This is a genomic window from Winogradskya consettensis (assembly GCF_018332715.1).
Classification (GTDB): domain Bacteria; phylum Actinomycetota; class Actinomycetes; order Mycobacteriales; family Micromonosporaceae; genus Actinoplanes; species Actinoplanes consettensis.
Window position 1 is genome coordinate 1 of the sequence record NZ_BOQP01000003.1, and the last position, 387,135, is coordinate 387,135.

Here is a 387,135-nt window from a genome sequence, read left to right on the forward strand (position 1 = left end):
GCCGGCGAAGTCGACGCCGCGTTCCGGGTCGAACTTGTCCACAGCCTTGATCAGGCCGACGGTGGCGGTCTGGAACAGGTCGTCGGTGGGCTCGCCGCGGCCGGAGTAGCGGTGGGCGAGGTGGCGGGCGAGCGGCAGCCAGGCCTCGATCGCCCTGTCGCGCAGGGAAGCGCGGGACGGGTGCCCGGCCGGCATCGCGGCCATCGCGTTCAGGAGGTCCGCGGCGCTGTCCGCGGACGCCTCGCTGATCTTTGAAGTCTTTGTGTTCGTAACCGTGGTCGACTGGGTAACAGTCATGTCGTGGTCCTCCCTGGCACCTGTCCGGAGAGCCGGCCCGGCGGAATCGCCAGGCCCGGTCGGGCGGGGTGTCACTATTGGCTCGCCGTCGACGGTGATCGATGCGACCACCGTCGCCGACGCGTACTCGGCCGTTCGGTTACCAAGACATTAGCCGAGCGGGCGAGCAAAGACTAGCCGAAAGTATGAGTCACTTTCAGTGACTGCCCACACAGGGTGAATCTAGTCCTCGTCCTTCTGCTCTTTTTCCTTCTTTTTCTCCTCGCGCTCCATGGCCAGGTCGAGCGCCAGGACCGCGCCGATGATCAGCAGCGGCTCGATGCCCGCCGAGATCTGCACGGCGTAGGTGTCGCGGATCGTCAGCCAGCGCTTCGAGACCGCGGCAACCTCCTCGCCGCCGAGCTCGATGATGTACTCGTGGTCGAGGAGGTTGCCCTTCATCTCCAGGTCGTCCGGGCCGGGGACGTCGATGGTGAACTTGTCCCGGAACGGCGTGAAGAGCTTCTTGCGGACCTCGGCGGCCGTCTCGCCGTCGATCTTGATCTCGTACGTCGGCCGGAGCGCGACCAGATGCCGGTGCACGCTCGCGACCTCGTTGCCGGACGGGTCCTCGATCACGACCTTGTCCCGGACGCTGAACACCTTGCCGTCGACCCGGTACAGCTTCGTGCCGTGCTCGTCGAGCACATCGAAGTCGTCGCCGATCGAGAAGAACTTCTCCCTGATCACATACATAGGGAGATTGTCCGCCTCAGAGCAGCATTCCGCCCGAGGCCTCGATGCGCTGCGCGGTGACCCAGCCGGTGTTCCCGGTGAGCAGGGTCGCGACCAGGCCGCCGATCTCCTCGGGCCGGCCGATCCGCCCCATCGCGGTCTGCCCGCCGAGGTGCTCGCTGACCTGCTCGTTCTGCAGTGCGCCGCCACCGAACCCGGTGCCGATCGGCCCGGGAGCGATCACGTTGGCGGTGATGCCGCGCGGCGCGACCTCCTGTGCCAGATAGCGCGTGAAGACCTCGACGGCCCCCTTCGCCGCGCCGTACGCCGCCCACGGCCCGTTGTTGACGAAGCGCGTCAGGCCGGTGGAGAAGTTGACGATCCGGCCGTTGTCCGCGATGAGCGGCAGCAGCTTCTGGGTCAGGAAGAAGACGCCGCGGACGTGCACCCCGAACAGCTCGTCGAAGACCTCGACGGTGGTGTCGGCGACCATGCCGGCCAGTCCGACACCGGCGTTGTTGACGAGGTGGTCGAAGGTGTCGCGGTTCCAGGTGTCGCGCAGTGTGGTGCCCAGGGCGTCGGCGAAGGCGTCGAACGTCTCCACCTCGCGGGTGTCGAGGTGCAGCGCCACGGCGACCCGGCCGAGCTGCTTGACCTCGTCGACGACCTCGGCGGCCTCCGAGGCGTTCGTGCGATAGGTGATGATCACGTCGACCCCGGCCGTCGCGAGGGCGAGGGCCGTGGCGCGGCCGAGACCGCGGTTGCCACCGGTGATCAGGGCGATTGTGGACATGGTGCTCCCTTGAAAGGTGTTGATGAGGAAAATCAGACGACTGCGGAGAGCAGCTGGAGCTTCTCGTAGCTCTCGCTGCCGGGCACGGCGGTGAAGACCAGGAGGACCTGGGACTGGCCGGGGTCGACCAGGGTCTGGCAGTGCACCTCGATCTCACCGAGCTGCGCGTGCGCGATCCGCTTGGCGTCGAGGTGGGTGGCGCTGACGTCGTGCGCGGCCCAGACCTGGCGGAATTCGGGGCTCAGGTCGAGCAGCTCGTCGACGATCGCCGCGGCCCGGGAGTCCTTGCCCTCCCGGGTGTAGGTGATCCGCAGCTGCGCGGTGAAGATGCGGCTGTGCATCGGGTGGTCCCGCTCCGGGTAGATCAGCCGCGACTCGGGCTCGGTGTACCAGCGGTAGACCATGCTGCGGGCCTTCCCGGTCCACCGGGTGTCATCGCCGAGCAGCGCGATCGCCGGCCGGGTCTGGCTCAACGTCTCGCCGAGGCTGCTCAGTACCTGGGCGGGGGTGTCCTGCAGCCGGTCGAGGATGCGCATGATCCCCGGGTTGATGTGCTCGGAGCGCGGCGCCCGTTTCGGCGTGGCATGTCCGGCCAGGCGGAACAGGTGGTCCCGCTCGTCCAGCGAGAGGTGCAGGCCACGCGCGATCGCGGCGAGCATCGGCTCGGATGGTGTCGGGCCGCGCTGCTGCTCGATCCGGCTGTAGTAGTCGGCCGACATGCCGCTGAGCGCGGCAACCTCTTCGCGGCGCAGGCCACCGGTACGCCGCCGGGGCCCCCGGGGCAGCCCGACGTCCTCGGGTTGCAGGGCCTCCCGGCGTGTACGCAGGAAGTCGGCTAGCTGGGCGCGGTCCACGAGACGATCCTAGGAACGAACGGGCGAGTGGGTGTCTGTCATGACTGAAGACTGGGCGCCCGCCGACCTGGGAGTAAGGCCCCACCTATCCACGGACAAGGTGTCCCTGGTTCACGCGCGGCGCCGGCCGGGACGGGTGGCCGACGCCGAGCGCTGGGGATCGCCGCTGGTGGGGACGTATCGCTATCCTCTTCGATGCATCAGTTAACAAGCAAGCAATCCTTGTTCCGGAACCTGACGCGAAAAATGCGGAGGACCGTGCCTGGCGAAGACTCCCAGGTTAACGACATGTTTCGAGCGCAGTTTTCCTAGCTGCGAAGTAGAGATAATTCTGCCGGAGTGTTGACGGAAAAATTCTGCCGGTCCTACCGTTGCCTCGTGTCGGGCACCGTAGGCGTACATGCGCTGGTCAGGCGCGCTCATGAGGAGCGCGTCCTGTCCCTGCTGCGCGATCGCGGCGCGCTGAGCCGGGCCCAGATCGCGACCCGGGTCGGTCTCTCCCGGACCACCCTTTCGGAGATCACCGGGGAGCTGCTCGCCCGTGGCGCCATCGTGGTCGTGAACACCGACGCGAAGGCGCGGGCAGGCAGCGGGCGTCCGGCGGAACTGCTGGCGCTGGACCCGCACTCGGGCCAGTTCATGGGTGTCGACCTGGGGCACAACCGGGTCCGGGTGGCGGTCGCGGACGCTTCGCACGAGATCATCGCGCGGGGGGTGAGCTCGTACGCCGCCGAGACGCCGTGGGCCGACCGGCTGGCCGCCGCGTTCGCGCTGATCGAGCGGACGGGCCGCGAATCCGGCGTCACCTACCAGGCACTACAGGGTGTCGGGGTGGGTCTCGCGGGTCCCCAGCCGGCCGGCAGCGCGCAGTCCGGGATCGTCTCCGACGCGTTCAGCCGCCGGTTCGCCGCGCCCGTGCTGGTCGACAACAACACCCGCTTCGCGGCGCTGGCCGAGGCGATCGCGGGCGGTGACGACGTACGTGACGTCCTGTATGTCCGGCTCTCCGACGGCATCGGCGGGGGACTGGTCGTCGGCGGGCGCCTGGTCGCCGGGCGCTTCGGGGTCGCAGGGGAGTTCGGGCACATCACCGCCGACCGGTCCGGGGACGTGTGCCGCTGTGGCAAGCGCGGCTGCCTGGAGACCGTCGCCTCGGTCCCGGCGGTGCTGCGGGCCTGCCGGCTCGCCACGATCGAGGACCTTTCCGCCGCGTTGGCCACCGGTGACAGCACCGCGATCACGACAATCGAACGGGTGGCCACCGCGGTCGGGCGGGTGCTGGCCGACGCCGCGCTGATCCTCAACCCCGAGCAGATCGTCATCGGCGGCCGGCTGGTGCGGGCCGCGCCCGGCATCGTCGCCCGGGCCGGCGCGATCGTCGAGGCGGAGCTCGTCCCGGCAGGCGGGGACCGGCCGCGCATCCGGGCCGCCCGGCTCGGCGACGACGACGGCACCCTCGGTGCGATCGCGGCCCTGTTCAAGCAATCCCCGCTGCTGGCGGGATATCCGGAAACCGCTGGGAGCATGCAGTGACGACGCTCGTCGAAAGTCCCCCACAACAGCGGGCCGGGGTTCCCAGGAAGAAGAACCGCACGTTGCTGCTCAACGCGATCTCGATCATCGCGGGCATCGGCGTCTGGTGGGGGTTCTCGCTCGCCGGCTTCGACATCCCCGCCCCGCCCGAGGTGCTGAAGCGTTACGGCGAGCTGATCGCCGACGGCACGCTGGGCGAGGACATCGTGGCCAGCCTGACCCGGGTGCTGAGCGGATTCGTGCTCGGCGTCGCCCTCGCCGTCCCGGTCGGCTTCCTGATGGGGTGGTACGGCACGGTCCGCGGCCTGGTCGAGCCGTGGGTGCAGTTCTTCCGGACCATCCCGCCGCTGGCGATCATCCCGCTCGCGATCGTGCTGATGGGCATCGGCGAGACCCCGAAGATCTTCGTCATCTTCCTGGCGTCGTTCCTGGCCTGCGTCATCGCGACGTTCCAGGGCGTGGTCAACGTGGACAAGACGCTGATCAACGCGGCCCGGGTGCTCGGCGCGAACGACCGGGTCATCTTCGCCCGGGTCGTCGTGCCCGCGTCGAGCCCGTTCATCCTCGTCGGCATGCGGGTCGGGCTCGGCTCGTCCTGGGCAACGCTGGTCGCCGCCGAGCTGATCGCCGCGCAGCAGGGCCTCGGTTACCGGATGCAGAGCGCGCAGCTCTACTACGACCTCCCCACGATCTTCGTCGGCCTGATCACGATCGGCATCCTGGGCCTGCTGATGGACCGGATCCTGCTGCTCGCGGAGACAAAGCTGACCGGATGGCAGGAACGCCGATGATCACCATTGACCGGATCCACAAGAGTTTTCCGCTCAAGGGCGAGACGTTCACGGCGCTCGGCGAGGTGTCGCTGGAGCTGGCGGACAACGAGTTCGTCACCATCGTCGGCCCGTCCGGCTGCGGCAAGACCACGCTGATGAACATCCTCGCCGGGCTCGAGACGCCGACGAGCGGGCAGGCGCTGCTCGACGGCAAGGCGATCAACGGCCCGGGGCCCGATCGCGGCGTCATCTTCCAGCAGTACGCGCTGTTCCCGTGGCTGACCGTCCGCAAGAACGTGGAGTTCGGCCTCAAGACCAAGGGCGTCGGGCGCGAGGAACGCCGCCGCATCGCCGAGCACTTCATCGAGCTGGTCGGGCTCACCCAGTTCGCCGACGCGCTGCCCAAGATGCTGTCCGGTGGCATGAAGCAACGTGTCGCCATTGCCCGTGCGTACGCCGTGAACCCCTCGATCCTGCTGATGGACGAGCCGTTCGGGGCGGTCGACGCGCTGACCCGCGTACGCCTGCAGGACCAGCTCCTCGTCACGTGGAGCCAGGAGAAGCGCACGGTCGTCTTCATCACCCACGACGTCGACGAGGCGGTGTTCCTGGCCAACCGGGTCGTCGTGATGGCGGCCCGCCCGGGTCGCGTCGTCGAGGTCGTCGACGTGGACCTGCCCTACCCCCGCAATGACGAGCTCCGGCTCAGCCCCGCCTTCACGGCCCTGCGCAATCGCGTCTGGAACGCCGTCTACCACCAGGAGACCCCCGCATGAACCGTCGGTCCTTTGTCGCGCTCATAGCCTCCACGACCCTGCTCGCAGCCTGCGGCGACGATGACGAGAGTTCCAGCGGTGGAACCACGAAGGTCAACTTCGGCTACATCGGCGACTACAACGGCACCAGCCTGCTGGCGGTCGCGAACGACCAGAAGCTCTGGGCCAAGCACGGCCTCGAGGCCAGCACGAAGGTGTTCACCAATGGCCCGCTGCAGGTCACCGCTCTGAACGCGGGCGACCTCGACTTCGGCTACATCGGCCCGGGCGCGGTCTGGCTGCCCGCGTCCGGCAAGGCGAAGATCGTCGCGCTGAACTCGCTGGGCAACGCCGACCGGGTCATCGCGAAGGCCGGCATCACGGACCTCAGCCAGCTCAAGGGCAAGAAGGTGGGCGTGCCCGAGGGCACCTCCGGCGACATGATCCTGACCCTGGCGCTGCAGAAGGCCGGGCTCACCAACGACGACATCCAGCGCGTGCCGATGGACGCCGCGACCATCGTCTCCGCGTTCGGCTCGGGCGCGATCGACGCGGCCGGCATCTGGTACCCGCTGCTCAACAACATCAAGGCGAAGAAGCCGGACCTGGTCGAGCTCGCCAAGGACGCCGACTTCGCCGACAAGGTCTCGTTCCCGACCGCGTTCGTGGCCTCCAACGACGCCGCGAAGGACACCGCCAAGGCCACCAAGGTCGTGCAAGTGCTGCGCGAGGCGATGGACTACCGCAAGGCCAACCCGGACCAGACGGTGAAGCTGGTCGCGGCGATGCTCAAGCAGGACGAGGCCGCGGTGAAGGCGGACGCCGCCAACAGCGAGATGCTCGACAGCAAGACCATCGACGGCTACAACGCCGACGGTACGGCGGCCAAGTGGCTCACCGGCATGGGCGACTACTTCGTGGGCGCGGGCAAGCTCAAGGAGAACCCGGACCCGGCCACCTACTACCTGGGCGACGCGTTCACGAAGGCAGCCGCGTGAACCTTCTCTTCCTGATGACCGACCAGCACCGGGTCGACACGCTCGGGGCGTACGGCAACAGCCTGGCCCGCACCCCGAACCTGGACGAGCTCGCCCGCACCGGCACCCGCTTCGATCGGTGGTACACCCCGACCGCGATCTGCACGCCGTCGCGCGCGAGCCTGCTCACCGGGCAGGCGCCATTCCGGCACAAGGTGCTGGCCAACCACGAGCGCAACGTCGGTTACCTGGAGGACCTGCCGGAGGGGACGTTCACGTTCCCCGAGGCGCTGAAGGAAAACGGCTGGAACGCCGGACTCGTCGGCAAGTGGCACGCCGGGACGGAGAAGACCGCTGCGGACTACGGGTTCGACGGGCCGACGCTGCCCGGCTGGCACAATCCCGTCGACAACCCGGACTATCTCGCGTACCTGAAGGACAACGACCTTCCGGCGTACGAGATCAGCGATCGCATCCGCGGCACGCTCCCCAACGGCGGCCCGGGCAACCTGCTCGCGGCCCGCCTGCACCAACCGGTCGAGGCGACGTTCGAGTATTACCTGGCCACGCGGACCATCGAGCTGATGCGCCGCTACGCAGCCGAGGGCAAGCCGTTCTACCTGGCGACCCACTTCTTCGGCCCGCACCTGCCCTACATCGTGCCGGACGCGTACTTCGACCTGATCGACCCGGCGACGGTCGAGCTGCCCAAATCGATCGCGGAGACGTTCGAGGGCAAGCCGCCGGTGCAGCGCAACTACAGCGCGCACTGGACGTTCGACACGATGCCGATCGAGGTGACCCGCAAGCTCATCGCGGTCTACTGGGGTTACGTGACGCTGATCGACGAGCAGATCGGCCGGATCCTCGCCGTCATGGACGAGCTCGGCCTGCGCGACGAGACCACGGTCTTCTTCACCTGTGACCACGGCGAGTTCACCGGCTCGCACCGGCTGCACGACAAGGGCCCCGCGATGTACGAGGACATCTACCGGACCCCGGGCATCGTGCGCGTCCCGGGCGCGCCCGCTCAGGTGCGTACCGAATTCGTGAGCCTGCTGGACTGCACCGCGACCATCCTCGACCTGGCCGGCCTGCCCACCGACCAGGCGGTCGACTCCCGCAGCCTGGTGCCGCTGCTCCGCGGCGAGCACCCGGAATGGCAGCAGGACATCGTCGGCGAATTCCACGGCCACCACTTCCCGTATCCGCAGCGAATGCTCCGCGAGGACCGCTACAAACTGGTCGTCAACCCGGACTCCACCAATGAGCTCTACGACCTGCGCAACGACCCCGACGAGCTGCTCAACATCTACCACCACCCGGAGATGGAACCGGTCCGCAGCCGGATGCTCAAACGCCTCTACACGCTGCTCGTCGAGCGCGACGACCGTTTCTACCACTGGATGACGTCCATGTACGACATCGGCCAGGTCGACCACGACCCGACCCAGAGCGGCCTGGATGAGGCGTCCTACCAGTGACCACCAGGCGGCCGAACATCGCGATGATCCTCACGGACGATCACGCGGCGCACGCGATCGGGACGTACGGGTCGGTCCTGAACGCCACGCCGCGGATCGACGAGATCGCGAGCCTCGGCCGCCGGTTCGACAACTGCTTCGCGACGAACTCGCTCTGCTCGCCCAGCCGGGCCAGCATCCTCACCGGCACGTACAGCCACGTCAACGGCGTGACCACGCTGGTCACCCCGATCGACGCCGGCCAGCCGACCTTCGTCTCGCTGCTCAAACAGGCGGGGTACCGCACGGCGATGGTCGGCAAGTGGCACATGGGTGACGGCCCCGGGCACGATCCGCAGCACTTCGACTACTGGGACGTGCTGATCGAGCAGGGCGAGTACAACGATCCGCGGTTCCTGTCGGCGGACGGCCTGCGCACGGTGCCCGGCTACACCACGGACATCATCACGGACCTGGCCCTGAACTGGGTGGACTCGCTCGACGGCGACGACCCGTGGTGCGTACTGATCTATCACAAGGCCCCGCACCGCCCCTGGGTGCCGCATCCACGCCACCGGGATCTCTTCACCGGCCCGATCCCGGTGCCGGCGACGTTCGACGACGATTACGCGACCCGTACGTCGTCCGCGCGCCGTGCCGCCATGCGCATCGCCGAGCACCTCACCCGCGACGACCTCAAGACCGATCCGCCGCCCGGGCTGGACTACGAGGCCGAGGCGCTGTGGAAGTACCAGCGGTTCATGGCCGACTACCTGCGCTGCGTCACCGCCGTGGACGAGAACGTCGGCCGGGTCACCGACCGGCTGCGCGAGCGGGGCGACCTCGCCGACACGCTGCTCATGTACGCCTCCGACCAGGGCTTCTTCCTCGGCGATCACGGCTGGTTCGACAAGCGCTTCATGTACGAGGAGTCGCTGCGCATGCCCCTGGTGCTCAGCTACCCCGCGCGCATCGAGCCGGGCGCGCCGATCACCGACATCGTCACGAACGTCGACTGGGCGCAGACCATCCTGGAAGCGGCCGGCGTCGCACCGCACCCGCGCATGCAGGGCCGCAGTTTCTGGCCCGACCTGCTCGGCACGCCCGCCTCGGCTCCGGCGACCGGAATGTATTACCGCTACTGGGAGCACGACGACGTGTTCCACAAGGCGCCGGCGCATTACGGATTCCGCACCGATCGCTACAAGCTCATCTACTTCTACAACGACGGGCTCGGCATTCCCGGCACCGGCGAATTCACCTATCCCGGCGAATGGGAGCTCTACGATCTCACCGCCGACCCGGCCGAACTGCACAACGTCTACCACGACCCTTCCTACGCCGGGATCCGCGACGACCTCGCCCGGCAGATGTGGCGGGAACAAGCGCGTTTGCAGGACGAGCCGCACGCGTCGCAACCGAAGCCGGTGGGGCTATGAGTTCCTGTTGTTCACCCTCCACTGCGCATGCGGCGCTGCCCACAACCAGGATCGAAGAGCGCGGACAGCATCGGATTGCTCAGGCTTCGGTGCCCGGCCAGACGTTTGTGATGGGTGATGCCCAATCCGATGGGGTACGCCCGGACGGCGAGCAGCCCCTCCATCCCGTACGCCTCAACGGTTTCGCCATCGACACGACCACCGTGACCGTCGCCGATTTCCGCGCCTTCACCGAGGCAACCGGATACCGGACCGAGGCCGAGCAGTTCGGCTGGTCCGCGGTCTTCCACCTGGCGGTCTCCGACCCGTCCCAGGTCGTCGGCCGGCTCGGCGGCACCCCCTGGTGGCTCGGCGTGACCGGCGCGGACTGGGCCCACCCCGACGGCCCGTCCTCGGCAGCGCTCGACGATCACCCCGTAGTCCACGTGAGCTGGAACGACGCGCAGGCATACTGCACCTGGGCCGGGCGCCGGCTGCCCACCGAGGCCGAATGGGAATGCGCGGCCCGGGCCGGTCAGGAATCGCAGCGTTATCCATGGGGTGACGAGTTGCCGCGGGAATGGGCCTGCAACATCTGGCAGGGCGATTTCCCAGTCGACAACACCGCCGAGGACGGCTGGCTCACCACCGCGCCGGCCCGCAGTTACGCCCCCAACAACTACGGCCTCTACCAGCCCGTCGGCAACGTCTGGGAATGGTGTGCCGACTGGTTCTCACCCGTCTACTACTCGCAGTCCCCCGTGGAGGATCCCCGGGGACCGTCGCTCGGCACCGCGCGCGTGATCCGCGGCGGCTCGTACCTGTGTCACGACTCGTACTGCAATCGGTATCGCAACGCTGCCCGCTCGTCGAACACCCCCGATTCCTCGACGGGAAACACGGGCTTCCGAACGGCTGCTCGCTAGCGGTCACTAGTGGAGGAAACGCACGGATGCGTAAAACCCCCGCCCTGCTCTCACTACTTCTCGTTTTCGCCGCATCGCCGGCCTCGGCTACTCCCCGCGCCCCCGCCACTTACGCGAACCCCGTCACAGCCGGCACGGTCGACACCTTCCCCGACCCGGCGACCATCAAGGCGAAGGACGGCAAGTGGTACGCGTACGGCACCACGAACCCGATCTTCAACAGCGCGGGGGAGACCGGTGAGCACATCCTGCCGACCCTGAGCTCCACCGACCTGGTCCACTGGACGTACGTCGGCGACGTCTTCGCGCTGACCGCCAAGCCGTCCTGGTGGCCGTCCGCCGCGCGGCAGTGGGCACCCGACATCCGGTACTTCAACAACGAGTACCACCTGACGTACTCGCTCTCCACCGGTGGCATCGGCCTGGTCACCAGCGCGAACCCGGCGGGGCCGTGGACCGACCGGGGCCAGATCGTGCCCAACGGCGGCGGCTGCCCGAGCGGCACCATCGACCAGGCGATGTTCCAGGACACCGACGGCTCGTACTACCTCTACTGGGGCAGCTACGACACGATCTGCGTGTCCCGGATGAACGACACGGCGACCGCCCTCACCGGCACGGTCACCACCATCGCCCGCGGACGCCGCGCGGAGGGCGGCTTCGTCGTGCACCGCGGCGGCTACTACTACCTGTTCTATTCCGACGGCGGCTGCTGCGACGGCGCGTTCAGCGGGTACGTGACGAAGGTCGGCCGGGCCACGTCGCCGACCGGGCCGTTCACCAGCCCGAGCGGCCTGAACCTGCTCGACACCACCAGCAAGGACGGCATCGTCGTCGCGGCCAACGGCAACGGCTGGGTGGGCCCGGGCCACAACTCGATCACCACGGACCTCGCCGGCCAGGACTGGCTCGTCTACCACGGCATCGCCGAGACGAACCCGGACTTCCCGCCCATCACCGGCGCCAACGGCGCCACGCTGAACCTGACCCGCCGCCCGATGCTGATCGACCGGCTCGACTGGATCGGTGGCTGGCCCGTGGTGAACGCGGGAGCCGGGCCGTCCACCGGCCCGCAGACCGCGCCGGTGACCACGTGGACGGTCGGCAGCACGTTCGGCTCGACCGCCGGCTTCGGCACCGACTGGTCCCTCGTGGATGGTCACCTGACCACGCCGACGCCGTCCACGGTCCTGAGCACCGCGACGGTCAGCGGCGACGTCCGTGTCGAGGGCGATGTGCGCGGCCAGGCAGCCGGCATCGTCTACCGGTCGGGTGCCCGGCAGATCAGCGCCGTGCTCGACAGCGCCACCCGTCAGTTCGTGGTCTCCGTGGGGTCCTCGGTCACCAGGGCGGCGCTGCCGGCCAACTTCAACTACGACTCGTGGCACACCGTTGTGCTCGAGAAACGCGGGAACGCCCTCTACGCCGAGGTCTCCGCGGACCGGCTGTACGACGCGGTCGCCTCGGTGAACGTCACCGTGCCGGCGGGGTACACGTCCGGGCGGATCGGTGCGGTCTCCCGCGCCGGGGCCGCTGACGTCGACAATCTCGGTGCGGCGCCGCTCTACCGCCCGGTTACGAGGCGCGTCAACGATCCGGTTGTGGGCGCGGCGCTCACGGCGTACTCGGATGAATTCAATGGGTCTGCTGTTAATGCCGGTTGGAGCTGGGTCCGGGGCAATCCGGGCACGACCGTCAGTGGTGGCGCGCTGGTCTGGCCGACGCAGGGAGCTGAGCTGTATCAGGGCGACAACTCGGCGTCGGTGCTCACCCGCGACGCGCCGGCCGGGGATTTCGTGGTGGAGACGAAGGTGACGTTCGACGGCACCCGCGGCAACCAGCAGGCCGGTCTGGTGCTCTACGAGAACGACGACAAATTCGTGAAACTGGTCCACTCGGTGCTGCCACTGACGACGTACGGGCCGGCCGCTGTGCAGCAGACCACCGAGTTCACCAAGGAGGACACCCGGGTCTCGACGGGTCAGGTCTTCTCCGGCCCGATGTTCGGTGGCCCGGCGACGCCCACCGAATGGCTGCGCCTCGCGTATCACTACGACGCGGCGAACAACGCCAACGACATCCGCATGGCGTCCAGCACCGACGGCACGACCTGGGAGTGGGGCGGCGCCTGGTCCTTCCCCCGCGGTGGACCGCTCAAGATCGGCCTGGTCTCGATGAACACCACGGGCGCCACCGGCACGTTCGACTACGTCCGTACGTACGCGGGCCGTTGATCAGTCCGTAGCCGCCGCTCGCGCCTTGATGCGGCGGTTACGGACGCTGAACATCACGATGCCCGCACCGATCAGCGCGATCCCGCCGATCATCAGGGCCAGCTGGACGGTGTTGTTCTCGACGAAGTCGTAGATGACGTAGAGCGTCCAGAAACCCGAGAAGAAGAATCCCGCGTACGCCATCAGCCTGCCCTCGGGGAGCAGGTTGCCGCGCCACACGACGTCCGGGCCCGGTGTCTGTCGCGCCCGGACGAGTTGCATGACCGACATCACCCACCACAGCGAAGCAACGGCGATCTTTGCCACAGTGAGAATGACGTCCAGGCTGTCCACGCTGCGAGAGTAGGCGATGTGATCAAAGGTTGATTTGACAGGCTTTGGCGCGGAAGTGAAGCCTGTCTAGGCCATCCTGATCCGCCGGGGAGGTCCCCTTGTTGCCGATGTCCCGCCGCAGCGTCCTCACGCTGGCCGGTCTCACCGGCATGACCAGCGCCGTTGCGGCTCTGCCGGCCGGATCAGCGGGCGCCGCTGTCGCCGCGAAGGACCCGGTCGCCGATATCTACCGGCAACTGCTGCACGTGCACACCCAGTGGGTCGAGCAGCAGTGGGATACCTCGATCGGGGCATACCGGGCCGCCGACTTCCGGTTCACCGTCGTGCTCGGCAACGCCGTCCTGCTCGGCCTCGACGACTACGACGCGCGGTCGACCGGCGTCGACGCCGACACGTTGCGGGTCAGGACGGTCGCGACGATCCAGCGTTACGCGGCGACCAACCGGCTCGTCGGCGGCAGCGAGTGGGGCAAGCAGCTGTTCTGGGACTCGACGTTCGAGCTCTACTTCGTGCTCGCGGCCCGGCTGCTCTGGAAGGACCTCGACCCGGCCACCCGCGCCAACGTGCAGGCGATCGCCGAGGGCCAGGCCGCCTACGCGTACGCCCTGGGCACCCGTGACGACCCCCTCAGCGACGGTTGCAGCCCCAACGGCATCACCGGCGCGTGGAAGGGCGACACCAAGCTCGCCGACATGGGTGTCTACGCGCAGGCCCTCGCACCGGGTCTCGCCTGGGCCGGTGACAACGCCTCGGCGCCGGACTGGCGTGACCGTTTCCTGCTCTGGCGGGCCAACGCGAGCGGGCTGCCCGTCGCGGACCGCGCCAACCCGGCGGTGGTCGACGGGGAACGCATCGACCAGCTGCTGACCGCGCACAACCTGCACGACAGTTTCATCGTGGAGCACAACGGGTCCGCGGATCCGTACGCTCAGGCCGAGCTCTGGCGCACGGCCGGGCGGGCGGCCATTCACTTCATGGTGGCGAAGCAGCCGCTGCCCCAGGTGCTGCTCCACCAGCCCAACGGCGATGAGCTGTGGCGGACCCTGCGGCTGCTGGCCGGCGATGCCGGCGAGCCGGTCATGCCGATGGCCGCCGACCGCTATCACCTGTACGGCCGGGACGTGCTGCCGCTCGCCTATCTCGCCCAGGTCCAGGGCGACCGGGACGCCGCCCGCGCCGAGGCGGAGCTCGCCGAGCGGCTGCTGCACTACGTGCGTTACGAGCCGAAGTACCGGCTGACCAAGCTCAGCGACCAGGAGAAGTACGAGCCCGAGGCGCGCGCCGAGCTCGCCGTCGCGTACCTCTTCCATCGGTTGCGGGCCGCGCCGGTGCAGCCGGTCTCCGTGCAGCAGTTCTTCGCCAACGCCCGGGGCACCCGCGACTTCGGCGAGGACATCGGTCTCCTCGCGCACCAGAACCAGGCGGCGTTCGCGGGCGCTGTCACCAAGCCGGGCTTCGTGCGGTTCCTGTGGCAGCCGGGGCACGACAACTGGCTCGTCGACAGCCGGGACCCGGTGTTCCTGCCCGCGGACGTCATCGCGACGCAGCGCTGGACAAAGGCGTACCAGAAGAATCGTGACGGCACCCACGCGACCGCGACCGTGCTCGCCGTGGACGACGGTTACGCGGGCTTCACCACGCTGCCGACCGGCACGGTCGTCTACGCGAGCACCGGCCTGAGCGGCGAGGGCGGCCTGTCCCTGTTCAACCTGAGCGTGCCCGGCGTGCCGGGTCTCGACGGCTACCGCACCTTCACGTACGCGGGTGGCAAGGCCGAGCTGACCGACCAGATCGACGGCAGTGACATCACGTTCACCCCGCGGGTGGCCCGCTATGTCCGGATGCTCGGCCGCGAGCCCGCCACCGAGTACGGCTACTCGATCTGGACGCTGCGCGTGCTCGACGTGCGCGGCGCCGACCTGGCCCAGGGTGCGATGCCGATCGCGTCGTCGGAGGACGTCTGGTACCCGGCACGCAACGCCACCGACGGCAACCCGGAGACCCGCTGGGCCGTGAACCGCGAGGAGCGGGCCCGCGAGGACAGCTGGCTCGCCGTCGATCTCGGGTCGCCGGTGAAGGTCGCCGGGGTCCGGATCACGTGGGAGTCCGCGTACGGCAAGAAGTTCGTCATCCAGACCTCGACCGACGCCGTCACCTGGACCGACGCCGCGGTCCTGCCGGAGACGCGGACGGTGTCGCGCTGGGTGAACATCGACGGCCGCGCGGGGCTCGTCACGCACGGTGGTAAAGACAAGATCACGGTCTCCGCGACCGCGGTCAGCGCGCCGGCGCCGATCATCGAGGGCTATTCGGGCGGCGGCCGCGACCTCGCCCGGTCCGCGGCCCGCCCGATGCCGGCCGCCAAGGGGTTGTCGGTCAGCGACGCCGACGGCTTCCTGAGCATCTTCAACCTGACGCCACACCCGGCTGTCGACGTGACCGTGCGGCTCCCGTCCCGGCAATGGCTCTACGTCGGCACCCAGGTGGTGACCAAGAACGGACTCGAGTGGCCGGTGAGCCTCGACGCCGCCAGCGCCCGGGTCGAGCCGCCGCGGTTCCGGACCGAGGGCAACCCCCCGGCGGGGACGACGTTCGAGGTGGCCGATTCGCACCGGGTCACCGTTACGGCACCCCCGAAAACCCGCGCAGTGGTCACTCTGCGTTGTGGCAAATGGTCATCGACCGTACGCGTACCCGCCGGAAAATCACGCACCGTGACTGTCCCCGACGTGCCGATCACCCCCGTCGCCGATCTGTCCCGGGGCCGGACCACATTCCCCACCTCGCCCCTTCCCGCCGGGATGAATTCTCCGGAGAGCGCGGTCGACGGCGACCCGCGCACCTCCTGGCGTCCCGGCGAGAGCGGTCGCATGGTGGTCGACCTCGGCGCGGTCCACACCATCAGCGACGTGCGGGTGACCTGGTCGGAGCGAGGTGAGCAGCGCCCGCACCGGATCGACAGCTCCACGGACGGGCTCGAATACGGTCCCCTCGCAGCTCAGGCCCGGTATGTGGCGCTCGCGGTGGAGGGCTGGCAGGTCGGGGACGCCGAAGTGATCCACTTCGTGGTGCGCTGACCGTTCTTCGCGTTTTGCCTGAAGTCGTCGTGGTCTGACGCGATGATCAGAACGTGCCCAAGGCTCAGTCGAACAGTCGCGTTCAGGTAACCGTCACCCGGCCCGCAGGCGTGGGCTGGCTCGCCGACCGCAGTATGGCGGTGAAGAGCGCTATGCCGGCGATGGCGATGGGCGTGGTGGCGATCGTGGTCGGCGTCCTCGCCCTGTACCGGGTGAACGACCTGCGCGACGACCTGGCGATCATGAAAGCCGACCACGTCGACAGCCTCCAGCAGGTCGCCGAGATGCGTGGCGGAATCTCCGACATGTTCCGCGGCATGCTCATCTGGCAGCTCGGGGCGGACGCGGCCGCGAAGAAGGAGGGCCGCGACGACACGACCGCCGCCGACACGAAGGTCGACACGGCCGTCACCAAGTACCAGGCGATCGCCGCGGATTCGCCGACGCGGCTCCAGAGTCTGACCGATTTCACCAGTGCGATGAACACGTACCGGGTGCTGCGCAACGTGCTGCTCTTCGGTGAGACCGCCCCGTCCGGCTTCACGCTGCCGGCCGCGGACCAGCAGCTCCCGCAGCTCACCGCGTCCGAGGAGGCGGTCAACAAGTCCGTCGCCGACCTGCAGAAGTCCGAGGACACCGAGGCCGATGCCCTCGCCGCGAAGGCGGCCGGTGCGGCCAGTTCGTCCCGCTGGTTCATCATCGTCGCCCTGGTCGCGGGTGTGCTGCTCGCCGCCGCACTCACCGCGTTCGTGGTCACGGTCATCAGGCGGCAGCTCGCCACGGTGGCTGCGGCCCTCGGCGCGGTTGCCGACAGCGACCTCACCATCGCTGCCCAGGTCCGCTCGCGCGACGAGCTCGGCCGGATGGCGGTCGCCGTCAACCAGGCCCGCGAGGGTCTGCGCTCCACCGTTGCCCAGCTCACCGGTGGCGCCCGCGACCTCGGCACCAGCACCCAGCAGCTGACCGGCGTCACCGCCCGTATCGGCGAGAGCGCCCGCGAAGCGGCTGCCCAGGCCGGTCTGGTGGCCGGGGCGGCCGGCGACGTCTCGGGCTCGGTCCAGTCGGTGGCCGCGGGCAGCGACGAGATGGGTGCCTCGATCCGCGAGATCGCCCAGAACGCCAACGACGCTGCCCAGGTCGCCTCGAGCGCGGTGGGTGTCGCCCAGAGCACCAACGAGACGGTCGCGAAGCTCGGCACCTCGTCCGCCGAGATCGGCGACGTGGTCAAGGTGATCACCGCGATCGCCGAGCAGACCAACCTGCTCGCCCTCAACGCCACCATCGAGGCCGCCCGCGCGGGCGACGCCGGCAAGGGCTTCGCCGTGGTCGCCTCCGAGGTCAAGGATCTCGCCCAGGAGACCGCCCGGGCCACCGAGGACATCTCCCGCCGGGTCGAGACGATCCAGGCGGACACGTCCAGCGCGGTCGAGGCGATCGGCGAGATCTCCCAGATCATCCAGCGCATCAACGACTACCAGGTCACCATCGCCTCCGCGGTCGAGGAGCAGACCGCCACGACCGCCGAGATGAGCCGCAGCATCGGCGAGGCCGCCGGAGGTAGCTCCACCATCGCCGCCAACATCAACGGCGTCGCGCAATCGGCGGAGCTGACCAGCAGCACGCTGATCGAGGCCGATGACGCCGTCAGCCAGTTGAACCGGGTTGCGGGCGAGCTGCGTACGGTGGCGGAGCGTTTCCGGGTCTGACGTTCACTTCTCGTTCGATTCCGCTTATATCGATGTGCGGCGATAGCTCCTAGGGTCGACCGCATGACCGATCTCCGCCGGATGGGCGCGGCGCTCCTCAGCGCCGCGCTCATCGCCGTCCCGGCCGCCGCCAACGCCGCCCCGCTTGATGATCTGCCGTTCGCCTCCGCGATCTCGCGGGCGACGCACAACTCGTACTCGGGCAACATCGCCGGGACCCGCGGCTCGATCACGCACCAGCTGGACTCGGGCGTACGGTTCCTCGAATTCGACATCTGGAGCGGCGACTACGCCAGCGCCGGCGACTACCGCATCGGCCACAGCTCCGCGGGCGACCAGGTCGACCACACCGGCGGCAACCCGGCCGGCGACCACCTGCGCGACTGGCTGACCCTCGTGAACACGTGGTCGGCGGCGCACCCCACAGCGTCCCCGATCACCGTCCTGCTGGACCTCAAGGACGACCTGACCACCCGGACCACGGCGGCGACGGGCAACCTCGGCGCCCTGAACCAGCAGCTCGCGGACGTCTTCGGCACCCGCCTCATCCGCTCCCTGGACACCCCCGGCGCACTGCCCGCGATCGGCTCCCTGCGCGGCCGCGTCCTGACCGTGCTCTCCGGCAGCGCCGCCGCCCGTACGGGCTACAAACGCGACACCGGCAGCAACCCGGCAATCGCGATCAACGCCGCCGGCCGCGTCGTCGAAGTCCACGACAACGGCTCCGGCGTCCTCTGGTACTGGACCGGCACCTACGGCACGGACGGCAAACTGACCTGGCAACGCCACGGCCGATACGACACCGGCAAGAACCCCGCCGTCGCCCTCAACAACGACGGCACCCTCGTCGAGGTCCACCAGGCCCCGTCCGGCACCAACCTCTGGTCCCGCATCGGCCACCTGGACGCCGCCGGCGAGATCACCTGGTCCGCCTCCGCGAAGTACGACACCGGCGTCCTCCCCACGGTCGCCTTCACCGACCCGGCCGGCACCGCCTTCCGCGAGATCCACCAGAGCCAGAGCAACTCCCAGAACTGGGACTGGAAAGCCACGGCCGGCGCCGCCACCATCACCTGGGGAGCCCACGCCACCACCACGGACGCCCGCTTCCCCACCACCACGGCCGGCACAGCAGGCCGTACGGTCACGGTCTCGCCCGGCACCCTCACCGCGACCACCGACCGCGCGCCGGCAGCCGCCCGCATCCGCTACGCCCAACTGGCCTTCGTCGAATACCAATCCGGCGACACCACCGAACTCAAGGACGGCGCCCTCTTCTGGGCCGCCACCGCCTCGAACAAGGCTTTCATCATCTCGGCCCGCCAATCCGGCGCCACCGCCCGAGCCTGGGACTTCGACTCCGCCTCCCTCGCCACCGACCCCCTGGCCAACTTCCCGGCCACGAACTCCCCCGACGCCGACTGGTACAAAACCCTACTCACCCGCCCCGACACCGTCTCCTGACCGTCGGCACGACCCCCATGACGTGCGAGGACACAGCCCGCCGCGAAGCTACCGCGGCGGGCTGCCGGCATGCGGAGTTCAGGCGACCGGTGCGGCGGAGTACGGGTGAACGGCGACGCGCATCGGCGGCTCGGCCAGCAGTCCGATGATCTCATCGCGGAGTTCGTCCGCGAGGGGGCTGCCCTCGTAGCCGGCCTTGGCCTCCTCGGACTTGAACACCTCCATGTTCCACAGCACGTCCGGGTCGTCGTCCTCGCGGGCGATGATGAACCGGTCGGAGGATCCCGATTTCTGCATGCCAGCCGTGGCGAGCTCGAACAGCTTGTCGCCGAGTCCGGGCTTGGCGCGCATCTTGATGATGTAGGCCGGCTGGTCGTGAAGTGCCATGGCGGTCTCCTTCTCCCTTCTCCGAACACCGTTCGGAGTACGTGGATTAATGTACGTCTCGACAACACCTTTGCAAGCGGGGAGTGACATTGCCGACGGAACGCCAGAAAGGCTCATCTCGGCCACGTGAGCTCGTGTGGGCTCGCGCGGAGCGTGCCATTAAGGGGCCGGCCCCGTCGACAAGCCGGCGGCAGATAGCCGCAGCCGCTGTCGCCCTCGCTGATGCCGAGGGGCTCGAGGCGGTGTCGATGCGCAAGATGGCGACAGCGCTGGAGGTCGGGACGGCATCGCTGTACGGCTATGTCGGCAGCAAGGACGAGATCTACGATCTGATGGTCGACTGGGTCGAGGGCGAGGACGGCCCACCGCCACCACCGAGCGGTGACTGGCGCAGCGACCTCACCGCGCTGGCGCACCGCATCCGCGGGTCCATCCTGCGACATCCCTGGATGGCCGGCGTCGCAGCGGGACGGCCCAACTTCGGACCGAACTCCCTCGCCTGGGTCGAGTACGGCCTGACCGCCCTGGACGACCTGGAACTCACCATCGACGAGATGCTCGTCGCCAGCGAGATCCTGCAGGCCTTCGTCCGCGGCTTCGCCATCCGGGAGCTGGCGGAGCAGCAGGCCCTGCAACGGGCCGGCCTCGATGACCAGGAGTGGGGTCGCGTCCTCGGCCCCTACATGGACTCGATCGAGAAGAGCGGCCGATACCCGCGATTCATCCGCGTGGTGCGGGAGGCGCACGTCCCGCATGCCGCTGACCGGCAGGAAGTCATCTTCACCACCGGCCTCGACTACATCCTCGACAGCTTGTCCCCCCGCGCATCCCGGTGAGAATTTTCTTAGAAGCGCGCGTCGATCTGGGCCTGGGTCGTTCGACGTGTGGGGGCGAGGGCCGGGTGGCGGTTCTGCTGGACGAGGAGATGGCGATGTCGAAGTACATGCTGATCATGCGGGGGACCGATGAGTCGAACGCGGCAATGATGGCGAACATCGAGGAGTTGATGACGACTACCGGGCGGTTCATCGAGGATCTGGTCAAGGCCGGCGTTTATGTCGGGGCTGAGGGGCTTGATGATGCCCGTAAGGGTGTGGTGGTCGACTTCAGCGGCGAGGTGCCGGTGGTGACCGACGGGCCGTACGGGGAGACCAAGGAGCTGTTCGGGGGCTTCTTCCTGGTGGATGTCTCCTCGAAGGAGGAGGCCGTCGAGTGGGCGAAGCGGGTGCCGGTGGCGCGCGGGGCCAAGATCGAGGTTCGGCGGGTGCCGGGCGAGGATGAGGTTCCGGAGATCGGCGCCTGATGGGTGCGGCCGATGTCGAAGCTGTCTGGCGGATCGAGTCGGCGCGGATCGTTGCGGCGCTGACCCGGTTCACCGGGGATTTCGGGCTGGCGGAGGATGCGGCGCAGGAGGCGGTGGCCGAGGCGCTGGTGTCGTGGGCGGTCGAGGCTCCGGTGAATCCTGCGGGCTGGCTGATGGCCACGGCGCGGCGGCGGGCGATTGATGCGATCCGTCGCCGGGTCGCCCTGCAGGACCGGTATGCCCTGCTGGCGGCCTCGCCCGTGGAGGAAGACGAGGAAGTCGATCCCGACCGGATCGACGACGACGTGCTGGCGTTGATGTTCATCAGCTGTCATCCGGTGCTGTCGCCCGAGGCCCGGGTGGCGTTGACCCTGCGGGTGGTGGCCGGGTTGTCCAGTGAGGAGATCGCGCGGGCGTTCCTCGTATCTGTGCCGACCGTGCAGGCGCGGATCACCCGGGGGAAGAAGACGATCTCGGCGGCCGGGGTGCCGTTCGAGTTGCCGCCGGTCGGGGAGCGGCGGCAGCGGCTGGGCGGGGTGCTCAGCGTCATCTACGTGATCTTCACGGAGGGCTCGACGGCCACGTCGGGGGATCGGCTGGTGCGCCCCGAGGTCGCGTACGAGGCGATCCGGCTGGCCCGCACGCTGGCCGCGCTGCAGCCGGACGAGCCGGAGGTGCACGGGCTGCTTGCGCTGTGCGAGCTGACGGCCGCGCGCTTCCCGGCCCGGACAGCGCCTGACGGTTCGCCCATCCTGCTGGAGGATCAGGACCGGCGGCGGTGGGACATGTCGGCGATCCGCCGCGGGCTGGCCTCGCTCGCCAAGGCGTCACCTCGCGGGCTCGGGCCCTACGGTCTGCAGGCTGCGATCGCCGCGGTCCACGCGTCGGCATCGTCGGTCGAGGCAACCGACTGGGACCGGATCGTGGTGCTCTACGAGGCGCTCGGCCGGGTCGCGCCCTCGCCGGTGGTCGAGCTCAACCGGGCGGTCGCCGTGGCCATGGCCACGGGTCCGGCGCAAGCCCTGGCCATCGTGGACGAGCTGATCGCGACCGACCGGCTTCCCGGGTCGCATTTACTTCCGACGGTACGCGGTGAGCTGCTCACCCGTCTCGACCGGCGACCGGAAGCACGCGCCGAACTGGAGTTGGCCGCCCGCCTCTGCGGCAACGAGCGCGAGCGTTCAGTGCTGCTCCGCAAGGCTGCCGCGCTGGACTGAGCGATCCCGCAGCGGCCGCGTCAGCGCCACACTGACCAGCAACGACGCCGCCCCCATCGCGGCGATCGCGGCGCCGGCCGGCAGGTGCTGCGCCACTAGCCCGGCGAGGGTCGCGCCGACCGCCTGCATGGCCATGGTGCCGGAGCTCTGCAGACCCAGCGCCTGGCCCCTGATCTCCGGAGCGGTGATGGCGAGCAGCCGTTCCTGCAACAGCAGACCCGCCCCGTAGCCGGCCGAGGCGACCGCCGTCAGGAGCACCGCCACGGGCGCGTCGATGGGGAGCGCGAACAGCAGGTACGGCGCGGCGAGCACCAGTCGCATGGGAGTCACGAAGTGCGGGCGGAGCCGGGGCGGGATCAGGCGGCCGGCGGTCAGGTCGCCGACGAGCATGCCCAGCGCGGCGGCGATGAAAAGGGCGGCGGCGTGGCTTCGGGCGTACGGAACAAAGAGGGCTTCTGCCCCCACGACCAGGCCGTTCGGCACCCAGAGGGCCAGGAGGACGGTACGCCGTGCCGGGGCCGCCCAGAGCTGACGATTGACCTGCCAGGTCGCCCGGATCGAGGGGCGGCCGGTGGCACGGGGCGGCCGCCGGGTCAGGCCGAGCCTGGCGATGATCGCGCCGCTGAGGCAGAGCAGGCCGCCGATGACCAGGGCGATCCTGGGGGAGAGCAGCACGACGAGCAGGCCGCCGGCGGCGTACCCGATGATCTGCATTGTCCCGACCGAGATGTTGAACAGGGAACGGCCGAGCAGATAGCCCTCCGGAGGCAGGATCTCGCCGAGCAGACCCCAGCGGACACCGGCACCGACCGACGCGACCAGGCCGGTGCCGAAGATGATGGCGAACGCGGCGCCCAGCGGCATCCCCGGCAGGGCGAGAGCCAGGTTGCTCAGCCCGAAGGCCACACCGATCAGAGTGACCGCGGCCCGCGGAGGCACCCGGTCGGCGATCGAGAGCAGCATCGTCGCCCCGATCACCTGGGCGAACGACGACCCGAACATGCTCAGCGCCGAGAGCAGCGGCGAACCCGTCCGGTCGTAGACGAGCGTGCCGAGCGCGAGACTGCCCAACGTGCTCGCCGCGACCTGCAACGCGGAGTAGGTGAACAGCGGGGCGAACTCGGGGACACGGAACAACTCGCGGTAGGTACGCACGGCCTGAGTGTCGGCGGCGGCGTCCCCGGGCCGTAATGTTTCGCGGGGAGGCGAAACGTGGGGATCTGGCTGGTTGACTCGGACGTGCTCGCGCGGAGCCGGTTCGCGGTGTCAGCGCTCACCGAGACCGTGGGTGCGCTGCTGGTTCTACTGGGTGGACGGCCCGCGCCGGGGCAGTTCGCGGATGTCGCCGGCGCTCGGGCCGACTTTCGCAAGCTGATCGCCGCTGACCCGGTCGCCGCCGGGTTCGCACGCGCGGCGAAGGCGCCGGGCTGGATCGCTGACTTCCTGACCACGCCGTCGACGGGGGAGTTCGCTACGGAAGTGGGGCGCTTACGGCGTACCCCTCAAGAAGTTTTGCTTGCTGATCTTGCCTATTGCCTCGGCGGCGAGGAACCCGCCGAACTGCGCGTCCCCGACCTCGGCGACCGGATCGCCGACATCATGACCTGGATCTGGAACCGGACCGTACGCCCGGACTGGCCCCGCCGCGCCCGCATCCTCGAAGCCGACATCGTCGCCCGCACCCGGGCCCTCAGCACCGGCGGCTGGGCCGCAGCCCTCGACGGCCTGCGCCACGACCTGCGCTGGCTCGGCGAAGGCCGCCTCCAGATCAACGCCCACGCCTACCCACCCCGCGACCTCACCGGCGCCCACCTGCTCTTCATCCCGTCCACCACGGCCCAAGGCTGGGCCGGCTTCGGCCCCCCGCACCGCTACTCCCTCATCTACCCCTGCTCCGGCGTCCTCGTCCCCACCAACCCCAGACCCCCGGACGCCCTCTCCCGCCTCCTCGGCCCAGGCCGAGCCGCCATCCTCACCCACCTGACCACCCCGCTGAGTACCACCCATCTCGTCGCCGTCACCGGGCTGCCCCTCGGCGCAGTCGGCAACCACCTCCGCGTGCTGCTTGACGCCGGCCTCCTCCACCGCCGCCGATCCGGCCGCTCAGTCCTCTACTACCAAACCCCCACCGGCCAAGCGGTCGCCGCCGGCATCACCCAGTGAGCAGCGACTCTCATCGAACTCGGGTGCTTTGCGAAGGCGTTCATTGAACAACCTGCAGTGCTCATATCTGACACCGTCGGCGGAATATCGATCGTTTGCGGTGGCCAGCACGTGCGGCAACCGCACACCGCCGGCCAGGATCGTGTAGAGCTGATGCTGTCCCCGTCGCCCTCGCGTGGAGGGAACCGTGGCGATGTGGGTGAACGGGCCACCTAACGCGGCAGCGAAGCATCGGTGGTGGGTGCTCAGAAACGAGCTGCCGAGCGCGCGCAGATTGATCTGGGCATTCACGGCGACCCGGGCGGCTCGATGCGCGGCACGCCCGTGATCCAGCCGGCCATCTGAGCTCCGCGCTCGGTCGGCTTGCGGTTCCCACTACGGCAACGGCCCGCCGGTCGGGCGCCAGAGTCCCTTGGCTGAACAGCAATGGCGGCGCCTGATGAACGTCACGCAGCCTCGTGGGGTAGCTGACATCGAAGAGTGAGTGGACACCGATGCCGCCCGACACCCACCCGTCGACGAGAGCGGCAGCCTCCGTCAGAGCGCGGTCGAGTGCCGCCTTGTCGTGGAAGAGGGTGTCGCCAATGCCGAACTGCCGGTTCAGCACCTCGACCGCATGGCGTCGATGGTATGCCCGAGGTGGTGGGGGTGCATCGGGAGTCCGCTCACTGTTTTTCCTCCTCAAGCGGCCATAATCGCACAGGTGTACGACACTTTGGTGTCAGGTGAGGGTGTGGCGGGCGGCTTGGCGGAGGTCGATTTCGTTGATGAGGGATCTGGCGGTTTCTTCGTCGACGGTGCCTTCGGTGACTGCGTGGCTGAGGGCTGCTCGTTGTTTGTCGTAGTCGTCGTCGGCTGTGCCGGTGGCGGCTGCGTTGACGAGGTCATTGGCGTGCTGGCGCATGGCGGCGGATTGTTCGCGTTCTTCGCGTACGTCCAATCGAAGCCAATTCACCAGGAAGCGGATCGTGGTGCCCTGGATGAGGAGGGTTCCGAGGGTGACGATGAGGGCGATGGCCTGGATGGCGGATCTGCCGGGGAACTCGGCGCCGGATTCGGTGGTTTCCGGGATGCCGGCGGCGGCGGCCAGGGTGAGGATGCCGCGCATGCCGGTCCAGCTGACGACGAGGGTTTCGCGGGTGGTGGGGGCGCCCAGTGGGGTGTCACGGCGGGTGCGGCCGCGGGTGCGGCGGGTGCGGTGTTCCTCGACGCGGCGGGCGAATTCGGGGTCGCGGGCCAGGCGGCGTTTGTTGAGGAGGTCGTTGAGGCGCCAGCGGCCGAAGAGGGCGTAGACGCCGGCGATTCTGATGACGATTGCGGCCAGGAGGAGAACGGCGGCCGCTATGAGCGTACGGCTGAGGCCTGGATCCTCTGATTGCCGGAGGTCGTCGAGGACGAAGCGGAGTTGCAGGCCGATGTAGGCGAAGACGAACGTTTCCAGGAGGAAGTCGACGACCGGCCAGAACGCCTCTTCCTGCAGGCGGGTCCGGTAGGCACCCGGGTACTGGTGCCGCGGGTCCAGCGACGTGTTGATGCTGATCGAGAACGCCGCCATGACCACGGCGAGGATGCCCGATGCGTGGACCTGTTCGGCGAGCAGGAACGCCGTGAACGGGACCAGCAGGGCCAGGGTGGTTTCGAGGGTCGGGTTGCGCAGGATCCGGCGTACCCAGAGGGTTATCAGGGCCAGCCCCGCACCGATGGCGAGCCCGACCCCGGCGTTGTAGAAGAAGTCGCGGATGCCCGAGCCCCAGCTCGCGTGCACGCCGCTGACCGCGCCGATCGCGATCGTGAAGAGCGTCAGCGCCGTCGCGTCGTTGACCAGGCTCTCGCCGGTGAGGATGGTGGTGACCCGGCGGGGGAGGCCCAGCTCCTCGCCGTGCGAGACCGTGGTGATGGTGTCCGGCGGTGCCAGCACCGAGCCCAGGACGAATGCCGCGGCCAGGCCGATCGTGGGCAGCAGCCACGACGACAGGAACCCGAGCGCCGCCGCGGTTCCCAGCACCAGCAGCACACCGAGGTTGATGATCGCGCGCAGGTTCTGGCCGAACGCGGTGAACGACGCGCCCCGGGTCGCCGAGTAGAGCAGCGGCGGCACCACCAGAGCCAGCATCACCTCGCTCTCGAGCTCGAGCCGGGGCATGCCGGGCAGAAAACTCGCCGCTGCGGCCAACGTCACCACGATCAGGCCGGGCTGCAGATTGCGCCGGTGGGCGACCGCGGTGATGACGATGCCGGCCCCGACGATGAGCAAGATCTGTACGCCGTTCACGAGCGACAGGGTAATAGCCGGTATGCTGGCCCGTGGGCCGTGACTGGCGCGTTCGGATGGATGACCATCGGGGAGCGGCCTCACCCAAGTAGTGGGTGACTCACCCAAGTAGTGGGTGAACTGCCGTGCGCCTGGGCCTCTTCACCTGTGATAGGGAGGCCCCATGTCTGAGCTCAACGCCGAATCGACCGCATTCCGTGCAGCGCTGGACGTCGTCCGCGACGTAGACCCCCGCATCGCCGACGCGATCGCGAAGGAGCTGCACGACCAGCGCGAGTCCCTCAAACTGATCGCCTCCGAGAACTACGCGTCCCCCGCGGTGCTCCTCGCGATGGGCAACTGGCTCTCCGACAAGTACGCCGAGGGCACCATCGGCCGCCGTTTCTACGCCGGCTGCCAGAACGTCGACACCGTCGAGTCGATCGCCGTGGAGCACGCGAAGGCCCTGTTCGACGCGCCGTACGCGTACGTTCAGCCGCACTCCGGCATCGACGCCAACCTGGTCGCGTACTGGGCGATCCTGGCCGACCGGGTCGAGGTGCCGTACCTCAAGAAGTTCGAGAAGCGCCAGATCAACGACCTGACCGACGCCGAATGGGCCGAGCTGCGCGCCGCGTTCGGCAACCAGCGCATGCTGGGCATGAGCCTGGACGCCGGCGGCCACCTCACCCACGGCTTCCGCCCGAACATCTCCGGCAAGATGTTCGACCAGCGCTCCTACGGCGTCGACGCGTCGACCGGCCAGATCGACTACGCCGCCCTGCGCGAGACCGCCAAGGAGTTCAAGCCCGCGGTCATCGTCGGCGGCTACTCCGCGTACCCCCGCAAGGTGAACTTCGCCACGATGCGCGAGATCGCCGACGAGGTCGGCGCCACGTTCATGGTCGACATGGCCCACTTCGCCGGCCTGGTCGCGGGCAAGGTCTTCACGGGCGACTTCAACCCGATCCCCCACGCCCACATCGTGACCACCACCACGCACAAGAGCCTCCGTGGCCCCCGCGGCGGTGCGGTCTTCGCCCAGCCCGAGCTGGCCGACCAGGTCGACCGCGGCTGCCCCATGGTCCTCGGCGGCCCCCTCGCCCACGTCATGGCCGCCAAGGCAATCGCCTTCGCCGAAGCCCGCCGCCCCGAATTCGCCGGCTACGCCCAGCGCATCGTCGACAACAGCCAGGCCCTCGCCACCGGCCTCCTCAACCGCGGAGCCACCCTGGTCAGCGGCGGCACCGACAACCACCTCGTCCTCGTCGACGTCGACAAATACGGCCTCACCGGCCGCCAGGCCGAGCAGGCACTGTTGGACAGCGGCATCGTCACCAACCGCAACTCCATCCCCCAGGACCCCAACGGCGCCTGGTACACCTCCGGCATCCGAGTCGGCACCCCCGCCCTCACCTCCCGAGGCCTCGGCACCGCCGAAATGGACCAGATCGCAGACCTCATGCACACGGTCCTGTCCAGCACCAAGCCCGGCGCCTCCAAGGCCAAATTCGACCTCGACCCGGCCATCGCCGACCGAGTCAGCAAGCAGGCCAACGAAATGCTCGGCGCCTTCCCCCTCTACCCCAGCGTCGATCTCGGAATCTGAAGCTCTAAAGGCATTAAAAGCTGAAGATGTCGTAGGTCCGTGCGGGGTACGGACCGCAACTCCCGTCGAGGCCGGGCCCGGAGATCCAAGGAGCTGTCGCTCCAAAACGGATCCCCGGGCCCTTCCTTCTGCGTGCGCGCAAGACCAACTCCCCGCCCACTCCGATATCGCCCCTATCTGGAAATCCGACGGGCGGGAAACCGCCGGGACGCGATTACACTGAGTGCTGAATCCTATGCGGATCGGAGATCTCGATGTCACGACCGTGGGAAGCCGACCCGAGCGCCCGATTGGTCCGACGCCTGGGTAAGTCGGCATTGGAACTGGGGGCGACCAGCGCGGGGCCCACCTGTCCTGATGTCTGGGAGCTGGAGAACGGCGACATAGCAGTGATCGGGCGTGAGCACACCGCCGACTACATGGGACGTCTGCCCGATGGAGTGGCGATCGGCTCGGATGAGCGCCTCGTAATAATTCCCCGCAGCATGTTGATCGCGGCTAAGCCTGACATCCCCGACGCCTAGACTGCGTCCATGTCGCCGCTACTCGACGCTGTTGTCACAGAATATCTTCCGCTCGAGGAATACATCGCCGACTTCACGGTGGTCTCGGCTGATCTTGCCGGAGACATCTGGAAGTCCGAACGAGCGCAGCACTTTCGGGAACCCGGCAACAAGAGCTGGGAAGCATTCGTCGCAGGCCGGTGGGACGAAGCACTGGAGATCGCAGAAGCCGATCTTCCGAAGCTGGAGGCCTACTTTGCGGACCTTGCCCAGAGGAGGTCCCGCTTCTTTCGGGTGCGAGCGGTCGAGTCCCCGGTCAGCGAATACCTACGCTGGGAGCTGCACGTCCTTCGCGTCAGAGCCCAAGCCGGCGAACGAATAAGAATCGCCGATCCCGCCGTCACCGATCTCACCGAGGCGAAGTACGGCACCGTTCCCGAGCTTTTGATTCTGGGCGATGCGGCCGGTTATGTAGTCGACTATGGCGGCGATGGCGCGCCCCGCGGGGCGGCAAAGTTTGCTCAGCCCGCGGCGATCGCTCGATGCCGTGCAGCTCTCCAGGACATGTATGACAGCAGTGAAGAGTTCGAAGAGTTCTTTACCCGGGAGGTTGCTCCCACCAGCGAGTACGGCGACCGGTGAACCGCCCGGGCGCGATCGTCGGACGGTCATTGCGGGCCGCCATGCTGCGCTCCGCAACGCTGGTGCTGATCGTGCTCGCCCTCGGCGGTGTAGCCGTGTCCCTGCACATGCAAAGACGCGAATCCAAGGCGGCTCGAGAGCAGTCGATCCGTGGGCTGCACACCGAACTGTTGCGCATGGCGCTCGACGACGAGACTTTCCTCGAGTGCTGGGGACCTATCGGGGACTCGGTCGACGTTGCCTGGTACCGGCAGCACATCTATCTCAACCTGATCGTGTCCCACTGGCAGATGATGTGGGAGATCGGTGCGCTCACCGAGGCGCATCTGCGGCTGACCGCAGCGGGACTGTTCGGCGGGCCGCTCGGGCGCCGTTACTGGGGTGAGGCACGTGATGCCCGGCGGACCGTTGAACAGGGGCGCCGTGCCCAGCACTTCTATTCCGTCGTGGACGACGAATACCAGGCAGCCTGCCGTCGATTGGAACAAGAGATTGCTGTCAGCCATGCCGAGGTCTCCAAGCCCGTGAATCGGACGGCCCGCGCCTCGGTGCATCCACGATCGTCGGTCCTGCAGAACGCGACGTGGATCGGAGTGGGCGCGGCCGCGGGCGTCATGGTGTCCCGGGTTCTCGGACGAAGATCTGTGCGTTAGATCCTCCTCAGGATTCGGCCGGCCCAGCAGGCCGGAGCCGGTCATCGGGTCGAGCTAATCGAACCCCCCAGAACGTCCATCCCGGACTGACTGCCTCAGTCCGGCACATAGGCGGTGCGGACCGGGACTACCTGGGCCTGCAGATCGAGCAATTCCCTGTTGCCGAGCGGCCGTGCCAGATTTAGCGTGGCAGTGCGGGTTGTGCCTTGCATGGTGCAAACCCCGCCGGAGGAATTGCGCTGCTCCAGAACGATCACCACGACAACCGCGGCCGATTCCACAGCTTCACCCGCATAGTCGGCGCCACACGGCGTGCTCGCCGTCTCCCGCGCGCCGGTGAAAGTGACCGAGATCCGTGTCGTCGCCGGATCCGCCGTCGCCGACAGGAGGGCCGCACCGGTGATCGCGATCGGGGATGGCTGGCCAGGATAGGTCGCCAGAATTGACTTCGCCGCCTCGCGTTGCGCCGACCAGGTCTCGGCCGGGGAGAGCGCTCGGTCACCGATGCTCTCGTCCTCGGACCCGCAGCCGGACGTCAACGCCGTCACTGCCAGAACGGCACACCACGCTTGCCCTGCGAAGAGGGTTGTCCTTGTCGTCACGCCGATCTAACGAGCCGGCAGATTGTGGAGTTCGACGTCGAGGAGGGCGCCTGACTCGATCGTTGCGGTCATGTAGGTGCAGAAGGGCTGGCGGCGGCGGTCGGTGGGGCTGCCGGGGTTGAGGAGGCGGAGTCCTCGTGGGGTTTTGGTGTCCCAGGGGATGTGGGAGTGGCCGAAGATCAGGACGTCGATGTCCGGGAAGAGGGCGTCGCAGCGGGCGGGGCGGCCCTTCGCATCGCCGGTCTCATGGATGACGGCCAGGCGGACGCCGTCGAGTTCTGCGCGGGCGATTTCTGGGAGGCGGGCGCGTAGTTCAGGGCCGTCGTTGTTGCCGTAGCAGGCGATCAAGCGCCGCGACCGGGCCTCGAAAGCGTCCAATGTCGCCACGTCCACCCAGTCGCCGGCGTGGATGACCACGTCCGCTGCGTCGATGGCTGACCAGAGTGCTGCCGGGAGGTCGCGCGCTCGCTTGGGGAGGTGGGTGTCGGTGGTGAGGGTCAGGCGCATGCTGCCACTGTAGGACGGGGGTGCCCTAAAAGTCAGAAATGACCGTCCTGCTTGGAGCTGTGGATTCCGGCGCCAGGTTCCGGAACCGGAAATGCGTTATCAGGGCTTGCTCAGCGCCTCGCGATGTGCCGTGCCAGAGTCGGCGAAAAGCTTTGTTTCAGCAGCTCAGCAACGGTATGAGGTGGTGCCGGGAGCTCCCGCGACGCATCGAGATCAAGTTATGGATTAACCAGGTCGTCCCGGAGCGGCGGAACCGGTTCCGTGGGCTGCGCGTAACAGCGTGGCCGAACCTTTGACACATCGGCGTAACGAACTTAGCGTCCACAGGAACCGGGTGAGCGCTCTCCGATGATCGTTTCCCCAAGGGCGAGAGCTCCCGGCCCCCGCTCGGCCGGATGCGTCCCCGCGCGTCCGTAACTCCGTAAAAGGAGAAGTCATGACCGTCCCCACCACCATCCCCCGACCTCGCCGGCGGTGGCGCCTCGGCGCTGCCGGCGGCCTGGTTGTCGCGGTGGTCGCCGCATTCGGCGCTATGACCACACTGAGTGCGCACGCCGCTGAGACCCTGTTGTCCCAAGGGAAGCCCACCACCGCGTCGTCGTTCGAGAACGAGGGTGCGTTCCCCGCGGCCGCTGCGACCGACGGCAATACAGGTACGCGCTGGGCGTCCGCATTCGTCGACCCGAGCTGGCTGCAGGTCGACCTCGGTACGAGCTCGGCGATCAACCGCGTCGAGCTGAACTGGGAGGCCGCGTACGCGACGTCCTTCAAGATCCAGACCTCGGCGAACGGCAGCACCTGGTCCGACGCCACCGCGGCGATCTCGGGGCAGGCCGGTGTCCAGAGTGTCACCGTGAACGCGACCGCCCGCTACGTGCGCATGTACGGCACCTCGCGCGCCACGGCGTACGGTTACTCGCTCTGGGAATTCAAGGTTTTCGGTGGCACCGCGACCGATCCGACCACGCCGCCGCCCACCGGGCCGACCGTGCCCCCAGGTGGCAGCCTCGGCGCGAACGTGATCGTCTTCGACCCGTCGCAGTCGGCGGCGTCGATTCAGAGCCAGGCTGACACGATCTTCCGTCAGCAGGAGTCGAACCAGTTCGGCACGCAGCGCTACGTGCTGGCGTTCAAGCCGGGCACCTACAACGGCCTGAACATCCAGGTCGGCTTCTACACCTCGGTGCTGGGCCTTGGGCAGAACCCGCAGGACACCCGGATCAACGGTGACATCACCGTGGACGCGGGCTGGTTCCAGGGCAATGCGACGCAGAACTTCTGGCGCTCGGTTGAGAACCTGTCGCTCTACCCGGTTTCCGGGGCGGACCGGTGGGCCGTCTCGCAGGCCGCTCCGTTCCGGCGGATGGACATCCACGGCGACCTCAACCTCGCCCCCGCCGGGTACGGCTGGGCGTCTGGCGGCTACATCGCCGACTCGCGGATCAGCGGTTCCGAGCAGCAGTACTCGCAGCAGCAGTGGTTCACCCGTAACAGCACGATCGGTTCGTCGCTGAACGCGGTGTGGAACCAGACGTTCGTCGGTGTGCAGGGCGCTCCGGCAACCAGCTTCCCGAACCCGCCGTACACCACGATCGGCACCGCGCCGGTCATCCGGGAGAAGCCGTACCTGTTCCAGGCCGGCGGCGCCTACCAGGTGTTCGTGCCGAACCTGCAGACCAACGCCTCCGGGGTCACCTGGGCGAACGGCAACACGCCGGGCACCGCGCTGCCGCTGACGCAGTTCTACGTCGCCAAGCCCGGTGACAGTGCCGCGACGATCAACCAGGCGCTGGCGCAGGGTCTCAACCTGCTCTTCCAGCCGGGTGTCTACCACGTCAACCAGACGATCAACGTGACCCGGGCGAACACCGTCGTGCTCGGCCTCGGCTACGCGACGATCATCCCGGACGGCGGCGTCACGCCGATGCAGGTGGCCGATGTGGACGGCGTGAAGATCGCCGGTCTGCTCTTCGACGCCGGCACCACCAACTCGGCGAACCTGCTGGTCATCGGCCCGAACGGGAGCAGCGCGAACCACGGCGCCAACCCGACGACCGTGCAGGACGTGTTCTTCCGGATCGGCGGCTCGATCGCCGGTAAGGCCACGAACAGCCTGCTGGTGAACAGCAACAACACGATCATCGACCACATCTGGGCGTGGCGCGCCGACCACGGCAACGCCGGCACGTACGGCTGGACGATCAACACCGCCGACAGTGGCCTGATCGTGAACGGTCAGAACGTCACCGCGTACGGCCTGTTCGTCGAGCACTACCAGAAGTACGAGGTGCAGTGGAACGGTAACGGCGGCCGCACGTACTTCCTGCAGAACGAGCAGCCGTACGACCCGCCGAACAACGCCACCTGGCGCTCGGGTGCCAACGGCTACGCCGCGTACAAGGTCGCCGACTCGGTGACCAGCCACGAGGCGTGGGCGATGGGCAGCTACTGCTACTTCAACGTGAACCCGGCGGTGCACTCGGACCGCGGCTTCGAGGTTCCGGTGAACAGCGGCGTGAAGCTGCACAACGTGTTCACGGTGTCCCTGGGTGGCCAGGGCGTCATCGATCACGTCGTCAACAACACCGGCGGCCCTGCTCAGGGCACCGACACCGTTCCCGTGAACGTGGTCAACTTCCCCTGACGGAACCGATAACAGAAATACCGGGCTGCCCCGCGGACGGAAGTCTGCGGGGCAGTTTTCTATGCACTTTGGCGACAAAACGACCGGTCACGAAGGAGAGCGTCCTAGCGTCGGACGTGGCCGCGGTGACGTTTCCCCGAACGCCCCGTGGCAAATCCCCCATCGCTAGGAGCAAACGCTGTGAAGAAGAAGCGCTTAGGCGCACTCGGAGCCGTGGTCGCCACAGTGGTCGGCGGCTACGCCGCGGTCACCGTGCTGCATGCGGACGCGGCCGAGCAGGACGTACAGGCCGGCGGCGATCTCGGCTCGAACGTGATCGTCTTCGACCCGTCGATGGCCGCCACGGACATCCAGGCGAAGGCCGACGAGATCTTCAAGAAGCAGGAATCGAACCAGTTCGGTACGGACCGCTACGTGCTCGCCTTCGAGCCGGGCACGTACAACGGCCTGAACATCCAGGTCGGGTTCTACACGTCGGTGCTCGGTCTCGGGCAGAACCCCGATGACGTCCAGATCAACGGCGACCTCACGGTTGACGCGGGCTGGTTCGACGGCAACGCCACCCAGAACTTCTGGCGGTCGGCGGAGAACCTGTCGATCACCCCGGTGTCGGGCGCGGACCGCTGGGCGGTGGCGCAGGCCGCGCCGTTCCGCCGCATGGATGTGCACGGAGACCTCAACCTCGCACCCGACGGGTACGGCTGGGCGTCCGGCGGCTACATCGCCGACTCGCGGATCAGCGGGGCCCAGCAGCCGTACTCGCAGCAGCAGTGGTTCACCCGCAACAGTGAGATCAAGTCGAACGAGAACGGCGTCTGGAACATGACGTTCTCGGGGGTGAAGGGCGCGCCGGCGCAGAGCTTCCCGAACCCGCCGTACACCGTGCTGCCGACCTCGCCGGTCACCCGCGAGAAGCCCTACCTCTACGACGGCGGCGTTTTCGTCCCCGACCTGGCGCACGACTCGTCCGGCGTGAGCTGGGCCAACGGCAACACGCCGGGTAAGAGCCTGCCGCTGAGCGAGTTCTACGTGGCGAAGCCGGGCGACTCGGCGGCCACCATCAACGCCGCGCTGGAGCAGGGCCTGAACCTGCTGCTCACCCCGGGCGTCTACCACGTCGACGACACGATCAAGGTGACGCGGCCGGACACGGTGGTGCTCGGCATCGGCTACGCCACGATCATCCCCGACGGCGGCGTGACTCCGATGCAGGTCTCCGACGTGGACGGCGTGAAGATCGCCGGCGTGCTGTTCGACGCGGGCACCACGAACTCCGAGAACCTGCTCGTCATCGGCGAGGACGGCGCCTCGGCCGACCACGCCGCCGACCCGGTTTCCGTGCAGGACGTGTTCTTCCGGATCGGTGGCGCCGGGCCGGGCAAGGCGACGAACAGCCTGCTGGTGAACAGCGACGACACGATCATCGACCACATCTGGGCGTGGCGTGCCGACCACGGCGCCGGCGCGGGCTGGACCGAGAACCCCGCCGACTCGGGCCTCATCGTGAACGGCGACGACGTCACCGGGTACGGGCTCTTCGTCGAGCACTACCAGAAGGACAACGTCGTGTGGAACGGCGAGAACGGCCGCACGATCTTCCTGCAGAACGAGATGCCGTACGACCCGCCGAGCCAGGACGCCTGGCGCGCCGACGCCAAGGGATACGCGGCGTACAAGGTCGCGGACACCGTCAAGAACCACGAGGCGTGGGGCCTGGGCAGCTACTGCAACTTCACCGCCGACGAGAGCATCCACGCGGAGCACGGCTTCGAGGTGCCGGTGACCGACGGCGTCAAGCTGCACGATCTGCTGACCGTGTCGCTCGGCGGCAAGGGCACGATCGACCATGTAGTCAACCAGACCGGCGGCGCCGCACAGGGTGCCGAGACCGTGCCGGTGAACGTGGTCAGCTTCCCGTAGCAGGCCGGATCTCCCCGGAACCGCGGGCGATCAGCGTTGTAGGGATGCTGATCGTCCGCGCTCCGGGCGTACCCCCATCGATCTGCTCGAAGAGTGCCCCCGCAGCGGCCCGGCCTGTCGCGCCAGGATCCTGAGTCACCACGGTGACCGCGGGTTCGAGCAGGTCAGCCGCCGGAAAGTCACCGAGCCCGACCAGCGCCACCCGGTCCCGCAGCCCACGCTCGCGCAGCGCCCGGACCACCTCGATCGTGACCGGCGTGCTCCCGGCGAGAATCGCGGTGGGCGGATCCGGCAGCGCGAACACCGCGTGAACCTCCTGCTCCACGAACGCAATTCGCCGGTGCCCGTGGTTCCTCAGATGGCGCATCCCCTGATCGATCCCGGCCTCACGGTCGATGACGACGCTCGGCAGGTCCACCACCGCCGAAGCCATCAGGATCACCCCGTCCACGTGCCGCCGGGCGAACGCCTCCACCAGGTCCTGCGCCCGCTGCGGGTCGTCGTCGGTGCTGCCACCGAGCACGTGTACGCCACGAGCGCGGGCCTCGTCCTCAACAGCGCGATGCACAGCCGCGGAGAACGGTCCGGCCAGGTCGGTGAGCAGGACCCCGATCATCCGGGTACGCCGATCGTTGCGCCGCAGCATGCTGGCACCGAGATTCGGCCGGTATCCCAGCGCGGCGACAGCCGCCCGCACCCGCGCGGCGAGCCCCGGGTCCACCGTGGTCTCGCCGTTCACCACCCGGGACACGGTTTTCAGGCTCACGCCCGCGTTCCGGGCGACATCGTTCATGGTGGGCCGCCCCACGACAGACCTCCAAATGATCACTGTACGCAATCTGCTGTCAACTTATTGTTGACAGTCGATGCATGGCGACGTCTACTGCAAGACAACGTTGTCTCTCGATTTGTGCTAAATCGGTTTGGAGGGGACATGCGGCAATGGATCGTGCCCCGGGGCGGGCGACTCGGGCCGGCGGTGGTCGTCGGGGTGCTGGTGGTGGGCACCGCGGCGGCGTGCGGCGGCGGGACGGGCGAACCGGTCGTCGGCCTCATCACCAAGACGGACACGAACCCGTTCTTCGTGACGATGAAGAAGGGCGCCCAGCGCGAAGCCGGTCAGCAGGGTCTCGAACTGCAGTCGTTCGCGGGCAAGCAGGACGGCGACAACGAGGCGCAGGTGCTGGCGATCGAGAACCTGTCGTCGTACGGTGCCAAAGGTTTTCTGATCACCCCCAACGACTCCAAGGCGATCGTCCCGTCGATCGACCTCGCCCATGAGCGGGGCATGCTCGTCATCGCCCTGGACACGCCGACCGACCCGCCGGACGCGGCCGACGCCACATTCGCGACCGATAACTACCAGGCCGGGAAGCTCATCGGGCAGTGGGCGAAGGCCAAGTTCGCGAAGGACGGCCGGACGGCGAAGATCGCCATGCTGGACCTCAACGCCAACCAGGTCTCCGTGGACGTCAAGCGGGACCAGGGATTCCTCGACGGGTTCGGCATCCCGGTCGGTGACGCCAACAAGATCGGTGACGAGAACGACCCGCGGATCGCGGGGCACGACGTCACCGACGGCGCGGAGGACGGCGGGCGTACGGCGATGGAGAACCTGCTGCAGAAGGACCCGTCGATCAACCTCGTCTACACGATCAACGAACCCGCGGCAGCCGGCGCGTACCAGGCGCTCAAGGCCGCCGGGCGGGACAAGGACACGGTCATCGTCTCCATCGACGGTGGCTGCCCCGGAGTCGAGAACGTCAAGAAGGGCGTCATCGGCGCGACGTCGATGCAGTTCCCGCTGAAGATGGCGAGCATGGGCATCGAGGCGATCGCGAAGTTCGCCAAGGACGGCTCGAAACCGCAGGCCACGGCCGGTAAGGACTTCATCGACACCGGCACCACCCTGATCACCGACGACCCGCAGGCCGGCGTGGAAGCCAAGGATTCCACGTGGGGCACGCAGAACTGCTGGGGCTGAGCATGGCAACTGCCACCGAGACCGCCACTGACTTCGACGTCGCCAGGAACGACTCGTTCGGCCTGCGCGTCCAGCACATCCTGCACGGCAACCCGGTCCTCGGGCCGCTGGCCGTCCTGATCGTGGCGATCATCGCGTTCTCGATCGTCAACGTCCGCTTCTTCTCCGCCGCCAACCTCTCGCTCGTCCTCGCGCAGGTCACCGTCATCGCCGTGCTCGCACTCGGCCAGACCCTGGTGATCCTGACCGCCGGCATCGACCTCTCGGCCGGCGCCATCGCGGTCTTCTCCTCGATCCTGATGGCGGTCTTCTGCACCCGGGCCGGGATGCCCGGCGTGCTGGCGCTGCTGTTCGGTCTCGCCTTCGGCACGGCCATGGGCGCGCTCAACGGCTTCCTCGTCACCCGGATCAAGCTGCCACCGTTCATCGTCACGCTCGGCACGCTGACGATGTTCTTCTCACTGAACTCGGTGATCTCCAACAGCGAGACGGTCCGCGGCTCGGACATGCCCTCGCTCATGACGTGGACCGGTAACTCCATCCCGATCGGCGGCTTCCGGCTCACGTACGGCTCGATCTTCATGTTGCTGCTGTTCGGGCTCTTCTTCTACGCCCTGAGCAGGACGGCATGGGGCAAGCACGTGTACGCGACGGGCGACGACATCGAGGCCGCCCGGCTCGCGGGTATCCGTACCAGTCGCGTGCTGTTCTCGGTCTACACGATCGCGGGTCTGCTCTACGCCGTCGGCGGCTGGATCCTGATCGGCCGCCTCGCCTCGGCCAGCCCGAACGTCGGCACCGACTACAACCTCGACTCCATCACGGCCGTCGTCCTCGGCGGCACCAGCCTCTTCGGCGGCCGGGGCAGCGTCCTCGGCACCCTGATCGGCGCCCTCATCGTCGGCGTCTTCCGCAACGGCCTCCAGCTCGGCGGCGTCGAAGTCGTCTGGCAGGGCTTCGCCATCGGCCTCCTGGTGCTCGTCGCGGTCTCCCTCGACCAGTGGATCAGGAAGGTGAAAACGTAATGACGACACCCGTCCTGGAAGCGCGTGGCCTGACCAAACGGTACGGGCGGGTCGTCGCCATCAATGGCAGCGACCTGGAGCTCTACCCCGGTGAGATCCTCGCGGTCATCGGCGACAACGGCGCCGGCAAATCCAGCCTGATCAAGGCACTCTCCGGCGCCCTGGTCCCGGACGAGGGCGAGATCTACCTCGACGGCGAACGGGTGACGTTCCGCAACCCGATGCAGGCCCGCGAGGCCGGCATCGAAACCGTCTACCAGACCCTCGCGGTCGCCCCCGGCCTCGACATCGCCGACAACCTGTTCCTGGGCCGCGAACAACGCAAACCGGGCCCGCTGGGCAGCATTTTCCGGATGCTCGACCGCGGTCACATGCGCGCGGAAGCCCGTCGGCACATGTCGGAGCTGGGCATCGGCACCCTGCAGAACATCGGCCAGGCGGTGGAGTCGCTCTCCGGCGGCCAGCGCCAAGCGGTCGCGGTGGCCCGCTCCGCGGCCTTCGGCAGCAAGGTCGTCATCCTCGACGAACCCACGGCCGCCCTCGGCGTCAAGGAGGGCAACCGCGTCCTGCAACTCATCCGCGACGTCCGCGACCGGGGCCTGCCGGTCATCCTGATCAGCCACAACATGCCCCACGTCTTCGAGGTGGCCGACCGCATCCACATCCAGCGCCTCGGCCGCCGCGCCACGGTCATCACCCCGAAGAGCCACAGCATGTCCGACGCGGTCGCCATCATGACGGGCGCGGCCGAACCGCCGCCCACTGCTAAGGCCTGAGGACGACCTTGCCGAGGTTCTGCCGCGTCTCGATGATGCGGTGGGCCTCGGCAGCGTCGGCCAACGGGAGCTCGGCGTGGATCGCGGGCCGCAACCGGCCATCGCCGGCCAGCTCCCACAGCAGCTCATGGTGCTTGTCGTAGAGGTCACGATGGGCGGCCGCGAAGTGCCGGATGGCCATCCCGGTCACGGTCTTCGCGCCGCCCAGCAGCTCCGAGGCGTTGATCGTCCCGCCGCCCGAGTTGAAGAACACCAGCCGCCCGCCGGGCCGGACCGCTTTCAGCGCGGTGCCTAGCAGCTCCCCACCGGCCCCGTCGAGAACGACATCCACCTCCACGTCGTCGCCATACCTGACAACTTCGTCGGCCCCCAGCTCGCGGAGAAAGTCGCCCTTGGCGAGATCACCAACTGCCGCAACCACTCTGGGTACGCCGTGCAGCTTGGCCAACTGCACAGCGAGATGCCCGACCCCGCCCGCCGCCGCGGTGACCAGCACCGACTCGTCTTTTGCCACGGCCGCGACGGTCAGCGCCGCCAGCGCCACGTGTCCACTGCGGACGAGCGCGACGGCTTGCGAGGCGCTGCTGCCCTGCGGAATGTGCGTCGTCATCACGGCGGGGACGACGACCAAATCGGCGTAGGAGCCGGTGAAGGGCAGGGACACCACCCGATCCCCGACGGCGAACCCCGTGACGCCTTCGCCGATCGCGACCACCTCGCCGGCGACCTCCCCGCCGAGCACTCCGGGGAGCGTGCTCGTGGGGTCACGCACCATGCGTACGGCGGGGAGGGTGACGCCGATGGACTCCGGGCGTACGGTCAACTCGCCCTGACCCGGCACCGGATCATCCGCCTGCTCCACCGTCAGAACTTCCGGCCCACCGTGCTCGTAATAACGCACCCTCCGCATACCCGCCAGGCTACCCAAACTCGTTGGGATACCCCAACGGTTTAACTAAGCTACGGCCGTGACCGACGTCCCGTACGCCCCGCACAGCATCCGCGTCCTGCCCAGCTGGCTACTGGGCCGAGCCGCCGCCCGAGGCCACCGCCTGGTCACCGAAGCCCTCGCCGCCGAAGGCCTCCGCATGATGCACCACGCGGTCCTCGCCACGGTCGCGGAACTAGGCCCGGTCTCCCAGGCCGACCTCGCCCGAACCCTGCGGGTCGACCCGAAGGACATGGTTGCGATCATCCACGACCTGCGCGGCGACGCCCTGATCGACCAAACCCCCGACCCGGCCGACCGTCGCAAGAACGCCATCACCCTCACCCCCGCGGGCCAGGAAACCCTGACCCGCACGACCCGGCTGGGCAACCAGGCCAACACCACCCTCACGGCCGGCCTCACCCCCGCCGAAGAAGCCCAGCTCATCGCCCTGCTCACCCGAGTGGTCGCCGGTTGAGCAGGGCTCGTTCAGGCGATCTGCCGCAGGTCGTTGCCGTAGTCGAAAATGATCCGCATCTTGGCACCCAACGCCTGCGCGTATCGGCTGAGCGTAGCGACCTCGTTCACGTCGAGATCACCGTTCTCGATCTGACTGATCCGCCCGGGCGTAACACCCATGAGGTCAGCCACCTGCCGCTGCGTCAGCCCCAGCCGCTTCCGCTCCTCAGCAAGATGGAAGGCGCTGACCCACGCCTCGGTCCGCGCCCGTTCTGCAGCAAGCGCGACCTCATCACCGTCATCCAGTTCGGCCTGGATGTCCTCCCAATCATGGAAGTCGGTCATTGCTCGCCCCTCCGTTTCCTTTCGAACGCCATCCAGTTCGCGAACGCGATCTCCGCGACCGGAACCGCCGCATCGCGGCCGGATCGGCGTCGGAGCTCTTTCGGAGACTATAGCCCGAGCTAAACATGGCGGTCGCACGGTGTGCGGGGCCGGGGGTTACCAGGAGGGGAGCATGGCCTCGGGGTAGCGGGAGCCGGCGGCGCCGTGGGGGAGGATCTGCTGGATGCGGGCGAGGTCGTCCGGGGTGAGGGTGACGTCGGCGGCGGCGACGTTCTCGGCGAGGCGGGCGGGGCTTCGGGTGCCGGGGATCGGGACGATGTGGGGGCCCTGGGCGAGGAGCCAAGCGAGGGCGAGCTGGGTGACCGCGATGCCCTTGCTCTCCGCGAGGGTGGTCAGCTGCCGGACGGCGGCGAGGTTCTTCTCGTAGTTGCCTGGCTGCCAGCGGTCGTCCCAGCTGCGCATGTCGTCCGCCGGGTATTCGGCGGCCGGCTTGACCGCGCTGGTCAGGAAGCCGCGGCCGAGCGGGGAGTAGGGCACGAAGCCGATGCCGAGCTCGCGCACGACCGGCAGGACGTCAGCCTCGACGGCGCGTTCGAAGACGGAGTATTCAGTCTGAAGGACCGAGACGGGGTGTACGGCGTGGGCGCGGCGGATGACGTCAGGGCCCGCCTCGCTGAGGCCGAAGAAACGGACCTTGCCCTCGCTGATGAGTTCACCGATCGTGCCGGCGACGTCCTCGATCGGGACGTCGGGGTCCACACGGTGCTGGTAGAGGACGTCGATGTGGTCCGTGCCCAGGTAGCGCAGGCTGTTCTCGGTGACCTCGCGGATGTGGGACGGCCGGCTGTCCAGGCCCACGCCGACGTTGGCCGGGTCGCTCAGGTCGAAGCCGAACTTGGTGGCGATCACGATGTCGTCGCGGAAGCCCTTCACCGCCCGGCCGACCAGCTGCTCGTTGCTGCCGGTGCCGCCGCCGTAGAGCTCGGCGGTGTCGAAGAGGGTGACGCCGAGCTCGTACGCGCGGCGAATGGTTGCCGTTCCGCCTTCTTCGTCGCCGGCGCCGTACGCCATGGTCATGCCCATCGTGCCGAGGCCGATGGCGCCCACGCTGAGGCCTTGCGTTCCTAGATCGCGTTTGTTCATGGACCCAACGCTACGAACGCGGCCGGTGACCGTCATGGGTTCTGACTCGCATAGGATTGCCTGATCCTCTCAGGGAGCGCCGCATGCTCGAACGCCTTGCCGAAGCCGTGAACCGGCACCACGTCGGAATCTGGGGGGAAACCGCCGTCCCCCGCCAGACCCTCGTCGCCCTCGACGAGTCCATCGCCCCCAGCGACCAGCAGTACGTCCCGATGATCTGCTTCACCGTCGCCGGAGCCAAACGCAGCGTCTCCGGCGAACGCAGCTGGGTCACCCGGGGCGGCGAAATGTTCCTGAACTCCCTGGCCACCCCGGTCAGCGCGATCTTCGAACGGGTTCCGTACCGCTCGGTGGTGCTGCACCTCGACAGCAAGGTCCTGGCCGGCTCGATCCTCGAGATGGGCGAGACCGCCATTCCCGGCGGCGAGGTCCTCACCACCGCACCGATGACACCCGAGATCGTCGACGCTGTCACCCGCTGGGTCTGCCTGCTGGATGCGCCGCAGGACATCGGCGTACTGGCCGGCCGGGTGGAGGGCGAGATCCTCTACCGGCTGCTGGCGGGCCCACTCGGTCCGGCTCTGCGGCAGTGGTCCCGCACCGACACGGCCGCGGCCCGCATCCGCGAGGCCGCCACCTGGATCGTCGACCACTACGACGAAACCCTCGCCATCGATGGCATCGCAGCCATCGCCCACATGAGCCCGGCAACCCTGCACCGGCACTTCAAGGCGGCGACGGGCATGAGCCCGATGCGGTTCCAGAAACAGCTGAGGCTCCAGGAAGCCCGCCGCCGCATGATGGCCGGCGAGGGCAGCGCGGCCGAGGTCGCCCAATCGGTCGGCTACGCCAGCGCCACCCAGTTCAACCGCGAATACCGCCGCTTCTACGGCCTCCCACCCGGCCAGGACACCAAGCGCCTTCAGGTCAAGAGCTAAGCGTCGTGTTCGCGACGGTTGATTCCCTTCATCAACCCCGCGGCGGAGGTTGCCTCGGTGTCTCCCGACCGTCCGCCGCGCCGTCCGGCAAAAGCGTCAGTCTTCGAACGCCAGGCAATCCAGGCCAGCGGTTCGAACAGGCCCGTCGATCAATGACGCGCATGAGATCAAATACTTCAGACGGCACTCCGCTGACGACCCGGAGCAGGAGACGCCTGCCCGGACCTATTTATCCACATGCGACGCCAACATCCGAGCGAAGTTCCGGGCTGCGCTCGTCGCGGTAGCCGCCGCACCGCCGCAGAAGTTTGCCGGCGGCGGGTACTGGGAGGCTATGCACGGCGAGATGACCGGCTGGTACGAGGTTCGCTGTAACGGTCGCAACCGCAGTCACCATCGGCTGTTTTGCCTGATCGACCTGGCCGCCGAAGGCGCCGGGAGGCCGTGGCTGGTAGTGATCGCTGAAATGAGCAAGCCGTTCCGCACCGCACTCAGCGACGCGGACGACAAAAACATCCGAGAGCTCGGCAGCGAATATCTAGCTCGCAATCCGCGATCAGTTGTCTGAACTCAGCGGCTAGGCGCACAGGCGGCTGGTGGCATCGCCGCCGCGCACACCTTCGAGGTAGAGCGCCAGGGCGGCAGGATCGGGGTGCTCGCCGCTGAGCAGGGGCGCGCTGACGTTCTCCTTGTCCGAGTCCGAGAGTGGCTCCAGAGAGATCCGCATGCCGAAGACGGCGGCGATCTCCGCGAGGGTTCCCAGGGTCGGATTTACCTGGCCGGCGGTGAGCAGGCGCCGGATCGCGTCCGGGTTGGTGCCGATCGCGCGGGCGAGGGCGGCCTTCGACAGGCCGGCGGCGACTCGCGCGTCGTCGAGCTGGTTGATGATCCGGTCCACTGTCGCGATGCGGACGGACTCCACGACGTAGGTGCGCAGGAAGTCGGGGTCCTTGAGGTCCTCGGCGAGGTCGTCCCAGAAGGCGCCGGGTTCCGGTTTCAACTCCTGTCCAGCCACCTGAAAAACGTATCATTAATGCCACGTTCTGGCCAGGAGTTGCAGCGTCGGGGGTCGCCGGGCGGCGACCCCCGTGGGGGTCAGGCGCCCCAGCCGGCCTGTTCGCCGCCGACGCGGTCGGCGATGATCTTTTCCTGGTAGCCGCTTCGCTTGTAGGCGCCGACCGGGTCCGGGTCGAGGCCCAGGTCGGTGCGGACCTCGGCGAGCAGCGGCCGGACGTCGGTGTTGTAGGCGTCCATGATGACCGCGTTGGCTTCGAGGACGTCGCCGTCGTTCTGGGCTTTTGTCAGGGCTTCGCGGTCGACGAGGAGGGCCTTGGCGGTCGCTTCCTGGATGTTCAGGATCGAGCGGATGATCGCGGGGATCTTCGCTTCGATGTTGTGGCACTGGTCGAGCATGAAGTTGATGCCGTACGCCGGGTCGAGCGCGCCGCCGCGGACGATCTCGTACAGGATGCGGAAGAGCTGGAACGGGTCCGCGGCGCCCGCCATCAGGTCGTCGTCGGCGTAGAAGCGGCTGTTGAAGTCGAAGGCGCCGAGCTTCTTCTGGCGCAGGAGGAACGCCACGATGAACTCGATGTTGGTGCCGGGGGCGTGGTGGCCGGTGTCGATGCAGACCGTGGCCTTCGGGCCCAGCTCGAGGCAGTGGGCGTAGGACGTGCCCCAGTCGGGGATGTCCGTGGCGTAGAAGGCCGGCTCGAAGAGTTTGTATTCGAGCAGGATGCGCTGGTCGTCGCCGAGGCGGGCGTACGTTTCCTGCAATGCCGCGGCCAGTCGGTCCTGGCGGTTGGTCAGGTCGTCCTGGCCGGGGTAGTTGATGCCGTCGGAGAACCACAGTTTCAGGTCGCGGGAGCCGGTCGCGTCCATGATGTCGATGGCTTCCAGCAGGTGGTCGGTGGCCTTGCGGCGCACGGCCGGGTCGGGGTTGGTGACCGAGCCGAGCTTGTAGTCGTCGTCCTGGAAGACGTTGGTGTTGATGGCCCCGATTCCAACACCCAGACTCTTCGCGTACGCCGTGAGCGCCGAATAGTCGTCCACTTTGTCCCAAGGGATGTGCAACGCGACCGTCGGGGCGACACCCGTGTACTGGTGGACGACGGCGGCGTCGGCGATCTTCTCCTGGGGGGTGCGGGGGACGCCCGGCTGGGTGAAGACCTTGAAGCGGGTGCCCGAGTTGCCGAACGCCCAGGACGGGGTCTCGACCCGCTGTGCGGTGAGGGCGCGCTTGACGGCGGCGAGGTCGGTCATGGTGTCACGCTTCTTCCGGTTCGGTGAGGTGGAAGACCTCGGTCAGCAGGGGGAAGCCGTCGTCGGGGGTGGTGCCCGCGAAGAACGGGGCCATTTCCGCCTGCCAGCGGGTGTTGACGTCCGTGGCGGCCATGGCGGCCTCGGACGCGGCCAGGTTGTCGGCCTCGACGTAACCGATGAGCAAGCCGTCGGGGCGTAGAAAGAGGGAGTAGTTGCGCCAGCCGGTGGCCCGAAGTGCGTCCTGCATCTCGGGCCACACGGCCTTGTGTCGCTCTACGTACTCCTCTAGCCGGTCCTCTCGGACCTGCAACTGGAAGCAATAACGCACGAGGAATCTTTCGGTTTTCCGCTGCGGATGAACTCAGCGGGGCATCGGATCAGAAGTTGAACTGGTCGATGTTCTCGGCGGTGAACTCGGTGGGCGGGCCGAGGACGATCTCGCCGGCGGCACCGATCGTGTATTCGCCGAGCTTGCCGGCCTTGAACTTCTCACCCTCGGCGCCGGTGATCTGACCGGAGGCGAGGGCGGCGCCGGCGAACGCGGCCAGGTAGCCGATGTCGGCCGGGTTCCACAGCGCGAACTTCTTGACGGTGCCGTCCTTGACGTACTGGCGCATCTGGTTCGGCAGGCCGAGGCCGGTGATCGCGACCTTGCCCTTGTAGTTCGAGGAGCTGACGTAGCGCGAGGCCGCGGCGATGCCCACGGTGGTCGGGGAGACGATCACCTTGAGATTGGGGTACGACTGGAGCAGCCCCTGCGCCTCCTGGAACGACTTCTGGTCGTCGTCGTTGCCGTACGCCGTCTTGACCAGCTTGAGCTTGCTGTATTCGGGCTTGGCCAGTTCCTTTTTCATGACGTCGATCCAGGCGTTCTGGTTCGTGGCGTTGGGGGTGGCCGAGAGGATCGCGATCTCGCCCTCGCCGCCGGCCAGCTCGCTCGCCATCTTGGTCAGGCTTTCGCCGATGCCCTGGGTGGTGGCCTGGTTGATGAACGCGTCGCGGCAGTCCTTGGAGGCGTCGGAGTCGAACGACACGACCTTGATGCCGGCCTGGCGGGCCTGGTTGAGCGACGGGCAGACCGCGTTCGGGTCGTTCGCCGCGACCACGATGACGTCCTGCTGCTGCTGGATCAGCGTGTTGATATAGCTGACCTGCGAGGAGGCGCTGGCGTCGTTCGGGCCGACAAGCTTGTACTCGCCCTTGAGCTCGCCGACCGCCACCTTGCCGCCGCCGGTCTCGACGTCGGAGTACGGGTTGTTGAGCTGCTTCGGCAGGTACGCGATCTTCAGCCCGCTCTTGAGCTCGGCGTTCGGGTTGGCCGAGGCGCCGGGCTGGGTCGCGCCGCCGCCGGTGCTGTCGGCGCTGTCCTTCGTGGTGCCCCCGCCACAGGCGGTGAGACCCAGGACGAGAAGTGAGGCGCTAGTAGCTGTCAGTAGTCGTCGGTGGGAACGGAACATGGCTGACTCCTATGGACGGGGGGAAAATTCAGCTTGTTGCGGCTTGGCGGAGCTTGCGTCGCTGCCGTGAGGTGCGAATCGAGGAGACGATGTTCGGGAGCAGGACCGAGAGCACGAGCAGCGTCCCGGTCACGATGTTGAGGGCCTGGCCGGAGACGTCCTGCAGGCGGAGGGCGTTCTGCAGAGCGGCGAGCAGAACCACCCCGGCGAGTACGCCCGGCAGGTTGCCTTTACCGCCGAAGATCGACACACCGCCGAGCAGCACCGCCGCGACCACGGCCAGTTCGAGCCCCGAACCGTTGTCGGCGCGGGCACTGGAGTAGCGCAGGGTCCACAGGATGCCGACGAGGGCAGCGACCGCGCCGCTCGCGACGTACAGCCAGAACTTGGTCCTGGCCACCCGGATGCCGGCGAAGTGCGCGGCCTGGTCGTTGGCGCCGATCGCGTAGAGCGAGCGGCCGAACGGCGTCGCGTGCAGCACGATGCCGAAGACGATGGCGAGCGCGACGATCGGGATCAGGACGTTAGGGACGGAGCCGCCGCCGATCGTGCCGGTGACCCAGCCGGTGTAGTCGAACGGGAAGTCCGCCACGGCGCCGTCGCCGAGCACCACGAACGCTAGGCCGCGGTAGAGCGCGAGGGTGCCGATCGTGACCGCGAGCGACGGCAGGCCCAGCGCGTTGACCAGGAAGCCGTTGATCGCGCCGAGCACCGCGCCGATCACGATCACCAGCGGGATGATCGTCTCGATGGAGAGCCCGTTGTTCCAGAACCAGCCCATCAGCGAGCTGGCCAGGCCGAGGATGCTCGCCACCGACAGGTCGATCTCGCCGGTCACGATGATCAGGGTCATCGGCAGCGCGACCAGCACGATCGGCATCAGGTCGAGGATCAGGAACGTGAAGTTGCGGCTCGTCCCGAAGTTGGGCACTCCGAGCGACGCCGCGACGATCACCACGACGGTCAGCAGGATGATGATGCCGTCCCAGCTCGCGAGCTTGCCGAGCCCGCCGCGGAAACTGCGGGGGGAGACAGAGGCGTCAGACATGCGAATCCCTCTTTCGCAGCGATCGGGCGATGCGGACCGCGACGATCCGGTCGGCGCAGATCGCGAGGACGATCAGCGCGCCGACGATGGCCTGCTGCCAGAACTGGTTGATGTCCAGCACGGTCAGGGCGCTGCCGATGACGGTCAGCAGCAGCGCGCCGAGGCCCGCGCCCCAGACCGTGCCGCTGCCGCCCGACACGGCCACCCCGCCGACCACGACCGCGGCGACGACGTTGAGCTCGTAGCCGTTGCCGGCCGAGGCGTCGATCGTGCCGAAGCGGGAGGCGAAGAGCACCCCGGCGAGCCCCGCGAGTGCGCCGCTGATGATGAACGCGGCGAGCATGTTGCGGGCGACCTTGATGCCGGCCAGCTCCGCGGCGCCCGGGCTGGAGCCCATCGCGTACAGCTCGCGGCCGACCCGGTAGTTGCGCATCATCAGTGAGACGCCGCCGACCACGACCAGCGCGATCAGGACCAGCCACGGGATGCCGAGGATCGAGTCGTTCGCGAACTGCAGGAAGTGCCCGGGCAGTTCGTCGGCGTTGACCTGGTCGCCGCCGGCCCACGAGTAGATCAGGCCGCGGAAGATGTACATCGTGCCGAGCGTGACGACCAGCGCCGGCACCCGGCCGTAGCGGACCAGGACGCCGTTGAGCAGCCCGGCAAGCGCGCCGACGGCGAGGCCGACGAGCAGCGCCACGATCATCGGCAGGCCCGGGTTGTCGCTCATCATCGAGGCGACCGTGAACGCGCTGATGCCGAGCACCGAGCCGACGGAGAGGTCGATGTTGCGGGTGATCACCACGACGGCCTGACCGGCGGCCATCACCGCGAGGATCGCCGTGTTGAGCAGGATGTCCCGGATGCTCTGCGCGGACAGGAACCGCGGCTGGCTGGTGGTCGTGTAGATGATCAGTGCCGCGAGAGCGACGATGATGCCCAGCTCACGAATCTTGACGAGCCCGCTGAAAACCTTTCTCGCGGGCGAATGCGTAGCGACTGCGGTCACGATTGCCCCATTGCCGCGTACATGACGCTCTCCTCGGTGGCTTCTTCTCTTGTCAGCTGGGCCGCGATGTGGCCCTCGCGCAGGACGACGATGCGGTCCGCCATGCCGAGCACCTCGGGGAGCTCGGAGGAGACCATGACGACGGCGAGCCCGCGCGCCGCCAGGGACGACAGCAGCCGGTGCACCTCGGCCTTCGTGCCGACGTCGATGCCGCGGGTGGGCTCGTCGACGATCAGCAGCTTGGGGCTCGTGGCCAGCCACTTGGCGAGCACGACCTTCTGCTGGTTGCCGCCGGAGAGCGTGCCGACCGGGTCGGAGAGCCGCCCGAACTTGGTCTGCAACTGCTTCGTCCACTCGGCGGCCTCCCGGCGCTCGGAGCCGCCGAAGAGCAGTCCGAGTTTCGCCAGCGCCCGGGATCGGGGCAGCGTCACGTTGCGCTCGATGGAGAGCTCCATGACCAGGCCCTGCTGGCGGCGGTCCTCGGGGACCAGGCCCATGCCCGCCGCCATCGACGCACGGGGGTTGCCACCCTTGAGCTTCTTGCCGAGAAACGTGACCGTGCCGCTGTCGTACTTGTCGACGCCGAACACTGCCTGCATGACCTCGGAGCGCCCGGCCCCGACGAGCCCGGCAAGGGCGACGATCTCGCCGGCCTTGACCTCGAAGCTGATGTCGCGGAAGACGCCCGCGCGGTTGAGCCCCTCGACCCGCAGCACGGTCTCGCCGATCGTGGCGTCCTGCTTGGGGTAGAGCGCGCTCAGGTCGCGCCCGACCATCCGCCGGATCATGTCGTCGACGCTGAGGTCGCTGACCGGCTCGGTGCAGACGTGCTTGCCGTCGCGCATGATCGTGACGCGCTGGCAGAGCGCGGTGATCTCCTCGAAGCGGTGCGAGATGAACATGATCGCCGCGCCCTCGTCCCGCAGCGCCCGGGTGACCGCGAAGAGCCGGTCAACCTCGACACCGCTCAGGGCCGCGGTCGGTTCATCCATGATCAGTACGCGGGCCTGGCTCGACAGCGCCTTCGCGATCTCGACGAGCTGCTGGTCGGCGATGGAGAGCCCCCGCGCCGGGCGGGTCGGGTCGATCTGCACGCCGAGCCGCGCGAACAGGCGCGTGGCGTTCGCGTTCATCGTCCTGCGGTCGATCTGCCGCAGCCGGGTCAGCGGCTGGTTGCCCATCGCGATGTTCTCGGCGACGGACAGGTCGGGGAAGAGCGTCGGCTCCTGATAGATGACGGCGATGCCGGCTGCCTTGGCGTCGGCCGGGCCGGTGAAGGTGACCTCCTCGCCGTCGACCAGCAGCGTGCCGGTGTCGGGCCGGTGCACCCCGGCGAGCATCTTGACGATGGTGGACTTGCCGGCGCCGTTCTCGCCGACGAGCGCGTGTGCCTCGCCGGGCTCGAGGGCGAAACTGACCCCCTGGACGGCAGCTACCGCGCCGAATGACTTGCTCACGTCGCGGACTTGGAGCAACGCGCTCACGGCCACCTCCCAGCGTGGGGTTGAAATGTTTCAGCCGTCGATGTGACGAAAGTAGGTGGCTGCGATCACACATGTCAAGGCTCAATTCGAAACCTTGCTGAAACACTGACTTGGCAGCGCTAATGGTTCACGTACGATGCGCCATTGCACGTTTCAACCGGCGCAGCAGCGTTTCAAAGGGGGCACAGTGGCGATTGGCAGGAGCCCGTCGGTCAAGGACGTGGCCGCATCCGCGGGCGTCTCGCTGGGCACCGTCTCGAACGTCATGAACCGTCCGGAGGTCGTCAGCCCGGCCACCCGCGAGCGTGTCGAGCGGGCGATGGCCGAGCTCGGGTTCGTCCGCAACGAGTCGGCCCGGCAACTTCGCGCGGGAACGAGCCGCACCCTCGCGTACGTGATGCTCGAAGGCAGTAATCCGTTCTTCCACGACGTGGCCGCGGGCATCGAGATGGCGGCGGAGGATTCGGACCTCTCGCTGTTCATCTGCAACAGCAACGGGCGCTCCGGCCGCGAGGAGGTGCACCTCGACCGGCTGATGCAGCAGCGGGTCCAGGGCATCCTGATCACCCCGGTCGACCCCGGCGCCCGGCACCTCGCCGACATCGCCAGGCGTGGCATCCCGGTTGTCATCGTCGACCGCGTCGGCGAGAGCGGCGCGTTCTGCTCGGTGGCCGTGGATGACGTGCTGGGCGGCCGGATCGCGGTCGAGCACCTGGTCGAGCAGGGGCACAGCCGGGTGGCCGTGATCGGCGGCCCGGAGAGCATCGGGCAGGTGCGCGAGCGGCTCGAGGGCGCCCGCCAGGTCTGGGCCGAGCTGGGCATGAAGCCCGACGACCTGACCTATCTGCCGACCGCCGAGATGACCGTCGCGGAGGGCCGGTCCGCGGGGGAGCGGCTGGCCGGTCTGCCCGCGCGGCGGCGCCCGACCGCGGCGTTCTGCGCCAACGACCTGCTCGCGCTCGGCCTGCTCCAGCAGGCGATCGGCGCCGGCCTGCGGATCCCCGAGGAGCTGGCCATCGTGGGCTTCGACGACATCGAGTTCGCCGCCGCCGCCGCGGTGCCGCTGACCTCGGTGCGTCAGCCGCGTCAGGAGCTGGGCCGCGCCGCTGCCGGTCTGGTGCTCGACGAGGCGACAAATCCGGCGCACGAGCACCAGCAGCTGACGTTCGTGCCGGAGCTGGTCGCGCGGGCCTCCACGGTGGCCCGGCCGAGGGCTTACTGAGAACGTTTCACCAACCAAGCGTTTACCGTGCGGGCTATTGACCCCGCACGTGTTGCCGCCGTAACCTGCACGCAATCTATGAAACGTTTCACGAAGGCGACGTGAAGGACACTCATGGCGAACCCCGCAGTCAGCGATCTTCTCGGCCGCAGTAACCGGCTCGGAGCGGACCCCCGCACCACGAACTACGCGGGCGGCAACACCTCGGCCAAGGCGACGGAGACCGACCCCGTCACCAACGAGCCCACCGAGCTGGTCTGGGTCAAGGGCTCCGGCGGTGACCTCGGCACGCTGAAGGAATCCGGCCTCGCGGTGCTGCGCCTCGACCGGCTGCGCGCGCTGGCCGGCGTCTACCCCGGCGTCGAGCGCGAGGACGAGATGGTCGCCGCGTTCGACTACTGCCTGCACGGCCGGGGCGGTGCCGCCCCGTCGATCGACACGGCGATGCACGGCCTGGTCGACGCGCCGCACGTGGACCACCTGCACCCCGACGCGGGCATCGCGCTGGCCACGGCCGCCGACGGGCCCGCGCTGACCAAGGAGATCTTCGGCGACAGGGTGCTCTGGGTGCCGTGGCGCCGCCCCGGTTTCCAGCTCGGTCTCGACATCGCCGCCGTGCAGCGGGCCAACCCGCAGGCCATCGGCGTCATCCTCGGCGGGCACGGGATCACCGCGTGGGGCGCGACCAGCGAGGAGTGCGAGGCGCGGTCGCTGGAGATCATCAACACCGCCGCGGCCTATCTGGCTGAACACGGGCGGGCCGAGCCGTTCGGTGCGCTGGTGCACGAGCCGCTCGCCGAGGACGTCCGGCGCGAGCGGGCAGCGGCGCTCTTCCCGATCGTGCGGGGGCTCGCGTCGACCGACCGGGCGCAGGTCGGCCACTACACCGACTCGCCGGTCGTGCTCGATTACGTGGCTCGCGCGCGGATGCCCGAGCTGGCGGCGCTGGGGACGTCGTGTCCTGACCACTTCCTGCGTACCAAAGTGAAGCCCCTGGTCCTGGACACCGCGCCCGACGCACCGCTGGAAGAAGTCGAAGCGCGGCTCAAGGAGCTGCACGCGGCCTACCGCGACGACTACCGCGGCTACTACGAGCGGCACGCCACGCCCGAGAGCCCGGCGATGCGCGGCGCGGACCCGGCGATCGTCCTGATCCCCGGCGTGGGCATGTTCAGCTTCGGTGCCAACAAGCAGACCGCGCGGGTGGCCGGCGAGTTCTACGTCAACGCCATCAACGTGATGCACGGCGCCGAGGCGGTCTCCACCTACGCGCCGATCGACGAGTCCGAGAAGTTCCGGATCGAATACTGGGCGCTCGAAGAGGCCAAGCTGCAGCGGATGCCGAAGCCGAAGCCGCTCGCCACCCGGATCGCGCTGGTCACCGGTGGCGGCTCGGGCATCGGCCGGGCGATCGCGCTGCGGCTCGCGGCCGAGGGTGCCGTCGTGGTCGTCGCCGACCGCAACCTCGCTGGTGCCACCGAAGTGGCCGCTGAGGTCGGTGGGCCTGACGCTGCCGTCGCGGTCGAGGCCGACGTGACGTCAGAAGAAGCAGTGGCTGCGGCCGTACGCGACGCCGTGCTCGCCTTCGGCGGTATCGACCTCGTCGTGAACAACGCCGGTCTCTCGATCTCGAAGCCGCTGCTGGAAACCACCGAGGGCGACTGGGACCTGCAGCACGACGTGATGGCCAAGGGCTCGTTCCTGGTCTCCAAGGCGACCGCCAAGGTGCTGATCGCGCAGGGGATGGGCGGCGACATCGTCTACATCTCCAGCAAGAATTCGCTGTTCGCCGGGCCGAACAACGTGGCGTACGGCGCCGCGAAGGCCGACCAGGCGCATCAGGTCCGGCTGCTCGCCGCGGAGCTCGGCGCCTACGGGATCAAGGTGAACGGGGTCAACCCGGACGGCGTGGTCCGCGGTTCGGGCATCTTCGCCGGAGGCTGGGGCGCGCAGCGTGCCGCGGTCTACGGCGTGCCGGAGGAGAAGCTCGGCGAGTTCTACGCCCAGCGCACGCTGCTCAAGCGCGAGGTCCTGCCCGAGCACGTGGCCAACGCGGTGTTCGTGCTGACCGGGGGCGAGCTGTCCCACACGACCGGCCTGCACGTCCCGGTGGACGCGGGTGTCGCGGCTGCGTTCCTGCGGTGACGCGTTTTGCCGCCGTTGATCTCGGCGCTTCCAGCGGGCGGGTCATGGTCGGCGAGGTCGGGCCCGGCGAGCTCACGCTGACCGAGGCGCACCGGTTCGTCAACGAGCCGGTGAGCGTCGGCGGCACGCTGCACTGGGACATTCTCGCGCTCTACCGCGGTGTCCTAGAAGGACTGCGCAGAGCGGGGCCGGTCGACGCGATCGGCATCGACTCGTGGGCCGTCGACTACGGGCTGCTGGACGAGAGCGGAGCGCTGCTCGGCAACCCGATCCACTACCGGGACGCGCGGACCGACGGCGTCGCGGCGCAGGTCGGCGAGCTCATCCCCGAGCCGGAGCTCTACGCGGCGACGGGGCTGCAGAAGCTGCCGTTCAACACGATCTACCAGCTGGTGGCGGCCGCCGGGTCACCCCAGTTGGGGGCCGCGCGGCAGATGCTGCTCATCCCGGACCTGCTCGCCTACTGGTTGACCGGGGTCGCGGGGGCGGAGGTCACCAACGCCTCGACGACCCAGCTGCTCGATCTGCGCTCGGGGGAGTGGGCCACCGGGCTCATGAAACGGGTGGGGATCGATCCCGGGCTCTTCGCGCCGCTCCGGGCGCCGGGGTCGGTGATCGGGCGGGTGCTGCCGGCGGCCGGGATCGGGACGCCTGAGGTGATCGCGGTCGGGTCGCATGACACGGCTTCGGCGGTGGTCGGGGTGCCGGCTGTTGACGACGATTTCGCGTACATATCGTGTGGGACCTGGTCCTTGGTCGGGGTTGAACTCGATGCTCCGGTGCTGTCGGAGGCTTCGCGGCGGGCCAACTTCACGAACGAGGGCGGCGTCGACGGGACAATTCGGTATCTCCGGAATGTCATGGGCCTCTGGCCGCTCCAGGAGTGCCTCCGCGAGTGGCCTGATTCCGACATCTCCGATTTGCTCGAAGCGGCAGCCAGGCTCGAACCTCGCGCCCTGCTCGTGGATCTCGACGACCCGGTCTTTCTCGCGCCGGGGGACATGGCCGAGCGGCTCTCGGGACAAATCGGACGCAAGCTTACACGGGTCGAGACCGTCCGGTGCATTGTGGACAGCCTGGCGCTCGCGCATCGGAAGGCCATTCGGCAAGCTTCGGAATTGTCGGGAAAACCGGTCGGCGCCGTGCACGTCGTCGGGGGTGGAGCGCGCAACGAGCTGCTCTGCCAGCTCACCGCCGACGCCTGTGGCCTGCCCGTCCTCGCCGGCCCGGTCGAGGCCACCGCACTCGGCAACGTTCTGGTCCAGGCTCGCGCGGCCGGCGCGATCAGCGGAGACCTGCGAGCGTTGCGGGCGCTGGTGCGGCAGACTCAGCACATCGTGCGTTACGAGCCCCGCGGCGACGAGGCGGCGTGGCAGGCAGTCGAGCGCCGGTGGGGAGGCTGACGTGCGCATCGCCCTGTTCGTCACGTGCCTGGCCGACACCATGTTCCCGGCGGCGGCGAAGGCCACCGTCCAGCTGCTCGAGCGGCTGGGCCACGAGGTGGTCTTCCCGCCCGGCCAGACATGTTGCGGCCAGATGCACGTCAACACCGGATACCAGGATCAAGCCCTGCCGTTGGTACGCCGTCACGTGCGCACCTTCGCTCCCTACGACGTGATCGTGGCGCCGTCCGGGTCCTGTGTGGGCTCGGTGCGCCACCAGCACGCGATGGTGGCCCGCAAGGCCGGCGACGCGGGGCTGGCCGCTCGGGCGGAGGACGTCGGCTCGAAGACCTACGAGCTGTCCGAGCTGCTCGTCGACGTGCTCGGCATCGAGGACGTCGGCGCGTACTACCCGCACCGGGTCACGTACCACCCGACCTGCCACTCCCTGCGCATGCTGCGGGTGGGCGACAAACCACTGCGGCTGCTGCGCAACGTACGCGGCATCGACCTGGTCGACCTGCCCGCCGCGGACCAGTGCTGCGGGTTCGGCGGCACGTTCGCGGTCAAGAACGCCGACACCTCGACCGCGATGCTCACCGACAAGATGAGCCATGTGCTGGAGACCGGCGCCGAGGTCTGCACGGCGGGCGACTCGTCGTGCCTCATGCACATCGGTGGCGGGCTGTCCCGGATCGACGCCGGCGTGCGTACGGTCCATCTCGCGGAGATCCTCGCTTCGACGCAGGAGAGCTGATGACGTTTCTCGGAATGCCGACGACCGCACCGCGTGGGGTCGGCAACCTGCGCGGTGACGAGTCGTTCCCGGCGGCAGCCCACAAGGCGCTGCAGGACGAGCAGCTGCGCCGCAACCTGGGCCATGCCACCACCACGATCCGGCGCAAGTCCGGTGCGGTCATCGGCGAGCTGCCCGACTGGCAGGAGCTGCGCGAGGCCGGCTCGACGCTGAAGGCCAACACCATGGCCCGCCTGCCCGAGCTGCTCGACCAGCTCGAAGCGAACGTCACCGCGGCCGGTGGCGTCGTGCACTGGGCCGCCGACGCCAACGAGGCCAACCAGATCGTCACCGACCTGGTCAAGGCCACCGGGCACGACCGGGTCATCAAGGTCAAGTCGATGGCGACCCAGGAGATCGGGCTCAACGAGGCCCTCGAGGCATCCGGCATCACCGCCGTCGAGACCGACCTCGCCGAGCTCATCGTGCAGCTCGGGAACGACAAACCCAGCCACATCCTGGTCCCGGCGATCCACCGCAACCGCGCGGAGATCCGCGAGATCTTCCTGCGCGAGATGCCGGGCGTCGACCCGGCGCTGACCGACGAGCCGGCCGAGCTGGCCGGTGCGGCCCGGCGCTACCTGCGCGAGACGTTCCTCAGCACCAAGGTCGCCGTCTCCGGGGCCAACTTCGCGGTCGCCGAGACCGGGACGCTGGCCGTGCTCGAGTCGGAGGGCAACGGGCGGATGTGCCTGACGCTGCCGGAAACCCTGATCACCGTGATGGGCATCGAGAAGCTCGTGCCGACCTGGCGGGATCTCGAGGTCTTTCTCCAGCTGCTGCCGCGGGCGTCGACGGGGGAGCGGATGAACCCGTACACCTCGATGTGGACCGGGGTCACCCCCGGCGACGGGCCGCAGAACTTCCACCTGGTGCTGCTCGACAACGGGCGCACGGCGGTGCTCGCCGACGAGGTCGGGCGGCAGGCGCTGCACTGCATCCGGTGCTCGGCGTGCCTCAACGTGTGCCCGGTGTACGAGCGGACGGGCGGGCACGCCTACGGGTCGGTGTATCCGGGGCCGATCGGCGCGATCCTGTCGCCGCAGCTCACGGGGGTCGAGGACAACGCCTCGCTGCCGTACGCGTCGTCGCTCTGCGGTGCCTGCTTCGACGCCTGCCCGGTGAAGATCGATATCCCGTCGATCCTGGTGCACCTGCGCAACGAGGTGCCGCATCCGCGTGCGGAGAAGGCAGCGTTCGGCGCTGTGGCGTACACAATGGACCATCCCGCGCTCTACACCCGCGCGCAGCATGCCGCGAAGCTGAGCAGACACGCGAAGAAGCTGCCCCCGCCCCTGAACGGCTGGACGGCCTCCCGCGATCTGCCAGAACCACCGTCGGAGACGTTCCGCGACTGGTGGGCCAAGCGATGAGCAGCCGCGAACTGATCCTCGGCCGCATCAAGGCCGCGCTCGGTGACACCGCCGTGCCCGAGGTCACCCGGGACTACCGCCCGGCAGCTTCTGAGAAGGCCGATGTCGAGCTGCTCATCGACCGGCTCGTCGACTACAAGGCGGTGGTGCACCGCAGCGACGACGTGGCGGGCGTTGTCGCCTCCCTGAACCCTGGGCGGCTCGTGCTGCCACCCGGCCTCGACCCGTCCTGGGTGCCGGCCGACGCCACGGTCGTCGACGACGAATACCAGGCCGAGGCCGTGCTGACCGCCTCCACCGTCGCCGTCGCCGAGACCGGCACGATCGTCCTCGACGGCTCCCCGGACCAGGGCCGGCGTCGCATCACCCTCCTGCCGGATCTGCACATCTGCGTCGTACGCCCGGACCAGATCGTCGCCTCGGTCCCGGACGCCATCGCCCGCCTCGACCCGCGCCGCCCCCTCACCTGGATCAGCGGCCCGTCGGCGACCAGCGACATCGAACTCAACCGCGTCGAGGGAGTCCACGGACCCCGCAACCTGCACGTCATTCTTCTCGGAGGTGCGTCATGACCCGCATCGGCCTCGTCGCGGGCGGCCTCGGCACGTACTGGCCGCAATTCCCCAACCTGTTGCCGCAGCTCCGGGAATCCGCCGCGTACGTGTCGCAGCGTTTCCAGGAAATGGACGCCGACGTCGTCGACGCCGGGTTCATCTCCGACGCGCAGGAAGGCGCGGTCGCCGCGGAGAAACTGCGCCAGGCCGACTGCGACCTCATCGTCATCTTCCTGGCCACCTATCTGACCGCTTCGATGGTGCTGCCGATCGCGCAACGGGCCAACACCCCTGTGCTCATCATCGATCTGCAGCCGACCGAGAAGATGGACCACGCCACCTTCGGCACCGGCGAATGGCTGGCCTACTGCGGTCAGTGCCCCGTCCCGGAAATGGGCAACACGTTCCGCCGCGCCGGCATCCCGTTCCGTTCGGTCTCCGGCTGGCTGCGTCAGGAATCCGCCTGGGAACGCATCGGCCAATGGATCCGCGCCGCCCACGTCCGCGCGGCTTTACGGCACGCACGGCACGGCCTGATGGGCCACCTCTACCCCGGAATGCTCGACGTCTCAACAGATCTGACCCTGCTGCCGGCGACCTTCGGTTCGCACGTCGAGGTCCTGGAATTCGACGATCTACGCGTACGCGTAGAGCAGGTCACCGACGCCGAAGTCAGCGACCGGATGCAGGAAGTCCGCAAGATCTTCACCCTCGACGCCACGGTCAACGAGGACGACTTCGCGTGGGGCGCCCGTGTCTCGGTCGGCCTCGACCGCCTCGTCGACGACTTCGACCTGGACAGCCTCGCCTACTACCACCGCGGCCTCGACGGCGAGCAGCACGAACGCCTCGGCGCCGGAATGATCCTCGGCGCGTCCTTGCTGACAGCCCGCGGCATCCCCACCACCGGCGAATACGAGCTGCGCACCACCGTGGCGCAGCTCGCCACCGCGGCCGTGGGAGCAGGCGGCTCCTTCTGCGAACTCCAAGCCCTCAACTTCGAGGACAACGTCGTCGAAATGGGCCACGACGGCCCCGCCCACCTCGCCGTCAGCGCCCGCGACCCCCTCCTGCGCGGCCTCGGCGTCTACCACGGCAAACGAGGCTGGGGAGTCAGCGTCGAATTCGACGTCCGCCCCGGCCCCGTCACCCTCCTCGGCCTCGGCCAGGACCGCGACGGCTCACTGTCCTTCATCGCCGCTGAGGGAACGGTCGTCCCCGGCCCCCTACTGGCCATCGGCAACACCACCAGCCGCGTCGACTTCGGCCGCGACCCCGGAGAATGGGTCGACGCCTGGAGCGCCTCCGGCGTAGGCCACCACTGGTCCCTCTCCCTGGACCACCGCGCCGCGGACTACCGGGCCGCCGCCGGACTACTGGACATCGGATTCACCCAAGTCTGACCCCGGCGGTCAATCTGGCCCTGTCGGCACATGTGGAGACCCGCGACGGCCACAACACCCCAGAAACCGAACTGACGGTCCACACGGACCTGCCGACATCCCACTACGCCCGTATCCGCTGCCTTTTCGAAATCACCGGCTCGGGAGAAAGCGTTAGGCGTGTCGGGCGGGTAGCGGTCACTCGGTGTCCGCAATGGGGGGCAATCTAGCGGTATGACGCTTGACCGTTCTGGGTCCAGGATTGATCACCTCAACGTTGCCGTGCCGGATCTGGCTGCTGCTGTGGCGTTCTATGAGCCGGTGCTGGCGAGTATCGGGATTGCCAAGATGCTGGAGATTCCGCCGGATGCCACGCCGAATCAGCCGACTGCGATGACGGGCTTCGGGTTGGCGGACGTGAAGCCCTACTTCTGGCTGATCGACGGTGGCACGGTCGGGAGCAACATGCACGTGGCCTTCACCGTCGACAGTCGTGCGGACGTCGCTGCTTTCCATGCGGCCGCCCTCGCTGCCGGGGCCGAGGAGTTGCTGGCGCCGGCCGTTCACTCGGAGTATCACGCCGACTACTTCGGTGGGTTCGTGCTCGATCCGCACGGCATCAACCTGGAGGCCGTTTGCCATCGAGGATCGTGACGTCAGCCGCTTGGCAGCCGATCTAAAGCGCAGAGTCCGGCCCGCGGCAGAGTCCAGCTCGCGGTAAAGCCTGCAGCGAAACTCCGGGCCGCAGCGAGACTCCAGCCGCGGCAGAGTCCAGCCGTGGGGGAATCCAGTGTGGTTTGAGTCTTTGATCCGTTTGCGGCGGGCGGCGAGGCCAGCAGGATCTGGCCAAGGGCACGAAGTTGCGCCGAAACCGGCTATGCCGCAATCTTCTGCGGCGTCAGGTGTCAAGCGTGGGCCAATCACGTCTGGCCATGAAACATACGTTCTTCCGTCAGACGTGATTGACCGGATTTGAGGAGCAACACCGCAGAAAGTTCTCGCATCCCGGTGCCCGGCGCAACATTCAGCCTCGCGGCACATCAGCCGGGTCAGCGACACCGGCGCCACGTCCAGGCTCCACAACCGCATGGCCTGCGACGGCTCGGGCGCGGCCGGTGGGTGGTTAGGGAAAGCGGTGATCCCCGTACTGACAAGCAACTACCGACTCAGGACACTAGGGCGCATCTGAGGGATCACGACGGCCTGCGCCGGGTCCAGGTTTCGTCTCGCGGCGCGCGATTAAGGGGTGAATACAACACCGGTATTCACCCCTTAATCCCACTTGCGACACGAAACCTGGACCTCGCCGCAGACTCGCCGTGATCCCTCAGATGCGCCCTAGGCCGAGGGGATGTCTCGGTGGCGGAAGGCGACCGTGCCGGTCGTTGCCAGGATCGCGGCGATCGCGGTGAGGGTGAGAAATGGCGTGGCGGACAGGCCGTGGCTGACGTGGGTGAACGGGGAGAGGTCCAGGATCCACTGGTCGAGCCGGAGCACCGCCCCCACCATCAGGATCAGGAAGCACGCCGCAACCGCGCCCCACGCCGCCGACGCCTGCCTCGGAAACACCCCGAAGAGCAGAACGGTCAGCGCGGTCAGCACCCACACAGCCGGGAGTTGTGCAGCGGCCGCGCGGAGGACCGTAGGCAGCTGATGGCCTCCGGCGGTGAGCCCGCAGAGCAGGCCGCCGACCAGTAGAGCGGCAGCGGGACCGAGTAGCGAGAACATCAGATGGCTGGTCAGCCAGCGCAGCCGACCGACGCGGGTCGCCAGGATCGCTTCGGTGTGGCCGGTGGCTTCCTCGTCGCGCAGGCGCAGGGCGGCCTGGACGCCGTAGGCGGCGGCGATCAGGCCGAGGACGGCGACCATGCCGACGAGGAAGCTGTTGCCGCCGAGGCGTTGGAAGATGGCGGTGAGGTCGGGGTTGTCGGCGGCGAGGTCGGCGATGCTTGCGGCGACGCCGCCGAAGACGAGGCCGAGGGCGGCGAAGCCCAGGAGCCAGCCGGTCAGGACGCCGCGGTGCAGGCGCCAGGCCAGGCCGATCGGGCCGGTGATGGTGCCGGTGGCGGGCCCGGGCCGCGCGGTGATCAGCCCCTCGCCCACGTCGCGGCGGGACACCAGCACACTGCCCAGGAAAACCAGACCGACAACAAGAAGGAGCGCAAGGAGGAGCGGAAGAACGTCATTCTCACCGTACGCAAAAACGTGCTGGACCCACCCGATGGGCGAGACCCACGACAGCCATGAGACGCCGGTGTCCACATCGCCGGCGAGCCGCAGCACGAAGGCCACCCCCAGCCCGACGATCGCGATGGACCGGGCCACGCGCGCCGAACCGGAGAGCTGAGCGGTAACCGCGCCGAGAGCGGCGAAAACGCAGCCGGACATCGCGAACGACAACCCCAGCAGCACCGACCCGACGGCCGGCTGGCCCTGGCCGATCATCGTCACGCTGATGATGGCGAAGAGCACGAGGTTGGCGCCGGCGGTGGTGATCAACGCCGCGGCGAAAGCGGCGTGCCGGCCGACGATGCCCGAGCCGATCAGTTCCGTGCGGCCCGCCTCCTCTTCCGTGCGGGTGTGGCGGATGACGGTGAGCAGGCTGATGAGGCCGATGATCACGGGGAAGAAGCCGGCCCGCCAGGCGACGATCTCGCCGAGGTTGTCGCCGCGCAGCGGGCCGTAGAGCGCGATGAAGCCGGGGCTGGACATGCTGACCCGGGCGTATTCGGCCAGGTCGGAGTCCGTGGGGAAGAGGCCTTTGAAGGAGCTGACGTAGCCGGCCGGGATCAGGGCCACCAGGATCGCCCAGAGGGGCAGCAGGACGCGGTCGCGGCGCAGGATGAGCCGGATGAGGGTGCCGGTGCCGGTCATCGCGCGTACTGCCGGAGGAAGAGCTCTTCGAGTGTGGGTGGTTTGCTGGTCAGGCTGCGGACGCCGGCGTCGATGAGCTTGCGCAGGGCGGGTTCCAGCGTTTCGGTGTCCACATCGAACGTCACGTGGTGGTCATCGACGCGCAGGTCGTGCACGCCGGGCAGGGTGCCGAGGCCGTTGACGGCGCCGACGAGTTCGGCGTCGATGGTGGTCCGGGTGAGGTGGCGCAGCGAGGCGAGGGTGCCGGTCTCGACCGTGCGGCCCTCGCGGATGATCGTCAGCCGGTGGCAGAGCGCCTCGACCTCGGTGAGGATGTGGCTGGAGAGCAGCACGGTCCGCCCGCCGCGCCGGTGCTCCTCGAGCACGACCTGGCGGAACACCTCCTCCATCAGCGGGTCCAGACCGGAGGTGGGCTCGTCGAGGATCAGCAGCTCGGCGTCCGAGGCGAGCGCGGCGACCAGCGCGACCTTCTGCCGGTTGCCCTTGGAGTAGGTCCTGGCCTTCTTGCGCGGGTCGAGGTCGAAGCGTTCGAGCAGCTCGTCGCGGCGTCTGCGGTTGAGGCCGCCACGCAGCCGGCCGAGCAGGTCGATCACTTCACCGCCGGTGAGTGTGGGCCAGAGCGTGACGTCGCCCGGAACGTACGCCAGCCGCCGGTGCAGCGCGGTCGCGTCCGACCAGGGGTCGCCGCCGAGCAACCGCACGTCGCCGCCGCTGCTGCGCATCAGGCCGAGCAGAATCCGGATCGTGGTGGACTTCCCGGCGCCGTTGGGCCCCAGGAAGCCGTGCACCTCGCCGGCCTCGACGTGCAGATCAAGACCATTGAGCACCTGGGTACGCCCGAAGCTCTTCACGAGCCCCGTGACGCCGATCGCTTCCGTCATAGCGGTTACTCCTGAGCGGTGATGAGCCGGTCGAGCGCCGCGCGGGCGTCGGCGGCCATGTCGGGGGGCAGCAGCGGCTGCGCGAAGATGTCGACGGCGGCCCTGAGCATCCGGGCCTGCCCGACCTGTTCGTGCGTGTCGGCGCCGATGGTGGCGGAGATGCGGTCCCGCATCAGGAACATGCCCATCTGCAGGGAGACGAGCACCGCGCAGTAGGCCCGCGGGTCGTCGGTCTCGATGTCGGATCGGGCCAGCCAGGTCTCGGCCTCGTCGACGTTGCGCTCGAACATCTGCGCTCCCGCCGGGGTGCCGTCCATGGTCGAGCGGACCACGTAGTTCTGCAGCCGGAGCGGCACGCTGTTGAGCGCGTTGCTCATCGCTTGCGCCCCGAGCGTCTGGTTGCCGGCGAGGTAGGGGGCCCGGACCCGCGCGAGCTCGGCCATGACGTAGTCGTCGCAGGCGTCGCGCAGCCCCTCCTTGGAGCCGAAGTGGTGCCGGAGCAGCCCGGAGGAGACCCCGGCTTCCTGGGCGATGTCGCGGATCGTCGCGCCGTCGATCCCCTTCGCGGCGAAGAGGGTCAGCGCCGCTTCCCGGATGCGGGCGCGGGCGGTCAGATCCGTCGGGCTACTCACATGTGCAATTTACTACACAAGTGTGTAGCGGAGAAGGGCCTCCCGCACCGCTGCCCGGGGCGAGGTCAGGACGGGTTTTCCGAGATCCGCGAGCAGAGCCTCGGCGGGGGCCATGCTCGCCTGGGCCAGCACGATCACGTCCACGTCGAGGGCTCGGGCGCAGGCGGCGACGCTCCGGGCGTACCCGTCGAGGTCGTCGGCTTGAAAGAGTGACCAGGCGGCCAGGCAGGGCGCTTCGACGATCTCGACGCCGGGACGGTCCAGCAGCTCGCGGGTCGGCGCCAGCGTCGACTCGACCGCGAAGACCACCCCGATCCTGGGTCCCGCAGCGACCGCCGCATCGGCCATAGGACGATCAACCCGCAACACGGGTACGCCCACAGCGTCCCCCAACTGCTCGGCGCGCCCGCTCAACGTCGAACACGTGCAGACGATCAGCTTCGCGCCCGCGTCGGCGACCTCATGTAGCCGCGCGAGCAGCCTGTCGTCGACCCCGGGCTGCCCTGAGTCGGCGAGCAACGACTCATCGACGACATGAACGCTCGCCACGCCCGGCCCCAGTTCGCCGAGCAGCCGTTCGAACGTGTCGACATGGACAGGCGCGGTGTGCAGGAAACCGATCATCCGTCCAGCGTGCCGGACGGCAGCGAGAGCACCATCGTCAGCCCGCCGCCGGGCGTCTCCTCCGGGAGCAGCGTCCCACCCATCGCCTCGGCCAGCCCCCGCGCCAGCGCGAGCCCCAGCCCGACCCCGGTGTGGTTGTCCCGGTCGCCGAGCCGCTGGAACGGCAGGAAGACCTCGTCCCAGCGGTCCGCGGGGATGCCCCGGCCGTGGTCGACGACGCGCAGCTCGATCGTGCTGCCCAGGGCGCTCGCGGTGATCATCGGCGGGCGCCCGGCCGGGCTGTAGCGCAGGGCGTTGCCGATCAGGTTCACCAGGACGCGTTCGAGCAGGCCGGGGTCGGCGAGCAGGGTCGGCAGGTCGTCGGGGATGCGGATCCGCACCGTACGCCCGGCCGGGCCCAGCTCGTCCAGCGCGCGGGGCACGATCTCCTCGGCGCCGATCGCGAGCAGGGTCACGCCGAGCGCCCCCGCCTGCAGCCGGCTCATGTCGAGCAGGTTCGTGACGAGCCGGGTCAGCCGGTCGAGCGACTCGTCGGCGGTCAGCAGCAGTTCCGCGCGGTCGTCGGCGTCGAAGTGCACGTCGTTGCTGCGGAGGCTGGCGACTGCTGCTTTTGCGGACGCTAACGGCGTACGCAGATCATGGCTCACGGCAGCGAGCAACGCCGTGCGCATCCGATCCGCCTCGGCCAGCGGTTTTGCTGTGGCGGCCTCGGCCGCGAGCCTTTCCTGACGCAGCGCGACCGCGGCCTGGGCGGCGAACGCCTCCACGATGCGCCGGTCGGACGGCTTGACCGGATGCCCGCGCAGCAGCATGACCAGGCTGTCGTCCACCTTCACCACGTCGTCGGCGTGGCCCGGCCCGTCCTCGCCCACCTTGGCCACCTCGGTGCCGTTTTCGACCAGCGTCACCGAGTGCAGCGCGAACGTCTCGCGCAGCCGTTCCATGAGCGCGATCAGCGGCCGGGCACCACGCAGCACGCTGCCAGCGACGTCGGCAAGGATCCGCGCGTCGGCGCCGGCCTGGGCGGCCTGCCTGGTCCGCCGGGCGGCGGTGTCCACCACCCAGCTCACCGCGAGCGCGACCAGCACGAAGATCGCCAGGGCGAGCAGGTTGCCGCTCTCGGCGATGGTGAACGTGTGGAACGGCGGGGTGAAGAACCAGTTCAGGACCAGCGACCCGGCTACCGCGGCGAGCAGCGCGGGCCACAGGCCGCCGATCAGGGCGACGCCGACCACGGCGGCCAGGAAGACCAGGATGTCGTTGGTCAGCGTCAGCCCGGTGCCGATCTTGACCAGCAGGGTCAGCGCGGGCAGCCCCGCACCGACGGCGATGAAACCGGCGATGCGGCGCCCGCGGGAGAGCGACGCCGGCTCGGGCATGGCCAGCCCCTTGATCTCCTGGCGTGCCATGCCCGGGGCCCCTACGCTCGCGGTCGGTCGGGGAGGAGCCGTTCCTCGTGGTCCAGCTCGCGTTCGAGGACCCGCAGACCCTCGTCGTCGAGCATGGCCGTGTCGCGCCAGCGGATGAGCTCCTCGCGCTGGGCGTCGATCACGGCCCGGCGTACCCGTAGCGCCGCTTCGTACTGCGGCGACACCGGCACCTCGTCGGAATCCGACTGGTCGAGCAGGTCGATGCGGCGCAGATAGCGCTCCAGCCGGTGGTTCAGCTGCTTGCGCATCGTCTCGATGGCCTGGTCGTCGGCGTCGTCGTGCTCGTCCTGCTGGATCTCCTCGAGCCGGTCCATCGCCGCCCGCACCGAGGCCGAGCGGGCCTCGTTGCGCTGCCGCGCCTTGTCCGACTTGTTGGCGCGCAGGCCCAGCATCCGCACCAGGGGGGCGAACGTCAGGCCCTGACCGACCAGGGTCACCAGCACCACGACGAACGCGCAGAACAGCAGCAGGTCCAGGTCGGGGAAGGGCGCCCCGTCGTCGGTCTTCGCCGGGATGATGAACGCCGCGGCCAGCGTGATGACGCCCCGGGTCCCGGCCCAGCTCAGGGCGGTGATCTCGCGCCCGTTCAGCGCCCGGTCGCGTTTCGCTGCGTTCTCCTCGGGGTCACCACCCAGCCGGGCGTGCATCGAGGTCGGCAGCTTCTGCGTCACGAGCAGGAACAGCGGCCGCAGCAGCAGCACCACACCGACCGTGATCGACACGGCGATCACGACGGTCGAGGTCTTGTACTCCGAGAGCCCGTCGATGACCCGCGGCAACTGCTGCCCGATGAGCAGGAAGACCAGGCCCTCCAGCAGGAAGTCGACCAGCCGCCAGACCGCGGCCACCTGCAGCCGGCTCGCGCCGGAGCTCAGCCGCGGGGTGTCGTGCCCGACGATCAGACCCGCCACGACCACCGCCAGCACACCGGAGACGTGCACCTCCTCGGCGATGACGTACGCGAGGAACGGCGTCGACAGCGAGATGGCGTTCGCGATCAGGGGGTCACGCTGGATGGGCCGGGAGGCACGGTTCGCGTACGCCACCACGACACCCGCGATGACACCGCCGCCCGCGGAGACGATGAACTCGAGCACCGTGTGGCCGAACGAGAAGTGCCCACTCGATGCGGCACTCACAGCGACGGTCAGCAGGGTCAGGGCGGTGGCGTCGTTGAGCAGCCCCTCGCCCTGGATCAGGGTCACGATGTTGTGCGGCAACCCCACCTTCTTGCCCACGGCGAGCGCGGCGACCGGGTCGGGCGGGGCGACCGCGGCACCCAGGGCCACCCCGGCGGCCATCGTGGCACCGGCGACCCAGAGCGAGAAGCCCAGGCCGATCAGCAGGGCCGTGACCAGGACGAGGACCACCGAAAGGCTGATGACGGTACGCAGGTTGCGCCGGATGTCCAGCAGCGAGGAGTCCAGGGCCGCGTTGTAGAGCAGCGGCGGGAGGATGAGGGTCAGCACCACCTCTGGTTCCAGTTCGATGTTCGGCCCCGGTAGCACCGCGTACAGGATGCCGATGAGGGTCAGAAGGGCGGCGGCAGGCAACCCGGTGCGGTCGGCGATCCACCGGATCGCCACCACCACCGCCACGCCTGCGAGGATGAACAGCAACGTCGTCTCGACACTCACCACGTCATTCTCCCGGACGGAGATACTCTGTCCCGCTGTTGCCCGGCAGAACAGGGAGTTTCGATGCGATTGGTACGGATGGCGCTCGCGGGCGTGCTCGTCTGCGGGGCGCTCGTCGGCCTGGGCGGCAGCTCCTCGTCGCCGTCCATGGATCAACGCGTGGAAGCCCTGCTCGCGACGATGACCCGCGCCGAGAAGCTGACCCTCATGCACGGCGGCAAAGCCTGTGGGTACGTCGGCTGCGTCGACGGTATCCCCCGGCTCGGCATCCCCCCGCTGCACCTGCAGGACGGCCCGGCCGGCGTCGGTGGGAGCCTGACCGGTGTCACCCAGCTCCCCGCACCCGTCGCGGCGGCCGCTTCCTGGGATCCGGCGCTGATGACGGCGTACGGCAAGGTCCTCGGCGCCGAGGAATGGGCCAAGGGTGCCAACGTGGTCCTGGCCCCCACGATCAACATCGTCCGTGACCCCCGCTGGGGCCGCGCCTTCGAGTCGCTGGGCGAGGACCCCTACCTGGCGGGCCGGTCAGCCGCCGCGGAGATCGCCGGAATCCAATCGCAGGGCCCGATCGCGCAGGTCAAGCACTATGCGGTCTACAACCAGGAGACGAGGCGCAACACTCCCGGCAGTGACGCGCGGATCGACGAGCGCACGATGCGCGAGATCTACCTCCCCGCGTTCGAGGACACGATCAACGCCGGCGTCGGCTCGGTCATGTGCGGCTACAACCCGGTCAACGGCACCTTCCCCTGCGAGAACAGCGAGCTCCAGGAGAAGATCCTGCACGACGAGTTCGGCTTCGACGGCTTCATCACCTCGGACTGGGACGCCACCCACTCGACGGAGGCCTCGGCTCTGGGCGGCCTCGACATGGAGATGCCGGGCGCCAAGTACTTCGGCAAGCCCCTGACCGAATCCACGATCAACGTCGACGAGTCCGCCCGCCGCATCCTGACCTCGATGTTCCGCCAGGGCCTGTTCGACAACCCCCCGACCGGCACCCTCGACACCCGCGTGACCAGCACCGCCAACGCGGCGATTGCCCGGCAGATCGCCGAACAGGGCAGCGTCCTGCTCAAGAACACCGGGAACCTGCTGCCCCTTGACGCCGCCCGGGCCGGCTCGATCGCGGTGATCGGCAACGGTGGTGAGACCAGCGTGCTCAGCCAGGGGGGTGGGAGCGCTCGGGTCGATCCGGAGTACGTTGTCTCGCCGTACCAGGGCATCAAGGAGCGCGCCCCCTCGACGACCTACCAGCCGGGCACGGTGCGTGCGGATGGTGCCTTCCCGCCGGTCTTTTCAACATTCCGGACAAACTTCTTTTCGGGTACGAATCTCTCTGTCGCATCCGGCTCCCGTTCCGACGAGGTGCTCGATGGGAGCTGGCGTGGCGGTGACCCCGGCACCGGCCGGAAGTCGCAGTGGTCGGCCCGCTCCACCACCACGATCACGCCTGCGACGACCGGCACCTACCGCTTCTCGCTGAGCAACACCGACGGCGCCCGGCTGCTCGTGGGCGACAAAACGGTCATCGACACCGGCTGGGCCGAACACAAGGCCCGCACCACAACGGGCTCGATCACGTTGACCGCCGGCAAACCGGTCCCTGTCACCGTCGAATACGCCCAGTTCACCGGCAACGCGGTGCTCACCCTCGGCTGGCTCCAGCCGGGCCAGGACCTCCACAACGACGCCGTCCGAGCCGCCGCCGCCGCAGACCTCGCCGTGGTCGTCGTCGGCCGCTTCGGCACCGAGGGCGCCGACCTCCCCGACATCAACCTCCCCGAAGCCCAGAACCGCCTGGTCCACGACGTCGCCGCCGCCAACCCCAACACGGTCGTCGTGGTCAACAGCGGCTCCGCGGTCACCATGCCCTGGGCCGGCTCCGTCCGAGCCATCATCGAAAGCTGGTTCCCCGGCCAGGAATACGGCCACGCCCTGGCCAACCTCCTCTACGGCAACGTCAACTTCTCCGCCAAACTCCCGGTGACGTTCCCCGCCTCCCTCGCCGACGCCCCGGCTGCCGACCCCGCCCGCTTCCCGGGTGGCAACTACTCCGAAGGCCTGTCAGTCGGCTACCGCTGGTACGACACCCAGGCGATCCAGCCCCTCTTCGAATTCGGCTTCGGCCTCTCCTACACCACCTTCACCTACACAGCCCTGGCCGTTTCCCCGCCCAGCCCGGACGGCAGCGTGCAGATCAACTACACAATCACCAACACCGGCACCCGACCCGGCGCCGAGATCTCCCAGGTCTACGTCCAGCAGCCCCCCGCCGCCGGCGAACCGATCCGCAACCTCCGAGGCTTCACCAAGGTCCAGCTATCCCCAGGCCAATCCCAACGGGTCACCACAACCCTCGCCGCCCGAAGCTTCCAACACTGGCAAAACGGCACCTGGGCCCGCACTCCCGGCGCCTACACCATCTCCGTCGGCGCTTCCTCCCGAGACCTCCGCCTGATGGGTCAGGTCATCGCGTAGCGATTGCTTTTGGGTCGATCAGGAGGCTTGCGTCCTTAGCTTTGACCACGGCAACGTTCGAAGACTTACTGATCAGGAGTGCATCCTATGAGTGACTTCGTCCCGACCGATCTTCGGTGGCGCAAGAGTGCAAGGTCAGCTGTCAGTGGCAACTGCGTCGAAGTCGCAGGCGGGGACAATGGGTTCGTGTATGTCAGGGATTCAAAGAACCCGCGTGCCGGTGTATTGGTATTCGATGCCGCCGATTTCGCAACATTCATCGCGGCCATCAAAGTCGGTGAGTTGATCGCCCTCCGCTAGCCCGCCGGCGATAGACGTGAGCTGCGGCAACGGCCCCGAGTAGGGCGAGCGACAAGACCGCCCCGCGGCGCTTCCTGCCCCGCTGCTGCCGCCGGGCGGTACCGCATGGTAGATCTGGCCGCGGCGCCGGCCTTGGCGGGGCGGTTGAGTTCGCTTTATTCCACTCCTCGTTGACCACGGACATGAAGCGGCGCCGCCGACGCGTTCGGACTGTGATCCACGTTTCCCGTTGCTGCTGCCACCAGGACCGAGCAATCTCGCCACTGAACATGGAGGCAGTCAAATTTCGGAGCGTGGCCTCGTTCATTTCGTCCAACTCCCATATTGCCAGCCAGTAATTCATCGTCAGATTGGCGTATACCTTCTGGCGGTCCTGTGGTTTGGTCACCTGACCCACTTCGTAGACCTCAAAGAATTCCGGGTTGTCCAGGGCCAGTTTGATGAGATCGAAATGCCTCTGTCTGTCGAAGCCGGTTAGCTCCTGGCGTATCTGCTTCGACTGCATGATCAGCGACAGTCCGATGCCGCAGAGTGCGGCTGCCGAGAGCAGGGCGGAGGGGCCTCCATACGCTTGGCCAGCGTCCGCGAGGTCGTGCCATGGCATGGCGGGGCCGAGGACGCGGTACATGATCAATGGTGACCAGAGCACCACTGCGATGCCGCCGGTGATGCCGACGGCGACGAGGGTGAGGCGGAGGTTACGCCACCTCAAAGGGTGCGCCTTTCATCGTTCTTCGAACTTAGGGCGCTGGTAGGGGTCCTTCACGTGAATCTGAGCTTCACTCACCTATACCTCGGCTGCTGGCCTCGCGGGAGATTCCGGGGCGTCTGGACCTTCGGTGAGGTTTGCTGGCTGACACGCCGAGAAAAGCTGGGTTGCGGGTACTAGCTTTCTTGGCGAGGGGTGGTTAGTGTTCTGGGGGTAAGGCGGTTCGTCGCACGTGTTGGGGCCATGGAGTTGCGTGGGGCTCTGACGCCGGGGGGGTTGCCTTGCGCAGTGGTTGAGTTCAGGTAATGCAAGTTGAGGAAAGGGAGGGCGGACACCGTTGGATCGCCCGCGGCCTGCCGGTTTGTTGGGTTTGGCGCGGACACCGCAGTTTCCATCGAACGAAGGGTGGTCTCCGGTCACGCATATGCGATCCTCGCGCCTGGGCCTGTGTTTCAGGGCTGGTGCGGAAACGACAACCCGGCGAAAACGTCGGTAGATGGTGTTTTAGTCCGCAACCCTCGGACCCCGGCGCGTGAGCGCCGGGGTCCTCGTCGTGGAGGTGACATGGGTCAACCCGATGACATGTTCGGGGACGAGAACTATCCGGCGTACACGATGGGTCGTGCTGCGGAGATCGTGGGGACGACGCCTGACTTTCTGCGCCGGCTCGGGGAGGCGAAGCTGTTCGCGCCGTTCCGGTCGGCGGGTGGGCATCGTCGCTACTCGCGGTACCAGTTGCGGCTTGCTGCGCGGGCCCGGGAGATGGTCGATCAGGGGACTGCCCTGGAGGCGGCCTGCCGGATCATTATTCTCGAGGACCAGCTCGAGGAGGCGGAGCGCCTCAACCAGCAGTATCGCGAGGCGCACGGCGGGGTTTGATTAGATCTCGGCATGGATGTCACCGTTGTCCCCATGCCGAGAGGCGCTACGGTTCCCGATTTTGGGGGGCTTTCCTTCGAGATCCCGGTCGAGGCTGTTGCTGTTCCCGGTGGCGTGCTGGTCACCGCCGAGAACGCGGCGCCTGGGGCCGGGCATCTTCTCTATGTGCACGGCGGCGGGTTCGAGCATCGGAATCCGCCGCTGATGAACCGGGCCGCTTATCTGTTCTCGCAGGCGACGGGGCGCCCCGTGTTCGTGGTGCATTACCGGCTTGCTCCGGGTGATCCTTACCCCGCGGCGTTGGAAGACGTGCTGACGGCGTACCGAAATCTGGCTGGGCCTGTGCTCGTGCTGGCCGAATCGTCCGGGGGTGCGCTGGCGCTGGGGGCGCTTCTGCGGTTGAAGGCGGACGGTGCGGAGCTGCCGGCGGGGGTGATGACCTGGTCCGCCGTGACTGATCTGGCCATTACCGGGGGCTCGGTCGACGATTCGCCGCGGGATCCGGTGGGGCGGGAGTTGCTCACGCACCTGATCGGCCAATATCTGGGCGGTGCGGCGGCGGACGAGGCTCCCCAGTCACCGCTCTACGGGGATCTTTCGGGGCTGCCGCCGCTGGTGATGGCCGTCGGCGGGGCTGAGGCGCTGCGGGACGACACGCTGCGGTTCGCGGAGAAGGCCGACGCGGCCGGGACGGAGGTGCGGGTGGAGATCTACGAGGACATGGTCCACGTTTTTCAGACGGCGATCTTCGAGGAAGGCAACCCGCTCGGCCGGGAACTGCTGGACCGGATCGCCCGGTGGGGCCGCCCCTGAGGACGGCCCCACCGGGAATCGATCAGTAGCGGTAGTGGTCCGGCTTGTACGGACCCTCGACTGCCACGCCGAGGTATTCGGCCTGCTTCTTGGTGAGCTCGGTGAGCTTCACGCCGAGCGCGTCGAGGTGCAGACGCGCGACCTTCTCGTCCAGGTGCTTCGGGAGCACGTAGACCTGGTTGTCGTACTCACCGGGCTTGGTCCAGAGCTCGATCTGCGCGATCACCTGGTTGGTGAAGGAGTTCGACATGACGAAGCTCGGGTGACCGGTGGCGTTGCCCAGGTTCATGAGGCGGCCCTCGGAGAGCACCAGGACGGCGTGACCGTCCGGGAAGCGCCACTCGTGCACCTGCGGCTTGACCTCGACCTTTTCGATGCCGGGGACCTTGGCCAGGCCGGCCATGTCGATCTCGTCGTCGAAGTGACCGACGTTGGCGACGATGGCGTTGTGCTTCATCGCGGCCATGTGCTCGGGCGTGATGATGTCGGTGCCACCGGTGGTGGTGATGAAGAGGTCCGCCTGGGAGACGAAGTCCTCGATCGGGGCGACCTGCATGCCGTCCATGGCGGCCTGCAGTGCGCAGATCGGGTCGACCTCGGTCACGATGACCCGGGCGCCCTGGCCGCGCAGCGTCTCGGCGGAGCCCTTGCCGACGTCGCCGTAGCCACAGACGATGGCGAGCTTGCCACCGATCATGACGTCGGTGGCGCGGTTGAGACCGTCGACCAGCGAGTGGCGGATGCCGTACTTGTTGTCGAACTTGCTCTTGGTGACCGAGTCGTTGACGTTGATCGCCGGGAAGAGCAGGTCGCCGGCCTTGGCGAACTTGTAGAGGCGGGCCACACCGGTGGTGGTCTCCTCGGTGACGCCGCGGATCTCGCCGGCGATCTTGGTGAACCGGCCCTTGTCCGACGCCAGGCTGGCACGCAGGGTGTCGAGGATGATGGAGTACTCGTGGCTGTCCTCGGCGGTGGTCGCGGGGACCGCGCCGGCCTTCTCGAACTCGAGGCCCTTGTGCACGAGCAGCGTGGCGTCGCCGCCGTCGTCCAGGATCATGTTGGGGCCCTGGCCGTCAGCGAACTTGAACAGCTGCTCGGTGCACCACCAGTACTCCTCCAGCGTCTCGCCCTTCCAGGCGTAGACCGGCACACCGGTGGGCGCCTCGACGGTGCCCTCCGGGCCGACGACAACCGCCGCGGCGGCCTCGTCCTGGGTCGAGAAGATGTTGCAGGAGACCCAGCGCACGTCGGCACCGAGCGCGGTCAGCGTCTCGATCAGCACGGCGGTCTGGATGGTCATGTGCAGCGAGCCGGCGATCCGGGCACCGCGCAGCGGCTGCGCCGCACGGAACTCTTCGCGCACCGACATCAGGCCCGGCATCTCGACCTCGGCCAGACGCATCTGGTGCCGGCCGAAGGCCGCGAGGTTCAGGTCGGCAACCGCGAAGTCGAGACCGTTGAGCTTCTGCAGACGATCCGCATCAAAGTTGGACATGAAGAAGGGCACCCCCTCGTCAGGAGGCGCCCTTGAAGTAGTGACCGTCGGGTCGAGCGTGGCGGTCCGGATCTCGTGGACCCGTCCGTCGCAGCGCCCCTCGACCCGGGGCTGCGCCGGAGAGCCGACGCGACATCAATCATAACGCCGAGCTTCCAAGATCGTCTGGACGGCGCCGAGAATCCTCGCGGCATAGACGGCCAAATCGGTTGAAAAACCTCGGAAACGCCTTACCGGTGTACGCGTGCCGCACCCGTATCGCATCTGCGGGACCGCCGCCCAATCCGGTCTCAGCCCAGCCCACGGGAGTCCCTATTGTGACGTTGGTTACGGGCCTGCCGAGCCGTGCTCGAATCTCCCGGTCCGGTGCGACGCTGCGCCGGGCTCGCCACCTGATTCTTTTTTGATTCTCTTGAGCGAGGCTGTCCGGAAGCGCGTCCCTCGTTCGTCACCTTGATGAGAACACCTCGGTGAAAGCCTTGGTGGAACGTCCGCGAGAGGAACCCCGAGCCATGAAGTACATGATGTTCGTCTGCACCGACACCGAGCCGGAGACCGACGAATCCCTGGTCCCCGACATCAACACCTGGGTCGACGAGAACGACAGGGCCGGCCGCCGCGTAACCGGCAACCAGCTCGTCCCGCCGTCCTCGGCCACCACGGTGCGGGTGCGCGGTGGCGAGCTGCTCCTGACCGACGGCCCGTTCGCGGAGACCAAAGAGGTGATCGTGGGCTTCGACATCCTCGAATGCGCCGACCTGGACGAGGCGATCGAGGTGGCCCGGACCCACTCCATGGCCCACGCCGGCCGCATCGAACTCCGCCCGTTCCACCAGGACTGATCACATATGGGTACGCCCGTCGACGTCGTTGTCACCACGGCCGGCCGGGAGTCGCACACGCGGATCGTGGCGACGCTGATCCGGCTGACCGGGGACTGGGATCTTGCCGAGGACTGCGCGCAGGAGGCGTTGGCCCTGGCCCTCGAGCGGTGGCCGGCTGAGGGCGTACCGAACAATCCGGGTGGCTGGCTGATGACCGTCGCGCGTAATCGAGCCATCGATGCGCTGCGACGGGCGAACCTCGAACGCCGCAAGCTGAGCGAGCTCGCCAGCCTGCCGCTCGACCCGCCCGCGCCCGCGCACGATGACCGGCTCCGGCTGATCTTCACGTGCTGCCATCCCGCACTCTCGCTGGAGGCCCGGGTCGCTCTGACCCTGAGAACGGTGGCAGGAATGCCCACTGCGGATATCGCGCGGGCATTCCTGGTCACCGAATCAACCATGACCCGGCGCCTGACGCGGGCGAAGGACAAGATCGCGCAGGCCCGGATCCCGTACCGGGTGCCGTCGGGAGCGGCGCTGAACGAGCGGCTCCCGAGCGTGTTCGCGGTGCTGTACCTGCTGTTCAGCCGCGGTTATGACGCCGACGGCGAGCCGGCGTTCGCCGACGAGGCGATCCGCCTGACCCGGCTGCTCGCGCGACTGATGTCCGACAGCGAAGTCGACGCGCTGCTCGCGCTGTTCCTGTTGCAACATTCGCGACGGGCCGCGCGGCGCGACGCCGACGGAAATCTGCTGACGCTGGCGGAGCAGGACCGGGCCCGATGGGATCTGGACGCCATAACCGAGGCACTGCGAATCTTGCCGTCCACGGACGGTCCCTATGCGTTGCAGGCGCGCATCGCTGCCTGCCACGTTGCCGAGAAGACGGACTGGACCCGGATCGCCGAGCTTTATGACCAATTGGCGACCGTCGTTCCGTCACCCGTGGTGCTGCTCAATCGAGCGGTCGCCCATGGGTACGCCCAAAGCCCCGCAACAGGCCTGGCAATGCTCGAATCCGCTCGCGTCGGCGGCGGGCTGGACGGCTATCCGCTCGCGCTGGCAGCCGAAGCGGACATGACCGCGCGGGCCGGTGATCGATGGCGCGCGGTTTCGCTCTATGAACAGGCCGCCGCCGTCGCTCCTTCGCCGGCAGAACAGCAAGCGTTGCTGCGCCGGGCCACGGAACTGTCGCTCAACGGCGGCGGATAGGTTCAGAGTTCGCGGAGGCGGGCGGCGCTACGGCGTACATCTGCGATCGGGCCTTCGCCGTTGGGCTCGCCGGCCAGAATGGTGTCCTGCTCCAGGACCCACCAGCCGTCGTAACCGTGCTTCCGCAGGGCGGCAACGACCCGCTCGAAATCGACGTCACCGTCGCCGATCGGCCGGAACATGCCCGCCCGCACCGCATCCGTGAAGGTACGCCGCCCTTCGCGGACCTCGGTGGCGAGCGTTGCGTCGACGTCCTTCGCGTGGACGTGCGCGATGCGTTCGCCTGCCCGCTCGGCGAGCTCGGCCGGGTCGGTGCCGCCTATCAGGAGATGGCCGGTGTCGAGGCACAGGGAGATCGTCGAACCCTCCAGGACGCGTTGCACGTCATCCGGGCGTTCGATCATCGTGCCGACGTGCGGATGCAGCACGGCGGTCAGGCCGCTGGACCGGGCGGCTTCGTCGAGGCCGTCCAGATTGGCGAGCAGGCGTTTCCAGCCTGCGTCGTCCAGAACCGGGCGGGTGTCGTAGCCGTCCAGTCCGGTGGCGGCGGCGAGGACAACGGTGTCGGCTTCTGCTCGTACGAAACGGTTGAGGTCCACTTCCGGGTGGCCCTCGTGCAGGACGACCGGGATGAAACCGCCGACCGCCCGCAGGCCGTACCCGGAGAGAATGTCGTCGTGGGGCAGGAAGCCGTCGGGGCCGAACTCCGTGGCGCTCAGGCCGACGTCACGCATGTCGCTCAGCACCTGCTCGACGGGCAGCTGGTAGCCCCAGCCGGGAACCTCGCTCACGCCCCAGGAGATGGGGGCACCTGCTATCCGCATGCCCCGAGCATGGTCGCGTAACAAGATCGTAACAAGACCGGGCGTACCTCAAAAACACCTCAGGCTGAGGTCTTCCCCGACCCGCGGGGTCGGCCGAAAGTCGCAGCGCGCGGGCGGTAGTTCGGGCCGGGAGCCGATGCGCGGAGGTGGGCCTGGCAGCGAGGCTCTTGGGGGTCAATCATCGTGTGAAGGAGCAGCCATGAGCCAGCCTGTTCGGCAGCGGGTGACGCTGACCGGTATCAGTTCGCGTGCCTGGGAACACCCCGCGGATCGGGGCGCGCTCACCGCGCTGCGCGAGCTGCGGGGCTTCGACGACGTGGTCCGGGCGTTCTTCGGGATGTGGAACGAGCGTGGCTTCCGGCTGCAGTATCTGGCCGGCGCGGTCCGGGTCGACCACCGGCAGTACCCGCGGGTCTACCAGCGCTTCACCGAGGCCGCCACGACGTTGGACGTCGCCGAGCTGCCCGAGCTGTTCGTCGCGCAGAACCCCACGATCCACAGCCAGGCGATCGGCATGGACAAGCCGTTCATCGTGATCTCGACGGCCGCGGTGGAGAAGCTCGACGACGACGAGCTCCGGGCGCTGCTCGGCCACGAGATCGGCCACGTCCGCAGCGGCCACGCCGTCTACCAGACGATCATGATGATCCTGACCCGCTGGGTCACCAACGTCAGCTGGATCCCCGTCGGCGTGATCGCCCTGCGCGCCATCATCGCCGCCATGTACGAGTGGTGGCGCAAGGCCGAACTGTCGGCGGACCGGGCGGGTCTGCTCGCCGATCAGGACCCGGCGGCCTCGATCCGGTTGCTGATGAAGATGGCGGGCGGCGGCGACCTCTCGCAGATCGACACCGCGGCGTTCCTCGAGCAGGCAGCGGAGTACGAGGGCGGGGGCGACCTGCGCGACAGCTTCCACAAGATCGGTATGACCGCGTGGACCAACGTCCCGGCCCCGGTGGCCCGCGCGGCCGAGCTGCGCAAGTGGGTCGATTCCGGTGACTACGCCCGCATCCTCGGTGGCGACTACGACCGCCGCGACTCCGACGGCAACGCCTCGGTGACCGCGGACGTGAAGGCGGCGGCCGCCCACTACCGCGAGACGTTCCGCAACTCCCAGGATCCACTGGTCACCCTGGCCCGCAGGGTCAGCGGCGGGGCTGCCGACCTCGGCGACTGGGCCGGATCGCAGGCCGGCAGGGCGGCGAACTGGGTGAGCACGGCAGCCGGTGCCGCCTCCCGCGCCGCACGTCGCGACACCTCGGAAGCGGACTCCGGCGGTGGTGCGGCCGAAAACTAGAATGGGGCCGTGCAGACCCGGGCAGGAACCCCACGACCGATAACCCGTTACGGCGAACCAGTGCTCCACCGGCGCTGCGCCGAAGTGACAGTCTTCGACGATGCCCTGGAGCAGTTGATCGCGGACATGTTCGCCAGCATGGCCGCCGCCGAGGGGGTGGGACTCGCCGCCAACCAGATCGGCGTGGACGCCCGGGTCTTCGTGGTCGACTGCCCGGACGAGACGGAGACCCACGTGGTCGCGCACGTCGTCAACCCGGTCCTGCACCTGCCCGAGGACCGCGGCCTCGAGGTCGACAGCGAAGGCTGCCTCTCCGTTCCTGGGGTGCGCGCCGACGTCGGCCGCCCGGTCACCTCCTACGTGACCGGCGTCGACATGCACGGCGAACCCGTCCGCATCGACGGCACGGGCCTGCTCGCGCGCTGCCTCCAGCACGAGACCGACCACCTCGACGGCCTGCTCTACGTCGACCGCCTCCCGATCAAGCAGCGCAAGAAGCTGTTGTCCCGCAGCGCCGAGGCACCGGCCGTCGGAGTGTCCGACTAGAACCGCTTGCCCCGATCAGCACCTCGCTGACCTCGGCCGACCGGCCATCCACCGCCGCCGCTTCGGATCGAGCTTCATGATCGACGGTACGGATGGACAACAACCGCCCCGATCGATACTCTTTCAAGGACGCCGTTGCGAGTTCTTCCCCCGTGGAATTCGCAGCGGCGCTCCTATTTTCCGACGTTTTCAGTCGTCGAAGCGTCTCGCGCCACCGATCCCGCTCCGCGCGCTCCCTCATCCGGCTTTTGTTTTGATGAGTGTGATCATGTCCGCGGCCCGGCATCTCCCTAGCGCTCCATAGTTCCGGACGAGTCGCCTCGCCGGAAAAGAATCATCGCTTGACTTGCGCTGCGTAATCGCCGTGCAATTACCCTGCGTGGTCCATCCTGGATCGGTCACCTCGGGAAGGCAGTGAGTGACCACCATTGGGTAACCCTGTGAATGTGGTTGTGTTCGCTCTGAGTGAGGCCCAGGCTGCGGCGGGCCTCACTCATGAACGGGCCTGGATCGGTCAGGAGCCGGTGTTGACCGGCAGGCTGGTGTAACCGCGCAGGGTGAGGCTGTTCCGGCGGACGGGGTCTCCGGCGAGCCGGAGCTCCGGGAAGCGCCGGACTAGCGCGGGCACGGCGATCTCCGCCTCCATGCGGGCCAGCGGCGCGCCCAGGCAGTAGTGGATGCCGCCCCCGAAGGAGAGCGGGCCGTTGTCCGGGCGGGTGAGGTCGAGGCGGTCCGGGTCGGGGAAGCGTTGCGGGTCGCGGTTGCCGGCGCCGAGGTAGGCGACGATGCGGTCGCCGCCGGAGACCGCGATGCCGCCGATCTCGACGTCTTCCCAGGCGACCCGGGTCAGGAGCTGCACGGGGGTGTCGTAGCGCAGGAGTTCGTCGACGGCTTCCCGGGCGATCTCCGGCTTGTCGCGGAGCAGGGCGAGCTGGTCGGGGTTGTGCAGCAGGGCCACCAGGCTGTTGGCCAGCAGGTTGGTCGTGGTTTCGAAGCCTGCGGCGAACAGCAGGCCGGCCATGGTGAGCAGCTCGTCCTCGGTGAGCTTCTCGCCGTCCTCCTCGGCCAGGACCAGGGCACTGATGAGGTCGTCCCGCGGTGCGGAACGGCGGTCCGCGGCCAGGTCCGACAGGTACGCCCGGATCGTCGCCGCCGCGGGGTCCGCGGTTTCGAGCACGGCCGGGTTGATCTGCTCGAGGACCTGGGTCCAGTCGCGGACCAGGTGCTGGAACTGGGCCCGGTCGGCGGGCGGGATGCCGAGCAGCTCGCCGATGACGTTGACCGGCAGGGGGAAGGCGAACGCGGTGACGAAGTCGGTCTCGCCGGACATCTCGTCGAGGAGGTCGTCGACCATCTGGGTGATCGTGGGGCGCAGGGCCTGGACGCGGCGGGCGGTGAAGGAGGAGCTGACCAGGCGGCGCAGCCGGGTGTGGTCCGGCGGGTTGATGGTCAGGATGCTGGTGAAGAGCTGGCGCAGGGCCGGGTGGTCGTTCCAGCCGGGGCTGACGAAGTCGAGCATGTGCGACGGCATGTGGCCGAGACGCGGGTCGCGGGTTATCGCCGCGCAGTCGGCGTAGCGGGTGGCCACCAGCGCGCCGTCCTCGGCGCGGACCAGCGGGGAAATCTCCCGGAGCCGGTGATAGCGCGGGTAGGGATCTTCGCGCCCCGGCATCCGGGTCAGCTCGTCGAGCAGGGTTGAGGTCTCCGCACTCTCCACGATGTCCGTCATGCAAACGATCCTATCGATGGGTTGAGTGACGACTGTCCATCGTTTACGCTCACGTCGAGCTTCGTAAATCTGAGTTTACGGTCGTTCGTTGATGCGCACATCGGGGGATGTGCAGCCCAGTTTGGTTGCTCATGGGCATCGACGTGGCGGCCGTGCTACATCGGTACGATCGGCAAAGTGCGGCGCCGCCAGCATGCAGTCCGGCAAGAGCAGGGACAGCGAGCGGCGCCGCGTGGAGTAGGCAGTACGGCACGGCATGGGGGAGAGGGGAACCGGTGGGCTCCGACATCTCCATCGCGGCCAAGCTGGACCAGCTCTTCCGGCAGGTGCGCGGCGCCGGTCAGGCCGAGATCAGCTACATGGCGGTGGCCGAGGCGATCCGGCGTGACCAGGGGATCGCCATTTCCCACACGTATATCTGGCAGCTGCGCACCGGGCGGCGGGACAACCCCACGATTCAGCACCTGCGGGGATTGGCGGCCTTTTTCGGCGTACCCGTCGCGTACTTCCTGGATGACGACGAGGCGCGCAAGGTCGACGGTCAGCTGGAGTTGCTCCGGACCCTGCGGGACGCCAAGGTCACCGAGATCGCGTTACGGGCCGCGGATGTGTCGCAGAGCAGCCGCGACACGATCGGCGAGCTGGTCCGCAAGGTGTGGGAGCTGGAACGCGACCGCAAAAAAGAATCAGGCTGACGCCGTCCGAGCGAATTGCGCCGGCCGGTCGTCCCGATAGGCCGCGCTGACCGCGCTGAGCCAGGCGATCTCCTCGCCCAGTTCGCCGTCCGTGCTGGTGTCCGTCCAGCGTGCGCCGGTTTCCAGGGCCTGCGAGCCGTGGCGGTGGCGGTCCAGGGCGAGCGCGATTCCGCAGGCCTCGATCAACGCCGGGGTCGCCTGGGCGCCCAGGAACGCGGCCGCCGAGTGCAGGCCGTCCGCCGGCAGGTAATCGCGCAGCGTCAGCATCCCGTCGCGAATTTCGATGACCCGCCGGTAGACCCGGAGCTGCACCGCCTCGACCCCGCTCAGCTCGACCAGGGCCCGGCGCCGGGAGAAGAGAATGACCTCGGGAAACGTACGCCGCATGACATGCCACAGTGGACGCAGAGCCCACAGCGACCGGTATTCGCCGACCACCGTCCGGAGCCGGCTCGTAGCCGGGACAGCGGCGCCGCCCACCGCGAGAATTGTGCCCAGGGCGCGGATGGCGTCCGCCTCCGGCTGGATCGGGTCGAAGGTGACCGGGATGCCCAGCCCGTGCGCGACGATGAGGCTGGTCTTGACGACCCCGTAGGACGCGATGATGAGTACGCCGACCGCGATCGCACGCAGCCCCAGCCGGAGCAGACCGGGCGGCGCCGGGCGGCTCACCCGCCAGACGATGGCCCCGGAGATCGTCAGCACGCTGACCACGTAGCCGTTCAGCACGACCCAGTACGCGGGATGCGTACCCGGCAACGGCACCAGAACGATGATCACCGCAACGGGCAGCACCACCTGTTCCCATCCGGCCTTTTCGCCGTTGATCAGGAGGATGAAGCGCAGCAGGAAGAAGCCGGCGGCGACGCCCAGCAGCTGGGGTGATTTCTCCGGGTGCGGGATCCAGATGCCGAGCCAGTCGTTGACGCCGGGCAGGGCCACCGTCTTGACCAGGGCGAGCAGTGCGATCGTCGCCCACATCGCCCGCTGCTGCGCGTCGCGCCACAGGGTCGGGACCCGGACCAGCGCCGTACCCCACAGCAGGACCAACAGGGTCACGCTGAGCGGACCGGTCACGGGCGGAACTTCAATACTTCGGCCAGGCGGCCGAGGGAGTCGCCGCCGTTGCGGGCGGGTGAGGTGGCGCGGGCGCGGATGATGGAGGCGAGCATCTCGGCCTCCCGCTCCTGGGCGGTCGTGTAGCTGACCCGCCCGAGGACGCGTTCGACGGTTTTCGGGTCGAGGTCGGGGACGAGCCGGCCAAGCGCACCACCGGCGAGGTCGAGACCGGTGCTGTGCTCGCTGAGCATGTGGGCGAGCTCGTGCAGCACGATGTGCTCCGCGTGCAGGCGTGACGTGCCCGGGTCGTAGAAGACGTAGTCGGCCTCCGCCAGGGAGATCCACAGTCCACACGGTGCGCCGATACCGAGGCCGGGCATCGGCCGCAGGGTCAGCGGACGTCCGCGGTGGGCGGCGACAACAGCCGCAAAAGCGTCCAGATCGAACGGAGTGGGGATCGCCAGCCCCGCGAGGCGTTGTTCGCAGCGCCTGCGCAGCCCTCTCACACCGATTCCCCCCGGTCGCGGTCCGAGATCGCAAGGTTACCCGTACGCGTCGAGTACTGCCTCCGTGGTAGCCGGGCGCCGACGGGACTACCGCACAGGGAGGACGCGCCGGGTAACGGTCCGCGCGTACGGTCGAATTCATGGGGGTTGTCGTCGCGGTCCTGCTCTGCGTCACCTCTGCGGTGGCGTATGCGGCCGCGGCGGTGCTGCAGGAACGCGTAGCCGAAAAGCACCTCGGGACCCTCCTGCGCCTGCCCGTCTGGTGGGCGGCGATCGCGTTGAACGGGCTCGGTGCGCTCCTGCACGTCGGCGCCCTCCGCTTCGGCCCGTTGTCCCTGGTCCAGCCGTTCGGAGTGCTGACCCTCGTGCTCGCTGTGCCCATGGGCGCGGTGCTGGCACGCCGCGCCGTCACCCACATCGAATGGCACGGCATCGCCATGACCGTTCTCGGGCTCGGCGGCATCCTCGCGCTCGCGGGCTCGGCCGGTGTCGGGGTCCTCAGTGGTGCCCAGCTCATCGGGCTGCTATTGATCACCGCCGCCGCACTGACCGCGCTGGGTGCCTGGAGCGCGTCCGGTCTTTGGGCCGCGGCCGCGGGAGGCATCGCGTTCGGCGTCTCATCGGCGCTGACCCAGACCGTCGTGGTGAATCTGACCGGCGACGGCATCGGAATCCTCGGGATCGTCACCGTCGTGGCCATCGCGGTGCTGGCCTGCGCGGGGCTGCTCTTCTCCCAGCGCTCCTACCGCGACGGCCTCGGCGCGCCGCTGGCCGTCGGCACCCTCGCCAACCCCGTGGCCGCCGCCGCGATCGGCCTCATCCTGCTGGGCGAGCGGGTCGCGGGCGGCTCGGTGGGCGCGGTGGTCGCCGCCTGCAGCGCGCTGGCCGCGGCGCTGGGCGTGATCTTGCTGGCGCGCGCCCGCGTCGTCAGCGATCACCCCCTAGTCTCAACAGGTGGCTAAGTACTTCGACGTGCACCCGGACAACCCGCAGCCCCGATCCATCAACCAGGTCGTGGGGATCCTGCAGGACGACGGGCTGATCGCGTACCCGACGGACAGCTGTTACGCGCTCGGATGCCGGATCGGCAACGCCGGAGGGCTCGACCGGATCCGCGAGATCCGCCATCTCGGCAGCGGTCACCACTTCACCCTGGTCTGCCGCGACTTCGCCCAGCTCGGCCAGTTCGTGCAGATCAGCAACGCGGTGTTCCGCCTGGTCAAGGCATCGACGCCGGGCAGCTACACGTTCATTCTGCCGGCCACCCGCGAGGTGCCCCGGCGCCTGCTGCACCCCAAGAAGAAGACCGTGGGGGTACGCATCCCGGAGCACGCGGTCACGCAGGCGATCCTCGCCGAGCTGGGGGAGCCGCTGCTGTCCAGCACGCTGCTGCTGCCCGGCGAGGAGGAGCCGCTGACCCAGGGCTGGGAGATCAAGGAACGCCTCGACCACTCGCTCGACGCGGTGATCGACTCCGGGGAGTGCGGCACCGTGCCGACCACCGTCGTCGACCTCTCCGAGGGCGAACCCGAGATCCTGCGGGTCGGGGCCGGAGACCCCGCCCGTTTCGAGTGAACTCTTAGGAAATCCACAGCATCTGGATTTCTTCTCCACAAAGTCGACCCCTAGGGTCAACTTTCATGGCATGGCGAAAAAGGGTTAATGTCCGTTTGGCGCGCAGCACCGGCATGCAGGTCGTCCGGCGCGAAGGCAAGCTCCGGCTGATCCCGAACCCCCACCGCGAGCTGTCCGCACCGGCCTTCATCTTCTCGTCGGTGCGCTCCGGCTCAACCCTGCTCCGCATGATCCTCGACAGCCACACCGACGTGTACGCCCCGCACGAGCTCCATCTGGCCCACGTCAGGGTGAAACTCGAGATCCCGGCCGCCCAGAAAGCAATGGACGCCCTCGGCTTCAACGAACGCGAACTGCAGAACATGGTCTGGGACCGGCTCCTCACCCGCGCCCTGCAGAACAGCGGCAAGAAGATCCTGGTGGAGAAGACCCCCAACCTGGTCTTCCAATGGTCCCGCGTCGGCCAGGCCTTCCCCGACGCCAAATTCATCTACCTCCTACGCCACCCCGCCGCCATCCTCGACTCCTGGCAACGCGCCCGCACCGCGCAGACTGAGGAGGAAGCAATCGCCAGCGTCACCAAATACCTGACCGCGTTGCGCGAGGCCCGCACCAACCTCCCGGGCGGCCACACGGTCCGCTACGAGGACCTCACCCGCGACCCGGCCGCGGAAGCCAAGAAGATCTGCAACTACCTCGGGGTCGACTTCCAGCCCGCCATGGTCGACTACGGCAATGCCGACCACGGCCCGCTCGTGGCAGGCCTCGGCGACTGGCAGGAAAAGATCCAGACCGGCGCGGTCCAACAGGCCCGCCCCGTCCCCACGATCGACCTCCCCGACAAACTCAAGGTTCTCGCGGCCGATCTGGGCTACTGAGGACGGGGCGGCTTCGCGCAGCCGCCCCGCGACCGTTACTTGCGCAGCGTGGAGAGTGCACCGTGCAGGCGGGCCAGTTCGTTCACCATTGGGGCGATGCCCGCGGTGATGACCTCGTTGGGGGTGAATTCGCCCTCGTCGTTGAGGAACTGGCCGGCGAAGGGGATCGGGACCGCTTCGAAGATGGGGACCATGCGCAGGGTGGTGACGACCTGCTTGAGGGCCTGGGTGGCGCGGAGGCCGGCGGAGACGCCGCCGTAGCTCACGAAGGCGACCGGCTTGTCCGCCCATTCCTGGTGGAGGTAGTCGATGGCGTTCTTGATCGTGGCGTTGAAGCTGTAGTTGTATTCGGGGTGCACGATCACGAAGGCGTCGCCGCGGGCGATGGTCTCGCTCCAGCGCAGGGTGTGCTCTTTGGTGTACTGGCGCAGCCGCGGGTGGTTGGGCTCGTCCAGCAGGGGCAGGTCGAACTCCGCGAGGTCGACCAGCTCGACGTCGAACGCGCCGACCTGGGATGCGGCCTCGGCCGCCCAGGTGGCGATCGGGAGGCCGATGCGGCCGGGACGCGTACTGGCCACGATGACCTGAAGAATGGGCATGATCTCGACTTTAGTGCGCGTGGTGCGGCAGATCCTGCGTGAGCCTGGCCACGACCTGGTCGGAGATCGTGGCGAGCGCGGTGAGTTGCTCGGCGGAGAGGACGTCGCCGAAGTAGCGCCGGACAGCGGCTTCGTGGCAGTCGCGCGCGGCGGCGATCTGTTCGCGACCCTTGTCGGTGAGGTGGATCACCGCGCCCGGGGCTTTTTCGATCAGTCCGCGCTGCTCCATCCGGCGCAGCTGGTGTGACAGGCGGGATTTCTCCCAGGCCAGGCCACAGCGCAGGGCGATGGAGCGCACACTGCTGTCCTGGGACTGCTCCAGGAAGAACAGGATGTCGTAGTCGGCCTCCGACAGCCCGGTGGAGCGGCCCAGCTCGCGGTTGATCTGCCCGTTCAGCAGCATCCGCATGCGCTGGTACGCCTGCCACGCGGCGGAGACGTCGGGGGTCGTGGTCACGCGTTGGATATTACGTCTGTTTGCAGATCACCGGCTGGTTGATGTATCAACGAGTTGACACATCAACCACGGTTCGTGGAGGGCTACCGCGATGAAGCACCCGCTACGGTTCGGCGCACTGGTCACCACGGTGGCCGACGCGGTCCGCGCCGAGGAACTGGGCTACGACCTCGTGGCGGTCTCCGGCAGCCCCGCGCCCGCCGAAGACCCCTGGACGCTGCTGACCTGGATCGCCGGGCGGACCGAGCGGATCGGGCTCGCCGTCATCGGGCTCGATGTGTCGCAGCGGGAGCCCACCGTGCTCGCCCGCGCGGCGGCCAGCCTCGACCTGCTCTCCGGTGGGCGGCTCAACCTCGGGCTCAGTGGCGATCATCTCAACGAGGTGACCGATATCGTGCGCGGCGTCCTGGACGCGGGGGAGACCGGTCCGCTGCGCCATCTCGGCAGGCACCACCGGGTCCCGCAGGCCCAGCGCGGGCCGCTGCCGGCGCACCGGATCCCGCTGTGGCTGAGCGGGAACGAGCAGCTCGCCGGGCGTACGGCGGATGGCTGGGTTGCTGCCTCGGAGGACATTGATGATCTCGTCACGGCGTACAAGTCGATTGATGAGGCCGCGGCAGAAGCCGGGCGTGACCCGCTCGAGGTTCGTCGGATTTTGATCATCGAGCCGGGACTGACCGCGGATGATCTTCTCACGCTCGGCGCGGACACCTTCCTCGTGCGTGGTGTTCCCGAACTCACGTCGTGGGAAGGCTTGCGGGAAGCCGCAGGGCCGTCCGTCTTTCGACCCGCATCAGTACGCGCAAAGCGCCGCCCCGGCATCGCCTACGACTCCCTCCCCACGAGCCTCGCCGAAACCGCCGTCGAACCGGGCGACCTGGACTACGCGCGAGTCCGATCGACCTATATGCGCGGCGGCGCTCCGGGCCTCGTGCTGCGACCGCGCACCACCGCCGAGGTCGTGGACGCGCTCGCCTACGTCCGCGAGCACCCCGAGCTGCCGTTCAGCGTGCGCAGCGCCGGCCACGGGGTCAGCGGACGCTCCACGAACGACGGTGGCATCGTGCTCAGCGTCGCGGCGCTGAACACGATCGAGATCCTCGACGAGTCGCGGCGCCTCATCCGGGTCGGGCCGGGCGCACGCTGGGCGGACGTGGCGCAGGCACTGCTTCCGTACGGCTGGGCGCTGAGCTCGGGCGACTATGGCGGCGTGGGCGTCGGGGGTCTGGCGACCGCGGGCGGGGTCGGCTGGCTGGCCCGTAAACACGGCCTCACCATCGACCACCTGACCGCCGTGGAAATGGTCCTCGCCGACGGCTCGATCGTGCGCGCCTCAGCCACCGAGAATGCGGATCTCTTCTGGGCAGTGCGGGGTGCCGGCGCCAATTTCGGCGTCGTCACGTCCTTTGAATTCGAGGTGTACGAGGTCGGCAACGTCGGTTTCGCGCAACTCGTGGTGGCCGCCGACGACCAGGCCGAGCTGCTGGTCAAATGGGGCCGGGCGATCGAGGCCGCACCGCGCGACGTCAGCGGCCAGCTCATCATGGGCCCACCCCGCGCCGGACAACCCGCTTTCGCCCAGCTGATGGCCGTGGTCGACAACGACGACCCCGAAACGATCGTCGAACAGCTCCAGCCGATCGCCGCGGTGGCCCCGCTCTATCAGCAGAACGTCATTCTCACGCCGTACGCGGGAGTCATGGCGAACGCGGCCGACGGCTATCACCAGGGCGCGGGCGAACCGACCTCACGCTCAGGCCTGATCGAACACCTGACGCCGGAATTCGCCCGGGCAGCCGTCACGTTGCTGAACAGCGGCGCGGTGCATTGGTTCCAGATCCGCACGGTCGGCGGGGCGATCAGCGATGTGCCTTCGGATGCCACCGCGTACGCCCATCGGTCAGCGAATTTCTCGGTCATCGTGATGGGCTCCTCGAAGCGCCGGGTGGATGCCGCGTGGGCCGAGCTCAGCGAGCATTTCGAGGGTCTCTACCTGAGCTTCGAGACCGACCTCTCGGCACTCGAAAACGCATTCCCGCCGGCCACTCTCGTGCGGCTGCGCGAGCTGAAACTGCGTTACGACCCGCACAACCTCTTCCGCGACAACTTCAACATCACTGTGGAGACGCGATGACCGACTACGGCCACGACCTGCTTTTCGGTACGTTCATCACGCCCACGGCCCAGCCGGTGCAGCAGGCGGTCGAGCTGGCCGTGGTCGCCGATCGGGCCGGGCTCGACCTGGCTACATTTCAGGACCACCCCTATCTGCCGCGCTTTCATGACACCTGGACCTTGATTTCGTACGCCGCGGCGCTCACGTCCCGGATCCGTTTGAGTGGCAACGTCTTGAGCCTTCCGTTACGGCAGCCGGCCCTGCTGGCCCGTAGTCACGCGAGCCTGGACAGGCTGAGCGGCGGCCGCATCGAAATGGCGCTGGGAGCCGGCGCTTTCTGGGACGGCATCGAGGCGATGGGTGCTCGGCGTCTTTCCGCCGGTGAGTCCGTCGCGGCGCTCGGCGAGGCGATCAAGGTTGTCCGCGCGGTGTGGGATTCTTCGGCTACCGGCCCGGTGAACATTCATGGCGAGTATTACCAGGTATCCGGTCTCAAACGCGGCCCGGCGCCGGCGCACGACATGAGCATCTGGGTCGGCGCGTACAAGCCGAAGATGCTGCGCCTGATCGGTAAGGCCGCCGACGGGGTGCTGCCGTCGCTCTCGTACCTCAAGGGCGGCCCGGCCGACTACGCCGAGATCAACAAGCACGTCGACGACAGCGCGCTCGCTGCCGGTCGCGAACCGGCCGCTGTGCGCCGCCTGCTCAACATCAACGGCACGTTCAGCCAATTCGGCCGCTCATTCCTGGACGGCCCGGCCGAGCAGTGGGCCGAAGACCTCGCCGGCCTCACCCTCGAACACGGCATCAGCACCTTCATCCTCGCCACCGACGACCCGTCCGCCATCGAGGAATTCGCCGCCGAGGTGGCCCCCGCCGTCCGCGAACTCGTCGCCGCCGAAAGGGGCTAACGCCCCTCGACCTCGCGGGACATCGCTTTCAGCATCATTACGAAACCCGCCTTGCCGACCAGGGACAACAGCGGCGCACCGAACCGGGTCACCCGCACCGGCGTCACCGTCACGTCCTCGTCCCAGACGACCCGGCACCGGCCGCCGGGCAGGGGCGTCAGCGAGAACCAGGCCCGGCCGTGCAGCACTCGGCCGAGCTTCACGACCTCACAGAACCCCCGCTCGTCGCCGTCCGGCGGCTCCCACCGGACCACCCGCATCGGATCGTCGAACGCGACCGGCCCCACACCGGTCCGCCCGACAAACTCCGCCCCGACCCCATCGGCCCGATCCGTCGTCACCCACACGCGCGTGAGCGGCACCCAGTCCCCATGCCGCGGCCAATCAACCAGGGCGTCCCAGACCTTCGTCGCGGGAGCGCCCACCTCCGAGCTCACCGTGAATCTGGCCATGACTCGAAGCTACTCCGTGACCCGCTCCATCCGGGTCCAACTGACCCAGCCGCGCTCGCGCATGAGTTCCCGCATCCGGGTCGCCCGCGGGTCGTACTCCACAGCGAGAGCATCCAGAAGATCGAACGGCAGGTCGTCCTTGGCATCCGGGTCCAGGTCGGTGTGGCCGGCAGCGGCCGCCTGCTCGGCGAGCTCAGCCATGATGTCGGCGGCCTCCACCAGAAGTGGCTCGTCGATCGCCGTGCTGTCAGCGATCGTGGAGAGGATCTGGTAGAGCTTCACGACCCTCGGGTCCTTCAGCTCCTCGAATTTCGCCGGAATCCATTCGCGGACGCGGTCGGGCCAGCGAGCCGTGATCAGGATCCATCCGTCCCGCTCACCCTCCATCACCCGCCCGGTCACCCCGATCTCCCGGAGCCGATCGAGATAGGCGACCACCTCCGGCGGAAGCGTCAGGCCCTCCCCGCTGGTGAGCTGCGCGATCTGCTTGCGGCTGGTCTCCAGCCGGTCAATCTCGCCCCGCAGTTGATCATCGATCTGGGCGATCGCCTCGGCGAAGGCGGGCGCGCCGGCTTCGAGCATCCGAGCGATCCGAGCCAGCGGCACCCCGGCGTCGGCGAGCGTGCGGATCTTGACGAGCCGCAGGACCGCCGTCGGCCCGTACCGTCGATATCCGGAAGCATCCCGCTCCGGCTCGGGCAGCAATCCGATCTGGTGATAATGCCGCACCGCCCGCACCGTAACGCCGGCGTAGGCCGCTACCTGGCTGATCGTCAGCATTCTCGTCAGGCGATCTTGCGGCGATAGGTCACGGTGGCCAGCACATAGGCGACCAGAAGAACCCCGAGGCACCAGCCGAGGGCGATCCAGACGCCGTTACCGACCGACTCCTGGGCGAACAGATCCCGGATCGTGTTGACGATGGCGGTCGCCGGCTGATGCTCCGCGAAGGCACGCACCGGCCCGGGCATGGAATCAGTGGGCACAAAAGCCGAACTGATGAAAGGCAGAAATATCAGCGGGTACGAGAAAGCACTCGCACCGTCCACGGACTTCGCGGTGAGCCCGGGAATCACGGCGATCCACGTCAGCGCCAGCGTGAACAACACCAGAATCCCGGCGGCCCCGAGCCACGCCCAGAAGTTCGCCCCGCTCCGGAACCCCATCACCAGGGCAACGAGGACAACGACCACCAGCGAGATCAGGTTCGCGATCAGGGACGTCAGCACATGCGCCCACAACACGGCTGACCGCGCGATCGGCATCGACTGGAAGCGCTCGAAGATCCCACTCTGCAGATCCAGGAACAACCGATAAGCGGTGTACGCGATCCCCGACGCGATCGTGATGAGCAGAATGCCGGGCAGCTGATAGTTGACGTACGAGTCCGACCCCGTCCGGATCGCGCCCCCGAACACGTACACAAACAGCAGCATGAAGGCAACCGGCATGATCGCAGTCGTGATGATGGTGTCCGGGCTGCGCGCGATATGACGCAGCGACCGGCCCAGCAGAGTAGCGGTGTCCCGAATCATTTCCGGCTCCCCACCAGGCTCAGAAAGACATCCTCAAGCGTCGGCTGCTTCTCGACATACTCCACCTCGGCGGCCGGCAACAACCGCTTGAGCTCCTGCAGCGTCCCGTTCACCAGAATCCGCCCCTCGTGCAGGATCGCGATCCGATCGGCGAGCTGCTCCGCCTCATCCAGATACTGCGTCGTGAGCAGCACGGTCGTACCACCCTTCGCGAGCTCCTTCACCGCCGCCCACACCTCGATCCGCCCCTCCGGATCAAGCCCGGCGGTCGGCTCATCGAGAAAAATAACCGGCGGCTCCCCGATCAGGCTCATGGCGATGTCCAGCCGTCGCCGCATCCCCCCGGAATAGGTCGCCACCCGCCGCCCGCCGGCCTCACTCAGCGAGAACCGCTCCAGCAGCGCATCCGCGATCGCACCCGCCCCCTCGAGATGCCGCAGCCTGGCAACCAGAACAAGATTCTCCCGCCCGGTCAGAATCTCGTCCACCGCCGCGAACTGCCCGGTGAGACTGATCGACTTCCGCACCTCCGCAGCCTGCGTCCCGACATCAAAACCGTTGACCTGTGCAGCCCCGCCATCCGCCTTCAACAAGGTGGACAAAATCTTCACCACGGTGGTCTTCCCGGCCCCATTCGACCCGAGCAACGCGAAAATGCTCCCCTTGACCACCTCAAATTCCACGCCGCGCAGCACACGCAGCTCCTTGAACGACTTTTCCAGGCCATGAACCCGAATCGCCTCACCACTCATGCCCGCCAGCATGGAGGGTTGACGCAGCGTCATAGTCAAGCCCGCCTTAGGCAGGCTGCCCGTGCATCTCCCGGATCTGCGGAAGATACAAAGCCCCCACCGCCGGATACTTCTGGCAGACCCGCTCGGCGCGGTCCAGGCTGTCGACCTCGCCGGTGGCCCGGAAGTGCTTCGACAACACCAGCACCAGCTCCCCGGCACGCTCGTAGGTCGCCTTGGAGGGGCTCATCCGGGCGACAGCATCACCGCCCGCCGCGCTGTCCAGGCCCGTGCATGGCGAGGCGGTTTCACCCACACGAGTGAAGCCGTTCAGAACCGTCGGTAGGGTTGTCCGATCCATATCGGATTCATGATCGGGAGCGCCGGTGGTTGATCCAGCAGTTTTGGAACGGGCGGGTGATCTCAAGGGTGAGCTGGTGGCGTTCTCCCAGCGGCCCCGGTACGAACGTGCCGCGTCCGAGTTCCTCGACAGGTACGGCAGCGGGTCAGAGGAACTCGACGAGCAGCGGCTGATCCTGCTGTGGGACTGCTTCGTGCTGGAGCACAAGCTGGTCAACGGCCGCACCGTGGTGGAGCAGTTCGTCGCGGCGAACCCGCAGTTGCCCGAGGCGGAGCGGGAGATGCTGCTGGGCTGGCGGGACGTCGTGCAGGGCCCGTTCGAGGTGCTTCGCCGCGATGGTCCGGCGCTGCTGGTGCAGAGCCTGGTGGACGACCTGACCTATCGGGTGCGTTCCAACATGGGACCCGGCATCTTCCGGCGTACGCCACGCGGGTCTTTCCTCATCGCCCGTCTGGTCGCGGTTGGTGACGAGTGGATGCTGTCCGGCCCGATCACCTTGCTGCGCGCCGCTGAACGGGATATCGCTTACGGGCTGGCGATGGACATGGCGTTGCGGACCCCGGAGGCGGTGTTCCGGAACCCGGACAAGCTGGCGCTGGCGTGGGAGCAGCAGCGCGCCGACCGGGATCGGTTCGTCAGGTTCTTCGGCTCCGACCTGGTCGTGGTCCCCGGTGAGCAGGCGCAGGAGAGGTTGAACGCCTTCTACGCGTTCTGCCGGGAGGAGATCCTCGGCCGACCGGAACCCGACGGACCACCCGCCGGAGTCGCGGTGACGTTGTCGCCGGCGATGGTCGACTCCGACACGGTGGCGCTGATCTATGACGAGACGGACGGAATCGGCTTCTACGCCGAGTTCGGCCTCGTCGCGCAGGCATTCGCCAACCCCGACCTGCTGCGGCGCCGCCGGTGGCGTGAACACACGCTGCAGTACCTGCACGATGACAGCGTGGAGCCGATGGTGCTCCGGCGGCTGGCCGAGCAGGACCCGGACAAGGCGACCATCGTGTTCCGGCGGTTGCTGAAGCGGCCGAAATTCGACTGGAGCCGTGACGCCGAGAACCTGCTCCGCGAGATCAAACCGGACTACTACACCCGGCCGCCGCGTCCTCATATCAGCCCGGTGAGTGAACGACTGGCAGCGTTCGTCGCCCAGCAATGAGCCACAGTCGCAGCGCAACACAAACAGATAGCCCGGACCTACGAGAACGTAGGTCCGGGCTATTCCGATGTCACGAGACATCACAGCGTGCCCCCGGCAGGAATCGAACCTGCGACACACGGTTTAGGAAACCGATGCTCTATCCCCTGAGCTACGAGGGCCTACGGCCCATATCGTACCTAGCTGGGGATATCCACGAGTGCCCGGGTGTCCCGTCGGGTGCCCACCGGTGCCGTCTGGTCAACCGGTGGGGGTTCGTTGCTGTTCGGAGGACGTGTCGAGCAAATTTCGCGCACACGCGATTCGGTGTGCCCGGCGGTGACCGCGGGCGCCCAGCGCTGATGGGTGCTATCCGCTCGCCGAGCACGTTCAGAGCACTCTCGGCGACTCTGAGCTGGGAAAACATTTCGCCGGACGACTTGATGTTCGCAAGGGGCAGGCGATCGTTCGTCCGCCGGTACCGCGGGGTGCGCCTCCTGCGGCAGCGTCGCCGGGCATCTCGCGCGCGAGGTGCCCGGCGCGTGGCTTCGCTGGGCTAACGCGGTCTGCCGCCGAACGGCGGCGGGCTAGCGCCTCAGCACCGTGCGGGCGCCAGAAGGAGTTCGGAGACCAGTTCGACATCGTCTGGTGTGACATCGCTACCAACGGCGGCACCGATCCAACGGAGCGCCTGGTCGGGTAGCCGGGTCGAGGATGAGCCTGATGATGTCGAGCAAGTCGGTGCCGGGCTTGCCAATCGAACGGTTCATGACTGCCTGAAGTTACATTGCCACCAACGGCGCGGCTCAGCGACTGGCGTGGGCACTTCGAAGCGCTCGCTGGTGGCCCGGACAACCTCACGCGTGGCCACCGCCTCGTCGGCGACTCCGCCGCTCCGCATTCCCGCCTGTTGCACCTCTGGGCCGATCCCAAGGACACCCTAATCGCGGGCATCGACGGCCCATCGCTCGTCGCACCCGGCTGCAGACCACTAAGAGTGCGGCGTCACTGGAAGTGCCGTGCACGCGAAGTGACCCCGAGCAGGAAAGATCAAATCGATGAATATCAACGGCTAGTCGGATCGAGGACAGAGTCGGACGGACGACACTATTACTGTGAGTACGCATCACGTTGACGGAGTGAGAGGGGCAGCGTGCCAATCGCGGCGAGTCTCCAAGTTCCGTCCGTCCAAAGGAATGCGATCAAGGACGGCGCGAAATACGGTGCGCCGATGACTACGAGCGCCAACTCCGTCATCGCCGCCATCGATGCCCGCCGCCCGGGCCTGAAACTCGCCAAAAAATACTCGCTGCTGTTCTTCGTCCAGGGCCACCACATCGCCCACTTCGACACTCCGCTGTTCGACGAACCCATCACCGCCACCGACCGCGGTGTCTCGGTCCCGGACGCCGACGGAAGCCCGGCAGAGCAGCCGGACAGCGAAGGCCCGCTCAACACCATCGGCTACGTCATCGAGCGCTACGGCGCCCTGTCGCCGGCCGACCTTCGCACCCTCATCCAGTCATCGCAGCCGTGGCAGGCCGCGACCAAGCCAGGAGGCGGCGGGCGCATCGACCCGGACATCCTGCGTGACTGGTTCCGCCGCGACGACGAAACCAACGACCCCGACGACGAACGGCCCAACCGGGCCGAACGCGCCCAGGCCGAAGAACTCTGGAAGACACATAAGGCGCAGCAAGCCTCCTGACCTGCGAGGGAGCGGTATGGCCGAACCGTATGGCCCGTGGCGGCTCGACGACTTCGAATCGAAGCTCCACGAGTGGAGCCCGACCGTTCCGCTCCCCGGCGAGGTTTATGCCGACATCCAAAGGTGGATCAGCACCCGCGTTGACCGTCCAAGGGGCAACGCCGTCTTGGTCGACGGTGAGGAAAACGTATGGCAAGCCCCGGTGACCTACCTGCCCGATCTAGACAGCGGTCTGCAGCGGGTGGTGTGCGCCTACCGCATCATCGAGGCCGAACATCGGATCGTGTGCGAGCTGTTCGCGGTCCTGCCAACCTCGATCGGCCCAAAGGCGGACACGTGAGCAGCCACTGGGAGCTGAAAGAGTTCAAAGTGCTGTTTCCTCGCTGGCGCGATCTCAGCGAGCCGAAACCTCCCGCGGCCGTGGTGAAGCGCGTCGACATCTGGTGGCGTGGCCTCGGGTTCTCCCCTGATCGTCCGCGCGCTGACCGGGTCAGCCCGGACCGGGACCCTGTCGGCAACCTATGGTGGACATGGGTTCCGAACGGCGACTGGACCGACGAGCAAACACGCCGTTTCCGGGTCGCCTGCTACGTGCGAGTCTTCGAGCACGATGATCCGCGGCGGATTGTCTGCGAGAAGTTCGAGACGTGCGAGGCCACACCACCGCCTACAGGAGCCGACGGCTAAATTTCGGCATACCCGCCAGGAGCCTGGATCCCTACGAGCCAACTACCGAGGACGAGTCCGGCGAGGACGTGCGGCGCAAATTTCGCACCTGTCGCCCGACGGTGACCGCGGGGCCCATCAGTCATTTGTAGTGCCATCCACTCGCCGAGCGCGTTCGGAGCACTCGCGGTGACTCTGAGCTGGGAAACATCTTCGCCGGACGACTTCATGGCTTTCTTACGCGTCACCGCCTGCCATTCGGGGTTCGCCAGGGGACGCGAATCGTCCGGTGACCCGACCAGGTGTTTCGGCCAAGTGCCTCAGGCGTCGGTTGCTGTCGAAGACCTGCTTGGCGACTCGTGCACCGAGCTGCTCTTTGCGTGAGCCGGCGTAAGTGGCGAGGGTCGTGACCATGTCAGGCCATCCGTTGACCACGAAACTGGTGAGCGCTCCGACGCCGGCCGCAAGAAGTAGGTCGATGCCATCGTCGACGAGGCGGGAGTGCGCCCGAACTCCGGCGTTGCGGGCGGCGTCGACGGCGGTATCGAGTGCCCGGGTCTCGCTTGTTCGATGAGGAAGGTCGATCAGTTCTGCCAAGACCGCGGTCCGTACCAGTCGGACGTTGTCCGCCCAGAGACGGATCCGGCGATCGGCGTCTCGTTCCGCGAACCCACTGGCCCAGAGCAGTTGGGCCATGAAACGTTCGCTGTTGGTCAGTTCGTACGGGACGGGCGGAAGATCCGCCTCCGGGAGCTCGGGAAGTAACGGGCCGCGGATCGGGTGGTGCATGACCTGGATGCCGGCGCTACGAGCGACGAGATCGTGGTACCGGCCGCGAAGCAGGATGGACAGCACGTGGGCCCGGCTCACCAGCTCGTACAAGTCGCTGTCGGTGCCGAGCGTGGCTGCTTCCGAGGAGTGCTCCCAGGCCCGTGCCAGCTCTTGGTCGCCGACTTCAAGGACCGCGGACAACGGCGCACGGAGGCTGAGGTCGAACAAGCCGCCGACCCGCAACGTCGTTGCCTCTCGGTTGGCGCCCAAGGCGGTGGCCAGCCATTGATCAAAACCACACTTCGGCCCGTACAGCTTGTCGGGGTCCGACATGCAGGTGTCGACGATCTGGCGGAGGCGAGTCGTGTTGTCCTGCGCCCAACGTTTGACGTCGGTAGCGGTGCGGTCCACTGTGTTCGATGGCAGTTGCGCGCTGTCGACGAGGTCGGTTACTGCCATCCGCAGGACGTCATGGGGCCCCTTGGTGGACAGGCGTCTGCTGCCTGGGCTCGGCAAAACCCGAAACTGTCGCCCATGGACGATGCCGCAGGTGGCTTGGATGCTCGACACCGCTGACCAGCGGTAAGCATCGCGCATGGGGCCGGCGTAGCTGTTCGCCACCTCAGTGAGACTTGCCCAATCGATGAAGCCTTGAGCCACCCGGTCCTCCGTCTGGCTGTGCGCGTCTTCCGGCGCTGACAAGGATGCGGGGGAGCGCCATCTTCACCCTCTGCTTCCACTTTAACCCCGGCTTGCACTACCGGGTGGAACCATGAGGGTTGTGGCACCGAAGCCCGCCAGAGATGGGAGACATCGACATGTCTACGCACCAGAGCGTCCAAGCAGGTTGCGTCCAGGCCGTAAACGAGGTCGAACAAGTCGCCCGCGAGATGACATGGCAGCCATGGGAAGAGTTGCCGGCGCTGCTGCGTCAGGCTCGTGCCGTCTTCCTCGTCGGCAACGGGCGGAGCGGGTTCGTGGCTCGCATGGCCGCCATGCGCCTGATGCACGTCGGCCTGGCTACGCATGTCGTGGGAGAAACGACGACGCCAGCTATCGCCGCCGATGATGTCTTGATCGCGGTCTCGGGCTCAGGCTCGACCAACGCCATCGTGTACGCCGCTCGGCAGGCCACCGACAGCGGCGCGACCGTCGTCGCCGTCACCGCAAACCCCGGCTCTGACCTGGCCAAGGTCGCCAAGGTGGTCCTACTTGTCCCCGCGCCGGAGAAGACAGACCATGGCGACGCCCGAGGCTCCCAGCAGTACGCCGGCTCGCTGTTCGAGCAGGTTGTGCTGTTCGCCTTCGAAGGAGTCTTCAACTCGCTCTGGCAAGCGAGCGGAACCGACGCCGGAAAGATGTACAAGCGCCACGCGAACCTCGGCTGACCGGCCGCTTCGGACGTGAGAACCGCTGCTACGCGAGTCGCACCATGACCGACGATGCCATCGCGAAATTCTCTATTGCCTCGTCCAGGCTCCGCACCGCGTTCTGGAGAAAGGCGGCATCGTGAGCCACGACGGCGACCAGTAGCTGCTGCCGTGCCAGTTCCAACTCCAATAAGGTGGTCTTCACTTCCGCGGAGGAGGGGCCCGCCTTAAGCCCACGGACGGCGGCACTGTACCGCGCGTCGTGCTCAACGAGTCGAGCCGATGAAGGAGTTCCATCTGCCGATGGTGCAGTGGCAGTCGCCCGCAGTTCTTCGGAGGATCGGATCACCTCGACGGTCAGTTGTTTTGTCCGCAGGCCGACGGCCGCTTCCCGCCGCTCGGTTGCGCGCCGAAGGATTATCGCCGCTACTGCGGCCACGACAACCCCGGAAACGATGAAAATCAGACCAACTCGATCGGGCACTCCGAACCGCCCCTCAAGGTCATCCCTGTGTTTGCCCTCGGCGCCGACTGTACTGACCAGCTCTCAACTTTCCCGAGAAGGTCTTCTGCAGGAATGCCTGAGCAAGTCCATCACCGACTCGGGTGGCGTACAACACGCTATCCGTTCCACGCGCCTGACACCTGGTCTCGCAACACCTAGTCTAACTATGCCGCCGGTGCGGCGGTGGGCGCCGCGGAGGGTGTAAGCCAGGAGTTGTTCCCAGGTGGTGGTGGCGATCATGCGGGCTCATCGGCGGGCGCGGGTGGCGCATGCCTACTACTACTGAGGTGTTTGATCTTTCGGGGTTGGGTAACGGTAGGGTCTCACCCGCGCCGGGCGTCCGCTCGGTGGTTCCCTACAGTGAGGAACGCATGCAATGGCGATCTCCGTGAACCTCGACGCTGCTCTGGTCAAGGCCTACGAGTCCACTCCGCTGGCCGAGCTGGTCAACGCTCCCGTCACCGCGCTTGCGGGGGTCAGCGACGCGGACGGTGAGGCGCTGCAGAAGGCGTTCAACATCAAGACGGTTGGCGACCTCGCCGGCAACAAGTACATCAAGGCCGCTCAGGCGATCGCGGAACTGAGCCGCATCTCCAAGTAGGCCCCGACGGCGGCAGGTGTGGCGGGAACGTCACACCTGCCGTTTTCAGTTGAGCGTCAGTACGTCACCCGCGTGAATCGCCGCGGCAGTGTCAACGGCGATGGTGGTCTTCCCCGCGCCGGAGCCGGAATGGAACTCGATCGCCCGGATCACCGCGCCGGTCAGTTCGTCGCCGACGTGGAGTGGGTCGCCCTCCAGGATCCCGGTGACGAAGAGCCAGGCACGGCCGGAGATCCGGTCGGTTCTCTCAACCACAAATCGGGTCCTTCTGAGGACCCACACTCTCCCTACCTCTACAAGTACGCCGTCAGCGCGATCGACTACCAAAATTGTCTCGCCCGTCCGCTCGGTTCGAGGCGTGGGGAAGTCGACGCTCAGGACGCGAATGGGCTGACCGGTGGCGGCGTCACGTAAGCGGGGGATGCCGGTGAATTCGACGGACCTGCCCACGACGATGAGGCCTCCGCGGGCGGGGACGTCGTGTACCTCGGTGATGACGAATTGCGGGGCGCCCATGGCGTGCCAGGATAGGGCTGAAGACCGCCGCGGACCAAGGGAGAACGGCATGCCTCGTGTTGTTGTTACGGGTGGGGCGGGGAAGCTTGGGCGGGCGGTGGTCTCGGAGCTTGTCGCGTACGGATGGGATGTTGTTGTTTTTGATCGGGTGAGGCCGGCCGGGGCGGAGGCGGCGGGGGTGGTGTTCGTTCCCGTTGATCTGACGGAGTACGGGCAGGTGCTCGACGCCATGCACGGGGTGGAGGAGCGGTACAGCGGGGTTGATGCGCTGGTGCATCTCGCGGCGATTCCGGCTCCGGGGATTGCGCCTGATCAGGTGACGTTCAGCAACAACATGAACTCCAGTTTCCACGTGGTGACGGCGGCCCGGCGGGTTGGCGTACGGAATATCGTGTGGGCTTCCAGTGAGACCGTGCTGGGTTTGCCGTTTGATGTTCCGCCGCCCTACATTCCGGTGGACGAGGGGTACGCGCCGCGGCCCGAGTCAACGTATTCGCTGGTCAAGACGCTGGAGGAGCGGATGGCCGGGGAGCTTTGCCGGTGGGATCCGTCGTTGAAGATGATCGGGCTGCGGTTCTCGAATGTGATGGAGCCGGGCGACTATGCGGCGTTCCCGTCGTTCGATGCCGATGCGCAGCTGCGGAAGTGGAATCTGTGGGGCTACATCGACGCCCGCGATGGTGCGCAGGCGACGCGGCTGGCCTTGGAGAGCACCGCAACGGGCGCCGAGGTCTACATCATCGCCAATGCGGACACAGTGATGTCGCGGCCCAATGCGGAATTGGTCGCCGAGGTGTTCCCGGGGGTGGAGATCCGCGGTGAGCTCGGGGTCAACGACACCTTGTTGTCGATCGACAAGGCTCGTCGCGACCTGGGCTACGCGCCGCGCTACAGCTGGCGCGACGAATAGGCGCGGCGAGTAGAGGCGGCGAGTAGGCGCGGCGAGTAGGTCTGCAGTGGATGGCACGGGGTTGAGCAGCGCGGACGGGACTTGAACCCGCAAATTCCCGGGTGAAAGCCGGGTGACTCTACCTGTTCGTCCACCGCGCCTCGGGCGACGATCGTGTTCCGACCTGGATTTGAACCAGGGTCCTCCGTCTTGTCGAAACGGCGCTCTACCAAGCTGAGCCATCGGAACGGGAGCGGGAGCCGGATTTGAACCGGCGATCTCGGGCTTATGAGGCCCGCGAGCACTCCGAGCTGCTCTGTCCCGCAGTGCGCCGTGCAGGGCTCGAACCTGCGACAAGCCGATTAAAAGTCGGCCGCTCTACCAGCTGAGCTAACGGCGCTTGCTGTGTCTTGCCTTGCAGAAAAGGCGGGCCTTGTGTTGCGGAGGAGGGCGGGGTCGAACCGCCACGGGTGTTGAGCCCCAACCGTTTTCGAGACGGTGGCCGGCGCCGGCTGTCGGCTGGCTCCTCCCTGTGAAGCTTGCGAAATCTCGACTGTTCAGCCGCGGAATTGCGGAAAACGTGTCCCCAGCAGGATTCGAACCTGCGGCCTCGACGTTCGTAGCGTCGCGCGCTGTCCAGCTGCGCCATGGGGACCTTGCGCCGACGACGGGGATCGAACCCGCGACCTTCCGCTCGACAGGCGGACGCTCTACCACTGAGCTACATCGACAAGTTTCAAGAGGGGCTACATCAGCAAACCGTGCTGCGTACCCGGAGGGGGATTCGAACCCTCAACCTTCCGACCCTGAATCGGACGCCTCTGCCATTGGGCTACCCGGGCTTGACACTGAGCCGGCGACAAACCGGCAAGCTGCCGGCGAGAACCGGCAAGCTGCGAGCGGAGGACTCGAACCTCCAACCTCCCGGTTCAGAGCCGGGCGTGCTGCCAGATTGCACCAGCTCGCATCGCGAGCGGCTGCGGGGAGTCGAACCCCGGTATCCGCCATGGCAAGGCGGCGCACTGCCGTTGTGCTACAGCCGCGTCGTCCGTCCGGGGGTCGAACCCGGTCTTTCGGATCGAGAGTCCGATGGTCTACCCACCTCAGCCTCACGGACGTATTCTGCCGCCATTAAAATCGGCGGCAGGCATGTGCCATCCACTGTTTAATTACCAAATAGCAAAGCGCACGGGTGACAGGAATCGAACCTGCAACCTTCGGATTTGGAGGCCGGTGCTCTACCGTTGAGCTACACCCGTAGGGTACGAAAAAGCCGCCCCGTCCTCGGCTGAGGTGGGCGGCGCAGACGCAGACTAAATCTGCTCTACCCGCACCATCGCTCCAGCTCACGGCCCTGCAGCGAGAGACCTCGCAGCGACCGACCTCGCAGTGATCGCCAGACCAGGGACTGTTCGACGAGAGACTGATCGACCGACACGACGGACCATTTATCCTGCTGCGACCCGTTCTGCGACATGGCGTTCAACTCCCCTCAAGTGACTGTCCCCATCAGCGTCGTTCGCCGCCGATGGATACAGCTTGCACCATGTCGCGCCGCAGCGCCAGTGAATAAAATGGCGACATGCTTTTCACAGCTGGACAGCGCATTGTTTTCATCGGCGACAGCATCACCGACTGCGACCGGCGGGGTGCGGCCGCGCCCTATGGGGACGGCTACGTCGATCTGGTTCGCAGCTTTGTGACCGCCCGCCAGCCCGAGCTCGGCCTGACGTGGGTCAACCGGGGAGTCGGCGGCGACACCGTCCGGGATCTGGCCGCGCGGTGGGAGGTCGATGCGATCGGGACCGCTCCGGACTGGCTGTCGGTCATGATCGGGATCAACGACATCTGGCATGCCTTCGGCAGCCACCCCGACAGAGCAGTGCCCATCGATGAGTACGCGAAGACGTTGCGTGACCTGCTCCGGACGGCAGTCGACCGTACGGGTTGCCGGCTCATCGTCGCCGAGCCGTACATCATCGAACCCGATCGTGGCGAGCCGCAGCGCGCGGAAACCGATCGTTACTGCGTCGTCGTGCGGGAGATCGCGGCCGAGTTCGATGCCGTTGCCATCCGTACCCAGGATGCGTTCGACGAGGTGCTGCGTTCGACGGCGGCACGGGACTGGGCCGAGGACCGGATTCATCCGAACCGGCCCGGGCATGCGGTGATCGCGGAGGCGTACTTCAGCGCGCTGAAAGGCGTACCGACAATAGGGGCCTAACCCAGGATGCGGGTGAGGATCAGGCGGTTGTCCTCTTCTTCGAGGTGGGCGCCGGAGGTGACCACCCGGTGGCGTTCGGCGGCCCGGTGGGCGGCAACCGCGGTGACCCAGGCGGGGATGTCGTCGTTCTGCGTGTGGTAGCGAGCCAGCCACCAGACCTCGACGAACGTGGCCTGCACGACCGCTTCGACGTCGTGGGGGTGGGAGAGGACCCGCTGGATCTCGCGGTAGGCGGCCTCGCACAGGGCGCCGTACAGCATGCGAAGGGCCGCGGGATCCCCGGCCGCTATGCGGCTGACCAGGCTCTGGTGCAGGCTCTGGTCGGACAGCATGGTCATAGCGACTCCCCGGTGATGGACCTCCGCCAGGGTCCGGAGCTATGTGGTATCCCATTCAACAACGGGAGGGGCCTTCAAGGCATTCACCCGCAAGAGTGACGTACGCGGCGAGTCCTCTGACGAGTACGTCACCTCAGGGGAGTGGCACCCAGTTTCCGGTGGCCGCCGAGAGGGACATGGCGTCGAGGGCTTCCGCGCTGCGGACGGCGTCGGTCAGGGTGGCGCCGTGCGGGGTGCTGGTGGTGATCGAGCGGACGAAGTGGTGGGCCTCGATGACCTTGAGGTCGTCGTAGCTCATGGGGTTGGCGGCGCCGGGCTGGAACGCTGCGTAGGCCCCGTCGCCCGGGCCGACGAAGACGGTGCCGGCGGTGCTGAGGGAGAGTTCACCCATGCGGCGGTAGTCCCAGGCGAGCGCACCCTGCGTACCGTGGATCTCGAAGCCGTAGTTGTTCTGGTCCCCGACCGAGACCCGGCTCGCCTCCAGGATCACCCGGGCGCCGGACGCGAGGCGGAGCTGGGCCGACACGTAGTCCTCGTTCTCGACCGGCCCCAGCGTGCCGCCGTCTGCGCGGGCGTGACCCGAGGTCGCCGAGGTGGGAATGGCACGGTCGGTGATGAAGATGGCCGTGTCCGCAACGAGCGCGGAGATGTCGCCCAGGAGGTGCCGGACCAGGTCCACGCCGTGCGAGGCCAGGTCTCCCAGCACCCCGTTGCCGCCGCGCTCGCGCGAGTATCGCCAGGTCAGGGCGCTTGACGGGTCCGCTGCGTAGTCGCTGAGGAAACGGAAGCGGGCGTGGGTGACCGTGCCGATCCCGCCTTTTGCGATCACGGCGCGGGCGGTGTCCACGGCGGGGGCGTTGCGGTAGTTGAAGCCGACCGTGCCGCTCACGCCCGCGGACCTGGCGGCGTCGGCCACGGCGAGGGCGTCTGCGCGGGTCAGGCCGACCGGCTTTTCGATCCAGATGTGTTTACCGGCCCGGGCGAATGCCTCGCCGAGCTCGCGGTGCAGGAAATTCGGGGCGGTGATGCTGACGGCGTCGATCGCCGGATTCGTGAGCAGGTCGCGCCAGTCCAGCGTGGACGTTGCGAATCCGTACGTGGTGGCTGCTTCTGCCGCTCGGCCGGGGACTTCGTCGGCCACCGCGATCAGCTCCGGGCGTACCGGAAGATCGGGGAAATGATGAGGGAGCCGCAGATAGGCCTGCGTGTGCACCCGGCCCATCCACCCGAAACCCGCGACCGCAACACCCAGAGTCCGCATCGACCGAGCTTAAGATGTGGCGTGCTGAATTGGGCAGGGGTGCGGACGGCGAGACTGTTGCTGGACCGCCCGGAGCTGGACCATCTCGACGCTGTGCACGCGATCCTGGCCGCCCGGGAAACCAACCGGTACAACCCGGCCGGGCCGGTCAAGGACATCGCCGCATCGGCGGCGGTCATCCGGGAATGGCGGCGCAGCTGGGATGCCGAGGGGTTCGGCTACTGGGTGGTGAAGGACGGGGAAGGGATCGCCGGCTTCGGTGGGCTGCGGCCGGGGGAACTCGACGGCTCAGCGGCCCTCAACCTCTATTACCGGTTCGCGGTGAGTTCGTGGGGCAAGGGGTACGCCACCGAGATGGCGCGGGAAGCCGTGAAACTGGCAGGCCGGGATCTGCCCGGCCTGCCAGTTGTCGCGATTGTGCATTCCGAGAATGTGGCGTCGTCGCGGGTTGCCGAACGCATCGGGCTGGAAAGAATCGGCACCACTCAGCGTGCGGATGGGCCGCGGCTGGTGTACGGCGCTGCGGTCACGGCCAGGTAGTCGGGGCGGGCGGGGGGACGACCGGTGGGCGGTCGTTGCAGGTGATGGTGTTGGGGACGTACGGGCTGAGCCAGGCGCCGTCGTTGCCGCCGCGGTCGGTCAGCGTGAACTCGGACCCGGCCGGGGTGAAGTGGAAGGAGCCGCAATTGTTGACGCCGACCGCGCCGACGTTGCGGGCGTCGACGTTTTCGAATGAGGCCGAGCCGGCTGTGCGGGCGCTGACGACCGAGGTGCCCGTACCGTCGATGTGGAGGTTCTTGAAGGCCACGCCGGTGATGGAGTAGAGGTCCTTCACGCCCCAGTCGCTGACCAGCAGGACGGCGTTGTAGGTGCTGTCCAGGTAATGGTCGCCGGTGACGCTGATGTCGGCGTTGATGCTGCCGTCGAGGGCGTAGAACCAGATGGCGCCGAGGCCGATGTTCCAGTTGAGTTCGAGTGTGCCCGCGCGTACGACGGAATTGTCCTTGAACGTCAGGGTGCCGGCGAACGGTTCGGCGCCGAAGCGGGAACCGGCGTGCAGGCCGCTGCCCTCGCGGATCGGGTCGGCGATCAGGTTCGCGGAAATCGTGTTGTTCGTGCCGCCGTAGACGGCGATTCCGTTGGCCAGCGTCGGGGTCTGCACGGTGTTGTGGTCGAACGTGTTGGCTGAATCCGCCGTCTTCTCCGACCACAGGGCGAGGCCGTCGTCGCCGCTGTTGCGCACGAAGTTGTTGCGCACCAGGGAATTGGTGACGCCGGTGTGGAAGTTCAGGCCGTCGGCGATCTGGTCGACGATGATGTTCCCGCTGATTCTCAGGTTGTCCATCGGGCCGTCGAACCACATGCCGACCTTGGTGTGCCGGATGTGCAGGCCCTCGACCGTGGAATTGCTGAGCGCGCCCCCGACACCGTTGACCTGGTCGGTGTCGATCCGCTCGCGCACGTCGCCCTCGATGGCGAAATTGCGGAGGTGGACGTTGGTGCTGCCGCCCTCTTTGCCGTAGAAGCCGACACCTGTGTGCACCGAGCCGTCGGGGGCCGGAGCCGGGAGGGTCACCTGGTGGCCCTTGATGATCGTGTACCAGTTGCCGGCGCCCTCGATGGTCACGTCGTCGACGATGATGTGCCGGTTGACCTGGTAGGTGCCGGGCGGCACGTAGACCTTGAGCTTGGCCTTACGGGCGAAGGCGATCGCCTTGTCGAACGCGGGCGCAGAGTCACGCCGGCCGGTCGGATCGGCGCCGAAGAGCAGAACATTGGCGGCCACCAGCTCGACATGGGGAGCCGATACGAATGAGGAGTCGAGCAGGTCGATCACGGTCGGCGAAGAAGCGGTGAGCCGAATGGTCGAACCCGCGCGGTAGGTCTTGGCGAGCAGAAGGCGCTGCTCATCGTAGAAATGCATGGGGCGGAACGGCTTGGTGATCTCCGGGGCCGGTGAGGTGGCGGCGGGCGCGCACGCACACTCGGTGATCCACCAGTCGGGGTGCAGCAGACCGGCCTGCGGGTCGTTGCTGAACGGGTACTGGTTGTAGAGATACGAGTACTGCGAGGTCAGCGTCATCGTGCGGGAGTCACGCCCGGCGGTGACGGACAGCGGTGCCGTGGTTCCGCCGCCACCCTGCGCATCGGGAATGGAGTAGCGGACGGTGATCGCGTTGGTGGTCGCGGGGAGGGTGAACTCGACGTACTGGCCGGCGGCGAGCTGGACCGCCTTCCGGCCGGACGCCTCGGCGGCCAGCGAGTAGGCGCTGCGGTCCGGGCCGATGACCGTGCCGGTGAAACGGGCGTTCTCCGCCTCCTGCTCGACGAAGTCCACGGCAGCGCCGCGACCGGTGACGAGCGCCGGATCAAGCCCGGCGCGGGTGACAACGGGACCCGCGACGGCGAGAGCAGGGGAGCCGTAGAGGAAGGCGGCGGCAAGGGGGATAACGGCAAGGGCGGCCAGGCGCGGTGGAACGCTGCGCCGCCTCGCTTTCATCAGCATCGAGGGGCTTCTCTCTCCGAAGGTGGACGTGAGGGGACCTTAGGTCCTCTGTGACGAAACCCACAAGAGACTGTCCAGTGTTTGCAAGCTTTTGCTGCGAAATTTCAGCGATGCGGCCGCACCGGGCCGGCAACATCCGGTTGGTACGCGTCGAGCAGTGCCCACAGGGGTGGTTGCTCGAGCGCCGCCTCGGCCACGGCGGGATCGGTCCGGTGCAGGAACGCCAGATGGCGGGCGGCGTGGGCGATCACGTCGGCCCGGTCGACGTGCGGCGGCGACGGGTCGAGAGCCGTACCCGTCGCGGTCATAGCCCCTGAAGCCGGGAAGCGCTGTGCTGTGGCCGGATCCGGATCGGGGAGCGCCGCATAGGTGAGGACGATGCGACCGGCGTCGAAGCGCCACGAGGTCGAGTGGATCAGCCGGCCGCTGCCGAGCGAGCCGAGAGGCGAGCCGAAGCCGGCCAGGCGCCGGGCTGCCGCGTCGGGGTGCTCGTTGTCGGCGAGGCCTTCCTCGGCGGCCCGGTAGGTGAGGTGGCCGTCGTGCACGCCGATCAGGAGGGTCTCGACCGCGACCAGGGCTAGATCCACATGGCAATGATCCGGCAATTGCCATAACCTGGCAACAAGAACGACGTGAATGTCCCCCGACTCAGGGTGGTTCGCTTGTTTCTGGCAATCATGGGGTCGGGCGAGACCAGCCCGACGATGGTCAGCATTCACCGCACGATCGCCGCCCGGCTCGGCTCCGGCGCGTCCGCCGTCCTGATCGAGACGCCATACGGGTTCCAGGAGAACGTCGCAGAGATCTCCGCCAAGGCCTGCCAGTATTTCGAGCGCAGCGTCGGGCTCCGCGTCGCCACCGCCCCGGGGCTGCGAGGGGGCGACCATGATGGCGACGGTGATCGCGGGCTGGCGATGGTCCGCTCCGCCGACTGGTTGTTCTCCGGTCCGGGCAGCCCGACGTACGCCATGCGCTCCTGGTCCGGGTCGACCGCCCAGGCGCTGCACGACCGGTTCCGGCTCGGCCGGAAGGTCACGGTGTTCGCCTCGGCGGCGGCCGCGACGCTGGGGCGATGGACGGTCCCGGTCTACGAGGTCTACAAAACCGGCGAGCCACCGCACTGGGTCGAGGGCCTTGACCTGCTGAAACACCTGAACCTGCGAGTCGCTCTCATCCCGCACTACGACAACACCGAGGGTGGCACGCACGACACCCGCTTCTGTTATCTGGGCGAGCGGCGGTTGCGCAGGATGGAGGAAGGCCTGCCGGACGATGCCGCGATCATCGGGGTCGACGAGCACACCGCCATTTTCCTCAACCCCGACGAAGACTCGGTGCAGGTGGTGGGTCGAGGAGTTCTCACCGTACGCAGACAGGGCAGAAACACGGTCTTCCCCTCCGGTGTCACCCTGACCCTGACCGAGCTCCGCGCCCTCGCCCACCACGGCACGATCGCCCGCGCCATCCCGAAACAGCGGGCCGCCGTCGTGGAACCGCAGCGCACCGTGTCGGAGGTCGCCGCCGCCTGCGAGCACCGTTTCGACCAGGCCCTGCGCCGGCGGGACGCGTCCGGAATGGTCCGCAGCATCCTCGAGCTGGAGTCCACTGTGCACGCCTGGAGCTCCGACACCGAGGAGGACGACGGCGCCGAGCAGGCCCGTGCCGTGCTGCGGGCCCTGGTCGTACGTCTCGGTGAGGTCGCCGCGACCGGAGTCGTCGACCCTGCCGACCGGTTCCGCCCGTTGGTGCAGCCGCTCCTCGACATCCGCTCCCAGCTCCGCGACCGCCGCGACTACCCGATCGCCGACGCCGTCCGGGACGCGCTGGCCGCCGCCGGCATCGAGCTCAGGGACGGTGCCGACGGCGTGAGCTGGTCCTTCTCACGGGATTAGCACCACCCGCTCATCGCTGGCTCCGGGGGTCTGCCAGGCCTGGGTCACGTCGGAGAGCGGGACCGTACGCGTCCTGATGCCGAAGGAGCCCGCGGTGAGCTCGTCGATCAGTGCGGGCAGCTCCGCGAGGTAGCCGCGGGTCGAGACCGCGCCCTGACCGTTGCCGAGGATGCGGAAATTGGCCGAGCGCAGGACCACTGACGGCAGCTCGATCGTCGGGCCCGCGACTGAGCCGATCTGGATCCAGTCGAGTGCCTTGCTGCGGTCCGCGCGGGCCTTGAGGATCGGCGTCATGGCTTCCTGGGCCGGCTTGCCCCAGAGGTAGTCGAGGACGATGTCGACATCCTTGGCGGCCTCGGCCAGCGCGTCCGGGTCCAGCGGCAGCACGGCTCCGGCGTCGGTGCCGGCTCCGTGGCTGCTGCTGCCGGCGCTGGTCCCGCTGCTGCCGCTGGTCCCGCTGCTGCTGCTGCTGCTGCTGCTGCCGCTGCGGCCGGCTGCGATGACCTGGCCGGCGCCGAGGTGGCGGGCGATCTGGACGGCCATGGCTCCGGCGTTGCCTGTCGCGCCGAGGACCAGGACGCTCTGGCCCTTCTGCAGGGGGACTCGCCGGCGCAGGGCAACCCAGGAGGACATCGCGGGGTTCATCGCCGCGGCGATCGTCGGGAGGTGGGCGGTGGGCGGGAGCGGCACGGTACGGCGTACATCGATGAGGGTCTGCTCTGCCATTGAACCGGGCAGGTCGTCGTCGGCGACGAAGTAGACGACGGTGCCATCGGGGCGGCGGGCGACGCCGTCGATGCCGGGGATCAGCGGCAGGGCCCCGGTGCTCGTGTAGTGCCGGCCCGATGCGCCGGAGCGGACCCTCGGGTGCAGGCCGACCGCGAGCACGTCGACGAGCTCCACGTCGGGATCGTGCACCTGCGGCAGGCTGAACTCCTGGTAGTGCGGCGGTTCGTCGAACGATGTGACTACGGCGGCGTGCATGGGAACCCCCTCAATTAGTTTGTGACACCAACTAATGTAGTTGGGGTCGCAAACCAAATCAAGTATGCTGGCTGACATGTCACAGGACCTGGGGATCGTCGATGGGCTGGCGCAGCTCAGCTTTCTGGTGCAGGGCGCTCTGGCCAAGCGGGCCGCGGTGCACGACCTGTCCATGACACAGGTACGGCTGCTGGGCGTGCTGCGGGACCGGCGGCCCGGGGTCAATCAGCTGGCCGCGCTGCTTGAGCTGGACAAATCGAGCATTACCGGCCTGGTGGATCGTGCGAGCGCGCGGGGACTCGTCACCCGGGTTCCGTCGGAGCGGGACCGGCGGGCGGTGGAGGTTGTCCTCACCGATCGGGGGCGGGCGCTGGCCGAGGAGGTCGAACGCGACTTCGGCGCGGACGTCGCCGTCCTGGTCGGCGGTCTCACCGACCCCGAGCAACGCCGCCTCTCCGCCCTCGCCAGCCGTGTGATCGAAACCAGCCAGGCCTGAGCCGGCGCGGGTTCTAGCGGCTTGGACCAGCCCGGCTTGGACCAGCCCGGCCTGGCGGCGGGTGGTCGGGCGGCGGGTGGTCGGGCGGCGGGTGGTCGGGCGGCGGGGGTGAGTGGGGGTCAGGCGGCGGCGCGGGCGAGGATGGCTTCGGCGAGGTTGGCGCATTCGGCGGGGAAGAGGGGCAGAAACTTCACCGGGGCGACGAGCTCTGCTTCCAGCAGGAGGAGGCCGCTGGGGGATGCCGGGTCGATGATGTAGTCCAGGCGTACCGAGAGCGGTTCGTTGATCAGTAGAGCTCGCAGGGCCGAGTAGGTCTGGTGGATCACCCGGTCGTGCTGGGCGGTCAGGCCGGGGTAGGGCTGCGGGTCGGGGTGCAGCTCGCGGACGGGTTCGCCCGGGCGCAGGAGTGGGGCCTTGGTGATCGCGTGCGAGATGCTGCCGTCCAGGGTCACGACGCCCAGTTCGCGGTGGGCGTCGATCGCCGTGACGTAGGGCTGGACGATTGCCGGGCCCAGGGCGTGCAGGTGGGCGATCAGGTCGGGAAGCTCGGCGCGGGTGAATTCGCGGGCGCCCAGGGCGCCGCCGGAGGCGATGGGCTTGGCCACCAGCGTGGGTCGCGGGGAGTCGGGCGCGGGGAAGAGCTCGCGCAACCGTGCCGGGTCGGGCTCTTTGATCAAGGTCGAAGGGACGACGGGTACGCCCGCAGCAGCCAACTGAGCAAGATAGCGCTTGTCGGATCCCAGCCGAACCGTGTCAGCGGGGTTGAGCAGCCGGGTTCCGTCGTTCTCGCGCGCCTTCAGCCAGGCGGCGAACTCGTGGGGCCTGGTCCACATGCTCCACGGCGACTGCAGCATCACCGCGTCGTACGAGGTCCAGCCCACCGGGTCGCCACCGTCCCAGGTCACCGTCCTGACGGTGGCGCCGCGCGAGGTCAGTTCCGCGGCGAGCACGGCGAGGTCGTCGTCGTGCCAGTGGGGCTGCGGGAACGCGCGCGAGGTGACCAGAGCGATGAGCATGCGGGTCAGCGTGCGCCTGCGATGCTGGGCCGGGCGCCGGTCGGCTGGGCCCAGGCGGGCAGCTCACGGCGGGAACGCGCGGCGCGCCCCTCCGGTGTCGGCCGGCCTTCCGGGGTGGGGCGGGTGTCCTGCGCGGCTGCCGGCTCGGTTGCTGCGGACTCACCCTCGGAGACGGCCTGGCTCGTCTCGGCGCTGCGGACCTTGGTCACAACCCGCTGTGTCGCCTCTCCGCTTCGCGCGGCCGGCACGACCTGCGTGGCGTCCGTGCCGGCGGCCTGAGCGTCAGCCCGCGCTGGCTTGGCGACCGCTTCGGTCTGCGCGGACTTGGCGGCGGCCGCTTCGGTCTGCGCGGGGTTGGCGGCGATCGCTTCGGTCAGTGGTGGCTGACCGGCGGTTGCTTCGGGCCGGGCGGACGCGGTGGTGTTCGAGACGGCCTGAACGAGTTGGGTGGCTTCCGAGGCGACCCGCACGAGCTGGGTCGCGTCTGCGTCGGACCGCGCGGGCTGCGGGGCCCCCGAGGAGGTCCGCACGAGCTGGGTGGCGTCCGGGTCGGAGAGGGCGGGCTGCGGGGCCATCGAGGTGGTCCGGACGAGCTGGGTGGTGTCGGAGGCGTTGCCCGGCTGCGGCGAGCTGGTGGCGGCGGCAGCGGTGAGCGGGGTCTTGGCGGAGCGGTAGGTGCGGGGGGAGGGCTTGCGCTGGGCGGGGGCCGGGGCCACGACCGCCTGGGTGGTGGAGCCGGCCTGGGCGGTCACCATCACCACCGTGGCCTCGGACTCCTTGGCAGCGGCAGCAGCTGCCGCAGTGGCTGCGGCGGTCGTCATGATGACGGTGGTGTCGCTGCTGTCGGACGCCGGGCGGGGGATGGGCATGGTCGAGACCGTTTCCATCGCGTTGACGATGGGGTGCTCGACGGCGGGGCGGCTGGTGAGGGATTCGAGCAGGGAGCCGTCGCGGGAGCGTTCCGGTGCTGTCTCGGTGGTCATGCGCTGGGTGGTGACGATGATGGGGGTCAGGCCGGCCTTGTCGAGGATGGCGCGGGCCTGCTCGGGGAGGGCCTCGCGGGCCGCGGCGGCGAGGGCCTGTGCCTGGGTGACCTCGTCGCGCAGGGTGCGGATGGCGGCCGTGGCGACGTCGGCGAGCTGCCAGGCGGCGTCCTCGGTGTTCAGCGCGCGCTGGTAGGTGGCGAAGCGGTGGTCGACCGTGGCGCGGGCCAGGACCAGCTCCTGCTCGACGGGCTGCAGAGTGGGGTCCCAGCCGTTGCGGTGGGTCAGCGCGTCGAGCAGTTGCTCGTCGGAGAGGTCGCCGCGACGGTGGGCGGCCTGGGCGGCGCGGCGCAGGGCCTGCTCGCGGTCGTCGTCGGTCTCCGCGTCGTCGTCGGTGTCGGGGAGGGCGTAGGCGGTGGCGCGGCGGGCGCGCTCGAGGGCGGCGTCGGCGTCCTGCCACGACTGCCACGCGCGCTCGACACCGGCCTGGGCCTCCTGGCAGTCCTCGCGGCGGCGCTCGGCGGTGGCGGCGGCGCCGCGCGCGGCGACGGAGATCTCCTCCGCATACCGGACGACCTCCTGGGCCTCCGCGGCCCGGTGCTCCATCTCGGCACGCTTCTTCGTGGCCGAGTCGGACAGCCACGCGCTGATCTGCCGGGGCCGCCGGACGCCACGGGGCATCGACAGACCGGCGAGCGCGACGAACGCGAGCACGATCAGGGTCAGCCAGATGAACGCGACCCGTCCACTGTTGCCACCGAGAAGCTGGAAGGCGAGATCCATGTCCTGTTCCTTTTCCACCGAGGAGCGCCGTTAATCGATGACCCCGGATTCATTCCGCTGGGCGGGACGACACCGGGGGTCCTGCCTGAAGGATCAGGCAGCGGCGGGCGGCGCCCGTGGGCCGGCGACAACCCCGCTGACCAGGCCGATCAGGTGCGCGGCCCGGGAGTGGGCAGCCGGAACACCGAGCAGAACGGGAACAAAAAACGCAAAAATCGCGGCGACACCCAGCCACGTCGTGCGAGGCCCGGTGCTGAACGAAGCCCCGCCCCGCGCAGTGACGCTCGCACCAGCGAACGCCACAGCCCGCACAGCGAACGCCGCAGACCCAGAACGAGCAGCCCCGGAACCAGCGGCCCCGGAACCAGCAGCCCCAGAACCGGTGGAGGGGTCAGGCCCGGTGGCCGAGCCCATGGAGGAGGGAACGGCCGGTGGGGTGAAGGCGGGGACGTGCCCGGTGACGGACCGGAAGCCGGTCGATGCCAGCCCGTTGACAGAGGAGAGCCCGGCAGCCGAGGAGAGCCCCGTGATCAGGGACAACCCGGTGACCGAGGCCGGCCCGCCGGCCTGCGCGTGATCGGTGGAGGCGCCGCCATCGGAAGCAACCAGCGGCGAGGACGCCAGGGAAGCCAGCGGCGAGGACGTCAGGGAAGCAGCGGCAGAGGCAGAGGCAGTCAGCGGTGAGGCGGGCTGCGCGGCTGCGGCCACCGCGGGGGAGTGGGCGGGACCACCGAGGAGCGCGCCCAGGAACAGGGAGGCGACAAGCGAGAGCCGCGCACGACGCAGCACGCTCTTCAACTCCATATACGACAACCTATCCGCCGGCACCAAGGTCCCGCATCCCGTGGCTGGATATGGTGAGCGACGCAACGTCACTACCGGAGGGGGCCGGCGCGTGCGGCTGGTACTGCTTGACCTGGACGGCACGATGTACGACCGGGAGGCGCCGGTTGCGGGAGCTGCCGAGGCGGTCGAGGCCCTGCGGGCGGGTGGGTTCGCGGTGCGCTTCTTCACCAACACCGACTCGCAGTCGGCCGCGAGCATGCTGGCTCGGGCCCGCGCCCGGGGTGTCCCCGCCGCGCCGGGGGACGTGTTCACCCCGGTGACCGCGGCGCAGCGCTACCTCGGCGAGTCTGCCCGGGTGCTGCTGCTCGCCAACGCGGCGGTGCGCGGCGACCTGGCCGCGTCCTGCACGCTGACCAGCGCCGACGTCACCCACGTGATCATCGGGGATTGCCACGAGATTCTCACTTTCGACCTGCTGGACGCGGCCTTCCGCGCCGTCCGCGCCGGAGCCGAGCTGATCGCTCTGCAGCGCGGCCGCTACACCCGCAACGCGGACGGCGACCACCTCGACACGGGTGCGGTGGTGGCTGCTGTGGAATATGCCGCCGAAGTCGAGGCGCGGCTGCTCGGCAAGCCCAGCGTGGACTTCCTGCGACTCGCGGCGGGGGACGCCACCGACGTATGGGTGGTGGGCGATGACCGGAGCACCGACATCGCGATGGCGAACGCCGGCGGCGCCCGTTCGGTGCAGGTCCGGACCGGCAAGTACGCGGATCAGCGGGGCAGGGACGATCTGCCCGTACCGGCGTACGTCATCGATTCGGTGGTTGATCTGCCCGCCCTGCTCAGCTGCTGAGGTCCGCCATCCGGGCGATCTCGCCGCCCTGCTCGATCGCCATCTCGCCCGCCATCTCGTTGAGTTGCAGGTCGGAGCCGCCGCGGAGCACGTCGTTGGCCATCTGGATCGCGCCCTGGTGATGGCTCGTCATCATGGCCACGAACTTGCGGTCGAAATCGGCGCCCACGAGCGTGGCGAGCGTTGCCATGTCCGTGTCGCTCTGCATCCCCGGCATGGTGGCGTGGTTGTGCGAGGGATCGGTCGCGGGCAGCCGGCGGTCCCGCAGCCAGCCCTGCATCCAGGCGATCTCCGGGGTCTGCGCCGCGCCTATCCGGGCGGCGAGCTGGGCGAGCTGCTTGTCACCGGCGCGCCCGGGCGCCAGCGCCGCCATGGTGACCGCCTGTCCATGGTGGACGATCATCATCTGGGTGAACGCGGTGTCGATCGAGTTGAACGTGGCGACGCCCGGGGCCTTGATCTTGTCGGAGTCGCTGACCCGGGCCGACTCGCCCGGCCGGCCCGGCAGCACGACGCGCTGGGGCGGTGTCGAGCTGACGCTGGGGCGCGGTGCCGCGGCGGACTCCCGGTCGTCGGAGCGCGTCACGACAACCACAAAGATCGCCACGGCCAGGGCCACCCCCGCGGCGGCGAACTTTGCTGACCTGGTCATCGCGCCCTCCTCATACGAAGAATTGCATAGATGTAAACAGATGTTCCCGGGGCTGCCCCCGGCCATTACTGTAGCGATGAAGGTGAATACGCACCGTACGTGACAACATCCTGCCCGCAGCGGTGCGTGGACCGGAAGGAGCCTTCATGAAGGACTCTGCCCCACGAGGTCGGCAGGTCAAACGGCTGGCGGTGCTCAGTGCGGCCGTGATCGGCCTTGCCCTGCTCACGGCGCCGGCGAGTGCGCAGGACCCGCTCGATCCGGGTACACCACCAGGCGTCGACGAGATCGCGAGCACGCCCAACCTCAAACAGGTCGCCTACCTGCCGAAGACGGGTCCGTTCGCGTCGACGACGAACTCCGACTGGGCCTTCAAGGGCCACTACGCGTTCGGCGGCAACTACAACGGCTTCGCGGTCTACGACATCAGCAAGCCGAAGACGCCGACCGTGGCCGCCCAGGTGCTCTGCCCGGGTTCGCAGAACGACATCTCGATCAGCGGGAACCTGCTCTTCCTGGGCACCGATTCGCAGCGCACCAACGACTCGTGCGACAACGTCGCGGCGACCACCGCGGAGCCCGGCGAGCGCTGGGAGGGCATCAAGATCTTCGACATCAGCGACCCGCTCACGCCGGTCTACCTGAAGTCGATCAAGACGGACTGCGGCTCGCACACCCAGACGCTGATCCCCGGCAAGCACGGCGACCCCAACGTCTACCTGTACGTGTCGTCGTACAACACGTCCGGGGTGGATCAGCCGAACTGCGTCCTGCCGCACGACAAGATCTCGATCGTCCAGGTGCCGAAGGCCAACCCCACGGCCGCTGCCGTGGTCGCGGCACCGGTGCTCTTCCCGGACGGTGCGTACCCAGGCTCGCCCGGTCACACCGCGACGAGCGGCTGCCACGACATCACCGCGTACCCGGACAAGAACATCGCCGCGGGTGCGTGCATGGGTGACGGTGTGCTCTTCGACATCTCGGAGCGCACCGCGCCGCGGATCATCACGACCGTCCGCGACACCGTGAACTTCGCGTTCTGGCACTCGGCGACGTTCAACAACAACGCGACCAAGATCGTCTTCACGGACGAGCTCGGCGGCGGCGGTCAGGCCACCTGCAACCCGGAGATCGGGCCGAACCGGGGCGCTGACGCGGTGTACGACATCGTGGGCCGCGGCAACAACCGCACGCTGGAATTCCGCAGCTACTTCAAGATCCCGCGGACGAACACGGCGACCGAGAACTGCGTGGCCCACAACGGCTCGCTGATCCCGGTGCCGGGCCGCGACATCATGGTGCAGGCGTGGTACCAGGGCGGCATCTCGGTCTGGGATTTCACCAACTCGTCCCGGCCCAGGGAACTGGCCTACTGGGAGCGGGGCCCGATCTCGGCGACGCAGTTCGTGAGCGGCGGTTCGTGGTCGGCGTACTGGTACAACGGCTTCATCTACTCCAACGACATCAACAAGGGTGTCGACGTACTGGAGCTGAAGGACATCCGTACCGACCTGGCCAAGCTCTTCAGGACGAACGTGTTCAACGCGCAGACGCAGAAGAACTTCCTGCTGCCGTAATCAGTTGAGTGGGCCGGTCCGGAACCCCTGCGCAGGGGAGCCGGGCCGGTCTCATTTGTTGGTCGGGCTGAAATGCATGTAGTCCTTCAGCGTGTGCCAGCGCCCGCCCCAGTGGAAACCGTTGGTGGTGAAGGCCCGGACGGCACCGGCGGCATGCATCATGCCTCGTCGGTACGCCCACCGCGTCATGAACGTGACCTCGGTGCCCGACTCGACGTAGGTGCCGCGATACATCGGGTTCTGTACCGGGTTGACGTCGATGGCCAGCCCGTACGCGTGCTGTGAAACGGTTTTGGTTCCGGCGATGAGCCGGCAGCTGTATCCCGCGGTCACGGTGCCGTAATCGGTTATGTAGGGCGCGTTGACCGTCATCGGGCTCATCCCCTGGATCCGGAACCGCATCCGGTAGAGCGACAGGAAGACGCTCTGGGTCCGCGCCGCGATCGCCTTGTTGACGACGATGCTGCCGGGGTGGGCGACCCCGTAGAAGTCGATGTACGTCACCCAGACCTTGCGCAGGTCCTCCGGCGGGACCGGGCAGTTCTTCGCGGGGTCCCAGTTGACCTGTCCCGGGGTCACGTTCTCGATCCAGGACCGCCAGCCGGTGAGCGGGCTCAGCGGCTTCGCGAGGTTCAGCACGCCGTCGACGCTGGGCTGGTTGGGCTTGACGATCGCGTTCCACGCGCGCAGTTGCTTCGGGGTGATCCCGTAGAAGTCGGCGATCTTCTTGATCGTCTCGCCGGGCCGCACCACGTGGTAGGGCGGCGTCGCGGCAGCCGGGGACGCGGTGCCGGCGCGGGCCGGTGCGGCGATGCCGAACGGGAGGGCGAGGACGGCCAGGAAGGCGAAGAACTTTTTCATCACGACGACCATTACGCCCCGAAAGACCATGATCAGGTGCGAATTTGGCGAAACCGGTGGACCGGTTTCCGACATCCCCCGTCTGAATGTCGGACCCCGGCCCACCGGTCGAAGAGCCCTTAGCCAGATTGCGCAGAGCGATCGATGCGGTCAACGGCCGAGGGGGTGGTCGAGGGGAAATTGCGGGAAACAGAAGCGGGCGCCGGATTGCTGGACCGGTGCCGGTGGCCCGTGATTGCATCCCCACGATGTCCCAGAAACCGAAGATCAACCTGTCCGATCGCGAGCGTGCGCTGGTCGCCCTGCTGGCTCAGGGGTGTACCGACGTGTCCGCGGCCGAGCAGCTCGGCATCAGTGCGCGCTCGGTGACGAACATTCTGCGTAACCTCATGGATCGCCTCGGAGTGGACAATCGCTTCCAGCTCGGACTTGCTCTCGGGTTCCTCCGCAAGGCCAACGTTCCCGGTCCGTCCGACGGAGGTGAGGGTTGACCGAAACGATGAGAATCGATGGAGTGACGCGTACCCGGGTACCCCTGGGCGCCGCCGTTCCGTCCCTGGTGCGCTGGGGACTGTCCAGCGACGCTGATCTCGTCTTCCGCACCCTGACGACCTTCGGCTCGCGCACCGAGCGCACCCTCGCGGTCGAGCTCGGGCTGCCGGCCCGCCGCACCGCGGAGGCGCTCGCCGAGCTCCGCGAGTGCGGCGCCGCTGTCTCTACCACCGAGGCGCGTGCCATGAGCCGGATCTGGACCTCGCGCCGGCCCGCCGTCGTGGTGGAGCTGCTCCGCTCCCGGCAGCTGCGGCCGATGGACCCGGAGTCGCGCGTCCGCAGCCACCGCGGGATCATGACCGCCCTGCGGACCTCCGGGATCGCCGCTGCCCTCCCCGCGACGACCGTTCCCGGCCTGCCGGGTGACTTCGCCGACGGCATGCGCTATCTGTCCAGCCGGGCGGCGGGCCGGATGCGTCTCGCCGAGGTGGTCGGGCAGGACATCCACGAGCTCTGGACGATGAGCCCCGATCAGTCACCCGACGCCGAGTCGGCCCGGGCGGCCGCGCCGGTGGACGCCGCGCTGCTCGACCGGGGCGTGCGATGCCGTCTGCTGCGCCCGCCGCCCGCCGACGGCGACCGGCTGGACGTCAGCAGTCACCTGGTCAACGGCACGTCCTACCAGTGTTACGACTCCGACGAGGTGCCGCTGCGGATGATCATGGTGGACCGGCGGGTGGCGTTCATCCCGGCCGATCCGCGCGACCTCGAGCGTGGCTATTTCGAGTTCACCGGTCCCGCCGTCGTGGACGCCCTGGCCGGTCTCTTCGACCGGCAGTGGAGCGCCGCCGTCACCCAGCAGCAGGCACTCGTCGCCCCGATCCAGCTCTCGGAACGGGAGCACGCGTTGATCGCCCTGCTCGCGACGGGGCACACGGATCGGACCGCCGCCGATATCCTGACGATCAGTCCTCGTTCGGTCACCAACATGCTGCGCGCGCTGATGGATCGTCTCGGCGTGGAGAACAGGTTCCAGCTCGGTCTCACCCTCGGCGCCCTGCGCGTCGTCACCCCACCGATGAACCCGGAGTCATGATGCGTTCCCGTCTGATCCTCGTCGCCGTCGCGGTTCTCGCCGTGCTGGGCATCGCCTTCGTCGCGACCACCACCTCCCCCGCGCCCGCGCGGGACAAGAGCCCCGTCACCGCCGTACGCTCCGACGACCCCTGGAACTGCCTCACCTGTATGTGAGGGGCGACAGCCGGAAGTAGTCGAGGTTGAAGCCTCCGGTCTCGCAGTGGACGGTGACGAGCTGGTCGCCGGCGGCCAGCTCGACCGTGGTGTGCAGCGACTGGTAGGACGCCCAGCCCCCGGTCGCCGGCACGGTCACCGTGGCGAGAGTGGTGCCGGTGGCGCCGGTCGCGTCGCGGAAGGAGACGGCGTCGACGGCGTCCGTGCCGGAGCCGTTGGCGGCGCGCAGTTCCAGGTCATAACGGCCCGGCTGCGCCACGTCGACCCGGAATTGCAGCCAGTTGCCGGCGGCGGTCCAGCCCACGTTCTTTCCGCCGCTCGCGGAGGCGGTGTTCTCGACGAAGTTCGCGCCGCCGTCCGTCCAGCCGTGCTGGGCGGTGTAGGCCTCGGCTTCAACGCGTACGCCCACGGGAGCCCCGTGCGGTTCCACGGTGACGTGCACCTTCGCCTCGGCCCGCGCACGTCCGTCGGTGGCGTAGAACGTGAGGTCCTGTGATCCCGCCGCGACCGGGGTCAGCGTGACGAGCCCGGTGCCGGCGTCCACGCTCACGCCCGGCGGCAGGTCGACGGCGTAGTAGGAGAGCCCGTGGGTGCCGCGCAACGAGAACGTCGTGGTTCCGTACTGCTGGGCGACGACCTCGGCGGGAGCGGCGAGGACCGGCGGGTGGCTGTGCCCGGTGGGCGGGTTCTGGGTCCAGCGATAGGTGGCGTACGCCCCGGCGGGCACCTCGGCGACGAACGACTTTCCGGCGACGACGACGCGTACGCGAGCGGCGGCCGGGTTGCTGTTACCCACCACGGCGACGTAGGAGTTCCGGTCGCGGAATACGACGTTGCTGATGCCGTGGCCGGGGGTGCCGGACTCTACGCGTACATAATCAGGGGTCAGGTATTTGGCGAACTGGCCCATCGCATAGAGCTCGTTGCGCACCGAGAACGTGCGGGTCGTGGTGTCGACCTTGACCAGGCGATCGGGCCATTTGGTGGTGCGGCCGATCTCGTCCCAGTCCACATTGTTGTCCCGCTTGTCGGTCCAGTGCAGCGTGCCGCCGTCCTGATCCGTGGTCTGCGCCCACATGACATAGGAGCTCGCGTCGAGCCGGAAATAGTCGAGAATTGTCGCCGGGCTCAGATCGCTGGTCTCGGTCAGATGTACAGGCTTGCCGTACTGCTCGTACGCGTCCCGCATGACCTTAGGGTCGCCCCAGTATGGATGAAACGCTATGGCATCGGCCGCGCGCAGGGCCTTAGGGTCATCGAAGATCCGGTAGTAGTTCTTCGTCGCGGTGCTGTTCGGGTCCCGCCAGTCCCAGAAATTGAAGTCGTGCACATAGAGGTCGGTGCCAAGCCGCGCGGCGGCGAGTTCCCGCTTGATCGCGACGGAGAGCTTCTGCTGCTGGGCCACGGTGATGTCCATGGCCGGGTAGACCACGTCCATGCCCGGCTCATTGAGCAGGGTCAGAGCATCGATCCGAATTCCCTGCTTCGCGTACGCCTGCAGGTATTTGACGTAGTACCGCGCGAACACGTCGATGCAGTCGTCGCGCAGTTTGCCGGCCTGGTAGTAGGAGCTCGTGCTCCCGGGCAGCAACGCGACCTCGCCGGTGAACTGGTTGTTCGTCTTCATCCACGCCGGGGCGCTCCAGGCCGAGGCGAAGAACGTGGCCCGCGGGTTGTAGCGCTGGATGAGTTTGACGGTGTCGACGATGTGCAGGTCGAGGTCGCGCTGGATGGAGAAGTGCCGCAGCGGGAAATCGTCGCTCACTCCGGTGGGGAGCTCGTCGTAGGACCAGAACGGCAGGTGCTCGATGAGGTCGGGGCTGCCGATGGTGAGCCGGAAGCGGTCGAGCCCGGCGCCGGTGCGCGGGTCCACGAGCAGCCGGATCGCCCGGTCCCGCTCGGCGGGTGTGAGCTTCCACAGGTTGGACACACTTGTCTCGTCGAGCGAGAAGCCGATCCCCGAGTAGCGCTGCCGTGGCTGGCTCGGGTCCACGACGACCGTGGCGTCGGCGGCGGTGTCGCTGTTCTTGCCGAGCCAGGTCGCCGGCAGCGGCTGCCACGAGGTGTTGCCGGCCGAGTAACTGCCGAGCACCAGCTCACGGCGGTGTGCTTCGGCCGGTGCGGCAGCGGAGGCCGCGGCCAGCACGGTCACCAGGGCAACGGTCAGGGATCGCCTCACGAGGCCTCCTCATTGACATCGACGGACGTCGACATAAAAGAAGACTTACTATCCGGCGCGGTTAAGTCAAGATCTGACTTAACCGAATGGCAATGTGGAGTCCGATGAGTTCAGAGGTCTTCAACGCGATCCGAGCCCGTACCCCGCAGACCGCCGCATTGTTGATCATCGCCGCGCTGCTCGCCGCCGCGGCCGCCGCCGGTCCCTGGTACGCCCTGACCGTCACCACCCGTGCCGCCACCACGGTCGTGGAGTCCGCGCCACCCGAGCAGCGCACCGTCACCCTGCACAGCTCGATCCCGATCAACGGCGACCCGGCCCGGGCCCTCGACGACTTCGCGGGTGTCGCCGGCGCCGCACTGCCCGTCCCCGGTGCCCGTCCGGTGCTCGGCCTGAGCCGCGACAAGCTCGCCTACCGAGCCGACTTCTGCTCGACCGCCCGACTGACCGGTACGTGCCCGCAGCGGGCCGGCGAGGTCGCGATCGGCGCGGCGAACGCGCAACGGCTGAACCTGAAGGTCGGCAGCGAGCTGAGCGAGCCCGTACGCCTGCGCGTCGTCGCCATCTACGAACCGGGCAGCGACACGCTCTACACGTCGGCGGCCACGTTCGCGGATCCGCGTCTCGCCCAGGCGGACGCCACCTACACCGTGCCGCTGCCGGTCGCCGCCGTGCGCGGGGACGACGGCTACGACCTGCGCCGGGTCATTGCCCGCGCCGCCGAGGGCGCGAAGGTCGACAACGCCACGGGCCCCCTGCTCGACGCCGTCGACGACGAGCGGGCCACGATCCGGCGCGGCGTCCTGATCGCCCTCGCGCAGGTGCTGGTGCTCGGCTGGCTGACGGCCGGGCTGGCAGGGCGTTACACCGGGCGCGAGCGTCGGGCCGACGCGGCGCTGCTCAAGCTGCGGGGCGGCACCCAGTTCGGGGTGCTGCGCCTGGCGCTGGGCCAGCATCTGCTGCCGCTGCTCGGCGGGGCGATCGCCGGTGCGCCCCTCGGTGTGCTGGCCGCGTGGCTGCTGTCGGGCGGGGCACCCGTACGAGCGGAGCTGGGTTCAGCACTTGGTCTCGGAGCCGCCGCCGTCGGTGCGGCCATGCTGATCGCCCTGGTGGTGCTCGCGGTGGTCGACCTGGTGCTGGCGCGGGGGCCGGTCGCGGTCCTGCTGCGACGCGTACGCGTGGGGCGCCGCGACTGGCGCGGGGACGTCGCCGACCTGGCGCTGATCGTGGTGGCCGCAGGTGCGGTGGTGCAGGCGCGTTCCAGCAGCCCGGACAGCGGCGTTGGTTCGGTCGCCCCCGCCCTGGTCGCGCTCGCCGTGGGGCTGGTGCTCGCGCGGCTGTTCGGCCTGGTGGCGGATCGCGCCGGCGGGGTGGCACTGCGCGCCGGGCGGCTGCGCTCGGGCCTGACCGCGGTGCAGGTCTCCCGACAGCCCGGCACCGACCGGGTGTTCGCGCTGGCCGTCGTCGCCGTGGCGCTGGCCGCGACCACCGCCGGAGGTTTCGCCGTGGCACGCACCGAGCGGGCCGATCGGGCCGCGCAGGAGCTGGGTGCCGCCCGCGTTCTCACCGTCCAGGCCCCGACCGTGACCAGCCTGCTGTGGGCCGTCCACCGGGCCGACCCCGGCGGGAAGCAGGCGCGGGCCGCCCTGGTCGACCGGTCGGCGAGCCCGCCGCTCGTCCTGGTGGAGAACAACGGCGTCGCCGCTGCGAGCCTGCCGCTGATCACCGGCACGTCGCTGAGCCTGACGGAGCGTAACGGCCGTGCGGTCCCGACCGACCTGACCCTGCTGGTGCAGCACGAGGCCACCGGGCTCATCGCCCGCGTCCGGTTCCCCGCGGCCGCGCCGGGTGAGCACACGGTCGAGGCAGCCGTCCCGGGCTGCACCGCGACGCCGGGCTGCCGCCTGGTCCGGTGGCAGCTGACCAGCCCGTCGACCCCGGACGGTCGTCGCATCCCCGGCACGGTCACCATCCGCAGCCTCGCCCAGCGCGGCCCGGACACCGCGATCGCGGGTGCCGCGCAGCTCGCCGACCCCACCCTGTGGCGGACCGACTTCACCGGCGTCTCGCTGGCGATCGGCACCACGGCCGCCGGGCTGTCCATGACACCCGATCCGGGCCCGAACGGGGTCACGGGCGACTCGGTCTATGCCGCGGACAGCCGGCTCCCGTTGCCGGTCGTGCTGGCCGGCAACGCGCCGAGTGTCTGGCGGCTGGCCGACCCGGCCATCATCGGGATCGGGACCCAACCCCTGCCGGTCCAGGTCACCGGCACCGCACGAAGCCTGCCCGTGGTCGGCGCGAGCGGCATCCTCGCGGATCTGGACGCTGCCCGGCGGGTCGCGGGTGAGTCGGAGTTGCGGGGCGAGGCACAGGTCTGGCTCACCGCGGACGCCGATCCCGGCATCGTCACGGCGCTGCGGGCCGCAGGCGTGACGATCCTGGGCGAGGACACCACCACGGCGCGCGCCGAGCGGTACTCGCGGCAGGGGCTGGCTGCCACCGGACGGTTCGCGCTGTTCACGGTCGTGGTGGCGGTGCTGCTCGCGGCGGCGATGATGGCTGTCGCGGCCGTGGTCGACCGCGGACCGCAGACCGATCGGTTGCGCTCGCTGCGCGCGCAGGGCCTGTCGTCGCGTACGGCGTTCACCATCTCGTACGCCGTCCCAGCCGCCCTCGCCCTCGCATCCGTCCTCGGTGGAGTGATCGCGGCGCAGGTCGCCGTACCCCTCGCCGGTGCCGCGCCCCCGTGGCTGCCCGCGATCCCCGCGGCCCTCGTGGTGTTCGGCCTGACCGCCTGGATCTCCGCCCGGAGCCGCTCATGATCGCGCTGGTGCTGTCCATGGCGTGGAGCCGGCGTGGGCAGGCGTTCACCGTCGCCCTGCTGGCGATGCTCGGCGTGGCCGCAGCCGTGGCCGCACCCGCCTACCTGCGCGCGGCCGACCGTGCCGTGGCCGCCGGTCAGATCGCGACGGCGACCCCCGCCGAGCGCGGCGTCAGGATGAGCACGGTCCAGCAGGACGCCGGCGGCGAGGCCGCCCCGGTCCAGGACGTCACGTTCAACGACGCCGGCCCGGCACTGGTCGACCTGCCCGGCTTCTCCTACGCGTACTCCGCGGAGTACGCGACCATCGGCATCGAGCGCGACGACGAGTTCCGCACCAGGTTCGTCTTCCGCCAGCAGGCCTGCGACCACCTCGTCATGCGCAGCGGGCGGTGCCTGGCGAGCGAAGGCGACATCGTCCTCGGCGAGCACACCGCCGACCGGCTCGGCCTGCGCGCCGGCGACTCGATCACCCTGTCGTACGCCGTCTTCAGCAGCAATCCGGACGTCCGCAAGTACGTGGCCCGGGGCGCACCCAAGAAGTTCTTCGTCGCGGGGATCTACCACGTCGCGGATCCGGGCGACGCCTACTGGGGAACGCACGGCTACTTCGCCGCGGATCCGGGCGGCTGGCCCGGCGAGCCCGCGTTCGTCGGCAACCCCACGATGGTGGCGATGGACCGGGGCAGCGTCCAGCTCTTCATCGACGGGATCGCCGGCCCGGACGCGCTCGACGTGGACGGCCTGCCCGCGCTGCGCTCCGGGCTCGCGTCGCTCCAGCGGGCCATCCAGGCGGCGAACGGCGGGGTCACGCTCAGCACCGCGCTGCCCGACCTGCTCGACCGGATCGACGCGGGCCGCTCGTCGGCCCATCTGATCGTGCCGGTGCTCGCCGTCCCGCTGATCGTGCTCGCGTGCCTGACCATCTTCCTCGCCGTCAGCTCCGGTATGGACGCCCGCCGCCCCGAACTCGCCGTGGTCGCCCTGCGCGGCGCCCGCCGGGGTCAGCGCTGGTGGCTCGCGACCGGCGAGAGCCTGGTGGCGATCGTGGCCGGCGCCGTCGCGGGCTGCTTCGCGGGCCAGCTCCTGGTCAACGCGCTCACCGCCGAACGCTTCCCCGGTCTCGGTGCGGACCCGGGACTGGCCTCCCTCAAGTACGCGCCACTGGCCACGCTGGCCGCCGCCCTCACCGCCGTGATCGCCGCGCAGCGTCACGTCCGCACCCCGGCCGCCACCCTGATTCGTAGCGCCTCCGGAGGCAGCGGCGTGGCGGGCACGATCGTGCTGGACATCGCCCTCGCCCTGCTCGCGGCCGCCGCCGGAACGCAGCTCGCCGTCTCCGGCGGGACGCTGACCGGGGTCGGCACGTTCGCTGCGGCGCTGATCCTGATCGCGCTGTCCCGGCTCGCCGCGTGGGCACTGCTCCCGGCCGCTTCCTGGTACGCCGCCCGTTCCCTGCGCCGTGGCCGGCTCGGCGCCGCCCTCGCCGGATACCACCTCTCCCGGCGGCCCGGCGCGGCCCGGTTGTTCGCCCTCGTCACCGCCGCCGTGGCGATCGCCGGCTATGCGGCCTGCGCCAACGGCACCGCCGCCCGTGATCGCGAGGTCCAGGCGGGCCTCGGCACCGGAGCCGACCGCGTCCTCACCGTCGCCGACGTCACCCGTCGACAACTGCTCACCGCGGTGCGGACGGCTGACCCCTCGGGGGCGTACGCCATGGCAGTGATGTCCTTCCCGGACACGCCCGCCCTCGCGGTCGACACCACCCGCCTCGCCACCGTCCCCACCTGGCCGGCCGGCGCCCCGGCCCCGAAGACGGTCGCCGCTGCCCTGCACCCGCAGTCCGCCCCGCCGATCACCCTGACCGGCGCCGACGTGGTTCTAGAGGTCACCGCCGCCGGCTTCCCCGCCGGCCAGAGCCCCCGGCTGAGCGTGACGTTCGACGACTCGGTGGTGACGGTCGGCAGCATGCTCCCGGGCCGGCACACCTACCGCGAACGGGTCTCGGCGTGCACCGACGGCTGCCGGCTCAGCGTCATGAAGATCGTCGGCAGCTACGGCACCCTCGACACCGCGGGCACGCTGACGGTGAAGCTCCCCGGGGTCAGCGCCCTCGGACCGTGGCGCAGTTCCGAGGGCGGCTCGGTGACCGTCGGCGCGGACAGCCTGCGGATCGGTGTGCAGGGTCTGGCGGGTCTGCCGAACGGCGTACGGATCCGGCCCGCCGACACGCCCTACCCGCTACCGGTCGCCGTCGCGGGCCGGTCGCCCGGCCCGACCCTGCCCGGTCTCGACGGCAACACCTTCCCGATCACGCCCCGGGCCACGCTGCCGGTGATCCCCGGCCTCGGCGCGACGGGGACGCTGACCGACCTCGAATACGCCGACCGGCTGGCCGTCGACCCGGACACCACGGCCAGGGCGCAGGTCTGGCTCTCCGCCTCGGCGCCGGCCGGCATCAAGGCCGAACTGCAGGACGCGGGAATCGCCGTCACCGCCGACATCCGCCAATCAGAGGTACGCACCCAGCTCGGCAACGAGGGCCCGGCGGTCGCTCTCGAGTTCGCGCTCCTCGCGGGGATCCTGGCCGCTCTGCTCGCGGCGGGCGCGCTGATCCTCGGCAGCACGGTCGACCGGGCTGATCTTGCGGCGCTGCGGGTGCAGGGGCTGAGCCGTGCCGGATTGCGGGCGGTGACGCTCTGGGCGTACCCACTGCTTGTTGTGGCCGCAGTCCTGACCGGGACCGGCATCGCCCTGCTGACCTGGCAGCTGACCGGCTGGGCCCTCCCGCTCGCGGAGTCGGCCTTCCCGCTCCCGCACTGGCCCGGATTTACGGTGGTCGCGCTGACAGCTCTCGCGGCCGGCCTGCTCCTGACCGCCACGGCCGCCCTGACCAGCAGAAGACGAAACGCCTGAGGCGGAATGGCAGGTGCATTCGGACTGCCATCGCGACTGTGAAGCTGGTCTATGAGTCCTGCGGCCAGGTTATCGTCGCAGCATTGGTTCAAGGGTGGGGTGGCGCGCAGGAAGGTGACGATCAATGCTGGTTCTGATAGCTACGGTCGTCGGAGTGATCGGTGTCCTGGCGTCCCTGGCTTTCAACGGCTGGCAGGCCACGCAGCTCCTGAAGCAACTGCGGCTGCAATGGTCCATGGCGGGATTGAGCGGTACGCATCAACCGATAGAGCTGCTCCATGGAATTCTGCGATTCTTCTACGAGGATCCCTCCTTGCGGCCATATTTCTACGAGGGTAAGGCGCTGCCTGCCGTGGGCGATCGACGGTCGCAGGTCCTGGCCGTCGGCGAGATGTTGGGGGATGTGCTCGAAGTCGGACTGTTTCACAGCAGGGAGATCGAGGCGGCAGCTAATCATGAGGATTGGCTGGATTATGCGACGTTCCTGATGGAGAACAGCCCCACTCTCGATCACCTGGCTCGCGCTCACCCGCGGTGGTACCCATTGCTGGTTCCCCTTCTTCGTGACGTGCCGAAAGACCTCAGCGGCCCCGAAGGTGTGCAGGTCGGCGCGGAGACGTGATGCGCCGCTCAGCGCGGTTCGACGAGGCCTTTGTCGTAGGCGAAGATGACGGCCTGGATGCGGTCGCGGGCCTCGATCTTGGACAGGACGCGGCCGACGTGTTTCTTCACCGTCGACTCGGTCAGGACGAAGTGCTGGGCGATCTCGGTGTTGGTCCAGCCCTGGCCGATAGCGACCAGCACCTCGAGTTCGCGTTCGCTGAGCGATTCCAGGCCTTGGCCGGCCGGTGCCGGCTTGCTCTTTGTGTACGCGTCCATCAGCCGGCGGGTGAGGCTCGGCGCGACCACGGCGTCGCCGGTCGCCACGGCTCGGATGCCGGCGAGGAGTTCGTCGGGGCGGGCGTCCTTGAGCAGGAATCCGCTGGCGCCCGCGCGCAGGCCCGCGTACACATATTCGTCCAGGTCGAAGGTGGTGAGGATGAGGACCCGGGTGCGGTCACCGGCGGCGGTGATGTGGCGGGTGGCCTCGATGCCGTCCATGCCGGGCATGCGGACGTCCATCAGCACCACGTCGGGCCGGAGCTCGGCGGTCATCCGGACGGCCTCGGCGCCGTTGCCGGCCTCGCCGACGGGGTCCATGCCGGCCGTGCCCTCCAGCAGCATCCGGAAGCCCATCCGCTGCAACGGCTGGTCGTCGGCGATCAGGACGGTCGTCATCGGTCCTCCGGGGCGGGGCGGTTGTGCAGCACCACGTCGACCAGCCAGCCACCCTGGTCACGGGGACCGGCGACGACCTCGCCGCCGTAGAGACCCGCGCGTTCGCGGATCCCGACCAGGCCGTGGCCCGGTTCGCCGGCCGGCCCCTGGGGGTACGCCGACCCGGTGTCCGTCACGCTGATCCGCACCGAGCCATTGTCCTCGTCGACCAGGACCGTCGCCGAGGTGTCCGTGCCCGCGTGCTTGAGGGTGTTGGTCAGCGCCTCCTGGACGATGCGGTAGATCGTCAGCTGGACGCCGCCGCCGAGGTCGCGCACGTCGCCGGAGGTGCGGTAGCTGATCGCGGGGCCGGCCGCACGCACCCGGGCGATCAGGTCGTCCAGGTCGGCGAGGCCGGGTTGCGGGCTCAGGCCGTCCTCGTCGGTGGGCTCGCTGCGCAGCACGCCGAGCACCCGGCGCAGCTCGCCCAGCGCCTGCCGGCCGGTCTCGCCGATCAGCCGCAGCGGCTCGCCCGAGCGTTCACCGCGGCTCTCCGCGAGCACCGCCGCGCCGTCCGCGAGCCCGATCATGACCGCGAGGTTGTGCCCCACGATGTCGTGCATCTCCCGGGCCACGCGGGAGCGCTCGGTCGCGGTGGTGAGCCGGATCCGCTGATCGCGTTCGACCTCCAGCCGCGTTGCCCGATCCTCCAGGGCTGTCAGGTACGCACCCCTCGTCCGCACCACCAGACCCAGCGACGCCGCCGCGGTGGTGGTCCCGAGCAGCAGGAACAGGCCGACCAGCCCCCGCTCGAACGGCACGAACCGCAGGACCGCGAGGCAGAGATCGAGGGCCAGGACGCCGTACGCCCACGCCAGGGCCCGTAATGATCCGTACGCGGCGACGCTGTAGATCCCGATGAGCAGGCTGATCCCGGACTGGAGCCACACCCCGAGCCCGAACTGCACCAGCGACACCGCCACGATGGCCCCGAACGCCGTGACGGGCCGGCGCCGGCGCCACCACAGCGGCAGGATCATCCCGGCGGTCAGCGCGATCAGCGCCCACACCGGCAGGTCGGCCTTGCCGAGTTCGCCGAACGGGCCCTGGTCCCGGCCCCCGGCCACCAGGTCGTGCACGCTCGCACCGGTGACCAGGAGCATCAGGGCGAGGTCCAGCGCCCACGGCCGTCGCTCGTCGGCGCGTTTCAGCCAGCCCTGGGCAGCCAGCAGCCGGGCCTGTGCGTTCGTCGCGGCGGAATCGCTCATCGGGACCATTGTCGCGGCTCCGGACTCAGACGTCAGTCTTGACCAGCCGATAGGCCGCCCCGGCGAGGGCGACCGCGACCCAGCCGGCGAAGACCGCCAGACCCGTCCACGGCCCGAGCGAACCCGACGACTCGTGCAGGGCCATGACCGCACCACCGGCGTTGCTGGGCAGGTAGGGCGTGATGTTGTCGGCCCACGAGTCGGGCAGCAGACCGGTCAGGCCGGGGACGATGAGCAGCAGCCCGACGAGCACCGCGATGCCACCGGCGCTGGACCGCAGCAGCATCCCGAGCGCGACCCCGAAGACACCGACCAGCCCGAGGTAGAGACCCGCGCCGATCAGGCTGCGCAGCACCCCGTCGCCACCGATGCCCAGCGCGATCGCCTCGCCGCTGATCAGGGGAGAACCGAGGACGAAGGCGAGCACGGCACCGATGGCGGTGACCAGGAACGCGACCACGCCGAAGATCAGGGTTTTGGCCCAGATCAGCGGCAGTCGCGTAGGGATCGCGGCGATGGTCGCCCGGATCAGGCCCGTCGAGTATTCGCCGGCGGCGATCAGCACGCCGAGGACGCCGACGGCGAGCGACGCGAACGTCGAACCGGCCAGCGCCAGACCGACCGCGTTCGAGGCATCCGTGCCGGGCGGCCCGGGCGCCTCGGCCGCACCGGGGGTGAAGGTCAGGGCGGCGATCACCCCGATCGCCACGAGCAGCAGCAGGGAGACGCCCAGCGTGATCCAGCTGGAACGCAGCGACCAGAACTTGGTCCATTCCCCGGCGACCACACCGCGGAAGGTGAGGCGGTAGCGGACCGGGGTGGCAGCGTGGGTGGCCATCAGGCGGCGACCTTTCCGTACTCGACGGCGTCCCGGGTGAGCTCCATGAACGCCTCCTCCAGGGACACGGCGCGGGAGCTCAGCTCGTACAGCGGGATGTTGTTCCGGTTGGCGATCTCCCCGACCTCGCGGGCGCTGAGCCCGGAGACCTCGAGCTCGCCGTCGGCGCTGGACGCCACGCTGACCCCGGGGCCGGCCAGCACCTGCCGCAGCCGCTCGGCCGCATCGCTGCCCACCCGGATCCCGGCACCGATCCCGGCCTCCTGCACGAGCGCCTCGACGCTCGTGTCGGCCAGCAGTCTGCCCCGGCCGATGACCACCAGATGATCGGCGATCAGCGCGGTCTCACTCATGAGGTGCGAGGAGAGCATCACCGTACGGCCCTCGGCGGCCAGCCCGGAGAGCAAATTGCGCACCCAGAGCACCCCCTCCGGGTCCAACCCGTTGACCGGCTCGTCGAGCATGACCACGGCCGGGTCCCCGAGCAGCGCCGCCGCGATCCCCAGCCGCTGCCCCATCCCGAGGGAGAACGCCCCGACCCGCTTGCGGGCGACAGAGGTCAGACCCGCCAGCTCGATGACCTCGTCCACCCGGCGACGCGGGATACCGTTCGTCTGGGCCAGACCCCACAGATGGCTGTACGCACTCCGCCCGGGATGCACCGACTTGGCCTCCAGCAGCGCCCCGATCTCGTGCAGCGGCGCGGCATGCTCGGCGTACCGCTTCCCGTTCACGGTCACGGACCCGCTCGTGGGCGCGTCCAAGCCGATGATCATGCGCATGGTGGTCGACTTCCCGGCGCCGTTGGGCCCGAGAAAACCGGTCACCTGCCCCGGTTTCGCGGTGAAGTCGAGCGCGTCGACCACGGTCTTCGTGCCGTACCGCTTCGTAACCTGCCGCACTTCGATCACAGTGCCGCCTCCCTCGTTCGATCCTGGGATCAACGCTAGGGAGGCGCACCGCCCGAACCTTGGTACCGCGGGAGGCAATCCGCAGGATCAGTGGTACCGGGGTACCACTGACTTTCTCAGGGCTTCCGGAGTGCCATGAGGGCCGCTCGTGCCCGGAGCTGGCCGGGGACGAGTTCGCCGCCGGCGCGGGCCTTGTCGAGGGCCGCGGTCCACCAGGTCAGGTCGTCGAGCATGATCTTCAGGGCGGCGCTGGTCATCGGGTTGACCGGCTGGCCCTGGTCGTCGAACGCGTCGTTGACGAACGGCAGCACGGTGGCGTTGCGCAGGGGGACGGCCTCGGTCTCGACGAACATCTGGGCCAGGTGCTCGATGGAGCGGATGCCGCCGCCGATGCCGGCGCTGTAGCCGACCGTGGCGACGGGCTTGTTACGGAAGCCGAAGGACAGCCACACGCTGTCGATCGCGTTCTTCAGCACGGCCGGGACGCTGTGGTTGTACTCCGGGGTGACGATGAGGAACGCGTCCGACTCTTTCACCTTCTTGTTCCAGGCGCGCACGAGCGGGTCGGAGTAGGTCGGGTCGGTGATGTCGCCGAGGGTGCCCGGGTGCTCGCCGAAGATCGGCAGCGGCCATTCGCGCAGGTCGGCCAGCTCCACGTCGAAGCCCTCCTGGGCCTGCGCCTGGGCCAGGACCCATGGCACCACCCGGTCGGCCGCGCGGGTGGGGCGGGTGCTGCCGACGATTACCAGAAGCTTCGCCATCGGAGTTCTCCTCAGTTGGAACGACAAGTAGTTAACGCAGCATACTGTACGCGGCATTAACTGTCTGTGGCATGTAATGTATACCTCGTGGAGGAACTCGCACACGACTGCGCCGTGGACATCGACGGGCCTGTCGAGGACCTCGCCGCCGGTCTGATCCAGCTCACCCGGCTGATCCGCGGGATCTACCGGCGCACGGCCGAGCGCCACCACCTGACCCCCGTCCAGGCGAAGCTCCTCTGCGGCCTGCTGGACGGCCCACGCGGCATGGCGGTGCTGGCGCAGACGTTCGGCGTGGAGAAGGCCGCCCTCACCGGCCTCATGGATCGCACCGAGAAACTCGGGCTCGCCCAGCGCTCACCCGTCCCCGGCGACCGCCGCGCCCTCCAGGCCACCCTCACGGACGCCGGCCGCGCCGCGGCCCAGGCCTTCAACGCCGACGTCACCGCCGAAATGGGCAAACTGACCGAGCACCTCGGCCCCGACACCAGCGAGCAACTCCGCGCCACGGTGACGGACATCCTGGAGCGACACCGGGCCCACTCCGCCTAGACAGCGAGCAGGGCCGGAGCTCGTGAGCTCCGGCCCTGCCTCAGTTACCGGTGGATCAGAACTTCTTGTTGAGGACGAAGGCCCAGTAGATGAGCGTCGTCGACTGTGCCTGGGTCAGGGCCGGCTTCTTGCCGATGCTGGAGAGCAGGACCTTGGCGATGTAGATCAGGAACTGGTGCTTGTTGAGGGTGGTGTCGAAGTCCTTGAGGGACGCGGCACTCGCGGTGGGCAGGTACTGGTGGGTGAGCTGGATCAGCCAGGCGACCGTGGGCTCGACCGTGTAGGTGACGGTGACCGGGGCGGCCTTGTTGCCGGCCTTGTCGACGCCGCCGGCGCAGAGGATCGTGTGCAGGCCCTTGTCGTTGGTGGTGTGGGTGATGGTGGCATCGGTGGCGATGCCCGAGCCGGTGTCGGTGGTGCGGCAGGACACGGCCGGGGTGGCCTCGGCGCCGTAGGCGGTGCCGCTTGCGGCGCCCAGGATCGTGGTGACCGGGGCGGTCTTGTCGACGTTCAGGCTGACCGTGGTGGTGGTGCTGTTGCCGGCCTTGTCGGTGGCGATGCCCGGGACGCTGATCTGTGCGCCTTCGGTGGTGACGGTGACGTCGGCGGGGCAGGTGGCGACCGCGGAGCCGTCGTCCGTGCAGGTGAACTTCACGGTCGGGGCGGCGGTGTACCAGCCGGCGTCGTTCTTCGTGCCGTCGACCGTCGCCTTGATCTGCGGGCCGACCAGGTCGACGCTGACCGTGACGCCGGCGGTGGTGGCGTTGCCGGCCTTGTCGACCGCCGTGCCGGTGACCCGCTGGTTGGCGCCGTCCTGGGTGACCGTCGCGTCGGACGGGCAGGTGGCCAGGCCGGAGCCCGTGTCGGTGCAGGTGAAGTGGACGGTCGGGGCCTTCTTGAACCAGCCGTCTGTGGTGGCGTCGCCGACGATCGCGGCGGTGATGGCCGGCGCGGTCTGGTCGACGTTGACGGTGGCGGACGCGGTGGCGGTGTTGCCGGCGGCGTCGACCGCGGTGCCCAGGATCAGCTTGGCGGCGGTGTCGGCGGTGACCGGCACGTCGGCGGGGCAGTCGGCGATGCCGGCGCCACCGTCGTCGGTGCAGGTGAAGTGGACGGTCGGCGCGGTCTTGTACCAGCCGTCGGCGTTGGCGTCGCCCGACACCGTGGCGGTGATGACCGGCGCGGTCTGGTCGACGCTCACCTTGACGGTGGTGGTGGCCGAGTTGCCGGCCGCGTCGAACGTGGTGCCGGTGACGGCCTGGCCGACGCCGTCGGTGAGGACCGTGCTGTCGGCCGGGCAGCTGGCGATGCCGGAGCCGCCGTCGTCGGTGCAGGTGAAGTGGACGGTCGGGGCGGACTTGTACCAGCCCTTGTCGTTGGCGTCACCGATGATCGACGCGGTGATGACCGGGCGGGCCTGGTCGAGGTTGAGCTCGACCGTGGCGGTGGCGGTGTTGCCGGCGACGTCGGTGGCGGTGCCGACGACCTTGCGGCCCGAGTTGTCCATGTTCAGCACCCGGTCGGCAGGGCAGTCGGCGATGCCGGAGCCCACGTCGGTGCAGGTGAAGTGGACGGTCGGGGCGATCTTGTACCAGCCGTCGGCGTTCGGCTCACCGATGATGGTGGCCTTGATGACCGGGGCGGCCTGGTCGATGTTCAGCGTGACCGTGGCGGTCGCCGTGTTGCCACCCTTGTCGGCCGCGGTGCCGGTGACCTTCTGGGCGATCGCGTTGAGCGTGACCGGGGTGTCGGCCGGGCAGGTCGCCAGGGCCAGGTTGTCGGCGCAGGTGTAGTGGATGGTCGGCGCCGAGGTGTACCAGCCGGCCGCGTTCTTCGTGCCGATGACCGTCGCCGAGATGGTCGGCGCGATCTGGTCGACGCTCAGCATCAGCGTGGTGGTCGTGGTGTTGCCGGCGGTGTCCACGGCGGTGCCGCTGAACCGCTGCAGCAGGCCGTCCTTGTCAGCGGTGATGTCGTCGGGGCACTTGGCCACGCCGCCCTCGTCGGTGCAGGTGAAGTGCACGGTGACCGGCGTCTTGAACCAGCCGCCGCTCGGCTTGGCGGACAGCGTCGTGGTGATGGTCGGCGGGGTGCGGTCCGCGCCGGAGCTGACCGTCGTGGTCGTGGTGGTCTGCGTCGGGTCCGGCGCCGGGGAAGAGGCGTCGGTGGCCGGCGTGCTCGCCGTGGGGGCCGGCGTCGGCGTCGCGACCGGGACCTGCGCGGTCCAGATCGGTACGGAACCGGTAGCCGCGCCGCTGCCGCCGTTCGCGTTGTACGCCTTGACCTCGATGATCCAGCTCTTGGCGGTGTCGAGCTTGAGCGTCCCGGACGTGGCGGACGCGTCCACCTTCAGCGAGCCGGTGATCTTGGACTCGCCATAGTTGACCAGGTAGTACGTCGGGGCCGGCCCGGTGGTCGGAGCGGTCCAGACGACCTCGACCGTGCCCGGCGTGTCCGCGCGGCGCTGCACGACCAGGTCGGTCGGGTTCGACGGCTTGAACGCGCTCATCGACGCCTTGGCGGTCAGACAGGAACCGAAGTCGTTGATCGCGGTGAGCGAGAGGCTGTAGGTCTTGGAGGCGTCGATGTTCTCGTACCGGAACGACGTGTCGAGGCTGGTCGTGTCGACCAGGACGACGTTGTCGGCGGTGCGGGTGAAGACGACGTGGTAACCGGTCACCGGGCTGTAGCCGGGGGAGGACGGGGTCTTCCACGACGCGGTGGCCGTGGTGCCGTCGTCCTCGCGGCCGGTGACCATGCCCGAGACGTAACCGGGAGCGAGCGGCTTGAGCGTCCAGTTGCTCGTGAGGGCCGTGTTGCCCGCGGCGTCGGCGGCGCCCACCTTGATCTTGTAGGTGGTGCACTGGTTGGGTGCGGCGACCGCGTACGACAGCGACGTCGACGGCACGCTGATCACCGTCTCGACATCGTCGGCCAGCACGTCGACGACGTAGTGGTCGGCGTCGGCGACGGCCTTCCACGCCACGTTGATCTGGTGCACGTCGTCGGCCGCGCGGGCCACGCTCCAGCTCTTCGGTGCGGCAGGAGCTGCAAGTGCCGCCATGGGCGTACCGACGGCGGTCGCCGCCACGCCCACCGTTGCGGCGCCCACCAGGGTGAGCAAACGCCTCATGTTCATCTGGCCTCATCTCGTTCGAGCAATTCGACTGGTAGATCGGCCCGCTGTCTCAAGCCGGTCTCAAGCCGTGTTCTGGGAAAGATCAGGAGTGCGCGGAGCTCTTGAGTGCCGGTAGCTGGTCGCTGACGACGGCGACCGGGAGGGTGAACCAGATCCGGGCGCCGCCGCGGAAACCCGGGTCGGCGCCGATGGTGCCGCCGAGCCGTTCCACGATCCGCCGGCAGATGGTCAGGCCCAGACCGGTCCCCGGGTACGCGTCCGGATGCGCCCGGTGCAGCTCCCCGAAGATCGCCTCGTGCTGCCCGTCCGGGATCCCGACACCGTGGTCGGTCACCTCGACCCGCACCATGGCGTCCTCGCCCACCTCGGCCACGATGTGTACGCGCGCCGGCTCCCCGGGCCGCACGTACTTCACCGCGTTGCCGATCAGGTTCTCCATCAGCCGCCGCAGCATGCCGTGGTCGCCCTGGACCGGGGGCAGCGGTTCGCGGGTGATGTCCGGTACCGGTCGCGGACCGACGCCCGGGCGGGGCAGCTCCATGGCGCGATCGGCGATCACGTCGTCCACCAGCGCGGTCAGGTCGATCGCCGTCAGGTGCAGGCCGGCCCCGCGTACGGTGGAGTATGCGAGCACGTCGTCGATCAGCCGCGTCATCCGGTCGGTGCCCCGGTTGATCTCCGCCACGAAGTCGTCGTAGTCGTCCGGGCGCGGGTAACCGACGTCGAGATGGGTGAGCAGCTGGGCGTACCCGCAGATGCCCGCGAGGGGCGCCTTCAGGTCGTGGCTGATCTCCCGGGAGAAGGCCTCGAGGTCGGCGACGGAGCGGCTGAGCTCGCGCACGGTGCGCTCGAGCTCGGCGTTGCGCTGCCGCTCGCGTGCCAGTTCGGCGTGCACGTCCGTGGCGGCGGCCGGCGTCTCAAAGTTGTGCGGCACGCTGTGCTCCTTCGTCCCCGGCGAGGTAGCCGGCCATCACGCGGACCGTTCCGGCCACCGCGTTCTCCACGCTCTCGACCAGACCGGCCAGCTCTTCCTCGCTGGTACCGGCGATCGCGTTCCGTTCGATCAGTGCGCACGCCTCGGCGAGCGGGTCCGCCCCCAGCAGCGCGCTGGACGATTTGAGCGTGTGCGCGGTGGCGCGCAACGCGTCGTGGTCCCGGTTGCGCAGCGCGTCGGCCAGCGCCGTGCGCCGCCCGTCGAGCTGTGCGAGGAAGGTGTTCACGGTGATCTCGACCAGTGCCCGGTCCTCGAGCTGCTGCTCGAGTTCGTGCAGCTTGCTGAGGTCGACCGGGTCCGCCTGGGCTTCTTCCTCGGGTTTCGTGAGGTAGGGCTCCAGCGCCGCCCGCAGATCGGGCAGCGTGATCGGCTTGCTGAGGTGGCCGTCCATCCCGGCGGCGAGACAGCGTTCCTTGTCGCCCTGCAGCGCCGTCGCGGTGAGCGCCAGGATCGGCGTCAGCGAGCCGGCACCGCGGATCTGCCGGGTGGCTTCCAGCCCGTCCATCCGCGGCATCTGAAGATCCATCAGGACCACGTCGTACGCCGTCCCGCCCAGCACCTTCTCCGCGGCCTCGGCGCCGTCGGCCGCGGTGTCGCACTCGACACCGAGCAGCTGGATCATCCGCTTGAACACGGTCCGGTTGACGTCGTTGTCCTCGGCGAGCAGCACCCGGCCGCCGTCGAGCTTCGGGACGGTGACGGGTGCGCCGCGTACGCCGGTGCGTTCCTGGTTGAGCGTCGCGACCAGCCGGGCCAGCACCAGGGGCGCGGTGAGCACACCGGGTTTACGGACCAGGCCGGTGCGCGGGTCGGTGGTGCTGATCATCAGCGCGCGCCCGTTCGGGCCGAGCGCCCTGGAGACCAGCTCGGCCCGGTCCACCGCTTCAGGGTCGTGCGCGTCGTCGCACCAGATCACGGTGTCCACTCCGGACACGCCCGCGGTGACCTCGGCGAAACGGGCCGGCGTGGGTTCGGCACCCGCACCGATCAGCATCCAGAGCATCGCCTGCTCGGACCGGGGCGAAGGGGCGACGACCGCCACCCTGCGCCGGGCCAGCGGTGTCGGCGCCGGCCGGCCGGGCTGCTCCTGCACCGGCTCGTAGGGCAGTCGGATCCGGAACTGGGAGCCCTCACCCGGCTGGGAGAGCACGTCGATGGTGCCGCCCATGCAGGCGACCAGCCGGGCGGCGAGCGCGAGCCCGAGCCCGGCGCCCTCGTGCCGGCGGTTCGCCGACGAGTCGGCCTGCACGAACGGCGCGAAGATCCGCTTGCGGTCCGGTTCGCCGATACCGGGGCCGGTATCGGCGACCGTGATCAGGTACGCGTCCGAGCCGTCACGCGCGGCGGTGACCACGACCTCGCCGGAGTCGGTGAACTTGACGGCGTTGCCGACCACGCAGGTCAGCACCTGGCGGAGCCGGTCCACGTCGCCGATCACCGCCGCGGGGAGGTCCGGCGCGGGCGTGGCGAGCAGCAGGATCCGCTTGCTGCGGGCCTCCTGCTGGAGCGGTTCGATGATGCCTTCGAGCAGCGGGCGCAGCGGCACCGGCCCGCGCTCGACCTCCAGGCTGCCGGTCTCGAGCCGGGCCAGGTCGAGCAGGTCGTCGGTGAGCGTCTTCAGCGCGTGGACCGAGCGGTGCACGTTGTCGACGACCTCGCGGACGTCCTGCTGCAGGTGCTGGGCACGCAGCAGATCCATCGTGGCGACGACGGTGGTGACCGGGGTCCGGATCTCGTGCCCGAGCAGGGCCAGGAACTGCGACTTGGCCTCGGCCGCTCCGTCGCCCTCCGAGCGTGACTGCTCCACGCTCACGAGCCGACGTGGAGAACCGCAGTCACTCTCCAGGTACGCGACCCGCAGCGTGCCCCCGTCGCACTTGCAGGGCAGCTCGGTGGCCGGGTCCACGCGGGTCATCGTCCGGACCGCGGACAACAGCTCCTCGTGGGCCGGGCAGCTTCCCGGTGCCGTGGCCAGCACGGTGCCCTCGGGGGACAACGGTGGCGCCCATCTGCCGTTGGCGACCAGGACACGGCCATCCGTGTCCACGATCGCCGCCGGCCCGGGCAACGCCTCGACCAGCGTGCGTGCCGCAAATCCCATGCGCTGACCTCTCGGGGAGCAGGTCCTTCGGGGGAAGGTCCGTGCCATGAGACTCGGGCGTCCCGGTCAGCGACTGAGGCAGCTTCAGGTAGCGAGTTGGTTGCATTCGGTAAACCTCAAGCCGTGGCCGTCCCCGCCGATGGGTGAGTCATGCAGACCCGGCACCGTCATCGCCGCCGGCTCGCGCTGACGGCGCTGGCCGACCGGATCTGGCGGCTGCCCCTGGGCCTGGCGGCGGCGACGTTCGCCATCTGCGGGCCCGCGCATGCGCTCGGGCACACCGACTTCGTCTACTACGCGGTCCTGATCGGCCTCGCGCTGAGCGGTTTCGCGCTGCCGTTCGGCCTCATCGGCCTCCGCCATCAGCCCGCCGATCCTCCCGGAGGAACTGCTCGATGACCCACGCCGTTCGCACCCCTGACGGCGTCGCGGCACCCCCGCGGCGTGGCCCGCACCGGTCGCTGAACGCCCTGCGTACGGTCGCTGCGGTCCTTGTGGTCATCTACCACCTGCGGACGTTGCTGTTCGTGCCGGAGGCCGACGGTCCGCTCAACGAGATCCTCTACACGGTGACCGGGCTCGGACCCGCCGCAGTGGTCGTCTTCTTCGTGCTGAGCGGCTACTGGGTCGGCGGCAGCGTGCTCTCCGGCTTCCGCCAGGACCGTTTCCGCTGGTCGACCTATGTCACCGCGCGGCTGAGCCGGCTCTGGATCGTGCTGGTCCCGGCGATCGTTCTCACCGCGCTGCTGGACCACCTCGGCCTCGCGCTGCTGCCGCACACGTCCATCTACCTGGGCGACATCGCCTACCACCACACGGTGCCGGCGGGTGACCTGGCCGGACGCCTCGACGCCGGCACCGCGCTGGGCAACCTGGCTTTCCTGCAGACCATCGCGCTTCCGACGTACGGGACAAATGCCTCACTGTGGTCGCTTGCGTACGAGGCCGCGTTCTACGCGATCTTCCCGCTCGCTCTGTATGCGTGGAAGGGCCACGGACTCGGCCCGCGCGTGTTCAACGGCGCCCTCGCCGTCGCCATCTGCGTCCTGGTGGGACCGAAGGTGCTCATGTACCTGCCGGTGTGGCTGATGGGGGCGGCGGTGGCCATGTTCCGTACGCGGATCGGCGCCTTCCTCGACGCCCGCAGCGCCGCACACCTGGCCACGGCCCGCGCCGTCGCCGTCGTCCTGGTCGCGGGCGCGATGGCCGCCACCCATGCGAGCTACAGCGGACGCAACGTGCTGTTGCTCGCCGGCACGACCACGCTGCTGCTGATCGTCCTCGTCCGCGACGTCGCCTGGTCCGGGCTGCCGGGGCGTGTGCTCACCGCGGTCTCCGCGTACGCCGAATCGTCGTACTCCCTCTACGCGATCCACCTCCCGATCGCCGCGATGACCGCCGCCCTCCTCACCCCGGCCGTCACGAACCGCTGGGCCCCGACACCGGCGCACTGGCTGAGCCTGCTCGCGCTCACCGCCGTACTGATCGCCCTCGGCTGGGCCTTCGCCTGGTGCACCGAACGCCACACCGACCGCCTCCGCAAAGCCGCCGACCGCTTCATCCGGTCCGGCACCCACCGCGCCCGCGTCCAGGGCCCGTCATAGGAGAAGCATTTGCCGAAGTCCCCCCGCTCCGCCGTTCTAGGTATGGCACTGCTTTCCACCCTTGCCACCCAGGTGGTCTTCACCTCCGCCGGCCAGGCCGCAACCCCCGCGGCCGCCGGTTACTCGCTCGCCCCGGCCTTCGGCGACCCGACGCTGACCGCCGCGGACTGCGCGGCCGACCCGTCATGTGTCGTGGCCGCGGTGCCTCGTGGGAACGGGCTGGACGACTGGTCCGCCCTGATGGCGTCGATCGTGTCGGCGGCGGGTAGGGCGACCTCGGCCCAGCCGTCGACCGTCTTCCTGCCTGCCGGTGTCTACTCGCTGACCAGGCCGCTGCGCCTGCCCCCGAACGTCAACCTGCGGGGCAGCGGGATGACCGCGACCACGCTGACGATCGCCGCGGGAAGCCACGCCAACTTCAACTACTCCTTCCTCGTACGCCCGGACGACACCACCGTCGCGAACAGCACCAACCTCGTCTCCGATCTCGCGGTGAACGGAAACTGCAAGGTCGGCGCGGGCCTCACCAGCGACGCGGTGCCTCCCTCGGTGACCTGTGACCACGGCGCGGGCGACAGCGCGGGCGGCGGCATCAAGACCGGTGACCGGTGGACCGTCGAGCACGTCCGCTTCACCAACCTCGAGTACTTCAAGCTGTGGGTGAACAGCACCACCGGCGTACGGACCCTGGACAACCGGTTCGACAACCTGGGCGGTTCGGGCTCGGGTGCCGAGGACAACATCGGTGGAGGTGGCTTCGCGAGCGACACGGTGGTGACCGGCAATCAGTTCGACGCCACCGAGCGCGGCAACAGCCTCGACTTCACGAACGCGCGGGGGCTCACGTTCACGCGCAACGTCGTCTACACCGACCCGGCGATGCTCACCCGCTACGACCGGGACGACAACGGCTCGCTCTACCTCGAGGCGGTGACCGACTCCACGATCACGGACAACGTCTTCAACGGTGGCCACATCGTGCTCAAGAGCAACGCCGGTTACACGCCCACCGGCAACAACAAGAACGTCACCAACCCGGCCCGGATCGTCGTACGCGGCAACCGCATCACCGGCTCCTACGGCGCGGGCATCACCGTGACCTACACCGACTACCTCGACGCCGACGGCACCACCGGCCGCGTCGACGGCGCGGTGGACGCCTCGGACACCACCAACCACACGCTCTGGTCGGGCGGCGGCAACGTCATCTCCGACAACGTGATCGACAGTCCCGCGGAGTCCGGTGTGCTGGTCTACGGCTGCTACGAGGCGGCCAAGAGCGTGGCCGACACGATCGCAGGGAACACGGTCAGCAACGCGGGCACGGATGGCTCCAGCAGCTACAGCACGGGTTGCGGCACGTTCGAGACGGTCGGTGTCGGACTCTCGATCGGCAAGGGCGACGCCGTCTACGGCAACGTGGTCACGGGTGCCGCCGGCGCTCCGGGCGTCTCCGGTGCCTGGTACGGCATCCAGATCGGCTCGCGTACGGCCAAGACCGTTCCGGCCGGCACGGTTCTCACCGACCCCACGGGCACCTATCCCGCGAACCGCTCCGACAGCGTGGTTGTCGGCCCGTACCGGTACGGGCGGGGCACCCCGGAGTCCCCGGTCGTGGAGACGGGTGTGCGGACGCCCGGAGGTGCCGCGCTGACCTGGCGTGAGTCGACCGCGCTGAGCGGGGTCCCGGTTGTCGGCTACCGCGTCTACCGCGCCGGTGTCCTGGTCGCTGATCTGCCGGTGGGCAGTGCCACGATCCCCGGCAACCTGATGTCCGAGGAAGCCGCCACGCTCGAAACAGGCCTCGGTGGCTGGACGGCCGTCGCCAAGTCGACGGTCTCCCGGACGACCGGCACGGCAGCACCCGGCGTCGGCGCCTCGTCGCTGGCGATCACGGCGGGTGCGGCCGGTCAGATCGGTGCGAACGGCCCGATGACCCCGGTGACGTCGGGCCAGACGTACGCGGCGGTCGCCTCCTACCGCGCCGGCGCCCAGGCGACCGGTCGTAAGGCCCGCACCGGCGTGGTGTGGCTCGACGCGTCCGGCACGGCGATCTCGTCGCGCCTCTTCACCGCCAACACCGCCACCGTCGACGCCACGGACCGCTGGACGACCAGCTCGTTCACCGCGCAGGCGCCGGCGGGAGCGGCGTACGCCCGGGTCATCTCGGCCATCGACAGCGCCGCAGCCGGCGAGATCCACCTGATGGACCGGATCGGCCTCGTTGCCGGCGCGGCCACCGAGGGCTGGACCGACTCGGCGACGCCCACGGGGACCGCGACGTATCAGGTCGTGGCGGTCCAGAGCACGAGCATCGCGGGCAGTGAGTACTCCATCCCGGTAGGCGTGCGGGTGGGCTGACGATCACCGTGGCGCCGTCCTGCCTCAGGATGGCGCCGCCCTGGTCGATCAGGACAAAGGGGTCTAATGACGGCTCCCGCCGGGTCGGGAGGGGGTCGTGGTGCGGTTGCTGCGACGCCTCCTCTTCGACGCGTCCTTTCCGCGGCCGACGCTGGTGGCCGCGCGGCCGTACCTGATCGTGCTGGCGATCAATGCGCTGATCGTGAGCCGGTGGTTCCGGACGGGCACGTTCATCGCGGCCGGGGACATGGGTGCGTTCATCCGGCGGGGGTGGGCGCCCGAGGTGAACTGGGCGTGGAACCATCAGACCACCGGTGCCGGGTCGGCCGGTTACACGATGGTCCGGGCGTTCGAGTTCATCCTCATCTGGTGCTGCCGGACGGTGGGGCTGACCGAGTACTCCGCGCAGTGGCTGTTCTACATCTGCATCTACGGGCTGGTCGGCTTCGGGGTCGCGTACCTCGCCGGGGCCTTTGTGAAAAACGAGTTCGCGATCGTCGCGGCCGGGGCGTTCGGGCTGCTCAACGGGTTCTTCCTGACCCGGTTGCCGAATCCGCTGAACGTCATCTCGGTGGGCTCGGTCGCGTTCATCACCGCGATCGCGATGCGGGTGGCGCAGGGCCGCCGGATCCCCACCCCGATCGCCGGCTTCGCGTTGATGCCGACCTCGTTCCTCTCGTTCAATCCACCGATGCTCGTGGTCGCGTACGCGTGGGCGGTCGGCGGAACCCCGCTCCTGGCCGCACTCGTCATGGGCCGGCAGTCCGCCTGGCGGTTGTTGAAATGGTTCGCCCTCGCGTCGCCCTGGGCGCTGCTGCTGAACGCCTACTGGCTGGTCCCGCTCGCGCAGAGCTTCACCGGCGGTGGTGGCGCCGCCGCGAACGCCACGTTCACCGACCCGACGAACTGGTCCTGGTCGCAGGTCAACAATCTGCCACCGAACATCCTCACGATGGTCGCCAACTGGGCGTGGTTCCGCCCGCAGTACCTGCCGTTCGCCTCGGACCTGGACCGCCCGTGGTGGATCTGGATCCGCTATCTGCTGCCCGCGCTGGTGTTCCTGGCCCCGATCCTGGCCCCACGCCGGTTGCGCCGGGTCGCGTTCGGGTTGATCCTGTTGATCCTGATCTTCGTCTTCCTGGCGAAGGGGCTGCGACCGCCGGTCAACAAGATCAACCTGTGGCTCTACATCCACGCGCCGGGTTTCTGGTTGTTCCGCGAGCCGATGAGCAAACTCGGGCAGCTGCTCATCTCGTTCTTCGGGGTGATGCTCGCGATCGGGGTCGAGGGCATGGCCCAGCGGCTGCGGACGTGGCCGCTGACGCGGGTGCCGGGCTGGATGCAGCGCATCGGGTACGCGGGGACGGCGGTGCCGCTGCTGCTCGTCCTCGCGTACCCGTATCCGCTCTACACGGGTGGGGTGATGCCGGACGAGCGGCCGACGCAGCCCTCCACCCACGTCCGCGTCGCGCAGGAATGGTGGGACATGGCGGCTCACATCGACGCCGACGACCGCCCCGGCAAGGTCCTCGTGCTGCCCCTCGACGATTACTACCAGATGCCCACGACCTGGGGTTTCTTCGGCGTCGACAGCATCGCGAACCTGCTCATCGAGCACCCGGTCGTGCAGCCCAAGCCGGACGGCTACTTCGGTGACTCGGCCGGGTTCAGCGCCGACGTGCACGCCGTCGAGACCGCGCTGCTGGCGGGCGACCTGCAGCCCGTGCCGAAACTGCTCGACGCGATCGGGGTCAGCCGCGTCATCATCCGTCACGACCTGCTGCGCGGGCTGCCGAACCGTTACTTCGCCGACGACCGGATCCTCTCCGACGCCATGGCCAAGGTGCCGGGCTCGAAGCTCGACATCGACGGAACGCTGGACCTGTGGGAGTTCAACGGCGGGATCAGCCAGACCGTGCGTACCTATGACCGGGTCCTGGATGCCCCGGCAAGGGCCGCTGCCACCGCGGCGGCGATCGGGACGACCGACACCCGGACCGCGATGGCCGCCCGGGTGGACACGTCGGTCGCGGCGACCAGCCCTCAGGTGGACCGGACCGCTGTGGTGACGCCGGACATCGTGCACTGGCCGGTGCCCGCGGTCGACAAGGGCTCACCCACCGCCACCGTCGAGATGGCCGCCGGCACGTACACGGTCGGCCAGCGTGCCCGGGCCGGGGCCGTGCTCGACCCTCACGTCGACACCGCTCGCAACCGCCTCATCCTGCGCGACCCCACGGTGGTGAAGGTCGACGGCAAGGCCGTCTCCAGCCGTCCCGACCTGGTCGTCCCGATGCCCGCCGGCCGGGACATCCTCGCGATCCGCAGCGGTACGCGCACCGTCTCCCTCGACGCGCCCGCCGGCCTCTCCACCCCGGCCATCCAGGTGGGCTCGGCGACGAAACTGACCCTCTTCGCCGCCGCCAAGAAGCCCGCCGACGTCACCGGCTACTCCGACGTCTTCGACTGCAACAACTACGAGCCGCGCCCCTGGGCCATGCTCGGCCTGACCCAGAAGATCACCGGCAGCACCGTACGCCTCAGCGCGCTCGACCACGCCGCCTGCACCCGCGTCGTCATCAACAAAGCCACGTCCGGCAAGGTCTTCCGGATCCGTCTGCAATACCGGCATGTCACCGGCGCCCGCCCGCAGATCTGTCTCTGGCAGGCCGGGGCGGCCGGCTGCGAGCTCGCCTCCCGCCCGGTCCTCGACGACGAATGGACCTGGTACGAGCGGGTCGTCACCATGGACGGCCTCGCCGACGAGCTCCAGGTCATCCTGCACGCCGACGTCGGCGAACGGCTCAAGCCGAAAACCGTCGCGGAATACCGCAACCTGCGCATCGACGCCCTGGAGCCGGTCGTCACCAAGACCATCTGGCCCCCCGAGATCCCGTCGACAACCGTGAAGGTCACCGCCGGCAAGCACCAGCTCCGCGTCGACGGCGGTCTCTCCGGCTCGGTGCTGGCGCCGTTCGAACCGCTCGAGGACTGCTTCCGCTACGACGACGAGACCTCCGACCAGGCCGGGCTCGCCGCCGAGTCCCAGATCGGGCCGGACGGCGAAACCACCTACACCCTGAAAGCCGTACGCCACCTCGCCTGCATCGGGTCCCAGGCCAGCGACGTCGGCGCGGCCTCGCTCTACGAGTTGTCGCTCGAAGCCCGCAGCGTCGCGGTCCGGAACCCCAAATTCTGCCTCTACCTGCGCGGCCCGGACCTCTGCCGGACCCTGCCCTACGTCGCCGCCTACAACGGCTGGACCTCGTATCAGGCGCTGATCCCTCCGGACCCCAACGCGGTCGAGACCAGGCTCTATCTGTACGGGCTCCGCGACCTCGAAGGCACCAAACAATCCCAGGTCGAATACCGAGGTGTACGCCTACGGCCGCTCGCCACTCCGAACGCGGTCGTCATGGTCCGCCAGAGCACCCCCGAGCCCACGACCACAGTGGACTGGAAGAGGCTCAATCCGACCCAGTTCAACGGTACGGTCGCCTCGTCCACGCCCACCCTGGTCGCGTTGGCCGAGAACACCGCCCCCGGATGGCTGTTGACCGGCGTCCCCGGCGCCTCGAAGGTCGCCGTTCAGGGCTGGATGACCGGCTGGAAACTCCCGGCGGGCGGCGGGACGTTCCAGATGCGGTATGCGCCGGCGAAGATCGCGCGGTATGCGTACTACCTGCTTCCTCTTGGTGTGGCCGGGTCGCTCGCCTTCATGTACCTGGTCAGCCTCCCCGCCGGTCACCCCGGCACCTGGAAGATGCTCCACCGTCGCCGCGGCCGGCTCTTTCATCTTGCCGCGCGGCTCATATCGCGGTTCGCCGTGCGGCCTCTATCCCGGCTGCGAGGTCTCTTATGGCGCAGATGAACCCTCCGCCGGGACCCTCGCCGCGGCTCTCGTCGCGTCTTCCGGCGCGAGTTTCGTCTCGGCTTCCGGCCCGGCTCTCGGCCCGGCTTCCGGCGTGGCTTTCGTTCCGGCTTTCGTTCTGGCGTAAGCGGGTCGTGATCGCGGTGTTCGCGGTGATCATTGTGATCGTGGCGCTGCTGCTGGTGCGCTGCGAGAGCTCGCAACCGGCGACGGTGCGGGTGGTCGCGGTCGGTGACATGGACTGCGACCCGGCCGACCCCGACATGGACAAGAACACCAAGGCACTCGGCGACCTCTGCCGGCACAAAGCGGTGTCGGACATCGCGGTCGCCCTGAACCCCACGATCCTGCTGGGCCTCGGCGACTTCCAGTACGAACTGCCCAAGGCGGCCGCGTACAGGACCGTCTACGGCCCCACCTACGGCAGGCTGCTCAACCGCACCGTGCCGGTCTTCGGCAACCAGGAGTACAAAATCCAGGACGCCAACACGTTCACGGCGTACTTCGGCAACCGCATCATGGACAAGAAAGGCTACTGGTCGCAGCAGGTCGGAAAATGGCACATACTCGTGCTCAACTCGAACTGCTCGGCGGTCACCGGCGGCTGCGGTACCGGATCGCCGCAACAGGAATGGCTGGTCGAGGATCTCAAGGCCAACAAGACAAAATGCGTGCTGGCAGCCTGGCACCACCCCCGCTGGTCAACAGGCATCAACGGCCCCGACCCCCGAGCAGCCGACCTCTACAAAACCCTTTTCGACTACAAGGTCGACCTCGTCCTGTCAGGCCACGAGGCCGATTATGAACGCTTCGCCCCCCTCAACCCCGACGGCACCCCCGACCCCCACGGCGTCCGCCAATTCGTCATAGGCACCGGCGGCCAAGCCCACTACCGCCCCGCCCCCAACGACGACACCCACGACGAACAGGGCAACCCCATCTCCACCACAGGCCGCCCCACCAGCGAATACGTTGACTACGACCACCATGGCGTCCTGGAGCTCGACCTCAGCCCCGACTCCTACAAGTGGAGCTTCCACCCCCTGGAGGCAGACTCCGCAGTCACCGACACCGGCTCCGCCAAGTGCTACTGACGCTCGAAGGCATCAGGGCCTGGCAGGCCGGCTGGAACCAACCGCCCCGGACCCAGGGCGAAATGTTGCGCGGGGCGTCGGGATGCGACAACTTTCTACGGCAAAGTTCGTCAAGTCTGGGCAATCATGTCTGATGGCAAACATATGTTTCCTGGTCAGACGTGATTGGTCCGCGCTTGACACCTAAGACCGCAGGAGGTTGCGGCATTGCGGGTTTCGGCGCAACTTCGTGTCGGGGGTAATGGTGCAGCCAGGGTGATGAAAATCGAGGCTGTCGACAGTTTTCGGAGCGGGGTCAGCTCGGGGTGGGGAGGGTCCAGGTGGGGCTGCCGTTGCAGTCGATCATGCCCATGCCGGAGCCCTGGTCGTCGTCGCCGATGGTGAGGCAGAGGCCGGTTTCGGGGTTGTAGAGGGTGCCGTCGGTGTCCTGCTTGAACTGTTGGGGAAGGGATTCGTCGCAGGGGGCCACGCGGGTGCGGTTGTTGGCGTTGGCGCTGTCCTGGCCGGCGTCCATGCAGAGATCGCCCTGCTGGAGGCCGTTCGAGGAGGTGTAGGTCCAGTTCTGGGCGTCGCTGCCGTTGCAGTGGGCGACCTTGACCTTGGCCTGCGGAGCGGCGTTCTTCGGCATCTCGGCGCAGAGGCCGCTGCCGTTCATCGAGAGATTCTTGCCGTTGCTGACGTTGGTGTCCGGCTCTTCCTCGTCCGGCTCGTCCTCGTCCTTGTCCTCGTCCTCGGTCTTCTCCGGGGTCGGTTTGGTTTTGGTCGGGGCCGCGGCTTTTTTGGTGGTCTTGGTGGCGCGCGGGGTTGGGGATGTTGCCGCGGGGAGGTCTGCTGCGGTGTTCTGGTCGGGGTCGTTGCCGCCGCCGAGTTTGGTCAGCATCACCACGACCAGCACGAGGATCAGCACACCCAGGCCGCTGAGCAGCGCTACCGATTTGGGGCCGAAGCGGCCACCCGAGGATGTCGAATCGGAGCGGTCGTCGATGCCGCCCGGGTAGCCGCCGCCCGACCCGCCGCGCGAGCCGCCGCCTGAGCTGTAGGCCGGCTCGGGGTCGTAGTTGGTCGTGGTGTTGAAACGGCCCGAAGGCGCGGGCGCGGGGACAGAAGCCTTCCCCGTCCCGAACTGCCCACTGACCGGAGCCGCCGCCCGCCCACCACCCTGCGCAGGCATCCGCGCAGTCCCCGACATCGGCCGGCCCGCCTGGCCCATGCCCGCCTGGCCCATGCCCGCCTGGCCCATGCCCGCCTGGCCCTGCCCCGGCTGGTTTGGACCGGGCTGGCCGAAGCCCTGCCCCGGCTGACCCTGCCCCGGCTGGCCCTGACCTGGGCGAGCCTGGCCGGACGGAGGCTGACCTTGCCGGAATTGTCCGGAAGCGGATCCGGAGTAGGCCTGCCCGGAAACAGGCTGGCCGTAAGCGTTCTGCCCAGACGCAGGACCAGAACCAGCCTGGCCGTAAGCGCCCTGACCGTAAGCGCCCTGGCCGGGAACGCCCTGACTGGGAACGCCCTGGCCGGGAGCGGCGGCGCGCCCCGGGAACGGCTGGCCTGGCCGGGAGCCCGTGCCGCCGCCCTGGGCGGGCATGACGCTGGTCCGGCCGGCGACAGCGCCACGTGGTGCCGGAGGGGCAACCGGGGCGCGGCGGTGGCAGGCGTCGATGATGGCTTCGGGGGTGGGGCGTTGGGTGGGGTCGGCGGCGACGCAGGCTCGGATGAGGGCGGCGAGGCCGGGGTCGACGCCCGGGAGGTCGATTTTGCCGTCCATGGTTCGCATGCTGATCGCGGTGAATGTGCCCGTGCCGAACGGGGGGCGCGCGGTGGCGACGAAGCCGATGGTGACGCCGAGGGCGAACACGTCCGCGGCGGGGCCGACCGTGTTGGTGGTCAGAGTCTCGGGGGCGGTGTAGCCGGGGGTGCCGACCGCATAGCCGACCTGCGTCAACCCGGTCTGTTCGGTGCCTCGGGCGATGCCGAAGTCGATGAGCTGTGGGCCGGTGGCGGCGAGGATGATGTTCTGCGGTTTGAGGTCGCGGTGGCAGACGCCGTGCTGGTGGATGTCGGTGAGGCCTTCGGCCAGCGCGGCGAACATGCCGTAGCAGGCGTCGGTGGAGAACGGGCCGTTGTCCAGGACCGAGGCGTGCAGGGTCGGGCCGGGGACGTATTCGGTGGCCAGCCAGTACGGTGCCTGGTCGACCTCGCTGTCGATCAGCGCGGCGGTGTACGCACTGCGTACGGTGCGCAGTGTTTCGACCTCGCGGCGGAAGCGGGCGAGTGATTCGGCGTTGTTCTGGAAGTTCTCGTGGATCACCTTGACCGCGGCGGGGCGCCCGCCGGGAGAGAGTCCGAGGTAGACGCTACCCATGCCACCGGCGCCGAGCCGCCCGGTGAGGCGGTAGCGGCCGATGGTGGTCGGGTCTGTCGGCTGCAGAGGCTCCACAAGATCATGGTGCCATAGCCACCTATGAGTACGCGGCGGCGGTCACGGCGGCGGCGCGGTCCCAGCCCAGATTGTCCCGGACGGAGCGCAGACCGGCCTCCGCGTAACGTCGCCAGCCCACCTCGTCCCGGAGCAGCTCAGCGATGGCGTAGGCGAGCGCGGCAGGGTTGGCCGGTGGCACGGCGACGCCGTTGGCGCCCGGTTCGAGGACGGCGCGGACGCACGCGACGTCGGTGGCCACCACGGGCAGTCCGACGCTCATCGCCTCGGCCACGGCCATCGCGGGCGGTGACGTCGTGTAGTCGAACTTGAACGGCCACGTGCCGACCTGGGCCTCGGCCAGCTCCGCGAGCAGGTCCGGCACCGGCTCGGTGACCACGGTGACGCCGGCCATCGAGTCGGCGCGGGCCAGGATCGCCGGCAGTTCGGGGCGCGGGATCAGCAGCAGCCGCAGCCGGGCGTCCGGCACCTTGTCTCGGATCAACGGCCAGGCGGCGAGCAGGGTGTCGAGGCCTCGCACGGTTTCCGCGCGGCCCGCGAAGACGACGGTCGGTTCCGTGGCCGCGAAGTGGGCGCGGCGATCGTCGGTGGGTGCGCCGGAGGGCAGCCGGGTGACCGTGAGGCCGGCCCGTCCGCCCAGCCGCGACGCCACCCGCGGATCGGGTGTGAGCACAGTGGACACACCCGCGCGGTGCAGGGCGGCCGTCGCGAGCGAGGCGGGGAGCAGGGTGGTCAGGGCGACGCGCGCCTGCAGCACGTTCGAGGAGCGCATCTCGGCCAGGGTGGCCCGCCGCCAGGTCGCAGGACCGGGGACAGTCGGCCACGCGTACGCAGTGAGCACGGTCCGATACGGCTTCAGCACCGCCATCGCCGCCTGCAACGGACCCAACGCCCCGGCATGCAGGTGAACGACGTCGGGCTGGATCCGCGCGAGCACACCCGCCAGCGCCGCCGTCCGCCCGAGCGGGAAGCTGGCCACCGCACCACCGAGCTCGTCGACGCCCGCGAAGACCGAGGCGCCGTCGTGAGCGTGGGAGGTCACGAGATAGTGGCTTCCGGGCACGCGCGCCGCGGTTTCCGAGACCGTACGCCCCATCGCCTCATGCGCTGAGTACTCGGCGATGAGGTGCACGATGCGCTGGCTCACGTGGCACTGCCGGTAGAAGAAGTCCGGCTGTCGCGGATGCCGAGCAGGAGTCCCGCCGCCTCGGTGGCCTTGAGGGTGACCAGCCCGGCGGTCAGCACGGGGTGGCGCAGGAGGGCACCTGGTTTGCGTACCAATGCTGTGCGGGTGAACTTGCTGTTCGAATCGTCATGCATGCTCACATATTGGTCGATCCAGCGCCCGTAGTAGCGCTTCTTCGCGAAGGTCGCCCGCAGCTGGATCCGGCCCTCGTCATGCCAGATGTACGCGGCGACCCGGCCCAGTTCCGTCTTCTCCTTGGTGCGGTCGGCCAGGTCCCAGTCCTCGGCGGCGGTCAGGTTCTCGTCCCAGCCGCCGATCTCCTCGATCAGCTCGCGCCGGAACGCGCGCGGGGACTCCACGGCCGCGTCGCCGACGTAGAGGCTCTTCTCCAGCTGCCGGCAGCTCGCCAGAAAACCCTCGCCGAACGAGCGCTCCGGGATGATCAGCGCGCCGATCCCGGGGTGGGCGGTGAACTGCTCCTCGATCTCGGTCGCGATGTGCGGTTCGAGGACCATGTCCGAGTCGATGAACACCACGACGTCGCCGGTGCTGCACTTGGTGCCGTGGTTGCGTTGCGCGCTGCGTTCCGGGCCCCACTGCACGACCTGGTCGGCGAAGCGCTCGCCGATCGCCACGGTGGTGTCGGTGGAGCTGTTGTCGATGACCAGCACCTCGACGTCGGGGTGCGTCTGGTTACGCAGCGAGCCGAGGCAGGCGGCGAGCGTACGCGCGTTGTTGCGGGTAGGAACCACAAAGCTGATCTTCATAGGAACGCTCCTCACGCCGCTCGGGCGTGCTCGTCGACGGCGGACAACAGCTGGGTGGCGACGTCGTCCCAGGAGTGGGCGCCGCCGAACGGGACGGGGGCGAACGGGCGCTGCTGCCACGTGGGGAGCAGGTCGCTCAGCCAGCGGGCCAGCGCGTCGGGGCTCGGCGGCACGACGACACCGCCGGCGGCGAGGGTGGAGTCGCGCAGGCCCGGGACGTCGTACGCGATGGTCGGCGTACCCAGAGCGGCGGCCTCGGTCACCACCAGGCCCCAGCCTTCCCGCACGCTGGTGGACACGTGCACGTGGGCGCGGGCCATCAGATCGTGCTTGACGCCCTCGCTGACCCGTCCGAAGAACTCGACCCCGGCGGGCCGGGCGGCGCGCAGCTTGTTCAGCAACGGGCCACCGCCGATCATCCAGAGCTGCAGGTCCGGGAGCTCACGCCGGGCGATCGCGACCGCGCGCAGCACGTCCCACGGGCGCTTGTAGCTGACCATCCGCCCGCAGAACACGACCGTGGGCCGCTCCTCCTTGACCACGGGCTTGGTCAGCACCGGCGGCTCGTAGCCCTCCGGCACGACGGTCACGTCCTGCGCGCCGAAGCGGGCCAGCGCGTCACGCGTCGACTCGGAGACGGCGAGCACCGGGGCCGCGGCGAGCCGGTGCAGCCAGCGTGGTTCCAGGGCGAGCCGGCCGAGGTGCGCGACCACGGGCGGGGCGTTGTGGTGCCAGATCTCCTCGCAGGTCTGGTGGACCAGCGCGACCGTACGCGTCCCGTCGTCGACCCACTCGTGCGCCATGAACGGCACGGTGTTGGTCTCGTCGATGACGACGTCGAAGTTGCCCCGCCCGCACCGGTCCCACCACCGCCGCGCCTCCCGGTAGACGGTGAACCGGCTCCCGGCGCGGATCACGCGGTACCCGTCGACCGTCTCCACCGCGGGGCGACCGGCGACCGCTGCGGCGAACAGCGTCACCTCGTGGCCCGCGGCCACCCAGCGCCGCAGCACCTGCTCGGTGTAGACCTCGGCGCCACCGGCCGCGGGGTGGGCCAGGTCGCGCCAGTTCAGTACCAGGATGCGCACAGAGACTCCGGGGGTCAGGCCGCGAGGGCGGGTTCGGGGGCGGGACGGGGAGAGCGGATCCAGGCCCGCCCTTCGAGCAGGACCATGAGCAGCAGGGTCGGGGCCAGGGCGGCGGCCGAGCACGCGGCGATCTGCGTCGCGGAGCCGTGCCACAGCTCGATCAGCGCGACCTCGAGGACCGCGCCGAACCACGGGATGACCACGATCCACGAGCGGCGGGCCAGCGCGGCGTTGGTCAGTACGGTCACCAGCGAGGTCAGGGCAGCCACGCTCGCCAGGGTCCGGACCAGGCCGGTGGCGTCGAGATAGCCGTCGCCGTAGAGGATGCGCAGCACCAGGGTGGGGACGGCGACCATGACCAGCCCGCCGAGCAGGGCCGGCCCGGCGACCGCGATCGCGCCGTTGAGCAGGACCTTGCCGCGGCCGGGTTTGAGCCAGCCGGCCAGTAGGCGCGGGAAGACCGCCGCCATGATCCCGGCAGGCAGCGCGAGCACGGTCTTGGCGATGGTCGCTGCCGCAACGTACGCCCCGGAAGCCCCGTCGATCAGGTGATGCCGGGCGAGCAGCAGGTCGACCGTGGAGAACAGGAACAGGCCGGTCACCGCGAAGCCCGCGTGCGCGACCGCGCTCAACCGCAGCGTCGAACTGGCGGCACCCGCGTCGGGCTGCCGCAACGGGCGCAGCGTGATGGCCAGTGCGGCGAGCTCACCGAGCACTGTCGCTGCCAGCGCTCCGGTGATTCCGAGCGGGATGACCAGCGCGAGACCGAGGCCCAGCCGGACGGCGGTGGCGACGAAGTAGGTCATCGCGACCGCGCCGACCTTTTTGTCGCCGAGCAGCAGCCCGCGCGCGGCGGCGGTCACGGCGGCGATCACGAGGTACGGCGCGAGCTGCGCGGACTCCAGCAGGGAACCGAGATGGAAGTAGTCGCGCAGGAAAGGTGCGCCCGCCAGCACGACCAGCGCCGGTGGCAGCGACCAGAGCGCGACCGAGCGCAGCGTCCTGCGGGCCGAGGCCCAGCCCGGACCGTGCTCGGCGACCAGCGCCGAAGCGGCGGTCTGCACGGCGCCCAGCGGCACCCCGAGCATCAGCATCGCGGCCAGCACAGCGCCGAGCGCGCCGTACGCGTCCGGGTCGAGCATCCGCCCGACCACCGAGTGGAAGGCGAGATTGCCCGCGCTCTGCACGGCCACGGCGACCGCGATCGGGGCGGCTCCCTTGGCGAGCAGACCGACGAGGCGGCCGGTAGGGCTGGTCACGAGGATGCCTATCGGCCGCGGATTCAAGAACTGTTCAATTCCGCCGCAAGGTTCTGTCACCCACGGTCACATTGCCCCCGGCAGGCCGCATGATCGGTACATGACATCGCCCACCACCGCAGTCCGACGCCCCGTGCGGATCGTCCTCGTGCTGGCCCTCCTGGCCACCGCCGCGGTGGTGTTCGTGATGCTGCGCAGCCCGGTCACCCCCCAGACGGTCGTCAACTCGAGCAACACCGGCCTCACCACCACCTGGCACGACGGCAGCAACAAGCTGGAGGTCACCGCGATCGGCTTCCGCAAGAAGTCGGTCGCCAAGGTCCGCATCGGCAGCGAGGCGTGGCGCGAGATCCGCGCCGACGAGAACGGGACGGTCCACCTGGTCGTCGAGCTGGGTCCCGCGGCCGGGCGGGCGGGGACGTCGGTGCTGGTCAGTGGGCGCTCGGCCGGCGCGGGTTCGCGTACGTTGCTGGGTGGTCTGCCCCCGGCCGCGAGTGCGCACGGTCCCCGCGACGCACTCCCGTGGGCCCTCGCCGGTCTGCTGGTCGTGATGGCCCTGATCACCGGCTTCGGCCACCGCCCGCGCAGGGGCATCCACCGTCGCGGCGCCCGGCGCACCCCTCGCGTACCTGCTGAAACGGCCTCCCTCTCCCTTGCCTGAGGTTCATAATCGGGGGAAATGACCTATTCGCCGGAAGCGTCGCAGGACTCCAGTGGCATCGCCACCGGCCGTGCCGAGCTGCTCCAGGTCCTGACCGAGGCGCTCGACGAGAGCGGCGAGCGGTGGGCCTGGCAGGGCGAGGCGGGCGCGCCCCAGCAGTGGGCGTCCGACAACGGACCCAAGGACCTGGACATCTGGTACGCGGGCCGCCCCGCCCCGAACGACCCGGTCGCCGCCCTCACCCGCAGCTACGCCTGCGCCCGCGTCGCCGAGGCCCACGATCCCCGCCGCCTGCGCCACATCAGCCTCGCGGTCGGCACTCCGACCGGCCTGGCGGTCGTCGACATCACGTACGGCGACCTCTACGTCGGGCCCGTCCTGCTCGTTCCCGCCGCGGAAGCCACCACAGATCCCTCAGCGCAACGGCTCACCGGTATCGCAGCGACAGCCGATCTGCTGGTACGCCCGGTGCTGCGCGGCCGCATCCCCGGCCCGGCCCGGCTCGCCGAGGCTCGTGCCGCCTGGTCGGCCGCGCTGCCCGAACACCGCGAGGCGCTCGCCCGCCGGCTCACCCAGCAGCTCGGGGCCCGAGTCACCGCGGACCTCGTGGCGATCGCCGGTGGTGCCGAGCCCGATCTGAGTTTGCCGGCGCGGGCCCGCGTACGGTTGGCCGCCCGAAGCCTCGCACCGGATGTGGTGGCAGCGACCTGGGCCCAGCGCCGGGCCGTCCTGCCCGCCGCTGGATCCGCCGGACCGCTCGGCCTGCGCACCCGCGGGGTTGTCGTGGCCCTGGTCGGCACGGACGGCTCGGGCAAGTCCACGGTCGCCGGCAGCCTCGGCGACCGGCTGCGCCGCTCCGGCTTTTCCACCGGCTCGGCGTATTTCGGGATGGCCCGCGGTAACCTGCCCGGCGTCGCCCTGGCCCGCCGCGTTCTCGGGGTCGGTTCGACAGCGCCGTCCACCGCACCCACCGGGGAAAAACGGCAGGATCATCCACGGGTACGCCAGGCCGCGGCCTGGTTCTACGCCGGCGAGTACGTCTGGCGCTACCTGAGCACGGTCGCCCCCGCTCTCGCCCGCAGACGCGTCGTCATCGCCGACCGCTGGGTCTACGACCTGCGCGAATCCCCATGGCCCGGATCGCGTGCCGCCCGGGTCGCCGAGCTCCTCGTCCCCGCGCCGGACGTCCTGGTCCTGCCGGACGCCCCAGCCGACCTGATCCACCGCCGCAAGCCCGAACGCGCCCTCGAAGAGCAGCGGGCGCAGCAGGAACGCTACCGGCGACTGCTCGCCGAGCACCCGGCCCGGCACGCCGAGATCGTGGTGGACACCTCCGGAGCGCCGGGCGGCACCCTGCCGGCCCTCGTCGCGGCCGTCATCCAAGCGGCCCACGCGCCCCGGCGCCGCCGCAGGTGACGACCGAGCCGCGGCCGACGTCGTCGCCGCGGCGGGCAGCCAGGCCCCGGTTCGTGCCGCGGCACAAGAGGTTGCCGGGCATCGACGCCAAGGCGGCCCGGCTCACCGCGGAGTCGGCGCTGATCGGCCTGATCTCGGGCATCGTGGTGATCGCGCCGTGGACCCGGCACGGCTATCTGCTGCTCCTCGACTGGGTGGCGGGCCCGAACCAGGCCCTCACCCCCGGCCTCTACGGTCTCGACCCGGCAGCCCTCGACGCCCTCCCGTACCGCCTCGCGACCCACGCCCTGCGCGAAGTGGTCGGCTCCGGCGCGACCGGCTGGCTGCTGGTCCTCTGCTACTTCCCCCTGGCCGCCGGCGGCATCTCCGCCCTGGCCGGTGGCGGACGACGGCGACGATATCCAGCGGCACTGTTCGTGTGCTGCAACCCGTTCGTCGTCGAGCGGATCCAGGCGGGCCACGTGGCGTTCCTGCTCTCGGTGGCGCTGCTCTGCTGGCTGCTCGCTTCCGCGATCCGGGCCCGTCGCCGTGGCCGGTGGTTCGCCGCACGCCCGGCCGGTTGGTATGCCCTGGCGATGGCGGTCGGACCCCACGCCGCGTGGCTGGGCGGCACCTGCTTTCTCGCGGTGGCGCTGCTGCCCCGGCCCCGCCGTCAGGACCTCATCCGGACCGTGATCATGATCGCGTGCGCGGGCTGCATCTACGCGTACGCCGTGGTGGTCGTCCTGAGCGCGATTCTCACCGTCCGGGTCGGCCCCGGCGACCTCGAGGTGTACGCCCCCCACGCCGGCACCGGGGGCCTGTTCACCACCCTGATCTCGCTGCGGGGCTTCTGGCGTGGTGCCGCTGACAGCAGCCCGCAGCTGACTCTGGGCTTCACCGCGGGCACGGTGATGGTCCTCGGCGCGATCGCGGGGCTGGCCCGGCTTTGCCGCCGCGATCCGGTCGCCGGTGCGCCGCTGACCGCGCTGGCGGTGACCGGGCTGCTGCTCGGCGCCGGGATCGAGGGACCGCTCGCCGGTGCGTACCGCTTCGCCTTCAACCACCTCCCGCTCTTCGCGGCCATGCGCGAGCAGCAGAAATGGGTTGCTCTGACCATGATCGCGTACGCCGTGGGCGTCGGCGTCACCGCCGAGGCACTCGCCTCGCTCTGCTTCCAGACGTTCCGCCCCGCGATGGTGCGACTGGCCTGCGGGGCGGCGCTGATCGCGCTCGGTGGCGGGTACGCGGGCACCGCCCCCTCCCTGTTCTGGGGTCTCGGTGGCAGCGTCACGGTCAGCCACTACCCGGCGTCCTGGTACGCCGCCGACAAGATCATGGGCCCCGGTACCGAGTCGGTGCTGTTCCTGCCGTGGCACGAGTACCAGCCGTTCGGGTTCACCGGGTCGCGGACGGTGGGGACGCCGGCCGGCGCGTTCTTCCAGCGGCCCGTGCTCAGCAGCGACGCCGTCGAGCTGGGGATGGTGCGGACCAACTCGTCGTCGCGGCGGATGGCGTACATCCAGCGGCTCGTCGTGGACGGCGGTCACGGTGCCTTCGGACGGCTGGTCGCCCCGCTGGGCGTGCGGTACGTCGCGCTGTCGCGGGAGCGGGAGGCGGAGGCGTACGCGTGGCTCGATCAGCAGCGGGATCTGGAACCTGTCCTGCGTACCGATGAGATGGTCCTGTACCGGGTCAGGTCCTCCGGCACCGGGCGGGTGGTCTCGGCGCGATCGGGCGACTACGACGACGCGACCGCGCTGGCCTCGGGCGGTGAGCTCGGCAACGAGGCGGTGCTGCCCGACGGGACCGGCGGCGGCGTGGTGCCCTCTACGACGTCGGGCGGGATCACGCGGACGAGCTCGACGAGCTGGCACATCGCGGCCGGGACCCTGGGCTGGGTGGTGATCCCGGAGGAATGGTCGAGCGGCTGGTCCGCGGGCGGCGCTCCCACCCGGCGAACCGTCGCCGGCACCGTAGCGGTCGAAGCCGGCAACTCCGAGCTGGATCTGCGCTACACACCCTGGCGCTGGCTGCGGCTCGGCATCGTGGCCTCGCTGCTGTCCCTGCTGGTCCTGCTCACGGCGGGCCTGCTCGAACATCGCCGCGAACTGTCGACCTGGTGGTCGGCGCCGGGTGCTGTCACGCGGCGAGCGCGTCGGCCCATTCGGCGGCGAGCGGGGCGGGGCGGCTCTTCTGCAGGTCGGCCATCAGCTCGATGACGGCGGGACGGTACTGCCGGGTCAGGTGCAGCCGGCCAAAGATGACCAGCGTGTCCTTGACCGTACGCAGGATGGCCTTCGAGGTGACCGTCGAACCGGCGACCCGCTCCTCCAGCCGCACCGGGGCAGCCACGAAGCCACGGATGCCCGCCGCCTTCGCCGCCACGAAGAACTCCAGGTCGAAGGCGAAGCGACGCTCGCGCATCCGGGGCAGCAGGGTCGCCAGCACGTCGCGGCGCAGCACCTTGCAGCCGGTCTGCGTGTCGCGCATGCCGAGCACGAAGAGCATCGTCACGAGCGTCGAGTAGAACATCGACACCAGCTTGCGGAACTTCGACGACGCGCTGTCGGAAGCCGAGTGACGCTTGTCCGCGTACACGCCGGGGAGGTCACCGTCGCGGGCCACCCGCAGGTACTCGATCAGGTGCACCGGGTCGATGTCGCCGTCCGAGTCGACGAAGCCGATCCAGGAACCCCGCGCCGACGCGAACCCGAGGTGCAGAGCGGCGCCCTTGCCCTGGTTGACCGGCGCGGCCACGACCCGCACCCCCGGCAGCCCGTCGAGGCTACGCTCCGAGCCGTCCGTCGAACCGTCCGACACCGCGATGACCTCGTACGCGACACCCTCGGTGCGCAGCGCCCCGATCAGCCGCTCAACCGTCGGCCGCAGCGCCGCACCCGGGTTGTAGAACGGCACAACCACCGACAGCTCCACCGACGGGTCGGCCGGCGACCACAGCCGCGAGGCGTCGAACAGGTGCGCCGTACGGGCGACCCCGGTCTCGGCGGCGGCGGTGGTGGCGAAGAGCTGCGTCACGGTCATGCCGGTGAGATCGGATCGCCACCTCAACGCAACCTCAGGCCGGCTTCAAGCTCCGATATAGGTTGCAGACAGGTTGTCCACAGCCCTCAACCAGCTTGGCGGCGTGGCACCATGGAGGAGTGATCAGTCCCCGTTACCGCAGGTCAGGCCAGCTTCTGCTGGCCGCTGCCACGCTCGGCACGGTGCTCGCACCCGGCGCCGCGCTCGCGGACGGCCCTGGTTACGGCGGCACGGCCGACGCCCTCACCGTCCAATGGCAAGCAGAGTCCAATACCAACAACGGCTTGGCTGTGTACGCAGTGGGCTTCCGCGGCGGCTCGACAATCCAGCTCCGCGTCGGCTCCAGCGACGACCGCATGATCGCCGCCGACCAGTCCGGCGCCCTACGGGTCCTCGTCCTGGGCACCACCGCCCCGACCCCAGCAGCCTCAGCGGACACAACAGACACCACGGTTCTCAAGGTCGACGAAACCAGCACCGGCCGCCTCTCCGCGGGCACCAGCGTCCTGGCAATCGGCGAAACCCCGGCCGGAGACGTACGCCGCCTCGTCGGCTCGGTCCCGCCCCCCGCCGCCGGCCGCGGCATCCAGGACCTGGCCTACTACGCCGGCGCCCTGGCCGCCCTCACCGGCGCCACCTTCTGGGCCCGCAAACGCGGCCTCCTCGGCCACGGCCCCGGCCGCCACCGCCCGGGCCGCCACCGCTTCGCCTGACCAGGTCCTACGGTGCGGAGATGAAGATGCGGGCGCTGAGCGACAAAGAGAATGAGTTGATGGCGCTGGGAGTCCCGCCCGGCCTGGCCGATCTCATCAAGCGTCCCCAACACTGATCGACCCGCCGGCGAGGTGCGGACGGGTCGATTGGTTTCGGAACGACGGGCAGTCGATTTGGTTCTGGAACGACGGGCAGGAGGGCGCTACCGCCGCATGCTGGTCGCAAGGCCTTCGCCGGACGCTCTACAACGAGCGCTACGGAGCCGATAGTCGGAGCTGCGGGGACCGGGCACGAAGTTGCGCCGAAACCCACAATGCCGCAACCTTCTGCGGCGACAGCTGTCAAGCGCGGGCCAATCACGTCTGGCCAGGAAACATACGTCTTTGCTTCCAGACACGATTGCCCGGACTTGACGAACAACACCGCACGAAGTTGTCGCATCCTGCCGTCCAGCGCAACATTCGACCCCGGCGGCCCGCTCTACGGCCCGCGCTCTACGGCCCGCGGCCTGTCAGGGCTCGAAGCTCAGGGCTCGAAGCTCAGGGCTCGAAGCGGTAGCCGACGCCGCGCAAGGTGCGGATGTGGCGGGGGGAGGAGGCTGACTCGCCGAGCTTCTTGCGCAGGTTGCCGACGTGGACGTCGATGATGTGGTCGTCGCCGTACCAGTTGTCTCCCCAGACGTCTTCCAGGAGCTGGCCGCGGGTGAAGGTGCGGCGGGGGGCTGAGGAGAGGAGGTCGAGGATGCCGAATTCGATTTTGGTGAGTTCGAGGACTTCGCCGGCGAGGGTGACTTCGCGGACTTCCGGATCGATGCGCAGCTCGCCGTATTCGCGGATGGCCGCGCTCTGGGTGCTGGTGGTCGAGGTGCGGGGGCGGCGGCGCATGGCTTGGATGCGGGCGGCCAGTTCGCGCGGGGAGAACGGCTTGGTCACGTAGTCGTCGGCGCCCACGGAGAGGCCGACGACCTTGTCGAGTTCGTCGCTGCGGCCGGTGACCATGATGATGTAGGCGTCGGTGAACTGCCGGATCTGGCGGCACACCTCGATGCCGTCGACGTCGGGGAGGCCGAGGTCGAGGATGGCGATGTCGGGTTTCTGGGACTGGGCCTGTTCGACGGCTGCGCGGCCGTCGGTGACGGCGAGGACGTCGAAGCCCTCTTTTTCGAGCAGATGCCGGCAGAGCAGCATGAACTCCGGCGAGTCCTCGACGACGAGCGCGCGTGGCCTGGACACGAAACCTCCGGGTGGGACTGCAGGGGACGACGGCTGATTGACGCCGCTCTTATCGGTCGTCCCGTGCGGGTTCGTAAGGATTAGCGCCGGTCGTGATCAGGGCGCGGTCCGGGAGCGGGCCGGGACGGGCCAGGAAGTAGCCCTGACCGAGCTGGACGTGCAGGCTTTGCAGCCGGTCGTGTTCGGGGCGGGTCTCGATCCCCTCGGCGATCAGCACCGCGCCGATGTCCTGGGCGAAACCGACGAGCGAGCGGGCCAGGGCGGCGCGTACCGGGTCGGTGTCGATGCCCCGGGTCAGGGTGATGTCGAGCTTGATGATGTCCGGCCGGAGTTGCAGGATGTGGCTGAGGCTCGCGAACCCGGCACCGGTGTCGTCCACCGCGATCAGGATGCCGGCCGCACGCAGCCGTTCGGTCACCGCGATCAGCGCCGGATAGTCGTGCACCTGGGCGTGTTCGGTGAGCTCGACCGCGATCCCGGCGTCGGCGTGCCGCAGCAGCATGGCGTGTACCCGCGGCGTGAGGAGCGCTTCCACCGACAGGTTCGCGCTGAGGAAGGCCCCGGCGGGCAGCTCGCCCAGGTATTGGAACGCCCGCTCGACGGCGAGCAGTTCCAGCTCGACCCCGAGGCCGACGCTGGACGCCGCGGCGAAGGCGTCAACCGGGTTCTCGAAGCGGGTCCCGTCGAAGCGGGCAAGCGCCTCGTAGGCCTTGACGACGCCGTCCTTCAGCGAGACCACCGGCTGGAACGTGGGCTGTATGGCCTGCGTATCCAGGATCTCCCGGATGTCGCGCAACGCGGCAGGCGCTGAAAGCGTCATGGTCATGCGAGGACAGACGCTTCCTCGCGGGCGCGGTGGAGGCACTCGACGAGCTCGTACGGGTCGACCTCGACGTCCGAGTCGACGTCGACGAAGCCGATCCAGGTGCCCGTGGAGGACGCGAATCCGGCCTGCAGCGCGGCGCCGCGGTCGCGGATGTCGTCGCGGACCACGACCCGGGTGCGGGCGAGGCCGTCGAGCGTGCGGTCGGAGCCATCGGTGGATCCGCCGGAGACGGCGAGGACCTCGAACGTGATGCCCTGGGCGTAGAGGGCGTCGGTGATCCGCTCCACAGCCCGGCGCAGCGCGGCGCCGGGGTTGTGGAACGGGATCACGACGGTGAACTCGACCTCCGCCGTCTCCGGCGAGTGCTCGAGGCGGCCGGGGCCGGCGATGACGACGGGGGGAACGGCGATGAGGTGTGCGACAGTCATGCCGCCTACTTCGGCCCGGTTCCTCAAGCCAATCTCAATCCACCTTCAACTCTGGCGCAATGCTTTGGGTTGCTCTCTGGTTACTCAGTGCTGATGCTGCGGGTGCAGAACGGTTGTGTCAGCGCGCCAGCCGCAGTGTCCGTACCTCGAAAGGGGTCAGGGACAGCGGAATAGCCGCGCCCTGGACGGGGACAGCGGACTCCGCGCGTTCCAGCAGGTTGACCTCGGTCGTGGCAGTGACCGGGAAGTTGACGGTCAGCGTCCCGTTTGCCCGGTTTCCGAGCGACTCGTAGACCCGCACGATGAGGTCGCCGCTGCGGTCGTCCGCCAGTTTGACGCTGGAGACGAGCAGTCCCTCCCCGGAAAGCGACACCAGCGGCTCCACCCCTTGAGCCCCGCTTGAGGTACAACGGGCGGGGAGGTTGAGGGAGATGCCTTCCGCCGTCGCCGTGGCGAGGTCCGCGCCGATGACCAGGCCGAACGCGGCGGTCTGCGGGCCCTGATCGGTCTGCGGGTCGGGGAAGCGGGGAGCCCTGAGCAGGGAGAGGCGCACGGTGGTGGTGATGCCGTGCTCCGGCGTGGAGTCCCGGGTCAGGTCGTAGCCGTACGTCGAGTCGGTGATCAGTGCCGCCCCGAAGCCGGAGTCCTCGATCTGGACGAAGCGGTGCATGGAGGCCTCGAACTTGGCGGCCTCCCAGCTCGTGTTCGTGTGCGTCACGCGTTTCTGATAGCCGAACTGGGTCTCCGCGGCGACGTGCTCGGCGCGGATGTCGAACGGGAACGCCACCTTGAGGAACTTCTCGGTCTCGTTCCAGTCGACGTCCTGGCTCACGTGCAGGGTCCGGCTGCCGGGTGCCAGCGACAGGACCTGGGTGATGCGGGACTTCGAGAAAGAGCGGTCGACCTTTACGCGTACGCCGAAAGCGCCCTGCTCGATCGTCAGGTTCTCCACTGCTCGCAGATCGGTGACCCGGTTTCGGTAGAAGCGGTCCACGTCCCAGGCGTCCCACATGTTCGGGAAGTCCTGGTGGAGCTGCAGCAGGTTGCCGGCCTGACCCGGGGCGATCGCGTCGCGCCCGGTGGCCAGGTCGATCGCCGACGTGATCAGGCCCTCGCCGGAGATCGTCACGGAGACGACGCCGTTGTCCAGCACGTGCCCGCCGGCGCTCGGCACCACCGTGACCTCGCCGTCCGCGACGACAGGTGTGCCGGCACTCAGCGCGGGGATTCCGTCGCGCGCGAAGGGAGCCGGGTTGAAGACGACCGTCTCACTGCCATCGCCGGCGAGTGCCTCGACGGCGGCCTGGGTGATCTCCGAAGCCTGCCTGCAGATCCGCTCGTACGTCGCCACGGCCTCGCGGTGCACCCAGGCGATCGAGGTGCCCGGCAGGATGTCGTGGAACTGGTGCAGCAGGACGTCCTGCCACAGCTTGTCGAGGTCGGCGTACGGGTATTCGAAGCCTGCCCGGACCGCGGCCGTGGCTGCCCAGAGCTCGGCCTCGATCAGCAGGTGCTCGCTGCGGCGGTTGCCCTGTTTGGTCTTGTGCTGGCTGGTCAGGGTCGCGCGGTGCAGTTCGAGGTAGAGCTCGCCGACCCAGACCGGGGGATGCGGGAGCTCGGCGGCCGCCTCGGCGAAGAAGTCGTCCGGGTGTTTCCAGCTGACCTGGGCGCTGCCTTCCAGGTTCGCGAGGCGGCGGGCGCGGCCGGCCATCTCGCGCGTGGTGCCGCCACCGCCGTCGCCCCAGCCGACCGGGGCGATGGAGCTGGTCGCCGTACGGTTCTCCCGGAACTGCTTGGTCGCCCGGGCCAGCTCGGCACCGGAGAGCTGGGAGTTGTAGGTGTCCATCGGCGGGAAGTGGGTGAAGACCCGGGAGCCGTCGATGCCCTCCCAGAGGAACGTGTGGTGCGGGAACTTGTTGACCTGGTTCCACGAGATCTTCTGCGTGAAGAACCACTTGAAGCCGGCGCGGCGGATCAGCTGGGGCAGCGCGGGGGAGTAGCCGAAGCTGTCGGGCAGCCACACGCCCTGGCACTCGACGCCGAACTCCTCGCGGAAGAAGCGCTGCCCGTAGGAGAACTGCCGGACCAGCGACTCGCCCGTGGGCATCACCGTGTCACTCTCGACCCACATGCCGCCGAGCGGGATGAAGCGGCCTTCCTGCACGGCCTTCACGACGCGCTGGTAGACCTCGGGGCGGTGTTCCTTGAGCCACGCGTACTGCTGGGCGCTCGACATGCCGAACCGGAAGTCGGGGTCGTCGTCGATCAGCTCGGTCATGCTCGACGCCGTCCGCGCGACCTTGCGGATCGTCTCCCGCAGCGGCCAGAGCCACGCCGAGTCGATGTGCGCGTGGCCGACCGCGGCGATCTGATGCGCGCTGGCCTCGGCGGGGGAGTCGAGCACGCCACGCAGTTCGGCGCGGCAGGCGGCGGCCGTGCCGGGGATGTCCTGCAGGTCGAGCATGTCGAGCGCGTTGTCCAGGGCCTGCAGGACGCGCATCCGGCGCGGGCCCGACTCGGGGAGCTGCGCCTGGAGCTCGATCAGGACGTCGATGTCGAGGGCCAGCTCGTACACGTCGTCGTTGATCGGCGCGAGATCCATCCGCCGGGTCGTGTAGAGCGGGCGTGGCGACGAGGTCTCGATGTCGCCCTCCTGCGTGGGCAGGAACGGGTGGTAGTCGAGCAGCACCGGGTTGGCCGCCGCCTCCAGATAGAGGTCGACGATCTCGCCGGTGACCGGGACCCACTGGTTGCGCGGGTTGATCGACTTCACCGGGGTGCCGTCCGGGCGGTAGACCAGCGCCTCGCACTGGAAGCCCGGCATGTTGACGTCGAAGCCCAGGTCGATCAGGGCCTCCACACGACGCCCGGCCCACTGCGGCGGGATCGCCGCGCGCAGGTGGAACCAGGTCGTGCTCCAGGCCGGGCCCCACGGGGTACCGACCTCGTACGGCTCGTAGTCCAGCGCGAGGCCCTCGGCCGCGGGGATCGGCTCGCCGGGCAGGGCGTGCACGGTGACCTCGAGAGGCACCCGTTCGGGGTGCACGGCGGGCAGGATGCGTTCGGCCAGGACGCGGGTCGCACGTCCTACGGTCAACGGGATGTCGTCGTGCACGGGGGGCCTTTCTAGTTGACTGCTCGGGAGGCGAGCGAGATCTTGGGTCCGGGGCCGTCCGCGGGGGTCGCGGCCAGCCACGCGCGGCTGAAATCACCGCTGGGGGACGTCGTCACGCGGTAGCCCGGCACGGTGTCGTCCAGCACGAGCGTCTCGGTAACGGGCTCGGGGGCCGCTTTGGCCAGCTCCGCGATCATGGCCTTGAAGCGCTCACCGGTCGGCTTGATCGTGCCGTCGGCGGTGAACAGGCCGAGGTCGTACTCCAGGGCGGGGAAGTCGAGCAGGCTGCGGGACACGTCGTGCGAGCACCACCACGTGATGCCGTAGAGGCCCTCGATCTTCGCGACGTGCCGCAGGGTCCGTTCGAGGAAGTCGGGGGTGTCCTGCACGTCCATCACATTGGTGGGGGCGCCCACCTCCTGCAACCACACCGGGCGGGCGGGGTCGGTGTGCCAGGCCGCGGCGAGCCGGGTCAGGTATTCGGCGTGCCGGACCGAGCCTGCGCCGAGGCCGCCGTACGCCTGGGCCGTCCCGTTGAAGACCCACGAGTGCACGATCGTGGCGTCGCCGTGGTCGACGGCGTGCCGCGGGCCGAACGGCTGGGTGTCGTCGTACCAGGCGGCGTCGTACATGGCATGGGTGACCAGCGCGTTGCTGTTCCCCAGGCCTTCCCGTGCCGCCCCGATCAACCTGCTCAGCCACGCGTCGCCCTCGGCCGGCGTGATCGGGTGCGGTGTCGGGTGCGGGGCGGCCGCGAACTGGTTGACCTCGTTGCCCAGCGTGAAGCCGAGCAGGTTGGGCCGGTCGGCGACGGCCTCCGCCAGCGCTTTCACGTAGTCGGCGGTCGAGTCCACGACCTCCGGGTCGGTGAACATGTTGCGGCGGTGCCAGCTCTCCAGCCACGACGGGACGAAGTCGAAGCTGGAGAGGTGGCCCTGCAACGCGTCGACGTTGACGTCGAGCCCGAACTCGGCGGCGATGTCGACGACCGTCACCACGTCACGCAGCCCCCGTGGCCGGATCAGTCCCCGGTTGGGCTGGATCAGCGGCCACAGCGGGAGCACGCGGACGTGGTCCACGCCCAGGGACGCGATCGCGGCGAAGTCCCTCCGCACGTCATCGGGCTCGAAGTCGAGCCAGCTGTGGAACCAGCCGGTGGACGGGGTGTAGTTGACGCCGAATCTCATAGTCTGCTTTCTACTGATTAAGGCGGGCATTCTCAGCCTTTTACGCCGCCCTCTTCGACACCCTTGAAGAAGTAACGCTGCAGCAGCGCGAAGAAAAGCGCGATCGGCAGGAAGGCGATCATCGTGCCCGCCGCGACGAGCCGCTGATCCTTGGCGAACGTGCCGGAGAGGTACTGCAGCCCGACGGTCAGCGTGAACTTGTCCGGCGAGGTCAGCACGATCAGCGGCCAGAGGAAGTCGTCCCACGCGGCGATGAACGAGAAGATCGCGACGACCGCGATGGTCCCCCGGACCGCCGGCAGCGAGACCCGGGTCAGTCGTTGCCACACGTTCGCGCCGTCCACGATCGCGGCCTGGTCGATGTCCTCCGGCAGCGCCCGGAACGCGTTGTAGAGCAGCAGCACGTTCAGAGCCGCGATCATCATCGGGAGCGCCACGCCGATCAGGCTGTCGGCCAGCCCCAGGTCGCGTACGGTGACGAACTGCGAAATGATCGTGACCTCGCCCGGCAGCACCAGGGTCGCCAGGAACAGCCCGAGCACGATGCCCCGCCCGCGGAACCTCAGCCGCGCGATCGCGAAACCGGCCAGCGTCGAGAACACGATGTTGCCGCCGACCACCAGCACCGCCACGATCAGCGAGTTGCCGATGTAACGGAACACCGGGATCGCGTCGGCCACCCGGCTGTAGTTGTCCAGCGTCGGGTGCTGGGGGAGCAGGTTCGGGGTCGAGGTGTAGATGTCCTCCGAGCCGCTCTTCAACGACGTGGACAGCTCCCACAGGAACGGTCCTACGGTGATGAGCAGGACGAATACCAGCAGGGCGTACCGCAGAATCTTGATTTTCATCGGTCCGCCCTGCTGTTGATCCGGGCCAGCACGACCATCGGGATCAGCGTGACCACGAACAGCAGGACGCTGAGCGCGGACGCGTAGCCGAGGTCGCCGTAGAAGCCGCGGGCGTACTGCTGGATCAGCATGACCAGCGACGAGTCCTGCCCGCCCGGACCGCCCTTGCCGCCGGTCAGGATGTAGAGCTCGGAGAAGACCCGCAGCGCGGCGACGCAGACCAGGATCGACACCAGGAAGATCGTGCTGCGTACGGCCGGAACGGTGACGCTCCAGAACCGCCGGATCGGGCCGGCGCCGTCCATCATCGCCGCCTCGTGCAGGTCCTGACGCACGTTCCCGAGCGCGGCCAGGTAGACGATCATGTAGTAGCCGAGCCCCTTCCAGACCGTGAGGCTGACCGCGCTGATGATGACCAGCCAGCGGTCGGTCAGGAACGGCAGCGGCTCCTGGATCACGTGCAGCTTCTGGGACACGTTGTTGATGAAGCCGCGATCGTCGAGCAGCCAGGTCCAGATGAGACCGACCACGACGGCCGAGGCGATGACGGGCGTGTAGAACGCGGTCCGGAAGAACGCGATCCCGCGCAGTGGCTTCTCCACCAGGATCGCGATGAGCAACGGCAGCGCGGTGAGCAGCGGCAGGCAGATCGCCATGTAGACGATGCTGTTGAGCAACGCGTCCCAGACCTGGCTGTCGTTGAACAGGTCGGTGTAGTTGCGCAACCCGACGAAGTCGGCGCCACCACCGAGCGGCTTGGCGTCGGTGAACGACAGCCGCAGCGTGTTGATCGAGGGCCAGAGGCTGAACCCGCCCAGCCAGAGCAGGGCGGGCAGCACCAGCACCCACGGGGTGAACCAGCGGTGTGCTTTCACGGTTTCTACTGACGCGCCAGCATCTGGTTCAGCTTGGTGACGGCGTCGTCCAGCGCCTGCTTGCTCGTGGTGTCACCCTTGACCGCCAGCGCGATCTGCTGGTCGAGGTACGTCTGCATGGCGGAGTTGACCTCGTACGGCTGCAGGTTCTTCGCCGTCTTGAGCTCCTCGAACGCGAGCACCCGCGCCTTGCCGATCTCGGTGCCGTCATCCTTCGAGAAGTACGCGTCCGAGGCCGACGCCGTGGTCGACGGGAAGACGTTGACGATGTGGCCGAACTTGTTCTGGTTGTCGGCGTTGGTCACCCACTCGGCGAGCGCCCGTGCCGTGGCGAGGTTCTTGCTCTTCTTGGAGACGCTGAGGCCCTGCACGAACAGCGGCGGGGTGTCGAGCGCGTTGCTGACGGTGATCTTGCCCTTGAGTGACGGGTTGTCCGTCTGGAAGTCGTTGAGGCTGGTCGCGCCGCCGGTCGACCAGGCAACCTTGGCCTCGGTGAACAGCTTCGAGTTGCCGAGGTAGTCGCTGTTCAGCACGGTCGGCGGCATGTATCCGGCCTTGAACGCGTCCCGGTACTGGTCGACCAGCGCGGCGGCCTGATCGGTGTTGAAGACGAACTTCTTGCCGTCCTCGCTCAGGATCGGGATGCCGGCCAGCGTGAAGTCCACGATGGTGGGCTTGCGGCTCATCAGGAACTCGTCGGGGCAGGCGTCGTGCATGACCTTGGCCTGGGCGAACAGCTCCTGCGTGGTGGCCGGCGGCTTGGTCGCGTCCAGCCCGCACTTGGCGAACTTGTCCTTGTTCCAGTAGTCGAGGTCGGTGTTGAGGTACCACGGGTAGCCGTACACACCGTCGGTGCCCTTGAACTTGTACGCGTCGATCGAGCCCGGCACGTAGGTGGCGCTGAGGTCGGCGCCGCCCTTGCTGACGTCGACGAGCAGGTCCTGCTGGGCGAGCGGCAGGGCGAAGTCGGGCGGGAGATTCACGACGTCGGGCAGCGAGTTGGAGGCGGCCTGGGAGAGCACCTTGTCGGAGTATCCGTCGCCGGGCTGGTCGAGCAGCTGCACGTCGGTGCCGGGGTACTTCGCCTTGAACCCGGCGATGACCTCGTTCAGATAGTCGGTGAACTTCGGGGTCAGGGCCCAGGTCTGCAGGGTCACCTTGCCCTCGATCTTCCCGTTGTCCTCGCTGCTGTCACTGCTGCCGCAGGCGGCGAGACCTAGGGTGAGCGTCGCTAATACGGCGACGGACGCGTGTCTGATTCGCATGGTTACAGCTCCTGGTTGCCTTGAGTCGGCGTCCAGCGGCGGCCCCGGGAGCGGGCGCTGTCCAAACGTCGGTGTTGGGCCATCGTGAGCAACTAAAGCGATATAGTCAATGGATAGACATGAGTTGTGTACGGCGTTAAGGTCGGCTTCTAAACCGCTATAGCTCTTGGGAAGTGCCGTGGGAAACCGTCCGACAATCGCGGACATCGCCAAGCGGGTCGGCGTGTCCCCCGGCGCGGTGTCGTTCGCGCTCAACGGCCGCCCCGGCGTCAGCGAGCAGACCCGCGCCCGCATCGTCGAAGTCGCCCGCGAGATGAACTGGCGGCCCCACCGTGCCGCTCGCGCCCTCGGTGGTTCCCAGGCCGGCGCGGTCGGCCTCGTGCTCGCGCGCGACCCCCACACGCTGGGCTCGGAGCAGTTCTACACGCAGGTCCTCTACGGCATGCAGGAGACGCTGTCCGCGCGCTCGTTCGCCGTGCAGATGCAGCTCGTCCGCGACACCACCGCCGAGATCGCCCTCTACCGCGACTGGTCCTCCGAGCACCGCGTCGACGGTCTGGTCCTGGTCGACCTCCAGGTCGACGACCCACGCCTGACCGTGATCGACGAGCTGAACATCCCCGCCGTCACCCTCGGCCCCCGCCTCGACGGCGCTCTCCCGAGCGTCTGGGCCGACGACAGCGAAGCCATGATCACGATCGTCGACTATCTCGCCGCCCTCGGCCACCGCCACATCGCCCACGTCGCCGGCCCGCCCGTCTATCGGCACACCGCCCAGCGCATGGCGGCCCTGCGCGACCACGCGATCTCCCGCGGCCTCGACGTCGGCGTCTCGGTCCCGACCGACTTCAGCGACGCCCAGGGCGCGGCAGCCACCCGCACCCTGCTGTCGCGCCGCGACCCTCCCAGCGCGATCATCTACGACAGCGACCTGATGGCCGCGGCAGGCCTGGGCGTCGCTCTGGAGCTGGGCGTTCGAGTCCCGCACGAGCTCTCCATCGTCTCGTTCGACGACTCCGTGCTGACCAGGATCGTCCACCCGCAACTCACCTGCCTGTCCCGCGACACGTACGCCCTCGGCGCGCAGGTCGCGGAGGTCCTGCTGAAAGCCATAGCCGACCCGTCAGCACGCCAGAGCGTCCAGAGCGAAACCCCGAAACTGGTCGTACGAGGCAGCACGGCAAGAGCCGCCACCCAGCGCTGACTCGCCACCCATCACCACGCCCCGGTGCCGTACGTTCTAAGTGCCATGGGTGACATTGATCTGGACCGCCCCGCCGAGCTCCGCCCGCCCCCCGCGACCCACCGCCCCCGCACCCTGCTCGCCGCGGCCACCGTCCTCACCCTCGGCGCCCTGCTTGGCGCGGCCGCCACCCATAACTGGGACGACTGGCAACACGAACGAACCCGCAACAGCGAGATCTCCATCCTCGTCCTCGCCGACACGGGCCCCCAAACCTACGAAGCCGGCGTCGGCGCCATCGTCGTCAACAACCGGGTCACCGACGCCGCCCTCACCCGCCGCGTCACCCTCGTCAACGCCGGCCCCCTCCCCGTCGACATCCACAACCTCCGCGTCGACCGCCCCGGCCTCACCATCCGAGGCACCGAAAAACCACGCCGCCTCAACCACGGCCAAACCCTCCAGGCCGACGCCGACATCCGCATCGTCTGCGCAGCCGGCCTCCCCCTGAGAAAACTCACGGTCCACCTGGCCGTCCGCACCGACGACAACCAGGAACACACCACCACCGCCACCCTCGACGCCACCCAATGGAACGACCAGGCCCGCCTGGCCTGCAACGGCAACCTGCTCTGACCGAGGCGGAACTCAGCCGAAGCGAGAGGACGGGTCGGATTCCTGGCGGTACGTCATTCACGCCTCTTTCGCCTATGAGCGTGACGGCAGATCCGTACCGAAAACGGTACGGATTTGTTCAGGCGGCTTTCCAGCCGGCTTCCGTGCAAGCGTCCCGGAGGGCGTCAGCGCGGGTCTTCCACTCGGCGTTGGCGTCGTTGGCCGCTCGGCCCAGTTCCGCGGCGCGGTCGGCGATGAGGTCGTTGTCGGTTTGGCCGGTGGATTCCATGACCTTGTCGGCGAGGGCCAGGCGCGCTGTCTTGGTTTTCGCGTCGGGGTAGCCGTCGGCGAAGTTCGTGCAGGCCGTGCGGGCGGGGTCGTCGAGGACGCCGCCCTGGGGGTCGGTTTTGCCGGCCCTGCCGGCGAACAGGGCGAAGGCCAGGACGACGAGGACGGCCGCGCCGATGATGATCTGGCGCCTGTTCAGCTTGAGCTTCACAATGCGTCAGGGTATCGCAACGCACAGGCGAGGTGCGCGGCATGATCGCCAGTGGCCATTACTCACAGTGCTGGTTGGACGGTAAAGGTGGTGGCGGCTCTTGTGAGATAGAGCAGGTCACCGCGGCGGGCGATCGAGCGGTCCGGGTAGTTCTGGGAACGCAGCGTGAATGTGTCGTTTTGCCGATTGACGGGGCAGAATGTCGCGTCCGCGGCAAAAAGTGCGGTGCCGTCGACCTGGTCGAGGTAGAGCTTGTAGTCGCGGTGCCGCAGGAAGCGGCCGCGGTAGTTGTCGGACTCGAAGGAGAAGCACCGGGGGTCGGCGGCGCCCCGGCGGACGATGTAACGCGAGTCCGCGCGGTCCTGGGCCGGGCTTGCCGTGGTCAGCGTGCTGATCCGGGCCTGGAAGTCCCAGTGCCTGAGCCGTGAGCCGGGGGCGTCGGCGGGGGCGAGGCCGATCGTTGTGCCGGCCACGAGCTTCGGGCCGACGGTTGCGGGCGCTGAGGTGGTGGGGGCAGCAGCGGCGGGGGAGGTCGGGGTTTTGCTGCTCACCTTTTCCGTCGCAGGTGGCGCGGGTTGCGTTCCTCGCCGGGGCGGCTGATAGGTGGGTGCGGGATCCGTCGCCTCGGTGGTGGTGGGTGAGGGGTCGAGTGGGATCGGCGCCATGGTGACGAACTGGGCCTGGGATGGGTCGTTGTCCGGGGCGAGCGCGATGCCGCCCGCGGCGAAGAGGATCAGAAGGCCGGCGCCGATGAGTGCCACGCGTGCCCGGTTCTGCGGCTGCCGCCGGGGCACTCGCGGCAGCATCATTGTCGCCATGTCGTTCGGTGGGGGCATCGGCGGGAAGTGCTGAGTGGGGGGAACCCAATTATCGCGATCCTCCGAGGACACCCTCGCCCCTCCGTTTAGGTAACAAACCGCGCTTATTTAAGTATCGCGGGCGATAGATATATTCGAGGCAAATCCCGGCGTTGGCAAGAGGCAATCGATCCGGAACGCTTCCGGCTCCGTACTCAGGGTTGACGACCCATCCGCCGGGGTCCGGGGCGAGCGCGCACCGGTCAACGGTGGCCCGCCAGCCAGGGAGTCCGCAGTGGACCACGACCCCGACGCCATGTACCGACGCCCGGCGCCCGCGCCGGCCCTCCCCTCGATCTCCGACTATTGGCCCGACGCCCCGCATCGGATGGGCCCGGCAGCGGACCATTATGTCGAAGAAGAGCCGGCCCTGACCCCGGACAATCCCCTTACCCGCCGCCGGGACAACCCACGCCCCCTGAAGCCGATGACCGAATCCGCCCGGATGTCCACAGGTAAGCGGGCCGTCCTGGGGATAACTCTCGCGATTGTCCTTCTCGGCGCCGCCGGCACGGCCGTAGCGGTGATAGCCGATAACCAGCAAACCGAGCCGACTGCGGAAGCGGCCCCATCAAAGGCCCCGCCAACAGCCCTCAAGCCGTTCAGGATCTCGGGACCCCTCGACGGCCGCGACAAGGCCAGCTTCGAGCTCGTCACCGAGACCAACGAGCTCGAGGTACGCACCGCCGACCTGGGCGACACTCTCTACCAGGTCACCACCCCGGAAAACGGCCCGGCGCTGCCCCGGACCACGAACACCGACGGCGCGGTACGGCTCTTCCTCGACCGCAGCGGCCAGCGCGGCCAGGAACAGGTCGAGGTGCTGCTCAACCAGGACGTCCGATGGCAGGTGACGATGACCGGCGGCGTCAAACAGGGCACGTTCGACCTGGCCGGCGCGGTCATCGAGGGGGTCGATCTGGTCGGCGGCGCCACCCGCATCGATCTGACCCTCCCCAAACCCGACGGCACGCTGCCGATCCGCATGGCCGGCGGCGTCAATACCTTTGAGGTACGCGCTGAGCGCGACGTCCCCGTCCGCCTGCGCACCCGCCGCGGCGCGGGTCAGGTCACCTTCGAGGGCAGGACCGACGACGGCGTCGCGAAGGAAGCGGCGTTCCTCAGCCCGGGCTGGCAGAAGAGCTCCGACCGGATCGACGTCGACGCGGTGGCGGGCATCGGCACCATGGAACTGGCCCGTCCGTGAACTACCTGTTGGCACGCATCCAGTCGGTGGCGAAATCGACAAGTCCACGCTGGAACATGAGTACGGCGGGGGCGCTGCCGATCGAACCGGTTGACGGCTCCCCCGTCGCTTCGTAGGCCGCGCCGAGCGTCGTGAAGTCGGACGTGTCGGTGTCCGTACCGGTCCAGGTGATCCAGTGACCGTTGCCGTCGTCACCGCGTACGGATGCACCGAATTTGATCTGTGGGGGTTGATCCTGGCGAGCCTCGGCGAGATGCAGTGAGGTGTTGCGATCGAAGCCGCAGCCCAGCAACAGCACCTTGCCGTCGGCCCGGTAGACCGCGCCGAGCGGGGACGCCTCGCCGAAACCGTCCGCGAGATCGTGACCGTTGGTGATCTCGGCCGCGTGCGGGCCCAGCGCGGCGAAGGAGACGTGCGGGTGCGTGCTGCGCAGCGATCCCGGCCAGGTGCGCACCGTCTCGGGCAGCACACCCATCCACCGGCTCGGCGTACGCGCAGGATCGAAGCCCGGATGATGATCGCGGATCACCGGCTGCCAGGACCCGGGCACCGGCGGATTGCTCCAGCCGCCCGGGTCGCTGTTGTCGGGCGTGTGTGTCGGCACCACCAGTGTCCCGCCCGGACCGAGCACGTCGAGAATCGCCTGCACAATCGACTGTGGCCCACCGGCGACATAACCGACACTCCGCGCCGAGGAATGCAGCAGCAGGACGTCACCGGCCCGCACCCCGAGCTCACGCAGATCCTCGGCCAGGGACTCGGCTGTGTGCGGCAGCGACTGGGTCACCGGGACATTCTGTCCCCGCCCCGCAACCACCGCTACGGAGAAATCGGCGCCACCGCGATCACGTCGAAGACATGCCAGTGTTTGGACCCGCCGAACGCGGGCCCATCCTCGTCCTCCTCGGCCCAGAACCGCACATCGAAGCCGTCGAACAACGCCCGTGCGGCGTCGGCGCTGAGGAACGTCTCGTTCTCGTTGCCGGCCCAGGAATCGTTCTCACCGAACAGATTCACCGCGAGCACCCCACCGGGCCGGAGCGCCCCGAGCATCAGCGCCCACACCCGGTGAAACGATTCGGGTGACTGGTAGGGCAGCGAATAGCCGGCGTAGATGAGGTCTGCCGCATGCAGCGAATCCAGCTCCGCGAAATGCCGGACGTCCACGATCAGCCGGTCATGAGAATCCATCAGGGGAACGCCATCGATCGCTTGGACGGTCCAGCCGGCGTCGAGCAGGGCTCTGGACTCGATGCCGGCTCCGCAACCCAGGTCTATCGCGGTACGCCCACCGCCTGGCCCCGCTATCGCCATGGCATCCCGGAGCAGCGGGCGCACCGGCCGCCCGGTCTGCGTTCCGTTGTACTTCGTCCAGTGGTCGTCGTCATGCGGCACGACATTCAAGCTAGTACTCCAGCAGGGGTGAAAGTGCCGCGGCTCTTCACCTGTGATCGTTCGACGAGCGGAGTCTTCGATGAGGCGGCGTCCGAGTTCGTGAACCACGTCGTGCAGTGCCGGGGGCTGCTCGATGACAAAGGGCCGGTCCAGGGCAGCCAGTGTGGCGGCGACCCATTCGAGGCGTTCGGCACGCAGAAACACCCTCAGCCAGCCGTCGCCTCCTGTGGCATCGGAGGCCGGCGTCACCGACGCCAGCGTGTCCGGTATCCGCGTCTGCACGTAAGCCGGATCTGCGTTGATGAGCACCGACACCTCGTGCCGCCCCGGTGCCGCAGTCAGCGGTCCGACGACCTGCGCGACCGGGTTCATGTCACCCGGCGCGGCGAAAGTGACCGACCGCACCTGCAGACCGGCCATCCGGTCCAGGCGAAACGTCCGCAGCGCGCGGCGGTCGACGTCGAAGCCGGTCAGGTAGAGCAGACCGCGATGCGCCACCACCCCATGCGGCTGCACCTGACGCTGCCCTGAGCGACCCTGATGAGACTGATAATCGAATACCACGAGCCGCCGGTCTCGCGCCGCCTCGGACAGATCGAGCAGCGTCCGCGCATCCCGCTGGCCGCGTGGGTTTACGCCCTCGTCGTCCCGGCCGCCGGCGCTCGGTACACCGGTGAAATCCACCGTCTCCAATACCGCGTCGATGCGCCGCGCGAGCGTGTCAGGTAATACCCTGCGCACCTTGGCCATCGCGTTGTCCACCGCGAGCGATGATGCCGGGCCGGCGTGGGAGCGCCGGTCGAACAGCAGTGCCCAGACGACGGCGAGGGCCTCTTCATCGGTCAGCATCAGCGGCGGCATGCGGTAATGCCGGGCGAGACGGTAGCCGCCGTACCGGCCCCGAACCGCGTCTATCGGAATGTCCAGCTCGCGCAGATGCTCGACATAACGGCGAACGGTACGGTCGTCCACCCCAAGACGCTCGGCGAGCTCAGCGACCGTACGGGTCCCGCCGGCCTGCAGCAACTCGAGCAGGGCCAGCACTCGTGCGGTCGGTCGCGCCATGCCAACTACATTGCCCACAATACCGGGCGGAAACTGACCCCTATCCAATTTACCGTCGTCGCATGACTTCACCGAATACCTGACCGACGATTTCGTCGAGCTCGTGACACCCTCCGCAACCTTTTCGGTCAGCAGCCCCGAGCGCGTGGCGTTCATTACCGCCAACACTCCCCGTGGAGGTGCCAACAACAGTGCCATCGTCGAGTTCCTCGTCGACGACACCGAAGCCGTGTATCACAGGCTCGTCACCGAGTTCGGGAATGACCTCGACGTGGTTCAACCTCCCGCGATGATGCCGTGGGGCAACCTGTCAGCCCTGATCCGCGACCCGGATGGGGCGCTGATCAACCTCTACACGCCGGTGACACCGCAGGGACAGCAGCTTCAGCGAAACCGCACACCCAGGATGCTGCCCTCCGAGGCGTAATCCCTAGGTGGCGATGTCCGGGTACGGCATGGAGAAATGCGCGAGCCGGGCGCCGTAGGCCTTCTGATATTCCAGCGGCCCGTGATCCCGCTCGAACATCGCGATGAACAGCGTCAGCGTGAGGAACGGGTGCGCGCCGAGCTCGAAGAGCGCCACGTGGTCGTGGTCGATCAATGCGGCACGCTCGGAGTCGGTGAAGCGCAGCCACGTCGAGGCCTCGCCGGAATGGCAGTTGAGGACCTCGTTGGCGCGGGACTGCTCCCACCACTCGACCGTTTCGCGGGGTGCGGTCCGGTAGCGTTCGACCAGGTCGGGGTCGCGGTCGACGGTGTAGAGGAATTTGTCGACGAGGTATTTGCTCATGCCGGGGCTCCACTCGGGTACCAGGTGAAGTAGGCCTCCATGGTGTGGAACAGGTCGAGGCTGTCCACATAGTCGGCCTTCGCGCCGGCGCCCGCCACGCCCATCATCAGCATGAAGTCCATGAAGCCGTGGGTGGCGTTGCCCGGCGAGTGCAGGCTGTCCAGGGTGACCTCGGCGAGGCAGCGCTCGAGGTCACCGGTGGCGATCCATTCGACGGCCTTGCGGTCGAATTCGGGGTCCGGGCCGTGCGGGCCGAACTGCCGGGGGCCGCCGAGCTCCAGCGAGAGGTGGCCGGTCCCGATGATCGCGACGCGCAGGTGGCTCGGCCACGACTCGACGATCTCGCGGATCGCCTTGCCGAGCTGCACGAAGCGTTTCGGCTGGGGCAGCGGCGGGGCGAAAATGTTGGTGTAGATCGGCACGATCGGCAGGTCCGCCTCGGGGCGCAGCGTGATGATCGGGCAGGTGACGCTGTGGTCGATCCGCAGCTCGTTGCTGAACGCCAGGTCGAAGCCCTCGTCCAGACCGGCCCGCAGGATGTGCGCGGACAGGTCCTCCTGACCCTTGAGCAGCATCTTCGGCAGGCCGAACTCGCGCTCCTCGTTGTACCAGTTGGCGTCGTAGAACGGCGCCTTGCCGACGAGGAACTGCGGCATGTTGTCGAGCCACAGCTGGTGGAAGTGGTCCGAGCCGACCATGACGAGCACGTCCGGCCGCGCCCGGGTCAGCGTCTCCCGGAACGCGGTGATCTTGGAGACCCACTCGTCGGCGAACGGCGGGCGGTCCTCGCCGGTCGCGGTGCTGGCGCGGTAGTAGAAGGGGTGATGGGTGGAAGCGATCACGGCGACGACGGAAGCCATGGCGCTCCTTTCACGAGTCGTAGACCGCGTTGCGATCGACCGTCATATATACATCCATGCCGATGGGGTTGCGGCGCTCCTCGGCGAGGTGCCCGAGCAGCCCGGCCGCCCGGGCCAGCAGGGCGAATCCACGCAGGATGTCGATCGGCAGCCCGAGGTCGGCCAGGGCCGCGCCGCACACGCCGGCGCCGTTGAGCGGCAGGGTCTTGCCGAGCACCTGCGGGTGCACGCGCCCGATCGCCTCGAACAATCGCAGGTGGGGGCCCTTCAGCCCCTCCTGCTCGGCGATCTGGAACAGCACCGGGGTGCGCGGGTCCAGCTTCTTGTGCACGGGATGCCCGAGCCCCGGGATGCGGCCGGTGGCGCTCTTCACAACCCGCAGCGCGAGTTCGTCGTAGTCGATCTCGCCGGAGACCCCTGCAAGCGCCTCGTGCAGAAACCGTCCACAGTCCTCGGTCACACCGAGGAAGCGGCTGCCCCCACCGAGCAGGCCGGCAGCGAGGGCACCCTGCAGAGAATCCGGAGCACTCAGGTACGTCAACCGCGCCGCGATCGCCGTCGGTGTGAACCCGTGATCGGCGAGCGCGACCAGCACCGCCTCGAAGACCCGGGTCTCGCCGGGAGTCGGCCGGCGCCCCGCGACCAGCCAGTACGCGAGTTCGCCGAAGCCCACCTTGCCCATCAGGTCCGCGGCGAGATCCTGGCCCAGCAGCCGGATCTGCGTCTCGTCGGACGTGCCGAGCGACGTCGGGAATCTCAGTCCGTCATCAGCCACGCGCGGATCTCCTCACCGTGTTCGTTCAGTCCGGGCGGCGCCAGGGTGTAGCCGGCCGGGGTGTCCGAGAACGTGATCGGGTTGCGGACGCCTGGGACGCCACCGGTCGTCACCACCGGGTCGAGCCCCAGCTCCTCGGCGAGCCCGAACCCGCCGTCGATCGTGTTGATGGGTGCACACGGCACACCGGCGGCGAGCAGCTCGCGGAACCACTCGTCCTTCGTACGCTTGCTGAGCCGTTCGACAAGGATCGGGCGCAGCTCGTCGCGGTTGCGGGTGCGCTCCTGGTTGCGGCCGAAGCGCGGGTCCTCGGGCAGCTCGGGCAGCTCCAGTACCTGGCACAGCTTGCGGAACTGGCCGTCGTTGCCCGCGATCACGATCAGCTCGCCGTCGGAGGTGGGCAGCGGCTCGTACGGGAACAGGCTCGGATGCGCGTTCCCCATCCGGAACGGGATCGTGCCACCGGCGACGTACCCGCTGGAGTGGTTGACCAGCCCGGACAGCGCGGACGAGAGCAGGTTGACCTCGACGTGCTGCCCGGTGCCGGTGACACCGCGGTGGTGCAGGGCCGCCAGGATGCCGATGTTCGCGTGCAGCCCCGCCATGACGTCGAAGACCGAGATGCCTGCGCGGTACGGCGACCCGTCGGGGTCACCGGTGAGACTCATCAGTCCGGAGATCGCCTGCACCATGAGGTCGTACCCGGGATAGCCGGCGCCCGCTCCGGTGCCGAAGCCGCTGATCGACGCGTAGACGATCTTCTCGTTGGCAGCGTGCACCGAGTCGTAGTCGAGGCCGAAACGGGCGAGCCCGCCGGGCCGGAAGTTCTCGATCATCACGTCGGCGCGGTGCGCGAGGCGCTGGGCGACCTCGACGTCGGCCGGGTCCTTGAGGTCGAGCGCGATGGAGCGCTTGTTGCGGTTGATGCCGAGGTAGTAGGTCGACACGTCGTCGCGGGTCGGCGGCATCCAGGTGCGGGTGTCGTCGCCGCCGGGGCTCTCGACCTTGACGACCGTGGCGCCGAGATCGGCGAGCAGCATCGTCGCGTAGGGGCCCGCCAGGATCCGCGAGAAGTCCGCGACGAGCAGTCCGTCCAGTGCGCCCATGAGCCGCCTTCCGGGGTCTCTGTCCGCCATGCGGACATCCGTCCGTGCCGACCCAGTCTCGACCGACTGGAGATGTGCTGTCAACGGAAACATTCTCTTGACATTCACGACGCATTGGAAAAACACTGACCGCTGTACGGACGGCTGTCCGCCGCCTCGAAGAGGAGCCGCCATGAGCGAGATAGTGCTGTTCACCAACGCCACCGTTCTGACCATGGATGACCGGCATACCGTTCTCACCGGCTCCGATGTGCTCGTGATCGGTGACAGGATCGCCGAGATCGGGACCGGGCTGACCGCGCCCGACGGCGCCACCGTGATCGACGCGTCCGGCGGCATCCTGATGCCCGGCATGATCGACACGCACCGGCACATGTGGCAGACCGCGATGCGCGGCTACGGCGCCGACTGGACCCTGACCCAGTACTTCGTCTGGTACTACCTCGAATCCGGCAAGCTGTTCCGGCCCGAGGACGTGTACGCCGGCAACCTGCTCGCCGCGATCGAAGCCATCGACGCCGGCGTCACCACCACGGTGGACTGGTCGCACGGACTGCAGACGCCACAGCACGCGGATGCCGCCGTCGACGCGTTGCAGGCGGTGCCGGGGCGGTTCGTTCTCGCGTACGGAAATATTCAGCAGGGTCCCTGGGAATGGTCCGCCGACCCGGCCTTCCGGGACTTCGTCAACCGGCGGATCACCCCGGGCGACGACATGCTCGGGTTCCAGATGGCGTTCGACGTCACGGGCGATCCGGCGTTCCCCGAGCGGGCGGCGTTCGAGGTCGCGCGGGAGCTGGGCGTGCCGGTCACCACCCACGCCGGGGTGTGGGGCGCGACCAACGACGACGGCATCCGGCTGATGTACGAGAACGGCTTCATGACCCCGCAGACCGTGTACGTACACGCGGCGACGCTGAAGCCGGACTCGTACCAGCGGATCGCCGCGACCGGTGGCTCGGTCTCCGTCTCGACCGAGAGTGAGCAGAGCGCCGGCCAGGGCTACCCGTCCACCTGGGCGCTGCGCGATCACGGCATCCCGGTGTCGCTGTCGATGGACACCAGCGTCTGGTGGAGCGGCGACCTGTTCTCCGCCATGCGCACCACCCTCGGCGCCGACCGGTCCCGCGAGCACCTCGAGGCGCACTCGAAGACCGAGACCGTCACCCACGTGCACCTGCGGGCCGAGCACGTCGTCGACTGGGCGACCCGGGGCGGCAGCAGGGCGCTCGGGCTCGACGACCGCCTCGGCAGCCTCGAGCCGGGCAAGAAGGCCGACATCGTGCTGCTGCGCAACGAGAGCTCGCCGGTGATGTTCCCGCTGCTCAACCCGTACGGTCATGTGGCGTTCCAGGCGCAGCGCGGCGACGTGGAAGCGGTCCTCGTCAACGGGCGGATCGTCAAGCGCGACCACAAACTGGTCGGCGTGGACCTGGCCGCGGCGCGGACCGCCGTCGAGTCGACCATCGAGCACCTGCGCTCGACGATGGGCGAGGAGGCCTGGCTCAAGGGCATGAACCCCGATGTGCCGGAGACCAAGGTGACCGACAACCCGTACACGTACACCGACTATGACGCCGGCTCGGCCCAGTGGAAGCATTGAGCCGTGACACGTGCTGCCGGACCTGACTTCATCGAGGCCCTTGCCCGGGGGCTCGACGTGCTGCGCAGCTTCCGGCCGGGTCGCCGGGTGTCGACGCTGAGCGAGATCGCCGCCGACACCGGGCTGGCCCGGCCCACGGTCCGCCGGATCCTGCTGACCCTGACCGAGCTCGGTTACGTGCGCGCCGAGGACCGCGGGTTCGCGCTCACCCCGCGCGTGCTCGAGCTCGGCATGGCATATGTCCACAGCCTCGACATGTGGGAGGTCGCCCGCCCGCACATGGAGCGCCTGGTCGCGCAGACCGGCGAGTCCACGTCGATGGCCCAGCTCGACGGCTCCGACATCGTCTACGTGGCCCGGGTCGCGGTGCCGAAGATCGTGACGCTCTCGGTCACCATCGGCACCCGCTTCCCGGCCGCCGCGACCTCGATGGGCAAGGTCCTGCTCGCCGCGCTCACCCCCGCCGAGCTGGACGCCGTGCTCGCCCAGCCGACCCGCTCGGGCATCGCGGCCCGGGTGATCCCCGGCCGCGCGGAGCTCGACAGCGCCCTGCGCGAGGTGCGGGCCAAGGGCTGGGCGCTCGCCGATCAGGACCTCGCGCTCGGCATCCGCTCGATCGCGACCGGTGTGCGCGGCGGCGACGGAAAAGTCGTCGCGGCCCTCAACGTGACGGTCCACGCAGCCGAAACTTCTGTCGACAAGTTGACAGGCGTGTATCTCCCGCCGCTGCTGCACGCGGCCGCGGACATAAGCAGTGACTGGTCATTGCGCGATACAGCGCCCATGGTCGCCCGCGCCTGACCAGTTTCTTTCACTGGCCGAAACCGGGTGACTACGGGCAGGATCGGCGCATGACGACCCGGTTGCCCTACCCGATCGCCCTGAGCGGGGACGGCGTCATGCTGCGCGAGTGGCGGGACGACGACCTGGACGAGCTGGTGGATCTGCTCGACGAACCCGCCATCGCGCGCTGGACCCCGATGCCGTCGCCGTTCGACATCGAGGCCGGGATCGCGTACCTGAAACGCGCCAAACAGGGACGCACCAGCGGCCGCCGCATCCAGCTCGCCATCACCGTGGACGGCGGCAAGCCGCTCGGCGAGGTCCTGCTCTTCGGCGTCGACGCCGGCCTGCGCGAGGCTGAACTCGGCTATCTCGTGGGCGCGGCCCATCGCCGGCGCGGCCTCGCTGCGACCTCACTCTCACTACTTTCGGTGTACGCCCGGAGCACGCTGAAGCTCAGCCGCCTGGTCCTGCGCATCGACCCGGGTAACACCGCGAGCACCGCCGTCGCCCGGCGCTGCGGGTACAGCCTCACCGGCGAGCCGCCCATCCTGCAGGAAGGCCCGTACGGCCCGAGCAGCCTCGACACGTGGGAACTTGTCGCCGCGAGTGGGAGCACCCGCATGGAGCGGCTGAGAAATGTCGCAGCCCGGAGGTACGGTCGGCGCGGGTGACAACTTCCGGAGGGTGCCATGGACGTCACGCGTACGCAGGTCATGGCCTACCGCGTGGCCGCGCTGGGGCTGGCGCATCGAGGTTCGCAGCGCCCCGCCGACCTGCGGGTGCTCGACCTCGGCGTGCAGGAATACACGCCCGGCTCGACCCAGGTCGCGCTCGCCGCGCGCACCACCGCAGACCTGGAGGACGATCGGCTGATCACCGTCTGGGCAGCCCGGGGCGCCCCGCACCTGCATCGCCGCCGCGACCTGCCCGCGTTGGTCAAGGCGCTCTGGCCGGTCAGCGACGCGGACGCCTCGGCACGGATCAACAGCGCCCAGATCGCGCAGGGCGTCAAGCTGGGCATCAAGGCGTTCGAGGTCACCGCCGCGGCCTGCCGGGAAGTGGTGACCTCCTCGATGCCGCGCGGCGAGGCCAGCACCGAGGTCAGCAAGCGGGTGCCGCGCGAGCTGACCTACGACTGCCGCAGCTGCGCCGCCCGGCACATCGCGGGCAACGTCTGGCAGCACTCGGGCCTGGCCGGGGGAGTGCGGGTGGAGTCCCGTGGCAAGGACGCGATGCTCGGCCCGATCCCGAAGGCCCCGCCGCAGCCGACGGCCAACGCGGGCATCGACGCTCTGATCACGACCTACCTGACCCTGCTCGGCCCGGCAGGCCCGGCCGAGGTCGCGAGATATCTCGGCTCGACGACCACCGAGATCAAGAAGGTGTGGCCGGCCGATGGGCTCGACGAGGTGCGCGTGGAGGGTCGCAAAGCGTGGGCCGCCGCCGGCTCGTTCGCCACGGTGCCGGCCCCGGTCAAGGGCGTCCGTTTCGTGCCGCCGATGGACGCGTTGCTCCAGGCCCGCGATCGTGACCTGCTGGTGCCCGTGCGGGAGCAGCAGAAGGAGGTCTGGCGCGCCCTGGGAAATCCGGGCGTGCTGCTGGTCGACGGGGAGATCGCCGGGGTGTGGCGCGCCAAGATGGCCGGGCGCAAACGGGTCGACCTGACCGTCACGCCGTTCGGTTCACTAACCGCCCCGGCGCGCAAGGCGGTCGAGGCGGAATCGGTCGAGGTCGCCCGGGCCCGCGAGGTGCCCGAGGCAACCGTGGCCTACGCCTGAATCACCAGGTCGGGGCTGGGCCGCCGTTCGGGCTGGGCCGCCGTTCGGGCTGGGCCGCCGTTCGGGCTGGGCCGCCGTTCGGGGCGGCCGCGACGAGTTACCAGTTGGGGGGCAGGGTGTCCGGGAGGACGAGCTTCGGGCCGCGCAGGCGGTAACCGATCGCGACCATGATGACCAGTGCCCAGACGCCGGAGACGATCGCGGCGGCCCACCAGCCGACGACCGCGAGGATCAGGGCCGCGGCCCAGACCACCGTCGCGGCGAGGATCAGCGAGACCGGCACGCGGCGCCGGGAGAGGTGCCCGCCCGCCATTCTGGCGCAGAAGTCGGGGTCATCGCGGCGCAGCTGGCGTTCCAGCTGCGCGAGGCGGCGGTTGTCTTCCTTGTTGAGCATGTGCACCTCCGGCGGGGCCCGGACAGAAGGAGCCGACGACCGGAGCTAACCCGAACGCCCCGGTCGATGCCTCCATTGTTACCCGCAGGTCACGGAATTCATACTGCGCGCAGGGTTGTGTTAACGCGCGATTCATGCAGCATCCTGCAGACCCGCCCCCACGCATCGGCCGCCGCCACTGGCTCGTAGCTGTCCCGCTGTCGGCAGAAGAACCCGTGACCTGCACCGGAATACGCCACGAGCTCATGGTCGACCCCCGCGGCGGTCAGCGCTTCCGCGATCTGTTTTCGCTGCTCCGCGGGGATCAGCGGGTCGTCCGCGCCGAGCAGCATCAGCACCCTTGCGGTGATTGCGGAAGTGCGGTCCAGGGTGGGCTGTGGCCGACTGAGCGGAATGTCCGTAGTGGGCAGCCAGCCGCCATAGAAAACAGCAACGGCGGGCAGATCAAAAGCCGTTGCCGACAGGTACGCGAGATGCCCGCCGACGCTGAGCCCGACCATCCCGGCAACGTGGTGCCCGGCGCCCCGGAGCTGCTTCAGCGTCGCACCCACATCGGCGAGGGCCTGCTCGCGGGTCAGCCGGCCGAGCATGTCGAAGCCCCGGGCCCGCCCCTCGGCATCGGCGGGCAGCTCCCCGGTGGACGGCTCGCGGTGATAGAGGTCCGGGGCGACGGCGTAGTAGCCGAGGTCGGCGAGCTGCTCGCAGACATCCCGCACGTGAGCGCTGACGCCGAACAGCTCCATGCCGACGAGCACGGCGGGCGCGGGACCCGGGTCGGCCGGGCGGGCGACGTACGCCGGCATCGGGGTTGATCCCGGCACTGGAATCTGAATTGTCTCGGTGATCCGCATGCCCTCCACGCTGCTGGGCAATCGGTCATAAGTCCAAGACGCAGTTGTGCTGGGACTTATCGCGCGGCACTCTGAATTGATGGAGCTGCGGCAACTGATGTACTTCGAGGCGGTGGTGCGCCACGGGAGTTTCACCCGCGCGGCGGCACAACTGCACATCGCCCAACCGGCCGTCTCCGCACAGATCCGCCTGCTGGAGACCGAGCTCGGCGTGACCCTGCTGACGCGCACGACCCGGCGCATCGCGCTGACCGCCGCCGGGGAGCTGGTCCTGAGCAGGGCAAAACGGATCCTCGGCGAGCTGGACGGCGTCCGCGACGACGTGGCGCAGGTCGGTGCCGTGCTCCGCGGCCGGATCACCGTAGGGGCGACCGAGGTGCTGGGGACGGTGGACCTGGCGGGCGCGCTCGCGTCGTTCCACAGCCGTCATCCGGGCATCGCCCTGTCGCTGCGGACCGGCCTGGTGGCGGAGCTGCTCGGCGGCCTGGACCGGGGCGAGGTCGACCTCGTGCTGGCGCCGGTCCACGCCGACCTGGCGGATCACTACACCGCACGGATGCTCGCCGCCGAGGACGTCGTCCTGGTGACACCGCTCGGGCACCCGGCAGGCGGCCTGCGTGACGAGCCGTTTGTCTGCCTTCCGCAGGGGAGCGGGCTGAGAGCGATCCTGGACGAGGCCGCCGCCGCCGCGGGTTTCGAGCCGGTCGTACCGTTCGAGGCGTCCGGTCCGGGCGAGATCCGTGCCCTCGTCAGCGCCGGTCTGGGCGTCGCCGTGATGGCGGGATCCACGGCCCGCTCACCCGGACCGCCCGTGCGGATCGTTCCGCTCGACCCGGCCCCCGCCCATCCCGCCATCGGCCTGGTGAGCCGTCGCGACCAGCGACCCAGCCCAGCAGCGTCCGCGTTCCGCCGGCACCTGATCTCCAGGTGCCCCGAGCCGTTGATTCGTCTGCCTTGAGTGGCGATGGCGGCCAGGTCCCGCCCCGGGCAGGAAGTTGCGCTAAAACCCGCATATCCGCAACTTCCTGCGCCGTCGGGGGTCAAGCGCGGGCCTGCAGCGTCCCGGCCTGCGGCGTCCCGGCCTGCGGCGGTCAGGCTGAGGCGTGGGCGCCTCGGGTGGCGCGGAAGACCCAGATGCGCATGAGGAGGAAGCGGACGCCGGTGGCGATGAGGTTGGCGATGACGAGGACGCCGAGTTCCACGTAGGTGGGTGGGCTGGTCATCAGGTGCAGCAGGGCGAGGGAGCCCGAGGTCAGGCCCAGGCCGATGCCGAAGACGACGAGGCCCTGGGCCTGGTGGCGCCAGGCGCCGTCGCTGCCGCGGACGCGGAAGGTGACGCGGCGGTTGACGGCCGTGTTGGCGATCGCGGTGACCAGCAGGGCGATCAGGTTGGCCCACTGGGCGCCCATGCCGTCCCGGAGGATGGCGTAGAGCGCCAGGTAGGCCAGGGTGCTCGCGACGCCGACCGCGGCGAAGCGCAGGATCTGGCCGGTCAGTCCGGCGGGGACACCGGCGACCGGGAGCGGGTTGCGGCCGAGCTGTTCGCGCAGGGCGGCGAGGGGGAGCCGGCCGGTGCCCAGGGCGCGGGTCAGCCGGGCGATGCCGCGCAGGTCGGCCATGGCGGTCGCGACGATGTCGACGCGGCTGTCCGGGTCGTCCACCCAGTCGACCGGGACCTCGTGGATGCGCAGGCCGGCGCGCTCGGCGAGGACCAGCATCTCGGTGTCGAAGAACCAGCCGGTGTCCTCGACCATGGGCAGCAGCCGCTCGGCGACGTCGGCGCGGATGGCCTTGAAGCCGCACTGGGCGTCGGAGAAGCGGGCGCTGAGCGTGCTGCGCAGGATCAGGTTGTAGCTGCGGGAGATGAACTCACGCTTCGCGCCGCGGACCACCCGGGAACCGCGGGCCAGGCGCGAGCCGATCGCGAGGTCCGAGTGGCCCGAGATGAGCGGGGCGACCAGCGGCAGCAGAGCGCCGAGGTCGGTCGAAAGATCCACATCCATGTACGCGAGGACAGCCGCGTCCGAGTGCGTCCACACGTAGTTCAGCGCGCGCCCCCGGCCCTTCTGAGGCAGGTGCACCCAGCTGACCTCGCGCAGGCTGTCGGTGAGCCGGCGTGCCACGTCCGCCGTCGAGTCGGTGCTCGCGTTGTCCGCGATGGTGATCCGGAACCGGTACGGGAACTCGGTCGCCAGGTACGCGTGCAGCCGCCGTACGCAGGGCTCGAGGTCGATTTCCTCGTTGTAGACCGGGACCACCACGTCGAGCACGGGGGCGACGACCCCGACCGGACCCGACTCGTGCACAGGCAGCGTGGAGAGGCTCATGCCCCTAAGTTCGCCGCCGGGCCTTTGCCCGCAATGTGTCGCGCCTGTGGCGGGCCTGTGAGTGCTCACGGCGTACACATGGAAGGAAGGCGGCCTCCCACAGAGGGAGACCGCCTTCGGGGGTTGGGGTCGGTCAGGAGACGGGTGCGGTGAGGTCGTAGATCGTCACGTTGTCGACGGTCTGCGACTGGTAGTTCTCCGACACCCACGTGGAGATCTGCGAGCTGTCGTTGCTGCCACCGCTGCTGTTGCCACCACCGCCGAAGCCACCGCCACTGCTGCCGATGAAGTAGTGGATCTTTCCGTCGGCCACGTACTGCTTGAACTGCGCCAGCGTCGGTGACGGGTCGCTGCCGTTGAAGCCGCCGACCGCCATGACGGGCTTCTCGGTCGCCAGCTGGTAGCCGGACGCGTTCTGCGAACCCACGGCCGCCGCGACCCAGGTGAACTGGTCGGCGTTCGTCTCGAGCAGCGTCTTCATCGCATCGCTGACGGTCGCCGCGTCGAGCAGACCACCCATGCCGCCACCCCCACGCATCCCGCCACCACCGTTACCGCCGGGGAAGCCTTGCTGCGTGCCGGTTCCGCCCTGCTGGGTGCCGGTTCCGCCTTGCTGGGTGCCCGTGCCGCCTTGCTGGGTGCCGGTTCCGCCCTGCTGGGTGCCGCCGGGGAAGCCGCCCTGGCCGCCGCCGCCCGGGAAGCCGCCGCCACCCCGGTTGCCGCCACCGCCGCCGGGCCCGCCACGACCACCGCCACCGCCGCCGAACCCGCCGCCGCCCTGCACCGAGGGACCGGCCGTCGGGATGGAACCGGTGTGCGGCTCCGAAGCCGTCTGCACCGCGTACGCAGCCGGCCCGGCCAGCAGCGCGATCAGCGCACCCCCTGCGGCGAACAGCGCGACCTTCGCCGGCAGCCGCAGCGAGGCCAGCACGCCGACCGCCGCCACGAGCCCGAGGATCAGCACGACCCAGCGCAGCCACGGCACGAAGTCCGGGCTCCAGCCGAGCATGTGGAACGACCACCACGCGGTCACACCGATCGCCACCGCGAGAGCGCCGGCGGCGAACGGGTTGCGCCGGGCGCGCCACAGCAGGACCGAGCCCATCCCGACGACCGCGCCGACCGCCGGAGCGAGTGCCACGGTGTAGTACGCGTGGAAGATGCCCTGCATGAAGCTGAATACCAGGCCGGTGCCGACCAGCCACGTGCCCCAGAGGACCAGGGCGGCGCGCAGCTTGTCGGTGCGTACGGCGCGGGCGGTCAGCACGAGCCCGCCGACCAGCACGATCAGCGCGGCGGGCAGCAGCCAGGAGATCTGACCACCCTGCGACGTGTCGAACATCCGGGTGATCCCGGTTTCGCCCCACATACCGCCGCCGGTGCCACCTCCGCCGCCGCCGACGCTGCCGGTCTCCTCACCGTTGAGCCGGCCCAGGCCGTTGTAGCCGAGGGTCAGTTCGAGCAGGCTGTTGTTCTGCGAGCCGCCGATGTAGGGCCGCATCGAGGCGGGGACCAGCTCGACGATCGCGATGTACCAGCCGGCCGAGACGACGAGGGCGACGACGGCGAGCAGCAGTTGCAGGAGACGCTTGCCGAGCTTCGGCGGACCGGCGATCAGGTATGCGAGGCCGTACGCGGGGACCACCAGCAGTGCCTGCAGCATCTTGGTCAGGAAGCCCAGACCGACGAGGGCGCCCGCGAACATCAGCCACTTGGTCGAGCCGTTCTCGACGGCCCGCAGGGTGGCGTACGCGCCCGCGATCATCAACAGCACGAGCATGGCGTCCGGGTTGTTGAAGCGGAACATCAGCACCGCGATCGGGGTCAGCGCCAGCACGGCGCCCGCGATCAGACCGGCCGCGGGGCCGAACCAGCGCTTGACGGTCGCGAAGAGCAGGCCGACCGAGGCGACGCCCATCAGCGCCTCGGGGACGAGGATGCTCCACGAGCTCAGCCCGAAGATGCGTACCGAGATCTCCATGATCCACAGCGACGCCGGGGTCTTGTCGACGGTGATCGAGTTCGCCGCGTCGGACGAGCCGAAGAAGAACGCCTCCCAGCTCTTGGACCCGGCCTGGACCGCCGCGGAGTAGAACGCGTTGCTCCAGCCCGAGGCACCGAGGTCCCAGATGTAGAGCACCGCGGTGACCACGAGCAGGCCGATGAGCGATGGCCGCACCCAGCTCGCGTCCGTGGCGGGGCCGCGCAGGACCGTGGACCAGCGGGATCGGGGCTGAACCGGTGGAGGTTCTGGCGACGCGGGCTCCACGACCGGGGCCGTCTCCGGTACGGGCAACGTCGAGGTCATCAAAGGGTCCTTAGGGCAGGCGGAAGCAAGCTGACTTCCGTACCTTCTTCCGCCTGCCTGTCGGCCCCTTATGCCCTTACTGTGCGGCCCCTGTGAGTGTCGGTCAGGAGGCGCGGCGCTTCGCGGAGGCGGCGGCGAGCCTTTCCAACACCTCCACAGTGGGGTCCCAGCCCATGCACGCGTCGGTGACGCTCTGGCCGTACGTGAGGTCGCCACCAAGGTCCTGCCGGCCCGGCACCAGGAAGCTCTCCAGCATGACGCCGCGGATGCCGTGCTGACCGGCCTCGAGCTGGCCCGCGATGTCGTCCGCCACGATCGGCTGGCGCAGGTGGTCCTTGTTGCTGTTGCCGTGCGAGCAGTCGACCACGACCCGTTCCGGCAGCCCGGCCTCGTGCAGCAGCGTGAGCGACGCGTTGACGTCCTCCGCGCTGTAGTTGGGCCCCTTGCCGCCACGCAGCACCAGGTGGGCGTCCGGGTTTCCGGTGGTGTGCATGATCGCGGGCGTGCCCGAGACGTCGATGCCGGGGAACACGTGCTTCGCGGCCGCGGCGTTGATCGCGTCGATCGCGGTGCCGATGCTGCCGTCGGGGCGGTTCTTCATGCCGATCGGCATGGAGAGACCCGAGGCGAGCTGCCGGTGGACCTGAGATTCCACCGTACGGGCACCGATCGCACCCCACGCCACGGTGTCCGCGATGTACTGCGGCGTGATCGGGTCGAGGAACTCGACGGCGACCGGCAGCCCCCGCTCGAGCACCTGCAGGAGCAGCGCCCGGGCTACGCGCAGCCCCTTGCTCACGTCACCCGTACCGTCCAGTGCCGGGTCGTTGATCAGGCCCTTCCAGCCGACCGTGGAACGCGGCTTCTCGAAGTAGACGCGCATCACGATCAGCAGGTCGTCGGAGAGCCGTTCGGCCTGGTCGCGCAGCCGGTCGGCGTACTCGGCGGCAGCGATCGGGTCGTGCACCGAGCAGGGCCCGACGACGACCATCAGCCGTGGGTCGCGGCCGTTCAGCACGTCCTCGACCTGGCGACGGCTCTCTAAGACGCTCGCGGAGAGCTCATGGGTGAGGGGCAACTCGTGGTGCAGCAGGGCGGGGCTCATCAGGGGCACGACCGACTCGATGCGGTGGTCGCTGACGCGCTGTACCTCGGGGATCGTCATGGCGGTAGGTCCTCTCCGCCGGCTCCCCAGGGGCCGGCTTCCCCTGGGCCGTGGGCCGGCTCGTAACAAACGAAAAGGCAGCGACTAGATGTCGCTGCCTCGGCCGGCCCTACGGGGTGTCTCAGGTCATGAAGTCATGGCAGAGACACCGGCGGAGCCGGCCTCATAAACCACGAATACCAACGGGACACGCGGCCATGCTAGCCCATGAATCGGGGGACTGTGTCCGTCACCCGGGGTATGGGCACATGCAAGTTGCGTGTGCTGACATGAGATGTATGAAAGAGACGAGCGCGCCGTACCTCCTCGACGGTCTCGCCGACCTGCCCCCGGCGGAGCGCCGTCAGGCTGTTTCGCTGGTGGTGCTGAAGGTCTGGGAGACGCCGCAGGTCCTGCTCGGTGAGATACCGGCGACCCAGGCGCTGGCCGCGATCGCGGCGATCGCCGCGGGGCTGCCGGGTGCCCAGGGCCGCCCCTGGCTCGACGACCGGCTGCGCGCGGCGGCCTGCCCCAAGGTCACCAGCGAACTGGCCGGTCGTGCCCTCTGCGCCCTCGACGTGCTCGTCGGCCGGGACAGTGCGTCCATCCCGCTGCAGCTGCACGTCTCGGACGGCGCTGCCGCCACCGCGCTACTGGACGACCTGCGGGACGTACTGATGGACGGACTGCGGCTGGGCTGGTAGGTAATCGGTCAGCGGCAGCCGGACGGTGAACTCCGTGCGCCCCGGCATGCTGCGTACCGCGACCGTGCCCCGATGCGCGGTCACCACGGCATGCACGATCGACAGGCCGAGACCCGTGCTGCCGGCGGCCCGCGAGCGGGAGCTGTCCCCGCGGGCGAACCGCTCGAAGATGTGCGGCTGCAGTTCGGCCGGGATGCCCGGGCCGTAGTCGGTCACCCGCATCACAGCCGCGTCCGCCTCAGCGCCGACACCGACGACCACGCTGGTGCCCTCGGGCGTGTGCGTACGCGCATTGGCCAGCAGATTCGCCAGCACCTGATGCAACCGCTGCCCGTCGCCGATCACGCTCACCGGCTCGTCGGGCAGGTCCAGTTGCCAGTCGTGGCGCGGACCGGCGGCGTGCGCGTCACTCACCGCGTCCACCACCAGCATCGTCAGGTCGACCGGTTCGTGCGCGAGCGGCCGGCCGGCGTCCAGGCGAGCCAGCAGCAGCAGATCCTCGACCAGCGCGGTCATCCGCTGCGCCTCCGACTCGACGCGGCGCAGCACGTGGCCGATCTCGTCGGGGACGGGCTGGCGGCTGCGGCGGCTCAGTTCGGCGTACCCGCGGATGGCTGCCAGGGGGGTGCGCAACTCGTGGCTGGCGTCCGCCACGAATTGGCGTACCTGCATCTCGCTGGCATGCCGCGCTTCCAGCGCGTTCCCCACATGATCAAGCATCCGGTTCAAGGCCGCACCGACCGCACCCACCTCGGTACGCGGGTCGGTGTCCGCATACGGCACGCGCTGGGCCAGCTCGACCTCACCACGGTCGAGCTTGAGCTCCGAGACGCGGGTCGCGGTCGCCGCCACCCGGTTGAGCGGTTTGAGATTGCGCCGGATGATCACCGCCCCGGCCCACCCCGCCGCGATCAGCGTGATCAGCACCGCCCCACCCGTGACCAAAGCAATCGTGATCAACGTGTCGTTGGTGTCCTTGAGCGACAACGCGGCGATGATGACGCCGCCGTCGGGGCTCGGCCGGGAGACGACGCGATACTCACCGATGTCGCCGCCGAGATCGATATCGACCGGGTTGCTGTCGGGGGTGATCGTCGCCAGCTTCGTGATGGTGGCCGCCGGGAGGCTGGCGTATTTGTTGACATATCGACCGGCTTCGTTCGGGGTGTACGCGACGATGCCGCCGGCGGTCTTGATGCCGTTCTGGTCGAGGCTGAGCAGGATCGAACTGACCTCAGCGCCCGGTGGGGGATCGGTCCCGAACTGGCCGCTACTGAACTGGCCGCCACCGTACTGACCGCTACCGTTCTGCCGGGGGAATCCCTGGTTGCCCTCACCGGGGAGGCCCTGCGCCCGGTTGGCGGTCTGCGTCAGCTTCGTGTCGAGCTGCGAGTAGAGGGTCTTGTGCAGGTAGAGCTCGGCGGTGCCGCCCACGACCAGGCCCAGCACGGTCAGCAACGCGATCATGACCGCGATCAACCGGGTGCGCAGCGACCAGCCCGCTGGGGAGCGCCAGCGGGCAGGGTGTGCGGCGATCGCCATGTCAGTCGGCCGGCTTCAGGACGTAACCCGCGCCGCGCATGGTGTGGATCATCGGCTGGCGGCCGGCGTCGATCTTCTTCCGCAGGTACGAGATGTAGAGCTCGACGACGTTCGCCTGGCCCCCGAAGTCGTAGTTCCACACCCGGTCGAGGATCTGGCTCTTGCTCAGCACCCGGCGCGGGTTGCGCATCAGGTAACGCAGCAGCTCGAACTCCGTGGCGGTCAGGGTCACGAGATCACTGCCGCGGCGCACCTCGTGGCTGTCCTCATCGAGGCTCAGGTCACCGACGATGAGCTGGGAATCCGTACGCATGGGCGAGCGACCCATCCGCCGCATCAGCCCCCGCAGCCGGGCCACGACCTCTTCCAGGCTGAACGGCTTGGTCACATAGTCGTCGCCGCCCGCGGTGAGCCCGGTGATCCGGTCCTCGACCGAGTCCTTGGCGGTCAGGAACAGCACCGGCACGTCGGGGGCCTCCCCGCGCAGCCGGCGCAGCACCTCGAGGCCGTCGATGTCGGGCAGCATCATGTCGAGAACGACGGCGTCGGGGCGGAAGTCGCGCGCGGTCCGGACGGCGGTCTGGCCGTCGCCGGCGCTGCGCACCTCCCAGCCCTCGTAGCGCAACGCCATCGAGAGCAGCTCCGCGAGCGTGGGCTCGTCGTCGACCACGAGGACCCGCACGGGGCCCCCGTCGGGCCGGCGGAGCTCGCTGCTGGTGTCTGCGTTCGCCATCGTCATGCCCCTACTGTTGCGGGCCACGCTTTGCGCCGCCTTTCCGCTTCCTGTGTAGCACCTGTGTGTTCGGCCCACAGGAAGGACACGGATTTCGCACAGCGCAGTGATGGGCGGGCTGCGCACAGTTGCTGCCATGACGGAGATGACGATTACCCGGACCGCGTACCCCATGGCCTGGCAGGAGGCCCCGACCAAGCCGGACCCGACCGCCCCGGTGCGGGTGTCGCCGCGTTTCTACGAGGGTGGCACGACCCCGAAGCGCAAGCTCCGGACGGCCGGAATCGCGGTGGCCGCCGTGTTCGCCGTGGCGGCGGTCTTCGGCCCCGGCCCGAACCTGGTCACCCGGCTGGGCATCGGCGACCAGGCCTTCGCCACCGTGAGCGCCGCCGACACGATCGTGAGCAGCGACATCCTGGCCGACGTCCCCGCCGCGGGGCGCAATGCCTGATCTTTCGGACCGCGGGCCCGCCGCAGGTCGCAATTCCTGACCTTTCGGGCCGATACTGCACCGGGCTCACAGGCCCTACCGTCAGCCGGTGCACAGACGCAGGATCCTGCTGACCGGTCTCGCCGTCTCCGGCGCCGAGCTGATCGTCTCGATCTTCTACCCGGTGCCGATCTATGCGACCTGCGGCGGCGCTGCCGTAGCCCTGCTCATCGTGGGCATGGTTCTGGCCTGGCGCCGCAACCGGCATCCCCCGGCCGCACTCCTGCTCGTCGGTCAGAGTTTCCGCACTCCGCGCCACCTCAACGGCGTCTTCATGGGGCTGTCCTGCCTCCAGCTGGCCACTTTCTCGCTCGCCGCCACCCGCGAAGGCTGGCAGGCGTTGCTGGGCGTGGCACTGTTCGGCGGAATGGTCGCCGTCATGTGGCGGTCGCTGTGGCGCGGCCACGGCCTGATCCTGCGCCCGAGCGGAATCGAAGCCGCCAAGTCAGCCGGCACCCTGACCATCCCGTGGGAGGCCCTGGCAGCGGAGCAGCCCGGCCGAGGCCCGGTCTGGCACGAGATCAAACTCGCCTACGCCCACCCCGAGCTGGTCACCATGACCGGCTGGACCCCGGCCCGCGGCGAGATCGTCTTCGAGGGTGTCGACCCCGACTTCATGATCAAAACCATCGCAGCGTACGCAGCGGAACCCGATCGCCGTGCAGCGATCGGCACCCCGGCCGAACTGGAACGACTGCGTGAGGGCCTGCCCCCGATCCTGCGCGGCATCGCGGAGATCGTCGAACCCGCGCCCGCCCGGGTCACCGTGCGCCGCATCGTCCTGGCCCTCGCCTGCTTCGTGGTCGCCGCCTTCGCGTCGGGCTGGCTGAGGTGGCTGTCCATGCCGTTGTTGATGCTCGCGGCCAGCCAGTCCTACTACGCGTTCAAAGGCTGGCGGGCAGCAGCACTGGCAGCGCGCTGACCCGCCAGGCTCCCGGATCGGGCACGCGCCGGACGGTGTCGTCCGCCGGCCTCAGCCCCGGGAAACGGCGCAGGAGCGAGCTGAGGGCCACCTCGATCTGCACCCGGGCGAAGGCGGCGCCGAGGCAGAAGTGCGGGCCGTGGGCGTACGCGAGATGTCCCGGGCGGCCCGGCTCCCGGCGAAGATCGAGCCGGCCGGCGTCGCTGAAGGCGCGGGGATCCCGGTTGGCGCTGGCCAGGCACGCCGACACGGCGTCACCTTCGCTGATCCGCACGCCGCCGATCTCGACATCCTCCTGAGCGAACCGCGGCAGGCTGAGCAGCTGTGGCCCGCACCACCGGGTCAGCTCCTCGACCGCGCCGGGCAGCAGGCTCTCGTCAGCGAGCAGCGCCGCCAGCTGATCGGGGTGGCGCAGCAGGGTGTCGACCGCGTTGATGATCAGGCCGGCCGGGGTCTGACCGGCCAGGATGAGGTTCCAGACCAGCGTCACCAGCTCGACGTCGCTGAGGTTCTCCTGCCCGATCAGCTGGGATAGCAGGTCCTCGCCCGGCTCCTGGGCCCGATGCGCGACGGCGGCCGCCGCGTCGTCCATGATCGCGGGAACGGCGGCCATGAAGTCGGCGCCGTGCCCGGTGGCGATCGCGACGCCGTAGCGGCGCCAGGACTCCCGGTCGGCGAGGGGGATGGCGAGCAGTTCGCAGATCACGTCGACGGGCAGCGGCTGGGCGAAGAGTGGGACCAGGTCGACGGGCGCACCGGTGCCGGCGGGGATGTCGTCGAGCGATGCTTCCACCATCTGAGTGATGCGCGGCCGGAACTCCTCCGCCCGGCGGGCGCTGAACGCCGGTGAGACGAGCCTGCGCACCCGGGCGTGCTCATCGCCGTTCGTCTGGTGCATGGTCCGCAGGTATTTCTGGCAGTGCTCGGGCACCTGGGGCCGCAGGTAGGTGTCCTCGCTCAGCTCGAACCTGCTGTCGCTGAGCATCGCTTTCGCCTCGGCGTGCCTGGTCACGACCCACATCGAGCCGAAGCCCGGCGTGCTCATCCGGGCGACCGGTCCCTGCTCCCGCGCGCGCTCGTAGGCCGCCACCGGGTCGTTGAGGACGGCCGGGTCGGACAGCTGAATCTCGGGGATCATGGTGCCTCCACATGTTTACGTCAGATGTTCATATCATCTGAGTGGTGACGGTATCGTGGGTTCGACGCGACGGCAACGACGAGATGGCGGCGGCACATGGTCCGGCTCACCAGAGCGCAGATGCAGGGACACAACCGCGCGAAAGTGCTGGCTGCCGCCCGCGCCGAGTTCACCGGGCGCGGCTACCGGGAAACGAAGATCGACCAGATCGCCGAGCGTGCCGAGCTCACGCGGGGCGCGGTCTACTCCAATTTCCCCGGCAAGCGTGCCCTCTACTTCGCGGTGCTCGCGGAGGTCGCCCAGGAGCAGGGCGAGCCGGAATTCCGGCCCACCGCCAGGAGCGCGGCGGACGCCCTCGCCGATTTCGCGCGCGCCTGGCTGGCCCGGCTGCCCCTGGCCGACGACGACCGGCACAGCACCGCCCGCCTGGCCCGCGACCTACTCCCCGAGATCCTTGCCGACGAGCGCACCCGCCTGCCGTTCGCCGGGCTCACCGATCTCAGCGCGGTTCTGCTGGGCCTCTGCCTGGAGCGGACCGGCGCGCTGGAAGGCTTCGGCCCACGCCCCCGGATGGTCAAGGCCGCCGGGGTCGCGCTGACCACCCTGCACGGCGCGACCCAGCTCGCCGCCGCGGCCCCCGGCTTCGGCGAACCGTTCGCGCTGGTCGCCGCATGCGCCCGCCTGGCCGACCTGGAGATCGAAGACGCCTGGCCACCCGCCCACCTGCCCTACGTGGCCCCGGCCCGCCCGATCGACCAGCCCTGGACCCCGCCCCCCGCCACGGACGCCCTCCGCGACGAGCCCGCGGCGCTGCAGGAGGACGGTGTGGTCGCCGTGCTGGGCCTGCACCGGCTACCGGCGATCGAGGAAGCCCTGCGCGCGGCCTCCCCGGCCGACGCGGTCACGGTGGCACTGGTGACCAGCGACCCTCAAGAGCTGGGACCACTCGCCCGCCTGCTCCTCACCGACCTGCGATCGTTCCTCCGGACCGCGGTCCCGGCCGCGAGCTGGCCCCGCCTCCGCATCGTCCACGACGAAGGCGGCAAGCTCGCCGCGGCAGCGGGCGTCCCGGCAATCAGCGACGGCACCGAAAGCGCCGTCCGCCTCGCCGCCGGCCGCCTCATCGCCCGCGCCGACGGCTACGGCGCCTGCCACGCCGCCGCCTCCTGGCCCCGCCAGGGCTGAGCGGCTGAGCGGCTGAGCGGCGGGCCGGGCAGGGCCGAGCCGCAGGTCCCGCTGGGCCGACCTGCCCAACGCCGGGGCATCGGCGTCACCAACCTTTTCGACCTTCCCGCGGTCACCATGCTGGACCGGAGTCGCCTGCTGCAGCGAGCGTTGGATGCCTGCGCTGCCAACGCTGCCACTCCACGTGCCTCTCGCCGACGCTGCGACGGCGCTGGGGCAGCGCACCGCGATCGGCAAGGCCGTCCTCGCCGTCGGCTGACCCCGTTACGCATTCAAGGGCTTGCGGGCAGCGAGATAGGGCGCCCCGGGCCGGAACGCCCTGCGCAGTGCGACCGCGCTGACGACGATCGCGAGCAGGCCGCTGACGAGGTCTCCCAGCGTGTAGTACTGGACGTTGAGCGTTATGCCCTGAATCCCCTCCAGGACGAGGGCCACGCCGGTCAGGCCGAACGGGACCGCGAAAACCAGGCCGGCGGCGCTGCGCTTCGGCGTCCAGAGCGGAGCCCCGAGCGCGGTGGAGCGCCGCAGGATCAGCAGTGCGATGACGAGCACCACACCGATGCCGCCGATGAACAGGTGGGGAAGGTAGCTGGTTGGGAAGTCGTTCTGTTGATACAGCCGCACGCAGTCGACCTCGCCCGGCGGAAGCCACGGCCGCGAACACATCGGGTGGCCGCCGAACCGGTCCGTTGCGATCAGCAGCCGGGTCCACGGCCAGCTCAGCAGCCAGGTCAGTGCGCCGCTCAGCCCGTACCAGGCCAGGGCCGTGCCGGTGAGCGCCCAGGCCCCGATCGTCAGCCGGCGCAGCGACAGCCGCACGGTCCCGCTGCTGCCCGGCACGCGGCGGGCGATGGTGGTCGCCGCGCCGAACCGGGCGACAGCCTGACGCTCGGCGGCCTCGGCGTCCAGCCCGCGGGCCCGGCCCTCGGCGGCTGCCTCGCTCAGATGCTCCTCGGTCTCGATCAGCAGTCGCCGTCCGTCCGTGCCGGTGCCGGCCAGCAGGTCGAACATCTCGTCGAGATACCGGTCGACGGGCCCGTCGGGGGTCATGCGAGGCCCCCGATGACGGCCTGGACGCCGACTACGAAGCCGCGCCACTCCTGCTTCTTGGCTGCCCGGGCGCGACGGCCGTCGTCGGTCAGCTCGTAGACCCGCCGCCGGCGCGCTGCGGTCTCGTCCCAGCGGCTGGCGACCAGACCCGCGCGCTCCAGGCGCTGCAGCGCGGGATAGACCGTCCCCTCCGGCAGATCGAAGGCGCCGCCTGAGCTGTCGCGCAGCGCGGTGATCACGGCGTAACCGTGCACCGGGCCGGCGTTGTCCAGGACCGACAGCAAGAGCAAGTCGAGATGACCGCGAATCTCCATGCCTAGAGAACCTAGGCATAGCCAACCTAGGTGTCAACGACGGTTCAGCTCCAGTCGCCGTCCGGGACGAAGGAGTCCGCGCCGGACGTCGCGTGGATCGTGTTGAAGGCGACCAGCCCGAAGCCGATGAAGAGCAGGCCGAAAATGATCATCACGATGGTGCCGGCGATGCGGTTGCCGGGTGTTGAGGCGTGGTCGGGGTCGGCGGGGTCGTAGATGATGCCGATCGGCTTGTCGGTGAGGTGCGAGGTGTTGCTGGGGCTGGAGTTCAGGGCGGTCTTGATCTCGCGGCCGTCGGTCGTGCGGAAGGTCACCACCGGGTAGTAGGTGATCTGGCCGTCGCTGTTCGAGTGTTCCTGGTTGTCGACGACCGTGGCGGTGACGTGGGTGCCGATCTCGGCCAGGCGGCGGGCGCGGAACCAGCTGCGGATACCGAAGAAGATCATCGCTGCGCCCGCGAGCACGGGGAGGACGACCAGCATCACGGTGCCGAAGATCGATAGCCAGTCGTAGTCGTCGTTCATGATCCGCAAGGTAACGGAGACGCGCTCATTCCGTTGTGGTCTCGAGGGCGGCGTCGCGGAACTGGTCGGCTCCCTGTTTGAGGCGTTCCTGGTAGTAGACGCGGTTCCAGTTGGTCCAGGTGACGTGGCCGGTCGGCTGGTCCGTGCCGGTGGCCGAGACGGTGACGCCGACCCCGGGGCTCACCACCAGCTCCAGTTTTCCCTGAGTGGGTACGCCGACCCGGTGCTTGGACGGGTCCGCGAAGCCGAGCATCGCCCACGGCACCCGTACGACCAGGGAGTCGCCGTCGCGGTACCAGAGGGCTCGGCTGTCGTCCGCCGGTGTGCCGTAGCGCAGGTCGCCCGCGTTCTGCAGCTCGGCCGGGAGTTTCTCGCCGGTGCTGGGGACGGTGAGGTCGCGGTTGACGACCAGTTCGAAACGGCGCCAGCCCTGCGGTGCCGGGCCGCGCTGGGACTGCGGGACGGCGTAGTCCAGCGGCATCGGGTCGAGTTCGCGGCGCAGGTAGGCCTGGCCGGTGCGGGCGACGAGGTCGAGTTCGAACGCCGCGTCGGATTCGCGGTCGCCGGTGCCCGGGGCGGGTGGGCCGGTGACCCCCGGCAGCACGTCGAAGCCGAGGGTGAGGGCGCTGGGCAGGGGAGTGCCGAGGGCGACCCGCAGATTGACGTACGACTCATCGACCCGCGCGATCACCCGCTGGGCCGGCCACGCGTGCTCGTCGTCGAGCAGATACTCCGGCACGGCGTCCGGGGAGCCCGCGGCGTCCATCGCGATCAGGCCGAAGTTCTGCTCGTTGGTCAGCGGGTCGTGCCAGAGCTGGCGGCGTTCGGCGTCCTGGTGCTCGATCGTGTTCCAGGTGAACTTGAACCACTCGTCCGCCCAGCCGAACAGAAAACCCCCGGCGAGCCCCTGGTCCTTGATCAGGCGCAGCAGCTCGGCGTCGATCCGCATGGCTTCGCGCTCGCTGTGGTCACCCTGGGTGCGCCCGAGCGGGCTGTTGTGGGCGGAGCCGATCGAGGACGGTATGCCGAACTCCGTCACGAGCGTGGGCATGTCGCTGTGGTGATCGCGTAATGCCGCGAGGTACCCGGCGTACGGGTCGGTGCGGCCCTCGTACACGTACCTCTGCAGTGCGGGTTCGTGTCTTTGAAAATCGGGATAATAGGGGTACGCGTGATAGCTCGCGAACGTCCCCGCCGGCCAGTCCGCGGTCGGGCGCACGTGGTTGGCGTCAAGGTTGAACAGGTCCTCCTGCGCGAGCGGCTCGTCGGGATGGCGCAGCGGATCCGTCGTCGGCCAGTTGACGAACGCGATCGGCTCACTGACCCCCTCCGCCGCCTCGTATCCCGCCAGTTCGTTCATCCGGGCGGCGAGCCAGCGCTCGGTGGGGGAGGCCTGCGCGGTGCTACGGAAGTACTTGCCGCGCACGGCTGGAGCGGCGGCGTTGCGGGTGTCCGACGCGCTCCCCGCGTACGGATCGAATTCGACGCCGATGATCCACGCAGCGAGCCAGGGAGTCACATCGGTGTCCCAGACCCCGCTCGCCCTGCCGCGCAGCGGCTCCCGGCTCAGCCGTCCCCGGACCGCACGGCTCGCATCCTCGATCTCCGCCCGGAAGGCCTTCGTGACCGCGGGATCGTAGACGTTCTGCTTCTGGACGTAGGACTCGTCGGGCAGGTAGATGCCCTGCATCAGGTAGAGTGGGCTCGCGGGGTTGGCCAGGTTGTAGCGGGCCAGTTCCCGATAGAAAGCGGGCGGATGGATCGTGTAGATCCGCAGTACGCGCAGGCCCAGCCAGCCCATCGCCGCGAACCAGGTCCGGTACTGCCCGGCGGTGATCGACAGCTCGCCGGGCTGATGGCCGGGGGTGGTGCTGCCCAGGTTGATGCCGGGCAGGAACGTCACGTCACCGCCCGCGGTGTGCAGCGCGAACCGCTGTTTCTCCGCGGTCGCGATGCTGAGCAGCCCGTGGTCGGTGGTCGCGGCCGGCGCCCACGACGGGCCGGCCGGGGGCGAGCCGATCGCGGTCATGCCGGGGATCGCGAACGCCGCCGAGCGAGCCTGCGGCCGTGGCGTCGCCCCGGCCAGGAAGAGACACATCGCCAGCGTCACGACCCCGATGAGCCCGGCCTTGACGGGGCTGGCCCGGTGCCGTATTGGGGCCTGAACCAGATGGAGCGGATAGTCCCCCACCTCAGCAATTCTGTGCCCCGAGGGTTGCAGTATGCGGCGTTTTGTCGGGAAGCTCGACATCGAGGAACACTCGCCGTTCGAACGGAGTTGTGCCAGCGTTGGTCAAGTCGGCGGCGCCAGCGAGCGTGGGGAGCGGATTGGTGGATCTTCTCGAGGAGTACCGCAGGGCAAATTTCACCTTCGAGTCCGGTGACCCCCTCGGGGCATCCCGGATGCTCGAGCCGATAGTCGAGGCGGAGCCGGGCAACGCGGCTGTCCGTCTTCTGCTGGCCCGGGCCTACTTCAACTCGGCTCAGCTCAACCGCGCCGAGGAGCAACTCCGCACCCTGATCGAGCGGGACCCGTCCGATCATTACGCCCACCACGTGCTCGGCCGCACCCTGGAGCGGGCCGGCCGGTTCAGCGAGGCCCTGCCGCACCTGCGGCTCGCGGCGGCGATGCACCGGCACAACGACTACGACGAGGCGGTGCGCCGGGCGGAGGCCTGGGTCGGCAAGAACGGAGGCCGCACGGAGTATGCCGCCGAGCAATCCGGCCCCGAGCAATCCGGCCCCGAGCAATCCGGCCCTGAGTAATCCGGCCCGAGTAATCTGGGCGGGTGAAGCTCAAACTGGATCTCCACGACATCTTCAACAAGGGCACCGAGATCGACAAGGCCCTGCGTGGCGTCATCGACGAGGCGATCCAGAAGAAGGCCGCGATGATCGAGATCATCCCCGGCAAGGGGAGCGGCGCCCTCAAGAAGAAGGTGCTGCGGTTCCTCGATCAGAAGGACATCAAGCAGCTATACCACCGGGTCGAGAAGGACGGCGACAACTGGGGGCGGCTGTTCGTGCACTTCCGGCACGACGCCCCCACCGGTCGCCGCGGCCGAGGACGCTAGATCGTGTAAGTCTTCGCGACCGCGAGCATCTCGGAGCTGTGTGAGCCGACGATGCCCACGTCGGCCGGGCGGGCGTGGAAGCCCGGGACGTCGCTGAGCCCGTCGCTGGCGTCCATCACCCGCAGCTTGAGCTCGGCGGTGCCGCGCACGGTCAGGGTGACGTCGATGCCTTCGGCCGGCGGCGCGTGGAAGACGAAACCGAAGCCCCACGGCCCGCCTGCCACCTGGTCGGTGGGCACGTTCTGGCCACCGACGGTCGCGGCCGTCACTGCCGCATCCTTGGCGGCATGCAGGGTGATCATGCGGTCCGGCCGCTGCGGGGTCACATGCAGTTTGACCGTACGCACACCGCCCGCCGTTGTGTCACTGAGCGCGGTCACCAGCGGGGCTGCCAGCGAAACCGCCTGAGCCGGCCCGGAGAGCAGCTCCTCGTCGCCGAACGCCGGAAGCGTGTCCGTGACCGGGGCCGGGTCGCCCTTGACGTACTGCGCCGTCCAGTCGCTCGTGGTGGTCGACGCACTGAGCCAGCGGGCCTGGCCGGTGTCCGAGTCGAGGGCGTACATCAGGTGGGTGGGCTCGGGGTGTTCCGGGTCGAAGCGGTCCACGGCCAGCCCGGTCGCCACGCACCCGATCACCGCGAGCAGCGCGACCAGCGTGGGCAACGCACCCAGTCGCCGGGCGCGCAGGGCGGCGACGCCACGCGTGCGGACGACCTCGGGCTCCACGGTCTCAGCGCTGCGCCGCGGGACGACTGCTGGCGGGTGCAGCAGGTCGATGACCGGCACGATGGCGAGGGCGAGCAGGACCACGATGAACGCGCCCGCGGCGGCCAGGTTCATGCCCATGGCGGGGAAGAACAGCACCGCGGTCGGTAGCAGGATCACGGCCGCGACGGCCGCGCCCAGCGTCGTCCAGAGCACCGCGAAACGCCCCTTGAGCAGCACCGAGGCGATGCCGGTGAGCGCGCCCGCGAGGACCGGGAGCGCGGTCAGGTAGGAACCGCCGGGGGCGAGGGCCGCGAGAGCCAGGCCGAGCAGGGCCAGCCAGGAGAGGGCGCCGACGGTCATGGCGAGCGGGCCGAGGCGGCGGCGCAGCAGGGCGTACCAGGCGAAGAACGCGGCCGCGACGACCGCGACGACGGCGAGGCGGTACCACCACGGGCGGTACGGGTCGATCGGCAGTTCTGCGTACCCGGGGCGGATGATCTTGATCAGGGTCCAGAGCAGCTGCGCCAGCAGCGGGGCCGCGAGCAGCGGGACCAGGGCCGATCCGAAGGCAGCGAGTTGCCGGCGTGCGGAGGCGAGACCGCGACGGCGGGCGAGCCAGGCCAGCGCGAGAACGGCCGCCAGCGCGAGCACTGCCAGCGGCCAGGTCCACGAACCCGGGTAGTCCACCAGGCCCCAGGGCACCGGGAAGTACGTGGCGTCCTCGTCGGAGCGCAGTGCCGGAAGATCGGCGTTGCCGAGGTCGCGGGTCAGTGCCAGCAGGTTGTCGCCATGATGCTGCAGGCTGTCCCGGTCCATGGCGGACGGTGTGTCCATCGGCGAGTGGTAGACCGCTGCCCCGTCGATGTACGCGCTGTTGAGCCCCGTGAACCCCTTCTCCCGGAACGCCGTGAAGTCGGTGTCGTTCGGGAGCATCCGGTAGATCTCGACGGCGAACGACGTGCCGACCGGGTGCGGCGCCTTCGCGTACACGCCGACCAGACCCGCGTTGTCCTTGGCGGTCTCGAACATGATCGACGGCCCACTGCTGCCGCGTGCCTCGAGGTTGAGGACCACGCCACCCTGCTGGGCGAGCGGATGCTGGTCGACGAACGCCTTGGCGCCGCAGAGACAGCCCTCCTCGGCATCGGTGAGCACGAAGACCACGTCGTTGCGCAGCCGCGGGCCGCCGGTCAGCGCGCGGGCTGCCTCCAGGATCGCTGAGGTGCCGGCCGCGTCGTCGTTGCCGCCGGGTCCGGTCTGCGCCGAGTCGTAGTGCGCGACCACGAAGAGCCGGCCGGTCGACGCCGTGCCGGGCCAGAGCGCGACCACGTTGCGCACCCGGGCCAGTCCGACACCGCCCGCGCTCGCGGAGAGCTGACTGCCCTGGATGGACACCGTGTCCTGCACCTGGGCGTCGAGGCCGAGACCGCGCAGGGTGGTGACGATGTGCTCGCGGACCGCGTCGTTCGCCGCGCTGCCCGTGACGTGCGGCCCCGTGGCGATCGCCTGGACGTGGGTGAACGCCCGCGCGGCACTGAACTCGCCGGCCGGGGCATCGGCGGGGCGGGCGGCCGGTGGGCGTACCCCGAGAAGGGCGAACGTGGCGATGACCGCGAGCACTGCGACTGCCGCGAGCTTTTTCACTGCCGACCTCTCGACGCGGGTGGTCGGGCGATCATAGGGCTCGGTGGCCTAAATTTGGACCCGTGAACCAGCCGCTCGATCCCATCGCCGTTGTCGCCGAGTTCGTGGAGCGCGTAGCACCCTACGATCCCGAGCCAGGAGCCGTGCCGGCCGCCTTGCTGGGGGTGCGCGTTGCCGGTGGTGAGGCGGTCTTCCCCCTCAGCGATCATGCGATCCGGGCGATGTGCCGGGCGCTCGAGGCGTACCGCGACCCCTCCGATCGGGGGACGTGTGCCGAATGCGGCGGTCGTCGGCTTGACGACAATCTGCGCTGTAACGACTGCGGACGGTTGCACGGCATTCTTGGAGAGGTGATCGCGCAACACGCGCGACGGGTTGCGGAGGAGTCAGCGCATGGATCGCCCGCGTGATGTGCGCCACGGCTGGTGTTGTGCAGCCCGGGCGCGTAGTGGACGATCAGCGGGTCATTCCCGAAGGAGCCCCACCATCAACCGTCTCAGCAGCGCCGCCACCGGCCCGCGTGCCACCTCCGGCCCGTGGTGGGACGGGGTGACGTCGTGACCGAGCTAGCCCCGCCACGCCCCGCGGTGAAGGCACCCGAACGGCTGCGCGTGCTCCTCGTCGAGGACGACGAGGGCGACGCCTTCCTGGTCCGCGAGCTGCTCGAAGAGGCCGGCGCCGCCTTCGACCTGCAGGTGGCGACCACCCTGCGTGACGCCCAGGCGCTGATCGCCGGCATCCACTGCGTGCTGCTCGACCTCGGCCTGCCCGACGCCGAGGGCATAGACGGACTGCGCAAGCTCCTCGCCGTGGCCGACAACGCGGCCGTCGTGGTGCTCACCGGGCGCTCCGACGAGCACCTCGGCGTCGTCGCGGTCGCCGAGGGCGCCCAGGACTACCTGGTCAAGGGTCAGGTCGACGGCGTCCTGCTGGCCCGGGCACTGCGCTACTCCGTCGAGCGCAAACGGGCCGACGAGAACACCCAGCGGCTGCGCGAGATCGAGCTGCGCCAGGCCGAGTCGGCCCGCCTCGAGCGTGGTCTGCTGCCCCAGCCGCTGATGCGCACCGATGCCGTGGCGGTGCACACGTTCTACCGCTCCGGCCGGGCCATGGGCCTGCTGGGCGGTGACTTCTTCGACGTGGTCCAGATCGGCGACGACAAACTGCACGTGATCGTCGGCGATGTCTGCGGGCACAGCGTCGACGAGGCAGCCCTGGGTGTCGAGCTCCGCGTCGCCTGGCGTGCCCTCGTGCTCGCCGGTGTCGAGGAGGATCGGGTTCTCGGTGCGCTGGAAATGGTTCTGATGACCGAGCGCCGGGCAAGAGAGGTGTTCGCCACGGTTGCCATGGTCTCCATCGACCTGCACGGCAGCCGGGCGACCGTACGCCTCGCCGGTCACCCGCCGCCGGTGCTGTTGTCGGGTGGCAAAGCCGTCCCGGTGACCGCCCGCACGGGCATCGTGCTCGGCGTCCGGCCGACCCCCACCCCCGCGACCGACGTGGAGTTCACCGGCGATGACTGGTCCCTGCTGATGTATACCGACGGACTCATCGAGGGGCACACCGGCGTCGGCAACGAGCGGCTCGACGTCGAAGGGCTCTGCGGCCTGCTCGCCGAGCCGGCCGCCAAGGACGTGCCGCTCGCCGCGCTGCCCGCCTGGCTGGTCGGCCGGGCGGAGCAGGGCAACGGCGGCCCGCTCGCCGACGACGTCGCCATGCTGCTGATCTCCAGCGGTGGTGGGCGGTGACCCTCCTCAAGATCAGCACCTGGACGCTGCGCCGCCGGATCCTCGCGCTCTGCGTCGGCGTCGCCCTCATCCTGGGCGTCCTGGGCGTGGTCGCCGCGTTCACAGCCGCGGGCAGCAACCGCCAACTCGACGATGTGGTCAACCGGGCCAGCCCGATGCGCGCCGCCGGTGAGCGGCTCAACACGGCGATGGTCGACCAGGAAACCGGCATCCGTGGGTACGCCATCAGCGGCCGGACGAGCAACCTGAAGCCGTACGACTCGGGGCTGCTCTCGGAGAAGCAGCAGATCACCCAGATCGACGGGCTCCTGCGCTCCGGCCCGCTCGAGGACAAGGTCCGGGCCGATCTGGCCGAGGTGCAGCGCCGGGCGCAGGCCTGGCACACCGACGTCGCCGACCCGATTCTCAACGCCGTGCGTACCCAGGGGCCGGACGCCGGTCAGGAACTCATCGACGCGTCCACCACCACCGAGTTCGACGCGCTGCGCTCCGCCATCGACAACATGCAGACCGACATCTCGACCATCCGGGCGCAGTCCGCGACCGCTGCCAAGGAAACCAGCCAGCAGATGGTGGCGCTGCAGATCGCCGCGGCGGGCATCATCGTGCTCGCCGGCGCGGCTTTGATGCTCACGCTCGACCGCCTGGTCAGCCGTCCGGTCACGAAGCTCGCCTCGCAGGTGCGCGAGGTAGCCGAGGGCGACTACGACAAGCACATCGACGCCCACGGGTCGCCGGAGCTGCGGGGCCTGGCCGACGACGTGGACGGCATGCGCAAGCAGATCGCCGCCGAGCTCACCGAGGTGCGCGAGGCGCGCCAGCAGGTCGAATGGATCAACGAGCAGCTCAAACTGCAGACGGAGGAGCTGACCCGCTCCAACCGTGACCTCGAGCAGTTCGCCTACGTGGCATCGCACGACCTGCAGGAACCGCTGCGCAAGGTTGCGAGCTTCACCCAGCTGCTGCAGCGTCGCTACTCCGGCCAGCTCGACGAGCGCGCCGACCAGTACATCGCCTTCGCGGTCGACGGCGCGCAGCGCATGCAGCGACTGATCAACGATCTGCTGGCGTTCTCCCGGATCGGCCGGCTCACCTCCGGCTTCACCGACGTCGACCTCGACAAGGTGCTGGCCGAGGTCAAATCGCAGCTGGAGATCCGGGCCGGTGAGGACGCCGAGATCACCTGGGCCGACCTGCCGACGGTCGAGGGCGAGGAGCCGCTGCTCACGACGCTCTTCGTCAACCTGCTGGGCAACTCGCTGAAATTCAAGCGCCCCGACGTGCCGCCGAAGATCACCGTGACCGGCGAGCGGAACGGCGACGAATGGCGGATCAACGTCCGCGACAACGGGATCGGGATCGAGGCGGAATTCGCCGACAAGGTCTTCGTGATCTTCCAGCGGCTGCATGCGCGGGACGCGTACGAGGGCACCGGAATCGGTCTCGCCATCGTCAAGAAGATCGTCGAATACCATGGCGGGCGGATCTGGATCGACCTCGAGGTCGCCGAGGGTACGTCGATCTGGTTCACGCTGCCGGTGCTGGCGGGCGTGCCGGTGCAAGAGAAAGTGAAAGAGGGCGCACTATGACCGGAGCGGTACGACAGGACGGCACGCCGATCGAGGTGCTGCTCGTCGAGGACGACCCGGGCGACGTGCTCATGACGCAGGAAGCGTTCGAGGAGCACAAGGTCCGCAACCGGCTCACGGTCGTCTCCGACGGCGCCGAGGCGCTCGCCTATCTGCGCCGCGAGGGTCAGTATGCGAACGCCACGCGCCCCGACCTGATCCTGCTCGACCTCAACCTGCCCCGCCGCGACGGCCGGGAGGTGCTCGAAGAGGTCAAGAAGGACGACGACCTCTGCCGCATCCCGGTCGTGGTACTCACCACCTCCGCGGCGGACGAGGACATCCTGCGCAGCTACCAGCTGCACGCGAACGCCTACGTCACCAAGCCGGTGGACTTCGAGCGTTTCATCTCGGTGATCCGGCAGATCGACGAGTTCTTCGTCAGCGTCGTGAAGCTGCCGCCGCGTGCGTGACGACGTGCTGGACAAGGTCACCGATCTGGTCCGCGAGGTGGCGGCGACCATCGTCCTGCCCCGCTGGCAGCATCTGGCCAAGTCCGAGATCCACCAGAAGGCCCCCGGCGACCTGGTGACCATCGCCGACCAGGAGTCGGAGCGCGCCCTCACCGCGGGGCTGACCGCGCTGCTGCCCGGCTCGATCGTGGTCGGCGAGGAAGCGGTCGCCGCCGACAAGGCCGTGCTCGAACGGGTGGGCGAGCAGGGTGCTGTCTGGATCGTCGACCCGGTCGACGGAACGAACAACTTCGCGGCCGGTAAGAGCCCGTTCGCGGTCATGGTGGCGCTGCTGCGCGAGGGCGAACCCGCCGCCGCATGGATCCTCGACGTGCCCAGCGACCGGATGACGATCGCGGAGGCGGGGGCAGGGGCCTTCCGGGACGGCGTACGTCTCAAGACCCGCACCGACTCGCCCGCCGCCGCGGCGCTGAGCGGCACGGTCTCCCGCAACTATCTGCCGGCCGAGCACGCCGTCGTGGATCTCAACGCCCCCAAGTTCGCGAAGGTCACCGGCGGCCACCACTGCGCCGGGTACGAATACCCCGCCGTGGTCACCGACGAGCAGCAGTTCGCGGTCTTCTGGCGCATCCTGCCCTGGGACCACGTGCCTGGTTCGCTGATCGTCCGCGAGGCCGGTGGCACGGTTCTGCACCTGGACGGTTCGCCCTACCTGCCCACCGACAGCACCCGGGGGCTGCTCGTCGCGCCCAACGAGGAAATCTGGCACACGGTTCGCGGCACTCTGCTTTCATGAGCCGCATGTCGTACCTTGATGACCTGTTTGGCCTTGCCGGTCGCACTGCTCTGGTTACCGGTGGCAGTTCCGGCATCGGTCTCGCTATGGCCACCGCGCTGGGCCGGGCCGGTGCGCGGGTGATCCTCGTGGCGCGCTCGCCCGGTCGGCTGGCCACCGCCGCCGGCGAGATGTCCGGTGTCGAGGTGGAGACTCTTTCGGCTGACCTCGCCGTCCGCGCCGACGTCGCCCGTGTCGCCGAGCGCTCCGATGTGGACATCCTCGTCAACTCGGCGGCGGTCAATCTGCGGCCGCCGCTGGACGAGCTCACCGACGAGGACTGGGACGTCACCCTGGCCGCCAACCTCACCGCGCCCTTCCTGCTCGGGCAGCGGCTCGGTCCCGCGATGGCCGCCCGTGGGTGGGGGCGGATCATCAATGTCGTGTCGCAGCAGGCATTCCGGGCCTACGGCAACAGTGGTGCCTACGGTGCTGCGAAAGCGGGCCTCGTGGGCCTGACCCGCTCGCAGGCCGAGGCGTGGTCGGGGCGCGGTGTCACGGTGAACGCGATCGCCCCCGGGGTGGTGCACACGCCGCTGACCGAGCCGGTCTTCGCGGATCCGGCAAAGGTCGCGGCCCACGAACGCCGGGCGATGATCGGACGAAACGGGCTGCCCGAGGATTTCGCCGGTTCTGCCGTCTATCTGGCGAGTTCCGCTGCCGCTGCGGTAACCGGCCAGACACTCTTCGTCGATGGTGGATATAACGCGACCTGAGCGACCTGACCTCCGGGCCCTCGGCGGGGTAGAGTCACGCCGCTTGAGACCTTGGAGGTAGATCGTGGCGGCGACTCTCCTGCGCCTGCTCAAACTGTGCCCGGCCGTGCTCGCGGCTGCCCTCGTGCTGCTCGTGGCGGCACCGCCCGCGCACGCGGCGCCGAACGACGAGGGCGGTAGCAAGGCGCTGCGCGCCGCGCTGGAATCGGCGGCGAAGGGCCACGTCGAGGCGAAGCAGAAGCTCGAGGCCAGCAAGAAGCGGCAGACCCAGCTCAAAGAGGTGCTCGAGCAGGCCACCGCCAAGGAGGCCACGCTCGAGGGCCGGGTCGGCGAGATCGCCAACCGCTCCTACCGCCAGGGCCGGCTCAACACGATGACCCTGCTGCTCAACGCGAGCTCGCCCGACACGTTCATGGAACGGGTCATGCGGCTCGACCAGATGGCGCAGGTCGACGCGAGCGCGCTGGGCGAATACCACGACGCGGTCACCACCGCGGAGAAGGCGACCACCGCGATCGGCCTCGAAATCAAGGAGCAGCAGAAGCAGGTCACGGTGATGGCCAAGAAGAAGCAGCAGGCCGAGGCGGCGCTCGCCGCGGTCGGCGGGGGTGCGGTTGCCGGCGGATTCGTCAACGCCGACTCGCCGTCCGCGAAGGCCGCACCGCGCAACTCCGACGGCTCCTGGCCCAAGGAGAGCTGCACCGTCAACGACCCCACCACTTCCGGGTGCATCACCCCGCGGCTGCTGAACGCCTACCAGCAGGCGCAGGCCGCCGGCTTCAAGCGCTACACGTCCTGCTTCAGCGAACGGGCCTCCGGCGAACACCCCAAGGGTCGGGCCTGCGACTTCTCGGCGGCGGCGGGCGGCTTCGAGAACGTCGCCGCGACCGGTGGCGACAAGACGTACGGCAACAACCTGGCGGCGTACTTCGTCAAGAACGCCGACCGGCTCGGCGTGATGTACGTGATCTGGTACCGCCAGATCTGGATGCCCAGCACGGGGTGGCGCTCCTACAGCGCTTCGGGCGGGCCGTCCGTGGTCCATACGAACCACGTCCACCTGTCGATCCTGTAATTTCAGGCTCCGCCGGTACCATCCGCCGATGGAAAACCCGCGGGCCCTCCCGTCCGGCCTGGCCACCGCCCTCGTCTTCCTCGCCAGCGGCGCCGGTCTCGTTCTCGAGATCGTCGCCCTGCGTCTGGTCGGCCCGTATGTAGGCGTCACCCTGCAGGTGAGCAGCTCGGTCATCGGCGTGTCGCTCGGAGCCATCGCGTACGGCACCTGGCTCGGCGGCCGGCTCGCCGACAAACTCGACCCGCGGGCCCTGCTCGCCCCGGCTCTGCTGCTCGCCGCGATCGCGACGGCGCTCACCCTGCCGCTGGTCCGGTGGGGCGGTGAGATCCTGCGTGGCGGCGCCGCCACGGCGGTCCTGCTGCTCGCCGGCATGGCCACGTTCGTGCCCATGCTGCTGCTCTCCACGATCAGCCCGATGGTCGTGAAACTCCAGCTCAGCGATCTGAGCCGGACCGGCTCGGTGGTCGGGCGGCTCTCCAGCATCGGTACGCTCGGCGGCATCACCGCCACGCTGGGCACCGGGTTCATCTTCGTCGCCGCGATGCCGAGCAGCTGGATCGTGCTGACGCTGGCCGGGCTGCTCGCCGCTGGGGGATTCGCCCTCGGGTGGTGGTTGCGGGCGTCGTTGCCGGGCAGGCCGCGTACCCGAGCTGTGCTGGTGACTGTGGGTCTTGTCGGGGCGGGACTGGGGGCCTCTGCGCCCACGCCGTGCGACGTCGAAACCGCCTACCACTGCGCGCGGGTCGAGAACGACAAGAACGTCGCGGGTGGGCGGACGCTGCTGCTCAATTCGGCCCGGCACTCGTACGTCGACCTGAGCGATCCGGAGCACCTCGAGTTCGCGTACGTGCAGTGGCTCGGCGCCCTCATCGACGTGCAGAAGAGCGCCGCCGCCCCGCTCGACGCCCTGCACCTCGGCGGCGGCGGTTTCACCGTGCCGGAATACGTCGCGGCGACCCGCCCCGGCAGCAAGCAGCTCGTGGTCGAGCTCGACGGCGCCCTGGTCGACCTGGACAAACGCGAACTGGGGCTGAAAACCGGACCCGACCTTCGGGTACGCGTCGGCGATGCCCGCACCGGGCTGGCCGCCCAGCCGACCGACTCCTACGACGTGATCGTCGGCGACGCGTTCGGCCACCTGGTCGTCCCGTGGCACCTGGCCACCCGCGAGATGGCCGCCGACATCTCCCGCGTCCTGCGCCCCACCGGCCTGTACGCGCAGAATGTCATCGACTACCCACCGGACCGCTTCATCCGCGCCGAGCTGGCCACCGTCGCCGCCGTCTTTCCGCACGTGGCCCTGATCGCGCCCAAGGCCGCCCTCGCGGGGGAGACCGGCGCCAACTTCGTGATCGTGGCGGCCGGGACACCGCTGCCGCTCGACGAGATCCGCAGCCATCTCGACCTGGTCGACGAACCCGTCGAACTGGTGTCCGGAACCGCGCTGGACGCGTTCGTCGACGACGCCCGGGTGCTGACCGACGACTACGCCCCGGTTGATCAACTGCTCGCGGGCTGATTTCGGTCAGTTTCTCGGACCTCCCCTGACCGGGGCGTCCCGCGGGCAACAATCGGCACATGGGCGTGATCGGCGGCCGGTACCGTCTTCTCGAGCGGCTGGGCACGGGCGGCATGTCCGTCGTCTGGCGCGGCCACGACGAGATCCTCGGGCGCCCGGTCGCGATCAAGGTGCTGTCCCGGGAGCTCGCCACCGACCGGTGGTTCCGCGCCCGGCTGCGTCAGGAAGCCCTCGCCGCGGCCCGGCTCTGCCACCCCAACATCACCAGCGTCTTCGACTTCGGGTTCGACGAGAAACTCGCCGTCCCGTACGTCGTGATGGAACTCAACGACGGCGAACCCGTCTCCGCCCGCCTGCGCCGGGAAGGGGCGCTCCCGTGGCGCGCGGCGGTGACGATCGTGGCCGAGGTCGCGTCGGCGCTGGCCGCCGCACACCACCGGGGCATCGTCCACCGCGACGTCACCCCCGCCAACGTCATGCTCACCGGCTCCGGCGCGAAGGTTGTCGACTTCGGCATCTCCGCGGCGACCGGGCAATGCGACGCCGCCCCCGACGGAAGCCTGCTCGGCACCCCGGCCTATCTCGCGCCGGAACGGCTCGGCGGCGGCCCGGTCGCGCCCCCGGCCGACGTGTACGCGCTCGGCCTGCTCCTCTACCGGTGCATCACCGGGCGGTTGCCTTGGCCGGCGGGGACCACCGCGGAGGCGTTGCGCGCTCATCTGTACGCGGACCCGGAGCCCGTACCATCGCTGCCTGGCATGCCTTTGATCGTTGCCACACTGTGTTTGCAATGCCTCAGTAAGGAACCCGCCGAGCGACCCACCGCGGACGCCCTCGCCACCGCGCTGTCCGCCGTCGCCGGTGCGCGTGCCAAGCCGTTGCCTTCCCGGCCGCGCCTGCCTGCCCGGCCCGGTCCCGGCGCCCGGCTCTGCGCGGCCGTCATCGCCGCCCGGCACCGGATGCACGCGGCGGTCGTGACGGTTGTCCTGCTCGCCTCGCTCGGCCTGGCCTGGACCTCGAGCCGGGAGAACGACGACGTCGGCACCGCTCAGGCCGCCGCTGCCGGCACGGGGACGGGCGCGGTCGTTCCGCACGGTACGGGCTGCAAGGTGCGCTATCGCGTCCAGCGCGACACTGGTACGGACTTCGGCGCGCAGGTCACCGTGATCAACACGGGGGAGCACATCCTCACCGGCTGGCGGCTGGTGTTCACGTTCACCGGCGGGCAGCGGCTCACCAGCGCGACCAAGCGGATCGCGCAGAAGGGGCGCCGGGTTGTCATCCGGCCGAAGAGCACCCGGAAACTGATTCCCGGTCGCTCAGCGACCGTGACGATCAACGGCGGTTACCGCACGACCAACCCGTTGCCGCTGACCTTCACCCTCAACGGCTACCAGTGCCAGGTGGAGCTTCTCGGCGCGGTCGTGGCCCCGGCTCCCCCTGCTCCTGCATCTTCACCGGCTTCACCGGCTTCACCGGCTTCACCGGCTTCACCGGGGAAGAAGCCGCGGAAGAAGTCCGCGCCTGCGCCCTCGGGCCCGCCCGCCCGGGGCAGAAGCGGTTTCGCGGTCGCTATTTAGTCACCCCGGCGAACTTCTCCACTTTGGACGTGTCGCCGGCCACGATCAGCAGGCAGCCATCGGGGACGACGGTCTCCGGGCGGGCGTACGTGAATTCCTGCCCTGGCATCTTGATCCCGACCACCGTGACCCCCCACTTGCTGCGCAGGCCGATCTCGGTCAGCGACTTCCCGAGGGCCTCCTGCGGCGCCCGCACCTTGGCGATCGCGAAGCCGTCATCGAACTCGATGTAGTCCAGCATCCGCCCGGTGATCAGGTGTGCGACCCGCGCGCCCATCTCCGACTCGGGATAGACGACATGCCGCGCCCCTACCCGGGAAAGAATCTGGCCGTGCTTCACGCTGGTCGCCTTCGCCCAGATCTCACCCACCCCGACCTCGCTCAGGGTCAGCACGGTCAGCACACTGGTCTCCAGGTTGGTGCCGATCCCGACCACAGCCCGCGAGAACTCCTGCACACCTAGCTGACGCAACGCGTCCGTGTCGGTGGCATCAGCCTCGACGACATGGGTGAGCCGATCGGACCAGTCCTGCACGATCCGCGGATCCGAGTCGATCCCGAGCACCTCATGCCCGAGATTCACCAGCGACTCCGCAACGGACCCACCGAATCGGCCCAGCCCCACGACCACCACGTTGTCAGGTGTCTGGTTCTCCGTCTTGTCAGCCAACTAGGGGCCTCTCCTCCGGGTAGCGGTACAGCCGGCGCCGGGTGTTCAACGCGATGGCGGTTCCGACCGCGATCGTGCCCACCCGCCCGACGTACATCAGGATGACAAGCACGACCTGGGCGGCAGGCGGCAGGGACGGGGTGATCCCGGTGCTCAGCCCCACCGTCGCGAACGCCGAGGTCACCTCGAACAACGCCCGGTCGAACGGCACATTGTCCGTGAACGCGATCAACGCCAGCGTGCCCGACGCCACGAGCGCGACCCCCAGCAGCGCCACCGTCAGCGCCTGCCGCTGCGTCTCCTCCGCGATGCGCCGCTTCTTGATGACCACATCGGGCTCCCCGCGGATCTCCGCCCAGATCACGAACGCGAGCAGCAGGAACGTCGTCATCTTGATGCCGCCGGCCGTGCTGGCGCTGCCCCCGCCGATGAACATCAACCCGTTCGTGACAGCGATCGTCTCGGTGTTCATCTCACCCAGGTTGATGCTGTTGAACCCGCCCGACCGCGTCATCACATCCTGCGTGAACGCGGCCAGCACCTTGCTCGACGTGCCCAGCGACCCGAGGGTGCCAGGGTTGCTCCACTCGAACGACAGGAAGACCAGAAACCCGAACACGCTGAGCAGCAACGTCCCCCAGACGGTCAACCGGGTATGCGTCGACCAGCCACCGGGCTTACGCCACTCACGCGCCAGCTCGAAAAGCACGGGAAAACCGATCGAACCCCCGAGCACCCCCAACGCCAGCGGTACGCAGATCCACCAGTCGCCCACGAACCGCACCAGACTGTCCGGGTACAACGCGAACCCCGCATTGTTGAACGCCTGCACCGCGTGGAAAACCGCCTCCCAGACGGCACGCCCGAACGGGTAGTCGTACGCCAGCCAGAACCGCAACGTCAGAACCACGCTGATCGCCGCCTCGGAAACGAACATCACCAACGCGATCCGGATCAGCACCCGCCCGATGTTCCCCCCGAGCAGACCCGTGCTCTCCGCCTGAGCCAGCAACCGGCTCCGCAACCCCAGCCGCCGCGACACGAGCAGGCTCAGCAGCGTCGCCAGAGCCACAATCCCGAACCCGCCGATCTGGGACAGCACCGTCAACAGCACCAGCCCGAACCCGGACCAGTACGTCGGCGTGTCAACCACTGACAACCCCGTCACACAAACAGCACTCGTCGCCGTGAACAACGCGGTCACAAACGGCGCATGACCAGGCTCAGCCCGAGCCGCAGGCAACATCATCAGCCCGGTCCCGACAGCAATCGCCCCGAGGAACGCAAGCGGCACGATCCGCGCCGGATACTGCCAAGGCGAACGACCGCGCACCCCTACCCCCTTCGTCCTTTAGAGTTTGCGCCATGGCGAGGCTTGCAGTTATCAGCGGGGGCGGAACAGGTATCGGCCGGGCAACGGCAGGAATGCTGGCGGGGGAGGGCTACGACGTCATCATCGTCGGCCGCCGCCCCACAGTCCTGGCCGACGCCATCAAATGGATCGGCCCCCAGGCCACCGCCGTCACCGCCGACTGCTCGGACCCATCCCAGGTCCCCGCAGTCGCCGCCGCCGTAGGCGACCGCGAAGTCGACGTCCTCTTCAACAACGCCGGCGCCTTCATCTCCGGCGATGACGCCACCCTCACCGACCTCGCCGACCGCTGGCGAGCAGTCTTCGAATCCAACGTCACCAGCGCCGTCCTCCTCACCGAGTCCCTCCGCCCCAAACTCCGCCGCCCCGGAGCCCGCATCATCCTGGTCAGCTCGATCGCCGCCCAGCGCGGCGGCGGCGGCCCCTACTCCGCAGCCAAAGCAGCCCTCCACGGCTGGGCCTTCGACCTCGCCACCCAACTCGGCCCCGAAGGCATCACCGCCAACGTCATCGCCCCCGGCTTCGTCACCGACAGCGAATTCTTCAACGGCCGCATGACCGAATCCGGCTACGAATCCCGAGTCAACGCCAGCCTCCTCAAAAAACCCGGCCAACCCGCCGACATCGCCGAAGCCGTCCGCTGGCTCGCCGGCCCCGGCGGCGCCTTCGTCACCGGCCAAATCATCAACGTCAACGGCGGCACAGTCCTCGGCCGCTGACCTCTGGCTGACAGAGCCTTTGGCCGCTGCCCCTGGTCAGCAGGGTTGTTGGCCGCTGCCCCTGGTCAGCGGAGCCTTTGGCCGCTGCCCCTGGTCAGCAGGGTTGTTAGCTCCTGCCCTAGGCGGCAGGTCCTTGGCGATTGACCTCTGGCTGGCAGAGTCTTTGGCCGCTGCTCTGGGGAAGGGTCTTCGCCGCTGACCTTCGGCGGCGAGGTCTTTGGCTGCGGTCTCCCGGCGGAACTCCTGGCCGGGGTCTCCTCGCGGGATCCCGTACTGCTCCAGGCTCCGGCAGTGCGGTTCTCGGCAGTGCGGTTCTCGGCCGCTGCCTCTCGGCGGCACGGTCCCTTGGCGGCACGGTCCTTGGCAGCCGCCGGCAGGGATGTACAACCCCGGGTTGTGCCATCCCGGCGCCGGCGTTGTTTGATCCGAACCTCGCCGCGGCGGTTGGATGCACCGACGGCCGCGTGTCCTCGCTGGCGGCCCGGCAACCTCGGGGGCGGATGTGGGACGTGATTTCGGCTGGCTGTGGACGGCGTTCGCCGCGAGTACAGCCGGCACCTGGCTGGCTCTCGACGCTTTCCCGCTGATCGCGATCCTCGTCCTGAACAGTAACGTCTCCCAGGTCTCCCTCCTCACCGCCGCCGGCCTGGCCGTAGGCGCCCTGATCGCAGTACCACTCGGCCCGTGGATGGAATTCCGCCGCAAACGCCCGGTCATGGTGACCATGGACCTACTCCGAGCCGTTGTCCTGCTGTCAATCCCCGCCGCCTACGCCCTCGGCGCGCTGACCTTCACCCATCTCGTCCTCGTCTCGATCGTCGTAGCAGCCGCGGACATCACTTTCACCGCAGCCGCAGGTGCGTGTCTGAAGGCGCTGGTCCGCCCCGAAGACCTGCTCCGGGCAAGCGGCCGCTTCGAGTCCACGACCTGGACGGCCACAGCTCTCGGCCCACCCACCGGCGGTGCCGCGATCGGCCTCTTCGGCCCGCTGACCACCGTCGTCGCAGACGCCACCAGCTACGTACTCTCAGCCTTCGCAATCCGCGCCATCGCCAAACCCGAGCCGACCCCTGCACCGCGCCCAGCGGCCCGCCCTGGCCCCGGAGCCACCTTCGAGGGCTGGCGCTACATCCTCACCCACTCCCACCTGCGCCCGCTGTTCCTCAACACCACCCTCGTCAACGGCCTCATCATGGCCACCGCCCCGCTGCTCGCCGTACTCCTGCTCCGTGACCTCGGCCTGACCCCCTGGCAATACGGCCTGGCCTTCGGCGTGCCCTGCCTCGGCGGCCTGCTCGGCTCCCGCCTGTCGCGTCCCCTGACCGCCCGCGTCGGCAAACACAGGGTGATGCTGGTCGTCGGCACACTGCGAGTCTGCTGGCCGCCGCTCCTGGCCTTCGTCCCCGCCGGATTCGCCGGCCTCTTCTACGTCATGCTCATCGAATTCGGCCTCATCACCTGTATGGGGATCTTCAACCCTGTCTTCGCTGCCCACCGCCTCGAGCAGACCCCGATGAGCCACGTCGCCCGCACCCTCTCGGCCTGGTCCGTCACGAGCAAGGCGACCATCGCCGTCCTGACCGCGTTATGGGGCGTCCTCGCCACCCACATCGGCCTGCGCCCCGCCATCGGCACCGCCGGCGCCCTGATCCTCCTGACGCCGCTCTTCCTGACCCACCTCCCCACCGCTGCCACACCGGCTGGTCTCCCCGACGGTGCTCCGGACACCGGTCTTTCCGACGCTGCCGTCTCGGCTGGTCCCGGTGAGGCGTCCCTCACCGGGTCAGTTGATGCCGAATCACAACGCTGACCGGCGGCCGACAGCACCCCGCACCCGGCCGGTGGCGCCGCCAAACTGTCAGCTGGTGTCGTCACCAGGGGTGAGTTGCAGCAGGTAGGCCGGGTCGGTGAGCTTGGCCGTCGTGATGGGCTTGATCAGCACCTTCTCGGAGCTCGTCGTCGTCATGGCGTCCAAGCTGCCACCGACGACGAGACCCATCAAGGCCAACCTTGCCGCCTGTGGATAACTCGCCGACTGGCCCGAGCCCAACTGTGGATAACTCCTTTCCTGTCAGACGGGGCTGGTAGACATGCGGTCGTGGAGATGACACGAGAGGCAGTCAGCGACGCCGAGCGGGCGGCGGTTCGGGAGTGTGCCGAGGAAGTGCTGCGCCGGTTGGCCGGTGAGCACGCGGTGCTGCGTGAGGATCAGTGGCGGGCCATCGAGGCGCTCGTCATCGACCGTCGGCGGGTGCTGTGTGTCCAGCGCACGGGCTGGGGCAAATCGGCCGTTTACTTCGTCGCGACGGCTCTGCTCCGCGACGGCATGACCGCGGAGCCGGGTGATCCCCCGGCTGGGCCGACCGTCATCGTGTCGCCGCTTCTGGCGCTCATGCGTAACCAGGTCGAGGCGGCCGCGCGCGCCGGCATCCGAGCGCGCACGATCAACTCCGCCAACCTCGACGAGTGGAGCGAGATCACCGAGGAGATCCGCAACGGCACGGTCGACGTCCTGTTGATCAGCCCCGAGCGGCTCAACAATCCTGACTTCCGCGACAACGTGCTTCCCGGACTGGCCGCGGGCACGGGGCTGCTCGTGGTCGACGAGGCGCACTGCGTCTCCGACTGGGGGCACGACTTCCGCCCCGACTACCGGCGGCTGCGGACGTTCCTTGCCGGGCTCCCTGGACGGACCCCGGTGCTTGCCACGACCGCGACCGCCAATGCCCGGGTGACCGCCGACGTGGCCGATCAGCTCGGTGACGCTCTGGTGCTGCGTGGCACGCTCGACCGAGACTCGCTGCGCCTCGCGGTGCTCGAGCTGCCCGACCCGTCGCACCGGCTTGCCTGGCTGGCGGATCATCTCGACCGACTCCCGGGCTCCGGCATCGTCTACACGCTGACGGTGGCCGCCGCGACTGAGACGGCGAAGTTCCTAAGGTCGCGCGGCTTCCCGGTGGCCTCCTACACGGGCCAGGTGGAGGACGCCGACCGCCGTGCCGCTGAGCAGGACCTGATGGACAACAAGATCAAGGCACTGGTGGCGACCTCGGCACTGGGCATGGGATTCGACAAACCCGACCTGGGGTTCGTCGTGCACCTCGGAGCGCCGCCTTCGCCCATCGCCTACTACCAGCAGGTGGGCCGGGCCGGCCGTGCGGTTGAGCACGCCGAGGTCGTGCTCCTGCCCGGCGCGGAGGACGCCGCGATCTGGCGCTATTTCGCGTCGCTCGCATTCCCGCCCGAGGAGCAGGTGCGTGCGGTGCTGAACGCCTTGTCGCCGGAGCGCCCCCTGTCGACCCCCGCGCTCGAGCCCATCGTGGACCTGCGCCGCGCTCGCCTCGAGCTGATGCTCAAGGTGCTCGACGTGGACGGCGCGGTGCACCGGACCCGTGGAGGCTGGCTCTCGACAGGGGAGCCCTGGACCTACGACACGGCCCGCCTGCGCCGCGTCGCCGAGGCCCGCAGCGCTGAGCAGCAAACCATGATCGATTACGCGCAGACGTCGACCTGCCGCATGGAGTTCCTCCGCCGCTGCCTCGACGACCCGGAAGCGAAGCCCTGCGGACGCTGCGACACCTGCACCGAGCCCATCTTCGACGCTGAGGTCTCCTCGGAGTCGCTCGCCGCGGCCAACGTCTTCCTCGGCCACCCCGGCATCGACATCGCCCCGAAAAAGCTATGGCCCAGCGGCATGCCAACAGTCGGCGTCGAACTCAAAGGCAAAATTGGTCCGGCCGACCAGATCCGCCCGGGCCGAGCGGTCGGCCGCCTCTCCGACCAGGGCTGGGGCTCCCGCCTTCGTCCCCTGGTGGCCCCGGATTCCCCCGACGGCCCCCTGTCGGACGAGCTGGCCGGTGCGGTCGTCGAGGTCCTCAAATCCTGGGCCCACGGCGACAACGCGTGGGAGCAACGCCCCGCAGCAGTAGTAGCGGTCGGCTCCAACCGCCGCCCCGAGCTAGTCGAAAGCATCGCCGCCCGGATCGCCACGGTAGGCAGACTCCCGATGCTGGGCACCCTGACCTCCACCCACATCGGCGACAACGAACCCCGCGGCAACAGCGCCCAACGGGTCCTGGCCCTCCACAACGCCTTCACCATTCCCCCCGCCATCATCGAAGCTCTCGCCGACCTCGACGGTCCGGTCCTGCTGGTGGACGACCTGGTCGACTCCGGCTGGACCATGGCCATAGCCGGCCGAGCCCTCCGCCGAGCCGGCGCCCAGGGGGTGCTGCCCCTCGCCCTGGCCGTATCCGGCTGATCTGCACGCCCCGTCTGCGGCCTTAACGTTGAGATCCGCGAACGAGGTCATGGGCGGGCCACGCCGATCTGCAGCAGTCCGGCGATCCGGGAGGTCGGGTTCCGCCGGCAGCGACATCTGCAGCTGTTCCCGGTGGTGAAGCAGGCGATTGACCGGCGCGGTTTCGTGCAGAAATCGGCGGCGGCGGGGCAGGAACGCTTGGCGCACCAAGAACGGCTTCGACCCGGCCCCTTCTGCTTCGGGGCGATGGCTACGGCGGCGGGTCGCACTGTCTCGACCGGGGCCAGGGCCGGGGGCGGGGCCGAGGGCGAAGGCGAGGGCGGGGGCGGGGCCAAGGACGGGCCGGTTTCGGCTGGGGGCCCGCCGATCGCGAGGCTGGTGCACCGGCCTGCGTTTCTTCGGCCCGGGGCGGTGACCAGGCACCGGCTTGCGCTGCTTCGGCCCGGGGGCGATGACCAGGCACCGGCTTGCGTTGCTTCGGCCGGGAGCGGTGGAGTGGTGCACCGGCCTGCGGTGTCTCGGCGGGGAGTCGGTGGCTGGGGCACCGGGCTGCGCTGTCCGGGTCGGGGCGGTGGGAGCGACCTGACCGTTACCCGTTCCTACGAGGCTGCGCTGCTTCGGGTCTGGGGCGGGTGGCTATGGCGTGCTGGGGAGTTGGACCTTGATGAGGAGGCCGCCGTCGGGGTTGGGGACGAGGCTGAGGGTTCCGTGGTGGGCTCGGACGATGGTGTGGACGATGGCTAGGCCGAGGCCGACGCCGGGGTGGTCGTTGGTGTGGGTGCGTTCCGTTCCTCGTTGGAAGGGTTCGGTGAGGGTGGGGAGCAGGTCGGGTGGGAGTTGGCGGCCGGTGTTGCTGACTTGCAGCAGGGCTGTTGTGCCGGTTGTTTCGGTGTGGATCGTGATTGTGCCGCCTGTGGGGAGGTTGTGGACGATCGCGTTCTGGATGAGGTTGGTTGTCATCCGGGAGAGGAGTTCGGGGGAGCCGCTGGTGGTTGCCCGGTGGCCGGTGACTTCCACTGTGATCTGGCGTTGTTCGGCTAGGGGGAGCAGTATTTCGGTGGCTTCTTCGGCGATGAGGGAGAGGTCGACGGGTTCGCGGGTGAAGGTTCCCTGGTTGCCGCGGCTGAGTAGGAGCAGGGCCTCGGTGAGGTTGATTGCGCGGTTGTTGGCGGCGTGGAGGCGTTCGATGAGTTCGTCCGGGTCGTGGGCCGGGTTGTTGCGGGCGACCTCGAGGAGTGTTCGGGAGATTGCCAGCGGGGTGCGTAGTTCGTGGGAGGCGTTGGCGGCGAAGCGTTGTTGTTCGGCGATGTGGGACTCGAGTCGCGCGAGCATGGTGTCGAAGGCGTCGGCTAGTTCGCGGAACTCGTCGTTGCGGCCCGGGAGCAGGATGCGGTGGGCGAGCGAGCCGGCCGTGGCTGTGCGGGTGGCTTCGGTGATGCGGGCCAGCGGGGCGAGCATGCGGCCGGCGAGGATCCAGCCTCCGGCGAGGCCGAAGACGAGCAGGGATGCGAGCACCGCGGCGGCGCGGGGGGCGAAGAAGCGCAACAGGTGGGATCGGATGGGGAAGACGCCGGTGTTGATCTGGGTGGTGTCCGGGACGATGAGTGTTGCCCGGTCGGGGACGTAGCGCAGGAGGAAGAGCCAGACCGCGGCGAGTAGCAGAGTGCCCGCGATCATGAGGAAACCGGCGTAGCTGAGGGCGAGTTTGAGGCGGACGCTCGTCCCGGGCGGCCTAGGGTGCGTCCCACTTGCGACACGACCCCTGGACCTCGCCGCAGACTCGCCGTGATCCATCGGATGCACCCTAGCCATGAATGTCGATTCGGTAGCCGACGCCGGCGACGGTGGCGATGATCCAGGGTTCGCCGAGGCGTTTGCGCAGGGCGGAGACGGTGATGCGGACGGCGTTGGTGAGGGGGTTGGCGTTTTCGTCCCAGGCGCGGGCGAGCAGTTCTTCGGCGCTGACGATTCCGCCCTCGGCGGCGACCAGGACTTCCAGTACGGCGAACTGCTTGCGGGTCAGCGCGACGTAGCGGTCGTCGCGGAAGACCTCGCGGCGGAAGGGGTCGAGGCGCAGGCCTTCGAGCTCGTGGACGGGCGGCCGGGCGTACGCGCGTCTGCGGTCGAGTGCGCGCAGCCGCAGGACGAGCTCGCGCAACTCGAACGGCTTGGTGAGGTAGTCGTCGGCGCCGAGCTCGAATCCGGAGGCCTTGTCGTCGATCCGGTCGGCAGCCGTGAGCATGAGGATCGGCATTTTGCTGCCGGACGCGACTATGTGCCGGGCTACCTCGTCGCCGGAGGGGCCGGGGATGTCTCGGTCGAGGACTGCGAGGTCGTAGGTGTTGACGCTGAGCAGTTCCAGGGCCGAGTCGCCGTCGCCGACTATGTCTGCTGCGATCGCTTCCAGTCGCAGCCCGTCACGGATGGCTTCGGCCAGGTGGGGCTCGTCCTCCACGATCAGTACGCGCATGTCGCAAGCCTATTCATATCGGACACCAGGCTCGGCTGGCCGAAGCCGAGGAGGGGCAGCGGTGGCCCGCCACCAGCGGCGTGACGCCAGCGCGGCGAGCACGGCGCCGGCGGTGTTGACCAGGACATCGTCGACGGAGGACACCCGGTCGAGCTGTAGAACGTACTGAGCGATTTCTATCAGGATTGAGCAGCCTGCCCCGAGCGCCACGATCCGGGGAAAAGACGCCAGCGCCGCGAACCGGATCGGGGCGAAGAACCCCAGCGCCGCGAAGACCAGCAGGTTGCCGCCGATGCCGATCGGGCCCATCGTCACCAGGTCGCGCAGCGGGACCAGGCTCACCCTGCCCGGGACGATGCCGGCACCCGGGCCCGGCATCAGCGTCATCCACACAAATGGCGCTGTCCCGTAGACGATGCCCACCTCAGCCACCGAAAGCCGCCACAACGAGGGGCGGCCGGCGGTGGGCCGGCGAGGCGTGGCGGCGACAGTGCGTCGGAGGATGGTGAGGCCCCACGCTGCCAGCAAGGCGAACGGCAGTCCGATCAGCGTCATGAGGACCACGCCGTTCTCCGTGTCGAAGCAGCCGTGCCACCGCCCGGCCATGCATGCCGGGGCGGCCATCGTGAGGGGCCGCCGCACAACGAACCCCAGGCCGACAATGATCAGACCGGCGGTGATGGGCAAGACACGGCGGAGCTGCATCCCCCTATTGGAGAGGGAGGCCTGTTGCCGTGGCGTATGCAGTTTTGGATACGCCCGCGATACGCGGCGCCTAGGACGCGAACGTCGTGAACAGGACCGGGTCGTGGGAGCTGATGATGGCGAGGCCTGCCTGGTGCAGTTCGGCCAGGCGGGCGTGGTTGGCGCGGACCTTGGTGATGTCGTAGGCCACGAGGCGTTCCTGGATGCGCAGGGCGAGGGGTACGCGGGTGGTGCCGTCGATGGTTCCCCGGTGGTAGAACGCGTCGCCTGCGTGCAGGATCCAGCGGTTGCCGGCGTCGACGGCTACGGCCATGTGGCCGCGGGTGTGGCCGGGCAGGGCGATGAGGACGATTCCCTCGTCGATGCCGGTGAGGGGCTGGGCCGCGGCGAAACCTTGCCACGGTTCGCCGGCGGGGGTGTGTTCGACCAGTTTCGGACCGTGGGCCCATTGGGGTGGGCGGTAGCGGTTGCTCTCCATGCGGGTCGGGGTGGTCAGGGCGCCGAGGGCTTCGGCGGCGGTGACGTGGATCGACGCGTGCGGGAAGTCGGCGATGCCGCCAATGTGGTCCAGGTCGAAGTGGGTGATGAGGATGTGGCGTACGTCCTCGCGGCGGAAGCCGAGCCGTTCGACCTGGTGAGCCGCGGTTTCCTCGGGGCGCAGGACCGGCCTGATCAGGGTACGGACCGGGCCGAGGCGGCGGCCCGGGTCGGCGATGTCCTGCAACCCGAAGCCGGTGTCGACCAGGACCAGGCCCTGCGCGGTCTCGAGCAGCAACACGTGGGCGACCATGGGCGCGGTCGGCATCAGCATCGTGCCGCAGTTGAGATGGTGAATCTTCACGCAACGAAGGCTAGCTAGAGCCGCCCGAAACCACCGACGCGCTCGGGCCGCCCGAAGCCACCGACGCGCTAGGGCCGTCCGAAGCCGCTGATCGGCTGGGTGTCGATGGTGGCGATCCGGATGTTCTCGCCGTACTCGGGGGCGTGGATCATTTTGCCGTCTCCGATGTAGACGCCCACGTGGCTGATCGGTGCGTAGAAGAAGACGAGGTCACCGGGGCGCAGGTCGCTTCTGCTGACGTGGGGTAGCGACCCGTGCTGGCGGGCGGCGTTGTGCGGGAGGTTGATGCCGGCCTGCTGCCAGGCGTCCATGGTCAGGCCGGAGCAGTCGTACGCGTTCGGCCCGTCAGCGCCCCACGAGTACGGCTTGCCGAGCTGGGCGAACGCGAAGTCGACCACGCGCCCGGCGGCGCCGGCGATGTAGGGCGGCGGGGTGGCTTCGGGGGAGGGCCCGAAACGTGAGCTCCCCGCGTACATGAGGGATCGCATTTGCCTGAGGGTGTTGATCTCGCCGGTGACCGTGGCTTTGCGCGTGATGAGCTGGAGTTCGAGGGTGCGTTGCTGGGCGGCGAGGGCGTTGAGGGTCGTCCGGGTGCTGACGACGTCGGCGCGGGCCCGGCGCAGGTCCTTCGCCGCTTTCCGGGAGGAGGTGGCGAGCTGGTTCAGGATGAGTAGCTTGTCGACGAACTCGTGGGGGTTCGCGGAGGCGAGCAGGGTGACCGTCGGGCCGGACCGCGTGCGCTGGTAGGTGCGCGACATCAGGTTGTCCATCAGGGCCTGCCGGGTGTCCAGGGCCCGGGTGAGGGGGCGCAGGGTCACCCCGAGGCTTCTCGTACGCTCCCGGGTGGCCAGCAGGTCCTCACGCGAGTTGTTGTACTGCTCGACGATCACCTCGAGCTGGCGCGCGGCCGCGGCGATCTGCTTGTCGAGTTCCGCAGCGGTCGGTTTGTCCTCGAGCGGGGCGGCGAAAGCGGCGGGACCGGTGAGCAGCAGAGCCGACAGCACCGCCACGGCGAGGGCTCGGGCGAGAGTTGGCACGGGTTGATAACGACTCAAAAGGTCCAAAAGCCACGGGATACTGTACGGATACGGGTGGGGGGTATGCTGGCCGCATGACGACCGAGGAGCACGAGCACGCCGGGCCGCACGGATACTCCGGGGACAAGGCTGCCCTGCTCGGCCGGTTGCGGCGCATCGAGGGGCAGGTCCGCGGGCTGCAGCGGATGGTCGACGAGGATACGTACTGTATCGATGTCCTCACTCAGATCTCCGCGGCGAAGAGTGCCCTGCAGGCTGTCGCCATCGGGTTGCTGGAGGACCATCTCGCGCACTGCGTCGTCGACGCCGCGCGGGCCGGTGACCCCACCGCCAAGGTCAAGGAAGCCTCCGACGCGATCGCGCGCCTGGTCCGGTCCTGAAAAATCCAGTAGAGGGAGTGTCAGTCATGGCTGTCACCAGCACATACACCGTCTCCGGCATGACCTGCGGCCACTGCGTCCAGGCCGTCACGAGTGAGCTCTCCGAGCTTCCCGGCGTTGCCGGTGTGGAGATCGATCTGGGCAGCGGAGCGGTCACCGTCACCAGCGCCGAGCCCCTCACCGACGACGCCGTCCGCGCCGCGGTCGACGAGGCCGGCTACGAGCTGGCCAATGCCTGACACGGCCCCAAGAAACGCAGCCCCAAAAAACGCCGAGCCGGAAAACGCAGCCCCAAGTAACGCAGCCCCGGAAAATGCCGCGCCGGAAAGCAGGGAAGAGCGAAGCACAGCCTTCCGCCTGGCGACCTTCGGCGCTGCCCTCGTCGTGGTCCTCTTCGCGGGCTACGGCATCGGCCGCCTGAACAACTCTGTCGAAGCGGCAGCCACCCCGCCGCAACCACGGATGACAGATATGTCGGGAATGTCGCATAACGACGCCGGGCAGCCGGCCCACGTTCACAACGCGGACGGCACGGTCTCTCAGGCAGCGGCAGCCGCGCCGGCAACGGGGGAATCAGTAGGCGGCCTGGCCCTCACCGCGAGCGGCCTGACGATGGTCCCCGAAACAGCGACCCTGGAGGCGGGCAAGAAGCAGAAGTTCAGCTTCCGCATCACCGGAGCGGGCGGCGCCCCGATCACCACCTACGCGGTGGTCCACGACAAGCCCCTGCACTTCGTGGTGATCCGCCGCGACCTCACCGGGTTCCAGCACCTGCACCCCACGATGGCCCCGGACGGCACCTGGTCGATCGATCTTCCCCCGGCCGAGCCCGGCAGCTACCGCGCGATCGCTGACTTCACGGCGATCGTCGGGGGCCAGCAGACTCCGGTCGCCCTGGGCGTGGATCTCACGGTCGCCGGAAACTACGTCCCGGTCCCGCTCCCCGCGCCGGTCACCGAGGCGACTGCCGACACCTTCATCGTTTCGTACGCGGGCAGTCCGCAGATCGGCTCCACCCAGCCCCTCCTGCTGACCGTCCGTGATCAGGCGGGTCAACCGGCGAAGCTCGAGCCGTACCTAGGAGCATTCGGTCATCTTGTCGTGCTTCGCGAAGGCGACGTCGGCTATGTCCACGTGCACCCGGAGCCTCAGCTCGCGGATGGCGCGGTGAAGTTCTGGCTGGCCGCTCCGGGTCCGGGCCGCTACCGCATGTTCTTCGACTTCCAGGTGGCCGGTCAGGTGCACACCGCGGCGTACACGGTCGTCGTCGAGTCCTGACGAAAACGTGGATCTCCAAACCGGGCCAGGCTTTGTTAGGCTCCCCTAACCAAGCATGGAGGTGCTGCTATGACGTTGGCCGATCCTGCGACGGAGCCACTGTCCGTACGGTTGCGGACGGGGACCAGGCCCGACCATGACGCCGCACAGGGGAGCGGGTTCCTCGATAGGCTCGCCGCCGGGGACCTGCCGCGCGCGGCGTATGCGGACCTCGCCACCCAGCACTACTTCATTTACGAGACGCTCGAGCAGGCGGCCGCGGCGATGGCCGCCGACCCGGTCGCCGGCCGGTTCGTCTTCCCGGAGCTGACCCGCCTGCCCGCGCTCACGGCCGACCTCGCGCACCTGGCGGTCGAGGTCAAGGAGCCGTTGCCTGCCACCGAGGAATATTGCGAGCGGATGCGTGAGGTGGCGTTCGACGAGCCGTGGGGTTTCGTCGCGCACCACTACACGCGTTATCTGGGTGACCTTTCCGGTGGTCAGTATCTGGGGCCGGCCATCGCCAGGGCGTACGGCCTGGACGGTGCCGGGCATCAGTTCTTCGTCTTCGACGGGATCGAACCGCCCGCTTTCCGGACCGGCTACCGCGAACTGCTCGACGGGGCGGCGTTCTCCCCGGAGGATGAGGAGCGCTTCCTGGCCGAGGTCGTGGAGGCGTACAGGCTGAACATCGCCGTTCTCGCCGAGCTGAAGGAGCGCTGGTCATGACGTTCACCCCGGAGGTCGTCGCGCAGATCGCGAGCCACATGAACGGCGATCACGCCGATGACAATGTGCTCATCGTGCGGGGGCTGGCCGGGATCGGCTCGGCGAGCGCGGCGCGGATGTCCGGGATGGACGCCGACGGCATGGACTTCGAGGCCACTGTGGACGGGATCGCGGTGCCGGTGCGGATCCCGTTCGCGCGGCGCCTCACCGAGCGCAGGCAGGTGCGGGGCGAGGCCGTCCGCATGTATCAGCAGGCGTGCGCGGCCCTGGGCATAGAGCCCACCCACTGACGTAAATGGGCGTCCCGCCAATCGGTGGGACGCCCTGAATTTTACGGTACGCCGGGAGCGCACCCGACAATGATCAGTCCTCGGTGCCCGTGCCGACACCGGCCTCGGAGCCACCGGACATCTCACCGGCGGTCACGGACTCGCCGGCGTCCCCGGCGGTCACGGACTCCCCAGCCTCCCCGGCACCGCGGGCACCACGACGGCGACGCCGCCGGGGCCGCGTCTCGCCGTCAGCCGAGCCGTTCTCCGAGCCGTTGTCCGAACCGGCGTCGGATGCCGCAGGACCGTCGGATGCCGCAGGACCGTCCGACTCCGCAGCGGAGAACGTCGGGACGACCGTGCCGGACTCCACCGCAGCAGTCTCGCCTGCGACGCCATCCGCGACCTTGCGACGACGACGCTGCCGGCGCGGGCGGTCGGTGGCCTCCTCGGAAGAGGGGGCCACTGCTGTCTCCGCGGCGTCCGACACGGGTGCGGCCGAGGCCGGGGCGTCGTCGCCACCACGACGGGAGCGGCTGCGCGGCGGGCGGGCCGAGCGGCTACCGCTGTCACGGTCGCCGCCGCGGTCATTGCGGTCGCCACCACGGTCGTTGCGGTCGTTGCGTCCGCGCCGGCGGGTGCCGCCCAGGTCTTCCTCGACCTCGGCGGAGAGACCCACCCGGCTGCGGTCGGCGGTCGGCAGGGTCCCCGAGATGTCGGTCGGGATGTCCAGGTCGGCGTAGAGGGCCGGCGAGGTGTGGTACGTCTCCGGCGGCTGCGGCATGTTGAGTCCCATCGACTTGTCGATGAGCACCCAGCGCGGCATGTCCTCCCAGTCCACGAACGTCACGGCGACGCCGGTCGCGCCGGCCCGGCCGGTGCGGCCGATGCGGTGCGTGTAGGTGTCCGGGTCCTCGGGGCAGTCGTAGTTGATGACGTGCGTGACGCCCGAGACGTCGAGACCGCGGGCCGCGACGTCGGTGGCGACCAGGACGTCGATCTTGCCGCTGCGGAACGCGCGCAGTGCCCGCTCGCGAGCGCCCTGACCGAGGTCACCGTGGACGGCCGCGACGGCGAAGCCACGGAAGTCGAGGTCCTCGGCGACCCGGTCGGCGGCCCGCTTGGTGCGGGTGAAGATCATCGTCAGGCCGCGGTCGCGGGCCTGCAGGATGCGGGCCACCATCTCCAGCTTGTTCAGCGGGTGGGTGCGATAGACGACCTGCTTGGTCAGCGGCGAGGGGCCACTGTCCGCGGTGTGACCGGCGTGGATGGTCACCGGGTGGTTCAGGAACCGGCGCGAGAGCGCGACGATCGGGTCCGGCATGGTCGCCGAGAACAGCATCGTCTGGCGCTGCTCGGGGAGCATCGCGAGGATCTTCTCGACGTCCTCCAGGAAGCCCAGGTCGAGCATCCGGTCGGCCTCGTCGAGCACGAGCGCCTTGATGGACTTGAGGTTGAGCTGCTTCTGCTTCGCGAGGTCGAGCAGCCGGCCGGGGGTGCCGACCAGGATCTCGACGCCCTTCTTCAGGGTCTCGACCTGCGGCTCGTACGCGACGCCGCCGTAGATCGGCAGCACCCGCACGCCACGGGTCGCACCGGCGGCGGCGAGGTCACGCGCGACCTGGATGCCGAGCTCGCGGGTCGGGACGACGATGAGGGCCTGCGGCTTGCCGTCGGCGCCCTCCGAGGGGGCGGTGACCCGCTCGAGGATGGGCAGGCCGAAGCCGAGGGTCTTGCCCGTGCCGGTGGGCGCCTGACCGATGAGGTCCGTGCCGCGCAGGGCGATGGGGAGCGCATACTCCTGGATGGCGAAGGCCCGGGTGATCCCGGCGGCGGCGAGCGCCTCCACGGTCTCGGCGCGGACGCCCAGCTCGGCGAAGGTCGGGCTGTCGGCGCGGACGGGGGCGCGGGTCAGTACCGGTACCAGGGCGGGTTCTGTCTCATTCGTTTCGATGTCGGTCATGAAGTTCTACGGGTGCCTCTCGTGGTGCGCCCGTCGAATTCCTGGGCGCGGTCTGGGTAGGGCGCGGGCCACACGCGATAAGAGAGCTCGCGGGCCGCACGCGCGTCGCCGCGGCGATGGAGCAGCGGAAAAGACCCGCTGCCAGCGAAAAGACCCGGATCTGGCCAACAAAGGCCCGGATCTGGTCAACGCTGAATGGATCGACGTCTGCGGCGACGTGCCAAGTCTACCCGACAGAGAGATTGTGCACCTCAGGCCGAAGCTCACGGGGTGGTAAAGCTACGTCAGGGGACCCCGGCGGATCCCCTGACGTAAATTCGCTGCATTTTGCTAGTGGAGCGATGAAACTCCGGACTCAGCGGGTGGTGAAGCCGAACGGGCGGTTGGCACTCTCGGCGATCTCCACGTAGGCCACCTTGGAGATCGGGACGATCACCTTGCGGCCCTTCTCGTCGGTCAGGGTGAGGACGCTGTCCTTGGCCATCGCCTCGGTCACAGCCTGCTCGACCTCGGCCGGCGTCTGCGCGCTCTCCAGCACCAGCTCGCGCGCGGCGTACTGCACGCCGATCTTGACCTCCACGGGGTCCTCCCTTTCAGCAGTCTTCCGACCTGAAGGCTAGCCGATTTCCGCGGACGTTCCCGGCGTTGACTCACCATGCAGGGGGAAGCTGGCGATACCCCGCCAGATCAGGGCCGCGACCAGGGCTTCCGCCTCCGGTTTCGCGGTTTGGCGGCCCGAGGCGAGCCAGAACTGCGCCGCCTGCCCCGCGGCGCCGACCAGGCCCGACGCGATCAGCTCGGCATTGGCACGGTTGAGACCCGTGTCGGAGACCACAGTGTCGGTGACCGCGGCGATACAGCCCTGCTCGACCCGTTCGACCCGCTCGCGGACCTGGGGGTCGTTGCGCAGGTCGGACTCGAAGACGAGCCGGAACGCCTCGCTCTCGTGATCGACGAAGTCGAAATACGCCCGGACGGCGCCCTTGACCCGCTCCTTGTTGTCCGGGGTGGCCATCATCGCGCTGCGAACTTTGGCGATTATCGCGTCGCAGTGCGTGTCCAGCAGCGCCAGATAGAGCTCGAGCTTGCCCGGGAAGTGCTGGTAGAGGACCGGCTTGGAGACCCCCGCCCGTTCGGCGATCTCGTCCATGGCCGCGGCGTGATAACCCTGAGCCACGAAGATCTGCTGCGCGGCGGCAAGCAGTTGCTTACGACGCGCGGAGCGCGGCAGGCGCGTCGGGCGCCCCGCCGTCTGTGCCCCGCCGGACGCAGCGGTCATGTCTACCAACCTCCGGTGCTAGGTCCGCTTCCCGCGGGTGCGCGAAGCGGATTGCCCGGTTCGTCGTCTGTCGCGTTCCGGGCGGGCAATTGTCGCGACGCTGCAACTTATCGCCACTGCCCCCACACGGTAGCCTCAGCACGGGGCAAGCGAGGAGCGCGTGGTGGACGAAACAGGGCAAAACGGTGACGCAGGTACCGCGGAAGGTGGTACCGGTGCTGATTCGCGTGACCGCACCCTGTTGAACGGCTGGGCCGCGCGGGAGAGCCCGTGGTCCAACGCGGGTGCCGCGCTGGACGCCGAAGCGGACATTCCGGCCTGGCGCCGCCCGGCGACCGAGGCCCGTCCCTTCCACCTCCCGCAGTCCTTCCCGCCCGCCCCGGAGGCGGATCTGCCGGAGCCCGCGTCCGACATCGAGCCTTTCCCGCTCGAGAACGCCGCAGCGCCGCGCTGGTCGTCGAGCCGCGCCCGCTACTCGGACCTGCTCAACCACCTGTCACCCAACGGCGACGGCCCGGCCGACCCTCCGCCGCCGCCGGCCCGGCCCGATCCGCTGTCCCCCGAGTTGCTGCGCGGCGACGAGACCACGCCGGGACTGCTGCCGTCGAGCGCCCCGCCGTACCCCTATGAGGGAGACCTGGACGATGCGCGCCAGCCCAGGTCGTCCTACAACGGTGACAGGCCTTTTCCATCGGTACGCCCCGCCGCGCCCGGTCCGCGCTCCGACTGGGCCGTCCCCGAGTCAGCGCGTCACGCGCTCGAACCCACCCCCGCCGCGGGCCTGCCCCGGGTCCTGCCGGCTACCGACGAGTCACGTTCCGGTGATCAAAGGTTGAATCGTCCGTCGTACGATCCCTCCAGCTTCCCGCGCCGGTTGCCCTATGAGGCACCGCAACCGGCGTTCACCCGTCCCGGAGAACCCGGCGCCGGGACCCCGGGCGAGCAAGCATTCCCCGCCCTGCCCCAGCGCGTCCCGGCCGAGCCGGACGTGCCCACTGTCCCGGAGCCGCCGTCCGTGGAGCCAACGGCCGAGACCCCCGCGCTCGCGCGGATCGCGACGCACCTGCGTCGTGACGACGCGCCCCAGGAGCGGCACGAGGGTTTCGACGTCAACGCCATCCTCGAGGCGGTCCGCGAGGTCGACGGAGTCCGGGACGCCGCGCTGCGTACGACCCCGGCCGGTGCGCACAGCCTGCGCCTGGACCTCGCCGAGGGCGCCGACCCGGCCGAGGTGAGCCGGCAGGTCGCCCGCCTGCTCCAGGACCGGATGGGTCTCGACGCCGCGATGCAGGGCGCGATGCCGATGGCGGGCGGCCCGCTCGACGCCCCGCCCCGCCCCGGAGCCCCCGCACCGCGATCGGCGCCACCCTCCGCCGGTCCGCCGCTCACCGCGCCCCGGTCCATCCCGACTGTCGCCCCGCGCTCCGCACCACCCGCCCGGCCCGTTTCGTCCGCGCCTGCCCCGACCTCCGCGCCGCCATCAGGCCCGCCCGTCGCCGGACGCGCACCGATGGCACCCTCGTCGGCACCCCCGGCCGGCGTCCCGCTCGCGCCGTTCGTGCCCAGCCAGCCGAACCCCGCCGCTCGCACCCTGCCGCAGCGCCTGCCCACCACCACCGAGCACATCCCCGGCGGCATCGACCCGGCCAAGCCCCGGCCGCTGCTGGACGCGGGTTCCCGCCCCGGCCCGCGCATCATGATCGAGAACGTCCAGGTCAACACGTTCGGCACCGAGGCCACGGTCAAGGTCCGGCTCGTCGTCGACGGCCAGATCGCCGCCGGCGAGGCCACCGGTCCGTCGGTCGACGGCTACCTCCTGCGCCTCTGCGCCACGGCGACCGCCAACGCAGTCGACCAGATCCTCACCCGCTCCGGGCATGCCGACGGGCCGGCGAAGTGCTTCATCGAGCACGCGGCCGCCGTACCTTTCGGATCGATCCAGGTGGCTGTGGTCATCGTCCTGCTCGCCACCGACGGCTGGGTCGAGCAGCTCGCCGGCTCGGCCGTGGTCACCGGTGACGACCGGCACGCGATGGTTCGCGCCACATTGGCGGCGGTGAACCGCCGGCTGGAGGCACTCTTGTCCTGATGAAGGGTGCACAACTCGCGGCGGACGACGCCCTGCCCGCGGCGGGTGCCGTCCCGCCGCCCTGGCCGGCCCGCAAGGTCATGATCGACGGCACGATGCTGCACGTCCGCGACACCCCGGCCACCGCGCCGGGCGCCGAACCGGCCGTCTACGTGCACGGCCTCGGCGGCTCCTCGCAGAATTTCACCGACCTCGCGGGCCTGCTCACCGACCGCTTCGACGCCCAGGCCGTCGACCTGCCCGGCTTCGGTTACAGCGACCCCAGCAGGCGATACTCCATCCAGGCGTTCGCCGACCGACTCATCGGCTTCCTCGACCACGAGGCCCGCGGCCCGGTCCATCTGGTCGGCAATTCTCTGGGCGGATCCATCTCGGTACGGGTCGCAGCGCTGCGACCCGACCTCGTACGCACCCTCACCCTCATCAGCCCGGCCATGCCGTTCCTCAACCCGCGGCGTACGGCACACGGGCCGATCCTGCCGCTGCTGGCGCTGCCCCGCGCCGACCGGCTCTTCGCCTGGGGCATCAACCGGATCACCGCCGAGGAACAGGCCAAACAGGTGCTGCTCGCCTGCTTCGGCGACACCGCGAAGGTCAGCGATCAGCGCCGGTTCGAGGCGATCGAGGAGATCCGGCTGCGCTACACCGTCGAGCACTACCCCCGGGCCTACATGGGCACGTTGCGGGGGCTCGTGTCGAGCTTCCTGCGGGCGTACCTCCCGGGGGTCAACTCCCAATGGCGGCTGGCCGCGCGTGTCACCGTGCCCACCCTCATCACCGGCGGTCTTCGCGACACCCTGATCGACCCGCGGGTGCCGGCCCAGGTCGCCCGCGTGATCCCCGACAGCCGCCTCCTGCTCCTGCCCGGCGTCGGGCACGTGGCCCAGATGGAGGTCCCGCGGGTGATCGCCCGCGCGATCGTCGGTCTCCTCCAGGACGTCCACTCCCCGGTGGGGTGACATTGATTTCCGCTCCCCGGCGGGGTGACAACCGGCGTCCGGGGATACGCCACGGGCGCCGCTGGGTAAGAGATCTCAGTGACAACAGGCGCGCGAATCACCCCCGATGCCGTGTGGCACCCTGACGGCCGATGATCGACACCCCCACGCCCGACGCCGTCACCGAAGCGCCCGAGCCGGGCACCGACCGCCGCCGCTGGTGGCTCGCCGCGATGATGGTCGTGGTCGTACTCCTGGTCGGAGGCCTGCTCCTGCCCACGGTCTGGTCGTCGACAACCTCCACGCCGGGCACCTCTGCCATCGCCTCTGCTGTTGCTTCATCCGGCCCTGCTCCCTCACCTGCTGTGTCTGCCGGTGTCCTGCCCTCCGGCGCTGGCCCCTCCGTTACTCCGTCTGCCGGTGCGGCTCCGCTTGCCGGTGCAGTGAGCCCGGAGGCTGTGACCGCGCTCCCGGGAGCCGTGCCGACCCACGGGACGGGAACCTTCGACTATGCCCAGGGCTGGAGCAAAATCTTCGGCACGTCCGGCACCATGCGCCGCTTCCACGTGGCGGTCGAGAAGGGCAGCAACGAAGATCTGACCTCGTTCGCCACGCAGGTCGAGGCGATCCTCGGCGACGACCGCAGCTGGATCGGCGACGGCCGCCTCCGCCTGCAACGGGTCCCGGGCAACGTGAAAGCCAGCTTCACCGTGTACCTCGCCACCCGCGAAACCGCCGGACGCATGTGCCGCATCGGCGGAGTGGCCATCGACGTCGGCGGCCGCCCCTACACATCCTGCCGCTCCACCGGCCGCGCGATCATCAACCTGGACCGCTGGCGGCTCTCGGCCCAGCCCTACACCAGCGCCAACATCACCCTCGCGGTCTACCGCCAATACGTGATCAACCACGAGGTCGGCCACGAGCTCGGCCGCCACCACGAAGGCTGCCCGAAACGCGGAGGCCCAGCCCCGGTAATGGTCCAGCAGACCCTCACCCTTCGTGGTTGCCTGCCATACCCTTGGCCACGCAAGGACGGCAAGCTGCTCCAAGGTCCACCGGTCTGACCCGCCGGGGCCCATACGATCGGATGGTTCTGAGTACGTCTCGCGAAACGCCTGTGACAACCGTCGGCCTCTGGCACTCTGGCCTATGTTATGGCAAAGGCGACAAAAGGTTCCGCAGCTCCCCGGACCGCCGCTGAGGAGCAGCCCCCCAGGAACCCACCGACGGCGAAGGCCCCCGCGCCCCCCAAGGCCCCCACACGCCCACGCCCCACCAGGGCCAAGCCGCCTGTGGCCCGGCCTGATGTGGTCCAGCCAGTTGTGGCTCGGCCTGATGTGGTCCAGGCAGCTGGGGTCAAGCTTGATGTGGCCAAGCTCGAGGTGGTCCGGGCCGATGTGGTCCAGGCTGCTGCGGGTGGGCCCGATGTGGCTGAGCGCGATGTGGCTCAGTCTGTAGCGGCCCAACCCGCTGTGACTCATGGTGTTCCAGAAACCGCGACCGGGCAAGCAGTCGTGGTCGATATCAAGCCTGCCCCACGCAGGTCTGGAGTGGCTCGGCCTGGTGCGGCTGGGTCGGGAGCGGCTCGGTCTGGTGCGGCTGGGTCTGGGAGGCCTCGCTCGTCGAGGGCCAAGGCCACTGTGGCTGCTACGAGGTCGACGTCGGCGAGTACGGCGGTGACCACAGCCGCTATCGACAAGACGACCGCGGCGGGTGGAGCCCCTGCGCCGGCCAAGTCCACTCCCGCCAAGGCCGCTACCACCAGGACTCCCGCGGTCAAGGCGGCTGCCACCAAAACGACTTCGACCAGAGCTTCGGCGACGAAAGCGGCTCCGGGCAAGACTTCCGCGGCCACCGGGACGAAAGCCGGAGCAGCGAAGACGGCTCCCGCAAAGGCTCCGGCCGCGAAGACCGCGCCGGTAAAGGCCCCCGCTGAGCCGGCCCCCGCCAAGGCGGCTTCCACCAAGGCAGCGCCTGCCAAGGCGACCTCTGCGAAGCCCTCGCCTGCCCAGGCTTCAACTGCCAAGCCCTCGCCTGCAAAGGCCGAGTCGGCGAAGGCGGCACCTGGCAAGACCGCGGCTGCGAAAACCGCGACCAAGGCGGCCCCCGGCGGTCTGCCGACAAAAGCGGCTCCTGGGGGCCTGGAAGCCAAGGCGGGCTCGGTCAGTCCTGGTAGCGCGAGGGCTGCGGCACCCCGTGCAACCCCGGCCAAGGCCGCCCCGCGCAAGGCGGCTCCGGTAAAGGCGACCGCTTCCAAGGCAGCCCCGACCAAGGCAGCCCCGACCAAGGCAGCCCCGACCAAGGCAGCCCCGACCAATGGAGCGCCCACCAAGGCAACGCCCGCGACGGCAGCGTCCGCCAAGGCAGTGCCTACCAAGGCAACGCCCAACAAAGCAACGCCCAACAAAGCGACTCCCACCAAAGCGACTCCCACCAAAGCGACTTCCACCAAAGCGACTTCCATCACGGCAGCTCCTACCAAGGCAGCTCCTACCAAGGCAGCTCCTATCAAGGCAGCGCCCACCAGAGCGACACTTGCCAAAGCGCCGCCCGCGACGGCAACGCCCACGAACGCGGCGGCGGCCAAGGGGGCTGCGGCGAAGGCGGCGGGTGCTCAGGCGGGCTCGGCCGAGGGTGCGGTGGGTGCTCAGGCGGCGCAGGAGAAGAAGGCGACTCCGGCTACGGCGACTCGGGCTCGGGGTCGGGCTACCCGTGCTGTGGTGGGGGAGTCTGCTGGGGATTTGAATGCTGAGGATGTTGCTGAGGCTTATGCCGCTGGGAAGGCTGATGGTTCCGCGGGGACCAAGAGCCGGGCGGCGGGGGATGCTGCGGTTGCGGCTGATGCGCTTGCCATGGCTGCGGCCGGGACCGAGGTTCAGCGGCCGGTTCGGCGTTCGGGGAGTAAGACTGCGGGGCCTGCCAATCGGCCTTCGCGGGCGACTTCGGCCAGGACCCGGTCTTCGGCTTCGCGTACGGGGACGGCGACCCGGCCTCCGGTGGAAGGGGCGCCGCCGGCGGAAATTCCTACTCGGCCGACGATTCCTATCGATCCGGGCAGGCCGGTAGAGGCTACCGAGCCTGTCGAGATAGCGGCTGACGGCAGCAGCGCGGACGTCAAGGCCGGCGAGTCGGCTGCGTTCACCGAGGTGGCCATGCCGGTCGAGGCGCCCGCCAGTCGCGTCGCTGCGCCGGTCGAGGCGCCCGCCAGTCGCGTCGCCGCGCCGGTTGAGGCCGCTGTCAGTCGCAATGCCTCGCAGGCGGAGGCGCAGGGTCTCGCGGTGGCGGGCACGGATAGCGCGGGGCCCCACAACGCGGGGACCAGCAATGCCGGGCCGGGTGCTGCGGTGCGTGGGGTGCCGGGGGCGTTCGTTGCTCCTGGTGAGTACGGGTTTCCGCCGATGGGGGCTCCGTTCGGGGTGGCGCCCGGTGGGCGTACCCAGAGTATTTGGGCTGAGGGCGCGACCACTGAGCAGATGGCGCCCATCGTGGGGCCGGACATGGTCATGCCGCCCGCGGTCGATGCGGATGCTGTTGTCGCAGGGCAGGGCGCTCCGGCGACCGTGGAGCCCGGCGATCGGCGGATGCTGCGTAGGCGGCGGCAGGCGGCTGTACTCATCTTCCTGCTCATCGCGATTGTGGTGCTGGTGGTCGGGCAGGTCGTGCGTAGCAGCAACAACAGCGCGACTCCGGTCGACAAGGCGGGGACGGGGGCTCTGACGCCCGGCGCTCAGGGCGTACCCATGAAGCCGGCGGAGCCGACCGCGACCGCGACTGCCGCTCCCACCAAGGCCACTGCGGGTGGAATTCCGCCTGATGCTGTTGATCAGCCGCCGACCAAGGCACCGACGAACGTGAGCTCGACGGGATTTTCGTTCGTCGGAGGGTACGGCCCGGTGCTCGGCACGACCGGCACGCTGCGGCGGTTCAAGGTGGCGGTGGAGAACCGGACCGGGAACGGCAATGGGAACGAGTTCGCCGCTGAGGTCGACCGGATCCTCGGTGACCCGCGGAGCTGGATCGCGGGGCGGCAGTTCCGGCTGCAACGGGTTCCGCAGGCGGCCGGGTCGGAGTTCACGATCTATCTGAGCTCGGCGAAGACGTCGGAGAAGATGTGCGCGACCGGGGGTCTCAAGACGGCGGCGTTCAGTTCGTGCCGGATGCCCGGGCAGGTCATCATGAACCTCGACCGGTGGCGTGATGCCGTGCCTGACTATGACGCGCCGCTCGAGGTGTACCGGGCGTACACGATCAACCACGAGGTGGGACACCAGCTCGGGCACTCGCACGAGGCCTGCCCGGGTAAGGGGAAGGCTGCTCCGGTGATGATGCAGCAGACCTATGGCCTCAAAGGGTGCGTTGCGAACGCTTGGGCGTACCTGGATGGGAAGCGGTACGCCGGCAACCCGATCGACTGACGAATGATTCCCGCGTCCCGCATGTCGGGCCGGTGTTCCTCGTCATTCCCACTCCGGCAATCAACGAGCAACAATGGTGGGCGCACCTTACCGTCAACCCGGGGAGTTCACCGTGTCACTGCCCCCGCTCGTCGAGCCGGCGGATCAGCTGTCGATCGATGAGATCCAGCGCTATTCCCGTCACCTGATCATCCCTGACGTCGGCATGGCCGGGCAGAAGCGGCTCAAGAACGCCAAGGTGCTCGTCGTCGGCGCCGGCGGTCTCGGTTCGCCGGCCCTGCTCTACCTGGCCGCGGCCGGGGTGGGCACGCTGGGCATCGTCGACTTCGACACCGTCGACGAGTCCAACCTGCAGCGCCAGATCATCCACGGCGTCTCCGACGTCGGCCGGCCCAAGGCCGAGTCCGCCGCGTCGAGCATCCGCGAGATCAACCCGCTGGTGAACGTGGTCATCCACAACACCGCCCTCGACGTCGACAACGTCAAAGAGATCTTCAGTCAGTACGACCTGATCGTCGACGGCACCGACAACTTCGCGACCCGCTACATGGTCAACGATGCCGCGGTGCTGCTCGGCAAGCCGTACGTCTGGGGTTCCATCTACCGCTTCGACGGCCAGGCGTCCGTGTTCTGGGAAGAGCACGGCCCCTGCTACCGCTGCCTCTACCCCGAGCCCCCGCCGCCCGGCATGGTCCCGAGCTGCGCCGAGGGCGGCGTCCTCGGCGTGCTCTGCGCGTCGATCGGTTCCATCCAGGTCAACGAGGCCATCAAGCTCATCACCGGCATCGGCGAGCCCCTCGTCGGCAAGCTGATGGTCTACGACGCCCTCGAGATGGAGTACCGCAAGATCAAGGTCCGCAAGGACCCCAACTGCGCACTCTGCGGCGAGAACCCCACGGTCACCGACCTCCTCGAGGACTACGAGGACTTCTGCGGCGCCGTCTCCACCGAGGCCCAGGAAGCCACCCTCGACGCCACGATCACCGCCAGGGAGCTCAAGGAGTGGCAGGACGCGGGCAAGGACGTGTTCCTCGTCGACGTCCGCGAGCCCGCCGAGTACGAGATCGTCTCGATCCCCGGCGCCACGCTGATCCCGAAGGGCGAGATCCTCTCGGGCGAGGCCCTGTCCCGCTTCCCGCAGGACCGGCAGATCGTGCTCCACTGCAAGTCCGGCGTGCGGTCCGCTGAGGCGCTGGCCGTGATCAAGTCGGCCGGCTTCAAGGATGCCGTGCATGTTCAGGGCGGGATCGTTTCGTGGGTCAACACGGTTGATCCCTCGTTGCCTTCTTACTGATAGCGGTTCGCTTTCAGGTCAAAGGCCGTCCGTGCGCCCGGGGTCCGGGGGTGCGGGCGGCCTTTGGCGTTGGTGGGGGATGGGTGGCCGGGTTGCGGTGGGGGGCGTGGATGGGCGGGCGCTTGGAGCGCGGGGCGCCTGCAACCCACGGAGGGTGGGCGCTTGCAGCGCAATCAACAGCGCGGCGCGGGGCGCTGGCTCAGGTTTCGTCGGGCTCCAGGAAGAGGGCGGCCAGTTTTGGTAGGCGGCGGCGGATTTCTTCTGGGTCGTCGAAGTCGAAGTCCCAGGCCGGGTCGAGGTCCGGGTAGGTGATGGTGAAGGCGTTGGCGGGTAGTTCTTCGCCGGTGGCGTTGCGGTAGGCCGTCCACGCGATGCCCAGGATGTCTTCGCCGGAAAGCTCCATCTCATCGGCGGCGGCCCGGATGACGGCGGGCTGGTCGGCGAGGCTGTCCGGGTCGGTGAGTGCCTGGTCATAGACCGCCTCGCCCTGGGCGATGAGCCAGCCGCGGAAGTAGTCGAAGCCGTCGTCGGAGGCGCCGCCGTTGATCGTGTAGGCGGCGGCCCACAGGTCGGCGCGGTAGGACCGGGCGAGCAGGTCCCACAGTGGCTGGGCGAATGCCGCGATGTAGGCAGGTGGGCGGCCGGCCAGCAGGGAGATGGCGCGGGCGGCTATGTCCTCGGCCTCGCAGGGGTCGGGCAGGTCGGTTCGGGCCTGGGCGAGCAACCGCCATACGTCTGTGGTGTCCACGACGATGATTGTGACCGGCGGGCGAAAGCGCCGTGACCGTTGTAGCGTCACGAGGGTGGTCGATATCGATGCGGCGATCGGGTACGTCGTGGCGCACGGTGACGCCGTTGAGCGGGCTCGGCTGTCATATCTGAGGGCGGGGAGCCGGCCGTCCGAGAGTGTGCTGGAGCGGATCGACAGCGGGCAGACCGCGGCCGGTGGGTGGCCCGCCGGTGGGGATCGGGACGTGCCGTCGGTTGATGCGACCTGTTTCCGGCTGGCCGAGCTTGACGACCTGGGTGATCTGGACGGCGAGCACATCGACAAGGCGCTGGCCTGGCTGGCGTCGGTGCAGCGGCCCGATGGCAGCTGGCAGGAGGATGCCGCGCTGGCCGCGGAGGCGCCCGCGTGGGCGATGCCCGGTGATCCTGAGGCGACGCTCTATCTGAGCTCGGTGGCCGGGTTCTGGATGTCCGTGGCGGAGCTCGAAGCCCATCCCCATCATGAGGCGCCGGCCCGTCATGCCGACACCCTCGCCAGAGCCGCCGCGTTCGTGGCCGGTCAGTTGCGACCCGACGGGACGTGGCCGTCGTTTCTGGCGGCCGGCTGGCATGCTGCGGGGCTGTTGAACGAGGCCCAGTTCTTCTACGAGTCGGCGCGGGTGCAGCTGGTGCTGGGTGATCGGCTCGGTGACATGTCCGCGGCGGATGTCGCGAATATGGCGGCGGCCCTGCGCCGGGTCAACCTGGGTGATGACTGGCTGCTGCGCAGTGCCCGCAAGCGGCTCGGGGAGACGCAGCGCACGGACGGCGGCTGGGACAGCGACGAGGGCCCGATCTTCGACGTCAACATCACCCTGACCGCCATCCGCGCCTGCCGCTGAAGCGTCTGCCGTTGAGGCGCTGCCGTTGAAGCGTCCGCCGCTGGCGTCAGCGCGTGTGGCCGTTGCCCGTCACCACGTACTTCGTGGAGGTCAGTTCGGGGAGGCCCATCGGGCCGCGGGCGTGGAGTTTCTGGGTGCTGATGCCGATTTCGGCGCCGAAGCCGAACTCGCCGCCGTCCGTGAAGCGGGTGGACGCGTTGATCATGACGGCTGCCGCGTCGACGCCGGCGGTGAAGCGGCGGGTGGCTGTCACGTTTTCGCTGACGATGGCTTCGGTGTGGCCGGTGCCGTGACGGCGGATGTGGTCGAGGGCGTCTTCGAGGGTGTCGACGACGGCGACGGCGATGTCCGCGGAGAGGTATTCCTTGTCCCAGTCCTCGTCGGTGGCCGGGACCACGCCGTCGAGGGTGGCGACGCGGGGGTCGCCGTGGATGGTGACGCCGGCGTTGATCAGCTCCTCGACCACCAGGGGGAGGAACGTCTCCGCGAGGGTGGCGTTGACCAGGAGCGTCTCCGCGGTGTTGCAGGTGGAGAGGCGCTGGGTCTTGGAGTTGAGGACCACGGCGAGGGCCTTTTCGAGATCGGCGGCCTCGTCGACGTACACGTGGCAGTTGCCGACGCCGGTTTCGATCACCGGGACCGTGGATTCCTCGACCACCGTCCTGATCAGGGAGGCGCCGCCGCGGGGGATGAGGACGTCGACCAGGCCCCGGGCGCGCATCAGCTCCTTGACCGAGTCGCGGCTGGAGGCGTCGAGCAGTTGGATGGCGTCGGCGGGGAGGCCCGCGTCGGCGACCGCTTTGCGCAGTACCGAGACGATCGCGGCGTTGGAGCTCATGGCCGAGCCGGAGCCGCGCAGCAGGACCGCGTTGCCGGACTTCAGGCAGATGCCCGCGGCGTCGGCGGTCACGTTGGGGCGGCCCTCGTAGATGATCCCCACCACGCCGAACGGGACCCGGATCTGGCGCAGTTCGAGACCGTTGGCCAGGGTCGAGCCGCGGATCACGTCGCCGACCGGGTCGGGCAGGGCGGCGAGCTGACGCAGGCCGTCGGCCATCGCGGTGATGCGGTCGGTGGTCAGGCTCAGCCGGTCGATCATGGATTCCGACAAGCCTGATGTACGCGCATTCTCCACGTCCACGGCGTTCGCGGTGACGATGTCGTCCGCGCGCTCCACCAGGCGTGACGCCATCAGGAGCAGCGCCGCGTCCTTCTCCGAGCGGATGGCGGAGGCCAGGTCGATAGCGGCGATCCGCGCGTCGGCGGCCTGCTGAAGCACACTCACGATGATCTCCAAAGTCGAAAGGGGCTTGGGAAGGCGGTCAGGAAAGTCGTCAGAGCAGGACCAGGTCGTCGCGGTGGACGACTTCGCGTTCGTAGCCGGGGCCGAGCGACGCGGCCAGCTCCGGCGTGGAGCGTCCGAGCAGCGCGGGCAGCTCGACCGCGTCATAGTTGACCAGGCCGCGGGCGATCGGGGCGCCGGAGCCCGCGTCCACGAGGTCGACCGCGTCGCCCGCCGCGAACGAGCCGTCGACGGCCGTGATGCCGGCGGGCAGCAGTGACTTGCGCCGGGCGACGACGGCGGTGACCGCGCCGGGGTCGAGGTGCAGCCGGCCGCGGGGGGAGGTGGCGTGGGCGAGCCAGAAGAGCCGGGCGGTGGGCCGGTGCTCGGCGGCGTGGAACAGGGTGCCGACGTCGTCGCCGTCGAGGGCGGCCGCGGCCAGTGGCGCCGCGGTCAGCACGACCGGGATGCCGAAGCCGGTGGCGATCCGGGCGGCCTCGACCTTGGTGACCATGCCACCGGTGCCGACCCCGGACGAGCCCACGCTCCCCACCGAAATGTGCGACAGATCGGTGTCGGGAGAGACCAGCGGCACCCGCTGTGACGCGGGGTCGGCGGGGTTACCGGTGTAGAGCGCGTCCACGTCGGAGAGCAGCACCAGCAGATCGGCCTGGACCAGGGCGGCCACGAGCGCGGCCAGCCGGTCGTTGTCCCCGAAGCGGATCTCCTCGGTGGCCACGGTGTCGTTCTCGTTGACGATCGGCAGGGCGCCGAGGTCGAGCAGCTTGCGCAGGGTCCGGTAAGCGTTGCGGTAGTGCTTGCGCCGGGTCACGTCGTCGACCGTGAGCAGGACCTGCCCGACGGTCAGCCCGTGTCTTGCGAGGCCGGCTGCGTACCGTGCGATCAGAAGGCCCTGGCCCACCGAGGCCGCGGCCTGCTGGGTGGCCAGGTCGCGCGGACGCCGGCGCAGTTTGAGCGGGGCCAGGCCGGCCGCGATCGCGCCGCTGGAGACCAGCACCACCTCACGGCCCTGCGTGGCCAGCTTGCCGAGCACGTCGACCAGGGCGTCGACGCGCAGGTCGTCGATACCGCCGGCGGCAGTGGTCAGTGAGGACGACCCCACCTTGACCACGATCCGGCGAGCTCCGGTCACCTCTTCGCGCACCCGGCCCATTCTGCTCGCCGCGGCGTGCCGGGCGGACTTCACATCCCATATCGTGGCGACGGTGACACCAGAGGAGTACGTGGAAGAGGTGCTGCGGCTCGTCGAGGCCATCCCGGAGGGCAGAGTCATGTCCTACGGCGCGGTCGCGGACGCGCTCGCCGACCGTTCGGGGCGCAACTCCGCCCGGCAGGTCGGGAACATCATGGCGCGGCATGGCGGCGCCGTCCCCTGGCACCGCGTGGTGAACAGCGCCGGCCGGATGCCGCCCGGTCACGAGCAGGAGGCCCGGCAGCTCCTGCTCAGCGAGGGCGTCCCCCTGAAGGGTGACCGAGTCGACATCGCCAAGGCGAGCTGGACCCCCTAGGCCCGGAGGCCGATCCAGTCGACCGTGCCGCGCATCTGGAACTCGAAGAACTCGCGGCGCGCGTCGATCGTGTTGGCGAGCTGGCCGAACAGCTCCGCGCTGACCGCGCCGCAGACCTGGATCCAGCCCGCCATCGCGCGGCCGGCCAGCTGCGGAGCCATGCCCGGTAGGGCGAGCTCCGCGAGCGCGTGGAACTCCTCGCCCAGCTGGCCGTCGACCGGGCTGCCCGCCACGGCGTGGCCCGTGGTCGCGGCTTCGGCCACGACCCTGGCGAACGCGAAGATGACCCGGGTCGCCGAGCCGATGGTGTCGGAGGGCGCCTGGTAGCCCGGCACCGGGCTGCCGTAGACGAGGGCCCACTCGTGCGGGTTGGCCAGCGCCCAGTTGCGGACGGCGTGGGCGATCTCGACCCAGCGCTGCGGTGCTGTGGGAAACACCGGGACGGCTTCGGCGGCGGCGCCAAGGGCGTCGTACGCGTCGATGATCAGCGCCGTGAGCAGCTCGTCCCGGCTGGCGAAGTAGCGGTAGAGCGCGGACGACGCCATGCCCAGGTCACGAGCGACCGCACGCAGCGACAGGTTCGCGCCCTCGATGGCCAGGTGCTTGCGCGCGGCGGCCTTGATCTCGTCGGACATCTCGGCGCGGATCCGCGCCCGCAGCGAAGCGGCACTCATGGAATCAGTGTGCCACACCGAGAGCACTGCTCTTGACTCGGTCGCGTGCTCTGCTCTTAACTGAGAGCAGTGCTCACAAAGGAGAACGCCATGCAGGTAGTCGTGGGAGCGGGTCCGGTCGGAACGGCGATAGCGCGCCAGCTGGTCGGGCAGGGGCAGAAAGTCCGGATCGTCACGCGGAGTGGCAGCGGTCCGGAGCACCCGCTGATCGAAAAAGTCAGTGCCGACGCGGCGAAAGGGCTCGTGGAGATCACCCAGGGGGCGAGCGTGATCTACAACTGCGTGAACCCGCCGTACACCAAATGGCCTGAGCTCTGGCCCCCGATCTCGGCAGCGATGATCGCCGCGGCGAAAGCGAACGATGCGGTCCTGGCCATCACCGGGAACGTCTATGGGTACGGCCCCCAGCCCGACGGCCGCATGACCGAGCACACGCCCCTCGCGGCAACCGGAGTCAAGGGCCGCGTCCGCATCAAGATGTGGCAGGACGCCCTGGACAGCGGCATCCGCACGATCGAGGTCCGCGGCTGCGACTACGTGGGTGCGGGCGCCTCCGGCATCTTCTCCGCGGTCATCGGGCCGGCCATCGCCAAGGGCCGCACCGCGTATGTGCCGGGCGACCCGGACGCCCCGCACACCTGGACCTACATCGGCGACATGGCCACCGCGCTGGTCCGGCTCGCCCGGGACGAGCGGGCCTGGGGGCGGGCATGGCACGTCCCGTCAGCCCCGGCGGAGAGCGTCCGGCAACTCGCGGCCCGGCACGCCCAGCTCGCCGGCGTGCCGGAGGTGAAGATCCGGAAGCTGCCGCACTGGGTGATGCGGACGGCGGGTCTGGCGGTGCCGATGGCCCGCGAGCTCGCCGAGATGGACTACCAGTTCTACGGCCCGTACCTCCTCGACGCCACGGAGACAGCCCGCACGTTCGGCCTGGAGCCCACCGACCTCGACGTCGCCATCCGCGAGGAGGCGGACTACAGCAGCAGTCCCACCCCGCCGCGGCGGGGATCGCCGGCCGCGCTGCCGGCTGCAACGGCGGTGACGCCGCCGAAATAGTGGTCGATTTCCGGCCACTGCTGGATCCGCCACCCCGCCGCGGCCAGCGCGTCCAGCTCGTCGGTGGGATATCCGGGTTCGGCGTGCACGGTGTCGTCGACCACGTGGAACCGGGGGCGGCTCAGGGCCGAAGCGCTGTCCAGACCGTCGACCAGCACGCCGAGCAGCGTGTCGATCAGCGCGGTGCGGATGCGGGAGGCTCCGGCTGACCCGGCGGCCAGGGCGAGATCGCCGGCCGCGTCGATGACGACGAGCGGGCACATGTTGGAGGACATCCGCCGGCCGGGGGCGAGGTCGTCAGTGATCAGCTCGCCCTCGCCGAGCATCGAGTTGAGGTTGATGCCCAGGCCGGGCAGCCAGACCCCGGCGCCCAGCCCCAGCGTGGTGGTGATGACGCAGGCATTGCCGTCCGGGTCGACCACCGAGACGTTGGTGGTGTCGCCGATCTTCTGCCGGCCGAGATCGCGCAAGGCGGAGGCGAGGGCGACGGCACGCTCGGGCCGGGGCAGGCCGGTGAGGTTCGCGGGCAGGGCCGCGATGGTGTCGACCGTCCGGCTGAGGTCGTGCCGGGCCCGCACCCGGTAGGAACCCAGCGTGGCGTGATCGACCGGCGTCTCGAGCACCCGGTAGTTCGCCAGGTCGAGCGGGCCGATCGAGCCACCGGCTTCACGTACGCTCTCGACGAGCTGGGCGCCGTACGCACCGGTGTAGAACAATGCCGGTCCCTCGTCGGCCAGCCGTGCCATGGCGGTCGCCAGCCCCGGGTGGAAGAGCCGGTCGCCGCCGCCCAGCAGCCGTCCGCCCGGCGCGTAGACCTCCGCGCCGGAACCGTAGGTGAGCGCGGGCGCGCACGACTCCAACGTCCGCGCGTGTGCCGCAGGCAGCTCGGCGCCCGTGACCGCCAGCTCGTGCGCCGGTGCCACCAGCGAAGCCCACGGCAGCCGCCCCCAGCGCCGGTGCACCTCACCGCAGCCGGCGGGCACGCCCGGCACGGCGACGCTGGCGCCGCCGATCGCGTACACCTGGGGCATCCCGCCGAAGAACACGTCCACCGAGACCATCGGACCCGCCTCGACATCGCCGTCGGTGCCCGGCACCGCGACGAAGAAGTCGAGACAGGTGACGTTGCCCGAAGCCGCATCGAAATATGTGGCAACCCCCCCGCCGCCCAGACCGGTGTAGACGGTCTCCGTCACGCAGGTCGCGAGCACGGCGGCGACCGCGGCGTCGGCCGCTGAGCCTCCGGCCTGCAAGATCCGCATTCCCGCGGCGGCGGTGGCCGGGTGGCTCGCGGCGACCCCGGCGGCGATCGGCCGGGCCGGCTGGGAGATCTCCATTGGCGCAAGCGTAGAGGTCAGGGCCCTGAATGGTTACCATCCGCGTCCATGACGCTCGCCGATCCCTCCACCGGCGTACACCCCTTGCCACGGCGCACCTTGGCCGGGTATGCCCTGGGTTCGCTGGTCACGGGTTCTTTCGGAACCGTGCCCGGTCTGCTACTTCTGCCCTATCTCACCGACACCCTGGGCGTGGCCGCGGGCGCGGCGGGGCTCTTCGTCCTGCTCCCGAAGGCGTGGGACGTGCTGGTCAACCCCGTGGCTGGCCGGCTCTCCGACCGCAGCGGTGCGCGGCGCCCGTACCTGATCATTGCTGGTCTGCTCCTGGGTGTGCTCTTCGCGGCCATCTTCGCCGGGCCGTTCAGCCACGGCGGCGCGGCCGGTGCCTACGTGGCGTTCTCCTTCCTCGCGGCGGCCACCGCGTATGCGTTCTTCCAGGTGCCCTATGTCGCGATGCCCGCCGAGCTGACCGGCGACTACGCCGAGCGGACCAGGCTGATGACCTGGCGGGTCGCGGTGATCGCGGTCGCGATCCTGGTCTCCGGCGCGCTCGCCCCGCTCGTCGTCGACCTGGGCGGCGGCGGCCTGACCGGCCACCGGTGGTCCGGCATGTTCGTCGGCTCCCTCATCGTCGTGGGCGCTCTGGGTGCCTTTTTCGGTACGCGCGGAGCCCAGCAGCACACCGCCCCCGAACCGGAAAGCAGCCTCCGCGTCCAACTGGCGACGGCCTTCGCCAACGTTCCCTTCCGAGGTCTCCTGCTCTGCTGGATCGTCCAGTCGGCGGGCATCGGCACCCTGCTCGCCGGCGTGCAGTACTTCGCCGACCACATCCTCGAGCAGGACTCCGGCGCGACGTTCCTCTTCGCGGCGTTCGTCGGCCCGGCCCTGCTGGTCATGCCACTGTGGAGCCGCGTCGGCGCCCGGCTCGGCAAGCTCCGGGGCCTGATCATCGCGTCACTGCTGTTCGCCGTGGGTGTTGTGGCCCTGCTCACCGCCGGTGTCATGCCCGCCCCCTTCACCTATGCCTTCGTCGCCGTCGTGGGCTGCGGATACGCCGGGCAGCAGGTCTTCGCGATGGCCATGCTCCCGGACTGCATCGCCTACGACACTGCCAGAACCGGGCGGCGTCAGGCGGGCGTCTTCACCGGCCTGTGGACAGCGGGGGAGACGCTGGGGCTCGCGTTCGGTCCCGGCATCTACGCGCTGATCCTCCAGGTGTTCGGATATGTCTCGTCATCCACAGGGGTCCCCGCGACCCAGGACGGAACTGCCAAGCTGGGGGTGCTGCTCGGCTTCACCGTCGTCCCAGGGCTCCTGGTGGGTGCTGCCGTGCTGCTGCTACGCCGCTACGACGATCGGGGGCAACGGTGATCGACGCACTTCCCGCCCGGGGTGTCCCGGCCGAGCAGGTCCTTGCTGAGCTGCGGAGACTCCGGGAGAGCGATCTGCCTACGCATGGTGGGCGGCTCTTTGCGTACGTGTACGACTCCGATGTCGCCGGGCTGGACGAGTTGGCGTTGCGGGCGTACGACATCTCCGCCCATGTCAACGGCCTGGACCCGACCGCCTTCCCGTCCCTGCTCGCCATGGAGAACGCGCTGGTCGCAGCGGCCGGCAGCCGGCTCGGTGGCGGCCCGGGCACGACCGCGCCCGCGGTCGTCGGCAGCGTGACCAGCGGCGGCACCGAGTCCCTGCTGCTCGCCGTCAAGGCGGCCCGCGACGCCGCCACCACGCGCAGCCCCCGCATCGTGGTCCCGTCCACCGCGCACGCGGCGTTCGCCAAGGCCGCCCACTACCTGCGTGTCGAGCTCGACGTGGTCCCGGTCGGCGCCGACCTGCGCGCCGACGTCGCCGCGACCGCCGATCGGATCGGCCCCGACACCGTGCTGGTCGTCGGTTCCGCGCCCTCCTACGCGCACGGCGTGATCGATCCGATCTCCGAGCTCGCGGCTCTCGCCCAGGAGCGCGGGGTGCGGTTCCATGTCGACGGCTGCTTCGGCGGCTGGGTGATGCCCTATCTGCGGGACCTCGGCGCGGACATCCCGCCGTTCGGCTTCGAGGTGCCCGGCGTCACGAGCATCTCGGTCGACCTGCACAAATACGCGTACGCCCCGAAGGGTGTCTCGGTCCTGTTGCACCGCGACGCCGAGCTGCGCCTCCCGCAGTACTTCGCCTACGCGGGCTGGCCCGGCTACACGATGATCAATCCGGTGGTCTCGTCCACGCGCTCCGGCGGTCCGATCGCGGCTGCCCTCGCCACCCTGCGCCACCTGGGCGGCGACGGTTATCGGGCACTCGCGACCAAGACCCAGGAGGCGGTGGAGATCCTGGCGTCGGCGGTCACCGAGACTCCCGGCGTACGCCTGTACGCGCCCCCGGTGATCGTCGTGTGCCTCGCCACCGACCCGGACGTCGACCCGTTCGTCCTCGCCGACGAGCTCGCCGCGCTCGGCTGGCACACCCAGCCCCAGATGGCGTACGGACAGCTGCCCCCGACCATCCACCTCACCGTGACCGCCGCGGTGCGCGCGACGGCGACGGACTTCGCGGCCGACCTCGCCGCTGCAGTGACCGCGACCCGCAAACGTGGCCCGATCCCGCTTCCACCCCTGCTGGGCGACCTGACCCCCGAGATGATCACCCCCGACCTGATCGGCGGCCTCGCCCTGCAACTGGGCCTGGAACCCGGAGCCCCACCCGGCCCGATGGCCGCGGTCAACTCCCTCCTCAACGTCGCACCCCCGGCCCTGCGTGAGGCTCTGCTCACGGGCTTCCTCAGCCTGCTCCAACGTCCGAGCTGGTGAGGCCGTGTCCTGCTTGTCAAGGCGGCCTGGAGTAGGTTGACGGCGTGGCCGCGCTACCTGGAGTCGTCGGTGATCCCATCAAGTTCGTGCTGAACTGGGGACGCCGTTATTCGCTGTGGGTCTTCAACTTCGGCCTGGCCTGCTGCGCGATCGAGTTCATTGCGACGAGCATGAGCCGCCACGACTTCATGCGGATGGGCGTGATCCCGTTCGCGCACGGCCCCCGCCAGGCCGACCTCATGGTCGTGTCGGGCACGGTCACCGACAAGATGGCGCCGGCGATCAAACGGCTCTACGACCAGATGCCCGAGCCCAAGTACGTCATCTCGTTCGGGTCCTGCTCCAACTCCGGCGGCCCCTACTGGGATTCCTACTCGGTGACCAAGGGCGTCGACCAGATCATCCCGGTCGACGTCTACGTCCCGGGCTGCCCGCCCCGCCCGGAGGCGCTGCTGCACGGCATCCTGCAGCTCCAGGAGAAGATCGCCGCGGAGCAGGCCGGTGTCGGTGGCGTCTCGCGCCCCGATCCGCTGCGGGACGCCGCCGCGCTGACCGCTCCCGTGGTCAAGCCGCCCAGCTGATCGTCTGATCAAGCCACCCCGCCGATCGTCGTGTGTGCGACATACAGCTATCGACTTGCGGGGCTACCCTGCGAATCATGAGCGAACAGTCGCGGCCCGACTTCATCATCGACGTGCTGACCAGGGAATTCGGCGATTTGATCGCGGTCGATCCGGCAGCCTTCCGGCGTAAGTTCCGCAAGATGGCCGCCTCGCCGTTCGCGTTCTACCGCGGCAGCGCGTCGCTCTTCTACGCCGACCAGGTCGGTGCCTACCAGGACGACCGGTTCCTGACCGAGCACACCAGCCGGGTCTGGATCCACGGTGACCTGCACGCCGAGAATTTCGGCACCTACATGAATTCCTCCGGGCAGCTCGTGTTCAACGTCAACGACTTCGACGAGGCCTACGTCGGGCCGTTCATCTGGGACCTCAAACGGTTCAGTGCCAGCCTGGCGCTCATCGGTTACAGCAAGGCCCTCTCCGACGACGTGATCACCTCGCTGGTGCGGACGTTCGCCGGCGCCTACCTGACCGAGCTGCGCGCGATCGCGCACGGCGGTGACGATGCGATCGGCTCGATCACGCTGGACAACGCCGACGGTGTGCTGCGGCGTGTGCTGCAGGAGGCCCGGCTCAACACCCGGGTCGATCTGCTCGCGGGTCAGACCACGATCGACGAGTACGAGCGCCGCTTCTCCCTCGGCGACGGCGTGTACGACGTCGACGAGCCCACGGCGGCCACCGTCACCGCCGCGTTCCAGGACTACCTGAAGACGCTGCCCTCGCACGGCGACGGGATCTCCACCGGCATCAAGGACATCAAGCTGCGCAAGGGCGTCGGCATCGGCTCGGCGGGGCTGCCGTCGTACAACATGCTGCTCGAAGGGCACACCCAGGCCCTCGAGAACGACGTGATCATCTACATGAAGCAGGCCCAGGTGCCGGCCGTGGCGCGCTGGATCGACGACGAGCGGGTCCGGGCGTACTTCAAGCACCAGGGCCACCGCACCGCCGAGTCGCAGCGGGCACTGCAGGCGCACGCCGACCCGTGGCTGGGCTACACCGAGCTCAACGGCGTCGGCCAGCTGGTCGCCGAGGTCTCGCCGTACGCCAGCGACCTCGACTGGTCCGACGTCAACGAGCCGGAGGAGCTGACCGGCGTGGTGGCCGACCTGGGTCGCGCGGTCGCCCGGATGCACTCGGTCGCCGACGACGAGTCCAGCCACGACCTGGTCGACTTCTCCACCGAGGAGGCGATCGTCGCCGAGGTCGACAAGGACGAGGCCGGCTTCGTCGATGTCCTGGTGGACTTCGCGCACCGCTACGGCGACCAGGCCCGCGAGGACCACCAGGACTTCGTCGACCTCTTCCGCAACGGCCGGCTGTTCTAGCTCCTTTGGAGCGTGAAGGCCAGGCCGGCCGTGTTGCGTGCGGCCTCGTCGGGCTTGATCGTCACCGAGACCGCGGAGTTCTTCGGCATCGGCAGGTCGATCAGGCCCGGGTACGGCGTCGGGTCGACATCGACGCACTGCACGGTGTCCTCGAAGACAAAACCTTCGTGCTGGACGAACGTGCCGTTCTTCAGCTCCAGCTGGCCCACGATCAACTGGACGCTGCCCCCGCCCGCGCAGGCGACCCGCAACTGATACTCGCCCGCCTTCTTCGTCTCGACAATCGTCGACTGGCTGTCCCCCTCGGTCGTCAACGAGTCCTGCTGGGTCTCCGGGCCGGCCGAGAGCAGGCTGTTGGCCCGCCCGACGTTGTACCTGGCCTGCGGGCTCACCGTGGCGGGCTCCCCGCTGTCCGCGTTCAGATACAGCGCGAGGGCGTACCCGGCTGAGCCCGCAGCCTGCGCGTCACCACTCAGCGACACCGTCAGCTTGCCCGTGCGCTGCACCCGGAACTGCAGCTCAGCCGCCTTCGGATCCGTTCCGCAGGTCACGACCTGCCCACCCAGATCGATCAGGTCGTCCGAGTCATGGGTCAAGGTCATGCCCACCGTGAGTACGCCGGGACCTCCGCACGCAACCGCAACTGTGTAACCACCGGCGTTCACGTCGTTGAAAAACGCCGAACCGTCAGCGGCGACCGTGCCGTCCGACGCCTGCCCGCCGGCGACTGTCACATCCACATCCCCGTGGTCCTCGGCCTGCCGTTCGACGACGGCTGCGCGGGCTTTGGCCACCCACTGACTCGCAGCGACGGGCTGCTCGCCGTCGTCCATCCGCGGCAGCCCCACCACGGTCACCACCCCCGCGACGGCGAGGGCCGCGGTAGCGACCGAGACCAGCCGGATCGTCCTGCGACGGCGTACGGTCCGGCGTGCCGCGGCAGTGCCCGGCGGCAGCACCTGAGGCAACGTATCGGCGCGCAGCCCGGCGAACAGGTTCTCGATGTGATCAGGCATTTCGCACCTCCTCGGTGGTGAGCTGAGCGGCCAGCGAAGCGCGGGCCCGGAACAACCAGGACTTCACAGTTCCCTCGGGTACGCCCTCCCGGTCGGCGATCTCCGCGATGGACATATCGGCCAGATAGTGCAGCACCGTGGCCCGCCGTTGCGTAGCCGGCAACGTGGCCAGCGCCGCGACCAGCGCCACCCGCTCCGGGCTCGGCCCTGCCACCTGCTCGTCCGCGGCTCGGTGCTTGCGCATGAACGACAACGCTGTCCTGGTCCGCCGCCACTTGCTGACCGCCAGATTCCAGGCCACCCGGCGGATCCAGGCCACCGGATCGTCGTACGCCGCCACGGTCCGCCACCGTGCCAGCGCACGGCAGAACGCCTCCTGAACCACGTCCTGCGCCTCCTGCCGATCACCGAAGTACGCGTACAGCTGCACCGTCAGATCGGCGTAGTGCGCGGCGTACAACTCGTCGAACGACACTCGCGGTGCAGGCACGGCGGTCGCCGGCTCCTGTCTTATCGCTATCGCCTCCGATGTCACGACCACTACACGCCCGAGTTATCCACAGGGTTGCGCCGCGTCGCCGAGCAGATTCCGGCGGGCCCATAGGATGAACGCCATGACGCCCGAAGAGGTCGGCGAGCGGATGGTCGCGCTGCTGACAGCCGACAATACCGACGCGCCGGTGGACCCATCGGCGTTCACCGCGAGCGTCTCCGGCGGCGGCGCATATGCCCGTGCCGTCGTCGACGTGCCCGCCGCCCTCTGGTGGACAGCCCTCGACGCCGCCCGCGACCAGGGCGGCCTCGGCTGCGACTTCTTCGACTGGCTCTCCGCCGTCGACGAGGAATCCGAGGGCTTCACCGTCGTCGCCCACCTCTGGTCCACCCGCCGCAAACACGGCGTCCTGATCAGGGCCCGCGTCCCCCGAGACACTCCCGCCATCGAATCGGTCACCGACCTCTTCCCGGGCGCCTCCTGGCACGAGCGCGAAACCCACGAGATGTTCGGCATCGCCTTCACCCGCCACCCCGACCTCAGCCCGCTCCTGTTGCCCCCCGGCTTCCAGGGCCACCCCATGCGCAAGGAATTCATCCTCGCCTCCCGCGTCGCCAAGTCCTGGCCCGGCGCCAAAGAGCCCGGCGAATCCGAATCCGGCACCGCCAAACGAGCCCCGATCAGACCCCCCGGCGTCCCCGACCCCAACGACTGGGGCCCCCTCAAGGGCAAGGTCCCACCCCCGGAAACCCCCACCCGCCCCGCCCGCCGCGCTCCCACCGACCGCCCCGCTCGCCCCGCTCCGACCGACCGCCCCGCGCCGCCTGTTGCGACCGACGGCTCCGCGCGGCCCGTTGCGAGCGACGGCTCCGCGCGGCCTGTTGCGGGCGACGGCCCCGCTCGTCCTGCTCCGGGCGACCGCACCGCGCCGCCTGTAGTGGGCGACCGCCCTGCCCGGCCCGCTGCGGGCGACCGTCCAGCCGGTCCGGCTTCTGCCGATCGTTCAGGCCCTCCGGTCGCGGGTGAGCACCGGGTCGGCCCTGGTTCCGGCGCCCGGCCGCCCGGCTCTGCACCTGGCGAGCCCGGTCCGGCCGCGTCGCCGGTTGAGCCAGGTCCCGCTGCGTCGCTGGTTGAGTCCGGTCCCGCTGTGTCGTCGGTTGAGTCCGGTCCCGCTGTGTCGCCGGTCGAGCCGGGCTCTGCCGCGTCGTCGGCTGAGGTTGAGGGGGAGGGCTGATGCCGCTTTGGCTGGACCTGCTGGTGCGGGTCGTTGCTGTCCTCGTCGGGTTTCTCGTGCTGCCGCTGGTCGTCGGGCAGGCGGAGCACAAGGTGATGGCGCACATGCAGGGCCGGCTCGGTCCGATGTATGCGGGCGGGTTCCATGGTTGGGCGCAGCTGGTGGCCGACGGGGTCAAGTTCGTGCAGAAGGAGGACATCACCCCGCGTGAAGCAGACCGGGCGGTGTTCCGGCTGGCGCCGATGGTGGCGCTCTTCCCGTACCTAGTGGTCATCCTGGTCATCCCGCTCGGGCCCGGCGGCCTCGTCGCCCAGTCCCTCGACGTCGGTTTGTTCTTCGTCCTCGCCGTCCTCGGCATCGGCGTGGTGGCCGTGCTGATGGCTGCCTGGGCGTCCGCCAACAAGTACAGCCTGCTCGGCGGTCTGCGCGGTGCTGCCCAGCTCCTCGGTTACGAGCTGCCGCTCGTGCTCTCCGCGGCGAGCATCGCCATGGCGGCGGGCACCCTGAGCCTGCCCGGCATCGTCGAGGCGTGGAACCCGTGGTGGCTGCTGTGGCAGGCGCCGGCCGCCTTGGTCTTCTTCATCTCCGGTCTCGCCGAGATCCGCCGGCCCCCGTTCGACATGCCGATCGCCGATTCGGAGCTCGTGTTCGGCTACATGACCGAATACACCGGGCTCCGCTTCGCCTTCTTCCTGCTCGCCGAATATGTGGGCATCGTCGTGATCGCCGCCCTGACCACGGTCCTGTTCCTGGGCGGCTGGCACGGACCGGCCGCGGACCATCTGGGCTGGCTCTGGACGCTCCTGAAGATCTTCGCGGTCGCCTTCGTCATCATCTGGCTCCGCGTGACCTATCCCCGCATGCGCGAGGACCAGCTCCAGCGCCTCTGCTGGCTGATCCTCGTCCCGGTCTCCCTCGCCCAACTGGTCCTGACCGCCGCCGTGAAGGTCGCGCTCTGACCACGGCGGGTAGTGGTAGCCCTACCCGGTTCGGCCCGCTGGCTGTATCGATTTGGGTCGCTGTGTCGTCGAGGCTCTGAGGGTCAGGTATTCGACGACTCCGAGGAGTTCACATGTCCGTGCGCCGCTTGTCCGGCCGCCACGTCGCCGCTGCTGTCACGGCCTTCGCGCTCCTGGCCGCAGCCGGCCAGCCCGCCGCAGCTGCCGTCCGACATCCCCTCGCCCAGCCGCCATCGGTCCAGCCTTCGCAAAGCCAGCCGCTGCAGAACCAGTCGACGCCGGCTCAGTCCCAGGCCCAGGCCCAGGCCCAGGCCCGGGGGCAGGGGCAGGGCGCGGTGAAGGATCCGGTGCTTGACGGGTTGCGGGGGATCGTGGCGGAGGATGGGTGGCCGGGGGCGCTGGCGAGCGTGGAGGCGCGCGGTGGGCGTACCCGTGATTTGGTTGCTGGGGTTGCTCAGCTGGGGACGCACCGGGCTGTGCCGGTCGACGGCCAGGTGCGGATCGGCAGTAATACGAAGACGTTTGTGTCCGTTGTCGTTCTTCAGCTGGTGGCCGAGAAGAAGGTCGTGCTGGACGCTCCCGTGGAGACCTACCTGCCGGGGCTGCTGCGCGGCGACGGGATCGACGGACGCAAGATCACGGTGCGACAGTTGTTGCAGCACACCAGCGGGCTGCCGAACTACACGGATTATCTCGCACTCGAAAATGAGTCAGACCTGCACCGGTATTTCGAGCCGCGGGATCTGCTCGATGCCGCGCTGGCCCATCCGGCGGTCTTCGCGCCCGGGACGAGCTGGTCCTACAGCAACACCAACTATGTCGTCGCGGGGCTGCTCGTGGAGAAGGTCACCGGGCGGCCGATCATCGAGCAGGTGACCGAGCGGGTCATCGAGCGGGCCGGGTTGAAGCACACCTACTTCCCGCCGGTGGGTGAAGAGGTCATCCGGGAGCGGCACCCGAACGGGTACACGCCGGAGGACAGCGGCAAGCTGCTCGACGTCACCGACCTGGACCCGTCGTGGGGCTGGGCCGCCGGGCAGATGGTGGCCACCCCGTCGGACCTGAACGAGTTTTTCACCGCACTGCTCAACGGCAAGCTGATGCCGGCGGCCCAGCTCGCCGAGATGAAGAAGACCGTGGAGACCACCGATTTCATTCCAGGCGCACGGTACGGGCTCGGGCTGATGAGTTTCCCGCTCACCTGCGGCGGTCTGGCCTGGGGACACGGCGGTGACATCCCCGGGTACGAGACCCGCGGTGGCGTGACCGGGGATGGCCGGGCGGTGCAGGTCGCGGTGACCTCGCTGCCGTCCACCGAGGAGCAGGCGAACGGCGTGATGGAGTTCGTCGACATGGCCCTGTGTGCCACGAAGTGATCTGAGGACGCGGATGGCCGGGCGCAGTTGCGGTGCGCCCGGCCATGGTCCGCTTTGGAGCTGGGTAGCTACATCGATCAGGTCAGCAGCGTCACGGTGTAGTTCAGCGTGGTGCCGCTGGCCGTGTAGGTCGCGGTCTGCCCGTTCGTGCAGTACGACACGAAGCTGTTGCCCAGCACGTCGTCACCGGCGGTGGCGTGCACGAGGGGCCGGACGTCGGCGCCCTCGGTCAGCGGGGTCGAGGTGAGGTCGACCAGACGCCACTCGTTGATCGGGTAGTCGTCGGTCGCCGCGGAGAGAGCCCCGTCGCGGGTGGTGATCTGGAAGTTGATGACGAACCCGCCGTTGTTCACGACGGCGATCTTCTGCACGCAGGGTGCGGCGAGCAGTTCGGGCGCGGCAGCAGCGGGCTGAGCTGCGGCTCCGAGCAGACCTGCGAGCCCGGCGGCGGCGAACGTGGCGGTGATGACCCGGTTCTTGACAGTCATAGGTGTCCCTCCATTGTGGTCGAACGTTTGCTGTCGCACACGTCTTAACCGGACACAGGCCCATCAAACTGACGATCATCATTATTCACAAGTTAATCTGTGAAAGCCCTGAAAATGATCTTCACGCTCGCACCACCCAAAACACCCGTGAGGCCGAGCCAGGGTGGGTGAGGTGACCCAAGGCTCCGCGGTCGCGAGACGATCTCAGCGGCGAGCCTGAACTCTTCTGGACGCGTGGCGAGCGGCGCCGGTTTGCCCGCGGCGGCGTCGGTCGCCACCAGGTCGTCGGGAATGAACGAGCGCCGCGAGATTATGCAAGCCTCGTAACCCTGAGTTACTTCGAGCTCGTAAGGCCGGGTCTCCTCGTGCGCGGTCATGAGTCGAGCGGCAAGTAGCAGCTATGGGGGTGACGCGAGAAGCGCGCCGTTGAGCAATTCGCGGCGTTGACCGTCCTCGGGACGAACATCAAGATCAACCGTGGTTCGGTCGTCGGCCGGGGGAAAGTCGCTCGGTGTGGTGATCATCGCGAGACTCCGGGAAGGCGGTCACGACACCGTCCTGGAAGATGTGGTGGGGGTGTTCTCGCCTCTGCGGGCGGGACCGGGCAGGATATGGCCTTATGAGTGAGCAGGCAGAGCGGTCCACGCCTGGCAAGGGCCTGCTCAACGGGCTCGCCGTCACGCTCAAGACGTTGACCAAGCGATCGACCACCCAGCAGTATCCCGACGTCGAGCCCGATCTGCCGCCGCGTTCGCGGGGCGTCATCGCGCTGCTCGAGGAGAACTGCACCGTCTGCATGCTCTGTGCCCGGGAGTGCCCGGACTGGTGCATCTACATCGACTCGCACAAGGAAGAAGTCGTCGTGCCGGGCGCCGCGCGGCCCCGGCAGCGCAACGTGCTCGACAAGTTCGACATCGACTTCTCCCTGTGCATGTACTGCGGCATCTGCATCGAGGTCTGCCCGTTCGACGCCCTGCACTGGTCGCCCGAGTTTGAGTACGCGGAGACGGACGTCCTCGACCTGCTGCACGACAAGGACCGCCTGGCCGCGTGGATGCCGACGGTCCCCGCACCGCCCGCGCACGACGTCCTGGGCGAGCCCTCCAAGGAGGAGGCCACCGCGACACGCAAGCTGGCCGGCCCGGGAGCGGCCACCGCCGCCAAAACCGCCAGGCCATCAGTACGCCCAAAGCCCCCCACAACCGCAGCCCCCCAGCCGCCCGCAGCCCCCCAGCCGCCCGCAGCTCCCGGGCCGACAACAGCGACTGGGCCGACAACAGCGACTGGGCCGACAACAGCGACTGGGCCGACAACAGCGACTGGGCCGACGGCAGCGACTGGGCCGACGGCAGCGACTGGGCCGACGGCAGCTTCCGAGCCGCCCGCGGCGACTGGGCCGGCCGCTGTGCCGGAGCCGGAGCAGTGACGGTCGCCGACGCGCTGTTGTTGGCGCTCGGGGCCATCGCCGTAGGGTCGGGGACGCTTGTCGTCACCAGTTCCCAGATCGTGCGGGCCGGCCTCTACCTGGTGATCAGCCTCGGTGCGATGGCGGGTCTCTACCTGGTTCTCGGGGCCGAGCTCGTTGCCTGGGTGCAGGTCCTGGTCTATGTCGGCGCGGTTGTCGTGCTGCTGCTGTTCGCGGTGATGCTGACCCGGGCGCCGATCGGCCCGTCCGCCGACCTGGACCGTCCGGCCTGGCCGGCGCTCATTGTCGGGGGCGGGGTCGGGCTGGGCCTGGCGGCGTTGTTCGTGGACGCGTTCCGCTGGGTGCGTTACGGGATGCCCGCACCGGGAACGACCGAGCGGATGGGCGCCGAGCTGTTCGGCAACTGGGTCCTCCCGTTCGAGGTCCTCTCCATTCTGCTCCTCTCCGCCCTGGTCGGCGCGATCATCCTGTCCCGCCCCGACATCGGCGCCCCGAAGCCCGAGGCCGCGCCAAAGCCCGCCGCCCCGAAGCCCGAGGCCGCGCCAAAGCCCGAGGCCCAGCCCCAGCCCCAGCCCCAGCCCCAGCCCCAGCCCCAGCCCCAGCCCCAGCCCCAGCCCCAGCCCGAGGCCGCGTCGAAGCCCGCCGCCGTAAAGCAGCAGCTTGAGAAACAGCCGGAGCCCGAGAACCAGGAGGACGGGACCTGATGCACGCGGTCATCCCGTACGTGACGGCGGCCCTGTTGTTCGGGCTGGGCGTCTACGGTGTCCTGCGGCGCCGGAACGCGATCCTTGTCCTGATGGCGGTGGAGCTGATGCTGAACGCCGTGAACCTGCTCCTGGTGACCGCGGACGTGACGCGGAACGACGCCTATCGGGGTGGGGCGTTCGCGCTGTTCGTGATTGTGCTGGCGGCGGCCGAGGTCGGTGTCGGCCTGGCGATCATCCTGCAGTACTACCGGATGCGCGCGGCGGTCCACATCGACGATGTGCGGTTGGACGGGGAGAACGCCGGATGATCGCCGAGGTGCTGACTCCGCTGCTGCCGGGCGTACCGTTGCTGCTCGGTCTGGTGGGTCTGATCTTGAAGCCGGGTGATGGCGGCCCGCGCAAGGCGGCCGCGTTCCTCGGCATTGCCGGCGCCGCGCTCGCGCTGCTGATCGCGATCGTGCTGGTCGTCGTGGTGGACGCTCCGGTGCAGGTCGGCATGGAGTGGGTGCGGTTCGGCGACCTGACCGTGAGCCTGAGTTTCTCGCTCGGCCCGGCCGCGCTCTATGTGGCGCTCGCGGTCTGCGTCGTGGCGCTCTGCGTGCAGATCTATTCGGTCGGCTATCTGCACGACGACCCCCGCTATGCACCGTACGCAGCACAGGTCGCCCTCTTCACCGGCGCGATGCTGCTGGTGGTCTCCGCGAACGACCTGGTCCTGCTGCTGGTCGGTTGGGAGGTGATGGGCGCCTGCTCGTACCTGCTGATCGGTCACGATCGCCGGCTGCCCGAGGCGCCGGCCGCCGCGGTGAAGGCCTTTGTGGTCACCCGGGTCGGCGACGTCGGGTTCCTGCTCGGCATCGTCTGGCTGGCCGTCGACGCCCGCACGTTCCGGATCGACGGGTTGCTGGCCGACCCGGGGGTGCACACGGCGGCGATGTTGCTGATCCTCGCCGGGGTCGCGGGTAAGAGCGCGCAGTTCCCGCTGCACACGTGGCTGCCGGACGCGATGGCCGGCCCGACGCCGATCTCCGCGCTGATCCACGCGGCCACGATGGTCGCCGCCGGGGTCTTCGTGGTGTTCCGGCTGTTCCCACTCTTCGCCGCGTCGCAGGTCACGCTCGCGGTGCTCGGGGTGATGGCCTCGGTCACGCTGCTGCTCGGCGCGCTGGCCGCCACCGCGCAGGACGACCTCAAACGGGTGCTGGCCTGGTCGACAGTGTCGCAGCTCGGCTACATGACCGGGGCGCTGGCTGTGGGCTCACCCGCCGCGGCGCTGTTCCACCTGCTCACCCATGCCGCGTTCAAGGCGCTGCTGTTCCTGGCGGCGGGCGCGATCATCCACGCGGTCGGGACGAACTTCATGTCACGGATGGGCGGACTGCGTACCCATATGCCCGTGACGTTCGTGGCGTTCGTGGTGGGGCTCGGTGCGCTGGCCGGTGTGCCGCCGCTCGCCGGCTTCTGGACCAAGGAGAACGTGCTGGTCGCGGCCGCGCACGCCACCGAGGGCGGCGGTCCCGCGCCGGCCTGGGTGGGCTGGATGGTCTGGGTCGCGGGCCTGCTCGGCGTGGCGATCACCGCCTGGTACGCCACCCGCCTGCTGCTGCGCACGTTCTTCGGTCACGTCCGCTCGCGCACCGAGGAGTGGTTCGTCGGCTTCGACGACGCCCGTTACGAGGTGCCACCCGGTCCCGCGCACGACCCGCCCGGCGTGATGCGGTGGCCGTTGATCGTGCTCGCTGTGCCCGCTGTGCTGCTGGGGTTCGCCGCGTTCCTGCCCGGCTTCCGTAGCGCCCTCGAACTGGAGTCGCCGCACCTGGGCGTGTCGATCGTGGCGCCGTTGCTGCTGCTCGTGGTCGGTGCGGGCAGTTCCTGGTGGCTCTGGCACACCGCCCCGGGTGTGGACCCGGCACAGGCCCTCGGCCGGTTGCGGCCGTTGTTCGCCGCCGGCTTCCACCTCGATCAAGTGCAGGATCTTCTGGTCGTACGCCCGGTGCGCGCCCTCGCCGGCGCCGTACGCCTCCTCGACGAGAAAGTGGTCGACGCCGCGGTGGAAGGCACCGGCACCACGACGACCCGGCTCGGCGACGTGCTCGCCGGCGCCCACCGCGCGGCCCTGCCCCGGGCGGCCGTCGCGGTCCTCGGCGGTGCGCTGCTGCTCGGCGTGCTGGCCGCGATCGTGGGGGTGGCCGGATGATCGGGCAGGTGCTGCTCGTCGCCGTCCTCGCGCTGCCCGCCGCAGGGGCACTCGTGACGGCGCTGCTCCCGGAACGAACCGCCCGGATCACGGCGACCGTCTTCGCGGCGCTGACCCTGATCGTGGCGGCGAGCTCGTGGTCGTCCCAAGACGTCAGCTGGTTGTGGGTGCCGCGGCTGGGTATCAACTTCCACCTTGGCGTCGACGGGATCTCCTACCCGCTCGTCGTGCTGACCGCGCTGCTGACCGTGCTGTGCTGCGCGTACACGGTGTGGAAGGTGCCTGAGGGCGGCTCCGGGCGTACCCTCAGCGCTCTGATTCTGGTCCTTGAAGTCGGCATCCTCGGCACCTTCCTGGCGCTCGACCTGGTTCTGTTCTTCGTCTTCTTCGAGGTCGTGCTCCTGCCGATGTACGCCGTGATCGCCGGCTGGGGCGGCCCGAACCGTCGCGCGGCGGCCCGCAAGTTCGTGCTCTACACCCTCGCCGGCTCGGTCCTGCTGCTGCTCGGCGTCTTCACCGTGGTCGCCGCGGCCGGCACCTCCGACATGTCCCTGCTGGCCCATGGCGGAGGGCTCTCCCGCACCACCCAGTGCGTGGCCTTTACTCTCTTCGCGCTCGCGTTCGCGGTGAAAGCCCCGCTCTGGCCGCTGCACACCTGGCTGCCGGCAGCGCACACCGAGGCCCCGACGGTGGGCAGCGTCCTGCTCGCCGGCGTCATGCTGAAGATGGGCACGTACGGCCTGATCCGGATCGGCATCGGCGTGACCCCGGAGGGCGCTTACTGGGCCTCCTGGGTGCTCGGCGCGTTCGCCGTCGCCGCGATCGTCGCCGGCTCGCTGATCTGCCTGCGCCAGACCGAGCTCAAGCGCCTGATCGCCTACTCCAGCGTGGGGCACATGGGGTTCGTCCTGCTCGGCATCGCCACCCAGACGACTGCCGGCGTCCAGGCCGCGCTGATCGGCAACGTGGCCCACGGCATCATCACCGGCCTACTGTTCTTCCTAGCCGGGGCGATCAAGGACCGCGCGCACACCGGCGACCTCGCCGACCTCGGTGGTCTTCGCGAGACCGCACCGCGGCTCGCCGGCCTGGTCGGTTTCGCGTGCATCGCCTCGCTGGGACTGCCCGGCCTGGCCGGCTTCTGGGGCGAGGCGTTCGCCGTGTTCGCGGCGCTGGAACGCGGCTGGACCACCTTCGCGGTGGTCGCGGCGATCGGTGGCGCGCTCACCGCGCTCTACTTCATGCGTCTGCTGCGCAAGCTCACCCATGGCCCGGCGACCCCCGCGCTGACCGGCATACCGGCGATCACGCGTACGGAGTGGCTCGCCTGGTCCCCGCTCATCGTGCTCACCCTCGCCGTCGGCCTGGTCCCGGCGCTGGTCCTCACGCCCGCGCTCGACTCCCTGGCGTTGATCGGAGCCCTGCGATGACCCAGGCCGTCAACAACCTCGCCCTGCTCCCGCTCTACGCCGCGGCGGGCACGGCCCTGCTCGTCCTCATCTGCGACCTCGTCTTCGCCAGATTCCAGCTCGTCGCCGGCCTCCTGGGCGCGACAGCAACCGTTGTCTGCGCATTCCTGGCGCCGGCGCGCGACACGTTCTGCAGCGCGGACCTGTGCTCCTGGGTGGGATCGTCGCGTGCGGCCCTGCTCGCGGCCCTCTTCGCCGCGCTCACCGCCGGCGTTCTCGCGCTCTCGGCGGGTGCTCTCCGCGAGGGCTACGCCCCGGTCGGCGAGTTCTGCTTCCTGCTCACCTGCTCGATGGCGGGCGGCGTCACGGTTGCCTATGCGGGCGACTTGATCACCCTGATCGTCGGTCTCGAAACCCTGACCCTGCCCCTGTACATCCTGGTCGGACTGCGCAGGCGCCTCGCGGGTGGCTCGTCGGCGGCGGTCACGTTCTTCCTGATCAGCGTGATCTCCACGGCGGTGGCCCTGCTCGGTGCGGCCCTGCTCTACATCGCCACCGGCTCTCTGCACCTGTCCGCCCTCACCGCGGGCACAGGCCGGTTCACCCATCTGGGTACGGTCGGCACGGCCCTGCTGATCATCGGCTTCGCCTTCAAGATCGCCGCGGTCCCCCTGCACGCCTGGGCCCCCACGACGTACGACGGCGCCCCGATCCCGGTCGCGACCTACCTCTCCACAGCGTCGAAACTCGGCGGCGTGATCGCCCTGGCCGCCGTGGTCCAGCGTCTCGACACCGGCCCGATCATGGCGGTCCTCGCCGTCCTCACCATGACGGTCGGCAACCTGGTCGCCCTGCGCCAGACCCGCATGGTCCGCCTCCTGGCCTGGTCCTCGGTCGCCCAGGCCGGCTACATCATCGCGCCCCTGGTCGCGGGATCCGACGGCGTAGAGGCAGCTTTCGCGTACGCCATCCTCTTCATCCTCCTGGAATTCGTAGCCTTCGCCGTGGTGGTCGCCCTGCGCGGCCCCGCCCTCGACGGCGGGACGCTCGACGACTACCGGGGCGCGGGCCGCCGCAACAAATGGCTGGGCGCCGCCCTGGTCCTGTCCTTCGCGGGCCTCGCCGGTCTCCCACCGGGCCTGGCCGGCCTGTTTGCCAAGATCACCGTGATCGCGTCACTGATCGACACTGGCTGGGGCTGGCTGGCCGGCGTGGTCGCCCTCAACGCGGTGATCGCCCTGGCCTACTACATCCGGGTCGCCGCCCTGCTCTACGCCCCGATCAAACCGGTAGGCATCTCAGTGGTCGACCCGGAGCTCCTGCACCGAGCCACCCACCCCCGCCTCCCCGTCCCGGCAGCGGTGACCGCGGCGCTGGTCGTGGGCACGGCAGCAGCGATCATCTTCGGCTTCGCCCCGCAGGCCATCTTCACCCTGCTCAGCCGCTAAAGACTTCCCGAGTCCGGCCAGTGGGACCAGTGCGTGTTGGGCACCTCGGTGGGTTCGTACCGGCTGAGATCGCCGGTCGCCAGCAGCTCAGCGATCTGCCGGTATACCTCGGACTCGCTGGGCTGCGTCTCGACCACATCAGGCTGGTGCCACTCATCGAGCCTCAGCACCTCGGGCAGATCAGCCGGAATCCTGCGCCGCAGCTCACCCTCGTCCGCCAGCAGCAACTCGCGGTGCTCCGGCGTCAGCTGACGCAGCACATCCACCAGCTCGTCACCCGGCTCCGCGTCCACGGCGATCGCCTGCCCACGAACAACAACCGGCCCACCGCTGTAGACCTCCGGCTCGTCGTTGTTCTCAACCTCCGCCCAGTTCTCCACCCGCTCCAGGAAGTCCCCGTCCTCGAACCCGGGCTCGCCCTGAGTCAGACAGTTTCCGAACACATGCAGCACATCGACCACATTCCCAGCCCGCGGCGAATACCCGACAACCTCAACCACCAGCGCCCACCGCTCAGCATCCCGATACCCATGCAGCCGAGCATCAACGGCGTAGTTGTACACATGCCCCAGATCCGGAAACACGAACGCCCCGGCCGCAGCATCGAACTGCCCCAAGATCTCCTCAGCCCGCATGGCCGAGCAGTCTAGTAACGCCCCACTTTTTGTACGATGCGACGGTGATCGATGAGGACCGCACGCTGCCTGCCGTGCTCGTGGAAGCCCACTCGCTGGAGTTCTTCGAAGACCACGACGGCTACGACTTCCAGCCGGACGACGAGTTCGACTCCGTCACCGAAACCACGCACTGGTGGCGTGCCTGGACCGGTGACCCGGCAGCGACAACCCCGCCGTTCCGTGTCTTCGGGCGCGACGGAACCGGCGGCCTGGCTGCCATCTGGTCACGCGGCCCGATCGTCTTCCTCGGCTCCGAAGGCGAGCTCGCGGTCATCGCCCGAGACCTGGGCGACTACCTATGGCTACTGGCCAACGGCGTCGGCCCCCTGGAACGAGTCGACGGCGTCGACCGTGACCCCGAACCCATCCCTGCGCTTGTCGACCTGGCACAGCGCTTCACCGGCGACGGGGCGCGTTCGCTGGAAGCGGTGTATGCGGCGGCTGACGCCGAACTGCCCGCCCTGACCGCACTCGTGAACGCCGCGATCAGCTAGCCGCAGCCGGGCTCCGGTAGCAAGGACCAGCACCCCGGATCGCGCTTCGAAGAAAACGCCGCGACGGTTTTGGCGTTTGTGGGTGACCACTTACCTGGGCCGAGGGTCTGGTAACCCCGTTCTGGCGCCGCCAGGCGCCTGGGGTTTCCGGGCCCGACCTCGGCGTGAGCTGCGGTCCGCACCACCCTCCGAGCTACGACATCCAGCTTTTGATCTTGCTGCGCTTGATCTTGCTGCGCTTGATCTTGCTGCGCTTGATCTTGCTGCGCTTGATCTTGCTGCGCTTGATTTCTGCGCTTGATTTTGCCGTGCTTGAATTCGAGAGGAGGTCAGCCCGCTAACGCTTCGCGTAGCCGCTCTGTCGCGTGCTGGTCGGCGCGGGCGATCGGCCCGGCCGGGACCGCTGCGATCAGCGCAGCCACCGCCAGCACGCCCGCGGCGAAGACGAACGCCCACGGCAGCCCGCCCGGCCGATCGACGATCGCCCCCGCAACCGCCCCGCCGGCCGCGCTGCCGCCCACCGACACGGTCACGATCCACGTGTACGCCTCGTTCAGCATCGACGCCGGTGCGATCCGTCCCACGAGGTTGTTCTCCACCGTCAACGCCGGTGCGATCGTCGCGCCGCCGACCACCAGCGCGGCCCCCAACGCGATCGGCGTAGGCATCACCGACAGGATCAAGAAGCTGGTTGCCACCGCGCCCAGCAGCCAGGCGAACTGCCGCGGCAAAGCCATAGCGGGCGTCCGGGTGCCGAACCAGATGCCGCCGATCGCACTGCCGATACCCCACACCCCGAGGAGTACGCCGCCGAGTCCCTCGCCGCCGCCATGCTGCGACGCGTACGCGGGGACGATCACACCCGCCGCACCGAAAGCGATCCCCAGCGCGCTCACGCACACCAGCAGCGCGGGAAATCCAGGGGCTTTCAGCGGACCCAGCCCGCGGGCCGCCTCCAGTGAGGCGTGGCGGGTCCAGCCGCGCATCACCGGGAGCAGGGCGATCCACAGCGTGCCGAGCAGCGTCACCACCGCCGCGAAGATGACGGCTGCCGCGGGGGTGCGGGCGACGACGACGAACGCCGCCACCAGCATCGGGCCGAGGACGAAGACCAGCTCGAACAGTGAGGTCTCCGCGGCCATCGCAGCGGGGCGCAGGGCATGACGGCCGGAACGCACGTCGGTCGCGTCGGTCCAGGCCCGGCGGATGGCGGCTGTCAGCGGCGGGTAGGTGGCGCCCGCCGATGCGCAGGCCACGAAGATCCACGGGAGCGCTGGAGAGTCGCCGCGGGTGGCCAGCAGCAGGCCGCCGAGTGCGAGCGGGTGGAGAACGCCGGTGAGGATCAGGACCGGGGAGGGGCCGATGCGGTCGGCGATGCGCCCTGCGATCGGGCTGATGGCGGCGCCGGCCAGGGCGTACATGCCGCCTGCCAGACCCGCGGTCGCGTAGCGGCCGGTGCTCTGCTCGACCAGCAGGAGCAGGGCCAGCGGTGTCATGCCGATGCCGAGCCGGGCCAGGATGCCGACGATCAGCAGCACCCGGCCGCCGGGCATGTGCCACACGTCAAGGTACTGACGCACAACGCCTCCCCGGGCAACGTGGTAACGAGCGAAAGCCGCCCCTGACCGTAACGGTCGGGGGCGGCGTAACACGAACGAAATACTCGTCCCGGTGGTCGAAGTCTCAGCTTCGTCAGCGCTGGAACTGCACCGGCCCGGTCCCGGTCACCGCGGCGAGCTGGTGGAGCCGCTTGATGCGCTCCTCCATCGGCGGGTGCGTCGAGAAGAGGCCGGCGATGCCACCCGTACGCAACGGGTTGGCGATCATGAGATGCGCCGAGGTGGCGAGCTGGCCGTCGGCGGGGAGGGGGCGGCGCTGGGCACCGTACTGAATCTTCTCCAGCGCACTTGCCAGAGCGAGCGGGTCCCGCGTCAGGGTCGCACCCGAGGCGTCCGCCTGGTACTCGCGGTTCCGGCTGATCGCCAGCTGAATGATCGACGCGGCCAGCGGCCCGAGAATCAGCATCAGCAGCAGCGACCCCATGTTCGGGCCGTCGTCGTCATCCGAGCCACCCAGCGGCAGGAAGATCGCCAGCTGCGCGAACATCGTGATGATCCCGGCGAGCGCCGCGGCGACACTCGAGATCAGGATGTCCCGGTTGTAGACGTGCGACAGCTCGTGCCCGATAACCCCACGAAGCTCCCGCCGATCAAGAATCTGCGTGATCCCCACGGTCACCGCAACGGCCGCATGCTGCGGGTCACGCCCGGTGGCGAACGCATTGGGCTGCAACGATGGGCTCACGTACAGTCGCGGCATCGGCTGCCCCGCATCCGTGGCCAGCTCCCGCACAATCTGATAGAACTCGGGAAACTCCGCCTCACTGACCGGCTGCGCCCCCATGGACCGCAAAGCCAGCTTGTCGGAGAAGAAGTAGCTGCCGGCGTTCAAAGCCAGCGAAAGAACGACGGCGAACACCAGGCCACCGCTCCCGCCGACCCAGTACCCCACGGCAAGAATCAAAGCGGTCAGCAGACCCAGCAGAGCGGCCGTCTTGAGGCCGTTGTGATGCCTGTGCACGATCACTCCTTCACGAAGCGGAACCGGTAGGCCCGCACTCCATGGAACATCGCCAGCGTATGAATTCATCCACCAGTGACTGAGAGTTCGCTGTGCGTGGTCACCCCCGGCGGGTGAAGTCCAGGTGCTGGATAGCACCGTCGTGGCCGGTCTCTCGGGAACAGGGGCGAGCCGTCGCTTGCGGCTGCCGCCGCGGGTAGCGTGCCCGGCGAAGGTCGAGACGAGGAGCGATGTGCGGGATCCAGCGACGGAGCTGCGGCTCGTGGTCGGCAAGCTCGCCCTCCTGCTCGCCTTCGTCTACGTCCTTGTCCTGGTCGCCGCTCTCGTCGGCGTAGCCAAAGGCGAAGGAATTCCGTTCGTCGGTTACGTCGTACTGCTGCTGCCTGCGCTGCCTTTCGTGATGTCGTCCCGCGAGGCCGTCAGACTGCACCGAGCCGGTGACGTCGATCAGGCCAGGACGTCCCTGAAACGCTGCGCGATGTATGCGGGTCTCGGGCTTGTCCTGCTCATCGTGGTCGGTATGGCGCTGGACGGGATGAGCTAGCCATACCTGGCTCCTGCGGATGAATCCGACAGGACGGTCACGACGCCGATGATCTATCACTTGACCACAAAAGCCAGCGTGAGGCCGATGGCTCACCACGAGAGCTGGCATGTCTGAGTCGTAGGCGACAGCCGAACCGCAGGTCACGGGGTAGAAGGTATTGATCGATTCGCCTAGGCTTGCCGTTCGGCACCAAGCATTGATCATGGGGGATGCGGCGTTTTGTCCGACAGGGGAGTAGCAGGTTCGCTGTACGACATCTGGCACGCAGGATCCGTCCTGATGCCGCAACTGTCCGGGCAGGTGCGTGACGCGTGGAGTTCGCTCGCCCGCACCGAGTACGACGACCTGGTCACCTTCGACCGGCCGTACGACGTCTTCGGGTCAGCCACCGTGGAGCTGCAACAGGAGATCGCCCAGCTGCGCTATGCACTTGAGGCGACCCTCGAAGAGATGTACGAGAACGTCGACCTGATCGGCGACGCCCTGGTCACCACCGCCGATTCCTACCAGAACGTCGACACCGGGGCGTACGAGATGTTCGACAAGATGCGCCTGCCCGCCGACGAGAAGTTCCCGCAGTGACCGACACGGGTTATGGCGCGTTCGGCGCAACGGTTGAGGCGATCAGGGCGAAGGCAGTGGAGCAAGCTGTCCGTGAGTTGATCTCCCGCTCCCCGGTCACGCCAACCGACCAGAAGCTGATCGATCTGGGCATGGCAGCCCCGCCGCCCCTGATCGACCAGGAGGTCACGGGCCAGATCGAGTTTGTGTTCCAGCAGTACGCGGCGGTCATGCACTCGTACGGCAAACTCCCGGACCCTGCCAAGTTCCGCGAAGCCCAGCAGGGCATCATCGCGACCCTCAACATGCTCACGGTCAGCCCGGAGTTTCAGATCCCCGCCACCATGGACGGCGCCAGTGTGCTCACCGGCCTGGTCACCCCCGCCTACGGCAACATCGACCTGGTCCGCGAACTCCTCGTCGAATGGGACGGCCAAGCCGCGGACAATTTCCGCGAGAACTTCCTGGGCCACCTCGAAGGCACCATCGCCAACCACTTCGTGATCCTCTCGGCCCTCCGAGCGGTCTACGAACACAACGCCCAGATCTGGACCGAAGCCAGAGCCAACGCCGCAGAGCACCTCTCCAAGGGCTACAACGCCCTGGTGGCCCTCTTCTCCGGCGAGATCAACTGGTCAGTCCTCCTGACCGCGACAGCCTCCATCGCCACGATCGCGGCTGCGCTGCCTCTGGGCCTCGGCACGGCTGGTGGCTTGGTTATCGCAGGAGTCGACGCGGCGGCCTCGTTCGGTCCCGCTGTCATCGATGCACCGGAGGAGCGGCCCAAGCTGATCGACTTCAATCCACAGCCGGTGAGCTCCAGGGGAAGCCCGGGTGGTGCTGGGACCGCGGCGGAGTCCGTCGTGCAAGAGATCATGCGCGGTCTGAAAGAAATTGTGGAGCATGCCGTCACGCAGGAAAACAGGCTCGCGTCATTCATCTACAGCCTGCGGACCGAGGTCACCGGCCGGAAGGCGCAGTTCGTTCCCCCGGCTCCTGATATGAGCGCCGCCACCACAGGTCCTCCGACCAGCTTCGATTTCATGGGTGTGCCAAAGCATGCGTGACCTCCGTAAGACCGCCCGAGCCAGGTTCGTTCTAGGATTTGTGGCAATCCTCGGTGTTGGCCTGTCAGCGGCATGCACAAAGGACAATGTGGCAGCGACCGAGCCGACGTGCACCCCCGTGACCGCACCTTCCATGCCGGCTGTCGGGATTGACAAGGTTCCGTCTCAGGCGCCAGGGGATCCGGCGCCTTCCGGGGGCGGGGTCACCCTTGTCGAGCAGGGATTTCGACCCAATGGGGATGGATCCGATGTCAGCGTCGGCGCCATCGTGCGAAATTCGTCCACGCAGACCGCCTACCGCACGAAGGTGAGCTTCACGCCTTATGCCAAGGACGGCGCCGCCGTTCCTTACGCCGGCAACCAACCCATGTTGGAGATTCCGGTTCTGGTGCCAGGCGAGCGCGTGCCACTGGGCATGATCCTGCAGATCGCTGAATCCAACCTCCCGGATGGCAAGGACTACACCACTGCTCGGGTCGACATCAAGGTCGTGCAGACGACGTGGACGACGGCCGGGGAGATTTTGCCGGTGACGTTTTCTCTGGACCCGGTGGATCCCAATGGTGTGGGGCCGATGAAGGCAACTGCTGTGTCCCCGTATTGCGATCGGCTTTACTTCCGGGGCATCACGATGGTCTACCGCGACAGGGCTGGTGCCATCGTCGGTGGCTCCCTCGATGTCAGCAACTATCTCAGCCGAAATCGGGACAACGCTGAGAAGCTCTGCGCTCCCGGCACCAACACCGTCGACAATCTGCGCGTGGACCCGCAGTTCGCGAAGCCGAAAGGAATCGCCGCAACGGAGTACGCCTTGCACTGCGACCCGGCGAAATACGACTACAAGGTCAGCGACACCTACTTCCCGCTCAACTGACGGTGGCAGATCGACCGAGCGCGCTGAACGTGCTGATGTGGCTGGCCCCGCCGGTGTGCGAGCTCGGTGGGCTGTTCATGGCCTGTACCTGGTGTCCGTTGCCGTGGGTCTTACGGTGCTGCTCGGGATTTCCTTTGCGTTTGCCGGGCCGCTCGCCGTTTTTGTGATTCTGATGGCGCAATCGGCTCTGTCTCTCGTCCTGATCGCCAAAGCGGTTCTGGGCGGCAGCGGCAGCAGCGCGTGAAGCTCAGGTGGCGCTCAGCTGAAGGCGGGCGTCCAGGGCTTCGAGGTCGGGGAGGAACCAGGCGTGGCGGCCTCGGTTGGATTCGTGGACGAGGTCGCGGAAGGCGTTGCCGTGGTTGGTGACGTTGCCGAGGATGACCAGGCGGACGTGGTAGTTGACGAATTTTTGCAGGATTTCGCCGGCGGTGCCGTTGCTGAGGGTGAAGAAGGCCGGGTCGAGGCGTTCGACCGGTAGGACGACCGTGTCCGCGCCGGCGTAGGTGGCGCCGATGAGGTCGAGGGCGTCCTGGGGTGTGGTGATCGGGGGGCCTTCGGGGGCGCACAGCAGGATGGGGACGCCGGACCGGTCCGTGATGGTGTCAGTCATTGAGGAGTCCGCTTTCTGGCTGTAGGACCTCGTCGAGGGTGCGGAGGATTTCGGCGGTGGAGGCGGGGCTGCCGAGGACGATCAGTTTGAGGCGGTGGCGGGCGTCGTCGTAGATCGTGCGGATGCGCAGGTCGGGGGCGAGTTGGGCGCCTGCGACGAGCAGGGTGCTGAGGCGGTCGGCGGTGGCCATGCTGATCTCGTCGATCTCCACGACCGAGGACACTTCGACGCGCGGTGTGAGTGGAACCGCGGCGGTGATGCCGGTCAGGGCGGCGAGGTCGCCGGGGGAGATCCGGTACTGCTTGCCGATGCGTACGGCTTTGAGTCGCCCGTCGCGGATGTAGCTCCGCACGGTCCGCACATGCAGACCAAGCCGGTCGGCGACCTGCTCCACCGACAACCAGCTATCCTCCATGTTCCCTAAACTACCCTATGAAGCGCCGGATAGGGAACGAAAGACCAGTAGCGCGAGAGAAGCTGACGCCTGGAGGTCGGCCCGGGAGACGCCGGCGGTGGCATGAATCGCCTGGCCCTCGGTGACGATCATCAGGAAGCGGGCCAGCGCCGCGGGGTCGGTGTCGCGCGGCAGGTCGCCGGTGTCGACAGCGCGGCGGAAGCGGTCGGCGAGCAGGGCTTCGCCGGCCAGGCGGCTGGTGGCCAGGAATTCGGTGACCGAGGCGTTGGCCGGGCCGGTGGAGATGCCGCCCTGGATCGACAGGCAGCCGGGTGGGCAGTCCGGGCGGGTCACCGCGATCGCGTTGTCGTGCAGCAGGGCCGCGGCCACCTCGTACGCCGTGGGCTGCTCCATGGCTGCTCGTGCATAGGCCATGTCGTCGGCCGCGTACGCCTGGATGACCTTCTCGAACAGCTCCTGTTTGCTCCCGAAGGCCGCGTACAGGCTGGGTTTGTTGATCCCCATGGCGGTCGTGAGGTCGGTGAGCGACGCCCCTTCGTACCCGTATCGCCAGAAGACCTCTTTGGCGGCGTTGAGGGCGACAAGGGGGTCGAAGGCGCGGCGGCCGCGTTCCGGTGCAACGTGCATCACATAACTGTACCGGACGGTAAAGCAAGTGCTAGCTTTACCGAGCGGTAAAGATGCCGGTGAAGGTACCAGAGGAGAAGTGACATGGGACAGCTCGACGGCAAGACGGCTCTGATCACCGGTGGCAGCACGGGGATCGGTCTCGCGGCGGCCAAGCGGTTCGCGGCGGAGGGCGCGAAGGTCTACATCACCGGTCGGCGTCAGGAGGCGCTCGACGCGGCGGTGGCGGAGATCGGCGCGAGCGCGGTCGGCGTACAGGGGGATGTGACCGATCTTGAGGATCTTGATCGGTTGTTCACGCAGGTGGGCGAGCTGGATGTGGTGTTCGCCAACGCGGGTGGCGGGGAGTTCGGGGCGCTGGCGGATTACACGCCCGAGCACCTGGCCGGGTCGTTCGACCGCAACGTGCGGGGGACCGTCTACACCGTGCAGAAGGCGTTGCCGAAGCTGAGGTCCGGTGCCTCGATCATTGTGACCGGGTCGACCTCGGCGCGGCACGGGGCACCGTCGTTCGGGGCGTACGCCGCGTCGAAGGCGGCCCTGCGATCCTTCGCCTCCACCTGGGCGGGGGAGCTGGCCGGCCGGAACATCCGGGTCAACACCCTGGTCCCCGGCCCGACCGAGACGCCGGGGCTGGGCGGCCTCGCACCCGACACCGAAGCGCTCTTCAAGCAGCTCACCGGCAATGTGCCGCTGGGCCGGCTGGCGCACCCCGATGAGATCGCCAACGCGGCCCTCTTCCTGGCCTCCGATCAGAGCAGCTTCATGACCGGGAGCGAGCTCTATGTGGACGGCGGGGAGAAGCAGGTCTGACGAGCGTCAGCGCCTGGAACTGGAAGCCGTGCGAGATCACATGGAAGTCGATCAGGTCGAACGAGCCGGCGGCGAAATCGAGCAGCCGCTCGTTCGACCGGAACGAGAAGAACCGGCCGTCCTCCTCCATGATCCCTTCCGAGTCCGCATTGCCCCACAGGCCGAGAAAGAACAGGCCACCGGGGATCAGTACGTCGTGAACGGCCCGTAACGCGGCCGGCAGCTCGGCATCGGGGACGTGCAGCAGGCAGTTCATCGACCACACCGCGTCGAATGACCCGGGCGCGAAGCCGAGGTTGAGCACGTCGCGCTCGAAAACGGTCAGCCCCTTGGCGCGGCAGCGGGTCACGTGCTCCGGGGAGATGTCGACCGCGGTGACCGTCAACCCGGCGTCGGCGAAGTAGCGGCTGTCCTGCCCGGTGCCAGCGCCGACCTCGAGCAGCGACGACGCGCCTATCACCCGGAGCCGGTCCAGAAAGGCCGCCCGCTCGTCACCCTTCCAGGGGTGCTTGTTCAGCCGGTCACGTGCGTCGGCCCGCGAGTCGTAGATCGTACGCAGACTGTCGACCACTTCTTCGTAGCTCATGCCACCCTCCCTCGATTAGCCTGCCTACATGCCCAAGGAAGTCGTGCGCAAGCAAGAGGTCGAATCGATGCGCGCGGCCGACGCCGATCGCCACAAGATCGCCGAGCAGTTGAAGGCGGCGCTGGATGAGGGCCGGCTGTCACTCATCGAGTACGACGAGCGGGTGCGCGACGCGTACGCCGCCCGCACCTACGGCGATCTGGTCCTCCTCGTCGACGATCTGCCCCAGGCCGGGGTCAGCGCCGAGGAGGTCAACGCACGCCGCCTCGCCGAGGAGCGCAAGGCGGCCCGCAAGCTGCCGACGGCGTTGATGGTGCTCTGGACGATCTACGGCTCGATCGCCGCGATCAACGTCGTCGTCTGGATCCTGGTCGCGATCACGGTGGAGGCCGTCTACCCGTGGCCCATCTGGCTCCTGGTTCCCGGCGTGGCCCTCGGTGCCACCACGATCGGGGTGCAGAACATCAAGAAGCGCCGATAACCTGCCGCGCGATCAACGGCGCGAGCGCGCGGGCGTACGCCGTGGTCAGGTGGCTGTTGTCCTTGAAGACCAGCGTGTTGCCGATCACCGCCGGGCACGTCGTGGTGCAGAACCAGTTCAGCGGGTTGACGACCCGGATGCCCCGGGCCTTCGCCGCCGCGGCGACCGCGTTGCGCCGGGCCGGTTCCACGATGGATCTGTTGCGGGGCCGGTTGCAGTCGGTGACCTTGTCGGCGTGGGCGGCCACGCATTCCGGCGCGGTCCCCTTGGGCCAGGGTGAGTCCTGCAGCAGCAGGAGTTGGGCGCCGGGCTGACCGAGCCGGTCGAACGACTTCTGCCAGCCGTCGACCCACAGCTTGTCGTCGTCGCGGCCCGAGGTCGGGATCCGGTTCCCGTTCGCGTCGATCAAACCGCCGTTGTCGAGATCGTTCGAGGACATGACCACGAGGGCCGGCTTGTCCGCGCGGATGCGGTCGAAGACCTGGTCGCGCCAGGTGACGCATTCGGCGTACGGGCGCTTCAACGGAACGTTCCACACCAGCACCGACGGCACCTGGCACGCGCTCTTGGTCAGCGCGACCAGCTTCCAGCCCTGCTGCTGCGCGGCGAGGTCAAACGCCGGGAACCAGTGCGCGGCGTGCGAGTCGCCGATCAGGTAGACCGTCTTCGCGCCGTTCGGGTCGCCGTAGACGCACGGCCGGTCCTGGTGGGCGGGCTCGTAGTTGAGGTGGCACTGGTCGGCGTAGATCCTGGGCACGTCCGCGCCGGCGTCGTTCAGCGCGGGTGTGAGGTTCGACGGCACCTTCGTCTGCTTGGCCGACGCCTTGATCAGCTCGGTGAGGCGCGCCTGCGGGTCACTCGCGGCGGAGAGTTCGGCGGCGGTCTGCGGCGCGGCCGGTCCGACCGGCAGCGGCGGCGTGAACTGCATCGCGATCAACGACAGCGCGGCCGCCGACGCGGAGAAGGACAGGCCCAGCAACAACGAACGCCGCTTCCGGATCGGGTTCTCCACCAGGTGGTACGACGCGAACGCCAGCGCGAGCGCACCGAGGGCCAGCGCCGCGTTGAGCTTCAGCGACGGCGCACGCCCCAGGGCCGCCGGGCCGATCATCAGGACCGGCCAGTGCCAGAGGTACCAGCCGTACGAGAGCTTGCCGATCTCCTGGAACGGCCTGGTGCCGAGCAGTAGGCCGACGCCCCCGCGAGCTCCGGACGTACCTCCGGCAATGACAGCGGCCGTGCCGAGAACCGGAAGCAGCGCCGCATAGCCCGGGAAAGCGGTGTGATCGTCGAAGACGACAGCGGCCACTACGATCGCGACCAGACCACTCCAGGTCAAGATCAACGCCCAGATCCGTGGGGTACGCGCAAAAGTGGCCGATCCGACCGCGACCAGCGCCCCGATCGCCAGCTCAAAGGCCCGGGTGTGCGCCCCGAAGTACGCCCAGGGAGCCGCCGTGGCCGTCTGGTGCACGCTCACGGCCAGCGACACCACCACGATCACCGACAGAGCAACGCCGGCACCCTTGCGCCACGCCCAGATGGCGAGCAGCAGCAGCGGCCACACGAAGTAGAACTGCTCCTCGACAGCCAGCGACCACAGGTGCTGCAGCGGGGACGGCGCGGCGGTCGCGTTGAGGTAGTCGGTGCCCTCCGCGGCCAGTCGCCAGTTGATTCCGTAGAACGTGCTGAACAGCGCGTCCTTCGCGATCGAGGCGAAGCGGGTGGACGGCAGGAAGAGCCAGCTGCCGATCAGCGTCGCGACCAGGACGAGCGTCGACGCGGGCAGCAGCCGGGTGGCGCGCCGCGAGTAGAAGCTGGTCAGCGAGATCGTCCCGGTGCGGCCCAGCTCCTTGACCAGCAGCGTGGTGATCAGGAAGCCGGAGATCACGAAGAAGACGTCGACGCCGACGTAACCGCCCTCGAGCCGGGAGACGCCGGCATGGGACAGCACCACCAGAACGACTGCGACCGCGCGCAGACCCTCGATGTCGGGGCGGAAGCCGAGGTGAGCGCCGGGCAGCCGGCCGTCGCCGCGCTGAGCGGGAACGGTCGTCCGGGAGGGAGAGCTGATGGACACGCGGTAGTGAATCAGTCACGTCCTAACGCCAGATGTACGTGTGGCGAAGTTCATGCACCAGGTGCAAGTTGCACTGAGTGCAAGAGAGCTAGCGTGGGGGTATGACCGTGCGAGAGCTCAAGAAGCGCGAAACCTGGCGCCTCGTGCACGGCACCGCGCTGCGCCTGATGACTGAGCGAGGTTTCGACGCGGTCTCCGTCGACGACATCGTGGCCGCCGCCGGCATCTCCCGGAGAACGTTCTTCAACTACTTCGCGGGCAAGGAGTCGGTCGTCTTCGACCCCGATCCCGGCGACCCCGAGCTCTGGGACCGGCTGCTGGCCGAGCGCCCGGCGGGGGAGCCGCTCTGGATCTCCCTGCGCGAGCTGCTGCTCGGCTACACGGCCGCCACCGCCGAGCGGATGATCCTGCAGCGTCAGGTGCGCGCCGCCTCACCCGAGCTCGCCGGGTGCACCCGCGAGGTGGCCGACCGGTTCTGGGATGCGATCCGGGCCTGGGCCCCCGCTGATCTGTCGGACTTCCGGCTGGACCTCACCGTCAACGCCGCCCGCACCGTCCTCAACACCGCCTGCCCGCACTGGGCCGCCGACACGGGCATCACCGGCCTGCACGCCCTCATCCGGGCCGGCTTCGACACTCTGGATTGGACGACCGATGAGTCGCGTACCCCTGTCCGTTCTTGACCTCGCCACCGTGCGCGAGGGGCACAACAGCACCGACGCGCTGCGCGGGACGACCGAGATCGCCAAGACCGCCGACGAGCTGGGCTACTCCCGGTTCTGGGTCGCCGAGCACCACAACGCCCCGGCCGTCGCCTCCACCTCGCCGCCGGTCCTGATCGCCCACCTCGCCGCGAACACCGGCCGGATCAAGGTCGGCTCGGGCGGTGTGATGCTCCCCAACCACATGCCGTTCGTCGTCGCCGAGCAGTTCGCGCTTCTCGAGGCGCTGCACCCGGGCCGGATCGACCTCGGCATCGGCCGCGCGCCCGGCACCGATCAGGCCACCGCCGCCGCCCTGCGTGGCGTCTCCCCGCACCTGACCGTCGAGCAGTTCCCCGACCACCTCGCCACGGTGCTTGCCCTGCTCGGCGACGACCGGGTCACGCCCAAGGGCGCCGAGCGGCTCCAGGCCACGCCGTTCCCGGAGACCTTCCCCGAGGTGTGGATGCTCGGCTCGTCCACGTACGGCGCGCAGGTCGCCGCCGCGCTCGGCCTGCCTTTCTGTTACGCATATCACTTCGCGATGAGCTCCGACGTGGACACCGCGGCCCGGCTCTACCTCACGAACTTCAAGCCCTCCCCGCGCTTCCCCGAGCCGCACCTCATGATCAGCGCCTCGGTCATCGCCGCCGGCACCACCGAGGAGGCCGACTACCTCGCCGGACCGAGCCGGATCATGGCGCTGAGCCTGCGCACCGGCCGGCTCGGCCCGATCGTCTCCCCGGAGACGGCCGCCGCCACCGAGCTCTCCGACCTGGAACGCGGCCTGCTCGCCCAGCTCCCCGGCACGCAGTACGCAGGCACCGCCGACGAGGTGGTCGCCGCCCTCGACACACTCGTGGAACGCACCGGCGCCAAGGAGCTGATCCTGGCCGGCACACAGTTCGACCCCGAGACACGCAAGGACTCGCTCGCCCGCATCGCCAAGGCCTGGGGGTTGTAAACCGGGCTGCCGAATCGCCCGGCACCGACGACAATCGGGCGATGGCTTGGCAGATCACTGAGAACATCGACGAGTTCCTGGCCGCGGCCGGCGACTTCCTGCGCCGGGACCCGGTCCAGAACACGGTCCTGCTCACCGCCGCCGAGTCGGTCCGGCGGCAGGGCACCGGGACGGGCTCCGCCCGGTTCGGCTGGGCGGCGGACGGGGTCTTCCTGCACACGCCGCCCTTTCCGGCCCTGCTGTCGGCGATGCCCGCCGAAACCGCGACTGCGCTGGCGGACGCCCTGGACGGCCCGCTGCGCGGGGTGACGGGCCCCGAGACCGCCGTGCACGCATTCGCCACCGGGTGGCAGCGGCGCACGGGTCTTTCCGCGTACGTGTCGAAGCGCATGCGGCTCTTCCGCCTCGGCACGCTGGTGCCGCCGCCACGGATGCCACCGGGCGCCGCTCGCGTCGCGGTCGCCGCCGACCGGGCCGTGCTGGTCGACTGGACCGGCGAGTTCTACCACGAGGTGGGCGAGAGCACCGATATCGGCGCGTTCGTCGACGACCGCATCGCGTACGGCGGCTATGTGTTCTGGGAGGTCGACGGCAAACCGGTCGCCATGGCCAGCGCCACCCGCCCCGAGTCCGGCATGGTGCGCGTCCAGGCGGTCTACACCCCCAGGGAGAACCGCTCCCACGGGTACGCCGCCGCGGCCACGTACGCCATCTCCCAGCTGTTACTGGACGGTGGCACCACCGAGGTGTTGCTCTTCACCGACCTCGCCAATTCCACGGCGAACGCCCTCTACCCTCGGATCGGCTACGTCCCGCTGTGGGACAGGACCACGATGGAGTTCACGTCATGAGCGTCACGGGCAGGGTGCTTCAGGTCAACATCGCCGTCCCGGAGCGGAGCACCGCCAAACGGGTCGGCACCACCGGCATCAACAAGCAGCCGGTGACCCATCCGGTGGCGGTCGCGGCACCCGGCGGCGCCAGGGGCATGCTCAGCCCGCAGCACGCGAGCGGGGTCGCCGGTGACCAGATCTTCGACATCAAGAACCACGGCGGGGACGACCAGGCCGTCTATGCGTACGCCCGCGAGGACTACGACTGGTGGGAGAAGGAACTCGGCCGGACCCTCCCGGGTGGCATCTTCGGCGAGAACCTCACCACCGAGGGCATTCCCGTCAACGGCGCCCTGATCGGCGAGACCTGGCAGATCGGCGCGACCCTCGTCCTGCAGACCACCTTCGGCCGCGTCCCCTGCTCCACCTTCCAGGCCAAGATGGGCGAACCCCGCTGGGTGAAACGCTTCGCCGACCAGAACCTCCCCGGCGCCTACTTCCGCGTGGTGACCCCGGGCAACGTCCAGGCCGGCGACGAGATCCGCGTCCTCGACCGCCCTGACCACGGCGTGACGATCTCGGAAGGCTTCCACGCCTGGATGCGCGCCCCCGACCTCCTCGCCCAGATCGCCGACCTGGAAGGCCTGCCCGAGAGCCTGCGCGCGGAGATCCGCCACAAACTCAAGCTCTGAGGCCCGCTCCTCCCGGCGGCGGCTGAGGCCGCTACTTCTGGTTGCGCGCCTGAGCGATCAGACCCGGCAGCCGGAACAGCACGGTCAGAACGACGGCCAGGACGGCGACGACCAGGCCTGCCAAGGCCTCGCGGGTGATGACTGCCGTCGTGGCGCCGGACACCACGGCTGAGGCTGCCGCCGACAGGATCAGGATCTTCCGGCTCAGCGGCACCTGACGCAGCCCCGGCGCGTTCCCGGCCGCGGTGCCGGCCACCCCGCCCACGATCAGGACGAGCAGTGCCCACATCAGGTGGGGAGCCACGCCGTCGCCGCTCGGGTCGAGTGCCAGCCATCCGAGTGCCAGGGCGAGCGCGGCGATGAAACAAGCTACCCCGGCTGCGAGGAACCGGGCCTTGCGGATCAGCACCGTCAGGCTCGCGACGGCCGGGTGGGCGGGTTTGATCCGGCGGGCACGGGTGACGAGCGGTTCGATCACGCCCAGGTCAGCGCCGCAGCCCAGTTCACCCTGGGCCGCCAGGGTCAGCGCCTCGGCGTCATCCGGGTCGAGGGCGAGCGCCCGCCCGGCATCGGCCCGCAGCTCCGTCCACTGCTTGAGGCCGAGGTGGGCCAGCGCCCGCATCCGATGTGCCGCCGGGACCGCCGGATCCAGGGCGATGGACCGGTCGGCTGCGGCAACCGCTTCCTCGTTGCGCTCCAGCCCGATCAGCGCACCGGCCAGGCGGTGCCACGCCACGGCATCCTCCGGATGCTCCGCCAGCAGACCTTCCAGCAGCTGTACGGCGTCCGCGAACCGTCCATCGCCGACAAGTTCCTTCGCCTGGCTCAATGTGTCCCGCACGGCGACACCATAGGCGATCGCGTCTGTACGATCTGCCGGTGCCGAACCAGACCGTGGGCGATGACGTCCTGGAAACCCCCGCCATGACACCGGAGCGGGACCCGGTGCCGCTGTGGCTGCACCGGGGTCTGACCCTCTGCGCGGTGATGGCCCTGGTCGTCGGCACCCGCACGTTCTGGAACGTGCAGGCGCTGCCCCGCCCGGGTCTGGCGCTCGTGCTGACCGGCGGTTACATCGTGATGCTGATCGCCGCGATCCTCGCGCTGTGCGTGTCCACCGGCAGGGCGCTGGCCCGGGTGGACGTGCTGGTGCTCGGCACGGCGATCGTCATCAAGCTGATCGGCGCGTGGCCCAGCATCACCGGGGAGAAGACGATCGGCGTCGACGAGGGCATCCTCATGGACTACGCCACGCGCACCCTGGCCGAGGGGCACAACCCGTACCTGACGACCTGGCCGGATCTCGCCGTCGCGCTGCCCACGCAGCTGATGAACGGCGAGGGCGTCTTCGACTTCGCGTACCCGCCGTTCGGCATCGAGGTCAGCGCCGTGCTGCAGCGGGTGTTCCCGTCCGGTGTGGCGGTCGTGGTGCTGGCCTGGTTCGCGTTGATCGTCACCGCGATCATGTTGTTCCGGATGGCGCCGGTCGCGTTGCGGCCGGTGGCGACCGTGGGGGTGCTCGGGCTCGGCACGCTGACCAGTTATGCGAACAACGCGTACCCGTCGCTCATCGCTCTTCCGCTGTTGTGTCTCGCGGCGTGGAAGTGGACCGCGACCGGTCGTGGCGGTCGGCTCGGCCGCGACGGTCTGCTGCGTGCGGTCGCCCTCGGCCTGGCCTGCTCCACCCACCAACTGGGCTGGTTCCTGGCCCTGTTCCTGGTGACCGGCATCGCGGTGCTGCGCCTCGGCGACCTGCCGCTGCGCTCGGCAGCCGGGGTGGTCCTGCGTTACGGGCTCGTGGCGCTCGGCGCATTCGTGCTGACCAGCGCGCCGTTCCTGGTGCTGTCCCCGCACGCGTGGCTGACCGGGGTGTTCGAGCCCCTGCTGCAACACGCCGTCCCGCACGGCCAGGGCATCATGGGCATCTCGTACTACCTGGTCGGCGGCAGCGGCGCGCTGGACTTCTACGGCACCGCCTCCCACGTCCTGCTGGTCGCGATGTTGATCACATACGCGCTGAACCTGCGCACGCTCGGCCCCGCCGCGGTGGTCCTGCCCTGGCTGGTGTTCATGGTCTCCACCCGTTCCCAGGACGGCTACTGGGTCCTCACCATGCCCCTGTGGATCGTGGCCCTGCTCACCACCGGCCGCGACGAGTTCGCCGACGCCTACCGCTTCCGGTTCCCGTTCCCCACCCGGTTCGCCCGGGCCGCAACGGTGGCCCTGTTCCTGCCGACCGTGGCCTGCCTGGCGGTCGCCATCGCAACCCCCCAGCCTCTGAACATGACTGTCACCACACCCGTCACTCGCAGCGAGGCCCTCAAAACACTGACCGTCGAGGTGGAGAACCGGTCCTCCCGCGCCGTCGCCCCAGCCTTCGCCGTGACCACCGATATCGACATTTCCGAGTACTGGAAAATCTCAGCCGGCCCGGAAACCCTGGCCCCGTACGCCACAGCCGCCTACACCCTGACCCCCAACACCGCGACGTGGAAGCCACCGGTCAAGGGCATCGCGATCCTGCGCGCCGTCTCCGACCGGCCCCAGACCTTGAGCAGTCAGTACCTGGTGCGCTGAGGCTTCCCGTCCGGATACAGGCGGCTGTCGTACCCCCTGATCTGCACGAACAGCCAGCGCGCACGGATCACCGCCGTCACCACGAGGGCCAGGGCGGCGGTGATGAGCCCGGCTTTCACGTCCCCGGTGGCGATCCCCATCGCCGCGCCGGCCAGCACGACCCCCACCGGCGCCAGCACCACCAGCGCGAAGCTGTGCCACGGCGGCTTTTCACCCTCCACGTTCCCGGCCCAGATGCCGGCACCAGCTCCGGCGGCCAGCGCGAGCAGCGTCCACATCAGCCTCGGCGCCACCCCGTCGTCACTCGGGTCAAGGAGCAGCCACCCGCCGAGCACCGCGAGCGCTGCTGCGAAGAACGTCACGCCCGCCGCCCGGAACCACGTTTTCAGGATCAGCCCGTTCAGCCACTGCACCCCGGGCTCGTCGGGAGCAAGCCGGCGAGCCCGCTTCACCAACGGCTTGAACAAGTCGACCGAGGAACCGAACATGACCGCGCCGAACGCCACCATCACCATCGCCCTGTAGTCGCTCGCGTCCAGCTCCAGGGCGCGCTCAGCGTCGGCCCGCATCTCCGGAAACCTCTGACTGTTCTGGTGCAACACGGCCCGCAACCGGTACGCCATCGAATTCGAGGTATCCAACGCAATGGACCGGTCGACCGCCGCAACAGCCTCGTCCTCGCGTTCCAACCCGAGCAGAGCCTCAGCGCGCCGATGCCAGGCCAGCGCATCGTCGGGGTGGTCAGCTAGATGCCCCTCCACCAACTGCAGTGCTTCGTCGTAGCGCTCGTTGTCGAAGAGTTCCTTAGCCTGGCCCAAAGCATCCCGCACAGCGCCACCATAGAGTGACCTTGAAGCGGGCGTCAGGCCCGGAACAGACGAAAACGGCCCCGGAAGTAGCTTCCGGGGCCGTTCTCCTTGCCTGTGGCGGGTGCAGGATTCGAACCTGCGAAGGTTTCCCGACGGATTTACAGTCCGCTCCCATTGGCCGCTCGGGCAACCCGCCTGGGCATCGCTGCTTCAGTCTCCCTCAACAGCGGACAACAGAATAGCTGTAGCGACGGGTGGTTCCGCAACCGGGTACGGTCGGCATGTCGGGGGCCCTGTGGCGGTCCTCGTGGACATCGATTCGTGGCCCAGCAGTTGGAGTCTGATCATGGCAGCCAGCCCGTCGTTCGACATCGTGAGCAAGGTCGACGGCCAGGAGGTGGACAACGCGTTCCACCAGACGGAGAAGGAGCTCGGGACCCGGTTCGACTTCCGGGGGACCGGGACGACGATCGACAAGTCGGGGGAGAACGGGGTCACCATCACCTCCGAGACCGAGGAGCGGGCCTCCGCCGCGCTGGACGTCTACAAGGAGAAGCTCATCAAGCGGAACATCTCGCTGAAGGCGCTCGACGCCGGCGAGCCGCGGCAGTCCGGGAAGACCTACAAGATCGACTGCAAGGTCGTCGAGGGGATCGAGACGGACAAGGCGAAGGTCATCAGCAAGAAGATCCGCGACGAGGGCCCCAAGGGCGTTCAGGCGCAGATCCAGGGCGATCAGCTGCGCGTCACCGGTAAGAAGCGGGACGATCTGCAGGCCGTGATCGCGCTGCTCAAGCAGGAGGACTTCGGCGTCGCGCTGCAGTTCATCAACTACCGGTAAGGGGTGCGTTCGTGATCGATCCGGTCGTCGACCTGCAATGGGTGCGCGAGCGCGGGGACCGGGTCGTTCTCGCCGACGTGCGGTGGTACCTGGACGGGCGTTCCGGGCGTGAGGCGTACGTGAAGGGGCATCTGCCGGGTGCCGTCTTCATCGACCTGGACAGGTGGCTCGCCGCCCATGGATCACCCGCCGAAGGCCGGCATCCGCTTCCGGACCCCGCGGTCTTCGCGCAGGGCATGGCGGCTGCGGGCATCGGGGACCAGGACACCGTCATCGCGTACGACGACGCCGGCGGTGTGATCGCGGCCCGGCTCGTGTGGATGTTGCGGGTCACGGGGCACGATGCGGCGCTGCTGGATGGCGGGCTCAGCGCGTACAAGGGAAGTCTGGTGACCGGACCGCCCACCCGCAGTCCCGCCGATTTTGCTCCCCGGCCCTGGCCGCAGGAGCGGATCGCGACTTTGGAAGAGGCCGCGGCCGGCCCCGGTGTCGTGCTGGACGCCCGCGACGGTGCCCGTTTTCGCGGTGAGGTGGAGCCGGTCGATCCGCGGCCGGGGCACATTCCCGGCGCCCGCAATCTCGCCTGCCGGGAGAATCTGGACGGGTCGGGGCGTTTCCTGCCGGTGGAGCGGCTGCGTGAGCGGTTCGCCGAGGTCGGAGTCGAGAAGGGCAGCGATGTCATCTCCTACTGCGGTTCCGGCGTCACCGCCTGCCACAACCTGATCGCGCTGGAGCATGCGGGACTCGGTGCCGGGCGTCTCTACCCGGGCTCGTGGTCGCAATACAGCGCTACCGACCGCCCCGCGGCTACCGGGGATTAGGCCCGGCCAGCCCGCGCGCCGAGTCCGCCTCGCCGGGGTCGAAGCCCTGATGGCCCGTCAGCTCGTGCTGGCGGGCCTGATCCTCGATCCAGCGGTTGTGGGTCTCCCACGCCGACTGCTTGCTCGTCCCCAGGGCCGCACCGATCTGCGTCCATGACGCCCCGGCGCCCCTGGCGGTGCGAACCATCGCTTGCCGGCCATATCCGGCCTTGCGGACGACGACTTCGCTGAGCGCGAGCAACTCCAGTGATTCGCTCCGGGACAGGGTCTCGGTGTCCTCATCCCCGGTCATCGCCGCCAGCGCGTCGCGCATCCGAAGCTCGTCATAACGCGTTGTTGCGGTGGAGAGCGTGTGTTGTTGCTCCAGTTCGTCAGGAGTAGTCATGTCTTCACTCTCACGTCAAGTACTCCTGACGTCAAGCTGACCTGACGAAGGCCAGGTGAATTGCCCTCACATCTGCCGTTAAATCGGACTCAAAGCCGTCAATTTTGCGGCTTCGAAAGGCGTGAACACCTCAGCCGTTCAGCCAAGATTTACGGAGATGCGGCCTCGACCCGCCGTTGGGCGCTGTCTGACGGACAGCCCGTGTGGCACCATCATGAAACCCCCCGCCCGAAGCATTTTTCTTGTTCTAGGAGCCAACATGTCTGCAAGGAAGCTGGGCCGCTTCGCCGGCTTGGTTTTCATGCTCGTGGCGCTCGCCGGCGGCAGTGCCGCAGCGGTCTCCGCCCAGCATGCCGCCGGGGGTTCTGCCACGGCGTCGGTTCAGATCCAGCTCACCGACATCGACTGGGGCTGACCGAACCACCGTTCATGAGGCAGTAGCGCCAGACGGTTCGATGACGAGGAGCGCGCTGTGGCCGGACGATCATCTACGCGCGGGGGATCTCCGCAGTACGCGTGGCTGGTCACCAGTCCACTTGCGCTCTTCGCCACTATCAGCCTGATCGTCTACTGGCTGCACGGAGCCGGCTGGTGGCACGAGTGGGCCTGGGGCCTGCTGCTCACAGCGGCATTCGTGGTCGCGCACGTCAGCGTCTTCAACGTGGTCGTGCGCCAGCAGGTACTTCTCGTCGTCCTGAATGAGATACCCCTCATTCTGGCGATCTACTTCCTGTCGCCGGTGACGGTCATCCTGGCGCAGACGATAGCGAGCCTGATCACGCAGCTGTGGTCGAGGATGGACGCGACCAAGACCGCGTACAACGTGGCGAAATCCGCAGCGCGTACGGCCGCTGCGCTCGTGGTGGTGTCCTGCCTGCCCGAGATCCACCATGCCGGGCCCGGCACCTGGGGGATCCTCGCCGCCGCGGTCGCCACCAGTTCCGTCGTCAGCTGGCTCTCCTACGCCGGCGTGATCACCGTGGTCCAGGATCTGCGGGCGGGGCAGGAAGCCCTGCGCGCCGGCTCGCAGACCCTCATCACCGCGGCCATCAACATCGTCGTCGGGCTCGTCTTCCTCGTGGCACTCGACGCGACCTGGTGGGCAGCGGTCCCGCTAGGCGTGCTCCTGCTCGCTCTCGCGCTGGTGCTTCGCTCGTTCTCCGAGTTCTTCCGCCAGCACCGCACTCTGACCGAGGTGTACGAGCTCACCCGGGCGATGCGCGAGGAAGGCAACGACGGCAGCCTCCCCGATGTGCTGCTCAGTCCCGTCCGCAAACTCATGCGCGCCGAGTTCGCGACGCTGTGGCTGGCCGACCAGGGACTGCACCCCGAGGTTCTGCTGACCTCCCGGGTGGACGGCAAGGGGCTGCTGGACATCTCGCCGACCCCGGCACCCGTGCGGGAGCAGGCCGTCAAGACCGGCCGGACGGTTTCGGTCGGCAGCCGCTTCCCCGCCACCCCGCACCTGCGGCCCTATCTGCGGGAGAGCAAGGTCAAGGACGTCGTGGTGGTGCCGCTGCGCTCCGGGCAGACGACGGTGGGCAGCCTGGAGGTCATCAACCGCCTCGGCGACGCACTCAGCTTCCGCGACGCCGACGTGCAGGTGCTCGAGACGATCGCGGCCCATGTGGCAGTGGCGGTGGAGAATTCCCGGCTGGTCGGACGGCTGCGCTACGACGCCTACCACGATCGACTGACGTCCCTGCCTAACCGGCGCCGGATCACCGACGCGCTCGCGGAGTCCGTCAAGGTGCGTGCCCCTGGCGAGGTCGTCGCGGTCATGCTCTTCGATGTCGACGGTCTGCGTGACGTGAACGAGTCGATGGGGCACGCCAACGGCGACAAGCTTCTCGCCGAGGTGGCCGAGCGGCTGCGGGGGATCGCCGGGGCGGGTGCGCTGGTCGGGCGGATCGGCGGCGACGAGTTCGTCGTCACGCTGCGGGCCGAGAGCACCGAGGAGGCCGTGCGGCTCGCCACCGAGATGCGAGAGCAGCTACGTGGCCCGATGGCCGTGGGGACGCTCACGCTCGATGTGGACACCGCCGCGGGTGTCTCGGTGCATCCGGACCACGGCGACGACCCCGAGGCCCTGCTGCGTCGCGCTGAGCTTGCCTCCAACGCGGCCAAGGCGCTTCCGTACGGCGTCCAGCTCTTCCATCCGGCCCTGGAGTCCCGAGCGGTCCGCCGCCTGGGGCTGGCGGCCGATCTTCGCCGCGCCCTGGACTCGGGCGAGCTGGAGGTCCACTTCCAGCCGAAGGTGTCCATCCAGGATCGGCACCTGATCGGGGTGGAGTGCCTGGCGCGCTGGCAGCACCCGGCGCACGGCGAGGTGTCCCCGGAGGACTTCGTGGCCGTCGCGGAGCACACCGGGCAACTGCACCGGCTCACCGAGGTCATCCTGACCGCGGGGCTGCGGCACTGCCGTGAGTGGGCCGACGCCGGCCGTCCGCTCTCCATCGCGGTCAACCTGTCGGCCCGCACCCTGCTGGACACCCGCTTCGTGGACCAGGTCAACGGCTTGCTGCTGCGCTACCAGGTGCCGGCGAGCCAGGTGACCTTCGAGATCTCCGAGCCGGGCATGCTCGGCGAGATCGAGCGGGCGCTGCCCACCCTCTACCGCCTGCGGGATCTGGGTGTGCGGCTCTCGGTGGACGATTTCGGTACGGGCGCCTCGTCGCTCTCGTACCTGCGTCAGCTGCCCGTGCACGAGGTGAAGATCGACGACAGCTTCGTGCAGGGCATGGCGACCGACTCGGGAGACCTGGCCATCGTGCGGGCTGTGATCGGCCTCTCGCGGGAGTTCGGGCTGACCGTGGTGGCCGAGGGTGTCGAGAGCGAGCTGACCCTGGACCTGCTCGCTGAGCTCGGTTGCGAGATCGGGCAGGGCTACTTCTTCAGCCGGCCGCTGCCGGTGGAGCGGCTGAACATGTGGCTCAGCGCTCAGACCGAGCCCCAGGAGACGCCGACCGGCGAGGTCCGGCGGCTGCGAGCGGTTGGCTGACCCCGCTCTGACGTGCAGTTTCGCCGCGCCGGGATACCGATTTCACCTCGGGAGCGGAGTTGTGTAAGCTTCTGTCTGCGCAACAAGCGAGAGATCGCGAGAGCGCCCCCTTAGCTCAGTCGGCAGAGCGTCTCCATGGTAAGGAGAAGGTCTACGGTTCGATTCCGTAAGGGGGCTCCAAACCGGGTTCGTGATCCGCCCTCAGGCGCGGTATTTCAGCCTGGCGCGGCGGTGTAGCTCAGATGGTAGAGCAAGCGGCTCATAATCGCTGTGTCGCCGGTTCAAGTCCGGCCACCGCTACTGGTTCGGGTTCACCCCCGAATTGACGTACGAAACCGGACGAATGTCCGGCGTTTTGCATGTCCGAGTAGCAAGCAGTTACTCTCACATGTCGTAGTGAATCCCGTGAGCAGGAAGGCACCCCGCCGTGGCCAAGGCGACCGACGTCCGTCCCAAGATCACCTTGGCGTGTACGGAGTGCAAGGAGCGCAACTACATCACGCGCAAGAACCGCCGTAACGACCCGGACCGCATCGAGCTGAAGAAGTTCTGCCCCCGGGACGGGAAGCACACCCTGCACCGCGAAACGCGCTGACCTGTAGCAACACCGAGATGGCGGCACCCGGCGACGGGTGGCCGCCATTTTCGTATTTCTGCACGGCCAGTGTTTCAAGGTAGTTTCGGCGCATGCCCTTGGACCAGTCCTTCGTCGGCCGCAGCTGGCCGGCCACCGAGCCCTACCAGGTGGGTCGCGAGAAGATCCGCGAGTTCGCCACCGCGATCGGCGCCACCGACGCCGAATATCACGACCCCGAGGCCGCGCGTGCCGCCGGCTATCCGGACATCGTGGCCCCGCCGACGTTCCCCGTCGTGATCACGATGGCCGCCAACCGGCAGGTCGTCGCCGACCCCGACCTCGGCATCGACTACAGCCGGGTCGTGCACGGGGACCAGCGCTTCGCGTACACCCGTCCGGTGGTCGCGGGTGATGCTCTCGTCTGCGTGAACACCGTCGAGGAGATCATCTCGCGGGGCGGCCACGAGTTCCTCACCACCCGCACCGACGTCACCACCGAGGCCGGCGAGGCCGTCGTCTCGGTCTGGTCCAAGCTTGTCCAGCGTGGAGAGGGCTGATCATGGCTGAGCAGCTGCCGCCCCAGACCTTCCGGATCACCCGGGCCGACCTGATCCGTTACGCGGGCGCGTCCGGCGACTTCAACACGATCCACTGGAGCGAGCGGATCGCGCAGAGCGTCGGCCTGCCCGGTGTGATCGCCCACGGCATGTTCACGATGGCGCTCGCCGGTCGGGCCGTGTCCACGTGGGCTGGTGCCCCTGACGCGGTCGTGGAGTACGGCGTGCGCTTCGCCCGCCCGGTCCCCGTGCCCGACACCGACGAGGGCACCGAGGTCGTCGTGACCGGCGTCATCAAGGAAGTCACCGACGACGGGCTGACCAAGATTGACGTCGTGGCGACCTGCGACGGGGTCAAGGTTCTTTCGCTGGGCAAGGCTGTGATCCGTAAAAGGTGATTTGGCCTGGGTTTTCCGCTGCGGGAAGGCTCAGCGTGATGGGTGGGTGGGCCGGGTTGGGCAACCCGGCTCTCTACCCGTACACTGGTTCGCCGTGGGGCTAATCGTCCCTGCCTTCCGTATGTGAAAACGTTCGGGAAGCAGGCTGAGCAGCCGCACATAGGGGTGTAGCTCAATTGGCAGAGCAGCGGTCTCCAAAACCGCAGGCTGCAGGTTCAAGTCCTGTCACCCCTGCGCACCGACCCGTATCGGCCCGGCGGCGGACCGCCCGGCGCGGGCCGCCGGTACGACCTAGGCGCCGCGTCAGGTGCCCAGGAACCACCACCGACCGATGACGGAAGAGGGCGAAGTGGCCGAGAGTAAGCGACCCGGTGACGACGCTGACCGCCCCGGCGACGACGAGGCGTTCGACGACTCCGTTGTTGCGGATGACGTCGTCGCTGACGACGAGCCGGTGGCCGTCGGCGGCGGGACCGCTGAGCGCAACGAGACTTCCGACGCCGAGAGCTCCGACAAGAGCAAGCCGAAGAAGGAATCCCGGCGCAGTGGACGCTTCGGTGGTTTCTTCCGCGAGGTTGTCGGTGAGCTGCGTAAGGTCATCTGGCCGACGCGTAAGGAATTGCTGACCTACACGGGCGTCGTCATCGCCTTCGTCACTGTGATGACCACGATCGTGGCCGTTCTGGACTACGGGTTCGGCAAGGCCATCCTGGCGTCGTTCGGCAACTGAAGCTGATAGTTACGGAAGTGAGCAAGCGTGCCTGAGTACGACGACGAGACCGCCGCCCTCGAGAAGGGCTCCGCCGCCGACGAGCAGTCGTCGGTGGCCACGGCGGGCGACGCCGAGTCGGTCGAGGCCGCCGCTGAGCCCGCCGAGGCCGCCGAGGCGATCGATTCGGACGAGGCTGTCGAGGACGGTGCCACCGAGGACGAGGCCGCCGAGGCCGAGGACGAGGTCGCTCCCGACGTTGACGAGAACTACGACCCCGTGGCCGAGCTGCGTCAGAAGCTGCGTTACGCGCCGGGCGACTGGTACGTCGTGCACTCCTACGCCGGCTACGAGAACAAGGTCAAGACCAACCTCGAGACCCGGATCACGAGCCTCGACATGGAGGATTTCATCTTCCAGGTCGAGGTGCCGACCCGCGAAGAGGTCGAGGTCAAGAACGGCAAGCGCAACCAGGTGCAGGCCAAGGTCTTCCCCGGCTACATCCTGGTCCGGATGGACCTCAGCCCGGAGTCCTACTCCTGTGTGCGCAACACGCCCGGTGTGACCGGCTTCGTCGGTGCCACCGACCGCGTCGACCGCCCGGCTCCGCTCTCGCTCGACGAGGTGCTGAAGTGGCTGGCACCGGCCGTCGTGGCGGAGGAGAAGAAGGCGAAGCCCGAGATCAGGGTGCTCGACTTCGAGGTCGGCGACTCGGTCACCGTGACCGACGGCGCGTTCGCCTCGCTGCCGGCCTCCATCTCGGAAATCAATGCCGACCAGCAGAAGTTGAAGGTGCTGGTGTCCATCTTCGGCCGGGAGACCCCGGTCGAGCTGAACTTCAACCAGGTCGCCAAGATCTGACCTGGTTCGTCGTGGGAGGGGCTCTCCAGCCCCGCCATCTACCACAGGAGTAAAAGAAAATGCAGCGCAGCAAGGCTTACCGCAAGGCCGCCGAGTCGATCAACCTCGACTCGCTCTACGCGCCCGCCGAGGCCGTTTCCCTGGCCAAGGACAGCAGCACCGCCAAGTTCGACGCCACGGTCGAGGTCGCGATGCGCCTCGGTGTCGACCCGCGTAAGGCTGACCAGATGGTCCGTGGCGTCGTCAACCTGCCGCACGGCACGGGCAAGACCGCCCGCGTCATCGTCTTCGCCCAGGGCGCCAAGGCCGAAGAGGCCGTCGCCGCCGGTGCGGACGAGGTCGGCACGGACGAGCTCGTGGCCCGCATCCAGGGTGGCTGGCTCGACTTCGACGCCGCGATCGCCACCCCGGACCAGATGGCCAAGATCGGCCGGATCGCCCGGATCCTCGGCCCCCGTGGCCTCATGCCCAACCCGAAGACCGGCACGGTCACCGTGGACGTCACCAAGGCCGTGTCCGACATCAAGGGCGGCAAGATCACGTTCCGGGTGGACAAGCACTCCAACCTGCACCTGATCATCGGCAAGGCGTCGTTCTCGGCCGAGCAGCTCCTCGAGAACTACGGCGCGGTGCTCGACGAGGTCCTGCGGGCCAAGCCGTCGGCCGCCAAGGGCACCTACCTCAAGAAGGTCACCGTCAGCACCACGATGGGCCCCGGCGTGCCGGTCGACCCGAAGGTCGTCAAGAACCTGCGCGACAACGCTGACGCCTGATCGCACCGTTTGTCATGAAAGCCCCCGGGGACATCCCCGGGGGCTTTTTTTGTGCAAGGCTGCCCGCGTGCGATTCGACCAGACCTGGTTCCGCTACGCGCGCCGCGCCGGCTGGGCGCTCACGGAAGTGAACGCCACGGTCGACCCTGGCGCCACGGTGGTCGTGCTGGGCCGCAACGGTGCGGGTAAGTCCACCCTTCTCCAGCTGGCCGCCGGCGTCCTGGAGCCGGTCCGTGGCGCGGTCCTGGACCGCCCGCCGGTCGTGGGCTGGGTCCCCGAGCGCTTCCCCGCCGACCAGCCGTTCACGACCGAGCAGTACCTGACCGCTATGGCAGCCCTGCGGGGTCTGCGCGGGTCGCGGAGCCGGTCCGAGATCGATCAGTGGGTCGAGCGGCTCGGCCTCGGTGAGCACCGCCACCTCCGGCTCGGCGCGCTCTCCAAGGGCACGGCACAGAAGGTCGGCCTCGCCCAGGCCCTCCTGGTCCCGCCGGGTCTGCTGGTCCTGGACGAGCCGTGGGAGGGCCTGGACTCCGCTGCCCGCACCCTGGTCCCGCAGATCGTCGCCGAGGTTACCCGCGCCGGGGGAGCGGTCCTGATCAGCGATCACCGCGGCGAGATCGCGTCGCTGCCGGGTGCGATCCGCTGGAGCGTGCAGAACGGCACGGTGGTCACGGGTGTCCCCGCCCCGGAGCCCGCCCCCGAGGACGTCATTCTCGAGCTTGCCGTCGCGCGAGCGGAGGCGGACCAGGTGATGGCCCGGCTGAGTGCCGAGGGTCACCGCATTCTCCGGGTACGCGAGGAGCGCGCATGACGATCGCGCTGGCTCGGATGCGCCTCGTGGCCCTCGTCCGCGGTGGCCGGATCCTCGCACCCCTGATCGCCGGGCTCGTCGTGCTCGGCATCATCCACGGCGGCGGCCAGTCGCCGGCTGCCTCCGCCTACGGATATTCGGCGGCCATGCTGTTCCCGGTCTTCGCCTGGCTCACCAAGGTGGTCCTGGACGCCGAGCCGGACGTTCAGCGCCGCCTTGCCCGCGTCGCCGTGGGCGCGGCCCGGGAGTCCGCCGCGGGCGCTCTCGCCGCCGTTGCGGCCGGGCTGGCGTTCACCGTCGTGGCGATCGCCGTTCCGCTGGTGATGGGCGCGATCGGTCCACCGAAGCCGGGGGAGACCTCGATCGTCGCCGGTGTCGGTCTCGGGGTGCTCGCTCATGTGCTGGCTCTGGGGGCGGGGGTGGCGCTCGGGTCGGTTGCTTGCCGGGCCGTTACGCGTACGGTCCGCAATGGGGTCGTGGTGCTCGTCACGGGGTCGGTGCTCGTGGTCGTTCTAGGGCTGCGCGGCTCGATCGCGCCCTGGTCGGTGCCGCCGGTGATGGCTGTCTCCCGCGCGCTCGCCGAGGTGCCCGTGCCCGGCGCAGGGGCCTTCCTGCTGATCGTCGGCTGGGCGGTCGTGTGGTGCGGTGCCGTTCTCGCCGGATACGTCGCGGTCCGGCGCCGGCGCTCGTGAGCCGATTTGGATCCGGGCGCTTCTCCGCGTAACCTCTGAGGCAGAGTTCCACCCATAGACCGCTGGTATCCGATTCGTCGTCGAAAGACGGCAGGTTCGGACGAAGGTCCCGCGACATGCGGGCGGCCCGCGCAGGGGAGAACGGTTCGTGATCATGAAGGCGCCTCTGGTGCCCATGTCCCGCCCCGTGCGCCCTGCGCCGGGGCGTTTCTCATGTTCGGGCCCGCTTACCCACCAGCGGATCTTCGAGCATTGAGAGGAGGGACATGGCGGACAAGCCGGTCCGGGCCGATAAGGCCTCTGCCGTTGCCGAGCTCACGGAGCAGTTCCGTAACTCGTCAGCCACCCTGTTGACCGAGTACCGCGGTCTCACGGTTGCCGAGATCAGTGAACTGCGTCGCACTCTCGGCCGCGAGACCAAGTACTCCGTGTCGAAGAACACGCTCGCGAAGCGTGCTGCCACCGACGCGGGCATCGAGGGTCTCGACGCGCTCTTCGCCGGTCCTACCGCGCTCGCCTTCGTCAGCGGCGACCCGGTCGAGGCGGCCAAGGGCCTTCGTGCCTTCGCCAAGGCCAACCCCGCGCTGGTGATCAAGGGCGGCGTCTTCGAGGGCAAGGCCATCTCGGCCGCCGAGGTTGGCAAGATCGCCGACCTCGAGTCCCGTGAGGTGCTGCTGGCCAAGCTGGCCGGCGCCATGAAGGGCAACCTGACCAAGGCAGCGGCGACCTTCCAGGCCCCGCTCGCCCAGGTCGCACGCCTGGCGGCTGCACTGCAGGACAAGCGCGCGCAGGACGGTTCCGCCGAGGCCTGATTCGGCCCGCGCGGAGTGACTTAACACCCACAGAACCAACGAAAGGTTGCCAGACATGGCGAAGCTCAGCACCGACGAGCTGCTCGACGCGTTCAAGGAAATGACCCTCATCGAGCTCTCCGAGTTCGTGAAGCAGTTCGAAGAGGTCTTCGAGGTCACCGCCGCCGCCCCCGTCGCGGTTGCCGGCCCCGCCGCCGCCGTTGCCGAGGCCGAGCCGGAGAAGGACTCCTTCGACGTCGTCCTCGAGGCTGACGGTGGCAAGAAGATCCAGGTCATCAAGGTCGTGCGTGAGCTGACCGGCCTGGGCCTCAAGGAGGCCAAGGACGCCGTTGAGGCCGCCCCCAAGGCGATCCTCGAGGGTGTCGACAAGGAGAAGGCCGAGGCCGCCAAGGCCAAGCTCGAGGGCGAGGGCGCCAAGGTCACCCTCAAGTGACCTGAGGCTCCACCGCACCACCTCGCACGAGCGGGGACCCCTCACCGGGTCTCCGCTCGTTCGCGCATCCGGATAGAAGCGCAGGTCAGGAGCTGTTTCCTCGGCGGTCGGATGGACGACTGACGAAAACGGCCAATCATCTTTTATGCTGATTCTCAGGCGCAGTGCGGCGTCTGCGGGACGACGGCACATGTTCGACCCGCGGCACAACCCTTGACTGTGTGTCCGCTGACAGGCACGCTGACATCAGCAAGTTTCCGCGCTTGCGACAGCCGTCCTGAGGCAGCCGAGATTTTGTCGGCTCCTGCGGACCGGCACCGGAGGGCAGCACGCCGCGTTGAGCGGTCCCGCTGAGGCACTGACCGGGGAGCACCGATAAAGGTGCAGGTCAGAGGCGTTCGGGACGTGTTCCGCAGGCACCCTCAGGTGTGGGCTGGACAGCGGTTAGCCGAGCGGCTACACTGCTAGTTTGCGCTGCCTTCTGCCTTGAGCCCTGCAGGGACATCCATCAGGATGATTTCCTGGGGGTCCATTGGAGTGCCCAGGGCAGTAGACAGCGCAGCAGTTGCATCAGCAGCTCAGCCGCATCAGCAGCACCGGTCCTCGGAAGGACGCATCTTGGCAGCTTCCCGCCCTGCGAAGACCAGCCGTACGTCGAGCGCTTACGCTCCCCGCCGTATCTCGTTCGGCCGGATCCAAGAGCAGCTTGAGGTCCCCAACCTCCTTGCCCTCCAGACGGACTCGTTCGACTGGTTGGTGGGTAACGAGGCTTGGCAGACCCGCACGACGGACGATCCGCACGCCCACTCGGGCCTCGCAGAGATCCTTGAGGAGATCAGTCCCATTGAGGACTTCTCCGGCACCATGTCACTGTCCTTCTCCGCTCCGCGCTTCGACGAGGTCAAGGCCTCGATCGAGGAGTGCAAGGAGAAGGACCTGACCTACTGCGCACCGCTGTTCGTGACCGCGGAGTTCACCAACAACACCACTGGCGAGATCAAGAGCCAGACCGTGTTCATGGGTGACTTCCCGATGATGACCCCCAAGGGGACGTTCGTCATCAACGGCACCGAGCGCGTCGTGGTGAGTCAGCTCGTCCGTTCGCCGGGCGTGTACTTCACCAAGGAGCCGGACAAGACCTCCGACCGTGACCTTTCCAGCGTCAAGGTCATTCCGAGCCGGGGCGCCTGGCTCGAGTTCGACATCGACAAGCGCGACACCGTCGGTGTCCGCATCGACCGCAAGCGCCGGCAGGCAGTCACCGTCCTGCTCAAGGCGATCGGCTGGTCCGCGGACCAGATCCGGGAGCGGTTCGGCTGGTCCGAGCTGCTCATGACGACGCTCGAGAAGGACCACATCGGCGGGCAGGACGAGGCCCTGCTCGACATCTACCGCAAGCTCCGTCCCGGCGAGCCCCCGACCCGGGAGAACGCGCAGACCCTGCTCGACAACCTCTTCTTCAACCCGAAGAGGTACGACGTCGCCAAGGTCGGCCGTTACAAGTTCAACAAGAAGCTGGACATCGACGTACCGATCGTCCGCGGCACGCTCACCGAAGAAGACATCGTCAAGACCGTGGACTACCTCTGCCGGCTGCACGCCGGTGAGGAAGGCTACGAGGCCGACGACATCGACCACTTCGGCAACCGTCGCCTGCGTACCGTCGGCGAGCTGATCCAGAACCAGGTTCGCGTCGGCCTCTCCCGCATGGAGCGGGTTGTCCGCGAGCGCATGACGACGCAGGACGTCGAGGCGATCACGCCGCAGACCCTGATCAACATCCGCCCCGTGGTGGCTGCGATCAAGGAGTTCTTCGGCACGTCGCAGCTGTCGCAGTTCATGGACCAGACCAACCCGCTGGCGGGCCTGACCCACCGGCGCCGGCTGAGCGCGCTCGGCCCGGGTGGTCTGTCCCGTGAGCGGGCCGGCTTCGAGGTCCGTGACGTGCACCCGTCCCACTATGGCCGGATGTGCCCGATCGAGACGCCGGAAGGCCCGAACATCGGCCTGATCGGTGCTCTCTCGACGTTCGCGCGGGTCAACCCGTTCGGTTTCGTCGAGACCCCGTACCGCAAGGTGGACAACGGCGTGGTCACCGACCAGGTCGACTACCTCACCGCGGACGAGGAAGACCGGTACATCAAGGCGCAGGCGAACGCCACGCTCGCCGCGGACAACACGTTCGCACAGGATCGCGTCCTGGTCCGCCGTAAGGGCGGTGAGGTCGACTACGTGCCCGGCACGGACGTCGACTACATGGACGTCTCGCCGCGGCAGATGACCTCGGTCGCGACGGCGATGATCCCGTTCCTCGAGCACGACGACGCCAACCGCGCCCTCATGGGTGCGAACATGCAGCGTCAGGCGGTGCCGCTGGTCAAGGCCGAGGCGCCGCTGGTCGGCACCGGCATGGAATACCGTGCCGCGGTCGACGCCGGCGACGTGGTCGTGGCCGAGGTCGGCGGTGTGGTCGAGGACCTCTGCGCCGACTACGTGACGGTCCACCAGGACGACGGCCACCGCCGTACGTACCTGCTGCACAAGTTCCGTCGCAGCAACGCCGGCTCCTGTGTCAACCAGAAGCCCGTCGTCTTCGAAGGCGACCGGGTCGAGGCAGGCCAGGTCGTAGCCGACGGTCCGTGCACCGACGAGGGGGAGATGGCCCTCGGCCGCAACCTGCTCGTCGCGTTCATGTGCTGGGAAGGCCACAACTACGAGGACGCGATCATTCTGTCGCAGCGCCTCGTGCAGCAGGACGTGCTCACCTCGATCCACATCGAGGAGCACGAGGTCGACGCGCGCGACACCAAGCTCGGCCCGGAAGAGATCACCCGCGACATCCCCAACGTCAGCGAGGAAATGCTCGCTGACCTGGACGAGCGCGGCATCATCCGGATCGGTGCCGAGGTTGTGCCCGGCGACATCCTGGTCGGCAAGGTCACGCCCAAGGGCGAGACCGAGCTCACCCCCGAGGAGCGCCTGCTCCGCGCGATCTTCGGTGAGAAGGCGCGTGAGGTCCGGGACACCTCGCTGAAGGTTCCGCACGGCGAGACCGGCACGGTCATCGGCGTCCGGACCTTCTCCCGCGAGGACGGCGACGAGCTGCCCCCGGGCGTGAACGAGCTCGTTCGCGTCTACGTGGCACAGAAGCGCAAGATCCAGGACGGCGACAAGCTCGCCGGCCGGCACGGCAACAAGGGTGTCATCTCGAAGATCCTGCCGATCGAGGACATGCCGTTCCTTGAGGACGGCACCCCGGTCGACATCGTGCTGAACCCGCTGGGTGTGCCCTCGCGTATGAACATCGGCCAGGTTCTGGAGACCCACCTCGGGTGGATCGCCAAGACCGGCTGGGAGGTCGAGGGCGACGACTCCGAGTGGAAGCGTCAGCTGCGGGCCATCGAGGCGCACGAGTCCCCCAAGGACTCGAACGTCGCGACCCCGGTCTTCGACGGCGCGCAGGAAGAGGAGATCAAGGGTCTCCTCGAGTCGACTCTCGTCAACCGTGACGGGAAGCGGCTGGTCAACGGTGACGGCAAGGCGCAGCTCTTCGACGGTCGTTCCGGCGAGCCGCTGCCCGACCCGATCTCCGTCGGCTACGTCTACATCCTGAAGCTGAACCACCTGGTCGACGACAAGATCCACGCTCGTTCGACCGGCCCCTACTCCATGATCACGCAGCAGCCGCTGGGTGGTAAGGCGCAGTTCGGTGGCCAGCGGTTCGGCGAGATGGAGTGCTGGGCGATGCAGGCCTACGGTGCGGCTTACGCACTGCAGGAGCTGCTGACCATCAAGTCCGACGACGTTCTCGGCCGCGTGAAGGTCTACGAGGCAATCGTCAAGGGCGAGAACATCCCGGAGCCGGGCATCCCCGAGTCCTTCAAGGTGCTGCTCAAGGAGCTGCAGTCGCTGTGCCTGAACGTTGAGGTGCTTTCCAGCGACGGCGTGGCCCTGGAGATGCGCGAGACGGACGACGAGGTCTTCCGGGCCGCGGAGGAACTCGGCATCGACCTGTCGCGGCGCCCGAACGAGGGCGTCAGCAGCGTCGAAGAGATCTGACGGAGAGCGTCCCCGGTGAGCTTCGACTCGCCGGGGACGCCCCCCGCCGGCCTGGAATTCATCCGAGCAAGGAAACACGAGGGATAGACCAAGTGCTGGACGTCAACTTCTTCGACGAGTTGCGCATCGGCCTGGCCACCGCTGACGACATCCGCCAGTGGTCGCACGGCGAGGTCAAGAAGCCCGAGACGATCAACTACCGCACCCTGAAGCCTGAGAAGGACGGACTCTTCTGCGAGAAGATCTTCGGCCCTCAGCGCGACTGGGAGTGCTACTGCGGAAAATACAAGCGGGTCCGGTTCAAGGGCATCATCTGTGAGCGCTGCGGCGTCGAGGTGACCCGGTCCAAGGTCCGTCGTGAGCGCATGGGCCACATCGAGCTCGCCGCGTCGGTCACGCACATCTGGTACTTCAAGGGTGTGCCGAGCCGCCTGGGCTACCTGCTCGACCTGGCGCCCAAGGATCTCGAGAAGATCATTTACTTCGCCTCGTACGTGATCACGAGCGTTGACGCCGAGGCGCGTCACCGCGACATGTCCACCATCGAGAACGAGATCTTCGCCGAGAAGCGCCAGTCCGAGAACAGCCGCGACTCGGAGATCGAGAAGCGCGCCGCCAAGCTGGAGCAGGACCTGGCCGAGCTCGAGGCCGAGGGTGCCAAGGCTGACGTGCGCCGCAAGGTCAAGGAAGCTGGCGAGCGCGAGATGCGCCAGATCCGTGACAAGGCGCAGCGCGAGATCGACCGCCTCGACGAGGTGCTCGACACCTTCCGCAAGCTCGACTCGAAGCAGCTGGTCACCGACGAGCTGCTCTACCGCGAGCTGCGGGACCGCTTCGGTGAGTACTTCACCGGTGGCATGGGTGCCGAGGCCATCAAGGCGCTGCTCCAGAACATGGACCTGGTCGCCGAGGCCGAGAACCTGCGCGAGATCATCCGCACGGGCAAGGGCCAGCGCAAGATCCGCGCGCTCAAGCGCCTGAAGGTTGTCGCGGCGTTCCTGAACACGCGCAACTCGCCCCTGGGCATGGTCCTGGACTGCGTCCCGGTCATCCCGCCGGACCTGCGCCCGATGGTGCAGCTCGACGGTGGCCGGTTCGCGACGAGCGACCTGAACGACCTGTACCGCCGGGTCATCAACCGCAACAACCGCCTCAAGCGCCTGATCGACCTGGGCGCCCCTGAGATCATCGTGAACAACGAGAAGCGGATGCTGCAGGAGGCCGTCGACGCACTGTTCGACAACGGCCGCCGTGGCCGGCCGGTCACCGGCCCGGGTAACCGCCCGCTCAAGTCGCTGTCCGACATGCTCAAGGGCAAGCAGGGCCGGTTCCGTCAGAACCTGCTCGGCAAGCGCGTCGACTACTCCGGCCGTTCGGTCATCGTCGTCGGCCCGCGGCTCAAGCTGCACCAGTGCGGTCTGCCCAAGCAGATGGCGCTGGAGCTCTTCAAGCCGTTCGTGATGAAGCGCCTGGTGGACCTGAACCACGCGCAGAACATCAAGTCGGCCAAGCGGATGGTCGAGCGTCAGCGCCCCGTCGTGTGGGACGTCCTCGAAGAGGTCATCAGCGAGCACCCCGTGCTGCTGAACCGCGCGCCGACCCTGCACCGTCTCGGCATCCAGGCCTTCGAACCGCAGCTGGTCGAGGGCAAGGCGATCCAGATCCACCCGCTCGTCTGTACGGCGTTCAACGCCGACTTCGACGGTGACCAGATGGCGGTCCACGTGCCGCTGTCCGCCGAGGCCCAGGCCGAGGCGCGGATCCTGATGCTCTCGTCGAACAACATCCTCAAGCCGGCCGACGGCAAGCCGGTCACCATGCCCACCCAGGACATGGTCATCGGCCTCTACTACCTGACGCACCTCACCAAGGGTGCGAAGGGTGAGGGCCGGGTCTTCAGCTCGGACGCCGAGGCTCGGATGGCGTTCGACAACGGCGAGCTGCACCTGCAGGCCAAGGTGAAGATCCGCCTGCAGGAGATCATCGGTGTCGACAACGGCGCCAAGGACGCGAAGTGGGAGCAGCCGGAGGACTGGACCTCGGGCGAGAAGCTGCTCGTCGAGACCACCCTGGGACGGGTGATCTTCAACGAGACGCTGCCCCCGGGCTACCGCTACGTGAACTACGAGATCCGCAAGGGTCAGCTCTCCGCGATCGTCAACGACCTCGCCGAGCGTTTCCCGAAGGTCGCCCTCGCGGCGACCCTGGACGCGCTCAAGGAGGCCGGTTTCCACTGGGCCACCTGGTCCGGTGTGACGATCGGTATGGGCGACGTCATCGGCCCCCCGCGCAAGCCTGAGATCATCGCGCGGTACCAGGCCGAGGCCGACCGGATCGACAAGCAGTACCAGCGTGGCCTGATGACCGCCGAGGAACGTCGCGGCGAGCTCATCGACATCTGGACCAACGCGACGAAGGACATCTCGAAGGAGATGGAGATCGCGCTGCCGCAGGAGAACCCGCTCTGGGTCATGATCAACTCCGGCGCTCGCGGTAACCTCCTCCAGCTCCGTCAGATTGCCGCGATCCGTGGTCTGGTGGCCAACCCCAAGGGCGAGATCATCCCGCGCCCGATCACCTCGTCCTACCGCGAGGGCCTGACCGTCCTGGAGTACTTCATCTCCACGCACGGTGCCCGTAAGGGTCTGGCCGACACCGCGCTGCGTACCGCCGACTCGGGTTACCTGACCCGTCGTCTGGTGGACGTCTCGCAGGACGTGATCATCCGCGAGGAGGACTGCGGCACCGACCGCGCGATCCCGATGCAGGTCGCCGATCGCGAGCCGGACGGCACGCTCCTGGTGCACGTGCACGCCGAGACCGGGGTGCACGCCCGCACGCTGGCCGACGACATCGACGACGCCCAGGGCAACCGGGTGGTGTCGCGGGGCGACGACCTCAACTCGATCATGGTGGACGCGCTCGTCGCGGCCGGCGTCGAGACGGTCCGGGTGCGCAGCGTCCTGACCTGTGAGTCGAAGCTCGGCGTCTGCGCGGCCTGCTACGGCCGTTCGCTGCCGACCGGCAAGTCGGTCGACATCGGCGAGGCCGTCGGCATCATCGCCGCCCAGTCCATCGGTGAGCCGGGAACGCAGCTGACGATGCGTACCTTCCACACCGGTGGTGTCGCGGGTGAGGACATCACCCAGGGTCTGCCCCGTGTGCAGGAGATCTTCGAGGCCCGCGTGCCGAAGGGTAAGGCGCCCATCGCCGACACCCCCGGTCGCGTGCGCATCGAGGACGGCGAGCGTTCGCGGAAGATCGTCGTGATCCCGGACGACGGCAGCGAGGAGATCGTGTACGACAAGATCTCCAAGCGCGTCAAGCTGCGCATCCCCGACGGCGGGCACGTGGCCGTCGGCGAGAAGCTGACCGAGGGCACGATCGACCCCCACGAGCTCCTGCGCATCATGGGCCCGCGCGCGGTTCAGGTTCACCTGACCGCCGAGGTCCAGCAGGTCTACCGCTCGCAGGGTGTGCTGATCCACGACAAGCACATCGAGATCATCATCCGCCAGATGCTCAAGCGGGTGACGGTGATCGACTCGGGTGCCGCGGAGTTCCTCCCCGGCGTGCTGGTCGACCGGGCGCTCTTCGAGTCGGAGAACCGCCGGATCGTCGGCGAGGGTGGCGAGCCCGCCGCCGGTCGTCCGGTGCTCATGGGTATCACCAAGGCCTCGCTGGCGACCGACTCCTGGCTCTCGGCGGCCTCCTTCCAGGAGACCACCCGGGTGCTCACCGACGCTGCGATCAACTCGCGCAGCGACTCGCTGGTGGGCCTCAAGGAGAACGTCATCATCGGCAAGCTCATCCCGGCCGGTACGGGCATCAGCAAGTACCGCAACATCCGGGTCGAGCCGACCGAGGAGGCGAAGGCCAAGGTGTACTCGATGACCGGGTACCCCGAGACCGACTACGGCTTCGGGCCGGCCAGCGGACAGGCTGTTCCGCTGGACGACTTCGACTTCGGGTCGTACCGCTGATCTCCTGCTGTTGATCTGAGTTGTCACGCCCAGGGCGTCCGCGCATCGCGCGGGCGCCCTTCGGCATTCCTGGCGCTCCGCGTGACTCCTAGAATGGAGCGGTGACGCTCCCTGTCTCCGCCGCACCCACCCGCCATCCGATGGACCCGGAGCCGGTGCCCGCCACCAAGGCGCGGGCCGTCTTCGCCCTCGGGCTGGTGGCACTGCTCACCGGCCCGTTCATCGGGGGCGTGATCCCGGCCACGATTGCCCTGATGCTTGCCCGGCAGGTCTCCCGCGAGCATTACGCGTCGGGCGGCTATCTGCTCGGGGCCAGGTGGGTGCGCCGCGGCCGCGCGCTGGCCTGGGCCGGCATAGTCCTGGCGCTGACCGCATTGGTGGTCGCCGTCATCGCCGGTCTGCTGCATTTCGCCGGGAGTTCGGGCGGCCAGGACTTCGCCCCCGGCACCGACTGAGCCCGTCCGGCGTCCCTCGGGCTGCGCTGTGCCACGTTCGGGTGACATGCTCGTCATGCACGTATGGGAACGCGGTCGAGAGGGACAGCTGGTGACGCAACAGCCAGGTTCATGGCCCGGGCAGCCGGGACAGCCGGCGGTGATGGCGCCCAAGGCGGGAGAGGCGTGGACCCCGGAGCGGGTCGAGCCCGTGCCCGGCACCGAGTTCGGCCTGGTGCAGCTCAGGGTGCCGCCGATCACCTCCGGGCTCGCCGTCGGCGCGCTCGCGGCGGGGATCGCAGCGATCCTGGTCTCCACCCTGGTGCTCTGCTTCGGCCTGGCCGGGTCGTCGCAGGGATGGGGTGCCCTGGTGGCCGGTGCATTCGCTCTGCTCAGTGCCATAGCCGGTGGGGGAGCGATCACGGTGGGTCTGGCGGCACGGCGTCAGATCAACCGCTCAGGTCAATCCGGCCGGGTGCGCTTCACAGGCGGCGGTGTGGCGCTCGCGGGCATCTGGTGCGGTGGTGCGGGAGCGGGAATTGCGGTCTTGACTCTGCTGTTGGTAGTGGTGTTGCAGTCGTCCTGAGGCCGCCCTGTCGAGGTCATCATGGGGCCGGCTGCGTGAAACCCGGCACCGCGGCGTTGTCGTCCTGGAAGACCCGGTACACTTGCTAAGCGGAGATGTCCATCGTCAAGCTGGTTGGTCTGAGCTGCTCATGTTCGAGCCTCTCGTTTTGACCTGCGTGCTAATGGTGGGTACTCTTTCCCCTTGCGCCCGGGCTCGCCCGGGCAACTCGTGCGTGCGCCCGAGTCTGTAGAACGACGGGGCGATGAGCACGACGGGCTGAGCCCGACAATGACAGAACTCGTTACGCGCAACCGCGTGTGGCGGGACCGTGAGCCGGACGACACGCCCGACCGCGGGTGCGGGCCGACCCCCAGGGTCGGTGCGCACACCAGGCAAAACGAAGACGTTGCGGCCGCTGAAGGGCGGCCGAAGGGAGCGGAGAAACCCGGTGCCCACGATCCAGCAGCTGGTCCGAAAGGGCCGACAGGCGAAGACGAGTAAGACCAAGACGCCGGCGCTGAAGGGAAGTCCTCAGCGGCGCGGCGTGTGCACGCGCGTGTACACCACCACCCCCAAGAAGCCGAACTCTGCGCTGCGCAAGGTCGCTCGTGTGAAGCTCAGCAGCCAGATCGAGGTGACGGCGTACATCCCGGGCGTCGGCCACAACCTGCAGGAGCACTCGATCGTGCTCGTGCGTGGCGGTCGAGTGAAGGACCTCCCGGGCGTCCGCTACAAGATCGTCCGTGGTTCGCTGGACACCCAGGGTGTCCGCAACCGCAAGCAGGCCCGCAGCCGTTACGGCGCGAAGAAGGAGAAGAGCTGATATGCCTCGTAAAGGCCCCGCTCCGCGCCACCCGTTGGTTGCGGACCCGGTTTACAACTCCCCGCTTGTCACCCAGCTGGTGAACAAGATCCTGGTTGGCGGTAAGCGTCAGCTCGCCGAGCGCATCGTCTACGGTGCCCTCGAAGGTGCCCGGGAGAAGAGCGGCACCGACCCCGTGGTGACGCTCAAGCGCGCCATGGACAACGTCAAGCCGACCCTCGAGGTCCGCAGCCGCCGCGTCGGTGGCGCGACCTACCAGGTGCCGGTCGAGGTGCGCACCCCGCGCCAGACCACCCTGGGCCTGCGCTGGTTGGTGCAGTACTCCAAGGCCCGTCGCGAGAAGACCATGATCGAGCGGCTGCAGAACGAGCTGCTCGACGCGAGCAACGGTCTCGGCGCCGCTGTCAAGCGTCGCGAGGACACCCACAAGATGGCGGAGTCCAACAAGGCCTTCGCGCACTACCGCTGGTAGGACCCTGTTACCGGTCCGGCAACCGCCGGGCCGGGACACCGGTCGATCCGGCTCCCCGCGGCATCCCGCGGGAACAAAGTCGATACGACGACGAAGAGTAGGGATTGCAGTGGCTGCCGCAGACGCGCTCGCCAAGGTACGCAACATCGGCATCATGGCGCACATCGACGCTGGTAAGACCACGACGACCGAGCGCATCCTGTTCTACACCGGCATCACGTACAAGATCGGTGAAGTCCACGAGGGCGCGGCCGTCATGGACTGGATGGAACAGGAACAGGAACGCGGCATCACGATCACCTCCGCCGCCACGAAGTGCGAGTGGAAGGGCTACACGATTCAGATCATCGACACGCCCGGCCACGTCGACTTCACGGTCGAGGTCGAGCGGTCGCTGCGTGTGCTCGACGGCGCCGTCGCGGTGTACGACGGTGTTGCCGGCGTGGAGCCGCAGACCGAGAACGTCTGGCGCCAGGCGGACAAGTACCACGTCCCGCGTATGTGTTTCGTCAACAAGCTCGACCGCACCGGTGCGGACTTCTTCCGCTGCGTGCAGATGATGATCGACCGGCTCAACGCCACCCCCCTGGTGCTGCAGATCCCGATCGGCCTCGAGGGCGACCACATCGGTGTCGTCGACCTGATCGGTATGCGCGCGCTGACCTGGCGTGGCGAGACCGCCAAGGGTGACGACTACGCGATCGAGGAGATCCCCGCGGATCTGCTCGACTCGGCCACCGAGTGGCGCGAGAAGCTCATCGAGACGCTCGCTGACGTCGATGACGCCGTGATGGTGAAGTACCTCGACGGCGAGAGCCTGACCGAGGTGGAGATCAAGGACGCCATCCGGCGCGCCACGATCGCCAGCAAGGCCAACCCGGTGCTGTGCGGCTCGGCGTTCAAGAACAAGGGCGTTCAGCCCATGCTCGACGCCGTGGTCGACTTCCTCCCGTCGCCGCTGGACGTCCCGGCCATCGAGGGCACCGCGCCGGACGGCGAGACGCCGATGCTGCGTAAGCCCTCCAACAGCGAGCCCTTCTCCGGCCTGGCCTTCAAGATCCAGACGGACAAGCACCTCGGCAAGCTGACGTACGTCCGGGTCTACTCCGGCACGCTCGATTCCGGTTCCCAGGTGGTCAACTCCACCAAGGACCGCAAGGAGCGGATCGGCAAGATCTACCAGATGCACGCCAACAAGCGCGAAGAGCGTCCGACGGCGCAGGCCGGCGACATCATCGCCGTGCAGGGTCTCAAGCAGACCACCACCGGTGACACGCTGAGCGACCCGGCCAACCCGGTGATCCTCGAGTCGATGACGTTCCCGGAGCCGGTCATCCAGGTCGCCATCGAGCCGAAGACCAAGTCGGACCAGGAGAAGCTGGGCACCGCGATCCAGCGCCTGGCCGAAGAGGACCCGACCTTCCGCGTCTTCAACGACGAGGAGACCGGTCAGACGGTCATCGCCGGCATGGGCGAGCTCCACCTGGACATCCTGGTGGACCGCATGCGCCGCGAGTTCAACGTCGAGGCCAACATCGGTAAGCCCCAGGTGGCGTATCGCGAGACGATCCGCGGCACCGTGGAGAAGCTCACCTACGTCCACAAGAAGCAGACCGGTGGCTCCGGCCAGTACGCGAAGGTCGTCGTCACGGTCGAGCCCCTGCCGCTCGAGGCGGACGGCCCGACCTACGAGTTCGTCAATGCGGTCTCCGGTGGTCGCATCCCGAAGGAGTACATCCCTTCGGTCGACGCCGGTGCGCAGGACTCGCTGCAGTACGGCGTACTCGCGGGCTACCCGCTGGTCGGTGTCAAGCTGACACTGGTCGACGGTCAGTTCCACGAGGTCGACTCGTCGGAAATGGCGTTCAAGATCGCCGGCTCCATCGTGATGAAGGAAGCGGCCCGCAAGGCCGACCCCGTTCTTCTCGAGCCGATGATGGCCGTCGAGGTCACCACGCCCGAGGACAACATGGGCGATGTCATCGGCGACGTGAACTCCCGCCGTGGCATCATCCAGTCGATGGAAGAGCGCTCCGGCGCCCGCGTCATCAAGGCCCTGGTGCCGTTGTCGGAGATGTTCGGCTACGTCGGCGACCTCCGGTCGAAGACGCAGGGCCGGGCGAGTTACAGCATGCAGTTCGACTCCTACGCCGAAGTTCCTCAGAGCGTGGCGAAGGAGATCATCGCGAAGGCCACTGGCGCCTGATGCGTTGAGGCGCGTGCGGTCCGTCGAGGGCCGCACGCGCACGAGCAGTCGACAGAGTCCCCAGCGCCTTATCGGGCGTGCCGGGAGCGAAGAAAACCACAGTCCACAGGAGGACACCAGTGGCGAAGGCGAAGTTCGAGCGGACTAAGCCGCACGTCAACATCGGCACCATTGGTCACATCGACCACGGTAAGACGACGCTGACTGCGGCCATCACGAAGGTCCTGCACGACGAGTACCCGGACCTGAACCCCTACACCCCCTTCGACGAGATCGACAAGGCGCCGGAGGAGAAGGCCCGGGGTATCACGATCTCGATCGCGCACGTCGAGTACCAGACCGCGTCGCGTCACTACGCGCACGTGGACTGCCCCGGCCACGCGGACTACATCAAGAACATGATCACCGGTGCCGCGCAGATGGACGGCGCGATCCTGGTGGTCGCGGCGACCGACGGCCCGATGCCGCAGACCAAGGAGCACGTGCTCCTGGCCCGCCAGGTCGGCGTTCCGTACATCGTCGTGGCGCTGAACAAGAGCGACATGGTCGACGACGAGGAGCTCCTCGAGCTCGTCGAGCTCGAGGTTCGCGAGCTGCTCAGCACGTACGAGTTCCCGGGCGACGACCTGCCGGTCGTGCGCGTCTCGGCGCTGAAGGCGCTCGAGGGCGACGCCGAGTGGAGCGCCAAGCTCCTGGAGCTCATGAACGCGGTCGACACCGCGATCCCGCAGCCCGAGCGTGACGTCGAGAAGCCGTTCCTCATGCCCATCGAGGACGTCTTCACGATCACCGGTCGTGGAACGGTCGTCACCGGCCGGGCCGAGCGCGGCATCCTCAAGCCGAACGAGGAGGTCGAGATCGTGGGTATCCGCGAGAAGTCGACCAAGACCGTTTGCACCGGCATCGAGATGTTCCGCAAGCTGCTCGACGAGGCCCGCGCGGGTGAGAACGTCGGCCTCCTGCTGCGTGGTATCAAGCGCGAGGACGTCGAGCGCGGCATGGTCGTCGTGAAGCCGGGGTCCAGCACCCCGCACACGGAGTTCGAGGGCCAGGTCTACATCCTCTCGAAGGAAGAGGGCGGCCGGCACACCCCGTTCTTCCAGAACTACCGCCCGCAGTTCTACTTCCGCACCACGGACGTCACCGGCGTCGTCACGCTGCCCGAGGGCACCGAGATGGTCATGCCGGGCGACTCCACCAGCATGTCGGTCAAGCTGATCCAGCCGATCGCCATGGAGCAGGGCCTGAAGTTCGCGATCCGTGAGGGTGGCCGCACCGTCGGCGCCGGAACGGTCACGAAGATCAACGTCTGAGTTAACAGTGACCCCGATTAGCGTTGCCGCGTTCGATACGGCATACTAGTCAGGTTGCGTCCGCGCAGGGTGGTTGGCTGCCTTTGCTATTTGCAGCCGACCACCCTCGCCCGGTGTCCGGCGTGTGTGTGAAAGCCGCCGGCCGCCCCGATCCCGACGGATGGGGCTGCTCTTCCGGTTAGCTCTGGTGGAGTTGCACCACGGGCACAACCGCGCCAGTTCACTGGGGCGGAAGCCTGTTTGCAGAGTTTTCTGCCACTAGGCGCGACACGCCCGACCGCGGGGGTCGGACAACGCAGGATCAAGCGTCCTGCGGGCATGCGAAAGCCACCGCTTTCGCACGTAGCGGCATCGAGAGAAGGAAACAGAAGCCACCATGGCGGGACAGAAGATCCGCATCCGGCTCAAGGCCTATGACCACGAGGTCGTCGACTCCTCGGCACGCAAGATCGTCGAGACGGTCACGCGGACCGGTGCGTCGGTCGCAGGCCCGGTGCCGCTGCCCACGGAGATCAACCGTTTCTGCGTGATCCGTTCGCCGCACAAGTACAAGGACTCGCGCGAGCACTTCGAGATGCGCACGCACAAGCGGCTGATCGACATCATCGACCCGACTCCGAAGACGGTCGACTCGCTCATGCGCCTCGACCTGCCGGCTGGCGTCGACATCGAGATCAAGCTGTAGGGACCGGACAATGGACAGGCAAGTTAAGGGGATCCTGGGCGCCAAGCTCGGCATGACCCAGGTCTGGGACAACAACAAGGTTGTCCCGGTGACCGTGGTGCAGGCCGGCCCTTGTGTCGTGACCCAGGTCCGCACCCAGGAGGCCGACGGCTACACCGCGGTTCAGCTGGCCTTCGGCCAGATCGACCCGCGCAAGGTCAACAAGCCCGAGAGCGGTCACTACGCGAAGGCGGGTGTGTCGCCGCGGCGCCACCTCGTGGAGCTGCGCACCACCGACGCGAGCGAGTACGAGCTCGGCCAGGAAATCAACGTCGACACGTTCGCCGTAGGCGCGCCGATCGACGTCACCGGCAAGACCAAGGGCAAGGGCTACGCCGGTGTCATCAAGCGGCACGGCTTCCACGGTCTGAAGGCCAGCCACGGTGTCGAGCGTAAGCACCGTCACCCGGGCTCCATCGGCGCCTGCGCCACCCCCGGTCGCGTCTTCAAGGGCGTCCGGATGGCCGGCCGGATGGGTGGCAACCGCTTCACCGTGCAGAACCTCACGGTGCAGGCAGTCGACATCGAGAAGAACCTGCTGCTCGTCAAGGGTGCCATTCCTGGTCCCAAGGGCGCGCTGATCCTGGTCCGTACGGCGGCGAAGAAGGGCGGTGTCAAGAAGTGAGCTCCGTTGACGTGATCAACGCCGAGGGCACCAAGGCCGGCTCGGTCGACCTGCCCGGCGACATCTTCGACGTGCAGGCGAACATCCCGCTGATGCACCAGGTCGTCGTGGCGCAGCTGGCCGCGGCCCGTCAGGGTACGGCGAAGGCCAAGACCCGCGGCGAGGTCGCCGGTGGCGGCAAGAAGCCGTACAAGCAGAAGGGCACCGGCCGCGCCCGTCAGGGCTCGATCCGCGCTCCTCAGTTCACCGGTGGTGGCGTCGTGCACGGCCCCGTGCCGCGCGACTACTCCCAGCGGACCCCCAAGAAGATGAAGGCCGCTGCCCTGCGTGGCGCCCTCTCCGACCGGGCCCGCGATGGTCACATCCACGTGGTCGAGGGCTTCGTCACCGGCGAGAAGCCGTCCACGAAGGCTGCGATCGCGACGCTGCGCAAGGCGACCGAGTCCACCAAGGTGCTCGTGGTGCTGAGCAGCCTGGACGCGGTGAACTGGATCTCGCTCCGCAACGAGCCGTCGGTCCACCTCATCGAGTCCGGCCAGCTCAACACGTACGACGTGCTGGTGGCTGACGCGGTTGTCTTCACGAAGGACGCCCTGGACGAGTTCCTGGGCGTACCGGCCGAAGCTTCCGAGGAGGGGGACAAGTGAGCACGATCGCCGACCCGCGCGACATCATCGTCGCGCCCGTGGTCTCCGAGAAGAGCTACAGCGTTCTCGACCAGAACTGGTACACGTTCGAGGTCCACCCGGACGCCAACAAGACCGAGATCAAGATCGCGATCCAGCAGATCTTCGATGTCCGCGTGCTGACGGTGAACACGATCAACCGCCAGGGCAAGCGCAAGCGCACCAAGACCGGCTTCGGTCAGCGCAAGGCGATCAAGCGCGCACTGGTGAAGCTGGCTGACGGTGACCGTATCGAGGCCTTCGGCGGCCCGGTCAGCTAAGGGGTTTGTAGATCATGGCTATCCGTAAGTACAAGCCGACCACGCCGGGCCGTCGCGGCTCGAGCGTCGCCGACTTCGCTGAGATCACCCGGTCGACGCCGGAGAAGTCTCTGCTGGTGCCGCTGCCCAAAAAGGGTGGCCGCAACGTCCACGGCCGCATCACCACGCGGCACCAGGGCGGCGGTCACAAGCGTCAGTACCGGCTGATCGACTTCAAGCGCGCCGACAAAGACGGCGTGCCGGCCAAGGTCGCTCACATCGAGTACGACCCGAACCGCACCGCCCGCATCGCACTGCTCCACTACGCCGACGGCTCGAAGCGTTACATCGTCGCGCCGAAGGACCTGAAGCAGGGCGACCGCGTCGAAGCCGGCGTGGGCGCGGACATCAAGCCGGGGAACAACCTTCCCCTGCGCAACATCCCGGTCGGTACGACGATCCACAACGTGGAGCTTCGTCCCGGCGGTGGTGCCAAGCTGGCCCGTTCGGCCGGCGTCGGTATCCAGCTGCTCGGCCGTGAGGACGTCTACGCCACGCTGCGTATGCCGTCCGGCGAAATCCGTCGTGTCGACGTGCGCTGCCGCGCAACCGTCGGCGAGATCGGTAACGCCGACCAGTCGAACATCAACTGGGGTAAGGCCGGCCGCATGCGCTGGAAGGGCAAGCGCCCGTCCGTCCGTGGTGTCGCCATGAACCCTGTCGACCACCCGCACGGTGGTGGTGAGGGTAAGACCTCTGGTGGTCGCCACCCGGTCAACCCGGCTGGTAAGCCGGAGGGCCGTACCCGCCGCAAGGGCCAGGAGAGCGACCGCATGATCGTTCGCCGCCGCTACGCCACCCGCAAGCGCGGGTAACGGGAGTTTAAAAGATGCCTCGCAGCCTGAAGAAGGGCCCGTTCGTCGACGACCACCTCATCAAGAAGGTGGAAGTCCAGAACGAGAAGAATTCCAAGAACGTCATCAAGACCTGGTCGCGTCGCTCGACGATCATCCCCGACATGCTCGGGCACACGATCGCCGTGCACGACGGACGCAAGCACGTCCCGGTGTTCATCACCGAGGCCATGGTCGGTCACAAGCTCGGCGAGTTCGCTCTGACCCGTACGTTCAAGGGTCACGAGAAGGACGACCGCAAGAGCCGTCGTCGCTAGTCAGTCCACGGATCAGAAAGGGGTTACAGCGATGCCAGTCAAGAGCGATGTTCCGGCGCTTCCAGGCGCTCGGGCAGTTGCGCGCCACGTGCGCCTCTCGCCGACCAAGGCGCGCCGTGTGATCAACCTCGTCCGCGGTCTGCCCGCGAAGGAGGCTCTCACGGTCCTGCAGTTCGCGCCGCAGGCTGCGAGTGAGCAGGTCTACAAGGTGCTCGCCAGCGCGATTGCGAACGCCGAGAACAACGAGCGGCTCGACCCGGACGCGCTCCTGGTCGCCCAGGCGTTCGTTGACGAAGGTCCCACGCTGAAGCGGTTCCGGCCGCGGGCGCAGGGCCGGGCGTACCGGATCCGCAAGCGCACCTGCCACATCACCATCGCGGTGGAGGCCGTCCAGGTCGCCACGCCGGCTCGCAAGGCCGCCGCGAAGAAGGCCGCGCCGGCCAAGACGGCGGCTCCCGCCGCCGAGGCCACGCCGGTCGAGTCCCAGAGCACGGAAGGTGCCGAGTAATGGGTCAGAAAGTTCACCCCACCGGATTCCGGCTCGGCATCTCCACCGACTGGAAGAGCCGCTGGTTCGCGGACAAGCTCTACAAGGACTACGTCGGCGAGGATGTCAAAATCCGCCGGATGATGTCCAAGGGTCTTGAGCGCGCCGGCATCTCCAAGGTGGACATCGAGCGCACCCGGGACCGGGTCCGCGTCGACATCCACACCGCCCGGCCGGGCATTGTCATCGGTCGTAAGGGCGCGGAGGCCGACCGCATCCGCGGCGAGCTCGAGAAGCTCACCGGCAAGCAGGTCCAGCTCAACATCCTCGAGGTGAAGAGCCCGGAGTCGGACGCACAGCTCGTCGCGCAGGGCGTCGCCGAGCAGCTGTCCAGCCGGGTCAGCTTCCGCCGGGCGATGCGCAAGGCCATGCAGTCCGCGATGAAGAACCCCGCCTGCAAGGGCATCCGGGTTCAGGTCTCCGGCCGCCTCGGTGGCGCGGAGATGAGCCGCACGGAGTTCTACCGTGAGGGTCGCGTTCCGCTGCACACCCTGCGCGCCGACATCGACTACGGCTTCTTCGAGGCCCGTACGACGTTCGGCCGCATCGGCGTGAAGGTCTGGATCTTCAAGGGCGACGCCGTACCGGGTCGCGAGGTTGCCCCCGAGGCGCCCGCGCGTCCCCGCCGTGACCGCGGCGACCGTCCCGAGCGTCCCCGTCGTGGTCGTTCCGGTTCGTCCGGCACCACCGCGGGTGGCACCGAGGCCGGCCGCGCCGCACAGGCTCAGGCCGCCGCGGCGACCACCGAGCCGAACGAGACCGCTGCAGCTCCGGCCGCGGCGGAAACGCAGCAGGAGGGCTGACATATGCTGATGCCGCGTAAGCCCCCGAAGGGCTTCCGGAAGCCGCACCACCCGGACCGCCACGGCGCGTCCAAGGGCGGCAACCGCGTGGTCTTCGGTGAATTCGGTATCCAGGCCCTCGAGCCTGCGTACGTGACCAACCGCCAGATCGAGTCGGCTCGTATCGCCATGACGCGTCACATCAAGCGTGGCGGTAAGGTCTGGATCTCGATCTTCCCGGACCAGGCGCTGACCAAGAAGCCTGCCGAAACCCGCATGGGTTCCGGTAAGGGTTCACCGGAGTGGTGGGTGGCGAACGTCAAGCCGGGACGCATTCTCTTCGAGATGTCGTTCCCGAACGAGACGATCGCGCGCGAGGCGATGCGCCGCGCGATCCACAAGCTCCCGATGAAGTGCCGCATCGTGACACGCGAAGTGGGTGAAAGCTGATGGCAGCGGGCGTGAAGCCGGCCGAGCTGCGCGAACTCTCCGAAGAGGAGCTTGTTTCGCGGCTGCGGGAGGCGAAGGCGGAGCTGTTCAATCTTCGCGTACAGGGTGCGACGGGTCAGCTCGACAATCACCGTCGGCTCCAGGTTGTCCGCAAGGACATCGCGAAGATCTATACGATCATGCGTGAGCGTGAGCTGGGGCTCTCAGCCGCGCCGAGTGAGGTGACAGCATGAGTGAAACCGCCCCGCAGGGGACGAATGCAGCTGCGCCGCGGACCCAGCGCAAGACGCGCGAGGGCCTCGTGGTCAGCGACAAGATGGACAAGACCATCGTTGTCGAGGTCGAGGACCGTGTTAAGCACGCCCTCTACGGCAAGGTCATCCGTCGTACGCGCAAGCTCAAGGTGCACGACGAGCAGAACGCGTGCGGCACCGGCGACCGGGTTCTGCTGATGGAGACCCGTCCGCTGTCAGCCACCAAGCGGTGGCGTGTCGTGGAGATCCTCGAAAAGGCCAAGTGAGTCCGGTGGGCCGGCGCAAGCCGGCCCACCCGACCATCGTTCCGCCAAGCTTCGGCAAGCACTTTCCCGGAGAACTGGCAGACATAGGAGACAGACGTGATCCAGCAGGAGTCGCGACTGCGTGTCGCCGACAACACGGGTGCGAGGGAAATCCTCTGCATCCGCGTATTGGGCGGCTCCGGTCGCCGTTACGCGGGCATCGGCGACGTCATCGTGGCCACGGTCAAGGACGCCATTCCGGGTGCGGGTGTCAAGAAGGGTGAAGTCGTCAAGGCTGTCATCGTTCGCACCGCCAAGGAGCGGCGCCGTCCCGACGGCTCGTACATCCGCTTCGACGAGAACGCCGCCGTCATCATCAAGGACGGCGGGGACCCCCGCGGTACGCGCATCTTCGGCCCGGTCGGCCGCGAGCTGCGCGACAAGCGGTTCATGAAGATCATCAGCCTGGCGCCGGAGGTGCTCTGACCGTGAAGATCAAGAAGGGCGACACGGTCGTCGTCATCGCCGGCAAGGACAAGGGCGCGAAGGGTAAGGTCATTGCGGCCTTCCCCCGTCGCGACAAGGTCCTTGTCGAGGGCGTCAACCGCATCAAGAAGCACGAGCGTATCCAGACGTCGCAGCGTGGTTCCAAGACCGGCGGCATCGTCACGCAGGAAGCCGCGATCCACATCTCGAATGTGCAGATCGTGGACTCCGAGGGCAAGCCGACCCGGGTCGGCTACCGCATCGACGACAGCGGCCAGAAGGTCCGGATCGCGCGTACGACCGGTAAGGACCTGTGATGACTGCCGCTACCGAGACAAAGACCCTGCCCCGGCTGAAGCAGAAGTACCGCAGTGAGGTCATTTCTGCGCTTCAGGAGCAGTACAAGTACGGCAACCCCATGCAGATTCCCGGCCTGGTCAAGGTCGTCGTGAACATGGGTGTGGGCGAGGCTGCCCGCGACGCCAAGCTGATCGACGGCGCCGTGAAAGACCTCACCACGATCACCGGCCAGAAGCCGCTGGTCCGTCGTGCGACCAAGTCGATCGCGCAGTTCAAGCTGCGCGAGGGCATGCCGATCGGCGCGAAGGTCACCCTTCGCAACGACCGGATGTGGGAGTTCATGGACCGGCTGCTGTCGATCGCGCTGCCGCGTATCCGTGACTTCCGCGGCCTCGACGGGCGCAAGCTCGACGGGCACGGCAACTACACGTTCGGTCTGACCGAGCAGTCGGTGTTCCACGAGATCGACCAGGACCGGATCGATCGGACCCGGGGCATGGACATCACTGTGGTGACCACCGCCAAGACCGACGAGGAGGGCCGGCAGCTGCTCAAGCTCCTGGGCTTCCCGTTCAAGGAGAACTGAGCATGGCTAAGAAGGCCCTGATCATCAAGGCGGCCGCGAAGCCGAAGTTCGCTGTGCGGGCCTACACCCGGTGCCAGAAGTGCGGTCGCCCGCACTCGGTCTACCGCAAATTCGGCCTCTGCCGGGTCTGCCTCCGGGACATGGCTCACCGCGGCGAGCTCCCCGGCGTGTCCAAGGCCTCTTGGTAACCCCCCGTCCAACCGCCCCGCCACCGCCCTCGGGCGGACCAAAGGCTGGATCTTAAGAAATACCGCTTCGCCGTAGGCCCAGGCGCAAGTCAGGGAACCCCGGCGAGAAAGGTTGACGAATACCCATGACGATGACGGACCCGATCGCAGACATGCTCACGCGTCTGCGAAACGCCAATCAGGCGTATCACGACAAGGTCACGATGCCCTTCTCGAAGATCAAGGCGAACATCGCCGAGGTCCTCAAGGCAGAGGGCTACATCGCGTCCTGGACGGCCGAAGAGCCTGAGGAAGGCGAAGTCGGCAAGCGCCTGGTCGTTGAACTCAAGTACGGCCAGAGCCGCGAGCGCAGCCTCGCCGGGATCAAGCGCGTGTCCAAGCCCGGTCTCCGGGTGTACGCCAAGTCCGACGAGCTCCCCCGGGTGCTCGGCGGCCTGGGCGTCGCGATCATCTCGACGTCCCAGGGCCTCCTGACCGACCGGCAGGCCCGCAAGCGGAGCGTTGGCGGGGAAGTCCTCGCCTTCGTCTGGTAACGGAGACTTAGACATGTCGCGAATTGGACGTAAGTCGATCCCGGTCCCGACCGGCGTCGACGTCACGATTTCGGGCCAGACCGTCAAGGTCAAGGGCCCCAAGGGCGAGCTCTCGCACGTCGTAGCCGAACCGATCACGGTCGAGAAGGCTGACAACGGCGAGCTGCACGTCAACCGCCCCAACGATGAGCGCAAGGCCAAGGAGCTGCACGGCCTGTCGCGTACCCTCGTGGCGAACATGATCGTCGGAGTGACCGAGGGTTACAAGAAGACCCTCGAGATCAACGGCACCGGTTACCGCGTGACCGCCAAGGGCAAGGACCTCGAGTTCGCCCTGGGCTTCTCGCACCCGGTCAACGTGGTCGCGCCGGCCGGTATCAGCTTCTCGGTCGAGCGGCCGACGCAGTTCACGGTCACCGGTATCGACAAGCAGCTCGTCGGCGAGGTCGCCGCGAACATCCGGAAGATCCGCCCGCCGGAGCCCTACAAGGGCAAGGGCGTCAAGTACCAGGGCGAGGTCATCCGCCGCAAGGCTGGAAAGGCAGGTAAGAAGTGACCGCCACGCTGCTCAAGCGCCGCAATGGCGGCGGTGTCGCCTCCAAGCGCGCCGTCGGCAAGGCGCGTCGGCACTTCCGGGTTCGGAAGAACGTCCGCGGCACTGCCGAGCGTCCGCGCCTGGTCGTCACCCGGTCCTCGCGGAACATCACCGCGCAGATCGTCGACGACCTCAAGGGCCACACGCTGGCCTCTGCCTCCACGCTCGACGCCTCCCTGCGGGGCACCGAGGGTGACAAGAGCGCGCTGTCCGGCAAGGTCGGCGCTCTGCTCGCCGAGCGGGCCAAGGCTGCGGGCGTGTCCAAGGTCGTCTTCGACCGTGGCGGCAACAAGTACGCGGGCCGCATCGCCGCACTTGCGGACGCTGCTCGCGAAGCCGGACTCGAGTTCTAGGAGGGAATGACCAATGCCTGGTCAGCAGCGCCGAGGCGGCGGGTCCGGCGGTAACAACGAAGGTGGCCGCCGCGACAACCGCCGTGAGGGCGGTCGCGGTAACGCGCCCGTCGAGAAGACCCCGCATCTCGAGCGGGTCGTCGCGATCAACCGTGTCGCGAAGGTCGTCAAGGGTGGTCGTCGCTTCAGCTTCACCGCCCTCGTGATCGTCGGCGATGGCGACGGCACCGTCGGCATCGGCTACGGAAAGGCCAAGGAGGTGCCCGCGGCTATCGCCAAGGGCGTCGAGGAGGCCAAGAAGCACTTCTTCAAGGTGCCGCGGATCGGTGCGACCATTCCGCACCCGATCACGGGCGAGGCCGCCGCGGGCGTCGTGCTCCTCAAGCCGGCGTCGGCTGGTACCGGTGTTATCGCCGGTGGCCCCGTGCGCGCCGTGCTGGAGTGTGCCGGCATCCACGACATCCTCTCGAAGAGCCTCGGCTCCTCGAACCCGATCAACATCGTGCACGCGACCGTCGCGGCCCTCAAGGGCCTCGAGTCGCCGGAGCAGGTCGCGGCTCGCCGTGGTCTCCCCGTCGAGGACGTCGCGCCCGCTGCCATGCTGGCGGCGCGTGCGGAAGCGGCGGTGCACTGATGGCACGCTTGAAGGTCACCCAGCTTAGGTCCGGCATCGGCCGTAAGCAGAACCAGCGGGACTCCCTGCGGTCGCTCGGGCTGAAGCGGATCAACGATGTGGTGGTCAAGGAAGACCGCCCCGAGATTCGGGGCATGATCTTCGCCGTGAGCCACCTCGTCAGTGTCGAGGAGGTCGAATAATGGCGATCAAGGTTCACCACCTTCGCCCGGCGCCCGGTGCCAAGACCGCGAAGACCCGTGTGGGTCGCGGTGAAGGCTCCAAGGGAAAGACCGCTGGTCGAGGCACCAAGGGCACCAAGGCGCGTTACCAGGTTCCGGCCCGGTTCGAGGGTGGGCAGATGCCTATCCACATGCGCCTGCCGAAGCTCAAGGGCTTCAAGAACAAGAACAAGGTCGTCTTCCAGGTCGTCAACCTGGACCGGCTTGCCGAGCTGTTCCCGAACGGCGGCGAGGTCGGTCCGCTCGAGCTCGCCGACGCCGGCGCGGTCCGTCGTGGCCAGCTGGTGAAGGTTCTGGGCTCGGGCGAGCTGGGTGGCGTGGCGCTGCAGATCTCTGCGCACGCGTTCAGCGAGTCGGCCAAGGAGAAGATCGCCGCAGCCGGTGGTTCCGCCACCGAACTGTGATTTCTGCCGGGGGTGCTGGCCCGGGTATCAAGCGCGATACCCGGCCGGCATCCCCGTTGTGGCGTTTGACCTGCTATTTCACTCCGGCGGGCGGCAAAGTTCCAGCAATTGCGGCATAGCTCTTCGTCCCCGGGTGTTACACAAGCGGCGACCGTGCCTAACGACAGGCACGTCAGGCTGTTAAAGTCCGTTCCCAGCTAGGGATATCGGTCGTCCGGACCGATGCCTACCCCCATCCGCCGGTTTCAGGCGGCCACCTCGCGCAGGAGGAAGAAGTTGCTCTCCGCCTTTTCCAGTGCGTTCCGGACGCCTGACCTGCGCAAGAAACTGCTGTTCACAGTAGCGATCATCGCGGTCTACCGGCTCGGCGCGACTTTGCCCAGCCCAGGCGTGTCCTACACCAACGTCCAGAACTGTCTGGAAGCAGTGAACAGCTCGAACGCCGGCGGCGGGGTCCTGAACCTGCTGAACCTCTTCTCCGGCGGCGCGCTCCTTCAACTCTCGGTCTTCGCGCTGGGCATCATGCCGTACATCACGGCGTCGATCATCCTGCAGCTGCTGACGGTCGTCATCCCCCGGCTGGAGCAGCTCCGCAAGGAGGGCCAGTCCGGTCAGGCGAAGATCACCCAGTACACCCGTTACCTGACCCTGGGTCTCGCGATCCTGCAGTCCTCCGCGTTCGTAGCGCTGGCCCGTTCCGGTCAGCTCTTCGCCAACGCGTGCCCGCAGGACCAGGCCAACCTCCAGATCGTCCCGGAGAACACCGGGCTGCCGCTCTGGCTCACGCTGCTCATGCTGGTCATCACGATGACCGCCGGCACGGGCGTGGTCATGTGGCTCGGCGAGCTCATCACCGACCGCGGTGTCGGCAACGGCATGTCCGTCCTGATCTTCACCTCGATCGCCGCCCGCCTCCCCGGCGAGGGTTGGACGATCAAGGAGAGCAGCGGCTGGGGCAAGTTCTGGCTCGTCATCGTCCTGGTGCTGCTGGTCATCTCCGCGGTCGTCTTCATCGAGCAGGCTCAGCGCCGGATCCCGGTGCAGTACGCGAAGCGCATGATCGGCCGGCGGATGTACGGCGGAACCTCGACGTACATCCCGCTCAAGGTCAACCAGGCCGGTGTCGTCCCGGTGATCTTCGCGTCCTCGCTGCTCTACCTTCCGCAGCTGTACCTGCAGTTCTTCGACCAGAACAACCTCAAGGGCTACCAGCAGTGGATTCAGAACAACCTGGCTAACCCCAGCCACTGGATCTACATCACCACGTACTTCTTGATGATCATCTTCTTCACGTACTTCTACGTGTCGATCACGTTCAACCCGACCGAGGTCGCGGAGAACATGAAGAAGTACGGTGGATTCGTGCCGGGCATCCGGCCGGGCAAGCCCACTGCTGACTACCTGGACTTCATCCTCAGCCGAATCACGCTGCCGGGTGCGCTTTATCTGGGTCTGATCTCGGTTCTGCCAAACTTCTTCTTCATCTGGCTGAACAGTAAGCAGTACCAGAACTTCCCGTTCGGCGGTACGGCGGTGCTGATCATGGTTGGCGTGGGTCTCGAGACGGTAAAGCAGATCGAGAGCCAGCTGATGCAGCGCAACTACGAAGGGTTCCTCCGGTAGTGGGGGCGCGGAGCCGGGGGGCTCTCGCGTCCGTGGTTTGCGAGGCTCGTTCTCACCGAAGCGAGGCGATGTAGGTGCGGCTGGTACTGGTGGGCCCTCCGGGGGCCGGCAAGGGGACCCAGGCTGAGTTCATCGCTGCCCATCTCGCCGTACCGAAGATCTCGACCGGTGACATCTTCCGGGCGAACGTGTCGCAGGGCACGCCGCTTGGGCTGGAAGCGAAGCGGTACATGGACGCGGGAAACCTCGTCCCGGACGAGGTGACCATCAACATGGTTCGCGACCGGCTCGCCGAGCCGGACGCGACGGACGGCTTCCTGCTGGACGGTTTCCCGAGAACCGTCCCGCAGGCGTCGGCACTGGACAAGCTGCTGGCCGATCTCGGCACGGCGCTCGACCTCGTGATGGAACTCGTGGTCGACGACGACGAGGTCATCCGGCGGCTGTCCGGCCGGCGTACCTGCCGGGGTTGCGGAAAGATCTGGCACGTCGAGTTCGACCCGACGAGCAAGGAGAACATCTGTGACAGGTGTGGCTCCGAGCTCTTCCAGCGTGACGACGACCGGGCGGAGACGATCGCCAACCGTCTGGTCGAGTATGCGGACAAGACAGCACCCCTGGTCGACTTCTACGGCGCCCAGGGCAAGCTGGTGGGAATAGACGCGACCGGCCCGGTCGAGGACGTCACGGTGCGAGCGATCGACGCGCTGCGGTCGTACGGAGGCTAGAGATGCGTCGCCAGCAGCTGGACATCCAGCTGAAGTCCCCCGAACAGATCGAGCTCATGCGCGGTGCCGGCCTCGTCGTCGCCGCCGCGCTGGACGCGATGCGCGAGGCTGTTGCCCCGGGCGTCTCGACCGGTGATCTCGACGCGATCGCGGAGAAGGTGATCCGCGACGCGGGGGCGACCCCGTCGTTCAAGGGTTACCACGGTTTTCCCGCCTCGATCTGCGCCTCGGTCAACGAGCAGGTCGTGCACGGCATCCCGTCGGCCGAGCAGGTGCTGCGGGAGGGCGACCTGTTGTCGCTCGACTGCGGCGCCATCCTGAACGGCTGGCACGGCGACTCGGCCATCACCGTCGGGGTCGGCGAGACCGACCCCGAGCTGCTCCTGATGGCCGAGATCGCCGAGGATTCGATGTGGGCCGGCATCGCCGCCGCGGCGCGCGGTGCCGCCAACGGCCGGGGCCGCCTCACGGACATCTCCTTCAACGTCGAGAAAGTCGTCCGCAAGGCCGGCCGCTACGGCATCGTCGACGGGTACGGCGGCCACGGCATCGGCACGGAGATGCACCAGGACCCGCACGTGCTCAACCACGGCAAGCCGGGCAAGGGCCCACGCCTCGTGCCCGGTCTCTGCCTGGCCATCGAGCCGATGATCACCATGGGTTCACCGCGCACGGTCGAGCTCGACGACGGCTGGACGGTCATCACCCGGGACCGTTCGATGGCGGCCCACGTGGAGCACACGATGGCGATCCTCGAAGATGGCGTCTGGGTGACCACGGCCCCGGACGGCGGCCGCGCCCGGTTGGGTGACCTCGTCACCGCTCGCCAGCCCGCCGCTGACTCCCTCGCGGAATAACCGGTCCCGACCCGTCCAGCGACCCTGAGACGGCCGCGGTGGCGCGATCCTGCCCGGAGCCCGGTAACAGTGCCCGATTGACGAAGACGGCCCGTGCGGCGTAGCTGGGGCTGGCGATCGGCGTCGCGGCTGTCATGCTTGAGGGCATGGGGCGTGAAGACATGCGAGCCGGGGATGCCGATCGTGAGGCAGTCGCCGAGACCTTGAAGGCGGCGCTCAACGAGGGCCGGCTCGACCTGCACGAGTACGACGAGCGGCTGCAGCAGACCTACGCTGCGAAAACGTTCCGTGATCTCGAAGGTCTGACCACTGACCTGCCGGGCACGGTTCCGGTGCAGCGGGCTCAGGTCGCGCCGCAGCAGCCCATGGCGCCTGCCGCCGGGCCCACCCCGGGCTCCGAGGTGGGGGAGATGCGTAAGCCCTCGGGAGCGCCCTGGCTGGCCTCCTACGGCGGTGTGATCCTCGTCTGCGTCCTCATCTGGGGCGTGACCTCGCTCGCGTCCGGGGAGTTCAACTACTTCTGGCCGGCCTGGATGCTGATCCCGTTCATCTTCGGGGTCGTCGGCAGGTTCGGTAACCGCGGCCGATAGCCGGATGCCGGACGAGCGTCGCGCTGTCATGCTGGAGCGCATGGGGCGGGACGAGATGAGGGCCGGGGACGCCGATCGGCAGGTCGTCGCCGATCAACTCCGGGTTGCGCTGGATGAGGGTCGGCTCGATCTGCACGAGTACGACGAGCGCCTGCAGCAGACCTACGCCGCGAAGACCTACGGCGAGCTGAGTCCGTTGTTGCATGATCTGCCCGCTGCCGGGTCGGTCGCGCCGGTCGCGCCGGTCGCCCGGGGTGCCAGCGACCGTGAGGTGACCGTGCGCTGGCTCACCGAGGTCTGGTCCAGCTGGGTCGCCGTGGTGGGCATCACTACTGTGATCTGGCTCGTCAGCTGTGTCGCGGGCGGGCAGCTCAACTACTTCTGGCCGATCTGGGCCGCTGGGCCCTGGGGTGTCGTGCTCGTTTGGGTCTCGGCGATGGGTCTCGCCACGGGGGCGCCGCGCAAGGAAGAGCGCAAGCGGGTCCGTAAGGCGGAGCAGAAGCAGTTGAAGCGTGAGCGGAAAGCGCTCCAACATGAGAATAAGATGCCCTGAAGTCCGATTTTGAGCGCTGTCGACACACCCGACCCCGGGTTACGGGGGCCTCGGTTTGGTGTCGATGCGAGGGCGCGCGTACACTGGCTAGCTGGCGCACAGCGTCCACTCCGGCCTGTCCATCAAGCGCTTCTGATGGGTGCCGGAGCCGCGGCTGGTCCGTCCCCGGAAACGGGGTCGTGATGAACGTTGTGAGCTTGCCCCAGAACCCGATGTACAGGTAGCGGAGGACATGCCCAAAAAAGACGGAGCCATCGAGATCGAAGGCCGAGTGATCGAGCCGTTGCCGAACGCTATGTTCCGCGTCGAGCTCGCCAATGGTCACAAGGTGCTGGCTCACATCTCCGGCAAGATGCGGCAGCACTACATCCGCATCCTTCCCGAGGATCGGGTCGTCGTTGAACTTTCACCGTACGACCTGACCCGTGGGCGCATCGTCTACCGCTACAAGTAGCAGGGTCGCGGGGATCGTTCCCGTCCGACTGAGAGTTAAGGCAAACCGTGAAGGTCAAGCCGAGCGTCAAGCGGATCTGCAACAACTGCCGGGTCATCCGGCGGCACGGCCGCGTCATGGTCATCTGCAAGACCGACGCGCGCCACAAGCAGCGTCAGGGCTGATTTCAGCCTCTCGCTGCCAGATCCGCACCACAGCACAAGCGCGTTCCCGTCGCAGTTCATCGCCCTGGCGATGACATGCGGCGTCACCCCCGGTCGGAGGCCGGGGCCCACCCGGGCAGGTGGGAGCGGAACGGGCACAGACCTCCGTGAGAGACCTGAGGAGTACGCCCACTTATGGCAAGACTCGTCGGCGTCGATCTTCCCCGTGACAAGCGGATGGAGATCGCGCTCACTTACATTTACGGGATCGGTCGGACCCGTTCGATCGAGGCGCTGACCTCGACCGAGATTGACCTGAACAAGCGCGCCAAGGACCTCACGGACGAGGAGCTGGTTCAGCTCCGCGACTACATCGAGGGCCATTTCAAGGTTGAGGGCGACCTGCGCCGCGAGGTCGCCGCCGACATCCGCCGCAAGGTTGAGATCGGCTGCTACGCCGGCATCCGCCACCGCCGGGGGCTCCCCGTCCACGGACAGCGGACGCGGACCAACGCTCGTACCCGCAAGGGTCCGAAGCGCACGGTCGCTGGCAAGAAGAAGCCCGGTCGGAAGTAATAGGAGCGCAGAAGACTTATGCCACCGAAGGCACGCGCTGGGGCCCCTGTCAAAAAGGTCCGGCGCAAGGAACGCAAGAACGTCGCCCACGGGCAGGCGCACATCAAGAGCACCTTCAACAACACCATCGTGTCGATCACCGACCCGACCGGTGCTGTCATCTCCTGGGCCTCGTCCGGCCAGGTGGGCTTCAAGGGCTCCCGCAAGTCGACCCCGTTCGCCGCGCAGCTGGCCGCCGAGGCCGCCGCTCGCCGGGCGATGGAGCACGGCATGCGCAAGGTCGACGTGTTCGTCAAGGGCCCCGGCTCCGGCCGGGAGACCGCGATCCGTTCGCTGCAGGCCGCAGGCCTCGAGGTCGGGCAGATCTCCGACGTCACGCCGCAGCCGCACAACGGATGCCGTCCGCCGAAGCGTCGCCGGGTCTAAGGGAGAGTTAGAAGCAATGGCTCGTTACACAGGGGCGGACTGCAAGCGCTGCCGCCGCGAGAAGATGAAGCTGTTCCTCAAGGGCAGCAAGTGCGATGGTCCGAAGTGCCCGTTCGAGTCCCGGCCGTTCCCGCCCGGGCAGCACGGCCGCGGCCGGACCAAGGAGACCGAGTACCTTCTCCAGCACCGCGAGAAGCAAAAGGCTCGTCGTACGTACGGCGTTCTCGAGAAGCAGTTCCACGGTTACTACGAGGAAGCTGTCACCAAGCCGGGCAAGACCGGTGAGGTGCTGCTGCAGATCCTCGAGTCCCGTCTCGACAACGTCGTCTACCGGGCCGGCTACGCCGCGTCCCGCGACATGGCCCGCCAGCTGGTGAAGCACGGTCACCTGCTGGTCAACGGCCAGAAGGTCGACATCCCGTCGTACCGGGTCAAGGAGCACGACATCGTCCAGGTCCGCGAGAAGTCGAAGGAAATGACTCCCTTCGTCGTCGCGCAGGCCCAGGCCGGTTCGCGCCCCACCCCGGCGTGGCTGGAGCCGATCCCCAGCGAGATGAAGATCCTGATCCACACTCTCCCGGCGCGCGCTGTCATCGACACGCAGGTCCAGGAGCAGTTGATCGTCGAGCTCTACTCCAAGTAGCGCTCTCCCGGGTCGCCGGCTTCACGGCCGGCGGCCCGGTAGCACCGACGGGCAGCAAATAGCGGCTTCCCTGACAGAAAGAAGAACAGCGTGCTCATCAGCCAGCGGCCGTCCCTCTCGGAGGAGACGCTCAGCGAGACCCGCTCCCGGTTCACCATCGAACCGCTGGAGCCGGGCTTCGGCTACACCCTCGGCAACTCGCTGCGGCGTACCCTGCTGTCGTCCATTCCGGGCGCGGCGGTCACCAGCATCAAGATCGACGGCGTTCTGCACGAGTTCACCACCATCCCCGGTGTCAAAGAGGATGTTGTCGAGCTGGTCATGAACGTCAAGGAGCTCACCGTCAGCTCCGAGCACGACGAGCCGGTCAGCATGTACCTGCGCAAGCAGGGCCCGGGAGATGTCACCGCTGGTGACATCCAGCCCCCGGCCGGCGTGTCCGTGCACAACCCCGACCTGAAGCTGGCCACGCTCAACAGCAAGGGCCGGCTCGACATGGAGCTCACCGTCGAGCGGGGCCGTGGCTACGTCACGGCAGCGCAGAACAAGAGCGCCGGCGCCGAGATCGGCCGTATCCCGGTCGACTCGATCTACTCGCCGGTCATGAAGGTGACCTACCGCGTCGAGGCCACCCGTGTCGAGCAGCGCACCGACTTCGACCGTCTGATCATCGACGTCGAGTCCAAGGCGTCCATCTCGCCCCGCACCGCGCTGGCGTCGGCCGGCTCGACTCTCGTCGAGCTGTTCGGCCTCTGCCGCGAGCTGGACGAGACCGCCGAGGGCATCGACATCGGGCCGTCCCCGCAGGACGCCCAGCTCGCCGCCGACCTTGCCCTGCCGATCGAGGAGCTGGACCTCACGGTCCGGTCGTACAACTGCCTCAAGCGCGAGGGCATCAACACGGTGGGCGAACTGATCGGGCGGACGGAGGCCGACCTTCTGGATATAAGGAATTTCGGTCAGAAGTCGATCGACGAGGTCAAGATGAAGCTCGCCGGAATGGGCCTGGGCCTGAAGGACAGCGCGCCGTCCTTCGACCCGGCGCACGTGGTCGATTCGTTCGGCGACGTGGATTACGACACCGACGACTACCGCGAGACCGAGCAGCTGTAATTCCGGCTGCCGCCATTTACAAGGAGCACTAATGCCCACGCCCCCCAAGGGTCCCCGCCTCGGCGGCAGCCCGGCGCACGAGAAGCTGCTGCTGGCCAACCTGGCCACGGAGCTCTTCCGGCACGGGAAGATCAAGACGACAGAGACCAAGGCCAAGCGCCTTCGTCCCCTGGCGGAGCAGCTGATCACCAAGGCCAAGCGCGGTGACCTGGCCAACCGTCGCCGGGTGCTGGGTGTCGTCCGGGACAAGGACGTCGTCTACTCGCTCTTCGAGCAGATCGCGCCGCGGTACACCAACCGCCCGGGTGGCTACACCCGGATCACCAAGACCGGCCCGCGCAAGGGTGACGCCGCTCCCATGGCCGTCATCGAGCTGGTCGAGGAGCTGCAGGTCGCGGCCGTCACCGGCCCGTCCAAGGAGGCCCGCAAGGCCGCCGCGCAGCAGAACAAGGTCGAGGCGCTGACCCGCGACGACGAGACCCCTGCTGCCGAGCCGGCCGCGAAGGCCGACGACGCGGACCAGGACGCCGAGGCTCCGGAGAACGCATCCGGGGACAAGGCCGAGGGCGAAGACAGCAAGGCCTGATTCAGGCAGGAGGACGGCCCGGTACCCCGAGGGGGTGCCGGGCCGTTTTTTCTTATGAAGGGGACGAGAGTGGATACGACCCGGCTGCGGCTGGATGTCTCGTACGACGGTGGCGACTTCTCCGGCTGGGCGGTTCAGCCCTCCCGGCGTACGGTCGCCGGTGTTCTCCTGGAGGCCTTCGCGCGGCTGACGGGTCCTGATGTGGAGCTGGGTCTGACGGTAGCCGGGCGCACGGACGCGGGGGTGCACGCGACCGGCCAGGTATGTCATGTGAACCTGCCGTCGGCCCTCTGGGAGTCGTTGCGGGATTCGCTGCTGCGCCGGCTCGCCGCGCTGATGCCGCCGGACGCCCGGGTGCGCGCGATCACCCCCGTCCCGAACACCTTCGACGCCCGCTTCTCCGCGACGTTCCGCCGGTACGAGTACCGCGTCGCCGACACCGTCTACGGCCCCCAGCCCCTGCGCCGCAACGACACGCTGGGCTGGGTCCGTCCGCTCGACCTGGACCGCCTCAACACGGCCGCCGAGGGGCTGGTGGGGTTGCACGATTTCGCCGCCTTCTGCAAGCGCAAGGAGCACGCGACGACGGTCCGGGCCATCACCCGGCTGGATTGGCGTCGCGAGCCCGACGGCGTTGTCGTGGCGACCGTGCAGGCGGACGCGTTCTGCCAGGCGATGGTGCGCAGCCTGGTCGGCGCGATGCTGACGGTGGGGGACGGGCGGCGCGATCCGGGCTGGCCGGCGAAGCAGCTGACGCTGCGGGAACGCTCCAGCGAGGTGACGGTCGCCCCGGCGCACGGCCTCACGCTGGTGGAGGTCGGCTACCCCGACGAGTCGGAATACGCGGATCGCGCCGACACCACAAGACGGCTCAGAGCTTAGTCGAGCGCGCTGCCACGATGTCGTCGGCGAGGTACTGGTCGATCATGTCGGCGGTGATGCGGCGGGCGTACGGGTCATCGTCGGTGACCAGCTGCCCGTCCGGCCGGGAGATCAGGCAGTAGAGCAGGAAGTGCCCCCGGGCCTGCCATCCGGCCTGGGCGAGCGGCAGGTCCGAGGGGTCGCCGAAGTCACCGAGCGAGCCGATGGGCGTGAACCCGCCGCGACCGGTCTCCAGGATCTGACCCGCGAGCGAGGCGGCCTCGTCGGCGCCCGTGTCGTCGGCGAGGTTGAAGATGCCCGCGGTGACCTGGTAGTCGCCGTACGGCGCGACCATCTTCGCCCGGACGATCTGGGAGCAGCCGTGATCGAGGAGCAGGGTGTCGAGTTCGCCGGTCGTGGCGCGGCTGCAGTCGGAGTCCACGTGGGTGACCGAGACCTCGTAGGGTGCGGCGCCCGTGACCATCCGGATCTCGTTGGAGGGGAAGACCTCCTTGCGGGTCAGCGGCTCCGGGTCAGCCTTCCGGGAGCTGATCGCGGACGGGGAGAGCGCCGGTGGTGCGGCGGAGGTGCCGCCGCCGTGACCGCGGCGCTCCTCGGCGACGACGAAGAAGCCGACCAGCACCACGATCGAGGTGAGTATCAGCGCCGCGAGCCCGGTGAGCAGCAGTTGCAGGGTCTGACGGGGCTCGTGTGCCGGCGGCTCGGGGTTCAGGTGCTGCGCTGGTGGCCGGCTGAGGAGGCCGCGCGGAGCGCGATGAGCGGAGCGCGCGTGAGGCATGTTTTCACGTTAGGGGTGCACGGTGATCGATGAACGCACTGGATGTGCGGCACCCCGGTGCGGCCGGCGTCGTTCGGCGGCGGGAAACTTGCGGGGTGAGCGCCGACCATTACTTCAGTGCCGAGCCTTCCGCCCCGGAGACCCGGGAGCGGATCGAGTTCACCGCGGCGGGCCGTGACTACGCCCTCGCGGCGTCGCGCGGCGTCTTCTCCGCGGGCCGGCTGGACCCCGGAACGGCCGTCCTGCTGCGCAAGGGCGAGCTGCCGGACGCCTCGGCCACCGGCACGTTCCTCGACATCGGCTGCGGCTATGGCCCGATCACGTGCGTGCTGGCCGCTGAGGCGCCCGCGGTGACCGTTTACGCCATCGACGTCAACTCCCGGGCACGGGCGCTGACCGAGGAGAACGCCGGGACGCTGGGCCTGGCCGGCCGGGTGCGGGTGTGCGCCCCGGACGACGTACCCGCAGATGTCGAATTTGATCAGATCTGGAGCAACCCGCCCACCCACATCGGCAAGGCGGGGTTGAACGAGCTGATCGACCGCTGGCTGGCCCGGCTGGCACCGCACGGTGTCGCCTGGCTCGTGATCAACCGGAACCTCGGCGGTGATTCGCTGCACACCCGGCTGGAGGGCCTGGGCTGGCTGGTGGAGCGTACGGCCAGCCAGCGTGGGTTCCGGGTGCTCAGGGTGACGCGGAAAACCACCTGACCAGCGAGGCAAAGACCGGGAGGATGGCGCCGTGGGTTACATAGATGTCTCCGGGGTCGGGTTCGTGCTGCCGGACGGCCGAGAGCTTTTCTCCGATGTGTCGTTCCGGGTCGGCGAGGGCGCGAAGGTCGCGCTGGTGGGGCCGAACGGAGCCGGGAAGACCACGCTGATGCGGATGGTCGCCGGGGACATCCCCGTGCCGGTCGGCACGATCGCGCGCTCCGGCGGGCTCGGGGTGATGCGCCAGTTCATCGGCATGATCGGCGACGACCGCACGCTGGAGGATCTCGCGCTGTCGCTGGTCGCGCCGCCGCTGCGCAAGGCCGGTGCCGAGCTGGCCACCGCCAACGAGCGGCTGCTGGCAGCCCCCGGGTCGGAGAAAACACAGATCGCCTATGCGAACGCGCTGGCCGGCTGGGGTGAGGCCGGGGGGTACGACGCCGAGGTGCTCTTCGACGTGGTGGCCGTCTCCATCTTGGACAAGCCGTGGGACCAGGTCCGGGAGCGCCCGGTGCGCACGCTCTCCGGCGGCCAGCAGAAACGGTTCGCCCTCGACCTGCTGCTGCGCGGCGGCGACGAGGTCCTGCTGCTCGACGAGCCGGACAACTTCCTCGACGTGCCGGGCAAGCGCTGGCTCGAGGCGCGGCTGCGGGAGTCGCCCAAGTCGGTGCTCTTCGTCTCCCACGATCGGGAGCTGCTCAACCAGACCGCCGGCCGGGTGGTGGCCGTGGAGGGCGGCGGTGCGTGGATCCACCCCGGTGGGTTCGCGTCGTGGCACGCGGCCCGCTCCGACCGCCACGAGCGGCTGCTGGAGCTGCGCCGCCGCTGGGACGAGGAGCACGAGAAGCTGAAAGAGCTGGTCCTGACGCTGAAGACCAAGGCCGCGTTCAACGACGGGCTGGCCTCGCGGTATCAGGCGGCGCAGACGCGGCTGCGCAAGTTCGAGGAGGCCGGTCCGCCGCCGGTGCCCCCGAAGGAGCAGTCGTTGCGGATGAATCTGCGCGGTGGGCGTACGGGGAAAAGGGCCGTCATGTGCACGGGCCTGGAGCTGGAGAATCTGACTTTCCCGTTCGATCTGGAGATCTGGTACGGCGACCGGGTCGCCGTGCTGGGCGCCAACGGCACCGGCAAATCGCATTTCCTGCGGCTGCTCGCGGCCGGCGGCTCGAGCCCGGATGTCGACAACAAACCGGTCGATGGCGCACCGCTCGCACACGTTGCCCACAATGGTCAGGCGCGGCTCGGGGCACGGGTCAGGCCGGGGCATTTCTCGCAGACCCACGACCGTCCTGAGCTGCTCGAACGCACCCTCGTCGAAATTCTGTGGCGCGGCGACGACCACCGCTCCGGAATGGACCGTGCGGGGGCGATGAAAGCGCTCAACCGTTACGAGCTGGCCGCGCAGGGCGATCAGCTTTTCGGCACCCTTTCCGGCGGTCAGCAGGCGCGATTCCTGGTGCTGTTGCTGGAGCTTTCCGGCGCGACCGTATTGCTTCTCGACGAGCCCACGGACAACCTGGATCTGGCGTCGGCCGAGGCGTTGGAGGAGGGCCTGAAAGCGTTCGAGGGCACGGTGATCGCCGTTACCCATGACCGCTGGTTCACCCGGGGCTTCGATCGCTTCGTGCTGTTCCAGGGCGACGGCGAGGTCGTCGAGACCCCCGAGCCCGTCTGGGATGTGCGCTAGCCAACTCTTTACGGAAACGACACGACGGGGTTATGGTCCGTCACGGAACCAACCCCACGGGAGTCCGGTGCACCGGGCTGAGAGGGGGGCTGTCGCGGCCCCCGACCGTCGAACCTGATCCGGATCATGCCGGCGCAGGGAGGAGCGTGTTGTGGACCCGGTATTTCCGCGTCTTCATGTCATCACGGGTGCTCGACGCCCGGTCGAGGTCGTCACCGCGGCGGTTGCCGCGTCGGTCCGGCTGGGCGTGCCCGATCAACTGGCGATCCAGGTACGCGTAGAAGACGACATCACGGATCGTTCCCTGTACGACCTGAGCGCCGCGATCCTGGCCATCTGCCACCCACAAGGCGTGTTGTGCCTGGTCAACGATCGTCTGCACATCGCACTGGCGGTCGGCGCGGACGGCGGTCACGTAGGTGCCGACGATCTTCCCGTTGCGGCGGCGCGGAAGATCATGGGCGGGGTGCTCGGTGCGACATGCCGTGATCCCGGGTCGGCGCGAGCCGCAGTAGCAGACGGCGCCACCTATCTCGGGGTCGGGCCGGCGTATCTGACGGTCACCAAGCCGGGGTTGCCCGCGCCGTTGGGGCCCGGCGCCGTGGGTGCGGTTGCGGCGGCGGTTCCGCGTACCCCCGTGATCGCGATTGGTGGGGTGACCGCCGGCAACGCGGGTGAGTTGATCAGAGCCGGGGCCAGCGGGATCGCGGTGGTGGGAGCCGTGTCCGAAGCGGCGGATCCGGGTGAGGCCACCGAGCGGCTGCTGAAGGCGCTGTCGTGACCGACCTCGCTGTCATCGGCGGGGGCATCATCGGGCTGAGCATTGCGTGGCGGTGTATCCAACGTGGTCTGAGCGTCACGGTCTACGACGAGGGCCGGGACGACGGCGCCTGGTACGCCGCGGCCGGGATGCTGGCGCCGGCGGGGGAGACCTCGTTCGGGCAGGAGCCCCTGGCCGAGTTGATGCTCGAGTCCGCACGGCGCTGGCCAGGGTTCGCCGCCGACCTCGTCGCGGCGACCGGGCATGAGCTCGGCTATGACCGGACCGGCGCGCTGGACGTGGCTTTGACCAGCGACGATCTCGCCGGGCTTGGTCGACTGTGGACACTCCGTGCAGATCCGGTGCCGCGCACACCGACACAGCTGCGCGACCTCGAGCCGGCCCTGTCCCCGCGGATCCGCGGCGGTGCGCTCATCCCCGACGATCACCAGGTGGACCCGCGCCGCACGGTCGCGGCCCTGCGGCAGGCTGTCGGCGGGGTCGTTGCCGGGACGCCCACGGGAGCCAGGACCGTCATCGCCGCCGGCGTCGGGACCGCCCAGCTCACCGGGCTCCCCATCCGTCCGGTGAAAGGCCTGGTCCTGCGGCTGCGCGGCGAGCCCGGGGTGCTGCGTCACGTCATCAACGGCTACGTCGACGGGCGGCACGTCTACCTGGTCCCGCGCGCCGACGGCGAGATCGTCGTCGGCGCCACCCAGGACGAGCGCGCGGACTCCACCGTGACCGCCGGGGACGTGCTGGAACTGCTGCGCTCGGCCACCGACCTCGTCCCGGAGCTTGCGGAGCTGGAACTCGCCGAGACCGTCGTACGTCATCGGCCGTCGACTCCGGACAATGCCCCGGTGCTGGGCCGGCTGCCCGGCGACGTCTACGTCGCCGCAGGTCATCACCGCAACGGCATCCTGCTCGCCCCCATCACCGCCGACCTGATCGCCGACCTGGTGGTCACCGGCCGGCCCGACCCGTTGCTCGCAGCGTTCGCCCCCGGGAGGTTCGCATGAGAATCAGCATCAACGGCACCACCCGCGTCGTCGAGGCCACCAGCACCGTCGAGGGCCTGGTCGCCACGGTCACCCCGGCCCGCCGCGGCGTCGCGGTCGCGGTCAACGGCGAGGTCGTACCCCGATCGGCCTGGCCCGGCGCCGAGCTGCACGAGGGCGACCGCGTCGAGGTTCTCACCGCGGCCCAGGGTGGCTGACGTGCTCCTGGACAAGTCACGACTGATCCTCGGCACCGGCGGCGCGGAGAGCCTGGCCGCGCTGGAATCGGCCATCGTCGCTTCGGGCACCGACATGGTCACCGTCGCGCTGCGCCGGGTCGACGCCGCCGGGCCGGGGCTGCTGCCGCTGCTCGACCGGCTGAAGATGCGGGTGCTGCCGAACACCGCCGGCTGTTACACCGCCGCGGACGCGGTGAAGGCCGCCCGGCTGGCCCGCGACGCATTCGACACCGACCTGGTGAAACTCGAGGTCATCGGCGACCGGCGGACCCTGCTGCCGGATGGCATCGAGCTGCTTCGGGCGGCGGAAACCCTGGTGGGCGAGGGGTTTCAGGTGCTCGCGTACACCAGCGACGATCCGATCCTCGCGCGCCGGCTCGCCGATGTCGGTTGCGCCGCTGTCATGCCGGCGGGCTCGCCGATCGGCTCGGGGCTGGGCATCAGCAATCCGCATCACATCCGGCTCATCCGCGACAGCGTCGCCGTCCCGGTGATCCTCGACGCGGGCATCGGCACGGCGTCCGACGCCGCGCTGGCCATGGAGCTGGGCTGCGACGGAGTCCTGATCGCCTCGGCGGTCACCCGGGCCGCCGACCCCGCACGGATGGCCGCGGCGATGCGGCACGCGGTCGAAGCGGGGCGGCTCGCGGCGGGTGCCGGGCGGATCCCCAAGCGCTACCACGCGCTGGCCTCCACCTCCGACCAGGGAATGCCGGCATGGTGATCCCGTCCGGCGTCGTCGTGCTCACCGACCGGCGGCTCGCTGCCGGGCCGTTGGTCGAGACGGTCGAGCAGACTTTCGCCCACGGTGCATCCTGGGTCATTCTCCGCGAGAAGGATTTACCGTACGCCCAGAGATCCGCCCTCGCTTCTCAACTCCGCACCCTCGCCCCGGGCCGGGTCATCGTCGCGGGGCCTGATGCTCTGGGGGGCAACGCCGTTCATTTGTCGTCGACGGATGTGCTGGACCGGCGTGTTGAGCTGGTCGGGCGGTCATGGCACGGAACCGAGAAGCTGTCCGATGAGGACTATGTCACGGTATCGCCGATCTTTCCGACCGCGTCGAAGCCGGGGTACGGGCCCGCGCTTGGTGCTGCGGGGGCAGCGGCACTCGCGGGAGCTCGACCGTGGCTCGCGCTGGGCGGGATCGACTCGGCCGCGCGGGCGGCTGAGTGCATGGCTCTTGGGGCCGCGGGCGTTGCCGTGATGGGCGCTGTGATGCGGGACCCGGCTCTGACCCGGTCACTCGCGGCGGTGGCGGGATGAGGCGGGCTTCCGGCGCGGCGCCGGATGAAGTGTCGCGGGCTTCCGGCGCGGCGCCGGATGAAGTGTCGCGGGCTTTCGGCGCGGATGCGGATGGGGCGTCGCCTGTGGTGGTGCTGACGGTTGCGGGGTCGGATTCCGGGGGTGGGGCGGGGATTCAGGCTGATCTGAAGACGTTCGCGGCGCTGGGGACGTACGGCGTTTCGGTGATCACGGCGGTTACCGCGCAGAACACGCTGGGGGTTACGGCGATCCACTCGGTGCCGCCGGCGATCGTGGCGGCGCAGCTCGATGCAGTGCTCGCGGACTTTCCCGTAGCGGCGGTCAAGGTCGGGATGGTCAGCGATCCGGCGGTGGCTGCGGTGATCGCCGAGCGGGCGGGCCGGCTGCCGAACCTGGTGGTTGATCCGGTGCTGGTCGCTACGAGTGGGAGTCGGCTGTCGGATGTGGGGGCCGTCGCGCCGCTCCTCGCGTACGCGAAGATTCTCACGCCCAATCGGCAGGAAGCCGAAGCTCTCCACGGGTTTTCCTTCGGCGACGCCGCGGTTGTCGTGACCGGCAGTGAGGACGCGGTCGACGTCTTGCGTTACGAGGGGCAGCGGCTGGAGTTGCGCGGCGAGCCGGTCCCGACCCGCAACAACCACGGGTCAGGATGCACGTTCTCGTCCGCGATCGCCGCCCGGCTGGCGCTCGGTGACGAATTGATCGATGCCGTTTCCTTTGCCAAGGCCTACGTCGCGCGGGCGTTGCTCGGCGGTCGTGATTGGAAGCTCGGGGCCGGTCCGGGCCCGCTGCACCACTTCATCTGAGGGCACCTCGCCTGGGCCTTTCGCGGCCTTACGGCGCCCGTTTTGTCCAACTTGGAGGTAATTCATGAGACGCAAGGTGTACGTCGAGGGGTCGCGGCCGGAGCTTCGGGTGCCGTTCGCGGAGATCGAGCTGACCGGGGACAATCCGCCCGTCCGGCTCTACGACACGTCAGGCCCGGGTAGCGATCCCGAGGTCGGGTTGCCGCCGTTGCGTGGGCCGTGGATCGCGGCACGCGGGGATGTCGCGCCGGTGGCCGGTGGTGGAACTCCGCTGGCGGGGGAGCGGCCGACGCAGCTCGCGTACGCGCGGGCCGGGATCGTCACCGACGAGATGGAGTTCGTCGCCATCCGGGAGGGCGTCGCGACCTCGCTGGTGCGCGAGGAGATCGCCGCGGGCCGGGCCGTCATCCCGGTCAACGTCAACCACCCCGAGAGCGAGCCGATGATCATCGGCTCGGCCTTCCTGGTCAAGGTCAACGCCAATATTGGTACGTCCGCGGTCACGTCGTCCGTCGCCGAGGAGGTCGAGAAGCTGACCTGGGCCACCCGCTGGGGCGCGGACACCGTCATGGACCTGTCCACCGGCAAGCGGATCCACGAGACCCGGGAAGCGATCATCCGCAACTCCGCCGTGCCGATCGGGACCGTGCCGATCTACCAGGCGCTGGAGAAGGTCGACGGCGACCCGGTGAAGCTCTCCTGGGAGATCTTCCGGGACACGGTGATCGAGCAGGCCGAACAGGGCGTCGACTACATGACCGTGCACGCCGGGGTGCTGCTGCCCTACATTCCGCTCGCCGTCGACCGGGTCACCGGGATCGTCTCGCGCGGCGGCTCGATCATGGCGGCCTGGTGTCTCGCCCATCACCGGGAGAACTTCCTCTACGAGAACTTCGCCGAGCTGTGCGAGATCCTGGCCCGCTACGACGTGACGTTCTCGCTGGGTGACGGGCTGCGGCCGGGGTCGATCGCCGACGCCAACGACGCGGCCCAGTTCGCCGAGCTGCGGACGCTGGGGGAGCTCACGCACATCGCGTGGGACCACGGCGTACAGGTGATGATCGAAGGGCCGGGCCACGTGCCCATGCACAAGATCAAGGAGAATGTCGACCTGCAGCAGGAACTCTGCGACGGAGCGCCGTTCTACACCCTCGGGCCGTTGACCACCGACATCGCGCCGGCCTACGACCACATCACCTCGGCCATCGGTGCCGCGATGATCGGGATGTTCGGCACCGCGATGCTCTGCTACGTCACCCCGAAGGAACACCTCGGCCTGCCCGACCGCGACGACGTCAAGGCCGGTGTCATCGCCTACAAGATCGCCGCCCACGCCGCTGACCTGGCCAAGGGGCACCCCGGCGCCCAGGACTGGGACAACGCGCTGTCCAAGGCCCGGTTCGAGTTCCGCTGGGAGGACCAGTTCAACCTGGCGCTCGACCCGGAGACCGCGCGGGCGTACCACGACGCGACCCTGCCCGCCGCACCCGCCAAAACGGCCCACTTCTGCTCGATGTGCGGACCTAAATTCTGCTCGATGAAGATCACCCAGGAGCTCAAGGAGTACGCCGCCCGGGGCATGCAGGACAAGAGCGACGAGTTCGTGAACTCGGGAGGTCGCGTGTACCTCCCGGTCACGGCCGCCGATGCTCAGAGCTTGTAGAAGTTCACGTAGTGGTCGGGGGTGAACCAGGTCTCGCGCGTGGACCGGTTCACCACGATCCGATAGGCGTCCCGCGATGCGCCCTGGGCTCGCGAGTAGACGTCGTACTCGCTGTAGGTCGCGTTGGCGGGCAGCTGTCCCTCACGGTTCTGGAACGTGCCCCCGGTGTAGTTGTACTGCCCGTACGGCCAGGCGTACCAGCCGGCCGAGGTCGGCCAGCCGAGCGAACTCCAGCCGGTGCGGGCCGTGCGGGCGGCGGAGCACCGCGTGAGGGTGCAGGTCGAGTAGACCGCCGCTTCGGCTGATGCGGTGGTCTGCTCGGGCGCGACCACGGCGGGCGCGACGAGTGATCCACCGGTGAGCGCGAAGACAACGGCGGCCGCGGAGAGGAAGCGGCGCAGGCGGGACGGACGAGGTGCCGGTGCGTGCTTGGTCATGCACTCATCGTGGAGTGCCCCGGCGGGTGCGGAAACATCCCCGACGCATCATTACATTGATGTTCGCCTATGGGCTGCCGGTTACTTGCCCAGCTCGCTCACCCAGTCCACGTAATCCTCATCCTTGCGGCGACGAAGCCCGAACTTCCCTCGGCCCTTGTCTTCCTTAGGGAAGATCACCTCGGGGTCAGTCACCGGCGGGGCAATCGGCCGCGACAACCGTGGCGTCGTGTCGGCGGGATTCGTCCCGGCGCCAGAGTCAGGCGCGCTGCCAGACCCGGGCGCGCTGCCAGACCCGGGCGCGTTGCCGGACCCGGGCGCGTTGCCGGACCCGGGGCGGTTGGTGCGGCCTGAGGGGGTGCCCGGGGTGGAGCCGGCGGCTTTGGGGGCTTCGGGCGGGGTGATCGGGCGGGACAGGCGCGGCGGGGTGGCCGGGTGGGGCGGGGTGATCGGCTCCGGGCTGGGCAGGGGTGCGCTGATCGCTGTGGGCTCCGGGACCATGGGCTCGGCACGTCCCCGGCCCCGGCTGGGCGCCTGGCCATAACTGGACGCCGGCCCGTTGCCGGGCGTCTGGGCGTGGCTGGACGCCGGCCCATTGCTGGGCGCCTGGCTGTAGCTGGACGCCGGACCGCTGCTCGGCGTTTGGGCGTGGCTGGACGCCGGCCCGTGGCTGGTCGCGGGTGTGGGCGTGGCGGGGGAGGTGGGGGCGTTGCGGTTCCGGGAGGCCGGGCGCAGGTTGCGGGCTGCGCTGCCGCCGGTCGGGCGGTGCTGGGTGACTTCTGGTGGGAGCGGGCGGGTGGCGGGCTCCGGGACGTAGGGCAGGGCGGCGGCGGAGCTGTGGCGACTCTGGTGGGCGACGCCCTGTGGTGCAGGACCACCCTGATTGGCCGAGCCGCTCTGACTAGCCGAGCCGCTCTGATTGGCCGGTCCGCCGCGCTGGGCCGCGTTGGTCTGCCGGCCTGAGTCGCCGCGCTGGCCTGAGCTGGTCTGTTGCGGCGCGCTGTTGTGGCCGAAGCCGTCGAATGCTGAGGGCTGCTCGTGGGCGTATTCGCCGAGGGCGACGCTGTGCCTGGCTTCGGGTGCCGGGTGGTGGCTGCTGTCGGCGGGGGTGTCGAAGACCGCGGTGTCGGCGGGACGCAGTGGCGATCCGGCGGACGGGGTCCCGGGGGCCGGTGGGCCGGCAGGGGAGGTTGGCGAGGCGGCAGCGGCGATGGCGGATTCGTGGGCTTCGGGGCGGCGGGGGAGTGCTGGGCGGCCGTCGGTGGGGGCTTCCGGGTCGTCGTCCTGGGTGGGGGTGCGGCGGAGGACCGCGGCCAGGACCGAGCCGAGGACGCCGGCGCCGGTGGCCGTCATCGCTGCCCAGTATGGCGTCATCTGGTAACGGTCGGGTCCGGAGCCGGGGCCCGCGATCAGGTAGGCGAGCGTCAGCAGGGCTGGGCCGGGGAGGCCGGCCAGGGCGATCGTCAGGGTCGGGAGGCCGCGGCGGCGGGCGGCCCAGCCGAGGGCGAGACCCAGGAGCAGGGCCAGGGCGGGCATGGTGGCCAGGGCCGTGCGGGAGATGACCGAGGAGGAGAGGAAGGTCGCGTCGAGGACGCCGAGGCGGACGGCGGGGAGCGGGTCGGTCGGGGCCAGGGAGGACGAGACCGAGACGATTGCGACCACGCCGACCGCGATGCTCATGGCGGCGAGGCTCCAGCGGGCGACGGCCTGGGCCAGCGCGGCCCATGCGGCGAAGATGCCGATCAGGGCGCCTATCCCCGCGCAGATGGCGATCACCACGACCGGGTCCACGCCCGCGATCTGGGCGGTGCGGGCGGGCTGCATCGTGAGCGGGACCGCGACGGCCGCGCCCAGGGCCGCGGCGAAGGAGAGGGCCAGCTCGGTGCCGACGCCGCCGCGGAAGTCGGGGGACCAGCGGCGCAGGAGACGGGAGCCGACGACGGCGCCGACGACGGCGGCCACCATCGGGAACCAGGCGACCCAGGCGAGTTGCGCGGTCCATTGATCACGCGCGGTGACATCCACGACCCGGGTGAGGCGCACGATGCCGAGGCCGTACGCCATGCCGAGCTCGCCGGCGCCCGCGAGAGCGCCGACACCGAGGGTGGCCGACAACACCTTGGCCCAGGTCCGAAATGCCATGACCGGCAGGTTACGGAATGCGCCCCGGTGACCGCCAGTCCGGGAGGTAACTCTTAAGGCTTGGAAAAATTCTCATTAGGACGCATCGATGTGCGTCTTAAGTATCTTGACCTGCTCGATATACGCACAGTGACTATTTCAGCGCGCTGACGTGTGGGAGGACCCGCTCGGCGATCAGGTCGACATGGTCCAGGTCGGACATATCGATAACGCGGATGTGCACCCGGGAAGTGCCGATTTCGGCCAGTTCGCCGAGCCGTTGCACCAGAGCCTCCGGCGATCCGACCACCGGATCCTCGGGTGGCAGGGCGCTGGGCACGTGCAGGGGTGCGGCCCTGCGGCGGGCTTCCTCATCGGTACGCCCGATCGCGGCCACCACTCCCGCGGACAACGTCAACGGGCGATCGCCGGGTCGTGCGTACGTGTCACATGCTCGGCGTACCCGGATAAAGGCCGCAGCTGTCTCCGCGACCGACTTGAACGGCACGTTGTATTCGTCCGCGAAGCGGGCGGCCAGTTCCGGGGTGCGCCGGGGACCCTTTCCGCCGACGATCACCGGCGGGCCCGGGCGTTGGACCGGTTTGGGCAGTGCGGGCGCATCCAGCAGGCGATAGTGCTTGCCGTCGTAGGAGAAGGTCTCGCCGTCCGGCGTCGCCCACAGGCCGGTGATGATCGCCAGCTGCTCGGCCATCCGGTCGAAGCGCTCGCCGACCGGCGGGAACGGGATGCCGTACGAGGTGTGTTCGCGCTCGAACCAGCCCGCGCCCATGCCCAGCTCGATGCGGCCACCACTCATCGCGTCGGCCTGGGCGACCATGACGGCCAGCGGCCCGGGCGGCCGGAACGTCACGGAGTTGACCAGCGTGCCGAGCCGGATGCGGGACGTCTCACGGGCAAGCCCGGCCAGGGTGAGCCAGGCGTCGGTCGGGCCGGGCAGCCCCGGGTCGGCACCCATCGACTGGTAGTGGTCGGCGCGGAAGAAACCCTCGAAGCCGGCGTCCTCGGCGTGCCGGGCCAGTCGCAGCTGGTCGTCGTAGGTGGCGCCGCGGTGCGGCTCGATGAAAAGGCTGACGCGCATCGGCGACCCCTGAGGAAGGAAGAAGGTTGTCACTCGTCCGTGTCACCGCTGAGGTCACCCATCATATGGCCGTCCACAGTGTCATTGATGATCGACTCTTTCCCCTACGATTACGCCGCGAGTTTCTTGAATCACCACCTGTGGCGGTTGGAAAGGGACATAGTGCAGAGAAGATCATTTATCCGTACGCTCGGAGCGGCCGCACTGGCCACGACGGTTGCCGGGGCGGCCGGGTGCAGCGACGACGACACCGACGGCGGGCCCGGTGACGCCGGGGCGCTGGAGAAGATCACTTATCTGACCTCGTTCGGGACGTTCGGGCGCGACGCGTACGCGTACGTCGCCAAGGAGAAGGGCTACTTCAGCGACGCCGGCTTCGACGTCGACATCAAGCCCGGCAACGGCAGCCTCGAGAACGTCAAGGCGATCGTCGGCGGCACGGCCCAGTTCACCCCGATCGACCTCACCGGCGGGCTGCTCGCCGCGGGTGGCGCCAACGGCCAGCCCAAGGTCACCGGGTTCACCGCGGTCGCGGCGATCCAGCAGCGCACCATGGCGGCGATCATGTCGCTCGCCGGCTACGGCATCGGGACGCCCAAGGATCTCGAGGGCAGGACCATCGCGGACACGCCCGGCTCCGTCGTGCGCAACCTCTTCCCGACGTACGCGAAGCTGGCCAAGATCGACGCGTCGAAGGTGACGTTCGTCAACGGCACCGCGCAGACCCTGTTCGGCACGCTGGCGCAGCACAAGGTCGACGCCATCGGGCAGTTCGTCGTCGGCAAGCCCACCATCGAGGCCATCGCCAAGAAGGACGCGGTGCTGCTGCCCTACAGCGACGTGCTGCAGGACCTCTACGGCAACGTGCTGATCACCGGCGCCGACTACGCGAAAGCCAGCCCCGAGAAGGTCACGAAGTTCACCGAGGCCCTGCTCAAGGGGCTGCAGGACGCCGTCACCAAGCCTGAGGAGGCGGGCACGATCCTGCAGAAGTACGTGAGCACGGCGGTTCCGGCGTCGGCCGCGGCGGAGCTCACCCTGATGAATTCCTTCGTACGCTCGGAGTCCTCGGGCGTCCCCGTCGGCGCACTCGACACCGAGCGGGTCGCGCGCTGCATCGCGATCCTGCAGGGCGCGGGGCAGATCCCGACCGGCCTGAAGCCCCAGGACATCATCAGCTTCGACCTGGTTCCGAAGGCCTGAGCCGTGTCCGACGTCGCCACCCGCCGCAGCGTCGCGTCGCTGGTTCTGTGGCCCCTGCTGGGCCTGGCCGTCGCCGTCGGCGCCTGGTGGGCAGCCACCGTCGTGCTCGCGGTCAACCCGGTCGTCCTGCCGGCGCCGCCCGACGTGGCCGACGGCTTCGGGCGCTATTCGCGGACCCTGGTCGAGGAGGCATGGCACACGGCGGTGGCGACGCTGCTCGGCTTCGCGATCTCCGTGGTCGTCGGTGTGCTGATCGGGGTCGCCATCGCCGCCTGGCGCCCGTTCGAGCGGATGTTCTCGCCGCTGCTCGTGGCGTTCAACGCCGTGCCCAAGGTGGCGCTCGCGCCGCTGATGCTGATCTGGTTCGGCTACGGGCGTACCCCCGTGCTCGCCATGGCCTTCCTGATCTGCTTCTTCCCGATCGTGCTCTCCACCGCGACCGGTCTGACCAGCACCCCGTCCGAACTGGCCGAACTCGCCCGGTCGCTGGACGCCTCACGGGTGCAGACGTTCCGGTGGATCCGGTTGCCCGCCGCGCTGCCGCAGATCTTCGTCGGGCTCAGGATCGGCCTGCCGCTGGCGGTGATCGGCGTGGTCGTGGGCGAGATGCAGTACGGCGAGACCGGCCTCGGCATGATCATCGTGCAGACCAGCGGGCAGGGCGACACGTCGGCGGCGTTCGCGGCGATCGTGCTGCTCGCCGGTGTCAGCATCGTGCTGTATTACCTGCTCTCGCTGGTCGAACGGCTGACCCTGCCGTGGGTGCGGGCGACCACGTCGGTGCGCTGAGGTACTTCGGTGCGCTGAGGTACTTCGGTGCGCTGAGGTACTTCGGTGCGCTGACGGCGTACTGAAAAAGGCGCCGGACCAACGACGGTCCGGCGCCTTTCGCGGTGGTTCTGGCTGGTCAGCTCAGCAGGCGCCAGCGGCCGCTCCGTGCGACCAGCAGGGTGAGTGCCTGCGGCATCAGGCCGGAGTGGTTGTCCGGAGTGAGTCGCAGCGGGCCGGAGAGGCCGTCGGTCTGGGAGGTCTCGAGCACGTCCCGCAGGCGCTGGCGGTCGCCGCCGGCCCGGACCACCGCGTCGGCGATCAGGTCGACCGCGTCCGCGCCGAACGAGGCGACGCCGGAGTAGCTGCCGTAGCGGGAGGTGTAGTCCCGGAACCACTGCTTGCGGGCGGCCTTGGCCGGTGACGTCGCGATCACGTCGTCGATCGCGAGGATCTGGGTGAAGACCATCGTCGTGTTCTCGGTGGCCACCGCAGCCTCCTGCGGGACGAACAAGTCGTTCGCGGCGGCGGCGTCGAAGTAGACCTGACCCTTGAACTTGGCCGCCTTGGCGGCGGTGACGGCCGCCGTCGCCTGATCGGAACCGGTCAGGACGACCAGAGCGTCGGGCTTGTCGGCGGTCACGGTCTCGATCACCTGCGACACGTCGGTCGCGGTGGGCTTCACCGGCGCCGGCGCGATGACCGTGATCTGCGGCTTCTTCTGCAGCTCGGACACCAGATGGCTGCGTACGCCGTTGCCGTAGAGGTTGTTCGCGTAGACGATCGCGACCTTCTTCTTCCCGCTGCGGTCGAGCTCAGCGGTGAGCGCGGCGGCGCTGTCGGAGCCGTTCGGGCCGATCTTGAACAGGTACCGGCGGCTCTCGATCGGTGTGGCCACCTGGTCGGCGGCGGCCAGCGCGATTGTCGGGACGCGCTTGTCGTTGATCGTCTTGGCGGCGCCCACCACGCACTCGTCGCATTCGCCGGTGATGATCGCGGCGATGCCGGGGTCGTCCGCGAGCGTGCTGATGTTGCTCAGCGACTGCTTCGACTCCGACCTGTTGTCCATGACGCGCAGCTCGAGCTCGTGATCGGGGAGCTTGTTCGACGCGTTGATCTGCTCGATCCGCAGCTGGAGGGCGTCGGCGTACGCATTGTCCACCGCCGAGCCCAGTGCCAGGTCGGCGCCGATCACGATCTTGGTCCTGGTGCTGGCGTCGCTGTCCGAGCTGCAGCCCGCCAGAGCGGTCAGGATGAGCGCCGGGGCGGCGGCGAACGCCGTCATACGGCGGGGGAGCCTCACTGGGGGTGCCTCCTAGAGGGCGGAGACGGGACGTGATGTGTCCCGCAGAGCGCAACGTTGTCCGGTGTGGACCGCTCGAACACGGACAGTCCGTCCGTTCAACCGCGGCAAACCTTGCCAACGTGAGGGTCCCTGGTCAAGCTGCGTGGAAGGCGCTCTGCGGGATGTTGATCTCACATAGTGGTAGGAATCTTGATGGATGGCTGTAATTGTATCAATACGCTAAGTAATGAACGGCGTATCAGCGCACGTCAAAGCCGAGTCACTGTCGATTGTCGACCCGAACAGCCCATTGAATCCGGGTGCTGAACGCTTCTTCTGGGCTAAGTCGGACTTCCCAAACAGTTGCCGACTCTGATGAAATCGCGGCCGTGCCGCGTGCGGCATGTGCCTTGCCGCGAAAGTTCGGCCAGGACGCGTCCCAGGCCCGGCGGTGGACGTCCGGGCGAGTGACGAGATGCGGGGATGATCAGCGAGGAGATGTCGTGAGCACCGGATCTTCGACCCAGGCTTCGACCTATCCCGCGGGCTCCGCCGTCAGTCCTGCCTCCGGCAGTGACGACGGGGCGCGCGACGAGGGCAATAGCGGACTTGAGCGCCGCAGTCGTATTCCGAGACTTCAGGATGCGCGCATCCGATCGAAGCTCGCCCTCATTCTCTTCGTGCCTCTGGTGGCGGTTCTGGCCCTGGCGACGGTGCGGCTCGTGACGGTCGGCTTCCAGGCCGTGGACGCCAGCCGGGTGGAGGACCTGACCCGGCTCTCCACGGACATCTCGGACCTGACGCAGTCCCTCCACAAGGAGCGGATGGCCGCAGCCGAGTATCTGGCCACCCCCGGCGCCAAGCCGGACGGTTACAACGCGGTCATCTCGCAGAGTGATGACAAGATCGCGAAGTTCACCACGGACCGTCGCGGGCTGGACAGCCCGCCGGCCGCGATCGAGGACCGGCTCGTCCGGATCGACGACCACCTGCGCACCATGGACGCGACCCGGAAGAAGATCGCCGATCGCGACCAGATCGTCGTCTCCGAGGCGGTGCTCCGCTACGGCGTCGTCATCACCGACCTCGTCGGCTACGGCGAGGTGCTCGGGCAGTACGCCGGCGCGGGTGAGGTCGCCGACAGCCTGCGCTCGGTCTCCGCGTTCGCGCGGGCCAAGGCAGGCACCGCCGAGCAGGAAGCGGTCGGGTACGCCGCCCGCGTCTCCGGCGACATCAGCAAGGAACAGCTCAACGTCTTCACCGCGACGCAGACCGGCCAGCAGGAGGCGCTCGAGGCGTTCACCCTGGTAGCCACCGTCGACCAGCAGGCGCTCGTCGACCAGACGGTCACCGGTGACGCGGTCAACCTCGCCGACCAGACCACCACGTCGCTGACCCGTAACGCCGCGTCGGTGGCCCCCGAGGACATCACCAACTCCCTCGGCGCGGTCGTCGACCTGATGCGCTGGGCCGAGCAGGAGCTCGAAGCCGAGGCGCTGCAGGAGGCGATCGACGAGAGCACGACCGTCAGCCGGCAGGCAGCGGTCGAGGCCGGCCTGGTCGTGCTCACCCTGATCCTGGCCATCGCCTTGGCGGTCATGCTTGCTCGCTCGCTCAACCAGTCGCTGCGCCGGCTGCGTGAGGGTGCGCTCGCGGTGGCCAACCGCGACCTGCCCGACGCGGTCGCCCGGCTCCGTGACGTGCGTAACCTGGGTGACGGCGGCGCCGACGACATCATCCGGCAGGTCCGCGACCCGATCCGGATGACCAACCGGGACGAGATCGGCCAGGTCGCCCAGGCGTTCAACGTCGTCCACCGCGAGGCGGTCCGGATCGCGGCCGAGCAGGCCGCCCTGCGGACCAGCGTCTCGGCGATGTTCCTCAACCTGGCCCGCCGCTCGCAGAGCCTGGTCGACCGGATGATCGGCGAGCTCGACCAGATCGAGCGCGGCGAGGAGGACCCGAAGCGGCTCGCCCAGCTCTTCGAGCTCGACCACCTCGCCACCCGCATGCGCCGCAACGACGAGAATCTGCTGGTCCTCGCGGGTGCCGACTCCAGCGCACCGCGCCGCGAGGACGCCCTCGTGGTCGACGCCCTGCGCGCCGCCCAGTCCGAGGTCGAGCTCTACAACCGCATCGAGTTCGGCACGGTCGACACCGACATCTCCATCCAGGCGGTCGCCGTCAACGACGTCGTCCGGCTCGTCGCCGAACTGCTCGACAACGCGACCCGCTTCTCGCCGCCGAACACCATCGTGGTGGCCGACGGCCGCCGCATCCGCGACTACGTGGTGATCCAGGTCGAGGACCGCGGCCTGGGCATGTCCGAAGAGCAGATGGACAGCCTGAACCGGCGGCTCGCCGAGACGCCCGACGTCGACGTGGCGGCGTTCCGGCTCATGGGCCTGGCCGTGGTCAGCCGGCTCGCCAACCGCTACGGCATCCGCGTCGAGCTGCGCGCCAACATCGAGGGCGGCACGGTCGCCCAGGTGATCCTGCCGAACAGCATCGTCGAACTGCCCGGCAGCCGCCCCCTGGACCCGCCGTCACGCGGCAACCGCCAGCTCGACCCGGGCCCGGCCGGCTGGAACGACCCGATGGCCCTGAGCCGCTCCAGCTCGGCGACCGCGACCCTCCCGGCGATCTCGCAGGATCCCTGGCAGCAGCATTCCGGCGAGGACAGCTTCGTCCGGACGGGCTCAAGCGGCATCTCCGAGCCCCAGGCGCCGGCGCTCCCGGCACACCCGCTGCTCCCCGCGCAGCCGTCGCAGATGTCGTCGAACACGGGCGAGGGCTTCCCCACGCCGAACCGGCCCATGCTGCCGAAACGGGGCATGGAGGACCGCGTACTGCCGACCCGGGTCACCGCACCCGAGCCCGAGCCGGTGCGTACGCCCACGTTCGAGACCGCGGCGACCAGCAACCCGACGATGGCGTACCCGACGATGCAGCAGCGGGCCGCCGTCGACGTGCAGTCCACCCAGCAGGTCTCGCCGTCGGCAGGGTTCCCCGCACCGGAGCGGGCCGCGACCCCCAGCACCAACGGCTGGGGTGCGGCGCTCGCCGCGATGCCGCCCGCGCCGTCGGTTCCCGCCGCAGCTGTCCAGCAGGAAGAGCGCGCCGAGGCCGCCCCGATCTTCCTGCAGATGCAGCAGAGCTGGTTCAAGGGCCAGGAAGGCGAAAGCAGCGAGGAGTGGAGCATGCCGACAGCGGGCTACGCCCCACCACCCAACCAGCCCGGCGGTGCCGTCACGACGGCGCCCGCCCAGGCTCCCCAAGCAGCGGCGCCCAACGCCGCGCCGGAAGCCGCCATCCCGGCGGCTCAACCGGCCCCCGTTACTCCGGCGGCACCGGCGTCCCCAGCGCCGGCCGCGGCCCGTTCCGGAAACGCGGGGCAGAATGGATCGCGATCGGCGCAAGCCGGTCCGGACAGCGGTAGCCAGTCCCTCCCGCGGCAGCGCAGGTCTGCCGAGGATGCCTGGCGCACCGCCGCCGATGAAGGATGGCAGCGGGCGATGGCGGCAGCGGATCCCACCGTTACCGACACCACCCGCTCCGGGCTGCCCAAGCGGACACCCCAGGCACAGCTCGTGCCGGGCGGGGTGCAGACAACTCCGCTCGATCAACACCGGCGCAGCCCGGACCAGGTACGCGGACTCCTCTCCGCGTATCACCGAGGCGTGCAACGAGGGCGTACGGCCGGCAGTGAAGAAGCTGCCGCGGGCGCCCCTGCTCCGAAGGAGAACGGACAGTGACCAGGCCCCCCACCATGCAGGACATGGGCTGGCTGCTCAGCAACTTCGCCGACAGCGTGGCGGGTATCGCCCACGTGGTCGCGGTCTCCGCGGACGGCCTCTTGCTGGCCTCCTCGCGGGATCTGCCGGCGGACCGGGCCGACCAGCTAGCCGCGATCACCTCTGGCGTCGTCAGCCTCACCGACGGCGCGTCGCGGATGTTCAACGCCGGCGCAGTGCAGCAGACGATCATCGAGATGGACAGCGGGTATCTCTTCCTGATGTCCATCAGCGACGGTTCGTCGATGGCGGTCCTGGCGGCTCGCAGTTGCGACGTCGGTCAGGTCGGCTATGAGATGGCGCTGCTGGTCGAGCGTGTCGGCGCGGCACTCGTGCCGGCTCCGCGCGAGGCCGTTGCCAACCACTGAGTTGCGTCCCCAAGCGCATCCGATGACTGCCGGAAGGAGGTGCCCGCACGATGGGACAGCCGAATGACCCGCGCGGAAATTTGGTCCGGCCGTACGCGGTCACCCGGGGCCGGACGGAACCGCGCCGGGACATACCGATTGAAGCGGTCCTGGTCGCCAGCCAGGCCGCTGTGCAGGAGGCCCGGTTCGCCGGGCATGACAAGTACCGCATCGCCGTGCTGTGTGAGCCACGGGCGCAGTCGTTGGCCGAGATCGCGGCCTACAGCAGGCTCCCGCTGGGCGTCGCCCGGGTACTCGTCGCCGACATGGTCGCCGACGGGATGCTGTCGCTGCACAGCGCCGCTCCCAAGGAAGGGTTCACGGAGCGGATGGATCTGCTGGAGAGGGTGTTGAGTGGACTTCGCAAGCTCTAAGCGGGCGGGGGCGCAACCCAAGGAGATCACCTCCGCGAAGATCGTCGTCGCCGGTGGCTTCGGCGTGGGCAAGACGACGCTTGTCGGCGCGGTCTCCGAGATCGAACCCCTGACCACCGAGGCCGTGATGACCTCGGCGGGGCAGGGCATCGACGACGCGTCCAAGGTGCCGGGCAAAGAGACGACCACGGTGGCGATGGACTTCGGCCGCATCACCATGGCCGACGACCTGATCCTGTACCTGTTCGGAACACCGGGCCAGACCCGCTTCTGGTTCATGTGGGACGAACTCATCCGCGGTGCGGTCGGGGCGGCTGTCCTGGTGGACACCCGCCGGATCTCCGACGCCTTCGCGCCGCTCGACTATTTCGAGAATCGCCACCTGCCTTATCTGGTGGCGCTCAACTGCTTCGACGGAGCTCCCCGGTACGAGCCGGAAGAGGTCCGCGAGGCTTTGGCCATCTCGCCGAACGTGCCCCTGATCCTGACCGACGCCCGTAACCGGGAATCGGTCAAGCAGGTGCTCGTGGGTGTCGTGGAACACGCGATGCGCACGTTGGTGGCCGAGCAGGGACGTGGTTTTCCGGCTCCGGTCGGCTGATCCGGCGCCGACCCTTCGCGGTCGGCGCCGGTCATTGGTTCTTCCCCAGGTTGGCTCGTGCCTCGCACGGGCCTCCTGTGCTGCGCGCCCACCATCCGGCGCGCATTTTTTGTCAGCTGGGGAGTCGGTACCCGCGTTTGACCACGGTCTGGATCACGCCGGGCGTCCCCAGGCCGGCGCGGAGACGCGCGACCGCCATCTCCACCGCGTGCTCGTCCGCGCCCCTCGGCAGGGTGCGCAGCAGTGCCGCCCGGGAGAGCACCCGCCCCGGTGTCGTAGCCAGCGCCCGCAGCACCGCCATGGGTGCCGGCGCGAGCGGCTTCAGGTCACCGTCGACGATCGCGGCGTGTCCCCGCAGGGTCAGCGAGTGGCCGGCGACCTCGATGCTCAGCGCCCGTTTCGGCAGCTCGTCCACGATCGTGCGGACCAGGGCGCTCAGCCGGGCGCGGGCGGGCGCCGTCACCGGGATGTCGTGCCTGCGCAGCGGGGCGGCCGTCACCGGGCCCACACAGGCGGCCAGGACATCCGTACGCAGCGCCTCGATCAGGGAATCGGTGCTCGGACCCGCCGCCTGCAGGAGCGCGCTGACGGCGGGCGCCGAGGTGAACGTCACCGCGTCCACCAGCCGCCCGGCGATCAGGTCGACGAGCCGGTGCAACGGTGCCGGGTCGATCGGCGCCGCCCAGCGGTAGACCGGAACCTCGATCACGCGGGCACCCGCGTCCTGCAGTGCCTCGGTGATCTCCGGCTGGCTCTCGCCGTGCAGCTGCATCGCCACCGTCAGGCCGGAGACGCCCCGCGCGGTCAGATGGTCGACGACTTCCTCGTAGCTCTCGCCCTCGGGCGACCACTGGTCCTGCAGGCCCGCGGAGCGCACGGCAGCCCGGGCCTTGGGCCCACGTGCGATGAGATAGGCGTGGGACAGCACCGCGCGCAGCGGCTCGGTCAGCCCCCAGCCCTCGGCGGCCTCGAGCCAGCCGCGCATTCCGATACCGGTGTTGACCAGCACGATGTCGGGGGGAGTCTCGAGACAGGCCCGGGTCGCGGCACGCAACTCCGCGTCGTCGGCGATCGGCACGATCCGCAGCGCGGGGGCGATCACCACTCGGGCGCCCCTGTTCTCCAGGAGCCCGGCGAGCTCGTCCCGGCGCCGGTCGGAGGTGACCCCGATCGTGTATCCGGACAGCGACGCCGTGGGCTCCTCGAGCGCCGAGGCCTTGATGATCGACCTACTCATTTTTTCCGAAAAGCCGCGGCGTGGCCGACCGGTCCACCGAAGGGCACGCTCGGATCCCGCCGTCCTCAGCGTCGACCCGCTCCCATGTCACGCCTGCGTTCACCGCCGTACCTCCGGCCGGCACACGCCGCAGCTTCCCTGCGCCGGAACGGTCACCCGTCCCAGCGGGCACCGCCAGGTCCGTCCTCAACCCTGGCGGTGGCTCGGGGGCGAGAATGCACCCGTGGGCGCTTCCGGGACGGAGCCCGGAATGCGTCATCGGGGAGAAAGCATCACTCGCCATGACGGAAGACTGCCGCCGGGGAATTTCGGACCCGGGTCCCGTATGTTTCGAGCCTGCTAAGAGGCATTCATCCCTTCGGCTCCCCTCGGCGGCTCTCCGTGGGGGCCGGCCGGGGCCAATCTTGAGCCCCGCTGTCGGCGTGCCGTGCGTCACCGCCTACTCTTAGACGGATAAGTTATGCGGTCCGTCGGTAGTGACGGGCCTCCTAGCCCGTTTTGACCGCGCGCCGCGCAGGCGGGTATTGTTGCCTGCTGTTGTGCGACAGCTGCGAGCGTCCCCTTTCAGGTACGCTTTATGTTCGTGCTTGCTACGGACCAGCGCGCGCCCCCAGACCGACGACGAGACAAGGTAATTCTGTGCGTACGTACAGCCCGAAGCCGGGTGAGATCGAGCGTCAGTGGCACATTATCGACGCTTCTGACGTCGTTCTGGGCCGCCTGGCCACCCACGCCGCCACGTTGCTGCGTGGCAAGCACAAGCCGACGTTCGCCCCGCACGTCGACACCGGCGACTTCGTAGTGATCATCAACGCCGGTAAGGTCGCGCTGACCGGCAACAAGCGGCAGACCAAGGTCGCTTACCGGCACTCGGGTTACCCGGGCGGCCTCAAGCAGATCGGCTACGAAGAGCTGCTGACCAAGCGCCCCGAGCACGCGGTCGAGCTTGCCGTCAAGGGCATGCTCCCGCACAACAAGCTCGCCCGCCAGGTCATCAAGAAGCTCAAGGTCTACCCGGGCGCCGAGCACCCGCACGCCGCGCAGCAGCCGGTGCCGTTCGAAATCAAGCAGATCGCGCAGTGAGCGCGGGCGAAGGAAACAGCATGTCCGACATCGTCGAGCCCGAGGTCGTCGAGACCGTCGAAGAGCCCGCTGAGACCGCTGAGGCTGTCGAGACGGCTGAGACCGCCGAAACGGCTGAGCCCGCTGCCGCTGAAACGGCTGAGCCCGCTGCCGCTGAGACGGTCGAGACCGTCGAAGAGCCCGCCGAGACCGTTGTCGTGGTCGAGGCGCCGGCCCCCGTCGTCCGCGTCGCCCGCCCGGGTGACCGCCCGATCCAGACCGTCGGCCGCCGCAAGGAGGCCATCGTCCGGGTGCGCCTCGTGCCCGGCAACGGCAAGATCACCTGCAACGGCCGCACGCTCGAGGAGTACTTCCCGAGCAAGGTGCACCAGCAGCTCATCCGTGAGCCGTTCGTGACCACCGAGAAGACCGAGCAGTTCGACGTGATCGCCAACCTCCGTGGCGGCGGCATCACGGGTCAGGCCGGCGCGCTGCGCCTCGGCATCTCCCGTGCGCTCATCACCGACGAGCCCGACGATCGTCCGGCGCTCAAGAAGGCCGGCTTCCTCACCCGTGACTCGCGGGTCAAGGAAAGCAAGAAGTACGGCCTCAAGAAGGCCCGTAAGGCTCCGCAGTACTCGAAGCGCTGATCGCAGCGCTCGACTTGCACCAGGTCTGAACGGGACGGCCGGGTGCGCCCCCTCGCTTGGGGCGCGCCCGGCCGTTTCGCATTTTCTTCCCCGAACGACACACCGGTCCGGCCGCGATCGCGATCGGCGAAAGGAAAGGCCGCCATGGGGCGACTCTTCGGCACGGACGGCGTACGCGCGCTCGCCAACGGTGAGCTACTCACCCCGGAGCTGGCGCTCTCGGTCGCGGTAGCGGCGGCTCGTGTGCTCATCGAGAGCGACCGGAGCCATATGCCGCTCGCCATCGTGGGCCGGGACCCACGCGCCAGCGGCGAGATGCTGGAGGCCGCCGTCGTGGCAGGCCTCACCAGTGCCGGGGCCAATGTCGTCCGGGTCGGGGTGCTGCCCACGCCGGCAGTCGCCTACCTGGTCGGGCAGACCCAGGCGGACCTCGGCGTCATGCTGTCCGCCTCCCACAACCCGATGCCCGACAACGGCATCAAACTCTTCGCCCCCGGTGGCCTCAAGCTGCCGGACGAGCTCGAGGAGCGCATCGAGACCGCGGTCGCCGACGGGCACGGCCTGGTCGGCCGCCCGACCGGTGCCGGTGTCGGCCGCGTCCACGACCTGCTCGACGGCGCGGAGCACTACATCAAGCACCTCGTCGCCTCGACCCCGCACAGCCTCGAAGGCATCAAGGTCGTCGTCGACTGCGCCAACGGCGCCGCCAGCGAGGCAGGCCCCACGGCCTACGAGGAAGCCGGCGCCACCGTGATCAAGATTCACGCGGAGCCGGACGGCCTCAACATCAACGAGGAATGCGGCTCCACCCACATGGAATCGCTGATCGAGACGGTCCTGCGCGAAGGCGCCGACCTGGGCCTGGCCCACGACGGGGACGCCGACCGCTGCCTCGCGGTCACCGCCTCGGGTGAAGTCGTCGACGGCGACCAGATCATGGCGATCCTGGCCCTGGCGATGCGCGACGCGGGCACCCTCACCGGCGACACCCTGGTCGCCACGGTGATGAGCAACCTCGGCCTGCGCCTGGCGATGAAGCAGGCGGGCATCCGCCTCATCGAGACCAAGGTCGGCGACCGCTACGTCCTCGAGGAGCTCAACGCCAACAACTACGCCCTCGGCGGCGAGCAGAGCGGCCACATCGTGATGCCCGCGTTCGCCACCACCGGCGACGGCGTCCTGACCGGCCTGCACCTCATGGCCACCATCGCCACCACCGGCAAGTCCCTGGCCGACCTCGCCTCGGTCGTCCACAAGCTCCCGCAGGTCCTGATCAACGTCAAGGTGAAGGACCGGGAAGCCGGCGCCAACGCTCCCACGGTCCAGGCCGCGGTGGCCCTCGCCGAGGCCGAACTCGGCGAAACCGGCCGGGTCCTGCTCCGCCCCTCGGGCACCGAACCCCTCGTCCGGGTCATGGTCGAGGCCGAGACCGAGGAACAGGCCCGCACGGTCGCCGAGCGCGTCGCGGCCGAGGTCGAGGGTGCCAGCCCCGCCTGATCCACCCGCCTTGAAGCACGCCGGTCCGCTCAGCGGGCCGGCGTGCCGCGTTTTGCCAGGGTCAGGCCAGGGTGCGGAGGCGTTGTGCCGCTTCGTCGATGACGTCCTCGCGTTTGCAGAAGGCGAAGCGGATCAGGTGGCGGCCCCGGTCCTGATGGTCGTAGAAGACCTGGGTGGGCACGGCGACGACACCGCAGCGGTCCGGGAGGGTACGGCAGAAGTCGACGCCGTCCGTGCCGCCCAGGGGTCTGATGTCGGCCGTGACGAAGTAGGTGCCCTCGGACGGCAGGAGCCCGAAGCCCGCGTCGGCGAGGCCGGCGACGAGGCGGTCCCGGCGGGACTGGAGGGTGTCCCGGAAGCCGGTGAAGTAGCTGTCCGGCAGGTTGAGGGCCACGGCTACCGCTGGTTGCAGGGGACCGGCGTTGACGAAGGTCAGGAACTGTTTCACGCGGAGCACGGATGACACGAGCGGGCCCGGTCCGGTGGCCCAGCCGACCTTCCAGCCGGTGCACGAGAAGGTCTTGCCCGCCGACGAGATCCGCAGGGTGCGCTCGTTCATCCCGGGGAGCGTGGCGAGTGGGACGTGCGGGGTGGACGCGTCGCTGAAGACGAGGTGCTCGTAGACCTCGTCGGTCACGGCGTACACATCGTGTTCCTGGCAGAGGCGTGCGATCAGGGTGAGCTCGTCCGGGGTGAAGACCTTGCCGGTCGGGTTATGCGGGGAGTTGAGCAGCATCAGCCGGGTCCGTGGCCCGAAGGCTGCCCGCAGCTCGCCCTCGTCGAACTCGTAGCGCCCGTCCGGCCCCGGGCGCAGCGTCACCACTCGCCGGACCGCCCCGGCCAGCGCGATGGAGGCGGCGTACGAGTCGTAGTAGGGCTCGAAGCACACCACCTCGTCGCCGGCCTCGCACAGCCCGAGAATCGCCGCGGCGACCGCCTCCGTCGCGCCGGCGGTGACCACGACCTCGGTGTCCGGGTCGTGGGTCAGGCCCCAGAACCGTTGCTCATGGGTGGCGATGGCCTGGCGCAGCGCGGGGATGCCCGGCAGCGGCGGATACTGGTTGGCGCCGGACCGCAGCGCCTCGGCGGCGGCGTCCAGCATCTCCGGAGGCCCGTCGGTGTCGGGGAATCCCTGCCCGAGGTTGACCGAGCCGGTCCGCGCGGCGAGCGCGGACATCTCGGTGAAGATGGTGGTGCCGAACGGGCGCATGCGGCCGACGAGCGGGTCCGCCGAGATCGACGAGGTCACATCCGCCACCCTACGGCGCGGCCCGCCGCCGGACGCGCCTCGAGCCTCCGGGTTACTGGACGATCTTGGTGCAGGCCGCGGTGTTGAAGGAGCCCGTGCTGGTCTTCTGAGCCACTTCCTCGCCGTTGACCTTGGTGACGCAGCTCAGGGTGCCCTCGGAGAGCCCGATCCTGACCGCGACGACGGAGACCACGGCCGGGCTGTTCGTCTTGACCGTGATGTGCCAGGGCAGCTGCTGGTTGCTGAGCTGCTTCGGGGTCCCGTCGTCCTTCTCGAGGTAGATGATGCGGACCGGCCCGTCGCCGGTCACCTCGTAGTCGACGGTGATCTCGGGACCTTCGCCCGGCAGGTCGGGCAGGCCGGGCAGATCGGTCGGGAGATCCGTCGGCAGGTCGGTGGGCAGGTCGGTCGGCACTACCGTCGGAATGTCCGGGACGTTCACCGAGTTGATCGTTTCCTTGGCCTTCTCGGTCGCCTTGTTGACCGCCAGCACCACCGCGGTGACCCCGCCCGCGCAGAGCAGCAGCGTGACCGCGATCAGCACGGCCACCAGAGGGGCCTTGCTCCGCTTCGGCCGCGGGCCCGGCTGCCCGTAGCCCGGTTGCTGATAACCCGGCGGAGGCCCCGGTGGCTGCCCATAGCCGGCCTGTCCATAGCCGGGCTGCTCGTATCCCTGCTGCTGGTACTGGGGCTGCTCGTATTGGGGCTGCTCGTATTGGGGCTGCTGGTACTGCGGCGGCTGGTGTTGCGGAGCGGCGGGGAACTGCTCGGTCCGCGGGTAGCCGTCCGGCGGTGCGCTCTGCGGGAGCGGCGCGTGGCCGGGCTGGAACTGCGGTGGCTGAGCGGAGAACGCGTCTCCTGACGGGGTCGACCAGGGCTGGCCCGAGGCCGGTTCCTCCGGCGGGAGGGGTCGGGTGGGGTCCGAGGGCGGTGGGTAGCTCATTCGACTCTCCTGGCAGGGCTTGTACCCGACGGTACGCGCTGCGTGCCAGCTCCGGATCACCCGGACGTGTCGCGATCGGCGCTGACCTGCGAGGCCATCGACGCAGCACCCATCAGCGGAGCCTTTCGATCACAAGGGGTGCGCGAAAGTATGCCTCTCGCGCATCCGTGATGAGCGAAAGTCCGCTACGCTGCCCCACATGTGTGGGATCGTGGGTTACGTGGGCAGCCGCCCGGCGCTGCAGATCGTTATCGATGGACTTCGGGGCCTCGAATACCGCGGATATGACTCCGCCGGTGTCGCGGTCGTCAACGACAAGGTCATCCTGACCGAGAAGAAGGCCGGGAAACTGGCGAATCTCGAAAAGGCCCTGGCAGAGCGCTCGAGTGACGGGATCGCCGTCGGGTCGACCGCCATCGGGCACACCCGCTGGGCGACCCATGGCGGCCCGACCGATCGCAACGCCCACCCGCACCTCTCGGCCGACGGCCGCGTCGCCGTGATCCACAACGGCATCATCGAGAATTTCTCCCGGCTGCGCGCCGAGCTCGAGGCGACCGGGGTCGAATTCGTCAGCGATACCGACACCGAGTGCGCCGCTCACCTGCTCGCCGCCGAGATGCGTGCCCTGCGTGATTCCGGCGACGGGCCCGAGGGTCCGCACCTGCTCGCCGAGGGCATGCGCCGCGTCGTGCGCCGCCTGGAGGGCGCTTTCACCCTGCTCGCCATCGACGTCGAGGTCCCCGACGCGGTGGTCGCCGCCCGGCGCAACTCGCCGCTGGTCGTGGGTCGCGGCGACGGCGAGAACTTCCTCGCCAGCGACGTCTCCGCCTTCATTGCGCACACCCGCGAGGCGATCGAGCTCGGCCAGGACCAGGTCGTCCTGATCACCCCGGGCGGCATCGAGATCACCGACTTCACCGGCGCGGTGGCCACCGGCAAGGAATTCCACATCGACTGGGACGCCTCGGCCGCGGAGAAGGGTGGTTACGACTACTTCATGCTCAAGGAGATCGCCGAGCAGCCGCAGGCCATCGCGGACACCCTGCTCGGGCGGCTCTCCGAGCGCGGCGACATCGTCCTCGACGAGGTGCGCCTCACCGACCAGGACCTGCGCGACGTCGACAAGGTCTTCATCGTCGCCTGCGGCACGTCCTATCACGCCGGGATGGTCGCCAAGTATGCGATCGAGCACTGGGTGCGCATCCCGTGCGAGGTGGAGCTGGCCAGTGAGTTCCGCTATCGCGACCCGATCCTGGACCGCTCCACCCTGATGATCGTGATCAGCCAGTCCGGCGAGACCATGGACACGCTGATGGCGTTGCGGCACGCCAAGGAGCAGAAGGCCCGGGTGCTGGCCATCTGCAACACCAACGGCTCCACGATCCCGCGTGAGTCGGACGCCGTGCTCTACACCCATGGCGGCCCCGAGATCGCCGTGGCGTCCACCAAGGCATTCGTCACCCAGCTGGTCGCCTGCTATCTCATCGGCCTGCACCTCGCGCAGATCCGTGGCGTCATGTACGCCGACGAGGTCGCCGCCGTCGTCTCCCGGCTGCGCCGCACCCCGGACAACCTCCGGGAGCTGCTGACGCGGATGGAGGACGTGCGCGAGCTGGCCCGCGACCTCAAGACCGCGTCGACCATCCTCTTCATCGGGCGCCACGTCGGGTTCCCGGTGGCCCTCGAGGGCGCGCTGAAGCTCAAGGAGCTCGCCTACATGCACGCCGAGGGCTTCGCGGCGGGTGAGCTGAAGCATGGGCCGATCGCCCTGATCGACGAGGGCACGCCGGTGGTGTGCGTGGTGCCGTCGCCGGCGGGTCGCGGCGTCCTGCGGGACAAGGTCGTCTCGAACATCCAGGAGGTGCGGGCCCGTGGCGCCCGCACGATCGTCATCGCGGAGGAGGGCGACGACGAGGTCGCCGCCTATGCCGACCACCTGATCCTCGTGCCGCGTACGCCCACGTTGCTCGCGCCGCTCATGACCGCCGTGCCGCTGCAGATCCTCGCCTGCGAGATCGCCGCCGCCCGGGGCCACGACGTCGACCAGCCGCGCAACCTGGCGAAATCCGTGACGGTCGAATAGCACGGCCGGGGGTCTCGAGGCGCCCGGCTGTGGATGAGCCGTCCCGATAGGCTTGACCGTGTGATCGTGTCTGTCGGGATCGATGTGGTGCTGGTGGAGAGGTTCGCCAAGGCGCTGGAACGCACGCCCATGCTCGCGGACCGGCTCTTCAGCGACTCGGAGCGGCTGACGCGGTCGGGAAACCCCCGCTCGCCCGAGTCGCTGGCGGCCAGGTTCGCGGCGAAAGAGGCAGTGGCCAAGGCCCTCGGCGCCCCGGGTGGCCTGCGCTGGCACGACTGTGAGGTCGTCTCCGACCCGGACGGCCGGCCCTGGCTGACCGTGTCGGGCACGGTCGCCGCGGTCGCCGCCGAGCGCGGCGTCAACCGCTGGCACCTGTCGCTCTCCCACGACGGTGGCATCGCCTCGGCCATGGTGGTCGCCGAGGCCTGAGCGGGCCAGGGAATCCAGACCCTAGGGAGCACGGATGCGGCAGGCATGGCGGGTGGCCGACGTACGGTCGGCGGAGAAAGCACTGATGGCGACGGTCCCGGACGGGACCCTCATGCAGCGGGCCGCCGCGGGCCTGGCACGCCGGTGCGCGCTGCTGCTCCACGAGAGCGGCGGCGTCTACGGCGCGACAGTGGTGCTGCTGGTGGGCAGCGGTGACAACGGCGGCGATGCGCTTCTCGCGGGGGCGCGGCTGGCGGCGCGCGGTGCCCGGGTGCTCGCGATCCTGCTCCGGCCCGAGCACGTGCATCTCGCGGGGCTCAAGACGCTTCTCGACGCGGGTGGGCGGGTCATCGAGGAGCTGCCGGCCCGTGCGGATCTGGTGATGGACGGCATCGTGGGCATCGGCGCGACCGGTGGCCTGCGGCCCCCGGCGGCGGCGCTGGTCAAGGGGCTCCCCGAGCTTCGGGGCCGGGACGGCGCGCGAGCACCGGTGGTGGCGGTGGACGTGCCGAGCGGTGTGACGGTCGACACCGGCGACGTGCCGGGGGACGCCGTGCACGCGGACATCACGGTGACTTTCGGATGCCTCAAACCGGCACACGTGGTGGGTCCTGCCGCGGCCCTGGCGGGTCACGTGGAACTCGTCGACATCGGGCTGGGTGCGACGCTGCACGCGGCTCCCGCCGTACGCGTACCCGACGCATCCGACATCGCCGAGTGGTGGCCGCGCCCCTCCGCGTCCTCCGACAAGTACTCCCGCGGCGTGGTCGGAGTGGCCACCGGATCCGCGCAGTACCCGGGCGCCGCGGTGTTGTCGGTCACCGGTGCGCAGGCCGGCCCCGCCGGCATGGTGCGTTACGCGGGCAGCGCCAGCCGGGAAGTGCTGCGGAAACATCCCTCGGTCGTTGCGGCCGAGCGGGTCGCCGACGCGGGACGCGTGCAGGCCTGGGTGTGTGGTTCGGGGCTCGGAACCGATGACGACGCTCGGACCGAGCTGCGCAGCGTCCTCGCGACGTCGCTGCCCGTGCTGCTCGACGCGGACGCCCTGACCCTGCTGGTCGGCGGTCAGCACGCCGCTGACCTGCGACGGGACGCACCTTTGGTGATCACGCCGCACGACGGCGAGTTCAAGCGGCTTGCCGGGGAGGCTCCCGGGCCGGACCGGATGGCCGCTGCCCTCAAGCTCGCGTCGTGGATCAACGCGGTGGTGCTGCTCAAGGGCGACCGGACCATCGTGGCGACGCCCGCCGGCGAGGTGTGGGCCAACCCGACCGGCAGTTCCGTGCTGGCCACGGCCGGTTCCGGGGACGTGCTGGCGGGGTTGCTGGGCTCGTTGCTGGCGGCCGGGGTGCCCGCGGAGAAGGCCGCGGTGATGGCCGCGTACGTCCATGGTCTGGCCGGCCGGCGGGCAGCTGAGGACGGGCCGGTGACCTCTGCCGATGTGGCGGAAGCGCTTCGTCCCGTCCTCGCCGACCTGCTGTGATCCGTTTCTGTCACACCCATCAGTAGGCTGATGAACATGTGGCAGGCCGAAGTTCGCGTCGATCTGGACGCCATCCGGGACAACGTCGCGACCCTGCGGGCGGGCACGACCGCTGAGGTCATGGCCGTGGTCAAGGCCGACGGTTACGGGCACGGCATGCTGCCCGTCGCCCGCGCGGCCCTGGCCGGGGGCGCGACGTGGCTGGGCGTGGCGACCCTCGACGAGGCGCTGACGTTACGCCGGGCCGGGATAACGGCGCCGGTGCTGGCCTGGCTGCACTCACCCGGGCTCGCGCTGCACGAGGGCGTCGAGGCGGAGGTCGACCTCAACGCGGGGAGCCTCGAGCTGCTCGGTGAGCTGGTTGCCGCTGCCCGGCGGGCTGGGCGGGCTGCCCGCGTACATTTGAAGATCGATACTGGTCTGGCCCGCGGTGGCGCGACGCCGGCGGAATGGCCGGCCCTGGTGGAGGCCGCGGCGAAGGCGCAGGCCGACGGTGATCTCGAGATCGTCGGGGTCTGGAGCCACTTCGTCCGCTCGGACGAGCCCGGCCACGAGATGATCGACCAGCAGCTCGCGATCTTCGCCGAGGCGCTGGCGACCGCGGAGCGTTACGGCATCGAGCCGCGCTATCGCCACATCGCCAACTCGGCGGCCACGCTGACCCGGCCCGACTCCCACTATGACCTGGTCCGGCCCGGTCTGGCGATCTACGGGCTCTCGCCGTTGCCCGGGTCCCAGCCGGCCGGCCTGCGCCCGGCGATGACCGCCCGCGCCCGGATCGCGCTCACCAAACGGGTTCCGGAAGGCCAGGGCGTTTCCTACGGGCACGCCTACCACACCGAGCGGGAGACGACGCTCGCCCTGGTGCCGATCGGTTATGGCGACGGGGTGCCCCGGCACGCGTCCAATGTGGGCCCGGTGCTGCTCGGCGGCGCGGTGCGCACGATCGCCGGCCGCGTCTGCATGGATCAGATCGTGCTGGACGTCGGGGACGATCCGGTCCGGGCGGGCGACGTGGCGACCCTGTTCGGGCCCGGCACGGACGGCGAGCCGACGGCCACGGACTGGGCCGAGGCGATCGGCACGATCAACTACGAGATCGTGACCAGGTTCGGCGGGACGCGCGTCCCCCGCGTCTATGACGGTACGGCCGGGGAGGTCGCATGAGTCCCGCCAAGCTGCCGGCCAAAGCCAAGTTGCCGGCCAAACGGGTGAAGCAGGTCGGCATCGCCGGGGCCGTCGTCGGCATCGCCGCGGCCGGGCTCGCCACCGCGTTCGCCGTCGAGCGGGCGCTGGTCCGCAAGTCGCTCAACGTCCCGGGCGATCCGCACGCCGACGAGGAGTTCAACGACCAGGCGTTCGACGAGGAGCTCACCGTCACCGCCGCCGACGGCACCGACCTGCACGTCGAGATCGTCGAGGCGAAGCACCCGGCCGGCAAGCCGACGATCGTGTTCGTGCACGGCTTCGCCCTGGACATGGGCACCTTCTACTTCCAGCGGCAGGTGCTCACCGAGCGCGGCGACCAGCGGATGGTCTTCTACGACCAGCCCGGCCACGGGCGGTCCAGCCGGTTGAAATCCGGCGACTACGACATCGCGGCGCTGGGCAAGTCACTCGCGGCCGTGCTCGACGCGACCGTCCCCGACGGCCACATCATCCTCGTCGGACACTCCATGGGCGGCATGACGATCATGGCGTTCGCCGAGCAGTATCCGGAGTGGTTCGGCCGGCGGGTGACCGGTGTCGTGCTGATGTCGACCTCGGCGGGCCTGATCGACAAGTCGAAGCTGGGCCTGCCCACGCTCGTGGCCCGCGCGAGCGCGCCGTTCTTCCCGCTGTGGGGAGTCTCGGCCCGGCTCGGCGGCGGTGCCATCGACCGCGCCCGGGTCGTCTCGTCCGACCTCGCCTGGCTGCTCACCCGCCGTTACGGCTTCGGCGACTCGCGGCCCAGTCCCTCGTTGGTCACGTTCGTGGAGCAGATGAACTCCAAGACGTCGGTCGAGACGCTGACCAAGTATCTGCACACGCTCTACACCCACAACCGGTTCCCGGCGCTGTCGGCGCTCAAGGGTGTGCCGGTGCTGGTCCTGGTCGGCACGAAGGACTATCTGACCCCGGTGACGCACTCCGAGGAGATCCTCCGGCATCTCCCCGAGGCGGAGCTGGTGAAGATCGACAACAGCGGCCACGTGGTCATGCTGGAGAAGGCGGACGAGGTGAACGCGGCACTACTCCCGTTCCTGGACAGGATCTCATGACGACCACCGGCATCCGCCTGTCCACCGTGGAGGAGACCCGGGCCTTCGGCGAGCGGCTGGCCGCTCTGCTGTGCCCCGGTGATCTCCTGCTGCTCACCGGCCCGCTAGGCGCCGGCAAGACCGCGCTGGTCCAGGGCATCGGCGCGGGGCTCGGGGTGCTCGGCGCCGTCACCTCGCCGACCTTCGTGATCGCCCGCGTGCACCGGCCCGACCCGGCGCGCGGCGGCACGGTCCCGCTGGTGCATGCCGACGCGTACAGGCTCGGCGACGCGGCCGACCCGCGTGCGGAGATCGACGACCTCGACCTGGACGCCTCGGCCGACGACGCCGTCACGGTCGTCGAGTGGGGCGCCGGCCTGGTCGAGCAGCTCAACGACGAATACCTCGCCGTCCGCATCGACCGCCTCGACGACGACACCCGCGTCATCGACCTCGTGCCGCACGGCGGCGACTGGGCCGCGCGCCTGAAGGACGGCGATTGGGCCACGCGCCTGAAGGACGGCGATTGGGCCACGCGCCTGAAGGACGGCGACTGGGCCGCGCGCTTGAAGAAAGCGACGGAACTGCCATGACCATCGGAAACCGGAGATGATGTGAATCTGACCGAGCTGCTCCCACCCGCCTGGCGCGCGGAGTTGACGCCGTTCCTCGACCCCGCCGCGACCGGGGCGCTGGGTGCCTTTGTCGCCGGGGAGTACGAGACGCAGACCGTCTACCCGCCGATCGAGGACCTCTTCGCGGCCTACCGGCTCTGCGCGCCGGAGCAGACGAAGGTGCTGCTGCTGGGCCAGGACCCCTACCACGGTCCGGGCCAGGCGCACGGGCTCAGCTTCAGCGTGCGCGACGGTGTCCGGGTGCCGCCCTCGCTGCGCAACGTCTACAAGGAGCTGGCCGAGGACGTCGGTGTGCCGCCCTCGGCGAGCGGGGACCTCACCGGGTGGGCGAAGCAGGGCGTTCTGCTGCTCAACGCGGTCCTGACGGTGCGGGCGAAGTCGGCGGCGTCGCACAAGAACAAGGGCTGGGAGGTGTTCACCGACGCCACGATCCGGGCCCTCAACGCCCGCGACGAGAAGATCGTGTTTCTGCTCTGGGGCACGTACGCCCGCAAGAAGGCGGCCCTGATCACCAACCCCGTCCACACCGTGATCGAGTCGGGCCATCCGAGCCCGATGAACGGCGGCCGGGAGTTCTTCGGCGCCCGGATGTTCAGCGCGGCCAACAAGGCTCTCGCCGACGGTGGTCGCCCGGTGATCGACTGGGACCCGCGTAACTGACACCCCCGCCGATCGGCCCGGAACGGCGACGCGCCCTTCGATCTGGTGCCGAGCAACGAGCCGGTCAGCTGGGGGACGCGGCGGCGAGCAGCACTTCGGCGGCTGCGCGAGCGTGCCCGGCGGCGTGCGGGTCATGGTCGGCGGCCGCGGTCATGTTGGCGCCGTCGAAGAGCTGGACGAGCTGGGCGACGAGCCGTTGCGGGTTGTCATAGCCGCCCTGCTCGACCGGGGCGGCGAACAGCTCGTACAGCCATGTGCGGAATTCTTTGACCGCCAGATCCTCCGTGCTGCCGGCATGGGCCTCGGCGGCGGCGTGGTGGAACGCGCAGCCGACGAAGGTGGGGCTGGCGAAGATCGGGATCAGGGCGTCGAAGACCGCGAGGATCTTGGCGCGCGGCTCGGTCTGCTGGGCGGTGCGCGCGGTGATGGCGGCGACCCAGCCGCTGTGCTGACGGAGCAGGTAGGCCCGGACGAGGTCGTCCTTGCCACCGAAGTTGTAGTAGAGCGAGCCCTTGGCGACGCCGGACTCCTCGAGGATCCGGTCGATGCCGACCGTGTGGATGCCCTCGGCATAGAACAGCCGGTCGGCGGTCTCGAGCAGGCGTTCCCGGGCGGAACGCCTGCTCGGACTGGGCGAGGAGGTCATGCGCCCATCGTACGTTCAGACCGCGGTGCGCCCGCCGTCCACAGCGAGCGTGACGCCGTTGACGTAGGAGGCTCGGGGGCCGGCCAGGAACGCGATCACCTCGGCGATCTCCTCCGGCTGGGCGACCCGGCCCATCGGGATGAGGGGGATGAAGCTCTCGGCCACCTCGACGGGGACGGCGGGGGTGTAGACGGGGCCGGGTGAGACCACGTTGACGCGTACGCCGGCCGGGCCGTACTCGGCTGCCCACGCGCGGGTCAGCGAGTTCATCGCCGCCTTGGTGGCACCGTAGACGGCGTTGTTGGTGTCGCCGATCGTCCCGGCCGCGCTGCTCACGTTGATCACGCTGCCGGTGCCCTGCTCGACCATGCGCGGGGCCAGGGCCACGGTCAGCAGGTACGTCGCCCGGACGTTGCTGTCGATCATCGCGTCGAACTGGCCGGGGGTGATGGTGGCGCTGGGTCCGAAGGTGGCCGTCGCGACGTTGTTGACCAGCACGTCGACGTCGCCGGCTTCCTGGGCCAGCCGAGCCACGTCCTGCGGGTCGCTCACGTCGGCGAGGATGAAACGGGCCTTCCCGCCGGCCGCCTCGATCTCGTGGACGACTTCCGCTCCGCGTGGGGCGTTGCGGCCGTTCACCAGAACCATCGCCCCCTGCGTGGCCAGCAGTTTCGCCGTTGCCCGGCCGATGCCGGAGGTGGCGCCGGTGATCAGGGCGGTCTTGCCGGACAAGTCACTCATGAGCGCTCCTTTGAACAGGTCTGTCTAAACGAGTATTAGACGAACCTGTCTAAAGATCAAGGCGTTAGACGAACCTGTCTAAAGATGGGTGGCGGAGCGGGCCAGATAGGGTTTGCGGGTGCTCGTTCTTGGGTTGGATACCGCTACGCCCGCGGTGACTGCTGCGCTGGCCGAGGTCGGCGGCGGTGGGTTGCGGGGGCTCGGGGAGCGGCGGGTCGTTGATCCGCGGGCTCACGGGGAGTTGCTCGCACCGCAGATCCAGCGGGTGCTCGCCGATGCCGGGAAGGCTCCGCGGGATCTGGGTGCGATCGTGGCCGGGCTGGGGCCGGGGCCGTTCACCGGGCTCCGGGTCGGGCTGGCCACCGCGGCGGCGATGGGGCAGGCGCTGGGGATCCCGGCGTACGGTATCTGCACGCTTGATGCTCTCGGTCGTGCGGCCGGGCCGGGCCGGGTGCTGGTCGCCACCGACGCGAGGCGGCGTGAGGTCTACTTCGCGACCTACCAGGACGGTGTGCGGGTGACCGGGCCCGAGGTGGCCAAGCCCGCCGACGTGCCGGTCGACGCGGAGCGGGCGGTCGGCGAGGGCGCGGTGAAGTACAGCGACATTTTTAAGATCCCGATCGACGACCGGGTGCTGTACCCCTCCGGCGAGGCGTTGATCGCGCTGGCCCTCGGGGAGATCGAGGCCGGCGCGGAGGGTGGCGTCCTCACCCCCCTCTACCTGCGGCGCCCCGATGCCGTGGCCGCTACCGAGCGCAAGCACGTGCTGCAGTGATCACGATCGACCGGTTCCGGTGGTGGGACATCGCCGAGGTTCTCCCGATGGAGGAGGACTTGTTCGGGTCGGAGAAGTGGTCGTCGTCCATGTTCTGGAACGAGTTGGCGCAGCGGCACTTCTACGTCGCGGCCAAGGACGGGGACGAGCTGGTCGGATACGCCGGTCTGGCGGTCATCGACCAGGAGGAGAGCTGGGTGCAGAACATCGCCGTGAAGCGCACCGCGCAGCAGCGTGGCGTCGGCCGGCGGCTCCTCGAGACCCTGCTCGAGCGGGCCGGCAAACGCAAGGTGCTGCTCGAGGTGGCTGTGGACAACAAGCCGGCCCAGCATCTCTACGCCGTCCATGACTTCGAGCCCGTCGGGATCCGGCGCGGCTACTACCAGCCCAGTAACACCGATGCCCTGGTGATGATGCGTGATGTCTGACGAGCCCCTGGTCCTCGGGATCGAGACCTCCTGCGACGAGACCGGTGTCGGGATCGTGCGCGGGCACACCCTGCTGGCCGATCAGATCGCGTCCAGTGTCGAGCAGCACGCGCGGTTCGGCGGGGTGGTGCCCGAGGTGGCCAGCCGGGCGCATCTCGAGGCGATCGTGCCGACCATGCAGCGGGCGCTCGACGAGGCGAAGGTCACCCTGAACGACATCGACGCGATCGCGGTGACCGCCGGGCCGGGACTCGCGGGGGCGCTGCTCGTCGGGGTCGCTGCCGCCAAGGGGTACGCCCTCGCTGCCGACAAACCCATCTACGGCGTCAACCATCTCGCCGCGCACGTGGCTGTCGACACGCTGGAGCACGGTCCGCTGCCGGAGCCCGCCGTGGCGATGCTGGTCTCGGGCGGGCATTCGAGTCTGCTGCTGGTCGACGATCTGACCGCCGGTGTCACCCCGCTGGGCGCGACGATCGATGACGCTGCCGGTGAGGCGTTCGACAAGGTCGCGCGGCTGCTGGGGCTGGGTTTCCCGGGCGGTCCGGTGATCGACCGGCTGGCCCGCGAGGGCGATCGGGGGGCGATCTCGTTCCCGCGGGGGCTGACCGCGCCCAAGGACTTCGCCAAGCACCGGTTCGACTTCTCGTTCTCCGGGCTGAAGACGGCCGTTGCCCGCTGGGTGGAGGCACGGGAGCGCAGCGGTGAACCGGTGCCGGTCGCGGATGTCGCTGCGAGTTTCCAGGATGCCGTCTGTGACGTGCTCACCGCGAAGGCGCTGGACGCCTGTCGCGAGCACGGCGTGGAGACACTGATCATCGGTGGTGGGGTTGCCGCCAACTCCCGGCTGCGGCTCCTGGCCGAGGAGCGGGCCGCTAAGTTCGGGATCCGGGTGCGCGTTCCCCGCCCGCAGCTGTGTACGGACAACGGGGCGATGGTCGCCGCTCTGGGGTCGCATCTGGTCGCTGCCGGGGTCGCTCCCAGCCGCCTCGACCTTCCCGCCGATTCCGCGATGGCATTGACCTCCATCGCCGTCGCGGGGTAGGAAGCCAGGATGATCGCACGGATGTGGGAGGTACGGGCCTCGCGCAGCGGCCTCGACGAGCTGCTGAGCTGGGTCTGCGATGTGGCGCTGCCGCAGCTGGAGGTGCTGCCCTCGCATATGTCGAGCGAGGTCTTCTCCTCGACGGATCTACGCATAGTGGTCATCTCGAAGTGGCGGAACACCCCCGAGGACCTTCCGGCGCCGCCCGCGGAGCTGATCGCGAGAACTCCGCACGTGTGGGATTTCACGCCGGTCGATAGATAAGTCTATGGATCGTGACGGCGGGGTTACGTAACGTCGAAGGGCGATGCGAGATCTGCCCCCCGCCGATCCCGGCACCCCCGATGACCGGTCCGCCACCCGATATCTCGGGTGGCTTGCCCGGCGTACCTGGCCATCCCTGAGCGCCGCGGTCCTGTTCGCCGTCCTGTGGATGGTGTGCCAGGCCCTGGTCCCGGCTGTCGTCGGTAAGGCGATCGATGCCGGCCTCAGCAGACACGATTCCGGTGACCTGATCTTCTGGGGTCTGGTGCTGCTCGGCATCGGCGCCGCGCAGGCCATCGCCGGTGTGCTGCGGCACCGCCGCGCGGTCTTCAACTGGCTGTCCGCGGCGTTCCGCACGATCCAGCTGTCCGTCCGGCAGTCCGGCCGGCTGGGTGTGGCGCTGCCGCGGCGGCTCAATGCCGGGGAGGTCGTGGCGATCGGCACGGCCGACATCAGCCACATCGGCAACGCGATCGACATCACCGCCCGGGGCATCGGCTCGGTCGTGGCGGTCCTGACCGTGACCTCGATCCTGCTGGTCACCTCGGTGCCGCTGGGTCTGGTGGTCGTGCTCGGGATCCCGCTGCTCACGGCGGTGGTCAGCCTGCTCATCCGGCCGCTGCACCACCGCCAGCAGGGGTACCGCGAGAAGCAGGGCCTGCTCACGGGTCGCGCCGCCGACCTGGTCGGTGGGCTGCGCGTGCTGCGCGGGGTCGGCGGTGAGCCGGTGATGTCGCAGCGGTACCGGGCCGGGTCGCAGGACCTGCGCGAAGCCGGCGTACGGGTCGCCCGCGTCGAGGCGCTGCTGGACGGTGCGCAGGTACTGGTGCCGGGGATCTTCCTGGTGCTGGTGACGTGGCTCGGTGCCCGGTTCGCGCTCACCGGGCGGATCACGGTGGGGCAGCTCGTCTCGTTCTACGGCTACGCGGCGTTCCTGGTCTCGCCGTTGCGCCAGCTCACCGAGACGATCGACAAGATGACCCGCGGGCACGTGTCGGGGCGGCGGGTCGTCGACATGCTGCAGATCGAGTCCGACCTGTCGGAACCGGTGCATCCCCAGAAGACGCCGGTGGACGGCGACCTGGTCGACCTGGTGTCCGGTGTGGTCATCCGCGCCGGGCTGATCACCGCTATCGCTGCCGCCCTGCCGGCTGACGCGGTCACCATCGCCGATCGGCTCGGGCGGTACACCACGGACGGGGATGAGACGCTGCTGGCGGGCGTACCGCTGAAGGACCTCGAGCTGGGGGAGCTGCGGGAGCGGATCCTGGTCGCGGACAACGACGCCCGGCTGTTCTCCGGACCGCTGCACGACGATCTCGATCCGGACCGCACCGGGCGGGCGCCGGCTGCTCTCGCGGCAGCAAGTGCGGACGACGTCGTCGCGGAGTTGCCGGAGGGTCTGGACAGCGAGGTCGCCGAGCGGGGCCGCAGCTTCTCCGGCGGCCAGCAGCAACGGCTGCGGCTGGCCCGGGCGCTGGTCGCCGATCCCGAGATCCTGGTGCTGGTCGAACCGACGAGCGCGGTGGACGCGCACACCGAGGCGCGCATCGCGGCCCGTCTCGGCGAGGCGAGGCGTGGCCGCACGACGGTGGTCTGCTCGACGAGCCCGCTGGTGCTGGCCCGTGCCGATCTTGTCGTCTACGTCGAGGACGGGCTCGCCGTCGCCGAAGGTACCCACCGCGAGCTGCTGGACGGCAGTCTCGCCTACGCAAGGACGGTGCTTCGCGAGTGAGCAACGCGCTCCCGGTGGCCGACACCCGCCAGGTGCGCAGGTACGCCCGCGATCTGTTCCGCCGGCACCCGCGCGCCCTCGCCACCGCCATCGGTCTGCACGCCTTCGCGGCCATCGCCGGGCTGGTCGGTCCCCGGCTGCTGGGCAGTCTCGTCGAGTCCATCGAGCGCGGCGCGGCCGTGTCGGCGGTCGACCGCATCGCGATCCTGATCGCGATCTTCATCGCTGTGCAGGCGGTGCTGGTCCGGTTCGCCTACCTCGCCTCCGCGCGGCTCGGTGAGCGGGTCCTCGCCGAACTGCGCGAGGAGTTCATCGACCGGGTGCTGGCCATCCCGCTCTCCACGGTCGAGCGGGCCGGCGCCGGTGACCTGCTCACGCGTACGTCCCGCGATGTTGACGCCCTGTCACGGTGCGTGCGTTTCGCCGTGCCCGAGACGCTGATCTCGCTGATCACCGTCTCGCTCGCGGTGGTCGCCCTGGTGCTGGTCAGCCCGATGCTGGCGTTGCCGCTGCTGATCGCCGTACCGTTGATCGTCTTCTCGGCGCGCTGGTACCTGCGCCGGGCCGCCGCCGGATATCTGCGGCAGAACGCCGCGTACTCGCAGGTCACGGATGGTCTTGCGGAGACCGTCGAGGGGGCCCGCACGGTTGACGCACTACGGCGCCAGGAGCAGCGGCGCCGCCGCACCGACAACGACCTGCGCGGGTCGTGGAAGGCCGAGCGTTACACCCTCTATCTGCGTACGGTGTGGAGCCCGACAGTAGAGTTCGGTTACATCCTTCCGGTGGTCGGCACCCTGCTGATCGGCGGCTGGTACTACTTCGAGGGCTGGGTGACCCTGGGTCAGGTGACGACGGCGGTGCTCTACACCCAGCTGCTCATCGACCCGCTCGACCGCTTCCTGGGCTGGCTCGACGAGCTGCAGGTGGGTGCGGCATCGCTGGCCCGCCTCCTCGGCGTCTCGTTCACGGCGCAGCCGGGCACGTCGCGCCGCCCGCAGGGCACCGAGATCGTCGCCGAGAACGTGCGTTTCTCCTACGTGGAGGGTCGCGAGGTGTTGCACGGCATCTCGCTCACGATCGCGCCGGGGGAGCGGCTGGCGATCGTGGGGCCCTCGGGCGCGGGCAAATCGACCCTGGGCCGGCTGCTCGCCGGGGTGCACGCGCCGGTCAGCGGTCTGCTCACGGTCGGCGGGGTCGCCCTGGCGGACCTGCCCCTGGACCGGCTGCGCACCGAGGTCGCGCTGGTGAGTCAAGAGCATCACGTCTTCATGGGTACGCTGCGCGACAACGTTGCCATGGTCCGGCCGGGCTCCTCGCTCGCCGACGTCCGCGAAGCGCTGACCGCCGTGAACGCCCTGAAATGGGCTGATCAACTCGCGAACGGGCTGGACACCGTGGTGGGTGCCGGCGGGGTGACCCTGTCGGCGGCTCAGGCGCAGCAGGTGGCGCTGGCCCGGCTGGTCCTCGCCGACCCGCACACGCTGGTGCTCGACGAGGCGACGGCGCTGCTGGACCCGCGGGCGGCCCGGGATCTCGAGCAGTCCCTGGCGGCGGTGCTGCAGGGGCGTACGGTCGTCGCGATCGCGCACCGGCTCTTCTCGGCGCACGACGCCGACCGGGTCGCGGTGGTCGAGGGTGGCCGGATCACGGAGCTGGGCTCGCACGACGAGCTGGTCGCCGCGGGTGGCTCCTACGCGGCGCTATGGGATTCGTGGCACGGCAAGAACTAGATCACCCGAGGGGATCGGCGAGGAGCCGCTCGAACGCGAGCTCGGCGGCGCCGATCAGGGCGGCGTCGCGGCCCAGCTCCGGCGTGCGCAGCCGGATCTCGTCCCGGCAGGCGGGCAGCGCGACCTCGTTGAGCCGGCTGCGGATCTGTGCCGCGGCGACCAGGTAGACGTCGCGCAGCGTGCCGCCGAAGATCACCGCCTCCGGGTTGAAGATGTTGACCAGGTTGCCGACGCCGAGGCCGAGCCACTCACCGACCTGCCGGACCGCCTGCTGTGCAACCCAGTCGCCGCGCATCGCCGCGTCGACCACGGCCAGGACCGCTTCCCGGCCGCTGCGGTCCCCGCGCCCGGCGAGCCGCAGCAGTGGGTACTCGCCGATCTCGGTCTCCCAGCAGCCGCGTGACCCGCAGCTGCACGGCTGGCCGTCCGGGTTCACGACCATGTGCCCGACCTCGCCGCCGTACCCGCCGTGCCCGGTGATGCGCTGGCCGCCGACGATGATCCCGGCACCCACGCCGACGTCGCCGTACAGGTAGATGACGTTGTCCCGGCCGGCCGCCGCCCCGCGGGTGTGTTCGACCATGGCGGAGACGTCGGCGATGTTGGCGACGAACATCGGGCCCACGTCGCCGATCTCCTCGACCAGGGCGTCGCCGACCGGTTCGTCGACCCAGCCGATCGTGGGTGCCAGCCGGACCATGCCGTCCGCGCGACGGACCATTCCCGCGATGGCCAGCCCGGCGCCGACGTACCGGGAGCCCGGTGGCACGTCGGCGCGCATCTCGTGGACGAAGCTCGCCAGCGGCTGGACCGCGTCGCCGACCTGCATGCCCCGCGGCCGTGGCGCCTCCCGCCGGTCCAGGATCCGCCCGCCGAGGCCTATCCGGGCGGCGTGCAGGCTGTCGACCTCGATGGTGAGGGAGTACGCGTACACCCGGGACGACTCGGGCCGGACGACCAGTGACGGTCGCCCGGCCCGGCCGGTGCGCAGTGGTGCTTCCTTCTTCTCGGTGACGAGCCCGGCGGCGGTGAGGTCCGCGGTGAGCGCCCCGATGGTGCTGCGGTTGAGGCCCAGGCGGGTGGTGAGCTCCGCTCGGGACGTAGCACCATGAATGTGGATGTATCGGAGCAACGTACCCAGGTTGTGCCGGCGAACCTCTTCTTGAGTAGGGGCCGCCCGCATCTGCTATCGGTTACCGGTCGCCGACGCCCGCCGGCGGGACAGTGCGTCCACGCTCGCCGCGAGCAGCAGGATGAGGCCGGTGAAGATGAACTTCGTGCCGGAGCTGAAGCCCATCAGACCCATGCCGTTGTCGATGACGGCGATGACCGCGCCACCGATGACCGCGTCGAAGACCCGGCCCTTGCCGCCGAACAGGCTCGTGCCACCGATGACGGCCGCGCCGACGGCGTAGAGCAGGACGTTGCTGCCGCCGGAGTTCGGGTCGACGGAGTTGGCCCGGCTCGCCGCGATGATGCCGCCGATGGCAGCCATGAACGAGCCGATGACGAAGACGGAGATGCGGATCCGGTCCACCGGGATGCCCGCGCGGCGGGCGCCCTCGGTGTTGCCGCCGACGGCGTAGATGTGCCGGCCGTAAGCGGTGCGGCCCAGCACGAACGTCCAGACCACCAGCACCACCGCGATGATCGGGGCGACGATCGGTACGCCCTTCACCGAGATGACCAGCGGGTTGATGCTGCGCTCCTTGGTCAGTACAGCCACCGCCACGAGCAGCAGCACAGCGAGTCCGGCGATGCGTGCAAGCACGATACCCATCGGGTCCGTCACGAGCCCGCGGACCGCGCGGTTGCGCACCTTGAGGAACTGCACACCCGCGTAGGCGGCGATCGCGATGATCGCGATGATCCAGCTCCACACGGCCGGTACGTTCTTGTTGGCCAGCGAGAGCACGAACGTTTCCCGGATCGAGACGATCTTGCCACCGCTGAGCAGCACCAGCAGGATGCCCTGGAACGCGAGGAAGCCGGCCAGGGTCACGACGAACGACGGGATGCCGAGCTTCGCCACCAGGAAGCCGAGCACGAAGCCGATGACGAGACCGGTGACCAGCGCCGCCGGGATCGCCGTGTACCAGCTCCAGCCGTGATCGGCCATCAGCAGCGCCATGACCGCGCCGCAGACGCCGCTGGCGAAACCCGCCGAGAGGTCGATCTCGCCCAGCAGCAGGACGAAGACCAGGCCCATCGCGATGAAGATGACCGCGGCACCCTGCGGGAAGAGGTTGGCGAAGTTCGTGGCACTGAAGAACGTCGGGCGGGCGATGCCGAAGACCAGGCAGAGCACGATCAGGCCGAGTACGGCCGGCAGGCTCCCGATGTCCCCGCCGCGGACGCGTCCCCAGTAGTCGTGCAGGTGACTCGCGACAGTCGGCTTCACCACCTGGACCTGCGTGTCGGATGAGGTCGTCGTTGTCATGCGTCGGCTCCCGGGGGCGTGATGTCGGTGTAGCCCGCGGCGCCGGCCGGCTTCTCGGGCGGCAGGCCGATGGTTCCGCTGCGTCCCGCGGTGATCAGCTCGACCACCTGGGAGTGGGTCACGTCGGTGGTCTTCACCTGGGCCGCGGTCCGGCCTAGATACAGGGCGACGATGCGGTCGGACACGGCGAAGACGTCGTTCATGTTGTGCGAGATCAGCGCGACGCCGAGACCGTTGTCGGCGAGCCGGCGGACCAGTTCGAGCACCTGGGCGGTCTGCGCGACACCCAGCGCGGCGGTCGGCTCGTCGAGGATCACCACCCGGCTGTTCCAGAGCACCGCCTTGGCGATCGCCACGGTCTGCCGCTGGCCGCCGGAGAGGCTGGCGACGAGCTGGCGCAGCGACTTGACGGTGCGGACGGAGAGGCTGGCCAGCGTCTCGCCGGCCATCTGCTCCATCGTCGGCTCGTCCAGGACCAGGCCGCGCTTCTTCTCCCGGCCCAGGAACATGTTCTGGACGATGTCGAGGTTGTCGCAGAGCGCGAGGTCCTGATAGACGACCTCGATGCCCAGCTCGGCGGCGTCGCGGGGACTGTTGACCGCGACCTGGTTGCCGTCGAACGTCACCGTGCCCGCGTCGATCGTGTAGATGCCACTGATGCACTTGACCAGGGTCGACTTGCCGGCGCCGTTGTCGCCGACGAGGGCGGTGACCTCGCCGGGATAGATGCTGAGTCCGACGTCATGGAGCACCTGGACGGGACCGAAGCTCTTGTCGATCCCGCGCAGCTCCAACAGAGGTGTCGCGGCCACGGATGGTTCTCCTTCTCGATGCGCCGCCGCCCACGCCCTGGCCAGGCGTGGGCGGCGCCGATGATCAGATCCGGCAGGAAAAACAAACCTCAGCTGACGCCGTTGTCGGTGCAGAGTTTGGCGAAGTCACCGGTGCAGATCTGGTCCTTGGTCACGAAGCCGTCCGCGACGACATCCTTGACGCTCTCCTTGTAGATGGCCTTCGGGGTGAGCAGCACCGCCGGGACGGTGGCCTTGGACTCGGGGTCCGTGACGCTCTGGGTGACCGACTTGGTCTCGCCCTTGGCCAGTGCGATGGCCAGGTCGGCGGCCGCCTCGGCCTCCTGCTTGATCGCCTTGTAGACGGTCATGCACTGGTCACCCGAGAGGATGTTCTGCAGGCCCTGCACGGTCGCGTCCTGGCCGGTGACCGGGACCTTGCCGTTGAGGCTCTGCTTCTTGAGCACCGAGATCACCGCGTTGCCGAGACCGTCGTTGGCGGCCAGCACACCCTTGATCTTGCTGTTCTGGGTGAGCATCTGCTCGAAGATCGTGGCGGCCTGGGCGTTGTCCCAGTCCGGCACCGACTGGTTCGGGCCCTTCACGTACTCGCCCGAGGTGTACAGCGGGTTGAGGACCCCGTCGTATCCCTGCGCGAAAAGGGTCGCGTTGTTGTCGGTGGGGGAGCCGTTGAGCTCCGCGACCACCGGCTTGCTCGCCTTCATGTCGGTCAGGCACTTGACGAGGCCCTCGCCCTGGAGCTTGCCCACGGCGGTGTTGTCAAAGCTGACGTAGTACTTCGCGCCGCCGTTGAGGGTGAGGCGGTCGTAGTCGATGGTCGCGATTCCGGCCGCGGTGGCCTTGTCGAGGACCGCCTTACCCGTACCGGAGTCGAGGTTGACGATCATCAGGACCTTGACCCCGCTCGAGATCATGCCGTCGGCGATGGTCTGGAACTGGCTCTTGTCGCCCTGGGCGTTCTGGATGTCGACCGTGACCCCGGCAGCGTCGAACGCCGCCTTCAGGAACTTGGGGTCGTCCGAACCCCATCGCTGGGAGCTCGCGGTGTCCGGCAGGATCACGCCGACCTTGCCGACCGTGGAGGTACTGCCGCTTCCGGAGCTTGTGGTGTCGTCGTCTCCGCCGCAAGCGGCAGTGCTGCCGGCGGCCAGCAGGCCCACCGCGGCAAGAGCGAACATTCCCTTACGCATTCCTCGTGTCCTCTCGGATCAATCCGGATCTTGCCTCGGATTCCCTTGGCGCGCGTGGCCGGGACTGCCGCCCGTGGACCGCAGAGGATTGTGTCGGGCAACCTATTCCCGTCGCGCGTTGCAGCACAACCGCTACGGGCCGGTGATCATTAGGGCACTCGGACCCGGACACGGAGATGCTTTACACCGTGACGCTAGGTCACTTTGCGAACCGAAATAGGCTGTTCTCTTGAGAAAGATCGGACACTGAGTGCTATCGACTTCTATGTCCTTATTCGAGCCACGGCGCCATCGGTCAGACGAATGAGATCGGCGGGGGCGAGCGACACCTGCAACCCCCGGCGCCCGGCCGAGACGTACATCGAGGACAACTCCTGCGCCGAGTCATCGATCACCGTGGGGAGCCGTTTGCGCTGGCCCAGCGGGCTGATGCCGCCGCGGACGTACCCGCTGCTGCGCTCGGCCGCCGCACGGTCCGCGAGCGCCGCCTTCTTGCCGCCCGCTGCGGCGGCCAGAGCTTTGAGATCCAATTCCCCGGTGACCGGGACGACTGCGACAGTGAGCCGCCCGTCCACCTCGGCGATCAAAGTCTTGAAGAGCAATGCGGGGGGTACGCCCAGAGCCGCGGCAACCACCGCGCCGTAATTCGGGGCATCGGGCGATACTTCGTACGGATGCAGATCGTGCGCCACCTTCGCCGAGATGAGCACCGCTGTCGCCGGGGTACCGGCCGCCTTCTTAGCCACGGCAGATCATAACTACGGGAGCGTTCGCGACCCGGGTCAGCACCAGCGAGGCACCCGCGGAACCGCTCAGGCGCAAATCCTTGCGTAATTGCTCCGGCTCCAGCGCGGACCCGCGTTTACGGATCTCCAGCCGGCCGATGCCGCGTTCGCGCAGCAGGGTGCGCAGACGCTTCAGGGAGAACGGCAGCACGTCGGTGATCTCCAGTTGCCGGGCGAACGGCGTCGGCACCGGTTCGTCGGTGTAGACGTACGCGATCTCCGGGTCCGCGAGCCGCCCGCCGATCGTGGCGGCGAACTCCGCGACCAGATGCGAGCGGACCACGGCCGGATCGGGGTCGTAGAGGAACTGCCCGACCTCGCCGACCGGCGCCTTCTCGACCCCGGAGCCGTGCAGCCCCTCCACGGACGCCCCGGACGTGAGCAAGCTCGCCCGTCGAGGAAATTCCGCCAGCGGCCCGCACCAGAACGCTGCCTCGACCAGATCGCCGTCGACGCTGACCCACTCGCCCTCGGCGCCGGCCGGCAGCAGCGCGTGGTCGATGCCGGGAGCGAGCTTCAACACAGTTCTCGGCACCCGGGCGGGCAGTGCCCCGATGAAGTCCCACGACGGCGACCACGATCGGGGGTCCATCACCCGCCCCCGCCCCGCGCGGCGCCGCGCGGGATCGGCGAAGACGGCGTCGTACTTCTCCACCTCGACGGTGGTGGCGTCCGCGCACTCCACGGTCACGAGCCCGGTCAGCCCGGCCGCTTCGACGTTCGCGGCGGCCACCGCGGCGGTCACCGGATCGGCGTCCACGGCGTACACATGGATGCCCTGACGGGCCGCGGCCAGGGCGTCGGAGCCCAGCCCGCACCCGAGATCGGCCATGCTGGTGACACCCGCCGCACGCAGCCGTGCGGCCCGGCGATCGGCCACCACCGCGCGCGTCGCCTGCTCAAAACCGGGCCGCGTGAAGAACATCGTCGCGGCCGCCGCGCCGAGCTTGCCCGCGGCGCGTCTGCGCAGCTCAGTCTGGGTGAGCGCGGCGGCTGCCAGGGAGGCATCGACGCCCCGCGAACGCAGCGCGGAGGCGGCGGCCAGCGGATCACCGCCGGACACCTCGGCGGCGGCGGTGAGAGCGTCCGTACCCCGCGGGGTACGCAGGGCGGCGAGCAGTTCGAGGTCCACGCGGAGTCATTCTGCCGTGTTGGCACTCTCCTTGACGGAGTGCTAGTTCCGGCATAATCTCCGATTAGCACTCTCAACCTGAGGGTGCCAGTGCGCGCCCTGTTCGGGCCATCCGAATGAGGCCGTGCGCTTGCGCCAGGCGGACCGGCACCCGCGACGACGGCCCCGCCCGGTGGCATGAGGCATAAGACCGGCCAGCGCTGGCCGGCAAACACCTGTACCCAGGAGGGTATGCCCGTGACTACCGCGACAAAGGTTGCGATCAAGCCGCTCGAGGACCGCATCGTGGTCCAGGCGAACGAGGCTGAGACCACGACGGCTTCCGGCCTCGTGATCCCCGACACCGCCAAGGAGAAGCCCCAGGAGGGCACCGTCCTGGCGGTCGGCCCCGGCCGGATCGACGACAAGGGCAACCGCATCCCGATCGACGTTCAGGTCGGCGAGACGGTCCTCTACTCGAAGTACGGCGGCACCGAGGTCAAGTACGCCGGCGAGGAGTACCTGGTGCTCTCCGCCCGCGACGTCCTCGCGGTCATCGAGAAGTGACCTACTGACAGTGCTTTCCGCCCTGGCCCGGGACCCCGGGTCAGGGCGGTGGTGCGTGAAGGGACCATAAATGGCGAAGATTCTCAGCTTCTCTGACGACGCCCGGCACCTGCTCGAGCACGGCGTCAACACGCTCGCCGACACGGTCAAGGTCACCCTCGGCCCGCGCGGCCGCAACGTCGTCCTGGACAAGAAGTTCGGCGCGCCCACGATCACCAACGACGGTGTCACCATCGCCAAGGAGATCGAGCTCTCCGACCCGTACCAGAACCTCGGTGCGCAGCTGGTCAAGGAGGTGGCGACCAAGACCAACGACGTCGCCGGCGACGGGACCACCACGGCGACCGTGCTCGCCCAGGCGCTGGTCCGCGAGGGCCTGCGCAACGTGACCGCGGGTGCCAACCCGATCGCGCTCAAGCGCGGTATGGACCAGGCCGCCGAGGCCGTCTCCAAGGCGCTACTGGCCAAGGCCGTCGAGGTCGGCGATCACAAGGCGATCGCCAACGTCGCCACGATCTCGGCCCAGGACCCGACCATCGGCGAGCTCATCGCCGAGGCGATGGAGAAGGTCGGCCGCGACGGTGTCATCACCGTCGAGGAGGGTTCCGCCCTCAGCACCGAGCTCGTCGTCACCGAGGGTCTGCAGTTCGACAAGGGCTTCATCTCCCCGAACTTCGTGACCGACGCCGAGTCGCAGGAAGCCGTCCTCGAGGACGCCTACCTGCTCATCACCACCCAGAAGATCTCCAGCGTCGAGGAGATGCTGCCGCTGCTGGAGAAGGTTCTCCAGGCCAGCAAGCCGCTTCTCATCGTGGCTGAGGACGTCGAGGGCCAGGCGCTGAGCACCCTCGTGGTCAACGCCCTGCGCAAGACCTTCAAGGTCGTCGCGGTCAAGGCGCCCGGCTTCGGGGATCGCCGCAAGGCGATGCTGCAGGACCTCGCGATCGCGACCGGTGGCGAGCTGATCGCCCCCGAGCTCGGTTACAAGCTCGACCAGGTCACCGTCGACATGCTGGGCACCGCCCGGCGCGTCGTGGTCGACAAGGAGAACACGACCATCGTCGATGGCGGCGGCAAGAAGGCCGACATCGAGGACCGCGTCGCGCAGATCCGCAAGGAGATCGAGGCCTCGGACTCCGACTGGGACCGCGAGAAGCTCTCGGAGCGGCTGGCCAAGCTCTCCGGTGGCATCGCCGTCATCCAGGCCGGTGCCGCGACCGAGGTCGAGATGAAGGAGCGCAAGCACCGCATCGAGGACGCCATCGCGGCGACCAAGGCCGCGGTCGAGGAGGGCACCGTCCCGGGCGGCGGCGCCGCCCTCGCGCAGATCGTCTCCGCGCTCGATGGTGACCTCGGCCTCACCGGCGAGGAAGCGATCGGCGTCTCGATCGTCCGCAAGGCGCTCGTCGAGCCCCTGCGGTGGATCGCGCAGAACGCCGGCCACGACGGTTACGTCGTGGTGGGCAAGGTGTCCGAGCTCGGCTGGGGCCACGGCCTCAACGCGGCCACCGACGAGTACGTCGACCTCGCCGCCACCGGCATCATCGACCCGGTGAAGGTGACCCGCAACGCGGTCTCCAACGCCGTCTCGATCGCCGGGCTGCTGCTCACCACGGAGAGCCTCGTGGTCGAGAAGCCGGCCGAGTCGGAGCCCGCCCAGGGCGGTGGCCACAGCCACGGTGGCCACGGTCACCAGCACGGTCCGGGCTTCTGATCGAATAGCACGTAAGGGCGCGTCGCTTCCCGCGGCGCGCCCTTTCTCGTGTGTGATGCAGGATTCGGGGAAAGGTGCGCGGATGATCGTCGTAGTGGAGGGCCCCACCGCGGCCGGGAAGACCTCGTGGTGCCGGCGTTACGTCGGCAGGTACGTGCCCGAGTCGCGTGCTGCGGTCCGGATGGAACCCGACGAAGTGGCGCTGGCCCGGCACTGGGTGCGGGTGGGCATGGAGCGCTGGGAATCGGCGTGCGAACGGGAACGGGAGGACGGCGTCGCTTTCTGTGACACCGATCCGGTCAAACTGCACTACGCGTGGGGCATGGCGGCGCTCGGGCTGGCGCCGAGGGCCCGGTTCGACCGGGAGCTGGCGGTGACCCGGGAGGCGTTCCGCAGCGGGCGGCTCGGGTTCGCGGACGCCGTACTCGTCGCCCTGCCGGATGCCGGGACGTTGCTGCGCCGCAGGGACGGTGACGAGACCCGGCGCCGGCGCAATTTCGCGGCGCACGTCCAGCTCAGGGAGCCGCTGCAGCAGTGGTACACCGCCCTCGACAGCCTGTCACCGGGGCGCGTGCTGTGGGACCTGCCGGTCGAGGGGGTGCCGAAGCTGCCGGAACCCCGCGCCGACCGGTGCGCCGTGGAGTTGCTGGACTCCCTGGTCGGGGCGCTGCCCCCGCTGCGAGCAGCCGTCATCGGTTCGTAAGCGGCAAGCGATCTTCGAGGGTGCACCATTGAGGCGTGAAGCTCACCCTCCGCGCGGGCCTGGCCGGGATCGCGGCCGCTGCCGTGGCCGTCGGTCTCGCCGAGATCGTCGCCGTGTTCACCGGTCCGTTGTCGTCGCCGCTGCTCGCCGTCGGGGGCGTGGTCGTCGACCACGTGCCCGCGCCGGTGAAGGACTTCGGCATCTCGGTCTTCGGCACGCACGACAAGACCGCGCTCATCACGGGGACGGCGATCCTGCTCGCTGTTTACGCCGGCCTGGTGGGAATTGTCGCGCTGAGGTCATGGCTCTGGGCGTACGCGGGAATCGCGCTCTTCGCCGTGATCGGCGTGAGCGCCGCAGTGACCCGGCACGACGCGGGGGTGTTCGCGGCCCTGCCCTCCCTCATCGCGGCGGCGGTGGCGATTTTTGCTCTGCGCCGGCTCGTTCCGCTGGCCGAGGCGGTGGAGCCGGTCGACTCGGACTCGAGACGGCGTTTCCTCGTCGGGGTCGGCATCGTGGCGGGCGTCGGTGTGGTCGGCGGATTCGCGGGCCGGCTCTTCACCTCGAGCCGGGCGGTGACCGAGGCGCGCAAGTCGGTCGTGCTGCCCAAGTCCAGCGCCGCCGTTCCCACGGTCCCGGCCGGTGCCCAGGTCGCGGGCGCGACGCCCTACGTCTCGTCGAACGAGAGTTTCTACCGGATCGACACGTCGCTCTACCCGCCGCAGGTCGACCCGGCGACCTGGCAGCTGCGCATCCACGGCATGGTCCGCAACCCGATCACCATCACCTGGGAGCAGCTGCTGCAGCGGCAGATGGTCGAGCGCTACGTCACTCTCGCCTGCGTGTCCAACGAGGTCGGTGGTGACCTGATCGGCAACGCCCTCTGGCTCGGCACCGCGCTCAAGGACCTGCTCGACGAGGCCGACCCGCTGCCCGACGCCGACCAGGCGGTGGCCCGGTCGGTCGACGGCTGGACCTGCGGCAGTCCCACCGCCGTCCTGCGGGACGGCCGCGACGCGCTGCTGGCGATCGGCATGAACGGCCAGCCGCTTCCGGTGGAGCACGGCTTCCCGGTCCGCATGGTCGTCCCGGGGCTCTACGGCTATGTCTCCGCCTGCAAGTGGGTCACGGAGATCGAGCTGACCCGGTTCACCGACTTCGACGCGTACTGGGTGCCGCGGGGATGGTCGGCGCTCGGCCCGATCAAGACGGAATCACGTATCGACACCCCGAAGGACGGGGCCAAGAGGCCGGCCGGTCAGGTGATGATCGCGGGTGTGGCCTGGGCGCAGCACCGCGGCATCAGCAAGGTCGAGGTACAGGTCGACGACAACGCCTGGGAGGCGGCGACCCTGGCACCGGCGGTCTCTGCCGACACGTGGGTGCAGTGGTCCTACGCGTGGCAGGGGACCAAGGGCGACCACCGGATCCAGGTCCGGGCCACCGACGCCGAGGGTCAGACGCAGACCGAGGAGGGGGCGCCGCCCGCACCGGACGGCGCCACGGGCTGGCACTCGGTCGAGGTCACCGTCGATTGAGCCGCCCGGCCACGTTGGCGCCGGCGATCCCCGCCACCTCGATCAGCGCTATCGCCGCCGCCCACCCCGGATGCCCGAGGAAAGCCACGTAGCCCGCCAGCGCCGTACAGAGCGTGACGGCGAGGATGCCGAGGATCTGTCCGCGACGTGCGGCGGAATGCGCCAGCCGGGCCAGCTCCATCCGGTCGGCCTGATCCCGCTCGGCGAGGGTCAGCAGACAGCGCTTGATGTCCTCGTCCGGGGTCTCGACGGCGAGCTTGAAGTACTGCGACGTCGTCGTCATCAGTTCTGGTAGCCCTGAGCGTCGGTCATGACCGTGACCATCGACTCGTACGTGGCCCGCCCGTCCAGATCGAGCAGCGAACCCACGCCGATCACCGTCGGCCAGAGCCCGGGCACCGACTGCCTCGTGTCCAGCAGAGTGAGCAGCCCGTCGACATCGGGTGTCGCTTCTTTGACAGGCTCATTCACCGTGGCTCTTTTTCGTTCGGCGACCGTCGCTGCCAGGGCACTGACCGCGCTGTCGATCAGGTCGAGGCGCGACGCCATCCGGCTCGCGCCCGTCGCGGCGTGATCGTGGTCCTGCCGGAGGCTCTCCAGCACCGACGAGATGTGGACGATTGCCTGCTCGATGCGGTCGAGGCGGTCCGGCTCGGTGGGCTTGATGTCGGTTCCGGGCATGTCCGCCTGCGCTCCGCTCCGGTGACTCGCTCGCTGGGTTCCCGGAGCGTATCGCCGCGGTTCCGCGGGCTGCGCACGTTTACGGCTATCCGGTCAGCTTTGCGGGTATCCGGTCAGCGCAGCGCACTCCGGATAGCCGTGTCACGCGAAAGCCGCACTTTTCGTCCGACGTCAAGGCCAAGTTCGCTCATACGGTGGCTTGCATGTCCACGGATGCGGCTGACATGCCGTCGAATACGCCGACGCGGCTCCCGCAGGGGAACCGCGTCGTCAGCTGTGTTGTTGTGCCGCGCTCGGTGCGTCGTCAGGCCGCAGGTGCCTGCCGTTGTGCCGGAACCGTCGACTTGTGGGGCCGGCCGAGGCGTGCCTCGAGCCGGGCGAGGTCGACCCGTCCGTGATGCCGATCGGCAAGGTCTTCCCAGCCGACCGCGAGCAGCCGCAGCCGCTCCGCCTCGGTCAAACCTCCCCAGACCCCGTAAGGCTCACGGACGGCCAGCGCGTGTGCGGCGCACTCCGCCCGCACCGGGCAGGCGCCACACATGCTCTTGGCCTTGGCCTCGCGGCGATTGCGGGACGACCCGCGCTCGCCGTCGGGGTGAAAGAACTGGGTACTGTCCCGGCCCCGGCAATTACCGAGTCGCTGCCAATCCCAAAGGTCGGCGATGGGCCCGGGCAGTCTGCGAACGTTCGACATCAACACCCTCCTCCCGCGCGGCACCGCGGAGTGTTGTCATGAGGGGCCCTGGCTCAGGCCTGACGCCCGTTTACCCCGGCACACGCCGGATCACACACGAGTTGTCGATGTCTTCGTCAGCCGTATCGCATCGGTGCCGCGAACCCTACCGATGTTTCCCATTTTTTCCATCTAAAGCGCGTAATGCTGCGGCCCTCGCGTGATCTCCTCTGAGAGAGAAGGAGGATCACTGTGCGTACCGTCCTCGTGTGCGTCCGTACCCCACTAGCGGCCCAGACCGTCGCGTCCACCGCGGCCCGGCTCGGCATGACCGGTGTCGTGCGGACCGCGGTGAGCGAGACCGAGGCCATGATCCGACTGGCTGAGAGGCCGGCCGAGGTTGTCCTGGCCGACACCGCCGTGACCCGTCCCGACAGCGTCGGCTTCACCCGGCGCGTACTCGCCCGCGCCCCACAGGCACAGCTCGTTCTCTTCGGCGCGGAAGACCCCCGGGTCGCCGCCGCCGCGGTCGCCGCCGGCGCCCGCGGCGTCATCCGCGGTGTCGAGCACGACCTGGTCAGCGTCGTCGCCAAGGCGCTGCTGCTGTTGCTGTTGCCGGTCCGCCCACAGGGCATGCCGATGAACGGCGCGAATGCCCAGCCCGCGGCGGTGGGTCAAGCGGGCCGCAACAACAACTCGGCGGCTGCGCGCGGCCTGCACCGGGAAGGCCTCGCGATGGCGGGCACTCCCAACGCGGCGGGCGTACCAGCCATGTTGCCGAACTCCCCGATGGTCCCCGCCCAGCGTGGCGACGGCCCGGACATCGACCCGGTCACCGGCCGGCCACTGGTCTGGCCGGGCAACGACGGCCGCCCCGGCGAGGCCGCCCCGGCAGGCCGCCGCCTCACCCTCACGGAGCGTGAGCTCCAAGTCCTACGAGGAATGGCCGACGGCAAGAGCAACGCCGAAATCGGCCGGGAACTCTTCGTCTCCGAAGACACAGTAAAAACCCACGCCCGCCGCCTCTTCCGAAAACTGGGCGCCCGAGACCGAGCCCACGCAGTAGCCGCCGGCTTCCGCGCCGGCCTGGTCGCCTAACAGCCCCATTCCCCCACCCACCCCGGTTGCGCCTGACCCCACTCCGGCCCAGGCGCAACCCAAAACCCCCACTTGAGACGGTTAACCCATTTACACAGATCCACCCGGTTAACCGAGCTCCCACAGACCCACCCGTTTAACCCCATTTACACAGATCCACCCAGTTACCCGTGCTCTTACAGATCCACC

General features: G+C 68.9%; 379 protein-coding genes, 17 tRNA genes, 4 pseudogenes and 3 riboswitches. Of the genes and pseudogenes, 239 read left to right on the top strand and 161 right to left on the bottom strand.

Translation table 11 applies throughout. The features are described from left to right. The 4 genes from Aco04nite_RS01805 to Aco04nite_RS01820 all read right to left on the bottom strand — a co-directional run. A partial coding sequence (locus Aco04nite_RS01805; RefSeq protein ID WP_280519300.1) for a sigma factor occupies positions 1–297 on the bottom strand: 297 nt, incomplete at its 3' end. A 222-nt stretch (positions 298–519) separates the two neighbouring features. Then, complete coding sequence (locus Aco04nite_RS01810; protein ID WP_212995447.1) at positions 520–1,032, bottom strand: LURP-one-related/scramblase family protein; 513 nt, start codon at positions 1,030–1,032, stop codon at positions 520–522. 16 nt (positions 1,033–1,048) lie between these two features. Continuing rightward, on the bottom strand, positions 1,049–1,804 hold the full coding sequence (locus tag Aco04nite_RS01815; RefSeq protein ID WP_212995448.1) for an SDR family NAD(P)-dependent oxidoreductase: 756 nt from the start codon (positions 1,802–1,804) through the stop codon (positions 1,049–1,051). 32 nt (positions 1,805–1,836) lie between these two features. Beyond that, the gene (locus Aco04nite_RS01820) at positions 1,837–2,658 is read right to left on the bottom strand and encodes a helix-turn-helix transcriptional regulator (RefSeq protein ID WP_212995449.1); all 822 of its coding nucleotides are present in this window, start codon (positions 2,656–2,658) and stop codon (positions 1,837–1,839) included. 378 nt (positions 2,659–3,036) lie between these two features. On the opposite strand from Aco04nite_RS01820, the gene Aco04nite_RS01825 reads away from it, so the two are divergent. From Aco04nite_RS01825 to Aco04nite_RS01860, 8 genes are read left to right on the top strand one after another with little or no spacing between them, the layout of a single operon-like run. Further along, positions 3,037–4,191 (top strand): ROK family transcriptional regulator, encoded by a 1,155-nt coding sequence (locus tag Aco04nite_RS01825; protein WP_212995450.1) that lies wholly within the window; start codon positions 3,037–3,039, stop codon positions 4,189–4,191. Continuing rightward, entirely contained in the window at positions 4,188–4,982 is a 795-nt protein-coding gene (locus Aco04nite_RS01830; protein WP_212995451.1) for an ABC transporter permease, read from the top strand. Before Aco04nite_RS01825 ends, Aco04nite_RS01830 begins: the two co-directional genes overlap by 4 nt. After that, complete coding sequence (locus Aco04nite_RS01835) at positions 4,979–5,740, top strand: ABC transporter ATP-binding protein (RefSeq protein WP_244875680.1); 762 nt, start codon at positions 4,979–4,981, stop codon at positions 5,738–5,740. Before Aco04nite_RS01830 ends, Aco04nite_RS01835 begins: the two co-directional genes overlap by 4 nt. Continuing rightward, the gene (locus tag Aco04nite_RS01840; RefSeq protein WP_212995453.1) at positions 5,737–6,717 is read left to right on the top strand and encodes an aliphatic sulfonate ABC transporter substrate-binding protein; all 981 of its coding nucleotides are present in this window, start codon (positions 5,737–5,739) and stop codon (positions 6,715–6,717) included. The genes Aco04nite_RS01835 and Aco04nite_RS01840 overlap by 4 nt, the downstream gene beginning before the upstream one ends. Beyond that, positions 6,714–8,180 (top strand): sulfatase family protein, encoded by a 1,467-nt coding sequence (locus tag Aco04nite_RS01845; RefSeq protein WP_212995454.1) that lies wholly within the window; start codon positions 6,714–6,716, stop codon positions 8,178–8,180. The genes Aco04nite_RS01840 and Aco04nite_RS01845 overlap by 4 nt, the downstream gene beginning before the upstream one ends. Further along, entirely contained in the window at positions 8,177–9,598 is a 1,422-nt protein-coding gene (locus Aco04nite_RS01850) for a sulfatase family protein (protein WP_212995455.1), read from the top strand. The genes Aco04nite_RS01845 and Aco04nite_RS01850 overlap by 4 nt, the downstream gene beginning before the upstream one ends. Next, on the top strand, positions 9,595–10,503 hold the full coding sequence (locus tag Aco04nite_RS01855; protein ID WP_212995456.1) for a formylglycine-generating enzyme family protein: 909 nt from the start codon (positions 9,595–9,597) through the stop codon (positions 10,501–10,503). The genes Aco04nite_RS01850 and Aco04nite_RS01855 overlap by 4 nt, the downstream gene beginning before the upstream one ends. 26 nt (positions 10,504–10,529) lie before the next feature. Beyond that, complete coding sequence (locus tag Aco04nite_RS01860) at positions 10,530–12,737, top strand: family 43 glycosylhydrolase (RefSeq protein WP_212995457.1); 2,208 nt, start codon at positions 10,530–10,532, stop codon at positions 12,735–12,737. Here Aco04nite_RS01860 and Aco04nite_RS01865 read toward each other — a convergent pair whose 3' ends face one another. After that, positions 12,738–13,070 carry a hypothetical protein gene (locus Aco04nite_RS01865; protein ID WP_212995458.1) on the bottom strand — a complete coding sequence of 111 codons (333 nt, stop codon included), beginning with the start codon at positions 13,068–13,070 and terminating at the stop codon, positions 12,738–12,740. A 107-nt stretch (positions 13,071–13,177) separates the two neighbouring features. On the opposite strand from Aco04nite_RS01865, the gene Aco04nite_RS01870 reads away from it, so the two are divergent. From Aco04nite_RS01870 to Aco04nite_RS01880, 3 genes are all read left to right on the top strand, one after another. Further along, entirely contained in the window at positions 13,178–16,147 is a 2,970-nt protein-coding gene (locus tag Aco04nite_RS01870) for a discoidin domain-containing protein (protein WP_212995459.1), read from the top strand. A 134-nt stretch (positions 16,148–16,281) separates the two neighbouring features. Next, on the top strand, positions 16,282–17,853 hold the full coding sequence (locus tag Aco04nite_RS01875) for a methyl-accepting chemotaxis protein (RefSeq protein ID WP_438874889.1): 1,572 nt from the start codon (positions 16,282–16,284) through the stop codon (positions 17,851–17,853). A gap of 63 nt (positions 17,854–17,916) precedes the next feature. Beyond that, the gene (locus tag Aco04nite_RS01880) at positions 17,917–19,317 is read left to right on the top strand and encodes a phosphatidylinositol-specific phospholipase C domain-containing protein (RefSeq protein WP_212995461.1); all 1,401 of its coding nucleotides are present in this window, start codon (positions 17,917–17,919) and stop codon (positions 19,315–19,317) included. Between the two features lie 78 nt (positions 19,318–19,395). Here the strand turns inward: Aco04nite_RS01880 and Aco04nite_RS01885 are convergent, their stop codons facing one another. After that, the gene (locus tag Aco04nite_RS01885) at positions 19,396–19,704 is read right to left on the bottom strand and encodes a putative quinol monooxygenase (RefSeq protein ID WP_212995462.1); all 309 of its coding nucleotides are present in this window, start codon (positions 19,702–19,704) and stop codon (positions 19,396–19,398) included. A 134-nt stretch (positions 19,705–19,838) separates the two neighbouring features. Between Aco04nite_RS01885 and Aco04nite_RS01890 the strand changes: the two genes are divergently transcribed. The 3 genes from Aco04nite_RS01890 to Aco04nite_RS01900 all read left to right on the top strand — a co-directional run bounded on the left by Aco04nite_RS01890 (position 19,839) and on the right by Aco04nite_RS01900 (position 22,224). Continuing rightward, a complete protein-coding gene (locus Aco04nite_RS01890; RefSeq protein ID WP_212995463.1) occupies positions 19,839–20,540 on the top strand; it encodes a TetR/AcrR family transcriptional regulator C-terminal domain-containing protein in 702 nt (233 codons plus the stop codon). Positions 20,541–20,605: 65 nt separating this feature from the next. After that, positions 20,606–21,007, top strand: coding sequence for a YciI family protein (locus Aco04nite_RS01895; protein ID WP_244875682.1), 402 nt, complete (start codon positions 20,606–20,608; stop codon positions 21,005–21,007). Then, positions 21,007–22,224, top strand: a complete 1,218-nt coding sequence (locus tag Aco04nite_RS01900; RefSeq protein WP_212995464.1) for an RNA polymerase sigma factor — start codon at positions 21,007–21,009, stop codon at positions 22,222–22,224. The genes Aco04nite_RS01895 and Aco04nite_RS01900 overlap by 1 nt, the downstream gene beginning before the upstream one ends. On the opposite strand, the gene Aco04nite_RS01905 is transcribed toward Aco04nite_RS01900, so the two are convergent. Further along, a complete protein-coding gene (locus tag Aco04nite_RS01905; protein WP_212995465.1) occupies positions 22,189–23,379 on the bottom strand; it encodes an MFS transporter in 1,191 nt (396 codons plus the stop codon). The genes Aco04nite_RS01900 and Aco04nite_RS01905 overlap by 36 nt on opposite strands. A gap of 57 nt (positions 23,380–23,436) precedes the next feature. Between Aco04nite_RS01905 and Aco04nite_RS01910 the strand changes: the two genes are divergently transcribed. Continuing rightward, complete coding sequence (locus Aco04nite_RS01910; RefSeq protein ID WP_212995466.1) at positions 23,437–24,387, top strand: ArsR/SmtB family transcription factor; 951 nt, start codon at positions 23,437–23,439, stop codon at positions 24,385–24,387. A gap of 370 nt (positions 24,388–24,757) precedes the next feature. On the opposite strand, the pseudogene Aco04nite_RS50350 reads toward Aco04nite_RS01910, so the two are convergent. Further along, positions 24,758–24,994 (bottom strand): annotated as a pseudogene (locus Aco04nite_RS50350) (DNA-processing protein DprA); the annotation flags it as partial. A 114-nt stretch (positions 24,995–25,108) separates the two neighbouring features. Continuing rightward, positions 25,109–26,659 carry a cation:proton antiporter gene (locus Aco04nite_RS01915; protein ID WP_212995467.1) on the bottom strand — a complete coding sequence of 517 codons (1,551 nt, stop codon included), beginning with the start codon at positions 26,657–26,659 and terminating at the stop codon, positions 25,109–25,111. A 29-nt stretch (positions 26,660–26,688) separates the two neighbouring features. Further along, positions 26,689–26,803, top strand: a riboswitch (ZMP/ZTP riboswitch). Between the two features lie 19 nt (positions 26,804–26,822). Between Aco04nite_RS01915 and Aco04nite_RS01920 the strand changes: the two genes are divergently transcribed. The 4 genes from Aco04nite_RS01920 to Aco04nite_RS01935 all read left to right on the top strand — a co-directional run bounded on the left by Aco04nite_RS01920 (position 26,823) and on the right by Aco04nite_RS01935 (position 30,045). Beyond that, positions 26,823–28,247, top strand: a complete 1,425-nt coding sequence (locus Aco04nite_RS01920; protein ID WP_212995468.1) for a glycine hydroxymethyltransferase — start codon at positions 26,823–26,825, stop codon at positions 28,245–28,247. Positions 28,248–28,501: 254 nt separating this feature from the next. Beyond that, the gene (locus tag Aco04nite_RS01925) at positions 28,502–28,771 is read left to right on the top strand and encodes a hypothetical protein (protein ID WP_212995469.1); all 270 of its coding nucleotides are present in this window, start codon (positions 28,502–28,504) and stop codon (positions 28,769–28,771) included. A gap of 9 nt (positions 28,772–28,780) precedes the next feature. Beyond that, a complete protein-coding gene (locus Aco04nite_RS01930; RefSeq protein ID WP_212995470.1) occupies positions 28,781–29,392 on the top strand; it encodes a DUF6879 family protein in 612 nt (203 codons plus the stop codon). Further along, on the top strand, positions 29,389–30,045 hold the full coding sequence (locus Aco04nite_RS01935) for a DUF6082 family protein (RefSeq protein WP_212995471.1): 657 nt from the start codon (positions 29,389–29,391) through the stop codon (positions 30,043–30,045). Before Aco04nite_RS01930 ends, Aco04nite_RS01935 begins: the two co-directional genes overlap by 4 nt. A gap of 95 nt (positions 30,046–30,140) precedes the next feature. On the opposite strand, the gene Aco04nite_RS01940 is transcribed toward Aco04nite_RS01935, so the two are convergent. Continuing rightward, positions 30,141–30,593 (bottom strand): hypothetical protein, encoded by a 453-nt coding sequence (locus Aco04nite_RS01940; RefSeq protein ID WP_212995472.1) that lies wholly within the window; start codon positions 30,591–30,593, stop codon positions 30,141–30,143. Between the two features lie 60 nt (positions 30,594–30,653). Continuing rightward, a complete protein-coding gene (locus Aco04nite_RS01945) occupies positions 30,654–31,154 on the bottom strand; it encodes a metallophosphoesterase family protein (RefSeq protein ID WP_212995473.1) in 501 nt (166 codons plus the stop codon). Between the two features lie 436 nt (positions 31,155–31,590). On the opposite strand from Aco04nite_RS01945, the gene Aco04nite_RS01950 reads away from it, so the two are divergent. Together Aco04nite_RS01950 and Aco04nite_RS01955 are read left to right on the top strand one after the other, a co-directional pair. After that, positions 31,591–33,798, top strand: coding sequence for a discoidin domain-containing protein (locus tag Aco04nite_RS01950; protein WP_212995474.1), 2,208 nt, complete (start codon positions 31,591–31,593; stop codon positions 33,796–33,798). A gap of 180 nt (positions 33,799–33,978) precedes the next feature. Next, entirely contained in the window at positions 33,979–35,718 is a 1,740-nt protein-coding gene (locus Aco04nite_RS01955; protein ID WP_244875683.1) for a pectate lyase-like domain-containing protein, read from the top strand. Here Aco04nite_RS01955 and Aco04nite_RS01960 read toward each other — a convergent pair. After that, the gene (locus tag Aco04nite_RS01960; RefSeq protein WP_212995475.1) at positions 35,705–36,511 is read right to left on the bottom strand and encodes a LacI family DNA-binding transcriptional regulator; all 807 of its coding nucleotides are present in this window, start codon (positions 36,509–36,511) and stop codon (positions 35,705–35,707) included. The genes Aco04nite_RS01955 and Aco04nite_RS01960 overlap by 14 nt on opposite strands. Before the next feature lie 141 nt (positions 36,512–36,652). On the opposite strand from Aco04nite_RS01960, the gene Aco04nite_RS01965 reads away from it, so the two are divergent. Genes Aco04nite_RS01965 through Aco04nite_RS01975 form a run of 3 tightly spaced genes read left to right on the top strand, consistent with a single transcriptional unit; the run spans position 36,653 to position 39,503 of the window. Then, positions 36,653–37,702 (top strand): sugar ABC transporter substrate-binding protein, encoded by a 1,050-nt coding sequence (locus Aco04nite_RS01965; RefSeq protein ID WP_212995476.1) that lies wholly within the window; start codon positions 36,653–36,655, stop codon positions 37,700–37,702. Beyond that, on the top strand, positions 37,675–38,727 hold the full coding sequence (locus Aco04nite_RS01970; protein WP_244875684.1) for an ABC transporter permease: 1,053 nt from the start codon (positions 37,675–37,677) through the stop codon (positions 38,725–38,727). The genes Aco04nite_RS01965 and Aco04nite_RS01970 overlap by 28 nt, the downstream gene beginning before the upstream one ends. Further along, the gene (locus tag Aco04nite_RS01975) at positions 38,727–39,503 is read left to right on the top strand and encodes an ATP-binding cassette domain-containing protein (protein ID WP_212995477.1); all 777 of its coding nucleotides are present in this window, start codon (positions 38,727–38,729) and stop codon (positions 39,501–39,503) included. Before Aco04nite_RS01970 ends, Aco04nite_RS01975 begins: the two co-directional genes overlap by 1 nt. On the opposite strand, the gene Aco04nite_RS01980 is transcribed toward Aco04nite_RS01975, so the two are convergent. Beyond that, the gene (locus Aco04nite_RS01980) at positions 39,493–40,413 is read right to left on the bottom strand and encodes a quinone oxidoreductase family protein (protein WP_212995478.1); all 921 of its coding nucleotides are present in this window, start codon (positions 40,411–40,413) and stop codon (positions 39,493–39,495) included. The genes Aco04nite_RS01975 and Aco04nite_RS01980 overlap by 11 nt on opposite strands. A gap of 58 nt (positions 40,414–40,471) precedes the next feature. On the opposite strand from Aco04nite_RS01980, the gene Aco04nite_RS01985 reads away from it, so the two are divergent. Beyond that, a complete protein-coding gene (locus tag Aco04nite_RS01985; RefSeq protein ID WP_212995479.1) occupies positions 40,472–40,909 on the top strand; it encodes a MarR family winged helix-turn-helix transcriptional regulator in 438 nt (145 codons plus the stop codon). An 11-nt stretch (positions 40,910–40,920) separates the two neighbouring features. Here Aco04nite_RS01985 and Aco04nite_RS01990 read toward each other — a convergent pair whose 3' ends face one another. Next, a complete protein-coding gene (locus tag Aco04nite_RS01990) occupies positions 40,921–41,235 on the bottom strand; it encodes a transcriptional regulator (RefSeq protein ID WP_212995480.1) in 315 nt (104 codons plus the stop codon). Between the two features lie 156 nt (positions 41,236–41,391). After that, positions 41,392–42,378, bottom strand: a complete 987-nt coding sequence (locus tag Aco04nite_RS01995) for an aldo/keto reductase (RefSeq protein WP_212995481.1) — start codon at positions 42,376–42,378, stop codon at positions 41,392–41,394. Positions 42,379–42,461: 83 nt separating this feature from the next. Between Aco04nite_RS01995 and Aco04nite_RS02000 the strand changes: the two genes are divergently transcribed. Further along, entirely contained in the window at positions 42,462–43,316 is an 855-nt protein-coding gene (locus Aco04nite_RS02000) for an AraC family transcriptional regulator (protein ID WP_212995482.1), read from the top strand. A 346-nt stretch (positions 43,317–43,662) separates the two neighbouring features. Beyond that, entirely contained in the window at positions 43,663–43,884 is a 222-nt protein-coding gene (locus Aco04nite_RS02005) for a hypothetical protein (protein WP_212995483.1), read from the top strand. Between the two features lie 9 nt (positions 43,885–43,893). Here the strand turns inward: Aco04nite_RS02005 and Aco04nite_RS02010 are convergent, their stop codons facing one another. From Aco04nite_RS02010 to Aco04nite_RS02040, 7 genes are all read right to left on the bottom strand, one after another. Beyond that, positions 43,894–44,331, bottom strand: a complete 438-nt coding sequence (locus tag Aco04nite_RS02010; protein WP_212995484.1) for a helix-turn-helix transcriptional regulator — start codon at positions 44,329–44,331, stop codon at positions 43,894–43,896. A gap of 80 nt (positions 44,332–44,411) precedes the next feature. Next, the gene (rhaI, locus tag Aco04nite_RS02015; RefSeq protein WP_212995485.1) at positions 44,412–45,578 is read right to left on the bottom strand and encodes an L-rhamnose isomerase; all 1,167 of its coding nucleotides are present in this window, start codon (positions 45,576–45,578) and stop codon (positions 44,412–44,414) included. A gap of 4 nt (positions 45,579–45,582) precedes the next feature. Beyond that, positions 45,583–45,906: an L-rhamnose mutarotase gene (locus Aco04nite_RS02020; protein ID WP_212995486.1), complete on the bottom strand. Its 324-nt coding sequence runs from the start codon at positions 45,904–45,906 to the stop codon at positions 45,583–45,585. Positions 45,907–45,955: 49 nt separating this feature from the next. Continuing rightward, entirely contained in the window at positions 45,956–47,035 is a 1,080-nt protein-coding gene (rhaS, locus tag Aco04nite_RS02025) for a rhamnose ABC transporter substrate-binding protein (RefSeq protein WP_212995487.1), read from the bottom strand. A gap of 28 nt (positions 47,036–47,063) precedes the next feature. After that, entirely contained in the window at positions 47,064–48,083 is a 1,020-nt protein-coding gene (locus tag Aco04nite_RS02030; RefSeq protein WP_212995488.1) for an ABC transporter permease, read from the bottom strand. Further along, complete coding sequence (locus Aco04nite_RS02035; protein WP_212995489.1) at positions 48,076–49,092, bottom strand: ABC transporter permease; 1,017 nt, start codon at positions 49,090–49,092, stop codon at positions 48,076–48,078. The genes Aco04nite_RS02030 and Aco04nite_RS02035 overlap by 8 nt, the downstream gene beginning before the upstream one ends. Beyond that, a complete protein-coding gene (locus tag Aco04nite_RS02040; protein ID WP_244875685.1) occupies positions 49,089–50,549 on the bottom strand; it encodes a sugar ABC transporter ATP-binding protein in 1,461 nt (486 codons plus the stop codon). The genes Aco04nite_RS02035 and Aco04nite_RS02040 overlap by 4 nt, the downstream gene beginning before the upstream one ends. 214 nt (positions 50,550–50,763) lie before the next feature. Here Aco04nite_RS02040 and Aco04nite_RS02045 point away from each other — a divergent pair, with 214 nt between their 5' ends. From Aco04nite_RS02045 to Aco04nite_RS02080, 8 genes are all read left to right on the top strand, one after another. Beyond that, positions 50,764–51,798: a LacI family DNA-binding transcriptional regulator gene (locus tag Aco04nite_RS02045; protein ID WP_244875686.1), complete on the top strand. Its 1,035-nt coding sequence runs from the start codon at positions 50,764–50,766 to the stop codon at positions 51,796–51,798. Positions 51,799–51,912: 114 nt separating this feature from the next. Continuing rightward, positions 51,913–53,943: a bifunctional aldolase/short-chain dehydrogenase gene (locus tag Aco04nite_RS02050; protein ID WP_212995492.1), complete on the top strand. Its 2,031-nt coding sequence runs from the start codon at positions 51,913–51,915 to the stop codon at positions 53,941–53,943. Continuing rightward, entirely contained in the window at positions 53,940–55,346 is a 1,407-nt protein-coding gene (locus tag Aco04nite_RS02055) for a rhamnulokinase (protein WP_244875687.1), read from the top strand. The genes Aco04nite_RS02050 and Aco04nite_RS02055 overlap by 4 nt, the downstream gene beginning before the upstream one ends. A gap of 1 nt (position 55,347) precedes the next feature. Next, entirely contained in the window at positions 55,348–56,082 is a 735-nt protein-coding gene (locus tag Aco04nite_RS02060; RefSeq protein WP_212995493.1) for a (Fe-S)-binding protein, read from the top strand. Next, on the top strand, positions 56,082–57,494 hold the full coding sequence (locus tag Aco04nite_RS02065) for a LutB/LldF family L-lactate oxidation iron-sulfur protein (RefSeq protein WP_212995494.1): 1,413 nt from the start codon (positions 56,082–56,084) through the stop codon (positions 57,492–57,494). The genes Aco04nite_RS02060 and Aco04nite_RS02065 overlap by 1 nt, the downstream gene beginning before the upstream one ends. Next, positions 57,491–58,066: a LutC/YkgG family protein gene (locus Aco04nite_RS02070; protein ID WP_212995495.1), complete on the top strand. Its 576-nt coding sequence runs from the start codon at positions 57,491–57,493 to the stop codon at positions 58,064–58,066. Before Aco04nite_RS02065 ends, Aco04nite_RS02070 begins: the two co-directional genes overlap by 4 nt. Then, complete coding sequence (locus Aco04nite_RS02075; RefSeq protein WP_212995496.1) at positions 58,063–59,451, top strand: L-fucose/L-arabinose isomerase family protein; 1,389 nt, start codon at positions 58,063–58,065, stop codon at positions 59,449–59,451. Before Aco04nite_RS02070 ends, Aco04nite_RS02075 begins: the two co-directional genes overlap by 4 nt. A 213-nt stretch (positions 59,452–59,664) precedes the next feature. Continuing rightward, the gene (locus Aco04nite_RS02080; protein WP_212995497.1) at positions 59,665–60,084 is read left to right on the top strand and encodes a VOC family protein; all 420 of its coding nucleotides are present in this window, start codon (positions 59,665–59,667) and stop codon (positions 60,082–60,084) included. A 684-nt stretch (positions 60,085–60,768) separates the two neighbouring features. Here Aco04nite_RS02080 and Aco04nite_RS02085 read toward each other — a convergent pair. The 6 genes and pseudogenes from Aco04nite_RS02085 to Aco04nite_RS02110 form a co-directional block, all read right to left on the bottom strand. Next, complete coding sequence (locus tag Aco04nite_RS02085) at positions 60,769–62,304, bottom strand: ABC transporter permease (protein ID WP_212995498.1); 1,536 nt, start codon at positions 62,302–62,304, stop codon at positions 60,769–60,771. Next, positions 62,301–63,185, bottom strand: a complete 885-nt coding sequence (locus Aco04nite_RS02090) for an ABC transporter ATP-binding protein (RefSeq protein ID WP_212995499.1) — start codon at positions 63,183–63,185, stop codon at positions 62,301–62,303. Before Aco04nite_RS02090 ends, Aco04nite_RS02085 begins: the two co-directional genes overlap by 4 nt. Before the next feature lie 5 nt (positions 63,186–63,190). Further along, the gene (locus tag Aco04nite_RS49480) at positions 63,191–63,817 is read right to left on the bottom strand and encodes a TetR/AcrR family transcriptional regulator (protein ID WP_212995500.1); all 627 of its coding nucleotides are present in this window, start codon (positions 63,815–63,817) and stop codon (positions 63,191–63,193) included. 12 nt (positions 63,818–63,829) lie between these two features. Further along, positions 63,830–64,441 carry an aspartate/glutamate racemase family protein gene (locus Aco04nite_RS02100; RefSeq protein ID WP_212995501.1) on the bottom strand — a complete coding sequence of 204 codons (612 nt, stop codon included), beginning with the start codon at positions 64,439–64,441 and terminating at the stop codon, positions 63,830–63,832. After that, positions 64,438–65,811 (bottom strand): annotated as a pseudogene (locus tag Aco04nite_RS02105) (sensor histidine kinase); the annotation flags it as partial. The pseudogene Aco04nite_RS02105 and the gene Aco04nite_RS02100, both read right to left, overlap by 4 nt. Positions 65,812–65,861: 50 nt before the next feature. Continuing rightward, positions 65,862–67,508, bottom strand: a complete 1,647-nt coding sequence (locus Aco04nite_RS02110) for a Na+/H+ antiporter (protein ID WP_212995503.1) — start codon at positions 67,506–67,508, stop codon at positions 65,862–65,864. Between the two features lie 63 nt (positions 67,509–67,571). Between Aco04nite_RS02110 and Aco04nite_RS02115 the strand changes: the two genes are divergently transcribed. Beyond that, positions 67,572–69,989 carry a beta-glucosidase family protein gene (locus Aco04nite_RS02115; protein WP_212995504.1) on the top strand — a complete coding sequence of 806 codons (2,418 nt, stop codon included), beginning with the start codon at positions 67,572–67,574 and terminating at the stop codon, positions 69,987–69,989. 87 nt (positions 69,990–70,076) lie between these two features. Continuing rightward, positions 70,077–70,289 (top strand): DUF397 domain-containing protein, encoded by a 213-nt coding sequence (locus Aco04nite_RS02120; protein WP_212995505.1) that lies wholly within the window; start codon positions 70,077–70,079, stop codon positions 70,287–70,289. Here Aco04nite_RS02120 and Aco04nite_RS02125 read toward each other — a convergent pair. Beyond that, the gene (locus Aco04nite_RS02125; RefSeq protein ID WP_212995506.1) at positions 70,258–71,001 is read right to left on the bottom strand and encodes a DUF6082 family protein; all 744 of its coding nucleotides are present in this window, start codon (positions 70,999–71,001) and stop codon (positions 70,258–70,260) included. The two genes, Aco04nite_RS02120 and Aco04nite_RS02125, sit on opposite strands and share 32 nt — an antisense overlap. Before the next feature lie 561 nt (positions 71,002–71,562). Here Aco04nite_RS02125 and Aco04nite_RS02130 point away from each other — a divergent pair. Beyond that, on the top strand, positions 71,563–71,877 hold the full coding sequence (locus Aco04nite_RS02130) for a MerR family transcriptional regulator (protein ID WP_203836640.1): 315 nt from the start codon (positions 71,563–71,565) through the stop codon (positions 71,875–71,877). Positions 71,878–71,991: 114 nt separating this feature from the next. Next, positions 71,992–72,690, top strand: coding sequence for an alpha/beta hydrolase fold domain-containing protein (locus tag Aco04nite_RS02135; protein ID WP_212995507.1), 699 nt, complete (start codon positions 71,992–71,994; stop codon positions 72,688–72,690). Between the two features lie 22 nt (positions 72,691–72,712). Here Aco04nite_RS02135 and ahcY read toward each other — a convergent pair whose 3' ends face one another. Then, on the bottom strand, positions 72,713–74,185 hold the full coding sequence (gene ahcY / locus Aco04nite_RS02140) for an adenosylhomocysteinase (RefSeq protein ID WP_203836638.1): 1,473 nt from the start codon (positions 74,183–74,185) through the stop codon (positions 72,713–72,715). Positions 74,186–74,202: 17 nt separating this feature from the next. Further along, a riboswitch (S-adenosyl-L-homocysteine riboswitch) is annotated at positions 74,203–74,293 on the bottom strand. Between the two features lie 404 nt (positions 74,294–74,697). On the opposite strand from ahcY, the gene Aco04nite_RS02145 reads away from it, so the two are divergent. Then, positions 74,698–75,027, top strand: a complete 330-nt coding sequence (locus Aco04nite_RS02145; protein WP_212995508.1) for a YciI family protein — start codon at positions 74,698–74,700, stop codon at positions 75,025–75,027. 6 nt (positions 75,028–75,033) lie between these two features. Beyond that, positions 75,034–76,221, top strand: a complete 1,188-nt coding sequence (locus tag Aco04nite_RS02150; protein ID WP_212995509.1) for an RNA polymerase sigma factor — start codon at positions 75,034–75,036, stop codon at positions 76,219–76,221. Positions 76,222–76,223: 2 nt separating this feature from the next. Here Aco04nite_RS02150 and Aco04nite_RS02155 read toward each other — a convergent pair whose 3' ends face one another. Beyond that, positions 76,224–77,045, bottom strand: a complete 822-nt coding sequence (locus tag Aco04nite_RS02155; protein ID WP_212995510.1) for a TIM barrel protein — start codon at positions 77,043–77,045, stop codon at positions 76,224–76,226. Positions 77,046–77,244: 199 nt separating this feature from the next. On the opposite strand from Aco04nite_RS02155, the gene Aco04nite_RS02160 reads away from it, so the two are divergent. Next, positions 77,245–78,342 (top strand): M48 family metallopeptidase, encoded by a 1,098-nt coding sequence (locus Aco04nite_RS02160; protein WP_212995511.1) that lies wholly within the window; start codon positions 77,245–77,247, stop codon positions 78,340–78,342. 9 nt (positions 78,343–78,351) lie between these two features. After that, positions 78,352–78,888 carry a peptide deformylase gene (gene def / locus Aco04nite_RS02165; RefSeq protein ID WP_212995512.1) on the top strand — a complete coding sequence of 179 codons (537 nt, stop codon included), beginning with the start codon at positions 78,352–78,354 and terminating at the stop codon, positions 78,886–78,888. A gap of 514 nt (positions 78,889–79,402) precedes the next feature. Here def and Aco04nite_RS02170 read toward each other — a convergent pair. Further along, complete coding sequence (locus Aco04nite_RS02170; RefSeq protein WP_212995513.1) at positions 79,403–80,617, bottom strand: cytochrome P450; 1,215 nt, start codon at positions 80,615–80,617, stop codon at positions 79,403–79,405. 275 nt (positions 80,618–80,892) lie between these two features. Here Aco04nite_RS02170 and Aco04nite_RS02175 point away from each other — a divergent pair, with 275 nt between their 5' ends. After that, complete coding sequence (locus Aco04nite_RS02175; RefSeq protein WP_212995514.1) at positions 80,893–81,312, top strand: helix-turn-helix domain-containing protein; 420 nt, start codon at positions 80,893–80,895, stop codon at positions 81,310–81,312. Here the strand turns inward: Aco04nite_RS02175 and Aco04nite_RS02180 are convergent. Together Aco04nite_RS02180 and Aco04nite_RS02185 are read right to left on the bottom strand one after the other, a co-directional pair. After that, entirely contained in the window at positions 81,304–82,389 is a 1,086-nt protein-coding gene (locus tag Aco04nite_RS02180; RefSeq protein ID WP_212995515.1) for an MAB_1171c family putative transporter, read from the bottom strand. The two genes, Aco04nite_RS02175 and Aco04nite_RS02180, sit on opposite strands and share 9 nt — an antisense overlap. Further along, on the bottom strand, positions 82,386–82,877 hold the full coding sequence (locus Aco04nite_RS02185) for a hypothetical protein (protein WP_244875689.1): 492 nt from the start codon (positions 82,875–82,877) through the stop codon (positions 82,386–82,388). Before Aco04nite_RS02185 ends, Aco04nite_RS02180 begins: the two co-directional genes overlap by 4 nt. Positions 82,878–83,017: 140 nt before the next feature. Here Aco04nite_RS02185 and Aco04nite_RS02190 point away from each other — a divergent pair, with 140 nt between their 5' ends. The 3 genes from Aco04nite_RS02190 (at position 83,018) to Aco04nite_RS02200 (ending at position 85,330) form a co-directional block, all read left to right on the top strand. Continuing rightward, positions 83,018–83,839, top strand: coding sequence for a DMT family protein (locus Aco04nite_RS02190; RefSeq protein WP_212995516.1), 822 nt, complete (start codon positions 83,018–83,020; stop codon positions 83,837–83,839). Beyond that, positions 83,832–84,452, top strand: coding sequence for an L-threonylcarbamoyladenylate synthase (locus Aco04nite_RS02195; RefSeq protein ID WP_212995517.1), 621 nt, complete (start codon positions 83,832–83,834; stop codon positions 84,450–84,452). The genes Aco04nite_RS02190 and Aco04nite_RS02195 overlap by 8 nt, the downstream gene beginning before the upstream one ends. Positions 84,453–84,547: 95 nt before the next feature. Then, positions 84,548–85,330 carry a sulfotransferase family protein gene (locus Aco04nite_RS02200; protein WP_244875690.1) on the top strand — a complete coding sequence of 261 codons (783 nt, stop codon included), beginning with the start codon at positions 84,548–84,550 and terminating at the stop codon, positions 85,328–85,330. Positions 85,331–85,365: 35 nt separating this feature from the next. Here Aco04nite_RS02200 and Aco04nite_RS02205 read toward each other — a convergent pair whose 3' ends face one another. Further along, entirely contained in the window at positions 85,366–85,929 is a 564-nt protein-coding gene (locus tag Aco04nite_RS02205) for an NADPH-dependent FMN reductase (protein WP_212995519.1), read from the bottom strand. 10 nt (positions 85,930–85,939) lie between these two features. Continuing rightward, positions 85,940–86,386, bottom strand: a complete 447-nt coding sequence (locus tag Aco04nite_RS02210) for a MarR family winged helix-turn-helix transcriptional regulator (protein ID WP_212995520.1) — start codon at positions 86,384–86,386, stop codon at positions 85,940–85,942. Positions 86,387–86,477: 91 nt separating this feature from the next. Between Aco04nite_RS02210 and Aco04nite_RS02215 the strand changes: the two genes are divergently transcribed. Together Aco04nite_RS02215 and Aco04nite_RS02220 are read left to right on the top strand one after the other, a co-directional pair. Further along, the gene (locus Aco04nite_RS02215; protein ID WP_212995521.1) at positions 86,478–88,520 is read left to right on the top strand and encodes an LLM class flavin-dependent oxidoreductase; all 2,043 of its coding nucleotides are present in this window, start codon (positions 86,478–86,480) and stop codon (positions 88,518–88,520) included. Continuing rightward, positions 88,517–89,413, top strand: coding sequence for an LLM class flavin-dependent oxidoreductase (locus Aco04nite_RS02220; protein ID WP_212995522.1), 897 nt, complete (start codon positions 88,517–88,519; stop codon positions 89,411–89,413). The genes Aco04nite_RS02215 and Aco04nite_RS02220 overlap by 4 nt, the downstream gene beginning before the upstream one ends. Here the strand turns inward: Aco04nite_RS02220 and Aco04nite_RS02225 are convergent. Genes Aco04nite_RS02225 through Aco04nite_RS02245 form a run of 5 tightly spaced genes read right to left on the bottom strand, consistent with a single transcriptional unit; the run spans position 89,410 to position 92,381 of the window. Next, positions 89,410–89,865, bottom strand: a complete 456-nt coding sequence (locus Aco04nite_RS02225) for an SRPBCC family protein (protein WP_212995523.1) — start codon at positions 89,863–89,865, stop codon at positions 89,410–89,412. The two genes, Aco04nite_RS02220 and Aco04nite_RS02225, sit on opposite strands and share 4 nt — an antisense overlap. 9 nt (positions 89,866–89,874) lie before the next feature. Then, entirely contained in the window at positions 89,875–90,645 is a 771-nt protein-coding gene (locus Aco04nite_RS02230; RefSeq protein ID WP_212995524.1) for a MerR family transcriptional regulator, read from the bottom strand. A 5-nt stretch (positions 90,646–90,650) separates the two neighbouring features. Continuing rightward, on the bottom strand, positions 90,651–91,400 hold the full coding sequence (locus Aco04nite_RS02235) for an ABC transporter permease (protein ID WP_212995525.1): 750 nt from the start codon (positions 91,398–91,400) through the stop codon (positions 90,651–90,653). Continuing rightward, positions 91,397–92,185 carry an ABC transporter ATP-binding protein gene (locus Aco04nite_RS02240; protein ID WP_280519301.1) on the bottom strand — a complete coding sequence of 263 codons (789 nt, stop codon included), beginning with the start codon at positions 92,183–92,185 and terminating at the stop codon, positions 91,397–91,399. The genes Aco04nite_RS02235 and Aco04nite_RS02240 overlap by 4 nt, the downstream gene beginning before the upstream one ends. A 13-nt stretch (positions 92,186–92,198) precedes the next feature. After that, positions 92,199–92,381 (bottom strand): hypothetical protein, encoded by a 183-nt coding sequence (locus Aco04nite_RS02245; RefSeq protein WP_212995526.1) that lies wholly within the window; start codon positions 92,379–92,381, stop codon positions 92,199–92,201. 136 nt (positions 92,382–92,517) lie between these two features. Here Aco04nite_RS02245 and Aco04nite_RS02250 point away from each other — a divergent pair, with 136 nt between their 5' ends. Beyond that, entirely contained in the window at positions 92,518–93,651 is a 1,134-nt protein-coding gene (locus Aco04nite_RS02250) for a hypothetical protein (RefSeq protein ID WP_212995527.1), read from the top strand. Positions 93,652–93,739: 88 nt separating this feature from the next. Here the strand turns inward: Aco04nite_RS02250 and Aco04nite_RS02255 are convergent. Further along, a tRNA-Arg gene (locus Aco04nite_RS02255) sits at positions 93,740–93,812 on the bottom strand. 1,049 nt (positions 93,813–94,861) lie between these two features. On the opposite strand from Aco04nite_RS02255, the gene Aco04nite_RS02260 reads away from it, so the two are divergent. The 3 genes from Aco04nite_RS02260 to Aco04nite_RS02270 are packed head-to-tail and all read left to right on the top strand — an operon-like array spanning position 94,862 to position 96,025. Continuing rightward, positions 94,862–95,338: a Panacea domain-containing protein gene (locus Aco04nite_RS02260; RefSeq protein WP_212995528.1), complete on the top strand. Its 477-nt coding sequence runs from the start codon at positions 94,862–94,864 to the stop codon at positions 95,336–95,338. A gap of 16 nt (positions 95,339–95,354) precedes the next feature. Next, a complete protein-coding gene (locus Aco04nite_RS02265; RefSeq protein WP_212995529.1) occupies positions 95,355–95,678 on the top strand; it encodes a hypothetical protein in 324 nt (107 codons plus the stop codon). Continuing rightward, entirely contained in the window at positions 95,675–96,025 is a 351-nt protein-coding gene (locus Aco04nite_RS02270; RefSeq protein ID WP_212995530.1) for a hypothetical protein, read from the top strand. Before Aco04nite_RS02265 ends, Aco04nite_RS02270 begins: the two co-directional genes overlap by 4 nt. Before the next feature lie 216 nt (positions 96,026–96,241). Here Aco04nite_RS02270 and Aco04nite_RS02275 read toward each other — a convergent pair whose 3' ends face one another. Then, positions 96,242–97,435 (bottom strand): hypothetical protein, encoded by a 1,194-nt coding sequence (locus tag Aco04nite_RS02275; RefSeq protein WP_212995531.1) that lies wholly within the window; start codon positions 97,433–97,435, stop codon positions 96,242–96,244. 143 nt (positions 97,436–97,578) lie between these two features. Between Aco04nite_RS02275 and hxlB the strand changes: the two genes are divergently transcribed. After that, positions 97,579–98,163: a 6-phospho-3-hexuloisomerase gene (gene hxlB, locus Aco04nite_RS02280; protein WP_212995532.1), complete on the top strand. Its 585-nt coding sequence runs from the start codon at positions 97,579–97,581 to the stop codon at positions 98,161–98,163. A 28-nt stretch (positions 98,164–98,191) separates the two neighbouring features. Here hxlB and Aco04nite_RS02285 read toward each other — a convergent pair whose 3' ends face one another. Next, a complete protein-coding gene (locus Aco04nite_RS02285) occupies positions 98,192–98,629 on the bottom strand; it encodes a hypothetical protein (RefSeq protein WP_212995533.1) in 438 nt (145 codons plus the stop codon). A 397-nt stretch (positions 98,630–99,026) separates the two neighbouring features. Between Aco04nite_RS02285 and Aco04nite_RS02290 the strand changes: the two genes are divergently transcribed. Beyond that, positions 99,027–99,251 (top strand): hypothetical protein, encoded by a 225-nt coding sequence (locus Aco04nite_RS02290; protein ID WP_203836614.1) that lies wholly within the window; start codon positions 99,027–99,029, stop codon positions 99,249–99,251. Between the two features lie 45 nt (positions 99,252–99,296). On the opposite strand, the gene Aco04nite_RS02295 is transcribed toward Aco04nite_RS02290, so the two are convergent. Further along, positions 99,297–99,506 carry a hypothetical protein gene (locus Aco04nite_RS02295; RefSeq protein ID WP_244875691.1) on the bottom strand — a complete coding sequence of 70 codons (210 nt, stop codon included), beginning with the start codon at positions 99,504–99,506 and terminating at the stop codon, positions 99,297–99,299. Between the two features lie 310 nt (positions 99,507–99,816). On the opposite strand from Aco04nite_RS02295, the gene Aco04nite_RS02300 reads away from it, so the two are divergent. Beyond that, positions 99,817–100,677: an NAD-dependent epimerase/dehydratase family protein gene (locus tag Aco04nite_RS02300; protein ID WP_212995534.1), complete on the top strand. Its 861-nt coding sequence runs from the start codon at positions 99,817–99,819 to the stop codon at positions 100,675–100,677. 66 nt (positions 100,678–100,743) lie between these two features. Here Aco04nite_RS02300 and Aco04nite_RS02305 read toward each other — a convergent pair. From Aco04nite_RS02305 to Aco04nite_RS02360, 12 genes are all read right to left on the bottom strand, one after another. Then, positions 100,744–100,817: transfer RNA gene (locus tag Aco04nite_RS02305), tRNA-Glu, on the bottom strand. Between the two features lie 14 nt (positions 100,818–100,831). Next, positions 100,832–100,905: transfer RNA gene (locus tag Aco04nite_RS02310), tRNA-Ser, on the bottom strand. A gap of 3 nt (positions 100,906–100,908) precedes the next feature. Next, a tRNA-Met gene (locus Aco04nite_RS02315) sits at positions 100,909–100,981 on the bottom strand. A 2-nt stretch (positions 100,982–100,983) separates the two neighbouring features. Then, positions 100,984–101,056: transfer RNA gene (locus Aco04nite_RS02320), tRNA-Lys, on the bottom strand. Between the two features lie 41 nt (positions 101,057–101,097). After that, positions 101,098–101,186: transfer RNA gene (locus Aco04nite_RS02325), tRNA-Ser, on the bottom strand. 51 nt (positions 101,187–101,237) lie between these two features. Continuing rightward, positions 101,238–101,311: transfer RNA gene (locus Aco04nite_RS02330), tRNA-Arg, on the bottom strand. Between the two features lie 4 nt (positions 101,312–101,315). Beyond that, positions 101,316–101,387, bottom strand: a tRNA-Asp gene (locus Aco04nite_RS02335). 38 nt (positions 101,388–101,425) lie between these two features. Continuing rightward, positions 101,426–101,498: transfer RNA gene (locus tag Aco04nite_RS02340), tRNA-Leu, on the bottom strand. 51 nt (positions 101,499–101,549) lie between these two features. Next, positions 101,550–101,623, bottom strand: a tRNA-Gln gene (locus Aco04nite_RS02345). 5 nt (positions 101,624–101,628) lie between these two features. After that, a tRNA-Gly gene (locus tag Aco04nite_RS02350) sits at positions 101,629–101,699 on the bottom strand. 1 nt (position 101,700) lies between these two features. After that, positions 101,701–101,774, bottom strand: a tRNA-Glu gene (locus Aco04nite_RS02355). Positions 101,775–101,843: 69 nt separating this feature from the next. Further along, a tRNA-Trp gene (locus Aco04nite_RS02360) sits at positions 101,844–101,915 on the bottom strand. A gap of 323 nt (positions 101,916–102,238) precedes the next feature. Here Aco04nite_RS02360 and Aco04nite_RS02365 point away from each other — a divergent pair. Further along, on the top strand, positions 102,239–102,880 hold the full coding sequence (locus Aco04nite_RS02365) for an SGNH/GDSL hydrolase family protein (protein ID WP_212995535.1): 642 nt from the start codon (positions 102,239–102,241) through the stop codon (positions 102,878–102,880). Here Aco04nite_RS02365 and Aco04nite_RS02370 read toward each other — a convergent pair. Together Aco04nite_RS02370 and Aco04nite_RS02375 are read right to left on the bottom strand one after the other, a co-directional pair. Beyond that, positions 102,877–103,218 (bottom strand): RNA polymerase sigma factor, encoded by a 342-nt coding sequence (locus tag Aco04nite_RS02370; protein ID WP_212995536.1) that lies wholly within the window; start codon positions 103,216–103,218, stop codon positions 102,877–102,879. The genes Aco04nite_RS02365 and Aco04nite_RS02370 overlap by 4 nt on opposite strands. 133 nt (positions 103,219–103,351) lie before the next feature. Then, positions 103,352–104,479 (bottom strand): Gfo/Idh/MocA family protein, encoded by a 1,128-nt coding sequence (locus tag Aco04nite_RS02375; protein ID WP_212995537.1) that lies wholly within the window; start codon positions 104,477–104,479, stop codon positions 103,352–103,354. A gap of 21 nt (positions 104,480–104,500) precedes the next feature. Here Aco04nite_RS02375 and Aco04nite_RS02380 point away from each other — a divergent pair, with 21 nt between their 5' ends. Continuing rightward, positions 104,501–105,019 (top strand): GNAT family N-acetyltransferase, encoded by a 519-nt coding sequence (locus Aco04nite_RS02380; RefSeq protein ID WP_212995538.1) that lies wholly within the window; start codon positions 104,501–104,503, stop codon positions 105,017–105,019. Here Aco04nite_RS02380 and Aco04nite_RS02385 read toward each other — a convergent pair. Together Aco04nite_RS02385 and Aco04nite_RS02390 are read right to left on the bottom strand one after the other, a co-directional pair. Further along, a complete protein-coding gene (locus Aco04nite_RS02385) occupies positions 105,006–106,985 on the bottom strand; it encodes a glycosyl hydrolase family 28-related protein (protein ID WP_244875692.1) in 1,980 nt (659 codons plus the stop codon). The two genes, Aco04nite_RS02380 and Aco04nite_RS02385, sit on opposite strands and share 14 nt — an antisense overlap. A gap of 104 nt (positions 106,986–107,089) precedes the next feature. After that, the gene (locus Aco04nite_RS02390) at positions 107,090–107,572 is read right to left on the bottom strand and encodes a hypothetical protein (RefSeq protein ID WP_212995539.1); all 483 of its coding nucleotides are present in this window, start codon (positions 107,570–107,572) and stop codon (positions 107,090–107,092) included. Positions 107,573–107,647: 75 nt separating this feature from the next. On the opposite strand from Aco04nite_RS02390, the gene Aco04nite_RS02395 reads away from it, so the two are divergent. Beyond that, entirely contained in the window at positions 107,648–108,877 is a 1,230-nt protein-coding gene (locus Aco04nite_RS02395) for a hypothetical protein (RefSeq protein ID WP_212995540.1), read from the top strand. Here the strand turns inward: Aco04nite_RS02395 and Aco04nite_RS02400 are convergent. Next, positions 108,866–109,861 carry a quinone oxidoreductase family protein gene (locus Aco04nite_RS02400; protein WP_212995541.1) on the bottom strand — a complete coding sequence of 332 codons (996 nt, stop codon included), beginning with the start codon at positions 109,859–109,861 and terminating at the stop codon, positions 108,866–108,868. The genes Aco04nite_RS02395 and Aco04nite_RS02400 overlap by 12 nt on opposite strands. A 76-nt stretch (positions 109,862–109,937) precedes the next feature. On the opposite strand from Aco04nite_RS02400, the gene Aco04nite_RS02405 reads away from it, so the two are divergent. After that, a complete protein-coding gene (locus Aco04nite_RS02405; protein WP_212995542.1) occupies positions 109,938–110,357 on the top strand; it encodes a MarR family winged helix-turn-helix transcriptional regulator in 420 nt (139 codons plus the stop codon). Positions 110,358–110,476: 119 nt separating this feature from the next. Here the strand turns inward: Aco04nite_RS02405 and Aco04nite_RS02410 are convergent, their stop codons facing one another. The 3 genes from Aco04nite_RS02410 to Aco04nite_RS02420 form a co-directional block, all read right to left on the bottom strand. Then, the gene (locus tag Aco04nite_RS02410; protein WP_212995543.1) at positions 110,477–111,373 is read right to left on the bottom strand and encodes an ATP-grasp domain-containing protein; all 897 of its coding nucleotides are present in this window, start codon (positions 111,371–111,373) and stop codon (positions 110,477–110,479) included. A 5-nt stretch (positions 111,374–111,378) separates the two neighbouring features. Next, positions 111,379–113,139: a hypothetical protein gene (locus tag Aco04nite_RS02415; protein ID WP_212995544.1), complete on the bottom strand. Its 1,761-nt coding sequence runs from the start codon at positions 113,137–113,139 to the stop codon at positions 111,379–111,381. Between the two features lie 93 nt (positions 113,140–113,232). After that, entirely contained in the window at positions 113,233–113,943 is a 711-nt protein-coding gene (locus Aco04nite_RS02420; RefSeq protein ID WP_212995545.1) for a hypothetical protein, read from the bottom strand. 91 nt (positions 113,944–114,034) lie between these two features. Here Aco04nite_RS02420 and Aco04nite_RS02425 point away from each other — a divergent pair, with 91 nt between their 5' ends. Beyond that, on the top strand, positions 114,035–114,781 hold the full coding sequence (locus tag Aco04nite_RS02425; RefSeq protein WP_244875693.1) for an HAD-IIA family hydrolase: 747 nt from the start codon (positions 114,035–114,037) through the stop codon (positions 114,779–114,781). Here the strand turns inward: Aco04nite_RS02425 and Aco04nite_RS02430 are convergent. Next, a complete protein-coding gene (locus tag Aco04nite_RS02430) occupies positions 114,771–115,433 on the bottom strand; it encodes a DUF305 domain-containing protein (RefSeq protein WP_212995546.1) in 663 nt (220 codons plus the stop codon). The genes Aco04nite_RS02425 and Aco04nite_RS02430 overlap by 11 nt on opposite strands. Positions 115,434–115,579: 146 nt before the next feature. On the opposite strand from Aco04nite_RS02430, the gene Aco04nite_RS02435 reads away from it, so the two are divergent. Further along, a complete protein-coding gene (locus Aco04nite_RS02435) occupies positions 115,580–117,010 on the top strand; it encodes an LVIVD repeat-containing protein (RefSeq protein ID WP_212995547.1) in 1,431 nt (476 codons plus the stop codon). A gap of 51 nt (positions 117,011–117,061) precedes the next feature. On the opposite strand, the gene Aco04nite_RS02440 is transcribed toward Aco04nite_RS02435, so the two are convergent. Next, on the bottom strand, positions 117,062–117,871 hold the full coding sequence (locus tag Aco04nite_RS02440) for a M15 family metallopeptidase (RefSeq protein WP_244875694.1): 810 nt from the start codon (positions 117,869–117,871) through the stop codon (positions 117,062–117,064). A 248-nt stretch (positions 117,872–118,119) separates the two neighbouring features. Between Aco04nite_RS02440 and Aco04nite_RS02445 the strand changes: the two genes are divergently transcribed. From Aco04nite_RS02445 to Aco04nite_RS02455, 3 genes are read left to right on the top strand one after another with little or no spacing between them, the layout of a single operon-like run. Continuing rightward, positions 118,120–118,362, top strand: coding sequence for a helix-turn-helix domain-containing protein (locus Aco04nite_RS02445; protein ID WP_212995548.1), 243 nt, complete (start codon positions 118,120–118,122; stop codon positions 118,360–118,362). Between the two features lie 8 nt (positions 118,363–118,370). Continuing rightward, positions 118,371–119,459 carry a helix-turn-helix transcriptional regulator gene (locus tag Aco04nite_RS02450; RefSeq protein ID WP_212995549.1) on the top strand — a complete coding sequence of 363 codons (1,089 nt, stop codon included), beginning with the start codon at positions 118,371–118,373 and terminating at the stop codon, positions 119,457–119,459. Beyond that, positions 119,456–119,614: a hypothetical protein gene (locus tag Aco04nite_RS02455; RefSeq protein ID WP_212995550.1), complete on the top strand. Its 159-nt coding sequence runs from the start codon at positions 119,456–119,458 to the stop codon at positions 119,612–119,614. Before Aco04nite_RS02450 ends, Aco04nite_RS02455 begins: the two co-directional genes overlap by 4 nt. Here Aco04nite_RS02455 and Aco04nite_RS02460 read toward each other — a convergent pair. Further along, positions 119,601–121,793 carry a carbohydrate-binding protein gene (locus Aco04nite_RS02460; RefSeq protein ID WP_212995551.1) on the bottom strand — a complete coding sequence of 731 codons (2,193 nt, stop codon included), beginning with the start codon at positions 121,791–121,793 and terminating at the stop codon, positions 119,601–119,603. The genes Aco04nite_RS02455 and Aco04nite_RS02460 overlap by 14 nt on opposite strands. A gap of 104 nt (positions 121,794–121,897) precedes the next feature. Between Aco04nite_RS02460 and Aco04nite_RS02465 the strand changes: the two genes are divergently transcribed. From Aco04nite_RS02465 to Aco04nite_RS02475, 3 genes are all read left to right on the top strand, one after another. Beyond that, on the top strand, positions 121,898–124,618 hold the full coding sequence (locus Aco04nite_RS02465; protein ID WP_212995552.1) for an ABC transporter permease: 2,721 nt from the start codon (positions 121,898–121,900) through the stop codon (positions 124,616–124,618). Continuing rightward, a complete protein-coding gene (locus Aco04nite_RS02470) occupies positions 124,615–127,533 on the top strand; it encodes an FtsX-like permease family protein (RefSeq protein ID WP_212995553.1) in 2,919 nt (972 codons plus the stop codon). The genes Aco04nite_RS02465 and Aco04nite_RS02470 overlap by 4 nt, the downstream gene beginning before the upstream one ends. Positions 127,534–127,657: 124 nt before the next feature. Next, complete coding sequence (locus Aco04nite_RS02475) at positions 127,658–128,155, top strand: hypothetical protein (protein WP_203836592.1); 498 nt, start codon at positions 127,658–127,660, stop codon at positions 128,153–128,155. A gap of 8 nt (positions 128,156–128,163) precedes the next feature. On the opposite strand, the gene Aco04nite_RS02480 is transcribed toward Aco04nite_RS02475, so the two are convergent. From Aco04nite_RS02480 to Aco04nite_RS02500, 5 genes are all read right to left on the bottom strand, one after another. Next, complete coding sequence (locus Aco04nite_RS02480) at positions 128,164–128,811, bottom strand: response regulator (protein ID WP_212995554.1); 648 nt, start codon at positions 128,809–128,811, stop codon at positions 128,164–128,166. Then, complete coding sequence (locus Aco04nite_RS02485; RefSeq protein WP_212995555.1) at positions 128,808–130,058, bottom strand: sensor histidine kinase; 1,251 nt, start codon at positions 130,056–130,058, stop codon at positions 128,808–128,810. Before Aco04nite_RS02485 ends, Aco04nite_RS02480 begins: the two co-directional genes overlap by 4 nt. A 25-nt stretch (positions 130,059–130,083) precedes the next feature. Further along, positions 130,084–130,896: an ABC transporter permease gene (locus tag Aco04nite_RS02490; protein ID WP_212995556.1), complete on the bottom strand. Its 813-nt coding sequence runs from the start codon at positions 130,894–130,896 to the stop codon at positions 130,084–130,086. After that, positions 130,896–131,807, bottom strand: a complete 912-nt coding sequence (locus tag Aco04nite_RS02495; protein ID WP_212995557.1) for an ABC transporter ATP-binding protein — start codon at positions 131,805–131,807, stop codon at positions 130,896–130,898. The genes Aco04nite_RS02490 and Aco04nite_RS02495 overlap by 1 nt, the downstream gene beginning before the upstream one ends. Positions 131,808–131,923: 116 nt before the next feature. Then, positions 131,924–132,568 (bottom strand): NADPH-dependent FMN reductase, encoded by a 645-nt coding sequence (locus Aco04nite_RS02500; protein WP_212995558.1) that lies wholly within the window; start codon positions 132,566–132,568, stop codon positions 131,924–131,926. 87 nt (positions 132,569–132,655) lie between these two features. Here Aco04nite_RS02500 and Aco04nite_RS02505 point away from each other — a divergent pair, with 87 nt between their 5' ends. Beyond that, positions 132,656–133,120 (top strand): MarR family winged helix-turn-helix transcriptional regulator, encoded by a 465-nt coding sequence (locus Aco04nite_RS02505; RefSeq protein WP_212995559.1) that lies wholly within the window; start codon positions 132,656–132,658, stop codon positions 133,118–133,120. A gap of 55 nt (positions 133,121–133,175) precedes the next feature. Here the strand turns inward: Aco04nite_RS02505 and Aco04nite_RS49485 are convergent, their stop codons facing one another. The 3 genes from Aco04nite_RS49485 to Aco04nite_RS02520 all read right to left on the bottom strand — a co-directional run bounded on the left by Aco04nite_RS49485 (position 133,176) and on the right by Aco04nite_RS02520 (position 139,354). Next, positions 133,176–136,259 (bottom strand): fibronectin type III domain-containing protein, encoded by a 3,084-nt coding sequence (locus tag Aco04nite_RS49485; protein ID WP_212995560.1) that lies wholly within the window; start codon positions 136,257–136,259, stop codon positions 133,176–133,178. Positions 136,260–136,341: 82 nt separating this feature from the next. Further along, positions 136,342–137,193, bottom strand: coding sequence for a sensor histidine kinase (locus tag Aco04nite_RS02515; protein ID WP_212995561.1), 852 nt, complete (start codon positions 137,191–137,193; stop codon positions 136,342–136,344). Next, positions 137,177–139,354 (bottom strand): ATP-binding protein, encoded by a 2,178-nt coding sequence (locus Aco04nite_RS02520; RefSeq protein ID WP_212995562.1) that lies wholly within the window; start codon positions 139,352–139,354, stop codon positions 137,177–137,179. The genes Aco04nite_RS02515 and Aco04nite_RS02520 overlap by 17 nt, the downstream gene beginning before the upstream one ends. A gap of 150 nt (positions 139,355–139,504) precedes the next feature. On the opposite strand from Aco04nite_RS02520, the gene Aco04nite_RS02525 reads away from it, so the two are divergent. From Aco04nite_RS02525 to Aco04nite_RS02545, 5 genes are all read left to right on the top strand, one after another. Further along, a complete protein-coding gene (locus tag Aco04nite_RS02525) occupies positions 139,505–139,753 on the top strand; it encodes a hypothetical protein (RefSeq protein ID WP_212995563.1) in 249 nt (82 codons plus the stop codon). Continuing rightward, positions 139,750–140,958, top strand: coding sequence for an acyltransferase family protein (locus Aco04nite_RS02530; RefSeq protein ID WP_212995564.1), 1,209 nt, complete (start codon positions 139,750–139,752; stop codon positions 140,956–140,958). The genes Aco04nite_RS02525 and Aco04nite_RS02530 overlap by 4 nt, the downstream gene beginning before the upstream one ends. A gap of 42 nt (positions 140,959–141,000) precedes the next feature. Then, the gene (locus tag Aco04nite_RS02535; protein ID WP_212995565.1) at positions 141,001–143,319 is read left to right on the top strand and encodes a glycosyl hydrolase family 28-related protein; all 2,319 of its coding nucleotides are present in this window, start codon (positions 141,001–141,003) and stop codon (positions 143,317–143,319) included. 97 nt (positions 143,320–143,416) lie between these two features. Next, a complete protein-coding gene (locus Aco04nite_RS02540; protein ID WP_244875695.1) occupies positions 143,417–147,190 on the top strand; it encodes a putative glycosyltransferase family protein in 3,774 nt (1,257 codons plus the stop codon). 152 nt (positions 147,191–147,342) lie between these two features. Further along, a complete protein-coding gene (locus Aco04nite_RS02545) occupies positions 147,343–148,284 on the top strand; it encodes a metallophosphoesterase (RefSeq protein WP_244875696.1) in 942 nt (313 codons plus the stop codon). A gap of 295 nt (positions 148,285–148,579) precedes the next feature. Here Aco04nite_RS02545 and Aco04nite_RS02550 read toward each other — a convergent pair whose 3' ends face one another. The 5 genes from Aco04nite_RS02550 to Aco04nite_RS02570 are packed head-to-tail and all read right to left on the bottom strand — an operon-like array spanning position 148,580 to position 155,018. After that, the gene (locus Aco04nite_RS02550) at positions 148,580–150,718 is read right to left on the bottom strand and encodes a serine/threonine-protein kinase (protein WP_212995567.1); all 2,139 of its coding nucleotides are present in this window, start codon (positions 150,716–150,718) and stop codon (positions 148,580–148,582) included. 22 nt (positions 150,719–150,740) lie between these two features. Next, complete coding sequence (locus Aco04nite_RS02555; protein WP_244875697.1) at positions 150,741–151,865, bottom strand: glycosyltransferase family 4 protein; 1,125 nt, start codon at positions 151,863–151,865, stop codon at positions 150,741–150,743. After that, on the bottom strand, positions 151,862–152,671 hold the full coding sequence (locus Aco04nite_RS02560) for a glycosyltransferase family 2 protein (protein ID WP_212995568.1): 810 nt from the start codon (positions 152,669–152,671) through the stop codon (positions 151,862–151,864). The genes Aco04nite_RS02555 and Aco04nite_RS02560 overlap by 4 nt, the downstream gene beginning before the upstream one ends. Before the next feature lie 11 nt (positions 152,672–152,682). Then, positions 152,683–153,759, bottom strand: a complete 1,077-nt coding sequence (locus tag Aco04nite_RS02565; RefSeq protein WP_212995569.1) for a glycosyltransferase family 4 protein — start codon at positions 153,757–153,759, stop codon at positions 152,683–152,685. A gap of 14 nt (positions 153,760–153,773) precedes the next feature. Beyond that, on the bottom strand, positions 153,774–155,018 hold the full coding sequence (locus Aco04nite_RS02570) for an MATE family efflux transporter (protein ID WP_212995570.1): 1,245 nt from the start codon (positions 155,016–155,018) through the stop codon (positions 153,774–153,776). 100 nt (positions 155,019–155,118) lie between these two features. Here Aco04nite_RS02570 and Aco04nite_RS02575 point away from each other — a divergent pair, with 100 nt between their 5' ends. The 3 genes from Aco04nite_RS02575 to Aco04nite_RS02585 are packed head-to-tail and all read left to right on the top strand — an operon-like array spanning position 155,119 to position 159,296. Continuing rightward, the gene (locus Aco04nite_RS02575; RefSeq protein WP_212995571.1) at positions 155,119–155,679 is read left to right on the top strand and encodes a hypothetical protein; all 561 of its coding nucleotides are present in this window, start codon (positions 155,119–155,121) and stop codon (positions 155,677–155,679) included. Positions 155,680–155,697: 18 nt separating this feature from the next. Next, positions 155,698–157,095, top strand: a complete 1,398-nt coding sequence (locus Aco04nite_RS02580; protein ID WP_212995572.1) for a thymidylate kinase — start codon at positions 155,698–155,700, stop codon at positions 157,093–157,095. Positions 157,096–157,148: 53 nt separating this feature from the next. Then, complete coding sequence (locus Aco04nite_RS02585) at positions 157,149–159,296, top strand: DUF3367 domain-containing protein (protein ID WP_244875698.1); 2,148 nt, start codon at positions 157,149–157,151, stop codon at positions 159,294–159,296. On the opposite strand, the gene Aco04nite_RS02590 is transcribed toward Aco04nite_RS02585, so the two are convergent. Further along, positions 159,217–160,119, bottom strand: a complete 903-nt coding sequence (locus Aco04nite_RS02590; protein WP_212995573.1) for a glycosyltransferase family 2 protein — start codon at positions 160,117–160,119, stop codon at positions 159,217–159,219. The two genes, Aco04nite_RS02585 and Aco04nite_RS02590, sit on opposite strands and share 80 nt — an antisense overlap. Before the next feature lie 119 nt (positions 160,120–160,238). On the opposite strand from Aco04nite_RS02590, the gene Aco04nite_RS02595 reads away from it, so the two are divergent. After that, positions 160,239–160,832 (top strand): hypothetical protein, encoded by a 594-nt coding sequence (locus tag Aco04nite_RS02595; protein ID WP_212995574.1) that lies wholly within the window; start codon positions 160,239–160,241, stop codon positions 160,830–160,832. Between the two features lie 540 nt (positions 160,833–161,372). Here Aco04nite_RS02595 and Aco04nite_RS02600 read toward each other — a convergent pair. From Aco04nite_RS02600 to Aco04nite_RS02635, 8 genes are all read right to left on the bottom strand, one after another. Then, the gene (locus Aco04nite_RS02600; RefSeq protein WP_212995575.1) at positions 161,373–162,065 is read right to left on the bottom strand and encodes a response regulator transcription factor; all 693 of its coding nucleotides are present in this window, start codon (positions 162,063–162,065) and stop codon (positions 161,373–161,375) included. Positions 162,066–162,114: 49 nt separating this feature from the next. Continuing rightward, complete coding sequence (locus tag Aco04nite_RS02605) at positions 162,115–162,891, bottom strand: EAL domain-containing protein (RefSeq protein ID WP_212995576.1); 777 nt, start codon at positions 162,889–162,891, stop codon at positions 162,115–162,117. Continuing rightward, a complete protein-coding gene (locus Aco04nite_RS02610; protein ID WP_212995577.1) occupies positions 162,888–163,319 on the bottom strand; it encodes a glycosyltransferase family 2 protein in 432 nt (143 codons plus the stop codon). Before Aco04nite_RS02610 ends, Aco04nite_RS02605 begins: the two co-directional genes overlap by 4 nt. Before the next feature lie 118 nt (positions 163,320–163,437). Then, positions 163,438–166,434, bottom strand: a complete 2,997-nt coding sequence (locus tag Aco04nite_RS02615; RefSeq protein ID WP_212995578.1) for an alpha-mannosidase — start codon at positions 166,432–166,434, stop codon at positions 163,438–163,440. 11 nt (positions 166,435–166,445) lie between these two features. Continuing rightward, a complete protein-coding gene (locus tag Aco04nite_RS02620; RefSeq protein ID WP_212995579.1) occupies positions 166,446–167,621 on the bottom strand; it encodes a glycoside hydrolase 5 family protein in 1,176 nt (391 codons plus the stop codon). Positions 167,622–167,653: 32 nt separating this feature from the next. Further along, positions 167,654–168,469 carry a carbohydrate ABC transporter permease gene (locus Aco04nite_RS02625; RefSeq protein WP_212995580.1) on the bottom strand — a complete coding sequence of 272 codons (816 nt, stop codon included), beginning with the start codon at positions 168,467–168,469 and terminating at the stop codon, positions 167,654–167,656. Then, positions 168,466–169,344, bottom strand: coding sequence for a carbohydrate ABC transporter permease (locus Aco04nite_RS02630; protein ID WP_212995581.1), 879 nt, complete (start codon positions 169,342–169,344; stop codon positions 168,466–168,468). Before Aco04nite_RS02630 ends, Aco04nite_RS02625 begins: the two co-directional genes overlap by 4 nt. 5 nt (positions 169,345–169,349) lie before the next feature. Continuing rightward, a complete protein-coding gene (locus tag Aco04nite_RS02635; RefSeq protein ID WP_212995582.1) occupies positions 169,350–170,609 on the bottom strand; it encodes an ABC transporter substrate-binding protein in 1,260 nt (419 codons plus the stop codon). A gap of 178 nt (positions 170,610–170,787) precedes the next feature. Between Aco04nite_RS02635 and Aco04nite_RS02640 the strand changes: the two genes are divergently transcribed. Beyond that, positions 170,788–171,813: a LacI family DNA-binding transcriptional regulator gene (locus Aco04nite_RS02640; RefSeq protein WP_212995583.1), complete on the top strand. Its 1,026-nt coding sequence runs from the start codon at positions 170,788–170,790 to the stop codon at positions 171,811–171,813. Positions 171,814–171,858: 45 nt separating this feature from the next. Next, positions 171,859–172,428 (top strand): hypothetical protein, encoded by a 570-nt coding sequence (locus Aco04nite_RS02645; RefSeq protein ID WP_212995584.1) that lies wholly within the window; start codon positions 171,859–171,861, stop codon positions 172,426–172,428. A 118-nt stretch (positions 172,429–172,546) separates the two neighbouring features. Here the strand turns inward: Aco04nite_RS02645 and Aco04nite_RS02650 are convergent, their stop codons facing one another. Together Aco04nite_RS02650 and Aco04nite_RS02655 are read right to left on the bottom strand one after the other, a co-directional pair. Further along, positions 172,547–172,906: a hypothetical protein gene (locus Aco04nite_RS02650; RefSeq protein ID WP_212995585.1), complete on the bottom strand. Its 360-nt coding sequence runs from the start codon at positions 172,904–172,906 to the stop codon at positions 172,547–172,549. Between the two features lie 62 nt (positions 172,907–172,968). Beyond that, complete coding sequence (locus tag Aco04nite_RS02655) at positions 172,969–173,700, bottom strand: AbfB domain-containing protein (protein WP_244875699.1); 732 nt, start codon at positions 173,698–173,700, stop codon at positions 172,969–172,971. Positions 173,701–173,998: 298 nt separating this feature from the next. Here Aco04nite_RS02655 and Aco04nite_RS02660 point away from each other — a divergent pair, with 298 nt between their 5' ends. Continuing rightward, entirely contained in the window at positions 173,999–174,970 is a 972-nt protein-coding gene (locus Aco04nite_RS02660) for a hypothetical protein (RefSeq protein ID WP_212995586.1), read from the top strand. Position 174,971: 1 nt separating this feature from the next. Here Aco04nite_RS02660 and Aco04nite_RS02665 read toward each other — a convergent pair whose 3' ends face one another. Together Aco04nite_RS02665 and Aco04nite_RS48600 are read right to left on the bottom strand one after the other, a co-directional pair. Beyond that, positions 174,972–175,757 carry an AAC(3) family N-acetyltransferase gene (locus Aco04nite_RS02665; protein ID WP_212995587.1) on the bottom strand — a complete coding sequence of 262 codons (786 nt, stop codon included), beginning with the start codon at positions 175,755–175,757 and terminating at the stop codon, positions 174,972–174,974. A 32-nt stretch (positions 175,758–175,789) separates the two neighbouring features. Further along, the gene (locus tag Aco04nite_RS48600) at positions 175,790–177,430 is read right to left on the bottom strand and encodes a WYL domain-containing protein (RefSeq protein ID WP_244875700.1); all 1,641 of its coding nucleotides are present in this window, start codon (positions 177,428–177,430) and stop codon (positions 175,790–175,792) included. A gap of 103 nt (positions 177,431–177,533) precedes the next feature. Here Aco04nite_RS48600 and Aco04nite_RS02680 point away from each other — a divergent pair, with 103 nt between their 5' ends. After that, entirely contained in the window at positions 177,534–177,857 is a 324-nt protein-coding gene (locus Aco04nite_RS02680; protein WP_212995766.1) for a VOC family protein, read from the top strand. A gap of 3 nt (positions 177,858–177,860) precedes the next feature. On the opposite strand, the gene Aco04nite_RS02685 is transcribed toward Aco04nite_RS02680, so the two are convergent. Genes Aco04nite_RS02685 through Aco04nite_RS02700 form a run of 4 tightly spaced genes read right to left on the bottom strand, consistent with a single transcriptional unit; the run spans position 177,861 to position 180,991 of the window. Then, positions 177,861–178,220 carry a hypothetical protein gene (locus tag Aco04nite_RS02685; protein ID WP_212995588.1) on the bottom strand — a complete coding sequence of 120 codons (360 nt, stop codon included), beginning with the start codon at positions 178,218–178,220 and terminating at the stop codon, positions 177,861–177,863. Continuing rightward, the gene (locus Aco04nite_RS02690) at positions 178,217–179,080 is read right to left on the bottom strand and encodes a DODA-type extradiol aromatic ring-opening family dioxygenase (protein WP_203836542.1); all 864 of its coding nucleotides are present in this window, start codon (positions 179,078–179,080) and stop codon (positions 178,217–178,219) included. Before Aco04nite_RS02690 ends, Aco04nite_RS02685 begins: the two co-directional genes overlap by 4 nt. Before the next feature lie 10 nt (positions 179,081–179,090). After that, on the bottom strand, positions 179,091–179,855 hold the full coding sequence (locus Aco04nite_RS02695; RefSeq protein WP_212995589.1) for a citryl-CoA lyase: 765 nt from the start codon (positions 179,853–179,855) through the stop codon (positions 179,091–179,093). After that, positions 179,837–180,991: a CaiB/BaiF CoA transferase family protein gene (locus tag Aco04nite_RS02700; protein ID WP_244875701.1), complete on the bottom strand. Its 1,155-nt coding sequence runs from the start codon at positions 180,989–180,991 to the stop codon at positions 179,837–179,839. The genes Aco04nite_RS02695 and Aco04nite_RS02700 overlap by 19 nt, the downstream gene beginning before the upstream one ends. Before the next feature lie 142 nt (positions 180,992–181,133). Between Aco04nite_RS02700 and Aco04nite_RS02705 the strand changes: the two genes are divergently transcribed. Genes Aco04nite_RS02705 through Aco04nite_RS02720 form a run of 4 tightly spaced genes read left to right on the top strand, consistent with a single transcriptional unit; the run spans position 181,134 to position 185,128 of the window. Next, the gene (locus tag Aco04nite_RS02705; protein WP_212995590.1) at positions 181,134–182,564 is read left to right on the top strand and encodes an amidohydrolase family protein; all 1,431 of its coding nucleotides are present in this window, start codon (positions 181,134–181,136) and stop codon (positions 182,562–182,564) included. Between the two features lie 3 nt (positions 182,565–182,567). Beyond that, the gene (locus Aco04nite_RS02710; protein ID WP_212995591.1) at positions 182,568–183,365 is read left to right on the top strand and encodes an IclR family transcriptional regulator domain-containing protein; all 798 of its coding nucleotides are present in this window, start codon (positions 182,568–182,570) and stop codon (positions 183,363–183,365) included. Positions 183,366–183,415: 50 nt separating this feature from the next. Beyond that, complete coding sequence (locus tag Aco04nite_RS02715) at positions 183,416–184,021, top strand: GNAT family N-acetyltransferase (RefSeq protein WP_212995592.1); 606 nt, start codon at positions 183,416–183,418, stop codon at positions 184,019–184,021. A gap of 18 nt (positions 184,022–184,039) precedes the next feature. Continuing rightward, positions 184,040–185,128: a winged helix DNA-binding domain-containing protein gene (locus Aco04nite_RS02720; RefSeq protein ID WP_244875702.1), complete on the top strand. Its 1,089-nt coding sequence runs from the start codon at positions 184,040–184,042 to the stop codon at positions 185,126–185,128. Positions 185,129–185,225: 97 nt separating this feature from the next. Here the strand turns inward: Aco04nite_RS02720 and Aco04nite_RS02725 are convergent, their stop codons facing one another. Beyond that, a complete protein-coding gene (locus tag Aco04nite_RS02725) occupies positions 185,226–185,522 on the bottom strand; it encodes a DUF3040 domain-containing protein (protein WP_203836537.1) in 297 nt (98 codons plus the stop codon). 98 nt (positions 185,523–185,620) lie between these two features. Beyond that, positions 185,621–186,373, bottom strand: a complete 753-nt coding sequence (locus Aco04nite_RS02730; RefSeq protein ID WP_212995593.1) for a dienelactone hydrolase family protein — start codon at positions 186,371–186,373, stop codon at positions 185,621–185,623. 79 nt (positions 186,374–186,452) lie between these two features. On the opposite strand from Aco04nite_RS02730, the gene Aco04nite_RS02735 reads away from it, so the two are divergent. Beyond that, positions 186,453–187,331 carry a LysR family transcriptional regulator gene (locus tag Aco04nite_RS02735; RefSeq protein WP_212995594.1) on the top strand — a complete coding sequence of 293 codons (879 nt, stop codon included), beginning with the start codon at positions 186,453–186,455 and terminating at the stop codon, positions 187,329–187,331. 133 nt (positions 187,332–187,464) lie between these two features. Here the strand turns inward: Aco04nite_RS02735 and Aco04nite_RS02740 are convergent, their stop codons facing one another. The 3 genes from Aco04nite_RS02740 to Aco04nite_RS02750 all read right to left on the bottom strand — a co-directional run bounded on the left by Aco04nite_RS02740 (position 187,465) and on the right by Aco04nite_RS02750 (position 192,173). Beyond that, on the bottom strand, positions 187,465–188,700 hold the full coding sequence (locus tag Aco04nite_RS02740) for a bifunctional glycosyltransferase family 2/GtrA family protein (RefSeq protein ID WP_203836534.1): 1,236 nt from the start codon (positions 188,698–188,700) through the stop codon (positions 187,465–187,467). 133 nt (positions 188,701–188,833) lie between these two features. After that, a complete protein-coding gene (locus tag Aco04nite_RS02745; RefSeq protein WP_212995595.1) occupies positions 188,834–191,008 on the bottom strand; it encodes a glycosyltransferase family 39 protein in 2,175 nt (724 codons plus the stop codon). A gap of 103 nt (positions 191,009–191,111) precedes the next feature. Further along, the gene (locus Aco04nite_RS02750; RefSeq protein WP_212995596.1) at positions 191,112–192,173 is read right to left on the bottom strand and encodes a 3-deoxy-7-phosphoheptulonate synthase; all 1,062 of its coding nucleotides are present in this window, start codon (positions 192,171–192,173) and stop codon (positions 191,112–191,114) included. A 278-nt stretch (positions 192,174–192,451) separates the two neighbouring features. Here Aco04nite_RS02750 and Aco04nite_RS02755 point away from each other — a divergent pair, with 278 nt between their 5' ends. Continuing rightward, positions 192,452–192,856, top strand: coding sequence for a hypothetical protein (locus Aco04nite_RS02755; RefSeq protein ID WP_203836531.1), 405 nt, complete (start codon positions 192,452–192,454; stop codon positions 192,854–192,856). On the opposite strand, the gene Aco04nite_RS02760 is transcribed toward Aco04nite_RS02755, so the two are convergent. Further along, a complete protein-coding gene (locus Aco04nite_RS02760; RefSeq protein WP_212995597.1) occupies positions 192,803–194,398 on the bottom strand; it encodes a sensor histidine kinase in 1,596 nt (531 codons plus the stop codon). The genes Aco04nite_RS02755 and Aco04nite_RS02760 overlap by 54 nt on opposite strands. Position 194,399: 1 nt before the next feature. After that, complete coding sequence (locus Aco04nite_RS02765; protein ID WP_212995598.1) at positions 194,400–195,137, bottom strand: response regulator transcription factor; 738 nt, start codon at positions 195,135–195,137, stop codon at positions 194,400–194,402. A 130-nt stretch (positions 195,138–195,267) separates the two neighbouring features. On the opposite strand from Aco04nite_RS02765, the gene Aco04nite_RS02770 reads away from it, so the two are divergent. Continuing rightward, a complete protein-coding gene (locus Aco04nite_RS02770) occupies positions 195,268–195,582 on the top strand; it encodes a hypothetical protein (protein ID WP_212995599.1) in 315 nt (104 codons plus the stop codon). 88 nt (positions 195,583–195,670) lie between these two features. Further along, entirely contained in the window at positions 195,671–196,543 is an 873-nt protein-coding gene (locus Aco04nite_RS02775; protein ID WP_212995600.1) for a hypothetical protein, read from the top strand. Here Aco04nite_RS02775 and Aco04nite_RS02780 read toward each other — a convergent pair. Then, positions 196,506–197,681 (bottom strand): cytochrome P450, encoded by a 1,176-nt coding sequence (locus Aco04nite_RS02780; protein WP_212995601.1) that lies wholly within the window; start codon positions 197,679–197,681, stop codon positions 196,506–196,508. The genes Aco04nite_RS02775 and Aco04nite_RS02780 overlap by 38 nt on opposite strands. Positions 197,682–197,801: 120 nt before the next feature. Here Aco04nite_RS02780 and Aco04nite_RS02785 point away from each other — a divergent pair, with 120 nt between their 5' ends. After that, positions 197,802–198,866, top strand: a complete 1,065-nt coding sequence (locus Aco04nite_RS02785) for a TetR/AcrR family transcriptional regulator (RefSeq protein WP_244875703.1) — start codon at positions 197,802–197,804, stop codon at positions 198,864–198,866. A gap of 264 nt (positions 198,867–199,130) precedes the next feature. On the opposite strand, the gene Aco04nite_RS02790 is transcribed toward Aco04nite_RS02785, so the two are convergent. The 4 genes from Aco04nite_RS02790 to Aco04nite_RS02805 are packed head-to-tail and all read right to left on the bottom strand — an operon-like array spanning position 199,131 to position 202,945. Then, positions 199,131–199,916 (bottom strand): hypothetical protein, encoded by a 786-nt coding sequence (locus tag Aco04nite_RS02790; RefSeq protein WP_212995603.1) that lies wholly within the window; start codon positions 199,914–199,916, stop codon positions 199,131–199,133. Then, a complete protein-coding gene (locus Aco04nite_RS02795) occupies positions 199,913–200,230 on the bottom strand; it encodes a PadR family transcriptional regulator (protein WP_212995604.1) in 318 nt (105 codons plus the stop codon). Before Aco04nite_RS02795 ends, Aco04nite_RS02790 begins: the two co-directional genes overlap by 4 nt. A 44-nt stretch (positions 200,231–200,274) precedes the next feature. Next, positions 200,275–200,754, bottom strand: coding sequence for a DUF3592 domain-containing protein (locus Aco04nite_RS02800; RefSeq protein WP_212995605.1), 480 nt, complete (start codon positions 200,752–200,754; stop codon positions 200,275–200,277). 25 nt (positions 200,755–200,779) lie between these two features. Further along, entirely contained in the window at positions 200,780–202,945 is a 2,166-nt protein-coding gene (locus tag Aco04nite_RS02805; RefSeq protein WP_212995606.1) for a hypothetical protein, read from the bottom strand. 140 nt (positions 202,946–203,085) lie between these two features. On the opposite strand from Aco04nite_RS02805, the gene Aco04nite_RS02810 reads away from it, so the two are divergent. Together Aco04nite_RS02810 and Aco04nite_RS02815 are read left to right on the top strand one after the other, a co-directional pair. Next, on the top strand, positions 203,086–203,520 hold the full coding sequence (locus Aco04nite_RS02810; RefSeq protein ID WP_212995607.1) for a tetratricopeptide repeat protein: 435 nt from the start codon (positions 203,086–203,088) through the stop codon (positions 203,518–203,520). 23 nt (positions 203,521–203,543) lie between these two features. Continuing rightward, a complete protein-coding gene (locus Aco04nite_RS02815) occupies positions 203,544–203,828 on the top strand; it encodes a Smr/MutS family protein (RefSeq protein ID WP_203836522.1) in 285 nt (94 codons plus the stop codon). Here Aco04nite_RS02815 and Aco04nite_RS02820 read toward each other — a convergent pair. Then, a complete protein-coding gene (locus tag Aco04nite_RS02820) occupies positions 203,825–206,179 on the bottom strand; it encodes a M28 family peptidase (RefSeq protein ID WP_212995608.1) in 2,355 nt (784 codons plus the stop codon). The genes Aco04nite_RS02815 and Aco04nite_RS02820 overlap by 4 nt on opposite strands. Positions 206,180–206,241: 62 nt before the next feature. On the opposite strand from Aco04nite_RS02820, the gene Aco04nite_RS02825 reads away from it, so the two are divergent. The 9 genes from Aco04nite_RS02825 to Aco04nite_RS02865 all read left to right on the top strand — a co-directional run bounded on the left by Aco04nite_RS02825 (position 206,242) and on the right by Aco04nite_RS02865 (position 215,693). Further along, positions 206,242–206,589: a hypothetical protein gene (locus Aco04nite_RS02825; RefSeq protein ID WP_212995609.1), complete on the top strand. Its 348-nt coding sequence runs from the start codon at positions 206,242–206,244 to the stop codon at positions 206,587–206,589. Positions 206,590–206,736: 147 nt separating this feature from the next. After that, positions 206,737–207,927 (top strand): PP2C family protein-serine/threonine phosphatase, encoded by a 1,191-nt coding sequence (locus Aco04nite_RS02830; RefSeq protein WP_212995610.1) that lies wholly within the window; start codon positions 206,737–206,739, stop codon positions 207,925–207,927. Next, on the top strand, positions 207,924–209,516 hold the full coding sequence (locus tag Aco04nite_RS02835) for a sensor histidine kinase (protein WP_212995611.1): 1,593 nt from the start codon (positions 207,924–207,926) through the stop codon (positions 209,514–209,516). Before Aco04nite_RS02830 ends, Aco04nite_RS02835 begins: the two co-directional genes overlap by 4 nt. Then, positions 209,513–209,968 (top strand): response regulator, encoded by a 456-nt coding sequence (locus Aco04nite_RS02840; protein WP_203836517.1) that lies wholly within the window; start codon positions 209,513–209,515, stop codon positions 209,966–209,968. The genes Aco04nite_RS02835 and Aco04nite_RS02840 overlap by 4 nt, the downstream gene beginning before the upstream one ends. Further along, positions 209,961–210,764, top strand: a complete 804-nt coding sequence (locus Aco04nite_RS02845; RefSeq protein ID WP_244875704.1) for an inositol monophosphatase family protein — start codon at positions 209,961–209,963, stop codon at positions 210,762–210,764. Before Aco04nite_RS02840 ends, Aco04nite_RS02845 begins: the two co-directional genes overlap by 8 nt. Next, the gene (locus Aco04nite_RS02850; protein WP_212995612.1) at positions 210,761–211,519 is read left to right on the top strand and encodes an SDR family NAD(P)-dependent oxidoreductase; all 759 of its coding nucleotides are present in this window, start codon (positions 210,761–210,763) and stop codon (positions 211,517–211,519) included. The genes Aco04nite_RS02845 and Aco04nite_RS02850 overlap by 4 nt, the downstream gene beginning before the upstream one ends. Positions 211,520–211,583: 64 nt before the next feature. Continuing rightward, on the top strand, positions 211,584–212,594 hold the full coding sequence (locus Aco04nite_RS02855) for a coiled-coil domain-containing protein (protein ID WP_212995613.1): 1,011 nt from the start codon (positions 211,584–211,586) through the stop codon (positions 212,592–212,594). Positions 212,595–212,622: 28 nt separating this feature from the next. Next, entirely contained in the window at positions 212,623–214,113 is a 1,491-nt protein-coding gene (locus Aco04nite_RS02860) for a fused MFS/spermidine synthase (RefSeq protein ID WP_212995614.1), read from the top strand. Positions 214,114–214,172: 59 nt separating this feature from the next. Further along, positions 214,173–215,693: a serine/threonine-protein kinase gene (locus Aco04nite_RS02865; RefSeq protein ID WP_212995615.1), complete on the top strand. Its 1,521-nt coding sequence runs from the start codon at positions 214,173–214,175 to the stop codon at positions 215,691–215,693. Here Aco04nite_RS02865 and Aco04nite_RS02870 read toward each other — a convergent pair. Together Aco04nite_RS02870 and Aco04nite_RS02875 are read right to left on the bottom strand one after the other, a co-directional pair. Further along, positions 215,686–216,363 carry a potassium channel family protein gene (locus tag Aco04nite_RS02870; protein WP_212995616.1) on the bottom strand — a complete coding sequence of 226 codons (678 nt, stop codon included), beginning with the start codon at positions 216,361–216,363 and terminating at the stop codon, positions 215,686–215,688. The genes Aco04nite_RS02865 and Aco04nite_RS02870 overlap by 8 nt on opposite strands. Continuing rightward, positions 216,356–217,612: a TrkH family potassium uptake protein gene (locus tag Aco04nite_RS02875; RefSeq protein ID WP_438874890.1), complete on the bottom strand. Its 1,257-nt coding sequence runs from the start codon at positions 217,610–217,612 to the stop codon at positions 216,356–216,358. Before Aco04nite_RS02875 ends, Aco04nite_RS02870 begins: the two co-directional genes overlap by 8 nt. 116 nt (positions 217,613–217,728) lie before the next feature. Here Aco04nite_RS02875 and Aco04nite_RS02880 point away from each other — a divergent pair, with 116 nt between their 5' ends. Continuing rightward, entirely contained in the window at positions 217,729–218,454 is a 726-nt protein-coding gene (locus tag Aco04nite_RS02880; protein WP_212995617.1) for an SDR family NAD(P)-dependent oxidoreductase, read from the top strand. Positions 218,455–218,956: 502 nt separating this feature from the next. After that, the gene (locus Aco04nite_RS02885) at positions 218,957–220,264 is read left to right on the top strand and encodes an MFS transporter (protein WP_244875705.1); all 1,308 of its coding nucleotides are present in this window, start codon (positions 218,957–218,959) and stop codon (positions 220,262–220,264) included. A gap of 48 nt (positions 220,265–220,312) precedes the next feature. Here the strand turns inward: Aco04nite_RS02885 and Aco04nite_RS02890 are convergent, their stop codons facing one another. Then, a complete protein-coding gene (locus Aco04nite_RS02890) occupies positions 220,313–220,453 on the bottom strand; it encodes a hypothetical protein (protein ID WP_212995619.1) in 141 nt (46 codons plus the stop codon). Between the two features lie 105 nt (positions 220,454–220,558). Here Aco04nite_RS02890 and Aco04nite_RS02895 point away from each other — a divergent pair, with 105 nt between their 5' ends. After that, positions 220,559–222,715, top strand: a complete 2,157-nt coding sequence (locus tag Aco04nite_RS02895; RefSeq protein WP_212995751.1) for a RecQ family ATP-dependent DNA helicase — start codon at positions 220,559–220,561, stop codon at positions 222,713–222,715. 636 nt (positions 222,716–223,351) lie between these two features. Here the strand turns inward: Aco04nite_RS02895 and Aco04nite_RS02900 are convergent. The 5 genes from Aco04nite_RS02900 to Aco04nite_RS02920 form a co-directional block, all read right to left on the bottom strand. Beyond that, a complete protein-coding gene (locus Aco04nite_RS02900) occupies positions 223,352–224,392 on the bottom strand; it encodes a sensor histidine kinase (RefSeq protein WP_280519302.1) in 1,041 nt (346 codons plus the stop codon). 127 nt (positions 224,393–224,519) lie between these two features. Beyond that, positions 224,520–225,185: a response regulator transcription factor gene (locus Aco04nite_RS02905; RefSeq protein WP_212995621.1), complete on the bottom strand. Its 666-nt coding sequence runs from the start codon at positions 225,183–225,185 to the stop codon at positions 224,520–224,522. A gap of 9 nt (positions 225,186–225,194) precedes the next feature. Beyond that, entirely contained in the window at positions 225,195–225,890 is a 696-nt protein-coding gene (locus Aco04nite_RS02910; protein WP_244875706.1) for a VanZ family protein, read from the bottom strand. Positions 225,891–225,960: 70 nt separating this feature from the next. Further along, positions 225,961–226,731, bottom strand: a complete 771-nt coding sequence (locus Aco04nite_RS02915; RefSeq protein WP_212995622.1) for an MBL fold metallo-hydrolase — start codon at positions 226,729–226,731, stop codon at positions 225,961–225,963. A gap of 68 nt (positions 226,732–226,799) precedes the next feature. Then, a complete protein-coding gene (locus tag Aco04nite_RS02920; protein WP_212995623.1) occupies positions 226,800–227,768 on the bottom strand; it encodes a C40 family peptidase in 969 nt (322 codons plus the stop codon). A 74-nt stretch (positions 227,769–227,842) separates the two neighbouring features. On the opposite strand from Aco04nite_RS02920, the gene Aco04nite_RS02925 reads away from it, so the two are divergent. From Aco04nite_RS02925 to Aco04nite_RS02945, 5 genes are all read left to right on the top strand, one after another. Then, a complete protein-coding gene (locus Aco04nite_RS02925; protein ID WP_244875707.1) occupies positions 227,843–228,148 on the top strand; it encodes a metal-sensitive transcriptional regulator in 306 nt (101 codons plus the stop codon). A gap of 26 nt (positions 228,149–228,174) precedes the next feature. Then, a complete protein-coding gene (locus tag Aco04nite_RS02930) occupies positions 228,175–228,387 on the top strand; it encodes a heavy-metal-associated domain-containing protein (protein ID WP_212995624.1) in 213 nt (70 codons plus the stop codon). Between the two features lie 241 nt (positions 228,388–228,628). Continuing rightward, positions 228,629–229,426, top strand: coding sequence for a DUF8832 domain-containing protein (locus Aco04nite_RS02935; protein ID WP_244875708.1), 798 nt, complete (start codon positions 228,629–228,631; stop codon positions 229,424–229,426). Positions 229,427–229,495: 69 nt separating this feature from the next. Beyond that, positions 229,496–230,134 carry a biliverdin-producing heme oxygenase gene (locus Aco04nite_RS02940; RefSeq protein WP_212995625.1) on the top strand — a complete coding sequence of 213 codons (639 nt, stop codon included), beginning with the start codon at positions 229,496–229,498 and terminating at the stop codon, positions 230,132–230,134. After that, positions 230,131–230,424: a DUF2470 domain-containing protein gene (locus tag Aco04nite_RS02945; protein WP_212995626.1), complete on the top strand. Its 294-nt coding sequence runs from the start codon at positions 230,131–230,133 to the stop codon at positions 230,422–230,424. The genes Aco04nite_RS02940 and Aco04nite_RS02945 overlap by 4 nt, the downstream gene beginning before the upstream one ends. 73 nt (positions 230,425–230,497) lie before the next feature. Here Aco04nite_RS02945 and Aco04nite_RS02950 read toward each other — a convergent pair whose 3' ends face one another. The 3 genes from Aco04nite_RS02950 to Aco04nite_RS02960 all read right to left on the bottom strand — a co-directional run bounded on the left by Aco04nite_RS02950 (position 230,498) and on the right by Aco04nite_RS02960 (position 233,645). Next, a complete protein-coding gene (locus Aco04nite_RS02950) occupies positions 230,498–232,366 on the bottom strand; it encodes a DEAD/DEAH box helicase (RefSeq protein ID WP_212995627.1) in 1,869 nt (622 codons plus the stop codon). Between the two features lie 355 nt (positions 232,367–232,721). Next, positions 232,722–232,946, bottom strand: a complete 225-nt coding sequence (locus Aco04nite_RS02955) for a DUF3107 domain-containing protein (RefSeq protein ID WP_203836477.1) — start codon at positions 232,944–232,946, stop codon at positions 232,722–232,724. Positions 232,947–232,982: 36 nt separating this feature from the next. After that, positions 232,983–233,645, bottom strand: coding sequence for a TetR/AcrR family transcriptional regulator (locus tag Aco04nite_RS02960; protein ID WP_203836476.1), 663 nt, complete (start codon positions 233,643–233,645; stop codon positions 232,983–232,985). 241 nt (positions 233,646–233,886) lie between these two features. On the opposite strand from Aco04nite_RS02960, the gene Aco04nite_RS02965 reads away from it, so the two are divergent. From Aco04nite_RS02965 to moeZ, 5 genes are all read left to right on the top strand, one after another. Continuing rightward, positions 233,887–235,734: a Daple gene (locus Aco04nite_RS02965; RefSeq protein ID WP_244875709.1), complete on the top strand. Its 1,848-nt coding sequence runs from the start codon at positions 233,887–233,889 to the stop codon at positions 235,732–235,734. Then, entirely contained in the window at positions 235,734–236,693 is a 960-nt protein-coding gene (locus Aco04nite_RS02970; protein WP_212995629.1) for an alpha/beta fold hydrolase, read from the top strand. Before Aco04nite_RS02965 ends, Aco04nite_RS02970 begins: the two co-directional genes overlap by 1 nt. 131 nt (positions 236,694–236,824) lie before the next feature. Then, a complete protein-coding gene (locus Aco04nite_RS02975) occupies positions 236,825–237,739 on the top strand; it encodes a DUF3152 domain-containing protein (protein WP_212995630.1) in 915 nt (304 codons plus the stop codon). A 2,409-nt stretch (positions 237,740–240,148) separates the two neighbouring features. Then, positions 240,149–241,090, top strand: coding sequence for a DUF3152 domain-containing protein (locus Aco04nite_RS02980; RefSeq protein ID WP_244875710.1), 942 nt, complete (start codon positions 240,149–240,151; stop codon positions 241,088–241,090). A gap of 112 nt (positions 241,091–241,202) precedes the next feature. Continuing rightward, complete coding sequence (moeZ, locus tag Aco04nite_RS02985; RefSeq protein ID WP_212995631.1) at positions 241,203–242,384, top strand: adenylyltransferase/sulfurtransferase MoeZ; 1,182 nt, start codon at positions 241,203–241,205, stop codon at positions 242,382–242,384. A 199-nt stretch (positions 242,385–242,583) separates the two neighbouring features. Here moeZ and Aco04nite_RS02990 read toward each other — a convergent pair whose 3' ends face one another. Further along, positions 242,584–243,132, bottom strand: a complete 549-nt coding sequence (locus Aco04nite_RS02990) for a DUF4240 domain-containing protein (RefSeq protein ID WP_212995632.1) — start codon at positions 243,130–243,132, stop codon at positions 242,584–242,586. 55 nt (positions 243,133–243,187) lie between these two features. On the opposite strand from Aco04nite_RS02990, the gene Aco04nite_RS02995 reads away from it, so the two are divergent. After that, on the top strand, positions 243,188–243,994 hold the full coding sequence (locus tag Aco04nite_RS02995) for a prenyltransferase/squalene oxidase repeat-containing protein (protein WP_212995633.1): 807 nt from the start codon (positions 243,188–243,190) through the stop codon (positions 243,992–243,994). 46 nt (positions 243,995–244,040) lie between these two features. On the opposite strand, the gene Aco04nite_RS03000 is transcribed toward Aco04nite_RS02995, so the two are convergent. Further along, complete coding sequence (locus Aco04nite_RS03000) at positions 244,041–245,279, bottom strand: glutamate-5-semialdehyde dehydrogenase (protein WP_212995634.1); 1,239 nt, start codon at positions 245,277–245,279, stop codon at positions 244,041–244,043. A gap of 49 nt (positions 245,280–245,328) precedes the next feature. Beyond that, on the bottom strand, positions 245,329–246,441 hold the full coding sequence (gene proB / locus Aco04nite_RS03005; protein ID WP_212995756.1) for a glutamate 5-kinase: 1,113 nt from the start codon (positions 246,439–246,441) through the stop codon (positions 245,329–245,331). Between the two features lie 61 nt (positions 246,442–246,502). On the opposite strand from proB, the gene Aco04nite_RS03010 reads away from it, so the two are divergent. Further along, positions 246,503–246,805, top strand: coding sequence for an MGMT family protein (locus Aco04nite_RS03010; protein ID WP_212995635.1), 303 nt, complete (start codon positions 246,503–246,505; stop codon positions 246,803–246,805). On the opposite strand, the gene Aco04nite_RS03015 is transcribed toward Aco04nite_RS03010, so the two are convergent. Further along, a complete protein-coding gene (locus tag Aco04nite_RS03015; RefSeq protein WP_212995636.1) occupies positions 246,802–247,479 on the bottom strand; it encodes a TetR/AcrR family transcriptional regulator in 678 nt (225 codons plus the stop codon). The genes Aco04nite_RS03010 and Aco04nite_RS03015 overlap by 4 nt on opposite strands. Positions 247,480–247,569: 90 nt before the next feature. Between Aco04nite_RS03015 and Aco04nite_RS03020 the strand changes: the two genes are divergently transcribed. After that, the gene (locus Aco04nite_RS03020; RefSeq protein WP_212995637.1) at positions 247,570–248,535 is read left to right on the top strand and encodes a Rossmann-fold NAD(P)-binding domain-containing protein; all 966 of its coding nucleotides are present in this window, start codon (positions 247,570–247,572) and stop codon (positions 248,533–248,535) included. Here Aco04nite_RS03020 and Aco04nite_RS03025 read toward each other — a convergent pair. Further along, positions 248,454–249,872, bottom strand: a complete 1,419-nt coding sequence (locus Aco04nite_RS03025; protein WP_212995638.1) for a gamma-glutamyltransferase — start codon at positions 249,870–249,872, stop codon at positions 248,454–248,456. The genes Aco04nite_RS03020 and Aco04nite_RS03025 overlap by 82 nt on opposite strands. 48 nt (positions 249,873–249,920) lie before the next feature. Here Aco04nite_RS03025 and Aco04nite_RS03030 point away from each other — a divergent pair, with 48 nt between their 5' ends. The 4 genes from Aco04nite_RS03030 (at position 249,921) to Aco04nite_RS03045 (ending at position 254,630) form a co-directional block, all read left to right on the top strand. Beyond that, entirely contained in the window at positions 249,921–251,243 is a 1,323-nt protein-coding gene (locus Aco04nite_RS03030; protein ID WP_212995639.1) for an MFS transporter, read from the top strand. After that, positions 251,240–252,676: a pyridoxal phosphate-dependent decarboxylase family protein gene (locus Aco04nite_RS03035; protein WP_212995640.1), complete on the top strand. Its 1,437-nt coding sequence runs from the start codon at positions 251,240–251,242 to the stop codon at positions 252,674–252,676. Before Aco04nite_RS03030 ends, Aco04nite_RS03035 begins: the two co-directional genes overlap by 4 nt. A gap of 44 nt (positions 252,677–252,720) precedes the next feature. Next, positions 252,721–253,257, top strand: a complete 537-nt coding sequence (locus tag Aco04nite_RS03040) for an NADH-quinone oxidoreductase subunit B (RefSeq protein WP_203836461.1) — start codon at positions 252,721–252,723, stop codon at positions 253,255–253,257. A gap of 77 nt (positions 253,258–253,334) precedes the next feature. After that, positions 253,335–254,630, top strand: a complete 1,296-nt coding sequence (locus Aco04nite_RS03045; RefSeq protein ID WP_212995641.1) for a DUF2252 domain-containing protein — start codon at positions 253,335–253,337, stop codon at positions 254,628–254,630. On the opposite strand, the gene Aco04nite_RS03050 is transcribed toward Aco04nite_RS03045, so the two are convergent. Both Aco04nite_RS03050 and Aco04nite_RS03055 read right to left on the bottom strand, forming a co-directional pair. Beyond that, a complete protein-coding gene (locus Aco04nite_RS03050; RefSeq protein WP_212995642.1) occupies positions 254,627–255,646 on the bottom strand; it encodes a hypothetical protein in 1,020 nt (339 codons plus the stop codon). The two genes, Aco04nite_RS03045 and Aco04nite_RS03050, sit on opposite strands and share 4 nt — an antisense overlap. After that, positions 255,639–256,136, bottom strand: coding sequence for an RNA polymerase sigma factor (locus Aco04nite_RS03055; protein ID WP_244875711.1), 498 nt, complete (start codon positions 256,134–256,136; stop codon positions 255,639–255,641). Before Aco04nite_RS03055 ends, Aco04nite_RS03050 begins: the two co-directional genes overlap by 8 nt. A gap of 124 nt (positions 256,137–256,260) precedes the next feature. On the opposite strand from Aco04nite_RS03055, the gene Aco04nite_RS48605 reads away from it, so the two are divergent. From Aco04nite_RS48605 to Aco04nite_RS03070, 3 genes are all read left to right on the top strand, one after another. Continuing rightward, positions 256,261–257,373 (top strand): NADH-quinone oxidoreductase subunit C, encoded by a 1,113-nt coding sequence (locus Aco04nite_RS48605; protein ID WP_244875712.1) that lies wholly within the window; start codon positions 256,261–256,263, stop codon positions 257,371–257,373. After that, on the top strand, positions 257,373–258,332 hold the full coding sequence (nuoH, locus tag Aco04nite_RS03065; RefSeq protein WP_212995643.1) for an NADH-quinone oxidoreductase subunit NuoH: 960 nt from the start codon (positions 257,373–257,375) through the stop codon (positions 258,330–258,332). The genes Aco04nite_RS48605 and nuoH overlap by 1 nt, the downstream gene beginning before the upstream one ends. A 113-nt stretch (positions 258,333–258,445) precedes the next feature. Continuing rightward, complete coding sequence (locus Aco04nite_RS03070) at positions 258,446–259,708, top strand: serine hydrolase domain-containing protein (protein ID WP_212995644.1); 1,263 nt, start codon at positions 258,446–258,448, stop codon at positions 259,706–259,708. 77 nt (positions 259,709–259,785) lie between these two features. Here the strand turns inward: Aco04nite_RS03070 and Aco04nite_RS03075 are convergent, their stop codons facing one another. Next, positions 259,786–260,196 carry a hypothetical protein gene (locus Aco04nite_RS03075; RefSeq protein WP_212995645.1) on the bottom strand — a complete coding sequence of 137 codons (411 nt, stop codon included), beginning with the start codon at positions 260,194–260,196 and terminating at the stop codon, positions 259,786–259,788. Between the two features lie 619 nt (positions 260,197–260,815). Here Aco04nite_RS03075 and Aco04nite_RS03080 point away from each other — a divergent pair. The 6 genes and pseudogenes from Aco04nite_RS03080 to Aco04nite_RS03105 all read left to right on the top strand — a co-directional run. Further along, a pseudogene (locus Aco04nite_RS03080) lies at positions 260,816–261,490 on the top strand (NuoI/complex I 23 kDa subunit family protein); the annotation flags it as partial. Between the two features lie 128 nt (positions 261,491–261,618). Beyond that, a pseudogene (locus Aco04nite_RS03085) lies at positions 261,619–262,116 on the top strand (NADH-quinone oxidoreductase subunit J family protein); the annotation flags it as partial. A gap of 209 nt (positions 262,117–262,325) precedes the next feature. Then, positions 262,326–262,637 carry an NADH-quinone oxidoreductase subunit NuoK gene (gene nuoK / locus Aco04nite_RS03090; protein WP_212995647.1) on the top strand — a complete coding sequence of 104 codons (312 nt, stop codon included), beginning with the start codon at positions 262,326–262,328 and terminating at the stop codon, positions 262,635–262,637. Continuing rightward, entirely contained in the window at positions 262,634–264,526 is a 1,893-nt protein-coding gene (locus Aco04nite_RS03095) for an NADH-quinone oxidoreductase subunit 5 family protein (protein ID WP_212995648.1), read from the top strand. Before nuoK ends, Aco04nite_RS03095 begins: the two co-directional genes overlap by 4 nt. Beyond that, on the top strand, positions 264,523–265,956 hold the full coding sequence (locus Aco04nite_RS03100) for a complex I subunit 4 family protein (protein WP_212995649.1): 1,434 nt from the start codon (positions 264,523–264,525) through the stop codon (positions 265,954–265,956). Before Aco04nite_RS03095 ends, Aco04nite_RS03100 begins: the two co-directional genes overlap by 4 nt. Further along, positions 265,953–267,383, top strand: a complete 1,431-nt coding sequence (locus Aco04nite_RS03105) for an NADH-quinone oxidoreductase subunit N (RefSeq protein WP_212995650.1) — start codon at positions 265,953–265,955, stop codon at positions 267,381–267,383. The genes Aco04nite_RS03100 and Aco04nite_RS03105 overlap by 4 nt, the downstream gene beginning before the upstream one ends. On the opposite strand, the gene Aco04nite_RS03110 is transcribed toward Aco04nite_RS03105, so the two are convergent. Further along, entirely contained in the window at positions 267,380–268,018 is a 639-nt protein-coding gene (locus Aco04nite_RS03110) for a DUF7003 family protein (RefSeq protein ID WP_212995651.1), read from the bottom strand. The two genes, Aco04nite_RS03105 and Aco04nite_RS03110, sit on opposite strands and share 4 nt — an antisense overlap. A 44-nt stretch (positions 268,019–268,062) precedes the next feature. Between Aco04nite_RS03110 and Aco04nite_RS03115 the strand changes: the two genes are divergently transcribed. Continuing rightward, positions 268,063–268,554: an SMI1/KNR4 family protein gene (locus Aco04nite_RS03115; RefSeq protein ID WP_212995652.1), complete on the top strand. Its 492-nt coding sequence runs from the start codon at positions 268,063–268,065 to the stop codon at positions 268,552–268,554. Between the two features lie 329 nt (positions 268,555–268,883). Here the strand turns inward: Aco04nite_RS03115 and Aco04nite_RS03120 are convergent, their stop codons facing one another. Together Aco04nite_RS03120 and htpX are read right to left on the bottom strand one after the other, a co-directional pair. Continuing rightward, complete coding sequence (locus Aco04nite_RS03120) at positions 268,884–270,107, bottom strand: MFS transporter (RefSeq protein ID WP_212995758.1); 1,224 nt, start codon at positions 270,105–270,107, stop codon at positions 268,884–268,886. A gap of 139 nt (positions 270,108–270,246) precedes the next feature. After that, positions 270,247–271,134, bottom strand: coding sequence for a zinc metalloprotease HtpX (gene htpX / locus Aco04nite_RS03125; protein ID WP_212995653.1), 888 nt, complete (start codon positions 271,132–271,134; stop codon positions 270,247–270,249). A 232-nt stretch (positions 271,135–271,366) separates the two neighbouring features. On the opposite strand from htpX, the gene Aco04nite_RS03130 reads away from it, so the two are divergent. From Aco04nite_RS03130 to Aco04nite_RS03150, 5 genes are all read left to right on the top strand, one after another. Then, on the top strand, positions 271,367–271,678 hold the full coding sequence (locus Aco04nite_RS03130) for a hypothetical protein (protein ID WP_212995654.1): 312 nt from the start codon (positions 271,367–271,369) through the stop codon (positions 271,676–271,678). Between the two features lie 282 nt (positions 271,679–271,960). Then, positions 271,961–272,263 (top strand): hypothetical protein, encoded by a 303-nt coding sequence (locus Aco04nite_RS03135; RefSeq protein WP_212995655.1) that lies wholly within the window; start codon positions 271,961–271,963, stop codon positions 272,261–272,263. Beyond that, the gene (locus tag Aco04nite_RS03140) at positions 272,260–273,309 is read left to right on the top strand and encodes a hypothetical protein (protein ID WP_212995656.1); all 1,050 of its coding nucleotides are present in this window, start codon (positions 272,260–272,262) and stop codon (positions 273,307–273,309) included. The genes Aco04nite_RS03135 and Aco04nite_RS03140 overlap by 4 nt, the downstream gene beginning before the upstream one ends. Positions 273,310–273,427: 118 nt before the next feature. Continuing rightward, a complete protein-coding gene (locus Aco04nite_RS03145; RefSeq protein WP_212995657.1) occupies positions 273,428–274,183 on the top strand; it encodes a hypothetical protein in 756 nt (251 codons plus the stop codon). A 91-nt stretch (positions 274,184–274,274) separates the two neighbouring features. Continuing rightward, a complete protein-coding gene (locus tag Aco04nite_RS03150; protein WP_212995658.1) occupies positions 274,275–274,427 on the top strand; it encodes a hypothetical protein in 153 nt (50 codons plus the stop codon). Between the two features lie 3 nt (positions 274,428–274,430). Here the strand turns inward: Aco04nite_RS03150 and Aco04nite_RS03155 are convergent, their stop codons facing one another. From Aco04nite_RS03155 to Aco04nite_RS03165, 3 genes are read right to left on the bottom strand one after another with little or no spacing between them, the layout of a single operon-like run. Beyond that, a complete protein-coding gene (locus tag Aco04nite_RS03155) occupies positions 274,431–274,793 on the bottom strand; it encodes a DUF4180 domain-containing protein (protein WP_212995659.1) in 363 nt (120 codons plus the stop codon). Beyond that, positions 274,786–275,208 (bottom strand): helix-turn-helix domain-containing protein, encoded by a 423-nt coding sequence (locus Aco04nite_RS03160; protein WP_212995660.1) that lies wholly within the window; start codon positions 275,206–275,208, stop codon positions 274,786–274,788. The genes Aco04nite_RS03155 and Aco04nite_RS03160 overlap by 8 nt, the downstream gene beginning before the upstream one ends. Before the next feature lie 15 nt (positions 275,209–275,223). Then, positions 275,224–275,835 (bottom strand): TetR/AcrR family transcriptional regulator, encoded by a 612-nt coding sequence (locus tag Aco04nite_RS03165; protein ID WP_212995661.1) that lies wholly within the window; start codon positions 275,833–275,835, stop codon positions 275,224–275,226. Between the two features lie 84 nt (positions 275,836–275,919). Between Aco04nite_RS03165 and Aco04nite_RS03170 the strand changes: the two genes are divergently transcribed. Beyond that, positions 275,920–276,648 (top strand): SDR family NAD(P)-dependent oxidoreductase, encoded by a 729-nt coding sequence (locus tag Aco04nite_RS03170; protein WP_212995662.1) that lies wholly within the window; start codon positions 275,920–275,922, stop codon positions 276,646–276,648. Here Aco04nite_RS03170 and Aco04nite_RS03175 read toward each other — a convergent pair. Further along, entirely contained in the window at positions 276,599–277,234 is a 636-nt protein-coding gene (locus Aco04nite_RS03175) for a class I SAM-dependent methyltransferase (protein ID WP_212995663.1), read from the bottom strand. The genes Aco04nite_RS03170 and Aco04nite_RS03175 overlap by 50 nt on opposite strands. Positions 277,235–277,262: 28 nt before the next feature. Between Aco04nite_RS03175 and Aco04nite_RS03180 the strand changes: the two genes are divergently transcribed. Continuing rightward, positions 277,263–277,715 carry a DUF1707 SHOCT-like domain-containing protein gene (locus Aco04nite_RS03180; RefSeq protein ID WP_212995664.1) on the top strand — a complete coding sequence of 151 codons (453 nt, stop codon included), beginning with the start codon at positions 277,263–277,265 and terminating at the stop codon, positions 277,713–277,715. On the opposite strand, the gene Aco04nite_RS03185 is transcribed toward Aco04nite_RS03180, so the two are convergent. Continuing rightward, positions 277,699–279,795: an acyltransferase family protein gene (locus Aco04nite_RS03185; RefSeq protein ID WP_212995665.1), complete on the bottom strand. Its 2,097-nt coding sequence runs from the start codon at positions 279,793–279,795 to the stop codon at positions 277,699–277,701. The two genes, Aco04nite_RS03180 and Aco04nite_RS03185, sit on opposite strands and share 17 nt — an antisense overlap. 101 nt (positions 279,796–279,896) lie before the next feature. On the opposite strand from Aco04nite_RS03185, the gene Aco04nite_RS03190 reads away from it, so the two are divergent. The 4 genes from Aco04nite_RS03190 to Aco04nite_RS03205 are packed head-to-tail and all read left to right on the top strand — an operon-like array spanning position 279,897 to position 282,985. Next, entirely contained in the window at positions 279,897–280,478 is a 582-nt protein-coding gene (locus tag Aco04nite_RS03190) for a TetR family transcriptional regulator (RefSeq protein ID WP_212995666.1), read from the top strand. Next, positions 280,450–281,460: an LLM class flavin-dependent oxidoreductase gene (locus Aco04nite_RS03195; RefSeq protein ID WP_212995667.1), complete on the top strand. Its 1,011-nt coding sequence runs from the start codon at positions 280,450–280,452 to the stop codon at positions 281,458–281,460. The genes Aco04nite_RS03190 and Aco04nite_RS03195 overlap by 29 nt, the downstream gene beginning before the upstream one ends. A gap of 41 nt (positions 281,461–281,501) precedes the next feature. After that, positions 281,502–282,311 carry a GNAT family N-acetyltransferase gene (locus Aco04nite_RS03200; RefSeq protein ID WP_212995668.1) on the top strand — a complete coding sequence of 270 codons (810 nt, stop codon included), beginning with the start codon at positions 281,502–281,504 and terminating at the stop codon, positions 282,309–282,311. Continuing rightward, the gene (locus Aco04nite_RS03205) at positions 282,308–282,985 is read left to right on the top strand and encodes an MOSC domain-containing protein (RefSeq protein ID WP_212995669.1); all 678 of its coding nucleotides are present in this window, start codon (positions 282,308–282,310) and stop codon (positions 282,983–282,985) included. The genes Aco04nite_RS03200 and Aco04nite_RS03205 overlap by 4 nt, the downstream gene beginning before the upstream one ends. Positions 282,986–283,016: 31 nt before the next feature. On the opposite strand, the gene Aco04nite_RS03210 is transcribed toward Aco04nite_RS03205, so the two are convergent. Beyond that, positions 283,017–283,826 carry a tetratricopeptide repeat protein gene (locus Aco04nite_RS03210; RefSeq protein WP_212995670.1) on the bottom strand — a complete coding sequence of 270 codons (810 nt, stop codon included), beginning with the start codon at positions 283,824–283,826 and terminating at the stop codon, positions 283,017–283,019. 38 nt (positions 283,827–283,864) lie between these two features. Here Aco04nite_RS03210 and Aco04nite_RS03215 point away from each other — a divergent pair, with 38 nt between their 5' ends. Next, positions 283,865–285,562, top strand: coding sequence for a hypothetical protein (locus Aco04nite_RS03215; protein WP_212995671.1), 1,698 nt, complete (start codon positions 283,865–283,867; stop codon positions 285,560–285,562). On the opposite strand, the gene Aco04nite_RS03220 is transcribed toward Aco04nite_RS03215, so the two are convergent. Both Aco04nite_RS03220 and Aco04nite_RS03225 read right to left on the bottom strand, forming a co-directional pair. Then, on the bottom strand, positions 285,544–286,392 hold the full coding sequence (locus tag Aco04nite_RS03220; protein ID WP_212995672.1) for a tetratricopeptide repeat protein: 849 nt from the start codon (positions 286,390–286,392) through the stop codon (positions 285,544–285,546). The two genes, Aco04nite_RS03215 and Aco04nite_RS03220, sit on opposite strands and share 19 nt — an antisense overlap. Before the next feature lie 94 nt (positions 286,393–286,486). Further along, positions 286,487–286,567, bottom strand: a tRNA-Tyr gene (locus Aco04nite_RS03225). 150 nt (positions 286,568–286,717) lie between these two features. On the opposite strand from Aco04nite_RS03225, the gene Aco04nite_RS03230 reads away from it, so the two are divergent. Together Aco04nite_RS03230 and Aco04nite_RS03235 are read left to right on the top strand one after the other, a co-directional pair. Further along, on the top strand, positions 286,718–287,212 hold the full coding sequence (locus tag Aco04nite_RS03230; protein WP_203836425.1) for a YajQ family cyclic di-GMP-binding protein: 495 nt from the start codon (positions 286,718–286,720) through the stop codon (positions 287,210–287,212). A gap of 11 nt (positions 287,213–287,223) precedes the next feature. After that, on the top strand, positions 287,224–288,033 hold the full coding sequence (locus Aco04nite_RS03235) for a sulfurtransferase (protein ID WP_212995673.1): 810 nt from the start codon (positions 287,224–287,226) through the stop codon (positions 288,031–288,033). Here the strand turns inward: Aco04nite_RS03235 and Aco04nite_RS03240 are convergent. After that, entirely contained in the window at positions 288,020–288,418 is a 399-nt protein-coding gene (locus Aco04nite_RS03240) for a hypothetical protein (protein ID WP_212995674.1), read from the bottom strand. The genes Aco04nite_RS03235 and Aco04nite_RS03240 overlap by 14 nt on opposite strands. Positions 288,419–288,677: 259 nt before the next feature. Between Aco04nite_RS03240 and Aco04nite_RS03245 the strand changes: the two genes are divergently transcribed. The 57 genes from Aco04nite_RS03245 to truA all read left to right on the top strand — a co-directional run bounded on the left by Aco04nite_RS03245 (position 288,678) and on the right by truA (position 331,097). Further along, on the top strand, positions 288,678–288,833 hold the full coding sequence (locus tag Aco04nite_RS03245; protein WP_212995675.1) for a hypothetical protein: 156 nt from the start codon (positions 288,678–288,680) through the stop codon (positions 288,831–288,833). Between the two features lie 57 nt (positions 288,834–288,890). Further along, the gene (locus tag Aco04nite_RS03250) at positions 288,891–291,419 is read left to right on the top strand and encodes a putative bifunctional diguanylate cyclase/phosphodiesterase (protein WP_212995676.1); all 2,529 of its coding nucleotides are present in this window, start codon (positions 288,891–288,893) and stop codon (positions 291,417–291,419) included. A 104-nt stretch (positions 291,420–291,523) separates the two neighbouring features. Next, positions 291,524–291,599: transfer RNA gene (locus tag Aco04nite_RS03255), tRNA-Thr, on the top strand. A 47-nt stretch (positions 291,600–291,646) separates the two neighbouring features. Beyond that, positions 291,647–291,719: transfer RNA gene (locus Aco04nite_RS03260), tRNA-Met, on the top strand. Positions 291,720–291,846: 127 nt separating this feature from the next. Then, a complete protein-coding gene (gene rpmG, locus Aco04nite_RS03265; RefSeq protein ID WP_067495822.1) occupies positions 291,847–292,014 on the top strand; it encodes a 50S ribosomal protein L33 in 168 nt (55 codons plus the stop codon). A gap of 92 nt (positions 292,015–292,106) precedes the next feature. Beyond that, a complete protein-coding gene (locus Aco04nite_RS03270; protein ID WP_212995677.1) occupies positions 292,107–292,553 on the top strand; it encodes a MaoC family dehydratase N-terminal domain-containing protein in 447 nt (148 codons plus the stop codon). Positions 292,554–292,555: 2 nt separating this feature from the next. Beyond that, entirely contained in the window at positions 292,556–292,951 is a 396-nt protein-coding gene (locus tag Aco04nite_RS03275; protein WP_212995678.1) for a MaoC family dehydratase, read from the top strand. Positions 292,952–293,112: 161 nt separating this feature from the next. Then, positions 293,113–293,185 (top strand) — tRNA-Trp (locus tag Aco04nite_RS03280). 115 nt (positions 293,186–293,300) lie between these two features. Continuing rightward, positions 293,301–293,681, top strand: coding sequence for a preprotein translocase subunit SecE (gene secE / locus Aco04nite_RS03285; protein WP_203836418.1), 381 nt, complete (start codon positions 293,301–293,303; stop codon positions 293,679–293,681). Between the two features lie 27 nt (positions 293,682–293,708). Further along, positions 293,709–294,521 (top strand): transcription termination/antitermination protein NusG, encoded by an 813-nt coding sequence (gene nusG, locus Aco04nite_RS03290; protein ID WP_212995679.1) that lies wholly within the window; start codon positions 293,709–293,711, stop codon positions 294,519–294,521. 59 nt (positions 294,522–294,580) lie between these two features. Further along, on the top strand, positions 294,581–295,294 hold the full coding sequence (gene rplA, locus Aco04nite_RS03295) for a 50S ribosomal protein L1 (RefSeq protein WP_212995680.1): 714 nt from the start codon (positions 294,581–294,583) through the stop codon (positions 295,292–295,294). A gap of 67 nt (positions 295,295–295,361) precedes the next feature. Next, positions 295,362–296,105: an ATP-binding cassette domain-containing protein gene (locus Aco04nite_RS03300; protein ID WP_212995681.1), complete on the top strand. Its 744-nt coding sequence runs from the start codon at positions 295,362–295,364 to the stop codon at positions 296,103–296,105. Then, the gene (locus Aco04nite_RS03305) at positions 296,102–296,797 is read left to right on the top strand and encodes a hypothetical protein (RefSeq protein WP_212995682.1); all 696 of its coding nucleotides are present in this window, start codon (positions 296,102–296,104) and stop codon (positions 296,795–296,797) included. Before Aco04nite_RS03300 ends, Aco04nite_RS03305 begins: the two co-directional genes overlap by 4 nt. A gap of 266 nt (positions 296,798–297,063) precedes the next feature. Further along, entirely contained in the window at positions 297,064–297,609 is a 546-nt protein-coding gene (rplJ, locus tag Aco04nite_RS03310) for a 50S ribosomal protein L10 (RefSeq protein ID WP_212995683.1), read from the top strand. Between the two features lie 55 nt (positions 297,610–297,664). Next, the gene (rplL, locus tag Aco04nite_RS03315) at positions 297,665–298,042 is read left to right on the top strand and encodes a 50S ribosomal protein L7/L12 (RefSeq protein ID WP_212995684.1); all 378 of its coding nucleotides are present in this window, start codon (positions 297,665–297,667) and stop codon (positions 298,040–298,042) included. 618 nt (positions 298,043–298,660) lie between these two features. Then, positions 298,661–302,101: a DNA-directed RNA polymerase subunit beta gene (gene rpoB / locus Aco04nite_RS03320; protein WP_203836412.1), complete on the top strand. Its 3,441-nt coding sequence runs from the start codon at positions 298,661–298,663 to the stop codon at positions 302,099–302,101. Between the two features lie 92 nt (positions 302,102–302,193). Continuing rightward, complete coding sequence (locus Aco04nite_RS03325) at positions 302,194–306,084, top strand: DNA-directed RNA polymerase subunit beta' (protein ID WP_212995685.1); 3,891 nt, start codon at positions 302,194–302,196, stop codon at positions 306,082–306,084. Between the two features lie 140 nt (positions 306,085–306,224). Beyond that, positions 306,225–306,539: a hypothetical protein gene (locus tag Aco04nite_RS03330; protein ID WP_212995759.1), complete on the top strand. Its 315-nt coding sequence runs from the start codon at positions 306,225–306,227 to the stop codon at positions 306,537–306,539. A 91-nt stretch (positions 306,540–306,630) separates the two neighbouring features. Next, positions 306,631–307,104, top strand: a complete 474-nt coding sequence (locus Aco04nite_RS03335) for a hypothetical protein (protein WP_244875713.1) — start codon at positions 306,631–306,633, stop codon at positions 307,102–307,104. Between the two features lie 430 nt (positions 307,105–307,534). Beyond that, entirely contained in the window at positions 307,535–307,909 is a 375-nt protein-coding gene (gene rpsL, locus Aco04nite_RS03340; RefSeq protein WP_014440718.1) for a 30S ribosomal protein S12, read from the top strand. Between the two features lies 1 nt (position 307,910). Continuing rightward, positions 307,911–308,381 carry a 30S ribosomal protein S7 gene (gene rpsG, locus Aco04nite_RS03345; protein ID WP_203836410.1) on the top strand — a complete coding sequence of 157 codons (471 nt, stop codon included), beginning with the start codon at positions 307,911–307,913 and terminating at the stop codon, positions 308,379–308,381. Positions 308,382–308,490: 109 nt separating this feature from the next. Beyond that, positions 308,491–310,587 (top strand): elongation factor G, encoded by a 2,097-nt coding sequence (fusA, locus tag Aco04nite_RS03350; protein ID WP_212995686.1) that lies wholly within the window; start codon positions 308,491–308,493, stop codon positions 310,585–310,587. Between the two features lie 119 nt (positions 310,588–310,706). Then, positions 310,707–311,900, top strand: a complete 1,194-nt coding sequence (gene tuf, locus Aco04nite_RS03355; RefSeq protein ID WP_203836409.1) for an elongation factor Tu — start codon at positions 310,707–310,709, stop codon at positions 311,898–311,900. A gap of 376 nt (positions 311,901–312,276) precedes the next feature. Continuing rightward, positions 312,277–312,585 carry a 30S ribosomal protein S10 gene (gene rpsJ / locus Aco04nite_RS03360; RefSeq protein WP_097322778.1) on the top strand — a complete coding sequence of 103 codons (309 nt, stop codon included), beginning with the start codon at positions 312,277–312,279 and terminating at the stop codon, positions 312,583–312,585. Positions 312,586–312,595: 10 nt separating this feature from the next. Further along, complete coding sequence (gene rplC / locus Aco04nite_RS03365) at positions 312,596–313,249, top strand: 50S ribosomal protein L3 (RefSeq protein ID WP_203836408.1); 654 nt, start codon at positions 312,596–312,598, stop codon at positions 313,247–313,249. After that, positions 313,246–313,896, top strand: coding sequence for a 50S ribosomal protein L4 (rplD, locus tag Aco04nite_RS03370; protein ID WP_203836407.1), 651 nt, complete (start codon positions 313,246–313,248; stop codon positions 313,894–313,896). Before rplC ends, rplD begins: the two co-directional genes overlap by 4 nt. Then, a complete protein-coding gene (rplW, locus tag Aco04nite_RS03375; RefSeq protein ID WP_203836406.1) occupies positions 313,893–314,195 on the top strand; it encodes a 50S ribosomal protein L23 in 303 nt (100 codons plus the stop codon). The genes rplD and rplW overlap by 4 nt, the downstream gene beginning before the upstream one ends. Before the next feature lie 14 nt (positions 314,196–314,209). Further along, positions 314,210–315,049: a 50S ribosomal protein L2 gene (gene rplB, locus Aco04nite_RS03380; RefSeq protein ID WP_203836405.1), complete on the top strand. Its 840-nt coding sequence runs from the start codon at positions 314,210–314,212 to the stop codon at positions 315,047–315,049. Positions 315,050–315,063: 14 nt separating this feature from the next. After that, positions 315,064–315,345 carry a 30S ribosomal protein S19 gene (rpsS, locus tag Aco04nite_RS03385; RefSeq protein ID WP_014440726.1) on the top strand — a complete coding sequence of 94 codons (282 nt, stop codon included), beginning with the start codon at positions 315,064–315,066 and terminating at the stop codon, positions 315,343–315,345. Positions 315,346–315,376: 31 nt separating this feature from the next. Next, complete coding sequence (rplV, locus tag Aco04nite_RS03390; protein ID WP_203836404.1) at positions 315,377–315,853, top strand: 50S ribosomal protein L22; 477 nt, start codon at positions 315,377–315,379, stop codon at positions 315,851–315,853. Next, the gene (rpsC, locus tag Aco04nite_RS03395; RefSeq protein ID WP_203836403.1) at positions 315,853–316,695 is read left to right on the top strand and encodes a 30S ribosomal protein S3; all 843 of its coding nucleotides are present in this window, start codon (positions 315,853–315,855) and stop codon (positions 316,693–316,695) included. The genes rplV and rpsC overlap by 1 nt, the downstream gene beginning before the upstream one ends. A gap of 3 nt (positions 316,696–316,698) precedes the next feature. Continuing rightward, positions 316,699–317,124, top strand: coding sequence for a 50S ribosomal protein L16 (gene rplP, locus Aco04nite_RS03400; RefSeq protein ID WP_015618999.1), 426 nt, complete (start codon positions 316,699–316,701; stop codon positions 317,122–317,124). Beyond that, positions 317,124–317,357: a 50S ribosomal protein L29 gene (rpmC, locus tag Aco04nite_RS03405; protein WP_203836402.1), complete on the top strand. Its 234-nt coding sequence runs from the start codon at positions 317,124–317,126 to the stop codon at positions 317,355–317,357. The genes rplP and rpmC overlap by 1 nt, the downstream gene beginning before the upstream one ends. Further along, a complete protein-coding gene (gene rpsQ, locus Aco04nite_RS03410; RefSeq protein ID WP_212995687.1) occupies positions 317,354–317,644 on the top strand; it encodes a 30S ribosomal protein S17 in 291 nt (96 codons plus the stop codon). Before rpmC ends, rpsQ begins: the two co-directional genes overlap by 4 nt. A gap of 96 nt (positions 317,645–317,740) precedes the next feature. Beyond that, the gene (gene rplN / locus Aco04nite_RS03415; RefSeq protein WP_203836400.1) at positions 317,741–318,109 is read left to right on the top strand and encodes a 50S ribosomal protein L14; all 369 of its coding nucleotides are present in this window, start codon (positions 317,741–317,743) and stop codon (positions 318,107–318,109) included. Continuing rightward, on the top strand, positions 318,106–318,426 hold the full coding sequence (gene rplX, locus Aco04nite_RS03420; protein WP_203836497.1) for a 50S ribosomal protein L24: 321 nt from the start codon (positions 318,106–318,108) through the stop codon (positions 318,424–318,426). Before rplN ends, rplX begins: the two co-directional genes overlap by 4 nt. Further along, positions 318,426–318,995, top strand: a complete 570-nt coding sequence (gene rplE / locus Aco04nite_RS03425) for a 50S ribosomal protein L5 (RefSeq protein WP_203836399.1) — start codon at positions 318,426–318,428, stop codon at positions 318,993–318,995. Before rplX ends, rplE begins: the two co-directional genes overlap by 1 nt. Before the next feature lie 2 nt (positions 318,996–318,997). Next, the gene (locus Aco04nite_RS03430) at positions 318,998–319,183 is read left to right on the top strand and encodes a type Z 30S ribosomal protein S14 (RefSeq protein ID WP_023358191.1); all 186 of its coding nucleotides are present in this window, start codon (positions 318,998–319,000) and stop codon (positions 319,181–319,183) included. Positions 319,184–319,308: 125 nt separating this feature from the next. After that, positions 319,309–319,716 (top strand): 30S ribosomal protein S8, encoded by a 408-nt coding sequence (rpsH, locus tag Aco04nite_RS03435; RefSeq protein ID WP_203836398.1) that lies wholly within the window; start codon positions 319,309–319,311, stop codon positions 319,714–319,716. 13 nt (positions 319,717–319,729) lie between these two features. Next, the gene (gene rplF / locus Aco04nite_RS03440) at positions 319,730–320,272 is read left to right on the top strand and encodes a 50S ribosomal protein L6 (protein ID WP_203836397.1); all 543 of its coding nucleotides are present in this window, start codon (positions 319,730–319,732) and stop codon (positions 320,270–320,272) included. Next, positions 320,269–320,664 (top strand): 50S ribosomal protein L18, encoded by a 396-nt coding sequence (rplR, locus tag Aco04nite_RS03445; RefSeq protein WP_438874766.1) that lies wholly within the window; start codon positions 320,269–320,271, stop codon positions 320,662–320,664. Before rplF ends, rplR begins: the two co-directional genes overlap by 4 nt. Before the next feature lie 13 nt (positions 320,665–320,677). Continuing rightward, entirely contained in the window at positions 320,678–321,298 is a 621-nt protein-coding gene (gene rpsE / locus Aco04nite_RS03450; RefSeq protein WP_203836396.1) for a 30S ribosomal protein S5, read from the top strand. Beyond that, a complete protein-coding gene (gene rpmD, locus Aco04nite_RS03455; RefSeq protein WP_203776584.1) occupies positions 321,298–321,480 on the top strand; it encodes a 50S ribosomal protein L30 in 183 nt (60 codons plus the stop codon). Before rpsE ends, rpmD begins: the two co-directional genes overlap by 1 nt. Further along, a complete protein-coding gene (gene rplO / locus Aco04nite_RS03460; protein WP_203836395.1) occupies positions 321,480–321,923 on the top strand; it encodes a 50S ribosomal protein L15 in 444 nt (147 codons plus the stop codon). The genes rpmD and rplO overlap by 1 nt, the downstream gene beginning before the upstream one ends. Before the next feature lie 276 nt (positions 321,924–322,199). Then, a complete protein-coding gene (secY, locus tag Aco04nite_RS03465; RefSeq protein ID WP_203836394.1) occupies positions 322,200–323,546 on the top strand; it encodes a preprotein translocase subunit SecY in 1,347 nt (448 codons plus the stop codon). Positions 323,547–323,620: 74 nt separating this feature from the next. Continuing rightward, positions 323,621–324,274: an adenylate kinase gene (locus Aco04nite_RS03470; RefSeq protein WP_203836393.1), complete on the top strand. Its 654-nt coding sequence runs from the start codon at positions 323,621–323,623 to the stop codon at positions 324,272–324,274. A 2-nt stretch (positions 324,275–324,276) separates the two neighbouring features. After that, positions 324,277–325,131 (top strand): type I methionyl aminopeptidase, encoded by an 855-nt coding sequence (gene map, locus Aco04nite_RS03475; protein ID WP_212995688.1) that lies wholly within the window; start codon positions 324,277–324,279, stop codon positions 325,129–325,131. Between the two features lie 146 nt (positions 325,132–325,277). Then, a complete protein-coding gene (locus Aco04nite_RS03480; RefSeq protein WP_212995689.1) occupies positions 325,278–325,721 on the top strand; it encodes a DUF1707 SHOCT-like domain-containing protein in 444 nt (147 codons plus the stop codon). 28 nt (positions 325,722–325,749) lie between these two features. Further along, on the top strand, positions 325,750–326,274 hold the full coding sequence (locus Aco04nite_RS03485) for a DUF1707 SHOCT-like domain-containing protein (RefSeq protein ID WP_244875720.1): 525 nt from the start codon (positions 325,750–325,752) through the stop codon (positions 326,272–326,274). A 232-nt stretch (positions 326,275–326,506) separates the two neighbouring features. Continuing rightward, entirely contained in the window at positions 326,507–326,728 is a 222-nt protein-coding gene (gene infA / locus Aco04nite_RS03490; protein ID WP_007073013.1) for a translation initiation factor IF-1, read from the top strand. Positions 326,729–326,775: 47 nt separating this feature from the next. Further along, positions 326,776–326,892, top strand: coding sequence for a 50S ribosomal protein L36 (rpmJ, locus tag Aco04nite_RS03495; protein ID WP_015619018.1), 117 nt, complete (start codon positions 326,776–326,778; stop codon positions 326,890–326,892). Positions 326,893–327,066: 174 nt separating this feature from the next. Beyond that, on the top strand, positions 327,067–327,447 hold the full coding sequence (gene rpsM / locus Aco04nite_RS03500; protein WP_203836391.1) for a 30S ribosomal protein S13: 381 nt from the start codon (positions 327,067–327,069) through the stop codon (positions 327,445–327,447). 18 nt (positions 327,448–327,465) lie between these two features. Then, positions 327,466–327,873, top strand: coding sequence for a 30S ribosomal protein S11 (rpsK, locus tag Aco04nite_RS03505; RefSeq protein WP_015619020.1), 408 nt, complete (start codon positions 327,466–327,468; stop codon positions 327,871–327,873). Between the two features lie 16 nt (positions 327,874–327,889). Further along, positions 327,890–328,516, top strand: coding sequence for a 30S ribosomal protein S4 (gene rpsD / locus Aco04nite_RS03510; protein WP_203836390.1), 627 nt, complete (start codon positions 327,890–327,892; stop codon positions 328,514–328,516). Between the two features lie 90 nt (positions 328,517–328,606). Further along, positions 328,607–329,629 carry a DNA-directed RNA polymerase subunit alpha gene (locus Aco04nite_RS03515; protein ID WP_015619022.1) on the top strand — a complete coding sequence of 341 codons (1,023 nt, stop codon included), beginning with the start codon at positions 328,607–328,609 and terminating at the stop codon, positions 329,627–329,629. Positions 329,630–329,660: 31 nt separating this feature from the next. Further along, a complete protein-coding gene (rplQ, locus tag Aco04nite_RS03520; protein ID WP_212995690.1) occupies positions 329,661–330,215 on the top strand; it encodes a 50S ribosomal protein L17 in 555 nt (184 codons plus the stop codon). A 69-nt stretch (positions 330,216–330,284) separates the two neighbouring features. Continuing rightward, entirely contained in the window at positions 330,285–331,097 is an 813-nt protein-coding gene (truA, locus tag Aco04nite_RS03525) for a tRNA pseudouridine(38-40) synthase TruA (protein ID WP_244875714.1), read from the top strand. Here the strand turns inward: truA and Aco04nite_RS03530 are convergent. Further along, positions 331,087–331,875, bottom strand: coding sequence for a hypothetical protein (locus Aco04nite_RS03530; protein ID WP_212995692.1), 789 nt, complete (start codon positions 331,873–331,875; stop codon positions 331,087–331,089). The genes truA and Aco04nite_RS03530 overlap by 11 nt on opposite strands. 95 nt (positions 331,876–331,970) lie before the next feature. Here Aco04nite_RS03530 and Aco04nite_RS03535 point away from each other — a divergent pair, with 95 nt between their 5' ends. From Aco04nite_RS03535 to thiC, 9 genes are all read left to right on the top strand, one after another. Continuing rightward, on the top strand, positions 331,971–332,585 hold the full coding sequence (locus tag Aco04nite_RS03535; protein WP_212995693.1) for a class I SAM-dependent methyltransferase: 615 nt from the start codon (positions 331,971–331,973) through the stop codon (positions 332,583–332,585). Between the two features lie 136 nt (positions 332,586–332,721). Beyond that, entirely contained in the window at positions 332,722–334,272 is a 1,551-nt protein-coding gene (locus tag Aco04nite_RS03540; RefSeq protein ID WP_438874891.1) for an ATP-binding cassette domain-containing protein, read from the top strand. A 46-nt stretch (positions 334,273–334,318) separates the two neighbouring features. Continuing rightward, positions 334,319–334,430, top strand: a riboswitch (TPP riboswitch). Beyond that, positions 334,424–335,053, top strand: coding sequence for a thiamine phosphate synthase (locus Aco04nite_RS03545; RefSeq protein ID WP_212995695.1), 630 nt, complete (start codon positions 334,424–334,426; stop codon positions 335,051–335,053). (Overlaps the previous riboswitch by 7 nt.) Next, complete coding sequence (locus Aco04nite_RS03550; RefSeq protein WP_212995696.1) at positions 335,050–336,054, top strand: FAD-dependent oxidoreductase; 1,005 nt, start codon at positions 335,050–335,052, stop codon at positions 336,052–336,054. Before Aco04nite_RS03545 ends, Aco04nite_RS03550 begins: the two co-directional genes overlap by 4 nt. Next, entirely contained in the window at positions 336,051–336,251 is a 201-nt protein-coding gene (gene thiS / locus Aco04nite_RS03555) for a sulfur carrier protein ThiS (protein ID WP_203836382.1), read from the top strand. Before Aco04nite_RS03550 ends, thiS begins: the two co-directional genes overlap by 4 nt. Continuing rightward, the gene (locus tag Aco04nite_RS03560) at positions 336,244–336,996 is read left to right on the top strand and encodes a thiazole synthase (protein ID WP_212995697.1); all 753 of its coding nucleotides are present in this window, start codon (positions 336,244–336,246) and stop codon (positions 336,994–336,996) included. Before thiS ends, Aco04nite_RS03560 begins: the two co-directional genes overlap by 8 nt. Next, positions 336,990–337,538 (top strand): thiamine phosphate synthase, encoded by a 549-nt coding sequence (locus Aco04nite_RS03565; RefSeq protein WP_212995698.1) that lies wholly within the window; start codon positions 336,990–336,992, stop codon positions 337,536–337,538. The genes Aco04nite_RS03560 and Aco04nite_RS03565 overlap by 7 nt, the downstream gene beginning before the upstream one ends. Beyond that, entirely contained in the window at positions 337,535–338,344 is an 810-nt protein-coding gene (thiD, locus tag Aco04nite_RS03570; RefSeq protein ID WP_212995699.1) for a bifunctional hydroxymethylpyrimidine kinase/phosphomethylpyrimidine kinase, read from the top strand. The genes Aco04nite_RS03565 and thiD overlap by 4 nt, the downstream gene beginning before the upstream one ends. A 64-nt stretch (positions 338,345–338,408) precedes the next feature. Then, positions 338,409–340,007: a phosphomethylpyrimidine synthase ThiC gene (gene thiC / locus Aco04nite_RS03575; protein WP_212995700.1), complete on the top strand. Its 1,599-nt coding sequence runs from the start codon at positions 338,409–338,411 to the stop codon at positions 340,005–340,007. Here the strand turns inward: thiC and Aco04nite_RS03580 are convergent. The 3 genes from Aco04nite_RS03580 to Aco04nite_RS03590 all read right to left on the bottom strand — a co-directional run bounded on the left by Aco04nite_RS03580 (position 339,995) and on the right by Aco04nite_RS03590 (position 343,664). Beyond that, positions 339,995–340,444, bottom strand: a complete 450-nt coding sequence (locus Aco04nite_RS03580; RefSeq protein ID WP_212995701.1) for a ribonuclease domain-containing protein — start codon at positions 340,442–340,444, stop codon at positions 339,995–339,997. The two genes, thiC and Aco04nite_RS03580, sit on opposite strands and share 13 nt — an antisense overlap. A gap of 81 nt (positions 340,445–340,525) precedes the next feature. Further along, positions 340,526–342,586 carry a hypothetical protein gene (locus Aco04nite_RS03585; protein WP_212995702.1) on the bottom strand — a complete coding sequence of 687 codons (2,061 nt, stop codon included), beginning with the start codon at positions 342,584–342,586 and terminating at the stop codon, positions 340,526–340,528. Between the two features lie 133 nt (positions 342,587–342,719). After that, a complete protein-coding gene (locus Aco04nite_RS03590; RefSeq protein ID WP_212995703.1) occupies positions 342,720–343,664 on the bottom strand; it encodes an LLM class F420-dependent oxidoreductase in 945 nt (314 codons plus the stop codon). An 87-nt stretch (positions 343,665–343,751) separates the two neighbouring features. On the opposite strand from Aco04nite_RS03590, the gene Aco04nite_RS03595 reads away from it, so the two are divergent. Together Aco04nite_RS03595 and Aco04nite_RS03600 are read left to right on the top strand one after the other, a co-directional pair. Beyond that, complete coding sequence (locus tag Aco04nite_RS03595) at positions 343,752–344,867, top strand: ABC transporter substrate-binding protein (protein ID WP_212995704.1); 1,116 nt, start codon at positions 343,752–343,754, stop codon at positions 344,865–344,867. Between the two features lie 3 nt (positions 344,868–344,870). Further along, positions 344,871–345,656, top strand: a complete 786-nt coding sequence (locus Aco04nite_RS03600; protein WP_212995705.1) for an ABC transporter permease — start codon at positions 344,871–344,873, stop codon at positions 345,654–345,656. Between the two features lie 118 nt (positions 345,657–345,774). On the opposite strand, the gene Aco04nite_RS03605 is transcribed toward Aco04nite_RS03600, so the two are convergent. Then, on the bottom strand, positions 345,775–346,938 hold the full coding sequence (locus tag Aco04nite_RS03605; protein WP_244875715.1) for an ABC transporter substrate-binding protein: 1,164 nt from the start codon (positions 346,936–346,938) through the stop codon (positions 345,775–345,777). Between the two features lie 485 nt (positions 346,939–347,423). Here Aco04nite_RS03605 and Aco04nite_RS03610 point away from each other — a divergent pair, with 485 nt between their 5' ends. Genes Aco04nite_RS03610 through Aco04nite_RS03625 form a run of 4 tightly spaced genes read left to right on the top strand, consistent with a single transcriptional unit; the run spans position 347,424 to position 352,096 of the window. After that, complete coding sequence (locus tag Aco04nite_RS03610) at positions 347,424–350,675, top strand: sensor histidine kinase (protein WP_212995706.1); 3,252 nt, start codon at positions 347,424–347,426, stop codon at positions 350,673–350,675. Beyond that, positions 350,672–351,082, top strand: a complete 411-nt coding sequence (locus Aco04nite_RS03615; protein ID WP_203836371.1) for a roadblock/LC7 domain-containing protein — start codon at positions 350,672–350,674, stop codon at positions 351,080–351,082. The genes Aco04nite_RS03610 and Aco04nite_RS03615 overlap by 4 nt, the downstream gene beginning before the upstream one ends. 50 nt (positions 351,083–351,132) lie before the next feature. Continuing rightward, positions 351,133–351,495 (top strand): DUF742 domain-containing protein, encoded by a 363-nt coding sequence (locus Aco04nite_RS03620; protein ID WP_203836370.1) that lies wholly within the window; start codon positions 351,133–351,135, stop codon positions 351,493–351,495. Next, complete coding sequence (locus tag Aco04nite_RS03625) at positions 351,476–352,096, top strand: GTP-binding protein (protein ID WP_203836369.1); 621 nt, start codon at positions 351,476–351,478, stop codon at positions 352,094–352,096. The genes Aco04nite_RS03620 and Aco04nite_RS03625 overlap by 20 nt, the downstream gene beginning before the upstream one ends. Before the next feature lie 112 nt (positions 352,097–352,208). On the opposite strand, the gene Aco04nite_RS03630 is transcribed toward Aco04nite_RS03625, so the two are convergent. After that, positions 352,209–353,333 (bottom strand): uroporphyrinogen-III synthase, encoded by a 1,125-nt coding sequence (locus Aco04nite_RS03630; RefSeq protein WP_212995707.1) that lies wholly within the window; start codon positions 353,331–353,333, stop codon positions 352,209–352,211. A 639-nt stretch (positions 353,334–353,972) separates the two neighbouring features. Here Aco04nite_RS03630 and rplM point away from each other — a divergent pair. The 3 genes from rplM (at position 353,973) to glmM (ending at position 356,542) form a co-directional block, all read left to right on the top strand. Beyond that, positions 353,973–354,416 (top strand): 50S ribosomal protein L13, encoded by a 444-nt coding sequence (rplM, locus tag Aco04nite_RS03635; RefSeq protein ID WP_203836367.1) that lies wholly within the window; start codon positions 353,973–353,975, stop codon positions 354,414–354,416. 197 nt (positions 354,417–354,613) lie between these two features. Continuing rightward, positions 354,614–355,045, top strand: a complete 432-nt coding sequence (gene rpsI, locus Aco04nite_RS03640; RefSeq protein WP_212995763.1) for a 30S ribosomal protein S9 — start codon at positions 354,614–354,616, stop codon at positions 355,043–355,045. A gap of 144 nt (positions 355,046–355,189) precedes the next feature. Continuing rightward, positions 355,190–356,542 (top strand): phosphoglucosamine mutase, encoded by a 1,353-nt coding sequence (glmM, locus tag Aco04nite_RS03645; RefSeq protein ID WP_212995708.1) that lies wholly within the window; start codon positions 355,190–355,192, stop codon positions 356,540–356,542. Positions 356,543–356,603: 61 nt separating this feature from the next. On the opposite strand, the gene Aco04nite_RS03650 is transcribed toward glmM, so the two are convergent. Both Aco04nite_RS03650 and Aco04nite_RS03655 read right to left on the bottom strand, forming a co-directional pair. Further along, a complete protein-coding gene (locus tag Aco04nite_RS03650) occupies positions 356,604–357,779 on the bottom strand; it encodes a pyridoxal phosphate-dependent aminotransferase (protein WP_212995764.1) in 1,176 nt (391 codons plus the stop codon). Between the two features lie 64 nt (positions 357,780–357,843). Continuing rightward, positions 357,844–358,734: an MmpS family transport accessory protein gene (locus tag Aco04nite_RS03655; protein ID WP_212995709.1), complete on the bottom strand. Its 891-nt coding sequence runs from the start codon at positions 358,732–358,734 to the stop codon at positions 357,844–357,846. Between the two features lie 199 nt (positions 358,735–358,933). Between Aco04nite_RS03655 and glmS the strand changes: the two genes are divergently transcribed. Genes glmS through Aco04nite_RS03690 form a run of 7 tightly spaced genes read left to right on the top strand, consistent with a single transcriptional unit; the run spans position 358,934 to position 366,267 of the window. Further along, positions 358,934–360,820 (top strand): glutamine--fructose-6-phosphate transaminase (isomerizing), encoded by a 1,887-nt coding sequence (gene glmS / locus Aco04nite_RS03660; protein WP_212995710.1) that lies wholly within the window; start codon positions 358,934–358,936, stop codon positions 360,818–360,820. A gap of 60 nt (positions 360,821–360,880) precedes the next feature. Beyond that, positions 360,881–361,249, top strand: a complete 369-nt coding sequence (locus Aco04nite_RS03665; protein ID WP_203836363.1) for a holo-ACP synthase — start codon at positions 360,881–360,883, stop codon at positions 361,247–361,249. Positions 361,250–361,283: 34 nt separating this feature from the next. Continuing rightward, entirely contained in the window at positions 361,284–362,732 is a 1,449-nt protein-coding gene (locus Aco04nite_RS03670) for an NAD(P)H-hydrate dehydratase (protein ID WP_212995711.1), read from the top strand. 36 nt (positions 362,733–362,768) lie between these two features. After that, the gene (gene alr / locus Aco04nite_RS03675) at positions 362,769–363,899 is read left to right on the top strand and encodes an alanine racemase (RefSeq protein ID WP_212995712.1); all 1,131 of its coding nucleotides are present in this window, start codon (positions 362,769–362,771) and stop codon (positions 363,897–363,899) included. Beyond that, positions 363,896–364,993: an alpha/beta fold hydrolase gene (locus tag Aco04nite_RS03680; protein ID WP_212995713.1), complete on the top strand. Its 1,098-nt coding sequence runs from the start codon at positions 363,896–363,898 to the stop codon at positions 364,991–364,993. Before alr ends, Aco04nite_RS03680 begins: the two co-directional genes overlap by 4 nt. Next, the gene (gene tsaE, locus Aco04nite_RS03685) at positions 364,990–365,565 is read left to right on the top strand and encodes a tRNA (adenosine(37)-N6)-threonylcarbamoyltransferase complex ATPase subunit type 1 TsaE (protein WP_212995714.1); all 576 of its coding nucleotides are present in this window, start codon (positions 364,990–364,992) and stop codon (positions 365,563–365,565) included. Before Aco04nite_RS03680 ends, tsaE begins: the two co-directional genes overlap by 4 nt. Positions 365,566–365,586: 21 nt before the next feature. Further along, the gene (locus Aco04nite_RS03690; RefSeq protein WP_212995715.1) at positions 365,587–366,267 is read left to right on the top strand and encodes a uracil-DNA glycosylase; all 681 of its coding nucleotides are present in this window, start codon (positions 365,587–365,589) and stop codon (positions 366,265–366,267) included. A gap of 64 nt (positions 366,268–366,331) precedes the next feature. On the opposite strand, the gene Aco04nite_RS49490 is transcribed toward Aco04nite_RS03690, so the two are convergent. Then, the gene (locus Aco04nite_RS49490) at positions 366,332–366,913 is read right to left on the bottom strand and encodes a TetR/AcrR family transcriptional regulator (RefSeq protein ID WP_212995716.1); all 582 of its coding nucleotides are present in this window, start codon (positions 366,911–366,913) and stop codon (positions 366,332–366,334) included. Between the two features lie 15 nt (positions 366,914–366,928). Next, positions 366,929–367,654, bottom strand: coding sequence for an SDR family NAD(P)-dependent oxidoreductase (locus Aco04nite_RS03700; protein WP_212995717.1), 726 nt, complete (start codon positions 367,652–367,654; stop codon positions 366,929–366,931). Between the two features lie 118 nt (positions 367,655–367,772). Here Aco04nite_RS03700 and tsaB point away from each other — a divergent pair, with 118 nt between their 5' ends. The 6 genes from tsaB to Aco04nite_RS03730 are packed head-to-tail and all read left to right on the top strand — an operon-like array spanning position 367,773 to position 373,634. Further along, positions 367,773–368,429, top strand: a complete 657-nt coding sequence (gene tsaB / locus Aco04nite_RS03705; RefSeq protein ID WP_212995718.1) for a tRNA (adenosine(37)-N6)-threonylcarbamoyltransferase complex dimerization subunit type 1 TsaB — start codon at positions 367,773–367,775, stop codon at positions 368,427–368,429. Continuing rightward, a complete protein-coding gene (gene rimI, locus Aco04nite_RS03710) occupies positions 368,429–368,857 on the top strand; it encodes a ribosomal protein S18-alanine N-acetyltransferase (protein WP_212995765.1) in 429 nt (142 codons plus the stop codon). Before tsaB ends, rimI begins: the two co-directional genes overlap by 1 nt. Continuing rightward, entirely contained in the window at positions 368,850–369,902 is a 1,053-nt protein-coding gene (gene tsaD, locus Aco04nite_RS03715) for a tRNA (adenosine(37)-N6)-threonylcarbamoyltransferase complex transferase subunit TsaD (protein ID WP_212995719.1), read from the top strand. Before rimI ends, tsaD begins: the two co-directional genes overlap by 8 nt. 9 nt (positions 369,903–369,911) lie before the next feature. Next, on the top strand, positions 369,912–370,166 hold the full coding sequence (locus Aco04nite_RS03720; protein WP_212995720.1) for a hypothetical protein: 255 nt from the start codon (positions 369,912–369,914) through the stop codon (positions 370,164–370,166). Positions 370,167–370,209: 43 nt separating this feature from the next. Further along, positions 370,210–371,901: an ABC transporter ATP-binding protein gene (locus Aco04nite_RS03725; protein ID WP_212995721.1), complete on the top strand. Its 1,692-nt coding sequence runs from the start codon at positions 370,210–370,212 to the stop codon at positions 371,899–371,901. Beyond that, complete coding sequence (locus Aco04nite_RS03730) at positions 371,898–373,634, top strand: ABC transporter ATP-binding protein (protein ID WP_212995722.1); 1,737 nt, start codon at positions 371,898–371,900, stop codon at positions 373,632–373,634. Before Aco04nite_RS03725 ends, Aco04nite_RS03730 begins: the two co-directional genes overlap by 4 nt. A 1-nt stretch (position 373,635) precedes the next feature. Here the strand turns inward: Aco04nite_RS03730 and Aco04nite_RS03735 are convergent, their stop codons facing one another. The 6 genes from Aco04nite_RS03735 to Aco04nite_RS03760 form a co-directional block, all read right to left on the bottom strand. Next, positions 373,636–374,817 carry an ROK family transcriptional regulator gene (locus Aco04nite_RS03735; protein ID WP_212995723.1) on the bottom strand — a complete coding sequence of 394 codons (1,182 nt, stop codon included), beginning with the start codon at positions 374,815–374,817 and terminating at the stop codon, positions 373,636–373,638. A gap of 3 nt (positions 374,818–374,820) precedes the next feature. Further along, entirely contained in the window at positions 374,821–376,074 is a 1,254-nt protein-coding gene (locus Aco04nite_RS03740; RefSeq protein WP_212995724.1) for a sugar ABC transporter permease, read from the bottom strand. Further along, positions 376,071–376,886, bottom strand: a complete 816-nt coding sequence (locus Aco04nite_RS03745; RefSeq protein WP_212995725.1) for an ATP-binding cassette domain-containing protein — start codon at positions 376,884–376,886, stop codon at positions 376,071–376,073. The genes Aco04nite_RS03740 and Aco04nite_RS03745 overlap by 4 nt, the downstream gene beginning before the upstream one ends. Positions 376,887–376,975: 89 nt before the next feature. Then, positions 376,976–378,076, bottom strand: a complete 1,101-nt coding sequence (locus Aco04nite_RS03750) for a sugar ABC transporter substrate-binding protein (protein ID WP_212995726.1) — start codon at positions 378,074–378,076, stop codon at positions 376,976–376,978. Between the two features lie 263 nt (positions 378,077–378,339). Next, positions 378,340–378,822 carry a Cys-tRNA(Pro) deacylase gene (ybaK, locus tag Aco04nite_RS03755; RefSeq protein WP_212995727.1) on the bottom strand — a complete coding sequence of 161 codons (483 nt, stop codon included), beginning with the start codon at positions 378,820–378,822 and terminating at the stop codon, positions 378,340–378,342. Further along, on the bottom strand, positions 378,815–379,993 hold the full coding sequence (locus tag Aco04nite_RS03760; RefSeq protein WP_212995728.1) for a class I SAM-dependent methyltransferase: 1,179 nt from the start codon (positions 379,991–379,993) through the stop codon (positions 378,815–378,817). Before Aco04nite_RS03760 ends, ybaK begins: the two co-directional genes overlap by 8 nt. Positions 379,994–380,230: 237 nt before the next feature. On the opposite strand from Aco04nite_RS03760, the gene groES reads away from it, so the two are divergent. The 4 genes from groES to Aco04nite_RS03780 all read left to right on the top strand — a co-directional run bounded on the left by groES (position 380,231) and on the right by Aco04nite_RS03780 (position 384,494). Beyond that, positions 380,231–380,539, top strand: a complete 309-nt coding sequence (groES, locus tag Aco04nite_RS03765) for a co-chaperone GroES (RefSeq protein WP_498370755.1) — start codon at positions 380,231–380,233, stop codon at positions 380,537–380,539. 70 nt (positions 380,540–380,609) lie between these two features. Continuing rightward, positions 380,610–382,253 carry a chaperonin GroEL gene (gene groL, locus Aco04nite_RS03770; protein ID WP_212995729.1) on the top strand — a complete coding sequence of 548 codons (1,644 nt, stop codon included), beginning with the start codon at positions 380,610–380,612 and terminating at the stop codon, positions 382,251–382,253. 82 nt (positions 382,254–382,335) lie between these two features. After that, a complete protein-coding gene (locus Aco04nite_RS03775) occupies positions 382,336–382,956 on the top strand; it encodes a hypothetical protein (protein WP_203836342.1) in 621 nt (206 codons plus the stop codon). 35 nt (positions 382,957–382,991) lie between these two features. After that, positions 382,992–384,494 carry a molybdopterin-dependent oxidoreductase gene (locus Aco04nite_RS03780; protein ID WP_212995730.1) on the top strand — a complete coding sequence of 501 codons (1,503 nt, stop codon included), beginning with the start codon at positions 382,992–382,994 and terminating at the stop codon, positions 384,492–384,494. Here the strand turns inward: Aco04nite_RS03780 and Aco04nite_RS03785 are convergent. The 3 genes from Aco04nite_RS03785 to Aco04nite_RS03795 form a co-directional block, all read right to left on the bottom strand. After that, on the bottom strand, positions 384,481–384,777 hold the full coding sequence (locus tag Aco04nite_RS03785) for a hypothetical protein (RefSeq protein WP_212995731.1): 297 nt from the start codon (positions 384,775–384,777) through the stop codon (positions 384,481–384,483). The two genes, Aco04nite_RS03780 and Aco04nite_RS03785, sit on opposite strands and share 14 nt — an antisense overlap. Then, positions 384,777–385,175: a hypothetical protein gene (locus tag Aco04nite_RS03790; protein WP_212995732.1), complete on the bottom strand. Its 399-nt coding sequence runs from the start codon at positions 385,173–385,175 to the stop codon at positions 384,777–384,779. Before Aco04nite_RS03790 ends, Aco04nite_RS03785 begins: the two co-directional genes overlap by 1 nt. Before the next feature lie 304 nt (positions 385,176–385,479). Beyond that, positions 385,480–385,869, bottom strand: a complete 390-nt coding sequence (locus Aco04nite_RS03795; protein ID WP_212995733.1) for a WhiB family transcriptional regulator — start codon at positions 385,867–385,869, stop codon at positions 385,480–385,482. Between the two features lie 231 nt (positions 385,870–386,100). Between Aco04nite_RS03795 and Aco04nite_RS03800 the strand changes: the two genes are divergently transcribed. Further along, positions 386,101–386,946, top strand: coding sequence for a response regulator transcription factor (locus tag Aco04nite_RS03800; protein ID WP_203836337.1), 846 nt, complete (start codon positions 386,101–386,103; stop codon positions 386,944–386,946). The last annotated feature ends 189 nt before the right edge of the window (positions 386,947–387,135 follow it).

Coding starts and splice junctions, on each gene's coding strand:
- Aco04nite_RS02790 (WP_212995603.1), bottom strand. CDS start 199,916: ATGACCCCCGACGGGCCCGTCGACCGGTATCTCGACGAGATGTTCGAC.
- Aco04nite_RS01990 (WP_212995480.1), bottom strand. CDS start 41,235: ATGACCGACTTCCATGATTGGGAGGACATCCAGGCCGAACTGGATGAC.
- Aco04nite_RS01835 (WP_244875680.1), top strand. CDS start 4,979: ATGATCACCATTGACCGGATCCACAAGAGTTTTCCGCTCAAGGGCGAG.
- Aco04nite_RS01840 (WP_212995453.1), top strand. CDS start 5,737: ATGAACCGTCGGTCCTTTGTCGCGCTCATAGCCTCCACGACCCTGCTC.
- Aco04nite_RS03175 (WP_212995663.1), bottom strand. CDS start 277,234: ATGAGCTACGAAGAAGTGGTCGACAGTCTGCGTACGATCTACGACTCG.
- thiD (WP_212995699.1), top strand. CDS start 337,535: ATGAGGCGGGCTTCCGGCGCGGCGCCGGATGAAGTGTCGCGGGCTTCC.
- Aco04nite_RS02635 (WP_212995582.1), bottom strand. CDS start 170,609: ATGCGAATCAGACACGCGTCCGTCGCCGTATTAGCGACGCTCACCCTA.
- Aco04nite_RS01880 (WP_212995461.1), top strand. CDS start 17,917: ATGACCGATCTCCGCCGGATGGGCGCGGCGCTCCTCAGCGCCGCGCTC.
- Aco04nite_RS03025 (WP_212995638.1), bottom strand. CDS start 249,872: ATGGAGATCTCCCAGCCGGCCCGGCCGATCGCCGCCGGGGTCGCCGCG.
- Aco04nite_RS02560 (WP_212995568.1), bottom strand. CDS start 152,671: ATGAAGATCAGCTTTGTGGTTCCTACCCGCAACAACGCGCGTACGCTC.
- Aco04nite_RS02535 (WP_212995565.1), top strand. CDS start 141,001: ATGGCACTGCTTTCCACCCTTGCCACCCAGGTGGTCTTCACCTCCGCC.
- Aco04nite_RS02000 (WP_212995482.1), top strand. CDS start 42,462: ATGCTCGAACGCCTTGCCGAAGCCGTGAACCGGCACCACGTCGGAATC.
- Aco04nite_RS02375 (WP_212995537.1), bottom strand. CDS start 104,479: ATGCGGACTCTGGGTGTTGCGGTCGCGGGTTTCGGGTGGATGGGCCGG.
- rhaI (WP_212995485.1), bottom strand. CDS start 45,578: ATGACCGACCTCGCCGCCGTCAAGCGCGCCCTCACCGCACAGCGGGTC.
- Aco04nite_RS02230 (WP_212995524.1), bottom strand. CDS start 90,645: ATGCTGACGATCAGCCAGGTAGCGGCCTACGCCGGCGTTACGGTGCGG.
- Aco04nite_RS02300 (WP_212995534.1), top strand. CDS start 99,817: ATGCCTCGTGTTGTTGTTACGGGTGGGGCGGGGAAGCTTGGGCGGGCG.
- Aco04nite_RS02980 (WP_244875710.1), top strand. CDS start 240,149: ATGGCGCCCATCGTGGGGCCGGACATGGTCATGCCGCCCGCGGTCGAT.
- Aco04nite_RS01860 (WP_212995457.1), top strand. CDS start 10,530: ATGCGTAAAACCCCCGCCCTGCTCTCACTACTTCTCGTTTTCGCCGCA.
- Aco04nite_RS02970 (WP_212995629.1), top strand. CDS start 235,734: ATGAAGGGTGCACAACTCGCGGCGGACGACGCCCTGCCCGCGGCGGGT.
- tsaE (WP_212995714.1), top strand. CDS start 364,990: ATGACGACCACCGGCATCCGCCTGTCCACCGTGGAGGAGACCCGGGCC.
- Aco04nite_RS03170 (WP_212995662.1), top strand. CDS start 275,920: ATGGGACAGCTCGACGGCAAGACGGCTCTGATCACCGGTGGCAGCACG.
- Aco04nite_RS03195 (WP_212995667.1), top strand. CDS start 280,450: ATGAGTCGCGTACCCCTGTCCGTTCTTGACCTCGCCACCGTGCGCGAG.
- Aco04nite_RS02435 (WP_212995547.1), top strand. CDS start 115,580: ATGAAGGACTCTGCCCCACGAGGTCGGCAGGTCAAACGGCTGGCGGTG.
- Aco04nite_RS02400 (WP_212995541.1), bottom strand. CDS start 109,861: ATGCACGCCGCCGTAGTCACATCGTTCGACGAACCGCCGCACTACCAG.
- Aco04nite_RS03100 (WP_212995649.1), top strand. CDS start 264,523: ATGATCGGGCAGGTGCTGCTCGTCGCCGTCCTCGCGCTGCCCGCCGCA.
- Aco04nite_RS01900 (WP_212995464.1), top strand. CDS start 21,007: ATGGGTGCGGCCGATGTCGAAGCTGTCTGGCGGATCGAGTCGGCGCGG.
- Aco04nite_RS03590 (WP_212995703.1), bottom strand. CDS start 343,664: ATGCGCGTCAGCCTTTTCATCGAGCCGCACCGCGGCGCCACCTACGAC.
- Aco04nite_RS02840 (WP_203836517.1), top strand. CDS start 209,513: ATGACCGGAGCGGTACGACAGGACGGCACGCCGATCGAGGTGCTGCTC.
- Aco04nite_RS03030 (WP_212995639.1), top strand. CDS start 249,921: ATGACGCTCGCCGATCCCTCCACCGGCGTACACCCCTTGCCACGGCGC.
- Aco04nite_RS03120 (WP_212995758.1), bottom strand. CDS start 270,107: ATGCCCGGCGGCCGGGTGCTGCTGATCGTCGGCATCCTGGCCCGGCTC.
- Aco04nite_RS01885 (WP_212995462.1), bottom strand. CDS start 19,704: ATGGCACTTCACGACCAGCCGGCCTACATCATCAAGATGCGCGCCAAG.
- Aco04nite_RS03020 (WP_212995637.1), top strand. CDS start 247,570: ATGCAGGTAGTCGTGGGAGCGGGTCCGGTCGGAACGGCGATAGCGCGC.
- Aco04nite_RS03245 (WP_212995675.1), top strand. CDS start 288,678: ATGTCTGCAAGGAAGCTGGGCCGCTTCGCCGGCTTGGTTTTCATGCTC.
- Aco04nite_RS02960 (WP_203836476.1), bottom strand. CDS start 233,645: ATGACCGCTGCGTCCGGCGGGGCACAGACGGCGGGGCGCCCGACGCGC.
- rpsM (WP_203836391.1), top strand. CDS start 327,067: ATGGCAAGACTCGTCGGCGTCGATCTTCCCCGTGACAAGCGGATGGAG.
- Aco04nite_RS02190 (WP_212995516.1), top strand. CDS start 83,018: ATGGGGGTTGTCGTCGCGGTCCTGCTCTGCGTCACCTCTGCGGTGGCG.
- rplC (WP_203836408.1), top strand. CDS start 312,596: ATGGACAGGCAAGTTAAGGGGATCCTGGGCGCCAAGCTCGGCATGACC.
- groL (WP_212995729.1), top strand. CDS start 380,610: ATGGCGAAGATTCTCAGCTTCTCTGACGACGCCCGGCACCTGCTCGAG.
- Aco04nite_RS02715 (WP_212995592.1), top strand. CDS start 183,416: ATGACGACCCGGTTGCCCTACCCGATCGCCCTGAGCGGGGACGGCGTC.
- Aco04nite_RS03330 (WP_212995759.1), top strand. CDS start 306,225: ATGGACCCGGAGCCGGTGCCCGCCACCAAGGCGCGGGCCGTCTTCGCC.
- Aco04nite_RS03180 (WP_212995664.1), top strand. CDS start 277,263: ATGCCCAAGGAAGTCGTGCGCAAGCAAGAGGTCGAATCGATGCGCGCG.
- Aco04nite_RS02625 (WP_212995580.1), bottom strand. CDS start 168,469: ATGAAAATCAAGATTCTGCGGTACGCCCTGCTGGTATTCGTCCTGCTC.
- rplB (WP_203836405.1), top strand. CDS start 314,210: ATGGCTATCCGTAAGTACAAGCCGACCACGCCGGGCCGTCGCGGCTCG.
- Aco04nite_RS01930 (WP_212995470.1), top strand. CDS start 28,781: ATGTCGCCGCTACTCGACGCTGTTGTCACAGAATATCTTCCGCTCGAG.
- Aco04nite_RS02365 (WP_212995535.1), top strand. CDS start 102,239: ATGCTTTTCACAGCTGGACAGCGCATTGTTTTCATCGGCGACAGCATC.
- Aco04nite_RS02260 (WP_212995528.1), top strand. CDS start 94,862: ATGACTACGAGCGCCAACTCCGTCATCGCCGCCATCGATGCCCGCCGC.
- Aco04nite_RS02880 (WP_212995617.1), top strand. CDS start 217,729: ATGGCGAGGCTTGCAGTTATCAGCGGGGGCGGAACAGGTATCGGCCGG.
- Aco04nite_RS01870 (WP_212995459.1), top strand. CDS start 13,178: ATGTCCCGCCGCAGCGTCCTCACGCTGGCCGGTCTCACCGGCATGACC.
- rpsE (WP_203836396.1), top strand. CDS start 320,678: ATGCCTGGTCAGCAGCGCCGAGGCGGCGGGTCCGGCGGTAACAACGAA.
- Aco04nite_RS01815 (WP_212995448.1), bottom strand. CDS start 1,804: ATGTCCACAATCGCCCTGATCACCGGTGGCAACCGCGGTCTCGGCCGC.
- Aco04nite_RS02050 (WP_212995492.1), top strand. CDS start 51,913: ATGGCGAACCCCGCAGTCAGCGATCTTCTCGGCCGCAGTAACCGGCTC.
- Aco04nite_RS02520 (WP_212995562.1), bottom strand. CDS start 139,354: ATGGGATTTGCGGCACGCACGCTGGTCGAGGCGTTGCCCGGGCCGGCG.
- rplO (WP_203836395.1), top strand. CDS start 321,480: ATGGCGATCAAGGTTCACCACCTTCGCCCGGCGCCCGGTGCCAAGACC.
- Aco04nite_RS03135 (WP_212995655.1), top strand. CDS start 271,961: ATGCCGCAACTGTCCGGGCAGGTGCGTGACGCGTGGAGTTCGCTCGCC.
- Aco04nite_RS02145 (WP_212995508.1), top strand. CDS start 74,698: ATGAAGTACATGATGTTCGTCTGCACCGACACCGAGCCGGAGACCGAC.
- Aco04nite_RS02155 (WP_212995510.1), bottom strand. CDS start 77,045: ATGCGGATAGCAGGTGCCCCCATCTCCTGGGGCGTGAGCGAGGTTCCC.
- thiC (WP_212995700.1), top strand. CDS start 338,409: ATGAGACGCAAGGTGTACGTCGAGGGGTCGCGGCCGGAGCTTCGGGTG.
- Aco04nite_RS03165 (WP_212995661.1), bottom strand. CDS start 275,835: ATGCACGTTGCACCGGAACGCGGCCGCCGCGCCTTCGACCCCCTTGTC.
- Aco04nite_RS01950 (WP_212995474.1), top strand. CDS start 31,591: ATGACCGTCCCCACCACCATCCCCCGACCTCGCCGGCGGTGGCGCCTC.
- Aco04nite_RS02745 (WP_212995595.1), bottom strand. CDS start 191,008: ATGACCTCGACGTTGCCCGTACCGGAGACGGCCCCGGTCGTGGAGCCC.
- Aco04nite_RS02865 (WP_212995615.1), top strand. CDS start 214,173: ATGGGCGTGATCGGCGGCCGGTACCGTCTTCTCGAGCGGCTGGGCACG.
- Aco04nite_RS02575 (WP_212995571.1), top strand. CDS start 155,119: ATGACATCGCCCACCACCGCAGTCCGACGCCCCGTGCGGATCGTCCTC.
- Aco04nite_RS02750 (WP_212995596.1), bottom strand. CDS start 192,173: ATGACGATCCCCGAGGTACAGCGCGTCAGCGACCACCGCATCGAGTCG.
- Aco04nite_RS03775 (WP_203836342.1), top strand. CDS start 382,336: ATGATCGTCGTAGTGGAGGGCCCCACCGCGGCCGGGAAGACCTCGTGG.
- Aco04nite_RS02245 (WP_212995526.1), bottom strand. CDS start 92,381: ATGAGCCCCTCCAAGGCGACCTACGAGCGTGCCGGGGAGCTGGTGCTG.
- Aco04nite_RS03795 (WP_212995733.1), bottom strand. CDS start 385,869: ATGTCGAACGTTCGCAGACTGCCCGGGCCCATCGCCGACCTTTGGGAT.
- Aco04nite_RS02465 (WP_212995552.1), top strand. CDS start 121,898: ATGAGTTCAGAGGTCTTCAACGCGATCCGAGCCCGTACCCCGCAGACC.
- Aco04nite_RS02850 (WP_212995612.1), top strand. CDS start 210,761: ATGAGCCGCATGTCGTACCTTGATGACCTGTTTGGCCTTGCCGGTCGC.
- Aco04nite_RS03785 (WP_212995731.1), bottom strand. CDS start 384,777: ATGACGACGACGTCGCAGTACTTCAAGCTCGCCGTCGAGACCCCGGAC.
- Aco04nite_RS02525 (WP_212995563.1), top strand. CDS start 139,505: ATGCAGACCCGGCACCGTCATCGCCGCCGGCTCGCGCTGACGGCGCTG.
- Aco04nite_RS03430 (WP_023358191.1), top strand. CDS start 318,998: ATGGCTAAGAAGGCCCTGATCATCAAGGCGGCCGCGAAGCCGAAGTTC.
- rplV (WP_203836404.1), top strand. CDS start 315,377: ATGCCAGTCAAGAGCGATGTTCCGGCGCTTCCAGGCGCTCGGGCAGTT.
- rpsD (WP_203836390.1), top strand. CDS start 327,890: ATGGCTCGTTACACAGGGGCGGACTGCAAGCGCTGCCGCCGCGAGAAG.
- thiS (WP_203836382.1), top strand. CDS start 336,051: ATGAGAATCAGCATCAACGGCACCACCCGCGTCGTCGAGGCCACCAGC.
- rpsC (WP_203836403.1), top strand. CDS start 315,853: ATGGGTCAGAAAGTTCACCCCACCGGATTCCGGCTCGGCATCTCCACC.
- Aco04nite_RS02130 (WP_203836640.1), top strand. CDS start 71,563: ATGGGTCAACCCGATGACATGTTCGGGGACGAGAACTATCCGGCGTAC.
- Aco04nite_RS03190 (WP_212995666.1), top strand. CDS start 279,897: ATGACCGTGCGAGAGCTCAAGAAGCGCGAAACCTGGCGCCTCGTGCAC.
- alr (WP_212995712.1), top strand. CDS start 362,769: ATGTGGCAGGCCGAAGTTCGCGTCGATCTGGACGCCATCCGGGACAAC.
- Aco04nite_RS01945 (WP_212995473.1), bottom strand. CDS start 31,154: ATGCGCCTGACCCTCACCACCGACACCCACCTCCCCAAGCGAGCGCGC.
- Aco04nite_RS02450 (WP_212995549.1), top strand. CDS start 118,371: ATGAGAATCGATGGAGTGACGCGTACCCGGGTACCCCTGGGCGCCGCC.
- Aco04nite_RS02530 (WP_212995564.1), top strand. CDS start 139,750: ATGACCCACGCCGTTCGCACCCCTGACGGCGTCGCGGCACCCCCGCGG.
- Aco04nite_RS03050 (WP_212995642.1), bottom strand. CDS start 255,646: ATGCCTGATCACATCGAGAACCTGTTCGCCGGGCTGCGCGCCGATACG.
- Aco04nite_RS02795 (WP_212995604.1), bottom strand. CDS start 200,230: ATGGAGATTCGCGGTCATCTCGACTTGCTCTTGCTGTCGGTCCTGGAC.
- Aco04nite_RS02030 (WP_212995488.1), bottom strand. CDS start 48,083: ATGTCTGACGCCTCTGTCTCCCCCCGCAGTTTCCGCGGCGGGCTCGGC.
- Aco04nite_RS03595 (WP_212995704.1), top strand. CDS start 343,752: ATGATCGACTCTTTCCCCTACGATTACGCCGCGAGTTTCTTGAATCAC.
- Aco04nite_RS02735 (WP_212995594.1), top strand. CDS start 186,453: ATGGAGCTGCGGCAACTGATGTACTTCGAGGCGGTGGTGCGCCACGGG.
- rplQ (WP_212995690.1), top strand. CDS start 329,661: ATGCCCACGCCCCCCAAGGGTCCCCGCCTCGGCGGCAGCCCGGCGCAC.
- Aco04nite_RS02800 (WP_212995605.1), bottom strand. CDS start 200,754: ATGAACGACGACTACGACTGGCTATCGATCTTCGGCACCGTGATGCTG.
- Aco04nite_RS02645 (WP_212995584.1), top strand. CDS start 171,859: ATGGGTGACATTGATCTGGACCGCCCCGCCGAGCTCCGCCCGCCCCCC.
- rplP (WP_015618999.1), top strand. CDS start 316,699: ATGCTGATGCCGCGTAAGCCCCCGAAGGGCTTCCGGAAGCCGCACCAC.
- Aco04nite_RS02700 (WP_244875701.1), bottom strand. CDS start 180,991: ATGGCGGACAGAGACCCCGGAAGGCGGCTCATGGGCGCACTGGACGGA.
- Aco04nite_RS02900 (WP_280519302.1), bottom strand. CDS start 224,392: ATGATCGCGGGCACTCTGCTACTCGCCGCGGTCTGGCTCTTCCTCCTG.
- Aco04nite_RS03670 (WP_212995711.1), top strand. CDS start 361,284: ATGCGGCAGGCATGGCGGGTGGCCGACGTACGGTCGGCGGAGAAAGCA.
- map (WP_212995688.1), top strand. CDS start 324,277: ATGCGTCGCCAGCAGCTGGACATCCAGCTGAAGTCCCCCGAACAGATC.
- Aco04nite_RS02940 (WP_212995625.1), top strand. CDS start 229,496: ATGACGTTGGCCGATCCTGCGACGGAGCCACTGTCCGTACGGTTGCGG.
- Aco04nite_RS02480 (WP_212995554.1), bottom strand. CDS start 128,811: ATGACGACCGTCCTGATCGCCGACGACCAGCCGTTGCAGCGGATGGGC.
- Aco04nite_RS01810 (WP_212995447.1), bottom strand. CDS start 1,032: ATGTATGTGATCAGGGAGAAGTTCTTCTCGATCGGCGACGACTTCGAT.
- Aco04nite_RS02120 (WP_212995505.1), top strand. CDS start 70,077: ATGAGTGACTTCGTCCCGACCGATCTTCGGTGGCGCAAGAGTGCAAGG.
- Aco04nite_RS03270 (WP_212995677.1), top strand. CDS start 292,107: ATGCCCTTGGACCAGTCCTTCGTCGGCCGCAGCTGGCCGGCCACCGAG.
- Aco04nite_RS02370 (WP_212995536.1), bottom strand. CDS start 103,218: ATGACCATGCTGTCCGACCAGAGCCTGCACCAGAGCCTGGTCAGCCGC.
- Aco04nite_RS03485 (WP_244875720.1), top strand. CDS start 325,750: ATGCTGGAGCGCATGGGGCGGGACGAGATGAGGGCCGGGGACGCCGAT.
- Aco04nite_RS03110 (WP_212995651.1), bottom strand. CDS start 268,018: ATGCGGGCTGAGGAGATCTTGGGGCAGTTCGATGCTGCGGCCGGGGCG.
- Aco04nite_RS03200 (WP_212995668.1), top strand. CDS start 281,502: ATGGCTTGGCAGATCACTGAGAACATCGACGAGTTCCTGGCCGCGGCC.
- Aco04nite_RS02235 (WP_212995525.1), bottom strand. CDS start 91,400: ATGATTCGGGACACCGCTACTCTGCTGGGCCGGTCGCTGCGTCATATC.
- Aco04nite_RS03075 (WP_212995645.1), bottom strand. CDS start 260,196: ATGACTGTCAAGAACCGGGTCATCACCGCCACGTTCGCCGCCGCCGGG.
- Aco04nite_RS49490 (WP_212995716.1), bottom strand. CDS start 366,913: ATGACCTCCTCGCCCAGTCCGAGCAGGCGTTCCGCCCGGGAACGCCTG.
- Aco04nite_RS02070 (WP_212995495.1), top strand. CDS start 57,491: ATGAGCAGCCGCGAACTGATCCTCGGCCGCATCAAGGCCGCGCTCGGT.
- rpsK (WP_015619020.1), top strand. CDS start 327,466: ATGCCACCGAAGGCACGCGCTGGGGCCCCTGTCAAAAAGGTCCGGCGC.
- Aco04nite_RS02205 (WP_212995519.1), bottom strand. CDS start 85,929: ATGCCCATTCTTCAGGTCATCGTGGCCAGTACGCGTCCCGGCCGCATC.
- ahcY (WP_203836638.1), bottom strand. CDS start 74,185: ATGTCCAACTTTGATGCGGATCGTCTGCAGAAGCTCAACGGTCTCGAC.
- Aco04nite_RS03565 (WP_212995698.1), top strand. CDS start 336,990: ATGGTGATCCCGTCCGGCGTCGTCGTGCTCACCGACCGGCGGCTCGCT.
- Aco04nite_RS03620 (WP_203836370.1), top strand. CDS start 351,133: ATGGGACAGCCGAATGACCCGCGCGGAAATTTGGTCCGGCCGTACGCG.
- Aco04nite_RS03725 (WP_212995721.1), top strand. CDS start 370,210: ATGCGAGATCTGCCCCCCGCCGATCCCGGCACCCCCGATGACCGGTCC.
- Aco04nite_RS02085 (WP_212995498.1), bottom strand. CDS start 62,304: ATGACCGGCACCGGCACCCTCATCCGGCTCATCCTGCGCCGCGACCGC.
- Aco04nite_RS02475 (WP_203836592.1), top strand. CDS start 127,658: ATGCTGGTTCTGATAGCTACGGTCGTCGGAGTGATCGGTGTCCTGGCG.
- rpmD (WP_203776584.1), top strand. CDS start 321,298: ATGGCACGCTTGAAGGTCACCCAGCTTAGGTCCGGCATCGGCCGTAAG.
- Aco04nite_RS02905 (WP_212995621.1), bottom strand. CDS start 225,185: ATGCGCGTACTGATCGTGGAGGACGAGCCCCACCTGGCCGAAGCCATC.
- Aco04nite_RS03155 (WP_212995659.1), bottom strand. CDS start 274,793: ATGACTGACACCATCACGGACCGGTCCGGCGTCCCCATCCTGCTGTGC.
- Aco04nite_RS01960 (WP_212995475.1), bottom strand. CDS start 36,511: ATGAACGATGTCGCCCGGAACGCGGGCGTGAGCCTGAAAACCGTGTCC.
- Aco04nite_RS02605 (WP_212995576.1), bottom strand. CDS start 162,891: ATGACCATGACGCTTTCAGCGCCTGCCGCGTTGCGCGACATCCGGGAG.
- Aco04nite_RS02860 (WP_212995614.1), top strand. CDS start 212,623: ATGGAAAACCCGCGGGCCCTCCCGTCCGGCCTGGCCACCGCCCTCGTC.
- Aco04nite_RS01920 (WP_212995468.1), top strand. CDS start 26,823: ATGTCTGAGCTCAACGCCGAATCGACCGCATTCCGTGCAGCGCTGGAC.
- Aco04nite_RS02150 (WP_212995509.1), top strand. CDS start 75,034: ATGGGTACGCCCGTCGACGTCGTTGTCACCACGGCCGGCCGGGAGTCG.
- rplF (WP_203836397.1), top strand. CDS start 319,730: ATGTCGCGAATTGGACGTAAGTCGATCCCGGTCCCGACCGGCGTCGAC.
- Aco04nite_RS02590 (WP_212995573.1), bottom strand. CDS start 160,119: ATGACCGTGACGCAGCTCTTCGCCACCACCGCCGCCGCCGAGACCGGG.
- Aco04nite_RS02895 (WP_212995751.1), top strand. CDS start 220,559: ATGACACGAGAGGCAGTCAGCGACGCCGAGCGGGCGGCGGTTCGGGAG.
- Aco04nite_RS02445 (WP_212995548.1), top strand. CDS start 118,120: ATGTCCCAGAAACCGAAGATCAACCTGTCCGATCGCGAGCGTGCGCTG.
- Aco04nite_RS03230 (WP_203836425.1), top strand. CDS start 286,718: ATGGCAGCCAGCCCGTCGTTCGACATCGTGAGCAAGGTCGACGGCCAG.
- Aco04nite_RS02740 (WP_203836534.1), bottom strand. CDS start 188,700: ATGAGCCTCTCCACGCTGCCTGTGCACGAGTCGGGTCCGGTCGGGGTC.
- Aco04nite_RS02770 (WP_212995599.1), top strand. CDS start 195,268: ATGACGGAGATGACGATTACCCGGACCGCGTACCCCATGGCCTGGCAG.
- Aco04nite_RS02620 (WP_212995579.1), bottom strand. CDS start 167,621: ATGAGATTCGGCGTCAACTACACCCCGTCCACCGGCTGGTTCCACAGC.
- glmS (WP_212995710.1), top strand. CDS start 358,934: ATGTGTGGGATCGTGGGTTACGTGGGCAGCCGCCCGGCGCTGCAGATC.
- Aco04nite_RS01975 (WP_212995477.1), top strand. CDS start 38,727: ATGACGACACCCGTCCTGGAAGCGCGTGGCCTGACCAAACGGTACGGG.
- Aco04nite_RS01965 (WP_212995476.1), top strand. CDS start 36,653: ATGCGGCAATGGATCGTGCCCCGGGGCGGGCGACTCGGGCCGGCGGTG.
- Aco04nite_RS02765 (WP_212995598.1), bottom strand. CDS start 195,137: ATGACGATGGCGAACGCAGACACCAGCAGCGAGCTCCGCCGGCCCGAC.
- nuoK (WP_212995647.1), top strand. CDS start 262,326: ATGCACGCGGTCATCCCGTACGTGACGGCGGCCCTGTTGTTCGGGCTG.
- Aco04nite_RS02685 (WP_212995588.1), bottom strand. CDS start 178,220: ATGAGCAAATACCTCGTCGACAAATTCCTCTACACCGTCGACCGCGAC.
- Aco04nite_RS48605 (WP_244875712.1), top strand. CDS start 256,261: ATGACGCCCGAAGAGGTCGGCGAGCGGATGGTCGCGCTGCTGACAGCC.
- Aco04nite_RS02215 (WP_212995521.1), top strand. CDS start 86,478: ATGAAGCACCCGCTACGGTTCGGCGCACTGGTCACCACGGTGGCCGAC.
- Aco04nite_RS02945 (WP_212995626.1), top strand. CDS start 230,131: ATGACGTTCACCCCGGAGGTCGTCGCGCAGATCGCGAGCCACATGAAC.
- Aco04nite_RS48600 (WP_244875700.1), bottom strand. CDS start 177,430: ATGGCGCGACCGACCGCACGAGTGCTGGCCCTGCTCGAGTTGCTGCAG.
- Aco04nite_RS02725 (WP_203836537.1), bottom strand. CDS start 185,522: ATGCTCAACAAGGAAGACAACCGCCGCCTCGCGCAGCTGGAACGCCAG.
- Aco04nite_RS02115 (WP_212995504.1), top strand. CDS start 67,572: ATGCGATTGGTACGGATGGCGCTCGCGGGCGTGCTCGTCTGCGGGGCG.
- Aco04nite_RS02405 (WP_212995542.1), top strand. CDS start 109,938: ATGTCACAGGACCTGGGGATCGTCGATGGGCTGGCGCAGCTCAGCTTT.
- Aco04nite_RS03720 (WP_212995720.1), top strand. CDS start 369,912: ATGATCGCACGGATGTGGGAGGTACGGGCCTCGCGCAGCGGCCTCGAC.
- Aco04nite_RS02925 (WP_244875707.1), top strand. CDS start 227,843: ATGACGACCGAGGAGCACGAGCACGCCGGGCCGCACGGATACTCCGGG.
- rpmC (WP_203836402.1), top strand. CDS start 317,124: ATGGCAGCGGGCGTGAAGCCGGCCGAGCTGCGCGAACTCTCCGAAGAG.
- Aco04nite_RS02430 (WP_212995546.1), bottom strand. CDS start 115,433: ATGACCAGGTCAGCAAAGTTCGCCGCCGCGGGGGTGGCCCTGGCCGTG.
- Aco04nite_RS03655 (WP_212995709.1), bottom strand. CDS start 358,734: ATGAGCTACCCACCGCCCTCGGACCCCACCCGACCCCTCCCGCCGGAG.
- Aco04nite_RS02290 (WP_203836614.1), top strand. CDS start 99,027: ATGGCGATCTCCGTGAACCTCGACGCTGCTCTGGTCAAGGCCTACGAG.
- Aco04nite_RS03105 (WP_212995650.1), top strand. CDS start 265,953: ATGACCCAGGCCGTCAACAACCTCGCCCTGCTCCCGCTCTACGCCGCG.
- Aco04nite_RS03530 (WP_212995692.1), bottom strand. CDS start 331,875: ATGCCTCACGCGCGCTCCGCTCATCGCGCTCCGCGCGGCCTCCTCAGC.
- Aco04nite_RS02760 (WP_212995597.1), bottom strand. CDS start 194,398: ATGGCGATCGCCGCACACCCTGCCCGCTGGCGCTCCCCAGCGGGCTGG.
- rpsG (WP_203836410.1), top strand. CDS start 307,911: ATGCCTCGTAAAGGCCCCGCTCCGCGCCACCCGTTGGTTGCGGACCCG.
- Aco04nite_RS03095 (WP_212995648.1), top strand. CDS start 262,634: ATGATCGCCGAGGTGCTGACTCCGCTGCTGCCGGGCGTACCGTTGCTG.
- Aco04nite_RS03630 (WP_212995707.1), bottom strand. CDS start 353,333: ATGAGTAGGTCGATCATCAAGGCCTCGGCGCTCGAGGAGCCCACGGCG.
- Aco04nite_RS03015 (WP_212995636.1), bottom strand. CDS start 247,479: ATGAGTGCCGCTTCGCTGCGGGCGCGGATCCGCGCCGAGATGTCCGAC.
- Aco04nite_RS02220 (WP_212995522.1), top strand. CDS start 88,517: ATGACCGACTACGGCCACGACCTGCTTTTCGGTACGTTCATCACGCCC.
- Aco04nite_RS02580 (WP_212995572.1), top strand. CDS start 155,698: ATGACCTATTCGCCGGAAGCGTCGCAGGACTCCAGTGGCATCGCCACC.
- Aco04nite_RS02090 (WP_212995499.1), bottom strand. CDS start 63,185: ATGACGGAAGCGATCGGCGTCACGGGGCTCGTGAAGAGCTTCGGGCGT.
- Aco04nite_RS02385 (WP_244875692.1), bottom strand. CDS start 106,985: ATGCTGATGAAAGCGAGGCGGCGCAGCGTTCCACCGCGCCTGGCCGCC.
- Aco04nite_RS01995 (WP_212995481.1), bottom strand. CDS start 42,378: ATGAACAAACGCGATCTAGGAACGCAAGGCCTCAGCGTGGGCGCCATC.
- Aco04nite_RS03160 (WP_212995660.1), bottom strand. CDS start 275,208: ATGGAGGATAGCTGGTTGTCGGTGGAGCAGGTCGCCGACCGGCTTGGT.
- Aco04nite_RS02755 (WP_203836531.1), top strand. CDS start 192,452: ATGAAAGAGACGAGCGCGCCGTACCTCCTCGACGGTCTCGCCGACCTG.
- Aco04nite_RS02470 (WP_212995553.1), top strand. CDS start 124,615: ATGATCGCGCTGGTGCTGTCCATGGCGTGGAGCCGGCGTGGGCAGGCG.
- rplE (WP_203836399.1), top strand. CDS start 318,426: ATGACTGCCGCTACCGAGACAAAGACCCTGCCCCGGCTGAAGCAGAAG.
- Aco04nite_RS03045 (WP_212995641.1), top strand. CDS start 253,335: ATGAGCGAACAGTCGCGGCCCGACTTCATCATCGACGTGCTGACCAGG.
- Aco04nite_RS01980 (WP_212995478.1), bottom strand. CDS start 40,413: ATGCGGAGGGTGCGTTATTACGAGCACGGTGGGCCGGAAGTTCTGACG.
- infA (WP_007073013.1), top strand. CDS start 326,507: ATGCCCAAAAAAGACGGAGCCATCGAGATCGAAGGCCGAGTGATCGAG.
- Aco04nite_RS02065 (WP_212995494.1), top strand. CDS start 56,082: ATGACGTTTCTCGGAATGCCGACGACCGCACCGCGTGGGGTCGGCAAC.
- Aco04nite_RS02410 (WP_212995543.1), bottom strand. CDS start 111,373: ATGCTCATCGCTCTGGTCACCTCGCGCGCGTTCCCGCAGCCCCACTGG.
- Aco04nite_RS02440 (WP_244875694.1), bottom strand. CDS start 117,871: ATGAAAAAGTTCTTCGCCTTCCTGGCCGTCCTCGCCCTCCCGTTCGGC.
- Aco04nite_RS02930 (WP_212995624.1), top strand. CDS start 228,175: ATGGCTGTCACCAGCACATACACCGTCTCCGGCATGACCTGCGGCCAC.
- Aco04nite_RS02910 (WP_244875706.1), bottom strand. CDS start 225,890: ATGCAGCTCCGCCGTGTCTTGCCCATCACCGCCGGTCTGATCATTGTC.
- rplA (WP_212995680.1), top strand. CDS start 294,581: ATGCAGCGCAGCAAGGCTTACCGCAAGGCCGCCGAGTCGATCAACCTC.
- Aco04nite_RS03585 (WP_212995702.1), bottom strand. CDS start 342,586: ATGGCATTTCGGACCTGGGCCAAGGTGTTGTCGGCCACCCTCGGTGTC.
- Aco04nite_RS02225 (WP_212995523.1), bottom strand. CDS start 89,865: ATGGCCAGATTCACGGTGAGCTCGGAGGTGGGCGCTCCCGCGACGAAG.
- rplJ (WP_212995683.1), top strand. CDS start 297,064: ATGGCGGACAAGCCGGTCCGGGCCGATAAGGCCTCTGCCGTTGCCGAG.
- Aco04nite_RS02005 (WP_212995483.1), top strand. CDS start 43,663: ATGACCGGCTGGTACGAGGTTCGCTGTAACGGTCGCAACCGCAGTCAC.
- rpsQ (WP_212995687.1), top strand. CDS start 317,354: ATGAGTGAAACCGCCCCGCAGGGGACGAATGCAGCTGCGCCGCGGACC.
- rhaS (WP_212995487.1), bottom strand. CDS start 47,035: ATGTTCCGTTCCCACCGACGACTACTGACAGCTACTAGCGCCTCACTT.
- Aco04nite_RS02730 (WP_212995593.1), bottom strand. CDS start 186,373: ATGCGGATCACCGAGACAATTCAGATTCCAGTGCCGGGATCAACCCCG.
- Aco04nite_RS02265 (WP_212995529.1), top strand. CDS start 95,355: ATGGCCGAACCGTATGGCCCGTGGCGGCTCGACGACTTCGAATCGAAG.
- Aco04nite_RS02890 (WP_212995619.1), bottom strand. CDS start 220,453: ATGGGTCTCGTCGTCGGTGGCAGCTTGGACGCCATGACGACGACGAGC.
- Aco04nite_RS02705 (WP_212995590.1), top strand. CDS start 181,134: ATGAGCGAGATAGTGCTGTTCACCAACGCCACCGTTCTGACCATGGAT.
- Aco04nite_RS03740 (WP_212995724.1), bottom strand. CDS start 376,074: ATGACAACGACGACCTCATCCGACACGCAGGTCCAGGTGGTGAAGCCG.
- rpsJ (WP_097322778.1), top strand. CDS start 312,277: ATGGCGGGACAGAAGATCCGCATCCGGCTCAAGGCCTATGACCACGAG.
- Aco04nite_RS02780 (WP_212995601.1), bottom strand. CDS start 197,681: ATGATCCCCGAGATTCAGCTGTCCGACCCGGCCGTCCTCAACGACCCG.
- Aco04nite_RS03680 (WP_212995713.1), top strand. CDS start 363,896: ATGAGTCCCGCCAAGCTGCCGGCCAAAGCCAAGTTGCCGGCCAAACGG.
- Aco04nite_RS02455 (WP_212995550.1), top strand. CDS start 119,456: ATGATGCGTTCCCGTCTGATCCTCGTCGCCGTCGCGGTTCTCGCCGTG.
- Aco04nite_RS02720 (WP_244875702.1), top strand. CDS start 184,040: ATGGACGTCACGCGTACGCAGGTCATGGCCTACCGCGTGGCCGCGCTG.
- rpsH (WP_203836398.1), top strand. CDS start 319,309: ATGACGATGACGGACCCGATCGCAGACATGCTCACGCGTCTGCGAAAC.
- Aco04nite_RS02415 (WP_212995544.1), bottom strand. CDS start 113,139: ATGGATCTCGCCTTCCAGCTTCTCGGTGGCAACAGTGGACGGGTCGCG.
- Aco04nite_RS03070 (WP_212995644.1), top strand. CDS start 258,446: ATGTCCGTGCGCCGCTTGTCCGGCCGCCACGTCGCCGCTGCTGTCACG.
- Aco04nite_RS02420 (WP_212995545.1), bottom strand. CDS start 113,943: ATGGAGTTGAAGAGCGTGCTGCGTCGTGCGCGGCTCTCGCTTGTCGCC.
- Aco04nite_RS03700 (WP_212995717.1), bottom strand. CDS start 367,654: ATGAGTGACTTGTCCGGCAAGACCGCCCTGATCACCGGCGCCACCTCC.
- Aco04nite_RS02935 (WP_244875708.1), top strand. CDS start 228,629: ATGTCGCATAACGACGCCGGGCAGCCGGCCCACGTTCACAACGCGGAC.
- Aco04nite_RS01875 (WP_438874889.1), top strand. CDS start 16,282: ATGGCGGTGAAGAGCGCTATGCCGGCGATGGCGATGGGCGTGGTGGCG.
- Aco04nite_RS02080 (WP_212995497.1), top strand. CDS start 59,665: ATGACGCTTGACCGTTCTGGGTCCAGGATTGATCACCTCAACGTTGCC.
- Aco04nite_RS02975 (WP_212995630.1), top strand. CDS start 236,825: ATGATCGACACCCCCACGCCCGACGCCGTCACCGAAGCGCCCGAGCCG.
- Aco04nite_RS02100 (WP_212995501.1), bottom strand. CDS start 64,441: ATGATCGGTTTCCTGCACACCGCGCCTGTCCATGTCGACACGTTCGAA.
- Aco04nite_RS02490 (WP_212995556.1), bottom strand. CDS start 130,896: ATGGCCACCCACGCTGCCACCCCGGTCCGCTACCGCCTCACCTTCCGC.
- Aco04nite_RS02075 (WP_212995496.1), top strand. CDS start 58,063: ATGACCCGCATCGGCCTCGTCGCGGGCGGCCTCGGCACGTACTGGCCG.
- Aco04nite_RS03480 (WP_212995689.1), top strand. CDS start 325,278: ATGGGGCGTGAAGACATGCGAGCCGGGGATGCCGATCGTGAGGCAGTC.
- Aco04nite_RS02170 (WP_212995513.1), bottom strand. CDS start 80,617: ATGACGGACATCGTGGAGAGTGCGGAGACCTCAACCCTGCTCGACGAG.
- nuoH (WP_212995643.1), top strand. CDS start 257,373: ATGCCGCTTTGGCTGGACCTGCTGGTGCGGGTCGTTGCTGTCCTCGTC.
- glmM (WP_212995708.1), top strand. CDS start 355,190: ATGGGGCGACTCTTCGGCACGGACGGCGTACGCGCGCTCGCCAACGGT.
- rpsS (WP_014440726.1), top strand. CDS start 315,064: ATGCCTCGCAGCCTGAAGAAGGGCCCGTTCGTCGACGACCACCTCATC.
- rplL (WP_212995684.1), top strand. CDS start 297,665: ATGGCGAAGCTCAGCACCGACGAGCTGCTCGACGCGTTCAAGGAAATG.
- Aco04nite_RS03240 (WP_212995674.1), bottom strand. CDS start 288,418: ATGACTACTCCTGACGAACTGGAGCAACAACACACGCTCTCCACCGCA.
- Aco04nite_RS02485 (WP_212995555.1), bottom strand. CDS start 130,058: ATGAGCGATTCCGCCGCGACGAACGCACAGGCCCGGCTGCTGGCTGCC.
- Aco04nite_RS02690 (WP_203836542.1), bottom strand. CDS start 179,080: ATGGCTTCCGTCGTCGCCGTGATCGCTTCCACCCATCACCCCTTCTAC.
- Aco04nite_RS02610 (WP_212995577.1), bottom strand. CDS start 163,319: ATGACTGTCGCACACCTCATCGCCGTTCCCCCCGTCGTCATCGCCGGC.
- hxlB (WP_212995532.1), top strand. CDS start 97,579: ATGGGAGACATCGACATGTCTACGCACCAGAGCGTCCAAGCAGGTTGC.
- Aco04nite_RS03735 (WP_212995723.1), bottom strand. CDS start 374,817: ATGCGGGCGGCCCCTACTCAAGAAGAGGTTCGCCGGCACAACCTGGGT.
- Aco04nite_RS02785 (WP_244875703.1), top strand. CDS start 197,802: ATGCAGGGACACAACCGCGCGAAAGTGCTGGCTGCCGCCCGCGCCGAG.
- Aco04nite_RS03580 (WP_212995701.1), bottom strand. CDS start 340,444: ATGACCAAGCACGCACCGGCACCTCGTCCGTCCCGCCTGCGCCGCTTC.
- Aco04nite_RS02875 (WP_438874890.1), bottom strand. CDS start 217,612: ATGATGTTGCCTGCGGCTCGGGCTGAGCCTGGTCATGCGCCGTTTGTG.
- tsaD (WP_212995719.1), top strand. CDS start 368,850: ATGTCTGACGAGCCCCTGGTCCTCGGGATCGAGACCTCCTGCGACGAG.
- Aco04nite_RS03305 (WP_212995682.1), top strand. CDS start 296,102: ATGACGATCGCGCTGGCTCGGATGCGCCTCGTGGCCCTCGTCCGCGGT.
- Aco04nite_RS02500 (WP_212995558.1), bottom strand. CDS start 132,568: ATGGCGAAGCTTCTGGTAATCGTCGGCAGCACCCGCCCCACCCGCGCG.
- Aco04nite_RS03205 (WP_212995669.1), top strand. CDS start 282,308: ATGAGCGTCACGGGCAGGGTGCTTCAGGTCAACATCGCCGTCCCGGAG.
- Aco04nite_RS03790 (WP_212995732.1), bottom strand. CDS start 385,175: ATGCCCGGAACCGACATCAAGCCCACCGAGCCGGACCGCCTCGACCGC.
- Aco04nite_RS02160 (WP_212995511.1), top strand. CDS start 77,245: ATGAGCCAGCCTGTTCGGCAGCGGGTGACGCTGACCGGTATCAGTTCG.
- Aco04nite_RS03275 (WP_212995678.1), top strand. CDS start 292,556: ATGGCTGAGCAGCTGCCGCCCCAGACCTTCCGGATCACCCGGGCCGAC.
- Aco04nite_RS02240 (WP_280519301.1), bottom strand. CDS start 92,185: ATGACGCTGCGTCAACCCTCCATGCTGGCGGGCATGAGTGGTGAGGCG.
- Aco04nite_RS01855 (WP_212995456.1), top strand. CDS start 9,595: ATGAGTTCCTGTTGTTCACCCTCCACTGCGCATGCGGCGCTGCCCACA.
- Aco04nite_RS03750 (WP_212995726.1), bottom strand. CDS start 378,076: ATGCGTAAGGGAATGTTCGCTCTTGCCGCGGTGGGCCTGCTGGCCGCC.
- Aco04nite_RS01925 (WP_212995469.1), top strand. CDS start 28,502: ATGTCACGACCGTGGGAAGCCGACCCGAGCGCCCGATTGGTCCGACGC.
- Aco04nite_RS49485 (WP_212995560.1), bottom strand. CDS start 136,259: ATGAACATGAGGCGTTTGCTCACCCTGGTGGGCGCCGCAACGGTGGGC.
- Aco04nite_RS02950 (WP_212995627.1), bottom strand. CDS start 232,366: ATGACCGACATCGAAACGAATGAGACAGAACCCGCCCTGGTACCGGTA.